We start from the raw sequence: 461,373 nt of genomic DNA on the forward strand, positions 1-461,373 counted from the left end.
GCCTAGAGCGAGATTATCCCAATATTGCTGCACATCTTCCGCACCAGGATATCTTCCCGAAATCCCGACAATTGCAATTACTTCTTTATTTTCCGAAGGCATAGGCGATGAATCTTCTGCTACCTTTACCAGGTGGAATGGCTCGGAATCCTCCTTAGACGATAGCCTTGGGGAACATTGCAGCGTGTCAGGTCCCTTCGAATGGACTTTCGCAATAGGCTTATCCGTGTCCGGGACTGTGCTCAAGGACTGTTGATTGGAGCTTCCTCCACGCTTATTGATTTCTTGTGCCAAATATGCAGCGAATTGGCGAATGGTCGGATAGTCGTAGACCTTGGTCGCTGCTATAGATGTACCATATCGTTTATTAATGTTTCGAACCCACTCTACGCCTATAATGGAATCTAGTCCGGTATCTATAAAGTTTTTATCCGCCTCAATCTCGCTCCGTTCCATATACAAAGCCTCAGCCAGGCTCACCGTCAGTTCTTCCTGTAACAGCTCTGCAGAGTCGCTGCACTCAGCCATGCTGGCCTGCGCCTGCTTTTCAAACGAAATCGGCATCAAATTCACCTGAATGGAAGCCTCTGCCGATTTCTCCGGCTCTAATGCAACGGATGACAGTGAATACTCTGCTGGAGAATGATCCGAAATAGACTGGGCAGAGAATGGCGCAATTGATTTGCTCAACAATTCCATCTCTACAAATTTGCTAAAATCCCGGATGGTTGGATAATCATAGACTTTTGTCGCTGTTATGGCTGTATTGTAATGCTTATTAATGCTACGAACCCACTCTACGCCTATAATGGAATCCAATCCAAGATCAACAAAGTTTCTAACCGAATCGATATCGCTCCGATCTATATATAAAGCCTGCGCCAGGCTTGTTGTCAGCTCCTCCTGCAATATTTCCGCCGATATTGCAGAAGGAATAGACGACAGCGCTTCCGTCTTCTTCTCATCCTCTAATGTGTGCGATGTCTCCTCCAGTGAAGTTAACATGATCGTTGTCCCCTCCTGGTTGGCAGACTTGCTTAGGTGCGGCTGATGGTCCAACAAATTCGGTAAGGATATGCCGCTTGGTTTTTCAGAACTATTCAAAAAACCGGGTTGTATTAGGGCTGTTGGCTGCATCGCATGAGTCTGGACGGGAATTGCCTTTTCCTGAGCTTCCGTAACAGCTCTTTCTACAGAAGAGACTCTTTCTACAGATGGACTCATAATATCCGTGATCCAGTACCGCTCCCTCGCAAAAGGATAGGCCGGCAGGCTAATTCGTCGCGGCTTGGCGTCCCCATAAAGCATGTTCCAATCCATTGCCAGTCCCTTGACCCAGAGATCAACAACCTTCGAATATTTCCTTTTCCCTATCCAGGCAGCAATCATTTTCTCCATGTCTTCATCTTCTACCAGCGCCGTCAGCGCCTCCTTATTCCGTTTGACCTGGCCCCGGTACAACTCAGGGATTCCGTCCCGTCCTTCCAGGAATCCTTCCAGCTTGTCCACCAGCTCCTGCATAGACCCTGCAATCACTGCCAGGCGCTCTTCCATGGCTTCGCGTCCCACCTGGAGCGTGTATGCCACATCGGCCAGACTGCTTTCGCTTAGCTTTCCTTCCCGCATAACAGCTAGCAATCTCTCAGCCTGCTTTTTCAGTCGTTCTTCATTTTTGGCCGACAATACGATGATCGCAGGCTTTTGAGCCGTAACGCTCATCGGCACCTTCTCTTCTGCAATGTACTCTTCGATGATGACATGTGCATTGGAGCCTCCTGCTCCAAACGATGAAATCCCGGCAATCCTCGGATATTCCCGCGTCTCTCCATCGATCTCAACCACCGGCCGCTTCCATTCCCCCAGCTCCTGCTGGACGACGAACGGCGTCTGACCGAAATGGATATTCGGATTCAATTCTTGGGCATGCAGGCTGGGAACCAGCGTCTGGTTTTTCATCTGCAAGATGATTTTCCCAACCCCGGCGATGCCCGCTGCCGCCTCCAGATGTCCGATGTTGGACTTCACAGAGCCTATGGCGCAGAATCCCGTATCCGGCGTATCCTTCCTGAATGCCTGGGTCAGACCCGTCACTTCAATCGGGTCTCCCAGCTCCGTGCCTGTCCCGTGGGCTTCAATATAGCTGACCGTCCGCGCATGGACCCCCGCTCGCTCCAATGCCGCCCGGATGAGTTCCCCTTGGGCTGTCGGATTCGGCACCGTATAGCCGTTGGTCTTGCCTCCATGGTTGATGCTCGTCCCCCGAATCACCGCATGGATGAGGTCCCCATCAGCGATCGCCTTGGACAGCGGCTTTAATAGGACGACCCCCGCGCCTTCTCCAGGGACAAATCCATTGCCTCCTTTGCCGAAGCTCTTGCACTGCCCGTCTGCTGACAGCATGTGGTTGGCGCAAAGTCCGACATAGCTGAGCGGATGGAGATACAGATTTACTCCGCCTGCAATAGCCATTTCGCATTCTCCACGATACAGATGCTCACAGGCTTCATGAATCGCGGTCAACGAGGACGAACACATCGTATCGATCGGCATGCTTGGCCCTTGCAAATTAAAGAGGTACGAAATCCTGTTGGCCACTGAACTAAAGGATGTGTGAGGGTATATTTGTGTTCCTTTTCTCCATAAATCAAGTCCGTATAGATCAAAGCCCGTTTTGGTAATTCCGGCAAATACGCCTACCCGGCTGTTATGCCGCACCGCAAGCTGTTCCCGGGTGTAGCCCGCGTCCTCCAACGCTTCCCAGCAGGCTTCAATGAACAGCCTTTCCTGCGGGTCCATACCGAGTGCTTCCCGTGGCGCAATATTGAAAAAGCGCGGATCGAAATCCGCAAATCCTTCGATAAAGCCCCCCCACTTGCTGTAGCTTTTTCCATTCGCTACCGCTTCCTGTGAATCAGGATGAAAGAACCCTTCCAGCGTCCAACGCTCACTTGGGATTTCGGTCACACAGTCCTTCCCTGCTTTTAGATTTTCCCAATATTCGTTCATGTCCCTGGACCAGGGATACTTTCCAGCCATCCCAATGATCGCTATCGGCTCACGCATTTCCGCAGGGGCAGACCCAGCCAAGCTTCGGACAGGCTTCGCTTCCGCCTTTACCGCAGCCGGCACGGCTTCTTCCTCGGCGCACAACGGTGCCGCAAGTATTTCCTCCACAGGCTGTATGTCATGGCTCATCCCGGTCCACTGCATGCACTCCTGCGGGTATTCCGCTACAAAATATTCCGTCAAGGCGCGCAAGGTCTGGTACTCATAAAACAGCGTCTGGGACAGCTCTCCAAAGAAGCCCGCCAGCTTGGCATTGAGCTGGGTAATCATGATCGAGTCGATTCCATACCTCTCCAGCGGCTCATGGGCTTCGATGCTGCTGACGCTCAGCCGAGTCACCTCTCCCAATAGCACCTTGAGTAGATATAAGGTTTTATCGTAGAGCAAGTTCGAATCCAGCTTAGGTGCAGTTGCCTGGTTAGGGACAGCTGCCTGGATAGCATGGACATCGGGCTGTGAAACGGCTTTTGCCAGGTAAGCCTCAATTTTCTCAGGTTCTCCTTCCATGACCATCACCTGCTTCTTGCCAGAGGCCAAGCTTTGGTACAACGCTCTCATTCCCGACCAGGTCTGCATGGCTGTAATACCCATGTTTTGCGTCATGATCTGTTCCGTGTCCGCATCGATCCGCATTCCGCCCTCTTTCCATAGCGGCCAGCGGATGGATAACGTCTGTCCCCGCCGTTGCTTGGCCCCTACCAGGGCATTCCGGTATTCGGCGTATGCGTCCATAAAGGCATTGGCGGTCGAATAGTCAGCCTGTCCCGGATTGCCTAGGCTGCCCGATATGGAAGAAAAGAGCACAAAGAAGTCCAGGTTCTGACCACTGCTTGCCTCATCCAGATGGACCAGTCCGCTTACCTTCGGTCCCAGCACCTCCATAAATTCTTCACTAGTTTTTTTAATGATAAAATTATCGTGAATCACCCCTGCGCAGTGGATGATCCCATGGACACGTCCAAATTCCTGCTGAATGCTGTCCAATAAATCGATAACGGTGTTTCTATGGGTGATATCGGCTTGCCTGTACACCACGCTGGCGCCTGAAGACTCCAGCTCCTGTAGCCTCGTCTGCTTGTCTCGGTCCAGCGGCGACCGGCCCGTCAAAATGAAGGTCGCTGCTTGCGTCTGCCGGGAAATCTCTTCTGCAATCAGTAGCCCCAGACTGCCGGAGCCGCCGGTGATCAGATAGACCCCACCGTCTCTCCATGGAAGCCCCTCTTCTTGCCCAGATGTTTCAAGCCTGCTCCAGCAAGCGATTGTCCGTTGTCCGTTCTCATAGCGAATCCAGCCATCCATCGGGCTACGGCTGTTATCCTCCAGCTTCGCCAGGATGCCTTCCGCCTGTTCTCCCTGTTCCACTTCGATCAGCTGCCCGATGAATTTCGGGTTTTCCAGACGGGCTGTCTTCAACAGTCCCGAAAGTCCCGAAAAGAGCCGTCCTTCCCCGGCGTTCCGCACCACAATTTGGACCAGCACCCTCCCCTCAGGCTTGTCTTTGAGTATGCTTTGAATGCTCTCAAAGGCCTGAATAGCATAGGCCTGGAACCGTTCATCAATCCGGCTCTTCCCGGATCGAAAGGCAAGCACCTGCACAGCTCCGTTCAAACTCGCTTCAAGTCGCTCGTGCAAAGCTTCGTCTGGTTCACAAAGCAAGACCATTCGCCGATCATAGGCAGGGACTTCGGCTTCCAGCGGTACATCCTGATTTTTCCATGTAGGCTCAAATAGCAGTGTACGACTACTCGTAACGGCAGGCGCTTCCGCAGCTCTGGCGACCGTTAATTTTGGTTCACGCTCTGCCGCTCTGCCGCCTGTAATTTCGTCCTCACTCCTAGGCGCCCAATACTGCTCTTTTGCAAAAGGATAAGTTGGCAACGGAATCCTAGAGTACTGTTCATTTGAAAACAAGCACTCAAAGTCTAACGAATATCCCTGAACATACAGATCTGCAATCGTAGTCAAAAGCTCCAAATACTCGCGGGTATCGCTTGCGTTTTGACAATTGTAAATACATTCATCCCCGTATCTTTTCAAAGATGTTTGTATGCGTTGATCTTTTTCGTGCAGTTCAGAATGATAAACTTGAGAAGCACTGCCTTTTTCCAGCCACTTTTTAAGGGACATGGCAAGCTCGCCTTGATTACGGGCAACACAGGCAAGACGATGATTACAGTGCTTTCTCCCAAGCAATAATGTATAACTCATATTACCGCAATCCGCCTTAGGCTCCTGTTCGCAATAGGCAAGCAGTTGCTCTACCTGCTGGCGCAATTGTTTTGAAGTCCGTGCCGACAGTGGAATGAAATAACCAGGCTTTTCGGAATGTCTCCGTTCCGTCTGTGGAGCCTCTTCTATAACCATATGAGCATTCGTACCGCTGGCACCAAAGGAGCTGACCGCAGCACAGCGTCTGGCTCCAGGCTCAACCTCCCAGTCCTGCAGATGCGTATTGACATAAAAAGGACTATCCGCAAACTGAATATTTGAATTGCCCGACCGGAAATGAAGTGTAGGAGGAATTTGCTTATTCTTTAATGACAATAAAAGTTTGATCATTCCCGTAATTCCTGCCGCAATTTGCGTATGGCCAATATTCGTCTTAATGGACCCAATGGCGCAATATTCCTTCTTGTCGGTATACTTTCTAAAGGTTCGAGTCAGTGCCTGATATTCAATGGGATCTCCCAATTTGGTGCCAGTTCCATGTGCTTCCACCATCTGGATTTGCTCTGGGTGGATATGAAATGTATCATATACATTTTGCTCGAGTCGCTCCTGAGATTTCTGGCTTGGCGCAGTAAGTCCATTCGTGGTGCCGTCCTGGTTGATCGCTGAGCCTGAAATCACTCCATAGATGTGGTCTCCATCAGCAACAGCTTCATGAAGTCGCTTGAGCACAATCGCGCCAAGCGCCTCTCCCGGAACCATTCCATCTGCCCTGTCATCAAAGGTATAGCAGCGTCCCGAGCGAGACAGCATCCCTGCCCTGTCACCATACAAATAGCAGCGAGGGGTCGTATGAATATAGACACCACCCGCTAAAGCCATATCCGTTTCTCCGGTCCATAAGCTTTGGCAAGCCAGATGAACTGCAACTAACGAACTGGAACAAGCTGTATCTACAGCTATTGCTGGTCCGTGAAGATTCAAGTAGTAGGATATTCTAGCGGGAATCACGGAACCCATATGACCCCAAAGCGCTTGTGGAGGCAGGTCTTCACCCAGCAATTGTTGGTAATCTCCCTCGGCACAACCCACATACACTCCACAGCGGCGACCCTCCATCCCTGTACCTGCATAGCCAGCATCCTCCAGAGCATGCCACGCTTCCTCCAGAAACAATCGCTGCTGCGGATCCATATAGGTCGCTTCCAGTCCCGAGATATTGAAAAAAAGCGGATCAAACTTATCAATATCCCCCAAAAAACTGCCGTGATTGCAATAGCTTGCATGTTTTTCCTGGTATTTCGAAAGATCCCATCGGGTTACCTCTTCCACTAAATCGTCACCGTTCTTAAGGTGATTCCAAAGCTCATATACATTATCTGATCCAGCAAACCGCCCGCTCATTCCAATAATCGCAATGGGCTCCCTTGGTGTTAAAGCTCTCTCTTTATCCTTCTTATTGGGTCTGTCCGGCTCAAAGGATATACTTGCCGTTTCAACAGGATGAATCGTATAATCCGTGTCTTTAAGTTTTTGGATGTCGCGACTTGCATCTTCCATGTTGTCTATTGGATTAGCGCTCTGGTCCAAGACTTGTGAAACTTTATCTCCATATTGGCTTAAAATGTATAGCGTCAGTTGTTTTACCGAACTGTAATCGAAGATGTCGGTGGTTTGCAAATGAATCCCCAGCCCCTGATTGACAGCCTGCACAAAGTTGACGCCAAGAATGGAGTCCAGGCCATAATCTGCGAAAGACTCATGAATATCAATCATAGTAAAGTCCACATTCAAAGCCTCTACCAGCTTCCCTACGATAAGCTCCTGGACATACTCTTCAGCCATCTCGCTTGTTACATCAATATCTGATCGAATTCCTTCGTCACGCTGTTTCATTTGAGATTTGTCGTGTTCAGGCTCCTGTTTGTTCCGAATCAGACCATCGCTTTCCGCCACAATAATTTGTTGACCTATATCATGCGCTTCCTGAGCAGGGAAGAAAACGGACCGGAAACCCTCCTTTTCCAATACCTTTCGCCAACTTTCGGGATATAACCCGGGAGAGCCTGGAATGCGCAGCTCCGGATCATTATAAAGCCACCATCCCTCTAAAAGGCCAAAGGATAGATGGTTTAACAGAGAGTTACCGCTGATTTCATTTATAAGAATCAGACCGTTTTCTCGCAGCGCTGCTTTGACATTGCGTAACGTTTGGCGAATGTTCCGAGTGGCATGCAATACATTGGTGGCAATCGCAATATCATATCCACCTGTATCGATATCTTGTCCCTGAGCCGACTCTTCCACATTAAAAATCTGATAAGTCAGGTAAGGGTTTTGCGGACCGTACTCTTTTTGTGCATGTAATAAAAATGCTCTGGATTTGTCGGTATAGCAATATTCTTGAATATGTTTCCGATAAGGTTCGAGCTTCTGGAAGACCAAAGCGCTAGTACCTCCAGTGCCTGCGCCAATTTCAATGATTCGAATCGGTACCGACGGGTTATGCTTAATCCGCTCATTCAGATAGGAAACTACGATATCTCCCAACACTTCATTAAAGTAATCCGCTGCAGGACTGTTCTTATATATACCTTCTACCAGTTTCATAGAGGAATTAGGAAAAATGATATCGGTGGCTGGTATTTTCCCGGTTAAAATTTCCGGCAGTTTGCGCAAGGTTGATTCTACCAAAAATACCCAGGCTGAGAGATCCGGATTTTTCAGCCATGCCCCTTTCTTCCATTCCCACTCCTTCCATACAGCCTGCAGATCGACCGAAGCGGTACCCGCTACGCTATATGAATCTCCATTGCAGTACAAATACTGATTCCGTACCAAAATCTCTATGCTTTCTTCAAGCCAACGATCGTATAAATTCAGTAAGGAGGTTTTTGTTTTAAAATCTGCGATCATAGCTTTCTTTTCCATTTGCGCATATGGACATAATCCCATCAAGCGCAAATGGCTCCATAACAGCCTGCATAAGATATCATTCATTTCCTTCATCTGTAAGCCTCCATTCCCGTTCAGTCCCTCGTGTCGCTCCGTCCTGTTCCGAATAAGCTTTGCTGTCGACTGTAGTCGAGGACATTGTCTCGTATGCAGCCGCTAGGTAAGAAAGATCTGGCATCTTCTTTATTTTTACACTGGCAGAAATATGACTCTGGATGTTTTGGATATACGAAGGAATAGCTTCGGGATTTGAAGCATCGATGTCTTCCTTATTCATTTCCGAAACATTTGCCGTTTTGGCAAGTGTCTTTTGGGCAATGAACGAATCTGTTGGCTTTACAGCATCTGCAGATTCAATGGAAGCCAATTTAGTTTTAATATCCGTGATCCAGTACCGCTCTCTCGCAAAAGGATAGGCCGGCAGGCTGATTCGCCGCGGCTTGGCATCCCCATAAAGCATGTTCCAATCCATTGCCAGTCCCTTGACCCAGAGATTAACAACCTTCGAATATTTCCTTTTCCCTATCCAGGCAGCAATCATTTTCTCCATGTCTTCATCTTCTACCAGCGCCGTCAGCGCCTCCTTATTCCGTTTGACCTGGCCCCGGTACAACTCAGGGATTCCGTCCCGTCCTTCCAGGAATCCTTCCAGCTTGTCCACCAGCTCCTGCATAGACCCTGCAATCACTGCCAGGCGCTCTTCCATGGCCTCGCGTCCCACCTGCAGCGTGTATGCCACATTGGCCAGACTGCTTTCGCTGAGCTGTCCTTCCCGCGTAACGGCTAGCAATCTCTCGGCCTGCTTTTTCAGTCGCTCTTCATTTTTGGCCGACAATACGATGATCGCAGGCTTTTGAGCCGTAACGCTCATTGGCACCTTCTCTTCTGCAATGTACTCTTCGATGATGACATGTGCATTGGAGCCTCCCGCTCCAAACGATGAAATCCCGGCAATCCTCGGGTATTCCCGCGTCTCTCCATTGATCTCAACCACCGGCCGCTTCCATTCCCCCAGCTCCTGCTGGACGACGAACGGCGTCTGGCCGAAATGGATGTTCGGATTCAATTCTTGGGCATGCAGGCTGGGAACCAGCGTCCGGTTTTTCATCTGCAAGATGATTTTCCCAACCCCGGCGATGCCCGCTGCCGCCTCCAGATGTCCGATGTTGGACTTCACAGAGCCTATGGCGCAGAATCCCGTATCCGGCGTATCCTTCCTGAATGCCTGGGTCAGACCCGTCACTTCTATCGGGTCTCCCAGCTCCGTGCCTGTCCCGTGAGCTTCAATATAGCTGACCGTCCGCGCGTGGACCCCCGCTCGCTCCAATGCCGTCCGAATCAGTTCCCCTTGGGCTGTCGGGTTCGGCACCGTATAGCCGTTGGTCTTACCTCCATGGTTGATGCTTGTCCCCCGGATCACCGCATGGATGAGGTCCCCATCAGCGATCGCCTTGGACAGCGGCTTTAATAGGACGACCCCCGCGCCTTCTCCAGGGACAAATCCATTGCCTCCTTTGCCGAAGCTCTTGCACTGCCCATCTATCGACAGCATGTGGTTGGCGCAAAGTCCGACATAGCTGAGCGGATGGAGATACAGATTTACTCCGCCTGCAATAGCCATTTCGCATTCTCCGCGGTACAGATGCTCACAGGCTTCATGAATCGCAGTCAACGAGGACGAACACATCGTATCGATCGGCATGCTTGGCCCTTGCAAATTAAAGAGGTACGAAATCCTATTTGCTACCGAACTAAAGGATATTTGGGGAAATATTTGCGCTCCCTTCTTCCATAATTCCGGCCCATAGAGCTCGTAGCCCGTCTTAGTAATTCCGGCAAATACGCCTACCTGGCGGTTATGCCGCACCGCAAGCTGCTCCCGAGTATAGCCCGCGTCCTCCAGTGCTTCCCAGCAGGCTTCAATGAACAGCCTTTCCTGCGGGTCCATACCGAGTGCTTCCCGTGGCGAAATATTGAAAAACAGCGGATCGAATTCTGCAAATCCTTCGATAAAGCTCCCCCATTTGCTGTAGCTTTTTGCATTCACCACCGCTTCCTGTGGATCAGGATGGAAGAATCCTTCCATCGTCCAGCGCTCACGCGGGATTTCGGTGACACAGTCCTTCCCTGCTTTTAGATTTTCCCAATATTCGTTCATGTCCCTGGACCAGGGATACTTTCCAGCCATCCCAATGATCGCTATTGGTTCACGCATTTCCGCAGGAGCAGACCCGGCCAAGCTTCGGACAGGCTTCGCTGCCGCCTTTGTCTCAGCCGGCACGGCCTCTTCCTCGGCGTACAGCGGTGCCGCAAGTATTTCCTCTACAGGCTGCATGTCATGGCTCATCCCGGCCCACTGCATACACTCCTGTGGGTATTCCGCCACAAAATATTCCGTCAAAGCACGCAAGGTTTGGTACTCATAAAACAGCGTCTGGGACAGTTCTCCAAAGAAGCCCGCCAGCTTGGCATTGAGCTGGGTAATCATGATCGAGTCGATTCCATAGGTTTCCAGCGGTTCATTGGTTTCAATGCTGCTGACGCTCAGCCGAGTCACCTCTCCAAACAGCACCTTGAGACAATGCAAGATTTTGTCGTAGAGCAAGCCTGCATCCAGCATAGGTACGCTTGCCTGGTTAGGTACAGCTGCCTGGATGGCACGGACACCGGCCTGTGAGAAGGCTTTCGTCAGGTAGGTCTCGATCTTCTCGGGTTCCCCTTCCATGACCATCACCTGCTCCTTGCCGGAGGCCAAGCTTTGGTACAACGCCCTCATTCCCGACCAGGTCTGCATGGCTGTAATACCCATGTTTTGCGTCATGATCTGTTCCGAATCCGCATCGATCCGCATTCCGCCCTCTTTCCACAGCGGCCAGCGGATAGATAACGTCTGTCCCCGCCGTTGCTTGGCCCCTACCAGTGCGTTCCGGTATTCGGCGTATGCATCCATAAAGGCATTAGCGGTCGCATAATCAGCCTGTCCCGGATTGCCCAGGCTACCCGATATGGAAGAAAAGAGCACAAAGAAGTCCAGGTTCTGGCCACTGCTTGCCTCATCCAGATGGACCAGTCCGCTCACCTTCGGTCCCAGCACTTCTATAAATTCTTCCCTTGTTTTCTTGATGATGAAGTTATCTTGAATCACCCCTGCACAGTGGATGATCCCATGGACACGCCCATATTCCTGCTCGATGCTGTTCAGTAAATCGATAACCGTCTTCCTATCGGTGATATCGCCTTGCCTGTACACCACGCTGGCCCCTGAAGCCTCCAGCTCCTGCAGCCTCGTCTGCTTGTCTTGGTCCAGCGACGACCGCCCCGTCAAAATGAAGGTCGCTGCTCGCGTCTGCCGGGAAATCTCTTCTGCAATCAGTAGCCCCAGACTGCCGGAGCCGCCAGTGATCAGATAGACCCCACCATCTCTCCATAGAAGCTCCTCTTTTTGCCCAGATGTTTCGAGCCTGCTCCAAAAAGCGGTTTTCCGTTGACCTTCCTCATAGCGAATCCAGCCATCCATCGGGCTTCGACTGTTGTCCTCCAGCTTCGCCAGGATACCTTCCGCCTGTTCTCCCTGATCCACTTCGATCAGCTGCCCGATGAATTTCGGGTTTTCCAGACGGGCTGTCTTCAACAGTCCCGAAAGTCCCGAAAAGAGCCGTCCTTCCCCGGCGTTCCGCACCACAATTTGGACCAATACTCTTCCCTTCGGCTTGTCTTTGAGCATACTTTGGATGCTCTCAAAGGCCTGAACAGCATAGGCCTGGAACCGCTCATCGACCCGACCTTTTCCGGATTGAAAGGCAAGCACCTGCGCAGCTCCATTCAAGCTCGCTTCGAGTCGCTCGTGCAAAGCTTCTTCCGGCTCACAAAGCAAGACCATTCGCCAATCATAGTCAGGGGCTTCGGCTTCCAGTGGTACGTCCTGCTCCTTCCAGGCAGGCTCAAATAGCAGTGTACGGCTAATCGCAGGCGCATCCACTGTTTCGGTTCTTACTGCTCCGGCCTCAACCTCAGGAGCCCAACAGCGCTCCTGAGCAAAAGGATACGTAGGTAGACTTATTCTTTTCGGTATGACATTGGAATATAGCAATCGCCAATCTAAATAGAAGCCTTTGGTCCACAACTCTGCCAGCTTGTTCATTTCACGATTTGCAATCCATTTGCTCATTAATTCCTTGAAAACTTCTTCCTGTTCAAATAATTGCACTGAATCTTTTGACTGATTGTTTTCTCCCCTCCAGCAATTCTCGATAGATTCTTGTTCATTCGTGAACGATTGGAGCTTTTGTACCAGCTCGCTCGTATTCTTTACGATAAAAGCTACCCGGTTTTTCATTGCCATTCGTCCTGTCTGAAGCGTAAAGGATACATCCGACAAATTAATGTCTTCAGAAGCTATCAAAAAATCTGAAAGCTCTTGTGCATACACTTTAAGACGATGATGATTCCTTGCAGATAATGGAATCAGATATACAGCTTCTTTGTTCACAGAACTATCTTTAAATCGTTCTGATTCAGCATTGACTACAAATTGTTCGAAAATCGCATGAGCGTTAGTTCCGCCTATTCCAAAGGAGCTTAACGCCGCCCGATGAGGAGCCGACGCCTTCTCCCATTTTTGGAGACTATCAACAACATAAAAGGGTGAATCAGGAAAATTGATATCAGAATTCGGTTTTTCGTAATTAAGTGAAGGAGGAATCTCATTATGGTATAAGCTTAAAGCAACTTTAATGCACCCCGCCAAACCTGCTGCAGTATCCAGATGCCCGATATTGGTTTTGACCGATCCAATACCGCAAAATTGTTTTTTGGTTGTATACTGCCTGTACGTTTCATTTAAGGCGGCAAATTCAACAGGATCGCCCAATTTGGTTCCAGTTCCATGCGTCTCGATATAACTGATGGATTCGGGATGAATTCGGGTTGATTCTATCGTCTTCTGAATAACCTCAGCCTGACCTTTGACACTTGGGGCATAAAACCCTAATTTGTCGGTTCCATCGTTGTTCACACCTACTCCCCGTAAAAGCGCATAAATATGGTCACCGTCTCTAATGGCATCTGGGGCTTTCTTCAGTAGAACAACCCCAACCCCTTCTCCGCCAATCATTCCATCTGCCGACTCGTCAAAGGCTTTAATATGTCCGTCACTGGAAAAATTCAAGCCGGGTTGATGCACATAGCCTAAACTGGTGAAAGGAAAGATCGTGGATGCTCCGACTAAAGCGTATTTGGCTTCACCGGATAACAGGCTTTGCGAAGCCAGACGCAATCCGACTAATGAGGAAGAGCAGTTCGAGTGCACAAACAGACTCGGACCTTTAAATCCCAATTTATGAGAGATCATGGTAGGAATTGTCCCACCCTGTGCTAAAATCCAGGTTACATATTCATCCGCGTTCTTCAGGACATTAGGTGATTGCGACGCCAAATTTGGAATAAATGCTTGATAGAAACAGCTGCTTGCCGACATATACACACTGGTTTCAGGAATTTCTTTGCTAATATAGCCAGCATCCTCAACGGCTTTCCATGAATGCTGCAACAGCAATTTCATTTGAGGATCCATAAACTCTGCATTTTTCTGTGATAAGCTGAAAAACTCAGGGTCGAAATACTCTTTTCCTTCAATCGTGCATCGTCCGGGAACATAGCCTCGATTCCCGACGATTTCTTTTTCCAGCCCTAATCCAACCAATTCTTCCTCGGAAAAGAAGCGGACACTCTCCACCCCTGCCCTCAAATTGCTCCAAAACTCGGCATGGTTTTTGGCCCCTGGAAAATGACATGAAATCCCTATAATTGCGAGACTATCCTCAAAGTAATCTGGGTAGGGTGGCTTGAGGTCATCTTCGCCTGAAACCATTTTCGGTAAGGCTGTATTTTCAGCTGTATCTGTTTGTTCCGGTGTATGTGATTGTTCCGTTTGAGAATCAACATTCTCGCTTCTTGTTTCTGTAATGTAGGCACTGAGTTCCTTAACTGTCGGATACTTGAACAATGCTGTCACCGAAATATCGCATTCCAACAATTCCTTGACCCTTCCGATCATCTCTGCTGCTGAAAAAGAATTCCCGCCTACGTCAAAGAAAGCATCATCTGTACTTAGATCATCAACATTCAGAAGTTTTTTCCACACCGCTAGAACCTGATGTTCAACATCTGATTGTGGTAAATGGATCTTTCTTGTTGTTGCTAACTCGATCCTGCGATTCATTAATTCTTTTCGATCTATTTTCCCATTAGGGGTCAAAGGCAGCTTATCTAGCTCTATAAAAAATGCTGGTATCATATAAAAAGGCAAGAAAGTTTTTAAATAGTTTCGCACTTCCTTCGGATCAAGAGGAGGCTTACCGGACTCGGAATTGTTCAGCAAACAGTAGGCAATAAGCTGCTTATTTCCCTCCTGTTCCTTGGCAATCACGACACAATCATCGATTCCTGGATATGTTCTGACCTGACCTTCAACTTCACTCAGCTCGATCCGAAACCCGCGAATTTTCACTTGATAATCCATCCGTCCCACATACTCAATAGAGCCGTCCGAAAGCCACCTGCATAAATCTCCAGTTCTGTAGAGCTTGGTTTCCGGATTGAATGGGTTGTCTATGAACTTTTCAGCCGTAAGCTCTGGCTGGTTCCAATAGCCTCTGGCCAATCCGCTGCCCGAAATAAAAAGCTCTCCCGGAAGACCGACAGGCACAGGTCTAAGATGTTTGTCCAAAATGTAAATCTGGGTGTTTGCGATAGGCTTACCGATCGAAATAGGCTTATCTGCGTCGATCTTTTGAATTGTAGACCAAATTGTGGTTTCAGTCGGACCGAACATATTCCATGCGTCACAGCTGTTATGAACAAAATAAGATTTCAACGTTTCCGAAAGGGCTTCCCCTCCGCAGAGAACTTTCATGTTCTCTTCGTTCTTCCAGCCGGCTTGAAAGAGCAGAGTCCAAGTCACAGGAGTAGCTTGCATGATTGTCGGTTTTATTCTTTGAATTTCCCGCTTAAGTCTTTCGGCATCCTTTATGTTTTTGGAGCTGCAAATATAGCATTGAGCCCCCTTAATCAAAGGCAGATATAATTCCAGTCCCGCTATATCAAAGCAATACGTTGTCACCGCAAGTAGTTTGTCCTGCTCTGTTAAACCGGGCTGCTCTCCCATGGAAATAAGAAAGTTGGTCAACGCTTTATGTGAAATCATGACCCCCTTGGGTTTCCCTGTACTTCCAGAGGTATATATCACATATGCCAAATGGTGAGGTTGCACTTCCCGTTTGATTGTCTTTCTACCCTTCACATCACTTTTCAGATGATCCCAGTCTTTATCAAGGACAATACAGCTAACGTTGTTCCCTTCCAAGCGTGATACTTTCTCCAACAACCCCGATTGCGTAATAACCAGTGAAACATTGGAATCCTGAAGCATATACTCCAATCGGTCCTCCGGATATTCCGGATCGAGCGGTACGTAGGCTCCACCGGCCATCAGGATTCCTAACAGCCCAATCACCATATCTAAAGAACGTTCCATGCAAATCCCCACAAGAGTATCAGGAGTTACCCCATGTTTCTGCAAATATAAGGCCAGTAAAGTGCTCTTTTCTTTTAGTTCCCCATAGGTAAGCGATTCCTTTTCATATACAACTGCAATAGCTTCAGGTGTTTTTCTTGCCTGTTTTGCGAATAATTCAGGGAAGCACTTATCAGGATAACTTGTTCCGGTAGCATTCCAGTCATTAAGGATGATGTCCTTTTCCTCTGGTAAGAGTAAGGAATGCTCCTCCAAGGGCCAAGCGGGATTCTCCATAAGTGCTTCCGCTAATTCTATATAACGCTCTGCCATCTGTATGATGGTTGAATGATCGAACAAATTGGAGCGATATTTAATATTTAATATCATTTCCTCTTCCTGCTCTTGCAGTTCCAATACCAACTCGTATTCGCCTTCCTGGTGAATTTCTTCAACCAATTCGACGAAAAAGATATCTTTATATGGCTTGCAAAGCTGCTGAAAGCTTGAAGTTGGAAGGAAGTTTTGATAAGAAAAGGCTGCTTGGAAAACAGGTGAGCTCGTCTGCTTCCGCGGCACATTCAATTCTCGGACCAGAGCCGGAAAAGGATACGAGGCATGATCCATTCCATCGACTACTGTCAGCTGCAATTTTTTCATGAAATCCAGGAATGTCTCTGTTTCCGATATCTGACTCCGGATTGGAAGCATATTGACAAAATAGCCGATTAAATTATCAAAACGCTGCTCCGGGCGCACCATAACTGGCATTCCAACAATGATATCTTCCTGTCCCGAATACTGGTTAAGCAATACCGTATACATACCTAACAAGACTGTAGACAAGCTCGTATATTGCGCTTGGGCAAAAGACTTTACCCGTTTGACCCATTTAAGCGGAAGCGGCTTGGAATATGTTTGTGCTTCCATGCTTTGAGCCGGAAAAACAGAGCGGTCATATGGCAGCTCCAGGGTCGGTAAAGCACCTGACAGCTGTTGTGTCCAGTAGGAACGATACTTCTCCCCTTCTGCACTCGCTAACATCGTTTGCTCCCATTTAACAAAATCGCCGTAGCTCGCTGCGGGTGGCAACACCGTCGTCGATGTCTTTCCCTGTACCACGTTCTTATAGGCATCTAAAAAGCTTTGTATAAACATGCCGAAAGAACTTCCATCAAAAATAATATGGTGGATGACAACCAGTATGAAATGTTCCTGTTCAGATCTGGACATAACATAAATACGCATCAAAGGATCCTGTTCCAGCACGAATGGTTGCTTCGCTTTATCCCTAATAAATGGAATAATCTCATCTGCTTCCAAGGCTGAAATATCCTCCACTTGCACATGAAGCGACTGCGTGGGCTGCAGCTTTTGATAAGGTATCCCATTTTCCTCTTCAATCACACTTTTTAAAATAGGATACTGTTCTAAAACGATGTGAAAAGCCCGTTTAATGCTCTCAATCTCAATCTTCGTATTAAACCGGAGGCATATTGGTATATTGTAAGCATTCATCTCAGGGGACATTTTATGTAATAGCCACAACCCTTTCTGAACTTCAGAAAGCGGATTCCTTCGGAAACTGAGCGAATTTTTCTCAGTATTGACCTGTACAGTGGATTTATCTTCTTCCACCTTTTGGGCTAAATATGCCGATAATAGTTGAATCGTCGGGTTCTCTAAAATTTCTCTTGCTTTGACCTTGATCGGATAGGACTTCTCAAGGCCGCGTATAAGCTTCATGACAAGAATAGAATCGATGCCATAACCATGAAGATTTGTATTCAAATTCATTTCCTCGTGCTTGAGATTCAGTTCCCAACACAAAAATTGCACTATATACTCCTGAATCTTCGATTGAACCAATGAAACGGCATTTATGGTACTGTCATGGTTTTCTGCGGCGGTTTCTTCCATATTCGAATGTGATAGTGAGAACGCACTCCGATATTGATAAAGTGCTTGAAGCTCTTGTTTGATATAAGCATTGCGGCAGATCTTTCTTTGGATTTTCCCACTTCCCGTTTTGGGTATACTTCCCTTAAGCAGCAAATAGATATCGTAAATTTCAAGTTGATGCGTATTGGATACGGCATTCAGTATGTTTTCGACCAGACGTTTATATTCCTGCTCATGAAGGGGCGCTTCAATTTCCTGTACGACGATTACTTTTTCCTGACCATTGATTTCAGAGGAAAATACAGCGATGGGCAAGGTCAACTCTGGCATATTTTTTTGGATGGTCCATTCAATATCGACGGGATGATGGTTTTTGCCGCGAATAATGATGACTTCCTTCTCTCTACCGATGACATAGATATGATTATCCGCAATAAAGCCAAGGTCCCCGGAACGAAAAAAGCCGCCTTCTTTTGTATCTGAAAGGGCTACCTCAAAAGTGCTATTCGTTTCTTCCTTCCTGTTTAAATATCCCTCTGCCATCCGTGCGGATTTAATCCAAATCTCGCCGACTTCCTCCGGTAAGCATTGTGTATGCCTTTCAGGATGAACAATTCGTATTTGCGTCGGATCTTCAATCTCCCCACAGCTCACTACGGACTTCGATTTATTCTTTTCATCCGTGTATTGGACTCTTCGTTGCTCCAAGCTAGGGATATCCAAGTTAAGGAATCTCATCGACTGACCTGGTTTTATACTGGCGACAGGGCACAGCTCCGATAAGCCAAGGAGGGGACAAAATATATCCTCTTGTAGCCCTAATTCCCGGAATTTATGGATGAAGTTCTCGTAAGTTTCCTTCCGGATGGGCTCACCTGCACATATAATCGCTTGGAGATGGCGAAGTGAATATTGCTTAATTGAAGCTATGTCCAGTGTGGAGCAGCAATAATCGAACGCAAAATTTGGCGCTGCCGTATGGGTAGCCTGATACTTGTCAATCATATGAATCCAATTTTCCGGATTTTTAGCGAAGCTTTCTGGCGGGAGAATAATGCTCGACGCCCCGTTTAAAAGTGGGACTAAAATATTGTTATGCAGTCCAAAAGCATGAAATTGCGGCGTCCAGGAAACGACACGACTATTCCGGTCAATTCTCCATTGCTCGGCCTTGGCCTGATTCATCACACAGCTGTGACTGAGGATTACGCCTTTTGGCAAGGATGTCGAGCCCGATGTATACATCAAAAGAGCAGTATCCTGCGGCGCTGGCATTCTCATCTCTATCTCAACGTCAACGGTGTCTTCTTGAAAGATTTCATCAATATTCAGGATACGGATTGAATTAAACTCCCTCCGTGTTTGGAGAAATGCTTTGAAGTCCGTATTGGTTATGATACATACGGCTTGGGAATCCCTATAGATAGGCATCATCTTCTCAAAGATTTTTTCATCCGGCTCCGAATCTGTAATAGGTGTAGGTATGGCCACGATATTTGCATAAAAACATGCCAGCATGCTGCTGATATATTCCAGACCCTGAGGAAATACAAGAAGTGCCCGTTCCTGCTCAGCCAGTTCTTTCAATAGGATATTGCCCAAAGCCTGTATTTGATGTAGAAGCGTATTTCCGGAAAGAATTTGAGGACTCTGGCCTTCTTTCTCAAACGTAAATAACTCTTTTTCAGGAAATTTCCGGCAAGTTTCAATAAAAGAAGCGATCGGAATATCAAGGTTCCATGTTTGGTCATGTTTTCGCATCATTCTCCACCAACTCCTCAAAACACAAAGTTTATATAACATGAGCTAAAGGCTTATCACCCTGTCCATTTTGAGCTATTATTCACGTTTGAAGCATTGCCAGGAGTTGCCTGCTAAAATATATCAAAGAAAAAACGAGTGATGAGGAAGGCTATATGCCTCTTTCACACTCGTTGCTGGTTCGCATGAACAACCGCAAAGGCGTTCAACGAATCTCTATTTGGTTATTTTCCAAACAAGTTGATAATTCGTTCTTTAACCTCCGCTTGATGAAAGGTCTTCTCATGCATGATAAGCTCTTGTTCTACGATTTTGGGAAGCTGTTCCCGGAGTGGAGCAACCAAATGATCCTTTAGCGTGATTAAAGAAAATCTGGGTTTCTCGGCTAGCTGCCGGGCAAGATCCATTACATAGCCCATCACTTCTTTGCGGGGCAGGGTCGGAAATGGAACTCCCCGTTTTTCCAGTTCAACACCTCGATAATTGCCCCCATTTAACAATAACTCTTCTCCCAAGCTGAACCCTAGTTTTTTAGGAATAATATACGTGGCACCCATTCCCGGTGTGAATCCGTATCTCATAAAATTAGTCGTGTACACACTTTCCCTGCTTAGGACTACAAAGTCAGAAAATAGCCCCATTACAAAGCCTCCGCCCACCGCATGTCCCTGCATAGCAGCTATCACTGGAACTTTACAGCCCAATGCAAGTGAGTAAATATTTTCATCGGTAAACTTCGAGATTCCTTCATGTAAAGCCAACAGTCCCTCTTGCGTCCCACCCGTGGCAAAGTAATTATCGTATCCTGTTAGAATTACGACTTTGCAGGTTGAATCTTCTTGGATCGTCTTGAACGCTTGTCTTAGTCCATGGGTCATTTCAAGCGTAAATGTATTTTTATGAACTCTATCTTGCATTTTCACTTGAATAATACCTCGTTCGATTTCAAGTAATTCAACCACGGATTGTGACATTATGATCTTCTTCCCTCCTACATCCCCATCTTGTGGCGTAGACCATCAGTCCATCCACGGAAATTGCCCCGTTTCAACGTATCGGAAAATGCCCTTAAGATTTTGAGCGTCTGAAAACACCTCTTGATTGGACGCCAACGCTAGTGGTTTACACTGACGCAAATCGTTGAGTTCATCCATAAAGCGCTTGTAGCGTAAAATCCCATGCTTGCTCAATCGTCTGAGGCGTAATAAATGCTTGCGTAGCACCATCTCACTCTGAGCATCGTACGCATCAACCAACCCCCATACATGGGCCTGTTGAACCGAAACGAGCTGCGTCATTAGTGTTAAATAATGCGCTTTTTGGAATCCAATCCTGCGGACTAAAAATGGTAGAACGCAAGCAGGGAAAAGTCCGAATAGCAATTCTGACAAGCTGAACTGTGCCGTCTCGTCGGCTATCACAATATCGCTGGCAGCAATAAATCCGACGCCACCAGCGTTTGCTTTTCCTCGCACATGAGAAATCGTGATATAGGGCCCAGTTGCTAATTTTAACCACAGATCATACATAGGCTCTGGACTCATTGCATGTTCTTGTCCACTTTCCACTTTTTCACGCATTCCCTCAAAATCCGCGCCAAAACAGAACACCTCCGGCAAACCTTCCAAAACTACGATCGTAACTGACTCCTCACACAGTGCAAGTACATGCAAGCACTCCTCGATGAGGGTATTATTAATCGTATTATTTGCCTCCGGTCGGTAAAAGCGAATATAACAAATCGATTCTTGAAACCGAACCTGAATCGTTTGATAACTCATGATTCCCACCTGTATTTACGGTGGAATTCATAGATTTCTTCCAAATACAACCGCTGTCTCCCTTTCCCGGAAGCTATCACCCCCGGAATCAATTGAAAATCCAGCTTGGCGTTGCGGGTTCCAAACCGTACAGCGCCACTGCCTTTTAGTAGGGATTCATATTCATCCATAGTTAACTGATAGCGATCATTCAAATTACGCTCAATTTCAAAACGCCGCAGATGTTCCTGGCTTTGCGGCATAACAACCCCGCTATAAAATTCAGAGCAGCAGCCTGACCCGTAGGAAAAACAGCCGATTCGCTTTGGAGCATCGAATGTACCCTGATCAATCGTACCTGCCAAGGAGAGGTACAAAGTCGCCCCCATAATATTACCGACTCGTTGGCAATACGCCAATCCGGGCTTAACACGTTGTAAATAATCTGCCTCAATCTCATTTGGTTTGGATTTAGTCAACCTTCGCATCATCGTGCGATGCGCTCCTTTTACCATTCCGCCAAAAGGAGTATGAAAGGCAAGATACTGAAAGGTATCTTTATAATCCACTCCTTGCACCCGTTTTTGGTATTCCAAAAACGCTTGCTCGCAACAGTCCAGATAGGACATTAAAGACAAATCTGCATCCCCAGCCTCGCTATCTGGAATCGGCCGGCAAGTATCCATCACCTCATAGCCGTAATATCCATTAGCGCCTGCATCAATTTGAAAAACATGAGGATTTTCACTAATGAGCATTGCCACGGCCCCTGCGCCTCCACTTGGCTCAGCATAAGACCAATCCTCACTCAAGACATCCCCGCCTTCAGCAGCAATAAATCGTGAAATATCACTGGCAATTACAAGCGCCTTTGCTCCTGGCGAGACCTGAGAAAGAATAAAATTCACCGCCATTTGGAGTCCAGCAGTACCGGAATAGCAGGCTTGCTTGAGCTCGAATAATCTGCAATTCCGATTCAACCCCAAATAGTGGTGAATATATGTACTGATTGATTTCCCAAAATCAATACCTGATTCCGTACAGGTGATAAGCATTTCGATTCGGTTTTTTTCCGCTTCTGAAAGAGCGTCCACCAGCGGTTTTGCCGCATTTACTCCAAAGGTAACTGGATCTTCGTAAGGTAGGGCAACCGCCTTTTCTTTCATTAATAAATTTTCGAACCTTGCAGGATCCAATTGCCTGTGTTGGGCTAATTGCATAACATCCAGATAGGCAGAGCCACCAAAAACGTTCATTGCCTCAATTCCCACGACAACCATAATCGTCCCCCTCTCTCAAATACGCGACTCACATTTTTGCATACAAATGGCAGTATTGATTCCACCAAACCCCATGCTCAGATTCATAGTATTGTGAATAATTGCTGGTACGGACTCATTCTTCACCCAATTGCAGTCCAATTGGATAGGCTCCTCCAAATTACGGGTAGGGTGAAGTCTCGACTCCGACATTTGTAAAAGAGTAGCAATAATTTCAACAGTTCCTGCCGCGCTCAAGCCGTGACCGATAATGGATTTGGTTGCATTGATATAGGCATGTGACAATTTACAATCCTGTAATGCCCTTATTTCTATCTCGTCTCCAACGACCGAGCCTGTCCCATGGGGATTAATATAATCAATCTCTTCCGGTAACAGCTTTGCTTTCTCCAAAGCTCTTCTAATCACTCGGGCTTCGCCTTCGTAGGAGGGATTGGGATTCCGGTTTCGATCCATTCCCATATCCCATCCTGCAAGTTTGGCATAAGGTTTCTCCCGACGCCTCACGGCAGAATCGGCCCGTTCTATGACTACAACCCCGCAAGATTCCCCATAGATGAACCCGTCCCGCGATTGATCAAATGGTCGACACGCCATTGCAGGTTCATCGGCATATCGGTCGCTTCCCATCGCTCCCAAGGATCGCAATGCCTGGCATTCCATATACGAAATATCCATCAATGCCCCCATTGCAATGCAAACATCAACACGATCTGCTTGAATGGCCTCAATCGCTTGAATGATTGCGACTTGTCCACTCGCGGATGCACCACCGACGGTATAAGCTAACCCCTGAATACCGAACTGTTCGGTACATAGTCCGCACAAATCAGTATCCATAAAGGAAACCCCATAGGTCGGCGGTACAAAGCACATTTTTTCCCGGTAGGCCTCATAGGTCTGAAATAGCTCCCGTTGCTGAAAATTGGAGCCTCCAATCACCAGTCCAATACGGCTAGGATCAACGTTATCCAATTGGGCATCTTCCCAGGCTTCTTGAAGGGTTACCATGGCCACCTGCCCCGAAAATGATGCTGTACGTAACATTCGTTTGGATAATGCCTTCGGATAAGACAAGGGTGGCAGCTCCGCACCTATAAATGAAGCTTCGCCTCTTCTGCCAGGGCGTTGCATGACGCCAAATGCATGCTGCCCTTTGAACAACGCCGAGGCAAAAGCAGCCTTCCCCTGCCCAATCGCCGAAGTCACGCCAATCCCCGTAACGACTAACTCAGGTTTTTCATAATTTTGCATAAAGTGCATCTGTCAATTCCCCTATATTTTTCACGCCAGACAATTCGACGCGCGGAATATTAAGAGATAATGTTTCCATCGTCTTGTTTACAATTTCAGCCCGATCTACTGAATCTGCACCCAAATCCACCAATCGATCTCCATACTCGAACGTGTGATCTTGTAATTCGGGAAGCACTTCACGAATACAACGTTTAACGATATCGAATACTTCTTCCTTATGCATAGGTATCCTCCTAAAAAATAAATGATTTAAAACTCAACAAACCTGGTGTTCAGTAAACATGATCTACAAACGGATTTCGATGAAAACTTGCATTGAATTTTTCATAAAGCCGAGAAGTATTCATACTCCATTCCGTCTTTCTCGGTGCTACAATCGTGCAGATATAGTCACCTAACTGGTAAGACTGGGCAGCATATTGTGGAAAATGTGAAAATGTACTTTGGAAGTATCCATCCACAAACCTGGTCTCATTCATTTCAAGTACATGCAGCGATGTTGTAAAACCTGTACGTAATATTTTCGATAGGGCCTCCTTCACTGTCCAAAAAACCGTCAATAAAGCTGAGTACTCCCCTACTCCCCGCACGACAGAGATTCTTTCCTTTTCTTCCACCGTCAGTTGGCTTTCAATTGTCTTATTTCGCTTAGAATCAATCCTCTCAATATCAATGCCCATGGGATGTGCTTCGGGAAAAACAACAGCCGCTCCGATATAGTCGCAGTGGGCAATGCTCACCTGATAGCTGTGGACACCATTGATTCGAAGCATGGGCTGGCCGAAGACACCTGACTCCACACTTACGTTGCGCAGGTCTGGCTCGCTTAACAGCACCGAAACTGCTTGTTTGGCACTTAGCCTGCCAAGCACAAAGTTGGATTTCCGCCGATGGAATACCAAACTCTCGAAGTAACTACACTCATCCGAATGAAAGACTTCTCGATCAAGGGGAGCGTCTGCGTTATAATCTCCATGGACAAAACTGACGGCCGCCTTCATCACGGCATCTTCCCGCTTCAACATTAGTTGTTCTGCATACGAGGCTACGCATATCCCCCCTAGTAAACTACTAACTTAGCAGTCCAAATCAAAAAAGGCCTTCAAATCCCTTAAGGGTTCTGAAAGCTTCCTCATGGAGTATGAACTCGTCACGAGTTCTCCACTCTAAACCTTACTTATAATTTCCAAAGCTACTCTCACTAACCTGATATCACCCATAAATTCTAACTGAATGACCGCTTGCCGTTTATGTCTATCTATTTTCTTAACTATACTCCCCCTTCCTTTAAGTGGGCCATCTAGGATACATATATTGTCTCCTTCAATAATTCCAGTTGATGATTCTATACAATAGCTATCATTGCATAGACTTTCTAACATTTGTTTCTCCGAATCTCTCATTGAAGCTTCAAACTTCGAGTATCTCAATAAACGAATGATATCACTAGAAGTGCAAATCATTGAATTTGTACTGGTTACGAACTGCAAGTCAGGTAAATTCGACTCAATAAATACATAGCTTGGGAACAAAGGAGCCCATTCTTTCTTTACTATTCCTGCTACTTTAAAGAGTCTCTCTTGGAGTGGTATAAAGGGTTTGTAGACTTCAGAATCCAACCACTCATTAATAAGCTGCTTGACCTGTTCTTCCCTACCCGTTCGCACAAAAAACACGTACCAGCTCACTTAACTCATCTCCTATAAAAACGTACTGCCAAATCATCTCCTATAATGTCTACTACCCATATACATAGCTTCGCCCTTTCACTTATCCTACTTGATAAGCTACAATCTCTCACGATATATCCCTCTTTGATGGTTAACGTGACCCGCCAGCGATTAACCACAGAAAAGTTCCTTTATTTTTCATATAATCATATAATTGGAATAATGTTTTTCCATTATAATCCTCTACTCAAACCCTGTCAATTCACAGTTGATTGGAAACGGCCAAGTTCAGATTGGATTCGCAAACCTTTCTGAAAATGCTTAATTTGAAGTCATTATTATCTTTCGAATACAGCTTCAACGTTTCTGGCGGCTCATAAAAGAACTGATCCGAGTGTTTTACTCTAGTTAACTTGAGCATCTGGGGCACAGACAAATGATAGATCGTTATGTATTATTTTTTATATTTAAGATTTTCTCTCACCATTAGAACTGGGCCACAATACAGACTCATTTGAAATCGAACAGGCCCTTTTGGTTCGGACGCATTCTAAATTTAATAAAAGATTCCTTACTCGTAAATTGAAAATAAATATTTTCATCCATGAGGTGATTGAGTGTAAAACCAGGCGCTTTACCAAATGAATGAGCAGGATAAATTTGAATAGAGTCATCAATTTCTCGCTTTATTTTTTGAACACTATTATATAATTCTATTGGATTTCCTCCATTTGGGTCACAAAAGCCACAACCTTCAATGAATATTGTATCCCCAGTAAATAAGCGATCTGATAAAAGATAGCATACACTTCCCGCGGTATGTCCAGGAGTCAAAAGACTTTTAATTTCTGTTTCACCGACCTGGATTGAATCCTTGTCTTTAATTGAATGTAAATTTCTACATCTAAAATGATAAAAATCGATTTCGTTTGTTGACATGAATACCTGCGGGTTATATTTTTCCAGGAGTGGATTTACCAAATTAATATGATCCCAATGTGAGTGAGTTAATAGTATCGCTTTGAGATCGCCATTCAAATGTTGAAGATAGGACTCTACCTTTAATAAATCCCATGATGGGTCAACAATAGCTATGTCTCTTGTTTTCTCATCCATTACAAAATATACATAATTGATGAAATTCATAAAACAGACTCTTAACTGTTCCATATGAAAAGTCAGATTCATATCAGCTTCACCGAACCACCTTCCCAATGGTTAATTAAAAACAACAACATTCTGATTTAAGGTTTTGGGCCACTTCACTTTTTAGAAATACTTACTATTTAATTATAAAGGCCTAATTTCGTTGTCCTATGATTATAACAATTGATGCAATAGAAAGGCTCCAACTCTCTGTTACAAGATCGCTTAATTTTTCCAAAACAAAAAACGCCTCTCCGTATGTTAACGGTGAGACGTTTTTTGTTGATCCTACATACCTGTTACGGAGTATTCCGCAGGTACACAGAACCTCGCGTTATTTTCGTTCAATTAACTTTGATGTGTCCATGGTAATTCAAGAATGCCGAGGACCGGGATCGAACCGGTACGGTAGTCACCTACCGCAGGATTTTAAGTCCTGTGCGTCTGCCAATTCCGCCACCCCGGCATAAATTTAGGAACGCTAATCTTTACACTTACTTGTCTTACAAGTATCTGAGAAACATGCATCTGATTAAAAAGTGTTCTCGTTATGTAAATGTCGTTCAATTGGGCACCAACATATAATACGATAATTTTATCGAATTGTAAAGTGTTTTTAAAAAAAAATAATAAAATTCTCTTTTTGTATAACTTGTGCACATTTGAATTACACTAATAAACGTCTTTCCAAACTACCAGAAGGGGTGTTACGAATGCGTGAAGGTATGATTCCAGCTGTTCTTGGAACGGTAGTATCGGCTTCAGGCGCTGTGTTGCTGAGCAGTAAGTACAAACTTGCAGCTACAGGCATTCTCGGTTTCGGACTGGCTCATGTTGTTCTGGGAGCGATTGATCTGATTGAGCATCGCTAGTTGTTTGGGAAGTACCGGGCGGGATTTACTCCCTCCCGGTTTTATTTTTATCAACGTTTAGTCTGGAGCACAAGCGTTTATGTAAAGTATAGAAGCTGAATATGCCTAATAAAAGGAGCTGTGATGTGCTATGAGAGATAATAACTCTGAAAAGAATCGTACTGACGATCAAATCGAACATAAACAATCCCTGGACAAGCGCGAGCCAGGATTTAATCGCATTCCTGACACCGATGCAGATACACCTGCTGCTACTGATATGATTGATGAAGCCATAGGTCGCGGGATAGACAAGTTACGTAACGATTTCACAAAATAAAGCATGGGTAATAAGACACAGGTTTGTGACCAGTCCTTAATTCATTTGTTTTGATATGTACAGTGATTTCGTAAAATCACTTAAAGATCAGCATGATCCAGCCAATGATTGATATCCACAGCACGATGCTGATTAAGAGTCCACACATGATACCAAAAGAGAAATTACCTTCACTCTTCGGTACAGCACTACCAAATTTCAATCTAAGCTTCATTTGATTCCAGTTCATAGAACCCCCTCCTTAAGTTCTATTTCGGAATATGAAGCTTATTTTTGTAGACCTATAGTCATGTTTTCAAAAATAAAATAGGGTTTTTCGTCCTATCATCCTGATCGCGGAAATAGGATTACAGCTATACCGACCAAACAAATCAATCCACCAATGAAATCGTACAAGTCGGGTGTCTTTTTATCAATCCACCAGCCCCATGCAATGGAAAGAACAATAAAGACACCTCCGTATGCTGCATATACACGCCCAAAGGAGGAAAAAACCTGAAAGGTAGCAATGATTCCATACACAGCCAAGATTACTCCGCCGCAAAGTCCGACATACCATGTCTTTCCTTCACGCAGCCACTGCCAAATCAAATATCCTCCTCCAATTTCAGCGATGCCAGCCAATATAAAAAGTAAAGCTGCCTTTAACACCATTTCACATCCCTAATTCTTCAAATTCTTTTCGATTTTTTTGGATATCTCATTAGAGCACTCGACCTAAAAGGATAATCAATGCAATCACGCCAACCAGAATCAGCAGGTTGCTGACCTGACGCCATAAGCTAGGCACTCCCTCGGAGAGAAGCTTCCGCTGATTGGCATCAAAGTTCGCTTTGGCTCCTTCAGCATCTGCTGACCTAGAGAATGGTCTGTTTTCTTCATTCATAAGAGCACCTCCTTTTCAATCCACTTTAATCATACCAAACTTTTCCGTCGATTTCGCGTTGCTCTTATGCATATACTTCACATATATTTCTGATTGCATCTTCATATATGTGAAGTGTACATCCATATGTCAATATTTCGCTGAATATAAAGTATGATGTCGAATCAAGGTAGAGTGGGTATTTAGACGTCTTTCATTGCAGGCCGGTAGTTATGGTATAATTTAGCCAACTTGTTCAAGATCGTAACCAGCGCTCAATCGTTTACTCCAATTGTAATTAAATTCACATCCAGAATCCACATCCCGGTTACAACCTGCATTTTCTGTTTGTAAACCCAGGAGGAGGATACCGATGTCCCCAATCTTTATAGCAAGTTTAATGATGATGGGCATATTTTTATTTCAGGCAGCCATCGTTCTCGGCATCATACATTGGATTTCAAAACGAACCCAACGTCCAGCACAAACCAAAATGTATCTTGCAATGGGTTTGCTCGTTGTAATTTTAGGTTTCCTTGTGTGGGACAACTGGATACACTTACAGGAATTCAATGGATGGGCCACGATTAGTCTGCTGGTGATTATTATTAGCGCCTATATACAGCTTAGAAAGCAAAAAGAAAAATACTAATCCCATTACCATGCATCAAAGGAGGAGCGCCATGAAATCTCACTCAACACGCTTTTGGTTACAGAGGGTGCTACTGCTAATGCTTGTTTTACTCTTCAGCGGCTCTCAGCAATCATTCATTGTTGCCGATGCCGCCCCGCCAATTAATGTTCAGGCCTCTGCCAAAGCCAAGCAATTACTTGCCTACCTATCTAATGTACCGGATGATATGCTAATTTCCGGGCAGCATGATTACTTAGAGGCACCGGATGAACAAAATAACAAGCTACAACAAATCAGCGGACAATACGCAGGACTTCACGGCTATGAGTTTGGAGGATTGGCTAACCAGTCCCGTACGGCCCTACGAGAGCAACGTCAGCATGTTGTGAATAGTGCTATCCAATGGAGTCAGGACGGCGGAATCGTAGCTGTTACCTTCCATCAGGCGCTTCCTGGCAAACCCAAAACGTGGAAAAACGTACAAGCAAAAATTACTCAAGCTGAATTTAATCGTTACATCACGCCGGGTACCCCGCAATATAAACAACTGATCGCTGATCTGGATGAGGTGGCTTTGTCCCTTAAGACCTTACGAGACGCGGATGTACCTGTTTTATGGAGGCCCTATCATGAAATGAACGGCAACTGGTTTTGGTGGGGAAACAAGCAAAATTATGCTAAGTTGTGGAATCTAATGTATGATCGGTTCACTCATGTCCATCATCTGGATAACCTGTTGTGGGTGTGGAGTCCCAATGCTCCAAACGCATATAGCACTCCCTATAATTTGTCCTTCCCAGGTATTAACCGAGTAGATATTCTTGCAGCTGATATCTATAACAATGATTACAAACCCTCCTACTACACCGAATTGCTAAAGCTTGCGCAGGGCAAGCCTATGGGAATCGGAGAAAGTGATATTCTGCCAAGTGCGAAGGTGCTGCAAAATCAGCCAGCCTGGGCCTATGCCATGACATGGGGAAAGGAGCTGTCTGCAACCAATTCACAAGCAGCAATCAGACATTTTATGAACCAAAATAATATCATCACACGAGACCTTCTTCATGAGTCCCTACGCTGAAAGAAAAAAGCTTCCACTTCGCTTTAGGAGCAAAGTGGAAGCTTTTTTATACCAAATCCAAATAAAGCTCTCTAACTATTTCTAATAACCTCTTCTAGATCAATATCGGCATACGCCTCTTCACCAAGATGTACGGATACAATGGTGTAGATCCGCTTGGACAGTCTAGACATCAGCCGATCACCCGGTGCTACAGAATATTCTTCCCGATAATCTCCAATTTTGTGAAAACCGCTGGACATATGGATGTACAAGTTGCCCCTACGTGTTTTACCATGCACCAACATCAAATCTCCTCCTGCTGTGTAACCAACCTAATTTCCCTGTTACATGTATATCGGTCAGAACAAGATAGGATATAAGTCCCTGGTACCCTCTTTCGTTTCACATGTTAGTGCACGTAAACGAAACGGGTCTGCCAGTGATGTGACAGACCCGTTTTTGTAAACCCATTTTCGTGATTTAGGAAGAAACTATTCTTGATAGGATTCTGCTATTGCATTCGCTGCAATGATTGCATTATACACGTCAGCAGGACTAACCGGGAACGGCATGTTGACCATTGTATCATTCGATGCACAAGCAGCTTCAGCCACTTGGCGCCATTCAGCCTCAACAAATTCCTCTACACCCAAGTCACGAAGCGTCAATGGAAGGCCTACATCCTTAACCAGTTTAATCACGGTTTCCAGTTCTTCTTTCGGTGCATTTTCCAGCACTAGCTGGGTTAACAAACCGAATGTAACTTTCTCACCATGCTGTGCTTTATGAAGCGAAGGAACAGCCGTCATGCCGTTATGAATGGCGTGTGCTGCTGCCAACCCACCTGATTCTGCACCAACACCGCTCAGATAAATGGTAGCTTCAATCGTATCCTCCACCGCACGAGTATATACTTTCCGATCCACAGCACGTTTGGCCTTCACAGCATTTTCCAGCAACGTATCATAACAAAGACGAGCAAGTCCCAATCCTGTAGTGGAAGGCTTGTTCAGAACCAGGTTATCCCCGTTAGCCTGATAGCAAGCACGAGCTTCAAAATAAGTGGCCAGTGCATCACCGATTCCAGCTGCAAAGAAACGTGCAGGCGCTGCTGCCAGAATGCCTGTATCCGCCAGTACAACGTCTGGATTAGTAGGCAGGAACAGATATTCATCAAAAGAGCCATCTTTTTTGTATATAACCGCAAGCGCGGTACAAGGAGCATCTGTAGAAGCAATCGTTGGGAAAATAACAACAGGCAGCTTTTCATAATAAGCGGTTGCCTTGGCGGTATCCAACGTTTTTCCCCCGCCAATCCCTATGATAATGTTCGAACCATGTTTACGCACCAATTCACGGTTACGATCAATCTCTTCTTTTGTACATTCATATTGGAATTTCTCGAAGACCACCTGGTTACCAGCTGCTTCAATTGAAGCACCTGCCTCCTTTTGAGCCCTTTCAAGTATGAACTCATCACAAATGACAAAGGCTTTATCGCCATAATCCTTAATATAGTCATTTAACGACGAGAGTAGATTTTGTCCAGAAATAAATTTCTTGGGTGAAGTAACGGACCTTACAACGTTTGCCATGTAAATTCCTCCTCAGCTTTGACTCATACTCAAATTAATAATGATTTGGGCATGTGACCCTTTAACTATAAACCTCTTTTCACGTTATTAAAAGGCTTATTATGGAATATTTTATGAACAAATTGTGTATCTATTATACTTGAACAGTCGAGCGCCATTCAGAATACAGGATACCCATCATGATACGATCATAACTGTTACCATCACGAAGAACAGCAGAACGAACTCTACCCTCAAGCTGGAACCCCGCCTTCTCATAAGTTCGGATCGCTTGTGTATTGTACTCAATCACATCCAAGCCGACCCGATTTAAATTGAGCTCATAAAACGCATAACGAAGAATGAGACCTACAGCTTCTGCCCCAAAGCCCTTGCCACGGTAGTCCGTATTACCTATACCTATTGCCAGCTGCCCGCTGCGATTATTCCACTCAATTCCGTGGATAGCAACAAATCCGATCAAGACATCATCTGCCAATGTTCTTAATCGAAAATAGACCTCGTTAGAGCTGGGAGATCCTTCTGACTCCATCTGTTTCAACGTGTAAGGGAGCGCCAAATCCGTATCTACATTTCGCAGATACTTCGCATCCTCACCCCATTTGAACATCACTTCGGCATCTTCTTCCCTGACTGCGGCCAGTTTTATTCGTTCCCCATAAAATAAATTTTCGATCTTAATGACTCTTCAGCTCCTATTATGAATTGTGTGCCATGTTTTCCGTCATAATTGTCATCCTATCCGATGTCCGCAATATAAGCTCTCCCTTTTAATTCAATGTTTAAATTTTACAAAATAATCAAACATAACACAACCAAATCATTACAGTTGTCATTGTGTGATACACAAAAAGACCTTGCAGCTGCAAGGTCTTCATATTCCTAGTATTTAAATAACATAGCAACCAGTTGATATCCAGCTCCAATCGTCCAGAACAGTACATAATCACCGCGCCGGATACGACCCGATTCAATACCTTCATATAGAGCAATGAACGGGCTACTGGTACCTGTGTAACCATATCGATCACCCACATAAATCATTTGGGCATCCTCTAGCTCCAAGTGATCCTGAATCTTTAATACATTTGCTAACGAGAACTGAGACAGACAATAAGCCCGTACATCCCGAGGCGTCAGCCCATTCTTTTTTAAAATGCGTTCAAGCAGATCAAATGTAGGAGGCAAGGCCATATTGGCGTCGAACGGAAGCCACTGAATATATTTTCCGGGGGCGTTCCTTTGGAGTGTTGCCGCTAACCCCCGAGCCGGGTACAAAATTTTATCTATATTGACTGGGTCCGTAAAATACATAGAATCTATAAATCCGGTGTCTTCTTCTGTACGCTCCAAAATAGCCGCACATGCAGCATCTCCATAGTTCGCATAAGTAATCTCATCCTCCGGACCGGAAATGAGTGAATTATAATCCGAACCGATAATAAGCGCTGTCCGCACGTCAGGATTAGATAACATCGACCGACTGACTTGATCGACAGCGACTGTCATCCCTGCACAATTCGCGTTGGAATCCATCACGGCCACATCATGTCTGGCCCCAATCGCCTGGTGAACAAACAATGCATTCATCGGAAACAGTGACTCAGGAACTTGAGTGGAGAACACGATCATATCCACGTCACGGCCTGTCATACCAGCCTGTTCCAGAGCTTTTTGCGCAGCCGCAATTCCCATTGTTAGACCGTTTTCGTTCGGATCATCAATGATATAACGCTGTTTTCTACCCATATGCTCCATGAAGCGTCGAATATCTTTGCCCTGCTCGTCAAAATGGCGAACATAGTATTCGTTATCCAACGAATGGGACGGATGATACACACCCAGTGCTTTTATTTTGATATGGCTCATCAGGCTTCCCCCTTACACATACATCAGCGCATTATTGTACAACAATATCTACGTTGTTTAATCCTGCTTCGCGTGCTACTCGACCAAGCTGCATTTTAATAATGGTTTGTTGAAGGCTGATGCCAAAGATTACTTTGGTAAATCCAGTTTCTTTATAACGTACAAATGAGCCCTTCAGTTTTTCCACTTCTCCCGGACCCAAAAGTGCCATCTGGGTACAATCTACCTTGAGTGTAAAGCTGGACGCCTGAATGGATGAGGTTTTGGCTACATAATCTTTTACAAAGCTATCATACTCCTCCTGGCTAAAAACTCCATTCACCGCCATATGTACCGTTTTCATGGCTTGATCTACTTCGATAGTGTAAGGATGTTGACTCATTTTAGAAGGACTCCTTTAATTTCATTTTTTTGTCTATTAAGAGTATCGGAATAATAGGTAGAATTTTTAATATTAAATCAGATAATTCACCACTAAAATATTACAAATTTGTGAATATAAAAAACCGTCACTGCTCCTAGAAGAAGCAACTGACGGCTAGAAATTTGCGTATTCTCATATGAAATTAATTCGTAAACGTATGGCGACCGAGTGAGATGACAGCCGGGCGACTTTTACTCCATTTGGCTGTAGCAATGGCCGGGTTGTAATAAAACAAGGACCCATTGGTCGGATCAGCACCATTAAGTGCCTGTCTGGCTGCACGGTACGCAGTCTTGTTGGGTTTCAGGCGGTATTGACCATCCTGTACAGCGGTGAATTGACCAGGCTGCAAAATAACGTCCGGGATCGAGCTTGGAAACTCACCGGACTGAACACGGTTTAATACGACAGCGCCAACAGCCACTTGACCTTCAAACGATTCCCCGCGAGCCTCAGAATAAATGATACGAGCCAGTTGATCCAGCGCGGTTACGCGCACCTCTCCGAAGGATTCCAGCTTGGCTTGTGTAGCCGCTCCGGCTACTCCATCAGGTGTCAGACCGTTATCCCGTTGAAAACGAGCCACCGCTTTACTGGTCAGAGAACCATAGTACCCAGTAAACCCGGCTTTAAAATAACCGAGCGAATGAAGCTGCTGTTGAAGCTCCAGCACCCGTTCGCTTTGAACCCCTTTCTTCAAAGCTGACGATTGTGCTTGTGCTTGTGCTTGTCCTGGTGCGACTGACAATACAGTACCTAACATACATGCGCAGGACAGGATTAAAATAGATAACTTTTTCATATTCCAGACAACCTCCTCTTTCATGTTCTGTCCGGTGCAACCATTCCGGCCTGTACAACTCAGGGACGTTTATCCGATGATGTTTCTTATGACATAACTTATGCCTAGCTGCAGAAATGACGCGTGGCTACATACGGAATGGGACAATCATGCTTTCACACGTCCGTTGCAGTATACCATAAGCCGCATTTACGTATCATCCGGCTCTGGTCCTAAGACTACCCAAGCAAATAAAACGCCATCCCTAAAGGGATGACGTGTATTAAGAACAATGGATCATGTTCTGACCACACTTGAATACGTGACTTTTTTCGCTATTTTTCACTTCAACTTGCCCGGGACCGGAGCCTGATTTCTACTAATTCAAATCACATATCCGCGCACACATACATGGGCGTATGCATAGGGTAGCGTACGATCATCAAATTTCGAATAATAGAAAGGCAGGAAACGACGCGTGGATTCATATATGGATTACACCTCCCCTACTGTACAATTTACCTATGATTTAAGAGACAATGTTTTGTTTCAGAAGGATGCTCAAAACTCGATCAACGAGCTGTCGATCCAGCAGCTGAATACATTGGCAAATGTATCGCTGCTGGATATTCGCCTTAGCACAGCTAATGTTGTGGAGCCTCACTATCACCAAAATGCCACAGAACTGGTATACTGCATCTCTGGAGCAGTAACCGTGTCACTGATTAACCCCTTCACCCTCGAGTTACGACATTTTCCGATCACACCTGGCCAAGTGGCTAACGTTCCTCAGGGATGGTGGCATTATCTGGTCGCCACGATGGACAACACTCATTTGTTGACCATTTTTAATGCTCCGACCCCTGAATTCATACTGGGCTCCGACATTTTGCGGCTAACGCCAAGTAACATTCTGGCTCATACTTACTGCCTGAATGAGAATAAGATTCAGGAAGCACTCGCCCCAATTAAAAAGCCTGTCATCATCGGTCCTCCCAATGACTGCAAGCAGCAGCCCCCCCGAAAACCTGGGATACATGTAAGGCTTGCCGATACTTCACCCCACCCTCAGGTCGCCCCCCAAAGAGGTTACGCCCATACCAATGGATATCCTGGCTTCTCTTTTAATCCCTATCAAGAATAGGCTAACTCTAGTCAGGCCTTAAGTTCGAGGGAATACCTTTTCCCTGTATGTTCGCCGTTACCATAAGACCGTCCCTCTCATAAAATGCCAATGTATAAGAGGGGGTGATGGAATGGACGCTTATTACAACTGTTTGAACTGCATGAATAAAAAAGTGCGTATTCTCACCGTTGACGGAAAACAGTACGAAGGAACCATTATGGATGTGGATCGTAATAATGTGTACTTAAAAACAGAACGGAACGGACGTGTACAAACGTCTGCCTTTTATCCTGGCTACGGGTATGGGAATCAAATCTTAACTTTGAGCTTGTTCACCCTGCTGGCGATTGCGTTAATTTAATCTCTGTTCCATTGTCCGTTCCTGTCTATAGATGCCAATGTACCTCAAATGACAGCTGCCCAGCCCGGCACAGTTTGTGTAGGGCCTGTACGCTGTTATTTGAGGTGTTTTATCATACGTTCCATCCTCTAAAGCACTTAACCCCCCATCGGTTATATACCGATGGGGGGTTAAGCTACTCATTTCAATTTAAACCCATAAAGACTTAGTAATGATAACGAGCAAAATGAACAGTACCAGGATAGCTCCTGTCGATGTCCATACTCCTGGGTAGCCCCCTACTGAACCGCCACCACAACCTCTTTCACATTCACTCATGGTCATTGCCTCCTTCAATTCAAGGTACAACATAGCTTATGTATTGAGCTTTCCTATGGACCGGGCTTTTCGGCAATGTTATGAATGTTTTCGCTGATGGGCATTAGCCTACACCTTTCCTAGGCAGGAGCATAGGATAACACAACTAATCTTGAAGGAGTGAAGCAATTGAATTCAAATCAAATGCTCAATTACAACGTTAATCAACCTTTTCCTCACCATCCTACCTCTCACCACGTCGTGGTGCACCCTGTAGATCCATACGTCGTAGAAACATTAAAATCGGTGATCGGCAAGTACGTTGTACTTGAGACAACACGTGGCAGAATTGATGGATGCGTAGTCGATTGTAAGCCCGACCATGTCATTTTAGATGTATACGGAAAAAAATTCTTTGTTCGAATCAGCGAAATCGTATGGATCATGCCCAACTAAACAAATCAGACATTAAAAATCCTCGCAGATCCCGTTCCGGATTCGCGAGGATTGATCATGATATGATTTGGCTAATCGAGCTCTCCTGCCAGTGAAGCCCGGAGTTCATCTATCGTTCCGTTGTATTCATCCAAATCGACTTGGCCTTGAATACCCGGAACACTGCCTGTGCTACTGTACTGCCAAGCCCACCAGTTATTCCAAGCTGGAACCGCGGTCGGCTTTTGCGTAGTGCTGTATCGGGCTACCCACAGTTTATACATAGAAAATGTAGGATCAAACTTGGAAGCAAAAACATTGCCCGTGTATACGATTGGCTGACGCCCGGTAAGCCTCTCCATTTCATCCAAAAAGGCATGAGCCACTTCACTAATTTGTGCAGGAGTAAGACCTTTGGGGTTATTTTCATAGTCCATCACAGGGGGCAGATCTAGCCTGCCTCCTGCTGAATCTATAGCCCTGGCAAAATTAGCTGCTTCCTGACGAGCTCCATCCGCGGTAGTAGCATTCAAAAAGTGGTAAGCGCCAACCAAGATGTTAGCATCTCTGGCACCCTGTACATTTATCAAAAATTGATTATCTTGATATTTTGTGCCCTCTGTAGCTTTAATAAAAGCAAATGTCTTACCTGCCGCTGCCACTTGCTGCCAATCAATATTGCCATTATAGTGTGAGACGTCAATTCCTTGCGCGTGTCCATCAGAAGAAATCGCAGGTACAACAGGTATGGTAGGTATAACGTCCTCGGTAGTTGATGGCTCCTCCGTTTCCTGATCCAACGCTATAACAACCTTACCATCATCCGCATTGAGTACATGAAAGGGTGTGCTGTGATTAAGATCAACCACAATACGTACCGATGCGGGGGTTGTACTAAACATGGAGTATCTTACTTGGGAAACATCTGGATCTTCAGTGACTGGAAAACTTCCTTGTCCACTACTGTCAAATGATTGCGATGCTAGAAATTCCTCAGAAAACGTTGAACTAGGTATGTCTACAACAATACGGTCTGCATGAGTCAACGTAGTTACTTTGGGGGTTGCTTTTCCATTAACAGCTATAGTCAATTGGTGATTAGCGAAGCTAATTTGGTTTATAGCCGTACGCGCACTCTCTTTAGGATTACTTACAGCTGGAGTAGCAGAATGATCATGAGTGGACTCGCTATTGCGGCTTGAAGTAGGCGGAGTCGTCAGGAACACAGTTTTAAGCTCGTTGTTCCAGGCCACATCAATCCCTGTCTGTTCGGACACGAAGCGAAGCGGAACATAAGTCGTCCCCTCTCTAAGCAAAGGCGCTACAGCCAATCCCATTTGATGATCATTGACAGAGGCTATGGGATTGTTGACCTGAAGACTGAGGTTAAGATTTTGCTTATGTATAGTTATGGTCCCTGTCTTGGACTCCCAATTCACGCTATAACCCAATTCCTCTACAATGAGACGGAGTGGAACCAGTACATTCCCCTTTACTTCTTGAATCTGAACACCTTTGCCAACACTTATATCTTTACCATCCAACTGAAGATGTGAACTCGAAGATGCAGCATGACTTTCTCTTGGAAATGCTAGTAGAAACAGAAACAAAAAAGCAAATAAACAAATTTTCTTCATTATGTACCCTACCATTCTCTAAATTTTCGCTTATGAAATTCTTGCACTCTATGATTCTCAGGACCTCCATTTTGATAGACGCGAATCATATGTAAAAAGTTACGATTGATTCAGTATATATTTCAGTCTTATCATACAAAAGTACTAAAAAACTCTGCCAGCTATACAGCAAGCAGAGCTTTTTCCAGTTTTATTAATCTAGTTTACTAGCAATCTTATCACAAACGAATACTTCATGTTCACACTGTTAAAAATGTTAACCCTATAAGAATGATCGAAGTAACAGACAGTACCAGTAAGGGAAGCATTGCTTTCTCCCGCAAAGCCTTAAAGCTCACATTCAGCCCCATGCCTACCATAGCCATCGTTAACATAAAGGTGGTAACTTGAGAAATTCCGTTCGTCAGACTAGATGGAACTACAATATATTGTCCAAAAACATAGCTGCCCACAATACTTGTAGCCATAAAGCCGATGAGGAACCAGGGGAACTCCACTTTAGCGTCTGTACGAATTTTTCCAGTTCGTTTCATCCAATACATTAAAACAAAGCTGAGCGGTATGAGTAAGAAAACACGCCCCAGTTTGGCTAATAAGCCCATTGCAAGTGCATCCTGTCCGGCAGGCGCTGCAGCTAAGGCCACATGTGCAATTTCATGTAAACTGATACCCGACCAGATTCCATATTGCATATCCGTCAAAGGAAGCCAGGGCCGAAGCACAGTAAACAAAATGGCAAATACCGTTCCAACCAAGGCAATGAGTCCTACCCCTATGGCTGTATCCTCATCTTTGGATTTTAACAAGGGAGAAACCGCTGCAATCGCTGCTGCACCGCAAACTCCTGTTCCAATACCAAGAAGAAGCGAAAGCGAAGCATCTGCCTTGAAACGTTTTGCCAGCCAAACCGTAAAAAAGATGGAAAATACAACAGTGCCCACATCACGCAAAAGTAAACCAAGTCCATGATGAATGACAACATCCATGTTCAACTTCAGCCCAAATAACACAATAGCTCCACGTAGTATTTTCTTTGCTGAAAACTCAACTCCCAAGCGCACAGCTTCAGGGTATCCCCACAACTGTCGGTACAGAATAGCGAGAAACATGGCACAAGCCAATGGACCTACATAATGAAAGCCTGGCAATTCGTTCAGGCCATAGCCTGCCAAAGCAAATAACATCGTGAGGACAATGCCAAATATACGCTGGAATAATCGACCTCTGTTCGAAAATAATTTGGTGTGTTGTGTATGACTGTTCATGGTGAACTCCTCCAATTCTACATGCATCCAGCTTAATATGTTTTTTGTCATAAGAAAAATAAATCATTATAATAATGATAATAAGTAAATAGATATGATGAATTTGGAGGAATGGGCCTTGGACCAATCTTTAATCGTATTTGTTATGGTCGCGGAGAAACAAAATTTCACACGAGCTGCCGAGGTGTTACACATGACCCAACCTGCGGTAAGTCAATATATTCAAACGCTGGAACGTAGCGTAGGAACCCGCCTCCTGGAGCGTAGCAATAAGTATGTACGCTTAACCAAAGCAGGTGAAATTGTGTATCATCATGCTCAGGAGATTATCCGTCTCCATACACGGATGCAGTATTTGGTGGACGAGCTGATGCATACAGCAAAAGGAAACCTGTCGATCGGCGCAAGCTACACGTATGGCGAATATGTGCTGCCGCATGTGATCGCGCAAATGAGGGTCCGGTATCCACTCATTCAGCCCTCCATTACCATCGGCAACACCCAGGAAATTGAAAAACTCATGATCCATAATCAACTGGATGTAGGCATTATCGAAGGAGAATTTCAGCATGACCATTTACACATCGAATCATTTGCTGATGATAGAATGTATATCGTCGTTCCGCAAAATCACCGTTTGGCTGGTAAATCTCAAGTGGATGTAAGTGAGCTGCAAGAGGACATCTGGATTCTGCGGGAAGAAGGTTCTGGAACCCGGGAAGCGGCTGAAAAAATGTTTGCACGGTTTCAGTTCTCCCCTTCTCATATGATGAATTTTGGCAGTACACAGATCATCAAAGAGTCTGTAGAAGCAGGCTTGGGGATTTCTTTGCTGTCCCAATGGGTCATTCAGAAGGAACTTGCTCTGGGAACATTAAAAGTACTGGATATTCGTAATCTTCCGGTTATTCGAAAATTCTCCTTCCTAACTCCTTCTTCGACATTTGAAACGAAAGCAAGCACCGCTTTTTTGGAGATTTTGCGAAGTTATAATGTGAAAAGGTAAAGTGCAGAAACAACGAAAAAAGCACCCATTAAGGTGCTTTCAACATAATCATTATCATGTTTTTTTATGAGGAAAGATGATCCTTACCATGATAGAAGAAATGAGAAAAATCAGCGTAGCTTCCTTGGAATTGTTGCATATCATGAGCAGCAATACCTACAAAATTCCCTGTAAAACCCCCGGATAAAAAGCTGATATCCTGCATTTCAAAAAGCCGCTTCCAAGCAGGTTTGTCTCCGACTCCATAATAAAATTGCCCGTGGGATGCATAGACTTCCACAGCTAAATGTATAGGAAGATCGTCCTGAAGCGTAATTGCTTGAGGAACTAAGGTAAATGTATTGGCTTCACATCGCATCATGCGCAGTACCTTCCCTTGCCCCTCCTCATAGCTAATATAGGCGTACAAATAATCTTCTTCATTAAGGTACAGTAGTAGCCCCGCCATTTGTAAATAGCTTGTCGGCTTATACTCCAATGCTGTTTCTACCCGGAAATGATGATCCGTTTGCCGAATGGCAAGCACGTGATGCTGGAACAGACTTTGAATGGATTCTCCAGCCAGAATGCGAAGGTAGCCTGGGCGCTGGCTTAATGAACACCAGCTATCGTCCGCCAGGATACGCAATGTGTTCCACGTTTTATCTAATGTGGGTCCCTCGAAAAAATCCTCAAAAACATAACTCTGCTGCTCTTGCTTAACCGAGAACATCCCTTGAGGTGCGGGTACCTCCAATTGAGGTGTATGGCCCCCAGCAGTTAATCGGAGCCAGCCTTCATCATTCCAGTACACTTGCTGCAAGGCTGTTTCCCGTCCTAAAATGGCATATTTCCCCTCTACTGGACGTGTGCATAAATGAGCCATGTACCATTCGCCGTCTGGTGTTTGTACAAGACTGCCATGTCCTGCGCATTGTAACGGGAAATCAAGTTGATCACGTGACGTAAGCATTGGGTTGTGCGGGTCTACTTCATATGGCCCGGATATCTGCTTCGAGCGTGCTACGGTAACGGCATGCCCCGTACCCGTTCCGCCTTCCGCTGTAACAAGATAATAATATCCGTTTTGCTTGTAGATGTGAGGCGCTTCTGTTTTCTTTAAAGGAGTACAATCAAAGATTTTAACAGGCTCGCCAATGAGCTGTTGTTGCTTGCTGTCATACTCCTGCATGACTATACCGGAAGATTTATTGCTTTCCAACATGCGGTAATCCCACAATGCGTTCAACAGCCATTTACGTCCGTCCTCATCATGAAATAAAGACGGATCAAATCCGCTACTGTTAAGATAAACGGGGTCCGACCACGGTCCTTGGATCGTAGGCGCCGTCATCACAAAATTATGAACATCCTTGAACGGACGTTTGGTGCTTTTCACATCCGTATAGAGCAGATAAAAAAGGTCATCTGCATAGCTAAGCTGCGGTGCCCAAATGCTACAATTTTTAGGATTACCTCTTAAGTCAACCTGATCGGTCAAAATATCTGTGCAGTGCTCCCAATGGGCCAAATCTTTGGACTGGTACACCCGCACTCCAGGCAGCCACTCAAACGATGACACCACAATATAGTAAGTATCCTCGACACGTGTAATACACGGATCGGGATTAAAGCCTTTTAATATGGGATTTTGGATCATCATGAGACCTCACTTCTCCTTACTTCCAAAATGTAACTTCAGCAAAAACCTGTTCCTTGCTCCATGCTTCTGTTCCCGCTTCAAAACAATCCGCCCACGGAACACGCTGCTTACGTAACGTAGCAACTTCATCGTGTCCGTTATATTCTTGATAACAGACGGTTTTCTCGTTCGCAACATTGTCCCAATTGTCCCAGCCACGTGGGTCAATATGATCGCCCATTTTACAATCGACAAATACGGTCTTGGCATATTCCCGCCACGGACGCCCCAAAAAAACCGGAGTAATATCAGGCTCTGCAGTTAGGTAGCAATGGTTGAATACATAACCATACGCTTGTCCTTGCGGCGTAGAGGCAGCTGTAACGTAGCTCGTTTGGTTCTTATGATGGCGTAAACTGCGAATTTCGCAATCTTCAAAATACGCGGTAGCCCCACCAAAAATAAAGTCCACCGTACCCTCTATATAACAATGCTGATAGAGCTGCCGATAGTGCCTATGATGCTCCTTCAAATGGATTCCACCAAACTGGAGTCGTTCTTTCGGTGCAGGAGGTAGAGGGCCTGTAAATAAAGTATCCTGGTGCCCTTTAAAGGTACAGTTTCTAAAAACCGTTTCATCACAATGAGCGTATACCGCAACGGCCTGCCCAATGGCTTCTCCCTGTCCTGCCGTGTTGGAAATCGTGAGATTTTCCAAGATCAGATGGCTACCGCCTAAAAATAAAGTAGGTGTCGCAAAGGTCCCTATTTCCTCACCCGCTTCATCCCGCTCCTTGGCATACCGATCCATTCGAATCTCTACCTGCCCAATGCCTATAATATGAAGATATGAACGGTAAATTCGTACCTCTTCCTCATAAGTACCTGATAAAATAGTTAGCGTTTCCATTTCGTTGGAAGCCGACTGCTCCAATACAGCAATCGCCTCCTGAATCGTATGGAAATCACAAAAGGATTCTTTTCCAACTAGCATGGTTACCCCGATCCCTTCATTTGATTTACAGGTGTTCGGCTAAAAATGACTGCCACGCCGTTCGCATTTCCAACGTCTCCATATGTCCACCGCTCGCAATCACAGGCTGCCAATGCTCAGGGTGACCTGCCTCCTGGTAAGCTTCCAGCAGCCCTTTTGCCAAATGCTCGACTCCTTCAATAGGACACATCCGGTCATTTTGACCTGTTATACTCATCCGTGGACGAGGTACGATCCGCTTTTGAATATCCAAGGTGGTAAAATGCTTCAGCAAGCCGGGGACATAGGAGTAGAAGCCATGATGGTCCAATCCCCTTTTGGCGATCAGCGTATGGGCATCTACCTGTCCACAAATATCAACCGTGACCTGTATCCGTTCATCTAACGCAGCCATCCACCATGCCATGAGTCCACCCATCGACATACCGATTGTTCCGATACGAGAAGCATCAATGTCCTCACGCTGGCACATATAATCCACCAAACGACGGTTATCATACAGCATCATGCCCCACAGCACTTGGCCCTGCCAGAGCATTTCCTTTACCAGCTCGCTCTCGGTTTTGCCTCCACGTTCATTAAATCCCCACATGTCAATGCAGCATACGCAGTATCCCATGTCTGTCAGAGTTGTAGCAAACGAGGGCTGCTGTAAGTAAGAACTGCTATGGATCAGTTCCTTGCGCCCGTTCGTATAATTGCCTCCATGCGAATGGTTAAAAACGACCAATGGGAACGGACCGTTCCCTTGTAAGGGTGTAGCTACATAAGCGGGTACAGACTCGATCCCGTTCAAGTCCAGCAGGAGACACTCCAGTCGATATCCCTCACGCTCTTCTTGATTCAGCAGAGTTGCCGTTACAGGGCGATCTGCCGGAAGGTCTCCCAACAATGCTTGCAACTTATCCACGTTGTACCTCCTTTCATGCCCTCCTAATTCATCATATTTTGTTCAGAAGGTTGTATCGTTACTTGTTCTATCAGCTTTTCGGGCTGAGCTGTATTCTTCGAATGGCAACGATTAATTTCAACGTCTTCCCCATTTTCAATATAAAAGGCAGGACCTTCATGATTCTCAATCGTCACATGTTGAAAACGAATATCCTTCACGTTACCTAGATAAAAACCACGGTTGTTCATATCTTCTATCCCTGTCATCATGGCCGGACGACCGGGAATTGCATTTTTAGCCATAGAAATATCAATATTGGAAAATGTAATTTCAGCAATATATTGTTCTGCAAGTCCGTATAAGAATCCAGCAGCCGCATGAACCTGTCGTGCCGTAATATCGGAAAAATGGATTCGTCTAAAGCACGGGGTTTCATCGGTAATCGGATAGGGATTTTTGTCCCACACATATTTGTCTTTGCCCCGAGGGCCGCAGAAATAATAAAGATTCAGAATAAATGGACAAATTACATCTTCCATCACAATGTTGCTGACGCGAATATCCTCGATGGTTCCGCCACGTCCTCGTCTGGATTTCAGACGTATGCCCCGATCCGTTTGCTTGAACACGCAATTGCTGATCGTAACATTACGAATGTCACCACTCATTTCGCTTCCCAGTACGACTGCGCCATGTCCATGCACCATCGTACAGTTGGTAATCGTAATATTTTCACATGGAATTCGCTCTTGTGTATCTTCAGTTCCTGCTTTGATCGCAATACAGTCATCGCCCACATCTATATTGCAGTTGCTAATACGAACATTGGAACAGGATTCAGGATTAATGCCATCCGTATTGGGGGAGTCCGCCGGGTTAAGAATGGACAAATTATCAATTGTAACGTTATAGCAAGCGATGGGGTTTACAGTCCAACTGGGGGAATTTTTTAACATAACATCTTTAATGGTAACCCGCTGACAACGGTCAAAGCTGATTAATTTGGGTCTCGGATACTGTAACTCCTCTGGATGATTGCGGTGCTTTTCCCACCACGGCTGACCATTTCCATCCAGCGTTCCGCTACCTGTAACTGAAATATTCTCAAGGTTCTGCCCATAAATGCATGACGCATGCACTTCCCGCTGAACGCCTTCCCATCTGGATTCTACTACAGGGTAATCAGCCAGTTCCGTACTGAAGGACAGAGTTGCGCCAGGGCTTACATGCAGCTCAATGTTACTTTTCAGAAAGATAGCACCTGTCAGATACGTCCCAGACGGAACAAAAACGGTTCCTCCTCCAGCATTGCTGGCCGCTTCAATGGCAGCCGCAATCGCTCCCGTAGCCAGCGTCGTGCCATCCTGAACTGCTCCATAATCTACAATGTTATACAATTGCATTTCGTTCTCTCCTGTCTTTATATTTTGTGAATGTTAGATCCATTTTGTATTGGGAAGAAAGCATAAGCTGCCCCCGGATTTCAACATCCAAGAAATCATTCAAGGAGTCTGGGGGCAACAGCCATGCTCAACTATTATTTTTTCGTTTTCTTATACGCTTCCTCGTACTCAGCAGTAATCCGTGATCCACCGGAGTTTTTCCAGTTTTCTACGGCTGCTTTAAACCCGGTTTCGTCAAGCTCACCCATAATAAATTTGAAGGAGGCGTCGGTAATGATTTTCTCCAGCTCTGTTCCTTGCTCATTAGCGGTGACTGAATCCAGTGGAACGGTCGGGTCCAGAACAGCAAATTCATTATTTTCTCGGACTAATTCATTAGCCAGTTCCTTTTCTGGATTGGCATCTTTTAAGTTGTAGGTCACTTCACTTGGTCTGGAGCTTGAAAACGGCTGAACATCTGCTTGCCACAAATCTGTATTCGTAATTTTGAAGGCTCCATCTTTTTCGATCTTATAATGAGTGCCTTCTATACCGCCGGTCATATACATATATACATCTTTGTCAATTAAATCATCTACAAATTGCAGCAGTCTCTTCAACTCAGCTTCTGTTTTTACTTCGGATTTCGGAAATGCCAGCAAACCTCCTACCCCGCTTCCCTCAGACCATACGTGGTATTTGCCATCTCCATTCGAAATCTTGTTAACCGGTACCAGCTTCAGCCCCTTTTGTAAGCCTTGGGACAAGGTTCTGAGGTTAGAGATATCGATCATACCTGTATAAATACCTGCTTTACCTTGTGCAAATTGTTGTTGCTGGTCCGTTTTAGCGGTTACAGCAAAGTCTTTAGAGAGATATCCGTTTTTGTATAATTTATTGGAATACTTTAAGGTCTCCAAATATTGAGGAGTATCAAATTCCGGCGTAAATTTTCCGCTTTCATCTACTTTCCAGCCATTAGGTGTGCCAAAGTAGGAACTTAAAGTTTTGAAGCTGCTGTAGCGTAGATCCGATCTGTCAACGAACCCAGTCGTATCATTTTTTCCATTTCCATCCGGATCATCTTCTGTAAACGCTCTCGCAACTTCATACAACTCATCCAGTGTCGTCGGCACCTTCAGTCCCAAGCGATCCAGCCAATCCTGGCGAATGACCAGACCCGCCCGAGCCAGATTCTTCTGGAACGGAACGCCATACAGTACCCCTTCAATGGATGCGGCTTCCCGAACTTCAGGCGGGATTTTCTTCAAATTTTCATAATCATCCAAATACTTTCCTACATCCCAGAATAGCCCTGATTTCAAAGAGCTTCGTACTGAAGAATTTGTCATCATCGTCAGAGTCACCATATCGGCCAATTCGCCGGATGCAAGCGCGGTAGTGATTCTCTCTTCTTTGGAAGCGTCAGGCACCCAATTGAACGTGATTTTAGAATTGGTGTATTCTTCAATTTTGCTTTTGATCGTTTCTGTAGGCGGAGAAGCTGTATGCAATACGTTTAACCAGGTAAATTCCAGTTTGGACTTCGGATCATAGGTTTGGCCGCTTTGATCCTCAGCTCCCTTGTCACCGCAAGCAGCTAAAAAAACACTCATGACCATTAGTACAGCAAGAAGGCCCGATACTCCCTTTTTCGTCGTGATTCCCTTTTTCATCGTGTTTGCTCCTTTTCTGTTTAAATATTTATGCCATATCTTCCTCTTTCACCAGAACCTCTCGCTCTATTTTGCTGAACACCTGATGCGTCATCCACATCACGAGATAACCCATAATACTTGCTCCGGCAAAAGTTAGAATTCCTGGGTACAAGCCTAGAATCAATGCAAAAAGCACGACAATGGCTACAAAAAGAACAAGCGTATATTGTAAATACGAAAATCCAATCACTATCGACATTTTGACCTTCAGTCCGATACCTTTCCAATCATAGTGAGCCAGCAGCGGGAAAATGTAGGCCAAAGAGATGAGATACAAAAAGGCTCCAATAAGCGTCACCACACGAACATACCAGGACGAGACGTTGACTATATCCACGTAGAGCACGTAACCCACAAGGCTGTAAAGCCCGCCAATGATTGCTGCTTCTTTAAAGCTTTCTCTAAAGTAACGTACAAACGTCGAGAAAATGGCGACTTCCTCATTGCCCCGAATCCACTGCCTTAAAATACTAAGCATAGCAACGGTTGCAGGCCCAACGCCTATAAAACCCAAGCCCAGAATCGTCGCAACCGTCCAAAGCAAGTTAAGGTAGACCAGGCGCAGCAGGCGCATGCACCATTTGTTCATGTTTTCTACAAACCGTACCATTTTGCATCCTTCCCGTCGTCATTAGTAAACGCCGTCTTCACCAAATTTCTTGGCCAGTCGATTGGAGCCCATAATCAGGATTAACCCTACTACACCTTTAAAAAGTCCTACCGTCGTACTGAAACTTAATTGTCCATTCTTTAAGCCCGCAGTATAAATGTAGGTGTCAAAGATTTCGGCAACCTCGCGGTTTAATGAGTTCAATAGCAGATACATATGCTCAAAGCCCAAATCCAACGTGCTACCGATCTTCAAAATTAATAATGTAATAATGACTGGGCGGATCGCAGGCAAGGTAACGTGCCATGTCTTTCTCAGGCGTCCAGCTCCGTCCATCTCTGCTGCCTCATACAATTGCGTATCTACCACTGTAATCGCAGATAGATAAATGATGGTAGACCAGCCAAGTTCCTTCCAAATCACTTGCCCGATGTAGACGGTTCGCAGCCATTGAGGAGAAGTTAAGAAGCTGATCTTCTCACCGCCCAGCGCGGCAATCATTTCATTCAGCACCCCACCGTCTACGGTTAGGAATACATAAGAAATCGAAACAATGATAACCCATGACATAAAGTGCGGGATGTAGATAATGGTTTGAATAATGTTTTTAAAAAACATCTTCCTAACCTCGTTCAGCATGAGTGCCAAAATGATGGGCAATGGAAAAAAGATTACAATGTTCAGCGCAAACAAAACCAGTGTATTACGAAGCAGCATAAAAAACGTAGGCTCGGTAAACAAACGAATAAAATGCTTCATTCCTACCCATGGACTGCCCGTGATTCCCTGAAAAGCTTGATAATCCTGAAATGCAATCACCAATCCCCCCATAGGAAAGTACTTAAAAATAATGAAGTACACCAGTCCGGGTAAAACCATTAAATAGAGCAACTTGTGTTTCTGCATTCGTAAAAGGCTTTCTGTCGTTCTTTTGTTCTTTTTCATTTTCATGTTTGGTGCGGGGACACTTGAAACTTTCATTAGTTCGACCTCCTTCAAACGTTCCTGTATACGTTTTCAAGAGTACGCGATTTTTAGCATTCCGCATATAATCATCAAATGATAGCGTTTACAAAATTGAGTATACAGCCTACTTTTCAACCTTTTCACCTTAGCTAATGATTACAACACAACCTAATGATCATCCGCTTTTCTCCATGATTAGAGAACACCTCAAGATTTGATTATATACGGAATTCTTTCCTCTTGATAAGGTTGACATGTAAACGATTACGAGGAGGTCAACCACATTGACGCAACCATTACGAAAACAAAAATTACGAAAAAAAGAATCGCTGGGCAGCCGTATTTTCAACATTGTAAACAGTACACTATTGATTCTCATTGCCCTCACTTGTCTCTTACCTTTTTTGAATATCATCGCCAGCTCTTTTGCCTCAACTGAAGAAGTGATAGCCAAGAAGTTCATTTTATTCCCAGTTACTTTTTCCTTGGATGCCTATCGCTATATTCTGTCGACTCCCACCATTTTTAGAGGTCTCGGGGTTTCGGTTGGAGTAACGGTCGTCGGTACAGTTGTAAGTATGATATTTACTGCTTTTATGGCTTATGGATTATCCCGAAGATATCTACTTGGCCGCAATACGATTAACTTCATTGTCGTGTTTTCTATGTTGTTTAGTGGGGGGATGATTCCGACATTCCTGGTTGTAAAAAGCATGGGGCTTATCAATTCGTATTGGTCCTTGATTCTTCCCGTGGCCATTAATGCGTTTAACCTGATTATCATGCGTAACTTTTTTCAGGCGCTGCCAGATGATCTGGAGGAATCAGCCAAGATGGACGGGTGCAACGATTTTGGTATCTTCTTTAAAATTATGTTGCCGTTAGCCCTGCCTTCTATTGCAACCATCTCTCTATTCTACGCTGTTGCCTACTGGAATACGTATATGCACGCCATTCTCTATATTAATGATTCTGCAAAATGGCCGATTCAAGTCTTGCTACGTCAAATTGTAATCGTTTCCAGTGGTATGCAGGCAGAAGGAACTGCTGTAGATGTCATCCCGCCTGCGCAGACGATTAAGATGGCAGTCATTGTCATTGCGACCGTTCCGATGTTAATCGTGTATCCATTTGTGCAAAAGCACTTTGTCAAAGGAGCTTTATTAGGAGCGGTTAAAGGCTAATTGGCTTGCTTCATCTTTCGGTAAGCTCCCGGTGTAACCTGTTCCTTTTTCCGAAAAGAGCGGATAAAGTTTTGCGAATTATGATATTGCAGTCGCTCAGCGATTTCTTTAATCGTCATATCGGTCTCAACAAGCCATTTCTTGCCCATTTGTAACCGGTAGCCCATTAGATATTCACTAAACGTCGTTCCGTATTCTTTTTTGAAAATACTGCTTAAATAATTCGGATTGTAATGAAGTCGGTCTCCAATGAGTTCTAATGATAATTCCTGGTCATATTCAGCACGGATAATAGCCGCAATTTTTTCCGAGAGACAGCGGAATTGCTGGTTGGTCTTCTCCTTCATGCTTTTTACCATGGGGAAAATAACTTGCTCTATCAGCATACGTTCTATCTCTTCCGGGTTACGGATGTCCAGCAAACGATGATACAAGGCATGATTGTCTTGCGTCAGCAGCACTTCAATCCCTAATAGCTGCTCCAATTGGATGAGGTTATTCACAAACCGTACCAACAGCACTTCAAAGTTCATGGAATGATTGTTTTTTATCATCATTTCCTCCAATAAAGAGTGCACGGTATGGTATACCTGCTCTTCGTCCCCTATTCGGATGGCATCAAACAGTTTTGATTCCAATTCCGTAGGATAATGAAGCAGCACCGGACCTGAAATGACCATGGAAATATCTTCATAAAAAATAATTGATTCTTTGCCTAAATTTAAACGGTGATGCAAAGCTTGCTTGCTCATCTCACAGGCTTCTTTACTTTCTAATAAGTTATCATACGCAGTACTAATGCCGATGCTGATGGATACATTCAAATACTCTTTTACGTTTCGAACCAAAAGGGTCGCATCATCTAGGACTTGCTTTCTCATTTCCTGTTCGCTCTTACCTGTCAGAATTAATATGGTGGCCTGAGTGTTATCGTTCAAAATGATGGGAAGCATTCGCTGCTGCTCTGGAATCGTTTCTTCTACGATTTTATTAATAGCCAGCAGCAAAACATCTTTATCCGAGGGCTCTCGATCTCCCAGATTATCCAGTTGGACTAACAAGGTAATATACATTTGATTCTCGATCGGCGGATAACCCAAGCGTGGCATTTTTCGTGCCAATTCCTCTGCAGAAATACGTTTGCGGAACAGGTTGAGAATCAATTGGGTCTCCAACTGTGGCATTTCGGACTGAATGAGACTTTCCAAGCTTTCTTTCTCGGTTACAATGTTATCGATTGAATTAATAATCCATTCAATTTCATTTTTAGAAGGTTCATTTTTGAAAGCGAAATTAGGATTTTTAGGCAAACTGCGTTTTATTTGCTGAAATGGCTTTGTAAAGTAAATGGCAATGAAGTACGCCACTACCACCATTAAGAGCGTTAATACAAGTCCCATCATGATGATCCCAAATTTGGTCGTTTGAAAGGCATCCGCAATTTCTTTCTTATCTAATACCGTTAAGTAAGTCCAATTGTTGTAAGCAGATTTGGCATAAATGACTTGTCGTGCAGGCTGCTGATCCGTTTTCTCCAAAGTTAACATACCTGTGTTGTTCGGCTTCACTGCAGCTTCTGAAATATGCTGAAGCTGTTGGGTGGACAATAATTGTTCAGCAGGCTGGGTTTCATACATTAAATCGCCTTGTTTATTCAAAATAAAAACAGCCATATGATCCTCGGTTTGAATCGTATGATTTAACGTTTGCAGCGAAATATCCGACAAAGCAATGGCTTGCTTCTTCTTAGAGAATACAGGCAAGGTATTAACAAAACGAATTCCTTTATCTGTTTTAACCCAGAATAGTCCCTTCTCTTGGTGGTCGATATAGGTACTAATCAGCTTTTCTCGTTCCGTTTTCGTCAAATAGGACAGGCTTCCATTGGAGATTCTCCAATTCTGATTTAGACTGATTAGCGAATATTCCGTTCCCTCTAATCCCATCGTAGCAATATAATTGAGCTGAGTATTCACATTCCGATACGCTATAAAATCTTTTTCTGTAATGGGATTTTTCACAACATCACTAAAGGAACTGGTCGTGCTATACGTATTAAAAGCATATTCAATCGTTTGAATTTTCTGCTCCAGACTATTTCTGATCTGTGCCATGTAGCTTTGCTTGGTATTGGAAACTCTCTCCACAACGGAGCTAATTGTTGTAAAATAGATATAGCTGCCAAAACTGGCCACCAATCCTATTCCCAAAACCAGAATCGTAATAAAAATAGTATAGAACATTCTTCCTTTTTTCATTGCGCTCCCCCTCTGGCTCTTTGCATCACAACAAAATTATAGCGCTTTCATAACAAGGTTTAAATCATTTTTTTCACGTGTGCATTATTTTTTACATCCGTATCATTCCAATTTAAGTCGATTTTGTTTGGTTTGCGGCAGTTAAAAAGAAATTTGGAGGAGTTATTTATGTTACATGTTATTAGTCCTAAAGAACCGATTATAAAAGAAGAATTTCCGTCAGACACTTCCTTTCTCTCCCTCTATCCCGTAGCAGCTCATGAAGCTCGTCCTTTTATATTGGTATTACCTGGCGGTGGATACGAGCATTTGGCCTCACATGAAGGAGAGCCTATAGCTCGGTGGTTGAATGATCTAGGTATTCATGCGGGTGTGCTGGAGTATCAAGTCGGCGATTTCGAGATTATTTCCTTGTTGAAGGATGTAGAACATGCTCTGCAATGGATTCGCCAAACACCGCATGATTGGCTAGTCATCCCTGATCAAGTGGGGCTCATCGGTTTTTCAGCAGGCGGTCACTTGGCCTCCATTGTCTCCACTATAGGGATGGTAAAACCAGATCTTCTGTTGTTGGGATACCCTGTAATTTCATTTCATGAGCCTTATACACATATCGGAAGCCGTACACATTTTTTAGGGGAACAGCCGACGCTGGAGCAGCTCCAAGCCTTTTCATCCGATCGGCAAGTAACTTCACAGACACCTCCAACTTTGATGTGGACTACAGCCAATGATGGCGCTGTACCGGTAGAAAATAGTCTGTTGTTCGCTTTTTCATTATCCAGAGAACGTATTCCGTTTGAACTGCATGTATTTGAGGAAGGGCGACACGGCTTGGGGCTGTCAGAGGACAACCATGAATGCCATCAATGGCTTAATCTGGCGGAAACTTGGCTTCAAAAACATGGATATGCTCAGGCAAGGCAACAGATGACAACTCGACTGTTTATCGCTGGGGACTCCACTGCAGCTCAAAAAGGGGCTACCGAAAAACCGATGACAGGCTGGGGCGAACACTTGCAAAGCTACTTGGCACCGTCTGTTCATGTGGACAATCGTGCCGTCAATGGACGAAGCACCAAATCTTTTATAGCAGAAGGCCGGTTAGCTGATATTGAAAAAGATATTCAAGCTGGAGATTATCTGTTTATTCAATTTGGACACAACGATGAGAAAAAAGAAGACCCCACTCGCTATACCGATCCTGATGGAGAGTATCGTCAAAACTTAATTCAATACATTCAGTCCGCTCGGGAGCGTGGTGGAATTCCAGTGCTATTGACCTCTGTAAGCCGCCGCCGATTCACCGCAGACGGTGAACCTGATCCGCTGGCTGTAGGAGCCTATCCTGCTGCCATGAGACAAGTAGCCGCGGAAACCAAAACACCCCTGCTCGATATTTTTAAAGCTTCTCAGCAGCTATATCGTTCAATGGGTGAAAAAGAGTCACAGCAGCTATTTATGCATTTGCCTGAAAAAGCGCATCCTAATTACCCCGCTGGTGTAACGGATAATACCCATTTTTCTGACGAAGGAGCAAAGCAGGTCGCCCAGCTTGTAGCGGAAGCAATTCGACAGTGTGCGGAACTGTCTGCATTAAAACAGCGTATGGTAGAAAAGAATCTAGACAGCGATGAGAGGCTTGCACACCAGCTTGTCAACTGATATCAAGAACTAAATAGATACAAACACAAAACGGACTTGGAGCTAATCACTCTGACGTCCGTTTTTTATTTCGTGTGATCAAAGACTATACAGCTATGAAGAATAGTTCAAAAGTATGGTAAATTAAAAAGCAAACACTTAAATTGTTATATTTTAATTCTTTTGTATTTTATAGGACTTTAGAATCGTTTTGTTGTATTATTTTGACAACATTTGTCGAATGAAGTGAAATCCATAACTTTACATGGTATATTTTAGGAGCTAAGATCATACATCAGGAGGAATTCTTTATGAATACTAAGAAAATATTATTATCAACAGCTATGTCTCTGGGACTTATTGGGAGTATTATCGTCCCTAGCGCGTCCGCATCTGTAGGCCCTTCTCCGGTAATTACGCCTGTCGTAGAAGTTAACGGAGTATACTACAGAACGGCTACGTTGCCACGTAATTATTCCTATGCGTTGTCAAATTACCCAGGGGATACTTATAAAGTGGCGAGCGGAAATGTCACCGTCTCCGCTTCCGGGGTGGTAACAACTAGTACTGCAACGACTGCAAGAGTTGAGATTTACGGCGGTAACGGTAAATTGAGAATGGTATACACTGTTAAGGTATCCTAAGATAAAAGCAGTATAAATAGCACTGTCCGTTTATTCGGGCAGTGCTATTTTTATGAGACGAAAAGAACTCATATTAGCTTTTTTATCAGCGGAACCCTTTATTAGTTTTCATTGAACTCTATTAACCGACTCTTGTGAAGTTTTATTTAAATGCTCCTCAAATTGAGTGCCAAATGCTCGAACTTCCTCTTTTCTAAACTTTCGTGAGATCAATAAAGATACCCAAAAAAATCTAAGTCTCCCTCACTCCAATCCATCTTTCCTACTTCTTTAATCATTATTCCATCAATTTTCTCAAAGCCTATTCCATTTGTAATAATTTTTTCATTATCAATTTTTAACCATTTAATTTTGTTCTTTACAGGCTTATATCCATTTCTTAAATACAAGTTCATATTATCAGCAAATAAAAGTATAAAATCAATATTTCGTGTAACGGATAACTTTTCAATTTCTAAAAGCAGTGCTGAAGCTATTCCCTGTGATCGAACATTTTTTGAAACACACAAATCAATTAAACCCAGTACTCTTATGGTTTCTCCGTTTAGATTCATTATCCTATAATCTAATCCAACATGCCCTATAAGTTGATAATCATGGTTAAAAGCTAGAAGTCTAAAATGTGGAAGTTGCTTGAAATAAATTCTATCCGTAGGGTAGATTTCTGAAAAACTGTCGATTAATAATGCTTGTATACTGGCTGCTAACTCTTGACTTATGTCATGTTCAAAAACTTGATCTATTTTCAAAATACCACTCCCATCCTTTTACCTACTTTAGCACTCTTCTACATTTAAGTGTGACAACTGTACGTGAATTGCGAAAGAATACTTCCTACTTACTGAAGCGGGTGATTTTTTTCTTGTTAATTCTAAAGGGGCTGTTGTATTAATTAACACAAATATAATTAGTGATGAATTTTTTGAACAGCCTACTATTCAGATTTATCAAGTATCCAAAAAAGAAAAGCACATAGCATTAACGTTTGAATATGGACCATCAAATACACAGTTTTTGCTTATCAATATAAAAACGGTACATTATTTAATAAACTTTCTATTATGGGCGATCAGGGTGTACAAGTTGATATAAAGGGAACCGTTAAACAATATTGGAAAAAGTACAGACCTGAGGGAGGATGGAATTTAGCTATAGCGACGTATTCATGAAGTACTTCAAAGAATAAGTACCTCGGAGCAGGACAGCTGCCTTAGTTAAACATCTCTATTAAAATGCTCACGTTTAAAGTCATCTAAGGAAATACACTGGGACTCACACCAGCTTTCAGTCAGTGGAGTCCTCTTTTAGATCTAAAAGTAAAACTCACTAGTCCCTAATATTTTCTAAAGTAGCGCTTCCCATCTCCTGTAGGCATAATAACCTTCTGGTCCCTACCCCGTCATTCTACCCGAAATGTAGACCCTTCCGTCCACACAATATAGTCAAATCAGGCATCGAAAAGACGATATAACGATCGCAAAATGATTTCTGAAAGCTGTCCGTTATCAAAGGTATGACTGGGAAACTGATAAGTTATCGGAATGGCATACTGTTCCTGCTGGCGGCATTGTCATAATCGAAGGAGTATATTCCATCCGAAAGGAACTAGAAGACAAATATGACTTCAAAGTTTGGGTTGATTGTCCACGAAAAATTAGGCTTTCAAGAGGTCTTGAAAGAGACGGAGACTGTACTCGTGGGAAGGATTATAATCGCTCCCTCATAAAGGGGCTACTTCCTCCATTTTCTCACCCTCTATAAACGATAAAAAACCCTTGCTACGCAAGGGTTTTTTAGGAAATGGGCCCTGAGGGACTCGAACCCCCGACCAATCGGTTATGAGCCGACCGCTCTAACCAACTGAGCTAAGGGCCCTCAAAAAAATATGTATATTCACGTCACATATTCATAACAGCAACGTTAATTAATATACAACATTTTCTTGTGTTTCGTCAATAGCCTTTCGAAAATTTTCTTTTTAAAAATTTTTCTCGTGGACTTACGGAATAAATCGGACACCATAACGACCTTTGCGCGAGCGGTACACCTCCACTGCGCGGGGATCATTGTAGCCATACATCCAGCCGTCGTGCTCCAACCTTTTTGCCAGACATCCTGCCTGAAATTTAGTCGTGTACAGTCTGCCATAGTAAATCCAATACATCCGAACTCCCTCTTTTCACATGATGGTAGGAGTTAGTGTAACCGGATCGAATTCGATTTACACGGCCTGAGCCATAACAATCTACAATGGTTAGCACGAGTACGAATCGCTCTAATCATTAGCTCTGTTGGCCCCTATAGCTCATCTTATTTGCCAAAGGAAGTCGGATCCTGACGCCAGGAACGCAGCAGTTCCATCTCTTCTTCCTGAATAGTTCCTTCACGCAAGGCAACGTTCATCAGGGCTGTATAATTGGACAAGCTTTGCAGCTCCACACCTGCTTCTTCAAAGGCTTGAGTCGCTTTGTCTAGCTGGTAGCTGAAAATAGCTAGTACCGCTAACGGCTGAGCGCCTGCTTGTGCTACGGCCTGTGCTGCTTTAATGGAGCTGCCTCCTGTAGAAATGAGATCCTCGATGACCATAACCTTTTGTCCTGCGCCGATGCGGCCTTCAATTTGGTTCTCTTTCCCATGTCCTTTGGCTTTGTCCCTCACATAGGCCATTGGCAGATTTAGCTTTTGCGCCACCCAGGCCGCATGAGGAATCCCTGCTGTAGCTGTCCCTGCAATGACTTCGGTTTCGGGATATTGCTCACGAATGAGGGCAGCAAATGAGTCTGCGATCAGCTCGCGTACCTCCGGGTAGGACATGGTCAGACGATTGTCACAGTAGATTGGCGATTTAATGCCGGATGTCCATGTAAAAGGCTGTTGCGGGCGCAATGCCACCGCCTGAATACGTAACAGATGGGATGCGATTTGCTCGGGGATACTATTGAATGTGGTCATACTTGTATCATCTCCTCAATAATGTGTTCCGCTGCGGCACGTGGGTCTGCTGCTGCGGTGATAGGACGTCCAACAACAATGTAGCTGCTGCCTTGGGCAATGGCTTGCCTAGGTGTAAGCACACGCGACTGATCGCCTGCAGCACTACCTGCCGGGCGTATGCCAGGAGTTATCGTCTTAAAGTCTGATCCACATACAGCACGAATGGCAGGCACTTCCAAAGGTGAAGCTACCACACCATCCAGTCCCGCCTCACGGGTCAGTTGTGCGTAACGAACTACTGCATCCTGTACCGTACCAGGAATACCTAACTCCTTATTCATGGTCGTCTGATCCGTGCTGGTCAGCTGTGTGACTGCAATAATGAGCGGCATGGAAAGCGAACTGTCTGCGGAAATAGCTGCTTCTGCACCAGCTTTAGCGGCTGACATCATATTAACGCCTCCAGCAGCATGTACGTTGAACATATCCACACCTAGGCGGGTAATGCTCTCTGCCCCTCCCCGCACCGTGTTAGGGATATCATGCATTTTCAAATCCAGAAATACGGAGTATCCTCTGGACTTTAGCTGTTCTACAAAAGCTGGCCCTGCATTATAAAACAGTTGCATACCTACTTTTATATAACAGGGAATCCCCTCTAGCTGCCGAATTAACTGCTCAGCCTGTTGTGCATTGGGATAATCTAATGCAACCATCAGCCGTCCTGCCATCTGCTGAAATGCTCCATTCACCGTTCTACATCCCCTTTTCACGTCAATTCGGGTACATTTGCCCGTGATAAAGGACATCCGTCAGCCGAAGCTGATGAATGTCCTTCCCTGTGCTACTTATTTCCTCACATCTATTCGTAACGCATTAGTTGCTTAGGACCGGCATGGATTCGGATGTGAAATTGATCGTTTCCAGCATTCTTAGCAAAGCGCGTACTGTATCCAGTGAGGTCATGCAGACGATGCCATTCTCAACCGCTTCACGGCGGATACGGAATCCATCACGCTCTGGCGTTTTGCCTTTGGTCAGCGTATTGAAGACAAAGTTGGCTTCACCCGTACGGATCATATCCAGGATGTTCGGGTTACCTTCGCTCAGCTTGTTGATCGTGTTCACCGGAATATTGGCCTGCTTCATAGCAGCCGCCGTTCCACCTGTTGCAATAATTTTATAGCCCAGTCTGTAAAAGCCCTGCATCAACTCGACAGCTTCTTCTTTGTCCTTATCTGCCACTGTAATGATGATTGCTCCAGTGGATGGAATTTTCATGCCAGCCCCCACAAGTCCTTTGTACAGTGCTTTGGCATACTGAATATCGCGTCCCATGACTTCACCTGTCGATTTCATTTCTGGGCCCAGCGTCGGCTCTACACGGCGCAGTTTGGCAAAGGAGAATACCGGAACCTTAACCGAGACATAATTACTTTCAGGCCAAAGGCCTTCTGAATAACCTGCATCTTTAAGCTTACCGCCCAAAATAGCCTGTGTAGCCAGATTCGCCATCGGGATATTCGTTACTTTACTCAAGAAAGGAACCGTCCGGGAGGAGCGAGGATTAACCTCGATCACGTACACCTGGTCTTGATGAATGACAAACTGGATATTTACCAGACCGATCGTTTTTAATTCTTTGGCGATACTGATTGTAATTTCCACAATTTTTTGTTTCAGCTCGGCAGACAAGTGCTGTGGTGGATACACCGCGATCGAGTCACCTGAGTGAACCCCGGCCCGTTCTACATGCTCCATAATGCCTGGTACCAATACTGTCTCGCCGTCGCAGATGGCGTCGACCTCAACTTCTTTACCCAGCATATAACGGTCGATGAGCACCGGATGCTCTGGATTGATTTTAACCGCTTCTTCCATGTACCGCAGCAATTCCGTATCTGAGTACACGATTTCCATAGCGCGCCCACCCAGAACGTAGGATGGACGTACCAGGACCGGATAGCCTAGCGCCTGTGCGGTTCCTACTGCTTCATCTACCGATGTGACCGTGTTGCCTTTAGGCTGTGCGATAGCCAGACGAGACAAAAGTTGCTCGAACTTTTTCCGGTCTTCCGCTTCATCGATACTTTCCAGACTCGTACCCAAAATATTCACGCCTGCCGCACTCAGCGGAGCTGCGAGATTAATGGCCGTTTGACCACCGAACTGGACGATAACCCCAATCGGTTTTTCCTGCTCGATGACATTCATTACATCTTCGAAGAAGAGCGGTTCAAAGTAGAGGCGATCGGATGTGTTAAAGTCCGTAGATACCGTCTCCGGGTTGTTATTGATAATCACTGCTTCGTAGCCTGCTTTTTGAATAGCCCATACCGCATGTACGGTGGAGTAATCAAATTCAATCCCTTGCCCGATCCGAATCGGTCCGGAGCCGAGTACGATAACTTTCTCTTTGTTAGATGGAATAACTTCATTTTCCACCTCGTAAGAGGAGTAGTAGTACGGAGTTGTGGCTTCAAACTCGGCTGCGCACGTATCTACCATTTTGTAGACCGGACGCAGGTTTTGAGCTAGACGGAATTCACGTACCTCACGCTCGGTTGTCATACTGTCGTTTTGGCCCATACTGCGAATCTCGGCGATAGAGCGGTCGGTAAAACCTTTACGTTTGGCCTGATAGAGTGTTTCGTAGGTCAGCTCAGACTCTCCAGCGATGATGGCTTCGAACTTGACGATTCCCTCTACCTTATCGAGGAACCACCAGTCAATTTTCGTCAAATCTTGAATCTCCTGCTGCTGCCAGCCGCGACGGAACGCCTCGGCTACCAAGAACAAACGCTCATCATCTGCTTTAATCAGGCGATCCTTGAGCACGTCATCAGACAGCTGTTCGGCTCCCTTAAGATGCAGACGGTGTACACCGATTTCCAACGACCGTACCGCTTTATGGATGGACTCTTCGAATGTGCGTCCGATGGCCATGACTTCACCCGTTGCTTTCATTTGCGTGCCCAGCTTGCGGTTGGCAGAAATGAATTTGTCAAATGGCCAGCGTGGTATTTTGCTCACGATGTAATCCAGTGTTGGCTCAAAGCAAGCATACGTTTGTCCCGTTACCGGATTCACAATTTCATCCAACGTGTAGCCCAGTGCAATTTTGGCAGCCATTTTAGCAATCGGATATCCAGTTGCCTTGGAAGCCAGTGCCGAGGAGCGGCTTACGCGCGGATTTACTTCAATTACATAGTATTGATAGCTGTGCGGATCAAGCGCAAACTGTACATTGCAGCCGCCTTCGATATTGAGGGCGCGGATAATTTTCAGAGAAGCGGAGCGCAGCATCTGGTATTCGCGATCTGACAGCGTCTGACTCGGAGCTACGACGATACTGTCACCAGTATGCACGCCGACTGGATCAAAGTTCTCCATATTACAAACAACGATGCAGTTATCATTGCCGTCACGCATGACCTCATACTCGACTTCCTTCATACCTGCGATACTTTTTTCCACCAAACATTGTCCGATTGGACTGTATCTCAAGCCAGAGCTGACGGTTTCACGCAGTTCTTCTTCTGTAGAGCAGATACCACCGCCTGTTCCCCCTAGCGTATAAGCAGGGCGAACGATAATTGGATAACCGATTTCGTTAGCAAATTCTAACGATTCCTCTAAGGTTGTTACAATTACACTCTCTGGTACAGGCTGTTCCAACTCGCGCATCAAATCACGGAACAGATCACGATCTTCGGCTTGTTCTATCGAATTCAGTTGAGTTCCCAGCAGCTTGACGTTTTCACGCTCCAGCACTCCGGCGCGAGCCAGTTCCACTGCCATATTCAGACCTGTCTGTCCTCCCAGCGTAGGAAGCAGACCATCTGGACGCTCTTGACGGATAATCTGTGTTACAAAATCAAGTGTGATCGGCTCGATGTATACTTTGTCTGCCATGTTGGTGTCTGTCATGATGGTTGCCGGATTACTGTTGATCAGTACTACCTCGACGCCTTCTTCTTTGAGCGCTTGACAAGCTTGTGTACCAGCGTAATCAAATTCTGCTGCCTGACCAATGACGATCGGACCGGAACCGATCACAAGTATTTTTTTAAGTTCTGTATTTTTCGGCATATTAGCGCTCTCCTCTCACTGCGGCGGCGATAGCAGCCTGACGCGGTTGCTTTGGATGATTTCTTTTGTGCTCACGGATCATGTCCAGAAAACGGTCAAACAGGTAGCCATTGTCGTAAGGTCCTGGTGCAGCCTCTGGATGATATTGCACCGAAAACGCGGGATGCTTGGTATGTTTAAGACCTTCAATCGTTTTATCGTTGTTATTAATATGCGTCACTTCAAGCTCAGTTCCTTGGATCGAATCCTCATTTACCGTGTAGCCGTGATTTTGCGATGTGATAAAGCAGCGTCCGCTCTCCAGTTCTTTCACCGGATGGTTACCACCGCGATGTCCGAATTTCAGCTTTTCCGTATCCGCTCCCGAAGCTAAAGCGAACAACTGGTGTCCCAAGCAAATTCCGAAAATCGGATATTCCCCTAACAGTTCAGCTACCGTACGAACGGCATGGGGTACGTCTTTTGGATCTCCAGGGCCGTTAGACAGCTGGATACCGTCCGGGTCCAAGCGACGAATTTCCTCAGCCGTCGTATCATGTGGAACGACAACTACATCGCAGTCCCGTTTGTTCAGTTCGCGCAAAATGCCGCTTTTTGCACCGTAGTCAATCAATACGATCCGCTCTCCGTTGCCAGGACTGCTGTACGGATGAGGTGTGGAAGTCATAGGAACCTGATTACGCAATTCTTCAATGGTGAGGTCAGACATCATTTCTTTCAGTTCTTCCAGCGGCTGGGAACCAGTCGTCAAAATGCCCTTCATCGTGCCGTGATGGCGAATAATCCGGGTAAGCATGCGGGTGTCGATGTCGCTAATGCCAATGATGCCATATTCCTTCAGCAAATCGCCCACGCTGTATTGAGCACGCCAGTTGCTTGGCGCCGGCTCGTAATGTCGAACAGCAAAGCCGTGGACATAAGGCCGTACCGATTCAAAGTCATCCCGAGTAATTCCGTAATTGCCAATCAGCGGGTAAGTCATCGTTACGATTTGTCCGCAGTAAGAGGGATCAGTCAGCACCTCTTGATAGCCTGTAATCCCTGTGTTGAAAACGACCTCGCCTGTTTTATCACCTTCCGCACCAAATGATGTGCCTGTAAACAGCGTGCCGTCCTGAAGTAACAATCTTGCCTGCATCCCGTCTCACTCCTCTATATTGTTTCCTGCTATTAGGTTCTATTTATTTAGTGATTTCTATTTATTTTGCTTCGTCAGCAGACCATACCAGTTTGCCATCTACCCAAGTTTTCACAGGCCAGCCTTTGAGCTTCCAGCCTGTAAAAGGAGTGTTGCGTCCTTTGCTGGCAAACGTTTGCGGATCAACTGCCTGCTCCTGCTCCAGATCAATCATGGTCAGGTCAGCTGGAGCCCCTTCTTCCAGGCGTCCCGTATCAAGGCGGAAGACACGCGCTGGATCAGCAGTCATACGACGCACTAGAAAGTCCAGCGTCCACTGTCCGGTAGCTACGAATTTTGTGTACAACAGCGGGAAGGCCGTCTCGAATCCAACGATTCCAAATGGCGCCAGCTCCATACCTCTTGCCTTCTCTTCCTCACTGTGCGCTGCATGGTCGGTTACGACGATGTCAATCGTACCGTCTTCCAGTCCCTCGATGCATGCCTGCACATCACGTGGGGAGCGGAGCGGAGGATTCATTTTCCAGTTCGCATCCAGCCCAGGGATGTCCTCATCTGACAATACCAAGTGGTGTGGGCATACCTCAGCCGTTACCTTGATGCCAAAAGATTTCGCGTGGCGGATTAACCGCACTGACTGCTCAGTGCTGACATGGCATACATGATAGTGTGCCCCGGTTGCCTCGGATAACAAAATGTCTCGTCCGACATGAATGGCTTCGGATTCGTTCGGAATGCCTTTAAGTCCGTGGCGCTTGGCAAATTCGCCGTCCGTCACTGCCGCTCCTTCAACAAGCGTGTTATCTTCACAGTGTGCAATAACCGGCATATCCAGTGCCTTGGCCCGCGCCATGGCGTCCTTCATCATTTGCGCGCTTTGCACCCCGACACCATCGTCAGTAAAGCCGATTGCACCCGCTGCTTTGAGCGCTTCAAAATCTGTCAGCTCACGCCCCAGTTCGTTTTTCGTAATGGCTGCGTAAGGAAGAACCTTGGCAAGCCCGGCTTCCTGTCCCTTTTTCAATACCAGCTGGACTGTGTCCACATTGTCAGTCACTGGACGTGTGTTTGGCATGCAGGCAATCGTCGTAAATCCGCCTTTCACCGCCGCACGGCTGCCTGTTTCAATCGTTTCTTTATATTCAAAGCCAGGTTCTCTCAGATGCACATGCATGTCGATTAAACCGGGAATGACCAGTTTTCCCTGGGCGTCGATTTTTTCAACTTCGCGCTCCTGCTCAGATGCCCCTTCTTCTATAAGTAGGCTGACTCCAGCATCTGCATTTGCGATAGCCAAAATTTTTCCGTCGGCGATTAGGATGGATTTCAATTCAGCCTCGCCCTGCTCGTTCAATACGCTTGCATTCATTATTAATTGTTTCATCTGAAATATTCCTCCGCTCAGTTTTCTGCAACTTTTTCCTACGATTCTACTGACAGCTTCTACAGCTTCATTGCCCGTTCCATAACCGCCATGCGGATCGGAACCCCGTTTGCCATTTGCGGAAAAATTCGCGATTGTTCGCTTTCCACAACTGCACTATCAATTTCCACATTCCGATTCACTGGAGCTGGATGCATGATAATCGTTCCGGGCTTCAGGTTCGCTGCTCTTTTTTCTGTCAAACCGTACTGCTCTCGGTACTCATCCGCTGAGCGCAACATCCCTTCAGCATGCCGTTCCAGCTGTACCCGAAGCATCATGACCACGTCCGCCTGTAGTGCCTCTTGCATCGGAACATAAGGCGCGTACGCCGCAAGATCAGGTGCTTGCATATTATCAGGAGCGCAGAAGCTAACCTTGGCTCCGAATTTTTGCAAGGCCCACAGATTCGAGCGAGCGACACGGCTGTGCAGAATGTCTCCTATGATGGATACTCTCAAGCCTTTAAGTTCACCGAAAGTTTTGCGCATGGTGTACAGGTCCAGCAGAGCCTGCGTTGGATGCTCATTGTTGCCGTCCCCCGCATTAACCAGTGGGACACTGACCTTCTCGGCGAGCTCTTGCAGCACACCGGCTGGCTTTAACCGAATGACTCCTGCATCAATGCCCATGGATTCGAGCGTACGTACTGTATCGTAAATGGACTCCCCTTTTTCCACACTGGAAGCCGCAGCGGAAAAGTTCAAAACCTGAGCGCCCAGCCGCTTCTCTGCCATTTCAAAAGAAAAGCGGGTGCGAGTGCTGTTTTCAAAAAACATGTTGGCCGCAAAGCGTGATTGCAGTACTGGAACCAGTTTTTCTGGTTGAGACTCCCAATAATGAGCGCGATCCAGAATGGACTCGATTTCATTTCGGCTAAGTTCCTTTAACCCGAGCAGGCTACGTTCTTTAAGTTGACTGGCTGTTGTGATCATAGCTGTTCCCCCCGGTTCTGAATGATTGTCACTTCGTCCTTACCGTCCGTCTCTTGAAGGGCTACTACGATTTCCTCAGATTTGGAGGTCGGGATGTTCTTGCCGATGTAATCCGGACGAATCGGAAGCTCACGGTGTCCGCGATCCGCTAGCACTGCCAGCTGAATCATTTGCGGTCGTCCGCAGTGCATCAATGCATCCATCGCCGCGCGGATGGTGCGGCCTGTATACAGCACATCGTCAAAGAGAATGACTTTCTTATCATGAACCGATACGTCAGCAGGATTCATCAAAAGCTCTTTTCCATTTCCTTTAGCTTCGGCTACGCTGCTCCGGTCATCCCGGTAGGCTGTAACATCCAGCTCTCCCCATGGAATTGGTGCGCCTTCAATCTCAGCAATTTTTTCAGCCAGACGTTGCGCCAAATGAACTCCGCGTGTTCGAATACCTACTAGCACACAATCGTCAATACCTTTGTTTTTCTCCAAAATTTCATGTGCAATCCGTGTCAATGCCCGACGAATCGCAATTTCATCCATCAGTACATGTGTTTCATGACTCATGCTTCCAGCCTCCTCAGGTGATGTTCCCTTCAGACCTGGTCCCGTGTTCGGATACAAAAAAGACTCCTTGCCCAAGTTTGGCAAGGAGTCTCGTGTGAACAGTCTTCTACTGTTCTCCGATCTCTCGGACACACTGAAGACATACCGCCGCAGCGGATGCACTGATCAGTGATCCATTCACGTTACCTTGCCAGCCTCACGGGACTGATTTAAAGGTGCTATTCAGGATTTCCTTTGTCCTGCTTCTCATAGTGTGAGATGGTTAGCCATCTCTTGGACAAAGTTCATCGCAACTACAAGAAGTATGACAGATTGAAAATCGTGTGTCAACACCCGTTCAACCGGAACCACCGGAAGCACTCTAATAATTATACAACTTCATTGTATAATTATCCATAGTTGTTTTTACCCATACCTTATCCCACAATAAAAAAACCGCCATTTAGGCGGTTTAACTTAATAATTTATTCAGGTTTGTGAATAGGAATGCAAATTGTCATTGTTTTAGCGACTACGCAAGGATGCTAACACATCCTCCATATCAGGAGGGATCGGTCTGTTGAATTCCATGTACTCTCCAGTGGATGGATGCTTAAAACCCAGTACCGCCGCATGCAGCGCCTGACCATCCATACGAACCCCTTTACTACGTCCATACATAGGGTCGCCAACCAATGGGTGTCCAATAAATTTCATGTGAACACGAATTTGGTGTGTGCGTCCTGTTTCCAATTGAAGTTCAAGCAGGGTATAATCCCCCAAACGTTCAATGACGAGAAAATGGGTGACTGCATGCTTGCTGTTACGTTCCGTCACTGTGAACAATTTGCGATCACCCGAATCGCGGCCAATCGGAGCATCTACCGTTCCCTGATCGTGGCTCAAATGACCGTGAACTAAGGCTATATATTTTCGAGTCACACTATGATCCTTAAGCTGTGCTGCAAGTGATGCGTGAGCCTGATCATTTTTAGCCGCCATTAGCAGTCCTGATGTATCCTTATCAATACGGTGAACAATACCAGGACGTAATTCCCCGTTGATGCCGGAAAGATCGTGGCAGTGGTACATCAGTGCGTTAACCAATGTTCCCGAAGAGTGTCCCGGTGCAGGATGCACGACCAGACCACGTTGCTTGTTAATAACAATAACGTCCGAATCCTCGTAAACGACATCCAACGGAATATTTTCCGGTACAATATCTACACTTTCTGGCTCCGGTACCGATAATACAATACGATCTCCTTCAGCCAGCTTGTAGTTCGCCTTGATCGCCGTACCGTTCACCAACACCCGACCATTTCCGATCCACAGCTGTATCTGAGAACGAGACACTTCCTTCATTTCTTCGGCGATATATTTGTCTATACGTGTTTTGGCATCCACGGCATCCGCTGTCCATTCCAGAGACTCACTCTCCAGTTCGTCCTCATAAGACAGACCTGCGGCTTCGCCGTTTTCATTCACTTCGCTCATGCTATGACTTCCCTTCAATGCTATCATTGCCACTTCCCTTTTCCCGACGCGATTCCAGCAATGTATCCAAAATAATCAGTGCTACACCGATGACAATCGCCGAATCTGCCACATTAAAAATGGGGAACGTATAGCTTCCAAAATTAAATTGTGCAAAATCAACTACTTCCCCTGAAATAGCTCGATCCAAAAAGTTACCGACTGCTCCCCCCAGCACCAAACTTAGCGCAACAGGAAGTAGCTTTTGTCCAGCCTTGACTGTTTTTCGCAGGTACCAGACGATACCGATCACCACTACAATTGTAATCACGATAAAAAGCCAACGTTGACCTTCCAAAATCCCAAAAGCTGCTCCACGATTACGATGGGAGGTGATTAAAAAGAAATTGCCGATGACTGGTATTTGCTCGTACAATTCCATCCGCGTAGCCACCAAATATTTTACTCCCTGATCAATCAAAAAAATAATTAGCGCAATACCAAAATAAATCACAGTCCTTCGTCACTCCGATCCGCTTATATCCGTTGTTGAACCCATTTATTGTAGCATAAGCGTTCTCAGATCGTCCACGAAACCCGCAAGCTATCAAGCACAGATCATCCATAAAATGAACTCCTTCGCATTTGATTAGAATTTCCTATGTAAAAGAGGTCTTCCCGGTGCAAACTACAAGAAGCATACTCGACACAACGCATGCGCATGTAAACCTAGAACAAGGAGAGGATTTCATGTCCCCATTGACGGAGCAACAATTGCAGGGCTTGCGTAACGAACTGCTGGAACGCAAAAAAGAAATTGAGCATCGTTTGCAAGACAACGACCATTACGGACTCGGCGATTCCCAACGCGATCAAACCGGCGAGCTTTCTCCTATTGATAACCATCCAGGAGACCTGGCTACCGAAACCTACGAGCGAGCCAAGGATATTTCCTTACTGGAACACGACGAATTCCAATTAGAACGCATCGAATCAGCTCTGATGGCCATGGAAAAGGGGACGTATGGCATTTGTGCCACCAGCGGTAAACCCATTCCCTATGAGCGCCTGCTGGCTGTTCCCTATACCATTTACTGCAAAGAGTACAGTCCCGAAACAGAAGTGTCTAACCGCCGCCCAGTGGAGGAAGAATTTCTCGCTCCCTCGTTCGGCAGAACGAGTCTGGATGAGCGGGATGATCAAAACGGCTTCGACGGTGAAGATGCTTGGCAGATCGTCGAAAATTGGGGTACCTCTAACACACCAGCCATGGCCGAAAGTGGAGAAATCCACAGTTATGATGATATGGAAATTGAAGCAGGCGACGATAATATGGGCTTCGTAGAACCATACGAAAGCTTTGTTGCTACTGACATTTATGGACAAAATGTTTCCGTTATTCGTAGTTCCATTTATCAGCGTTATATCGAAGATGGCGAGGGCGAAGGTCTACTGGAGCCGGATACGCACGAAGACGAATCGTGAACATCAAAGTGGAGATCGTTGCCTAATAGGTAGTAAGCTCCAATTGTCGTTGTACAATCCGTACAATATCAGCGATATAATCACCGATAATCGGCAAATTCAACGCTCCGAGCACTTGCAGCACATAAATAATGGTAGCGGCAAAAAAAGTAAAACCTAGCGCGATGCCGATTCCCCTGGAAACGCCTGATATTAGATTTAGCCAAAGTAATCGCCAAGGCTTGTTCAGCAGCAAAGCATAATCTGCAATACGTGTCCGTTCCATCTGCTCTGACACAGCACGTATCAGCTTTTCAACACGACTTAAATGCTCTGCCTGATTACCTGTTTTGCTTTTATCTGCGGCTACGGCTGCTCCTTCTCCGTTCATCTCTCGGAGACTTCTCCCCTGTCTACGCCTTGATCGTGCCGTCATATGCACAATCCCCCTTTTCCCATGGCTGCCCTGAACGCAGCAAACGAGCCGAAGCACGTAACGGAGAAAAACCGTTTCCGATGCTTAGGCTCGTTTTTATATGCTGCCTGTTATTGTATTATGGGACAGGGGGCTTGTAATTATTCTCCAATATGAACGCCGATGGTTTTACCGTTCACATCCACATGTTCTGCCGGTTCGGCTTGACCAAATGTCACAGTAGTAACCAATACGTTCTCACGCAACACAGAATCGAAGCTTTCGATGGCCTGACGCAGCTCGTTATCTACATCCAACGTCAACGCCACATACTTTTCAATCGGCAGATCCAGTTTTTTACGATAATCCTGTACCGCACGAACCACTTCACGTACCCAACCCTCTTGCTCCAGCTCTGGCGTAATGTCTGTGTTCAACGCTACCGTTAAGCCATAACCGGAAGCAGAAGCGAAGCCTTCTTTCGCTTTTTTCTCCACCAGCAGTTCTTCGGCCGTAACTTGCAGCTCTTCACCTTCTGGAGAAGCGACGTTTAACACTCCTTTTTCTACAACAGAACGGGTATCCTCAGCAGACATTCCTTTGAAAAAGTTTTGTAGGAAACCGACATTTTTGCCGTATTTCTTGCCTGCTACTTTCAAATTCAGTTTCAGTGTAAAATCTACAAAGCCGCTATCGTCCGTCTCAACATGAATATGCTTCACGTTAATTTCATCTTTGATGATTTCCTCATAGCCACTCAGTTCAAAATCCTGATCCATGGACAGAATCAACTCGGACAACGGTTGACGCGTTTTCAAACCCGTTTCGTTGCGGACGTTACGCGCCAATTCGACGACACGACGTGCCGTTTCCATGTCTCGTTCCAGTTCCAGATCGATCAAGGACTCATTGGCAGTCGGATAATCATCCAAATGAACACTTTCCCCGTTGCTCAGATTGAGGTAAATATCCTCTGCAAGCAGTGGTGTAAACGGCGCAAGTAGTTTGGCAGTCGTTAACAGCACCTCAGTCAGTGTACGGTATGCATCCAGCTTATCTTCTGTAAGACCATTGCCCCAGAATCGGTCGCGTGAACGACGGATATACCAGTTGCTCAGCTCATCCACAAACGATTCAATTGCTTTAGATGAGTTCAGGAAGTCATTTACAGCCAGCGCTTTGTCCACTACCAAAATGAGGCTATTCAGACGGGACAAAATCCAACGATCCAACTTATGGGCCGATGGTTTGAACGGATGCTGTGCCGGATCAAATCCGTCGATATCCGCATACAAGGTCAGAAAAGCGTGTGTATTGACAAGCGTATCGACCAGCTTCGATTTAGCCTCGCCTACAATGCCTTTGGAAAAACGTTTGCTATTCCATGGTGCACTATCGGACAGCAGTGCCCAGCGGAAAGCATCTGTACCGTACTCGTCAATCACTTCCCACGGATCAATAACATTACCCTTGGATTTGGACATTTTCTGCCCCTGCTCATCCAGTACATGGCCTGTCGCCATTACAGCTTTATAAGGAGCTTTGCCAGTCAGCATAGTCGAAACCGCAAGCAAGCTATAGAACCAGCCACGAGTCTGGTCAATCCCTTCACAGATCATATCTGCAGGAAATTGCTGCTCGAAGGTTTCATTATTTTCAAAAGGATAATGATGCTGTGCAAACGGCATAGAGCCACTATCGAACCATACGTCGATTACTTCCGGTGTACGAGTCATCTCGTATTTACCGCATTGGCTACGAACCTTAATATCATCTACATATGGTTTGTGCAGCTCGATGTCCGCTGGTACAACGCCAATCGCACGTTCCCTCAATTCAGCAATACTATGTGGAGCGAACTGTTCTCCAGTTTCTTCACAAACCCAGATGTTTAGCGGTGTACCCCAATAGCGATCGCGACTGATGTTCCAATCCACCAGTTCCTCCAAAAACTTGCCAAAACGTCCTTCACGTATATGCCCCGGGTACCATTCGACTTCGCTGTTGTTGGCAATCAGTTGATCCTTGATCGCAGTTGTTTTGATAAACCAGCTGTCCATAGCATAGTACAATAATGGAGTATCGCAGCGCCAGCAGAACGGATAGCTATGCTCGTATTTTTCCTTGCTGTACAGCAAGCCTTTTTCGGACAGCATTTTAACAATATCTACATCACAGTCTTTTACAAAACGGCCTGCAAAATCAGTGATTTCCTCTACATAGTTACCTTGAAGATCCACCACGTTGATGAACTCAACACCATTTTCACGACATACCCGGTAATCATCCTCACCATGCGCTGGAGCCATATGAACGATACCTGTACCGCTGGAGTCTGTTACGAACTTCGCACCCAGAATCTGATTACCCTTCTCAACCTGAAAATACGTAAATGGCGGGGTATACGTTTGGCCAACCAGTTCTGAACCGGATAGTGTGCCAATCACTTCATGATCGCCTTTAATTACGTCCTCAACCAGATTTTTAGCAACGATGTATACACCGTCTTCCTGCTTCACACGTGCATATTCCAGTTCAGGGTTGACGGCGAGCGCCACGTGACTCGGCAAGGTCCAAGGTGTTGTGGTCCAAGCCAGTACATATTCACCACTGCTATGCAACTTGAATTTGGCAGTGGCACTCAGATCCTTCACATCTTTGTAGCCCTGCGCTACTTCATGAGAACTTAGCGTCGTCTGACAATCCGGGCAATACGGACTCACACGATGACCACGATACAGCAGATCTTTTTCATGAATTGTCGCCAAAATGTTCCATACGCTCTCGATATAGTTATTATCCAATGTAATGTACGGGTTATCGAGGTCTGTCCAGTATCCGATCGCTTCGGTTAGATCACGCCATTGTTGCTCATACTCAAACACACTTGCCTTACATTTTTTAATAAACTTTTCAACGCCATATTCTTCAATTTCAGGTTTGTGGGAGATTCCCAGTTGCTTTTGTACACCCAATTCTACCGGCAAGCCATGCGTGTCCCAGCCTGCCTTACGTACGACGCGGTACCCCTTCATTGTCTGATAGCGGCCTACAAAATCCTTAATTACACGGCCCAGCATGTGACCGATATGCGGTTTACCGTTAGCTGTTGGTGGGCCCTCATAAAATACAAAATTTGGCTTTCCTTCACGATTTGTGATGGATTTACGGAATGTGTCCTCTTCTTTCCATTTGCTCAGGATGCGCAGGTCACGGGACCGTGCTTTTTCTTTAACATCCACTCTGTTCATACTTCATACTCCCTCTCTGCTCATCATTGATTTCCCTAGCATTTCCTAAAAAAAGCAACAAAAAAAGCCCCATCCCTGTAAAGGGACGAGACTGTGCTCGCGTTACCACCCTGATTCCGTAAAAACAGACCATTCTAAAATACAGTCTCATCACGGCTCTCTGAGCCCCACTCAACTACAGCAGGGCGCCATTATAACGCATGGCAAACGGTGATTGCTTACACACGCCATAAATCTTAAGCGCTTCAGCTCACTTCTCCGGGAGGATCTTCGGTCATGTTCTGAACGTTGGCTTGCACCGGAAGGCCAACTCTCTGAGGGACAAATCATGACGTACTCATTCCCATCAACGAATTAAACATGTTAAATTCATCGAATATTAAATCAGCAACATCGTTGCCTTGAATAACAACCATCAGCCGACGGACGGATAATCATTGAATTCAGTATAGTATTTACAGTTATAGCCTGTTTAAAGATAAAAGTCAACCCTAACAAAGCCTAATAAAAGCTTGTCAGAAATGAAATTAGTAAATTTCTTTCATCTCACGCTCGCGCTCCAGTACTTCGCGTTCCCGGTTTTCAAGGGCTTCCCAGCCGTCTTGGCTTAACAAGTCAAGCTGTGCTTCCACCAGTGTACGAAACCGTGCTCGGTAAATCGATGCCTGCTTCTTCAGTTCTTCAACCTCCAACGCGATCTTGCGGGATTTAGATAATGCTTCGTTCACAATACGGTCCGCATTTTTTTCCGCTTCCTTCACGATCAGTTGGGATTCTTTCTTGGCGTTGTTACGAACTTCATCAGCCGCTTCCTGCGCCACGATAATTGTCTTACTCAGGGTATCCTCAATCGTCGCGAAATGATCAAGCTTCTCCTGTACGTTCAACAACTCGGTGCTCAGTTCTTTATTTTCACGAATAACGCCCTCGTAATCTTTGATCACCTGATCCAAAAATTCATTAACCTGATCCTCATCATAACCGCGAAGCCGGCGGGCAAATTCCTTGTTATGTATATCCAATGGCGTTAATGGCATGCCGTCCACCTCCTATAAGATTGACAAAAAATACATTTTCCGCGTCACGACGCTCACTATCATCTATCGGTCATCATACCCCGTTTTGTGAATACTGTACAGAGCAAAATCGTTCCAGTTCTTCGCTATAGCTTAATTCTTTCGACAGAAAGCTCGTGATTCCTGCCTACAGCTATACAAACTTACCAATTTTGACACGGAATCTTCCCTTTTTTGTCATCCCGTCTGTTTCAAGCACTTTGAAACGCCCAAAACCCTGCATGGAAATAACGTCCCCAGCTTTAAGTGGAGTGGATGGATTCTCCTCCACCTTCCAATTTACCCGGCACCGTCCCGCCCGAATCGGTGTTAATATTTTACTGCGGCTTAGCTTGTACACATCGCTGGCAATACCGTCCAGTCGTAAAGAAGCGACAGTCAGATCTAGCGCCTCTAATGCAACTTCCTTCGTTCGCAGACTCGCTACAGGCAACAGTTCTGTCCATACATGGACACGATGTACCTGCTGCAAATGCATCGTCATAAAATCGACAATCTCTGAAGCTACCAATACATGGCACCCATCATCTAGTACATGAATGTCCCCGATTTTCCCACGTTTGATTCCAAGTCCCAGTAGGGCACCTAGATAATCACCGTGTTCAAGAGTACCTACTTTATGATCGTCAGATGTGATGGAAAGGACCTGAATCCCCATCTCCTCACCGTCCAAATACGAATAATCGGGCGCAATAAGCGCCCGCTTTCGTTCTGAAGCCATATATCCGCCATCTACCCTAATCGTGACCTTGTCTTCCTTCGAAGCAAGTGTCTCCAATATGTACTGTTGACGCGGGTCCAAAAAATCAGTCAGCTTCTGCTCATGATAAGCTCCCGCATGACTGATCCATTCGGAAGCGCGATCCACATAATCCCGTTCATCCGGGTGAAAATGCTCATAAATCTCAGTTCGCATAACTCCTCCTAGACGAAATTACCAATCAAAGAAATCAAACCGTATGACGCAAAACGCAGAGCAATCAGCGCAACGATGGGTGAAATATCAATCATCCCGAAGATTGGCGGTATAAACCTGCGAAAAGGAGACAAATACGGCTCCACAAACTTGGCAAGTAAATCGCCAATTACACTCTCTCTGGCATTAGGAAGCCATGACAGCAGAACATATGCAATGATCATGTACGAATAAATCTGAAATAGCCAGTAAATTACCTCGATCAAGAAAAGTTCACCTCATTCTGTTAAGTTCTTGTTCAGTGTCAGCCAGTATTTCCGTAATAGAGCCTTGAATCTCAACCGTGTCTGGTGTACACAGAAAAATATTGTTCCCGACCTTGGAAATACCACCACCCAGTGCATACACAGTACCACTCAAAAAATCAATAATGCGCAGCGCCTGATCCTTGCGAATTCGTTGCAAATTAACTACGACGGTACGATGGGAACGGATATGGTCGGCAATTTCCTGTGCTTCATCATAAGAACGCGGCTCATACAGGACAACTTTCACATTTTTCTGTGAATGGATGCTGACAACATTAGTGCTCTTCTGGTTCTTACGTTTATCAAAGCTTGGGGTTTCAATTTCTTGATCTTCCGGCGTATTCATAACCTCTCGCTCTATAACTTCCTCTTCTTCCTGAAGCCCCAGAAAGTTCATGAACTTATTCATTACGCCCAATGGAAATCCTCCTCTCGTCCGACCAGTACGGAACCAAGCCGCAGCCAGGTCGCTCCCTCTTCAACCGCCACTTCAAAATCATTGGACATCCCCATAGACAAGTGAACGATGGGTTCTCTGGTCAAGGCTTGTCCATTTAACCTATCCCGTAATTCACGTAATCCCCGAAACACAGGCCGAGTTTTTTCCGGGTCTTCCTCATGAGGAGCCATCGTCATCAAGCCAATTACGTCCACATGCTCCAACTCGCGAATTTGTTCCAAAAAGGGGACAACCGCCTCAGAGGACAAGCCATATTTGGATATTTCCCCAGAAATATTGACTTGCACAAAAGCTTTAACTCGCAGTCCCAGAGCGGCTGCCTTCTTGTCCAATTCCTGAGCGAGCGATAAGCGGTCAAGCGAATGTATAAATTTAAATTTTCCAATCACATCTTTAACCTTATTCGTTTGGAGATGACCAATAAAATGCCACGTTCCCCGGTCACCCAACTTGCTCCATTTATCCGCAGCATCCTGCCAGCGATTTTCGCCCACATGCTCTAAGTCGCTATCCAGTACCGATGTCATTGTCGCCGCCGAAACATATTTGGTGACAGCGATCACATTAACTTCATCACGCGAACGTCCGCTTCGGGCACATGCCGCTTCTACACGGGCATTCACTTCTTTAATTCGTTCCTCCAAAGACACGGGAGGACTCACCTCTCTTCCAGACCAATCCAACTCGCCATTCTTCCTGTGACGCCGCCTTCTTTGCGATATGAAAAAAACAAATCGCTACGGCTACTCGTGCATAAGGTAGTACATTCGATATGGCTCGGCAATATTCCTGCTTTCATCATAATGTGTCGATTGCATTGTTTCAAGTCAAGTAGTGTTTTTCCGGTGGTTAAGGGAAAGTAAACAGAACCTTCCCATTTATCATTACCCGGGCAATCATGCTCCAAAACCCGAATTTGGCTCATCACGTGCTCATCCACCTCATAGGATTCAGAACCAATGGAAGGACCAATAGCTGCTAGTATATCAGACGGCTGAGATCCATATTCGCTTTGCATGGTCTGTACCATTTTCAATGCGATTTCCGCAACGGTTCCCTTCCAGCCTGCATGCGCCAACCCAATCACACGGCGGACTGGATCACAAAAATATAATGGTACACAGTCTGCATAAAAGGACGTCAGCAAAATGCCAGGTACATTCGTCAAAAGTCCATCTGTGTCCTGAAAAGCGGATGCACGATCCATAAAGCCCCGCCCGCGATCAGCAGCCTTGACCACGGCAACATGATGACCATGAACCTGTTCACCGCACGTCCACGCTTCAGCAGCAAAGCCAAGCTGCTCAGCAATGAGCCGACGGTTACGAATAACTTGCTCGGGGTCATCCCCCACATGGAACGCACAGTTCAGACTAGCGTAGGGCACCTCACTGACACCGCCATGACGACCTGTAAAACCCGCTGTTAATCCCTGAACCTGCCGCTCCCAAGATTGAATATATAACAACTCCGGTACGGGACGTCCGCCATCTTTCATAAGCGCAGCCCCCGTAGCCTCGGTGTTCACTACAAATGGTTCCATTCATTCTCACCTCTACTGCCCAGTGTACCAAAAAGCAGCCGCCGTGTCTTCACAACACACTAAAATACGTAGATCTGCAAGTTCAGAAGCCCCGTCGGTCACTCCGCTCTTGACGTTCGATATACAACTTTTCCTCACCTTCACCCGGCGGCTCATGCAATCCTTCCAGTCGTACAAGCACAACATCCGAACCAATTTTCACAATGTTGCGCCACGGAATGACCAACTCGCTTCCGCCTCCAAACCAGCCCATAAAACGACTGCTGCCTGGAACCACAATGGCTTCAATTTTCCCCTGCCGCACGTCAATCTCCAAATCACTGATTTGTCCCAGACGTCGTCCATCTACAATGTTAATGACATCCTTGGTTTGAAACTCGGAAATTTTCATTGCTCTTACTGACGTTTCTGGTGCACTCACACGCATCACATCCTTTATTTCACTATATGAGCGGAAGAGCCCAAAAAATGTCCTGTAAACGCAAAAACGATCCGGGTAGGATCGTTTTTATCGCTGAATCATTCAAGCATTCATTTCATTAGGACTTTACATGTTTTTGCATTTGCTGTATAGCCGACTTCTCTAATCTTGAAACCTGGGCTTGAGAGATACCGATTTCGTCGGCAACCTCCATTTGCGTCTTTCCTTCATAAAAACGCATAGACAATATCATCTTTTCACGCTGGCCCAGGCGATGCATCGCTTCCCGCAGAGCGATTTCCTCAATCCATGAGACGTCTTTATTTCTGTCATCACTGATCTGATCCATCACATAGATTGGGTCGCCCCCGTCGTGATATATCGGCTCGAACAGCGAAACCGGATCCTGAATCGCATCCAACGCGAACACAACGTCTTCTTTGGGCACATTCAATGCCTCTGAAATTTCAAAAATCGTTGGTTCTCGCGAGTTCAGATTCGTCAGACTGTCCCGCACCTGAAGCGCCTTATATGCAATATCCCGTAACGAACGAGATACACGGATCGGATTGTTATCCCGCAAATAACGGCGGATCTCTCCGATAATCATCGGCACCGCATAAGTGGAGAACTTTACGTTTTGCGAAAGGTCAAAATTATCAATCGCCTTCATTAGGCCGATACATCCTACCTGGAACAAATCGTCCACAAACTCTCCCCGATTGTTAAATCGTTGAATCACACTCAGGACGAGTCGGAGATTGCCGTTGACCAATTTTTCTCTGGCTGATCGTTCATTATTTTGCTGAAGTGATGTGAACAACTCGCGCATTTCTGCATTGGTTAATACCGGCAGTTTGGCGGTATCCACACCGCAAATTTCCACTTTATTTCGGGTCATCGTGTCTTACCTCCCAAGGAGCAACATTAATGTACATTATCTCCTGAGGGCATTTTTTTATTCGCCGTTTCCATCGCTTCCGGATATACCCATGCATTATACCATTTTATTAAATTCTTTTCGTAAGCGCTTTATAATTCGCTTTTCCAGACGCGAAATATACGATTGCGAGATACCCAACAGGTCAGCAACATCCTTCTGTGTCTTCTCTTCTCCGTCTTGTAAGCCGAAGCGCAGCTCCATAATCAAACGCTCTCGATCCGTCAACTTATCCAGTGCCTTATGCAATAATTTACGGTCCACCTGCTCCTCGATATTACGGTAAATGGTATCATTTTCCGTCCCCATCACATCGGAAAGCAATAATTCATTACCGTCCCAATCAATATTCAGAGGCTCATCAAAAGAAACTTCCGTTCTCGTTTTACTATTGCGACGCAAATACATCAAAATCTCATTCTCAATGCATCGAGACGCATATGTCGCAAGTTTGATTTTCTTCTCTGGATCAAAAGTGTTAACCGCTTTGATTAGTCCAATAGCACCAATGGATACGAGATCCTCAATGTTGATTCCCGTATTCTCAAATTTACGGGCAATATATACGACTAACCGCAAATTTCTTTCGATTAGCATCGACCGTACTGCTGCATCTCCAGAAGAAAGTTTCCCCAGCAAATATTCTTCTTCGTCTCTCGTCAGCGGTGGGGGGAGCGCCTCGCTGCCGCCAATATAATAAATTTCTTCACTTTTCAGCCCAAATAAAAATAAAATACGATAATATTGCAATTGCAACGCTAGCCTAATTTTCATCTTCAATTTCATCTGTTCCCACATATCATTCTCCCCCTTTTGAAAATAGTGCAATTCCAGCTGTGTTCCGCCCATTTCACCATTGGATATTTCTCGTCGCCTTCAAACATCATTTTGTGTTTATGCTCGTCATCCTGATTCCGTAAAATGCTCACTAAAATGTGCATCTCGTTTCTGGTTGGTATCAGCACTGCCCTCTTCTTGTGCCGTCACATCCGGGTGGATGATGGCACGATACTTACCCTCTGCTGACAATGTTCCCCCATCCAAGCCAATCAACACTCGATGATGTACAAAATGAGCCCCATTCATCACCACCTCTACTCGGTCTGGTTTGAGGGCGAGCATAAAGGAATGACTGCGGTTAATTCCACGATAGGGGACGAGACGAACACGATCCTGCCAGCTAAACGATTCGTCCCCCAGTTCCATCACCAGTTGGTCAGCATTACCCTCAGAACATTTTCGAAGCCAGGAGGCGGGCAAATACGATTCCCACAAGGCCGCCTCCATGACCATCACCGGGGTTCGGGTCAAAGGATCATAGAGCTGGTTACCTGTATCCAACAAGCCTGTACACTCAATATGATCCTGCCCAATCCACACCTGCACTTGTCCCAGAAACCCACTCATCCTTTCTGTGCGCTGCTTTGAGGACTGCACAATACGAAAGAAAAGCATCACTCCGCCAAATGCGCATAAAATAAACCAGAATGCGATTTTCAGTTCAAAAGACATTCCTCCCGAAGCGGTGTACCAGATACCATTAAACAATTCCCCGGTATTTTGGAGAAAATAATGCATCCCCAAAATGCCACCTGCAGCTACAAAATTGATCATGTAAAAAGCACCCATTGTACGAAGATACTTTTGCATGCTGCCAAATCCAAAAGCCACCAGCAGCATTATGACCGATAATGCCAGTTTGATCAGGAACGTAAATAAAAAGGACAGTTCCGGCACAAACATCATGACCACGTACATTGCGCCGATTCCAGCTGATGCCATCAACCTCCACCACACTGGACGAATTTTTCTCATCCAGGCGGTGACCATCAGCAGCACAGCATCAATGAACAAATTGGCCAAAAAAATCAAGTCGATATAAACAACCAAGGCTTCACCCGCCCAGCGTTTGCAGGATAGGCTTAAGTATAGTAGTCATGCTGTTCAAAGTCTGTCTAACGGTGGGGACGGTGACCGACTAATTTTGTCGGAAAGAGGAGAAGCGCCTGAACTGCAGGATGCGGAAAACAGAAAGAAGCCCGCATCTCCAAGGAGAATGCGGGCAGTCTGAATTAGAACTAGTTATCGTTATTATTATTGCGCGAACGGTTACGTAAGAATGTAGGAATGTCTAATTGGTCACTGCTTTGAGTGTTACCAAATGGACGCAAGTTAGGAGAGCCTTTTTCCGCCGATTCGGAAGTAGCCGGGTTGGCTGCCGGTTTACGTCCCGGTGTCGGTTGACTTGGCTTGCCTTCAAAGCCAGTGGCAATGACGGTAACCTTGATCTCTTCTTTCAACTCTTCGTCAATGATAGCACCGAAAATCATGTTTACTTCCGGATCGGAAGCCGATGTTACAATTTCAGCTGCCTCATTAACCTCATACAGAGACAGGTTGTTGCCACCAGTGATGTTCATAATCACACCACGAGCACCTTCAATGGATGTCTCCAACAACGGGCTCATGATAGCCTTGCGTGCTGCTTCAGCCGCACGATTTTCACCAGTTGCTTCACCAATCCCCATCAAAGCGGAGCCACGCTCCGTCATGATCGTCTTAACGTCAGCAAAGTCGAGGTTGATTAGACCCGGTACAGCGATCAAATCTGAAATACCTTGTACCGCCTGACGCAGAACATTGTCTGCTTCACGGAATGCTTCCAACATTGGGGTTTTCTTGTCCACAATTTCAAGCAAACGGTCATTCGGGATTACTATCAAAGTGTCTACTTTTTCTTTTAATCCCTCAATACCAAGTTCAGCTTGATTGGAACGCTTACGCCCTTCAAACGTGAATGGTCGGGTTACCACGCCTACAGTCAGCGCGCCGCATTCCTTGGCAATTTCAGCAATGACAGGAGCCGCTCCGGTTCCAGTACCGCCACCCATTCCCGCCGTTACGAATACCATATCCGCACCTTTGAGCGTATTCATAATGAGCTCACGCGATTCTTCAGCCGCTTTTTTACCCACATCGGGGTTAGCACCGGCACCCAGACCGCGGGTCAGCTTATCCCCAATTTGAAGCTTATGCTCAGACTTCGCTAAATGAAGTGCCTGGGCATCTGTATTGACTGTAATGAACTCCACACCCTGAACACCATTTTCGATCATTCGGTTAACCGCATTGCTGCCGCCGCCTCCGACGCCGATCACTTTAATTTGAGCCAAGCTCTCCATTTCAAAATCAAATTCCAACATACTATTCCATCTCCCCCTCAATGTGCATGGATGGCCCGTCCATGATTGGCATAATTAGCAATGAACGTTATATAAATTCACTGAACATATTTTTTAAGCGTTCAATCAACCCCTGCTTTTGCTCGCCTTCCGCAGCGGGACTACTGCTTTTGGTTCGGTTAGTCGGCTTCTTGGTACTTCCGCCACTGTTGCTAACGCTAGTCGATCTTCCGCGATAGTAACGAATAGCATTATGCAAGATTCCAACTCCGCTCGTGTAACCCGGATCCCTTACACCGATAAAATCAGGTACGGCGATCCTTACGGAAGCGGCCAGTTCGCTTTGTGCCACCTGAAGTACACCAGGCATGGAGACGGTGCCTCCGGTAAGTATATAACCTCCCGGAAGCTCTGTGTAACCCAAGCGCTTAACTTCCGCCTGAATGAGTTGAAAAATTTCCTGCACTCTCGGCTCAATAATAGCAGCCAAATCCTGCTGGTTGAACTCCTTATCCACGTTACTGCCGATACGCGTCACTTTAAAGACGACATCGGCTGCCGCATCATCATACCATGCGCAGCCGTACTTAAGCTTTACTTTTTCGGCTTGATCGGTAAGGGTTCTCAGTCCGTAGGCAATATCATTGGTTACAAATTCTCCACCAATCGGAAGTGTAGATGTGGCAACAATCGTTCCTTCCTGGAAAATGGCAACATTCGTAGAACCTGCACCAATATCCACCAGCACCGAACCCATCACCTTTTCATCCTTCGAAAGAGACAATTGTCCGGCTCCAAGAGGCAGCAAGACCAGATCTTTAATCCTCAAGCCGGCTTTCTCAACGCAGCGCAACAGATTATGTATCGGGGTCTTGCCTCCAGTAACAATCGTAGCCTCTACTTCGAGACGAACTCCAATCATACCGCGAGGGTCCTGAATGCCTTCAAGGCCATCCACGACATACTGCTTGGCTACCACGTCAATAATTTCTCTCTCCGGTGGTACAGCAATAACCTCAGCTGCCTTCAGTACACGCTCAATGTCCTCCTCACCGATTTCACGGTCCTCGTTGGACACGGCTACTACGCCATGACTATTTTGCAGGCCAATATGATTGCCTGAAATCCCCACATACACTTCTGTTATTTGAATACCAACCATGCGTTCTGCGTGATCCACGGCGTTACGGATTGATTGCACGGTTTGATCAATGTCTACAATTGCACCTTTGCGAATCCCTTCCGAGTCGGCAGATCCAACTCCAATAATATTAAAGGTTCCATTATTCATTTCCCCAATAATAGCCCGAACTTTGGATGTACCGATGTCCAAACTAACAATGATGTCATTGTTGCTCAAGTCTGTGGCACCTCCTGACTCCAAAATGAATTTCGTTCTTTAAACACACTCTGTACATATTCAACAAACTCCATGCTTTCCCTCTTTTTTCTACAAATTTTTTAGAAGCCAATTTATGGTTGCAGTCACATAAAAATTTGAAGAAAAAAGAAGGAGGCAAGTCTATTACCCATAAAATCAATTCTAGCATTTTTTCACATCACTGAGTAGTATCTTTTTCTTGGCCCTCTTCACTCGTATCCGGTTTGAACGGAACGTAGGAATCCGCCTCCAACATGGTGATCAAACCTGGATCTTCTGTTTCTAGCACCTGGTTCAAATAGCTGATTTTAGAATTCAGTAGAGAAACGGTTGTAATAACCTCAAACTGGGAACGTGTGTACATTTTGATGCGGTCCGGAAAAGAAGGAATCGGCGCGGGAATAATTTCCGAAATATCGGCTGTCCATTCCCCCGGAATGCGTGATAAAGCATCACACAGCTTCGCTTTGTACGGATCATCAGATTTCCATTTGGTCAAAATAGGCTTCTCAACGGCTATTCCGCTACTCCCCACGCCCACGCTTGTCCCGTTCGCTAGAATAGCACGAAGGCTCCCGTCACTCTGCAACTCGTAAGCGACCGTAGCAAACTCTTTAATGTGAATAGCAATAATCCCCGGAAACTGCTTGTCCACTGTGACTTGCTGTATCGATTGAATTTCCCGCAGTTTCTCAGAGATGTCGGATGAACTGACTCCGAAATACTGATCTCCAACAGCCAGACCGCTTCGATTAAGAAGCTGATCTCGGGTCGAAAATACATTACCATCAAAACGAATTTCAGAAACCCGACTCAACGAAGAACGGAAAAAGAGAACAGCGAGCAGTACGATAAACAACAAAATGAGAAGAATAGCAATCTTCCGGCTTGTACTTTTTTTCGTTCTGTTCTTTTTAAGAACAGGTATTTGAGCATTTGGCATAGCTTCTCTCCACAAAAGCCTTTTGTCCCCCCGTTAACGGAGGGACATTACAGGCATTAATTTACGAAATCCAGCTGCTCCGGCACCGGAGACTGACGGCTCATTCGGGCACCCAGTCCCTGGAAAAGACGTTCGATTCGGTCATACCCTCTGTCAATATGATGAACCTGCTCGACAATGGTACGTCCTTGAGCCGCTAGACCCGCTATGACCAGCGCAGCCCCTGCCCGCAGATCGGTAGCCTCTACCGTAGCCCCGTACAGACGAGAAACTCCTCTTATAAAAGCAGCATTTGCATCAACCGTAATATCAGCACCCATTACATTTAGTTCATCTACATGTTTGAATCGGCTTTCGAAGACGGTCTCTTTCATGACACTGAATCCGTCCGCCAAGGAAAGCAGAACCATGACCTGAGATTGCAAATCCGTCGGAAAAGACGGGTAAGGGGAGGTAACGATCCTCTCCACTGCTTTGGGACGACTCATACAACTTACGGTCATTATATCATTCAAGATGCCGATTTGAACACCAGCCCGCCTGAGGACGTGAATCAGAGCAGACAAATGGGATGGATTGCAGTGGGTCAGCGACACACTTCCTCGTGTAGCTGCAGCTGCAATCATAACCGTTCCAGCTACTATGCGGTCAGGAATGACCTCATACGTACACGGATTGAGGCGACTGACCCCCGTAATTGTAATCGTGTCGGTTCCAGCACCGATAATGCGGGCTCCCATGGCATTCAAGAAGTTTTGTAGATCCTGAATTTCCGGTTCCCTCGCTGCATTGGTGATCGTTGTTCGTCCTTCAGCCAACGCAGCAGCCATCATAATATTTTCCGTTGCACCTACACTCGGGAAATCCATGTGGATGTCCGAGCCGATTAGCTTGTGGGCTCGAAATGTAATTTGCTCGTCTTTTTCCTCTATCTCTGCGCCAAGAGCTTTTAAGCCCTCTAGGTGAAGATCAATTTTGCGCTCGCCTATGGCGCAGCCTCCGGGCTGGTAAATGGAAACTTCTCCATATCTGGCGAGCAGCGGTCCCATCAGAAAGATAGATGAGCGCATTTGCTTCATCAAATCTTCTGGAATTTGGAACGTTCGGACGGACGACGTATCCACGTATACCGTTTCCTCTTCATGTCGGCATGTACAGCCGAGTCTTTCAAGGATGTGCAGCATGACCTTAATGTCTAAAAGATGGGGCACATTCCGAATTTCTACCTTACCTTGTGCTAGTAAGCTCGCTGCAAGAATAGGTAGTGCCGCATTTTTTGCCCCATGGATACGTATGGTGCCTGACAGGGGACGGCCTCCCTCAATCACCAATTTGTCCAATGTATCACCTCCGAGTTTACCGCTCACCCACTACGAAAACCTCCGGAACTAGCTTGATGCCGGTTTGAGATGATATTGTACTTTGAATATGCTTCATTAGGGTAAGCACGTCCTCTGCTGTCGCTTGACCGGTATTTACAATGAAATTGGCATGCTGTACAGATACCTCTGCGCCTCCCGCCTTCAAGCCCTTGAGACCTGCGCTCTCAATAAGACGAGCAGCATAGTCTCCTGGAGGATTACGAAATACGCTTCCTGCACAAGCTAACTGTAACGGCTGGGTCAGCCGGCGGCGGTCTTTAAAAGCCGCAAGTGCTGCTGAAATTTCCTCGCGGTCGCCCCGCTTCATCCGAAACACTGCCTCTGTCACCATTCCACGTTGCTCATGCAACACGGAGTGACGATAGCTGAAATGCATATTCTCGGCATCGTACACAACCAATTCCCCTGTATCCAGCACAATCTCAGCGGACTGGAATATTTGTGACACATCAGACCCATGGGCACCGGCGTTCATGTAGACAGCCCCACCGACTGATCCTGGGATACCACCAGCAAATTCAAGGCCGGACAGGCCCTGCTTGCTGGCCATAACGCACAGTTTGACTAGTGAAACGCCTCCTCCAGCAACGATCTGTTCATCTTCAAAATGAACATAATCAAATCCTGGCCCCAGCTTGATCACAAGTCCCCGTATCCCTTTGTCAGAGATGAGCATGTTGGAGCCCCGACCCAACTGCATCCAGGGAATTCCGTGCTCGCTAGCCAGCTTCAATACTCTTGCCAGCTGCTCTTTGGTATCCGGGATAACAAGTGCATCCGCAGGGCCTCCAATCCTCCATGTCGTATATTTGGACAGCGGCTCATGCTCCAGCACTTTTCCGATATCATGCTCCGCTAATAATGGCATCCATTGCTGCATTGTACTGAAACCTCCTTGTTGCTTGCCCCGCATGGTTATAAGGCTCTCACCTGACAACCGGCAGCCTGAGTGATGGTCACAATCTATAGGGTATCCTATGTAAATACCATCCGGTGTGTGACAACCGCCCAATTCTGCGCTGCAGACTACCTTTTATGGGCAAGACGTTCCATTTCTTTTACTAAAATATCTGCTGAGTCAGGCTTGCCAAGCGCAGACGCCGACTCTGCCATACGACTCCGCCATGCCTCATCCTTCATAATTCCCGCTATAGATTGAAACAGGGCCGGGCCACTCAGTTCCTTTTCTACAATCATGACGGATGCGCCTGCCTTTTCAAGTGTACGAGCATTAGCCTCCTGATGGTTATTCGTCACATTAGGTGATGGGATCAGAATGGACGGAATGCCCAACGATGTGATCTCTGCCAAGAAGGACGCACCTGCGCGATTAACAATTAATGAGGTACAAGCCAGCACCTCTGGCATATTGTGAATATAGGGAAGCACGTGTAGATGATTGGGCAATGAGCCGATCTGATTCCGTATGCTATCCAGAGTTTGCTCATAATAAGATTCACCGGTTACATATACAAAATGGACGTCTTTCAGTTGCGAAAGTTGCGGAGCCATTGCAATCATGGCGTCATTAATGGCCTTCGCTCCCCTGCTGCCACCGACCACAAGGACGACCGAGCTGTTCATCGGTACCCCAATAGTAGCAAATCCCCGATCCCGGTTAGCCAAACGAACTGTTGTAGCACGCGGGTTCCCGGTGTACAGTACATTTTTAGCTTTGGGGAAAGCTCCTTCTGAGCCTTCAAAGCTAACAGCCACTGTATCCACATAGCGACTCAGAAATGTATTAGTCAGCCCTGGAATTGCATTTTGCTCATGAATAATGCTGGGAATTCCCAACTTGGAAGCTGCATAAACGACGGGGCCGCATACATATCCCCCGGTGCCAATAACGACATCTGGCTTAAATTTCTTTAATAATGCTTTGGATCTGCGAACCCCTTTGAAAAAGCGCATGATCGTTTTTATATTTTCCACAGACAAGCTGCGACGAAATCCTGTGATATCAATAGCCTCAAATGGAATTTTTTCCTGAGGAACCAACTTGCTTTCGAGTCCTCGTTGACCGCCAATGTATAAAAATTCAGCGTCCGAATCAATCTCTTCGCACTGTCTGGCTACGGCCAGCGCCGGATAAATATGCCCTCCGGTGCCGCCGCCGCTCAACACGACGCGCATAAACGTTCACCTCGCATAACGTGATAAATTTAGTAAAATGCCCAGAGCAGTTAGCATTAAGGTCAGAGAAGAACCTCCATAGCTGATTAAGGGCAGTGTTATTCCTGTCACCGGCATTAAACCGATAACGACCCCAATATTAATGACGACCTGTACGGCGACCATTGCGACAATACCCACCGCAAGCAAACTACCATAGGTATCCGGAATGGTTATAGCGACACGCATTCCTCTCCACACGAGAACCAAAAAGAGCCCCAGCACCGCCATTCCACCGATAAAGCCAAGCTCCTCCGCCAAAATGGAAAAAATAAAATCAGTCTGCGGCTCAGGAACGTAGCTATATTTTTGTCGACTCATGCCAAGCCCCAAGCCCGCTAGGCCGCCAGGACCAATCGCATATAGCGATTGAATAATTTGATAACCTGCGCCAAGCGGATCGGACCAAGGGTCCAGAAAAGCGGTGATGCGCTGGAGCCGATAAGGTGCAGCTGCAATCAGTGCAGCAAACCCTGCTGCTCCCGACAAAGCCAGCAGACCGAGATGCTTCATACGCGCGCCTGCCGTAAATACGATGAGCATGGACGCTCCCATCATTACCGTGCCAGTGCCCAAATCGGGCTGGAGCATAATAAGCCCAAAAGCCAGTCCCATGAGTCCAAGCGGGGGCAACAGGCCGCGCGTAAAAGAGCTAATATCATAGTCAGGACGACTGAGCCAACGAGCGAGAAAAAGAATCATACCCAACTTCATAAACTCGGAAGGCTGAATGCCGAAAGAGCTAATACCGAGCCAGCTTCGTGCCCCGCCTCTTACTACACCAATGCCGGGAATTAATACGGCAACCAGCAACGCAAGACAGATCAACAACACAACCTTGGCATATTTCTGCCAGATCCGGTAGTCCGTTCTGGCAGTAAAGTACATCGCTACAAGACCGAGCCCTGCAAATAGCAATTGCCGCTTTACAAAATAGTAGGAGTCCCCGTACTCGTGAAAAGCGAGGACGGCGCCCGCACTGTATACCATAACCATGCCGATGGCTAATAAGCTTACAATACAAACGAAAAGCCATAGATCCGGCGCTGGACGAGATTGCTTCATCAGGAGGCCACCCCTTGCATAAAAGTAGGGGCTTATCCAACCCCCCTACTTACAATTTATGCGCCGCCTCTTTAAAAATACGTCCACGCTCTTCATAGGATCGGAACATATCCCAGCTTGCACAGGCGGGTGAGAGTAATACTACATCTCCCGTCTCAGCAAATTCAGCAGCCTTGTTCACAGCCTCCACGAGCGTAGCGGCGGCATCCTCCCCATTATCGACGACCTTGACATGCTCTATTCCGGCTTGCTGGGCCCGCTCAGCCAGCTTATGTCGTGTCTCACCCAAGAGCACAACGGCTTTCACACCTTCCTGCAAGGAAGGTACGAGCTCTGTATAATCAGAACCGCGATCCAATCCTCCGGCAATGAGTACAATGGGTTGCTTAAAGGAAGATAAGGCCATCATTGTTGCTTTCGAATTGGTTGCTTTGGAATTATTGTAATAAGCTACACCAGCGTGTTCTAAAACATATTCAAGCCGATGTTCGACGCCGCGAAAAGTACTTAATGGTTCCGCCAAATTCGCTGGTTCTGCGCCTGCAGCAATGGCGATTGCGCAAGCAGCAAGAGCATTTTCTACGTTAAAACGACCCGGAAGTCCAATCTCAGCTACGCCTATAATGGGATGCAGCACACCATTTCCATCGCGGTATACGATGCTACGTTCAATATCGTCCGTCACATCCGGTATGTATGGCGGGTCAGCAAACAACCCTTCCTGCAAACGTTCTGTCATAGAGAACGGAAGCAGCTTCGCTTTTATATAGGGTACGAGCTCCCGGCAGACGGGGTCATCCCAGTTCACCACCGCAGTACCCGCCGCCGTTTGATTGGCAAATAGACGCGCCTTGGATGCAACGTAGTCCTCCATGCCTCCGTGGTAGTCCAAATGGGTCTCAGCTACATTGAGCAGGCAGGCCACAGCGGGCTTGAAATCCTTTGTTCCTTTTAACTGAAAGCTGCTCAGCTCCACAACCATCCACTCGTCCGACTTGGCGTCCACAGCCGCCTCACATAAGGGCGTACCGATATTACCAGCCACGATTGGATTCATGCCGGATGCCTCCAACAGCTTGCCTACCCAAGTGGTCGTGGTCGTCTTTCCGTTGGAGCCAGTAATTCCGATGATCGGAGCTTTACATAGATGGTAGGCGACCTCAACCTCGGTCACGACCTCAATGCCGAGCTCGACAGCTTTCTGTACGGGAGGAGCCGTATAAGGAATCCCTGGATTTTTAACAACCAGCTTCACTCCAGGATGAATTAGCCCCTCTGGGTGACCCCCGCATAAAACGGAAATTCCCAAAGCCTCTAATTCAGAAGCTTCGGGACATTGTTCCCTATCTTTTTTATCATTGACTGTCAGCTTGGCTCCGGCCTGGTGCAGCACCTTGGCAACTTGCACGCCGCTTTTGGCCAGCCCGATAATGACGACTTCCTGATCTCTGTATGCGTCTGGATGGTTCATTTGTCTACAACCCCTTGTTGAGATAAAGTCCGAGTCCTGCCAACAACAGTCCTACAGCCCAGAATGTAATAACTACGCGCCATTCGGACCAGCCGGACAGCTCGAAATGATGATGAATCGGGCTCATTTTGAAAATACGCTTGCCACGTGTTTTAAAAGAAGCTACTTGCAAGACCACGGACAGCATTTCAATTACGAATACACCACCGATAATGAGGAACAAAATTTCGCTTTTCGTAACGATGGCAATGGCACCTATGGCGCCGCCGATTCCCAGCGAGCCTGTGTCACCCATAAACACCTTGGCAGGATGAGCATTATACACGAGAAATCCGAGTACAGCGCCAATCATAGCCGCTGAGCATACTGCTGCCGGAAGCGAGGTCGCCTGAATCGCGACAATGGCATAAGCAGCAAAGGCAATGGCACTTGTACCGGACAGCAGCCCGTCCAGCCCATCCGTGAAATTGACAGCATTGCTAATCGCCAGCATCATGATAATGATGAACGGATAATAAAACCAGCCGCCCCAATCAAATGACCATGACGTTCCAGGGATGCCGATCGCAGTACTATGATCATTACTAAGCAGAAGCCAGCACATGATCGCGCCAAACAATAATTGCCCAAACAGCTTTTGACGCGCCGTCAGACCTAACGAGCGTTTGAATACAATCTTGATATAGTCGTCCAAAAAGCCGATCAGCCCAAAACCCAGCGTAGCAACCAGCAGAACGTAAAAGTCCGTATTTTTGATAGCTGAAAACTTAAGAAAGGTCAGCGTAAAAGCCACCAGAATCACGATACCGCCCATTGTAGGCGTACCTATTTTTTTAAGATGGCTTTGTGGCCCGTCATCCCGGACCTGCTGGCCGAATTTCATTCGCCGCAGCAGCGGAATGAGCAGTGGAGCGGCAATGACCGCCAATATAAACGATACGACGATCGTCAGCAGTAATAATTGAATATCCATGGGAGTCTCCCTCTCGTCAACATCAGTTCTGTAGCGGACCGTTTTTCAGCGCATCCACAATTTCTTCTAGTCGCATCCCTCTGGATGCCTTAACCAGCACAATATCATTGGCGTGTAGATGAACCAGCAAATACTGGATCAGCTCTTGCTTATCTGTATAAGCGTGCACGTTAGCAGTTGGCATCAACCCTTGCGCACCCTGCGCAATCGAAGTGCCTAACGCACCGTAGGTAAACAGTACTTCTACGTCATGCTTTGCCGCGAAAATTCCAATTTCCTCATGGAATTGCTTTTCCTCAGGTCCCAGCTCCAGCATGTCACCAAGCACGGCGATTTTACGTCCGTCCGTTTTATACGCAGACAACGTCTGAATTGCTGCCTTCATTGAAGCCGGACTGGCATTATAAGCGTCGTTTAGCACGGTAAGTCCATTAGGACAGTTCACGACCTCAATGCGCATGCCCGTCAGCTTTAAAGACGACAACCCTTTACGTATATGGTCTGCATCGACATTGAAATGACGCGCTACCGCCAGTGCTGCCAAACCATTTACAACATTGTGCTGTCCAAGCAAGGGAAGCCGAAAAGCCTCTTTGCCATATTGGGCTGTTATAAATAAGCTGCCTTCTCCATCGGAAGTGATTTCAGTTGGATAGTCATCGTTACCTGCAACTAGCCCGAACGTAAACAATTTTAAACCTTCAGGCTTGACCGTTTCAGACTCCGCCAACACTTGTGAAAGCAGTGGTTCATCTCCGTTGTAGATCAGCAAACCACCAGCCTTAAGGCCACTTGTGATCTCCAACTTTGCACGAGCGATTTCCGCACGAGAACCAAGCTGCAGCAAGTGCGATTCGCCTATGTTCGTTATGATAGCTACATCTGGTTGGGCAATATTAGCCAGCAGACGAATCTCTCCACGTCCACTCATGCCCATCTCCAGAATGAGAATATCTGTATCCTGCGGCATGGACAGTACCGTTAAAGGCAAACCGATATGATTGTTATAATTCCCTTCGGTTTTGTGTACTTTAAAAGTCGTGCCCAGCAGAGCGTTTACGATGTCTTTCGTTGTCGTCTTGCCGTTGCTTCCCGTGATCCCAACGACAGAAACGCCGGTTTCGCGTAAGTATGCAGCTGCTAGATGCTGAAGGGCTTCTAGCGTATCCTCTACCTCAATAGCGTTCTCAGCCGGAGGTGCTCCATGATCCTTTTGCCATAAAAATGCAGCTGCACCTGCCTCGCTTACGATCTGCTGCACATAATTATGCCCATCAAACCGTTCGCCCACGAGTGGAACAAACAACCCTTGGCTCTGCGGCCTGCGAGAATCTGTAAAAACGCCTTCGACCATCTGTTCGGTGTCCGCTTCTCCGTGAAGTATTCCTCCACACATAGATGCAATCTGACCGATTGTTCTTTTCATCACTTGGATAAACCCCTTATCGCTTCTTTGGCTACGATGCGGTCATCGAATTCATGCACCGTTTTTCCGATCAACTGGTAAGTCTCATGACCTTTTCCCGCAATCAATACTACATCGTCAGGGCTTGCCATTTCAACAGCTTTATGAATTGCAGTTCTGCGATCCACGATCAATTCGTATCGTTCTGCGGGTACACCTTCGTCGATCAACCCTTGTTCGATGTCTTTCAAAATCACTTTCGGGTCCTCTGTTCGCGGATTGTCGGAAGTAATAAACGAGTGATCGCTGTAACGCGCAGCAATTTTCCCCATCAATGGGCGTTTCGTACGATCTCGGTCGCCGCCGCATCCAAATACACACCATACTTTACCGACCGCAAATTCCTTTACGGTGCGAAGGACATTTTCCAATCCGTCCGGTGTATGGGCATAATCTACAATAACAGCAAAGGGCTGACCCGCATCTACAGGCTCTACCCGCCCATCTACGCCTGCAATAGACTCTAGACTGCGCTTGATATCCACCAGCGAGATTCCTTCCAGCAAAGCAGCGGTAATGGCCGCCAGTGCGTTGTACACATTGAACTTGCCTACCATTCGAAGCTCAATATCGGTATCTCCTTTAAAAGTAGACACATGAAAGGAGGTTCCCTTGGAACCTATAGTGATACGAGATGCCTGCACATCAGACTCCTTTTCCACGCCGTATGTAATCACTTGGGCCGCAGTTTGAGCCTGCAAATAGGAAGAAGCCGGATCGTCTGCATTCAGAACAGCATATTTGCTATCTGATGCATCCCGCGAGAAAGCATTTCCCAACCTAGAGAATAAAAGTCCTTTTGCAGCACGGTACTCCTCCATTGTGTTGTGGTAGTCCAGGTGGTCCTGCGTCAGGTTTGTAAATATAGCGGTGCGAAAATCAGTTCCTTTGACGCGGCCCTGCTCCAACGCATGTGAGGATACTTCCATGACACAGCATTGAACCCCCTGCTCTGCCATATTTCCGAGATAACGTTGCAGTTCCACCGCTTCGGGCGTAGTGCCAGACATTGGGTAAGACTGACCACCGTAACGCATTTGAATCGTACCAATCAGTCCGGTGTTCACCCCCGCATCCTTCATGATCTTCTCAATCAGATAAGTTATCGTTGTTTTGCCGTTGGTTCCGGTTATTCCGATCATGCGCATGCGTCGGCTCGGTGAATCAAACATATAATCTGCCAAAACAGCCATGGCATGTCGTGCATCCTTAACTACAAGCTGCGGAACAGGTACATCCAGTTCACGTTCAACGACCAAAGCTGCCGCCCCAGACGCAATTGCCTGCTCAGCATAGTCATGTCCGTCCACTGTAAAACCTGGCAAACACAGAAATAAATCCCTCTGTTGCACTCGACGTGAATCCGCCCCGATTCCTCGGCAATCCACTGTACCGTCACCCACCACACGGGAGACGGCCAGCAGTGAAGCCAATTGTTGAAGCTGCATCTTTCATTCCTCCATTGCTCTCTCGTTATTCATAGTATGGTATAAAATGAACCTATCAATCCCCCATGTAAATACGGATCGTTGATCCCCGCTCCAATCTGGAGCCCGGCTTCGGCGCCTGACTCACGACCGTCTTGCCTGACCCAGATTTCACGAGCATAAAGTTCATATTCATATCTTCGTACAAATCAGCTGCAGTGGCACCTACTAGATCAGGTACCGTTTCGATCGGATTTTCTCCATACTTGTACTCTTTGGCAATTTGATTGGTGCGAGGCGGTATTTTCAAGGCAATCAGCGCGTCCTTTAAAATATTTTGCACGATTGGCGCAGCAACCACCCCGCCGAATTGAATGCCCTTCGGGTTATCGACAGCGGTATAGACGACGATTTGCGGATCATCCGCCGGGGCAAAACCAATAAAGGATACAATATGCTCCGAGGAAGAATAACGTCCGTTAATCACCTTTTGTGCCGTCCCCGTTTTACCTCCTACCCGGTAGCCTTCAATGAAAGCAGGACGACCTGTACCTTTAGCAACGACGCTCTCCAGCGCTTCTCTTACCTGTCGGGAGGTCTCCTCTGAAATGACCCTACGTACTAGTTCTGGTTCTACTTTTTCCAGCACTTTTCCGGTTCCCGGCTGAACCCAACCTTTTGTAATGTGAGGCTTATAAAGATTACCGCCATTGATTGCCGCCGATACTGCCGTTACCTGCTGGATCGGAGTGACAGACACCCCTTGACCAAAAGCGGTTGTCGCCAGTTCTACAGGACCGACCTGAGGTAACTTGAACAAAATGCCGTTGCCCTCACCAATCATGTCGATTCCCGTTTTGCTGCCGAAGCCGAAATTCCGAATGTACTTGAAAAGTGTTTCTTTACCTAACCGCTGCCCCAATGTTACAAAACCGGGGTTGCAAGAATTCTCCACCACTTGAAGGAACGTTTGGCTTCCATGTCCGCCTTTCTTCCAGCAACGCAGGCGTGCTCCACCGACTTCAATATATCCCGGATCAAAAAAACGGTCATTTTTGAGATTGACCTTCTTTTCTTCCAAGGCAGCCGCCAGTGTAATAATTTTGAAAGTAGACCCAGGTTCATATGTCATCCAGATAGGCAGATTTCGATTATAGATTTCAGGCGCATACTGCTTGTATAGTGCTGGCTCATAGCTTGGTCGTCCAGCCATGCCTAATATTTCACCCGTCTTGGGGTTCATAGCAATAGACAACGCGGACTTCGCCTGAAATTTGACCATGGCTTGGTCAAGCTCCCGTTCCATAATGGACTGCACAGACTTATCAATGGTTAATTGTAAATTCAGTCCATCCTTCGGTTCAATGTATTTTTCAGAAGAACCAGGCATCAGACGACCACCTGCATCTGATAAATACGCAATGCTTCCGTCGATTCCCCGAAGCTTACTGTTTTGCTGCTTCTCTACGCCTGTCAGCCCTTGATTATCAATTCCTGTAAACCCAAGAATATGAGCCGCTAGATCACCATAAGGATAATAACGTTTGTTGTCTTCAGCAACAACGATACCCGGCAGCTTCAAATCACGAATTTGCTGCGCTTTCTCCATCGTAATTTTTCGTCCGCCGGGCTGAAGTTTTTGGCTTGCTGTTCGTTTGGTAATCAGCTTGAGCACTTTATCCTCACTCATATCCAGCAAGGGCGCCAGCCTGCGTGCCGTTTCTTCCGGCTTCTTAATTTGCACTGGTATCGCCATGACTGTCGGCGAACTGACATTGTAGGTCAGCGCCGTACCCTGCCGATCCAAAATTTCGCCGCGCTTGGCGGCAAATGGAATATTGCGGCGCCACGAATCCTCAGCCTTGGCCGAGAGCTCGCCTCCTTTACCCAATTGAACATAGGCGAGCCGGATCGACAAGGCCGCAAACAGTACAAATAATCCCATTAGCCCCCATACCAGCCTCCGCCGCATGGTCACGTTAGATTTTTTCAAACGCGCTCCCTCCGTTCCTCAAATACTCATGACATGTCTTACCTCATGAATATTCAAAAGAACGGACATTAGAACAAGCTATCAGTTATCCTCGCCTTTAATCGCAGCAGCACTTTTCTCATCTGCAACAGCAGATATTCCTCCCTTAGGAGCTCCCGCGTCTGTTCCAGCATCAGCAGTAGTACTGGATTCGGTTTTAGTATCGGCCTCCGTTTTTGTTGCGCTGCCGGTCTGGTTAGCTGCAACTCCATTGGTCGAGTCCTGTGTTTCCTCCGGTTTCACTCCGGTCACCGTTTCTTTGGCCGGCTGAAGCGTCACGCTGACGATCCGCTTTCCATTTACCATTTGCGCCTTTTGAGAGACAACATAACCTTCGCCGCTTACCTGCACACCAACCTTCATAAGGGTCAGAACTTGAAGTGTGTCACGCAACGAAACACCTGTAAAATCAGGAATAGTCATGTTGGCACTATCCTCAGTCAGCAAGTAAATGCGTTGTCCGGGTTTCATTTTGACGCCTGCTTCAGGATATTGGCGAACAATTTTGGAGCCTTTGCCTACCGTTTCATAGGCAATTCCCTGTTTGAGCAATGCATTTTGCGCATCTTTCTTCACCTGACCAGTTAATGTTGGTACCGTTGGCAAATTCACTGTTTTTACAACAGCGCCACCTGATTTATTCGTTTTAGTTCCCGTTTTTGGAACCCCCATATATTGCAACGATTGGGATACGATTTTTTTAAATACAGGCGCTGCTGCTGTACCGCCGCCTACTGATTTGTTAGGTTCATCCATAACAACCAAAACAGCTATTTTCGGATCATTTACTGGTGCAAAACCTATAAAGGACACGACATCCTTCGAATGGTCATATACTTTTCCGACGACCTTCGTCGCTGTACCTGTTTTACCAGCTACACGATATCCGTCAATATAAGCAAGGCGTCCCGTACCAATTTCTTGGTCAGATACGACCTGCTCCAGATAGCTGCTTGTCTGGACTGCCGATTCCCGAGTAATCACTTGGCGGACTTCCTTCGGTTGAATCGTCTGAACTTCGCCTGTATCTGGGTTCATGATTTCTTTCACCAGATGAGGTTGCATCAGCTTCCCCCCGTTAGCAATTGCCGAAATTGCAGCTACCTGCTGGATTGGCGTTACCTGAACACGTCCGTGTCCATACGAAGCCGTTGCCACCTCGGATTTGTACTGGGTATGGAAAGTAATAGCTCCGGTAGACTCACTCGGAAGATCAATGCCTGTTTTCACGCCGAATCCAAAGTTATTAATATATTTCTTCAGCCTTTCGCCACCCAACTTATCCAATCCCAGATGGACGAAACCGACGTTACTTGAACGCTTGACCCCCTGAAGATAGGTTAACGTTCCCCAGTTACGGCTTACGTCACGAATATCCCAGCCTCCGACCCGAATCATACCAGATTGGTAGGATTCATTTGGATTGAACACCTTTTCTTGAACCGCAGCTGCCAAGGTGACAATCTTAAACGTGGAGCCAGGCTCGTAGATAGATTGAGTAGCATTATTACGGAAATATTCCAAGGGTGTACTCCCATATGTATTGGGATTAAAATTCGGGTAAGTCGCCATACCGAGAACATCCATCGTTTGGGGATCAGCAGCTACTACAGTCATCGTTTTCGGGTTGTATTTTGCAATAGCTTCCTGCATGGCATCCTCTATATAATACTGAATCGTATCGTCAATCGTCAGCTTTAAATTTTTACCATTTTGTGCCGGCTCATAGACACTTTCCGATCCTTGAAGAGGAACTCCCTTCCGATCCCGCTGATACAGAAGCTTTCCAGCCGTCCCCGAGAGCTCTTTATTATAATAAGCTTCCAACCCCATACCTGCTGTGCCATCTTTTCTTTGATAGCCAAGAACATGGGAAGCCAGCTTATTTTCCGGATAATAGCGTTTGGATTCTTGAACGGTGTCCACAGCTCCAATTACTTCATACTTATCCTTCAAATACTCTTTGAACGTATCCACTTGTGCCTTGACCTCAGGATCTACCTTCCAGCCCCCATTACGAATCTCGCGATTTTTTAAGTAGTTCCCCTTTTTATCCTTTGCAGAAAGATGTCCTCTCAGCTCATCCTCAGGCGTTTTGAGTAACTGGTGCAGCTTAGCTACAACCTCATTCTCCAAATCATACTCCTGAATGATGCTAGGATTGACAACTACCGTATAAGCCGGTGCATCCGTAGCCAATACGTTTCCTTTACGGTCCGTAATGGTTCCACGCTTGGGTTGAATCACCTGATCTCTTTCTACTTGATTAACTACCAGGTTATGCCAGTACTCCCCACTCACAACTTGAATCCAAAATACCTTAAGTAGCAGAACAAGAAAAAAGAGGGTAATACATCCCCCTATTAGCAGTGTGCGAAGCTTTATTCTTTTGACCATAGCTCAAACCTCTCTGCAAAAAAATGTACGTCAGAGCATAGCTTGATGCTATGCCCTTAACTATTTGGCAGCCTGCTTTTCCACACGAATGGGCTCTCTTGTTGGTTCGATATATCCCTGTTCCTTTGCAGTCGGCACGATCTGATTTTCCAGACGCTCCTTTTGAATCTTCAGTTGGGCGATATTGGTCTGTAATTTGGAAATGTCCTTGCTTGCCGTATTAATCGAATAATTGATTTGATAAATGTGAGCGTACCTGCTAATCAACATACCAGCAATGACAATGCACGCTACAAGTGTCAATAGATACAGCAGCTTTTCTCGAATCGGCAGCTCTCTGCGGCGTGTAACGACTTTGGTGGTCTCACGATACCGTTGTTGCTGAACCTGTTCCTGACGGGCTCTTTCTTTTACAGCCAAATTACCGCGTGTATAAGCCATGTCGCCTCTCCTTCTCCATTAAATTTACAATTTTTCGGCAACTCTCAGCTTCGCTGACCGGGACCGTGGATTAAGCTCCAATTCCTGCTCTGACGCCACAATCGGCTTACGGTTCACCAGCTTCAGATCGCCTATCATTTTGTCCTCCAAAATAGGCAAATCAGATGGATAGATACTTTTCGCCAAATACTCCTTGAAAATATGCTTGCATATCCGATCCTCCAGAGAATGGAATGTAATGACCGAAATTCTGCCTCCTGGAGCCAGACATCTTATTGCCTGATGCAAAGTATCTTCCAGTGCACCCAACTCATCATTCACAGCAATCCGCAAAGCCTGGAAACTGCGTTTAGCCGGATGTCCCCCGGTTCTGCGTGCCGCAGCCGGAATTCCTTCTTTGATAATATCGACAAGTTCCCCTGTTGTGTGAATAGGCTTGTTCAATCGACGTTCAATCATGATCTTTGCGATCCGCCGTGAAAACTTCTCTTCTCCGTAATGAAACAAAATACGCGCAATCTCTGCTTCCGACCATTCATTGACAATTTCGTAAGCCGTAAGCGAGCTACTCTGATCCATCCGCATATCAAGCGGTGCATCATGATTGTAGCTAAATCCCCGTTCCCCCTCATCGAACTGGGGCGAGGATACACCCAGATCGAACAAAATACCCTGGACTTGCGGGACGCCGTCTTTTTCGGGCAATCCCAGCTCGGTCAGCTTGTCCTGCAAGTGGCGGAAGTTGGATTTCACTAAGGAAATCTTTCCTTCATAGGCTGACAGCTTCTCACGCGCATTGTTCAATGCCCAGTCGTCCTGATCAAAGGCAATGAGCCTTCCCTCAGGGCCAAGCTGTGATGCAATGACGGAACTGTGTCCTGCCCCTCCCAACGTGCAGTCCACATAAATCCCGTCCTGCCTGATGTTTAGTGCCTGTGTTGCTTCTTCTTTGAGTACGGTAATGTGGTGAAACAAACGGCTGACCTCCTAAATTACAATTCAAAGTTGAAATCAACCAATTTCTCAGCAATGTCGTTAAATGCTTCTTCTGATTGGTTGAAATATTGCTCCCAAGTATGCTTGCTCCAAATCTCTACACGGGTGGACACTCCCAATACGACGCACTCTTTAGTAAGCTTGGCGTATTCGCACAAATTCCCCGGTAAATTTACCCTGCCCTGTTTGTCCAATTCGCATTCAGTCGCCCCCGAGAAAAAAAAACGGGTAAACGCCCGCGCATCGGCCTTCATCAGAGGCAGTGCTTTAAGTTTTTTCTCCATGACAGCCCACTCATCCATGGGATACACGAAGAGGCATTGGTCCAGCCCGCGGGTAACCACGAACGAGGCACCGAGAAGTTCACGAAACTTGGCCGGTACAGTAAGCCGACCCTTCTCATCAATGCTATGTTGGAACTCCCCCATAAACATTGGTTTCGTCACCCCTTACCCCATTCTCCCACTTTGGCCCACTTTCCACCACCTAAGCATAATAGATTCGCTTTAAAAAATCAAAGACCTCTTTTTCATTACCAAAAAGTGATAGAAGCCGGATCCATACCCTTATGTCTGTTATTGTAGCCCTGCGTCACAAGATGCAAAAAAGCCCCTTACCCCATGAAGCCGGCCCCCGACAATATGCATCAGGTTTCGAAACAACACGGAATAAAGGGCTTACTCTCTGTCCATTATGCCAACCTAAACAAAGACTTGCATTAAAAAAGCAACACTTTTGCAGCGAAAATCGTGATGAAATAATCCGATTACGCGTTCCAGCTGTCCAAATAGATCTTTTGGTCTTCAGTTAACGTGTCAATTTGGATTCCCAGACTATCAAGCTTGAATCGAGCTACCTGCTCATCAATTTCATAAGGTACATTAATAACAGCTTTGCCTAGCTCATTGTAACGATCATTCACATATTTCAAGCCAAGCGCCTGAAGCGCGAATGTCGTATCCATAATTTCCGCAGGATGACCATCAGCAGCAGCCAGATTCACGAGGCGTCCTTCTGCCAGCAAATACATTTTACGTCCATCTTTAAAGCGATATTCCTCGATATTGCGACGCACCGTACGAATGGATTCGGAACGTTTAGCAAGCTCAGGCTTACTAACCTCCACATCAAAATGCCCTGCGTTACACAGCACAGCTCCATCCTTCATTACATCAAAGTGTTCTCCTGTAATTACAGCCTTGTTTCCAGTTACTGTAATAAAGAAGTCGCCCAGTTTGGCAGCTTCTACCATCGGCAACACATGGAACCCATCCATATGGGCTTCTACTGCCTTGATTGGATCAACTTCGGTTACAACAACGTTGGCTCCCAGCCCTTTCGCACGCATTGCAACCCCTTTGCCACACCAGCCATAACCTACCACAACCACTGTACTTCCGGCTACAACCAGATTAGTCGTACGAATAATGCCGTCGAAAGCTGACTGTCCTGTACCATAGCGGTTATCAAACAAATATTTGCAGTAAGCATCATTAACAGCCACCATCGGAAAGTGAAGTTGCCCTTCTTTTTCCAAAGCCTTCAAACGAATAATGCCAGTAGTTGTCTCCTCTGCTCCCCCACGGATCGTAGAAATCAGATCAGGCCGTTCGGATTGCAACAGAGTAACCAAGTCACCACCATCATCTATAATGAGATCCGGCTTTGTTTCCAGTGCCTTGATTTGCAAATTTTTGAATTCTTCCGGGTCCGGATTGTATTTAGCTAATACTGTAACGCCATCTTCAACTAATGCGGCGCAAACATCATCTTGTGTGGACAATGGATTACTACCCGTAATAGTTACCTGCGCTCCACCTGCTTGTACCACTTTAGCCAGATAAGCCGTTTTGGCCTCCAGATGTAGACAGATGGTTACCTTCAGACCAGCAAAAGGTTGCTCTTGCTCGAATTGTTGACGTATACGGTTCAATACTGGCATATGGGCTTCTACCCAATCAATTTTCAAATGACCTTCTGGGGCCAATTTAAGATCGTGAACTATGCTATTTTGCAGAGAATGGGAAGTCATACTTTGTTTCCTCCTTCATATTGGTTAAATTTGCTCCATGATAAATCCTATATAAAATAATAAATCATACATAAATAACACGATGCGTACCCAACAGATCCAATGGTACACTCATAATCATATCAATCAGGCTGAGACCATGACGGTTCAGAAAATGATAGATCGTATACGCCCGCTCCTGCGGCTGTCCAAATGGAAAAATCGACCACTCAATACGATCCCACTGGCGAAGTGCTGTTTCATTTTGCCGAAGCAACGCTTCCTGAACTTTTGCCTCCAGATAGGCGATCTGTGCCAGAATCTTATCGCGGTTGGTTTCTCCGAGCGGTAGCAAACCTTTTTCAATCAAACCTGTCTGCTGCACAAGCGGTTCGTACATGCGGACAAAAGCTTCCTTAGCCCCGGAAAACTGATCCTGCATTCCAAGCTGATCTTGAGTGGCGATCCATTTCTTTTTCCGTTCCTCAAGTCCGTCTCTAACTTGACCAAAACTCAATTCATACTTAAGCATATGCTTCTCCACGCCTGGCTCTACCAACGTAAAAGACATTCGTGGCAGCAGTATCGGCATCTGCATCTCCAACACCCCGAAAGCATCCCGTGTAATCGCCCAGTAAGCAATCTCTCCTAGACCCAGCACAGATGCCAGCACCGGAAACAGTGAATCCTGCATTAGAGGACGAGTTAGCACATTGTTACTAAAACGTTCGGGATGTCTATCTATCTCTTCAAGCAGTTCATCCACAGTAAACACCACCAGACCGTGTCGGTCCGTGAATAGTCCAGCTTTTTTGAAAAGCAGCAAGCGTTCATCTTCATGGATATAAAAGAGATTCGCGCCACCTTCATGCACATCGGCTTGTAAATGATATCCATAATCTACGATCCGCGCAGCAGTCGTCCGGTAAGCCTGCTCCAACTCATCATTGTGCTGAACCAGCCGCTTAAAAACGGATGCTTCCAGCTTGCGTAGCGAAGGATCTGCTGAATCCAAGAGTACTAATCCATAGGTGCCGAACAAAAGGCCCAGCAACTTGGCAAAGGCTTCACTCAGTCCATATGAATCCGTTAGCCCGTTCTCAATCATGCGCATTATATCAGCCTTATGTTCTGAATCTGGCAAGCTTTGCTCTATATCCGCTATCGCTTGCTTCCACTCAACAGCCTCAACTTTAATGGCACTAACCGAAGAACGGCGTTCAGGTTGCTTATTCAGCTTAATTTTGACGGCTTGTGGGTCATTTGCCATTACGTATGTATGATTGACCTCGTCCCAGTCATGATCTTCGCCAGCAATCCAGAAGACGGGAATAACCGGACGTCCAAGCCGTTCCTCAGCTTCTCTCGCCGCCTTAATTAGGGTAGCAGCTTTGTAAATGACCAGCATCGGACCTGTGAACAATCCGCTTTGCTGCCCGCCAGCTACTACTAAGGCATCTGGACTTTCCAGACGGTCCAATGAAGCACGAACCGCCTCATACGAATTGTATTTCTCATTGTATATACGAAGACATGCTACGATATCCTTACGGTTTAATCGCAGATGCCCCGTCTTATCCAGCCACTTCGCCCGTTGGGCATAAGCATCAGCGTGCAGCACATTATATTCATACAAGTCGCTTGCGCGTCCTGTACCCTGTATATAATCTTCTGCCAAAGCCGACCCTCCGCGAAGCGTTTCCGGAATTATCTTCATGGGTCTGCCTCCTGTCTCCACTAAAACCTTACTGCTTGATTGTACCGAAAGCCCATGTCCACGTCAAAGCTTCCTACAAAAAAAACCGCCGAATAACTCGGCGGTTGGTGCATAAAACAAGATCAGGCGTAAGGCTCAGCTACAAAATGTCCTTTAGACACTTCGATGAGCGTGGCATTTTCCAGGTTATAAGCCCCTGTCTTGCTGCCAGATGCATCATGAATCGGGCCTGCTTGGTCGCCTGGCATAATAATCCGTTTTTTGTTGGCTTCTACTTCTGGATCAGGAAGTGGGATCGCCGACAAAAGCATTTTCGTATAAGGATGGATCGGATTTGCATACAATTCAGCACTTTCTGCAAGCTCGACCATTCTACCCATATACATTACAGCTACCCGATCACTGATGTGCTTGACCATCGACAGATCATGCGCAATGAACAGGTATGTCAGACCCAAACGTTCTTGAAGCTCTTTTAACAGGTTGACAACCTGAGCCTGAATAGATACGTCAAGAGCTGAAATCGGCTCATCACAAATGATGAATTTAGGATTAACCGCTAGTGCGCGTGCAATGCCGATCCGTTGACGTTGACCACCAGAAAACTCATGCGGATAGCGTGTTGCATGGTCAGGGTTCAAACCAACCAGATCAAGTAACTCTTCAATCCGTTTCTTACGTTCTGCACGGCTACCCGCCATATTGTGAATATCCAGTGCCTCACCAATAATATCAGAAACGGTAAAACGCGGGTTCAATGATGCATACGGATCTTGAAAGATCATCTGCATATCACGGCGCATTGCTTTCATTTTACTTGGTGATAATTTGTAAATATCCGTACCGTTAAAACGCACGCTACCTGCTGTAGGTTCATACAAGCGCAAAATCGTACGACCCGCTGTAGACTTACCACAGCCGGATTCGCCAACCATACCCAGCGTTTCACCCTCGCGAATATAGAAATTCAGGTTGTCCACCGCTTTGAGCACACGGTTTTTGCCAACATTAAAATACTTTTTAAGACCTTCAACCTCAATTAAATTGTTGCTACTCACCATGATCTCACCTCCTATTTCTTCAACTTCGGATCAAGCGCATCACGCAAGCCGTCGCCAAAAAGGTTGAACGCAAGCATAATCAAACTGATCAAACCTGCTGGGAAAAGCATCCGCCACGGGTAATACATCCACCCGGTCAGAGCCGATTCAATCATTGAACCCAGCGACGCCTGAGGAGCCTGTACCCCTAATCCAAGGAAGCTCAGGAATGCCTCAGAGAAAATAGCACTTGGAACTGTCAAAGTCAGTGTGACAATGATTGGTCCTACCGCATTAGGCAACAAGTGACGGAACAGCAAACGACCTGCACCAGCACCCATTGAACGGGAAGCAAGTACGAATTCTCGGTTTTTAAGTTGTAACATCTCACCACGTACAATCCACGACATGTTAATCCACCCCGTTACACAGAGCGCAATAATAATTGTAGTGATACTTGGCTCCAGTACAACCAGCAACAGGATCGTAACAAGCAAGTAAGGAATGGAGTACAAGATTTCAGAAAATTTATTCATGATTTCATCAACGCGGCCACCAAAGTAACCCATAATTCCACCATAAATAACTCCAATCATCAAGTCAATCATTGCAGCAGCCAAACCAATAATCAAGGAAATCCGAGCGCCCATCCAAGTACGTACAAACATATCACGTCCCAGATCATCTGTTCCGAACCAATGTTCCGCCGAAGGAGGAAGATTGGTGCTCAACAAATCATTGGTGCGATCATCGTATGGGGACAGCATCGGCCCAACAATTGAAGCAAGCACAATGAGAACCAACACACTCAAGCTCGTCATTGCCAGTTTATTTTTACGAAGTCGTTCCCAAGCATCTCGCCAAGCGGACAAGCTTTCGCGCTGAATAACTTCAGACTGCTTTTCATCCGCCCCGACCTTCTGGAAATCTTCCGGTTTTACCTGAAGCTTATCCAAGTTCACAGCATTATCTTTAACAGACATAAAGTTATCCCTCCTTCCCGCCAGTAAGCTTAATCCGCGGATCAATAAATCCATATGCAATATCTGTAATAAAACGCGCCACCATCAGCAAAATACCGTAAAAAATAGTAACTCCCATAATCATGGTATAATCGCGGGTTGTAATACTATCTACGAATACCTTACCAATACCGCCAATCCCGAAGATACGTTCAATAACAACTGAACCCGTAATAATATTGGCCGTCATGGGTCCCACATAGGTAACAACCGGCAAAATAGCATTACGTACAACGTGTTTGAACATAATTGTAATGGATTTCAAGCCTTTAGCTTTGGCAGTCTTAATGTAATCCGCATGAAGCACTTCCAGCATGCTGGAACGCGTTAGTCGAGCGATAAACGCAATTGGGGAAGCAGATAAAGCTGCAACAGGCAGAACGTAGTCCATCGGACCGTCAAAGCCCATAACATTAAACCAACCTAACTGTTGAGCGAAGAAAAATTGAATCAACGATGCTAGAACGAAGCTGGGAACCGCAATCCCCATGATAGCTAATACCATTGCAACGTTATCTATTAGCCTACGGTGATACAAAGCTGCCAGCATACCTAGCAAGAGACCGACAATTATCGACACGATTATGGCAACAAAACCTAGTTTGAGGGAAACCGTAAAAGTTTGTCCGATAATGTCAGTTACACTTTGATTCAGCTTTTTCATAGAAATACCAAAATCACCTGAAGCAATATCACCTAAGTATTTAAAATATTGGACATATACAGGCTTATCCAGCCCATATTGTTCCATTAACCGGGCTTGAATCTCAGGAGAAGTCGCTTTTTCACTCATGAAGGGGTTACCCGGAATTGCTTTCATGAGAAAAAACGTCGCAGAGATCAGAATGAACAAAGATAGCAGCATATAGAAAAATTTACTGATCAAATAACGCGTCATTGCCCGTTTACACCCCCCATAAATTTTTTTCGACACCATTCGATTTTATCGAAATAGAATTGGACTGTCCAATCTACTTATTTGCATGGTTACATGATGATGGAAAAGACCATGACACACAAAAAAAACGGGATATATATGGTTCTATCCACATATATATCCCGAAGTAACTATCAAACTTCAGAATCGAGCTTCAGTTACTGTGTAATATACGCTCTTGTGAAATCAACTGCTCCACTAAAGTCAAGCCCAATGTCTTTTACATTCGGTTTCGTTAAAGAAACATTTGAGTAGTAGTAGATCGGAAGCATTACCATATCATCTTGAACCAGAATTTTCTCCGCTTTCGCAAAATCTTCCATGCGTTTTGCTGGATCAGTTTCTTTCTTAGCTGCTTCAATCAAAGCATCATATGCTGGGTTAGCATAACCTGCATTGTTGTTGCCATTGCCTGTTGTCCACATATCCAGGAATGTCATTGGATCATTATAGTCAGCAGACCATCCACCACGAGCGATTTGGAAATTCAGCTTGTTACGTGTTTGGATAAATACGCCCCACTCTTGGTTTTGAGTTTTGATGTCAACACCAAGGTTTTTCTTCCACATATCAGCAACTGCCAAAGCAATCTTTTGGTGACTCTCGCTGGAGTTATACAGCAATGTTACCGGAGGAAGTGTAGTTACGCCTTCTTCCTTCATACCTTCTTGAAGCAATTTTTTCGCTTCAGTGAAGTCTTCTTTGAAGTAATCATCTTTATTCTCAGTACGGAATTCTTGAGATACTCCTTTGATACCTGGAGGTACAAAGCCGTATGCAGGAATTTGACCGCCCAATGTTACTCTTTCAACGATTGGTTGGCGTTCAATAGCCATCGCAAACGCTTTACGGATTTTAACATTGTTAAATGGTTTTTCAGTTACATTAAACAGATAGTAGTACGTACTTGCAATCCCTTTTGCCTTAAATTCGTTAGGCAGTTCTTTTTTCACAGCCGGAATTTGGTCGGTAGGAATTTCACCGTTTGGCATACCTGCGTAATCGAGTTGTCCACTTCTATAAGAAGCCAGCTCTGTTGCACCGCTATTTACAAGGGACATCGTAATTTTATTCAGCTTGATATCATCTTTACCCCAATAGTTTTCACTTTTGGTTACTTCGATCTTTTGACCGCTGTCCCAAGTCGTTAATGTGTAAGGTCCGTTAGTGATCATGCTATCTTTCTTAACAGCCCACTTATCATTACCTTTAACGGAAGGATTTACAGGGTAAAAAGTGTAGAAAGAAGTCAATCCCAAGAAGTAAGGAGTTGGGTGCTCCAGCTCTACTTGCAATGTATGGTCGTCAACAGCTTTAACACCTACATCTTTAAAGTCTGTAACTTTAGTGCCTTTAAAAGATTTCGAAGTGCTCAGGTTGTAACCCTCAGCATTTTTGATATAGTACAATTGGTAAGCATACGGAGGTGCAGGAGCCGTGGAAGGATCCAATACCCGTTGCCAAGCAAATACGAAATCGCTTGCTTTGACTGGGTCGCCATTACTCCATTTTGCAGTATCACGAAGCTTGAACGTATAGGTTTTGCCGTCATCGGAAATTTTCCAAGATTCAGCTACGCCAGGGATTTCTTTGCCGTCAGGACCCATACGTACGAGACCTTCATACAAAGTTTTCAGAACCGTGTTAGTTTGACTATCCTGAGCTTGTGCCGGATCGAAGGTTGGCGGCTCGGAAGCAAGGTTAATGCGCAAAATTTGCTTGTCGGCCGGAGCCGGCGTAGTCGAGGTGTTTTCTTGTGCGCCCTTACCATTATCGTTCTTGCTGGAGCCACAACCTGCGAGCAGTGCACCAACTGCAAGAATGAGTGTCAAAAGGACTAAAAAGCTTTTCCTTTTCATCTAGCGTTTTCCCCCTAGTTCTAAAGTGGTATATGTTTATAGATTATACAACCAGCGGTCAAAAAAATCTACATTACATTTCTTCAAATTGAGCTTTTTTTTCAAAAAAACATGATTAATTCATATTTTTTCACCTTTTCATGTCATCTTATATCACATGATGTTGAATATATTCTTAAATATACCAACAACAGTCAACAAAATATACGCCAATGTCATCGCTATAAAAGTTAATCTCCAGACCGCTCTACATAATCTTTTACCATCAACCTTCCCTTTTATTCGATTTTGAGCTCCTCCAATTAAACCCAAGGCCAGTAATAGGAGCAGTAGAATCAAATAAAAACCGAATCGAGATGTAAAAATGACGTTAAAGAGTGCTGCGACGGAAAATATCAGAAAAAACGTGGTAATATCCATAGAAGTAAGTAACGATTTCTTTTTTTCCATTTTAAGAATGTAGCGACAAACCGCAAACACGATCAAAAACGGAAAAAAGGGAAGAATACTGAAAGTGATAATAGTACCTTGTATAAGACTCAACTGATCACCCCTCTTTTAGCCGCATGCCTTCAATTAATTGCCACAATACCTCATGAGTTGGTGCAGTAACTCCAGCCCGATCTGCCATCTGCACCAGTTGTCCGTTAATTGAAGCAACTTCCGTCATGGACTGTGCAAGTACATCAGCTAGCATGGACGAGTGATTTTCTGCCGTTGCCCGGCATACATTCATAATTTGCTCCCACCATGCGTTTTCCCAGTGGATACCATGAGCTTCATACACTTGAATGCCTTCATCGTACAGCCTGCGCATCATATGTATTCGAATAGGGTCCGAAAGCAGCTCGCCATTACGAACTCGCCATACCGCTGTCAGCGGATTGATCACAGCATTGATCAACAACTTGCGATACATACCGTTCTCGATTTCTTTCGACAAGCAAACGTCAAATCCTGCTGCAAGCAGCCGATTTAGCACACATTGATTAAAATTATTGTTCTTCGCCTCCTCCCCTTCCTCCGAACTACCAATTTCAGTAACACCCGATCCTGCATGTACAATAGATGCTACTCCCTGCCTCTTGGCTCCTTCAGTCGTCACAGCAGGGTATACCACAGCTTCAGGCCAAGCCTGTCTAATGCGTTCTATATGGCCGATTCCATTCTGCAAGCAAACAATTCCTGTATCTCTATCCATTTGAGCTGCAGGCTGGATCTGTTCTAATACTTCCTCAATCGCCCCCTGTTTGGTCATAAGCATTATCCATCGTGCTGGAGCCTGTGAATTTAACCGTTGCCAATCTGCCAATGGCGCTACCTTCAATTTATCCCCGGAAACATGTACTGCCGTCTGTCCCTCCTTATCAAACACAGTAATCCCTTCACGAGCAATGACGCGTGCCTGCTCAAGTGTACGCGTCCACAGCCTTACTTTTGTACCCGAAGCAGACAACCTCCCGGCAAACAACAATCCCAGCGAACCCGCTCCAATAATATCAATCACCTTTGTATCGTCTCGCTTCCATCTTTTTTTCTACTATATCATATGCCCTCTAAAGAAATACAAAAAACGCCAACTACGGCAAAGCGCTAGTTGACGTTTTATTTCAATATTGCAGAAGTAATCTTGTTACTCAATGCGCTCCAGATTCCCATTGGCGTCCATTTTGAATCTGGATTTAAGCTCTTCCTCATCTTCAGTGATTAAAGCCAAGCGCCGAGCTCGGTCCATAATCTGAATCAGAGCTTTATAATCATCATTCACAACACGATAGTCGGTTTGTACATCATTCACTTCTTTGGACAGCCGGTCATTAATGGAGCGAAGCTGATTCAATTCTTCTTCCTTTTCCCGTAAATCTTTCTCCAGCATCTTAATCTGCCGATTCGTTTCCTGGACGGATCCCTTCCATTGGCGCAAGAAGCGAATTACTGCATCAATAGATAATGTATCCTCACTCGCACCATCCGTTCTGTATCCACCTTCGACTGTATCAAGCGAGGCAAAAGCCGCAACCTGTGATACACCCACCGGGTTCTGCTTACGGATATAACTGCGCTTCTGGCGCTGTGCTTTGGCAATACTAATCGCTTCATCGTAACGTTTGCGCACGCAGCTATTCCAACGAAAGCCACATGCTGCAGAGGTTCTTCCTATTTTTTGTCCAACCTCCTCAAACGCAGCGAGCTGCGTTCCACCTTCACGGATATGCCGCAATGTCACCTCCGCCAATATCAAGTCATCTTCCACACTCCATGCATCTTGTCTTATTGCAGTCATGCCTCTAGCCCTCCTAACAACATCCTGAAATAACCGTCTTCATGAACCGATCTTGCCGGTATTTGAATAGGGTATAAAAGCTGTTTATTCATTCCTATGCCTCTCGTAGAGTTCATAGAATCTATTTGATACTAAATTGTATTTCCATTTCTGCAAGAACTCATACGTGAACGTAAACAGTTTCGGGTTTCAAGCATGCTCAGACTGCTGTACAATAAAATGAATGGTTAAAGAAACAGAAAGGATCATATACATTACCATTAGTTTTTTTCGGGAATACATAAAAGGGGAAACCAAATGAACAAACGAATAAAAATCACAATCAGCACCCTGCTGACCACCATTATGTTGCTAACTTTCATATATGTACGTCCTACCCTGGCCGCTCCCTCCCATGAAGAAAGTCAGATTTTACAAGATAGCCTGTCGATTGTAGAGATAGACCATGAAATTGAGCGAATCAGTCAGGAGCAGCATACCCTTTTGCAGCGTCAGCAGGAACTGCGAAGTAATCTCACCGTTCAGCAAGAGCAAATGAACATACAACGGAAGCGTGCAGGTTCTGTGCTGCGATCTTATTATATGGGGGAAAGGGACAAACTGTTGAGTGTGGTGCTAGGGGCGAAAAGTATAAGGCAACTTCTCTCTCTGTACGATTACTACTTATTATTGATTAATCACGATCAGGATGTGCTTCAAGAATATGAATCCAATTATCAATCTATGCGAAAAACAGAACAACAAGTCACCCAAGCCTCAATGGAACTGGAGACTGTCAAAACAAACTTACTGGCACAACGTAAACGCATTGCCCTGCTTCAGTCGCGTGTAAATGACGGCGTTAACGCCAGTAATGACCCGGATACCCTACGCAAGCTAATTGGCGAAATGACAGCTTATTGGGAGAATGTAGGTGTCTACGAGGTAAATAAGCACTTTAAAGCATTAGCACAAGCTATGCAGAATTTACCACAATTCATTCAACAACAACAAGGTGCCATGGTTACAAATGGAAAAGTCATTACGATAAGCATTCGTGAAGAGGACTTTAACCGTTTTTTAAAGTCAGAAAATGAATTGTTTAATCACTTCAACTTTACATTTGCGCAGGATCGAATTGTGGTAGAAGGTCAGCAGGGAACGATGAAATTAAGGGTAGAAGGTCACTACACGCTAGAGAATGAGCCGAAAAATGCAATTTTATTTCATGTGGATCGATTGGTATTTAATGGTCTGGAGCTACCTGATACGACCCGCAACAAGCTGGAAAAGGATTTTGATCTGGGTTTCTACCCACAGCAGCTTATTTCATATGTCAAAGCCACAGAAGTACGCACTTTAGCAGGAATGCTTGAAGTTAAGCTCGAATTAAACTTTAAGTAAAATTTTGCTCACCTTTCATTGTTCTGAATTTTTACGTGTATAAAACAAGAGACCCCGGGAGATTCCCGAGGTCTTTATTATTGTAATAACGGTAGGGATTTTATAGTAGATCGGCTGCCAACTGCGCAAGCTTGGAGCGTTCTCCTTTTTCCAACATGATATGCCCACTAATCCCTTCTTGCTTAAACCGCTCCACCACATAGGTTAGACCGTTACTGGCTGCATCCAGATAAGGGTGATCAATCTGCTCCGGATCTCCCATCAAAATGATCTTGCTCCCCTCACCCACCCGGGACACAATCGTTTTGATCTCATGTCGGGATAAGTTTTGCGCCTCATCGACTATAATAAATTGCCCAGGTATCGAACGCCCACGAATATAAGTAAGTGCCTCCACCTGAATACTGCCCAAGCCCATCAAAATTTTGTCGATATCACCTGATTTTTTGGCATCAAACAGATACTCTAGATTATCGTAGATGGGTTGCATCCACGGGCGAAGTTTTTCATCCTTTTCTCCCGGTAAATAACCAATATCCTTACCCATAGGAACAACAGGCCGAGCAATCAGCAGTTTCTTGAAGCGATGTTCATCCTCTACCTTAAGCAAACCTGCCGCCAGCGCCAGCAGCGTTTTGCCCGTACCCGCTTTTCCTGTAATGGTCACGAGAGGGATATCGTCATTAAGCAAAAGCTCCAATGCCATCCGCTGTTGAGCATTACGCGCGCTGATTCCCCACACCGATTCGTTACTTAAGTACAGCGGCTCTAATCGCTCTGCCTCCTGATTCACTTTCAGCAAAGCTGATTTTCCAGTTCCCATTTCATCTTTCAGAATAACAAATTCATGCGGATACAGCGTATAAGGTAGTTCCAGTGGCTTGATTGGTAAAAAACGGTTAGAGTAAAATTCATCTATGATGGACGGGTGCACCTGTATTGCCGAGTATCCGGGATATAGCTCACTTAGATCGCCTGTTCTATCGGATAGGTAGTCTTCGGTCAGCAGTCCCAGTACATCTGCCTTGATCCTGACCAGCACGTCTTTACTGACCAAAACGACCGAACGTGGTTCAGGCTGCTCCTGCTCTTCCAGATGATAATTCAAGGCGACCGCCAAAATCCGGTTATCGTTCGAAACCTCCCCGAACATCTCCTGAACTTTCAAAAAACTTCGGTGGTTTAACTCAACCTTAAGCCTCCCACCCTGGGGAAGTGGAACGCCACTGTGCAGATGACCTACTTCTCTTAACCCGTCCAACAATCGCGATACATTGCGGGCATTCCGTCCAATCTCATCCGCGTTGCGTTTTTTGGAGTCGATTTCTTCCAGAACAACAGCTGGAATGACAACTTCATGTTCTTTGAAGGTAAAAATGGCTTTCGGATCATGCAGCAGCACATTCGTATCCAGCACAAAAATTTTCTTCATTAAATCCCCTCCAAAGCGGCGTGGACAATCTCGTGTTTCATACCTATACCTATTCACCGGGTACCCAATACTTGCTGATTCCCTGAAAAAAGAACCCCAAAGCAGATAAAGCAACGAAAAGTTGTAGTGAAGATAGCTCTGAGCCTGTACATTTTTAAAATTAGACACAAAAGGCCCAGTGATTGCTCACTGGACCTAGACTTGGTTCACTATAACTTTAGACATACCTCAACCCCCTTATGTTATATAAGAGCTTTACTCGCTGCGAGTATAACATAAGAGAGGAGAAAGATACATACTCAGGAATTGGAAGAAGCTGCAGTAGTGTCGCTTGCTTTTTTAGCTAATTCCTCTTGTAGCGCTTGTTTGGCCAAATCGAGCTGTTGCTCATCAATGTACACATACGGGCTACGCCACGTTCCTGCCACCGGATTGTATTTCACATTTTGCTTGGAAATATTCCAATAGGTTTGTACGATATTTTTCATTTGCTGTGACTCGATATCTGTCATCATATTCTTATCAACCGATTTAATAATTGCGCTAAACTTGGTCAAAGCGTTAAAGGATTGCATTTGGTCAATTAGGGAATGAAGCACCTGATTTTGTCGACGATTGCGATCAAAATCGTCAGATTCAGCTGTTCTTGGACGACAATTCGATTTGCGGTAGCGAACAAAATCAAGAGCCTGATCACCGTTCAAATGCTTGGCTCCAGCTGTCAGGTTAATATCGGTACCATCTGCACGGTCACGATAACACATGTTTTTATCAACCGTCACATCTACGCCACCCAAATTATCTACTACATCTCTAAAGCCCTGGAAGTTAATAACCGTCACATAATCGATATCAATGTTTAAATATTTGCCGATCATCTTCTTCATTTGCTCTTCAGCAACTTCACCAGATTCTTTCTCTCTAGCCTTAAACACTGGATAATACTCATTCAACTTGCGTGGTTTATATCCATCCATTTCTAGACGCGTATCGCGCGGTAAAGACACGATGGTAGACGATTTGGTATTGGGGTTTAATGTAGCTACCATAATAACGTCTGACAAATAAGTCGGATGATCAGGGCGGTAATCGGTTCCCAGCAATAAGATAGTCAAAGGCTTAGCTTCAGCCAATTGTGTTTTGGGTACTTCCTTGTTGATCCCCGTATCCAAAACTTCCTCTACCTGATTGTAAATATAGTAGGTATAACCACCTACTGCCAAAATACCTATAATGAGCAAAAACAAGACAAACTTCATAAACGATCTGAAAAAGCTTTTTTTCTTTTTCGTTTTTTTCGGTTTGGCGGATTTTTTCCCGCTTTGTGTCCGGGGAGGCAATCCGTTCGAAAGATTACTCATGCTTCAACACCTTTTCCTGCGTTTTGAGAAATATCGCTTTCTCCAAGTTTACAATCCTAAAACACATACAGCGGCGCATCCCGTTCCCGGGCGTCGCCGCTGTGGCCAAAGACCAATCCAATCAATTACGTATTTGCTTGTGCTGTTTTACGTTGTTTCTCCGCACGCTCGCGTTCACCTTTGTTCAAGATCTTTTTACGCAAACGGATGGCATTAGGCGTAATTTCGCAATACTCATCATCATTCAGATATTCGAGCGCCTGCTCCAGAGAGAAGATAACAGGTGTTTTCAGTTTAACTGTATCGTCTTTTGTTGCTGAACGAACGTTTGTCAATTGTTTTTCTTTACAAATGTTAACGACGATGTCGTTATCACGTGTGTGCTCCCCAACGATCATGCCCTCATAGATTTCAGTACCTGGCTCCAGGAACAAAATACCGCGATCTTCTACGCCCAGCATACCATAAAATGTAGAGCTGCCGTTTTCCGTTGACACGAGAACACCCTGATGACGTCCACCTACTTGACCGCCAACAAATGGTCCATAGCTGTCAAACGCATGGTTCATTACGCCGTAACCACGAGTCAAAGTCAGGAAGTTTGTAGTGTAACCGATCAGACCACGTGCAGGGATCAGGAATTCCAAGCGAACCTGTCCGGTGCCGTTATTAATCATGTTAACCATTTCGGCTTTACGGGAGCCCAAACTTTCCATAACCGCGCCCATGCTTTCTTCCGGAATATCAATGAGGAGACGTTCGATTGGCTCCATTTTCTTACCGTCAATTTCCTTGACGATAACTTCCGGTTTGGACACTTGCAGTTCGTAACCTTCACGACGCATGTTTTCAATCAGGATACCCAGATGCAACTCACCACGTCCGGATACAATAAAGGCGTCCGGGCTATCTGTTTCATCAACACGTAAGCTGACATCCGTTTCGAGTTCTTTCAGAAGACGCTCACGCAATTTACGGGATGTTACCCACTTACCATCGCGACCTGCGAATGGGCTGTTGTTAACCAGGAAGGTCATTTGCAGCGTTGGCTCATCAATCTTCAGTACAGGCAATGCTTCAGGATGATTTGGATCGGCAATGGTTTCACCGATGTTGATATCTTTAATTCCCGCAATCGCCACAATGTCACCAGCGCCCGCTTGGTCAGTTTCAATACGTTTCAGACCTTGGAAGCCGAACAGCTTCTCAATACGCGCTGATTTACTGCTACCATCACGCTGCATAACTGTGACTGCTTGCCCCTGCTTGATGATACCGCGGTTTACACGACCTACTGCAATTCGGCCAAGGTATTCGTTATAGTCCATCAGTGTTACGAGGAATTGAAGAGGCTCATCTACTTTCTCAGTTGGAGCCGGAATGTGCTCTACAACTGTTTCGTACAATGCTTGCATGTTATCGTCTTGCTTTTCAGCATCCATGCTGGATGTTCCGTTCAGCGCCGAAGCGTACACAACAGGGAATTCCAATTGCTCATCATTCGCACCCAGCTCAATGAACAAATCCAATACTTCGTCAATGACTTCTGCCGGACGAGCTGCCGGACGGTCAATTTTGTTAACTACAACGATAGGCGTCAGATTTTGTTCCAGCGCTTTACGCAGTACGAATTTCGTTTGCGGCATGCAACCTTCGTAAGCATCAACGACGAGCAAAACACCGTCAACCATTTTCATAATCCGTTCCACTTCGCCACCAAAGTCGGCGTGTCCCGGTGTATCTACAATGTTAATCAGGTAATCTTTGTAAGTGATTGCTGTATTTTTAGCCAAAATCGTAATACCGCGTTCACGCTCCAGATCGTTGGAGTCCATGGCGCGCTCCTGAACAGCCTCGTGTTCTCTAAATGTTCCGGACTGTTGAAGCAGCTTGTCGACAAGCGTCGTTTTTCCGTGGTCGACGTGGGCAATAATCGCAATATTGCGAATGTTTTCTCTTGCATGCATGGTTTGTATCCATATCCTTTCCGTATATCAAAATAGTGTCTCTATCCTGAAGCAGTGCTAATTCAAGGCTAACAATCGTTCTTTAGGCCCACTCCCTGCCAGCCTTCTATATGTTTCAGGCTTTGTACAGACAGCTTCTCTCTCCGATTCGCGTGAAAACCTTAAAATAAGCGTCAGAAATCTCCGACGCTCTTATCATATCCATTATATTATAGTTGAAATATGTCATAAAGCAAGACATTATTGCCTGTTCCGTAATTTACCGCCATAAAATCTCACAGCTTGTCGTTTTACCTTTTGCGTTTGCCACGGTTGTTTAGGACCAACCAGATTCCAGCTCCGATCAGTAAAACTGCAATAACATATATGATGCCCGTTCTTAGCAGGGTAATGACCAATAAAAACACCGATATCAACCCCAATATCACGCCCCCTGTATAAACATTACGAGAAAGCGAAATATCATTAATGGCGTACTGCCATAATCCAATCGCCACACCTAGAAGTAGCAAAGGCCATAAATAGGCCATTAAATGCCAGCCCCAAATATTGCAGAGCAAAAATAAGAAGCCATAAACCGACAAAATCCCTGCCGGCAGCAACATAAAGGGTGAAACTTTACGCTTCATGTACATTGCATGCAGTACGATTCCAGGTATTAAAAACAGCAAAGGCCAAAAGTTTCGTCCCAAGAAGGAGAACGTCCCCAGTTTCCCCAACAAAATAATCAGTCCTACGGCAACAATGCCCACTCCGATCATACGCTCTTTTCCGGAATTCATCGTGGTCTCCTTTGTTTGCTGAATTTGTTTTTAGGTCTTTTAATGTGATTGTTTTTAAGTATATTTTAGCCGATGTTTTCCAAAAAAACTACGTTCAAATATGGCGAGCTCGTAACTGACGATATATTCCTACAATGACAACTGCTGCGGCCAAAAGTCCCGGTAACCATGCATGTATTAGCTCCCCCGCACCTGCTAACCACACACCCAATCGGGGATCACGGAGTAGCATTTCTCCTGCCGTAAAAGCCAGGATTGCAGATCCAAGCAAAACAAGTACAGGGAACCGATGAAGCCAGATCGCAATCACGTTGCTGCCCCAGACGACAATCGGAATGCTAATTGCAATACCAATGACGATAATGGCGATATCCCCATCTGCTAGGGCTGCAATAGCTAATACGTTATCTAGACTCATCACAAAGTCCGCTACCAGAATCACCTGTATAGCCTTCCATATGGTTGTTTCTGCTCTGACTCCCACATGATCCTCATTCTCATAAAGCAGCTTAAACGCAATCCATAACAGAAGTAGACCGCCTGCCGCCTGAATAAAGGGTATGCCCAGCAAAATGACAGCTACAAAAGTCAAAACACAGCGCAGGAGGACTGCACCGACTGCCCCCCACCATATAGCTTGACTCCGCTGCCTTGCAGGCAAGTTTTTGCTCGCCATGGCTATAACAACTGCATTATCACCGCTTAATACCAAATTAATCATTAATATTTTCAACAGCAAAATGATATGCTCCATGTGTACAAACACCCCCATCCTACTTGTATGCGAAATAGGACGAGGCTATGCTTATAAGCCTTGTCAAATAAGTCATCATTTATTAAAAATTGATGTCAAATTTGTTGAGTAAAGACCTTGAAATCAATAACAAACAGCAATATAATGAATCGTATTTCCGAAAAACGGGTATTAAAATAAACAACATACAATGATTTTAGGATGTTTAATCAGGGAGATGAGAACGATTGATATGTCCGGACTTCAGTTCTTTTGGCTACTGCTTAATGTGATATTTATTGATCTTCTGCTCGCAGGAGATAATGCGATTGTAATTGGACTTGCCGCCAGAAAGCTGCCTCCTGCCACGCAAAAAAAAGCGATACTGTACGGTACCGGTGGTGCCCTGCTCATTCGCATAGCAGCCACCATTGTGGTACTCTGGTTGCTTCAAGTACCGTGGTTGTTACTCATCGGGGGTGTCATGTTAGTCTGGATCGCGTATAAGTTACTCGTAGACCAGGAGGACCATACCGAAGTCAAAGCGGGAACAACGTTATGGGGTGCTATCCGCACGATTGTTGTAGCCGATGCGGCTATGGGTCTGGACAACGTGATTGCTGTTGCTGGCGCGGCCCAGCAGCATTTGCTACTTGTAGTGCTGGGCCTGTTAATTAGCGTACCGATCGTTGTATGGGGTAGCACTCTTTTTATCAAACTGATCAATAAATTCCCCTGGATTATCTATTTGGGATCGGCTGTTCTTGGTTATACAGCCTCTAATATGATTACTGAAGAACGTAAGCTGGAACCCTATTTTACCGAGCACCCTGCGCTGCGTATCTTGTTTATTGCCGCAGTTATGGCTGGTATTTTGCTCACAGGATATCTTCAAAATCGCAGAGCAGTATCCAGTCGAGAAAAAGCCGTCTAAAATGATTCAAAAACTGTTTTAACTAAAATAAAAAGGCAGACCCAAATTAGCTGGTGGGTCTGCCTTTTTAAATTAAAACCAATCTTCCTGTATAACTTCCTCTTTACGCCCCTCTATAGCTCCACCTGCCTCCAGGACAAGTGTCTCCGTTGCAGCCACAGCCTGTTCAATCAAGGCATTTAAATCCCGAATAGAGGCTTCAATCTTTTGAACAACCCACAAATTCGGATTGGTGGTTGGGGATTTGGGAACAAACAATGTGCAGCAATCCTCATATGGAAGGATGGATAGATCGTAGGTGCCAATTTGCTTTGCGATTTCCGTGATTTCCTGCTTATCCATCATTACGAGAGGTCGCAGCAATGGTAATTCTGTCGAACGGCCAATCACATTCATGCTGGATAACGTTTGACTAGCGACTTGCCCCAGACTGTCGCCCGTCACGAGTGCCAGTGCTCCTTCACGCTCAGCCAGCATCGTTGCAATTCGTAACATAGACCGTCTCATTAGCGTAATAATCAGATTATCCTGTCCAGTACGCGTAAAGGCCGTCTGCACCTCTGTAAACGGCACAAGGTGGATTTTAATCCGACCCGCATAGCCTGCTAAGACCCTTGCCAATTCAATGACCTTTTCTTTCGCACGCTCACTTGTAAACGGATAGCTATAAAAATGCACACATTCAATTTCCAATCCTCTACGCATGGAAGACCACCCTGCTACCGGGCTGTCAATTCCACCAGACAGCAGCAGCATAGCTTTACCGTTCGTTCCTAACGGAAAGCCCCCTACAGCCATAATAACATCGCTGAATATATAGGCCGCCTGCTCTCTAACCTCCACACGTAACTCAATATCTGGTTGATGTACATCGACCCTCAAAGCTTGAAACTCTCGCAATATAGGAGAACCAATTAAATGATTCATCTCTTGTGAGGAATGAGCAAACTCCTTCCATACTCTGCGGGCATTTACCTTGAACGTCGTTCCATCGGTCACATTCAGCTCACGCATCAAAGCTACAGCGGTCTCAATGATAGCACCCAGCTCGACAGGAGCCATTTTGACAGGACTTATTGTCGTGATGCCAAACACTTTTTGTAACACCTGAATGATCTGTTCATAAGGCTCTCCTCCGAGAACCACATAAATTCGTCCAAATTCCTTCCGCAAAGAAGCACCGGGAAACGGTTTGAGCAGCAGCTTCACGTGATTCAGTACAGCCTTTTCAAAACGAGTCCGATTCTTCCCTTTTAATGTAAATTCACCGAAGCGAAGTAACAGCATATCATAGTGCATTTTAACGTTTCCACCTTTCAAGGGATTCCAGCTTGGCCACAGCCTGTCGCAGTGCAAGTATAAGCTCATCGATATCCTGTTCCATATGTTCATCACCGAAGCTGATACGAATGCCGCCAGACGCTTCCGCCTCATTGCATCCCATCGCCAGCAGCACCCGACTGGGTTCAGCCAATTTCGAAGAGCAAGCCGATTTGGTGGATACTACCACACCCAATTGCTCCAACGTATGCAGCATTACCTCGGCCTTCATGCCCGGATACGAAAAGTGGACAATATGCGGCGCTTCTTCCCCGCTGTTCAGCCGCAGTTGACGGATTGTCTTCACTTCTGCGACCACCCGTTCTCTCCACTCGGTCATACGGCGTGCTGTCTCTGCTTGCCGTTCGCCCGCCAACCTTACCGCCTTAGACATACCGACTAGCAGCGGTACATTTTCCGTACCTGCACGAAAACCCTGCTCCTGAGAGCCGCCACTATGCAGTGGGAAAAGCTCCACACCTTCCCGAACGAATAGTAGTCCAGCACCTTTGGGTCCACGCAGCTTATGCGCAGAGAGGCTGTACAGATCAGCCTGCCAGCCCCGGATATCAACCGGTAGCTTTCCAAACCCCTGTACACCGTCAATATGAAATAGCACACGGGGGAACTGTTTCTTGAGCGCAGCTCCGATATCATGCAACGGTTGCACCCTTCCCGTCTCATTATTGACATGCATGATACTGACTAAAATCGTATCTTTACGGACAGCGGCACAAACCTGTTCGGCGCTCACATGCCCTTCTGCATCGACAGGTAAAAATGTAACCTCAAAGCCCAGATTTGTCAGTTGTCTGCAAGCTTCATACACAGACGGGTGCTCTGTCGATACAGTAACAATATGCTTGCCTCTGGTCTGATACTGCAAAGCTGCTCCCTTGACAGCAAGATTGTTGCTTTCCGTTGCCCCAGATGTGAAGACAATCTCTGATGGATACACTCCCAAAGCCGCAGCACATACTTCGCGCGAACGCTTAAGCAACTTATCCGCATCCTCTCCATATCGATGCATCGAGGATGGGTTCCCGTAGTGGCGTCTCATGACCTCGGCAACTGTTGTAATCACCTCTTCAAAAGGCGGAGTTGTCGCGGCATAATCAAAATATTTCATTGCACTCCCCTTTTCCGCTCTATAACTGCTGCAACAAAAAAAGACCAAAACAAGGAAAGGCCGCTACATTATAGCGACACCCTTTCCCCATATTGATCCTGTCTGCGGACCTAATCTAATTGAAATTACGCACTTTTTTCGTTGTAAGCTATAGGGCTTAGATCGTATATTTTTCACGTGCATTTTGAATTTTGGTAATATATCTTTGCGTTTCCAGCGGAAGCTTGTCCAGTACAGCCATTAACTGTTCATCACTATTTACACCAAGCCGCTGCACTCGTCCGGGACCTGCATTATATGCAGCCAGCGCCATATTTTCTTGTCCGTTAAATCGTTTAATCTGGTAGGACAAATAACGAACACCGGCATCAATATTTTGAACAGGATCATATGGGTCGCTGACTCCCAGGCCTTGAGCCGTAGCATCCATAAGCTGCATAAGCCCTTTGGCTCCGGCCGAAGAAGTGACCGACGGATTAAACGAAGATTCCGTATCAATAACCGCTTTAATCAACGCTACTGGAACGCCGTATTTCTGGCTAGCCTCGTTAATCAAATCATCATATGCTGTAGGTGTTGTGGGTCCGTCTGTTGCTGTGCTGGAAGGAGCGGGGTACAATGACGAAGCCGTCCCCCTCGAAGGTCCCAATTGAAGCCATAGCAAACCGTTTTCGTCTCTGGTAACATCACTTGAATTTTCTCGTGTCACAGCACCATCTGTTTCCAACTGACCTACTTGTTCCAGTAATCCGGAAAAAGCGTCCGTTGTACCCGTCTGGGTTGTAGCACTCATATTATTTAAGAGCTGCATGTCTAACATGGACTTGGACACGCGCGGATCAATTTGCATGTGGTGTTCCCAACTTTCTATAGTTGTTATATCCCAAATAGCTTGTCATTACTGCTATGATACAACTTTTTACTATGTACTTCCATACCTTTTGATGAAAAAAAGCTCCGTTTCTGTCGAAAAGACAGCGGAGCTTTATAGATCAGCTTTAATGTAATTATATCACTAAGATGATTTTTCTCGGATATACAAAAGAAAACTGAGCTTGTTCTCCAGTAGGGTCAACGAACGAACGGGATAAAAGCAAAATAACTCAATGTCGCCAGCGCTCCCAGACCAATCGACCAAATGCCGGTCGTTTTGCTGCCATTCACATAAGCAAAAAAACCTAAAACTGCAGCAATAGGTCCCAGCACAATTGACCACATAAACAATGAGGCAATTCCTGCAGCCAGACCAATATAGCCAGAAATACGGCCACTATTGTTTATAACCTGCTCTTCACCCTTAACCTCATGTCGAGTCACAGCTGAGCCGGGAGCAACCTCTGCTGCATATTCCTCACGATCATTACGGCGCTTGGCAGATCGTTCATGAATGTGACGGGGGTAATCTACACGTTCGCGGCTAACATGCTCTTTACTCTGATGCTTGTCATTTTCATGATCTTCCATAATAAACTGCACCTCCAAATGCGAAATGAATCGCGTAATAAAATTTACACGGACTTCGGCTTAAAAGTGTGGCAACAGGTTGCGGCTGACGTGGCAGCCTTATCACGTTCTTCTGAACTGAAGCTTTCTCCCGCATATTCTTCTTTAAATTTCTTACCGGCATGACCATCAACTTCAATCATGATCAAATCTGCCTTGCACAAGTTGTTTTCTCCCCAATAATGGCAATTGGCTACGCTACACTTAACGATTGGCTTGGCCTCTTGGCTCATGATCATCACCTCGGATTCATTGTCCCCCCGCTACCCTGCACCTATGCGTTCATGGTATATGGCAGTTGGTGACATACGAAAAAAGCCGTTTCCTTCACCTCCTCCAAAATGGCAGGAAGCAAGTAGAAAACGGCTTGCTTGTCTTGTTTTAGTTTTTGATTAGAAATGATCTTCCCCGTTGAATGCTTTAGGCATGAGTACGTCGAGTCTGCATCCGGCGCTGAGTCAAATAGTCACTTTCATAATAAGTCAGATCATCACGCAATTCTTCAAAATTTTTCGTAATGTCCATGATCACTTCGCGAGCGGCTGGCACTGGCGTTTTACGGAAGCGAATAGCATCTTGTCCCGTATACGCATAGCGTCCATCCTCTGCGTAAGATTCATTTTTGGGATAAAAAAAGCTGTTCACGCAGTCATGGTAAACGTTATACAATGCCTTTTCCGCAAAATCGACGTCAAAATTGGCACGGCGTAAAGCCACACCCAGCTTTTCATAAGATACTTCGGAAAAAACAAGGACATGACGGAGATCCGACAAAAAGCCTTTGTAAAAAAGTACGGACTCCTCATTGCCATCTGTAGCCAGTTGCGGCAGAGCATGCTCATTGAGGAATGTTTCCACCCGTTTCACGGCAGTTTTCAGTCTCTCCTGCGCCGACTCACATAATTTTTGTACGTTGACTGCTGACATCAAGGCAGCTCCCCCTTATTTGTTGCTTGTTCATCAATTTGGTTACCCGAAAATAGTCCCTTCTAACCGAAAGAGCTGTAATTTTCAGTATTTATCCTACCACAAATGAGCATTGAAAGGTATAAAAACATGCCAACCTCCTCACGCTAAACCATAAATTTATGAATACTCAAGGAGGACGGTCCCATGTCTCGGCGAAAATGGTTAAAACCCCTGCTAGGAGCAGCTGCCGGGGTGCTTCTCATCACACTGATGCTGCCTTCCCGTGATCATCGCCATACACCGCAGCCCGAATATACGGCCAAGATGGTGCCACAGCAAGAGAAGCAGCTCAAAAAAGGAATGTTGGCTTTGGACCTGTCCGCTACGGATACCCTCACACGCATGGATGCAAGGCAGGATATTCAATACGTGATGCGGGAGCTTGATGGTAAAACTGCTGATCAGAAAAGACAGTTTACTCGCACACTGCAGCAATCGCACAGTCATCTTCATACGTTACTGTGGATTCACACACGCGACGGGAACACGAGCACCTATACGGGCAGCAAAGCACAAACTCGTCTGCTCAGTCATCCTCAAATCAAAAGCAGCTTGGCTGCGGCTCGCCGTTCCGTCATGCAAAATAAATCCTACGAATCTGCTGCATTTCAGGCTGAAGGCGGTAAATATTTTGTCATGGCAGAACCATCGGCTGACGGAACATGCGGCGTTGCTGCCCTGGTCAGTCAGCAAGTATTGCGTGACGTGGAGAAGCATCAGCGGAAGAATTTGCGTTTGATTCCCTACCCAAAAGAAGGCAGCTACAAAATCGAATCCGTACATCCCGACACATTGCACGATATTACTGTCAAGACGGGCCATGACAACGAAAATGCAAGCCATTATTTCGAAAACGAAATTGTCGTTCGCTTCCGTCACAATCCTGATTCACGACAGCTGCAGGAAATTGCAGCAGATTTACACTGTGCGCCAGGCCGCAAGCTTGGTTATACCTATGTATTTCATTCGGATAAGATGAACTTCAAGGAGCTAAAGCAATATTTTTCAAGAAAGTGGAACCCGCTTTATACTGAGCCTCACTATATGTATCTAACCAATGAGAAAACACCTATCAAAGCGGACAGCTCTATCCCCAATGATTTGCTCTTTTCCCGCTATCAATGGAATCTGCCGGCTACTGAAACCAACCGGGGTTGGAAATTAAGCAAAGGCAGCAAGGACGTAATTGTCGCTGTCGTAGATACGGGAGTAGATTTGGATCACCCCGACCTAAAAGGTCAAATCCTTTCAGGTCATAACGTGGTAAATCCGTCTGAAAAGCCTTATGATGACGTCGGTCACGGAACGCACGTCGCTGGCATCATTTCTGCCCTCGTGAATAATGGTGAGGGGGTCGCTGGCATGACATGGTACAACAAAGTCATGCCGATTAAGGTACTTGACCAATCCGGCTCCGGTACGACTTACTCGGTTGCAGAAGGTATTATATGGGCAGCTGATCATGGGGCCAAGGTCATCAATTTGAGTCTGGGCAATTACGCACAAGCTGAATTTTTGCATGATGCGATCAAATACGCCTATGATAAAGATGTCGTATTAGTTGCAGCTACAGGTAATGACAATACGGAACGACCTGGCTATCCAGCAGCGTATCCTGAAGTATTTGCCGTTTCCGCTACAGATTCTTCTATGCACCGTGCATCCTTTTCTAACTATGGAGATTATGTAGACGTCATGGCTCCAGGTGCAAGTATTGCCAGTACGTACCCAGGGAACCAATATGCTGCACTGTCGGGTACTTCAATGGCCAGTCCCCATGTATCAGCGCTTGCTGCACTGATTCGATCCATTAACCCCGATCTGACCAACAAAGAGGTTATGGATTTAATGAGAAGCAGCGTAATTGACTTGGGCACACCCGGGCATGACAAATATTTCGGATATGGTCAAATTGACGTGTATAAAGCGTTGAAAGCAGCACAACGTCCATATGTTCCTTTGCAATTCTATCCACAGCATTTAAGTGACAAGTTAAAATCAATATTAAAGAAACTGGAAACGTAAGATTCCTTATTGGAAAAAAGCAGCCATGTTGCTCCATGGCTGCTTTTTTGGGCTTTATTAACGCTTGGAACTGCTTCGAACAGGACGCTTGCCATGGCTGCGAGTATGACAGCAAGGTTCTCCAGGGTCCTTTATACTCACCGGAAATACGTGATGAGGTACAGGTACAATGTGCGTCTGATTAACAATTTCAATCGGATGAACCACAGGCACGACTTGTGGGAAAAATTGATGATTTACAAATTGGATCGGCGGGCACACGATCGGGTCGTAAGGGCAATGACTCATAATGTGCAACTCCTTTCGGTGAATTAGTACAGCATATTAAGAAGGCGGGTGCTGTGCTTGGATGTTTACCCCCTAATACAAATATCCCTTATAAAATAGGCTTCCGTTCAACAATGACCGAATGATCAAGCAGTTCGCCCAACAAACGGCACAGTTTGTGAAGACCTGTTTTAAGTGTTTCCTTGTCCGCATACGAAAAAGAAATACGGATATGATTACTGTCCATACCACCTGCATAGCATACTGCACCAGGTAAAAAGGAAACTCCTTCTCGGTCAGCCAGCCGCTCCAATTCTGGAATATCAACATTAGGAGGAAGCTTAATCCACACATTTAAGCCGCCTTCGGGGGCATACCAGCTGACCTCTGGCGGAGCATAGCGCTGGAGCGTATGCAACGCGACTGTCAACCGATCCCGCATTTGTTCCCGCAACCTAACAAGATGCTGATCAAGTCGGTTCTTGATAAAGGGCAATAGCGCTTTTTGCGTTAATAGAGGGCTCCCCAAATCCGTAGTAGACTTGACAGCCACCAAACGATCCATTACACTGCCAGTGGCCGCTACACAAGCTATACGGCAGCCGGGAGCAACGGTTTTGCTAAAGCTTTTGATATATATCACATGTCCGGACTGATCATGCGCCTTGATAGAGAGTGGCGGCTTTGTTTTATAGTATAGGTCGGAAAATGGATCATCCTCAACAATGAGGCAATGATAACTTTGAGCTAGATCCAGTAATTGTGTGCGTCTGGCCATCGTTAAAGTTACTCCGGTAGGATTATGAAAGGTGGGTATCGTGTAGATTAGTTTTGGGGGATGAGTGTCACAGAGACGTGTGAGGATATCGATCCTCATGCCCTGCTCATCCATCGGAATCATAATTACTTTGGCACCACGACTGGTAAACACATCAATGGCCCCCGTATATGTAGGAGCCTCCATGTAGACAACATCACCAGAACCAACAAAGGTCCGTGCCACCAAGTCAATGCCCTGTTGGGCACCACTAGTCACGAGCAGCTGTTCTGCCACTGTGCATATACCGCGTTCGTTCAGGTGATCTGCAAACACTTCCCTCAGCGCTAAATCACCTTCAAAAGTCCCGTATGCTGCCATTGCATCGGGATTTCCAGAGGATAGACGTTGAGTATCAGCGATGATTTCGCGTGTAGGAAGAAGCTCCGGTTGAATTGCTGCTATATGAAAAGAATAAGGAAACTGTCTGCTATGGTTAAAGTTTCTCCATAGCTGTGCGCGCGGCAAATAATCGATCAGCGACATTTGCCATGACAAGTCCTGTGCTCCCTCACGTTGAACAGCTACCGAAGGCTCCGCTACATAGCAACCTTTTCCCTGTGTACAGGTAACCAAATGAATAGACTCCAGCTCAGCATACGCCTTGCTTACAGTTACGGGACTTACCGCAAGCAGACTGGACAAATGACGGACAGAGGGAAGCTTTGTGCCCTGAGGCAGCAATCCAGACTGGATACGATCTGCTAATGTTTTGGCAATCTGTAAATATAATTTGACACTGCTATTGCGGCTGAGATCAATATGCATCGGAACCGTCCCCTCCAAAAATCAACTGTTACATTTAGACGTTTACTGTTATACTTCATTATCGATATAATACAACAAATTTCATAGTACAGTATAGAACACAGGAGATGATTGGATTGGAACACAAATTTTCGGGTATGGCTCGTACTCAGGGCTCGTCCATGGTAAGGGACATTTTAAAGCTGACACAGGGAACAGATGTGTTATCTCTGGCAGGCGGCCTTCCTGCCGATGCCTTTTTTCCCATCGAAGCTGTTGCTAAAGCCTATGAGCGGGTATTTCGCCTCGGCGGTACTACCGCTCTTCAATACGGCCTAACCGAGGGCTACATTCCTCTACGGGAACGTCTTGCAGCAATCATGTCATCCCAAGGCATCTCCGTCACCAGAGATAATATCATTATGACGACGGGCTCACAGCAGACCATTGATCTGGTTTCGCGTGTGTTGCTCGATCCGCAGGATACTGTATTGGTGGAGTCCCCTACTTATTTGGCGGCTCTTCAGGTATTTAATTCCTATGGTGCCAACATTGTAAGTGTAGATACAGATTCTAACGGTATGCAATTAGAAGATCTTGAAGCCAAGATCAAAAAACATCAGCCTAAATTCGTGTATGTCATCCCCACCTTTTCCAACCCAGCAGGAAGTGTTTGGAGTATGGAGCGCAGAACAGGCGTTGTTGAACTATGCCGTAAATACGGCACTTTGATTTTTGAAGATGATCCTTACGGACGTCTTAAATTTGACGAAAACCTTAACTTTCCATCCCTTTTCTCAATTGATCAACAGCTAGGTGGAGACGGTCATGTGATGTACACTTCTACATTCTCTAAAACCGTTGCTCCTGGTGTTCGCTCTGGATGGTTGGTAGCCGATCAAGCTATCGTCGTTAAAGTCGCGAATGCCAAACAATCTGCCGATCTGCACTCCAGCAGTATTGATCAACGTGCTTTGAATGAGTTATTGGACTTTTTTGACTTGGACGGACATATTCGTACCGTGTCCGCCGAGTACTACACTCGTATGCTACGTCTCACATCGCTGATGAAAGAACGTCAATGGGAAGGAATCACCTGGAATGATGCACTCGGCGGTATGTTTATGTGGGTTACTCTACCCGAGGGCTTCCGTTCTGATCGGTTGCTGCAACTCGCAATTCAGGAAGGAGTCGCATTTGTCCCCGGACAAGTCTTCTATGCTGACCTAAGTGGCAGCAACCATATGCGGATCAACTTCACGCATACGGATCCTTCCCTGCTTCCTAAAGCGGTTGACCGATTGGATCGAGCACTGAAGATGTACACAGAGGAAAGTGTGGTAAAAAGCGTGCGATGATGGAGTTGGCAGGATATGTACGTGAGGCTGCTTCACGAATCATTTGATTTTACGATCGCTGTTACCCCCTGATTCGTTTGGAATTTGAATAGTATGGTGGAATCTGGGACAAAGGTGCAGACCTCGCTTCTACAGATTTCAAATGCGTTGCTACGCTAACTACGTGCCTCATCCTCGAACGGTTTTACGGTAGAGGAAGTAAAAATTAAAATGAAAGCCCCCAGTAATTATGCTGGGGGCTTCATTCTAAGAAGGCACTTTTCTGCGTAAATACGGTATGTTAAAAAGGGTCTGCCATGATTCCCATTGGAATATGACACACCCTTTTTAATTCAATAAATACATTTGGATTAAAAGCTTTCATGCAAACAGGTCATTTACAAAAGTTAAATTTATACATTTTAAGGTGTTGCAGTGGGGAAAGTTTTCCGTAAGCCGGGTTCTGTGCTATTCGTGGTACAGACGGGAACTACCCTCCCACTACAAGCGACAATCATCTATCTAGGCCGAACATTGCTATCCAGCTCCAGCGACCAACCTAGACACGCCTCGGGCTAAGGCTGCTTCGCGAAGAAGCTGTGTCCCATTAGGTCTTGCTCCAGATGGGGTTTACCAGGAACGAAGTCACCAGCGTTCCTCGGGGTCTCTTACACCTCGGTTCCATCCTTGCCTGTGCCGCAAGCGGCCATCGGCGGTCCATTTCTGTGGCACTATCCTTCAACTCGCGCTGACTGGACGTTATCCAGCATCCTGCCCTATGGAGCCCGGACTTTCCTCTCGCGGCTCACGCCACCAGCGATTGTCTGTCAAACTTTCCGAACAACATTACATAGTATACAGGGAACGCACGCATGATACAACCCTGAAAATATTGTAAAACGTATAGATCTCTGTTTACTTGCTCAAATAAAACGGATGCACCTTTCTCTGCAATGAATCATCCGCCACATAATAAGCAGACCTTCCCACGTATAGCGGGATAGAAAGCTTACTAAAATCAGGAACGTCCTCATCTAGGAACAGTTCATCATCTCGGTAGGTCTGCTGTATTTCACCGACGATCCAATCATGATCTCCATAGGTATGAATATCCACGACTTTACACTCATAAGCAAGATAAGCCTCCAGCAATATAGGCACATTGACTGAAATTCCATCCTCATATGCAATGCCAAACTGCTGAAACTTATCTACATCTTTACCACTAAAGGTACCTACAGCCTGAATCCATTCCGATCTGTGTGCAGGCAGAAACTGAATACCAAAGCCTCTGCTTTTCTCGATCAGACCGTGAGAATATGTTTCCTTCCTCAGTGAAATGCCATACATGCCCGGTGATGATCCGATATAGGTATGCCAGCCTGAGGCCATTACATTATTTTCCCCCTCATAGCGGGAAGTAACAACAGCGACCATGCCTGGATAGGCATGAATTGCAGAATCAGCTATCAGCGTCCGCATAGAACCTCTCCCTACGAAAAAAAATAATAGAGCATCTTCATTTTCTCATAGATGTTGAGATTTTACAAAAATTGAAAAGGCTCGGTTTCTACCTGAGATACATGTACTTCCGTTGAATAACGACCTTCTGCCAAGCGTTTGCGCATCCATTCTACGGTTTTAGGCTTCATAATCTTTTCAGCGTTATGTCCAGGGTCAATAATAGCAATCCCCGCCATAAGGGCATCCTGAGCCGTGTGATAGTCAATATCCCCCGTGACTAATACGTCAGCTCCCTTAAAGAGCGACTTGTTCACATAACGGCTACCAGAGCCCCCAAGCACGGCTGCCTTTTTGATCGTACGATCTAAGTCGCCCACCACACGTACATGCTCGACGTTGAGACCGTTTTTCACAACATCGACAAACTCCCGTAACGTACGGGCTTCCTTGAGCTTGCCTACCCGCCCCAGACCAAAGCTACGGCCTTGCAAATCCATATGGTACAGGTCATAAGCCACCTCTTCATAAGGATGAGCCTTCAGCATCGCTTGAACAACTTTACTGCGTACACCCTGCGGTACAATGGTCTCAATACGAACCTCTTCACTACGTTCCATTTTACCCGGCTCACCCAAAAACGGCTGTGTGCCTTCACCCGGTACAAAAGTTCCGTAGCCGTCAATGTTAAAGCTGCAATGGCTGTAGTTGCCGATATGTCCAGCTCCCGCCCCTAATACGGCATCAAGTACCCGTTGATGATGTGTTTTGGGTACGAAAACAACAAGCTTGAATAATTGCTCGGTGTGAACATCCTCCAGCGTACCTTCACTTTGAATACCCAGAGCTTCCGCCATCCAGTCATTCATGCCGTCCTCAGCCGTATCCAGATTCGTATGACTGATGTAGACAGCAATATCATTCTTGATCAGCTTTTCATACAATCTGCCCGCAGGCTGATCCGTGTTCAATGCTTTAAGTGGGCGGAATATAATCGCATGATGTGCAATAATGAGATCAGCTTTTATACGGATTGCCTCTTCGACAACCTCATCATTAACATCCAGGGCTACTAATATGTTTTTGATTTCCTTTTGCAGACTACCCAGCTGAAGCCCGATTCTATCGTCCGGAACTGCCAAGTATTTCGGAGCCAGCTGCTCCATGTAGCTAATCACTGTCTGTCCTTTGGCAAACATGCAAGTACCTCCTCTAGCTGTTCAATTTGCTTGCGCAATTGCTCCCGCTTATGCTGTGCGGATTCCTGATCTGATCGTGCCACTTGTGCCAGCACATCCTCAAGCTTGCGAATCTCCAATTTCCATTTATAAAAAAAGATTTCATTCGGTGCTTTGACCAATAGCGGTCCGAGTTGCATTAACAAATCCTGTGTCAGTACCAGCGAACTATCGGGAAGTTTCCATGGTTGATACAGCTCATCCTGTTTCAGTGGGCTTACCGAATCAGGTACGGCCGTCAGAATTTCATATATTTTTCCGTCTTCTTCCATAATATGTTCACTTGTTAGTACCCATTGATGTTCGATGAGCCAACGGCGTAAGATATCCTCGCCTACGTTAGGCTGTAGAACAAGCTGTTTCACTGAAACAAGCTTGTCTTTCCCTTGCTCTAAAATGGAAGCGATCAAGGCACCACCCATGCCGGCTATCGTAATAACATCAACCTCATTGGCCTTAATTACAGCCAAGCCATCTCCCTTTCTAACCGCAATGCGATCAGTAAGACCTGCTTCGGCCACCTGCTTTTGAGCCGCACGTAACGGACCATCGTTGACCTCACCCGCCACGGCTTGCGGTACTCTGCCACTACGCACTGCAGCCACAGGGAGTAGTCCATGATCCGAGCCAATATCCGCAAGTCTGCTCCCGGCAGGAATTTGTTCCATAATATATTGTAATCGTTGAGAAAGTTTCATGACGTCACCCACGTAATCCATTTTTTTCGAGTCCAAAATAAAATTCCTACAACAAATGCCAACTTCAGTATGCTGTAAAATACCACATCACCCGCCGCTTGATGGCGCAGGATAATCATGTCTGCTTCAGCCATGAATGCTAGTGTCATGCCTATAGCGAAATAAATCAAAGCGAGACCCGGAAAGCGGCGATGTACCCACCAGCTTAGCCAGATCAACAATACTGCGTGCAAAATCCAAAATGCCTCAAGCATCACTAAAGTTGCTGTAGGCCAGTGGCGGCCTATAAGGACCGCGTACACTAAAAGCAGCCCAGCAAGACCACAGTAATGAAGTAAGCTGATCCGCAAAGTTAATCCCACAAGACACCATACCACACCGCATAGGCCTACGAGCAAAAGAAACCAAACCTTAGCTTCACCTTGATGGAGCTGAATGATCCACACACCCGAACCCAGCATAATCGCACTGCCTAAAGTGCTCAACATCGCACTCATACTCTTTTCGGAAGACCGCCAAAATGCGGCCACTCCATAGCAAATCGTAGTAACTGCACTTGCCGAGAATATTTGCATTGCCAACGGAAAAGCGGTAAAATAAAAACCGATCAAACAAATGCAGGAAATAATGACAAAACCAAGAAGCCAGGCGATCCCATGCCCGTGTCTAAGATATGTAAGCAGCCCGGTGTTGTTACGGTTCTGGCTCTGCGACGGATCTTCGTCCTCCCGATACAGGTTAGACAAAAAATCGCAATATTGCTCAGGGAGCAGCCGACTTCGCCGCCAATGCTCAATTTCATGTAACAGTATTGCCCGTTTTTTCTCCTGGTCCAAGCTTCTTCCCCTCCACCAAGGCTGCCATGAGATAAAAAAAGACCTCCTGCGCGCTTCAAGCCGCAGAAGGTCCGCAATGTTACGCTTCTATTCGAGGAAATCCTTCAGTCGCTTACTGCGGCTTGGATGGCGCAACTTACGCAGCGCTTTGGCCTCAATCTGACGAATACGTTCACGTGTAACACCGAACACTTTACCCACTTCTTCAAGGGTTCTGGTTCTTCCGTCGTCCAAACCAAAGCGGAGACGCAAAACATTCTCTTCCCGTTCGGTTAACGTATCCAGTACATCCTCGAGCTGTTCCTTCAGAAGTTCATAGGCAGCCGCATCTGCAGGCGCCAATGCTTCTTGATCCTCAATGAAATCCCCCAGATGTGAGTCATCCTCTTCACCAATTGGTGTTTCCAATGAAACAGGTTCTTGGGCAATTTTCATAATTTCCCGTACTTTTTCCACGCTCAGCTCCATCTCGGCAGCCACTTCCTCCGGCGTAGGTTCGCGCCCCAACTCTTGCAACAGTTGACGCGATACGCGAATCAGCTTGTTGATCGTTTCCACCATATGCACCGGAATACGGATTGTTCTCGCCTGATCGGCTATTGCGCGCGTAATGGCCTGACGAATCCACCAGGTTGCATACGTACTGAATTTAAAGCCTTTTTCGTAATCAAATTTTTCTACTGCCTTAATCAAACCCATATTACCTTCCTGAATCAGATCCAGGAAAAGCATTCCGCGACCAACATAACGTTTGGCAATACTTACAACCAGACGCAAGTTCGCTTCTGCCAACCGACGCTTAGCTTCTTCATCGCCGTTATTGATCCGTTTGGCAAGCTCCACCTCATCATCAGCAGAAAGCAACGGTACACGACCGATTTCCTTCAAGTACATCCGGACCGGGTCATTAATTTTAATACCGGGAGGCAGGCTCAGATCGTCATCGAAATTAAAATCATCCCCATCATTATTTTCCGGGTCGTCATTTTGACGCAATCTGGTAACTTCTTCGTCGTTGTCATTCACAACTTCAATCCCCAAGTCACCCAGTTGCTCATAAAACTCATCCATTTGCTCGGGGTCCTGATCAAACGGCGACAGTTTTTCCATGATATCTTTGTAGTTCAGAGAAGAACTTTTTTTACCCAACTCAATCAGTTGATCTTTGACCTGATCCAGTGTTAGTTCCGTCTCCAGTTCAGTATGCTGATCATTCGCCATCTTTCGACTCCCTCCTCCCTAGAAACATCCGACCTCTGTGTGTTCATTGTCTCTCTAGGGCTATAATCTCACTTGCAATTTGTGCTGCGCGCAAAAAGTCACCCAAGCGCTCAGCGGCTCTCATTTCTTCCCTTTTCAAATCCAGTTGCTCCTGCAATGGAAATTTTCGCACCTGATGAATATAATCATCCAAAATGTGCGGTGCCCATACGCCTGGAGCATCCATCATCATGATCGAACTTACGTTCTTCTCCAGCCGGTCGTCTTGCAAAGATGAAATAAAACGGCTTGTATCTGGTAACTTCCCTTGCGCGTAATAGGCATATAGATAAGCAGCAATTGCTGCATGATCCTCAATATTAAAGGCGTCGCCCAGATGCTTTTCTACATACTCTGCAGCTTCTAAATCCTGCATCATCCAGTGAAGCAGCCTGCGCTCAGCCACATGGTAAGCCGGCAACAGATTAGGTGTGGAGACCTGCCCTTTTTTATGCCTACCATTATTCCACCCATTTTCGTTATTATCCCCAAAGTTCTGTTTTTTTTGCAGGGATTGACGGAGTAAATTGCATTCTTGCTTCAAGGTTTCAAAATCCACCTTAACTTCGGCTGATACTTCGCGCAGATACACTTCCCGCTCGGTCGGGGATGACAGAGGTGCAATGACATTTAATGCTTCGCGGGAATACGCGATTCTTCCTTCTTCCTCTTGCAGTATATGGTTTTTTTTCAGATATATAAGCTTAAATTTCACCGTTGAAACAGCACTTTCGATAATTTGACGCTGGAATCGTTCGCCGCCGTATTGCCGGATAAAATCATCCGGGTCCATACCGTCACTGACCAGCGCTACTTTCACGTGAAGTCCCGCATTTTCCAACAGCGGAAAATTTTTAAGCGCAGCAGCTTGTCCTGCCCGGTCACCATCATAACAAATAATGACCTCATCGCACAGTCCTTTTAACATCGTAGCATGGTGCTCCGTTAGAGCAGTGCCCATGGCGGCCACCCCATTTTGTACGCCAGCTTCCCATGCCGAGATGACATCACCGTAGCCTTCAAAAAGAACACTCTGGCGGAGCTTGCGAATTGAGGTTTTAGCATGATGAAGATTGTACAGCGTTCGGCTCTTGTTGAATAGCTTGGTCTCTGGTGAATTCAAATACTTTGGCTGTCCCTCACCAAGTATACGGCCTGCAAAAGCAATAACTTTTCCGTTGCGATTCCAAATGGGAAACATGATACGATCTCTGAACCGATCCACATATCCATCACCCTCATGCCGGGGAGAAATAAGCCCTCCCTTTTCCATCTCCACGGGATCAAAAGAACGCTTCTCCAGAAACTGAACGATCGTATCCCATCGGTTGGGTGCATAGCCAATTTGAAATTGATCAATGATCTTGTCACTGAATCCTCGTGAACGCAAGTATTCCATCGCTGGTTTGCCGTGCTCCGTATTTTTAAGCAAAAAATGGTACATCTTAGAAGTTAACTCATACGCTTGCAACAGCCTGTCCAACTCAGGATGCTGATGCGATGAATCACGTCCCTGCCATTCGCCGAGCGGGATATGACTTTCTTCTGCCATTGTCCTGACAGCTTCGGGAAAGGATAGTCCTTCGATTTCCATCATAAACTTGATGGCATTGCCTCCCGCGCCGCAGCCGTAGCAGTAAAAAATCTGACGATCCGGTGTCACGGTGAATGAAGGGGTTTTTTCGGAATGAAAAGGACAGAGGCCTTTCATATACTTCCCCTGCTTGGTCAAATGCACGTACTTGCTTACCGTATCTACAATATCATGATGTTGTAAAACTGACTCAATGATATCGTCCGGTATGTTACCTTGTCCGGCACTCATATTAACCACCTTCATCTCTTTAGCACGTAAATATAATTCGATACCGTTACTCATTCTCCTGCAAGCGAAGTAAAAGTTTTGTCAGTTTATGTTGAAAAACTTCACGATCCTCTAATGTAAACGGTTTAGGACCTTTTCCATAACGTCCTTTTTTCCGTTCTTTGGCAGAAGTATGACGTCGGTCAAGCATGAAATCTATCGAATCGTTTCGATACATAGCTCCGCGAAAAGACATCACTTCACAACCTTTTGCCAAGGCAAGTGCAGCAAGACCATAATCATTGGTGGTTACAATATCGCCGCGGCGGATATGATTGGCAATATAGAGATCGGCACTTTGGTCGCTTCGGTCTACTTTAACGATGCTTACGCCTTTGCTGCCCTGAATGAGATGATCATATGAAGATACCATAATAACCTCAATATGAAAACGGGAAGCTATCTCCGCAATTTCACTTTTAACAGGACAAGCGTCCCCGTCAACAACGATCCGCACATCCAGTAAAGTTCCGGTTCCCTCCATGAGCATCCCCCATCTCCATCCGCATTCGAGTAAAATACGGAACGGCTGCAAGATTACTCTTACACCGTTCCGTATATTTATACCCATTTTTTCAAGTTGTTCATACTACCACAACTGACGTTTAAACTACAAGCTTGGAAAAATCGGCAAAACGCTTCAGTTCTGAGTCAATAGCAGCCAGCAATGCCAAACGATTATTACGAACAGCATCATCCTCAGCCATAACCATAACGGAATCAAAGAACGCCGTCACCGCAGGGGTAATGGATGAAGCAAGCGCTAACGCCCGTGTCGCATCACCTTCCTGTAAAGCTACGCTATAAGATTCAAAAGCGCTATACCATGCTTCGTAAAGCGTTTTTTCGCCTTGCTCCGTAAACTCACCTGTATTAACTGACTTATGAACTGCTTTAGCAGCCAGATTACCTACACGATTAAAGGACTCAACTGTTGCTTTGAATACCTCACCTGTTTGTACGGCAGTCATTAACGCAGTTCCGCGGTTAACAACGGAAGCAACATCGTCATATCCAGCTGCAAGTACAGCATCCACAACGTCATAACGAAGTGTCTCAGACAATAGTTTCTTCACGCGTAATCCGAAAAACTCATGTAATTCTTTACGTATTTCATCAGCGGAACGTTTCATATTTCCAAGGTTGCCATGCACCTCGAGCGCGATATTGAACACATCAGACAACGTAGCCGAAAGCTTACGATCCAACAATATCTGCACAATACCTGCTGCCTGGCGACGAAGCGCGTAAGGGTCCTGTGAACCTGTTGGAATAATACCGATAGAGAAGCAGCCTGTAATGGTATCTATCTTGTCTGCGATACTTACAATCGCTCCAGCATTCGTTGAAGGAACCGTTTCTCCTGCATAACGAGGCTGGTAATGCTCAAACACCGCTCTTGCCACTTCTTCCTTCTCTCCAGCCTTACGAGCATAATCCTCACCCATTACACCTTGCAGTTCTGGGAACTCATATACCATTTGTGTTACCAGGTCAAATTTACAAATATCCGCTGCTCGACTAACCGACTCCTGTGTATCTGGAGAAACGCGAAGCTTCTCTGCCAGAGCATCAGCAATACGGCGAATCCGGCGCACTTTGTCTCCAACCGTTCCCAGCTCTTCGTGGAAAACGATACTTTCCAGTTTGGAGAGTGCATCCTTAATTTCCAGCTTCTGATCTTCTTCATAAAAGAATTTGGCATCAGACAGCCGGGCACGCAATACTTTTTCATTCCCTTTAGCAATGACTTCCAGCGATTGACTTCCTCCGTTACGTACCGTAACAAAGTATGGCAATAGCTCTCCTGTGTGATCCAGCACTGGGAAATAGCGTTGATGTTCGCGCATGGAAGTAATGAGTACATCCTTCGGAATGTTCAGGAACGCAGGATCAAAACCTCCGAACAGTACTGTTGGGGTTTCCACCAAATACAGCACTTCTTCCAGCAAATCATCCTTGACCGCAATCGTCCAATCTTTTTCGGCAGCCAGCGCTTCAATCTGCTTTACAATAAGCGATTGACGTTCCTCAATGTCCACAATGACATGCTGCTTGCGAAGCACTTCAACATAGTCAGCTGGACTTTCTACTACGGCATCCTGTCCCAAGAAACGATGCCCTCTTGTCACATTTCCTGACTGCACGCCGGCAATCTCCAAATTAACAATATCGCTACCAAACAAGGCAATCAACCAGCGGATCGGACGAACAAATTTAAAGTCATAACTTGCCCAGCGCATGAATTTAGGGAATGTCATGGCATGTAAAATGTGCAATAAACCTTCGGATAGCACATCCGCTGTTGGTACACCTATGCTGCTCTTAGTTGCGTAAATATATTCCACGCCTCCAAGCTCCTTGAACGTGAACTGTTCAGGATCAACACCTTGGCTGCGAGCAAAGCCTAGTGCAGCCTTGCTCCAGTTACCAGCCTCGTCGAGTGCGATTTTGCGGGAAGGACCTTTAACTTCTTCGTTAATATCTTCTTGCTTCTCCGCTACTTCCTTGACAAGTACCGCCAAACGGCGAGGTGTAGCATAAACCTCTACAGCACCATAAGCAATACGCGAACTGTCAAGCCACGCCGTCATACGCTGCTTCAACTGCTGAATTGCATTCGGGATAAAACGTGCAGGGACTTCTTCCAACCCGATCTCAAACAATAAATCCTTAGACATTTGCCGCACCTCCTTTCTTCAACAGCGGGAAGCCCAGCTTCTCGCGCTCCTCCAGATAGGTCGCAGCCACCTGACGCGCCAAATTACGCACTCGTATAATAAACCCAGTCCGTTCCGTCACACTGATCGCTCCGCGAGCGTCCAGCAAGTTGAACGCATGAGAACATTTCAGCACATAATCATAGGCTGGAAATACAAGATGCTGCGCCATCGCTTTATTTGCCTCTTCTTCGTACATATTAAAAAGAGTAAAGAGCATTTTGACGTCAGATACTTCGAACGTATACTTGGAATGCTCAAATTCAGGCTGGTGGAAGACATCACCGTACGTAATTCCATTGACCCACTCCAAATCGAACACATTCTCCTTGTCCTGGATGTAGGAAGCAAGACGCTCCATACCGTACGTGATTTCTACGGCAACCGGACTGGCATCAATACCGCCCACTTGCTGGAAATAGGTGAATTGGGTAATTTCCATACCGTCCAGCCATACTTCCCAACCTAAGCCCCACGCTCCCAGCGTTGGTGCTTCCCAGTTGTCTTCAACGAAACGAATATCATGCTCCAAAGGGTTAATGCCCAAACGGCTCAAACTCTCCAAATACAATTCCTGAATATTATCCGGTGAAGGCTTCAAAACTACTTGAAACTGATGATGCTGATACAGGCGGTTCGGGTTCTCACCATAACGTCCGTCTGACGGACGACGAGAAGGCTCAACATAAGCTACGTTCCACGGCTCAGGTCCGATCGAACGTAAATACGTCATCGGGTTCATCGTGCCTGCCCCTTTTTCCGTGTCATACGGCTGTACAATAATACAGTTGTGTTCAGCCCAAAATTGTTGCAGCGTTAAAATCATCTGCTGAAAATTCATTGGTACACGCTCCCTTTCCAATTCCCTCAAATGTTGGTGATTTCTTCTCATTAAGCTCGTATGTACAGGGCTATTTTATCCCAAAAGCCTTGCTAGAGACAGCAAAAAGCCCCCGCCTCTACGCCTGTACAGACGTAGGGACGAGAGCTGACTCCCGCGGTTCCACCCTACTTGATTGCGATCCTACATCACCAATCAGATCGTAATCCTCTTTTCCGTGTCCATTCAGACGCTCCCGAGTGCCTTGTTCACGAAGAATTCCCACTGGGCTTACACCGTCCCCAACTCGCTAATTACAGAGAATACATCCCGCTACTTTCTCGTTCAATGCATCTGCTCCCGAAGGAGATATATAGTAGGATATTACACGTTTTCAGCAATACAGTCAAGAGAATAGGGCGTTTCACATATCGTACTTGTCGAGCTGATCCAAGAAATTGCGGGATTTCAGCTTGACCTCCAACTGCATATCCATGAACTGACGCATGACATGTTTGATCTCCAGCTTTGTGGAGTCCTTTACGTCAATGTTGCCGAGCCGATTCAAATCCATTCTGGCGAACAAGCGCAGCAACTTCAATGTACGTGGAGTCACGCTCAATGCAGCTGGATCATAATGCTTGTAGCTCCGACACAAAACTCCGCCCAGCCTCGGACTGACAAACATATCTTCATCAGCACATTGTTGACCACTTGAAATACATGCATCAAGCTGAGGAGCATATCCGGCCGCCTGCAATATTTTAAATTCATAAATACTCATGACGATCAGCGGATCTTTGCCACTCTCCAGCGCCTCCAAACATGCTTTAAGCTGCTTAAACCAGAACGCGCCTGTTTCCTCATCCTGTAGCACCCGATCGAGTAATTCACAAGCATAAGAAGCGTAAGCAGCTTTAGTAATATCCTCGCGTAATGTATGGTGGGATTGGATGATTTCACCGGCATTCAACGTGCCTAAACCTGTGTTTCGAAAAAAAACGAATTCACCGTACGTAAACGGCTGCGTTAAAGCAGCGTGACGGCTTTTGGACTTTTTTGCACCTCTGACCAGCACGCCTGCTTTGCCTCCGCTTTCGGTGCAAAGCGTAATAATTTTGTTCCCCTCACCGTAATCCATGCTGCGGATGACGATTCCTTCCACCCTGTAAAGCATGCCTCTTCCCCCAAACATTCGCGAAGAAGCCAGTGGCTTGTACTATTCACGGGCTTCTTCATGCTCGTCCGACTCTCCCTCATCCGTGTCTTGCTCCCTTGTCACGGCGCTCTCCCGATATAACAGATACGCACCGACATCTCCAGTCATCGCAAAATACTTCCACGAAAAATCTCGCAATCGTATTCATCCTTTCTTCGGAAATGACGTTTGCATCTCAAAAATAGGATGATGCGAAGAGGGGAGAAGTATGCGATGAAATTAATGGATTACGTTGAAAAAGGCTACTGTATGTAGATTGGAATGCCGCTTCGCAAATGATTTGATCTTACGATCGCTTCTTCAGATTCAAATCCTTCGCTCCGCTACAATGTGCACACAGTTACAATAACTCTTTTAAAAGCACTCCTTATTTCATCACTGGAAGAAAGGGGTAAAAAGAGCAAGAGTTAAGCGCCGCATATGCGCGGCGCTTTGAATGACCAAAAAACTGTTACTTATCTCAGTCATAGAGATCGGGACGGCCTTTTTATGATGCTTACAACAACTATACATATTTATTTAATATCAATTTTTTTAGCCTCAATAAACCCTTGAACTAAAGTGACGTAGAATCAAGTTCTGTTTTTAAGCGTCGCGATGGAAGCCAAGGTCACGAAGGACGCGTTCCTGGTTGCGCCAGTCTTTTTTGACCTTAACCCAAAGTTCCAGGAAAATCTTGGAGCCTAGCAGGTTTTGGATATCCTGGCGGGCCTGTTTGCCCACTTCTTTGAGCATGGCTCCCTGTTTGCCGATAATGATCCCCTTCTGGGAGTCACGCTCTACAAAAATAACAGCCATAATATGCACTACCCCATTATCCTGCACTTTCATGTCTTCAATCATAACCGCAATAGAATGGGGTACTTCCTCACGTGTCATATGCAGAATTTTTTCCCGAACCAGTTCGGAGATGACAAACTGTTCTGGATGGTCGGTAATTTGATCATCCGGATAATATTGCGGACCTTCTGGCAAGTATTTTTGCACCTGCTCCAGCAGGGTGTTTACATTGTTGCCCATTTTGGCCGAGATCGGTATGATTTCTGCAAAGTCGTACAACTTGCGATACTGCTCAATCAGTGGCAACAACGCTTCCGGCTCAATGCGATCAATTTTATTCAGCACCAAGATAACTGGCGTTTTTACTTGTTTAAGCTGTTCCGCAATAAAACGGTCGCCACCGCCTAGACCCTCAGCAGCGTCAATAAGAAAAAGCACCGCTTCTACTTCACCCAACGTATTAAAAGCAGTCTGATTCATGTAATCGCCTAATTTTGACTGGCGCTTATGAATCCCCGGTGTATCCAAAAATACAATTTGTGTGTCCTCTGTAGTAAATACGCCGTGAATTTTGTTGCGTGTAGTTTGCGGCTTGTCCGACATAATGGCAATCTTCTGCCCAATGACATGGTTCATCAGTGTTGATTTTCCGACATTGGGTCTGCCAACAATTGCGACAAAGCCTGATTTAAAGTGTTTCTTAGCCATTTCATTTCCTCCAGCGCGATTAAGCACCTATTTTATTTTGGTTTTTCCATTAAAACAGCGAACTAATTAACGTTAACATAGGCCTATAAAACACAAATATACCAATAATTACAGCAAAAACCGCTGCCAGGAGCACGGCTCCGGCGGCGGTGTCTTTAGCCGCTTTGGCCAGCGGATGAATATCAGGTGAGATGAGATCCACCGCTGCTTCAACAGCGGTGTTGAACAGTTCGGCTACAATGACTATAGCGATAGCCACGCAGACGAATAACCAGTCGAGCCGGGAGATGTGCAGAGTTAAGCCTGCTACAATGACAAAGAGCGCCATGACCACATGTATCCGCATATTTACTTGCGTACGCAGAGCGTACATCACGCCTTCTGCCGCATAGCGAAAGGTCATTCTCCAAGGCTGACGTCTCATTACCTTGTCAACCCCGCTTGAGCCAGTACAGCTTCCTGTTTGCCCATCATTTCAGCTTCACTCACATCATCCTGATGATCATAGCCTAACAGATGCAGAAAGCCGTGAACAAACAAAAAACCGATTTCACGCTCAATCGAATGTCCGTATTCTTCGCTCTGAGCTTGCGCTGTCTGTACAGAGATTATAATATCCCCCAGAACATCCGGTACATCATTCATTGAAGTTTCTTCATTCGGTTCGTAAATAATTTCAAGCTCTTCATCCAGTGTCTCCTTCATAGCAAAAGACAACACGTCGGTGGGACGATCAATTCCCCGATAGTCCCTGTTCAACTCATGAATTTGCTCATCATTAACGAAGGTAAGGGCTACCTCACCGTCTGTGACTCCTTCCACTTTGCCTGCCTCCTCCAATAAGGTGTTCAGCAACGTAATCAAGGATTCGTTAATTACCATATCGTTTTGTTCATTATTCCAAGCTAATTGAAGGCCCATGCCAACCGCTCCTTTTAATTCTAGTGCTCTAACCGTGCTTCGTGCACAAGTTATATTAAGCTTTTCCGTTTTCAGACTTGGGCCTTTCCTCTGGATACTCAATACGGGAATGGAAAATCCCCATTACTGTTTCCTTGAGGGTTTGAGCCACGATATCAAGCTCCCGCATGGTCAGCTCACAGTCGTTAAATTGGTGATCATCAAGACGGCTCTTAATAATTTTCTCAATCATGGATTCTACCTGTTCCACCGTCGGCTTCCGTAAGGAACGAACTGCTGCCTCCACACTATCAGCAATTCCCACCACAGCAGACTCTTTAGACTGAGCCTTCGGTCCCGGATAACGGAAATCATCCTCCGTGAAGTCAGGCTCTACCCCTCGCTCTTCAGCCTCACGCAACGCCTTGTGATAAAAATAGTGCAAGAATGTCGTTCCGTGGTGCTGCTCGGCAATATCGCGAATTGGCTTGGGTAGCTTGTAATCCAATTGCATTTCCACCCCGTCACGAGCATGGGCGATAATGATGGATTTGCTCAGCTTGGGCTCTATTGTATCATGTGGATTTTCCAACCCATTTTGATTTTCAATGAAGTACGAAGGCCTTTTGGTTTTACCAATATCATGATAATACGAACCAACCCGGCACAACAAGCCGTTTGCTCCTATAGCCTCCGCTGCGGCCTCTGACAGATTACCCACCATTACACTATGATGATACGTTCCCGGTGTCTCCGTAAGCAGCTTGCGGAGCAAGGGATGGTTGGGATTCGACAGCTCAACAAGCTTCAGTGCCGACAAGATACCAAAGGTAGACTCAAAAAATGGCATTAGCCCAATAACAAGTATTGCTGTTATCAGACCGCCTGCAAAAGCAAAAGCTACCCCATAGAGCGTCGTCGTTTGAGTCCAATTCCCTTGGTCAATCAGTGCCAGAGAAAAAACAGACAGGGCCCCGAACAGGCATACCATGATCGCCCCTTTGAACAGTGTTGAACGCTGGCTGGCTCGATGGGTAGAGAAAATCGCTGCCAGACAGACCACAAGAGCAAAAAACCCAAAATTAAAGTCAAAAATTTGTCCCTGACGGACATTCAAAATAACACTTGCCAATATACTGAATATAACGGCACATACGAAAGCCAACGACATATCAAGCAACAGCGTTACGAGCATAGCTCCAAGCGCGATAGGCGCCAGATAGCCGAGATAGGAACGTTCACTGTTCTGCAGTATGGAAATTAACATCATTGCTCCCACTGTAATCACAAAGATTAATACTAGCATGAGCAACTGCGCATTATTATACTTGAAGTTTCGTGTTCGTGATTGGAATTGACGAATATACATAAACAAGCCCAACGCAAGCATCATAGACATCATCAGTAGACCAAATTGTGGCCAATAATTGATTTTATCCTTGAGCAATTCATTTTCATCAAGCAGTGTATAGATTTCCTGGGTAATAATCTCACCCTTCTTGACGAGTACTTCACCCTGTTTAATGTAAACTGTCGGTGTATCTTCACGAGCCTGTACCTTGGCGTCCTTCGTAGCTGTATCATCATAAAACTTGTTGGCGGTAATCACAAGCCTTGCAAGTTCCTGAACAACCTCCCGTGAGGTACGTTTGGTAAGCGAGCTTGTACTAACCCGCTCAGCTACCTTGGCTCGAGCTGTCTGGGCATCCGTAATTTGATCATTCATCAACCCTGTCACAATCTCACGGGCAACAGGCCGCATTTCAGCAATATCCTCAGATGTAAGGCGCGGAATTTTAATGAATGTCTCCTCTGGAATTCGGTACGTTTGCTCTTTCGTTTTTTCCAGCACTTCATCCAGCAACTTATCTGGGTAGGCATCCGCATTACGGCTGTTATTCACAAAATTTTGCACAAATTCCCGTGCACGTTGCGGAATCTCATCCTTATAAATCGAAATCTTATCTGCTCTGGAAACCTGATCATCCTGATTGAGCCGTTCAATTCGATCCAAAATACCAGTAATCAGGTTATCGTTGCGAACTGGCACAATGGTATACATGGGCTGCACACGTTCAGCTGATTCCTCTTGAGCCTTCAAAGTCGCCTTACTGTTAGGAAGCTGCATCGGGGCGACAATTTCCTTTTCACTCGGTTGATTTACCCGAATGTCATAACGCTCGGGAAGCAGCTTGGATGCAAAGCCTACATAAAAAAGAACCACCAAAAATAAAAACAGAAGATAGCGTGTCGCCACGCTATACTTCCATCCATTCATTCTATGCTGGAACGTTTTCCCTTTAGATAATTCCTTCGAGGTCATCTAAAACAATCCCTCTCCATCATCTTTTTCAAGGCAGCTACACTGCTCATTTTATACTTTTTCTGATCGTACACACCATACTCGTGATTGAATGGCTATCCATGATTTTCGGCAATACGGTCATAAGCAACAATAATTTTTTGAACTAGGGAATGACGGACAACATCCTCTTCTGCAAACTGGACAAAGCCTATTTCTTCAATCCCTTGTAAAATCGCATTCGCTTCAATCAGACCGGATTTTTTGCCACGAGGCAAATCAATTTGCGTAACATCGCCGGTAATGACCATTTTGGAGCCGAAACCAAGTCGAGTCAAAAACATTTTCATTTGCTCGGGTGTGGTGTTTTGCGCTTCGTCCAAAATAATAAATGAATCATCCAGCGTACGTCCCCGCATATAAGCCAAAGGAGCAATTTCTATTAACCCGCGCTCCAGTGCCTTTGCAGTCTGCTCTGGGCCCATCACATCGTATAGGGCATCATACAATGGGCGTAAATACGGATCAACCTTTTCCTGCAAATCCCCTGGTAAAAAACCTAAATTCTCCCCTGCTTCGACCGCAGGACGAGTCAGTACAATGCGCTTGACTGAACCTTCCTTCAGGGCAGCTACAGCCAGCACTACAGCCAGATAGGTTTTACCCGTACCCGCCGGGCCAATTCCAAATACAATATCGCGTTTCTTAATCGTGGTTACATAGTGCTTTTGTCCAATCGTTTTGACGCGAATCGGTTTCCCCCGGAACGTCGTCGTAATTTCACCCTTGAACAAATCGAGCAGCTGATCAGCACGCAAATCTTTTGCCAATTCAATCGCATAATGGACGTCCCTTTCGGTCAGTATATACCCATTGCGAATTAACTGGAGTAATACATCGAACAATTGTTCGAGCACTTCCACCTCGTGAGCATTACCAAAAACATTAACTTCTGCCTCACGAGATGCTATTTTTGCTGGAATAGCGGCTTCGATTAATTTTAAAAAGGAATCCTGCGGGCCAAATAACGCCTGTCCTTCTCCCGCATTGTTCAATGCAATTTGTATGCTGCGTTGTTGTTCTGCCAAATAGCCTCATTCTCCTTGGTTATGAACTAACGGAAGTTCTTCCGCAATATCCTGCTCCACTTCAAAAAGCACTTTCATATAAACTTTACCATTCTCTCTCTTCTCATGCAAAATTTTTTGGCTCATTATTTTCGTTCCTTTGCCGTATTTAGCTAAAATATCAGCTCGCGCGCCTTCTATTCCTGACATTTTCGCTTCTGCTTCCGTAAGCTTCTGCTCTTGTATCTTTGTCTCCCTCACACTTTCAGTCATCCAACCCATCGGAAGTTTGAAGGAACGCCAAGTTAACGGATCATGTTCAACTGTTGTTTTATGTGTAGAATAAGGTATTTTCCCATATCCCCACAATTGTATCGCACGATTGCCTAACACCAGATACAAGCGGTCGTGACTGTTACCTGTATACGTGCTGCTGCGTTGCAGCGTAGGACTGCTAATTTCGTATTCATGCCATACAAGACCCTTAACCTCTCCTTTGGCTACGACCTGCTGCTGATTCTCCTCATCTCCAAGCGTTCCCGAGATGAGGATGGCTCCTTTTTTGACACGTGTATTTTTATGCACGACAGGACGACCCTGCTCGGCAAAAATCTCAGTGACTACCGCGTCTGCCTTACTGATGATATGACGTGGGCTGTAGAGCGGCGCAGGGGTAGGCTGTGAAGCTTCAACAACCTGAATCGTTACCAAAGTACCCTGCTTTTCCACACCGATCCAGGATGCCTCTGGAAGCTTCTGCATGAGCGCACGGGAAAGCTTGTCTTGACTGGAAAGACGAAAGCTCCATTGAAACGGATACAACCCCTCCTGTCGGGCGGCTTTGAGAACGGAGTCCGTCGAGAGCTTATCATTCCCCTTCACTTCAATGTCCCAGATAAGCGAAGACATCAGCAGGAGACCTATCCAGAACAAAGCCAATCCAGCCATAAAAAATTTACGTTTGGCAAGCCGTATAACAGTAAAGGGAAGCCCTTGCCGCTTCAGAACATGCATTTTACAGCCTGTCCTTCTCAAAAGCGGGCGTAGGAGGAAGACGTGCGGCAGCAGAAGGTTCATTTCTGCATGTCTAGTACCCATCGGCCGCACGTTCCAAACAGGTATATGGTGATCGGTGAGTAAATTAATGAAAGCTTCCACACTTTCGCCCTTGACAGCAAGGGTAACCGTGCCACGCAGCATTGCTAAAGCAGGATGTTTCACGAGCCTTCCTCCGTTCCTTCCATTTGGATATCTGTTATATGTCCCTCCACACTTACCTGCTCTGGCAGAATAGACGTAATGACTAAATCATGGCCGGACACCCTCAGCCTGCCTTTCTCAAGTGCAAGTACGAGCTGATTCGGTGTGAAATCCACCACGCCCCGGTGATTCTCCACATAAAGCTGGCGGCTGCCGATGAGGGTTAACCGCGGCAGGTCAAATAGAATGTCCTGCGGAAGCTCCAGCGTCTCGCTGGCCCACTTTCGCAGTTTGCGGCTCATCCGGCTCATACGGCGAAATCTCCTTTCCTGTCATCAAAACATCTGTTATCCAACGGCTAATGTTGTTTTGATGACAGCACGCTGCTATTTTTTCATCTTCTGTTATTGCCATTCGGTACCCATAGATGTTTCATGGCAGCTACGCTGCTAGCTTTTCATCTTATATTCTTATTATCAGTGAACGCCATTACACCAGCGCCACAGATATCTGTACTGTACATTTTATGATCCAGTCCCCGCATTTATGAGGCTAAACTTACAATTCGCAGCAGCTGCTATATTGCAGAGGAAAAAGATGTGTCCTTTTAAAATTCAAACAAAAAAGACAGCCTCGTTTTCATATCGAAAACAAGGTTGTCTTTTTTTGATTTTCATTAGATGACACGGTTATTTTTCGGTATCTCGATTCAAAAGAGAGTTTTTTCTAGAGTATAAGAAGTAAACAGCCATACCAATGACAAGCCAAATAATAAAGCGAATAAATGTCTGACCATTCAAATTAAGAATGAGCACCCCACATGAAACGATAGCCAGGATCGGAATATACGGAACTCCAGGACATCGGAAGGCCCTTGGCAAGTCAGGTTGTGTTTTTCTCATAACGATGACGGCGACCGAAATCAGAATAAATGCTGACAAGGTTCCAATGTTCACTAAACTTGCTAACTCATCCAGCGGGATCAGCCCACCCATTAATGCAGATAAAGTACCAAAAAACAACGTGTTAATGTAGGGCGTTTTATATTTGGAATGAACCTTGGATAATATTTTGGGGACTAAGCCGTCACGTGACATAGCAAACATAATACGGGTTTGACCATAGAGCATAACCAGCATGACCGTTGTCATCCCTAAGATGGCTCCTATATCTACAATACCCGCAACCCAGTTCTGGCCCGCAACCTGCAATACCAATGACACTGGATGAGAGATACCTTCAAATTGCATAAACGGTACTATACCCGTCATAATCGCGCTAACAATGACATACAAAAACGTACAAATAACGAGTGAGAAAATAATGCCTCGCGGTAAATCACGGGCGGGATTTTTGGTTTCTTCAGCCGCTGATGAAACAGCATCAAAACCAATAAAAGCAAAAAACACAAGAGCTGCGGCTCCAAACACCCCACTGAACCCAAACGGCATAAATGGTGTCCAATTATCTGGCTTCACATATTTAAAAGCAACGATGATAAATAATAAAATAACAATAATCTTTACAATTACCATGATGTTGTTTATCCGTTTTGATTCTTTTATCCCAAAATAAAGCAAGAACGTGATACCCATCAAAATTAAAAAAGCTGGGAGATTAAAATAAGTAGTTTGGTCTTTTAAAGTCCCCGGTGCGGCAGTGAATTCAAGCGGAATGTGAAGGCCAATTCCATTCAAAAATGATACAAAGTAACCCGACCAACCTGCGGAAACGGCGCTGGCTGCCAGCATGTATTCCAAAATTAAATCCCATCCAATAATAAAGGCCAATAGCTCCCCCATCGTAGCATATGTAAAAGTGTAAACAGAACCGGATACTGGAACGGTGGATGCAAACTCCGCATAAGCCAATGCCGCGAATAAACAGGCGAGTCCCGCAATCACAAAAGAAAGTACCAAGCCTGGACCAGCCGTAACTGCTCCCGTACCTGTCAACACAAATATCCCCGTTCCGATAATGGCTCCAATCCCAAGCATCGTTAAATCAAACGCACCCAGTTCCTTTTTGAGTGCTTTTTCCCCCCGCGTAGCGGCAATCAACTGATCAATGCTCTTCTTTCTGAACAAGCTATTTCCCATCTATCCCATCCTCCTAGAAATTAATTTTCCATTTTTATAATCTTGTTTTATCACCTCGATACAAATCAAATTTTAGCTAAATTTGGAGTAAATTTCATAAGTATCTATCATTGAGAACATTATATATAAAAAAGAAAAAATGAAAACTGCTTTTGGAAAGCTCCATTCATATTGTTACATTTGATCATTTTTCACGAATATATTTTCATAAACGAGACCCTAAATTAGACAAAATGCCACCATTTTAGATGACAACAAATGTGAGAAACCTAGGGCGCACAAGGGATTATCACATTCGTTGTCAGGTAATTAGAGCATTTGTCGTTAATTCATTTTTTATTCTGAGCATGCTTATGTATTCCTAAAGCTCACAAAAAAAGATCCGCCACAGCCAAAGCCGTGACGGATCCACTATCATTTTAACGTCTTCCTCCACCCATATAGCGCTTGGAACGCGGAGGACCTAATATTTCTGCCCAAATCACACCTCTGCGCAGATCAGCCGTATCCACCGTATTACGGTCTTGCGAAGCTATCTCTGGCGCATCTGTAATTTCCCCTGACTCCCTCGCGTTGGATATACGATCGAGACGGGCTAAAACCAATCTGCGTTCTTCTTCCATAGCACGGATCCGATCCTCTAGAGTCGAACCGTTATCTAATGAATCCCGGTCCATCCGTTCTTCCGTTTCTGACCGATCGCCCACTTCTTCTATACGACGAGCTTCCATAACCACCCGTCGTTCATTAGGAAATTGACGTTGCAACTCCCCAGTAACATCCTGTTGGCGCTGCTCTTGTCCATGTTCCGTTGTGAAGGGTCTGGATGACGTCGAGGGCCCACGAGAACCATGATCACCACCAAAGGTGGGCATACCTTTTCGTGGCGGAGATTTCCGCCCTGTGCCTTGGATGCTTTTCCCCAAAAAGGACACCAAAGCAAAGCCAATCACGATCAGGATATACAAATGCTCAAAGATCCAGCTGATAAAGTTCATTACTCACCACCTAGCTGCCGTAATTCATCGGCTATGTCCCGTTATTAATCCCGGTTCTTGTTATCATTCCCCGAGTTCTCATTCGGTTTGCCTAAGGAGCCACGCATTTGCGTATCCGCCTCAATATTTTTCAAATTCATATAGTCCATGACGCCAAGTTTCCCGCCACGCAGTGCTTCAGCCATTGCCAGCGGCACTTCGGATTCGGATTCCACCACGCGTGCTCTCATTTCTACGACACGTGCCTTCATTTCCTGTTCCTGCGCTACAGCCATCGCACGCCGCTCTTCTGCTTTTGCCTGCGCAATACGTTTGTCGGCTTCCGCCTGCTCTGTTTGCAGAAAAGCACCGATGTTTTTACCTACATCAACGTCCGCAATATCAATGGACAGGATTTCAAATGCTGTCCCGGCATCCAAACCTTTGGACAATACAGTTCTCGAAATTGAATCCGGATTCTCCAGCACGTCCTTATGCGAATTACTGGAACCTACGGTTGTAACGATACCTTCACCGACCCGTGCAATAATCGTTTCTTCTCCGGCACCCCCGACGAGTCGATCAATGTTGGCACGCACGGTAACACGAGCTTTAACCTTCACTTCGATACCATCCTTGGCGACCGCTGCAACAGTAGGTGTCTCAATAACACGCGGATTAACGCTCATTTGGACCGCTTGCAGAACATCCCGTCCCGCAAGGTCAATCGCAGCCGCACGTTCAAATTCAAGCGGAATGTTAGCACGCTGGGCAGCAATCAACGCATTGATCACTCGGTCTACATTCCCTCCTGCGAGAAAATGGCTTTCCAGCTGGTTGATGTTCAAGCCCAGACCCGCCTTGGTTGCCTTAATGAGCGGATTGACAATTCGGCTTGGCGTGACGCGCCGTAACCGCATAGCTACCAGCGTAATGATGCCAATACGCACACCCGATGCCAATGCTGAAATCCACAGCATCACCGGGAAGAAACTGAAAAATACGCTCAATACAATAATCACTACAACGGCAATCAGCAAAACGCTGACAATACCCGATTCGAACACTCGCATCATCCTCCATTAATCTAATTCTTTGTTATTTACTTGTTTAGACGCTAGTGTCAGCCTTGACCACAATTCGCCCACCTTCTACTTTGGATACTATAATCGGCATATCTGTAGCAATAAACTCGCCGTTCGTTACAACATCGACTCGCTCATCAGCAATCAGCACCGTTCCGGCTGGACGAAGTGGTGTCAGACTGACACCCCGTTGACCTAATAGCATTTCCCGGTTCACAACTGAAGAAAAGCCTTGTTCAGCCGTTAAACTTTCTTTAAGTATAAAACGGTTCCATATCCCTCGGTCCTTGAATACAACCGCGATAATCGCCACAATAGCAACCGCAGCTGCAAAGGCAATGCCCAAAGATATAAACGCATGCTGCATGTTGTATGCTGCCCGAACAACTCCGGCGACAAGGCTGACTGAACCCAAAATGCCCAAAATACCAAAGCTTGGGATGAACATTTCAAGTATAAGCAGAGCCAGACCGATAATAAATAACAACCACGTCTCCGAACCTGCAAAACCAGCGATATAATTGCCGAAAAAATACAAACCAAATCCGAGTATGCCCAAAATTCCCGGTACACCAAAACCGGGTACGAGCAGCTCAATAACGACACCCGCGATACCGATAAATAAAAGTAACGTCTGCACAATTGGGTTGGTCAATATCTCGGCTGCTTTTTCAGCCCATGTTCGCTCCACATGAATTACATCATCCGTGCTGTAACCCATCCACTGGATAACTTCTTGTTCGGAAGACGCGATGTGATCCGCATAACCCAACTTCAGCGCTTCCTCACTGGTTAAAGAAATGATCTGACCATTTTCCTTATTAAAGTTCATCTCTGGAATAGATACGGTCGTTTTGGAGTCAACCATACCTCTGGCAATATCCGGATTACGTCCGCCAGCTTCTGCGGCAGATGCCATGCTACTCTTCCACCAAGCTACCGTTTTTGGATCTGTGATAGCCTGCCCCCTACCGTCTACTAACGCTGCTGCTCCGATAATACTCCCCGGTTTCATAACAATCTTGTTTGCGCTCAACGCAATATAGCTACCCGCTGAGGCCGCTTCGCCCCTTATATAGGCTACGGTCGGAATTGGACTGTCTTTAATCAGTTTACCCAGCTTCTCCGCTGTATCTACCCGTCCACCGGGAGTGTTAATATCCAGTAAAATCAGACCTGCTTTGGAATCTGCTGCTTCTGCAAATCCACGTTCCATAAATTTGCCTAGACCTTGCTCAATTTCCTGATCAACTGGTATAACAAACACAGCTCCACCTTTATTTTGGGCCGCCGCTGATTCAGAATGAACTAAGGGTAACAGCAAAACGGTTACCATAATCCACAACGTTAAAAAGATCAATTTGCGACTGGAGTGGTGATGTTCTCTATGCATTTCTCTCCCCCCTTTCGACCTTTCTATGTTACAGCATACCAAACTTTGTTAGACAAACTATACAGTTTTCAGGATTTAATGTGAAATTATTGGGTATATTGCTAATCCTGACGGCTGTCAGATACTTTACGCACCCAACGGACATCACGTTTCATACAATTAACGATAGCGCTTACATATAAGAATCTTCTCACCATTACATTCTATGGTAGGCATCGCATATATAGAAATAACACCCTCTGTAAACAGAGGGTGTTGTGTTTTCCTGTTTGTCGCAGGTTTATTGCAGAAATTGCTGAACCGCTTGGTTCACGAGCTTACCGTCAGCGCGGCCTTTTACCTTAGGCATCAAGGCCGTCATTACTTTCCCCATCTCGGCTTTCGAAGAAGCACCGGTTTCCTGGATGGTCTGCTGTACAATAACTTTAATTTCTTCCTCAGAAAGTTGTTCGGGAAGGTACTGAGCGATGATCTCTATTTCTGCTTTAGTGCTTGTCGCAAGTTCATCACGACCGGCTTTTTCAAATTCATGGAGGGCATCTTTTCGCTGTTTGATCTCACGACTCAGAATATCAAGCACTTCGTTGTCGTCCAAATCCCGTTTCAAATCTATTTCAAGATTTTTAATCGTAGAACGAACCATTCGAATGGTGGAGAGTTTGAACTTGTCCTTACTCTTCATTGCTTGCTTCATATCTTCGTTCAATCGTTCGCTCAAATTCATGATTGCTTAGATCCTCCTAGAACTTTCTCTTACGAGCAGCCTCGGACTTTTTCTTGCGCTTTACGCTTGGCTTTTCATAATGCTTGCGTTTCTTCACCTCAGCCAATACGCCATCCTTAGCAATGGAACGTTTAAAGCGACGAAGTGCAGCATCAATTGTCTCGTTTTTGCGAACTTTAGTTTCAGACACCAGTTTTCCCTCCCTCCGACCAGACCGTCCAAGAGCAATAACACGGTTCATCAAATTTTATTATAGGTGAAACGGAAACCAGGTGTCAACCTATAAGAAAAAATGAATACATAAAGGGCCATTTTTCTCCATTCACATCCGTATTACTGAAAAGACAAGCTCTGTCATTTTTTAAGAATGTGAGTCCGAAATACCTGTCAAGGCACCCAATTTGGCGCCGCCCAGTAAGTGATAATGCAGATGCCCCACCGCTTGTCCACTATCTGGGCCACAGTTGTTAATCAACCGATAGCCAGACTCGGCAATTCCTAACTTTTTCGCAACCTCAACCGCAACACGATGAATCTCCGCGATAAGAGGAAGATCCTCCTCTGTCACAGCGTTCATCGAAGGAATATATTTTTTTGGAATAATGAGCACGTGTACTGGCGCCGCAGGCTGGATGTCATGAAATGCGAGCACATTGTCGGTTTCCAACACCTTCTTGCTGGGGATGGTTCCATCCACAATTTTCAAAAACAGATCGTCCATTCAAAACCCTCCTTTGGCAGTGAGCCGATCATAAGCAAATAGACAAAAACAGCCCTTGCTCTCGGCATTCAAAGTTATGTATTTCCCACACTGAATAGAAACATATACAGCCATGTTTGGTTATACTTATGTTTCTTTATGTATCATAACGGAAAAAGGGTCTTAATACCAGTTTCCCTTACTAACTTCCTCTATAATAGCTTTCACCCCTGCATCAATTTGATCCAACTGTGCGCGCGAAATACTTATGCGCAAAAATTTCTCTTGTTCCCTATAGCCTGATAAATAAAAGCCTTTGCCAGCTACAACCTGGATGTTCCTCGCGGAAAGACACTGTACCAAGCGTTCCAAATTCACCGTCCGAGGCAGTTTAAACTGCATATAAACTCCTGAAGTTACAGCTGAAGTCTGAACGTATCCGGCCTGATTGTATCGTTCCACAGCCTTGTTAAGAGCACGAACGCGCTCCGAATACAGTTTATATATCGTGTGCTTGTGGCGTTCATACATTCCATTTTTAATATAAATATCAAGCGCCGCCTGAGACAAAATAGATGTGTCGACATATCTTTTATAAGTGTTAAACGTCTTCAATAGGACTTCTGGCAATACCGCAACTCCTAATCGCAAGCCGGGGAAAATGATTTTCGAGAAGCTTTTCAAATAAATAACATGGTGCGTCTGGTCGTATGCATAAATGGGATCAAAAAGATGATCGGCCCCCAAATCTGCCATATAGTCATCTTCTACGATGTACACATCATATTTGGCGGCTAAGGCAGCTATCGCTTTTCGCTCCTCTGTGTTGTAAGAGACTCCTAATGGATTATGATATCTTGACATGGTATAAAAAAACTTGATGCTCTCGTTCTTAAATTGATTCTCCAATTCGTGAAAATCCATACCTTCCGCTGTCCGGACGATGGTACTGACGGGAATGTTCTCTTCCTCCAGAAAACGCAAATATATATCGTAACTTGGCTGCTCGACCAAAACCTTTTCTTTGCCATTGGGAAACGGCATTTTAGCGAGTATCTCCAATGCCTGCTGAACACCCGAAGTAACGATAATCCGATCCATTTTTGCAAACACCTGAGTATCAGCCAAATGGGAAACCAACGTATGACGCAGTGTTTCCAGCCCTTGCGAATCGCCATAAGTGAACAGATGATATTTGTAGGTGTCAATAGCCTGATTCAAACAATGTTGGAAATCCAGATAAGGGAATACATTCAAATCCGGGGAGGCCGAAGCAAAATCAACGGAGTCTTGAATATGGCTATGGTGTAAATCGCCCGAATTTTCCACTACATAGTATCCACTTTGCGGTATGGAATAGATGGCGTGTTTCTTTTCAAGTTCAGCATATGCCCGCAGAATCGTGCTTTTGCTGCACCTGTATAATTCAGAAGCCTCACGGACCGACGGCAACTTGTAACCTGATTTATATTGTCCCTCGCGAATTTTAAGTTCTATATCCAATAAAATTGAAACGTATTTTTTCACAATATCCTCCCACCTGCTCTTTACATACTCATTACATGCTCATTTCATTACATGCTTATTCCGTCTTATGTTTCTTTACACGCTAGATGTTACCATGGTTTATGAATAAACAGGATACCTCATTTCATTGAACTGTACTAATACAGTTTCAATCATTGGATCATATTCGGGATGTTTTACGTGAAAAAGAGGCTGTTTCTTCATAATGGAAGAAGCAGCCTTGCATGGTGATAATGTATGGATGCGCCTTAAAGTCACTTGTACTGCACAAGAACTGTAGGCGGGAGAGAGCAGGAATTCACTATGTCTGACGACTAAGAAAATAGGATTAGTAATAAGGCAGCAAGCTAATTGCTGTCAACGCTGCAAGTGGCAGAATCAAACGATTAAAGCGACGGCGTCCGTATGGGAACCCATATGCATAAGCGGGTGCTGGATACGGGTACGGGTACGGGTACGGAGGATAAGACGCATAGCCACCATAAGCACGGGAGCCGCAGCCACAATTATTAGGCGGATATGGGAGATTAACATTGACATTCTCCATCTCGTCTCCACCCATAGGAACGGCTAAGTATATCTTTTCATCATCCACATGCTCTACAATGCCGTCATACATTGTCCCGTCCTTCACCCATACGCATACATAACGATGCATATGCTTTTGACATAGTGTTTTAGCATCCGTCTGTTCCGGTGCTGTAACTTTTTCGGTTGTCATGCTTTTTTCCATGGTTGTTTCCTCCTAGGCTCTTGCATGTATACCGTATGTTATTCAAAAACGGGCTATTTGCTACATCAAATTGGGCGAATTCCGGCTTGCAAAAAAAAAGAAGCACCCCGGGAGCTCTTGGCAGAGCCCCTCTGAACGGACGTATGATGGGAAGATTTCTTCCGCAGCATACGTCCGCCGGGGTGCTGTATGATTAACTTGTCGGCTTGGCTGTATTATAACAATAGTTTGAAACTGTATCTGTGACCTGTATCACATTGCTTCAAAAAGTTTCCATAACCACACGTGAGCCGCCTCCAGCCTGCTCTGCTGGCAGAACAACTAGCTTGCGCGGAAGACGGGCCCGTAGTTCAGGCACATGACTAATCACACCAACAGACAATTGATCGTGGTGCAGCTTTTCCAGTGAGGTGATCACTGTGTCAAGCAACTCAGGGTCCAACGTTCCAAAGCCTTCATCCAGAAAGAAAAATTGCAGAGGGTATTGGCCCCGCAATTGAATTTGAGCCGACAGCGCAAGCGCAAGCGACAAGGAGGTCAGGAACGTTTCGCCACCGGACAAGGTCGATACCGGACGTTTGACCCCACCGTTGGCATCGTCACTAATGACAAATCCACCGCTGGAATCTACCTCTAGCGCGTAACGCTGCTTGGTCAGAAAACGCAGGCGGCGTGAAGCCGACTGACTGACCTGCATGAGCTGCTCCTCGGCAATATATTCAACAAAGGCATTGCCGCGAAAAACAGACTGGAGCTTGGACATTTTTTCCGCTTCGCTACGCAAATGTATACGATTGGACTCCAGCTTCATCCAGCGGACGTGCCGATGCTGCAAGTCCTCTAAATCACGCTCAGCCTTGGCGCGATTCTGAAGCGCCTCTTCGTCGCGTGCACGGCAATCACGTAGCTGTGCAGTGGCCGTTTCCCACTGTTCCTCTGTTACCGTTGTTCCATTCAGCTGCTCTTTGACATGTTTTAATCGGGAAGACAGCTCTTTTTCCCGTTCTCGATGCAAACTCACTTCACGCTCATAGCGTGCGGCTTCTTCCGGTCCCAGGCAGCATTCCATAACCTCTGCTTCCGTAGCGAAGGAGGATGCTTCCAGACGGCTGCCCCAACGGGACTCTGCCATCTGCCGTCTTTCTTCTGCCGAGTCGGAGGCCTGCCGGGCAATCAGTGAAGCATGAACGGCTTGCTGCTTGCGTTCTTCCGCTTCGGTACGGCGGCGTGCCGCGGCTTCAGCTCCGTTTTTCAGTCCCAACAGTCGCGAGGTCGCTTCTTCCAGCAATGAAGCCGCTTGGCCATCTCCAACCCACTTTCGGAGCTGTGCTAGCTTTTCACGAAGCGAATCATCTTTGCTTTGGAGCCCTGTACGGCGGGCAATAATGATTTTGTCCTCCTCGATGATACTCTGCTGTATCTGTTGAACACGCGCCGCCTTTCCTTCGAGGAAGGTCACACTCGTCTCCAGCCGGGACCGCAGCTCTTCCGCACGCCCGTCGCGCTCCTGCATGGCGCGGTAACGCTCCGCGGCTTCGCCAGGAGCGACATCCGTTAGCTGCGCCGCCCATTCGGCGCGCAGCCCCTCGCTGCGCGTGGTGCATGCCTCGCGCCTGCTGCGTGCCTGCGTCAGCGCTGCAGCTGCTGCCTCCTGCTCGGCGGCAGCACGGATACGCCGCTGCTGTCCGGCGGCGTCTGCCTCGCGCAGCGCCTGTGCCTCGGCAGGCAGCATATGCGCACGTGCGGCTAGCTCTGCCGCAGCACGCTCCAGCGCCGTGCAGCGCTCCGCCCAAGCGGCGGCACCGCGCGACTCTGCTGGTGCTGCCGCAGGCGTGAAAGGCTCGCCTGTGGCAGCAGCGCCGCTGTCTGCGGTGGCGGGCTGGGCCAGCAAGCTGCGCTGCTCGTGCAACTGCTGGCGCAGTGTGAGGCGCAGCTCCTGCAAACCAAGCCGCAGGCGGTGCAGCTCATCTGGCGCAGCGGCATCCGCGCTATGCGCCGCGACGACGGCAGGCGCGGGGTGATGCAGCGAGCCGCACACTGCGCACGGCTCGCCTTCGCGCAACTCGGCAGCGAGATGCTGAGCAAGACGGCCCAGCTCCTCGGCACGGAGCTCGTGGCGCAGTTGCTCTTCCTCGGAGGCCAGTGACGACATATCGACGGTGATCTCTGCCTCCAACGTCAGCAATGCCTCAATGCCATCAGCTGCCTGTGCAGCAAGGGCAGAACGCCGTGCCTCTGTCTCCTGTGTCTCCTGGTCCGTCAGCTGTAAACGTTCGTCAGCTTGCGCAAGCCGATTCTCCTGAGCGGTGTACTCCAGTTCAGCTTCACGCAATTGCTCATTCGCGACTTCCAGCTGTTGCAGCCGTTGCACAGCCTCTTGCAGCATACGCCGCTCATCTGCCCGCACTTCATTTTGCTTTAGCTCCTGTTGAAGCTCTTGCTGTCGCTTCAAGCCTCGCGTCTGTAGCTCTTGTTCCTTTGCGAGTCCTTCTGCATGTTCAGCAAGGGTTTGTTCGCTTTGCACAAGCTCGGCCGCCAGACGTTCCCGTTCGGTCCGCAACGCTTCCGTATCACGCTCCAGTTGAAGCGCCTGCTCTAGTTGGTCGATCCGAAGCAATAGCTTCGGTTCTTCGGCACTGAGTGCTTGCCGGGCCTGCTCATCTGCTTGCGCAGACACAAGCGCAGCCTCCTGCGCGGTAGCGGCCAGGACTTCCATTTCTTCGGCAGTCTTTTGCCGTTTTTCCGCTTCAGCAATGGCTTCCTTCCAATCCGTCAGCGCAGGCAGCAATGCCTCGGCTGCAGTTGCTTGTCGAAGCTTGCGCTCCAGCAAAGCAATGCCCGGCTCCTGTGCTGCCAACTGCTCCAGCTCGTTCGATCTTTGGCTGAGCTCGATGACCAGCTCACGGGTTTTGTTTAGCGCCTCCGATTCACGTGAGACACGCTCTAGCTCGCGACGCGAAGCTTCTGCATTGGCAATCGCCTCTTTGAGACGCAACTCTACATGTTCAAGCGCTTCAGCACTCGCATCCCCCAGCCCTTGCTGCTCCGCCTCTAACGCTTTCAGTGCGCTATCGTTATCTTTCACACGACGGCTTAGCTTCTGTGCAAGTTGATCTCCGTACTTCTCCAGATGGAATAAACGCTGTAGCATCTGTCTACGTTCACTGCCTTTTAAGGACAAGAATTCCGCAAACTTTCCCTGCGGCAATACAACAGCTCGTGTAAAATCGTCCATTTTCAGGCCGATATACTCCTCTACACAGCGCGTCACATCCTGCACCTTATCGGCAAGCACTTCCTCGCCATCCTCTGTTAACGCAATAAAACGGCTAAGCGTATTATTAACCGATACGCCTCCAGCACGTTTGAAACGTCGTTCTACACGGTAACGACGAGGCCCTTGAGCTGACATTAATTCAAACGTAAACGCAACAGACAACGTATCCTCAGCATGATTCATAATGCCTTGTGTACCATTCACTGCCCGCTCCACTTTACCGTACATAGCCAACGTAATGGCATCCAGCAGCGTTGATTTTCCACTACCCGTTGGGCCAAAAATTCCAAACAGTCCAGTTTCGGTCAAATCGTCAAAGCGAATTTCCTGTGACTCCCGGTAGCTTTGCAACCCCGCCAGTTTTAGAAGGATTGGTTTCATGCGTCATCCTCCTCAGCGTGCTCTCTTGCATCATCCTGTTCCACCAGTTCCAGAAACAACTGCACTAATCCGTCATCCGGCTTTGCTCCACCTGTCTGCCGCTGATAGAATGCCCGGAACAACTCATGCACTGGCAGTTCTGATCGTTGGTGCTCCAGCTGTGCGGCAGCCATTTCTGGATACATTGGGCGAATATGAATGATGCCTTCACGGCTTTTGCGCAGCCGCTGAATATCTCCCATCGACATCGCTTCATCCAGCGTAATTTCCAGATCAATAAAGGCATCGGCATCCAGTCCTTCGTCCAGCCAGCGATATACTTCCTCCAGACCTCCCCGTGCACGCCACCTCACTAATGGGCGTCCACTGGTAATATACAGTTCCTCGACCTGAGCAGGCTTGCCAGCAACCACGTCAATTAACGTAACCGATTTGGCTTGTCCGGCTTCGGAAAAGCTATAAGCCAGCGGCGAGCCACTGTAACGCATCAGCCCGTCTCCCTTCACATATTGGGGACGATGCAAATGTCCTAGAGCCGTATACTGTGCCCCAATGCTCAAAGCAGACGGATCTACGGTATACGCCCCCCCGACCTGAATCGGACGTTCCGAGTCCGATTCCAGCCCGCCGAGCACATAAATATGGCTCATCGACAAATTAACGGTGTCAGGCCGAAATGCTGTACCCAGCTGTGACATCAGCAAGCCCACACGGCGGCTGTATGCCTCGCGCAATACTGTTTCATCTCCGTCTTCAGACAATAGCTCGTTCAGACGAGACTCGGAGGGATATGGCAAGGCTGCAATGCATGCCATTTCACCCGTTCGCGGTGTATGAACGCGTACCGCTTCCCCATGGGGCAGTCCCAGCAATGTAATTCCGCGCCCGCTCACCAGCGGTGTGACCGAGGATACCCTTTCCGGCTGATCATGATTGCCCGCAATGACGACTAGTGGTCTTCCTCCAGCCGTAAGACGGGCAGACGTTTCATAAAACAATTGCTCGGCTGCGGCCGATGGATTGACTGAGTCGTATACGTCTCCAGCCATCATAATCAAATCGGCCTGCTGATCGTCAGCCATTTTCGCCAATTCTTCCAAAAACGCCTCCTGCTCCTTTAAACGGCTGCGTCCTTCCAACGTGCGGCCCAAATGCCAATCACCTGTATGCAAAATCCGCATGCTATTCCTCCTCTCCCTATCTATATAACTACAGCCGTACACTCTCTCCAGCTTCTAAAAAATACAGCCACTTCTCAGCAACCTTTTTGCCTGTAATCTCTTCGATCACACGGGCATACAGCTCCAATTGAAATCGATATTGGTCTGTTAAATGGGACAGTGTACGATATTCAGATATCCGATCTGTTTTATAATCTACCAGTACGAGTCCTTCAGGAGTTTCAAATAGACAGTCAATAATCCCGTTCATCAGCACCTTATCGCCGTCCTGTCTACCTTCCGAATCTGTTTCTTGTCCTGGTGACATCGATGGTAAGCTGTGGTTCCAGTAATCGTTTGCCCGCATGGTATAAGTAAACGGAAGCTCTCTTTGAACATGGGATGCTCCCAGCATTCTGCTACCCAGCTCACTAGTGAAAAAGCGTAATATTTTATCCGTATCTAGCGCCTCTGCATGAACATCCAGTAACATACGCTGATTGAGCAAACGAGCCTTGGTTTCCTCAATAACTTCGGCGCTCATCCCCCCATCTAGTGGCAAATGCAGCATCAACATATGATAGACTGTTCCTCGTTCCGTTGGAGTCAGACGCTGATTCCCCATAAACTTAGGTCTGCGCAAGTGTAATTGACTTCCCCCAGTGTGAGAATCCTCCCGATCCTCCGGTAACTCTGCTAGTAGGGAGGTAGATAGATTCAGCCAATCGTCCGAACCCATCTCCTGCATTTCCAGCCATCTTTTCATCTCAGTAACCGATGTATTGGCTGCCGTCTTGCCAGCCCGTTCATACGGATAAATCCAGGAAAGAGCAGCTTCAATATCCGTTTCACTCTCTTCGTTCAAATCGATTAGCTCCGCATTTCTCAGTGCTTCTGTCTTCTTTTGGCGCTCTTCTCCCGACACCTCTTCCTCATGATCTGAGTTCACACGAGAGCCGGAAAGTGTTTCCGAGGCCACGATTTTAAATAACCAGTCTGTTCCCGGCATATGTTCCAGCCTGTGACAGTACCCATCCTGATCACCTGCGGCTTCCCTCAACAAAGTAGCAGAAGGATGCCGAATCAAAGCGGGACCTACCCAGTCCAGATAGCTGCGGCCTGCCGCCAGCATATAGTCTGGTAAGACAATTTCCGTATGTTCTTTGGCACGTGCCCAACCCGCTGCGCGCGAAGCGAGATCCTTCACGGTTCCGGTCATAATCAGCTTTTCGCGCGGACGTGTAAGCGCCACGTATAACACCCGCATTTCCTCAGCCAATAGCTCCAGCTGTGAGCGTCGGCGGATCGCTAAATTAGGCAGCGTAGGGTAGCTGACACGATTTTGTTCCTCCACATATTTAGGACCAAACCCCAACTCCTTGTGCATAAGAAACGGCGCATTGAGATCCTGTTGATTGAACATTTTTGCTGTCCCGGCAATAAACACGATAGGGAATTCAAGTCCTTTACTTTTATGAATGGTCATAATGCGGACAGCCTGATCGGGTTCAGTCCCTCCGCTAATTGATCCTAAATCACCGCCTCGCTCCCGTAGACGGGAAATGAAGGTCAGAAATCGGAACAATCCTCGGTTGGACGTAGAAGTCTCATACTGTCTCGCTCGGTCATATAGCGCCCGCAAATTGCTTTGACGCTGTGAGCCGCCAGGCAGTCCACCGACCCAATCCAGATATCCTGTTTCCTCCAGCACATTCCAAATCAATGCACTTAAGCTGCCTTGTCTGGCTTCCTGCCGCCAGGCTTCCAAATTACGCAAAAATGAACGTAGTCGGGCAGACAACGTATTCCCGTCATTTCTATTACCAAAGTCAGATGAAGATAAAGAGTCCTCTGGGAAAATATCCAACTCCATAATCTCAGCTGAAATCCCTTTTTCGCTTTCTTCCAGTGGGTCAGCCTCAGCCGCCGCCAGCAATGCGCCATAAAACAATCCATCCGGCTTCTCCAACCGAATTTGTGCCAGTTCATCTTCGGTCAAGCCGACAATCGGCGAACGAAGCACTGATGCAAGCGGGATATCCTGCTGCGGATTATCAATAATGTGCAGCAGAGACAACATTACCTCAACTTCCGTTGCTTTAAAAAAGCCTGTCGTCTGCTCCCCGGAGGCCGGAATGCCCTCAAGCCGCAGTTCCTCCACAATTAGGGGGGCCCACACGCTTGCGGAACGAAGCAAAATGACGATATCACCGTAGACTGCCGGACGCATCGCTTTTAATCCTCTGTCGTAAATCAACAGTGGTTGTCCAGTGTCTCCGGTCAGTTCTTTAATCCGTTGCGCGATCGCACGAGCCTCTAACTGTGCCGTTTCTAACTCCACAAGCTCAGCCAGCTCACTTTCCTGTAAAACAGATTCGTCCCCCGTTTCGGACAGCTCCGAAGCCTCAGAAAGACCATGTCCACCCTTATCAACTAACAGCAGCTCAGGTGCATATACAGATGCAGGGTCTTGATCCGACTGGTCGGGATAGGATGCGCCGTGTACCAGCCATGCTCGTTCATCGTACTCAATTTCCGCCACATCCACACTCATAATCTGGCGGAACACCAAATTGACCGCATCGACAACTTCCTCCCGACTGCGGAAATTACGCGCCAGATCAATTAATAAGCCATCTTCCTGCTCCTGCATTCCGTACCGTTGATACTTATTCAAAAACAGACCCGGCTCCGCCAGCCGAAACCGATAAATACTCTGTTTCACGTCGCCCACCATAAAACGGTTACCCGGTTCCTCCCGTGATACCAGCCTGACGATATCTTCCTGTACGGTATTCGTATCCTGATACTCATCCAGCAGCACCTCGTCGAATTGCGCCTTGTATTCGAGCGCAGCGTCGGAAGGTAGTAGCTTGTACGGAGTAGAATCGGGATGTCGTAATATTTTCAGACAGTAATGTTCCAAATCCCCGAAGTCCACCAGCCCTTTTGACTGCTTGTGATGTTGAAATCGTTCCCCGAATACAATCACGGTTTCTATCAATTCGTCCATCAGCGGAGCCGCGGCGTGCAGCTCCTCCCAATAGGCTTCTGCTCTCCTGCCAAACAGGGAAGCCTTCATATCTGTAATCATTTTTTTGGCTGCTTCACGCAGCGTTTTAACCCGTTCCTGCAATGCAGGCTCGGTCTGATCTTTTTTGACGGGCTTGAGCTTACCGAAGGAAGCTGTCTGAAAATGATCATATAGAGATGCCCACGGCTGTGTCTCCAGCTCCTGTAACAATCCCTTCACCATCGCCGCATCCTCTTGCAGCGTCACGGCATAAGGTGCAGGACCGCCAGGCTGCATAGCTGTTTCATGCGCCTGTTCCAGCAAGCTCGCTGCTCCACGCAATGAAAGTGCAGCATCCGCCAAAATACTGCGAACCCAGGGAGTCTCTCCCAAAGCGGCTACATCCTGTACACGAAATGCTGCCGCTGTCTCCCGCAGCCAATGTTCTGGCCACGGATGACTTTGAGAAAAATCATACAGCCGCTGAACAAGCACGTACATTGCATCATCGGTGCGTTCTCCACTAAACCAGTCGACCAGTCTGCGGAATGTACTGCCTTCATCATGAGCCTCATATTTCTCCTCAAACAGTTCTTCTAGAAGCTCCTGACGCAGCAATTCTGTCTCATGCTCATTCATAATCCGAAAACCGGGATCAAGGGGAATGGCCTGATAATGCCTGCGGATGACCTCCATACAAAATGAGTGAAGCGTCGTAATCGAGGCCCGATTCAGCAACGATAGCTGGCGGCGTACATGCTCACTTTCCGGTTCCTGCTCCAGTACACGTTCCAACGCTTCGCGTATCCGTTGACGCATTTCGGCGGCGGCTGCCTTCGTAAAGGTCGCTACCAGTAACCGATCCACACTGAAGCCGAGCTGGGGATCGACGATTTTACGAATAATACGCTCTACGAGCACCGCTGTTTTACCAGACCCTGCCGCTGCCGCGACCAGCATGTTATTACCAGATTCCGAAATTGCACGCCACTGGTCATCACTCCACATACTGCCTTCCGGCTTCGGCATGCCTTTAGTGTTTGACGTGCCTATCATTGGTCCATTCCTCCTTTCCCTTCCTGTGTATGACCCAGCAGATTCCAGATCTGATCCTTACCGGGTTTACCCCATTGATTGTAGCCACTACCGTCCAGACTGTCGTCAAATTGACAAACAGGCTTAAAAGAACAGAAGGTACAAGCCGTCTCTTGCTGGATACGATAAGGTTCAATGGCCACATCGCCCTCTGTCATCCGTGTGCCAATCGTCCGGATATTATGACGTACCGAAGCTAGCAGGCTGTCCCACTGTTCCGGCGAAGCAACCGAAGCACTGCTATAAAAACTGCCGTCTGCTTTCACCGCAACAGGTAAAATAGAGGAATATCCCTTGTCCAATGCTGTATCCATTTGCCCAACTACATCCCGATCCGCGAGCAATAATCCCTTCATCTTAAAACGTTTTAAAAGCTCCTGACGGGCCTGTTCTGCGCTAAGACCGTTAGGCGACTGCAACATCGGATTGTGGACGTGAAAATACAGTGTACCCGCTGGATAAGCTGTCTCGCCCAACCATTCCTCCGCCGCATTCAGCAGCACATCCAGGTAGGTGAGCATCTGCAAGGACAGGCCATAGTACACTTCATGCAGCTTGAGATCCTTTTGGCTAGATTTGTAATCGATGACACGCAAAAGTAACCCCTTTTCTCCCTCTGCCACATCTACACGGTCAATCCGTCCGACAATTTCCATTACAACGCCGTTATCTAACCGGAAGCTTAACGGAGGAAGCTGCTGACCCGGCCCAAAGTCTAACTCCAGCCCAATCGGCTCAAAGCTACCTCTTCGCGCATGTTCACCTAAAATCAACGAGGCACGGCTCACGATGTCTTTCAATTTACGCAAAATGTAGCCATACCGCTTGGAGCTCATTAAAATCTCGCCTTGCAGACGAGGAGCCAAACGCTCCACTGTACTTTCCGCCTCTTGGCGGCATTCCTCCGTGCTGAGACTGCCCCAGCTGACATTGCGTTTACGCAAATTGATCGCCATCTCTCCAAGCGCTGCATGAAATAATTGTCCGATATCCGGGGCCTTCAGGCGATACATTTGACGTTCCTTCAAACGAAGACCGTGAGAGGCAAAGTGCGAAAATGGACATGCCACAAAACGTTCCATACGAGATACGCTGGTACGCAGCTTGCTGCCGTACAGACGGCGGCTCGTTTCCTTCTGCATTTCGGCATGGTTCTCGTAAAAAAGTGAGGTCAACAGCTGACGCAGCTTGTCCTTCTCACGCCCTTGCTGGCTTGCATACCAGTTATATACCTCCCACCAAGGAGATAAAATGTCACCGCCACGTCGCCAATGTCGTAATTGCGCAATGAGCTGCGGCAATGCCTCAGACGGATGAGAAGCATACTCCCATTGCGTCGTCCAAGCATCTCCAGGCAAAGGGTATCCAGCCAGTGGACGCTCGTCCAGACTAGGAAACAGGTGCCACACATGTCGTACTAACTCAGACGGCAGCAACGACTTCCCTTCTTCATCAGTCACTGCATAGCTCATCCACAGGCTTTTACCGGCTGAAGTAAGGGCCGTATAAGCGAGAAAACGTTCGTCCAACAGACGTCTTGTCATATCCGGCGCCAGCTCTACGCCTCGTTCGTTTAATGCCGTACGCTCCTGCTCATTCAGCACACCGTCCTCATGGAACACAGCCGGCATCACACCTTCGTTCATACCTAGTACAAAGGCATGTTGAATACCGGACACACGTGTACGGTCCGTGTTTCCGACTAGAACCTGATCCAGAGCTGGCGGAACAAGTCCCATACGGAACTCAGCCAATCCCGTTTCCAGCACACCCGCAAACAAAGAGGTATCCAGCCTCTCATCACCCATCATTTCGACAATTTGATCCAGTAGTTCAAGCACCGCATCCCATACTTGACGATGCTCTTTCGCCTGCTCAGGTTTTCCTGCTTCCTCTGCCTGATGAATGAAGGCGTCCAGCTTGTGGCCGATTTCTGCATCCTCCAGTAACAGATATACCGCTTCACACTTCTCAAGTGCAGTTCGTGCCTTGCCGACACGTTTCTCAAACGCACGTAAAGGCGTCACGATCACATCCCGGCACAGTTCCATCAAATCCAACGTTTCATCCCGTTGACGGCTCCGTTCCTGCTCCTCCAGCTCCAGTGACAAGCTGGGCACAGCCTGCCACGGGCGACCGTCTGTCCAACGGCTGCCTTGTATTCCGCAGGCTAGTACATAGTTTTCCAAACGGTCCATCTCCTCACGGCTCACCCGACCATCCAGCGGCAGGAGAAGGTCTGTTTTGACCGCACGGAATACATCCTCATATCGCCAACGACGCTGCACGATATCCAGCGAAGCCCGAATCAATTCCACTAAGGGATGATGCAAAACACTTCTCCGCTGATCCAGAAATACTGGAACCTCATATTGTTTGAATATCGGTTCCACCCATGGCTCATAATCTTCAATATGACGTACAAACAGGGCCATCTCCCGATAACGAGCGCCCTCATCTCGGGCCAGACGACGCATTTCGCGTACAGCCCCTTCCAGCTCTGCACGGCGATTAGCCGCAGTGTACAGTTTTATGCCTTCCGGCTGTTCTTCTGTCCACTGCTCTCGTAGCTGCTGCAGCCGCATCCATTGTTCCTGATTCCGTAACCCTGTACGATGTTCAAAGTTAGCCTCCAAATACGCCAACGCCGGACGCTCCTTAAATCTCGGCAGCGGATCAGGGCGCAGTAATTGTGTCTGCGTCTCTATCATCAGCTCGTCTGCCATTCCTTTGAGCTTTACATACGTAGCCGCTGAGGGATGAAACAAATCCAGCTCATGCGGAAGCTGTCCGCTCTCGTAGCTGCGGTTGCAAGTCAGCGCCACCGTCAACGAAGAAGCGTGCAGCATAAGCTGCTCCACCACCTTGTATTCATGTGGTGTAAACCTGCGGTAGCCATCCATCCAAATATCTGCCCCACGCACAAGGGAAGACTCAGCAATCTGTTCTGCCAGCATGCGCAGCGTATCTTCACCGTCAATATATTTAAGCGTCAGCTCTCGTTCAAAATCCTCATAGATTAGACTGATATCTTTGAGCTTGCCGCGCAAAATCGGAGTTGACTCTCCAGCAGCGTTCATTCGCTCCAGTTGCTCCGGTACAGACCGAGTATCATTTCCATACTGCTTTAGCTCCGTAAACAATGTATTCAACCGATCCACAAAGCCGAGCTGGTCTCCCGAATCCTTAAACAAACTCAGTTCATCCTTGCGACGACGAATAATTTTATATAAAAGCATCTTCTTGCCTTCTTCCGTTACAGGCACCAGTGCTGAACCCCCGGTTTCCTGCATAACTAAATAGGCAAGACGATGAAATCCCATCACTTGGGCGCGCACCGACCCCTGAATACCGTTTCCGGCTTCTGTAAGTAACGCATGCTCAGAAGCAAATGACGATTGCTCCGGTACAAGTAACAGCATAGGCTTACCTAGCGGCTCCTCGCGTAACATAGACGTCATTTCATTGCGGATTAACGTACTTTTACCACTCCCAGAGCGGCCAATCAACAAGCGAACCGACATGATGCGGCCTCCTTTCCAACGAACAACATTCTATTAAACAGTATAGCATATCAGGCAAGGGAGAAAAGAACGTACGTTTGCCATGTTGTAGCAATTCTTCCTCCCTCTAAAAAAACAAATCAGTCCCGCAGATTGGCTTGGTGCATGCCTTCTCTACAGGACTGATTTATACCTAAACGAGTCTATTTTACCTATTTAATCACCAAAAAGGCGATTGACTTTGACCTTGTATGAAACCTACAGCTGTGTCCGGCTGCGCACCTCAAAGATGGCGAATTTCAAGTAATGGCCTTCCTCCACACCCAAAATTTGAGGATGGTCTTTACCAGCCGCTCTCCAGTCTACCAGACGAAGGATTTTGCCGGCATCTGCCGCCGCTTCCTCAATGGTATCTAAAAACAACTCTGGCCGCATATGGAACGAGCAGCTCGCAGTCACCAGATAGCCGCCCTCATTGACCAGCTTCATCCCGTGCAGGTTGATATCTTTATATCCACGTGTAGCTCCTTTGACAGCGTTCTTCGTTTTGGCAAAGGCTGGCGGATCAAGAATGACCACGTCAAAGGTGCGTCCGCCACCTGCTGTCAGCGGCTTGGATGTATCTCCTTTGCCCCCGGCTCGTGCATTGCGTTCCTCTACACCTTTCACTTGATTGCGCAAATATTGAAAAGCATCGTCGACGACAAACTCAACGCGTTCCTCAAAACCGTTCAGCTTGACATTATCCCGCGCACTTTCAATCGCATGCTCTGAAATATCAAGACAAGTTACTTTTTTAGCACCATGTTTACATGCATTGAGCGTAAAGCTTCCCGTGTGCGAAAAACATTCCAATACGGTTGCGCCATCCCAGAATGGGAATTCAACAACCTTACCACTTTTATTCACTGGCTTCATGACCGTTGTGCCCGCATCCCCTGAGTCTGCAGCTACTTCTTGTAGCGTAATTCCACTACGTGCTCCCCAACCTGTCATCAACGGTGCTATGGCCGCACGATTTTCACGCTGGTCAAAGAAATAACCCGTCTTCTGGCCCTCTACGATATCAACCTTGATTTGCAGGCCATTTTCCGTCACTACCACATGACGCGGGCAATCACCGTACAAAGGACCCTTCGTTTGTTCCAATCCTTCCAGCTCACGGATGGATACATCACTTCGCTCATATATACCAACAGGACCCACTACTTCAACGAGCGCATCCCTGATTTCTTCCCTGCGCCGATCCATGCCAAGCGTTAACAACTGCACGACTAACACATCACCAAATCGATCTACAATCAGTCCAGGCAAAAAATCAGCCTCGCCGTACACCAACCGATAAGCGTTTCCCCCGGTCACAAAACGTTCGCGGTGCTCCAGACATTTGCGAAAGCGTTGGGCAAAAAAGTTTTGATCCATTGCTTCCAGCGGCTCGTAGGACATCACACGCACTGTAATTTGTGAAGCTGGATTATAGTAACCTGTCGCCAAATAACGCCCCTGATGGTTAACGATACTGACCAAATCGCCTGCCTCTGGGTCCCCTTCGATCTTGGCTATTTCGTTTTTAAACACCCAAGGGTGTGCGTGCTCCAGCCTTTTTTTACGGCTGCGTTCTAATATTACTGAAGGCAAAATCCTTCACTCCCATTCTTGGATTACTCAAAGTCCTTAATATCGTTCCGTAAAAAAGAGCTCAGCCATGCTTGTCATGGCTGTCCCCGACAGATCATAGGCTGTTACATAAGTATTTTCACCTAGAAAAGGGGGCTATGCCCGTGTTTATACATGTTATACTCCCACTGTGCGGCGGGCTGTTTATTTTTTTGGGCGGGATGAAGCTGATGGAAGCAGCCCTCCGGCATTTAGCCGGCCCCTTCCTCACCCGCTGGCTGAACCGCGCCACAGTTTCCCCTTGGCGGGGCATGCTGTTCAGCTCAGGCATTACGGCCCTGCTGCAAAGCAGCACCGCCGTAACGGTGCTGACGATCGGACTGGTTAACGCCGGGCTGTTGACCTACGGCCGCACGCTCGGCATCATTCTCGGCACCAATATCGGCACCTGCCTGACCACTGAGCTGATGGGGCTCCAGCTTGGCATGCTGGCTGTTCCGCTGCTCTGCGGCTCACTGCTATGCTGGAGCACTGCCGTCCTGTGGGGTGAAGCTGTCCCCAATCGCCAGTATGCGTCCGCCGGAGCTTCACCCGGCTCCAATGGGCTTAGCCGTCCGCAGGCTGTACAATATATCAGCCTCGTCTTTGCTGGATTTTCGCTGATTCTGGCAGGTATCCGCGTAATGCAAACAGTCGGCCCCTGGATTGAGCAGGCCGGACTATTCCGCTGGTTTCTTGATCACGCTGCGGCCAACATGTGGTGGGCCTTCGCTGCTGGAGCCTGCCTGACCGCGCTGGTTCACAGTAGCGCAGCCGTCATTGGCATGGCGATTAGCCTTGCCGCTGCGGGAGCCTTGCCAGCCGATGTGGGGATCGCCATCGTCATCGGCTCCAATGTAGGCACCTGCGTAACCGCCCTCATTGCCGCTGTTGGCGGCAGCGTGTCCGGCAAATTTGTGGCCTGGTCCCACGTGCTGCTGAACGTAGGCGGAGCCTTGCTCTTTATGCCGTTGATCCCTGGTCTGGAGATGGCCGCTGCCTGGATATCTACCGAGCCCGGAGCTAAAGTAGCCCATGCCCAAACTCTGTTTAACGTTATTAGCTCTCTGCTGGTTTTGCCTCTCTGCTATCTACCTGTGTGGACGCGTTTAGAGGATCGTATATCTCCCCACAGAATCAAACGTTAATTCCTAGCATGGACAGCGCCTTGCTTAAAATGACATCATTATTGTCATATCCACCCTGGCGCTGGAGACGCCATGCTTCCTCAGGCGTATGCCACGCAACTCCTTTAATTTCTTCAATCTGTGCCTGTAAATCCCCATCCAGTGCCTCTACGAGATAATAGTGTACTTCTTTATCTACTTCCCCAAATTCTGGATGATGATACGTATAAGCAATCATATCTACATGCTGGATAATCCGCCCGTTCAACCCTGTTTCCTCGCGAATTTCACGTAAAGCCGTCTGTTCGATTGTTTCTCCCAACTCCATTTTCCCTTTAGCCAAGGATACCTTGCCATATCGGTCAGTAATGAGCTGAATTTCAAGTTGCTCCCCCTGTTTGCGAAACACAACGCCGCCTGCGGAAATTTCCTTTTTTGCTGCCATCCTGTAATCTCCCTTCCTTGCGCAACAAGGATTCCGTCCTCTCTGTAAGGAAAGGCGAAATCCTTGTTTGCCATCTCTATTGCCTGTTCAGGCTTTTTTTGTTCTTACAGAGCTGTTTGCAGCCCATTCTCTAGTACGCGAACCAATTGGCCTTCACTTTCATTAATGCCCGCCTTCGTCAGCTTCACGCGGCATACCTTGCCAACCAGATCCTCAGTACCTTCAAACGCCAGTTGAATATAATTGTCACTATATCCATGGAGTATGCCGCTATCTTCGGTCCCTTTCGGTGCAACTTCCGGAATGACCTCCAGCACCTGACCTACAAACTTCTCAGCATACGCCAATTGCATTTGCTCTGACAGTTGTATCAGCTCATGCACTCGTGCATTTTTCACGTCTTCGTCCACCTGATCCTCCATACGCGCCGCAGGAGTTCCACTGCGCTTGGAGTACGGGAACACGTGCATTTCTGAAAAATCGATTTTTTTCATCAGCTCATAGCCATTGCGGAACATTTCATCCGTCTCCCCAGGGAAGCCGACAATCACATCCGTAGTAATCGCTACATCTGGCATTGCCTTGCGAATCATAAGCATTTTGTTATAAAACTCTTCTGTCGTGTACTTGCGACGCATCCGTTTCAACACGGTGTCGTCCCCCGCCTGAAGCGGTATGTGAAAATGACGAACCAGCTTGGTGGAACGGTTCAGTACATCAAGCATTTTTTCATCAATCTGGCTGGCTTCAATCGAACTGATACGGATACGCTCCAGCCCTTCCACCTTCTCCAGATCCCACAACAGATCAGATAGGTCATAATTATCCATGTCGTCACCATAACCGCCAGTGTGGATACCTGTGAGTACAATTTCCTTGTAGCCTGCGTGTACCAGTTGACGCGCCTGTGCAATAATACTCGCAGCATCACGACTACGGGATAGACCCCGCGACCACGGAATGATGCAGAAGGTACAGAAGTTATTGCACCCATCCTGAATTTTCAAAAAGGCCCGAGTATGATTAGCAAAATCAGGCACATCCATTTCCTCAAATACACGCGTTTTCATAATATTGCGCACGGCGTTCACCGGTTGACGCGTTTCTTGAATTTCCTGCACGAACGGAATGATTTTGTCCCGATCCTGAGTCCCGATAACGAGATCTACGCCAGGAATATCCATAATTTCGGCAGGAGAAGTTTGGGCGTAACAGCCCGTCACTGCCACAATGGCATCTGGATTCCGGCGAATCGCGCGGCGAATGATCTGACGACTCTTTTTATCACCGGTATTCGTAACGGTACATGTATTGATAAGATAGACATCAGCAGTCTGCTCATCAAAGTCCACCTGTTCATAACCTTCATTTTTAAACAGCTGCCAGATCGCTTCTGTATCATAAAAGTTTACCTTACAGCCCAATGTGTAAAATGCCACTGACGGCATATTAAACCCCTCCCATTTCTCCTGTCTCATATAAAATGCATGCCAATGCAGCCATTCCTGCGGTCTCCGCACGCAAAATACGTCTTCCCAGTCCTGTAGACTGTGCCCCGGCCTGCTCGGCCTCCAGGCTTTCCGCTTCAGTAAAGCCGCCTTCCGGGCCTACCACCAGCAGAACTCGCGGCATGTCCGTCGACGCCCATTGTCCTGCCAAAGGCTGGATTACATCCCGTAGCTGTTTACCCTGCTCTTTTTCATAACAATAACATATCAAATCATACCCAGCAAAAGAAGCCAGAAGTTCTTTCCACGTCATGGGCGCGCTAATTTCTGGAATCCGGTTACGGTGGCTTTGTTCAGCCGCTTCCTTCACAATCTTGCGCCAACGCTCCAGTCGCTTGCCTTCTTTTTTGGCATCATACTGCACGACCGTACGCTCGGACAAAAACGGTACAAACCCGGTTGCTCCGATTTCTGTACATTTTTGCATCACCGTCTCCATCTTGTCTCCTTTAGGAAGACTCTGAGCGATAGTGACCTGCACATGCGGTTCAGAGGTCATCTTCAGCGGCTCAATAATCGTCGCCGTAACATGATCCTGCTCAATCGTATCCAATGCAACCAGCGCTTCCCTAGATATCCCGTCACTAACTATAATTTTGTCACCACTACGGCCCCGCATGACTTTAGCGATATGTCGCGCGTCCTCACCCGCGACAATCACGTGATCTTCTAGAAATTGCTCTGCCGGAATAAAATAACGCTGCATTCTCTCTCACACCTATTCCTGGATTTTGCAAAATCCTCATTCTAAAAATAACTGTTATCCACTAACGTTCCGTACAAAATCCGAATAAATCACCAAGCAACATCATATCATCTTTTGCGCCTGTATGACCAGTCTGTTCCCTCTTCTATTCAGGTTATACCTACCTATTCTCGTAAAAAAAGGAGCCCTTAGGCTCCAAACAATCCAGTGATATAAAAAGAGAACTGCAAAAACTGTATATAAATCATCTGGGCCAGCGTGTAAAGAGGTTCAATTGTTACAGCTCGAACCTGCGGAATGACCAGGATAAGCAGAAAAATAAAGATCGACCACTGTTCAAATTGCTGAAGCTTACGGCGTACAGGAGTGGGGGCCACATCTTCCACAATCCGGTATCCATCCAGTGGAGGCAGTGGGATCAAATTAAAGATAAACAAAAATAGATTTAAATTGATCAGAGCATTGATAAACAAATAGATTGCTTGAGCTACCCGTTGGTTCTCCATCCCCGGCAATACTTGAAAATGAAGGAGCACGGCATAGATCAAAGTAGTAACAAATGCAAGCAGCAGATTGCTCAGCGGACCCGCAGCCGATACGATAATGCCCATGAGGCGCGGACGGCTAAAATTGTCACGATTAACCGGAACTGGCTTGGCCCAGCCAAAGCCTCCGATCAACAGCAGCAGCGTACCCAGCAGGTCAATATGCACTGCCGGATTTAAAGTCACGCGCCCAAGTAGCTTGGCCGTAGGGTCACCAAATTTATTGGCATAATACGCATGTGCAAACTCATGAACCGTGAACGATATGATCACAGCCAGTAAATAAAAGGGAAGAACATTTAAATTTACACGAAAAATATTTTGTAGAAAATCCATACTTACCTCTTTCTCGCCACAAACGCCAGCCAATCTTCATCCCGGCTTATTTCGGCAATCTCAAAGCCAGCTGCTTTCAAAGCAGTTTCGACAACCTCTTCTTTGTTCTTCCAAATCCCTGAAGCAATATAAATACCACCTGGTTCCAGGGCTTTATATACATCATCAATGAACAGCAGAATAATCTCTGCCAATATATTAGCTACCACTAGCTTGACCGGTAACTGGATACCCAGCGTTGGATCGCTTGCATTAAGCACGGATAGCAAATCACTTTCTTTAATGGTAATGCGTTCCTCCAGTCCGTTCAAACGCGTATTTTCCCGCGCACTGGATACTGCCACCGGGTCCAAATCCAAGGCAAGTACATGCTTCGCTCCCAGCTTTACAGCTCCAATGGCCAAAATACCGGAACCCGTGCCGACATCAATAACTTCTTCTCCACCCTTAATCACAGACTCCAGCGTTCTCAGACAAAGGGATGTCGTAGGATGTGTTCCCGTCCCAAAGGCCATACCAGGGTCCAGCTCAATGATTTTTTCGTCTTCACTCGCAGGCTCATAGTCTTCCCAAGTGGGTTTAATCGTCAGACGGTCCGACACACGCAAAGGCTTGAAATATTGCTTCCAAGCATTTGCCCAGTCATCCTCATCAACTGTTTTCAGCTCATACTGAACCTCACCAGGATCAATATCGAAAGTTCTCAATTCTTCGACGCGCGGCTCAATCTGCGAACGAATACGATCCATATCCACTTCTTCGGCAAAATAGCCTTTGATGATCGCTTGTCCTTCAGGTATGTCGTTCAAAGGCCGATCATACCACTGTCCATAGGACGTATCCCGCGGCTTGTTGAGCGAACCGGATTCTTCAATGGAAACCCCTCCTGCACCTGCTTCGTGCAGAAAATTCGAAATCATTTCGATGGCTTCTTCGGTTGTATGTATTGTAATTTCATTCCACAACATGGTTTTCATTTCCTCCTCATTTCACATGCATACATTACATTGTACTATATACATGCACAGGAGTTCAAAAAAGCTAATATTATCGAAGTTCAAAATATTTTTTGTAGAGCTTGTATATATTGTCCACTCTTTTAGTCCAAGCACCCTTAACTCTAGTACATACAATACAATATACTAGAAAAGGAGTGATTTAGTATGGCAAAGACGGTGTTAGATTATAATGCCAGTGTTATTACACCTATCACTAATGGTATAAATCTTCCTGTTCCGATTTCTCCAGCCGGACTTGGAATTGCTACGACGTCTGTATTTATTGATCCTGCTATTTCTGGAGCTGTCAACAACCGAGTAGAGTTAAAAGCCTCGATTGGACTACGTTTTGTCGGTGCCGGCAACATTAGAGTGCTTGTACGGATTTGGAGAGCCGGCAAGGAAATTTATTACGGACTGGAATCCAATGTCTTCGATAACAATATTATTCTTAATGTCGAAACGGTAGACGTTGCGCCTCTGGGCGTACAAAACTACCAACTGATTATTGAAAATCAAACGCCTGCGACTACTGCTTTCGTCGCCGGTCCTCTTGTTTTTAGTGCAACAGCATACAGCGGATAATGAATAGAAAAAGGAAAGAACACAAATAAGACGGGCTATCCCACAAATCATCCTTATTAATGGAGATAACCCGTCTTATTAAATTCTACTCATTGTCGATTATGATACGCTGCTGACGACGGTCAGCTACTTCGCTACGCCGGATCGCTTCTAGATCCTCAGCATCTGCCTGATCTGCCGAGAACTCTACATCTTCATTTTTAGCAGATTGCATGCGTTTGATTTTCTCCGTTTTGGTCAGCACTTTATCAAACCGTTTGTTTTTGGACATCGGTCACTACTCCTTCCAAACTTTTCACAGCATTCCACCCGCTTGTTCCACGATGGACATCGCCTGATGATGAATGGATTCATCCACCACAGCAGTCAACAAAATATCACGGCCCGTCGGTCCGCCCTGTCCTCCATCACTCATGCCACTGGCGGACGGATCAGCTGCAGCCAGTATTGCTGGAGTTGCATCTGTAAAGTCCACGCCCTGTGTCAGTGAGGACAAGCTGCTAATCTGTCCTGAAAATACAGGCAATCCGGCGTTGCCAGTAGACTGCCGCGGATACCGGCTAAATCGGTCTATCGACACATCGGCTACCCGGAGAGCTTCCAGTTTTCTAGCGGCTCCCTGTGCTTCCTCAGGACTTTTGAAATACGCCAAAATATTTTTTTCGCCCATCTCAAAATCTCCCTGTGTAGTATTGAGCGCAACTGCTCTTCAAGAGCATAGAGCGTTACGCTTTGTTATATCCTGCTCATTGGCACGATTTTATATTCCCTACGAAGGCTAGACGGATCAGGCGGTATCGAGAACAGCAGGCCAAGACTGTGAACCATAGTTTGTGAAGAATATAACTTTTACGGGTGTAAAGTAGCAGCCGGAGCTTCACCTGACTTGGCCACTCCTGTCTCCCATGCAGCACGAATGACAGCATCCCGTACCTTTTGAACCACCTTCGGATTAAAAACATTCGGTATGATATAAGTTTCACTTAGCTCCTCAGGACAGATCGCATCAGCGATGGCAAGTCCGGCAGCCAGTTTCATTTCCTCATTAATCGTCGTAGCATGGCAATCTAGAGCACCCCGGAAAATTCCCGGGAAGCACAGCACATTGTTAATCTGATTTGGAAAATCGGAGCGGCCAGTAGCAAGCACACGTACATGAGGTGCGGCTACAACCGGATCAATTTCCGGCTTCGGATTCGCCATGGCGAACACGATAGGATCAGTTGCCATGCTCTGTATATCCTCCACAGTCAGTATATTCGGGCCTGACACACCGATGAATACATCAGCTCCCACAATCACATCGGATAAACTTCCACTTAAATTGTGCGGATTAGTCATGTTCGCATACTCTGTCCAATGCGGGTTACTGTACTCCACGTCACGATGAATAGCTCCCTGTCGATCAACGCCAATCAGATTGCGTACACCTGCCTTAAGCAGCATACGGGAGCAGGCCATACCCGCCGCACCGATCCCTGCAAATACAACTTTGACATCCTCCATTTTTTTGCCACATACCTTTAATGCATTGACCAGACCCGCTAATACAACGACTGCCGTACCATGCTGATCATCATGAAATACTGGAATGTCCAGTTCCTGCTTCAACCGTCTCTCGATTTCAAAACAGCGTGGCGAAGATATATCTTCCAAATTAATGCCGCCAAAGGCAGGAGCAATCATTTTGACAATTTGAACAATTTCATCAGCGTCCTTCGTGTTGAGACAGATCGGGAAGGCGTCAACACCTGCAAATTGTTTGAACAACACTGCTTTACCCTCCATCACAGGCATAGCGGCCTCCGGTCCGATATCTCCTAATCCAAGTACCGCAGTTCCGTCTGATACGACTGCTACTGTATTCTTTTTGATTGTTAATTGATACGCTTTGGCTGGGTCATTGGCGATTTCCATACAGATTTCAGCTACACCCGGCGTATAAACTTTGGACAGTCCCTCCATCGTTTCAATTGGCTTCTTTGGTAAGGTCTCCATTTTGCCACCTGCGTGTAATTCTCTAATTTCATCTATTAAACTGCTCATATTTTTCTCCGTCCTTCCATGTCTCTATTTGGATATGAATCTCAGTCCTGTGTATAAAACTCATCAGCTCCATAATTGGAGTAACAAAGTTGCTAAAATGACCGTGCCTGCCCCTCCAATACGTGTTGCAATTTGCGCAAAAGGCATCAGTTCCATCCGATTGGACGCAGACAGAATGGCTACATCTCCCGTGCCCCCTAATCCACCGCGACAGCTAGTCACCAAAGCAGCTTCTACGGGATACATGTGAATCCATTTTCCTGTGAAGTATCCGGTAACAATCAATGCAACTACAACAGATGCGCAGGTGATGGCATAAGGAACCGTTAAAATCCCAACTACACTATCCAAAGGTACATACAAAATACCCAATCCCACCATCAAGGGCCACGTCAGACTTGCCGTTATACATTTGTACAAGTGAAAAGCTCCCTGCTCCAATGTGTTCGGCATGATCTGAATACACTTAATTAATGCCGCCGCCAGAATCATGAGGATCGGGCCTGGAATATGGAGATACGGCTCCAGCAACTTACCCACAATAAAGAAAGTGCAAGCTAACAGCAGGCCTCCTCCCATCAATGGAAAAGAAATCGATTGCTCCAAACTTGTCGGAGCTAACTTGTCTGCATCTTTCTCCAGTTTTAATAACCTCCCGTTACCTGAAGTTTTCGGATTTTTCTCTGCTAATCTCTTCAGAACACCAGCACCTATGATTGCAACAATGTTCCCGATAATTGCAGCCGGGATAAACTGGGATACGAATACTGCGGAATCCTTGCCCAGCACCAATCCATACGAAATGGACAACGGTAAAATGCCTTCCCCAATCCCACCGGAGATAATCGGAATGATGATGAAAAAAAATGTATGATAGGCGCTATAGCCAAAAGCCATCCCCACCACCATCCCCACGGCAACAGCTGCAATAGATCCTATAATAATGGGGGCAAAAATTTTGACAATTCCGTTCATCAGCATTTTCCGATCCATGCCAAGAATACTTCCCGTTACTAGACATGCGATGTAGAAGTAAAGAAAATTCGAGGTTTTCATAAGCGTGTGTACAGCACCCATCGCAGATGGACTGAACATATTCCAAAATACCATTAACGATGGAACCATAAGAGATAAAATGGCCGGCCCGCCAATATGCTTAAGCAACGGAAGTTTGGCCCCTAAATCACTGAGCAGTATGCCTAAAATCATGATGACGGCAAACCCGCCCAACAGATCGTTCGGAAGTCTTTCAGTAATTGCAGCTGCATAAACAATTAGCGCGATCACGGCATAGAGTGGAAGAGGAATAACCCCCACCTTTACCCTACCCAGCATTCTGATGCCATCTACAAAATTTTTACTCCATCTTTGCCCCTTTTGAATGACAGGCTGATTCGTAGCATTTTCCATAAATCTCCCTCCATAAAGTGAAGAATGATGATCATGTTTCCATTCTACACCTTGGAAAACGCTTTATTTGGTTTTAAAACTAATCATTCACTTTTGTAATTAAAGTAATCAGAAAGAAGATTTAAATAAAACTATTCATGATGCCTTCTGACTGTGGCAATATTCGGTATTGGTAAACAGGACGCCCTATGGTACCGTATATGGTTTCCATGGAAAGAGCCTCAATCTCTGTCATAAAAGCCAGGTACTTGCGCATAGACACCCTGGATATTCCTGCACTTTCCGCAATATCCTCGGTGGAAAATAGCACCTTATTATGCTGCTGGATACAATTCCATATCATAGCCAGCGTGGATTTAGTTATGCCTTTGGGCAAACGTGCCAATTCTTTAGTCAAGCTTTTATGATAAATCAGTCGGTCCAGTTCTTCCTGCGAAAGTAGGCTGCGCTCACGCACGATGCTAATGTGCTCTCGGTACCCCGTGAGGGCCTCCAAAAAACGGTTAAAGTGGAACGGCTTAATCAAGTAATCCACCGCGCCGAAGTTCATCGCTTTTTTGACACTGTTCATGTCACTTGCAGCCGAGATGACAATGACATCTATATTTACACCTGTCTCCCGTATGAATGACAGTAAATCGAGGCCATTGCTTTCCTGCATATACACATCTAGCAATATCAAATCAATGGCTTGTTCAGCTATATATTTCTTAGCCTCTTCCACAGAAGAAGCCCAACCCCCACATCGAAAACCTTCTACCTGCTCCATATATTTGCGGTTAAATTCCGCAACCATCGGATCATCTTCTACAATCAGGACATTAATCATGTTCATCATTCCCCGCTATAATGTATGGAATCGTAATCTGAAAACAGCACCCTTGCTCGGCTGGGATCAACTTTATACTTCCCTGTAATCTTTTCACGCTTTGCGTCACCAGATAAAGACCCATCCCTCGTGACTCTCCCTTGGTCGAAAAACCTTTTTCAAATATAGCCTTCACAAGCCCTTCCGGTATACCCGGACCATTATCGCACATGATACAGGTCAGATAGCCGTTCTTCTGGCTTTCCTCAAAATAAAGTGAAAGGGTAATCCGTTTGTGCTCCAAAGATTCCATCGCCTCCACCGCATTATCAAACAGATTGCCAAGAATAGTAATCAGTTCATGCGTCGTTTGAGTTTGACTGGATTCGGGCAAGTAACTACCTGGAGTCAGTTCAAAATTCACCCCTACTTCTCTGGCCCGGCTTAATTTCCCCAACACAAACCCTGCCATAACTGGGTCCCTGATCTGCCGGGTGATGGAGCCAATCTCCACTTGATGATGCTCGACGGCATCCATAATGTAATGCTCCAGTTTATCGTACATTCGCAAGTGTACCATCCCCATAATGACATGCAGCTTGTTCATAAATTCATGAGCCTGCGCACGTAGTGCTTCCGTGTACAGGGACACTCCTGTCAAACGTTCCGCAAGCTGGTTCATCTCCGTTTTATCCCGAAAGGTTACAATTGCTCCCACAATTTCCCCTTTGACCCGTATCGGAACACTGGTGGTCAGCAAGGTTATTCCACCCAGCTCCATTTCCTCATCCATCTGTGGAGTACTCGCTTCCAAGACCTCTTGCAATCGAAAAGCGGATAAATAAACGGTAATCTCCTGTCCGGAGAATGAGAAATCTTCAATCCCCGCTTGCCTAAGCAGACGTATCGCTTCTGCATTCATCAGCATGACGCGACCGAATTCATCTACCGCAATAACCCCTTCCTTGATGGATTGCAACATGGCGCTGCGTTCCTCCAGCAAGCGTGCGATTTCCGGCGGCTCCAGACCGACTAGCATATTTTTGATTTTACGAGCCAGCACAACCGCACCTCCAGTGCCAATCAACATTCCAGTGCCAATGGCGATAGCAATAAGACGGTTGTTGCCTTCCTGAGCCATCTGTACATCTTGCATGGATATACCCACAACAATCGCCCCTACCTGTTTCCCCGTTAAACTGAACACGGGGGAAAAGGCTCGCATGGACAAGCCCAATGTTCCCTTCGCAACGGACACGCTCTCATGGCCATGAAGTGCAGTATACTCGTCTCCGCCGACAAAGGCTTTGCCGATCATCCTAGCATCCGGGTGCGTTTTACGAATTCCCTTCATATCCATAGCCACGATAAACTGGATGTGATTTGCTGCTGAAACCCTCTTCACATACTCCTGCATAGAAGGAGACGAACCCGTCCCTTGCAATTGCTCGACAATAAGCGGCGTATGGGCGAGTGTACGCGCGATGGACATTGCCTTTTCTTCCAGTCCCTTCTCAGTTTCATGTTCCACTCTCTCAGCAAATAACAGGGTTACAGGCAGAAGCACAAGTGCCATAACTAGACATACTAGCAGTGTAATTAGGCCTCTGAGCTTTAATAGCGGTTTACCCCGACGTAGCTTGAGCTGTACATTTCCGATGGAACTCACCCCTTTCTACTTGATATTAAGTCTCAACAGTTCAACATGCCTATACAAAAATGGTTATGTATGTGTTTACGTGAATATAAAAAAAGGAACTATCCCGCAATTGCGGAATAGTTTCCTTTGATTCATGGTTGAAGCTCCGCGATTCCTAATTGGGCTTAGTCGCCTCGGAAGGCGCGCTTCACACGGTCAAAAAAAGACTGCTCATTCTCATGTGTCTGCTCTCCGCTAAGCGAAGAGAATTGACGCAGCAAATCCTTTTGTTCTTCACTCAGCTTACTAGGCGTTACCACAACGACCTTAATATGCTGGTCACCCTGACCTACGCCACGCAGTTTTGGCACACCTTTTCCTTTAAGACGGAAGTAAGTACCTGTTTGCGTACCTGCTGGAACTTTCAGCTTCACTTTCTCGGTCAACGTTGGGATCTCGACTTCATCTCCCAATGCTGCCTGTGAGAACGTCAGCGGAATTTCACAGTAGATATCGTCTCCCTCACGCTCAAAGAAGTCGTGCGATTTCACACGGAACACGACGTACAAGTCACCTGCCGGTCCTCCGTTGACACCGCCTTCGCCTTCACCGTTAATACGCATTTGCGCGCCGTCATCTACACCCGCTGGAATGCGGATATGAATTTTACGTTGCTTGCGTACCCGACCCGAACCGCTACAAGTCGTACATTTTTCTTTAATGATTTTACCGGAACCGCCGCAATTGGAGCAGGCGCGTCGATTAACCATGCGACCAAACGGTGTATTCTGCACCACTTCTTCCTGTCCGCTGCCGTGGCAGACGGAGCAGGTTTGTGGTTGAGTACCCGCTTTGGCTCCCGTACCGTGACACGTATCACATGTTTCCGTACGTTCAATATGAATGTCGGTTTCTTTACCGAACACCGCTTCCTTGAATTCAATCGTCATCGTATATTGAAGATCGTTCCCACGCTGCGGTGCATTCGGATCACGTCGACCGTTGCCGCCGCCACCAAAGAACATATCAAAAATATCGCCAAACCCGCCACCGAAGTCGGCGCCACCACCGAAGCCGCCTCCCATGCCCTGGTTCGGGTCTACATGACCATACTGATCGTATCTTGCCCGCTTCTGACCATCGCTGAGAACATCGTAAGCTTCTTTCACTTCTTTAAATTTAGTTTCCGCGTCCGCAGCCTTGTTCACGTCCGGATGATACTGACGCGCAAGCTTACGGTAAGCCTTTTTGACTTCTTCATCCGAAGCGCCCTTCGCGACGCCCAGCACCTCATAATAATCACGCTTATCAGCCAATGTTCCACCCCCATGCCTACAACGTGTCTGCACTACATATAAAAGGAAAGCCAAAGGCACGGGATGACCCGGCTTTGACCTTCCCATCATTTCAAGGCAGTACAACCCGTAATATGCTTATTTATCTTGGAAATAACTGTTACCCTTCGGCTAATTGTTATTTATCAAGGCAGCTACGCTGCAATTACTATTCAGTATATCATAACGCATCGGTGTACCGTAAAGCTACCACTGCCCGATCCGTAGCTTAGTCTTTCTTCTGGTCTTCGTCAACAACTTCATAGTCCGCGTCAACTACATTGTCGCGGCCTTTGCTGTCTGCTGCGCCGTCTTGAGCTTGTTGAGCCTGTGCTTCTTGAGCAGCTTGCTCATACAACTTCACAGACAATTGCTGAACGATTTCAGTCAGTTCTTCAGTAGCTTTTTTGATGTCTTCCAGGTTGTCGGTTTCCAGCGTTTTTTGCAGATTTTCTTTAGCTGCATTTGCTTTTTCGACTTCGCCTGCATCCGCTTTTTCGCCCAGATCTTTAATCGTTTTGTCTACAGAGTAGATCAGTTGATCCGCAGCATTTTTCGCTTCTACCAAATCTTTGCGTTTTTTATCTTCTTCCGCATGCAACTCGGCATCCTTCATCATACGTTCTACTTCCTCGTCGCTCAAGCCGCTGGAAGATGTGATCGTAATTTTTTGGCTTTTGCCTGTGCCTTTATCTGTAGCGGATACGTTCACGATACCGTTCGCATCCAGATCAAAGGTAACTTCGATTTGTGGTACACCACGTGGTGCTGGAGGGATATCTCCCAATTGGAAACGACCCAGTGTTTTGTTGCCTGCTGCCATTTCACGTTCACCTTGCAACACGTGAATTTCTACGCTAGGCTGATTGTCGGCATATGTCGAGAATACCTGCGATTTGCTCGTAGGGATCGTCGTGTTACGATCAATCATTTTAGTAAACACGCCACCTGCGGTTTCAATACCGAGGGACAGTGGAGTTACGTCAAGGAGAACGACGTCTTTCACATCACCAGTCAGTACACCCGCTTGAACTGCCGCGCCCAAAGCTACCACTTCATCAGGGTTTACGCCTTTGTGTGGCTCTTTACCTGTCAGCTTTTTGATTGCTTCTTGTACAGCCGGAATACGTGTGGAACCGCCGACCAGAACGATTTTGTCGATATCGCTGGCACTCATGCCTGCATCTTTCATTGCTTGACGAGTAGGTCCTAATGTACGTTCTACCAGACCTTCAGACAATTCTTCAAATTTCGCACGAGTCAGGTTCAACTCCAAATGCTGTGGAACGCCATCAGCTACTGTGATAAACGGCAAAGAAATCGTCGTTGTCAGTACGCCGGACAGTTCTTTTTTCGCTTTTTCCGCTGCATCTTTCAGACGTTGTACAGCAGCTTTATCTTTGCTCAGGTCGATGCCTTGATCTTTTTTGAACTCATTTACGAGGTAATCAATAATCACTTGGTCAAAGTCATCGCCACCCAGCTTGTTATCGCCGCTTGTTGCTTTAACTTCGAAGAAACCGTCGCCCAGTTCCAGAATGGATACGTCAAATGTACCGCCACCCAAGTCATACACGAGGATCGTTTGGTCTTCGGATTTTTCCATACCGTATGCCAATGCAGCTGCTGTTGGCTCGTTGACAATCCGCAGAACTTCCAGACCAGCAATTTTACCTGCATCCTTGGTTGCTTGACGTTGACCGTCATTGAAGTAAGCTGGAACAGTAATAACAGCTTGAGTAACCGTTTGTCCCAGGTAAGCTTCAGCATCGGATTTCAGCTTTTGCAAAATCATAGCGGAAATTTCCTGTGCGGAATATTCCTTGCCGTCAATGCTTTCTTTATGGTTTGTACCCATGTGACGTTTGATGGACATGATTGTACGATCCGGGTTCGTAATTGCTTGGCGTTTTGCCGTTTCCCCTACAGTACGTTCTCCATCTTTTTTGAAACCAACAACGGAAGGGGTTGTGCGTGCGCCTTCCGGATTTGGAATAACGACCGCTTCGCCGCCCTCCATAACAGCCACACAAGAGTTGGTTGTACCTAAGTCAATACCGATTACTTTGCTCATCGGACAATTCCTCCTTCTGTATATACGAGGCCCGCAGGCCAGAATGGTTGAATCAAAATGATGTATTTCTAATGTATATTGAAAAAGCTACATGCTCACTTTTACCATCGCTGGACGAAGCACCTTGTCCTTCAGCATGTATCCTTTTTGTACCTCTTCAACGACGATGCCTTCCTCATGCTCTTCGCTCTCCACCTGCATAATAGCCTGATGGAAATCCGGATTAAACGGTTGTCCCACCGAATTCATGGCCGTTACACCCTCTGCCTGAAGCACACTCTCAAACTGGCGGAAAATCATTTCCACGCCTTTGCTGAATGACTCAGACTCCGCTCCTTGCGGTGCTGTTGCCAGCGCACGCTCGAAGTTATCCAAAACAGGCACCAACTCGGTAACCAGCTTCATAGATGCATATTTGGCAAGGTCTTCTTTTTCTTTCAGCGTACGACGGCGAAAATTATCAAAATCCGCCTGAGCGCGTAAAAACCGCTGTTGATGCTCTTCCGCCTGGGCGCGAAGCTTAGTCAGCTCTGTTTCGCTTTCTTGGTCTTCCAGTGCTGCCGCTTCATTAACCGGCTCTTCCTGCTGGCTCGTTTCGGCGGCTTCCTCTGTGCTTACATTTTGTTGTTTTTCTTCTTGGAACGCTTGTTCTTCCTTCAAAATGTTTCACCTCCTTCAAGTCATAACTACCTTTACAAAAACACGCAACAATGCACCCGCGCAGGATACAAACCGTATCCCGGCGCGGAACATATAGTACCGCAACCTATGCGGTCTTGTTCTATTTAAACCGTTGCGTTAGCATTGCGGTCAAATCCTTAGACAGGATACCCAAAATATTAATAACTCTCGCATATTCCATCCGTGTCGGACCCAGTATGCCTATAGTGCCCAACGCTTCTCCGTCTACTGCATACGTAGCAGTAATCAGGCTGCAATTGGCAAACGCCTCATGATCATTTTCAGTGCCGATGCGGACTTGAATTTCAGGTGCCCCGGCAACAGGTGTCATTAGTTTAAGCAGCGTTGGTGTTTCCTCCAGCAGATCGAGAATATGTTTAACCTTTTCTACATCTTTAAATTCAGGTTGATTGAGCATGTTCGTCGCACCGCTCAAATACAAGCGCTGATCCGATTCATTATCCAGTGCTTTATCCAGCACCTTCATAGCGTCCTCAAAATGAGACACATGCTTCTCCATCTCCTGACCAAGTGCGGTGTAAAGGCGTGATTTAAGCTGATAAATCGGCACACCGACCAGCTTGCTGTTCAGTAAATTCACAACCTTCTCCATCTCGGAAATCGAAATTCCCGGTGGAATATCTACCGTTTTATTCTCCACCTGACCGGTATTGGTCACGATAATCGCTACAGCCGTCGTTTCGTTGAGCGGCAGCAGCTGAAAATGACGCAATGAAGTATGAAAAACCTCCGGCCCAAGCAGGATGGAAGTATAATTGGTCATATGGGACAAAATGCCTGACGCATGCTGGATCACTTGCTCCATTACATTCAGCTTTTCGGCGTAAAAGGCTTTCAGTTCCCGCATTTCCATAGGCTTCAGTGTATTCAGTGGCACCAAATGGTCCACATAATAACGATAGCCTTTATGAGACGGGATGCGTCCCGCAGAAGTATGGGGTTGCTCCAGATAGCCCTGTTCCTCCAAATCCGACATTTCATTACGGATCGTGGCCGGGCTGAATCCGACATCCTGCCTTTTGGATATGCTGCGGGAACCCACTGGCTCAGCCGAACGAATGTAGTCATCAATAATCGCATTCAGAATGAGCCTCTGACGTTCGGTTAACAAGCGAATCCCCCCTTGTTGTTTATCCATAATAGCATGATTGTTAAATGGAATCATTAGCACTCGTTCGCGATGAGTGCTAACCGATAATACAAAAATACCAAACCGACCTGATCATTGTCAAGTCAGATCAGTATTTTCAATAAACAAGATTTATTACAACAGTTTAGTTTACTGCAGCAAATGCAAACCGTTTACACTTTTTTGCGAAAAATCTCATTATTCATCGTATTAATACCGTATTTATGTATAGAGATTCATAAAACAGAAAATTCGTTCGAGACTATGTCTTCATACCGTTACATCTTCTTTGTCCTTGAGGAGGAATTATATTTGAGAACTAATCGCCGCAACCTTTTATACGCATCGACCGCACTTTTACCTACAATTTGTATGTTTCACATTTTAATCAAGTTGTTTCCGTATACAGGACTAGGAAGAATAGTGGCTTTGCCATTAGTTTTCACCCTGAATGCAGCCCTTATTAATTCAGCCATCCATTTAATTCGTAAATTAAGCCCCCTGTGTTGTGCCTTAATCTTGGTTCCTACAATACTTTTAAGCATATGGAATACCATTTTGTTTTACCCTCAAGAATTCAGTCCAAGTATTCCCAAGCAAATAAAATACAGTATATCGGCAATACAACATTACGATGATTTAACACTAGCCGATTGGGAAGGATATACATATAGTCCAAGCAGAAGCGGAGCGTCTGAAAGATATGTTGTCGCCTTGTATAAATATAAACACCGAGTTCCATTAGACGGCACTTCATACTTTTATAATGATACTGATTATCATAAGGACCATCCCATAAGAAGCCTGAATGGAATACCTTCCGAACTGGAGCCTCATCATCAATTCATTTGGTGGTTGCTCAAAGCATATGAGAAATGAACCAGGATTAAACAATGTAGGCTGTATAACAAACGCACGATTATGGCCTGATGAAAAAAGAACTGACCTCATTATTGACAGGTCAGTTCAGTACTTTCAACACTGCGATTTCATCACAATTGTTTTGTTTACTACAGTGAATGCAGTCGGTCCATACCTTTTCAGGGAAAATCTCTTTACTTACTACATCAAAACCGTTTTTTATAAAAAAGGAGACCTCGTAGGTCAATGCCATAATTTTAGGAATACGTTGCCGCCGTGCTTCTATAATAAGGCCCTCCACGAGCTTGGAGCCAATACCCATACCTTTATGTCCCTCAGAGATGCCAAGGGAGCGAATCTCTACCAGATCAGCGCCCAATTTGCATAAAGAACCACAACCAACAACTTCGCCGTCCACCTCTGCAACAATAAATAGCTCCAGTTGGCGCGTAAGCACTTCCCTCGAACGTGGCAGCATAATCCCCCGCTCTGCATAGCCGCTAATCATTTGATATAAAGGCTCCACATCCTCAGGAACCGCACTTCTGCACAATACATCTTTACACACTGAAGCCATCTTGCTCTCCTCCTGCCGCTTGCCGCATATAATGAATAAATATACAACATCACGCATAGAATCGCAATACTCCATTTACCCTGCTGTGACAGAATAGTGTTATAAAATGATTGTCCCAGCTTACGAAGTTGAAACGTACTGTATTGAAGCCTACGACTTACGACTTATGAATTTACCGTGATTGAACCGATGAACTCTGCAAATACATCATTTCCGAATAAAATGCCGCGTTCACTCAAACGATAACCGTCCTCAATTGATTCGATTAACCCCGCATTGAGCATTTTCCCGAGAGGAGCAGTAAACGTATCCTCCAATGCCTGACCGAATTGAGCTTCAAAGCGGGACTTGGATACGCCCTCTAGCATTCTCAAACCAACCATAAGAAAATCCTCCATGGCTTCCGCCGCCGGCACCTCAAAGCTATCCAGACGTGGTAAGCCATTACGACTAGCCTCCACATAAGGGTTAATGCCTTTAATGTTCATATGACGCTCTCTGCCAACATATCCATGTGCCCCAGCGCCGAGACCGTAATAGTCCTCATTTCGCCAATAGGTCATGTTGTGCTTGCTCCCCAAGCCTGGTTTTGCGAAATTACTAATCTCATACTGCTCATACCCCGCTTCTTTCATGCGACGCATGAGGAGTAAATACATTTCCAGTTCGTCATCCTCATGTGGAAGTGGCAGCTGATTTTTCTGGTACAGCGTATGGAAGAGTGTGTTTTCTTCAACCTTCAAGCTGTAGATAGAGTAATGAGGAAGCTCCAGCTCTAGCGCTCTGCTGACGCTTTCATGCAGCATCTCCACCGTTTGGTTCGGCAAACCGAACATCAGGTCAATCGACAGGTTGTCCAAGCCAACCTTACGGGCGTTTTCCAAACTGCGATATACGTCATCTGTACTGTGAATACGACCTATGCCTGTGAGTAGCTCATTCTGAAAAGCCTGTACACCAAAGCTGAGTCGATTGACGCCGCCTTCTTTCATCACAGAGAGTTTTTCAAAATCAGTGGTGCCTGGATTGGCTTCCATGGAAAACTCAATATCTTCCGCCCAATTTGGGAAATAGGTTCGTACGCTCTTCAGGAAATATTCCATTTCTTTCGGGTTTAGGGTAGTTGGTGTTCCGCCCCCGACAAAAATGGTTTTAATCTCTCCTGGCGGGTGAAGCTTGACTGTATGTTCCATCTCCCGTTCCAGTGCATACAGATATTCCATAACAGGTTGATCCTTGAGCACATAAGAGTTGAAATCACAGTAAAAGCATTTATTCGTGCAAAAAGGTATATGCAGGTAAACCGCTTGAGGCGCGGATGAATGTTCATGTTTTTGTATGGATGCGGTCATACCGATCCTCCTTGTCAATTCAGGGTGTGGTGATTGAAAAAAATGGCGAAGAGGGGGGAGAACGCTCCGTGGATGGATCATTCTTCCGATCGCTGTTACCCCCGGATTTTTTCTTTGTAAATAAACTTAATAGGGTAAGATCCGGGGATAAAGGCGAACGCTAACGCTTCTTCAGAACGATTCCATCCACTCCGCTGCTGCCCACCACCATCGGTCATTTTTTGTGATGTAGGTGTTGCAGTAAGAGTAAAGCATCTTTAGAAATACGCTAAAGCTACTGTTGTTATACTATTTTTGCAACCGAGATAACAAACATTCCATCTCTGGATAGCTTGCTCAAATAAATAACGTCCATTCTCCATGCACGGCAAATGCCCCATGAAAGAATGGACGAATACTTCAAGCAGCTTTACTCATCTATTTTCAGTACCGCCATAAATGCTTCCTGTGGTACTTCTACGTTACCGACCTGCTTCATACGCTTCTTGCCCTCTTTTTGCTTTTCAAGCAGCTTCCGTTTACGGGAAATATCGCCGCCGTAGCATTTGGCCAAGACGTTTTTACGCATCGCCTTAACGGTTTCACGCGCCACGACCTTTGTTCCCACAGATGCCTGGATTGGCACCTCGAACATTTGACGCGGGATTAGCTCGCGCAGCTTCTCACAGATAATACGTCCGCGATGATAAGCCCGATCTCTATGCACGATGAACGACAGCGCATCGACCTGCTCGCCATTCAACAAGATATCCATTTTCACCAGGTTGGACTGGCGATAGCCTGAAATCTCATAATCAAAGGAAGCATAACCTTTGGTACTTGATTTAAGCTGATCGAAGAAATCATATACGATTTCAGACAGCGGAATTTGATACGTAATGGTTACCCGTGTCGTATCCAAGTATTCCATATTTACGTACTCACCACGTTTGGTTTGACAAAGCTCCATCACCGTACCTACGTAATCATTAGGGACGATAATACCTGCTCTTACATAGGGCTCTTCCACATGTTCAATCCGTCCGATTTCCGGATAATTCGATGGATTGTCGATCTGGATCGTTTCCCCATTCGTCAACTTTATGCGGTAAATAACGCTTGGTGCCGTTGTAATCAGTGGAATGTTAAATTCACGTTCAATCCGTTCCTGAATAACGTCCATATGAAGCAAACCAAGGAATCCACAACGGAAGCCAAAACCCAACGCGCTTGATGTTTCCGGCTCAAAACTAAGCGAAGCATCGTTCAGTTGTAGCTTTTCAAGCGCCTCACGCAGATCGTTATACTCCGATGTTTCGATTGGATACAGACCGCAATATACCATCGGATTAATTTTCCGATAGCCTGGCATCGGTTCTAATGTTGGATTTTTTGCATCTGTCACCGTATCCCCGACACGCGTATCACCCACATGCTTGATACCAGCAACGATAAAACCAACATCACCGATGTTCAGCTCGTCCACGATGCTCATACGTGGCATGAAGGCTCCTACCTCGATAACCTCAAACGTTTTATCGGTCGCCATCATTTTAATTTTGGAACCTGCCTTGATGCTACCATCTACGACGCGGACATACACAATAACGCCTTTATATGGATCATAATGCGAATCGAAAATAAGCGCCTTCAGCGGATTATTCGGGTTCCCTTGCGGAGCAGGTACGCTTCTGACCACCTGTTCCAAAATTTCCTTGATACCGATTCCAGCTTTGGCCGATGCGTGGACAGTCTCGCTCGTATCCAAGCCGATAACATCCTCGATTTCCTGCTTCACCCGTTCAGGATCTGCACTTGGCAAATCAATTTTGTTAAGCACCGGCAGAATTTCCAGATTGTTGTCCAACGCCAAATATACGTTAGCCAATGTCTGTGCTTCAATACCCTGTGCCGCGTCTACAACTAGCAAGGCCCCTTCACAGGCCGCCAAGCTTCGGGAAACCTCATAGGTAAAATCGACGTGTCCCGGTGTATCAATCAGATTCAAAATGTACTCTTCGCCGTCATCGGCCTTATAAGTGAGTCGCACTGCCTGGAGCTTGATTGTAATCCCGCGCTCCCGTTCCAGATCCATCTGATCAAGCACTTGCTCCTGCATTTCACGGGATGTGAGTGCACCGGTGTATTCCAAAATCCGGTCAGCCAGCGTGGATTTACCGTGGTCTATATGTGCAATGATACTAAAGTTCCGAATTTTACGTTGTCTTGCCAATATGTCAGTCATGCCTTACCCCCACACAATGCCTAGTGTCAATCAGCTTATTATAGCAGTTGTATAGGGGGTCAGCAATATTTCTATTCTGTCACTCCGTCAAAAACAGACACAACCCATCGAATCCCCTGTCTTGATAGGTTTTGCAGCAGCCCAGCCGTTTTGTCCGCCATGGTATCCACCGAAGCTTGTTGTCCCTTGACGGATAACAGTTCACGCGGTGTCTCCAGGTCCTGAGTATTGACATGCTGCGCAGTCGTCGAATACCACCTGGATGCCCCGAGTTCCGTCTGCTCCTCATTTTCTTCCCTTCCACTAGCTTCATTTATACCCGCTCCCGTTTTCGGCTCAACCTTAACATTTCCACTTGTGCTATACGTACCGCTATATGCACGAGCGTTAGCTGCGGGTGTATCCTCAATAACCGTCTGTTCATATCCGACTTTCTGTTGATTTGCCGATTGAATCGTATCCCCGTTCCATTCCGGTCCATACACTGAACGCAGGCCAGATCCTGCCAGTTGCATACCCAGTAGAATACCTGCCCCCATGAGCAATACAAATCCAAGTGCTTTCTTACGAAAATGTCCAGACATTACCTTTCCCCCTTACCGCTACCTCATTTAATTGCCGCTGTTGCTCTTTTTTGTATCCGATACGTTAGTGCCCGCTTTCTGAGCTTTCTGATCTTCCCAATACACTTCGCCGATCATGTCCGCCAAAACGTCTGAGGTGCGTTTCAACTCCTCCTCGGTGTTGTCAATACCCCCGATTTCAATTAAGATGCTATGCGAAGATAAGCTTTGATTGTATTCACCGTTGTTGCCTTTGCCACCATCTTTCCCCCATACACCACGTGATACGCCATGATACGATTTTTCCAGCTTTTCATGAATACGAGCAGCAAAAGCTTCATTTTCGCGCCAATTTTTGTTGTCATGCCCAATAATAAAATACACCTTGGCATAAGAGAGTCCATTAATGGTTGCTGTTGTTTTTCCGTGACGTTGAGAATCTCGATGAATATCAAGCAGATAAGTTAAACCTTTATTTCCAGCCAAAGCTTCCTTAACTGTTTCGCGTGAATATTTATAGGAATAGTTCCAGTTATAATTTTGAACTGTAGTGGCATAATCCTTGTTTACATGCAGTGTGGATATCCCTTGTTTTTCCAGCCTCTTTTTTACGAAGTCTCCTACCCTTGACACATTGGCTGATTTAGAACCTGAATTGGGGTTGGGACTGGTTTTGCTGAGTAGTGGGTTATATGCTTCTCTGGGATGAGAATGGTAGATTAATATACGCTTGTCCCCTTTGGCCGTATCACCTGGATGATCCTCACGTGCCGGATCTGTTTGCGGTGTTGTCGGAATATCCGGCGTAGTAGTCGGTGGGTTCTCAGATGCATCTGAGCCACCAGGGGCATCCGTCGTTCCCTGATCGGGCTGATAATCCGTAGGACCCTCTACCTTTGTGTTCCCCGAACCCTTGCGCAGCAAGACAGGCGCTCCCGCAGACATGCCAGGAATCTCACGAGAAATGAGACTTTTGGGATCCTGCGGATTAATACCTGTAAGCATCTGAAAAACAAAAGGCGACCATTGTTCACCCGACAACGAAGATTGCTGCTTCTTTTGTGCCAAATGAGGTACTTCCATACCTAGCATATCCGCAAAAAAACCGCTAGACACCGAACCTGCCAATCCTTTCATCGAAGAAACAGGAGATGTTTGTAGACGATTTTCTGCCAATCCCCCTAGCCCCAAAACGACAAATAAAAGCGCCGAGCCCATGATCAGCAGCACAAGCGTATGTCCCATCGCCAAAATTTCGATACCTTTTCTTCTCCATCTTCCGACGTTCCAGGTCTGAATTTTTTTCATGTGAGCCTTGTCCTCCTTCGTCCCGTCGAAACCCGCTTTATATTCGGAACATAGGGTTCCTATCTGCTGCGGAAATCTCTTATACTTCAACTCTATGAACGGAGAACAATTGCTAGAACACAAAAAATCTCTACTACAGGTTATCACCTCCCTTTTTGAAAGAGATTAGATTCCTGTTAAATAGAGACTTTTGGTATGAAATACGATTTTACCAACCCTTGATTAATGCGTATACGCGGCGACATTGCCAGGATCAACAGCTTCGTGCAGAGCAGCGTTCAATCCAGTAGCAATGATGTTCGCGATATCTTCAATAAATTCATCGATCTCTTTAGGAGTCACAATCAGATCATGCCCCAGCGGCTGCAGTACCTCTCTCACCAGCCCAAGTCTCTCAGGTTCTGAAATATCGTCCAACATCCCCAGGATTGCTTTTGTAGAAGCTTTTTCTTTGGTAAAATGTGTTTTCATCAGTTCGATTACGTTATTGACAATGGTAGAAGCGTAGCATACCGTCGGAACGCCGATAGCGATACACGGAACACCCATAATATCCTTGGTGATACCGCGCCGCTTGTTGCCAATACCTGAACCTGGATGTATCCCGATATCGGCCACCTGAATGGTCGTATTGACGCGCTCCAGTGAACGTGACGCCAGAGCGTCAATGGCAATAATCAGTTCTGGCTTTGTGCGATCCACGATGCCTTGAACGATTTCACTGGACTCGATCCCCGTAATACCCAGGACGCCCGGTGCAATTGCGCTCACATCTCGATAGCCCGGGTTGATTTGATCAGGTGTCAGTTCAAAAAATTGACGAGTCACCATCAAATTTTCAACGACAAGCGGCCCCAGCGAATCGGGAGTAACGTTCCAGTTGCCCAGACCTACCACCAGTACCTTTGCCGTATTAGAGATCCCTATTTTTTGTATAAAATGCTCCATTTCTTTTGCAAATGCAATAGCTACACGTTGCTGGAGCCCCGTGTCGCCTTCACGCAAGCCTGGTACTTCCAACGTGACGTAATGCCCTTGTACCCGCCCAATACGGTTGGCTCCTTCTTCATTCAGTACGTCCAGCCGTGTGATTTTGATTCCGTTATCTTCCTCCACGTTCTCACTTATGCCCGACAGAGGTACAGGCTGATCCCGTTCGGCCAGTTCTCTTGCCTCTAATGCCAAATCCGTGCGTACCGCATACTTCTGCAAATCCAGATCCATCTTTTAAGCCTCCTTGGATACCATCTTTGACTATAGTGTGCGAGACACCCAACAGGTTTATGCACATCCATTTTCATCCTGTAATTCGCATCGCCTCAGAATGTTTTCTTATTGCAATTTGAGGTGTGGCATGCTAAAATATTTTAAGTTGTGAAACGTTTGTGTTCATAAGTAATGCCTTTACAGGAGGTGAATGTAATGCCAAACATCAAATCCGCTATCAAACGCGTTAAAACTAGCGACAAACGCCGTGCGTTGAACGCTTCCCAAAAATCCGCGCTTCGTACAGCAGTAAAAGCTGCCGATACAGCGTTGGTAGGTAACGAAGCTGAAACTGCTGCTGCTGCTTTCAAAGTAGCTTCCCAAAAGCTGGACAAGGCTGTAACTAAAGGTCTGATCCACAAAAATGCAGCTGCTCGCAAGAAATCCCGCTTGGCGAAAAAACTTAACGCTCTTACAGCTCAAGCGTAAGCAAGAGCTACTTTCATACGTTAATGAAAAAAACCTGACCAGCCTTGGCTGATCAGGTTTTTTTAGTTTATAACTTTTGTTAATTTATAGAGTCAGCTTTCCACGCTACATGAGCTGACTCTATAACAGCACATGGGGGGATTAGATTGAAGCCCCCGCACCCATTTTCATCAAAAATAGCTCCAGTCCCAGTACCTTGTCAACGACACCTGTTTTCATATGATAATCCAGCTCGCCCAATTCGTAGAGAAGCTGACGCAGCTGCTCAGGGCGGAACCTCCGCGCTTGGTCCCCTGCAACTTTCACCCCATAAGGATGCAAACTAAGCTGACTGGCAATTTGTTGCTGGGAATAGCTTTGACCTGCCAGCTCTTTGACCTGCAACATAATACGGAACTGTCGCGTGATCAAAGCGGCAATCTTGATCGGTTCCTCTTTTTGCTTAAGCAACTCATAAAAAATACTAAGCGCCTTATCCAGCCGCAAATTAGCCAGATCCTCAACCATCGCAAATACGTTTTGCTCTGTGTTACGAGGCACCAGGGATTCTATATCAGCGGATGAGATCGTTCCCTGTGCTCCTGCGTACAAGCAGAGCTTGTCTATCTCGGCAGCCAAGGATTGCAGCCCGGTACCTGTAAATTGAATGAGGCTTTCAGCAGCTCCTGCAGCCAATTGCACTTCTCTTTCTCCTGCACGCTTATGGATCCAAGCTATAAGATCATCTCCACCCATTGGAGCAAAAGCAATAACCGAAGCATCACTTTTCAGCTTTTTGACAATCTTTTTCCGTTCATCCAACTTTTCAGCCTGAACCGTAAAAACGATGACGCTATAGTCAGTCGGGTTATCCATATAAGTCAACAGCGTCTCAAGCCGGTGCTCTATCTTACCGCTATCTTTGCCTGCTGCAAATACACTGGTATCCCGTACAATAATCAGCTTCTTTGGCACCAGAAAAGGCGCTGTTTCCGCCTCCTCCACGACCACCTCAATTGGCGTTTCGGTTAAATCATAAGGAATGATGGCGAAGTCACGATGCTCCTCTTCCACCACTTTCTCTTTAAGCATCTCAACAAACTGCTTCATTTGATATTTTTCACTGCCGTATAGCAAATACACTGGCGAAATGTCGCCTTTGCGAATAGCCTTAGAGGCTGTTTTTACATCCATTTTCCGTTCCCCCCACCCACTGATCGTACCCGACATCCGACCGGAAGGCAAGTCATGATACAAACGAAGGGACCCTGCCTATAGACAGGATCCCTTCACCACCATCTATATCAACACGGCAGCAGAAAGCTCTAGAAACTTTCGGCCGTCGGGATACGACGTCGGTTCATATAGTATATTCTCTGTTTTTAAAAGTGTGCCAACTTACGGAAACTATTTTCCAGTGCTGCGCGGGACGGTGTACGTATATTTACTTGCTGTCCCATCCTGCTCCGTCTCATACATAAAGGTCTGGCTGTCTTCTGACCAGCTTCCTTTGACCCAGGCACCTTTTAGAGTACGGACTTCCAGTGTTGTTCGGTCTACACCGTTATCAGAAAGCTTATACACTTTCAGCTTTTTGCCCTCAATAGCCACCGCATAGCTACCATCTGGCGAGTTGAGCTGATCTGTAGAGACAGATTGGGCACTATAGCTGGAAGCATTATTGTTGTCCGGAGAGACCAGTGAATTAGATACAAATCCTTCTTTACGAACCGGGTCTTGCGACACGGATGATTGCTGATCATTAGAAGCTGCATTGCTGCTATCCGTTCCCAAGGCATTGCCCGAATCCTTTGTGATACTTTTGGAAGTCGTTTCTTTCGACGTTTCATTTGACGCAATTCGATCCTGTACCTTCAAATCCTGACTAAGCGACGAAGAAGAATCATTCGTACTTGTATTACCATTATTATCGTCCTGAGCGGTACCCGTATCCGCTAGGGGTGCTTTTTCCATTTTCGGTTCCACCTGTTCAGCAGGAGCAATCGTGGATCGATCAGATTTTTCCTGACTTAACTGTTTGTCCTCAGATTTAGGAGCATCTCCAGCAGACGGATTTTCCTTTGTCACCTGACGATCCATACGTAGCTGCCCCTGCCCTTCATCCTGACGAGAAGAATGTTCAGCTGGTGCAGACTTCGTCGAATCTTCCTCCCCAGCTCGCTGATCGTCACGTTTCCCAGCATCCCGTTTGGAAGAGTTCTTTTCATCGTTTGCACCTTGTTTGCTCAGGTCAGGATCTTTATCCGCAGGTAGCTGAGATGCATCCGTTCCTTGCCCCTGCTCTGACGGCTGCTGTGTAGAATCCGAACCAATGGCTGCATCACGGCCTCCACTGCCATTGGCTGTACCTGGAAGAATTTCCGTCTGATTCTGCGGATTCGTCACTTCGGGCGTCTGGGTTGTAAGTATGCCTTCCGCATCCTGCACTGTTTTAGGCTCGAAGTTAAACACTACAATCCCCAGTACAACAGCAGCGGCAGCCACGCCCATGGCAGCGCGTCCAGCCATTCGGTTCCACCAAGGTGTAGGCTGGGTACTTTGTCTAGGCACTGGTCCAGGCTCTACAGCCACAGGCTGCATTTCCTGAAGCGCACTTCCCTGTTCTTCACGTGCGCGGTCAATGGCATCAAGCTGAGGCATGATGGAATCCACCAGGCTGAACGCCGGGGAAACCGCAGGCAATTCCTCCAGCTCGCGAGAGAGTGTCTGAAGAATAAGAAATTTTTCCGCACAGTCCGGGCAAGTCGCAATATGGTTCATTAATTGGGACGTCTCTTCTTCGCCCAGCTCATGATCCACATAACGCTGCATCCAATCCATCACCTCTTCCCCACACTTCATCCTGATACACCACCTTTCTGATATTCCTGAAGTAGCCCTTGCAATTGCTGTCTTGCACGATATAAGTATGACTTGACCGTATTTAGCGGCAAATCCAGAGAATCTGCAATCTCGTTATAGGAGAAATCCTGCAGATATCTTAAGACAATTACCGTCCGGTGGTGCTCCGGAAGTTGTTGTATAGCCTCACGAACATCCTGTGCCATGTAAGAGGTCAACACCTCGACCTCCACGTTTTGGGGATCGTTGAATATCATGTCGTGCTCGTCAATGGAAACCGAGGGCTTCGTTCTTCTGAATTTGTCGATGCATATATTCGTTACAATGCGTTGGACCCAAGTTTTAAACTGCGCTTTTTCCTCATAAGAGTTAATTTTGGAATAGATCCGTATGAGGGCTTCTTGTGAAGCATCCATGGCGTCCTGCTCATTGTTTAGAATGTAATATGCCGTACGGTACACATGCTGTTCTATCTCTCTTAATAGGGTAATGAGAGCGTCGCGATCGCCCGATTGAGCGGCTCGAATGAGTCCCTGCTCTACCACAAAGGATCCCCCTCTCCCTGCAATATTACAGACGTATCCCTTTTGCAAATTGTTGCAGGATAGACGTCTGACACTAATTTTATTTTTTTAACAAAAAAAATTATACCAAAAAGCCCAGATTCCCCAGCGTATCCTCCCTTAGAATAACAGAAAAAGGGAAGGTAGTCACCTTCCCCTAGCTCCTACATACATCTAAATGCTAGCCTATCGAGCTGCAAGATCATATTGTTACTTCTTGGAAACCAAAAAATCAGATATGAGTTCTAATTGATAAGTCAGAGCAATCGGATCTTGAAAATAAAAATCGTCGATTGAGTATTGATATACTTTACCTGATTTAACGGCAGAAAGGTTCTTCCACACACTTTTAGATAAAATATCTTTTCCTTGGTCTGTTCCGTCGCCTCTAATACCCAACATTAAATAATCGGCATCGCCCAGCATCTCCGGTAAAGCCTCTATTGAAATGCTGGCCCATCCCTTCTCGAACGCTGCCTTTTCTACCTTCTCAGGAGCATGAAGTCCCAGCTCATCATAAAGTATGGCTCCTCCACGTCCATAAGATTTTCCATATAGATATAATTCTTTTCCTGTAATCTCAAAAATAGCGATTTTTTTGCCCGAATCAATGACGTCAGACAAAGCCTGTTTCTTCTCAGCAATCTTGGTTGCAAAATCAGCCAGGCAATTCTTCGCTTCCTGCTCCTTGTTTAACACTTTGCCCAGCTCCATCAGACGGTCCTTATATTGATATTTACCATATGGAATAAACACTGTAGGCGCTATTTTTTTCAGATTTTCATATGCTTTCTCATCATAGGTAATGATCAAATCCGGCTTCAGGGTGATCACCTTTTCAAGGGACAATGCGGAACTGTCACCGATATTTGCAACACCATTCAAATATTTTTTATAGTATGGAGCATCAAATACAGTGTCTGGAGCCCCTACAGGTGTAATATCAAGTGCTAGCACATCACCTACATAATCATCGACTGCCACTACGACACGCTGGGGATGCTCAGGAAGAGTAATTGTACCTTTATCACTTTCATATGTACGTGTGGCAGCTTCATCTCCAGTTGATGTGGTCTTGAGAGCAGTCGATTGACCGCTTTCTGTTACAGTCCCCCCCCCACTTGTAGCGCATGCACTCAATACCAGCATTAACGAAATGATGAACAAACAAGCTGATGCTCTGAATTTAAAATAACTCACAATATTCCTCCCATTAATAATGATTCTCATTTTCATTACTCATATGATTCTATCAAAGCTTACAGCTACTGTCCATGCAGATTGGATTCAAAGCAAACAGCCCACTCCTGAGAGTGAGCACCCGTTTTAGTGTGTTGTTGTACTGATAAAAAAGGATCGAAAAAACTATTTGCGTTGGTACCGCACACTCAGTTTTCCTTGCTGTGCTCGAATCTGTATCTCTCCCATCGTATCTGTTCGATATATAGCAGAATTAACTGCCGATAAACGTTCCAATACCGCTTCATTCGGATGTCCATAAGTATTGGTCGCACCGACCGAAATAACAGATACTTTCGGTCGCCAGTAGGATAACCACTCTTCCGAGGTGGAGTACTTGCTGCCGTGATGTGCTATTTTCATGACATCTATAGCTTTCCTTACTTCCCCCGTTGCTCCCTCATCTTTCACACTTGATGAAAAACGAGTTAATTCAGAGAGCAACGACGACTCTGCTGCATCATCCATATCTCCTGTGAACAAAAAAGAGGCTCCCTCCATCTCCAATATCATGGCAACAGAGTAATGATTCTGTTCCTTCATAACAGGCAACTGCTCAGATTCGTTCTCCGGTAGTGTAAACGGATAGAGAAAACGGATTTTCGTAGCCTGGTCTGGTTCCCATTCCATACTATGATGTGCACCATACAGCTTGATCTGCTTGTCTAAAGCCGTGTTCAACAGCTTACGGAATGGAGTTTTATCTGTCAGGGTACCGTTAAAAAACAAGGTAGATACAGGAATCTGGTCAAGCACAGCCTGTAGTCCTCCGGCATGATCATGATCTCCATGCGTTAAAATGACAGCGTCCAGGCGATGCACACCTCGTTGCTTTAGCAAGGGTACAATCGTATCTTCACCCACCTCGTAGGGATCTGCACGCTTGCGCCAAGCATTTTTCCCTGTCGCAAAATCCATTGTACCCCCGCCATCAACCAAGATATGTTTCCCGCCCGGCGTTGTAATTAAAATGCTGTCACCTTGGCCCACATCCAGATATTGAACAATTCCCGTATTTCCCTCACCAGGAGATTGGTAACCTGTATACAATATTCCAAGCCAAGCAATAACACTTAGAGCCAGTGCCAAATGACGATAACCATTCCACTGTCGACGAGCAAATTTCCCTGCTCCCTCAGGTTCAGGAGCCGTATGCAATATAGCCGCCCATTCTGGAGAGGCTGCTAATCCTGTATAGATAGGTGATGAAATGGGAGTAGAATTCAAAACGGTAATGTCGTTTGTTCGCCTGCGGGATGTCAGCCACGTTGTGAGCCAGTACAAAACACTGTACAGAGCTGCATAATACGCCATGACCCACAGGATGGAAGAAGACGGCCAAATACTCACATAAGCATCATCTACATTCAGCCATTTCACTAGTAAAAAGGTCAAATCGTTCAATTGCTCTGCCGGCCACGCAAGAATACGAGCCCCATCCCCCCACAAAAAGGAAAGCCCCATCGCCACCGTACCTAATGGAAGCACAATATATGTAATAAGGGATACAAGCACAAAATTGGCCGCAAATGATAACAACGAAAATTGATTAAAGTAGAATACTGTCATTGGAAACGAAACAAGCTGTGCGGTAATTGTAATCGCAACTTCACCGCCGATTAGGAAAGGCCATTTGGCGAAAAACGGCTTCATAAGCGGCATATAAATGAGCAACCCACCTGTCACCAAAAAGGAAAGCTGAAAGCTGACGCTAAGTAGATAATATGGATTCCAAATCAGCATGAGCAACGCGGATATACTTAGAATATTAAGTCCGTCTTTGAGCATACCTCGTCGGGCTGCAAACAAGCCGATCATCGCCATAATTCCCGCCCTCACAACAGAGGGAGAAGCACCTGTCAGCAGGACATAAGCCGGAATGAGTATCATCACGACCGTAAGAGATGTCTCGCGGCTAACTCTTAGTAGCTTGAGTAAATATAATAGTGTAGCTGCATATACCGCCACATGCATCCCCGATATTGCTAAAATATGCGTTAAACCAAGCTGCGTAAACTCGTTATACGTTGCTGGGTCCAACTCATCTGTTACCCCAAGTACCAGTCCTTTCATATATCCCGCGTGATGAAGTGATGTAAATGCCGATTCCATTCTCTGCCCTAGCTGCTCCCTAAGCTGATCATTCCATCTGAACAAAGTGTAGCGGTTCCAAAGTGAAGCCTCCTGCTTCTGTAACGAGGCTGCCCCATCGCCTTTGAAAAGCCAGTGGATTTCCTGTGTGTGCAGGTATTCACTGTAATCAAAGCTACCAAAGTTCCCCGCTTTTGCAGGAGCCTTTAAGGTGCCACGCAGTAGGATTGCATCTCCACGTTGCCACGCTGCCGCAAGTTGCTGTTCCTGCTTGGCAGCCAACTTGATATGAACAATGACCTGTTCAGAAATTAGTGCACGATTCTCGTCCTTTTTCGAATGACTTCCGTAGTGATTGATTGAGGTGACTCTCATCTCAAACTGTGTTCGATCACCATCTACCTGTACTTCAGAAGCGATAAGCCCTGCTACTTGAACAGGCATGTCTTCCAACATAGAAGACGATACATGAAGAGCATCGGGAATACTGCTAACATTATGCGTATCATGCCAATACCAATGAAATCCACCCCCGCTGATTGCAAGCCAAAGTAATACCATATGCCGGATGGGGATTTTCATCCATAAAGCTATAAGCGGAAAGATCAGGGTAACCCCCGCCCAGAGCAACAAAAGCATCCGTCCAGAATACAGACATGCTCCCGCACTTCCTGTAATCCAACAAACAGTAAGGGTCAATATAGGTCTAGTTAACACAAGCTTAGCTTGAATACAATCACCTTCCGGTAGCAAACATTGCTTTTTGTCCAAAATAAGCAAAACAAAAAGAACCTCTGACAAAATAGCATTCGTCAGAGGTTCTTCCTCGTTTACTTTTTAATTCATTACATCCATCAGCGTTTCTTTCGGTGGATGATAGGTCTTCAGCATACGAAAGGCGATTCCCTTTTCCTCCATCATAGCACGAACCTTGTCGGCATCTTTGGGATAAGGTCTGTGGTATACAATCTCCACAATACCGCTGTTCGCCAACATATTGGCACACGTCCAGCATGGCTGGTCAGTGACATATACTGAAGAGCCTTCACGATCAATTCGGTCAGTAAACAGTAGCAGGTTCTGCTCCGCATGAATAGTGCGAATACAACGCTGCTTCTTAACCATTTCCTCGCGCCCATCACGGTGAACGACCTCATACTCCTCTGAGATCATACAGCCTGCCTCAGAACAGTCAGGCACCCCGGATGGTGCTCCATTATAGGCCGTCCCCAAGAGCTTTTTACCTTGTACAAGTACGGCTCCAACATGACGCCGCGCACAGCGCGAACGGGTGGATACCATATAAGCGATATCCATGAAATAGGTGTCCCAGTCCTTGCGTACATCTGCACTCATTTCCATCTCTCCCGTATAAACAAGTTAAAACGTAAACCATATCCGCTACCGCCGTTCTCAGGGCCTGTACATTGTAATCTTATATAAGTTACAAGCTGACATACGGCTTCATTTTCGCCAACATTTTAGCTCCGATTCCCTTTACATGATCCAAATCGTTCACACGTTTGAACGCCCCATGCTGATTACGGTAGTTCAAAATAGCCTCGGCTTTTTTAGCCCCAACCCCTGGTAGCTCCATTAACTCGGCAGCAGTCGCCGTGTTGATGTTTACCTTTTTTTCGCCGGAAACGGGTGTAGTAACCGAATCACTTACCGTATTGGTCCTACTCGTCGTTGCACCACTCGAACTAACAATACCTGTGTCTGAGCTCGGATTCGCAACACCTGACTGCTTTACGGTACTTGAATTTCCCGCAATAGAGTTTTCGCTCACAGCAGCAGATACACCAGTAGAAATCTGCACAGTATCACGTTTCACATTGTCAGCGGCTTCGGCATTCCTACTGCGCTCAGCTTTGTCTGAGGGTTCTTTTACAGCAGGCTTTTTCTGGGCATAGTCACTGCTGCGCTGCGACTCATTTGGCTCTGAATCCATCGCCACAGCCTGCTCCACCTTATGGTTAAGTAAAGTCCACTCTTCTTGCGGCTCAGAGCGCTGTCCTCCGGCAAATAAAATAAGTCCACTCCCGATTACAGCAAGCGTTATCGCTGTTCCTGTCCATACGCGTTTCATTTCCGTATCGTCCCCTACTCCACATGGATTTCGGGAAATTGAGCCGACTGAAAACACCGTCTCAATCAAACAGAGCAAGTCTGTTCAATTCCCGTTAAACCGGAGGGTGCAAACAACCTCCATACGGTCTCGCTGTGAGCATTTTTACAAAAAAGTGGTACGACCCCGGGCACGATCTAACATGCTCAGACATAAAATTCGTCATGTCGGCCAAGACCAGGCGCATACACTAAGAAGAATGACAGCTGACAGCACAGCGTCTATACCGCAAAGTATGAAAGGAGGACGTTGAACAATGAAAGTTGGATTTATCGGGACTGGCAGCATGGGAAGTCTGCTAATTGAGTCTTTTATTAATTCTAACGCACTCAAGCCGCAGCAAATATCAGCAAGCAATCGAACGCATTCCAAGGTAACCGAGCTAGCCCGTCGTTATCCAGGTTTGCATGCAGCCCAAAGCAACCGTGAAACGGCAGCGGAAAGCGATGTTTTGTTTATCTGTGTGAAGCCGCTGGAATCAAAAGCCGTAACGGATGAAATACGCAACGTCATTACAGAAGAGCAAATCGTCGTATCTATCACAAGCCCGGTGCAGATTCGTATTTTGGAGCATACACTGAAAGCCAAAGTGTCCAAAATTATTCCCAGTATCACCCACCAAGTGGGTAGCGGAGCCTCACTATGCATCCATGGAAGCCGGATTACAGAGGAGGACCGCACCCTTCTGGAAGAGCTTATGTCCCACATCAGCAGGCCGATTCGGGTTAAAGAATCTTATACTCGAATCACGTCGGATTTTTCGAGTTGCGGTCCTGCTTTCTTGGCCTTTTTTATGGACCAGTGGATTCAAGCCGCAGTTCAAGCTACAGGTATAGACCGTACGGAGCTATGCGCCCTGGCCGGTGAAATGATCATCGGCACTGGAAAGCTACTCACGGAAGGCGGGATGACACCAGCCGAGTTACAGGCCAGAGTGGCGGTTCCCGGAGGTATTACCGCCGAAGCTCTCGCACTGTTGGACATCAGCCTGCATAGTGTCTTTCCCGAGCTGATACAAGCCACGCACAACAAGTATGAAGAAGACATGCAAAAGGTGGATGTCTCCTTCGGCTTAAAGCCAATTAACCGGCAACAATATTAACCAGCTTACCTGGAACAGCAATTACCTTGCGGATCGTTTTGCCGGCCAGTGCCTGCTGAACATTGTCCAACGACACAGCGAATGCTTCCATCGCTTTAGCATCAAGATCCTTGGCAATCGTTGCACGCTGCACAATTTTACCATTCACTTGCACAACAATTTCCACTTCGGCGTCCACCGTCCATGCTTCATCATAAGCAGGCCAGGCCGCGTAGGTAATGCTATCATTGTGCCCCAGCAGCTGCCACAATTCCTCGGCCAGATGGGGTGCAAGCGGCGACAGCATTTGCACGAAGTTTTCCATTGCTGCACGCGGCAGAAGGTCTGCTTTGTATGCATCGTTGGTGAAGATCATCAGCTGGCTGATCGCTGTATTGAAGCGCAGTGCATCCAGATCTTCGGTTACTTTTTTCAGCGTTTTATGCCAAGTACGATTGAACTCATCGCTAACGCCGTCATTTGTAATTTTATCGTTCAGGCTACCATCCTCGGAAACAAACAGGCGCCATACGCGGGACAGAAAACGATGTGCTCCCTCTACCCCATTCTCATTCCATGGCTTGGTCGCTTCCAGCGGCCCCATAAACATCTCATAAATACGCAGCGTATCGGCGCCAAACGTATTGACAATATCATCAGGATTAATGACATTACCGCGTGATTTACTCATTTTTTCATTGTTGTTGCCCAAAATCATACCCTGGTTGACCAGCTTATAAAAAGGCTCTTTCGTTTCCACTACGCCGATATCATACAGTACCTTATGCCAGAAACGGGCATACAGCAAGTGAAGAACCGCATGTTCCGCTCCGCCAATATACAAATCAACAGGCATCCATTCACGTTGTTTCTCTTTGGATACAAGCTCTTTGTCATTTTTCGGATCAATAAAGCGCAGGTAATACCAGCAACTGCCTGCCCATTGCGGCATTGTATTTGTCTCGCGGCGTGCTTTCATACCTGTCTCAGGATCAATGGTTTCGATCCAATCTGTTGCGTTCGCCAGCGGGGATTCACCTGTACCTGAAGGCTTGATATTGTCCATCTCCGGCAGTACGAGCGGAAGTTGGTCCTCAGGAACCGTTTTGATCGTTCCATCCTCTAGATGAATTACCGGAATCGGCTCGCCCCAATAGCGTTGACGGCTGAACAGCCAGTCACGCAGGCGATAGGTGACTTTGCCGTGTCCTTTGCCCTCGGCTTCCAGCCATTCAATCATCTTCGGAATCGCTTCCTCGTTGGTAAGTCCATTCAGCGGGCCGGAATTGACGTGCGGTCCATCCTCAGTATATGGCTCATTAGCCACATCTCCACCTTGGACAACCTCAATGATATTCAATCCGAATTGCTTGGCAAATTCCCAGTCACGCGCATCGTGAGCAGGTACAGCCATAATCGCTCCAGTTCCGTAGCCTGCAAGTACATAGTCAGCAATCCAGATCGGCAGCTTTTCGCCGTTCACCGGGTTCACTGCATAAGCTCCTGTGAATACGCCTGTTTTATCCTTGGCCAGATCCGTACGCTCCAGATCGCTTTTACGAGCAGCTTGTTCACGGTACTGTTGCACAGCATCCTTTTGCTCAGGCGTAGTGATAATATCCACCAATTCCTGCTCTGGTGCCAGCACACAGTAGCTTGCGCCGAACAGTGTATCTGGACGGGTTGTAAATACTGTGAGTTGCTCGTCATAGCCTTCAATTGGAAAACGAACCTCTGCCCCGGTAGACTTACCGATCCAGTTCCGCTGCATATCCTTAATACTCTCAGACCAATCCAGTTCCTCCAGATCCTCCAGCAGACGATCCGCGTATTCCGTAATTTTCAGCATCCATTGACGCATTGGTTTACGGACGACCGGATGACCGCCACGCTCACTCTTACCGTCAATAACTTCTTCATTCGCTAGCACCGTTCCCAGCGCCGGGCACCAGTTCACAGGTACTTCAGCTACATATGCAAGGCCGCGCTTGTACAGCTGGATGAAGATCCACTGTGTCCATTTGTAATAATCAGGATCCGTCGTGCTGATTTCACGATCCCAGTCGTAGGAGAAGCCGAGCGATTTGATTTGACGGCGGAAGTTATTTACATTTTTCACCGTAATTTCGCGTGGGTGCTCCCCTGTATCCAGCGCATGCTGCTCGGCAGGCAGACCGAAGGCGTCCCAACCCATCGGATGCAGTACGTTGTAGCCGCGCATTCTTTTATATCGTGAAACAATATCCGTAGCTGTGTAGCCCTCTGGGTGGCCTACATGTAGGCCGGCTCCAGATGGGTACGGAAACATATCCAAAGCATAAAACTTCGGTTTGCCCGGCTCTTCCCCGGTACGGAACGTCTTGTTCTCATCCCAATATTTCTGCCATTTTGGTTCAATACTTTGCGGTTGATAGCCGTGCTTCGGCTGTGTGTCTGTCATTGTCTTTTCCTCCTCAAACGGTATGCAACAAAAAAACCTCTGCATCCCGTAGCGTGTCAGCGCTAGGGACGAGAGGTTATATTCCCGTGGTACCACCCTAGTTAGCAGAAAGCGTTCTTCGCGTTCTACTCCCTTTGCACCTGATAACGGAGGTGATCCGATGCGGGTTAATAACAGGATACAAGCACCTGTATAGGGCGTTCCTGCGTTGGACGCATATCTCCGAGGCGAGTTCACTTTGCACTGTCAACCGGCTTGCACCACCCGCCAGCTCTCTACATGTCCAGACAAAGCTACTATTCCTCATCAGCGATTGTTTAACCGTTAATAATGGCACTATTATATTGAAAACCGCGAAAAAAGTCAAATAAGGACTACCTTTGGTGTTAAAGACCCTCTTCATACTAATTGTTCATGACACATGCATACGAATGTTTTATAATGATTTCGAATTAAATCGCTTCAAGTTGAGATGAGTTGAGATAAGAAAGGTGAGCTGAGAAATGGCACAGATTAAAATTTACGGAATAAAAGAAACTCTAAATCCAATCAAAAAGCAACTTTCAGAGGTGATTCATTCTGCTGTGGTGGATGCGTTCAAATATCCTCCTGACAAGAGGTTTCATCGTTTTTTTCCTATGGATCAGGAAGACTTTATATATGCCGATGGTCGCTCTGAGGCGTACACCATTATTGAAATCAGTATCTTTGAAGGCAGAACGACAGAAGCTAAGAAGCAACTCATTAACCTGTTATTCCAAAGAATTAACGATCTTTTGGGTATTTCTCCACAGGATCTTGAGATTACTATATTTGAAACACCCAAACAGAACTGGGGCATTCGGGGTGTACCGGGTGATGAGCTTCAGCTGAGCTATAAAGTGAATATATGAGTGCAAAAAGACGCCCTTCATGTCATCATGAAAAGCGTCTTTCTTTTCCCATACTCGCTAAATGAAGCCTTGCTATTTTACAGCAACATAAAACAGTCTCGCCGCGTCATCTTCTGCTTCTACCCATTCAAAATCCGCATATACCTTCACATCACGAAAACCCGCTTTGGACAATTCTGCCTTCATCCAGTCTGGGTCATAGGCACGTTGAACATGTATTTCCTCGAAACGCTGGTATAGATCGCGTCCTTCTTGTTCTGCTTTCGCAAAGATACTAAGATGATGCTCAATTTCACAACGGGGAGTGTCCAACGCACATGTCCAGATATACGAGATAGAGCGTTCATCCAGTACGAATGGTTGCTCTTCATCATAACGTAAAAACGTCTGAGGATGATGTACATCGAACAAGAAGGTTCCGCCAGGCTTTAGACCAGCATGCGTTCTGCGAAGAGTAGAAATTATATCTTCTTCCTCCAACAAGTAATTCAGACAATCGCAAAAAGAAATTACAGAATCCACAGGCTCGGGTAAAATCCATTCTCTCATATCCTGCTGTATCCAGCGAACGCTTCCCTCACGAAACAATCGCTGTCCCTGTGGAGTGGTTTCCATTTTGCGACGGGCTACTGCCAGCATGTCAGAGGATAAGTCGATTCCAGCCACCTCGAAGCCCGAGTTAACCAGGGGGATCGTAATTGAACCCGTTCCGCAGCCCAGCTCGGCCACCGTATGAGGCATACCGTACTGATCCCAAGCCTGCCGTGCAAAGCGCAACCAGTCCGGGTACGGCATGTCCTGCATCAGCTCATCATACACATAGGCAAACTTCCGGTAAGAAGCCATTTTTTATTCCCCATTCCCGTCCTTCGGTTCAGGTATATTCTCCACCAGGTAGGTCCAGTTTTCCTTTTGTGTAACCAGTCCTTCCTTCATCAGCTTGCCCATCGCACGCTTGAAGGCGGATTTACTGATACCAAACCGTTGCTTGATAATATCCGGCGGTGTTGCGTCGGAATAAGGCATGCCGCCGCCCGGACGCTCTTTCAGAAAAGCAATCAACCGCTCCGCATCCTCATCACGGCCTACTTCCTTGCGTGGTGACATCGCCAGATTGACCCGACCGTCTTCCCGAACAAGCGTGACCCGTACCTTGACCTCTTCGCCCAAGCGAAGCATCCGGTTACGCTCCGAGGAATGAATCATTCCAATCGCGCCAAAACCAAGCACACCTCCGTTCACCAGGACGAATGTGCCCATCTGAAGCGGCTTGTACACAGTCGCCTGCACCCACGTATTCAGCCACGAATCAGGGGCGTGGAAGCACAACGGAGCCAGCTCCTGTTCCCCTGCCAGCTTAGCCCGCAGTCTGCCTTGCTTGTCATGCTCCATAATGGCATACACGTAGTCGCCCACACGAGGATGCAAATCTCGGTTTTCTGGCAACTCACGAATCGGCAGCAAAAGCTGACGACCCAATCCCATCTCCAGGAAACAACCCAAACGCGGATGCACATCGGCCACCTCAAGCTTTGCCATTTCGCCCAACGACAAGAACGGCTTTTTCATAGTTGCGGCCAAACGGTCCTCTGTATCGTGAAAAATAAATACCTCCAACCGTTCACCAACTTCGATTTCACGTGTCAGCTCCGTATAATGCAGCAGCACATCCTGCTCACCAACAGTGAGAAAATAACCGAAAGGAGATACCTCACGATCCACCATAATGGTGACATAAGTACCGGCGATCAAACTCATACCTTTTCCACAACCTTAGCATCCGACCAGAGTCGTTCAATGTTATAGTATTCGCGCTCGTCGCGATGGAAGACATGCACTACGACATCCCCCAAATCCATTAGCACCCAACGGGCGGAATCCATTCCTTCGATTCCTTTGATGGTTACACCTTCATCATGAGCGCGTTTGCGAATTTCTGTTGCAATCGCCTGTACCTGTGTATCCGAATTACCGTGGCAGATGACAAAATAATCAGCTACTAGTGATATTCCCCGCAAATCCAGTGCGACAATATTCATTGCCTTTTTATCATTTGCAGCATCAACCGCTGTTTGCATTAATTGCTCATTAGTTAGGGTCATTCATGAACCTCCGTTTTTCTCTGTTTTAGTTGTTGAATCAAGTCATTGCGCGACAAGACTGTCAGTGGAAAAATAACCTTTTTCTTTTCCAGCAACAATGTAATCGTGGAGTCAAATCCAGCGATAAGGCCCTGCTCCAAGCTTTTCTTTGCCTGTTTACGGATATGCTCAACCCCCGGAAAATCCCGTCCCGGTTCGATGTAATCAGCGAGACACACGACTTTATCCAGCAGGCTCATACCTACGCGTCCTGACGTATGCCAGCGGATCGCATTCCTTATTTCCGGATCATCCACTCCGTAATCTCTTGCTGCAACGCAGTATCCTACCTCTGAATGCCAGAGCTGCTTGTCATGTTCCAAAAGCTCCTGATCACATTCGGGATGACTGCGAATCACCTCTTCCATCTGCTGGACAGGCCAATATTTCGCTACATCATGCAAAATAGCCGCCAGTTCGGCCTTATCCGGATCTGCTCCATATCGCTGCGCAAGCTCAACTGAGGTATGCATAACACCTAGTGTGTGCTTCCAGCGCTTTTCAGGCATTTGACCAGATACGGCTTCCATTAATTGCTCACGGCTGTACTTCATACAAACCGCCCCTTGTAATATAGTCATGCACACGATCAGGCACAAGATAACGGATGGTACGCCCTTCCGCAGCACGCTCTCGAATATCCGTCGACGAAATGTCCACCACTGGCATATCCGCCAGCAGTACCTTGTCCTGCAAATAATGCGGCAACTCATCCAACGCAAGCTGGAACCCTGGGCGCCGAACACCAATAAAATAAATTCGCTGCGCCAGTTCCTCAATTCCCTGCCAATGAGGCAAGTAGTTCACCATATCCGCACCAATAATAAAATAAAAATCCACAGCAGAGTGCAACTCCTGAAGCTCCTTGATCGTGTCAATGGTATAGGATACTCCCCCGCGAAGCACTTCAATATCCAGCACTTCAAAAGCAGGATGACCCGCTACCGCTTCACTCGTCATCTCCAGACGCTCCTTACCGCTCGCCCCCGCCTGATGCTTGTGCGGAGGAATATGAGAAGGCATAAACCATACTTGATCCAGCCCATAGGCATCTCTTGCCGCTTCTCCAGCCAGCAGATGTCCAATATGAATCGGGTCAAATGTACCACCCATAATACCGATTTTCATAATTTTCTCCCCGCGTGTTATCCTCTAGGCAACTCGATTTCCTTATGATCACGGGATTCTTTGTACAAAATAATAGTGCTCCCGATGATCTGAACAAGCTCAGAACCTGTCTCCGCGGCCAGTTCTTCCGCAATTTCATGTTTGTCGTCCAAACAGTTGTTCAAAATTTGCACTTTCATCAGCTCACGCTTTTCAATCGCATCGTTGATGTGACGCATAAGATGCTCATTCGTACCGTTTTTGCCTACTTGAAAAACCGGGTCCAAATGATGCGCCATTGAACGCAAATATCTTTTTTGTTTACCTGTTAACATGTATATTTAACCCCTTCGTCGCCACATATGCAATGCAGCATTTCCATAATTTTAATGTACAATCTTACTTACGACAGGCTACTCAGCACAGCCACTCTCATTTGCTCTACAGCAGGGACAACCCCTGTAAAATACTCAAAAGCCACAGCCCCCTGGTACACGAACATGCCCAAGCCCCCATGTACAGTGCAGCCGCGCTGTTCACGGCTTTCCCGTAAAAGTCTCGTTTCCAGCGGATTGTAGATCAAATCACTCACAATGATTCCCTCCGGAATCAAGCTCGTTTCCAGTGGAAGTTCATCCGATAAAGGGGACATTCCCACCGAGGTTGTGTTAATCAACACATTCACTGTGGCGAGCACGCTCTTGGCATCCTCGTTAGAATAACCCCTCACTGGGATCGCCTCCGTCGTCCACTCTAATGCCAGTTGCTCAGCTTTGTCACGTGTTCGGTTCAAAATAATAACCGATTCCGGTTGCTCCTCCAATAGAGCATGAATTACGCCACGAGCAGCCCCTCCGGCTCCAAGAACAGCAATTCTTGCGCCCTTCAAATCGACAGAAGTCTCTTCTTTGAGGGAACGTACGTAGCCAATTCCGTCCGTGTTATAGCCCTTGAGCCGTCCATTGTCGTTCACTATCGTATTGACAGCGCCAATGAGTCTGGCCCCTTCATCAATCTCATCCAGATATTTCATAACCTCGACTTTATGGGGAATCGTCACATTGACTCCGCGGAAATGCATAGCGCGAATCCCCTTCATGGCATCTTCCAGCTGATCCGGTTTGACATGAAGAGGTACAAAATCTCCTTCAATCCCCGCTGCCTGTAAAGCTATTTTATGCATAAGAGGCGATTTGGAGTGCTTGATCGGATCACCCAATACGCCCAATAGTACAAGACCTTGTTCGGTCGCTTCAGACTCCCCGCTGTTCATCGTTGCTCTCCCCCATATTGCAAAATATTAGGCCGCACAAATACATGAATGGCGGCAGGAACCAGTACCTGTTCCTTGCCGCCCTATAACATGGTTACAGCAACGTTATATCAACGCAGGCCGCAAAAGCACACGGACTCCCCGAGGAGCATGAACCGCAACCAGAGCTCCGTTCTCGCTATTCACTCTGATCCATCCCAAACCGGAAATGTAGATGTCCGATGGAGATTTGCGTGGAACGCGGAACTCATGTCTTGTCCATTCCGGCATTTCTGCCAATTGATCGCGTGTTGGCGGAGATAACAATTCCCCGGCATGATCAGCGAACAACTGATCAGCCCGCTCCAGCTTCGTGCGATGTATTTTAAGACCACCGTTAATGTAGCAGGTAAATGATTGGTGCTGACCCTCCACAAAATCAAATCGAGCCATACCGCCGAAAAACAATGTTTGTCCGGCATCAAGCTGATACGCAGCAGGCTTCAGCGGCTTGTCCGGCATAATAGCACTCAAGTCCTGACGGGAGACAATCTCACTGAATCGCCAAGGGTATACAATACCCGGAGTATCAATAATGTGCTTGCCGTCGTCGAGCGGAATATTCACCATATCGAGTGTAGTCCCCGGGTAACGGGACGTTGTAAGTTCCTGCTCCATATCGCTATAATCACGAATCAAGCGGTTAATGAGCGTGGATTTACCCACATTTGTCGCTCCGACCACATATACATCGCGGTTACCACGGAGCTCAGATACCACATCCAACAGACGGTCAAAGCCCTGATTTTTCTTAGCTGAGCACAGTACGATTTCTTCTGTGCGTAGTCCTTGCTCCTTCGCTTGCTTTTGTACCCAGTTACGCACCTTGTTCCAATTCGTTACCTTAGGCAGCAAATCGGTCTTGTTCACAGCCAGTATAACCGGATTGGAGCCTACAAAGCGTTGCAAACCGGAAATCAAGCTACCTTCAAAATCAAAAATATCTACAATGTGGATGACGAGCGCATTCTTGTCACCAATTTGACTGAGCAGCTTCAAGAACTCATCTTGATCCACCGTCACTGAAGACGTCTCATTATAGTTTTTGATCCGGAAGCAACGCTGACAGATGACAGGTTCGCGAGTAAGCAATTTTTCAGGAATATATCCCGGAAGCTCCGGGCTAGTGGTCTGCACGGTGATACCGCAACCACTACATTTGACGGCAGTGCCGCCGTCAGGTCTTTCAGTCATTCTTCTTTTCCTCCTCAAGCCATAAGCCTTTCTTACGTAACCTTGTGAGCGCGATTCGCTCCAACCGCCGATTAAATCGGGTCATGACTCCTTCATCATGAATGGATATCGGTAGCACCAACACCGTATGCAATCCCAGTCGGTTGCCTCCCAATACGTCCGTCAACATTTGGTCCCCGACCATAATAGTCTCTTCCGGAGTCAGCCCCATCATACGGATGGCTCTACGAAAAGACGAGTTGGAGGGCTTCCGTGCGGCATGTATAAATTCAATGTCCAAAGGCGTAGCAAACACGGATACACGGTCCATATTGTTGTTAGACACGATGACAAGCTTAAAACCCGCCTGTTTGACCTTCTCAAACCAGGCCACCAGCTCGGGAGTCGCATTCGACGCTTTTGCACCGACCAGCGTGTTATCTAGATCCGTAATAATGCCGCGATATCCTTGAGCATACAAGCCTTCAAGATCAATATCAAAGACGGTATTCACCCGTAATTTGGGCATCAGCATTTCAAACAACGTCGGTCACCTCAGTTTCATACGACAAACTATACCATATTACTATGGCTTAGTAAAAAGCTATCCGCAACAAACGGACAGCTTTTTCACTAAATATATAGCTAAAGATTAAAATAGACGGCGTTTGAACCTAATCAAAAATAGACTAGTCTTGATCCTTCTGATCCGTCGCAGCTCTTCGTCCAGCCCATCGTTTTATCCATCCTTCTTTGTGTAACAGAGAGGCTTGCTGGCGAACCATATGCCAATCTTCTGCGGTTACGGATGAGGGACTATAACGCGCTTGTTCAAATCGTCCAAGCAACTGATGTAAAATAGAAGCTTGTTCCGGTACTTCTAGCGACCATCTATCAACTGATTCCCTCAGCGTCTCGTGACTGGCGCGGACAAATCCCTTTCTTCGCATGTACCTTAACCAGTGCTCAGTTTCGACGACCACCTTTTCATCCGGGGTCAGCGGCTTACCTCTGCGTAAACGCAGCAGGTAAAAGTGAATGTCTGCCCGATTACGCCAGACGATATAAGCAGCCCACAGCAGCAGAATTGCAGCAGCAGAACCTATGATTACAGGATGAATCTTTGAACCTTCCTCCGGATCAGTCTGCGGGTTCTGCTCAGGCTGTTCTGGTTCAGGCTGATCTTTAACCTCTGGGGCTTCTGGAGTCTTTGAATCCTCCTGTTCCGTAAGCAGCGGCATATCAAAGCCAGGCGTAGCTTCTACAGGAACCCAACCGTATTCACCTAAATATACTTCCGCCCAGGAATGAGCATCCGCATTTGTCACGGAGTAAGAGGACATATTTTCGTCACCTTCGCCCGTTGTTGCATCATCTGAAAACGTCTGCTGACCAGGTGCATACCCTTTAACCCAACGGGCTGGAACCCCAACAGAGCGAGCCATCATGACTAATGAGGTGGAATAATAATCGCAATAGCCCTCCCGAATCTCAAACAGAAAGGCATCCACAAAATCTCTGCTTCTTTTCCGTGAGAGGTCCGGGTTGTTCGTATATGCATAATTTTGCTGCAAATACTGCTGTAGTAATCCGACTTTTTCATACGGCGTTTTCGCCGTTGACGTTACGTTCTGAGCCAAATCACGAACCCGCTGTGGCAACTCATCTGGAATTTGTAGATAGGCATCCTGTTTGTTTTTTCCGTACAACTCATTAAAAGTTTTTGTGCGTAGCTCTTTCTCAGGGATCACAGGGACATGTGATACCAGAGTATACGTTTTAGGATAAGCAGTTCTTCGGGAGGATGGATTCCAAAGCAGTTCCGCCTGTTCCGGGTTCCAACGTAACCCGTCTGCCCGTGAATCTCTGTCCACCGATTGAACACGCTGCACCGAATAGGCACCAAACAGAACAGGATAGCTCTGGTCATTTTGCATCGTAATGGTCTGAACGACCTGCTCAGTCGAATGCCGCGTTTCTTGTGTGTTTTCAAGCTCTGCGGTCATTGGAACATCATTTAGCGTTTGATCATCGTTGCCCCCATCACTCCAGCCTGTACCGGAATAGGTTCGTTTCGTTTCCCCCCGCCAATAGCTTCGTTGAGTGGTCGTGATGGTCATGACAGGAGAATAATCAAAATTAAAACCTCCACCTAACCGATTATCCTGGCGACTATAACCTGATGCGGTGTTCATCCGCTGATTCAGTGCCCCAGATCCATTGCTAATCCCGGCGGTGGTTGAGCTATTTCTCTGGGTCCACGCTGTATAGGGATCCGTCAAAGCTGGCTGTACCTCGGGCATATTGACACCAGCCATAATAATGAGCGCAAAAATGACCGCAATATTGGCTGCTATTTTATATGGATAGCGTCGAATATGCTTCCACCCTTGAGGATAATGCTGCCGAAAATACTGCAGATGCTGTGTCACTAGCCAACCCATACCAGCAAAGACGATCCAGGCAACCTCCTCCCACAGCACAGTTGGCGTAAAGGAATCAAGCACTGCCAGCGCGGCGATATTAATACCCACAAAAACAAGAATCCGCTGTTTCGTTGTAACGATGAGCGGCACCATTTCAATAACTAGCCAAGCGATGAGGGAAAACCAAATATAAGGAGACATATTGGATATAAATTGGTCCAGGCGATTGGCTACCCCTCCGAAGGGGATAATGATGGAGTAAGACACCAATGTCCGATACAAAATAAAAAACAGCGCCGCCGCCTTAACAATAAATTCAATCCAAGGACGAAATGGTAGTACAATCTTCACCAGAGCCAGCATTGTAATGGTCATCAGTACAAGTGCTCTTGTCTCTTCCAGCCATAATTCGGAAGCAAAAGAAACCCATTGCATGGCAATAATAATAATCCATAAAAATGTAAAAGCGGGGGCCCAGGAACCCTTTAACGATTGTAACCAGCTCTTCATAGTGTCCCTCCCCCCATTACAGCCGGGAGCTCTTCAAGGCTCTCAACATCGTAGCCCTTGATTCCCCTTGCACGAAGCATGCTCATCCATTTTTCAGCTTCTCCCTCAGCAGAACCTTCTCCGATATAGACGTGGCACGGAGTCATCCCCCGGGTATCGGCCCAACGAAGAAGCTCCATCGCCTGATAATCCTTGAGCGGACTAATCAGTATAAAATAACAGCCTTGCGGAAACTGGCGTACACTGCTTTCTACAGCGGATTTCAAACTACCTTGTGAAGTTGTGTGTATGTCTACCAAGTGATGCATCATTCGTTGTCGTTCCATTGTCTGCTCACTTGGCTGAAAGACAGTGCCTTTTTCTCCAGCTGTGCACAATCCAACCCCCATTCGCTCCCGTCCACCATATTCCAGCAATGAAGCGGTAGAGGATACAGCTAGCTCAAACTGTTCGGCGTTTACATAATGCTTCATGTTTACGTCCAGCACAAGCATCGTTTTTGGAACGGTCTCATGCTCAAATTCCTTGGATTTCCAGCTACCTGTACGAGCCGTCGCATTCCAATGGATGCGCGAAAACCGATCTCCATATACATAGTCCCGTACACCGTTAATTTGTGTCGTTTCACGCCGCGTTCGAGTTTGAACGGTCTGCGGTCCAGACATCCTTGAGCGACGGTCATTCATCTGCCAATACGGAATGAATACCGTTCGGGGCAGCACCCGAAATTCACCGCGTGCGTTCAAGCTGCCTTTGTGCTCCAACAGACCGAAGATGTCCTCACTCACACATTCAGTTTCCTCAAAGTGGTAGCTTCCTCGCTCTAAAGCGGGAGTCTGAAATGTAAGCTGACCGCCCCCTTTTAGACTAGGAATGACACTGTCCTCAAACGACCAGGATTCACCTGTATGCCGCTTGAGGACCTCACGGACAATGACATAGGGTAACGGAAGAAAACCAGGAATGCTGAGGCTCAGCTTTACATGCACCTGATCTCCCGCATGCAGCAGTTCTCCAAACTCCGAGCCTTGCGAAAGCTGCCGGGAGCCTTGCACACGGCGAACTCCACTCAGACCAACGATCCATAAATAAACGATTAACAGCGTAACCATAGACAACAGCATGACCGACGTCTTGCCGCCCTGAAACAACAAATATAGCAGGCACACCACCCATATGACCACCAGAAGCCAGATGCGGCCTGACAGCCGGGGAAGCCTGCGCTTCCTTTTGACCATATTCATTCCCTAAGGACGCTCCATTCGTACGGGTACATGAACCTGCCGAAGGACAGCTTGGAGCACGGACTGGGCATTGGAACTGTCCAGACGCGCCTCGGGACGCAGCAACAAACGATGCGTTAGCACATAAGGTGCCAGCGCCTTCACATCATCAGGCAGCACATAGTCACGGTTGTCCAGAAAAGCGTATGCCTTCGCAGCCATTACAAAAGCAAGCGCCGCCCGGGGGCTAGCTCCCAGCAGCACGGATGGATGTTCTCTTGTCGCACGCACGATATCAAGTAAATAGGACGTCACTGCTTCGTCCATATAAATTCCTCTAATTTCCTGCTGGATGTCAGCAACCTGCTCCATATGAGCTACAGCCTCCAGACGGTCTGCTGGCTGGCCTGCCTGATGATGAAGCAGCATGTTTCGCTCCGTCTCCATGTCAGGATAACCCAAGCTGATTTTGAGCATAAAACGATCTAACTGTGCTTCCGGCAGCATATAAGTGCCTTCAAAATCAATCGGATTTTGTGTCGCACACAGCATAAAAGGATGAGGCAACATATGAGTGTCCCCATCCACTGTCACACTGCGTTCCTCCATAACCTCCAGCAGAGCCGACTGGGTTTTCGTCGTCGCTCGGTTAATTTCGTCCGCCAGCAAAATATTAGTCATCACAGGACCCGGACGGAAATAAAAACGCTCGTCCCGTGGATGAAATATGGATACCCCTGTAATATCACTCGGGAGAATATCAGGATTACATTGAACACGGCGGTAATCACCGCGCATGGATTTGGCAAGCGCCTTGATCATTTGCGTTTTCCCCGTACCCGGAACGTCCTCGATCAGAATGTGTCCACCCGCCAGCATAGCCGTAAGCAGTAATTTTATTTCAAAGGATTTACCTAATATACATGATTCCAGATTAGAACGGATTGCAGATACAATCTGCACAGATTCTTGACGTACGGGCATAGCTCTGTAAACCTCCTAGATAGCAACATGTTTCCTATTATTGTACATGAAGGCGGGCACAGAGTACACTTAACCCCCTGCCCGTATTATTCAAACTCCATCCTTCTTTCGATCTTTCATGTGCAGAACAATTAAAAACCCTTCGGTCATTAGATCCGAAGGGCACATGTATATAATCATTTATTTTTATGTCATTTCTAAAGTACGCTGCTTTTATATGCTTCCTTTTGGACGAACAAACAAGCATGCCAGAAAAGAGAAAATAATCGCAGAGGAAATTCCTGCACTTGTCAGACTAAAGATCCCTGTAATGACACCCAACCATCCGTCCTTCTCCAATTCGGTTAATGCGCCGTGTACAAGTGAGTTACCAAAACTGGTAATTGGAATGGTCGCACCCGCCCCTGCAAATTTAATAAGCGGATCGTATATCCCAACAGCATCAGCAATTGCACCTGCAACTACCAACGTACTCATCGTATGTGCCGGCGTCATTTTGAACACATCCATCATCAACTGGCCTACGACACAAATGGCACCACCCACTAAAAAAGCCCATAGAAATATCATACCGTTCCTCCCGCTTCAAAAGCTACAGCATGTGCAACACAAGGAATGCTTTCACCCTGCTGTGTAGTCAAAGGAGATAATAACGCTCCGGTCGCCACGACCAGTACCTTTTGCAGCTCTCCTTTTTCGATCCGCTTCAACAAATGCCCGTAGGTTACAACAGCCGAGCAGCCACAACCACTGCCTCCTGCAATGACTTTCTTTTGCTTATTGATATCGTAAATCAGTAAACCGCAATCATTAAATTCCGTCTGATTCATATCGAATCCATCTTTTTTGAGCAGCTCCTTGGCAATCGGTAGCCCCACTGAGGCTAAATCGCCCGTTACAATGAGATCATAGTAACCAGGGTCACGGCCAGTATCTCGAAAATGAGACAACAGCGTATCCGCAGCCGCTGGAGCCATGGCTCCGCCCATATTAAAGGGGTCTTTAATGCCCATATCCATTACACGTCCAATGGTAGCACAATCCACCACCGTCCCTGACTTGGCATGTCCTACAATTGCGGCGCCGGAACCGGTAACAGTATACTGAGCCGTAGGGGGCTTCTGTGATCCGTATTCATTAGGATAGCGGAATTGTTTTTCTACAGTACAGTTATGGCTGGTCGTACCCGCCATCACGTAGTCACCGGCCTCTGAGTCCACAATAAGTGCGGCTAAGGCTAAGCTTTCCATTGATGTTGAGCAGGCTCCAAAAACACCCAAATAGGGAATGGCCAGCTTGCTAGCCGAGAAGGAGCTACTGATAATCTGATTCATCAGATCACCACTAATAAAAAACTGTACTTCTTCTTTGTTCAAATTGGCATTAATTAGCGCCAGCTCTGTAGAATGCTCAATCAATCTACGTTCCGCTTTTTCCCACGTTTTCTCGTTGATTTCTATATTGTCATAAATATAATCAAAATCTGTGGATAACGGTCCCTCTCCTTCATCCGGGCCCACAACGGTGGCACTTCCAATGATGCGCGGTCTTGATTCAAACTTCCAGGTTTGTCCTCCCTGTCTTCTCATAAGTGATTGCCTCCCACACCAAGGATGGCATATATAACGCCTACGATAAATGCGGCCACCACCCCGAATACGATAACTGAGCCTGCCAGCTTGAACATATTCGCGCCCACTCCGAGCACCAGTCCCTCAGAACGATATTCCAATGCAGCCGAACACATGGAGTTAGCAAAGCCTGTAATTGGCACAGCGGTTCCCGCGCCCGCCCATTGGGCAACCTTATCGTAAACCCCGATACAGGTTAATATGACCGCCAGCAAGATCATCATGGATGAGGTTGGCGGGGCGGCCTCCTTGGCTGATATGTGCATTCCTGCCATAAAAGCCTCTTGAATCGCCTGTCCAATCACACATATCCCGCCTCCAACCAGAAAAGCGCGCACACAATTGGCAAATACTTTTCTCGAGGGTTCATGCTTTTGTGAAATATTCTGATAGTCCTTCTCATTTATGGACAGCGGCGACGTATTGGTACGAAAACCGCGCTGCCCTGATTTAGCTGGCATCATTCACCACCCCTTGTCTGTAAGTTTTCGCGCTTGGCGGTTCGAATTGCTTGGGTCTTTTTCATTATGAGCTTTTTGGAGAAATGTTATGTCAGGAAAATGATATCGTGGACATTCGATACAAATCCATTCATACTGAATACATGACGACCACTGGTTAATTAATAAGGAGTGAGGTATACATCATGGAATCAAAAACATTGGAATTGTTTAAAACCTTAACGGAGTTTCCTTCCATTCCTGGACATGAGCGTGAGTTGCGGGCATGGGTTAAGGAACGGATATCCGGTTATACCGATGAAATCGTGCAAGATCGATTGGGGAGTCTTTTTGGGGTGCTTCGCGGCCAAGAGAGTGGACCACGAGTAATGGTGGCAGGCCATCTGGATGAAGTCGGTTTTATCGTGAATGGTATTACGGAAAATGGAATGATTCGTTTTCAGCCGGTTGGAGGCTGGTGGAGCCAAGCCATTATGTCACAACGTCTTCAAGTATTAACTCCAAAAGGCCCAGTTATCGGTGTAGTTGGCTCTGTCTCGCCTCATTTGCTGGATGAATCGCAACGCAGCAAACCTATGGACATCAAGCATATGTATCTGGATATCGGCGTAGACAGCAGACAAGAAGCGCAAGATCTGGGGATCGTACCAGGAACGGCCATTGCGCCGATCTGTGATTTCACTCCACTGGCAAATCCTAAAAAAATCATGGCTAAAGCGTGGGATAACCGCTACGGTGTAGGCTTGGCTATTGAACTACTTGAAGCGTTACATAAAGAAAAAGAAAAGCTTCCCAATACATTGTATGCGGGGGCCACTGTTCAAGAGGAAGTGGGACTGCGTGGTGCACGCACAGCGGCCAATCTGATTCAGCCGGATATATTCTTTGCACTGGATTGCAGTGCGGCTAACGATATGGGCGGCGACCCGAATGCTTACGGGCACCTCGGTAAAGGCGCACTGCTGCGGGTATTTGATCCGGGTATGATTACACATCGCGGGATTGTGGAATACGTGCAAGACATGGCGGAAACTCACAAAATCAAGTATCAATATTTCATCTCCACAGGGGGAACCGATGCAGGTCAAGTGCACTTGAGCGGAATTGGCGTGCCATCCACCGTCATAGGCATCTGTGGACGATACATCCATACTTCCTCGTCCATTATTCACACTGATGATTATGATGCAGCCAAAGAGCTGATCATCAAGCTGGTTCAAAATCTGGATCGTACAACGCTGAATACCATTATTGAACGAGCCTAAGGTGTAACAGAGAATCGCAATCTATAAAAAAACAGTCAAGACACGTACAACGTGCATTGACTGTTTTTTTAATTTAATAGAAACAAAAGATAGAACATATCAAATCAAATGCTTATAACGAAGCAAAGCAATCACTACAAGTACAGCAGTTAAAGCAACGCAGACGTTTTCTACCTTAGCTCCCTTCCGGGTTCCAGTACTCATCAATTTAAATCGCAGCTTCCATTTAAACGGCGGCAAAGGTTTAATTCCATTATTCGTCAAGGAATCTGCCAGTAAATGCAGCAAGTACGCCATACCTCCAGCCAACCATATGCTGTCACCGTGCAAACGTGTCGTACCATAAAGCAGCGCAGTCCATGCGACTGTCCCGTATACCGTATGTGTCAGCCCCCGGTGTGGGACTAACGTACAAATGATCAGCAGACACCCGGCGATATAATTCCAAGGTGCATATGATTCTCCATACCAGGCTAGGCCGATACCAATTAAAAAGATAATAACCTTGCGCATGGATCGTGAAGGCATAAAAGAAGCACTGATCATCAGCAAAGCCAACACAAGATTCCATGGCGGTGGAGCCAAACGGGTGAAAAATACCCAACCAGCAGCCCCAATCATTAGAAGCTGTACGAGCCTAAGCATTTTGGTTGGTAGCGCTCGGCTCACGAGCATGGAGTTAGGCTCGTCAATATCCGGCAACAGTGAACCGACCGCAGCAGCTGCCACGGCAGCCGGGGTCACTTCGTATCCACTTAGAGCTAATACCGACAGGGAGACCCCGGTTCCAATAATCAAATGGGCTCTTCCCATCATGGTGCAAAACATCCTTTCGTTGCAGCATACAACAGAGTTCAACATCACTCCATTTGAATCAGCATGATTCGATTGTATACGACAAACAAAAGGAGAACAATAGTTCGCTTATTCTATTTAAAAGACTTCATTCAAAAGTCCTAGTTTCGTCCCCATTATTAAACCCCTCCTCTGTGCTTACTCTCCAGTCAGCCCTGCCCTCTGTTATAAGGCTACATCTTCCTGACCTTATCGCGGCTGCCCTGCAAACCTTCTGCGAAAAAGAGCACAGTTCAACAAGACATATGGCCTATGAGTATGTTGACAAACATCTTCAATATTTTCTTTTTGCCTCAAAGTCCTATTGTATAATTTGAAATATTAGGTAATATAGTGTTTATATTTACTATATGAATCTATTAAATGAATAAGGAGGAAATGATTATGCAAAAAAAATCGACTTTCCGAAAGTTCAAAACCATCGGTCTGACATCGTTGCTAAGTCTTGTATTATTCGCCCTTCCCGCTTCGGCTGCTTGGAATGATACATACACGGGGTACGCCACATATACGGGATCAGGTTACTCTGGAGGGGCATTACTGCTTGATCCCATCCCTTCGGATGCCAAAATTACAGCGCTTAACCGCACACAACTGAATTATAACGGAATCAAAGCTGCATTAGCTGGAGCCTATTTGGAAGTTCAAGGTCCCAAAGGGACAACAACCGTATATGTAACTGATCTTTACCCTGAAGGTCCAAGTGGCGCGCTCGATCTGTCCCCAAACGCGTTCAACCTGATTGGAAATCAAATAGACGGAAAAATCAATATTTCATGGAAAGTTGTCAAAGCTCCGGTTAACGGCAATGTCTCCTACCGCATTAAAGAAGGCAGCAGCCAATGGTGGGCAGCCATTCAAGTACGCAATCATAAATATCCGGTCTTGAAGATGGAAGTCCAACAAAACGGACAATGGCTCAATCTCGAAAAACAGGATTACAACCACTTTCTAGGTACTAACTTAGGAAAACAACCTCTGAAAATACGGATTACGGACATTCGTGGTGTCGTGCTGAACGATACAATCCCAGCTCTAGCGGAAAATGGTACAGGCGGAGCCTATATCGTTAAAGGTAACGTTCAATTTCCTGACTAATTGTAGTACCGTCATCTTTCTTCTTTTATTTGAATAGACAAACCCGGCCGGGAACCGACGCAATCCAATGCGTATAAGTGTTCCTGGCCTTTTTACGAAAAAATTATTATTTTTCACAAAGAATCGGTTTGTTCACTGTCCTGTTCACAAGATCACACGTATAATGAATACATAAATAGGGTGTACTTTACAGCTACGTGCACACAGACAGGAGGCCTGTTCATATGAGCAATTTCAAAAAGCATCACAAGCTTCACAGCAAATTGCTGGTCAGCATTACGTTATGTATTACGCTAACGTTGCTGGTATCCACCACTGTGTATTATTTTTACTATATTCGCGTGGAAAAGGAGCAGGCATTCGAGGCTAATCACAACAGCTTGACGTTGAGAAGCAGAGAGGTTATTAACATGACATCTATTGCTCAATCGTTGGCATTCCAAATGTATCGCAGCAGTACCCTGTCCAAGTTGTTGTATTATCCAAAACCTAATGTATATGATGTAACCGCTGCCATGACCGAATTGAACAATTATCTTAACTCCATGCCGTATATCGAATCCATCTACGTGTTTAACCCTAAAAGCGGCACCTTCTACATTGCATCCTCACAAGGTCAAAACGGGTTATTCAGCAAACATGAACTGGCTGATACAGATATCATTCGCGTGCTGGATCATTATCAGGACTATAAACCCTTTACGCCTATTCCACGCACGTATCCACTGCTGTCTGCCTCAGACTCCAGAGCTGAAGTAGAGCAAGCAAGCCCAGATATCGCAGCCTATACGTATTTATGTTATGACGCAATTAACTCGAACGAAGCGATAAATTCGGCTGTGATTGTGAATGTGTCGGCGGCCTGGATGAACAAGGAAATGGCGGCGAATCCAATCTCAGGCGGGACCGCTTATATTTTAGACGATCAGGGCAGACTGTTGTCTGGTACAACATTGACAGACGAAACTTTGAACGAAAAAGAACAGCTATGGCTGCACACGAGAGTCAAAAAACAAGAAACAGGCTATTTTGTAGAAGACTTTCATGGTAAAAGATCACTCATTTCCTACACCTCTCCGGATGGACTAGGTTGGCAGTATATTAGTGTCACACCGTATGAAAGCGTTATCAAAATGGCAAGTGTTATTCGTAATGCGATGTTACTGATAGCCGCCATCATTGCATTGGCAGGATTCGTGGCTTCGTGGCTGCTGTCCAAAATGCTGTATACGCCTATTGGCCAAATTGTTGTGCATATGAATTCACTGGAATCAGAGAAACGAAACAGTATGTACACGATCCGGCAAAACATTTTAAAAAATGTGATCCGGGGAATCCGAAATCTTCCTACCGGTGAAGAACCGGAACGATTGCGCGAGCTTGGGATTACGTTCCAGTTTGACAAAGACTACCGCCTTGTGCTGCTGCGCATAGATGAATATACCCGATGGCAAAGCGAACGTGGACCTGATCTGCTACCCTATAAGTTTGCAATCATGAACATTGCTTCTGAAATATGCGGACAGACGTACCAGGTGGAGACCGTTGATATGGATGAGGACAGTGTACTGCTGATGCTTAACATTCTCGATCCCGCAGAACATACAGACACTGTACTGCTAGAAACCTTATTACGCCAAATACGTGAAGCTTGCTTTGAATATTTGAAGCTGAGTGTTTCATTAACTTACAGTGCCATCACGAGTCAACCAGAACGGCTGCATCTGCTGTACCGCCAAGTACAAGACGCATCTATGCACCGATTTTTTCAGGGGCACAGATGCATTATTAATGCGCAAAACACTACAGAGGAGGATATCCAAAATACTTACGTATATCCAGCCGATAAAGAGAAAAAAATGCTAGATATGCTACTGTCTGGTCATACGGAGGATGCACACAGTATGTTCAAAGAATTATTGATGCATATGGAAAAATATCCTTTTTCCTCTGTTCAAGTGGCGATATCCCGGCTCATCATGAGTGTAAATAATGCTGTTCGGCATATCAGTGAGCTCAATGGATTTGCTATAGAATCTAAATCTGAATTACCATCCGCTGATCGGTTAGAGACCGCTGAGAATCTTATTGATCATTATCAATTGGTCTTTGATCATATTCGCTCCAGTCTATCGGAAAAACGAAACACGAAGCAGGAACGACTGGTACGGCAAATTAATGAACGAATGGAGCAAGCCTATACGGATCCCAATTTTTGTCTCAATCAGATTGCGGAAGAACTGGATATGTCGCCGATCTATGTCAGTAGGCTATATAAGCAACAGACCATGTCAACTATCGTGGACGTCATCCAACAACTTCGTATTCGCAAGGCCTGTGAGCTGCTGGAACAGACCGACTGGTCCGTAGCTGACGTAGCAGAACAAACCGGATTTGCGAGTAGCTCTTATTTCCATCGTATGTTCAAACGTAGCTTGGGTGTAACACCGACAGATTTTCGCCGTTCTAAAGCAAATGCGCAATAAGTAAACTGCTCTACACGCCTGCTCCGAGAACGGAACATTGCTCCCAAAAAATAGACTGACATTAAAAAAGCAAGCCTCCAACTTTCTGGAGACTTGCTTTTTTCTTTATCACAATTCTTTATGTTTTATTTAATCCCCTTCTCCTTTACATAGGCTTCCCATTGTTTTGTATATTCGGTTTGAATTTTCTCCAAACCAGCTTGGTTTGCCTTTTGCAAGAAGGTCTGCAAGCCTTGATCTACATTGTCGATCAGTCCAGCTTGGAGTGGATACAGATATTGCTTCTCAACCTGTTCTAGAGCTGCTTTTTCTGCTTGATATGTCGTGTAGTCTTCTGCAAAGCCGGTAAACAGGTCAGGCTTCTGGATTTTATCCAGCTCGGCAAAAATTTTCTTCACACGGTCAAAGCCAGAATCAAACAGCATGTATTCCGGGTTACGCCAAGCCCAACTATTCATACCTTCGCGTGAAAATCCATTAGTACTGCCGCTACCTATCATTTGGTAGTAACCATCTTTGACTTCGTAGTTTTTGCCTTCAATACCATATTGCGTGAGCAGGTTATAGCGTTTGTCCGTCACCAGCTTTTCATAAAAGGCCAATGCGCGCGCTGGATTCGGGCTGCTTTTTGGAATCGCAAAGCCGTTATGAATCGGATGCACTGGAGTTGCATAACCTGTCGTCAAAGGGAATGGGTAGTACTCGAGCTTCCAGTCCGGGTGAGATGCTTTGAGCTTAATGACCATATCATTAAACCGGGTTGGATTGTCACCGAAAATACTCGCTGCTTTACCAGAAGTCACTTGATCCTGAAGCGTATCTTTTACGTTTAATACGTTTTTGGGAATGAATCCTTTATCGGCCCAGCGTTTGTAAGTGTTCAGCTCTTCCTTTTGTTCATCCGAGCCCCAAAATTTATATACCTCTGTTGGTTTTTCGTATTTAATACCGATACCGTAAGGCAGTGTGCCCACACTCTTCGTTACTAATTCGGTATATCGATCATGCAGATTTCCCTTAATATCGCTGTTCAGAGATACGGTTTTCATATTTGGCTCATGCTGACGTATCCCATCCATATAAGCCTCATAACTTTTCATATCTGTCGGTTTAGGCAAATTGTACTTCTCACGTAAATCCTCACGCCATACAAAACCGTTTGTGACATATTCTTTATACGTGCCAGGCACCGTATAAATTTTGCCTCCGATTTTAACTCCATCCCACATGTCCTGAGGCACAAATTTTTGCAAGGCAGGTGCAGCCTTAGGCAGCAGATCGTCTAGCGGCAGGAATGCGCCCTTTTTGGCATAGGCCTGATACTGCGTCCAATCTGCAGTGAAGATCAGGTCGATAGGCTGACCCGAAGACAATAACAGCTTATATTTTTGATCCCAGTCTGTCCACGTCGTATAGTTAAATTTGACGGTGGCATTCAGATCTTTTTCCGCCAACTTATTGATCTCTGTCTCAATGGTAGGCAAGTCCTTAGGAGCATCCCCCAGCATATAAAATTGCAGCTGTACTTTCTGGGATTTATCATCCTCTCCATTTGCTTTTTGAGCGCTGTTTCCACTACCTCCTCCACATCCGGCTAATAGCGCCGTGATGACCATTACTGCAATCAGGATGGACATGCGTTGTTTTCTTTTCTTTGTGAATGTCATGTGAATCCTCCCTTTGAAATGGTAGTCTGATTAAATAAAACGCTTACAAAGAGTGCTATTTAGATGGCACAACGTCAGCACGTCATGCCATCACAGTCCTTGAGTGCCACTTTAGCCTTTTACCGCACCAATGGTCAATCCCTTAACAAAATAGCGCTGTACGAACGGGTACAGCAGCAAAATAGGTCCGGTAACCACGATAGCCATTGCCATTTTGGTCGACTCTGTCGGCATATCGTTGGAAAGGGTTACGCCAGTACCTGCACCCATTTGAGCGATAAATTGCATGGAGTTAATTACATTATACAGATAATATTGCAACTGGTATTTATGCGGATCGTTAATAAAGAGTGAGGATGAGAACCAGTCATTCCAGTAAGCCAAGGCCAGAAACAGTCCCACAGTGGCAATACCCGGTGTAGATAAAGGCAACACAATTCGATAGTAAATTTTAAAATCACCCGCACCGTCAATTTTAGCGGACTCGAACAGCTCTTCCGGCATGGAGGAACGAATGAAGTTTTTCATTAAAATGATCAGAAACGGAGTCATCAATCCCGGGAAAATAAGCACTGTATACGTATCAAGCAATCCTAAATACTTCGTCAGCATAATGTACCAAGGTACCAAACCGCCTCCGAACAGCGTCGTAAAGTAAATATAGAATGAAAACGCATTACGGTATTTAAAATCTTTGCGTGCCAGCACATATCCTGCCATCGTCATCAGGAACAGGCCCAACGTCGTACCTACAACCGTGGTAAAAATCGTCACCCCGTATGCCCTTAACACCTCTTCAGGAAAGGTGAACACCGTCCGGTAACCTTCCAGTGAGAATTGCTGTGGTATAAAGTGATATCCATCCCTGATAATCGATTCATTACTGGTCAGTGAAGCCGAAATAATAAGTAGAAACGGGAGTAAACAAGCAATGGAAGCAATAATGATAATTACATAAGAGATAATTTTAAAAATTCGAGTGTATACATCCTCTTTGATCGCCATCCGTTTGGGTCCTCCTTTCTAGAATAAGGCATACTCGTCGTTCAACTTGCGGATGATATAGTTCACGGTCATGATCAGTACAAAGCCGAACAATGATTGGTATACGCCTGCCGCCGAAGCCATCCCCACATCAAAAGTTACTTTCAGCGAACGGTACACATAAGTGTCCAAAATATCCGTCGTATTGTACAGCACCCCATTGTTTCCGATTAACTGATAGAAAAGATCAAATTGTCCTTTCATAATACTACCAAGCGCAAACAACAGCAGCACAACGAATGTCGATTTGAGCATAGGAACGGTAATGTACCAGATTCGTTGAAAAATGTTGGCCCCATCCATTTTAGCTGCCTCATAATATTCGTCACTGATACCTGTAATCGCTGCTAGATAGATCACCATACTGTAGCCGAGATTTTTCCATAAATAGAACAGGATAATCAGGAAAATCCATACCCATGGTTTGTTGTATACATCCACGCGTTCACCACCAAATTGCAGCAGCAGCGTATTCAGGAAACCATTATCATAATTAAATATGTTATACACGATAACACTTAGAATAACGAAAGAAACAAAATAAGGCAGGAACATCACGGATTGAGCGATCTTTTTAAAGTAGCGGCCTCTCAGCTCATTCAGCAAAATAGCGAGAACAATCGCTAGCACGTTACCGAGTAAAATAAACGCTGCATTGTATCCGACCGTATTCAATGTCAGTTTTGTCAGCGTGCCGGATTGCCATAGAAAGCGAAAATTTTGGAGTCCGACGAACTTGGCATCAAACAGGCTGGTATTAAAGTCGAACTGGGTAAATGCATAATAAATACCCACCATAGGAATGTAGGAATTAATGAAGAAAAAAATTAAAGTGGGCAACAACATCAAAAATAATACCCGATTGCGGAACAGTTCATAGAAGAACCCGTGTTTTCTACCCGTTCCCAGCCTCTTACCGTTCAGGCGGGAATCCGTTGTAAGCATTGCAGAATTTTTGGGCATAGGCTGATTCAATGTGAGTCACTCCCCCTCTGTATACGTTACCGACAGCAAAGTTTGTAGCACCGCCGCCGTATAACTATATTTTATGTAAGCGCATTCAAAATGAAAAGTGAAGCCTCTCATGCTTCATGAACAAAGGAGTGTCCTGAGGAGTGAACAATTCGGATATTTGTGAAGTTTTGTGTAATATGAGGCGTCTAATCGACGCCTTAAGCCTATTCATAAAGCATATTTGAACGATCTAATCTACTCCTTTTGCCCACCCTGGAATGTGGTTTCATCCTGTTTTACCCAAAATCCGATTTTCTTTGCCTGCTCCAGCAGCTCAGCGGCATTATCCTGCGGCTTATATCCGATTAGTTCTTCCAAGTAGCCAATGTCATAATAATTATCCGTATTGGCTGACGTACCGTACAAATTAAGATAGCTCATCTCCGGACGAGCTTCGATACAGCAGACAGTCAGACGGATCATATCGCGCTCGGAGATCCAAATATGAGCGGCGCGCTCCGAATGGGGCCGATCATCTCCAGGAAAATTTCCGATACGGATATTCATTGAAGATATTTTGCCCTGATCGGCATACAGCCGTCCTAACAGTTCAATGTAGCACTTACTCAATCCATAAAAACTGTCTGGTCGGTAGGGATCTTCTACATCTATGCTTTCTCCTACTTTATAAAACCCTGTGGCATGATTGGAACTGGCAAAAACAATGCGTTTCACCCCATTTTTCACCGCAGCTTCATACAGCTTGTAGGCTCCACTAACATTGCCAGACAACACTTTGCCGAGGAAATCCCCTTCATCCTTGATCCATGCAAAATGCAGTACCGTATCCACTCCGCGTGTAAGCTCATCCAGTCGTGCAGCATCATGTATATCCATTTCCACAATCCCTGCCTCTTCATCCCTCTTCACATCAGCGGCGGTTATTTCATATTTACCTTCCGCTTTTAGCCCTTCATACAATACTTTCCCAATTGTACCTGCTGCACCTGTAATCAACAATTTTCGTGCCATCGTCCGCATCTCCCTTCTTTGCTTGGTTGTATGCTGTCATCCATATCATAATCTTAACCAACTCCCCAGGGAGGAAACCCCTTAAACTCTCGAATTAGGCAGGTCAAAGCCCACGTTGCTGTGTCTCCTGTCGGCATATAAAAAGGGACCCTGCTACTGTGCAAGAGTCCCTTGTTGTTACTATAGTTTCAAGTTCTATCTTTCAATCTCTTGGTTTCAACTACTACGCTCAAGCTTGTCGTACTACTCTCGCTCTGCGATTAACCAAATAAATGCTAAGCCCGATTAAGATTAACCCGATAAGCAGGAAAGCCGTAATCGCTTCGCCCAGCACCAACGAGCTGACAAACACCGAGATCACAGGCACCAAAAACGTATAAGACGCAACCTTACTCGCATCCCCTGAATTAACAAGTGTGAAATACAGCAACCAGGAAAGTGAAATTCCCAACACCGTGCCGAATATCAGCCCTGACACATACGGGACATTCCATACGATATCCGACCAGTTTTCCGTCACCGTTCCAGCTCCCGTCAGCACGATGCCTCCCAGTGTACATTGGAATGCAACCAGCCACAGCGAATCCACACGCTGGTTTACCTTTTTCACATATACCGTTCCCAATGCCCAGCTCACGGCTGTAATAATGGCGATGATTACACCTGCCACAGCCACATGCCCTGAAAATCCGCCCACACTGACAGCTGCAACGCCCAAAAATCCGATGATCAATCCAATCACCTTGAGTCTGGACATCGCTTCCCCTAGCCACATCCATGCAAAAATACCGACCAACACAGGCTGGAGATATACCAGTACAGAAAACAAGCCGGAGGGGACGTACATCAGTCCCACTGTTTGCAGGCCATAAAACAGTACCACGTTAAAAATACCTGAAATAGCATACACCCGCCAATTTTCTTTCCAACGAATGCGATTCCATCTCGGTACTAAAATCACTCCCAACAGCAGACCGCCCAGCAGTGTACGTAGCCCTGCAAACAACAATGGAGGTGTGAATTCCAATGCCACTTTATAAATGGGCCAAGAAATGCCCCATAATACAACCAGTAGCGCGATCATCATCATCCGCTTGGCTGTCGTTAACTCTCCCATGACGCTATCGCTCCTCTATGAAAAAAATCACTAGACTTTATATACTACGCCTACAGAACAACTTTATCAAACAAAAAATATGTATTGGAAAGCTCCACCTTTCATGCCCGCTTGTTCATCGAGGTATGTCTTCGGACAGAGGAATCCAGTCATTTTCCTATGTTACAATATACCAAAAAGATAGATAAAGCTTATAAGGATAGGAGGTTGTCTGCACTTGATTTATATCATCAAATTTTTGTACAGCTTTGTGCTCCCTCCCGGTTTGTTCATCCTGGTGATGGCAGGGCTCGTGATCTGGCTATGGAAAAGGGCACGTATACCTGCGGTCGTACTGCTTCTTGTCACATTGCTGCTGTATGTTTCCTCGACCAATCTGGCTGGAGATTTGTTAATCAGTAGCCTGGAAAAACAGTACCCACAACCCCGTACCGTTCAAGGCGATGTCATTGTCGTACTTGGGGGCGGAGCCACACAGGGAACCCCCGACATCAATGGACAAGGCAATCTGCTAGGATCTGCGGCTAATCGACTGCTCACTGCGGCCCGACTGCACGAAGCAACAGGCTTACCCATTCTTTTCTCCGGCGGGCAAGTGTTTGGAGACAGTGGTAATGAAGCAAATATTGCGCAAAGGCAGCTACTAGGACTCGGTATTCCGGCAAAGGACATCCTGATCGAAAACCGTTCTTTGAACACACAGCAAAATGCCGTATATACATCGCAAATTTTGGGGAAATATCAACTCACTAGACCTGTTCTGGTGACCTCCGCTTTCCATATGCCACGTGCTGCACTGGAATTTCAGCGTGCAGGCATGCAGGTCATAGCTTATCCTACCGACTATCTGGCAAGTGAAAAGCTGGCACTGTATGCTGGCAAGCTCTCGCCGTCTGCTGGGGCCATGTCTACAACCGGAACAGCCCTCAAGGAATACCTAGGAATTCTTGCATTAAAGCTTAAATAATGTGATGTCTAATTGTATAGCGGCACACAGCACAAACAAGCGTCTTGCGCTCGCAGGTATAAGCCTGTAAGCTAGCAAGGCGCTTGATCTACCATTTCATATTTAATCCAAGAAAATATCCGATATTTGTTCTTCCGATATGACCTTAAAGCCTTCCTTTTTTAACAAAGCCGAGGTTACCCCGTTACCTGCTATTTTACGGTTTTCGAATGACCCATTATATATTGCTGCTGATCCGCAGGACGGGCTATTTTCTTTTAAAACAACAAATGTTGCGTTAACCTCTCTGGCTATATTCAGGGCTTCGTACGCACCTCTAATGTACATATCGCTGACATCGTTGCCTGAAAACTCGACCACCTTGGCTGTGCCGTTCAGCACATCCTCCCCTGTCCCTCCAACAATCTCAGCAGGCTCTCTCGGAGTCACAAAGCCCCCCAAAAGCTCAGGACAGATTGTCATAGCCTTCTTTTCCTCTACCAACTTCTGAATATGTACATCCAGGCTATCCGTCCCGTTATATCGTACCTTCATGCCCGCCAAACACGAACTTACCAGAATCATTAGTTCCACCTCATATCCATTGCATTCACTATTAAGTAGTTAAAGTATAAACAAATTTTCTCGTAGAGTCATCGTGCGAAAATTTAGACTCGCCACTACGTCCGCGTTCCGTAAGGTTATTCGTCCAGCTGATGTCATAATCATGATCCTGCGCTCTACCCATACCCTTTTGAATTCTGTTCGAAATACAAGTAATGAAAAAAGGCCCTGATTAGGGCCTTCAAATACTGCGGGAGTTCAACGTATCTCCTTTGTCATTTATCCCTTCTGTTTGACTTTCAATGGCCTTGATCAGTCCGATGGTACCGAAGGATATGAGGTCCTCCAAATCTTCACTGGTTTATCAAATTTAAGGAAGGCGGAACGTGTACTCATCCAAAATAACCTGATAAAAACAAGCCGGAGGCGCATGTTGGGCAGCACTACGGCTTATTTTTATTGTTGAGGTTCACCCTGCTCGTAAGTAAGATAAATTCACTCTTGCTATAAGTCGTAATTTAAGATATATTATTAATTAAATGATCAATCATTTAATTAATAAAAGTTTAGTTTAGAGAAAGGGGAATACATTTGGCAAGACCCATCAATGAAGAAAAAAGACTGGAGCGGCGTAAACGTATCCTAGAAGAAGCTGTTGTCCTGTTCGCAGAAAGTGGATATTCTAATACCACAACGGCAATCATTGCGCAGAGTGTAGGAGTGACTCCTGGAACCATTTTTCAATATTTCCCTAGCAAAGAAGCTTTATACTACGCCGCTGTTCTTGAGCCGCTTGCTGATATTCAGGCGAAATCGCTTGCTTGTCTACAACAAGAGGAGACGCCGGGCGTATTGATTAAGAACATGGTGGCAGAACAATTCAACCATATCTACTTCTATATAAATGAATTGCGGCTTGTTCAATCTGTCTTAGGACAACGAATAAGATTCCCTGAACTTACACAGAAGGTCCTTGAAAGTATAAAGGTAATGACAGATGCGATCGAATGCGTCTATGCCAAGGGACAGTTAATGGGAGAATTCAACAAAAGCTTTTCTCCAGCAATGATCTCTCGTGCCTATATCTCTTTCTTAAATGGAGTGGGCTTAACTCTTGCAGAAAGTATTATTCATCATCCCGAGTGGGAAAATCTGAAGGGGCATGCCTTTTATTTGTTCGCACCCATACAACCTAAAGAAAAACTGGAGGAGTCTGAATGAGTCAGGCATCATTACAACCCGATCTGACATTTAACGTTCGTGTAAAAAAACGAAAGAAAATTTTATGGAGCCTAGGGATCGTGCTTTTGCTTGTGATGGCTCTTATATTTTTTATATCTTATAAAGTAGTAGACACCTTGTTGCACCATCCTAGAGACACTAATGTCAGCTACGGATTGAATATCGATAAAACTCCCTACGAAGAGGTCGAGTTCAAGAGTTTGAAAAATGATAATACGATTAGAGGCTCCTTCTTTCCTGCAAGCGGTCTTTCTGGTAAAGAAAGTAATAAGACGATTATTGTCGTCCATGGATATACGAGCAATCGTTTAGTCAAAGGGCGGACCCAAAAGTTAGTAGAGCATTTCGTTCCGAAAGGCTACAATGTATTGGCATTTGACCTCAGCTCACAAGGTAAATCCGATGGTGATTTGATTACACTGGGCCTCAATGAAAAATACGATTTGCTAGGAGCTGTAACCTATTTAAAATCGAGAGACCATACGGGTGATAACATTGGAGTTATTGGCTTTTCAATGGGTGCTGCTACTACTTTGCTGGCCGCAAATGAAAATGATGACATCAAAGCCGTAATTGCAGATAGTCCTTTTCGTAATGCTGGTCTATTTCTGAGAGAGGGTTTGCCCTTCTTTTCAGGTTTACCTGCGTTTCCATTCAGTTATACATCGACATGGATGGCAAGTTGGGCCTTTAAGGTTGATCTTGATTCCATATCTCCTATGGATGCGGTAAAAAAGATGCAAGACAAGCCAGTTATGCTTATTCATGGTACTGGAGATCAGCAAATTAGTTATAAAAATACAGAAATTATTTACGAGTCCTTAAAAGATAACCCAAAAGCAGAAGTATGGTACCCGCAAAATACGGAGCACATCGATGCCATCAACCATTACCCCACTGAATATTTCAAAAGAGTAGATCGCTTTTTGGATGAGTATGTAGGAAAATAAATTCAATCCAAGAGAGCCAACTAGCGAAGGAGCTTGTCCTGATGAAGTGAAAATACCCAATATATCAAGCATTTTTATCCTGTAGTGTAGAAAAACACTACAGGCTTTTATTTGCGTTTTAAATGAAAATACATAGCAAAATAGTTATTATTTAAGCGAAAAAAAACAGTGTACGAGTACTGAGCATGTTGATAAAAACAAAAAGACAAGCGTATGCTGTTCACTGGTCAGGAGAAGATCCTTTTTAGAGATCATTTGAACAAAGACCCGGAATCGAATTAATGAACTAGAAAACAACGCGTTCTCTACATGAGCAACAAAGAATAGTTCATCTGATATTTCCCATCTTGACAGTATTAAAGATATTCGGGAATTAAAGCTTATTGAACGAGTAACCACACTTATAGAAAAATTGCCTAGCGCTTTTCAGCGTAAAGGAGCAGTTGTTTTTATAGGATAGCCTTATATAAGAATATTGGATGGGCAGAGGGGGATGCAATTTAAACACGCCTCTGAAAAGAAGCAAGTAATTGAACTATGAAAAAGACCTAAAAAGGCCCTGTTAAGGGCCTCAAGCGGCTTCATATATCTCCTTATCCATTACCCCTTCTGCTTGTAAAATTCATGGTACAGCTTCATTAATGCACGCTTTTCAATGCGGGACACATACGAACGCGAAATCCCCAGCTCTCTGGCAATTTCCCGCTGTGTTCGTTCCTCTCCTCCGGCTTCCAGGCCGAAACGGCCAATCACCACTTCTTTTTCACGCTCATCTAAAATATCCAGGTTGCGATAGATTTTACTCTTCTCGATTTTAAGTTGTACTTTATCTACAATATCGTCCGCCTCGGTGCCGAGGATATCAATCAAAGTAATTTCGTTTCCTTCCTTATCAGTCCCTATAGGATCGTGGAGAGATACGTCTTTGCGTGTTTTTTTCAGAGATCGCAAATGCATCAGGATTTCATTTTCTATACAACGGGCTGCAAATGTTGCCAGCTTGGTGCCTTTCCCGGTCTGAAAGCTTTCAATGGCCTTGATCAGTCCGATGGTGCCGATGGATATAAGATCCTCCAAATCTTCGCCGGTGTTATCGAATTTTTTCACAATATGGGCCACCAGCCGTAGGTTATGCTCAATGAGTGTGTTACGGGAGTGTGCATTGCCTTCGGCAAACAGCTTTAGGTGTCGAGCTTCCTCTTTCTCAGTCAATGGCTGCGGAAAGGCGTTGTTTTTCACGTAGGAAACGAGTAGCGTCAATTCCTTGATGAACAGAGCGATAGCGCTAAATAGTCCGGGCACGGATGACACCTCCTGAGGTAGTTGCGAACTTACCGGCCTTTGTTACTTACCGGGCTTGCGGTCTGTTTATTGTATGTAGGCAGGTGCCCATCCGTGCCTGTACTCCGAAAACTGCTCCGTAACAATTTGCCGGATATCTTTCTGGAGCAACCTTCAATACTTAATTCGAAGCGTAGAGATCTCTTCGACACAAATCAACGCACTCCATATAGCCAGAGGAAAACCCGGGATAGCTTTACATTGTTCATCACTTGGTTTCCCCATTTTCTTTCAGTAGAGTATTAACTTCTTTCTAAATATGACAATGGAAGTGGCGAATAGACCATTGTATCTCCATCTTCATCTCGTTTTAAAATAATAGCAAACTCAGCACCATTACTTTCATCGCCTCTTGGCAACGGAAATATCATAGCCGGACAACGCAACTCATAATTATGAGGAAATTCTTTTCGAAAGTTCTCTAAAGCATAATTCAGAATCGCATCTATTTTGTCGGTAAGCACATTAAATCCACCTATTACAAAATCATTATATTCTTGGGAAGCGGTGTACTTCTCAAATAATTTTCTTTTATATTCCTCAACAGTACTAAAACAAACTTCCCAATCCAAAGGGAAAATGCCATCTCCCAAATAATAAGTGTATATTTTCATATTCTATCCATTTCCTTTCTCGCACCTCAACTAGTTATTTATATTCTAAACATGCAACCCCCCGCCCACAATGAACTTGCTTTGCTATTATGATGTTGGACCGCTTAAACACTAGTATGCATTCCATCATCAAGGAATATATTCATAGAGAGTTTCATATAAATGATATGAATCAACCTTTTCGACACATTCAAAAATTAAACTTAAGGAGGAATTTCAACATGGCAAAATTCAGTCAAAATCCAGACGACTATACTTTTTCCGTGGATCCTGTTGTTATAGCAGAGGAAAATGTTTCAACGAACGGAGATTCTAAAAATACTTTTCCGAAAAATGTTTTAATCGATAATAATCTATATTGGGAAAGTAGTTTAAGCGGTAAAGGTGGAGAAATCATCTTCAAATTAGATACAGGTAAGACAATCAATGATATTCTTTTAGCTCAGCCATCTTCTCGAGCTTTTATACTTTCATCTTCTTTTCACGGCTCTAATGACGGAGAAAATTGGTTTAGGTTAGGTGAAGTCGAAGCTTTGCCAACCACTGCAAAAACAACCTATCAATTTAGTAATGAGATTCCTTTTTCATATTATAAAATAATTGTACTTTCATCCGGGATGAGTAGTACAACCTCCTATTATGGTATACGATATATTCAGCTAAAAACCGCACTCATTAATGGCGTTCCTGCCTACAGAGCATCCAATATAAACCCCGCTATTGCGGAATAAGTTAAGTTAGTACACACAAAAAAAGGGGCTGGCCAACGCCGCCCCTTGATTCGTTCTATTTCATTTGAAGCATGTTATAAATCATCTCAGCCGCTTCCGCACGTGTGACCTCCTGCTTGGCCCGAAAGCTACCATCTGGATATCCTTGTACTAAATTTATCTCCGTTAGACCAAGTACATCCTTTCTGGCCCACTCGACAATTTGAGAGGAATCCGAGTATGCACTGCTTTCTTGCTGTGGTGTAGCCTTGATAATGTTATTCACCATTTTAGCCGCCTGCTCACGGTTAATGACCCGATCTGGGCCAAATTCTCTATTACTAAACCCGCGAGCGACCTGATCTTTAATCGCCGTTTTGAGAAGATCAACGTACCACGCCGATGGATTGATATCCTCGAAACCTAAAGTCACATCTGTTTCGAGCGGTAATTTCAAGGAACGGACCAGCATAGAAGTGAACTCCATACGCGTTACAGGTCTGTTCGGCTCAAACAGCGTGTGGGTTATTCCCTTTACTATACCCAAATCGGCAAGCACATTTATTTTTTCTTTATTAAATATCCGATCAATGTCACTAAAATGATTTGGCTTCTTCTCAACGGTTGAATCCTGAATGTGCTCTGTTTCTATCGGTTCCTTTATAACAGGCTGAATCGGTTTTACACTCTCCGCCCCTCCTGCTCCGCCACCTACGTCCACAGTATTACCCGTTGTTTTTCCATGCGCTTGTTTTGCCTCTGTGCGTTTTCCTTGACTATTTTCTGCCCAAAGTTGAACTGTATACAACTGCTTCTCTTTAAGTTGTCTCCAGATATAGCTTCGATCCTTACCACGATATAGCTCTGTTCCTCCTTCACTGGCAAGGACGAAAATATCATTCTCATGGTCTGATTCCCAATGGATGATAAATTCACTATTCGTTGTTTCCGTCTTCAAAAACGCAAACGCTGGAGACGGCAGCGTCTCGACCTGACCTTCTGTCTGCTTACCTTCACCACTTGTGTTCACTGGCTTAATGGTAATACGATACACTGTAGAACTGTCCAATCCATCTACTTTAAATTCATGGGTGGTCGTATGACCGATAAGCACCTCGTTTTGGTAGACATTGTAAGCATCTGCACCCGAAGCTTCTTTCCACGTAACAACCAAATCGGTATCTGTTACTTCTTTCACTGTCAATCTATTGTCTGGTATTTGACCTGGTAAAGCGCGATACGTGAAGGGAGCTGTATTACCTTCCCCCGTTGTATTCACAGCCTGTATACCAAACGAGTAAATCATACCAGGCTGGATATCTGAAAGTTTAATATGAGCATCTCTGGTGTTAAAAACTTCCCCCGTATCTTTACGGGTTACAGTATATTGATAAGCGCTCTTGATTTCTTCCCAGCTCAGTGAAATCTGGCCACCCTCAAGTGCTGTAACATTAACATTTTGTACTTCAGGAGGAAGTGTCAGCAGGTCACCCAACGCTGGCTGGCTGAAACCACTACTGTTCCCACTGCTCACTTGAAAATCATAGTTTCTCCCACCTGTTAAACCAGAAACAACCACACGTGGTTCCGTACTATAATAATTTTGACCGTTGATCGTTACCTTATATTGAGTTGCCCCATCAACTGGGGCCCATATTAATGTGGCATCGTGCTCGCAAACATCTACAGTTGCAAGTTGTATAGCCGAATCAGGTAGTGTTAATGCGTTGATAGATGTATCTTTACCCGTGCCACTTCGATTGTAGGCTTGTATTTTAATATTGGCAGATCTACCAGCAGGCAAGCCCTCAAAAGTATACGAGTGGATACCACGCGCAACCCGCACCTTCGGTTCATCGTTAACATTCAAGATGTATCCTTCAGCCCCCTGCACATCCTGCCACGAAACACCGATAGCATACACATCCTTCGTCACACTCGATAATGTAGCTACTCGATCAGGTAAAGTGATGACTCCCAGATGAGCATAGTCTCCGAATCCTGTTGCATTTTCAGCGGAAACGTTATAACCATACTCAGTTCCCGCCTGAAGATCAGTGTCGGTGAATTCTGTATACACATCTTTATAAACCGATACTTCGTCACGTTCTAGGGCGTAGTAGGTGGCAGTGATTACAGAATTCCACTTCAAGTCGATTCCATCTTCTCTTACAGTTACATTTCGGAATCCGTTCGGGCTGTCTGGTAGACTTAGAAAAGATACATGCTTTGCTGTACCCTCTCCAGTGTCATTAATAGCTGATACAGAAACATCGTAATATTTACCAGGCTTGATTCCCGTAATTGGATTATACACATCCTGTGTAACCGTATCCTTAAATATGATTTCTCCCGTACTTACGTCTGCTGCTGTAATATTATATTTGTTAGCTGATGAGACTGGCGTAAAGTCAGCCATGATTTCTGCAGAATGACGAGAGACAGGTCGTAACTGGATATGCTCAGGGGCATCAGGTAACGTTAATATATGGACTCGATTAGAATACGCATTACCTCCCACATGATTACTAGAACGCACTTCATATTCGTATTGCCGTCCTCCTTGTAGCCCTCTATCTGTAAAAGAATTTGTCGGATGCGTAACATCCCAAACCTCATTAGTTGTTAGATTTCGGACTGTATAAACGTAACCATCATCAAGACCAGACGGGAGAGTCCACTGCAAATCAGCTTCTGTATTTCGTATGGATGTCGCAGAGAGCACAACCGACTGGGGCTGCCTTTGAATGCGAAGTGCACTGCTGACCGTTTCATAAATGTTACCCACCCTGTCTTTGACCTTGGCATGAACATACCATTCACCTTCATCTGAAAGATCCATCTGGATTGTTGTATCGGCTGAAGCATCCCAGTTTTCTGGTGAATCAGGGCTGTTCGTGATTTTATACTGCATTGTGGATGACTCAATCCCCGAATGCTGATCGGCATATCGTATCCTCACATGAATATGGGTATCTTTCCATTCACGCGAATCCGGCGTCAGTTGAATCGTCGGTGGTTCCAAATCAATATAAGATATTGCGGATACTGGATCACTTCGATTCCCAGCTGCATCTACAGCTTGAGCAGTCAATTTTACGATACCCGAACCATTTAATATTCCAGACGAACCAGACACATAGGTGCCAGAACCCAATTGATATTCATAATGTACTGCTGTAGTATCCGTCGCACCCGATAGAGTAAACTGCACTGGCTTATTGGTATATCCGGTAGGTATCGTCACCTCGGAAAACGTAACTTTCGGAGGCGTTGGCTTGGTTCGATCAATCATGACCGATTGAGTCACGATTGGACTAGACACGTCGAGATTATTGATCGTCCGCGCTGATAATTCGTAAATCCCTTCTGCATTTAATGTAAAAGTACCCTTGTAGGTCAACCACTCCCCTGATGGAATCAAGCGATACTGTGTCATCTTAATTCCATTTGTAAGGTCACTTCCTGAATCAATGGTAATATTCACATCATGGTTCGTTGGGCCTGTTTCACTAGCCCGGATGACAGGAGCAGTCGGTCCCTTTTTATCAATGGTGACTTCTTTGCTTACTTCTTGGCTCACATTACCGACGCCGTCAATGGAGCGTGCATGTACCGTGCTTTTGCCATCTTTATTCACATGAAACACTCCATCATAGTCCTGCCAATCTTGATTCACAACGCCCGTCAAACGAAATTGAGTATGGGCTAGTCCAGAATAATCGTCTGTTCCCGGTTGTAATGAAATCGTATAGTCATTACTGTTTCCCGTTGCGTTTAGGATGGGTGGAGTTGGTGGCATCTTGTCTATTCGGACATTCCCGGAAGAAAGACCACTATACTGGTTATTCACGTCTACTGTCCGGGCATAGATCGTATTTACACCGTGATCATATACAGTAAAGGGACCTGTGTATGGCTGGAATGCTCCTCCATTCAGGCTATATTCATAGTATTTTAGCCCTTCAGGAGCCACGTCCCCATTTATCCACACGGTTACAGGTTCTTTGGTCCATTCTGTGACAGCCTGGCCCTCAGCGCCTGCATGAATCTGCGGTGGTTTAGGCATGAAATCCGATTTGGGAATAACACGGATTCCAAACTTGGATATTTCATTGCTTGTCTGTTGGTTAGTTCCCATCGCTCTGAAATATCGAACATCCCTTAATGTAATAGAGTCGGTGATATCTATCCATTTTCCCTGGTAAAATCTATCGGCATAGAATTTCGTTACATTAGTCCATGTGTATAAGTTCGTTCCGTTAGGCCTCCAACTGTCGCCTGCTGCGTTATTAGATGTATATATATCAGTATGATACGACCCTTCAATGTAAACAAAAATTCTATAATCAGAAGTCTTAATAGATCTTCCAATATCAATAAAACGATTTGTCGGCTGCGTAGTACCATCACATTTATACCTGGCCGAACCCATGCCAGTGTATACTTCCGTTGCTCCTATCCCACTTCCTGACCAAGAGCCCCAACTGTCGCCTCCACCCGGCAAATTGTTTTGGCAAAAAGGTCCTCCCATGATCTCCTGAGTAGCAGCTGATACCCTTTCCGGAAATATGGGAATTATCGTTAATAGTAGGACTACAGCCAAAAATCCGTACACCCACTTCCTATACTTCCTTACCTTTCGCTTATTTTTTCGATACATACACTTCTCCTTACTTTATTTTATTTTCAAAGAGTTTTACAAACTCGCTTCGGATAAAATAGAAAAAGCACCTCAAACGAAGGCGTTAATGCCTAAGTTTGAGGTGCTTCCTCTATATCACGAGTATGTTTTGAAGCTATTATACTTCGTTCCGAGCAAGTTGTAAACAGAACTGACAAATTATTTGAAAGTGTTAATGGACCTGAACGCCTAAGTTCCGAAAAAATCCTTGCATATTCTGCATGTAAGAATCCTGAGTAGCGGAAGATTCCTTAAGAAGATTTTGCATACTGTTCATAAAAGCAGAAGCTGATGTCGTATCCGCTTTGTCAAACCGATTGTTTAGCGGTGTGTTATTGAGCAACTCTGCGTTCTGTCCCGTACGTTCCTTGTATTTCTCAATCCAATCGGGATGTTGAGGAACCTTTTGCGCAAAATTTAACAGTTGGCTCAGCCCAGTTCCTCCACCTTTAATATCATTCATGTACGCAGTATATTTTTGAGGATCAACCTGCTTCATCACTTCCGACAGCTTGACATAATCCTCAGGAGCACCTGACGGACGATCTATTGGAGTCGTGTAGCTAATATCTCCGGTCTCTGGATCAGTGGATCGTGTCAAAGCAATACTAGCAATCTGGTTCATGGTTTCCAGAAACTCTTTGGCCTTGTCGCCTTCCATGTAATGATCGGCAATATACTTGGATTGAGTAACTCCCATCTCCAGCAGCACAGCTCGTTGACTCTCATCCGTTACTGTTCCGTCGACGATAAAATTAGATTCAATCATACTGTACACTGCATTAGACACTTCTTCTGGCTGACCTTCCAAAACCCGGTTTAATGAATCATTGATCTGTGTTGTACCGAAATACTTGGCAGCCTGTGATACAATAGCTCCTTCCGCCAACTGTCTACCGGCTTCACTAATCTCCACGGAGTCTTGAACTACCACTCTGGAGACCTGTTCTTCATGAAGCTGGGGTGGTGGAGCTTGCTTGCTTGTCGGATTGATCCGTAAGCTACTTGCATTAAGAATCGCTTGCTGTGCTCTAAGAGGTCCAAAATTCATTCTATTTCCTCCTGTCATGTTTGTAACAGGCAATCTAAGGCGTATGTATAGTGTAATGTGACCCTGTTTCTATATATATCGGACAAAGCATATATGGAATGAACATATGCTTTGTCCTAAAATTGAACAAATATTGAAACGAACTACTTTTGTTTCAGATATAAAATATTCAAGCAACAAGTTACCTTAAGTGTTAGCTTAATAACCCGTCCATCAGCCGCCATAAATACTATAGGCAAAGTGATATACAATATCTGTGTCTATAATCGAAGTACCTGACACCTGAACGGCTACCCCTGATAGATCATAGTAGTGTGTAAAACTGATGGCTCCAGACAGGTATTCCGCTATACTTCCAGTGGAAGATGGCAGGGAAAGAGTCACACTAAAGGCTCCATTCTGGTCCGTATAAGCTGTGCCTGTACGAGTACGATTTCCGCTGCTTTCAGTCCAGTTCTGATTCAACCAAGTCACATCAACAGGCGCATTTGCCACTGGATAACCATCAGTTGTCTTAACTACCCCCTTCACGGTAAGGTTGCTGCGTTGATTAACCCGATAATGACGACCATATGAGTAGTTCGGATAATCATTAGGACCATTAACAGAATCATAGCCGGTAATTTCAATTTTGCCAGCCCGAAGCACTGGCTTCAGTGTAAGTGTGTATAAATGATTGGGTGAATACTGATTGGTTGTGTACACTCGCACATAGTAGGTTCCTGTATTTAAGCTGACATTATGGTTCGTTTGCGGCAAAAGCGCCATTTGGTTTCCTGTAAGAGCTCCGTAGACTTCCGCTTTGTAGCCATAACCGTCCGAAACACTATCAAGCTTTACGTTCAAAGCATCATAATTGCGGCTGGCAGGGATCGTAACTTGGTACCAGTCATTATCAATGCCTGAATGAATGGAGCGTGAATTAAGCGATGAACCGCCCGTACTAAAGGTAAAGTTATAGGCATGGAAAGCACTCTCATCTGGTTCATATGCATCGTAGCTGGAGCTTGTATCGACCGTTAGATAGAAAGGATCATTGATGCTGGAACCCTTTTTGGCATGAACAGCAATCGCATATGCCTTTTCATATCCGGTAGCGTTACGGGTTCCTACGTTCTCAGGAAGTGAGGCAGCCCCCTGTTCATAATTGTTAAAATAAGTACCATAGGTGGATGCGTCAATGGCATTAGGATTAATGTCACCTGTCGTCATATCAAACTCATATAAGTATAAGTCATAGTCAAGCTGGGCTGAAAATGGACCATCCAACTGGGACTGCAACAATTCACCAGGCTGCAAATAGATCGGATATAAAAATTGTGTGCCTCCCTCTTGCGTAATCGTACCGGAATACGTAGCAGAGGAAACTGTGGCTGATGCAGCCATTGGGTTTGCCTTCAGCGAAGAAATGGGTTCCCTTTTCAATGATGTTGTCTCTGGTGTCTTGAAGTTGAGATTTTCTTGCATGACATAAACCGAAGACGTAACGTTGTCTGGCTTGTCTGCTCGCGTTAAACGCTTAATCACGTCTTCATTTCCAGTTGTTAGCTGAATATCGGATTCCACTTTAATCGCTTGATCCGATGTAGCCTCCGTACTTTCACTCGCATTCGCAGTCATTCCGAAAGCAAACAGGAGCATCATGCTTAACATAACTGCAATAGCCTTTTTGAACCTCTTCATACTGAAATCCCCTCTCAAATGGTTTAAGGAATTCCCGCTATCCCCGGATAAACCAGGGTGATTTCTAGGCTGTATGGCTCTATCATAAATCATCTTTGGTTCTATTGGAATATATTATGCAAAACAATTTCTATTTGTAATCTATGAAAACAAGACCATTTTCTTATTCTTGGTGAATAAACATGAAAAGTCGCTCTTTCAGAAATGGAAAGCCTCAGCTAACCATTCAAAAAAAGCGACTCTCATGAATCAAAACTACATTAAAGCATATCTTAATTTCGCAAGCTATAAGCAAACAGATAAACAATGTCCGTCGCACTAATCGAAGTTCCATCGACCTGAGCGGCAACTCCTGTAAGATCATAGTAGTGTGTGGAACCAATTTCACTTATATAATCTACATTTTTTCCTGTCGATTGTGGAAGAGAAAGGGTCACACTGAATTTACCGCTATCATCGGTGTACGTAGAAGCCGTTCTCGTACGGTTACCGCTGCTCTCGGTCCAGTTCTTATCCAGCCATACGACCGTGACAGGAGCATTGGGAACCAGTTGACCATCTGTTGTTTTCACAACACCGTTCACGATCAGACTGCTGCCTCCGTTAATACGATAATGACGACCGTAAGAATATGTCGGATAATCATAATAGCCATTGGAGTTATAGCCGGTAATTTCAATTTTGCCAGCTCGAAGCACTGGTTTAATCGATAGTGTATACAAATGGTCGGCTGAATACTGACTTGTGCTGTGCACTCGTACATAGTAGATCCCTGTGTTTAGGGTAACATTATGATTGGTTTGCGGTAGAAGCACCATTTGATTGCCAGTAAGAGCTGCATATACTTCCGCTTTGTACCCATAGCTTTCCGAAGTGCTGTCCAGCTTCACATTTAATGCATCATAATTACGGCCGGCCGGTACTGTAACTTGATACCAATCGTTGTCTATAGCGGAATGGATGGTGCGGAAGTTAATCGAGGAGCCTTTGTCGTTAACAGTAAAATTATAAGCATGAAAGGCACTGTCATCCGGCTCATAGGCATCATAGTTGGAGCTTACTGCTACAGTTAAATAGAAAAGGTCATTAATGCTAGCCCCCTTCTTGGCATGAACCGCAAGCGCGTAAGCCTTTTCAGCTCCGATCGAGTTGCGAGCTCCTACGTTTTCAGGAAGAGAAGCAGCTCCTTGCTCATAATTGTTAACATAATTCCCGTAGTTGGAAACATCTATTGGATTGGAATTAATATCGCCTGTCGCCATATCAAACTCATACAGGTATAAGTCATAGTCAAGCTGGGCTGAAAATGGACCATCCAACTGAGCCTGTAACAATTCACCCGGCTGCAAATAGATCGGATATAAAAACTGTGTGCCTCCCTCTTCTGTAATCGTACCGGAATATGTAGCAGTGGACGCTGTCGCTACGGTCGCTGCGGCTTTAGATGATACTGAGTTTGCACTGGCTTTGAGCGAAGGGGTAACTCTCTTTTTCAATACAGATTTCTGTGGTGTCGCCAAGTTAATATTTTCTGTAATGGTGTACACCGAATCTGTGATACTGGCAGGCTTGTCCGCGCGTGTTAATTGTTCAATAACACTTTCCTTATCAGTTGTTAGCTGCACATTGGAAACTGCTTGAATCGTTTGATCCGTCTTCACCTCTGGGCTTGCACTCGCGTTCGCCGTCATACCGAATGAAAGCAGGAGCATTGAGCTTAGTGTAACTGAAACCACCTTTTTAAATCTTTGCATACTGAAATCTCCTCTCAAATGTATTAAAAAAAATCAACCATTCTCCAAATATATACAGGGAAATTCTAGGATGTCCTTTTCTATCATAAAGTAATTCTGGTTCAAATGGAATATACTTCTTAAAACATTCTTATTTGTAATTCCATGTGAATAGGTTTAGGTTAATCAACTTAATTTCGACACTATTTTACCATAAAAATCCTACCATTCTCTTATTTATACGATATAATCAAATAATATGGATAGTTCTTTAAGACTATTAAATAAATCGAATTACCCATAACATACATAAAAAAGGGGAATACAGATGAAAAAACTTAGCGTGTTTATGTTAGTATTATGTTGCTTCTCCATTTTGGCAGCCTGCTCTACCGATCCGATAAAAAAAGATTTAATCACGTATGTAAATGATGGAATGCTTCCTTTGGCACAAGATGAAAAAGCAGTTACTGATAAGTATGAAGCTGTGACTGGAGATAACTTTACAGATGATGTTACACTATATAATGCTTTAAAAGACGATATCATCCCGGAATACACCAAATTTGTTGATAAGTTAGAAGCTGTAAAGACGGAAACTCCTGAGGTAAGAGCCGTCCACGAAACCTACATCAAGGCCGCCAGTACTCAAAAGGAAGCCTTCATTAAGATGCTCGATGCGTTGGATAAACAGGATCTGAACTTAGTCAATGAAAGTAACACCAAGCTCAGCGAAGGTAGAAAGCTATTCAGAGATTTTGGTGAACAAGTCAACACACTTGCTAAAGAGCATGATGTGGAGATGAATAAGAAATAAATAAAAAACTCCCTTTATGGGAGTTTTTTTATACTTCAGGATTTTGCAAAATCCTCACTTATGAATATTCGAAGCAAATTACCGCTTTACTTAATTCTTGGTCGTAAAATAAATAGACGGTATCCGCCCCACACGCTTGAAAATAATACCCGGTAATGGAACCGATATAGGCAAAAGTCTCACCATTGGGACATTTAGGTACATGAAGCAGGTTGGTTTGCTCGAATTGGAGCATCTCTTCCAGAGATTCGTCATATTCCTTGATGTAACTTTGAGCCTTGTCAGACTGAAAAGCGATATCATCCAAAATTCCGTTAACTTCAGGGAAACTCAGCCCCCAACCGCTGCTTTGCTTTTCCTCAAAATCACGGGTGAGCTCTTCCACAGACTTTTTGGTCTCCCCAAAGGAGGAATATGGATAAATTTTATTGTTTTCCAGGAAAAATGCTTTGCGAGCTTGGTAGTCTTGTTCATTAGCCATGTACACCTGTTCCAGTCCGTCCAACGCCATAACTTCTCTCTTCATACGTAGGTACGCTTTATCCCCGGTAGATTTCAGCGCTTCATAGGTGGCTTCCAATTGCTCTTTCTGATGAAGGCTAAAATAATTCCAGTCCGCTTCGAATTTGTATTTGCCGTCAATTACATCGAAACCCAGCATATCTTCCTTGGTATATGAGGTATGAAATTGCTGAGTATTTTCACCCACACAGCCTTCGTGTATTTCTTTTACGGAAACAAAATGCAGCCACTCGTCCTGCTCCGGGAATAAAAACTGAAGATTAATCGAGCAAATCGGCAGAAAGTGCTTGCGATGATGTTCAAGATCGCTGGCAAATACGTCCTCGTATGCTGGAAAACGTTTGATGAATCTCTCAGGTATGTTCATGGTACTCCCCCTATATTGAATGGTTTTCCGGCAGCCTTCTGATCTGAAACGTTCCTTCATTGGAAATCACACTATAGAGTTCATCAAATCCTTCTTCGTAGCTTGGGATCTCTAGTTTACTCATTACACTTTTAATACCGATTTCAGGAATATACTCTTTGCCTGTGCGCTGCTCATTACGCTTAATAGATTCTGCAAAATCGGGCTCAAAATAGTAGCCAATAATTTTAAATCCCTTATTTATACAAGCATCTATATATTTCTTCCGTTCTATAACAGTGGCATTTGTATTATCTACAACAAAGCGCTGCATTGTTTCGATGGAGGCATGTAGATAAATATTTTCCCTATTCCGTGTTTTAAGCATATCAAGGTTTATTCGCATATGTGTTTTGAAGAAATGTTCTTTATAAAATGTCGACTTGCCCGAAGCCTGAATTCCTATAAAAATGACACACTCCAAATCTACACATCCTTGTCCAAGTATACATATTGGTTAATATAATCTCTATTCTGTGAAAAAATCGGTGTCTCATGATCAACATCCCACTTGCTTCTGACGGCTTCGCCTTTGTTGTACTGTTGTTTGGTAATGCAAATTCCCCGCTTTTGCCAGACTGGAATATCGTTCCAGTTTATCCCTTTTTCCACAAAAAGCTTGTCTTGTAGCTGATTTCCGTTCAATCCTTCTAATTCTGAATGCCTGAAATGGGCTTGAGCCACCATAGAAATGCTGTTTTTAGTAGCATCTTGCTGTCTCCATAGAAAGTAGTTTGTAACCTCATCCTGGGGCAAGACCCATGCTCTCGCATCAAAAGTGGCTAAAGGCTGACCTGGGTAAACCTTTTGGATCTCCTCATTAAATTTGGCTGTAGTCAGAGAAGCAGATATGGACACCATCTTTTGAAGATTATTTTCAAACCAGGATTGCGTCGTTAATTTGTCATAATTCGTAAGAAGCAGTGAAATTTCATCGCTCTGATGATACACCAGTTTACATCCCATAATGTTATAGGCCAAATATTTACACGTCTCCCATAATGCAAAAATTAGTTTCTCATCAAAAGGTTTCGTCATCCCACGTGTAAAGGTATGAAAATGCGCACCATCAATTCTGATGATTACAGGTAAACGGCGTGGTAGGCTTAATCTATAGGCATTTTCATATTCCTTCATCCTATTTCCAAAATCATTTCTTTTCATAAACTATGTAGGTTCCTTTCATGATCCGTGATTTGCGCATAGAGTAAAACAATGTCTATCTTCCCCAATTGACATATATAAGAATTGTAACAAATTGGCTGATACATCGCTAGGAATTAAGAAAGACAAAAAAACTTAGCAGATGGACTTGCAGAGTCTTTCATTTTTTCTTGGTATCTATTCTCCAAATGTTAGGCTATAATAATTCCAGATTTTACTTTATTCCGATATGAAAAGGATGATATATATGAGCCAAAATCCATCTTCCATTCCGCGTCCGTTAGTCAGGGCTAATCAATGGGTAATTGTTTTATCTGTAGTTTTTACTTGGATTACAGGGGGATATGGGGTGCTAGTTATTCCTCTTATCGCGGGGTTGCTCGGCGTCCTTTTTAACTTCAATCCAGTAATGCGGATAGCCAAGCTTTTCTTGAAGAAAAGCCCCTCCTCGTATGTGCAGGAGGACCGAGAGCAGCAAAGGTTTAATCAGCTTCTTGCCGTCTTTTTTCTGTTGGTCGCTTGGGTAGGATTTATGCTCCAGTGGAGTATTGTCGCTTATGTATTCTCGGCCATGGTCCTGGTGGCGGCCTTGGTGGCTATCCTTGGTTTTTGCATAGGATGTTTTGTTCTCTACCAATGGTCCCAATATCAATATCGAAGAAGAAAAAACGTGTAAACAGAAACAGCTCTCTTTTCATTCCATTAGGACATCGTTAATTAAATCGAAGGTGCAGCCGAACTCTCCGACAATATGGATGCTATGTCGGTTCCGCCTTCTTTTTATTTTGCAGTAATATTATCTTCAAATACAAAAACGGAGATGGCTATATCTTCCTCCACTTTAATATCTGAAAAGAGGTGCAGCAGCCGGGAATCCATGTAATCCTCCAGTTCTTTATTGAAGTGTGTGGGATATATTTTTTGAACCATTTTGGTTCGGGCTGCATGCACCATCTCTTTCCCGGATTCTTCTTGTGCTAGAAACTTTTCAGATGGGGTTAAATTTCCATACAGCATCGTGATAGCCATATTATCTACAAAGGTCGTATGTATGCGTTCCGGGCCTTTCCCAAACAGCTCTTTACGTACTTTTCGAATAATTTCGTTAAAACCCGTTTCCCTTCTCATATCGCACCGCTCTCCTAAAATCTACTAAAATCCCTATTACTATTTCCATCATAACCGATTCCTATCATATAAAACAGAGACTAGCGAAAGTGATTTTTGGAACATGATTTTATCTGCAATTATAAGCGTTCATTAATTTTGATTAACATTTCCTCTAAAATTCGCTTCTCCTCTTCGGTCAGGGCTTGAACAATTTCGTCCTCCACCTTTTGGAAAGAGTCACTAAAAGCTTCAATCAATTCAATGGCTTTTGGTAAAACATAAATATTTTTTTGCCGTTCATTATTGGCCGGGATTTTGCGCTCGATGAATCCTTTTTGCTCAAGACCTTGAAGTATGCTTGTAATGCTGGCTCCGCGCAGATGAAACCGATCGGCAAGATCCTTCTGAATTAAATCATTTTCTTGATTCTCGTAGATATATTTAATCATTTTTCCTTGTTGAGCATTTAATCCCAACTCTTTTATGCTCTCGTCCGCTCTTTTCTTTAACTTAAGACCAATAATCTGAAACAAATCCAGATAAACCGTATCCTTTTGGGTTTTCATAATCATATCTCCTCAAATTATTAGAAGTCTAATTGTCAGTAAATAAACTATATAAATCTCTAAACTGTTTGTCAAATGAAAATCAGTTTATTGACAGTTATAAAACTAATAGTTAGAATTCTAAGTGTTTAAGATTGAACACTAAGGAGGAACGACATGAAGAATGTAACTCAAAGCTCTACGGTAGAAAAAGTTACAGCGATTACGAATGTACGTATTTTCGATGGTGAAAAAGTTATTGAGCCCAGAAATGTTGTCATCCATGGGGAAACCATTATTTCGGTAGGCGGAGACCTTCCGACACATGCAACGATCATCGATGGGGAAAATGCGACATTATTGCCCGGCCTGATTGATGCGCATGTCCACACTTCAATCGGTGGGTTACGAGATGCTTTAAAATTCGGCGTCACGACAGAACTCGAAATGAACGGCAGTTTTACAGAAAGAGGGCGCAAGATCCAGTTGAAAAACGTGAATGACGTCGCCGAAGTCCGTTCTGCCGGCACAGCGATCACTGCTCCAGGTGGTCATCCGGATGAATTATTGCAGGATGAGGATGAAATTCCGGAGTTCGTATTAAAGGAATTGGAGAAGTTACCTAAGGAAGACCGGGAAGCTATGCTAGCCGCCTACGCTCACGATCACGAAGAGGTGCCCCAAGTGACGACAGTGGAAGAAGCGATCAAACATGTGCATACCCAGGTGGAGAGTGGCGCCGACTATATTAAAATCATGATTGAAGAAGGGACGGTCTTGGGTGCCCCTGGACTACCTATTTTAAGCGACGAGATTTTAAAAGCAGCCGTGGCAGAAGCCCATAAATTCGATAAAATTGTCATAGCCCACGTCTTGACGGCTGATTCTTCGCAAACCGCCATCGATATGGGAGTCGACGGATTGGGTCACTTATTTCTCGACAGGCCCGAATGCACATCCGAGTTGGTGAAATCCATAGCGGATTCAGGCGCATTTGTTATACCGTGCTTAGTATTGAACTCATCCATTCTGGGAAATCCGGCATCAGAATTGGCGAATGATTCACGTGTTTATTCCAAATTAAGTCCAGAATGGATCGATATTTTGAACTCAAGCTTCCATACTTTCCCGCAAGGCAATTTGGAGAATAGCTTTAAAAATGTGATGGATCTTCACCGTGCCGGTGTGGATATTCTGGTCGGGACGGATGTCGCCCCCGTTCCTGTTCCCAATCTTGGCGGTCTTGCTCATGGAGCCAGCGTTCATCATGAAATGCAATTGCTGGTTGAGGCCGGATTTACTCCCATAGAAGCGCTTCAGTCGGCTACTGCGAAACCGGCCCGTTGCTTTGGGCTTTACGATCGCGGCTGTATTACCGAAGGTGCGCTCGCTGACCTTATACTAGTAAACGGTGATCCGACAACCAACATCTCGGATACCTTGTCGATCAAGTCCGTATGGTTCAAAGGTGTACAACAACTATGTTAATCAGAGCCTCTCGAACAGAAACAACCATCTAATCTCATTTGTACGACTTCCATTTTTACTTTCCGAGGATAGCTTAATCTTGTTGCCAACGCAAAAACACCTCCAAAGTTTATCCTCATATCTTACGACATGGGGATTCTCTTTGAAGGTGTTTTAATTGCAAGGAACATTGTAAAAACGTACAAGCAGCGGCCCCACATAGTTTCGCTATGCACTAGTCATAAAATATAGGACTTACTCGTAGGCACCGATGTTCACCGCGGCTCCCTGTACTCTGGGCTTCCCGTCAATATCCAGTGTTCCAATGATGGCACGGTCCGTGTTCCCGGCATCGATCGCCGGTGACGAAGACTGCAAATGGAAGTCGCTGTTCGCGGCATTCACGAATTTAGGATCGGCAAACAGAGAATGCGTATCGTTGCCGGTCCCCGATTTGTACGCAGAGAATCCCGTATACTCTTTATTTTTCCAGATCCAGTTAGCTTCCGAACTGCCGCTCGGAGCAAAGTATAAGTTATAATCCATAACATTGCCGGAATTTTTGGTGTATCCATTGGAGATCAGCATATCTGTGGAGCTGGCCACGAAAATATTGTTTTTGATCACATTGTTTCGCGTATCGTACTGAACCAAAAGCTGGCCGCTTCCGTCGTCAAATGTATCGTTCTTGTATAGCGTATTGTTCACGATCTTGCAGTTTACCGTTGAGCCGCGCTCCTCATTGTAACCGCCCATGGCAATACCAGTCAGCCGGTTGTTATATATCACGTTGCTGCGGACTGTAATATTGCTGGTGGCTTTGCCGGCATGCTCGGAGGCCATTTCGACGCCGATGTCGTTGTTGTAACTGTAGTTCTGCTCGATAATGCTGTCCTTGCCTCCATCTACATAAATACCGCCGGCCGAGTTGTCATCGCTCTTGTAAGATGGGTTATTTTGAACAGAATTATTATACACCCGGTTGCTCTTCACTAGCCCGTTTCGCGCCTGATCGTAAGCAGTATTCGGCGCAGTTCCCTCAAAACCGATCAGATCAATCCCGATGTTGTCATTATCGTGAATGAGGTTGTCGGTCACCGCAAAGCCGTCCACGTTGCCGTTTAAAACGAGCGATTCGCTGGAGCCCAGCACGAGATTGTACAGCTCATTACCGCTGATCGTAAGGTCGTGAATCGAAGCCGGAGCTTTCGTGCCATAAACAGCGATACCGTGAGCGTCCCGGCCCAGCCGATCTTTGCCGGTCGGGGTGACCGTGTTTTTGATGTCATGGATTTTGTTGTTGGACAGATTAATGAAGCCGCCCGAACCGTGGACATAAATACCTACGGGCACCGTGTTCTTGGAAGCAGTGGTAAAATTACGGATTTCAAACCCCTGAACGGTAACGTGATTGACATCGGCCAGTTCGATCAGCCCTTCGTTCCCGCTGACCGAAAGTCCGCTGCCATCAATAATGGCGGTCTCTGTCCCATAGTTGGTGAACACAATTGGACCCTGCGAAGCGGAGCCAGAGCGGGTAATCTTTAATTTCTGCTTGTACACGCCGCCTCGGACGTAAACCGTGCTGCCCGCAGGAGCCACGTCAGCCGCGTGCTGCAACGTCTTCCACGGCGCATCGTTCGTTCCGGCATTAGAGTCGCTGCCGCTCGTGGACACATAATATTCTGTACCGGCCGCGGAAGCAGCGGGAGGTTGCACATTTCCGGCCACCAGACCAAGCCCGAAAACCATGGCTAAACCTACCAGAAACATTTGCCCGAATTTCTTCATGGTTCCCCATCTCCCTTTGCTTATTTTTTTGTAAATTATACCACAAAAATTCACCGAATCTGTTACGCCTGCAAACGGAGTACCGCCTCGACCTTCCGCGAGTCTCCAGTACCTCAAATGCCAAGAGTTGGAGAGTGAATGAAGAAGTCTAAGAGTTTTATTTTCTCAAGACAAATAAAACACAGCCTACCCTATCGGCAGACTACGCATGTTCTTACTCCAACGGACTAATCCTTTACCAGTCGATTAGAAAGCATCAACATAATAAAAGAGAATAAAATGATGACAGCTACCCAGCTCCAAGAGAGTGTCATATTTCCGACCTCGGACGCGGTGTAAATCGCTGTAGGCAGGGTTTGGGTCTGTTCAGGAATATTACCCGCAAGCATCAGCGTAGCGCCAAATTCTCCTAACCCTCGGGCAAATCCGAGAATGTATCCTGAAATGAGTGGTCGGTAGGCAAGGGGCATCGTAATGTGGCGAAACACTTGCCATTCGTTGGCACCTTGCGCACGTGCAGCCTCCTCTACCTCTGGGTCTACAGCTTCAAAACCTGCTTTAATGGTACGGTAAGCCAGTGGAAAAGCAACAACTACGGCCGCCACCACTGCAGCTCCCCATGTAAATACAATCGTCTGCTGGAACAAGCTTTCGAAGGCAGTGCCAATCCAGCTTTTCCTTCCCAGCAAGATGAGCAAAATAAAGCCGACAACAGTGGGAGGCAAAACGAGCGGAAGAAGTAGGACGGTCTCAATCACGCTGGTTCCCCTCCGCGGCGTGCAGTTCGCCATCATCCGCGCTACCACAGTAGCTAATAAAAAGACGATGATGCTGGCGACGACAGCAACTTTAACAGATACGATAACCGGAGGAAGAAAAGCTGACCAATCCAACGGAACCCCCTCCTTTATCTGTGAATTCTATTTTCCCGCCATTTCTGTAGGGGCTGAAAATCCATCTTTACTGAACACACTCATAGCTTCATCTGTCCGTAGAAAATTAAGAAACTCGCCTGCTTCCTGGCTGTGTTTGGTTGCTTTTACAATGCCTTCAGGATACAGGATGGGTGCATGCAATTCCTCAGGCACTTCCAGTGCTATGACCGTTTTATCAGATGATTTGGCATCCGTCAGATAGACGAGTCCTGCATCGGCGTTGCCTGTTTCAACATAATTTAATACCTGTCTTACGTCCTTGGCGAATACCATCTTAGGTTCCAGCTTGTCCCATAGTCCAGCCTTCGTTAACGATTCTTTGGAATACTGTCCGGCGGGAACGGTAGTAGGCTCCCCAACAGCCACTTTCAGGTAAGAAGGACCCATCAAGTCATTGAGCGTAATGCTTTTGTTATCTGTGCTTTTCGCCTTATCTTGTGGAACAACCACAACCAGTTTATTTTGAAGCAACACGTTATCCTTTTCCACCAATGAAGCATCCGTTAATGCCTTCATTTGCTTCATGCCCGCCGAAATAAATACGTCAGCGGGTGCGCCTTGTTCAATTTGTTTTTGTAATGTACCAGATGAAGCGTAGTTAAAGGTAAGTTTGATATCTGGGTGCTGTTTCTCATACTGGTCCTTGAGCGTATTCAGACTATCTTGAAGACTTGCAGCGGCAGATACGACTAGTTCTGTCTTGGGTGCAGACTGTGCCGACTGTACAGCAGCCGGAGACGAGCACCCCGCCAGAACCCATGCCAACAATCCAACGAACGTGAATATGTACCCAAATTTCTTTTTCAATTTGTTCTTCCCCTATCCTATAAATTCCAAAATGAGATGACGAAAATGTGATGGCGAAAATAAGAAAACATTGTACATCTCATAACGGGTCGAATCTATTGGGTCAACCCAAATATTTGTGATAAATCGATCTCGCCTCAGCGATGTCCTTCGTCCCATGAATTAAGACGCGTCCATCCTGAAAAAGAACGATTCGATGCGTTCCGATAACAACGGATACCAGGTATGGATTATGCTCCACCTTGCCCCCCTGACGGGATAACAAACGTGCCGCTTCATTCAGATCACGTACAGTACCCGGGGCCGGGCGGATTTGAACCGTATCTCGTCCGCACAAGACAGCCGTTTTAGCCTGATGCTCCGATTGTAAAAAAGGATACACAGGGGACTCACCACATGTTGGACAATCAGCTTTCTTCATGGCGCTGATTTGGATCGCCTGATGCTGATTGTTCCACAGATCGAAGGAAATCAGCTTACCCTGTAAGGCTGATTCGTTCCCGGTGAGCAGCTTCAATGCCTCGGCGCTTTGATAAGCCGCCACCATCTGTACAGCCGGGCTAATCACACCGACCGTATCACAGGTCGCACCGCCGAGCGGTACGGTTCCGAGCAGGCAATGCAGGCACGGTGTCTGCCCTGGCACGATGGTAAAGGTTGTCCCATAGCTGCCCACACACGCCCCGTAAATCCAAGGGATTCGATGCTTGACCGCATAATCGTTCATAAGCAGACGTGTATCGAAATTGTCGGTGGCATCTACGATGAGATCCACCCCTGCTGCGATATCGTCGATTTCATCTAGCGAGACGTCCCGGACTAGCGCACGAATGTCCACGTCCGAATTGATTTGCTGCAATCGCTTCTGCGCGGCCACTGCCTTGGGGATCTGATCACGGGCATCCGCTTCGTCATAGAGCTGTTGGCGCTGCAAATTGCTCCAATCTACATAATCGCGGTCTACCAACGTCAGCCGTCCGATGCCCGCTCGCACCAGCATGTCAGCATTGGCAGTGCCCAGTGCGCCGGCCCCCACCATCAGCACGTGCTTACTACGGATATTTTGCTGGCCTGTCGGTCCAATTTTCGAGAATAATTCCTGTCTAGAATAACGGGCATGAGACGCATGCGCATGTGCTTGTGCAGCAACTTCTATTTTCTGGATTTTGTCCATTTCTGACATCGTTGGTTTACCCTCCATACTTATCCATTGATAGCTACAAGTTGATCAGACAAGCTAAAAGCTCAGATGTCCTCGTCCTTATTCGAAAGCTTTGGGGTATTTTGAGGATTCCAGCCACCCAGCTGATGCCCCTTCCATTCTGAGCCGTCCTCCCACACTTCCTTTTTCCAAATCGGTACGATTTGCTTTAACTGTTCAATGGCATGGCGGCTGGCTTCGTAGCAAGTATCGCGGTGTGCAGCAGAGACAGCAATCACCACACTCGTCTCTCCAATTCTGACCGTGCCAAGCCGATGTGTAATCGCAGTACGTGTAGAAGGCCAACGCTCTGCAATTTCGTCACCAATCTGCTTCATCGTGTTCATGGCCATCGGGACATACGCCTCATATTCAAGCAGCACCGTTCGCTGACCTTGCGTGAATTCCCGAGTCGTACCATTAAAGGTCAGCGAGGCGCCATGAGAAGGGTCGAGCACCTTTGAGGTTACTTCATCGGCATCAATCGGGTCGTACGTAATGGCAAATAAACCACATTTTGAAACGACCGTCTCCATCCCGGGTGCTGACTGATGAAGAGCAATTGCATCTGATGGAAGCACAAGTTCATCTGGAGAAGCCAGCTTTTTATGATGGGTAAAAAAAGAACCTGGCAGTTGTGAAGTCACTTCCGGGTACAGCTCATTCAGCCTTTTTCGAATGTCTGCCATGGTCACCGTTTCCTGTGAAAGTTCTACTGTGATCACATCATCAAGTTGCTCCGCCATACCTGCGAATAGCTGAATACGGTATTGCATATGATCTGCCCCCTTGCACCTATTCTATCGAATTCATCTATCTATATAATAGAATTTACCCTCCTGAAACCGGAGGAATAATCGCAATCTCATCATATATACTCACGAGGTCCTCAGGAGCGGCGTAGGCTTGATTTCTGGCAACAAAAGAACCCTGCAACTGAGCTGCCGATTCAGGGAAACACTCGGATAGCAAGTCTTTTAACGCGGCAACGGTCATCGTTTCTTGCTCAGTAGGCACCATAATTATAGGCCCTCCCATCTGTTCCGCAAGTCCGGCAAATACTTGAATATGATAGTTCATTTAACATGCCCTCCTTTTCAGTACAGTGAATGTCCACCACATATGTACCAAGAAAAACCAACATGAATGAATACCCCGAAAGGTTTTATTCCATGCTGGTTAACTATGACGGTGTACATTGAAGATTTGTATATTATATTTTAGATTCGACCAGTTCATCAATCCGTTCAGTATGCGTATACACATTCAGAGAACGACTGCGTATAAAGCCGACGGTCGTAATTCCCAGATCCTCAGCCAACTCAAGTGCAAGCTCTGTGGGAGCTGACTTGGACAAAACAACTTCACAGCCAATCTTCGCAACCTTCAACAAAATTTCAGACGAAATGCGTCCGCTGAATACTATGATTTTGTCTTGCAATACAATATCATGTTTTAAGCAATGTCCATAGATTTTATCCAGCGCATTGTGTCGGCCGATATCTATTCTGGACAGGATCATGCCGTCTTTATCGCACAACGCTGCATTATGAACACCACCGGTCTGTTGGAACGTAAGTGCCGAGCTTTGCATTAAATTCATCAAGCGGAAGCAATCGTCAAAGGACAGCGTAACATGGGTGTCATTCATTCTTTTTGCCACTTTGGCATCATTCATAAAATAAAAGCCCTGTCTACTTTTACCGCAGCAGGAGGTAATGTACCGTTTGGAATGAAAGTTTTGATAAAACTCATTCATTCGACGGGTTTTAATATGAACAAAACCTTCTTTTTCCTGAACCCAAATATCTTCGATATCATCGTACCGTTGAATGACGCCTTCAGAGGCCAAAAAACCTACCGCCATATCCTCCACATACTCCGGTGTACAAACCATGGTAGCAAATTCCTGCTGATTGATTTTGATGGTCACCGGATGCTCCGTCACCACAGTGTCTTCAAAACGCTTGATCTGACCGTCACGATAACGTAGAATCTCACGTTTTACCTCAGCTGGCTTTTCCATGTGCTCCACTCCCTTGTTTCTGACAGGCTGGCTCTTCGGCTCACCCGCCGATGTGTGACATTTCAATTTTAGATGTTGCTTGCTGTGTATGATTCAGCCGTTCCTCTGAATAGCGATCGGTACGTTCTCTCCAAACACGCTCAATGTAAGCTCTAATCTCGTCATCGGACTGTTCGGAACGCAGCATCGCGCGAAGCTTGTACCCTTGCGAGGCAAACAGGCACGTGTACAAGGAGCCTTCAGCAGAAATTCTCGCTCGTGTACATGTGGAGCAGAAGGCGTCCGTAACAGACGAAATAATGCCGATTTCCCCGTCTCTGTCCTGATACCTGTAGCGCGTCGCCACCTCACCTTTGTACTGGGGTGGGACAGGCTCTAACGGCATATGCTCGTGAATGGCTTCGATGATCTGCTGCTTGGAAACGACCTGATCCAATTTCCAGCCATTGGTGTTGCCTACATCCATAAACTCAACAAAACGTAAAATATGCTTTTCCTTTTGGAAATAGTCGGCCATGGGCACAATATCCTGATCGTTAAAGCCCTTTTGCACGACCATATTTATTTTCACCTGCATCCCTGCTTGAGCCGCAGCCTCAATACCATCCAGCACCGCCTTTACACTGCTTCTGCCCCCGTTCATTTGGCGGAACCGATCATCATCGAGCGAATCCAGACTAACCGTCACTCTCTTTAGTCCCGCCTCTCGCAGTGCTACAGCATATTTAGGCAAAAATACGCCGTTTGTCGTCATTGCAATATCTTCAACCCCATCGAGTTGAGTTAACGAATGAATAAGCAAGGACAAATTTTTCCTCAGCAACGGCTCGCCACCAGTAATACGCAGCTTCGTAACACCCAGCGAGACAAAAATACGGGAAAGGCGCGTAATTTCCTCAAAGGTCAATATCTTTTCTTTTGGCAAAAACGGATAGTCATGGCCAAATATTTCTTCCGGCATACAATATCGGCACCGAAAATTACATCGGTCTATGACGGATATTCTTAAGTCCCGTAACGGACGATTCCATTGATCGTCGCTCCGGTTCGCCATCCTGTTCACCTCAATCCGTCTTCATTAATAAAACTCTTTACACTCTAAATTGGGACGGTATTTCCATTCATTTTATACTGAACCAAAAAACCGGCATCACAACAACTTCTTCGCTTATGAATATCGAAGAATCTGCTAAATGCCGGTTAATTTATCTACATCAGGATTTTACGAATCCCACATCATGTGATATAGAAAAATCAAACTAACAAGCGCTGCGACAAATAAAATATACGCGATTCCCACGTACACTCCATTTACGATTGCTCTGAAATAGATTACATTCCTATTGTTAGCAATCCTGGAACGTTTGTCAATGATTTTTCGATTTCTCAGACGATAATCATTATCAATTAAAAAATTAATAATGTACCGTTGAACTATCTTAAATTTTACGTTATAGTTACACGAGATGACATGCAGAAAATGACATATCTAAGTTATTCAGAAGTTATTGATATACAGACGGTGCGTACTGTCTGTTATTAATACATATTCAAATGGCGGATTGGCCTCCAGGACCTAGAGCTTGGTCACTACTCCACCATAAACACAAGTGCTGGAACACGAGCACTTGTGTTTATGGTGGAGTTTTTTTATTCCTAATTTTTAAATTTAAAATCTGAAAGGAGCCTGAACCGTGACTGATAGTGCGATCAAAATTACATTAAACGGACAGGAACTGAAAACGAAGAACAGCGCAACGATTCTTGAAGTGATTAACGAAAACAACATCGCCCATCCCCAGCTGTGTTACGTTCCCGAAGTCGATCCGATCCGTACCTGTGACACATGTATCGTGGAAGTGGACGGAAAACTTATGCGTTCCTGCTCGACACTGGCTTCCGATGGAATGAATATTCATTTACATTCGGATCGCGCGAAAGCAGCTCAAACCGAGGCTATGGACCGATTGCTGGAAAATCATCTCCTCTACTGCACAGTGTGCGATAACAACAACGGTAATTGTACTTTGCATAATACAGCAGAGCTAATGGAAATTGAACATCAAAAATATCCGTATCAACCGAAAGTTGACCCGACAGAAGTAGATATGTCTCATCCTTTCTATCGATATGACCCCAATCAATGTATTGCATGCGGCCAGTGCGTAGAGGTATGCCAAAACCTTCAGGTCAATGAAACGCTCTCCCTTGACTGGGAAGCTGAACGCCCTCGCGTCATATGGGACGACAGGGTTGCGATTAACGATTCCTCCTGCGTTAGCTGCGGTCAGTGTGTAACCGTCTGCCCATGCAATGCCTTGATGGAGAAATCCATGCTGGGAGAAGCAGGCTTCATGAGTGGCATGAACAAGGATTTATTAAATCCGATGGTGGATTTAATAAAGGAAGTGGAGCCGGGCTATAGTGGGATTTTTGCTATTTCCGAAGCCGAAGCAGCGATGCGTGAAACCCGTACGAAAAAAACGAAAACCGTCTGTACGTTTTGCGGTGTAGGTTGCAGCTTTGAAGTTTGGACCAAAGACCGCAAAATTTTGAAGGTACAACCTACCTCTGAGGGACCTGTTAACGGTATCTCGACATGCGTAAAAGGGAAATTTGGCTGGGATTTTGTGAACAGTGATCAGCGTCTGACCTCCCCTTTAATTCGTCAAGGTGACGAATTTGTGGAAGCAACCTGGGAAGAAGCCTTGAGCCTGATGGCCAGCAAAATGGGAGCTATTCAAGAAACTTACGGCGGTGAGGCACTCGGCTTTATTTCTTCGTCCAAATTTACCAATGAAGAAAACTATTTGATGCAGAAGTTGGCTCGTCAGGTCTTCCAAACGAATAACGTCGATAATTGCTCACGGTATTGCCAATCTCCTGCGTCATGGGGGCTGCAATACACCGGAGGCATCGGTGGGGACAGCGGTACGATTAAAGACATTGCCAAAGCAGGTTTGGTCATGCTGGTCGGTTGCGCGCCGGGAGAAGGACATCCAGTGCTGGCTACTCGTATCAAACGTGCGCATAAGCTGCACGGTCAAAAGTTGATCTCGGTCGACCTGCGCAAGCATGAAATGGCAGAACGCGCAGATCTGTTCATTCGTCCGAAGCAAGGTACTGATTATGTATGGTTATCCGCTGTAGCCAAATACATCATTGAGCAAAACTGGCATGATGCAAAATTCATTGAAGAGCATGTAAACTTCTATCCTGAATATTTGAAGTTACTAGAGCGTTTCACCCTGGAATTTGCCGAACAGGAAACTGGTATTTCCAAAGAGACACTGATTGAGGTAGCGACTTTGATTCACGAAGCCGACGGCACTGCCATTTGTTGGGGCATGGGTGTGACGCAAAACATCGCAGGCTCTTACACTTCGATTGCAATTGCCAACCTGCTGCTGGTGACTGGAAACTTTATGCGTCCGGGTGCAGGCGCATATCCGCTTCGCGGACATAACAATGTTCAGGGTGCTGCCGATATGGGTACGATGCCGGATATTTTCCCGGGCTATCAGCCCGTGACGAACGATGTCATTCGTGCCAAGTTTGAAGCGGCCTACGGCGTACAAATTCCAGGTCAACGCGGACTGGACAACATTCAGATGCTGGAAGCTATTGAAACAGGTAAGCTCAAAGCGATGTATATCGCTGGAGAAGAGATGGCATGGGTGGATGCTGACTCCAACCATACCCAAGAAATGCTGGCGAACTTGGATTTCCTTGTCGTTCAGGATGTATTTCTGAGCAAGACAGCTGAATTCGCTGACGTTATTTTGCCAGCCGTACCTTCACTCGAAAAAGACGGAACCTTTACGAACACCGAACGTCGTGTTCAGCGTCTATATGAAGCACTCCGCCCTCTAGGAGACAGCAAACCAGATTGGTGGATTTTCAGCCAATTTGCCAAGCATATGGGATTTGATTGGGATTACAGCCATCCAAGTGAAATTTTTGAGGAAATGGCGTCGCTCACTCCATTTTTCTCCCAATGTAATTATGACGTTTTGGAAGGCTGGAATAGCTTCCACTGGGGATCGCCGGATGGTAGCAATACACCGTTGCTGCACACCAACGGCTTTAACTTTCCGGATAAAAAAGCGCGTTTGGGACTTTTCGAATATGTACCACCGAAAGAGTACCCCGTTGAATTCGATTTGACCTTAAATAATGGTCGACTGCTTGAACAGTTTCATGAAGGAAATATGACGACCAAATCAGCGGGTATTCAGCTCAAACTTCCAAAAGTATTTGTGGAAGTGTCACCTGAATTGGCTGAGGAGCGCGGAATCACTAATGGATCGCTGATTCGATTGGAATCCCCTTATGGTGCGGTCAAGCTACGCGTTCTGGTTACAGACCGCGTGCAGGGAACTGAAATTTATGTGCCAATGCACTCTACCAGCCATGATGGTGCGGTCAATCTGTTAACTGGTGGAGCGTTCGATGTGGTCACCCGTACACCGGCCTATAAACAAGCCAAAGTACGGATGCAAATTTTGGAGGTAGACGGTCAAAATCCACTACCACGTATCAATCCGCGTTACAAAAAACGTCATCCGCAAAATGGGGTTGAAGTGGACCGTAAGTGGAACCGTCCCGGTTATGTCGATTTGGTGGATCAAAAATAAGGAGGTCAAGCCGTGGCTAAGCCTATTTCAATTGTGAGAAAACGCGTTCTGACAGAAGAAGAACGGCAAAAACAATCGCTGGATCAGCTTACTGCTGATCTGGCGGACAATGGGGCGGCATTGCAGAAGACGCTTGAAATCGTACGCGAGCTGCACGACAGTGGTCTTCTCGAAGCAGCTCAGTCTATGCTAAAAGCCAAAGAAAGCATCGCCAAAATCGCTGTAGGACAAGCGACGCGTAAGCCTGTGACGAACATCATCAATAATCTCATGGGAGCAGCAGGGATGCTGTCTGAGGTAGACCCCGAGCTGATGAAAAAGCTGACAAATAGCGTTACTAATGGCCTGAACGAAGCCGAAGAACATCTAAAGCAGAATAAAAAGACTCGTCTGCGCGATCTTATGAAGGCGATGAATGATCCAGATGTAAACCGGGCAATGGGATTTGGTATTCATTTTCTCAAAGGAGTGGGAAAAAGTTTGTCTGATAAATAACTCATAGAGCGTGAAGATGGAAGACTAGTAAACAACAGACAATAAAAAGAGCTGGCTCCGAAAACGGAGGCAGCTCTTTTTATTTATTTTTTATCCACCTGCAATAGCGTCACCGTTTTAAGAGAAACAGCATCTTTTATTTGCTCCTCTGCGATGACCTTGAGCTTAAGCAAACTGGCAATCTTCGACGTATCCGGCTTGGAAAACAAGCGCCATAGCTGCGGATCAGGCAGTGAATCATACAGCTTTGTATGATCGTATTCCTTGCGGTGCTGCTGTATAATCTTGACTCGGTAGTTGCCAATTTCCCAATCTGATACTTCCTGCTGTGCACAATGAGCGGTAATGTCATTACGCAAATCAGTAAGTTCACCTTCAATTTCTTTTTGCTTTTGCTTTAACTGGTAATAGCGACGTACCTTGTTTTCCAATCCCATCACGCTCCTCTGCTTACATATGTATGTTTGCAGAAGCGTTTTAGGACAAGTTTTGTAATGTTAGGATTGAAGGTATAACTGCAAAAGCATTTCCCGGGTAATGGAAAGGTCCATAAGTTGAGAGCATCATCATCCAAACTTTATTTAGGTACATTCGTCCCTGGATTTACAGGCCCTGCTCCTTGGGATTTCCCCTTACGTTTCATGTAATTGGCCCAGTATGCCGTCAGAATAGGTACTAAAATCGAGGTCACAATGACCGAAGCGGCAACTAAGGCCGTTGCAGATTGCGCAACAGGCAGAAACTCAGGCTTGATATTGGCGACAATGACTGGATTGGCTACTGCTGCTCCTGCTGTACTAGAGGCTGCAATTCCTGCTGTACCGTTGCCACCACCGATATATTTGTCCGCCAAAATCAGTGGAATACCTGTAATGATAATGACAAAAACACCCAATAAAATACCAAGCATACCTGTCTGGACAATGACACTCAGGTCAATGGAACAACCAAGTGCAAAACCGAAAAATGGAATCAAAGCTTGCGTTGCGTTCCCAAAATATTTTCGGAAATCATGATCCAGATTGCCCAACATAAAGCCGACCAAAAATGGTAATACCGCCCCCACAAATGTCTGCGGTTCAAAAACGGCCAGCCCAGTGCTACCCAAAATAATCATGGTCACCAACGGACCCGATTCCAGTGACATCAGTACAAATGCTCCTGCCTCTTCCTTGGAGCCATACTGCTGCATAATGGAGGCGTATAACCCGCCGTTCGTCATATCCATAGCCGAGATCAGCGCCAGCACCGACAAACCTGCAAATAGTCCACTTTCTACACCACCAACAGGCAGCAATCTGGATGCAATGATCGCCACTACCCACGCAACCGCGATTTTGGTCAATACGAGCGTTCCTGATTTACGCAATACAGTACCCGTCGCTCGCACATCTATAGAAGCACCCATACAAAAAAACCACACTGCTAAAATGGGTACCGTACCTGTCATCAGCCCCTTGGTAAAAGATCCAAAATAGTCGCCTGCCCATGGAGTAAATGTATGAAAAAGTGCGCCAATAAACAGCGGCACCAGCATAATGCCCCCTGGAATTTTATCAATGTTTTGTTTAATTTTCATTACTTCGTTCAACCCTTTCGTTTTTGCCAATGCAAAAACAAGGCCGTATTACTTGCGGCTCAAGCCGAGCTCGGGAATCAGTCTTGCGAAGGTATCATGACTCTCCTTCAGTTGCTGCGCGAATGCCTCTGCATCCTGGACACGCAATCCCAACCCATGCTTACGCATTTCCTCCCTGAATTCCTCGTCTTTCGTCCCCTTGATCAGTGCATCCGTCAGCGTTTGAGCAACTTCATCCGGTGTATCCTTGGGTACAGCCAGCCCTCTCCAAGTACCGATAAAATGTACACGCAGCCCAGTGGCTTGTTGTAGTGTCGGCACTTTTGGAAACGCTTCCGAAATAGTGTCTGCCTGGATCGCCAGTATGCGAAGTTTCCCTTCGTCCACGTATTTCTTCACTTCTGCGGGACTGACAGGTACAGCATCCACAAATCCGCTCATCAAAGCGGAGACGGCTGGGCCTGCTCCCTCATAAGGGATATGGGTAAAGCGGACTCCGCTTTTCTGCTCCAGCATTGCGGCAGCAAGGTGCCATATGCTCCCCGTGCCTGCATTCCCCATTTTGAGCTTGCCGGGATGGGCCCCAGCATCCTCCAGAAATGCCTCCGCTGTCTTCCATGGTGCATCCGCCCGGACCGTAATGGCGGAAGGGTCCATATTGGTTTGAAGCAGCGGCTTAAATCGCTCATAGGTGAGCGGTAGCAGTCCCAAATGAGGCAACGTAGTCAGCTCAGCGACCAGATACGTTACGGTATAACCGTCCGCCTGCGCCTCAGCCCCTTCCATCAGCCCGACAGAACCGCCTCCTCCCGTTCGATTAACGACGATTATCGGCTGACCGAGATGCTTTTCGGCGGCTTTCGCCAACGCTCTCGCGGTAATATCTGTACCGCCTCCAGCCGCATAAGGAACGACGAGTGTTATTGGCTTCGTAGGAAATATACGGCTGTGATCCTGCAGGGTGCGGTGATCCACATATTCACTGATACTCAAGGCAGAAAGCATAGCTACTCCAGCCGCAACCAGCACATATTTTTGCCATGGCTTTTTCTTCATTACGTTTCCTCTTCTCCAAAAATGAACTGGGCCCGTCATGCGCCCGTTTTCACCTCCAACGTTTTCGGTCTTGTTGTTTGCGTTTACATGAAGTCAATGTACCGCAACGTGGAGGGCTACAGCTATCGCTTAATCTTCGTATTTATCTTCTATTTCGCCAAAGTATCGACCTTTTAACCGATCTGCATATTCATTGGAAGATTTGCTGATTTGTCTGAATTTCCCTGGGGTCACTTGTTTGTGCTTGCGGAATACCCTAATAAAGCTGTTCTCATTTCGGTATCCGACCTGTTCTGCAATTTCACCGATTTTCAAATGGGTTTCACATAGTAATGTGCATGCCTTTTTTACGCGTAATCCAGTCAAATAATCGTAAACGGTGGTCCCCGTTTCTTCCTTGAACATGCTGCTCACCGAGGACACGCTCATGTGAACATGATCCGCAATTTCCTGAAGCCCGATGTTCAAATGCAAGTGATGTTCCATATATTCGATCATCTCTTGTACACGCACAAAATCTTTGGACTGAATGCGGCCGTGCCATTTTTCTTCAATATCAGTCAACATAATGACCAGCAATACCTCAATGTCTTGAAGGTCTAGCGTCAGAATCTGATTCCAGTGGTAATCAGCAAGCTGATCCGGCGGCGTCACACTCTGAGTGGTACACCATTTTAGCAAATCTTCCAGCAATTCATGAACAAACAAGTAGACCTGGGCTGGGGATGTTCTGTGGAGTCGAAGTTCTTCTACCCAGTGGCTGATTAGCTTTACACTTGCACCAGGTTCCTGTGACTCCAGGGCACGAATCATTTCCACACGCCGATTGTCCAGCAATGTTGAATCCTGAATCTGCTCCTTTGACTGTTCATCCACTGTGTTATCCTTTTTCACACTTATGCTGCTGTCTATATTCGTATATGAACGTCCATACCCCTCATACAAACGCAAATTAAGGGCCTCTTTTCCTTTTATAAAAGACGCCCGTGCCTCTTGAATATCCGTGACTATATGACCAATCCCTATAGAAATAGTCAAAGGAAGATACTCACCGACAACCTGAATCAGCCTATCCACGCTTTTCTGAAGCAAAATGCTCTCTTGGAGGTCAGTCTCTGTACCAACTTCATTCGAACTCTCGCTGAACTGTAACAGCACAATAAAACCACTTTCCTCCTCCGGCGAGCATACTGCTTTCCAGTGAGGTTCGAGCATCTCTAGCAAAATATTGTTCAGCGCATACTTGAGCAGCATTTTATCCTCTTCTGGAAAGCTTGCGGCCCACGCAGAATACCGGTCGATGGACACGATCATGATAAACAAAGAATGGCCGTCCCAATCGGAAAAATACTGTTCCCATTTCATACGCATTTCCTGTATGCCCATTCTACGCTGGATGACATCTTCCATATATTTGGAACGCAGCTCCGGCAGGCTTCGCTCTACCACCAATGATTTGCGGTGAAACTCTCCAACCAGTTTGCTAATCACAGGTTCCAGGTCATACAATCCTCCTTGGCGCGTTCCCTTATTGCCCGAATTTAATAGGCTATTAATTTTTTTCATGGGGCGAAAAGCTGCATAATTGTAATAGTAAACTGCTGAGCACCCAGCCAGTATGGAGATAAAGGCCAGCCACAGCATCATATTGCGCGCCAGCTTTACATTTTTCAGCAGCTTGTCCATCGGAACGAGCGATACTAGACGCCAGCCCGTTACATCTGAAAAGGTTTGGTTGGCCATATATTCCATGTCCCCTATCTCCACATAAGCATAGGGACTCACATCCAGTTCTTTCAAAATCCTGCCCATATCATTTAAGGGTAAGGACGATCTCAGCTTGGGATAGATTAACTCGCCCTCCAGATCATACACGTATTGTGAGTTGGATAAATGAATATAGAGTTTGGAGAAAAAACGGTCATAATCCAGATTGATTAGCACCGCACCCATGACCTGACCATCCTCTACTATGGGCCTGGCCAGCGAAAGCAGCTCTACTGTCCCCTGTTCACGATCGGTGCCGTACCATCGCCGCTTAATCAACAACGGCTTTTTTTGAATGTCCTGAATCCAGGGAACCCATGTGGTATCCGGTGCCTGCTTCCAATCAGGCCTGTAACCATAATTGCTGGATACGAGAGCATGATTGTCCAAAGAAATAACTTCAACCGAATAAATTTCTTCGTGCGAAGAAAGGGTTTTCAAGTATTTCTGAAGCCGATCTATGACGGAGGCGTTGTCTTCCAGCGATTTCCCGTCCGTTTGGACACGTACAAAAGCCTCTACATCCGGATGATAGGCTGCGTCCAGCGCCTTGTTATCAGACTCACGAAAAGCCCGATTGGTCACATCCAGATTGATTTGCAATAATTCTATATTGGGTGTGTTCAGCTCGGTATCCAAACCTTCACGGTATCCTGAATACGATAGCAAGCCGATCACGCTAATCACAAGCGACACGCACAGAGTAAGCAGTAGAATCAATCTTGTCTGTTTATTTTTCAGTATCAATCGAAGCTTAAGTCGCAGCATTCCCGTAACTTCATCCTTCCGGACTTCGTTGTCCATCTTCCTCTGACCCATATACTGGTGACATATTCTCCCTATTACTATTTGACGCAAGAGTCGGAATTCCCTGCCTATGTAATTCAAACTTAATATAAGGAACAACATTCATATAAAAAAGAAGAAGTCTCCCTGTACAAGGTAGAACTTCTTCTTTGGCACTGCTTGTATTCATTATTCAGCAAAAACAGATACTTGCTTCACAGGTTTTAGCTTGTCTTTTCCACCTGAAAACGATCTAGCTCCCGCTGCATTTCCTCGCGAATCTGACGAAGCTCTTTTACCTTCTCAGCCGATTCCTCAAATGAACGCTTCTGCTCTACCGTGGAAGCCGTAATCTCTTCACTGCCTGCGGCGGATTGCTGAGTGATTGCGCTGATATTTTCGATAGCTTGCTGTACCTGTACGCTCAGTTCTCGCGATACATTCATGTCCGTTGATAACTTGCTGACTTGGCTGGCAATTTGCTGCACTTTGCCACTAATCTCTGTAAACGATTCGCCGGTTGAGGAGGTTGCCTTCTCCTGCTCACGGAACAGCTCCTGACTTTGCGCCACAGAAATCTTCACCTTATCCATAGCCTGCGTGATACCGTCAACTGCGGTATAAATTTTCTTTACAGCAGACTCTGATTGATTCGCCAGCTTTTTCACTTCATTGGCAACAACAGCAAAACCTTTTCCTGCTTCACCTGCACGTGCAGCCTCAATAGAAGCATTCAAGGACAACAGCGATGTTTGGCTGGCAATTTCGGAGACATATCCAGTCATGGTTGTAATCTCGACTGCATTAGCCTCCAGCTCCTTGACCGTCTGCTCCACTTCGGACATGGCTGAACGATTTTCTGCAACAATACGCAGTTGATCGCTCATGACCCGCGTACCCTGCTCAATGACACGCAAAGCATCCTCACTATACGCGGTCGATTGTGTGGTTTCCAGTAGATTCGATTCAAACTTCTGCTGCATCTCGTCCACAACGCCAACTGTCGACGACAGATCCTCAGCAATTTTCTGACTGCCTATTGCCAGTTCCTCTGTTGACGTGCTGACTTGTGTCACAATTTCCTTCATGGCCTCATTATGCTGATCAATATCCCGAGCCATCAGATCGACACGATTACCCGCCTGATCAATGGAGAGTACAATGCTGCGCAAGTTCCCGATCATCACCCGGAAAGATTCATTGAGCTCGTCCAGCTCATCGCGTCCCTTGGTTTGGGCAAGCTGCACTGTCAGATTTCCCTCAGCAATTTGCTTTGCGGCATCCGTTAATTTGCGTGTTCTAAGGGCAAGCTGCCTGGATGTATATGTATTATATAGCCCAACCGCCACCAGAAGTATAACTGCACCTGCCAAGGCCAATTGCCATGTAAAACGAATGCTCTTGGTCAAATCTTCTGTGTATTGGTCATAACGTGCCTTGGTCAGCAGATCCAGCATAAATACATCGTTCTGAATCCCTTGGGCACGCATGGCCTCCCGCTTGGACTCCGGGCTGTTTTGGGTACTCATGGCTTTCTCCGTTGCTACTTTCAATTGGCTGAATTTTGTTTTAATCGTATTCAGTCGCTTTTGCTGCGCTTCGGTTTGCATCATGCCCTGTGAAAGCAATGCAATCGTCTTTTCAGACTGAGTCAGTTGATTTTGCACATCGGCTTTGTTGCTCTCCGTCATGGAAGCTGAATAATTTTGCAGTGCCTGCCCTGACTGAATCAAATAGGCATTGAGCTGCTGTACATTCAACATAGCCGGAACCAGATTACTACTTTGCGAGTTAATACGAATTAATTCAAAAATGATATAAGCCACTAAAGCCAGGCAAGCGATCAAGGAAATCATCGCGTTCAGCACCAGTTTACCTTGCAGTTTCATCAGCTTTCATCCTCCGTTTGCGAAAATTTATTGGGTGGGAACAGTCAGTGTGCCGGATTTGATTTTTTCCTTTAAATCATCCAACAACTTTTGCTGATCCGGATTCAGTGTCACGACACGAATAGGCGCTAAACCTACGCCATCTTCTGCAAGACCAAACACCATATCCTTCTCCGTAAATTTTCTTTGATGATCTGCAAAGCCTTTGATTGCTGTATAAATTGCAATGTCTACATTTTTAAACATCGAGGTCACTACCGCTTTTTCCGCAATAAAAAACTGGTCACTATCGACCCCGATGGCTAATTTTTGCTGCTTTTGCGCTTCCTGTAGCGCACCTACACCCGTAAGACCTGCGGCTGCAAAGATAACATCAATCTGATCCTGATTAATCATGTCATCTGCAATTTCCGTACCCAGTTCCGGCTTTCCAAAATCTCCTGCATACGTTGCAGTAACTTTGGCATTAGGCTTGACTGATTGCACCCCTGCGCGATACCCAATTTCAAATTTTTTCAACAAAGGAGATTCCGCACCTCCGAGAAAACCTACCTGTTCGGTTCGACTCGTCAAACCCGCAACGACCCCAGCCATAAAACTGCCCTCTTCTGCTTTGAAGCTAATAGAGGCCACATTCGGTAAATCTGATTTCTCATCCACGATTAAAAATTTACGGTCTGGATATTTTTTGGCAATAGATTCTAAACTGTCCTTCACCATGTAACCCAGCCCAATGATTAAGTCTGCTTTTTCTTGAGCAAGCTGCTCAAAAGCCGCATCATACGTCTTGGTCTCAGTTATTTCCCGGTATTCAAAAACAATCTTCCCCTCATCCCTTGCCTTGACCAAACCTCGAAAAGCCGCGTCGCTGTAAGATTGGTCACCCAGACCAATATCTGACAGTACGATTCCCACCTTAATGGGCTGAGCCTTGGTTTGTGCTGCCGACTGCCCACATGCACTTAGCAATAATGCAAAGACTGTGACAATGGGAATCCACCTAAAATTCAACAATTTTGCTCGCTTCTTCATGACATATCACCTCAGCATAATTTGGAAATCCCCAACATCTTTATATCGGTTATAAAAGCATATTTTTTCATAAGAGTTTCTGTAAATTCATTGTAAATAGAACATGATAAATGAGATTATTTTTCTCTATATGTAAAAAATGTATATTTTTATGCTTCTTTTATTATACGAACTGTCCAAATTCACTTATTTTCGTTTATATCGTAAGAATAAAGTGTAATTTGGAAAACATAGGTACTCTGAAACCATCACTCTATTTCAATCCGAAAGGAGCAACATTAAAAATGACTTCGACAGATTTAATTCCACAGCCCAAAACTTATGGTCCCTTAGGTAATCTGCCCTTGATCGATACACATGCCCCTGTCCAGTCTTTGGTTAAGCTTTCTTATGAGTACGGTCCAATTTTTCGCATGGATCTGCCTGAAGGAACGAACATTTATATTTCCGGTCATAAGCTGGTCGCAGATGCTTGTGATGAATCCCGTTTCGACAAACAAGTGTGGGCTCCATTACAAAAAGTACGAGCTTTTGCAGGAGACGGACTATTCACAAGCTGGACTGAGGAACCGAACTGGCGCAAGGCCCACCAAATTTTGCTACCAAGCTTCAGTCAGAGGGCTATGAAGGGTTACCACAATATGATGCTTGATCTTGCTGTTCAGCTGATACAGAAATGGTCTCGGCTTAATCCCGATGAAAGTGTAGAGGTACCGGAAGATATGACCCGGCTGACTTTGGATACCATCGGATTATGCGGCTTTAATTATCGTTTTAACAGCTTCTACCGCGATCAGCCCCATCCGTTCGTGACCAGCATGACACGCGCATTAGATGAAGCGATGGGTCAGCTGCAACGCCTTAATCTGCAAAACAAGCTGATGTTATCGAAGAGAAAACAGTTTAAACACGACATCGAAACGATGTTTTCGCTGGTAGACAGCATTATTCAAGAACGCAAAACCCTTGGCAACCAAGGAGAAGAGGATTTACTGGCACGTATGCTGGAAGGCAAAGATCCAGAAACTGGTGAAACGCTGGATGATGAAAATATCCGCTATCAGATCATCACTTTTCTCATCGCCGGTCATGAAACGACCAGTGGGCTTTTATCCTTTGCTATTTACTATTTGCTTAAGAATCCGCGAACGCTAACCAAGGCCTATGAAGAAGTGGATCGCGTGCTCACCGATTCGCTGCCTTCCTATACTCAGGTTCGTGAACTCAAGTACATAAGGATGATACTGAATGAAGCTCTGCGACTATGGCCGACAGCGCCCGCGTTCTCTCTCTTTGCCAAAGAAGATACGTTGCTCGACGGAACCTACCCACTTAAAAAAGGTGACAGCGTCAATGTACTCATTCCAAAACTGCACCGTGATACCGAGGCTTGGGGCGAAGATGTTGAGGAATTTCGACCGGAGCGCTTCGAGGACCCATCCGCCATTCCGCAAGATGCCTACAAACCGTTTGGCAACGGTCAACGCGCCTGTATTGGACAGCAGTTTGCCTTACAGGAGGCCACTCTTGTGCTGGGTATGGTACTGAAACATTTTGAGCTGATTGATCATACTCATTATGAGTTGAAAGTCAAAGAAACGCTCACACTCAAGCCGGAGGGCTTCACCATTCAAGTACGCCCGCGCAGCACACAGACTGCCGTTATGCTGCCAGGTGCCGTTCAAGAACTTCATGAACAAGAGGAACAAAAGGTTGCACCCCCCCATGCCGAAAAGCATGATACTTCTTTGCTTTCTTTGTACGGCTCGAATCTGGGTACAGCTGAGGGACTTGCAGGTGAACTAGCCGATTTAGGTCGAAATTGGGGTTTCAACAGTAGCATAGCAACTCTGAATGATCGTGTGGACAATTTGCCTAAAGAAGGCGTGGTACTTATTACGACCGCATCTTATAATGGGCATCCGCCGGACAATGCTGATGCCTTTGTACAATGGTTGGAGCAGGCAGACGAGGGGCAGCTGGCAGGCGTAAGATATGCTGTATTCGGCTGCGGCGACCGCAATTGGGCCAGCACGTATCAGCGTATTCCAAGGCTGATCGACGAGCTGATGTCTGCCAAAGGGGCAAAGCGACTGTATGACCGGGGTGAGGGCGATGCCAGCGGTGACTTCGAGAAGGATTGGGAAGCCTGGAACCACGGCTTATGGCCGGATTTGTTGAATGCTTTCGGGGTAGAGCACAATGATACAGAACCGCAGGACAGCAACAGCCTGAGCATAGAGTTCGTCAGCGCCATACTCAGTACACCTCTTGCAGACAACTACGGAGCAGTTACCGCCGTCGTTACAGCGAATCGTGAGCTGCTTGCTGCTGAAAGTGAACGTAGTACACGACATCTGGAGCTCAAATTACCAACCGGATTGTCCTATCGCGAAGGTGACCACCTTGGTGTGTTGCCGCGTAATCCTGCTTCGCTGGTCAAAAGGGTGATGCAACGCTTTAAATTACAGGAACAGGATTACATCGTATTGAGAGGCAGTGACCGGGATGCGGCGCATCTCCCCTTAGATCGGCCTGTCAGCATAGAAGATTTGTTCACTCTCAGTGTGGAACTGCAAGAACCGGCAACGAGAGCCCAGCTACGGCAACTGGCATCCTTTACAGTGTGTCCACCGCACAAGAAAGAAATTGAAGCTTTGCTGGAGGATACTACCTTTGATCGAGAGATACGACAGAAGCGCGTCACGATGCTGGATATTCTGGAGAAGTATCCAGCCAGCGAGCTGCCATTTGAAAACTTTATTGCGCTCTTACCGCCACTCAAGCCCCGCTACTATAGCATCTCCAGTTCACCTCTTGAATTGGCGAATTCGGTGAGTATAACAGTGGGCGTCGTGCGTGGACCCGCCCGTAGCGGACAAGGTGAATACCTAGGAATTGCCTCCAATTATTTGGCACAGCTCCAACCAGATGATCCTATTGTCATTTTTGTGCGTAAGCCTCAGTCGGGCTTCCGATTGCCAGAAGACCCGACCGTGCCTGTCATCATGGTCGGTCCGGGCACTGGAGTGGCACCATTCCGCGGATTCCTCCAGACACGCCATGTACTTAAGGAGAGAGGAGAACAGCTCGGCGAGGCTCATCTATACTATGGCTGCCGTAATCCTAAGCTCGACTATCTGTACAAGCAAGAGCTGCAAGCCTGGGAGCAAGAGGGAATCGTTACGCTTCATACAGCCTTTTCACGTCTGCCCGATCAACCCAAAAGATACGTGCAGCATGTCATGAAGGAAAATGCGGACGCTCTGATTCACTTGCTTGATGAAGGAGCGCATCTGTATGTATGCGGTGATGGTAGCCGGATGGCTCCCGATGTAGAAGACACCCTTTGTGCTGCTTACGCGGAAGCACACCATACCAGTAAAGAAGAAGCACAGCAATGGTTGGATCGTCTCCAACAGGAAAAACGCTATGCCAAGGATGTCTGGACAGGCATCTAATGATAACAGTATAAGAGCAAGCATCATGTTAAAAAATAAAAGGGACTGATTACTGGGCTTCGATCTCGTCGCAGTAGTTCAGTCCCTTTTATGATTATCTTTCACTCCATTTGGAAGCAATCACATCTACTTTGCTTTCTATTAGGTCCATAACCTCCTCGCGCTGCCTAGCCTTGAATAAATCAATCATGTCGATCAAGTCGTTGCGGTCTAATAATTTAACCCCGTTGACAGCAGCAAGTGTTTTACAGGATTCCGTATAACGGCCGGAGGTGATGACGAGGGACTTGTCAGCTGCATAATAACGCATAGAGGTATAAATCTCCTGCACTGCTCCCAAGCCTACCGGATGTTGTACCCCATAACGTTTGGCCTGTATGACAACTCTGACGCCTTCACGGTCTGTAAAAACCAGATCCGCTCCAAAATCCCGGCTACTGGTTGTTTTATAGATGTCCTTATAGCCAAGCGCGGATAATAACCGTTGCAAATAAAGTTCAAATTCCGAGCCATCCTCCATACGATCTATATCCTGAATTCCAATTTTGCGTGGGTCCAGATCACGTAAAATCCGATTTCTGCGACTACGTATCAGTCCTCTGATGATGAGCGCAAACAACACTAAAAGTACAATGAGTCCTATTCCTAATTCCTTGTATGCCAATAATTTCTCTAGCAACATCCAACTCTCCCTTTTCTACCATAAGCGTAGCCATATCATCCTTGACAGGACACTCCCCTATGCACGCTGGCACCCGTATTACATCTGTGTTATCACATAACAATAGCCCCGCCAGATTCGACGGGGCTATCTTCGTCTTGCCTCAAAGCTGTCTAAACTCCATACTCCGCATCATTATTCGCGATTCAGCAAAGATTCTCCGGCAATACCAGGCTGAGTCATTTGGTACGGGTCCAATATAATGTCCAGCTCCTCCTCGGTCAGTACATTGTACAGCAAGCACAACTCACGCACCGATTTCCCAGTCGTAATTGCTTCGCGAGCAATACGTGATACCACCTCATATCCAAGATGCGGATTAAGCGCTGTAATAATGCCTACACTGTTCTCTACATATTCACGACAACGCTCCACATTCGCTTCAATCCCTTCCACACAATGAATGCGGAAGACGTGGAAGCCCTGCTTCATAATTTCCAGCGATTGCAGCAGATTGTAGACCAGTACAGGCTCCATCACATTCAGCTCGAGCTGACCAGCCTCTGAAGCCAAGCAGATTGTATGATCATTACCAATGACCTGAAAAGCAATTTGGTTAATGACCTCACACATCACCGGATTTACCTTGCCCGGCATAATGGATGACCCTGGCTGACGAGCAGGCAGACTCAGTTCTCCCAGACCTGCACGAGGTCCGGAAGCCATTAACCGGATGTCATTTGCCACCTTAGACATATTCATCATACAAATTTTCAAGGCAGCAGACACTTCAGTATAAGCATCCGTATTTTGTGTAGCATCTACAAGATTTTCGTCAGCTTCCACAGGGAAGCCACTGACTTCTGCCAGTACCTCTGCGACACGCTGAATATAACGACGGTCTGCATTCAGGCCAGTACCCACCGCAGTTGCACCCATATTAATCGTTAGCAGGTGCTGCTTGGTCGCACGGACGCGTCCGATATCACGACCCAGCACACGCGCATAAGCCTGAAACTCCTGCCCTAATCGTATGGGCACTGCATCCTGCAAGTGAGTCCGGCCCATTTTAATCACACTATCAAACTCATTTGCCTTCCGGGAAAATGCTTCCTGAAGCTCACTCATGGTAGCTAACAGCTTATCAATCATACTTAATACAGCCAAGTGTACGGCTGTAGGAAAAGCATCGTTCGTCGATTGCGCCATATTAACATGATTATTAGGACTGATCTCCTGATAATCTCCGCGTTGCTTGCCAATCAGCTCCAACGCACGGTTCGCAATCACTTCATTTGTATTCATATTAATGGACGTGCCTGCGCCGCCCTGAATCGGATCGACGATGAAATGATCATGCAACTGTCCTTGTATAATCTCATCAGCAGCCTGAATAATGGCCTCTGCTTTGGGGCGATGTAAACGGGTTAGTTCCATATTTACCGTCGCTGCTCCCTTTTTCACGATCGCCATGGCTTTAATCAACTCAGGGTGCAGTCTTTGGCCTGTAATTGGAAAATTTTCTTTTGCTCTCAGCGTTTGTACACCGTAATAGGCATCTGATGGCACTTCCTTGGTACCTAAAAAATCATGCTCCAACCTCATATTCTCTGATTCCTCCGCTGTGTTTGCTACGTTCTTCAATTCAGTACAGCCAAATTGACATAAAAAGACCTTTTCTGATCCCCTCTTTATTATACGTTTCTATTCCCGAGCTTTTCCAGTCGAATAAACGCGGAAAAAGCTATGTAATCCTATGACAAGTTATGATTACCCGTATATACCACACTTATTCGGTAAATGCTCAGCTATGACTAGAATACAGATTTAATGGCTTATAATAATATCGAGTGGCATGAAGCTGACCATCGGCTGATTGAGCATAACCCGGAATAACACCAGCTTCTACGAACCCGATCGACTCGTATAGTCCATTGGAGGGATCACCCACCCGCGTATCGAGCACCAGTAACGTTCTATCCTGACTTAGTGCCTCTTCTTCCGCTACCTTCATTAACTGTCGTGCGATCCCCAGTCTGCGTCCGGACGGATGCACCATAAGCTTTGCAATTTCCGCACGATGAATAGCGTTAGCTTTTTGAGCCAAATGCAGCTGTACCGCCCCTACAGGTACTCCGTCCTTCTCAGCAATCCACAGAACTACACCGTCCTCAAGTACATTGTTCCAATAAGCTGCTGCTTCCTCATAACCTAATGGGGGTAAGAAACCTATAGATGCACCGTCTGCAACCACGTCGATTAACAGTCGACTCAGTGAATCTGCCAGGGCTTCGCTCAGAGCTTGAACAGGGTAGACTCTCATTTCGTTGGACATTGTGATTCCTCCCGATGAGTTCGATAACATACAATAAAGAAAGCAAACTATCTTTTGAGGATAGCTTACTTTCCATGATACTTCGTTTACTTCATCATTCTTATTTCCATTACTGCTCTGCCATATAAAAGAACTCCCACAAATGACCATCCAAATCCTGAAAGCTCCATCCATACATAAAACCATGATCTTGAGGTTCGTTCGAGGGCTTACCGCCCGCTTCCAAAGCCTTGTGGACGATCTCGTCCACCTTTTCTCGGCTCTCTACCGATAAGGCAACAATCGCTTCTGTACTTTTTGTAGCATCTGAAATTTCTTTTGTCGTGAACGCTTTAAAACGTTCTTCAACCAATAACATGACAAAAATATGCTCACTAACAACCATACAGGTTGCATGTTCATCAGTGAACTGAGCGCTGAATTCAAATCCGATGGTAGTGAAAAAATCAATGGACTGTTGCAGGTTTTTAACTGGTAAATTCACAAAAATTTGTTTAGCTGTTACTCCCACGACATTTCACCTCTTCATTCGTAATTCATTCTACTTTTTCATACTACCTCTCCACAAAAGATAACTTAACTATCGTATAAAGTCAATCAATCTGACATTTGTGTAATGAAGTCTCCTATTCCCAATGTAGCTTATCCAGTGTGCGTGATAATACAATCGCTGCTTCTGCCCTCGTCACAGATGTATCCGGGCCAAAACGGCCTTTCTCGTCTCCCTTCATAATACCTAGTCCAGACAAAGTCTTCACAGCCGGAGCTGCCCATGTAGAGATCTCCTGCGCATCCGATAATGATACAGATATACTTTCACTCACTTCTCCTGTATGTTCTTCTGTGTTCCCAGCGAAGCGCAAGGCTCTCTCTATGATCACAGCCAGTTCCTCCCTCGATACCGGTGTATTAGGACGGAAGCTTCCGTCAGCATAGCCGTTGATCAGCCCGGCTGCTGCTGTGGTACGTACGGAATCCGCATACCACGATTCGGTTTGAACGTCGTCAAAGCTCGTCAGCGTGCGATCTGTACGCTCCAGTCCAAGCACACGAACCAGCATCGCTGCCAGTTCAGAGCGTCGCATCTGGCCTTCAGGCTCAAAATGCATGTTCGCTAAGTCCCTTTCACGAGTCGCACTAGCTGTAGACGCTGTCGAATCGGTCCCCGTCACAAGCAGGCGAGTCGCCAGCCGTGTAATGTCTTGCTGCGCCCAATGGCCGGATATATCCATGAACGTTCTGACTTCACCAGAAGCCCCGCCATCAAGCACAGCGTAAGTCCCTCCCGAACGTCCATACACGGTTATTTCCTCACTCGCAGCGTGAAAAGGAACAGGCTGATAGGACAGCTGTCCGGCTTGGTTGGTCGATACCTTCACTACAGCAAACTGGTCTGCATCGACCGTTGCAGGAACACGTAACAGATAACGTTCATACCCACTACTAGAATCTCCATTACCTGCCAAAAGTTGTTTCCGTCCATCCTCGTTTCTCAGCTCAGCGGCGATATCCAAAGCCTGTAACAGTTTGCGCCCTGTCGGAACATCCAAGCGTTTAGCCAGTTCTTCGTTCGAGGCGATGGAAAAACTCAAGGAAATTTGTTTTACAGGCACCTGCCAGGTATCAGCCAGTTTCTGAAGAGACAAACGACTTGTTGCTACTTCATATCCACCTTGTGGCGTTTCCACTCGAAGGGTATGAATACGGTCGTTCAAGACGGCTCCCAAAGCTTCCCCGCTTAAATGAACCTCATACGTCCTCGCTTCTACTTGCTCCCCTGCACGGATCACAAGCGTACCCTTCGCGCCATTTTGAATGGCCTTTTGTATTTCAGCAGCCGGTACTTGAGCAACTGCCTTTTTCAGTCCGTTTTGCTCCACTCCGATCATTACAGACTTGACTTGCACCACATTTGTACCAGACAGGCTGCTTCCATTGGGTTCACTACTGGCAGTCTGACCCTGCCCATTTACCGTTCCATTCATGTTACTGCTACTGCTATTCCCAGCGTTGGCGTTTCCAACGTTATCCTGCTGATCCTCATCGTCATCGTCATTTCGGCCACTCCCACCATCTGTTGGTGGTTCTTCCGTTTTGCGCGGCAAATCTATTTGCGCAACCAACGGATCATGATCGCTGACCCGCCCGTCTGCCGTACTAAAGTCTGCATTCATATGAACGATATCCAGCACGGATGTTTTGCTTAGTGACGGGCTGACCAGCATATGATCCAATGTTTGCGAATTACCTTCATAAATATAGGAGTACCGTTCCTTTTCATCCAAATTGTCAATCAGATTGGTCAATTCATGCCCCCGTAGCAAAGCCAGCGTTTCCGAAAATTGAAAATCATTCAGGTCACCGAGCACCACCATATTGGCCTTGGGGTTTACTTGCAGTACCGACTTTACAAAGCCATTCACAATCGTTGCAATCTTCGCACGCTGTATTTCGCTGCTTCGCACAGGCGGCTGAATTCCTCCAAATGGCGCTTGATCGCCCCCTTTGGAATTAAAATGGTTAGAGACCACAATCACCTGCTCGCCTTCAAACTCAAATTCAGCGGCCAACGGCTTGCGCGAGTCTTCAAATGACGCATTCAGGGGATCAATCCGACCCGGGTTGAGAGAGAGTCCCTGCACTCCATAAGTGACAGACGTAACTGAATCCCCCTTGGGCTTGTCGGTCAGCGTAACACGTTGCGGATTGTACAAGAAGCCAACACGGATGTTGCCACCGGGGGCACCGCCATCCTTATTATTTTCAGGGGCAATATCTGTAAAAGCGTACTCCGGGCCTCCATGAGCACGAATCGCCTCTATGAGCACTCGGAAGCTTTCGGAAGCGTCTGTGGTGCCATCGTCTTTCTCACCGTTATTATCCTGCACTTCCAGCAATCCTATGATATCCGGATGATTCAAATTTACGGCAATAGCCTGCCCCAGCTGATCTATCCGTTTTCCATCACCGGGATCAAAGTTTTCCACATTAAAAGAAGCTACTGTCAGCTTACGATCATCGCGTATCAAACGCGTGTTGGTTGGCTGGAGGCCACCTGATACAATACCAGGCAGACGTTCTGGCAACAGCTTATAATTGCTAAAGCTATAGCTCACCACACCTGTGATAGGACCCGCAAAACGATCGCCTGTTTTCAAAGGAGCCGAAAGCTTCGCATCAATCAGAATCCGTTGCGGGTTCAGACTTCTTTCTGTCAGCATGAGTCCGCCTGCCTCCGTTACAACCTCACCTGTGTTTGGACCGTTATCAATTCGGACTGGAATTTCATAACCATAAGGACCAATCACAGTGGCATCCTTCAACTCTACACGCATGCCTTCCAGGCTTTCGAAAAAGTCCAAGCCATCCTCCTGTGGATCAAACACCGTCATTCCGTCATTATCCACAACAGATGTCGGCATCACACGTCCCTGTTCACCTAGCAAAATTGGAGATGGCAATGGACGGTCATTGGCAATTACCTTAACCGAAGAAGCCACAATTTCTGTGGTCGTCAAGTCGATTGGCTTACTTGCATATGTTCTTTCCGTGTATTCCTTCACCGAACCGCTAACCCTTACCTCATCCCCTACCTGTGCACCGTGACTAGGCTTGTACACTAAAATGGCCTCGGATGTTTTTTCATCCTGATCCACTTGATCATCCATCTCTTGGATATAGAAGCTGCTCCCCTTCACCATTGTGACAACGCCTTCAATATCCGCTACTTTTTGTCCTTCATATGGAGAACGGTGTGCTACCCCCTGTATATCGTGGATGCGAAGCTTTTTAGGAAAATAGACATCTGCATATACACTTGCCCCTACAGTTACGGGTGAAGGTTGCACCTCTTTTCCTGCAAAAGATGCAGGCTCTGCCGAAGCTTTTCCACTGGACAACCCTACCGGCCCTCCAGCCGAAAGCACCAGTATGACACTGAGCCATGTGATTCCGAACCTTTTTAATTTCGTGGGTAATATTTTTACTATGTATTCTTGTTTCATCAAAAGATACTCCCTCCCCATTTTTACTATGATTACGCTTACAAATATATTCTTCTTTTAAGATACCATAAATTAGTCAATTTAGTACCTGAATTATGTAAGGATTTTGAAAAATTCGATTCCAGTCGCTCCAAAGTGCAATATATAGACGCACTAGACCACTTCGGTCTATATATTGTTCATTGGAAGTCGCTTATTGGATGTTTGCAAAGCCATCATATAAAAATGAATTCTTCCTGCCGTAGCATATTCAGATCAAATTATTGTAAACTTGTTCTAATACAGAAAAAGGTGGCACATACGCTATGGAGCATTTGCTTAACGATCAGGTTAAAAACATTCAAATCAGCGGCATCCGCAAAATCGCCAACAAAGTTGCCGCATTACCCGGAACCCTGTCATTAACGATCGGACAGCCGGATTTCCCTACCCCTGCGCATATTATGGAAGCAGCCCATCGGGCCATTAACGAAGGACGCACCTCCTATACACCTAATCCAGGACTGCCGGAATTACGAGAAGCCGCAGTGACGTTTGTAGCTCGTAAATACGGCCTGAATTACCGTGGACAGGATGAGGTTATCGTAACGAATGGAGCCAGTGAAGCGCTGGATATTACTTTACGCACGATTTTGTCACCCGGCGATGAAGTTGTTCTACCTGTCCCGATCTACCCAGGGTACGAGCCATTGATCCGTTTGTCAGGCGGCATTCCTGTGTTTGCCGATACCCGCAGTAGCGGCTTCAAGCTCACGGCCGAGGTGCTGGAGCCTTATCTGACCGAACGGACAAAAGCAATCATTCTCGGATATCCTTCGAATCCAACCGGACGAGTGATGAGCCGTGAAGAACTGGAAGCGGTCGCGGATTTACTGAAGGAGCGTGATCTGTTTATCATTTCGGATGAAATATACAGTGAACTGATTTACGATACCCCCCACGTGTCCATTGCAGCTCTACCAGGTATGCGGGAGCGTACCATCGTCATCAACGGTCTGTCCAAATCACATTCCATGACGGGATGGCGCATTGGTTTTACACTTGCACCCGCTGAAATTACACAGCACATGGTCAAAGTCCATCAGTACAACGTAACCTGTGCCAGCTCGATTAGCCAATATGCTGCCCTGGAAGCCTTGACCACTGGTGTCGATGATGCACTTCCGATGCGTGAGGAATACCGCAAGCGTCGTGATTATGTACATGGAAGGCTGACAGACATGGGTATCCCGCTGGAGAAACCCGAGGGAGCCTTTTACCTTTTCCCTTCCATCGCGCATTTTGGATTAAGCTCTATGGATTTTACCTTGAAGCTGCTGGAAGAGCATGGAGTGGCTGTCGTACCTGGAGATGCCTTTTCTTCCTATGGCGAAGGATACATTCGCTTGTCTTATGCTTACGGGCAGGATGTGCTGGAGCAAGGGTTGGATAAAATAGAGAGGTTTGTTAAAGGGTTATAGGGAGTTAAGGCTGGAGGAGGCGCTACGCAGTCCATTTGATCTTCCGATCGCCGTTGCGGTGGGATTCTTGAATTGGATAAAACATTTATAGGTAAGAATCCCACAGCAAAAGCGAACACTACCGCTTCTCCAGATTCAAATGGCCCGCTTCGCTCACTGCCCGCCTTAAAATCCCACAATTCTCTAACGTGTGTGGGAGACGCAGGGGTAAAAAAATACTCACCCGCTTTACACGGTGAATAAACAAAACAGGCCCTTGAACCACCTGTACGGATGGTTCAAGGGCCTGTTCACTCTTCCTCTACTCCCTCATCTGGTGTGGGATTAATGGGTGCGTACCTTTAAGCACGGTGCAGCGGAGGGGGCGGAATGGTGCTGGACAAGCGAAGCGGTCGCCTTTAAATTGAGATTTTAACCTTTAAATATTCAATCATAAAAATCGGAATTTAACAGCGATGGTAAGCACCATCCGCCACCGCAGCGACCTTTAAAGCACCAACCCCTAATCTCAACGCCACTCCCCTACTTTAAATGCATTTTGAATTGCAGGAACAATTCATTGTAATGAGCGAGCATGCGCTTGCCTAGATTGTTGTATACTTCCAGCTTATCTGTAATTTCGGACGGAGGGTAAAAACGCTCGTCGCCAGAGATATCTTCAGGCAACAACTTCTTTCCATCCTCGTTGGGTGTGGAGTATCCTACAAACTCGGCATTTTGAGCGGCTACATCGGGCTGCATCATGAAATTGATGAACTTATGGGCCGCATCCACATGGGTAGCGGTTTTTGGAATAACCATATTATCAAACCACAAGTTGGAGCCTTCATCTGGCACGATGTAATCGAGCTTCTCGTTCTCATCCATGATTTCAGACGCATCACCGGACCATACAACCCCGGCAGCAGCTTCCTCGTTTGCCAGCAGCATTTTAATCTCGTCACCGACAACCGCTTTGACATTAGGCGCTAATTTCTCCAACTTCGTCAAAGCCTGCTGTAAATGTGCCTCATTCGTATCGTTCAAGGAATAGTGAAGGCTGTTCAGTGACATCCCTACGACTTCCCTCGCACCATCAACCAACAGTAGGTTATTACGTAGCTTTGGATTCCACAGACCGTTCCAGCTATGAAAATCAATGCCTTTCGTCAGCTCCGGGTTAAACACAATCCCGACTGTACCCCAAAAATACGGTACCGAGTATTCATTATTCGGGTCAAACGAAAGGCTTAGAAAATGAGAATCCACATGCTTCAAATTCGGCAGCTTGCTGTGGTCCAACGGGAGCAACAAGTGCTCCTGCTTCATTTTAGCCAAAGCATATTCCGAGGGAACCGCTACATCAAACGAAGTTCCTCCCTGCTCGATTTTCGTCAGCATCGCCTCATTGGAGTCAAAGGTCTGATAAATGACAGTAATCCCCGTCTCCTTCTGAAACCGTTCCAACAGCTCGGGGTCAATGTAGTCTCCCCAGTTATACACCGTCAGTGTGTTGCCACCGGAGTAGCCTTGACTGGAATTAAGCCATGCTGCAACCCCCATCAGACCAAACGAGATGATGAAAATGGACAGAAACACGCGCACAAGTGACTTCATCTAGGCACCCCCATTTCTGCCGCAGGCTCTTTTTTACCATTACGATTCGCCTTGCGCATAATAAAGTAGTAACCCACCACCAGCAGCACAGTAAACAGGAAAATGAGCGTGGATAGCGCATTGATGGACAAGGAAACCCCTTGACGGGCACGTGAGTATATTTCCACCGATAAGGTCGAATAGCCACTACCTGTCACAAAAAAGGTCACCGCAAAATCATCCAGCGAGTATGTTAACGCCATAAAGAAGCCCGCATAAATCCCTGGCTTGATAAAGGGTAGAATCACCTTGGTCAGCACATCCATTCGGCTGGCACCCAAATCACGCGCGGCATCGACCAGAGATGGACTCATTTCCTGCAACCTCGGCAAAATCATAATGACCGCAATCGGCACACTAAATGCAATATGGGATAATAAAACGGAGTAGAAACCCAGCTTAATCCCGACCATCGTGAACAAAATGAGGAAGGAAGCGCCAATAATGACGTCCGGGTTCACGATCAATACATTATTGAGCGACAGCATCGTGTTTTTGACTCGACGGTTCTGCATCTGATGAATAGCCAGCGCCCCCATAATGCCAATAATCGTAGCCAACGCAGACGACAGCAAAGCAATCACCAAGGTGTTAATGACAATAATGATCAAACGGGTGTCTGCAAACACCTCTTTGTAATATTGGAGTGTAAAACCTTCAAACTCATGCATCGTCCCGCCACTGTTGAAGGAATAGTACATCAAATACAAAATAGGTGCGTACAACACGAGAAAAACAATCACCAAATAAATATTCCCGAATCGGTTTTTATTTACCATGCCGCACCCTCCGTTTCGTTCCAGAGGTGAGCAGCATAATGATCCCCATCGCCAAAATCAGGAACACGGCAACCGTAGAGCCCATACCCCAATCCTGAGTAACCAGAAAATGCTGCTCTATCGCCGTCCCCAGTGTAATCACACGGTTACCTGCAATCAGGCGGGTAATCATAAACAGCGACAACGCTGGAATAAACACAGCCATGCAACCGGATCGCACACCCGCAAGCGTTAACGGGAAAATAACCCTGCGAAACGCGGTCCACTTGGAGGCTCCCAAATCACGGGCTGCGTCCAGCAATGAAGGGTTTAAACCTTCCAACGCGTTATAGATAGGCAAAATCATAAAAGGCACAAAAATATAAACCGACACAAACACAAAGCTGGAGCTGGTAAACAATAATTGCTGACCACCCAACCCAACCATACCTAACACCGCATTCACTGGGCCATAGGTACCAAAGATCCCGATAAAAGCATACGTTTTGAGTAGCAAGTTAATCCAGGTCGGCAAAATAATGAGCAACAGCCACAGTTGCTTATGCTTGGTGCGTGTGAGCAAATATGCTGCCGGGTAAGCAACTAACAGTGAAAATACAGTGATCAGAAATGCATACCAGAACGAGCTAAGCGTCATGCTCAAATAAACAGGTGTCAGAAACTGAGCGTAGTTGTTGAAGGTGAGATGACCATCCACATCAAATAATGAATAGTAAAACACAAGTACAACCGGAGCTGCCACGAACAGCACAATCCATAAATAGTAAGGCAGCAGATACGCTGCTCTTGTATTACCGGACATGCTGATCCACCTCTTCATAGGCTTCCAGACGCCGATCAAATTCTTCCTCTGTTTCCCCGAACCGCATCACATGGATCGCTTCCTGGTCAAATCGCAGACCGATTTCACTGCCCAGCTCCGCCTTTTTGGTAGAATGTACGAGCCACTCCTGACCCGAATCATCATAGCAGCTTATTTCATAGTGAACACCTCGGAACAATTGGGTATCCACTTTTACACGTAGCTTGCCTTCAGCCACACTCGTAATCTCCAAGTCCTCTGGCCGGATCACAATTTCAATGGGCTCGTTCGGACGTAATCCTCCGTCAACACATTCAAACTGTCGACCGTTAAATTCCACTTGGTAATCCGCAATCATCCGTCCTGGGACAATATTGGATTCGCCGATGAAATCAGCAACAAACCGATTAATCGGCTCATCATAAATATCATTAGGCGTACCACTCTGCTCAATCTTACCTTTATTCATAACAAAAATTTCGTCCGACATGGCCAGCGCTTCCTCCTGATCATGCGTAACGAAAATAAAGGTAATTCCAAGACGCTGCTGCATTTCGCGCAAAATGTACTGCATTTCTGTACGCAGCTTTAAATCCAGTGCAGACAACGGTTCATCCAACAACAGAACATCAGGCTCATTGACGATAGCCCGTGCGATGGCTACACGCTGACGCTGTCCCCCGGACATCTCAGAAATTTCTCGCTCACCGTAGCCTTCCAGATTGACAAAGGACAACGCCTGTGTCACCTTCTCCTGAATGTCCTTTTTGTTCATCTTTTTGATGCGCAGACCAAAGGCTACATTTTCAAACACATTCAGATGCGGAAATAGCGCATAATCTTGAAAAACCGTATTGACCTGCCGCTCATTGGCTGGAACACGATTAATGAGTTTTCCATTTAAATAAATAGAGCCTTCTGTCGGCTCCGCAAAACCTGCAATCATACGCAGAATCGTTGTTTTACCACAGCCGGAAGGACCCAGCAGTGTATAAAATTTACCACGCTCAATCTCAAAGCTGACGTCCGCCAGCACTGGGGGATCGTTGTCATATTGCTTGGTCACCCGTTCAAATCGGATGATGGTTTGCTCTCCCATAACACCCTCCTTCAAAAATTCGACTTCATTCCATTTCATTCTTCTCATTAAACATAATTATTCAGGGCGTATCATTTACCCTTGTGACTTCCATGTAAAATAGTCTGTCAGCACACGAATGGCTACACCAATCGCTTCCTCCGCAGGCTCCAGCTTCGCATGATGCAAACCATAAGGCGTATCAACACCAAGCCAGAACATTAGACCGGGAATTCGCTCCAGAAAATACCCGAAGTCTTCTCCGGTCATCGCTTCTCCGCATTCAATAAGCTGCACATCCTGCCGGTTACGGACCCAGTTCATAAATTCCTCGGTCACCTGAGCTTCATTGTACACTTGCAAATAGTTTGAGCCATAGTGAATCTCTGCATGGCATTCAAATCCAGCTTCAACACCGCGTACCAGCGCTTCAATCCGTGATTTAACCAGCATCATTGTATCGGCTGACAACGTTCGAATCGTACCCTCCAAACGGGCGGTTTCCGCTATAATATTTTGCTTCGTGCCTCCGCTAACCTTACCCACGGTAATGACCGCTGCATCGAGTGGATTCACATTACGGGCTACAACCGTCTGTAATTGTCCCACCAGTTGGCAAGCAGCTACTACCATATCATTCGCCTTGTGTGGATACGCAGCATGCCCGCCCATACCCTTCAAGTCGATGAACAGCTCCGACGTATTGGCAAATAGGATACCCGGGCGAGTCGCAATTGTACCGACAGGATATTCAGGTGCAACATGCAGCGCGACAATTTCATCGGGTATCCAGTCGGCCAGCTCCGTGCTGTCCCGCATAGGTAATGCTCCACCAGGTCCTTCCTCAGCCGGTTGAAACAGCACAACCAGATCATCCTTAATCGGATGGCTTGCAAAGTGAGTAACAATTCCCAATCCAATCGTCATATGTAAATCGTGTCCACAAGCATGCATATAGCCGGGATGGGTCGAACGAAAATCGTACCCTGTCTCTTCTTCAATCGGCAAACCATCCATATCACAACGATATCCATAGCGGCGTTCAGGAGCTGTTCCATGAATGAACACTAACACGCCCGTACGCCATGTACGAATTTCCAACCGCTCCTGAGGGAGCGTTTCCAAATAATCCAGCAAATATTGCTGTGTTTTGTATTCCTCAAAACCTGGCTCGGGAATTTGGTGTAAATCTCTTCGTATTTGGACAAAAGAACGATAGTCGACCGTACTCATTACCGCTACGCCTCCTCTTTATAGCTCATCAGCTCTTATCTGGCAAAAGAACAAAAGGACAAAAGCCCGGCGCAGCCGCCGAGCCTTGTCCGTTGTGCTTCGTCCCTAAGTTATGCTGTCAGTGCATCATGCTTCTGACAAGGAATCGTTCACCTTTGGTACATAAAAAACTTTTGCCTTCTTACAGAACGCGCAGTTCTTTCAAAATCTCAGTTTTAGATTTGGTCTTATCGTCGACCTGTTTGATCACACGTGCAGGTGTACCCGCCACTACGGAGTATTCAGGCACATCTTCAGTTACGACAGCTCCGGCTGCAACAACTGCACCTTTACCAATTCGCACGCCTTCCAATACGACCGAATTCGCACCGATCAATACATCGTCTTCTACTACAACTGGCTGTGCAGATGGTGGTTCAATGACACCCGCCAGGACAACGCCTGCACCGATGTGACACATGTTACCTACTTTAACACGACCGCCCAGCACAGCATTCATATCAATCATCGTGCCTTCACCAATGGTGACACCGATGTTAATCACTGCACCCATCATGATGACTGCGTTGTTACCGATGCCAACCATATCACGAATATATGCGCCTGGCTCAATGCGGGCATTGATGCCTTTCAGATCGAGCATAGGAACAGCAGAGTTACGGCGGTCATTTTCCACCACATAGTCTTCTTCTTTCGCGTTTGCGCTATCCAGTACAGGCTTGATATCAGCCCAATCCCCAAATACAACACCACTGTCTCCAGAAATAAAAGCTTGAACATTCTCGCCAAAAGATGCGGAAGCCAAAGCTCCTTTTACATATACTTTAACAGGCGTCTTTTTCTTGCTGTTTTTAATCACGTTGATGACTTCTTGTGTATTCATTTCGATGGACATAGTAAATCTAACAACTCCTTCATCGCTTCATACGACTTCGCAAGCCGGAATGATCTTATTCTCTCATCCTTTATAGCACAAAAGTGCAGGTCTCGCAATTATAGATTAGACCCTTATAGCTCTAACCTAGCCCTTAAAATAACTATTTTCAGCGGCATGACTGCCTTAAATTCATAATTGTAAGCCGCCGACCACCCCACACCAAAGTAGGGTTATTTATTAGCTTGCAGGCTCTCCAGCGATGTATAAATGAAGGATTCGAATCCTTCAGCAGGTTCACCTTGTGGAATGTTCACTTTCACGATGAAACCGCCTGTTTTATTTTCTACAACAATATATTGTTGTGTTATCTTCGAACCGCTCGCTTGTAAGAACAGACGGCTACTGGACAGCGCTTGAGGTACGGCTGTTTTGTCCAGCTTTTGCACCTTGCCGATGGAAGCTAGATCCTTTTCGCCTTCTTTTTGAAGTTCATCCAGATTAAAATCGGAAGGCAGCTTTGTAATTTCAGCATAATAGTTATCATCTACAGCCAAGGCAACACGGTTTTGATCGGGAAACAGGGACATCGGATCAAACACATACAGTGAATATCCCTCTCCTTTTGCCAATGTTGCTGTCTGCTTTTCCTTTTTTCCTTCAAGGGTAAGCTCAAAAGCTTGAGTTTTCGAGCGTTCCCCGCCTACTGCTTGACTGGAACTTCCGTTTTGACTGCTATCTGTTGCAGCCTCTGTTTTTTGTATTTTCGTTAAAGTCAGTTGCTTCGCCGTCGCGTCGCCCTCTACTGCTTTTTCGTTGTATTCAAACGCTACTGTATCGCCTTCTTTAAGTCCAGCTATTACCGTGTCCAGTCCCTCCCCCAATTGGAAGGATTGGGCTTCGCCATTGGTTTCAATTTCAACCGTATGGGGGTCAGCAGCTCCATTGTATACACCTGTGCCTTTTTTAACCTCCGGCTCAGCGATTGGCTCCGGTTTAACTTGCGGCTGCTGTTGCGTTTGCGGTTGGTCTGACCCTTGAGGTGCGGTGTTATTGGTTTGCGGTTTCGTTCCACAGGCTGACAGAGCCAGCACTGCCACTACAGTCAGTAGTATGATTGAAAATGTGTTTTGTTTTTTCATAAAATCCACCTCCACTATGATAGACGAGCTTGTGCAGCAAAAGTTCTACGCAGCATCTCACTTAAAATCCTACCTCCTGCTCCCGTTTATAATATTCTCAGGATTTTGCAAAATCCTAATACCACGGGAATGTCAGGTACGGTATAATGGGCTGTATTAAACCTATTTTTCGAGATACCGCTTGGAAAGAACATAGACGTATTTACTTTCTTCCATACGGATGGAGCTGCCACATGAATCAAGCACACAAACCGTCGTTTTCCTTTGAATTATTGTACATCGTAGGTATTATCGCTATTTCGTTCTCCTCGATCTTCGTAAGATGGTCTGAAGCCGAGGTGTCCGTCATCGCTATGTACCGTTTGTACCTAACCAATCTGATCATGCTGCCTTTGGTCTGGAAATACCGCACTGAGCTGTTTAGCCTGACCCGCAAGCAGTGGATGCTGATCCTCTGGTCCGGCATTGCGCTAGGGCTGCATTTCTTACTCTGGATGGGCTCACTGCGACTGACCACCGTTGCAAGCTCTACCGTTATTATGACATTGGAGCCGATCCTTGTCATGCTCGGTTCTTTTTTGTTTTTCCGGACGGGCACGAATCGTGCTATGCTCATCGGAATGGGTATGGCTTTTATCGGCTCACTGGCCATCGGAGCTGGAGACTTCAATGTCTCGGGACAAGCCCTGCTCGGGGACGCACTGTCCTTCTTGGGTATGGTAGCCGTGTCCATCCATATGCTGATGGGCAAGCATCTGCGCGAGCATTTGAGCGCGTTTGTGTATAATTTTTGGGTTTTCGCCATCGCAGCCACCTCACTTGCGCTGTATAATGTGGTCAATGCCATTCCTTTTACCGGATACGCTCCACGGGAATGGGGACTGTTCCTGCTGCTTGCCATTGTGCCTACGCTGTTCGGACATTACCTGTTTAACTGGCTACTCAAATACATTAACGCCACCGCGGTGTCGATGGCGGTACTCGGCGAACCCGTTATTTCTTCCCTGCTAGCTTGGGTGCTGCTCGGGGAAAGGTTGTCTACTTTACAATTTGGTGCAGGCTTTTTCATCCTGTTCGGGGTATGGATTTTTATCCGATACGGAGCGGATTTTAAAAAGAAAGTCATCCACCAAAGTGAGTTGCCCGACACTGAGCATCCCCTGAAGGCCAGCTCTTAACTTATTTACCCCATTTTCATAAACCATACTCAACGGATTAAATTTACTGTTAAATAAAGGAAGGCGGAATCCTCTATGAAATCCATCGTATCCAAACGCTGGCTGCTGGCCCGATTGTATGAGCCGGACATGATCATTGCTGACTGCCGTTCCCTGCTCGGACAAGCCGGGGCTGGACGGACTCAATTTAATGAAGACCATATTCCAGGGGCGGTTCACTTCGATTTGGAAGAAGACCTTACTGCTCCTCTTGGTGAGCATGGTGGTCGCCATCCATTACCTGATGCGGATACACTTGCCGCACGTCTGAGTCGTGCCGGGATCAACGCATCTTCACGCATCGTCGCTTATGATGACCAAGGCGGTATGATGGCTTCCCGCTTCTGGTGGCTCCTGCGCTATCTCGGGCATGAGCAGGTATATGTGCTGGAAGAGGGCTACAGCGCTTGGAAGGAAGCAAAATTCCCCGTTACGGCAGATCAGCCGATTCGCATTCCCTCGACCTTTGTGGCAAATGTTCAGCCACAAATGCTCACAAGTATGAAAGAAGTACAACATATATCCGAAGATTCTGCTCCTGTTGGCTCCTATATCGGTTTTTCACCTATACTGATCGACTCCAGAGAGCGGCCGCGCTACCTGGGACTGGAAGAGCCCATAGATCAAGCTGCGGGGCATATCCCCGGTGCGGTGAATTACTTTTGGAAAGAAGTATTGGACGAAAAAGGCAGCTTTAAAAATGCGGAACAATTGCAGCAGCACTTTGCCGACCTTGATCCAAACGCAGAAATTATCGTGTATTGCGGTTCCGGCGTATCCGCCTGTCCCAATGTACTCGCCTTGAATGAAGCTGGATTTAGTAAGGTCCGTTTATATCCGGGAAGCTGGAGCGACTGGATCAGTTATGAGGAGAATCCGGTGGCGACCGGAGAGGAATAAAAAGTTTTCAACGGATATACAGGTTCTAAAGACAAATACACTGTCCTAGCGATTATGCTTACGGCAGTGTATTTGCTTTGTTCAAAAGTACACAAAAAATCAACTTGAGATAAGTGAAGCAATACAATGATGTAGTTGAAGTTGCTTGCTTTTTTGAATAGCTATCCAATCTTTTGAACAAATATATATCTTAATTCATACTCTTTCTGTTGTTTTTCTGCATATATCAGAGTTTCTCTTATGGAACCCGTTTCTAATATATTCAAATCATTAAAATGTTCTATTAAATCTTCTTCAGTAAAGAAGTGAGCATATTTCCCTTTCTTGTATTCATATGTTCCTTCCTCAATTTCCCTACCCACACCATTATTAAAATCACAATCAGAAAAACATGTGAAATACATTACTCCCAATTCCTTCAAATGCTTCACGCAATTCTGTATCAGTTTTTTTCGGTCCTCTAACAAAAATAAATGCAATAAATCATAACAATATATTCCATCATACCTTTGGCTTGTACTAAACTCTAATACCGATTCTTGAATAAAATTCGTTTTTAAGTCCCATTCTTTTGCTAGATTTATAGCTGAACTAGATATCTCAATTCCATCAACCTGAAAATAAGAAGAGAACGCCTTTGTATTTCTTCCATATCCAGCACCAGGAACCAAAATATCATGTACATTATTCTTTTTGAACAAATCTATAGCTTGGGTTACAGTTTGACTTGGTTCACAACCCCAAATCATCCCTTCTTCAGTAAATCTTTTGTTCCAATAATCCCCCATATGATTCACCCGCCTATATACTCACATAGCTTTTCTTTTAAGTTCATCAATCTGTCTGATATGATGTTGATCATGCCAGATAAAATCTCTTAAATATGATATTACAGTAAACTTCCCGTTAGCATATTCTTTAGTAAACTTATCGTCTTCAAAACTCTCTATACTCTCCAATATCATGTTACGGTACTGAATAGTCATTTTAATTAATTCTTCTTTCGTTTTTGTTTTTCCATATTCAATAGCATCCTGATTAAATTGTTCAAAATCCATATGTGTTAATGTCAAAGGTTTATTGTTTAATATCGGATTTATTGCTGCTTCAAAAAAGTATTTATCCCACAGCAGTATATGACTTACGACATCCTGAACTGACCATTTACCTTCAGCAATCGTTATTTGCCAATCCATTTCACGAATCTCAGAAACAAAACTGATCCATTCTTTGAACTCCTCTAGTAACCGTGACTTCTCATTCATGGTATCACGCTCCTTTTTTCAAATTATTCATTGTTCCTTTGCCATTCATCTGCTAAAATCGCATATTGATATGCATTATGCCAAATGGGTTGTCCTTCTTCCGTTTTATTAAAAAATGCTTTCTTCATATGGTGACCTTCTTTTCGCATCAACAAGCGCTCCAATAATCTCCATGATGAAGCGTTTTCTGGATTACACATCGCAATAATCCGATGAGCCTTTAACTCTTCAAATCCATATTGCAATACTCTTCTACTTGCCTCAGTAGCATATCCATTTCCATAGTATCTTGGGTTGAATATGTATCCTATTTCCCATGTTAAAAACTCAAACGGTACGGTTTGATTAAAGTAAATGTGTCCTATCATTTTATAAGTAATCATGTAGGTCATTCCAATCATCAGATCGAAAATTTCTTATAAGTAATCTTTCTGACTCTAAATCTATCATAATTATCGCCTCTGATACGTTTATTTAGCCTTTGCCTGAATTACTTTTAACGATCATTTAATCCCTCTCCATTGAGAATTTTCTACATACATTTTTCAACCCTTGACTCCCGAGTTTTAGATTGTTTGGGTGCACTCAGAATCCGTAAGGAGCCGCTGCTTGGATATGATGTTAGGCGATACCCTTGATTTCTTTTGAGTTCCTTAAAATAGTCTTATTACTACTGTATTTTAACTTCTCAAATCGACAACCATCGTGATTGATGAATCAACTTTCCCAACTTCTTTAAATCCGAATCTCTCGTAGAGTTTCATTGCCGCTGCATTGCTCGGATCAACACTGAGGGATAATTTTTTTATATTCCTCTTCCTAGCTTCTTTAAATAATTCATCCATTAAGGCCATTCCGATTTTTCTTCCCCTGTATTCTTTTAACAAAGCCATTCCTAGTTCGGGTACATCATTATCAATAAATCCAAATCCCTTATTATCCTCGTTAAAATATCGAACCGTTATTGATCCGACGGGTTCACCCTCATGGTTCATTGCTATAAATCCAAAATCCCCCTCTCTTCCCCAACCTTCAATATACTTTGATATATAAGGGTCTTTATTATCGCTTTATCGAATGGCTCTTGACCTTCTGGGACAAATAATGATTCATATAACATCTCCCATAAAAAAAACACATCATCTTCTATTATTGGTCGGATTCTGTATTGCATCATTGAAGTTACCTCATTTCTAGATTCTCAAAGGTTTCACCTAATGTTTCTATATTTTCCATAAGAGCCGTAGCTTGAATATTATGTTATGCAATTCCTCCATCCTCTCCGAATCAACGTTCCAAAGCTTGGCTTGCTTCTGTTAATTCATCATTGGCCTCTAAATATTTTAATATTTTTTCAATATCATCGTGGTCCATTGTTTTCGTTATAATAAGATGTTTAATGTTAAATCCTGGTATTTCCATTTCTTTTTCAAAGTGATTTACTAATTTTTGAGGGGTTGTCACCAAACTCCATCGTTCACTTCCATCCGAAAAAGTAAGGGTCACCTCCACCAAATCAAACTCCTTTGGATCATCATCAAACTTCCATCTTTCTAAAAAAGGCACTTCTATATTTCCTTCAATAAAATGAGCTTTTGATATCCAAACTGCTTTTCCATGGTTTCCAATAATTCTATACTTGTCCCCATCTTCTTTTTTTACGATGTATTTATTGCCCCTTGTAAGTGCATGAGCATAAACGCCTATACTTATACAAGTTATGATTGGTCCCTCCATCAATTCACTTCCATACCGTATTTAATTCAAATGAAATCTGCATCTTCCTATCAACTGTTTATTTTCTTACCGGACCAAGAATGTATTCACGACGCCCAGTGCATGCCGGGTTAGATGAAACCGCGCACTTCTGCGAGTTACTTACAAACATCCTTAAGCTTTTTCAACAATACAATCCAGTTGTTAGAAAGATAACCAATTAAGTTGTCGAAAATATTTCTATCCATTGAATATATATACAGTCCATCAGCCAACTCTTCAATTCTTTTAAGCAGCTTTTCATTAATGTCATGTCTCTCTTCAAATGTTGTAACTTGATATGGTTCTAATTTTATTTTCCCATTAAAATTAATACCTTCAATTAGCTCCTTTATCTCCTCCATAATAGACGAATCTTTTTCTGCTTTAATTAGCTTTAAAGCAGAAATTGTTTCATTCAAGTACTTTCCAGTGGAATTTTCCAGAAACCCGAAGACTCCATTCATTGATAATTCTGTATCAAAATCTATTAATAAAATAATAGTCCTCAACATAAATCATGTCTCTTATTGAGCTAGCCTCTTCTCCGTAGATCACACTACCCATGTGTTCCACAAGATCTGTAGCCGAAAAGTTATTATGGGGCGGAATTAATAGCTTTATAACATGATTTAGGGTACTCATCATATTCACCTTGATTTCATAGTTTGGGTTTTGAATGGTTTCATGTAACGTTTCTGTATTCCTGAACCCAAAGGGGTTGTCTGCGAAATTCCTCTTCGAAATCCAACTCACAGACCTAGGCTCCATTGGAGCGGCAGCTTGAATGTTATGTTGTCAGATTACAGTGCCTTCCTTGATTTACTCAACGTCAATTTTTGTTTAAATCCTTTGTCAGTATTATTTCCAGAGGTTCATTCTCAAGCATTAAACATCCAGCATCTCTATATCCAAGCTTTCTATAAAAATGTTGAGCTCCTTCATTCGACTGTGTTGAGGTCATGACCATTTCAAATCCTTTTTGTTTCATTAATTCTTCCCAATAGTGGACAACTTTTTTACCAATACCTGTTCCTCTATACTCCTCATCTATCCATATCATATTCATAAACGGTGTGTTGTCCCAAAAAAATCCGTATCTCATCCAACCTATTTCTTGATTGGATTCTCTGATTATTAGAATTTCATTTTCTTTTATTTTTGGTCTTATCAGTGTCTTATGTATGTGCTTGTCTCTTAACGAGATATACTCATAATCTGATTCAATCGCAAAATCAATCTTCATTGTAAATCCTCCCTTTCACTCTTCTCATTAAATATCTTCTTGGTAACACTTAGCACTGATGTCTCATAACGTTTGTACATTACATAAGTTTATAAAGTCTTTTCAAAAATGTATAAGTCACCTTCTTCTCTAACTTTGGTAAACCCACACTTTGAATAGAAGTGATGATTCTTCACACTCCAGCTAGGATTGCTCCCCCGATTATTTCTCCATTAAAGAGCACCTTGAAATATTAGCAATTTTGCATCATCCCTTCTTGCCAACTTATGGAGTCATACCCTATTGGCCCAACGGTTCCGTTATTATTAAGGTGCTTTGACTCATCCTCAAAACTGGCCTTTTGTATTTCAGCAAGTTTTTGTGCATCATTTTTTCTAGCTTTTTCTAGTGTCAGCACCAAACATACCTCCATTGTCTTTTTATTTTTTCTGGGGTTGTCTGCTGAAATCCCTCCTCCAACTCCATCCCAACAGGCCAAAGCTCCGTGAGGATTCTTATGCTTGAATATTATGTTATCAGAAGTTACCGAACTTCTTCACTATGCATTCAAAATCAATCTGCAAATTTTTTTATCAGCGAATTTTCTTATATGGTCTTTTTTCATTTTGTAGTTTGATTATTAGTTCATATGCATCTCTTTCACTTTTCTGAGCTTTTAGTGACTCTTCTTCTGTTATTTCTATTTCTATCATTTGAACCACTATTCCACCAGCATCAAAACTAATGAATATTCCCCCATCTCTTCGGATTATATTAATCCCATAATTGGCAAAGAGTATATCCATAAAATGACCTCCAGATCTTTCGTGTTCTTTATACTATAGTTTTTAGTACTTTTGAGATCTTATTATTATGTTTCAGTAATTCAAGAATTTCTGATAACGTTTGTGTATAAAGCCTCTAAATTAGAGACTCAAATGGACGATGTTCGTTCGTGTCCCTCGACACCACGGTTCAGCAAATTCCAAAATTGTTCAACCATGACCGATGCCGGATATGGCATCGAACGGGTAATCCACCATTCCACTACCCCCACCGCTGCTGAAATTAAAAATTGCACCATAATGTCCCTGTTCATTTCCTGATCGAGGTTGATCGAATCCAGATGCTCGCTCAGACTTTGCCGAAACATTGTCTCTATTTGGTTTCGAAAAACCGTACTTCCCTTGTTCGTCAGCATTATAGAGTAGAATGAAGCATGCTGCTCCAAATATTCAAACGTACGCAGTAGTGCGGTTTTGGAAGGGAGATGAAAGAAGTTATCTTCAGACATACAATTGCGTAGTAACTCGTTAATTTGAGCTTCCATGCATTGATCGAGCAGATCGTACTTATCAGCGAAATGCAAATAAACCGTTCCGCGATTGACATTCGCTTCCTCCGCAATTTGATTGATCGTAATTCTCTCGAATTCCTTTTCTGACATCAGCCTCATAAAAGCATCAATAATGGCTTGCCTCGATTTTTGAATACGCCTGTCCATATCCTTCTCCCCTTTGTACCATCCGAAAAAATGAACATTTCGAAGTCCTCTGTTGAAAAATCAACAACCACGCTTGTTTTAACCATTGAACCCCACATACCGCTCTGATACATTCACTTTATAAAATTTATGTTGATGATTCAACATATGTTCAATTCTAGAGGAGCTGTAATCATGAAATCTATTGTTTTACAATCTTTTGAATGATTTAAATCATATTGAATTAGGAGGTTTAAAAATTGAAACTTACAGGAAACACGATTTTTATTACAGGCGGCGGTTCGGGAATTGGACGTGCGTTAGCAGAAGCTCTCCACAATCTTGGAAATAAAGTTATTATCTCCGGTCGACGTAAAGAGCGTCTGGAGGAGACGATTAAAGCGAATCCCGGCATGTCCGCAGTGGAATTGAATGTACAAGATCCTGCCAGCATAAAGGCGACCGCCAAGCAGTTAATCAAAGAATACCCGGATTTTAATGTCTTGATTAACAACGCCGGCATCATACAGTCCGATGACGCGGCGGGCGTGATCGATGAGGATGTTTTGATTTCGACTGTCACTACAAACTTGCTTGGCCCCATTCGGTTGACTTCTGCATTCATCGAGCATTTGAAGGCCAAAGAAGAAGCGGTTGTCATTAACACGACTTCAATACTTGGATTTGTACCGTTAGCGACAACTGCTGTATACTCCGCGACGAAGGCAGCACTTCATACCTATACGCTGTCTCAAAGGTACATGCTTAAGGACACATCGGTAAAAGTAATAGAAATTGTGCCCCCATGGGTTCAAAGCAACAACGATGAACCGCGTGCGATGCCACTTGATTCATTCATTGATGCAACAATAAAGATACTTGGCACGGATATAGACGAAGTTCTGGTGGAAGAAGCGAAAATGTTTCGAAATAACCCTGGCCCGAACGAAGGTGTTTTTGTGACCCAGCTTAACGATATGATGAATTCTGAACCTCCAAAGATCCATTGATCCACCTGTAATTCAATTTGCAAAAATTTAGGCGAACATGAAGTAGACACTCAGCTCCGTCTACTTTATGTTCATTTTATTGCAACTTGCACGTGGAGTAAGAAAAAGCGCCAAGCGGTCACACCCATGTTTACCTCTTAAATAATTTCGTTGATTTCACATATCGTTTGGGTATTCCTGAAGTTCAAGCAGCCCTTTGTTAGGTGATGTCGGGGACATCCTCGATTTACTAAAAAAATGTTTTCATGATCTTACCTCATTTAAAAATCTTGTTATTATCGGTAGGTCGGGAGGACTTATTTGATTAGGTATCTTGTTTAAATCAAAAAATCGTATATCTTGTACTTCAGCTTCATCACCTTTAATTATTCCACTGTATTCTTTACATATATAAGCTGCAACTACGTTATATACTTCATCTCCATGAGGATATCGATAGTAAAGTTCCGGGCCTGAAAATATATCAAGTAATTCTAACTCTTCAGCTTCTAAGCCTACCTCTTCAAAAAGTTCCCGGCTTGCAACCTCCTTCATATTCTCACCAGGCTCCATTGAACCTCCTGGTAATCCCCATAGACCATTGTCAGTTCTTTGTTGCAATAATAATCGTCCCTCATCATCTATGAGAATCACACATGCTCCTGCCATAATTATAGGTCGGGTACCTACTAACTCTCTTAATTCTCTTATGTAATTCAATATCTTCACGCCCCTTTGAGATCCTCCAACAGACCAAGGCTCCGTTAGGAGCCACTGCTTGAATTTGAACGTTATACGACGGATTCACTTTTTGAGTCTGCCCTCACTATTGATGGTCTCCAGGTAGATATTCAATCAAATCAGATAATTTACAGTTAAATGTATCGCAAAGCTTGAATAAAGTTTTCAGCTTTGTTGTTTCTATATTTGTTTCCCTATATAGCTTATTGATTGAATTCCGACTCAATCCCGATTTCGCCATCAGTTCTGTTATATCATCTATTCGATGTTCTGCCATGAGTTCTCTTATATTGCACTTGATTACGGTCATCTTCTCCCCTCCATAATTCTATCTTATCTCCCATATCAATAATCATCAGCGAAAAGCAAAGATTTAACTCTACAAAGTCAAATATCCACCTTGTAATTAACTCTATAGGGTTATATAATAACTCTATGGAGTTAATCAAAGGAGGAAGAACATATGATTAATACATTAGAATCATTGACAGAGCCACTTATAAGAATACGTTTAGAATTACTCTTTGCTGAGCTTCTGGAGTATCATCGGAGTACAATCAGCTTTCTTCGGAGACAGATCGATACTTTAGAACACTTCGTGAAGCGTTACCCGATCAACTTCAACATACGGTTTTTCTGTACGAAGATGCTCAAATATCTCTCCAATCCATCTTAGAAAGAAGCATCTACATACAAGATTTCAAAGACGCTCTACAACTCTTTAGTGAATTGAAAAATTCTAACATTTAGAGGATCATATGATCCTCTTTTTTCAGTTGTTTTGATCCTATCGTATAGCGTCTTTACGACGGAATCGCATCTTCGATTAAACGGTCAGTCTGATATGCAATTTCTCATTAAATTTAACGTATTCATAGATGAAAGTAATTGTCTGAATTGATTTGATCACTTAGAATAGTTATTTCATCTACTTGAATAATATTTTCATCGTCGCTATGGAAATATTCCGTGCTCGTTTGTAAGGTATTGATTTCAGAGATTACTTTATTAAGATCAATAGACCGTGCGTTTAAGTAAGCCCTTAAAAAAGTTGCAAGCATATAAACAGACATCATCTTTTCTTCTCCTAGGTATAGTTGATTTCTTTTATCAATTGCTAAGTAAGAAATCTCAGTTTTTTTAGCAATCTTACACTTAAATAAAGCCTCAATATTATCGTGTACACTCAAAAATTCTTTGTGTTTTTTTATTTGTTCGTTATATATTTGAAATAGACTACTCTGTATTTTAAAATGATTATAATCCATCTCCGAAACATAATGTTTATTCTTCCACTTCACTTCTAGAATTAGCGCAGTATTAGAATCCTGATCGTACAATGCAAAGTCAATATCCGAGTTTTGTTTTTTTCCAGAAGCATCAGTAAACTCATAATAATGTTCTCTAGCTACTTTAATGTTTTTTGCTTTATTGGATACTTCCTCAATTATGTCAATAACTTTGCTCGATACCATTATATCTCGATTAGTAAAATCTACGTTTCTAGCATAATGACCGTTAACGAATGCAAAATGCCAATCGTTAACAAGAATCGAAGAAGAATTGAAAATGTATTTATTTTTCGTTTGGATAATAGGAAACTCAAATAAGCTTCCTTCATTACCCATACTTAAATAATCCAGACAATCAATAACTGACTTCTTCGGAGCACTACAAAAATCAATAACCCTTACTATTAAGTCCTCTTTTTTATATTGCAATAATAGAGATTTATGATCTGTTGAGCCTTTAAAACTTTTAATCAAAGCATTTTCACTCAACTTTACTCTTGCGATATATTGCAGTGCCGCTAAAACTTTTTTGAAGATATCGAAATCAGGCACCAAACTACTGATTGGATTAGGACCTAAAAATTTGAAATCAAACTCAAGATTGTTTCTGCACATATCATAAAGTGCTTGAGTATTTCCACTCAGATCTCCACTCATTGACTTTAAAGTCGATTCCAGAAATTTCATTTCAGTATCCTGACGATAGGCAACTTCATTATTTGTAATGCTATCTTCTTCAAATTGTCTCTCATAATAAAAATTTTCTACCGGCCATCTATCACTAACTAAAGAAGTAATTACTCTCCACTTATTATCTTCAATTTCAACAAATTCACTATGTGCGTAAGAAGCATGATCACATACCTCAAGATAATCTCTATAATCTTGATAGCACTTTACAATAAAAGGATAGAATTTTTTCTTGAATTTCTCATACTGTGCCATATTAAATTGGAGCTTCGAATCTTCCAATTGTCCTTTCTCTTCAATATTTTTAAGAAACCAAGATAATGAAGTTCTCATAACTTGATTAGAGATTGTTGCTAAATTCCCATTGCTTCGAAGCGATTCTTCTTCAATAAAAATCAATGGATACATTACTAAATATCTAGTATCATAATTCATTTCACTTTTAAGAAGTTCGAAATTCATGTTAATACGGCACCGCAGATGTTCTGCTAACTTTTTTCTTACCTCTCTCTCTGACACCATCAAAGACACCTCATTATCTTATATTGAATTGTTTTAGATCCATTATTATTTTTGATATCCAATGGAAACTAACTCTAAGTGAGTATAATTATCCAAAGACTTACGTCACCTGTATTTTTCTATTATTTTTGATTCTGTCGTATAACGTTGTTGTGTTCCCGACGCCTCACCACCTTAAGGTCCGTAGGACCGGCCGCGATGCGGTTAGGTGGTGCAGGTGTGTCTGCTGAATATGCTTCCTCGAAATCCCTCTTGCAGACCAAGGCTCCGTAGGAGCCGCAGTGGGAACACCGTGTTATACGCTGACCAGGACCTCTTCGAATTCACTGAAAAATTACTTTCAATCTATCAGATTTACCTCTTCTCTATTGTCCTGATCCATCAATTATAATATTAGCTCTTTCATAAGGTTTCTGTATCTTTACATATTGTTCTTCTGCAGGCATCCATGTATCTTCCCACATAGTACGCATATTCTCACCATCTCTGTCGATACCTCTTTGTAACCTTATTTTGTTGGGTGTATCAACCCAGATAGTATAGTCATAGTATCTAAATAGCTCGGTTCTTAAAGTATATACTCCTTCAATGATTACAATTGAGCCACCTGAAACTGTATTCCATTCCGTTAATGTATCAGTATTCCAATCATATCTTTGATACTTTCCTAATAAACCTTTACTTAAAGGCAGTATCACTTGATTTAATAATCTCTTCCAATCGAAATCTTTACCAATATCATCTGTGTTTTCTATATGTTTTCTTTGTTCTGATGGCAAGTAAAAATCATCCATATGTACTACAAAAACATTCTCAGTAAACGTCTCCTTTAATCTTTCTGCTAATGTGCTCTTACCGGAACCTCCACATCCATCAATACCAATAATAAAGCTATTGTGTGTTTTTGGTTTCTTCTTAATTGCTTCAATCATTTGATTTATTTGAAAGATTTCCATATTTTTTCTCCATTCTCCAGGTTTGCGTATAACGTTTCAGTATTCACGACCCAGCGTATGCTGGGTATCTGGCGAACGCCAGATCAAGGACGAATGTCCGCAGCGTGAATATTGTGTTATAGGATGTTAACGCCTTCTTCGATTTCGCCTAAAAATTTCATCTTACTTTATAAGATTCATCCAATAAGTTAGGAATAGAATTTCTATTCTGTAGATCGAATACTCTTTTAGCTTCTTCAAGGAAATTAGCAAACGGCGTAGCTGCTTCAGCCACATTTGTCTGTTGCGCTACCCTCCTTAATTCTTCGTTCTCTAAAATTTCTTTATCTAATCCTTTATAAATAAAGACATCCTCCGAATAACTAAAAATTATATAATTAATCACTTTTAATTTTTCTTGAATTGTGAGCTTTTTAAATTTCTTAAAGAAAGTTCTGTATCTCTTATCTTCATTTTTTAGAAAAATCAATACAACGCTATGATCTTTAAATGGCAATACACTTATGTGCATTTCACTTAAAAGATACTCTTGAGAACTATTATAGATATCATTTATAGTATTACCTTCAAAATCAGCTATTAATGATACACAATTCTGAAAAGCTATTGGAACAACATAATCAAGAGATTCGAAGTAAGCCAAGTAAAAATGGTCATTCCATTTTGATACCGTAGCCTTTTTAGAATATTCAAATCCCATAACATATTCTCTTAAATCAAGCTTATTAATAGAGTGCATATGATCCGCAAATCCGCCTGGTAACTGTTCAATATTAGGATATAGTGCATTTTCAAGTTCTCTTTTACCAATGTTCTTCAAATAGTTTTTCATAGCCATTTGTGAGAGCATTTTATCATTCGGCTCATTAAAGTAGTTTTCAGGGTTTTCGTAATCTTTAAAAACTTTACTATCACAATCGTTACATATTATTTTAAATGTCCCTGCTTCATTTATCCCTTTAGGTTTATCAAACATAACTGAGTCAATTAAATTGCCTGAATAAAGTAGGCGACCATCTACAGCAATATTATCTAAACAAAATCTTGGAACTGAATGGGAATTACAAAAACTACTGCACTCAGTATTACAGATGTAGCATCTTAGTCTTTTAGCATCCGCTCGGCTTTTTTTCATTATTGTTCCTGTTAATTTATTGAATTCAACTTTTTTATTTTTGAATGATTTTATTTCAGATTGTGAGAGTCCTAAAGATCTCATCTTCACTTCTTTATTCACAAGGATTCCTCCATCAATTGAAGTTGCGTTTATTTCCTATAACGTTCTTGTATTCACGAACCCTCACTGGCTTAAGGAGCGAACGCGCCGGGTCCGACGGACTTAGCCAGTGCAGGGTTGTCCGGCTGCTTCCACTCCCCCAAAATGTCTCTGCCGGACCGAGGGCCGAATGGCCCGATGCGTGAATATTTTGTTATCTGATGCCAATGCCTTCTTGATTAACTTTCAAATGTTGCTTTGACTCGTTTTGAGTTTTTAAAATACAAAATCCATATTGATCCAAAAATAATTGTAGAGATTAAACTTGGGAGTTCATCTATTTTGTTAATTGTGAGAATGAAGTTTAAAAATCCAAATATTATAGTGATTATTTCAATTTGAATTATTATATTTGGTCCTTTCCTTTTCTTCTTCAATATAAGCACTAGAGAAACAATAATTAAGACTTCAGAAAATAAATATATTCCGACAGAAATAGTTCTAGCAAGATTCCAACCAATTGTTCCAACTAACATATAAATATAAAATTCGAAATAAAGACCTATTAAATTACTTATAAGTAGATAAAAAGAATAGATCACAAAGAAAAGCAGCCAGCCTTTAATTCCACTCATACTATTCTGAGATAATTGCATTATTGGCTCCTTAATTTTTGTCTTTTATTTGCATTGAGCATTGGTTTCAGATAACGCTTCTGTATTCATGAACCCGTAGGGTTGTCTGTTGAAATCCCTCTTCGATATACTTCCCGCAGACCTAGGCTCTATCAGGAGCCGCTGCTTGAATATTATGTTATAGGATGGATATGCTTCTTCGAGATTGCTTACTAACCTGTCCTTTTCACTTCAATTATTTATTTTAGCTTTGATTCATCTTTTCTCATGTGTTATCATATTCTTAAAGAAAGACCAAGTGCGTCAACACTTGGTCAGTACAATTGGCTTGGATGGTTTATCCCTTCTTAAAGCTTTCGGAATAAAAACCCACCTTTGGCGGTCAACCTTGGGGTGGGTTTTTACTTTCTCTTGTTGTTATTGATGTATGTTAAAAGTGCAAGAATGAATGTTCCGAATAATAGCATAAGAGTCATCGCATCTTTCACTTCCATGGTTTCACCTCCTTTCGAAGGGAAACCATACCCACCCAAGATTCAATTGTATCTATATTTTACCTGTATTTACATCTGCGCACAAGCGTTCTTATCTGTTTTATTGTATTTTCATTCTTCTTTGATCATATTGCTTTTCATTTCTATCATATAACGTTTTTGTATTCATGAACCCCGAAGGGGTTGTCTGCTGAAATGCCTCTCCGAAATCCTTCTCACAGACCCAGGCTCCAACGGGGCCGCAGCTTGAATATTATGTTATGTGTAGTTATCACTCCATTGATTGACATTCTAATTTACGCCTTCCAACCCATCTCTTTATACAATCTTCTAATCTGTTTTATAAAAATATCATCTTCTCTTCCCTTATTTATAATCTCTTCATCTGTGGTTACAGCCCATCTAAAAATTTGTTCAATGCTCCCGTAGCTACGTTTAAATCCTTTGGCCAACTTCAGTATGTTTTCTTTAGTTGGTGCAAATGATAATACTACTCTTAACTCTTCATCTGTCCAAGGTCTCCCCTTATTTTCTGTACTATACGCTTGTTTTTTCTCATATTCAAAGATCAGTAATTTCGTTTTGTGGATTACTTGGTCTGTCGTTAGTTCTTCAATTCCTTCATTAAGTAATTCAATTAATCTATCTTTATATTCTTTCTTTTTCATAGATTTCCCCTCCATGATCTTTTCAATAATTACGCATAACGTTCTTGTATTCACGACCCAACGAATGTTGGGTGTCCGGCGAATGCCGGACCCAGGACGAATGTCCGTAGCGTGAACATTTTGTTAGGCGAATTTTCGTACTTCTTCGATGATTCTAGAAAGAATTCTTCAGTTCTTTTTCTAAATTGAAGCATAATATCCGCATACGATTGATTACTTCTTCTTGATCAAAATTATTAAACACGAATTTATATCTTCTTCGTTCCATAATTCTATCATAATAATTATTAATTTCTTGTAATTCAGCTTGGGTCCAGTTAGTTCTTGTATAATCTACTTCTAAAAACGGAGGCAATGCTGCTTCAGTCTTATTCGCGACCATAAATTTCATTTTCATCGAGTCAAAAATTAACGATAAATTTTCATCTGCTGTTACGAAAACTGGGACAATCTTATCTCTTAAAAGCTTTTGACTCACCAATGTTGGAAATGTTAAGTCTAACGATGCATTCCATATTGCGTGCAGCCTATCTTCATCATTATTCTTCGTTTTATGGATAAGCTTTCTAATTTTATTGTTACCACTAAAATAATAATGAGCAAATATTGTTGTTGAAGCACTAAAAATATCTACTTCCTTTTCCACAAAGTCAAAATACTCAATTATTAATTGAGTATTACTTTTCGACTCTTTTTGCTTATCCAATATGTACATTTTTAACAAACACGCATACGAAACAAATAGAAGACGTTGGAAACTACTTACGCTTTCTAGACTCTTTGTTTTACTGTCCGTTTTTAGTGTTTCGTGTTTAATGAATGGCTCAAACTTTATAATTTTGCTGTGCTGCAACATTTGAAAGTAATCCATCTCAAATAAAGATCTAATTGCATTATTCATGTCACGGAACTTCGACATATTAATTTCAAAGTTGCTTAGTTCTCGACATGACTCTTCCAGTCCAAGAGAAAAGTCAACTAATAAATTATTCATCTCAATATTCTTAAGCAAACTTAATAATTCTTCAAGAGTGTTATCCTTTTGACCTAAAAGACTACTTGGTTCCTTATAGAATCTGGTTAGATATATACAAATATTTGTATCCAAACACAATTCAATTAATTGGGGATCTATTTTATTTTTGATGTCTTCAAATGAGCTCAGTGTTTCATGTATATACAAAGATGAATAGTAAAATTTCATTCTAAATAACCATCCCTTTTATGTAATTTCGCCTAACGTTCCCGTATTCACGACGTCTGACGAAGTCAGATGTGTCCGGCTGCTTCTGCTTCCCCGAAATCCTTCTGTCGGACCGAGGGCATATGCCCGATGCGTGAATATTATGTTATACGACGTCATTTTCTTCTTTGAGAAGCCCACAATAATGACTTAATAGTTCCTGAGAAACTTCACTAATTCCTAGCCTCATTGCAACATCTATCGCACAATGAATAATCTTTATAGTCTAGGTGCTTTAAAATTAATTTTCTTTTTTCATCTTCCGATACTTTGGAGTAGTAAATCGCCCACATAAGATTTTTGTTACTTGCTTTTATATTTTCAGGAATACCATCTTCAATCAGTATTCCGATTACTTCAGAAACTCTTTCTTGAAGCTTTCTTTCATTAACTATTTGACGTGCCCAGTTAGTAATAAGCCTGTTACTAGTAGGATAACGTAAGAGTCTGTTTACAATATGCTCAGACTCTTCAAAGTTATCAATCAACCAATTAATTTGTTCGTCCTCTAAGGGCTGATCTTTAATAAGTGTACTAACTGCCCACTGAATTTCTTCTGTGCTAGTCAAAATAAAGGTTTGGTAGATATAGAATAAATCATTTATAAGTTTTTTACTAAATAGCTTATTTGAAGATCTATTTTTGATTATTCTTTTAAGCACCTTAAGGCATTCCATTCGACGGAAACGGCTATTCGACTTTAAATCTTTGACAATTATATCGACAAAGTATTCAATGGAATCTGAGTCAAATTCAACTGATTTAAGTAAGCGTCGTTCTTCGTAAATATCTTTTGTACTCTTTACATATTTTTTCACATATTTTAAAGGGGTATAGTGCATTCGTATATGTTCAAGATATTCAATATTGTTTTTTATTTCATTAATATCCATACTTAGGCCCTTACTTTTTAAAAGATGTCGTATAACGTTCAGGCATTCACGAACCCTCACTGCCTTAAGCGACCAACGGGAGCGGCCACGATGCGGTTAGGCAGTGCAGGGTTGTCCGCCTGTTAATCTTCCCTGAAAATCCTCGGGCGGACCAAGGGGCGCGACAGCGACCCGCAGCGTGAATGTTTTGTTATCGGATGTCAATACCTTCCTCGAACCTCTAAAAATCTTGGAATCAGTTTCGCTTTTGTTTTTATATCTTATAGTTTTCTTGCCTTTATCACAAAAGTTACTGGAAGCATTTTTGCTCTCTTTGCCATATCGCTGTTATCATCCCGCAATTGCATAAACTCATAATCAGATTCCTCAATCATTAGCTCAATTACAAACCCAGCTTTTGCAAGCGCGTTTACATAAGTTGACAGCATACGGTCCGCTAACAATAGCTCACCTTCATCAACTGCTACCGGATACCAACCTTCATTAAAGTAACTCTTATTAATTACAAACCTATCATTCTCTGTAGTAACCCATCTGTGTATAGGGTGAGACCAACTGAAAATAAATAGCCCGTCTTTTTTAAGGTAAGAAGATATTCGTCGAAAGGTACCCTCAAGATCGGTGGTCCAACCTATGGCATAAATTGAATAAACATAGTCAAAATAATCCGTCGGGATGCCGCATTCTTCTTCCATGGGAGAACATATCAATTTTGCTGCTATTCCACATGACTTCAAATGTTGCGCTGCCTTTTCAATTTGTCTTTCTGAAATATCCACAGCCCATAGTTCAGATGCGTTTCGTTCCCCTTGATATTGCAAGGATTGACCATTTCCGCAGCCGATCTCCAACAGTTTTTTTCCTGAGATATCACCAAAGAGCTGGCACTTTTCTTCTGAGATAAATGCTCCATAATAAGGGAGCACGATTGCTTTTAAGAAGTCATTGCCTTTGGTATCCCAATATAGGCTGTTTGTTTTATGAACAACATTCTTTTTTAACTCTTCCGAGCTGCCGACACCATTTTCCCCGTCAACAATAATGCTTCTTCTATTTAATGAATTCTTGTCCATGAAGGCACCTTCTCTTAGTAGATATTTATATTTGAGCATTTCAGATTTGCATTAATTTCTGATAACGTTCTTGTATTCATGAACCTCGCTAGAGGTTGTCTGCTGAAATGCCTCCCCGAAATCCATACCGCAGACCAAGGCTCCAGCGGAGCCGCTGCTTGAATATTATGTTATAGGAAGTGATCATCTCCCTGAAACTACTAGTTGTTATTTACTCTCTTTAACAGATAACGATATTTTTCTACAAATTCATTAATGGTGCTTATTAGTGGCTTCAAATCGTCATTAACAGTCAATAATAAATATTGACCAGTATTCCTTTCTCCATTTTTATGAACTATTAAATTCCTGATTTTTTGGAATCGCTTAATTTTTCTATACCAATTGTTCGCGTTTATATTGTTAGACTTGAAAATATCATTAACACTTGCCAATAAATTATTGAAGGTTTCCTCTTTGTTCAAAACCTTTTTTAGGTAATCTTCAAAAATTACAATGATATAAGTGAACAACGAGTAAATATGTACTCTTGTCTCAGCATAAGCATTTTCGCTGGATAACTTAATTAATTCAGTAGCTTTACTCAACTCATTTTGTAGATCCGTAACAAATAAAGGGGTGGAGTTCATTTCTATAGTTATCTCAATTTCTTTCTGACCTGAATAACCGTCATTACTCTGCTCTTCAGGCTTCATCTTGTTTAACGCTTCTGAAATCAAATCCTTAAATGGTAAAACATTATTAATGTTTTCAAAAGTGGTATCAAAAGCTTTATCTAAGTCTCCTTTAATACTGTCTTTGAATCTTCCCATATATCTCTCAACTGATTCTAAATTTCTGTTTAAATTTTCGGTATGAATTTCAAACGAGTTATTCATATACTCTCCTCAATAACTTGGAATTTTCTGAATATTTCCTATAACGTTCCTGTATTCACGACCCAGCGTATGCTGGGTGTCTGGCGAATGCCGGATCAAGGACGAATGTCCGCAGCGTGAATATTATGTTAGGCGATGGTCGAGAGTTCTTCGATTTACTCAAGTCTCTTTACAAACTCATCCGACAGTCCACGATAATCTCTACCTTTACCTGATGGAGAATGGCCACGTGTAATTATTTCGAATGCACTATAAACTTTGTTTTCACCGAAGTTGATTTGTTTGAAGTTCTCTCTAAGTGTGAAAATCAACGAACACTCTCGTCCACCTATATTATTATGAGTATATGTATCATCCGTAAATACGACAGAGATAAAATATTCAATATCTTCCTCAATCGATTCTTCTTCCTCAAATTTATATAAAAAATCATCCGTGATATCTACTGTATAATCATCGCTTGTAAAACCATACTTACTTTGAAGTTTTAGATCTTGCAAAAGACTATTAATTTTTTCTTCTATTTGAGAATGAAATTTTGAAGACTCAAATATTAGATATGATCCTACTTCGTTTATTGGAATAAATTCGCTAGGATCATGTAATGATATGTTACTTTTAATTACCTCAATCAGTTTTTTTCTTTCCTCTGCTTTACTTTTTCCTTCCGTACAATAGCAAAGTGGCCTCCTAAATTTTATATCAAAAGGGAGGTCGGAATAGTCTCCAAAATCTGTGTTAAAAATGCAAATGATCTTATCCCATCCTAATACTTTTGCTGCATATCCCAATTCGATTAAAACATTTGGATTTGGTGTTTTTCGTTTGTTGTAGTCAGAATTGATAATACTAACATCAGCAATAAATAATTTTGATTTCTCAATTTTAGTGAAAATTGAATCCACAATATGCGGGGTTCCTGGCTCATCCATAGTATCTTTATCTATTCTAAACTCAATGTCGAATTGTTCAGATAGATTTAATTCTTTGATTGCACTCTCGATACAAGTTCCCAAAAAACCCCGATTGGTATTATTAGGTAAATCCGACTGCCAAGAATAAAAAATATGATTTTTCATTTTGTATAAATCCTTTCACTTTTACTTGTTTAATTTGACCAGCCTTTCTCGACTTTTGCCTAACGTCTTATTTACGAACTTCTGAAAGAATGCTTTCTTCGTTATATTCACGAACTTCGTAAATCCTGCACTTTGTTCCTTATTCCCGCACTTTCTGCGTTTCAATCGTCCAGCCCGCTCATCCGATCCAACGGACTTTGAATCCGCCCAATGTCCCGTCTGCTCACATGTGTATACCGCTCCGTTGTTCGCACACTCTGATGCCCTAACAGTTCCTGAATATAGCGAAGATCAATCCCATTCTCCAGCAAGTGGGTCGCAAAGGAATGCCTTAGCGAATGGATACTCACCTGTTTGCGAATGCCCGCTTCAGCCAGCGCTTTTTCAAACACTTTCTGCGCTGAACGTTCCGTCAGGTGGCGGCCTTCTCTCTGCCCTGGAAATAGTCAGTCTTCTAGCTGTCCAACCCTTATGTACTGCTCGGCCACCGCAAAGGCCACTTTGGAGAGCTGCATTTGCCGAACCTTCCTGCTTCATCCCGATAGAGTAGGTTTATCTTCATCTCACTTGTCTCCTTAGTATATCAGCCGTTCAAAAATTTGGAAATCTAATTTTGCACAAAAAAAGGGCCTTAAGATGGGAATTTACCTTAAGGCCCTGATTCTTTCGGATCAAATTATTGATCCTTTAAGTTCAATTTTCATTATTATAATTACTTGGAATGAGACTCCGAAGACAAAAGAATAGTGTAATCGTTAATCTTTTGAATAAGGATATGCGGCTAAAAAGCGTAGTTCCTTGCCATTTTTTTCAGATAAACCGCTTGTATTACAATCATATATAAAGAACAACGAATTATATTTACCATCTACTTTACTTAAGTCATTTAATAGTGGAGATAAAAAAGAATCAACATAGGAAACATCTTTTATACCATCATCGGTCCCGTCAACCAGAAAGACTCCTTCAGCAAAATCTTCGTCAAAATTATCTATTTCATGGTCATTTAAAAAACCGCTAAAAACATCCTCATTCTCATCCTCCGGGTATTTGATCTCAACATATTCAAACAACTCATCTTCAGAGGCAAAGTGACCGTACCAGACGGACACCATATTTTTTTCAAAGCAATTCATATCTTCACCCTGCTAATATTTCAGTTTATACGTATAGTCTATCTGTATCCCGCACCAGCTGTTGAAGCTAAAAAGCCCGCGCTGATCGCGGGCTTTGCTGTATATTTAGTTAAAATCATGCCCAGTAGACTTGTTACTCAACCTTAAACTGCTTTAATTCGTCTTGAAGCTTATTGGACAATTGGTTTAATTGTTTGGATAGTTCAGCAACCTGTTCGAAGCTTTCCAATTGTTCCTGCGTGCTGGCGCTGACCTCTTCGGTTGAAGCGGAATTTTCCTCGGTGGTGGAAGAGATGATCTCTAGCGCCTGCAAAATCTCATCTTTGTGCTTGTGGACTTTGGAAGTGTTCGTGCTGATCTGGATCATTCGCAATTTCAAATCTTCCAAATCCTTGTTAATGCTAAAGAATACTTGCTTCGTGTCCTCCACCGATCTCGCATTTTCTTCTGCAATTTTCAGACCGTGAACCGTATGCTCAACTGATACGCTGGTTTTTTCTTCAATCACACGTACCTTCTTGTAGATTTCCTGTGTCGCCAGCGCCGTCTGCTCAGCCAGCTTGCGAACCTCCCCGGCAACCACAGCAAACCCTTTGCCCTGTTCTCCTGCACGTGCAGCTTCAATGGAAGCATTGAGCGCCAGCAGGTTGGTCTGCGTTGCAATTTGGTTGACCGTATCCACAATGCTCGAAATCTCATGACGGCTCAGATCAATCTCCTGAATAATAGACGACATCGCTTGTGTGGAATTGTGATTTTCTTCCGCCCATCTGGATAACTGATCTACTACCGCAAGCCCCTGTCCACTTTGCTCAGCAGAGATTTGCACCATTGTTTCGATGGCTTTGGCATCATTGGCAATTTCGTCAATTTGGCCGGATAATGCTCCGGTTTTTTGTAAAATGTTATCCGTTTCGATGGATTGGTAGTTCGTTGCATTGGCAATTTCATTAATTGCTGTCGCAGTATCGTTCATCGTGATCGCGGTTCTGGAAGAAATGGATTGCAAATCATGAGAAGACTGATTCAAGACTTGAGCTGAGCCACCCACCATTTGGAGCATGCCTTGAATTTTTTGAACCATATTGTAAATTCCTTGAGAAATTTGCCCGATTTCGTTGTTGGATTGCGTATCAAACTGAACGGTCAAATCTCCATTTTCAATCAGCTTGATTTTTGCAAGCAATTTCGGGATTGATCTCAACAGATAACGGAGCGTTATATAACAAATCACAACGAGCAGGATGGTGGCTGCCGCAAAACCGCCAATGGTAAGCCAGGTAAAGGTTTTTAATTCTGTGAGCACCTCTTCTTCAGAAATAGTTAAGCCTACAGACCACCCCGTATCTTTACTGGTTGCATACCCAATATAACGACGTTCCCCATTATCATTAATTAGCTGTACTCCGGACTCACCAGCAATCATTTTCTTTCCAATCTCCCCAAGATCACCTGTGCTTTCGTTAATCTTTTCTTTCAGCACTTTATTTTGATCGGGGTGATACAAAATATCTCCTGTTTTGGACGCAAGAATCGAATAACCTGTGCTTCCAAGCGAATAGCTTTGCATAACGGCAGGGATGTCTTTGAAAGCAATATCGACAGCAGCAAATCCGATTAATTGATTACTTCTATCTTTAATCGGATAGAAAATGCCCATCAGCACATTACCCGAATTGACGTCCTTATAGGGTTCTGAGTAGTATAAACCGTCTGCTTCAACGGCTGGCTTGAAGTATGGGCGTGTATGGATATCGAAATCCGGTTTAGAAGCAACACCATCATTCTGAAGAAAGAAGCCTTTACCAGATATTCCTGCAATCCAGGCGTCGGCAAAAGATGGCTCTGCCTTTACAATGGCTGCCAGAGTCGCTACTGTTTCCGCAGCATAAGGAGAAGTTTTCACCATTTCTGCCGATGGGGTGGTTTCTAAATATTGCTTAAAAAGATTATTCGTTGACATTTGTTTGACAAGTGATCCCTTTTCTTTAAACAACGCATCGAATTGAGTGACAACGGCCTGCGTCTTGGTCTGGAGCATGGCCTCTTGCTGCTTGACAAGTATGCTTTGCGTGCTTGCAAACATGAACGTCCCCAAGGTTGCAAAGACGACAACGATAATGACTAACAAGACCATGGCCAATGTGTTGGCGATGCTGGATGATCTGAATATGCTCTTCTTAATATTTTGTGACATGCTGCCATCTCCCCGAGGAATATTGAGCGAAAAGCTCTTAGATAATATGTCGGAAGTTTGCAGCTGTTTTAATAGGTTTTTAGTATATACAATTTAAAGTTTTGCTATCTGATTCCTCATAGATTCCCTCCCGACCTGTTCCGTAACTCCAGCAAAAGATTAGGGCAGCACAAAGAGCCTCCGTCAGACGTAGGCTCTTTACTAAAAGCTATATATGAGAACGCAGGGTTTTGCGGATTTAGAGCATTTCAGCGATCCGTAAACTCAACCCTCATCCTCCGTCGTTAACTCAACTGCATCGTTGTGATACACGTATCGTTTTTCTCATATGTAGAGAATTCAGTTTCAGCCGTTTTACCTTCATGATTCACGCTAATGCGGTATGTTTTATCCCTCGGTAGCCATAGATCAATAAAACCATTGGATTGTGATTTCATGGCGGCATTCTCCATGATGACATTCCCTTCGGAGTCGTGAACGGTCACATTGAACGCTCCATTTTTTATTTCGCCTTGGCAGCCAGTTAGACTATGAGTTGCACAAGGGTGGGTCTGTTCCACATATGGCGCAATCGAAACAAAAAACTCGTTGTCAGGCAAATCATAATTCATGGTCTGAGTATCGTCCCCTGTCACAATCAACTGACTGGAATTAATGGAAGCAGACTGGGCTGTTGCCTTGCCTGCACTGATATCATGCACCAATTTCTTGATATCTGTCGTCTCATGTTTTTCCGCCCCTTCTTTCTGAATATTTCCTGCAATTAGGTACGTCCCCAATGCGGCAACAACCAACCCTGAAGCGACTAAGATTCCTTTTTTCATCTGGAGTTCATCTCCTCGTCTGTTTTGTATTATTATAAGGGAGAATGCACCATAATGGACAAAATGGGGTACTGAAGTCACCAGATATTCACATATCTGTGCTGTGATTCAGTTATATTTGTATCACATTAGAGGATTACCGATGAGCGAAGGAGCATGAGCAGCTCTGCTGTCTCAACGTACAAAACAAACACCCCACCACTCCTATGGAGCCATGGGGCACAATTCTTTTTAACGATCCCGGTTCACGATATAATTCATTAAGTGCTTCAAAAAAGCAATATTACGTGGGATCTCTTCCAATGCTTCCATCGCGAGGCAATAGTGTTCCCACATCTCTTTACTGGCACCTTCAAGACCAAGGATGGACACGAAATTCGAATTGTTATTATCAGAATCTTGGCCAACAGGTTTTCCGAGTAAGAGCATATCTCCTTCCACATCAAGCAAATCATCTTTAATCTGAAAAGCAATCCCCATATGATAGGCAAATTTCTTCAAAGCAGCAATTTCCGACTCCTTGACCTGTGCAAGCATGGCTGGCATAACCAGACAAGCCTCAAACGCCACTCCTGTTTTGTAAAAGCACACCATATTCAGCTGCTCCAAGGTCAGTGCCTTTCCTTTGGAATCCAGATCCATCGCCTGCCCCATACACATATCTTCTGCTTTCTGGGCCGAGTATTGTATCAAAGCAAGCACCGTTTCAGCATTGAACTGGTCAAGTGACGATTGTTCCCCAATCGCCTTCTGGATCAGAAACAGACCGGTTAATTCTGCGGTAGCGCTATTGTGCACCTGATGCAAGGTCTGACGCCCTCTACGGGTAGACGCATTATCCTGGGAAGGAAGATCATCAAAGATCAGGGAGGCTGTATGCATATACTCCAGTGATCTCAGAAGCGGTACGATTGCCGATGCATCTAATCCATATTCGTTCACGCCCATGACCCAAGTCAATATAGGCCGTATCCGCTTCCCGTCCCCTTCGAGACTGTAATTTGCAGCCTCAATAAGCTGTTCTTTCATGGCCGGAATTCCTTGAGGCTTGGTAATTTTCAATTGGTTGTTAATCTGCTCACGGACCATTTTGACCGTATTCATAAAGTCTTCCTTTTCCCTCGAATCATTTTTCAGTTGAGTAATCATCTGGTCCCGAAGCAGCTTATCTAAGAAATCTACATCATCCGCTTTTTGTACCATCTTCTGAATGAGATTATTAAATTCCGGATTTCCGGATGCAAAGATCTCCATCGTTTCATTATATTTTTCAATACCTACACGTTCTTTATAACGTTTGAGCCCATTCATTGCCCGATCCAGTATCACCTCACGAGCCATGGCATTGGAGTCATATACGTTATGGATCAAATAGGAAATGACCGCCCAGTATAATTCAAAGGGGTTGATCAAATCCGATCTCTGATGATGATAATTTAAATAGTAGGTATAGGGTGTTACCGCACCGTCTCTCATATCGTCAACCATATCCGCAAAATCATCAGCAAGCTGGTTATAGATTCCATAAAAGAATGTTCGTTGCTCAAAACCCTCATCCGCAGGAGCACTAATCACGGGACGGACAATCAATCGGGACGAAGAAGATTTTAAGATAACGGGTATATAAAGCTCTTCATTGGTATAAGTAGCTCGCGTTAGGTCCTTAACACGGTCAATATCTTGAGCATGAAAAAAAACATAGGACTGCTCGAAAAAGGTTTGCTGTGTGTCTGGCCGCTGATGTGCCTTAATATACTCAAATGCATCCGAGAGCTCCGAATGTATGTATTGAATCAACTCCATATGATTTCCGGTCCAATCGCCCAACTCAGGCACAGATCCACTAAGAAGCGCGGCACGTATCATACGGGAATATTGTTCTTTCTCCTGAACGGTCAAAACCTGGGAATCGAGAAGATCATCAATGAAAGGATAGGTCAGACCATAGGAGTACCCAAGCCTGATGGCTTCATCAAGTCTGCGAGCACGTTCCATAGGTGACACTGTATCGTCCATTTCTTCCATCACATGCAGAATAACCCCGACAATGATCTTGATCAGTTTGCGCTGGGCTTGCTCGGCATCCATCTCCTTGGGAATATGAGAGGATACGGACCTAAGTTTGTTGATCACCCAAATTATCGCGGTTTCTATACCTTCCCTCTGGGCCCACCGATACACCCCGGCCAAATTCATAAATTCCGGTTGGTCTCCCCCGTTTGCACTGGTGGATTGGATCAAGTGTTTTTTTACGTCTGCAATGACACGCTGAATCCGGGTATGTGTGTCAGGAGAATCCAGAGCTTTGCCTAGGTCCCTCATATAAATATAGGAGACACTTCGGTCCAGATAATCATCCAATTTGCCTGTATAATTCAGCCATTGAATGTATCTATTATAGTCCCGAGTATCAGGTTTTCTCTTTCTCCGTGAAAAAAAGGATAACCATGAGGAATGATGAATATGATTTTTTTTCCATTTTTGAATGTCTTCTGTCAGGGTAGTCACATAAGATTTGTCTAAGACCTGATCATACAGTAATGCAAAATACTGAATCGCCTTCCGCTCAGCCAGCTGATATCCTGTATTGGCTTGTAATTTTTCATTCATATAATGCATTACCTCAACTTCTCATTTTGTTAAACATGGTTGCATTTCTCCCTGAGGGAACGAACTTGGATCATGTTTTTATCTTTATACGGAAAAAAAACTGTAAGGTTACGAAATTATCATGCTGCTTATCGATACCCCCTCTTTGGCAATATCCATGAATTTAAACCAAAAATATAGGCTCAAAATTACTTTCAATCAACAAAAAAACCCACGTCTGCCGTGGTTTTTTATGCTAACTCTTCAACAGCCACCTGATATAGCAGAGAACCTTCACGGAGCAGCAGGCGGTTTTTTCTGAAATCCTGTTCGTGCGGCTGAAGAAACTCTTGATCGTCATTTAAAAAACGGATGTTTTGCCCTTTGCTCAAACTACCTGGCTTCACATTCTTTTTCAGGACATATTGTCCACTCTTTCCATACCCGCCATCGAATAAAAAGTGATATCCATCTGTAGCCACCCCGGAGCAGCCGGAAATCCTCGGATTCATAAACGTAATATTCGTGTGGTCACTACCGGAAATACGTCCTAATGAAAAGTCTGAATAGTAATAAAACCAGATTTCCTGTTCGCTGACTACGTTTAATGCATAGCAATCATCAATAGCTGCTGCTTGGTTCTCATATATTTTATCTCCCTTTTCATTCCAGGCAACAAGGCCGGAGGACCCAACAGGCTCAACCCAACCATAATTGCCAAATATACCTTCGTCAAAATAACTGGTCCAGATCGTACCTTCTTCTGTTACCTGAACACTCTGGATGCCGTCTCCAAGCAACATCTCATTGACGGTATGACCTTCATAATCAAGGATTTTACCATTTAGATCGTATTGACCAGGCCCATAATAATGGCACCGTGCTCCGACGAGTAACAAATGATTTTTTAGAGGCTGTACATAATGATAGTTGAACTGCTGCCCCTCCACACACACTTCTTCGATGTGATCGTCTAGGATGAGTACCTTGTAAGTATGTCTGTCTTTAAGAGAGGCAGGCGTGAACATCCCCCGCACTCGTTCTGGGACTTTATCAATCAGCAAAATATACACGCGCCCATCAGGGCCAAATTGGGTCGAAACGATCTCAAATCCTTTTATATCATTGGAAATATCAGCAAATGAATGAAGCCGTTTAAATAGATGTGACAAGGTAATTCCTCCTCTGAAGGGTCAATAAAGTGAAGTGTTATTTGTATTGAACTCATTTTGTCATAACGGCATGTTGCTGAGTAGGGCGGAAGTATGGCGATATAGCAAACAAAAAAACAAGCTGGGCTCTGCTTCATAAGAAAAGCAGCCCAGCTTGATCTTTATAGATGTTCCCCTTGGAGCGTTTGGTCCTTCTCAACCTTCTGCCATAAAGCCTCAGTCAGTTCATCTATCGTCTCCTTCATCGCCAGCTTCTCGCGCCAACGACTCGGAATACCGCTTATTCCGTAATAAGCTCCTGCAATTTGCCCGTACACCGCCCCAGTCGTATCAGCATCATCCCCCAGATTCACTGCCAACAGTGCTCCCTCTTCAAATGAAGTCGAATGGTGGAATGCCCACAACGCAGCCTCAAGGGAACGAATGACATACCCGGTTCCTTGTATTTCAGGCGGCTCTTTATGCCGGTAAGATCCCCGAATTATTTCTTCAATGGCTGCCGAATAAGCGGGCTCGTCCTGCCGCCACTTATAACAGACGTCCGCCGATAACATGGATTCTTTGTCCGCTCCTCGCAGACCTGCCACAAGGATTGAAGCAAGCACAGCACAGGACTCCACACTTTCGACTGCTCCATGGGTGGTTCGTGAGCTCATCTCAGCGTACATCACCGCCTCTTCCGGACGGTTCGCATAGGCCATAGCTACAGGTGCAAGCCTCATAATAGAGCCATTGCCGGCAGTCATGGGGTCAACGGACCCACTGTACGGATCTCCGGTAGCTTCGAAGCGATGCAGTGCTGCTCTCGTTGCACCACCGATATCAAAGCACGTTCCCGTGCTGCTCATATATCCCAAGTGGTACCAATTGGTGTATCGGCGCATTTGATCTGCCGGATCAAAGCCATCTTTTCGCACCATACTCTCGGCCAAGCAGAGCGCCATCGACGTATCGTCCGTCCACTGGCCCGGCTTTAACCCAAAGACACCGCCGCCCACGATATCCGTTACAGGTTCAAATGTACCTGGACTGCTGAATTCCACAGTGGTTCCCAAAGCATCGCCCACGGCCAGCCCAACCAGGCATCCCAAAAAACGATCCTTGATAAGTGCCATTTTGGTTTTACGCCCCTTTTCAAATGTAATAACTAACGCATATTTTCCCATCTCGCCAGGAAGGAAGCCCGACACTGCCATTTATTCGTAGCTTAAGGCTTTACAGCGGCTATCCGGTTTCAATTCAATGAAAATTCCTGCCTCTTGATGGTAAACGAGTGGAAACCGCTCCGTATCTACATATTCCCGCACACCGCTTGAAAGCCGCCATACCTGAAGCGAGACTCCTTTTCCCCATAAGAATAATCGGTCACCACAAATGGCCATATCCGCTTGGGGAAAAGGAAAAGTCCCGTCTTCAACAGGCTCACAATTTAGAGATGGAATCGCTGGAAGCACACGTCGGTACCCGGGCTGGGTCATATCGAATAGGACAACAGCCGGTTCAACTCCTTCCTCTCCCCAATCTTCCTCCTCCAGTAAATCAGCATCCATCTGTCCCCAAACCGCCAATGTATCGGGTCCTGTCCAGCACACTGGCCCATCCCAATCTATGGTTTGCCAAAGATCGCGAACCGACGGACCCTTCTCCGATTCCCATGGATTCAGCAGCCAATCCGATAACGACCAAGTTCGGACCACTCCAATCGGAGCCCACACCCATCCCGTATCCGCAATCCACTTTCCCCCTGGTGAAATCAGCAGCCTCCCATGAAAATAATCTAGATAGTGCTCATTTTTGCTTTCGCTGTTATAAACAGGAGTAGGTCTTGCTGTCAAAAGCATGCCTGTTTCTACATCCGTCAGATCAAGCCGGTTCCATTCCGTCCCATGAACAAGAATGCATGCACCATCTTGGTGTACAAATGCCAGGGGAAACATACTTTTATCGTAGTGATATTCGTCCCGTGATAGTTGCATTTTTTCTTGAGCATGGACTAAATCATACACTGCCGCATGCCGTCCAAAACGATTGGAGATAGCTACGTAGCTGCCGTCAGAACTGGTAACCATTTGGACAGGTTGCATGGGATTAAAATCAGGAATACAAATACGTGTGCACAATTCTGCGCTGCCAGAGCGAAGTTCTAGTCTCCACAGTTCTGCTTGTGTGTTTAGTGCCAGCAGGGTTATGCTTTCCTGAGAGTCGCCCTGTAGTGGATGAATGGCTGTAAGGCGTCCGATAGACGGTGGTAAATCAGGTAAAGAAACGTGATGGAATGGCATGATTAATCCCCTTTTACTCTAGATAAATAATAATCTATACCCACATTTGTGAAGCTGGATTTATCAACAAAAAATCTGATATCAAGCAATGCAGTCAATACTTTCATAAAAACTCCCGGTTTTTTCTTGCAAAACAACTTAAGATATGTAATTTCACTAGGATCTCTTTTGAGAACAAAATAGGAGTAATTCATCAAGATCAAATGGGAGATGAACTGCTCTGTTGGAGATTGATGCTCATTGATACAGTCTATCAGCACCTCTAATACCCTATTTTTATTAGATTTGTAGGCTTGCATAAACATCGTTGCTTCTACAAATGGTTTGTTGAAATCATCGAATGGAAAATCATATACATCATGACTACCCAGCATAAAGTTGACCCATTGGCCTTGTAAAAATTTTATTTTTTCCAGCGTTGCTTGTGTATCCATATCCATCTTACTTTTGTTAATATGCTCATGCAAAATGTTAATAAGAATGTGCAGATCATAATGTTGTGCGTCTTCCATTCTGTACATGATCCTATTATTTTCAATCGTTAGACGATCATAAATGTCGTCACCTAAACCCAGTTCAAATAAGAGATGGTGAAGGAAAAATAGTCTGTCCTGAGTAAGCGAGAATTCATTCCCTCTCTCTCTTAGATGTGAAACTTGATATTGATAATAAAAACAAAATAAGTTTTTTCTCCTATAAACAACATCTTTATGTATATCAAAAACATTAAAAATGAACGAAAGCAATCGAACCAGGCGTTCAGCATCCAGTTCGCTTCGAATGACATCATCCATTTTTGTAAATAGCGACCTGTCAAACAGATCATGCCATCGCACTAGAGAAACATAATCCTGTTCGTTTATATTCAGGGTTAATATTCTTAAATTTTGCTCTTGATCGGGATAAGAATAAAATAGATATTCATGACTTAAATCAGAAATTCGCTCATTAAAATAAGCTCTTAATTTGTAATCGTATATTTTAGAAAATGACATACTTATCCTCCTTACAAGTAAGCCTGAGCATATTAAACTAAGCACAAAACATTTTCGAACTCCTATATTGTAAAATTAATCTGGATAGACTGGCAAGGCGGCACAATTACAGAAACATATGTTCTCCAAATCTATATTATGATATCTTTAGGCTAGAAATGAAACGTTATTGTCGGAGGTCATAGCCTACAATTAGAAAGGAATGAACACCTATGAAACAGTTAAGCGAAGCTTTGGCCCGTTTTGTACAACAGCAAAACTTATATAATGATGCCTACGGGCTGTTCCAAAACCACGACATCCAGCCCCGGATGGAGAACCTAACAGATTGCTGGGACAGACGGATTCCCGTATCCCCTGAGCTTGAGTACCTGTATAGCCATTATGAAATGATCGATGCTAAGGCAGCGGGAACACACAAATTAAAAAATGCAGCAGTTGAAATCGGGGATGCCGCGGTTCTCTTTTTTGCCGCACCAGAACATCTATATCGCCAACAACTAGGCTATCGCTGGATTACATCTGGTGAGTTTGTCCAAGAATCTCCTTCGTGGCCGCCCCATCATGTCGTGATTGCAACTTTTAATGACGATCCAGTCATTGTCGATACTAGCGCACTCGGTTCCCCTGTATATGCTGCTTTTGAAGGTGGGGCAGCGCACCAGATTGCCGACTCTTTAGCTAACTTCTTTACGGCTCTTTCCATCCTGATCGAAGGTGCCTGTACCTTTAAGGGAGAATTGAAAGATGAGGAGACCTACGAAACCAAAGCAGAATATATCGAGCACGTAAAACCATTGCTGCATCCGCTGTTGAGCGAAAATCAAACCACGTATTTAATGGAATACCTATCCCTTTGTTAGAAATCCTTTTTTTGAAGAGAGGTGAAGCTTATATGATCTATATCGCATTACTGCGGGGCATCAATGTTGGCGGCAACAACAAGATCGAGATGAAGAAGCTCAAGCAAACGTTTGAAAATGCAGGTATGGGGCATGTGACGACTTACATTAATTCTGGAAACATTATTTTTTCCAGTCAAGGTGATTCCAACGAGGAACTATCGCTCAAACTGGAACAGGCGATTCTGGAGGATTTTAGCTTACCCATCCGTGTCATCGTCCGTAATATGAAAGAGATTCAGAGCATTATGGAGGCACTGCCGAATGAATGGTCTAATGATACACAGATGAAAAGTGATGTAATGTTTCTGTGGGATGAAATTAACGATATTTCCGTTCTGGACAAGCTTCCTTTGAAACCGGGAATAGGCCATGTAATATATACGACCGGGGCCGTTCTGTACTCTGTCAGCAAAGAACAAGTCACAAAAAGCGGGTTAACGAAATTAGTCGGAACCAAGCTGTATCAGCAAATGACGGTGCGGAATGTGAACACAACTCGTCAGATTTATAAGCTGATGCAAATGGCTGAACAGGAAGAGTTGCAGGATACGAGTTCTTGACTGTAATCCAAAAGCAACGTTGGAAGGGTAAACTTAAAAAGGAGCCTTTTTAGGGCTCCCCAACTGTTTTTCTTCGATGTAAAGTTTTCCCTAGTCTTTATATATTGTCTCGTTAAATTTTAAAGCCTTCGACCAGTTCATTCAGTCGGGCAGCGCTTCCCTTCACCTGATCAGACTGGTGTGCCACTTCAAGAGATTTCTCCGTCGATGAAACCATATTCTCTGCAATGTGCTGAGTGGATATAGCGGACTGTTCGCTGGCTGTTGCAATCTCATGAATCGCTCTCACCATCGTTTGGATGGTTGCATTCACCTGCTTAGAGGTGGCGTTCAAATCATTGACCGTGTTCGTATGCTCCACGGCATCATTGTAATATTGTCCTGCTGTATCCTCAAGCAGCTGATAATCCTTGCCTACCTGGGCTTGCAGGAAGTGCAGTAATTCTTCGGCATTAGTAGTTAAATTCTCTACCGATTGCACAACTTCTTGAGTAACACTCTGAATTTGGTCTACCGCGTGTTTGGAGCCGTCTGCCAACTTGCGAATCTCGTTAGCCACAACCGCAAACCCTCGACCTGACTCACCCGCACGAGCCGCTTCAATGGATGCATTTAGAGCCAGCAAATTGGTTTGTGCCGTAATTTCTAAGATGGACTGAGAAAGTAAACGAATTTGGTCTACGGCCTTGGCTCGTTCTAGCGCTTCCTTCATCTTTTCATTGGCCTTCCGGTAAATTTCCTTGGCCGCTTTATTGGATTCACTTGCCGCATGCTTCAATGTTTCGGCTTTTACACTTGTATCATGGGCAGACTGAGCTCTTTCTTGAGTTTTGACCGAAATGTACTCTGCTGCCTGCTGCATTTCTTCCGCCGAATGGTTCATATTTTCGGTGTATGCCGAAGTCTCTTCCATAGCTGCTGACAGCTGTTCGACCGTGGCAGATACATCTCTAATCCGCTCATTGAGATCTGTCATATTATGATTCGTCTGATCACTCAGTTGGTTAATTTGGCGTGACTCTTTGATAACCCCCGTAATGACCATTGAGGTTGAATCTGTCATTTGTTGAATGGCACGCGCAATCACAGCGATCTCATTATTTCCTTTAAGCAAGGCAGGATCAAGTGCTGCCGTTAAATTTCCTTGGGTAATCTCCTCACAGTATTTCGTAATAGTACTCATCCGAAAACGGATATTTCGAATGGCCGCAAAGGAGATGGTGATAAGAATAGCCAGCACGAGGGCCAGAACTGTGATCAAAACAATTGTACGCATTTTAATCTCATTTTGCGTATTTTGATATAAGTTGGCGGATTGCTCATTGTTATAATCTGAAATCGTAGTCAGCATCGTAACAATTGCCGTACTGGATTTATTAATTCGGCCTCTTTCTTCCGTGTCATACGTTCCACTATTTTTTTTGACTGCCATGATTTGCTCAATATCCTGATAATATGTGTCTATACTCCCCCGTAGTTCCTCGTACATTTTCTGTTCCTTAGCATCCAAATTCCTTTGTGAGAATTCATTTAGTCCGGTTGTAACGCTATCTTTTCCTTTCTGCACCTGCTTATACTGTTTATCTGTGTACTCCTTATTGTCGAGTATTTTTGTATAATTAGCCCGCATATTATAGAAATCACTTTTGACTTCAAGAATATTCGTTTGGTGTTGAAAGCGATTCACATACAAAATACCTTGACCCTCTTTAGCTTGATACATACCAATAACCCCTACCAACGATACAATGAGTAAACCCACTAAGCTGATTACAATCATGGAGATCATCGTTGTCGTAACCTTTAAATCTCTAAAACCCTTCCCTTTTTTAGTCCTGTCTGATAGCTTGTTACTCATCCAAACCCCTCCAGATCGTCTATGGACAATAGTTCACGCTGCTCTCAACTTTCACGAGTTTCCGCTCGGTCTCCTTGACATTGCCCTCCAAACAACACAATGAAGCAGATCACAGAACGTGATGATATCTATATTTATATATATCGGTAGAAAGCGCTTAAATTTATAAGTAAGATAACAGTGATGCAAAAATAAAGAATATTCTGATAGCCAAATTCATTTGCAGACTTGCTATGTAACTCAAAATTTTAGATACTCATGGGCTTAAAGAATTTGCTAAACTAGAAGAGGAGTCCTTACACGAAGTGGGGCACATATAAACAACGAACGCTAAATAATGGGAGAGAAAGTATTGTGACAAACATACAAAATAAAAAACAAGTATATATAATCCACGGATACACAGCTTCGCCAGCCGATCATTGGTTCCCTTGGTTACAAGACAAATTACAGGAAGATGGGGTATCGGTAGATATACTGGAGATGCCCAACTCGCAATCCCCCAAACTTAATGAGTGGATCGAGCATCTATTACAAAATATTAAAGTTCTACATAAAGACACCTATTTTATTGGTCATAGCTTGGGATGTGTATCCATATTAAGATACCTACAGCAAGTAAGTATCCCAGAACCACTTGGTGGTCTCGTTTTCGTTTCCGGTTTTACTGATCCAGTGCCGAGTCTACCGTCATTAGATGAATTTACAAATGGCCATTTGGATTATCAGCAAATCATGGATTCGCTAAAAGCGCGTTCAGTTATCGCTTCAAAGGATGACACAATTGTGCCCTTTGCACTCAGTAAGAAACTAGCTGAAGACATCCAAGCCGATTTCCATGAAGTAGACCATGGAGGACACTTTTTAAGAAGTGACGGTTTTACCACCTTACCGATGTTATATCAAGTGTTAATTGAAATGATGAATGCAAATGAGTAGTGTTACAAGCTCTAGCTCAAGTTCTGTGTGGAGCATGTGATGTGTGACGACTCTTGTTAACATTCCATGCCACCCGCAAGATGGATAAGGCGAGAAAAGTGTCCAACTTGCGGGTTATAAAACACAGCTGGATGAATCATGGGGAATAAAGCTTATGATTATCTAATAACAACCGAATTTACAGCTCCTCTTCCACACTGCAACAGCAGTTTTAACTTATATTATTTCGAGGTGTTTTATGGAGTGGCTGGAAACGATCAAATTATGGAACCAAATACCGGTTAAAGTGCTGGACATTCGTCATTTTAAGATGAAGCCTGGAGAAAAACTGAGTGCCTATTCCCTGCCTTCAAACGGATTTCTATTTGCCAATCAAGGAGAAGCCAGATTAATACTGGATGAAGTCGAAACCTCATCAGCCAAGTTTCAGGTTCTTCACGGCGGAAAAGGAGCCAATCTTAACATCTGGTGCTTAAACCACCCGTTTGAATATTACCTCATTTTATACAAACCCGTTCAAAAGCAAGCGGATCAACCTTCACATAAACTAGAAGATCCTATGGCTCTATTTAGACAACAATATGCGTTTCAGGCCCTCTATCCGCTCCCCCTGATATCGCTTGTGGAGCAGATGAATAATCAGTGGGCAAAGAGAAATGAGTTGGATAAGCTACAAGTGAATGGATTGTTCTATCAGTTCGTACATGAACAGTTTCGTCAATTACAGATGAAAGAGGTCAAAATATCCGAGCCGGATTTAGCTACACAAATAGCCCAATATATTCAAGAGCATTTCCAAAAACCAATAGCTATGGAGGCAATGGCTAAACATTTTCATTACAGTACCCACTACCTCGTAAAGGTGTTTAAGCGGAAATATGGATGCAGCCCCATCGAATATGTCGTTCAAACCCGCATCAACAGGGCCAAATCCTTATTGGCTGAAACAGATGCTTCTATTCGTGATGTTGCCGAACACGTTGGATATAACAATTTTTATTATTTTAGTCGACTCTTCAAAAAACAAACTGGCGAAACACCAACACAATTTAAAATGCACAGCTTTGTTCTAAAAGGTTCAACGAATACAAATTTTACACTCAAATCATTCATTGCTCCCCGATCAGGACAACGTTATATTGATAACAATGATAATCATTATCAACATGATGCTTGGAGAGTGGATGATATGAATGTTAGCTTTAAGCCTGCTTTTGCCGTTACCCTTTTGTTTAGCCTAACCCTGCTACTGGCAGCTTGCGGCGGCACGAGTGATGTTGCGAAATCAATTGAAACAAGACTGTATACGGATGCACTTGGTCGGCAGATAGAAATTCCTGTTCAACCCAAAAAGGCTGTTGTTATTACATACGGCGGTTATTTGCTTCCATTAGGCTTAAAACCGATAGGTGCTAATCAAGAAATACTCGATCTTTATCCTGATAAGATGGCTGATGTCCACAGTATAGGGAAAGGAACAGGAAATGTCGAAGCCATCTCCGCTTTAGGCCCGGATTTGATTATACTGCCAGACTTTCACGACAAAGCAACCTTTGAGCAATATCAAAAAGTTGCCCCAACTATTTCAGTAGCATGGGGTGGTGATCCAGACGTGATCGATACATTGCGGACCTTTGGTGATATTATGAATCGGAAAAAAGAAGCAGAATCCTGGATTGCTAAGTTCGAGAATAAATTGCAGGATATTCGGGAGCAAACTCACATCCCTATTAAAGCAGATACTACCGCGATATCTTTCATTATTCACAAAGGAGAGGTACTGCTTGGAGGTGAGGGCGGTACACTTGGAAAATTGATTTATCAAGATTTTGGGTTCCAGATGCCTGAGCAATTCAAACCCTATGCCGATGGTGGTACGGCTCTTTCCATGGAGGCTCTAGTTCATCGTCCAGCTGATTATTTCATTACTCAAATGACAGATCAAGAGTTGGCACAAATGAAAGAGCTGTTCAGCGAACCTGTATATCAGACAATTCCTGCTGTCAAACGTAATCATATTATTAATGTGTCTCGTGATAAATGGAACTATGGTCCCTATCTGGTGGATGAGGCCGTCGATTCGTTGATCGAACAAATAGCTCAAATTCAGTCATAGGGATATACGCATACGGCACAATAGCGAGAAGTCCAATTCTATAGACTTCTCACTATTGGCTATATATTGGGCAGAATCATGCAGGTATCAATACAATGCCCATTTTTCCGTACACAGCTCTATAAATGAATGGGCAACCTGTTCACATTCGTCATATCCCAGACTACCAGAATGAGCAAAAAGAACGGGATACTCATTGTTTCTTTTTTCCTCTCTCATATCAAACATATAGTGGTTTCCGCACCCATCCATCGCAAACGACACAGCACCCGGCATATATTCCGGCAACTCGTAGGCGAGGTTCATTTCTCTCAAATCTTCGGTATTGAAAAACTGAAAATAACGTTCTCCATTTTGAAACTCCCCACCATTAGAATATTTCAAAAACTCCATATAGCTGTCAGGAAATTGTCCTTGGGGCAGATGCCAGCCCACAGGATCTAAAGGTTTATATTGATCATAGAAAGGAGACGACTTTGGAAAAGGGTTCACTTGTCTTTGCTTGATTTCGTGAATCTCTTGCTCGGATAGCTTTATGTTCCATGTTTTCAAAAAATTCGCGATTTGTTCATCAGTTGCTTCCTGACTTATTACAAACGGTTGTTCAAATTGAATACTCCACATATGTGCCAACCTCCATGCCTTGATGCCTCTAAGAGTTGTTGTTTCTACCACAAAAGCTATTCCTTATCCAATGCCACCTGCCATGCATTTGTAATGTCTATAGGCGACTTGCTGCTGGTCTCCCCTCCACCTTCTTGGGTCCATAGCGGCGGATAATATGCAAATACCTCTCCCGGCTGAAGTTGCTCCATATCCTTCTGCCAACCGTTCCAGCGGAATGTCTGGTAGAACAAGCCCAAATCTCCCTCAGCCAACCAGCTCAAGAAACCGGAATAGGCCAGCTCAGTGGATTCCCATTCCAATGCATCTGGTGCAAAATAGTAGATGTGACCGCTACGTCCGAATTTCCCTATATCCAATCCAAAAAATCCACCTGCTGCATCATAGGCCACCATTAGCATCCCCTCAAGCGCAGGAACACTTTCCGGTTCTTGAAGCCCGTTCCATGAGGTCAAGCTACCGAAAATTCCAGAGCCACCCGCACCCAGCAAGGTGATCCAACCGTAATCAAACACGATTCCTCCTGTCTCATAGGCAACTGTTCCCAAATACGATTTCGTACTCACCTGCAAACGGTACAGCGTGTCCCCTGGAGCGGATTCCGATTCGGCCGATACAATTTGATGTGAATTCCGGCCTTCTTTCAGAATATTTCTGACCTCTTCCCATGCATGGTTATCCTTATCTACCAGTTCATCAACCGTTAAAGTATGCATGTTCATTCCCCTTCCCGCATATCCCAAAATTCACTTTCAACCTGCGAACTGATTTTTTAAAACCTGCGTTTGATCTAAAATCACCCACTGATTCACTTCGTCGTATCCTTTTACAATGGCCGTGACCTCATGCTTCGGATACATCCACTCGGATGGTGTCTTTTCCTCATATGTACGAGTGTCTGACAATCCGACCGCATGATGCTGGAAAATATGAATAAGCGTACCTTGTGGAAAAAACACTTCAATATAACCCTTTACCTTAGTTCCAACGGGCAGTGCATTTTTGATTTGATGCCATTCCTGGTTCAAGGTGTGAAGATAATTGGACCATACTTCTTCAAACTCTTTTTTTGTAATTTTCGTATAATAGGGCTCCGTGTCATCAATCGCTTTCTCAGCTAATAAGAAATGATACTGCTCGTGCTTGCGATTAGAGGCGATATACGTGCCGTCATCCTGGATAACAATTTGTCGATAAGCTATTCCATCCGAATCTATTTCAAAATACCAGGTTCCCATGCCTGGTTCCGGGCAATCCTTAAGATATTTCATGGGCCCCTCCTATTAAAAAATTCAATTCGTTTGTATCACTTTTTCCCGCCATAGGTTCTTGCCAAATATGCGAGATATTCCGAACGCGTCAGTCCTCCCGTTTGACGGTTGAACTCATCATACGAAATGTCTTCCGGGAATCCGAATTCGGCCAGTGCTTTTCGACGTTCATCCTGATGTAACGGATTATCCAGCGTTTTGTGCCACTCCCGCTCTTCCCAGGAGCCAAAACAGTCGGCAACGATACCTGAATAAGCACCGTTATTTGAAAATTTTCGCGAGGACTTGAACACGGTCTCCCCTTCCGGTTTGGAAACCGTGCCCGTTCCCCAGGACAGACTATATGTTTTTTCTTTTCTACTATCCGTACTACAGCCATAGCCGATGGGGAACACAATATCCTCTTCCACTAACAGCTTATGCCCTACTCGCTCATAGGCACCCCGCATAAAGGAATCATCCATAACAATCCAGGTCGTTTCGGATAATGGGGCGGATGTGATAGATTCCAAAGCTGTTGAACGGTCACGACTCGTAAACAAATATGGACGTACGAATAAAGGCATGGTCATGACACTGTTCCAAATGCTCTCCTCTGCAAACAACTGATCCTTTTGCATTTGGCGCAAATCTCCAACGACCAGCACATATCCATCTGTGAAAAGGTCTATTTCCACGCGGAAGATGTCTCCTGGGACCGTTTTATAACGCTGGTTTTTCATATGCTTCAACCGGTGCAACCTGCGATCGTAATCCTTGGGCACAAGTGACGGATATTGCTGAAGCCAATCGATGATCTCTTCTTTACTATGTAAATGCTCACATCCCGTAATAGGGAGTTTCACACCCGTTTTGCTATTCACAGCAGTAACATAACTAAGAGGACGATCCCTTCGAATGCCTGCTGAAAAGGTCACGCCTTCTGCCTTGATGCTCGAAACACTTGTGTAATTCAGCTTTTTCTCTTTGCCACGAGCCGTTTTAGGCAAAACAAATGCCCGGTCACGCGTAAAAATCTCTACATCGGTTTCTCCATAAGTATCCTCAGTGGAAGAAATTCGCTTGCGAATAACGTCTCCATCCACACAAATAAAGTATCCTTCTTTAATTTCTACCACATCCCAATGCTCTTCCAGCGCCTCCAGCCCGAAGTACGGCCGTAATGCGTTCGTTAGCCAACTATTCATCTGTTCCTCCAGTTTCGAGTACATTTCAATGCACCCAGGCTCAATTTTCCCAAAGATTATAACATAACGCGGCATTTAGCTCGTTTATTCATACACTGTTCCAGCTTGGACCAACTCTTCCTGAATCCAGCTACTGCTGGTGGAAAGCTGGCGCAAGTCGGCAGAGATCTGTTTGACCTGCTCTTGCAATACGTGTGACTGATCCGTTCCTTCCAGAAAGCGACTCAAAAAATGAAGAAATACGTCTACCTTCCTAAGCAGCATCAATATAGGCACAGCATCAATCTCGGTGTGGCTTAAATGAACCTGGCGGCTGAAGCCCCGGCAAAAATCCCGAACTGCTGTCGTCTCCTCTGGTTGTCCCAAAAATCCTGATAAGATGACCGCCGGCTCCATGACCCGAACGTCTAGCGTACAAAATTCGAAATCAAGCAGTGCGGTTACTAGACTATGATCAGAATCCTTTACTAACAAATTGGAAGCGTTCAAGTCTCCATGTACAAGCTGATGCGGCAACTCTTCCAATGCATGAAGCGAATCTGTAATCTCTTCATAAGCTTCCCCTATTAATCGCAGTTCTTCATGCAAATCCTTTAGAGGCTCAGGCGGATGTAAACAAAAGCCCTGAACCGTTTCCCGGTTACACAACGGATAGGATTGCTGCAAAGCATAATACGGTCGATAGACTGGAGTCATATCAAGATTAACTGTCGCAAGCACAGCCGATAATTCCCCCGTAGTCTCGCCCAAAGTATAGGCAAAGCTTGAATCCTGCTCCAGGGGTGATATGCCTTCTATGTATTCGAACAGACACACATATTTACCGCTTTCCGTCTCCAGTTGAGCAAGCGTCTCTCCCGTGACCGTCGGAATAGGCGTGGGTGTCCTGAACGATAGTGAATGCTTACTCAGCTCCTGCAAAACTGCATGCTCAAATTCAATTTTGTCCCGATCCTTGTGTGTATCGTAGACGCGCAGCACTCCGTTTCGCCCACCACTCTTAACAAAATACGTCGTATTATTCCAACCCCCGGTTTGTTTCTGCAGCGTTCCGTTCCACTCTGGCCAGTGACGTCTTAGTATTGCCTCCAAGGATGTACCCTCCCTTATAAACACCAGCTTATGAATTTGCAGATATTATAACAAATATAGACGCCCATTAGAATTGGACGTCCTTGTATATCCTTCATTTCCTCAACTGTTTGTTTCGGATATTTTGCGGGGTGGCACCATATGCTGTTTTAAACTTTTTATAGAAAAAACTCATGCTGTTATATCCCACCTGTTTAAATATCATTTCGAACGGCAGATTGGTATTCACTACCAAAGAATAGGCTGCATTGAGTTTAATGTTGGCAATAAGCTGAGTGTAAGTAAGACCGGTTACTTTTTTTAACTTATTACTTAAATACGTGCTATTGTAATTAAAATGGTTAGATAATTGCTGTAGGCTTAAATGCTGATAGTGCTCTTCCATGTAATTCAGAATAGAGGTAATATTATTTTCCTGCTGGTTTAAGTGAATATTATGCTCGCTTTCCAATACACGGACCAATTCTCCAAATACAATTTGCAAATAAGCCTTCACCAATTCCATCGAATCCTCTTGCCTGGAATAATATTCGATTAAGATTCTACGCAATATATATTGAAGGTTCTCATTATGCTGCGACTCAAAAATAATAAAGTGATTATGGTGCTGATGCTGGAGGACAGAGTTGGCTAGAAATTCGCCAATCAGGCTTTTTTTCTTAGATAGCCGCTGCAGAAATAGGGATGAAATCGTTTCTCTTTGCAGCAAGATATTAATCAGTATATCGTCTTCTCCCAAAGGAGCGATGCTGTGAGGCACATCCTTATCCAGGACACATACTTGGCCTTCACAAAGCTGAATTTCTTTGCCTGCTATGATTTGATTGCACTTACCTGAGTAAACATAGTTTAATTCGATAAATTCATGCATGTGCTCCAGCATCGGAGCAAATCTATTGTGCTTGCTAATATAAATATCATGTTCTCCAAAGAAAAATAAAGCGGGCATACGGTATATATTCTGATTTATATCAAAAAAACGCTCATTCTCCGATTCTTTGGAGAGATCATTAATCACCTGATTGTTTTGCTGTTGTAAAAGTTCAATTTCCGTTTTGTTTCTCAGCAACTGATCCAACTCATGAAGGTTCATAAACACTGACTCCTCCTTCACTATATGATGGAAAACGGGCGGTTCTCCGCCCGTTGAAAAAATTACTATATCGGATACATCCCATTAACTGTGGACTGCCGCTTGAGTTTTGCTTCCCTTTCCTCTAATAGCGATTCCCAGACAAAGGAGTGCCGCAATCGTAAATACAATCGCAGAAACAAGGAAGGAAAATGAAGCCGTTTCATTTCCAGACAACACGCCAACTAACTTGATCACATAAGGCGAAGCAAACGCTCCCAAATTGGACCCTACCATCGCAATGGAAATGGATAAAGTCTCACTGCCTTTAGGTACGATTTTAGTTAGTATGGTAAAAATATAAGGAATAAACAGCGCAAAACTAAAGCCAATGATCAGCATGGCAACGGTAACCATGGTAACATTCTGAGCAAACCATAGTAGTACAAAACCAGTTGCTGTTAATAGACTGGAGATAAAGGGAGCGTAATTTCTAAACCATTTATAGATTCTACCAAACAGGAAGCCCGCAATCATGGTGGACAAGGAAAACAGCGTTAACGCAGTTCCTAAAAAACCAGCATTGGGCATGCTCTTTTCAGCAATCATAATGCCTGTTTTGGTATATACAATCATGATAAAAGTCATAAACAGAAAAAGTGCAGCCCCTAATCCAAGTACAGGTATGGATATTCCCCCGCTCTTGTGACCCTTTTCTGTCGAGTTCTCTACTGTAGGCTCCCCGCGCTCTGGTTCGGGAATGATCAGAAAGAATAATAGCGCAATAGGAATGGTGATTCCATAGCATAAAAAAGCGAACTGCCAGTCAATTAGGGCGAGCTGCCCTGCCACAAAGGTAGCCAAACTGCTTCCGAGTCCTTGAACGGCGCTTTGAAAGCCTACTAATTGAGCACGTTCATCCCCTTCAAAAAAATCACTAATTAAACTGACGGCCAGTGAATTGAACATCCCGAGACCTGCACCTAGTACCAAACGCAGCGCAAGAATCCATGTAATATTCGTCGTGAACATGGGAAGTATTCCGCCGATGACTACGAGCAAAAGCCCTAGCAGGACTGTATTTTTTTTACCCAATCGAGAAGAAATCGGGCCACTCAATAGCACAAACAGCATCATCGAGAAGGATGGAATCGTGACTACGCTTTCAATCAGCGAACTGGAGACGCCTGATAATTGGTTCAGCATCATTGGTATGACAGCCGAAATGGCACTCGCTGACGTCAGGACTAAGGAAATGGATAGCAACGCCGTTTTAAACAAAACTTTGTTCTTTATATTCATTAAGCTCTCACCTCTAGTCTATGTTATTTAGCCTCTAGTTGCATCTGTACTGGAACGTATACTGTCCAGAACCGACCGTAAACGTCATTTCATGATCTCCGCTCCTTTGGAAAATCGCCTGTTTCCCTGTAGAACCTAATTTCCCAGCCAGCTCCTGTGGAACATCACCAGGCGGATACTGAATCGACGGATATTGCATAACAATGATTTGCTGTAGTGCATCCGGCTCCATAACGCCCGGAAGTGTAATCTCAGCCGTCGTATTATGTGGTACGTGAACCGTCATCTTCATTTCTTTATTCACGATTTCCCATTGGACTTCAAGCGTGCCATATGGCGTCTCCAGCTTGCCATGGGCCGAAGTAAGATTGGCAGGCGGTTTAGGAGCTAAACGTGATTTTTTATAGCCCGCTTCAAGCACATCGATTCCGGCAATATTTTGGTACATAAAGTCTCCTACTGAACCGTACGAATAGTGATTGAACGAGTTCATATCGGTGCTCCAGAACGAGCCATCCACTTTGATGCTGTCCCAATGCTCCCACATGGTCGTTGCTCCCCGTTCAACCTGATAGAGCCATGAAGGATAATCATTTTGAAATAAAATGTTATAAGCGACATCCGTATAGCCATGGTCGGATAAAACCAGACATAGATAGGGGGTGCCCACAAAGCCGGTATCCAGATGCATATCATTTTTTTCGATGAGCCGTACGAGCTCCTGGATCACTTGCGTTTTATACTTTTCTGGCACCAATCCGAAGTGCAAAGCCACAACCTGTGCAGTCTGGGTATTGGAGGTCAATTTGCCCGCGTCATCGAAGTAGCGGTTCGCAAAAGCCATTTTAATCCCCTCATGTAAGTTTTTATATGTGTTGTAATCGGTATAACGATTCAGCAGTTTGGCCGTCTGTGCCAAAATATGAGTCGAATACGCAAAATAAGCAGTGGCCACTAGCGTTCCGTCCGTCGCCCCAAAATAGCTTCCTTCCTCGCTATCCAGCGCAAGCCAGTCTCCCAGCTGCAAACCGGTATCCCAAAGACATTCTTCGTCCCCTTGGGCGCGAATATAATCCACCCATGCTTTCATACTGTCATACTGCTGCACTAAGATTTGCTTATCCCCATAGCATTGATATAGGGTCCACGGACATATAACCGCCGCGTCTCCCCATGCTGCCGTCGTTTTGTCCATATTATCGGCAAAGGTTCCTTTGAGGACATCCGGCACTACAAAAGGCACTGCCCCATTTTCCAGCTGGTTGTAAGCCAAATCCCTAAGCCACTTTCGGAAGAAGGAAGCCGCATTCATATTGAAGCTGGCAGTTCTAGCAAAAATCTGTGCATCGCCGGTCCAGCCTAATCGCTCATCACGCTGCGGACAATCGGTTGGCACATCCAGGAAGTTCCCCTTTTGCCCCCACACAATATTGTGTTGAAGTTGATTCAGCTTTGGATCAGATGTCTCAAACACCCCGATCGTCTCCATGTCCGAATGCAGAACAACACCCGTAAAATCTTCAATCGTAACGCCATCAGGAAAGCCCTCAAGCTTCACATATTGAAAGCCTTGAAAAGTGAAATGCGGCCTAAATATCTCCGTCCCCTTCCCGCTACAAATGTACGTAATCTGCTGCGCTGCATCCCGAATATTATCTCTGTAAAAGTTCCCTTGCTGATCCAGCACTTCACCATGAACCAGATTCAGAACCGTACCTTCGGGGGCTTCCACTTTAAATTCCAGCCAACCTACCATATTTTGACCCAAGTTAAGCACCAGCTCACCTTTAGGAGTTCGAATGAGTTCAACAGGCTTCAATCGGTTCATCACACGGACAGGTTCGTTCTCCTGAGCAATCAGATGACTTAACGGGAACGAGACGACCTGCATCATTTTCCGTTCGGTTAAGGAGCTATGTTCGGCTACCTGCTGCTCAAGTCGGGCATCATAGATTTCGCCGTTATAAATATCCGACATTAAAATGGCACAGCTTGTTTCCTCCCAGGAAGAATCAGAGCAAATGACTTCAGAACGGCCATCTTCATAACTAATCTTCATTTGAAATAACAATGCATTCGTGTTCCCGTAGGTGTCCTTGCGCTTTTGCCAGCCCAAATAACCGCTGTACCAGCCTTCTCCCACCGTGGCTGTGATTCGATTATGTTGTTCTCGAATGGTAGAAGTCACGTCATATGCTTGCACCTGGACACGATCGTTATAATCCGTCCATCCCGGGGTAAAGTAGGCATCGCCCACCCTTTGTCCATTGAACTCCAGTTCATACAGCCCAAGACTTGTAGCATAAATGACTGCTTTTTTCACTTTTCCCTCAACCGAAAAATATTTGGAAGCGGCAAAAGGAGCTCTTGTCTGAAACTGTTCATGGATGCTCCGCTCCTTCACTGTGATCCATTGTGCTTTCCAGTCCTGCTCATGGAGCAGCCCCATCTCCCAAAAGCCGGACTCACTCCATTCCGATTCTTCCGGTTCTGTGTCACCTGCTCCCTGAGCCCATACTTTTACTCGATAATAATATCTTTGTCCTGATTCCAGCGGGGGGCCTTCATAGGGAAACAAAATGGATTGATCCGAATAGGTAAAATGATTCCAAATCAGCGGTTCAAAAGTGGGATGAACGGATACTTGCAATTGGAAACGTTTTTGAGAAACATACATTTTTTCAGATTCGATCTGCCAACTTAACCGCGGTTTTAGACAACCCAATCCAATCGGATTATTTAAATGCTCGCATCTAAGCGCTTTCACTTTTAGCATTCTTATGTCCTCCCTGAGGTCTTCTTTTGTATTTCTATATTCAAATTAAAACGCTTCCATTGATTGTGCGCAATGTTGTATCCCTGCATGTTATATGCTTGATTTACAGGTGTTGAAATTCCACCCCTTATATTGAATCTTAAAATGGATTTATTAGAAAAATATGTGCGTTTGCAGAGCAGCTACACTTAAAAAAGCCCGAATCCGTTAGAGAAGGATTCAGGCTTGATTCTTGCTAGAAGGTCTATCTATTCTTTTTCAGTTGGCTTATGCTCGTCCGGCTATCGCTTGTTCCGGCGTGGAAGCTGGATACAAGTGACAGGCTACCTGTCGCCCTGGTGCAGCTTCGGCAAAGATGGGCTGTACTTTGCTGCATATCTCCATGGCTGCCGGGCAGCGATTATGAAACGCACAACCACTTGGCGGATTTTCTGGACTGGGCACATCCCCTTTAAGTACAATCCGATCACGCTCCGCTTCCGGATCAGCTACAGGTACCGCAGACATTAGCGCCTTTGTATACGGATGCAGCGGCTCTCTGAACACTTCTTGGGTCGGTGCGAGTTCGACCAGCTTGCCCAGGTACATCACACCCACGCGGTCGCTGATAAATTTGACGACCGACAGATCATGGGAAATGAACATATACGTCAGGTCATATTGTTTTTGCAGGTCCTTCATCAGATTGAGCACTTGCGCCTGAATCGACACATCGAGGGCCGAGACTGGCTCGTCACACACGATAAATTTGGGATGAAGCGCCAGTGCCCGTGCGATCCCGATCCGCTGGCGTTGACCACCCGAGAACTCATGCGGATAACGATGTGCATGATAAGGAGACAATCCGACCACTTCGAGCAGCTCTTCCACCCGCTCTTTGAGCTGCGTTTTGCTTAGCTTTTCATGCGTGATGAGCGGTTCTTCCAGCACCTGCTGTACCGTCCATCTGGGATCAAGCGAAGCAAACGGATCTTGAAACACCATCTGCATATCCGTTCTGAATTTGCGCAGCTGCTCTGTGTTTAGCTTACGTATATCCGTGCCGTTAAACAGAATCTCTCCATCCGTCGGTTCGATCAATCTGAGAATTGCCCGTCCAGTTGTGGATTTGCCGCAGCCGGATTCTCCCACGATTGCCAGGGTTTCACCCTGCTGTACAGTCAGGTTAATACCATCCACCGCTTTGACTGCTCCCACTTGTTTGGAAAAAAGTCCTTTTTTGATCGGGTAGTGTTTTTTCAAATTACGTATTTCAAGCAGTGTACTCATGATATCCCTCCTGCTGTAGCAAGCAGCGGCTTTTGTGTCCGGGTTCCACTTCTGTAAGCTCCGGGGCCTCTGCACGGCAAATTTCCTTGGCATACTGACAACGTGGTGCAAAGCGGCAGCCTTGTGGCATATCAAGTGGGTTGGGAACCTGGCCCGGAATGGAAGCCAGACGCTCCTGATCACTGTTTAATTGTGGCAGTGAGGCTAGCAAACTTTGTGTATACGGATGCTTGGGATCTTTAAAAAGCGTTTTTACATCGGTTTCTTCTACCACTTGTCCGGCGTACATAATCACGACCCGATCGCACATTTCAGCAACGACACCAAGGTCATGGGTAATCATCAGAATGGAAGTTCCTTCGGACTTCTGCAGCTCACGCATCAAGTCAAGAATCTGTGCTTGAATGGTTACATCTAGTGCCGTTGTCGGTTCATCGGCGATCAGCAGCTTCGGATTGCACACCATCGCCATCGCAATCATCACCCGTTGGCGCATCCCGCCCGAGAGTTCATGCGGATAAGAAGCGGCTACTTTTTCTGGACGTGGAATTCCCACTTTCGTCAGCATGTCCACAGCCATGTCTTTCGCTTTGTGTTTGCTTACACCGTGGTGGTATCGGGCAGACTCCGCAATTTGCTTGCCGATTTTGAACACAGGATTTAGCGAAGTCATCGGCTCCTGAAAAATCATGGCCATCTCGTTGCCACGAATCGAGCGCATTTTCCGCTCCGAAAAATCCAGCATGTTTTCACCGTTAAACCGTACTTCACCAGCGGCTACTTTCCCAAGTCCCTTGGGGAGGAGCTGCATAATGGAAAGGGAGGTAATGCTCTTGCCGCACCCGGATTCTCCAACGATTCCGAGTGTTTCGCCTTTGCCAACCGATAGATCGACGCCATCCACAGCCCGAATGGTGCCAGCCGCAGTCTTGAACTCCGTCCGGAGGTTGGTTACTTCAAGCAGTTGTGCCATGCCCTCTTCCTCCTCCTTGTCCATCATTGAACCTTCATGTTCTTTTTAACTTAGGGAATAAAGCTTATTCAGACTTGCCCATCGTTTGTAGATGCTTCATAGTACCGTACAATTTAGTAATATGTTGAAACTCCTTTTCCGAATGAAAAGAGCATTGCCCACGTCCATAAGCTTTGGCTGTTTCTACAGCCAATTTGGCCGCCAGCGCAATATCGCTTTCGTGGCTGGCCCCCGTTGCACTGCCTGGGACAGGAGCAGCGGCCGTGATGGCTACACCAACCACTGGAGCGGAAGTTGCCACCGCTGGCTGCAAAATGCTGTTGATGTGATACAGGTCGTTACCATAAGGTGTGATGTCCTGCGTAGTTACAGCAAACGTGACACACGGTTCGCCAGTAACGGTCTGAACAATATCGACGAGGTCTTCACTAATTCGTAGCACATAGCCTTGACGTACCGTCGGGGAAATGGCAATACCTTTATGGTTAATGACCCGATTCCCTTTGGTCGTATCAATGGATAGGATCGCTTCCATTTCGGGTGTCACTTCATATTTGTTCATCGTCAAAATATCTACGGGTGAATCCATAAATGGAACCGGATCATGGGGCTGAGTGGGTGCATCTGGACAAATATGTGTACAGAGGATCACATCTCCGTCAAGCACATCTCCTTTGGACTGCATGCTCAGAAGTTTAGCCGCCGCCGAAATTGCCGCTGCCGCACCGTCACCATCGGATACAAATCCGATCATTTCCGGTCGTGCTCCAAGTCCACCAAGTCGCCCTACTACACCCAAGGTTGGAGAATCGCCCCCCTGAATGCGACCCGTTTTACCGGCAATGACAATTTTAATAAAATCCGTAGAGCCCTTTTCACCTTTCACGGTGGAGACCGTAATCTCCGCTTGACCCAGTTGTTCCAAATAAGCTTTGACTTCTGCCCCGCTGGCAAACGGACTATCCAAAAGGTCATAGACTTCAAAAACTTGTTTCATCATACGGCAGATCCCCTTATGCTTCTTTTTGTGTTGTTTTCAGATATTTAAGCGCCGTCAAGGCGTATACTTTCGCAGATTGAATGATCTGCCATACCGGAGCTTTTTCATTAAAATTGTGAATGGTCGACAGTTCGGCAGGACCGTATTGCAATACCGGGATATTGTATTTGCGGAATGCACGTGCGTCGCTGGTTGCCCATTGCAGTACGCCATAGGCCTCTTTACCGCTGACCTCAGCGATAGATTCCACAAGCTCCTGTACAATCGGCTCGGTTGGAGGGGTCCAGTTGGCATTACCATAAAATCCGAATTGTTTGGGTTCCGCGTCAATGCCTACACTTGCAAGCAATTCTTTGGCTTTGGCCAGTACATCCCGGTGGTCTACGCCAAATGGAACACGGGAATCCACTTGCACTGTGCAACGGTCTGCAACCACATTGACTTTGGTGCCTCCCTGAATCGTACCAATGTTCACTGTTACATGATCAAACGCTTGTCCATAGCTTGGGTTCTCCCGTTCACTTGCATAACGCTTGGAAATTTCAATGATCTCTTTGACTTCTTCCGGGATGTCCGGCTTGATGTCCCACAGTTGTTGCAGCGCTTCAATCCCTTTTGCTGCCTTCAAAATAGCACTTTCACCTGCAATCGGCTGCAAACTGCCATGACCCGGTGTGCCTTCAACGGTAAATTCAAACCAGCAGCTTCCTTTTTGCCCGATGGTCGGGTTTTGCGGGCCTGAAGGCTCTGCGATCACAGCAGCTGTTCCTTCAATCAGCTTTCTTTCCAGCACCCAAGGTACTCCGAGATGTCCCCCAGTTTCCTCGTCTGGAACTACAAGCAACGACAACGCACCTTCGAGTGGTACGCCTAGTTTGGAGAACAGCGCAACGGTAAATATTAATCCGCCCAGTCCTGCTTTCATGTCCGAAGCACCGCGACCCAGGAGATAGCCATCACGTATCTCACCACAAAACGGATCAAAATCCCAACGAGTACGGTCCCCTGCCGGCACAACGTCTGTATGCCCACAGAAAATCAATTTTTTTCCGTCCGCCGTTTCAGCGCCATAATCAGAAATGAGATTCCACATATTCGGCCCGGATTCATGCACCGTTGTTTCTATACCTGCTTCTTTAAGATAGTCCATAATGAACTGACTAATTTCGCGTGAATCACCTGGAGGATTTTCCGAAGGAAACTGAATCAACCGCGAGCATAGCTCAAGCAATTCGTCCTGCCGTTTATCTATTTCATCAAGAACTAACGTTTTCCAATCTGTCATTTCCATTCAATCCCTTCACGTTTTTCATTTAGCCAACTAAATTTTTTACGATCCATCGGGATCAGCTTCATACTTCAGGTGTAAAATGATAGCCTTCGGCTGTAAAAACCGAAGGCATAAGGTAAGATCACAACTTACTCTTTATTCAATGAATAGAATCGGATAACCTCATCTGGGTAGTAAACATATCCAGTGACGTCTTTGCTCATGCCAACAACCCGATTGTATTCATACAGGTACGCCCATGGCGAATCTTGATTTATAAGCTCTTGTGCTTTGCCATACAGCTCTTTACGTTTATTTTCATCTTGCTCTTTGCCTGCTTGTTCCCAAAGCTTATCCACTTCTGCATTAGCATAATGCATATAATTCGAAGAACCGCCGCTGTACATCAGGAACCCGAGATGGTAACCAGGGTCGTTGACGAAGGAAGTCCATTTGGAAATGTATGCTGTCAGGTTGCCTTCTCGTTGCTGTTCAAGGAACTGTGCACGGGCAACATTGACAACATTCATCTTTACGCCAATCTTGGCAAGTTCAGCTTGAATCAATACAGCATCATCTGCCCAGTCCTGGAAGCCGGAACCCAGTGTCAGATCAAAATTAAACCCATTAGGATAACCCGCTTCTGTAAGCAGCTGTTTTGCTTTGTCCAAGTCGTGCTTGTAGCTGTAGCCCGCATCGGTGTAGCCAGGCGTGTTACTCGCTACAGAACTCTTCATTTGCTTTGCTTGACCGTACATGACATCGTCGATTAATTGGTCGTAAGGAATAGCATAAGCAATGGCTTGACGCACTTTTGGATCATTAAAAGGTTTGACTTTGTTATTCATGGCGAAATACAGAATCCGGTTACTTGCATTGGATTGAACCTTCAGATCAGCGTTGGTTTCCAGCTTCGAAACGTCCTTTGCAGGAATTTCAATCGCCATGTCCACATCGCCTTTATCTAGCAGAAGTACACGGTTGGAAGCTTCCTTGGTAAACTTCATCGTTACTTTGCTCAGATTTGGCGCTCCTTGCCAGTAGCTGGCATTAGCATTAAAGACAGCTTCTGTCGCAGGGTCCCATTTTTCAAGCTTGAACGGACCTGAACCTGCCGCATGTGTTTTCAAATAGTCGCCATCGCCATTTTCTTTGACAAGCACATCATCCACAATAGAGAAGTTGTACAATGACAGGATTTGCAGAAACATATGATTGGGTTGGGACAATGTAACGACAACGGTGTGCTCATCAGGCGCTGTAGCGGTTTTAATGGAGCTCATACCATACAGGAAGCTACCGGAATCGGAATTTTTAAGCCGCTCAAAGGAATACAACACAGAATTGGCGGTCAGCGGGTTGCCGCTTTGGAATTTAACGTCTTTACGCAGATGGAGCGTATAAGTCATGTTATCAGCGGACACATCCCATTTTTCAGCCAGCATGGGCTTAATTGCTTCCGTATCTGCCACTTCACCGCTATCCGTAGACTTTTTGCCGTAGGTCACAAGCTGATCATAGAGCGCAAGCACAAGGGTGTCCGATGTAAGATCACTTGCTTCAGCAGGGTCCATGGTTGACCCTCCCTCCGAGTAAGCAAGTGTAATCGTCTTTGGTGGGGATGGGGCATCTGCGCCTTTCTCTCCAGATGAAGCGGACGGGCTGTTAGCATTGCTCGCACAGCCTGCCGTCCATAGCAACGTAGACAAGACGACAATTAGAGAAAGACTTTTTTTCAACATGGCTTACGTTCTCCCCTTTAATGATCTATTTATTTTTATTTGCTAGAGCGCAGTCTAGGATCAAGAACATCCCGCAAACCGTCTCCAAGCAAATTGAAGCCCAAAATAGCTGTCGCAATTCCAAGACCTGGGAAGGTTACAATCCACCACTCACCGGAAATGATATACGCTCGCCCTTCTGAAATCATTGCACCCCATTCAGCAATCGGGGGTTTCACACCGAGCCCCAGGAAGCTGAGACTGGCTGAGGTGAGGATGGCGAAGCCCATTCCGAGCGTTGCATTCACAAGCAGTGGGGCAAGTGCATTAGGCAAGATGTGGCGAAACAGGATCGTTCCGTTCGTTACACCAATTGCCCGGCTGGCCTCAACAAACTCCTTTTCCCGGAGAGAGATGGTTTGTCCGTGAATCAGTCTGGCGAATTCGGGTATGCCTACAATGCCCACGGCGATGAGTGCACTCATCAGTCCTGGTCCCATCGCTGCAGCAATGGCCATGGCGAGTACCAGCGACGGGAAAGCCAACAGAATATCCATACAGCGCATAATAATGCTGCCCATTCGACCGCCATAGAAACCTGCGATGGCTCCAAGCGGTACGCCGATGATAAATGAGATCGACACGGCAATCATCCCGGTCCATATGCTGATTCTGGCTCCGTAAATGACACGGCTGAGAATGTCACGTCCGTAATTATCGGTCCCAAACCAATGTTCTGCACTTGGCGGCAGCAGCTTGTTCGCCGGGTCGGTTACATAAGGATCATGTGGAACGATCCATGATGAGAGGATGGCAATGAGCGTCCAGCCAACGATAAAGATAAATCCGATTAAAGCGAGTTTATTGCCAAACAGTAATCGCCAAAAGGTCTTGCGTTTCGGTATAGCGGCTGCATTGGGCTGAGGTACAGCCGCTTTTGCCACCAAATCACTTGCAGTGCTCATCCGAGTACCTCCCCCTACTTTTGTGCTTCGTTCATTATTCGTACCGGATACGTGGATCAATCAATCCGTAAACCAAGTCGACTCCAAGATTGATAAAGCTGTAAATCAGCGCACTTACGAGGGTAAATGCTTGAATCGGTGCGTAGTCAGCCGCCAAAATGGAGTCCGTCACATAGCTGCCCACTCCTGGCCAGGTAAAAATGGTTTCGGTAATAACCGCTCCACCAATCAGGTAACCGACCTGCAAACCAAGTACGGTAAGTGTTGGAATAAAGGCGTTAATGAGTGCGTGCTTATAAATAACAATTCCTTCGCGCAGACCTTTGGCTCTGGCTGTGCGAACAAAATCCTGACCGATCACTTCCAGCATGCTGGAACGCATCATCCGTGCCACAATCGCCATAGTGCCTGTACTGAGACAGACTGCTGGCAGAACCAAATGGGATAAACTGCTTTTTAAAGCTACAAAATCACCGGTCATCAAACTATCGAGTACATAAAGTCCCGTAACGTGCGTCGGCGGATTGATGTCACCGCTAATTCGACCCATGGGCGCAGGAGCGATGCCCCATTTAGCATAGAAGATATAAATGAATAACAGGCCAATCCAGAAAATGGGCATACATGCACCGATCAAGGAAAACACACGTGAAATGTGATCAACAATCGATTCTTTACGGGTTGCTGCCAGGATGCCGATTGGGATTGCCACTAGAATCGCAATAACCAAGCTTGCCAGCGCCAACTCGATGGTTGCTGGAAACCGGGTAGCAAAGTCGCTTGCCACTGACTGTCCAGTGTGATAAGCCTGACCCAGATCACCTTGGAACAATCCAACTACATAATGAAAAAATTGAATGTACTTCGGTTGATCCAGTCCCATGCTGCTTCGAATATTTTCAATCGTCTCGGGTGTAGCCTGTTCCCCCGCAAGCATCACGGCAGGATCACCCGGAAGCACTCTTGAGATCATGAATGTAATGACGACAATACCAAGCAGTGCCGGAATCATTTGTATCAATCTACGTAGTGTGTATACGGCCACAGCCTGTCCCCCCTTATCCGTAATTCCTCGTGTCTTTGTCACTTTTCTTTTCATCACTTGTTATTTTTATTCATTGTACTAAGGAACAAGAACGGTTTCCACGTCCTGAACAACTAAAAATAATGACGAATTTTGTCGTTTGCGCACTAAAGTTACTCACCATGTTATTTAAATGTCGTGTTTTATTCGAATATAGAAATCAAAATCAGCATGATGCAAAAACAAGCGGTCCCCTTTCAAAAGGAAATCGCTTGTTTTTTATATATAGATTGTAGTATTAGGCCGATCAGGAAAGGAGAAATAATCGCGAGCACTGCAAAGAACGAGGTGTTCGACTCAGCAGCTTGCTGTCCGGTCGCACCTTGAAGCGAGGGGTAGCGAAAATACGTATTGCTTTGTCTTTCTCTATAGATTTCCAGTCACGATAATACCATTTGCTCGCTTCAGGTGTGCTCTGACCCAAGCTATAAAGGAATCGATAAATATGCGCAATTCCGGCTCCTTGGCAGGCCAAGCATCCAATTCTGTTAATATCTCATGCCATATCGACTCCGGAATCGGATTATCCCAACAGGGATCAAAAGCCTCATACGTTTCCCCCGTATCAGGATCGTCAAGTGGATATTTGGACTTTAACGCAGACAACACGATATCAAAGTCATCTGCGTAGATAAAGATTATCTCCTCCAGCTTTGGTTCATCCGTATCCCCATAACGCAGCGGTTCAAAAGTATATCCAATATTGGCTCGTGGACCACTATAGCGATAGATTAGTGTCTGAATCTCTTTTTTGTCCTTCTTACTCAATCTCACCACTCCTTTCTTCGGCTACAGATCGAACCATTCCGCAGCACGCTCCTCTTCTTCCAGCACCCTGTACATTCCTTCCCTCCACTTCACCGCATCTTCGCCACCAATATGAAATAGACAATAGATATAAGGTTCACCGTCTTTTAACCCTTCAATATTCCTTGCCTCTTCCACTGAAACTTGGAGCGCCTCAGGCCAATCGGGATCATTTTGAAGCAGGACAAAGCCATCCTCATCCCTTTGCATCCGATATCCATCAATCCTAGGCAATGCTTCAGCTAAACGATCCATTAGCACTTGAATATCTTTAACATCTGCGACTTTAATTCCATACTCCCAACCCATCTGCATCCCTCCAATTTTATGAACTCCTCCTTAACTATCCCCCCCCTAAATCGGATTTCACCTTCTCATTCACCTCAGGAGTTCAGTCGTAGTCCGCATATAAGAGGTACTTTTTTGTTTAAAACCACCCACTTTTGCTGGATTTCCATGAGCCTCCCACTTTCCTTCTGCTTTCCCTGAATTTTCTTAAAACTTATTATAATAGATATCTAAACTATGTAGTTTATGAATTAGCAAATTGAGACCTTTTGACTATCATTCAAACCAGCAAACAAAATAGGCTTCTCGTGAATATAGCACGGAAGCCTATGGGTTCATCAAACAATTCTTTTATTTATTTGGTCCTCTGAGATACCAGCTCACTATTCCCTTTTCTCTTTCTTACCCCCAACATAATGATGGCCATAACAGCTACTAGAGCTGCTATAAGAGCAAGAGGAATATATTTGTCCACCCGATATAGCGTCGTTGTCAAAATAGGAGCAATAATTGCAGAAATCCCTTGGACAGTGGCCACCAGACCAGCGGCTCCCCCTTGCTGTTCTTTACTAACAGAAAGAGAAGCCCCAGCCATAAATCCAGGCATAAGCAAGCCTGTACCTATACCAAACATAAAGAACGCTAAATAGTAAACAACCATGCTGGCTGACATGAGGAATATCAGCATACCGGCAATAAGGAACAGAGAACCGAGCAAAATCATCGGCTTGGGTTGCCATTTAAGCCATTTCATCTGAACGATCTGTACAATCAACATGGCTGCACCGGAAAACATAAGTCCAAAGGAAACCACTCTTGCTGTTTCTTCGGATGAAAGGCCTAGTTGATCTTGAAAATAAAATCCGCCTATAACCTGGATGGTCACAATACTAATCATCGTAACCAAACCTGCAAACAAATACATTCGTAGACCGGGTTGAAACGGGTTAATCCGAGCTGGCTTTTGCTGAATAACGGGCTTGGCAGACGGAATTGCCAGCAAGGCCACTACAAATGCTACAGCAGCAATTACAATCCCAAAATATAGAGGCCACAGCAAGCCTATTAAAGTAAAGGCACCTGCAATAGCAGGACCAAATACTAATCCAAGTCCATTGGCTGCGCTAATGATCGCCATCCCACTGCCTCGATCTTCTCCCTCGGTCACATCTCCCATATAAGCTTGGGAGGATGACAATACCGCCGGGATAAACCCGCCGATCAAACCGCGTGTAACAATTAACAGGACTAACAGCAGCCCACCGCTGAGCCAACCTTTTAATCCTGCAAAAAGAGTAAGCGTAAACAGCAAGCAGCTTACACACATCCCTATGAATCCAAGCAGAATCACAGGCTTGCGTCCCTTTGCATCACTCAGATTTCCCCATATTGGGGCCATTAAGGCCATCGTTATGGAGCCAAGCGATATAATTAACCCAGAATGACTTTCTCTTAATCCCAACTCACGAATAAGGGGCGGCATAATTGGAGCAATGAGCATGAGCCCTAGCATAGCCACAAATACACTGAAAAAGATGCTCCCTTTTATTCTGTTCATCCTCGCACACTCCTCTGTTATAGATTCTCTCTATGCAGAAGTATACGAGTCACAGCACCACTCTACTGCCTATATACGGATTATTCTACGGTTAAACGGATTTTATTTTAAAATACCTTCTTTAAGGATGATGGCTTCACTCCGTATTCCCGGAAAAATTGCTCTGAAAATGCACTCACATTGCTATATCCTACAGCCATCGCAGCTTCAGTCACATTGCTTTCTTGGCTTCGGAGCAGCTTCATCGCATAATCAAGACGAATTTGGCGCAAATATTCAAATACAGTAGTTCCAAAGCAGGCTTTGAATCCTTTTTTTAATTTAAAATCGTTTAATCCAACCTTTTTGGATAATGTGATCAGTGAGGGTGGATCAATCATGCTGAACTCAAGTATCTCCCGAGCCATATGCAGCTTTCTAACATCTTCTTTAGACAAACCTTCGGGCATAGGTGTTAAATCAAATAATTGAATCATAAATCGATTTAAAATCTCAAGTGCTGCTGCTTCCATTAACAAAGGCGATTTATGCACACTTTTCAAGTCTTTGATCAAATGTTCAATCATCACTATACTTCTGTGATCCAGTTCAAAACTAAAGTGATGGAATGCAGCTCCCTTAAGAATTTGATTAAATTCAATAGCTACCTGCCGACGAGCCGCTAACTGTGAAGCCGCATAATTAAACAACGAAATCGGAATGCCAAGTGCAAATGATTTGTATTGTTCGTTAACCGGAGGATGAAAGCAAGCTTTAAAATCCTGTAAAAAAATAAGTGCCCCCTGTCCCATCGGGAGTGTATAATCCAACCCAGCCACATTCACATGACGTTGACCCGAAAGCGCAAATTGGAGCTCAATCATTTGTCCACTGGAAGCAAAGTTGGTCGGATACGGCTCGTGATATTGAATATGCGAATACACGATCTCAATTCCACTATAAGTTGTAACTCGGTAGATATGTCCATGGCCCGCTTCCGGTAAAATCATATACGTATGCTCGTTCTGTTGTCTGAACGGGGTCTTTTCCAAATAATGCTGATATATTAATGATAACGAATTTGAATTCACAAGCGTCCACCTCAAATGTTTTCATTCATCCTGATACTTCGAATGAGAATCGTTATCAATAATAGTAGCTGAATTTGTATGGTTTGACCAGACCTATTGGAGTAAGCTGTGGAGACATTCCGGGGCTTTTATAATAAAAAGCCCGCCGTAAGAGGCAGGCTCGGCTAATTAGCTCTAAGGCGTGTCAGCTCTTAATTCCCTTTATTAAGACTTTATCTAACTCTTTACAAGATTTGCTGAATGAGTGACCCGATTTCTCCCGCCACTTTTGGAAGCATACAGAGCCAAATCCGCTTGATGAACAATCGTTTGTTCCGTATCCTCTTGCGTAACCGTTGCCACACCAATACTCACAGTAACAGCATATTCTCCCCAATCCATCGAGGCCGTCGTGGAGCGGTATCTTTCCGCTGTAAGAATAGCTTCTTCTTGATCGTTGCCCGGAAGAATAATTACGAACTCCTCGCCGCCATACCGAGCGACAATGTCCCTATCCCGTGACATGGATTGCAGTAATTCTGCCAGATTCGTAAGCACTAGGTCGCCCACTGGATGACCATAAGTATCGTTAATACTTTTGAAACGATCAATATCAATGATCAGCAGCGAAAAAGATATTCCACTCTCACGAAAGGACGCGAGGCTAGCTAGTAATTGATCTTGGAAATACCTTCTATTTTTAAGACCGGTTAACGGGTCCGTTGATGCCATCGTTTCAAGCTGGAGATTAATCCTTTCTAGCTCCTGCTGTTTGATTTCATATTCTTCGTGCAACCGTTCAAGCTTCTGGTTCGCTTCATTCGTAGCCTGATATAATTCCTGAAGCTTGGTTTTGGTCTGCAGAATATCTCTCTCATGTTCAATTCGCTTACGCATCATAAGCACTACACAATCAATAACAGTTTCTCCGTTGCGTTCCTGGCGCACCCCGTTTAGAAGTACAGGCACATCCTGTCGATCACTTGTCCTAAACGAGAAGTACATCTCATCGACATGCCCGTACAACTGAATATAGGGATAAAAATAAGTATGAAAAAATAGCTTGTTGGTAACAGACATTGTGGATTCAATCGGCCGTCCGAGCAATTCATTACGGTCATAAAGCAGCATATCCAATAAAGTTTGATTCACCGATTGAATGAAGCCAGAATCCGAGATTGAGAAATATCCACAGGGAGCTTTATCTAATTGAATATCCATTTCATGACTGCCTTTCTCCTGATATTACACACTGGCTAAATACTCTTTAATCAGATCGCTTGTTTCTCCAGGTTGACTTAAGTGAGGATAATGCCCCTTTGCCCTCATCTGTTGAAGCCTGCTGTTTTTAAGATGAGTATGTAAATAATTCCCTACTTCAATCGGAGCAATGCTATCGTCCGAGCACTGGAGAATCAGTGTAGGAATCGAAGCATGCTGGAGATCGACACGGCAATCCGAAAAAAAAGTCACTTCCGCAAATTGTCGTGCAATATGAGGGTCTCTTGAGCAAAAGGTTTTCTCCAACTCTTCGGTTAATTCCTGTCGTTCAGGATTCTGCATAACAATGGGTGCCAGGTAACTAGCCCAGCCAATGAAGTTCATTTGCATCATATCAAGCAATTCATCGATGTCACTCTTATCGAAGCCTCCATAATAATAGGGGAGGTCATTCACATAACGAGGAGAGGGACCGAGCATGACGATGCGCTCAAAATATTGGGGATTGCGGATAGAAGCAAGCATTCCGATCATACTACTAACAGAGTGTCCGACGAATATGACATTTCTTAATTCTAGCGCTTCCATAATATCTAGCACATCTTGGGCATACCCTTGTAAGTCGCTGTATTTTTCTGAATCATAGTACTTAATTTGAGATTCTCCGGAACCTACGTAATCAAATAAGACGATTTGGTAGTTGTCGATAAAGCTAGGGACGATATAACGCCACATATCCTGATCGCATCCAAAGCCATGAGCAAATACGATCGTTTGGCTGCCTGAGCCCAGCACTTTTACATTATTACGTACGAGGATGTCAACGGTCATTATAAATCACCTCTCTGAGGTAGTATCTGTTCTATCAGCTTCTTTTCATTATTATATCGGAAAAGATTTGATTATGGATAATGAATCTCATTCAGAAATACATGTACCCAATATTCTTCTAGTTCGGAGTAACTCTGTTCATTTAACTCATTCAAATTCATATCTGTATCCTCTCCGCGGCATTTATTCATCTAAATGAAAATATTTTTTTATAGGCAAGGGCATCGCAGAGAATATTAATTCGCCTAATTGCTCTGGAGATTCCTTCATGCCGTTCTCAAGCCAGTCCTTAGTCACATTCACTCCTCCATAAGCGTTAAATCTTATAGCAAAAAGGATGTCGGGAGGCAACGAAGTCCTATTTGTTTTCTTAAGAATATAATTAGTGTGGCATTCAACCGTATAGTTAAAAATATTATTATAAAAAGACAAGTGCGTATTGTCGTCAAAAGCCTTTTTAAAATAGATGTAATCCTCTTTAATAAACTCAACAATTCTCCCGGCAACACGTCCCCAAGGCTCTTTTTCTATATATTGTTCAATAATTTTATCTGCCTTATCACTATATATCCATGAGATCAGGTCATATTTACTGGAAAAATGATAATAAAACATCTGTCTGCTAACCTGACAATTGTCAGTAATATCCGTTACGGTGATGGACTGGATTGGATGTATTTTGGCTAAGTCTATCAAAGATTCAGCAAGAAGTTCCTTAGGAGTTGTTTTTCGAATCATGTTAGCCCTCACAAAATTTTATTTTACATTTGTACACTATGAAGCATTTGTCTACATTTTTAACACTCTTAAAAATCAGTCTATTATTATTTAATTGCCTATATTTTATACTAATGATGTAAATAGAAGCTGGACAGCCATCTACCAAATGAAAAGGTAATGGTTCAAAATCTTTTTTATAAAGGAGAATAACAGCATGAATCCCAAAAAGATTAAAAATGTAACTATTAATGCTTCATTCAACAGCGAGAATGAAGTTGCTAAAAAGAACATGGATGTCATTGTAGACTTTTTTTCTTTATATTTAGGAGATACGGACAAATTTTATTCTTTGTGGGTTGAAGATAATCCGGCTGTAATTACCCCATTTACCACTGATGATGTGGCAGTTTTGCACAATTCTGTTCAAGAAGGCTGGGATGCTGTAAAAGGCTTCTTTAATCCCATTTTTAATGATATGAAAGGGAAATTCGAATGGACCATCGATGAGTTTATAGTCGGAGAAAATCCTAACACGATTGTGACAAAAACACGCAGCCATATTGATATCACAGCGAATGGACCATGGGGAGAAAATAAAAAAATAAAATACAACGGGATCTATGTCCAGATCTTTAAATTTGAAAACAATAAAATCAAATCTTTCGAAGAGTATTATGATACTGCACTGTTAAACCAACAATACTCGTAAATATTTACTATTAGAAAAAGTCTCGGCCTGTAATCTACATTTCCATACGGAATGTACAATTCACAGACCGAGACTTTTTTTCATTCTTTATTCTGCTTCAACATCATCCGTGATTTTTTCTACTAACCCTCTCAAGCCGTGGTTGGTTACATTTAATTGATCAATAATATTCATAAATTCCGTAACAAGCTTGGCTTGCTCTTGGGAGGATACCGCAATCTGTGTGATTTCTTGTTCCATGTTATAAACCGATTGTCTGACGGCTTGCAAGGACTGCTCAATCCGTCCGGTTGCTTCCTTGGTGCCCGTAGACATTTTTCGGATTTCTGTAGCCACAACCCCAAAACCAGCTCCTGCCTCACCCACTCGGGCTGCTTCAATTGCTGCATTTAATCCAAGCAAGTTCGTCTGCTCTGAAATTTCCTTAATGTAGCCGGCCACCTCAGTCACGTTACCGGAGTCCTCAACCGCCTGTTTAGTATTGCTTAAAATTTCTTCGGCAGTCGCACTAAGCTCCTCCGAATGGGCCGCCACATGCTGAATCCCTTCAACTAGCTTGCTTGTAACATCCTCGGCTTGAGTCATCAACTTCTTCAGTTGATCTTGATTATCCATACTATAGGTGATACACATTACGGCCTCGATCTCATTCTGTTCATTCTTAATCGGATGAAAGTAAGAATCAGCAGCGATGCCGAAAACTTCAGCAGCGTAACGCTCTCTGGTCTTTTCACCGCCTACTAGCATTTTGAAGTCTCTGTGTACATCAGGAAGAGGATCGCCTGCTTTGAAGTCATAAACTAAGCTTTTACCCGACTGAAAGAACAGAAATTTTTCCCTGTCCATTACGGAAATTGAAACATCTTGTCGTGCAGCTTCTTTGATAAATGGCATGGCGGTCAAAACAGCTTCTACTTGATTCATAATATGTATCCACTTCCTTATATTTTGATATAAGTCCTATCTTCTATTTCGACATTTTCATCCCATGTGTTTAGTGAATTTAAAAATACTATGGATGATGTTGAGCCCCTACCTATAAACAATCTCCGTAGTTTCCTGAAGGGAATCCATTTTTACGGCCGGGATGGATATCCATTTAAGGTATTGTTTTCATTTCATAATAAATACAAGCAGCGCGTACCGATTAAAATTGGCACGCGCTGACGGTATGACTTTTATGAAACAGGCGCTAAGATTTAATCCAACTGCTCTCCATTGGTTTCAATCACATTCTTATACCAATAGAAGCTCTTCTTTCTGGATCTGGCAAGTGTCCCTTTGCCTTCATTATCCTTATCTACGTATATAAACCCATAACGCTTTTTCATTTCACCAGTTCCCGCACTTACCAGATCAATACATCCCCAAGGCGTATACCCTATTAAGTCTACTCCATCAGCAATCGCTTCTTTCATTTGCTCAATGTGTTGCTTTAGATAATCAATTCGGTAATCATCGTGAATGGAGCCGTCTTCTTCCACTGTATCTACGGCGCCAAGGCCATTTTCAACAACCATTAACGGGATTTCGTATCGGTTGTAAATGTTATTGAGGGACCATCTCAATCCCTGTGGATCGATCTGCCAATCCCAGGCACTTGCTTTCAAATGAGGATTCTTTAAGCCCATAGATAAATTTCCTCCCACCTTCTCCTGGTTGGGATCGGCGCTGACACAAGTAGAGGAATAATAGCTGAAGGTATAGAAATCTACGCAGCCTTCCTTTAAGATGTCCTCATCCTCTTCTTGCATTTTGATCTGAATGTTATGATCTCTAAAATAGCGTTTGGCAAATCCCGGATAAGCGCCTCTTACTTGAACATCTGAGCATAAGAAATTACTTAAGTTATCCTTTTGTTGAGCTAGCAGAATATCATCAGGATGGCATGTAAGTGGGTAGGAACACATATAAGCAATCATACAACCGATTTTAAAGTCCTTATTGATTTCATGACCCAGCTTTACAGCCTTTGCACTGGCAATAAATTGATGATGCAACGCCTGATACAAAACCTGCTCATCCTTCACTGTAGCATGGGCAAGCTCTCCATTCCCCTCCGGCATCATAGCTCCAGCCATGAATGCGCCAAATGACAAGGTTAAAATATTGATTTCATTAAAGGTTAACCAGTATTTCACGACATCTTTGTATCTGTTAAAAAGCACTTCACAATATCTCACATAAAAATCTACGACTCTGCGATCTGACCAACCATTATATTTTTGGGTCAAATGAAACGGTGCTTCATAATGTGAGATTGTAACCAAAGGCTCAATATTATACTTTTTCAATTCTGCGAATACACGATCATAGAACTGCAAGCCTTGCTCATTCGGCTCTGCATCATCTCCGTTAGGAAATATTCTTGACCACGCAATGGACATTCTAAAGACCTTGAATCCCATCTCTGCAAATAAGCGGATATCCTCTTGATAGTGGTGGAAAAAATCAATAGCCTCGTGACTCGGATAGTTCACTCCTTCTTCCAGTATAGGTGTAATTCTTCGGGAAGTCGTATGCGTTCCAGCCGTAATCACATCCGCAGTGCTTAAGCCTTTACCTTCTTCATTATATCCACCTTCAAATTGGTTGGCAGCCGTTGCACCTCCCCATAAAAATCCTTGTGGAAATTCCAATTTAGTTGTATTTTTCATTGTTTAATTCCTCCTCAACATTTAATTAAGATTAGACTACGACGGTCAATAAATCTTCTTGATACTCAATCGCCTTCTTCTCTGTTTCAATGACATCCAGGTAATTCGTAGTATTGGCAACGATAACAGGTGTGGTCAAAACATAACCAGCCTCTTTTATAGCTTCCATATCAAACTCCATAAGCAGCTGGCCTTTTTTAACAGCATCTCCCTGTTTTACTTTAGGATAAAAATGTTTGCCTTTTAATTTGACCGTATCTTTGCCTACATGGATGAGGACCTCAACACCGTGATCACTTGTAATTCCAATCGCATGACCTGACGAAAATAATGATGTTAATACACCATCTACAGGTGAAACGACCTTACCTTCAGAAGGTTCAATGGCGATCCCTTTACCCAGAGCACCTGTCGAAAAGGCTTCATCTGTTACTTCAGATAAAGACTTCACTTCACCTTTTAATGGACTCATCACCGTCTCTTGTTTTACTAAAACTTCTCCTCTTGCCGCTCCTGGTGTACTGTCTTCCTTTTTTGCTTCTTTCACTTCATCATCTTTAAATCCGCCAAAGAACATAAGCAAGAAGCCTAATACAAAGCTTACCAGGATACCGATAACAGCCCCATAAAATCCGTTGTCTATTCCTGCCGGACTGATATAGCTCGGGATAGCGAAAATACCCAATCCACCAATAATGTAACCTTTAGTTCCCATCATTCCTATAATACCGCCGCCTACTGCGGATGCTATACAGCTTAAAATAAATGGTTTCTTACGTGGTAATGTAATCCCGTATATTGCTGGTTCTGTCACACCAAAAATCCCGGAGATGACAGCTGGAATGGAAAGTGATCTCAGTTTTACATTTTTGGTTTTAAACAAAATCGCCAGTACGACGCCCGTCTGAGCAAAGGAAGCTCCCAGTGTAGCCGCAAGAATCGGATCGAATTTAAGCACTGCTAAATTGTTCATAGCGATAGGAACAAGTCCCCAGTGTAATCCAAAAATAACAAACACTTGCCAGAAAGCGCCCATGAGCATACCTTCAATAATCGGACTTAGGTTATACACAAAGAGGGTTCCAGCGCCAAGCAGTTGACCTGCCCAAGTCGAGAGAGGTCCAATCACAATCAACGCTAAGGGTACAATAACTAACAATGTGAAAAACGGAACCAAAAATGTTCTCACTACGCTAGGGATTACCTTTTTAAAGAAGTTTTCTATTTTTGAGCCTACATAGGTGGATATGATAATCGGAAGAACGGTTGACGCATAACTCATCAGAATGACCGGAATACCTAAGAAGGTGATATATACCGGTGACTCAAATATAGTACCGCTAAATAGAGTATATAGTGGTTTGCCCGAGGCTGTTATCGTGCTAAATGTTGGGTACACAAGCGATGCACCTATAGCCATGCCTATAAAAATGTTGGCATTGAATTTTTTAGCTGACGTATACCCCAGGAAAATAGGAAAGAAGTAAAACAAACAATCACCTAAAGCATTGAGAATTTGATAGGTACCCGATGTAGTAGCCAGCCAGCCCAAAGCTACAAATAAGGCGGTGAAGCCCTTAATCATACCTGTGGCACTTAAGACACCCAGCGTGGGTGTAAATACACCTGAAATGGTATCAATGAATCTATTGAACAAACTCATTTTTTCACCTGATGCTTCTTCTGAATCTCCTGTTTGAAAACCACCTACAGCAGTAACATCAGCATAAACCTCAGGTACATGGTTACCTATAACAACCTGGTATTGCCCGCCACTCTTTACCACAGTGACAACACCATCCATATTTTTCAAAACCTCTGTATTGGCTTTACTTTCATCTTTTAATTTGAAGCGCAAGCGTGTAATACAATGAGTTAGACTATTCACATTTTCTTTGCCGCCGACATTTCTGATGATGTCTTTTGCTAATGTCTCATACTTCATTGTAACTTCCCCTTTAATTGTATTTATAAAAAAAGGCAAAACCAAAATAGATCAAATTCGATCTAGGTTGGTTTCGCCTGCATTACCAGTAACAATCCAAGAGTTATTCAATTTTCTCTTTGGGTCACACGCTGAATATGAATCGTTATATACAGCTTTTCCTCATCTGACAATACCATATCCAAGTATTTCTCAATCTTCAGCATGCAGCCATAAGCCTTTTTGTACTTTGCTTTCACTTGCCTCCACAAAAAATCGTCTTCCAGTTCTACTTTTTCTTTTTTATTTAATCGCTGAAAGAAGAACCTTAAATGCGTAATAAATCGCTCATAACTGATCGAGTGTTCATCTATGGTGGTATTATAAGAGTATTTAATAATATTCAAGATGTCGTGTATTTTTTGAGTTTGCTGAGCAACATCTGCTACCTTGTTGTAGGAGCTGTTTACTTGAGCATTTATTAAATGAAGAGCAATATTACCTGCTTCATCTTCTGACAATCGTTTGCCTGTTTCGTCTTCAATGAACTCCAGTGCTTTTAATCCAGCCGCAAATTCTTTGGGATAAAATTTTTTAATCTCCCAAATTAATGGATTTGCATTTTTAAACCCTTCATCAAACATTTTAAATGCATTGTTCATGTGATCCGTAAGCGAAACATATATATAATCGCTCAATTGTGCTTCTAATATGCTTTTTCCATATTCAATGATGTCATAGCATAACGAAACATATTCTGATGGAACATCCTCTAACAATAACTTAAATTTCTCTGAAGCATCTTTATGTTTAAGCACAAAGACCTTTTCAATTAGATGCTCTTCTACTTGTTCACCTGCACTCTTTTTGAATGCAATACCACGACCCATAACAACAAATTCATCTCTTTTTTGATCTTTGGCTATTATGGCGTTGTTATTAAATATCTTCGTTATGATCATCTAACTGCCCCCCTTATCCCATCAAATTTAAAAAAGGATTTAGTTGCTGGGCGAAATTTCAGATAGGTCACAAGACGGTAATAGCCGATCAAACCTTCGTCATAAATCAAATTCAAATGTATTGATTTACAATTCCGTGTTATGAAAACGCATTCATAATAAGAGACAAAGCCTTACGTTTTCCCTGAATGATCTTGAGTGCTTCCAAACCGATCTGATATTCCGTTTTGAAAATGAATATAGTCGGTTAACCACGTCCTATGACATCATTTTTCGGATGTCGATTCGTTGGTCGACGTCATCATCTTTGTTGTTCAGCACTTGTAAGGCTTTATATCACTCACCTTTCTGCGTTATGGCTGGCCAGATATTCATATCATGCAGGATATCGTAAAGCTTGTATTCTAAAAAGAAAAGGCAAAACCCAACACATGGAAATCTAATTCCATGCCTCGGGTTTTGCCTTTTCAGTAACAATCCCAAGATCATAATAACATCGAATTTAAGTTTTGCCAACAAAAATGTTTGCGCTTTCTTTTTCGAGGAAACCACATCAAATACAGCACATTCTCATGGTATAAAATGTCAGCCACCAATGTAAGACATGTTAATCTTTTTTTTGTTGTTGGCTGTCTGCTCCGTACGTTCATCGGAATACCGGTCTGTGCGTTGCTCCCATACAGAAGTAATCACATCGAGTAATTCCTGGTCATTCGCTCCATTACGAAGCATCTGACGTAGATCAAATCCGCCTGAAGCAAACAAACATGTATAAAACTTGCCATCGCACGATAAGCGGGCACGTGTACAAGACGAACAAAACGATTCAGAAACCGAAGTAATAAAACCAATCTGTGCGTCGCTGTCTTTATAACGGTAACGCTTTGCTACTTCTCCAAAGTAATCCTGATCCATCGGCTCCAGCTCGTACGCATTCTTAAGTCGTTCAACGATTTCTTTTTTGGTTAGTACCTTTTTGAAGCTCCATCCGTTGTCATTACCTACATCCATAAACTCGATAAAGCGAAGGGTTATTCCCTGCTCCTTAAAATAAGCGGCCATCGGCAAAATCTCCGAGTCATTAACGCCTTTTTGAACTACCATATTGACCTTGATTTCAAAGCCGATTTCTCTTGCATATTCGATCTGCTTCAAAATAATATCAGGCTTAATCCCCCGCCCATTCAACCGCCCAAATAGCTCGGGGTCCAGAGCGTCCAGACTGACATTAAGCCGTCGTAGCCCCGCGTCATAGAGAGGCTTGGCCTGCTGTCCTAGCAGCACACCGTTGGTGGTCAAGCCGACATCTTCCACTCCGTCAATGGACAGGATTTGGGAGACCAGGTCGGGTAGATTCCTGCGCATTAATGGTTCGCCGCCCGTGAGTCGGATCTTTTTTACACCCAGGGATACAAAGAGCTTCGTGAGCCGGTGAATCTCTTCAAACGACAGACATTCATTTTGGGGAAGAAAGGCGTAATCGTCACCGAAAATCTCTTTAGGCATGCAATAGGAACAGCGGAAATTGCAGCGGTCTGTAACCGATATACGCAGGTCACGAATCGGCCGCTGCAACTTGTCTTTCAGTGGATGAAAATTCATACGCCCCCTCCTTTCTAGTTGTTTAGCATCGTTATCATTAGCCGCCGCTCACTGGGGGAATGAAGGCTGCAATGTCTCCATTCTGTAATACATCCGTAGACAACGCATACTCCTCGTTTATCGCAATTCGCACAGACTTGATCGGCATATCTGGATATTGATCTGTTATCCAATTGGATAAATCGCCTACCGTTTGGCCCGCCAAATCTGCCAATTCTTCTGCTTTTCCCGTCACCTCACGGAGTCCCGCAAAGTAGTACAGCTTAATCATGACTGATCTCCCCCTGGCTTTTTCTTTTGATCTCCGACCCACTGCGTTCCATCTTCCCAAATCTCTCGTTTCCAAATAGGAACTATTTCTTTGATTCGTTCGATCGCGTATTCATTCGCCTCATACGCATCCGAACGGTGAGGTGAAGAAACGGCAATGACAACGGCGATATCACCGATTTGAAGCTCGCCAATGCGGTGCGCGATCGCCACTCGCGTTCCTTCCCATTTCTGTTCGATTTCGCGACCAATCTCTGCGAGTTTTTTTTGAGCCATAGGGACATAGGCCTCATAAGCAAGGTATAAGGTCCGTACGCCTTGAGTCCATTCTCGTACGTGCCCTGTAAAAATAGTCACCGCTCCTGCTTCCGGCCTTAGGACATAATCCGCATAAGCCTGCGGGATAATGGGCTCCGTTACGATTTCAAATACACTCATCTTTTCCACCTTCCAGCCACCGGACAAGCCACTCTCCGGTGACAGACTCTTTTAAATGTTTCTGCTTTTTGTATCTACATCTCATTTAACCGAACAGCTGATGATATAGTTTTTGACCGTTGGCAACACTCCGGACACCGTGTATGAGAAGCCTTCCGTTTTTGAATAAAATCATTCGATGCTTAAAAGCATAAAATTCAACGAAATAAGGGGTTCTTTTTACACGATCTGCTATAAGCCTGCCCATTTTCTCTGCATCATCAAGCGTGATCGGACGTTGTGGGTCTGGAAGAACCTGTACCACGTTCCGTCCGCACAGAGCCGCATACGCCGAGCGACGTGATGCTGTCAGTGCAGGAAACGTAGGATGCTCTCCACAGGTTGGACAATCTTGGTTACGGATGCGGGAAATCCCTATGTCCATCTGCGTGTTCTCCCATAGATCAAATAGATGAACCTTGCGGCGCATCTTATCATGTCTGCCGCTCAGCCACTTCATGGCTTCTGCACATTGGAGGGCAGCTGTCACCTGGACTGCGGGTGAGATGATTCCAGCCGTATCGCAGGTCTGATTGATCGCAGGCAACGATGGCAGAAGGCAGCGTAAACAAGCAGACTCTCCCGGCACGAATGGAAAAACAACGCCTGTGCTTCCAACACAGGCTCCATAAATCCATGGAATTCCTGCCTTCAGTGCAGCATCGTTGATAAGCAGACGAGTTTCAAAATTGTCCGTAGCATCCATCAGCAATTTACTTTTGCTGGCAAGTTCTTGAACAAGCTCGGCATCCAAATTATCGAGATATGTGTGCAACCGCACGTCTTCTCGTATGGCTTTCAGCCTTTTTTCGGCTGCCATGACCTTAGGCTGCATTTCCGCGGCGTCCTGCTCCGTGAACAGCTGCTGACGTTGCAGATTCGACATCTCCACATAATCCCTGTCGACAAGATGAAGCTCCCCAACGCCCGCTCTTACCAATGTTTCGGCAATGGCGGAGCCCAGTGCCCCGCAACCGATAATGGTGACGACAGCAGCGGATAAATTACGCTGCCCTTCGCCACCAATAGGTCTAAATAAGATCTGTCTGGAATAACGCTCATTCATTAGATTGTGTCCCTTGATAATACAGCCATATAACGAGGATCAGGCTAGCCAGCGCCACTTGGGAGAGGAGCATGAATCCAATGGAATATTGGCCAGTAGCGGCATGTATCGTCGACAACAAGATCGGAGGGAAAAAGCCACCGAGACCGCCCATCATGGATACAATTCCGTTAACTATACCTGCCTGTTTATTAAAATAAAATGGAACTAGCTTGAAAATGACGCCGTTCCCCATTCCAGCACATACAGCGATCGCCAAGCAGCCTACTGTATAAAGGGTAATCCCTGGTGAAAAAGCCAAAAGAATCGCAGCGACCGTATAAACAGAGAACGTGCCTACCAGCAGGAACAGGGGCTGAAACCGATCCGCCAGCCAGCCACCGATGGGGCGGAAGAAAGTGGCAATCGCTATAAAGCCTGCTGTACGCATCCCTGCATCCACTTTAGTCAGCTCAAAATTCGATACCAGGAAATTCGGCAAGTACACCGTGAACGCTACAAATGAGCCAAATGTAATAAAATAAAAGAGCGAGAAAAACCAAAGCTTTTCATTTTTGTAAACCCCTTTAATCTGTTCCATAATGGGCGTCTTTACTTTAGCTTCATGACGGTCCCCTAAGAAGAAATTCAAAGCGATAAAAACAAGCAGCAGAATGAGATACAGCTTCACTGTAGGGGCCCAGCCAATTTGAGTAGCCACAATAGGGGCCGAGAAGGTAGTGACGGCTGTTCCCAAATTCCCTATGCCATACATCCCATTTACAAACCCATGCTTTTCCTTTGGATAATACTTCGGCAGCGAAGTCACCCCAACCGAGAACACAGCTCCCCCAATCCCAAGGAACAAGCCACCGATAATTAAATCCATCATCGTAGAAGCTTCACTGATATAGTAGACGGGAAACAAAAGCAAAATAAAGCTAACGAGAAAAACGATTCTTGCTCCGAAGATGTTGGCATAATAACCAAGCGGAATGCGCAGAATCGAACCAAGCACGACCGGAATTGCTGTGACCATGGCCAATTTTCCGGGTGGAATAGCAATATCCTCCGTAATGAACGGCATAAGCGAAGAAATGATAACCCATACCATGAATCCAAGAATCAAGTTCAATGTTTGTAACGGCAACTGCATTTTTCTAATCATTTAACTCACCTTTTCAACGTTTTTTCTGTCGAATTATTGATTTGAATTTTCTGTCCCCATTGTAGCCGCTAGCCCATCCATTCGAATATAGGGGAGTCCCCTTTACATAACAGGGGACTCCCTGAAAATATAAAAAACCGCTTCTATAGGAAGCGGCTTGGTCAATTCAAGAGATAAGCGTATTTAATTTGTCACATAACTTGGTTAGATCATTCCGATTGATCTGTTGCTCTGCCATAGGAAAAAGTACGGCTTCTTCTTTTATAAAATGTACAGTCAGGACTTCGAAGGCCTCCCCCGCGTTCTTGGTCGCCTCCTGAATCTCATCAAGCGTGAGCAAACTCAGATCGCCCTCCGTCTGATAAAGAAAATGATCGATATAGCCCTCTATTTCACGGTGCTCCTCCTGTATACCAACGAGCGGTCCCTGCTCAAAACCAATGTAGGTTCCTAGCATAGAAAAGAAGTGTTCTTCTTCCTTTTCGGTATGTTTCTTGAGGGATACCCTAAAATCGATAATCTGCGTTCTCAGTTTATCCAGTTGCTTGCGGCCTTCTTCCAAATCTAGTATTCTGTGCTGCTCAAACCACAATACAATGGCATGCCATTCATCCATCAGATAGGTTAGATAGCGATGCTCATTTTCAAGAATACGCATGGCAGGTTTGGAAAAGCGCAATTTCTCATTTTCCAGCACGCGGATTTCCTCCATTCATCGGCTAAAAATCCAGCATTTTTTTCTTTAATGCATATTGGACCAGTTCAGGCCGACTTCTTAAATTCAATTTCTCCATGATTTTCGCTTTGTTCGCTTCCACCGTCTTGACAGAGATGAACAGCTTTTCCGCAACTTCCTTGTTACCGTAACCTTTTGCGACCAGAGGTAGAATCTCCAGTTCCCGCTTGGACAGGATCTCATAAGGATCTTCTGATTGTGACGTCGTATCTTTTTTGATGAACTCACGAACGAGAGAAGTAGCCATTTTAGGATGGATATAAGTCCCACCCCCATGAATGGTTCGTATAGCAAGCAATAACTCCTCATCTGGGGCATTTTTCAAAACGTATCCTGAAGCACCATTCTTTAAAATATGAAAAAGATATTCTTCATCGTCATGCATGGTCAGAATCAGAATTTTAGTATCAGGGTGGTCCTCTTTAATCTTGCCTGTAGCGATCAATCCACTTTCGCCTGGGGGCATGCTGAGATCCATGATTAGAATATCCGGACGATATTTAGCTACCATCGTATACGCTTCAATGCCATCCGCAGCCGTTCCGACAACCTCCATATCCGATTGGAAGTTCAAAATCATGGAAAATCCGCTTCGTACAATAGCATGGTCATCCGCTAACACAATTTTGATCAAGTCTCTATTCCTCCTCTTGGCCAATCGGAATTTGTAAAAAGACTTTGGTTCCCTGACCAACATTTGAAAGGACGCCAAAACTCCCGCCTACCAGCTCTGCTCGCTCCTGCATGCCATATAAACCTAATCCCGTTCCAATAGGCTTGCTCCCCTTTTCAAAGCCAATTCCATCGTCCTCTACAGTCAAACGAAGTGTATGATCGTGCTCAGTCAAAGAAACTTTAACCATATCTACCTGGGCATACTTCAAGGCATTGAGAACAGCCTCCTGGCAGACACGGTAAATGACCGTTTCCTTTTCACTTCCATATCGCTTTTGGGAAAGATCCGACACAAATTCAACTACCAGACCAAAGCTTTGTTCAACCCTCTTAAAGTGGGAACGAAATGCCGCTTCAAGCCCAAAATCATCAAGTGTGGCGGGACGTAGTTCCACAGACAGGTTGCGGATATCATCCAACAATCGCGTCATGGATGCTTCAGTCTGCTTCATATTTTTGATGAGCTGTTCATCATTCGTCATGTATTTTAACACCCGTAGTTCAACAACCGCGCTCATCAATTCCTGGGCCACACTGTCGTGCAGTTCCCTGGAAAGCCGTTTGCGCTCATTTTCCTGCGCTTCAATGACATGCTTCATCATTTTGTTTTGATACAATTTTTCCTGCGTCTGAAATTGTGGAGTCAAGTCTCTCAACATCAACACCCGTGTTCCATGTTCAGAATCAATGGTGTGAAAAGAAGCGGCATAGGGAACCATTCGGTTGCTCTTCGTTTCCAGATACACCTGAAAAGAAGCGAAATCCTTGGATTCTGGCATATTGAAATAACAGTCAAGGCAGGTACGGGGCTCCGTTTCGCTTGTATAACCCCTGCATGTTCCACATAAAGCTCTTTCCTTCCCTTCATAGAGTTGGATGAGGACGTCATCGCCCACAATCTCCTCAGCTGCCGGATTCATGGCTAGGGTATTCCCTTGCCTATCAAAAAAGAAAATGGCTTCCGTACTGTTCTCAAACAACTTCACCATTAACGCACTCAAAGAGCCAGTCCCTAAAGACAATGTCAATTCACATCACTTCCTTCCCGTTCAACTCTCCAATTCCTCTATGTGCCAAGGCTTCCAAATCACGCATCATGGCTTCGGTCATGAGCTGTTCTTCCCGAAATCCACCAAGCAGTACGCCCGCGACGCGAGCATCATTCCATAGGGGAACAGCCCCGAGACTCTTGAGCTTCTCGGATTGAACGATCGGATAGTTAAACAGGTTGTCTGCCCCCACATATTGATAAATAGATGGAATGAAAACGGATTTCCCGGTTTTAAACACGATTCCTGCTATGCCCTTACCGGATTGCAGCACAATCCGCTTAAAGCGATCATTTAAATTACCGGCTGCATTTTTCCATTTAATTACGTATTGATATTCGGCCGGTTCAACCAGAGCAAGCGCCATGAAATCATAACCGAAATGTTCGCGTATTCGCTCAAGCTCCCTTTGATAATCCATCCTATTATTCATCGCTCTCTCCTAATAGAATTAGGAAAGAAGGCAGAGCCCGCTTTCCTAATTCGATTTATGTCTTCTGTAAAGGATATAACTTCTGCGCACATAATTCAACGGAACACTCCACACATGTACAAGCCGGGTAAACGGCCAGAATGCAAAAATCGCAAAGCCCATAAGTATATGAAGCCTGAAAGACATCGGTACGTCTCTCATCAGAGTCGGGTCAACACGGAATATGAATAAACCGCGGAACCAGATCGAGATCGTCTCCCGATAATCGAATTCCGGCTGTACCGCATTCGTTACGAGAGTCGCGAACATCCCCATGCATACAATGGCCAAAAGCAATACGTTTACAATCATATCAGACGCTGTACTTAAACGGCGCACATTGCGCATTGTAAAACGACGAGAGGTAAGAATCAACATACCGAGGAATGTCATCGCTCCAAATATTCCACCAACATAAACTGCTCCAATATGATACAGATGATCGTTTACACCCAGTGCATGCATCCAGGTTTTTGGTATGCCCAAACCGGATACATGACCCATAATAACTGGGATAATACCCAGGTGGAATAAGAGACTTCCGATCATCAATTGTTTTTTTTCAATAAACTCACTTGATTTTGCTGTCCAATTGAACTGGTCGTTTCTATAGCGGAAAATATGCCCTACAATAAAGACCACCACGCACATATAAGGGAAAATAACCCATAAAAACTGCTCTAGCATCATCATTGCGCGGCTGCCTCCTGTTCTACGCAAACTTTAAGCGTTTCACGCAGTCCCTTCACCAAATGAAAATACGGGCTTTCCATTTTTTCCAGCGCTTTAAGCAAATGATATGTGCCGTCTTCCAAGATCGCGATTGGCATGCGGAAGTTTTCTGTCGTCTTCGGATCTTGCGACCATTCGGCGGCATACAGAAATTCACACATGAGCGGCAGGTAATCTGGCAGCTCTCCATCTGGCATTTCAAGACCATACATCTCGTATAGCACCTTTAACTTGACCAACATTTGTCCCCGTTCTTTTGCATCTTCGAATTTAAAGTAAGTCATATATAGTGCACAATTTTTTTGAAAATCAAAGGTTTCTGTATACATTTCCTGAATCTCTTCCATACTGAACTCTTGCATAAGGGACCAGTAGGTGTTCGCATACGTATATGCCGGATGGTTCGGATCAAACGATGTTTCCAGAAAAGCCGGATGAAAATCCAGCTTTTCCGGGTACATGAGTTGCTGAGCGAAAAACCCGAATGATGGCTTGCATTCATACAACTTCGCTACATTAATCACGCCAAATACCCCCGTAGAAGTTTTCTTCATACATTTCTTTGCCCGTTTTCAAAGGCTCTTCCATCCCCATCGAACTTGCCATACTACAGCCGTCACATCCAGAGCCTGAACCCATGTTTCCCATGGTATCGCCGTAACCAGCAGATCCTTGAGCTCGGTACGGGTTCGAATATCCTTCTTTATGCGATGTCGGAATGACGAAACGATCCTCATACTTGGCAATCGCCAGAAGTCGATACATCTGCTCGGTCTGCCGCGGTGTCATGCCGATGCGCTCAAGACGGCTTTCATCGAAAGATTGTCCTGTGGACTGGGCACGCATATAGGAGCGCATCATAGCCATTCGCTGCAAGGATTCCTTCACGGTTTGCGTGTCGCCCGCCGTCAGCATATTGGCAAGGTACTGAATGGGGGTACGCATCTCTTCGATAGCCGGAAAGATCATATCGGGATTCTCAATCGAGTCTTTCCCTTCAAAGTAATTCATGATCGGACTAAGTGGTGGCACATACCAGACCATAGGTAATGTGCGGTATTCCGGATGAAGCGGGAATGCCAGCTTGTGCTCAATGGCAAGCTTGTAGACCGGCGAGTTCTGGGCTGCTTCAATCCAGTCCTCCGAGATACCGTCTTTTCTCGCTTGAGCAATCACTGCCGGATCACTTGGATCCATGAACAGGTCGCACTGCGCTTTGTAAAGTTCTTTCTCATCCTGCGTAGAAGCGGCCTCAAGCACCCGATCCGCGTCATACAGCATAACGCCGAGGTAGCGAATTCGTCCTGTACATGTCTCGGAGCAGACTGTCGGCAGGCCAGCTTCCACACGTGGGAAACAGAAGGTACATTTTTCCGCTTTGTTCGTCTGCCAGTTAAAGTACACTTTTTTGTATGGACAGCCCGTCATGCAATACCGCCAGCCGCGGCAGGCTTCCTGATCGACGAGCACGATTCCGTCCTCGTCCCGTTTGTACATGGCGCCCGAAGGACAGGACGCGACACAGCTTGGATTTAGGCAATGTTCGCAAAGCCGTGGGAGATACACCATGAACGACTTCTCAAAGTTAAATTTAATCTCTTCTTCGATTTTCTGAATATTTGGATCAAGCGGACCGGTTACATGCGCACCCGCCAGGTCATCTTCCCAGTTTGGGCCCCACTCCAAATCCATTTTTTCACCTGTTACCGCAGAATGCGCGCGTGCCACAGGTGAATGCTTCTGTTCGCCAGCGTTGGTCAGTTGCTCGTAATTATAAGTCCAGGGCTCATAATAGTCTTTCATTTCCGGCATGTCTGGATTGTAAAAAATCTTACCCAGTGCTATCTTGGACAGCTTGTTGCCTGACTTCAGTTCCAGTTTCCCTTTGCGGAGCTGCCAGCCCCCTTTATATAATTCCTGATCTTCCCAGCGCTTCGGATAACCGATACCTGGTTTGGTTTCCACATTGTTAAACCACATATATTCCGCACCTTTGCGGTTCGTCCAGGTTGTTTTACATGTCACGCTGCACGTATGACAGCCAATACATTTATCCAGGTTCATGACCATGGCAATTTGAGCTTTAATCTTCAAGCCAGTTAACCTCCTTCATTTTACGTACCGCAACGTACACATCACGCTGGTTGCCGATCGGACCATAATAGTTGAATCCATAACTAAGCTGAGCATATCCACCGACCATCTGGGTTGGTTTGAGATGAATTCTTGTCGGTGCGTTATGACTACCGCCGCGTGTATCCGTGATTTCGGAGCCTGGCACTTGAATGTGCTTATCCTGAGCATGGTACATGAACATCGTTCCTCTTGGCATCCGGTGGCTGACAACAGTCCGGGCGGTTACGACGCCGTTACGGTTGTATACCTCTACCCAATCATTGTCGGCCAGATCGTGTGCCTCTGCGTCTTCGTTGTTGATCCACACCGTAGGACCTCCGCGAAACAGTGTCAGCATGTGCTGGTTGTCCTGATAGGTGGAGTGAATATTCCATTTACCGTGCGGTGTCAGATAACGAAGCACAAGTGAATCTTGCCCGCCTTTTATTTCCCGGTCGCGAGGGCCGAACACCATCGGCGGCAGCGTCGGTTTATAGATCGGTAATGATTCCCCAAATTGTTGGAAAATCTCATGATCAATATAGAAATGCTGTCTTCCCGTCAAAGTACGAAACGGAACGAGACGTTCAATATTCGTTGTAAATGGTGAATAGCGGCGTCCCTTCTTGTTCGATCCAGTGAATACTGGTGTCGGTATAACTTCCCGTGGCTGTGCCGTGATACTTTGGAAAGTGATCCTTTCCGCTGCCCGATCGGCCGAGATGTCTTTGAGTTCCACACCGTGAAGCTCTTCTGCCTGCTCATAAGCCTTTTGCGACACCCGTCCATTAGTCGCGGATGAAAGGTGAAGAATTGCATTGGCCACTTGGCGAGCTGTCTGGATTTTGGGCAGCCCATCTTTAATGGACTCATCGTAATAAACTCCGTTCAACTTTTTCATTTCCTCATATTCGTCCGCTACGGAGAAGCTGACGCCATGCGCACCTGCTTTCCCAGTAGTCAAATTAGGACCGAGTGAGATAAATTTATCGTGAATTTTAGTATAATCGCGTTCGATGATGCTGAAATTCGGCATGGTTTTACCCGGAGTCGCTTCAATCTCGCCCTTCGTCCAATCCTTTACAAGACCCATCGGCTGTGAAATTTCGCCTATACTATCGTGTGCGAGCGGCGCAGTCACAAGGTCTTTATATGTTCCTGGCAGGTACTCTTTTGCCATATCCGAAAAGACTTCGGAAAGCTGGCGGTAAATATCCCAGTCCGCGCGGGATTCCCACAGAGGGTTAACAGCCGGATTAAATGGATGCACGAAAGGATGCATGTCTGTTGACGACAAGTCTGTTTTTTCGTACCAGGTTGCCGCCGGAAGCACGATGTCCGCGTACAATGGAGTTGTTGTCATCCGGAAATCAAGTGCAACCATCAAATCAAGCTTTCCTTCTACATCTTCTCTCCAGACGATTTCCTCAGGTTTCTGTTCTTCGTTCGGCCGGGCAAGCAGGGCATCAGATGCTCCGAGTAAATGTTTCATAAAATACTCTTGTCCCTTCGCCGAACTGGAAATCAGATTTGACCGCCAAACAAAGAGTGAGCGCGGGAAGTTCTCGGCTGCCCCAGGATCTTCTACAGCGAAGCGTGTCTTACGTGATTTAATCTCTTCCACAGAATGATTAATGATGTCCTCGTTGGACTTCTTGCCTAATTGCGCAGCCTCTTCGGCGAACAGTAGACTGTTTTTATTAAACTGTGGATAAGAAGGCAGCCATCCCAGACGCGCTGCGAGCACGTTGTAGTCTGCTGGATGTCTGTAACTGACATCCCCGCCAATCGGTGACTTCAAGGTGTCTGTTCCACTTTCTTCGTAACGCCACTGCTCTGTTGCAAAGTAGAAAAACGATGTAGCATTTTGCTGCCGAGCTGCCCCTTGCCAGTCTTTTGCAAAAGCAATCGTTGACCAGCCTTCGATTGGGCGGAGCTTTTCTTGACCCACATAATGCGCCCAGCCTCCACCGTTTACACCTTGGGAAGCAGTCAACACGACAAGATTCAAGATGGACCGATAGATCGTGTCACTATTGAACCAGTGGTTGATACCCGCACCCATAATAATCATGGAGCGCCCTTTAGTATCGATAGCATTTTGAGCAAATTCCCGAGCAATCTGTACCACAACAGACGCCTTCACACCTGTGATCTTCTCCTGCCAGGCAGGGGTATAATGCGAAGCTTCGTCGTAATAATTCTTGGCGTTATGAGAGCTGTCATTGCGTGCGACACCGTACTGGCTCATCATCAAATCGTACACGGTTGCTACGTAACGTTCCGAGCCATCTTCCAAGCGTACTTTTTTGGCCGGAATTACACGTTTGAATGTTCCATTACCCGCGTTATCAAAGTAAGGGAATACGATTTCTTCCCATTGCTCACCATGACCTTCCACAGTGAGTGCGGGCTCAACCTTTGTTCCGTCTTCCCGCTCCAGAATCAGGTTCCATTTCTTATCCTGCTCCCAGCGCTGTCCCATCGTACCGTTCGGAACTAGCATTTCCCCCACTGCTTCGTCATATATGACCGGCTTCCAGTCCGCATGCGGCGAAACATCTCCAAGGTCACTCGCCCGTAGAAAACGTCCACCTTTCCAAGCTCCCTCGTGCGGATCAAGCAGAATCATAAACGGCATATCTGTATATTGTTTGGCATAGTTAATGAACATCGGTTCTTGGCGCTCTCTGTAAAACTCATCCAAAATAACATGCGTCATAGCCTGGGCTATGGCAGCATCTGTACCCGGATGTGGTGCAAGCCAGTTGTCAGCGAACTTCACATTCTCCGCCAAGTCCGGAGCCACGGATACGACTTTTGTTCCCTTATATCGTACTTCCGTCATAAAATGAGCGTCTGGCGTCCGGGTAAGCGGTACGTTCGATCCCCACATAATCAGGTAACCCGCATTGTACCAATCAGAAGATTCCGGTACATCCGTCTGCTCACCCCAAATTTGAGGAGATGAAGGCGGAAGGTCGGCATACCAGTCATAAAAACTCAACATCTGTCCACCCAGTAGCGAAATGAATCGGGCTCCTGAAGCGTAGCTTATCATTGACATCGCCGGAATTGGCGTAAAGCCCGCGATCCGGTCGGGACCATACTTACGAATGGTATAGATGAGTTGCGCCGAGATCAGACGTAGGACATCGTCCCAAGCGACACGGACATGACCGCCTTTTCCGCGAGCTGCTTTGTAGAGCTTGGCTTTCTCCGGATCTTCCACAATACTTGCCCATGCTTCCACCGGATTGGCATGTTCCTGAATGGCTGCCTGCCAAAGCCGCAACAGCTTACCGCGCATATAAGGGTATTTCACGCGTAATGGACTGTATTCATACCAGGAAAATGTAGCCCCACGCGGGCATCCGCGTGGTTCGAATTCTGGCATATCTACACCGCAGGAGGGATAATCGATCTGTTGATTTTCCCAGGTAATGATGCCGTTTTTTACAAAAACCTTCCAACTACAGGAACCGGTGCAGTTCACTCCGTGAGTCGTCCGAACCACTTTGTCGTGAGACCAACGCTGACGGTACACGTTTTCCCATTCTCTATTTTTTTCCTCAAGGATTGACCAATTTCCCGAATAGCTTTCGATCGGTTTAAAAAAGTTGAGGTTGTATTTTTTTTTCATCGATGACCAACACTCCTTTTTAGAAAGAATCATCCCAACGCAAGTTCCAAGGGAAGACTCATTCGCTTACTCTCATTATGTAATTCATTCATCTCTGTTCCCATTAGGGAATGTCCTATAGCGCTACAGGAAATCCCTCGTTCTATGGAAAGATACAAAAAAGCCTCCCCCTGCTAAAGGGAAGCTTGTATGGAGTAATTAATTGTTCTTTTGACCCGTTAACAGGAGCATGATAAAAGAAATGAGTATGATAGAGCATGTCCACGCCCAGGCCATAGGAAGATGACCAGCATCCACCGCAATATAAATGGCCGTCGGAATCGTTTGTGTTTTACCCGGAATATTTCCGGCAATCATCAGCGTAGCACCAAATTCGCCCAGGCCGCGGGCAAAACCGAGTATAAAGGCAGCCTTAAAAGAAGGGAAAATTAAAGGGAAGGTGATGTATCGAAAAACCTGCCATTCACTTGCACCCATCGAACGTCCCGCGTTTTCCAAGTCCCGGTCAACAGAAGACAGTCCCATTCTCAGCGTCCGATAGACAAGAGGAAAAGCCACTACCACCGCTGCTATAACCCCAGCCCACCACGAGAATATAATAGGCTCGCCAAACCATTGCTCCACAAACCGTCCGAACCCGCTTTTTCGTCCAAGTAATATGAGCAGTAAAAAACCAACAACCGTCGGTGGGAGTACCAAAGGCAGCATAAGCACGGTTTCAACAACCGTTTTCCCTTTAAATAATCCCAACCGCGACATTGACCATGCCACAAGCAAGCCTAATATGATTACCAGAACGCTGGATAACAGTGCAACCTGCAACGATAATCGGATAGGAGGCCAATATTCATTCCAATCTATATCTTGCATGCTCACTTCGGTATGGTAAATCCATACTTAGCCATAATATTCAGAGATTCTTGCGATTGTAGGTATGCATAAAAGTCTTCGGCTTCTTGAATGTGCTTTGAAGCTTTGACAATCCCGATTGGATACTCAACAGGTGAATAGGTTTTGGGATCCACCTCAAAGGCGATTTTTGCCTTCTGTGAAGTCAACGCATCTGTTTTATATACAAATCCGACATCAGCATTCCCCGTTTCCACATATTGCAGCACTTGTCTAACGTCTTTTGCTTGAACCAGCTTGCTCTGTAACGTGTCCCAAAGCTTCGCTTTCATCAGCGCTTCCTGTGCGTAGTTGCCCGCAGGGACACTTTCAGGAATTCCGATCGCAACTTTCTTCACTTCTTTTTTTGTTAAATCGGTTACACTCGCGATGTTCATCGTCCCGTCTGCAGGGATAACCGCGACCAATTCGTTCGTCAGCCACGTTTTTTGTTTTTTTGTATCTATTAACTGCTGATCAACAAGGGACTTCATGTTTTTGGTCGAAGCGGACAGAAACAAATCCGACGGCGCTCCTTGCTCAATTTGTTTTTCCAACGCACCAGAGCCGCCGAAGTTAAAATTCAATTTGATGCCTGTATGGGTTGATTCGTATGAATGCTGAATTTCTTTGAGCGCATCCGTTAAACTTGCTGCTGCGGATATGGTAAGCTCAATAGTTTCAGCCGTTTTCGAAGATGTCTGGCTGGAAGATCCATTCTTACCGGCGCTGCCAACGCATCCTGATAATAATAAAATGATGGAAATAACCAAAACGAAAACAGTGCTACTTTTAATGAATTTATGCATTTGGTTCGGCTCCTCATGTTCGTTCATCATCAATTAATGGGTTTCGCTATTAGCTGTGCCTGTCTCGTACGTTCGATCAGTGTACAATTTTCAAGAAGAATATGATTAAAAATATCTGCTTCCAGGTCTTCTAACCGCTTCAATACGAGTCGGTGCGTACCACAAGCTTCCTGCATCGGCTCAAAGCCGTTTGTGATCAAGCGCATTTCCTTCAGGAATTCCACCACCGTTTGATGCTCGTCTTGCAACTTGGACAAAATTGGATTCAACTCATCTGCTCGTTCCACTGTTGATTCTTGTAAAAATGCTTCAATCATCGGAAACACAAGGTCCTCCTCATTTTGAATATGTTCCGATAATTCCTGTTTAAGCAAGGTGAACAGTTCATTAACTCGCTTTAGATGCGGATAACGTTCGCCGTGAACCCGCGTTAGTTTGGTTACATACGGCGTTAACGCCGATAGTTCTTCCCGAAGCTTCGTATGATACTCATTTTGAATATAGGCGATTAGCTCTTTTGGTTCGAGTGAAGGAGGTTGCATTTGCTTATGCTGTGCCTGCTTTTCTTCCACTTCATGTATCTGCGTTAGCAGTTCACCAGCGTGGAGGCCTCGATTGGCTGCTGCTTCACGGAGCGATATTTTCCCTCCGCAGCAGAAATCAATCCTCAGTTTGCGGAACAGATCTCCTGTTTTGGGTACTGCTTTCACAATGTCCGCCACCCATGTTTCTTCCGTTAACTGGCTCATCTTCCATTCCTCCATCTTACTTCGATTTTGTGCTTAACTTTCATTCTACGTCTCCCTTAAAGCTGAACCAATCAGGGGGTTCCCTCTTTCACTAGTGGAAAGAGCCTGATTATAAAAAATCAGAAAGCAACTGTTCAGCCGCTTCTTTCCCTTGAGCGATGCAATCTGGAATTCCAACGCCCCCATAGCCGGCACCGCATAGAAAAACACCCGGTAAATACTGTGCAAAGTCCTGTCTCATCTTCGCCATATGCTCTTTGTGTCCAATCGGATATTGCGGCATCGATCGATCACACCTACTGACTTCTGTGAATTCCGGTTCCGCTTCCAGGCCCATTAAATCTTTCAAATCCTTGCGCGCGGCATCCACAAGTTGATTGTCTGTCATTTGAACCCACTCCTGTGCACCTGCATGTCCGATATAGGTCCGTAAAAGCGTATATCCTTCAGGAGCCGTATGGCTCCACTTCGTCGAAGACCAAGTACATGCGGTAATCTTTTTGCCTTCTTTGCGGGGGACTAGAAATCCCGTTCCCTCAAAAGCAAAATTAAGATCTGTGTTTTTATAAGCAAGGGCAATATTGGCTACGGAAACATAGTGAATCTTGTGTAACCAGCTAGCGCTTGCAACGCCGGAAAATAATGTAGCCGCTTCAAAAGCTGGAACAGCACAAATCACCGCATCCGCATCTATTTTTTGTCCATGTTCTAAAATGACCTGATAACCGTTTTCTTTCCTTACTTCAACTACACCTTGCCCCATAACAAAACGTACGGTATCCAGCCTTTCCTTTAGCCGCTCCACGATCGTAGATAATCCTAGCCGATAAGAAAGAAACATACTTTTCTTAGCGATATCCGGCAGTTTGTCTTGTACTGCTGGCTTTCTTCCCGCCCCTTTAGACATACCCTTAATCAAACTTCCATGCTTTTGTTCCATTAGTTTAAATTGAGGGAAAGTTGACATAAGGCTCAGAGAATGAGTATCCCCAGCGTAAATTCCAGACAGCAGAGGTTCTGTAATCTGATCCAGAACTTCTTTGCCGAGACGCCGTTTGATAAAATCCCCTAGAGATTCGTCCTCATCACCTTTCTTCGCTGGAATGAATAAATCCAAGGCTGCCCGTGCTTTTCCCAGCGGAGAAATAAGCCCTGTCCGAATGAAGGGGGTGAGCTTTGTTGGAATGCCCAGAATGAAGCCCATCGGCATCGTATGAAGTTTGCCCTTATGCAAAATGCAAGCAGATTTGGCTTTCGGGTTTGTCGATACCAGCTCTGCTTCCAGCCCCAACTCCATGGTCAGATCCAATATTGCTGTCTTTCTGGCCAAGAAAGCATCTGGTCCTTTTTCGATCATAAAATCGTTTTGGCGAACGGTTTGTAGCTTTCCTCCCAGACGTTCACTTTTCTCCACCAGTGTAATCTCTACTTCAAGCTGCCTATCCTCAGCCAGCTTTTTCACATAAAAGGCAGCACTTAAACCGCTTATTCCTCCACCGAGAATAACGACTTTTTTAGAACTTTTTTTCATGAAAACACTTTTCCTCTCCAACTCCGGGTATATAAGCACAATAAGGGTCACTCTCCAAATAGTCTCCTGTTATTGCAAAAGCCCTTGCTCTAGAGCCCCCACAGACAGCCTTGAATTCACAGACTCCACATTTACCTTTAAGTAGGGACTTATCTCTAAGATTCATCATGATCGGAGAGTTGCGATAAATATCTGCCAGGCTATCCTTTCGTACATTCCCGCATATAAGAGGCAGGAAACCGCTCGGGTATACTTCGCCGATATGACTAATAAAAACAAATCCATCTCCATCATTTACGCCTTTAGGAGCACGTCCTAAAACATCTGCCCTTTTTTGTCCGTCTGCTACACTGCTCTCACCTGCTCTGTGCTTTTCCTGCAGTACGACCCTCCGGTAGTGAGGAGCTTCTGTAGCCTTCACACCGTACGGCATCTGTTGCTGTATTTGATACAGCCATTTCATTACGGCTTCATGCTCATCAGGAGTAATCATATCTTTCTCCATGCCACGTCCGGTTGGAACAAGGAAAAATAAACTCCATAACACGGCCTGCATTTCCTTTACCCTTTCTGCAATTTGCTCCAGATCATGAAGGTTGTACCGGGACACCGTCGTGTTCACTTGAATAGGGATATTCAGTTCCTTCAAATAACCAATTCCTCGCATGGTCGTATCGTAAGAACCTGCTGTACCCCTAAAATGATCGTGAATGTCTGCACATGAACCGTCCAGACTAAACGCCCATCGCGATAACCCAACTTGCTTTGCTTTTTCTACCGCTGCTCGTGTCACTTTAGGGGTGGCACTGGGGGTCATTGAAACCGACAGATTTTTCTCTTCAATTGCATATCGAGCCAGTTCAAACAGATCAGGACGCATTAAAGGATCTCCGCCTGTGAATACAACCAACGGATGATTCATTTCAGCAATTTGATCTATCAGCTTCTTACCCTCTTCTAATGTCAGCTGGCGAGGATCAGGTTTGTACTGAGCTTCCGCTCTACAGTGAAGGCACTTTAAAGCACAAGCTCGTGTAACCTCCCAGATGACTATAAACGGATCTGTATGATAATCACGCGGCGTTTTCAAAGATATCATTGATGTCTCTCCTTTTAGAAGTATAAAAACAACACAAAAACATAGAGCATCATTGAAAATCCAATTTCCGCCATGCCAACTTGTTTTGCCTTTAATCCGAGTTTAGGAAGCCATATGGCTCGTATCAAAAAAATCAAAAAAGGAACAAACAGAGGTAACTTTAACCAGGTAGCAAACAACAAAATCACCAAATGATAGATGATGGAAGCATAATGGTAACGTATATTTTTTCTTTCACGAATGATCGTTTTGACATACAAAGCAGTTCCGATAAAGTAAAGCATCAAAAGTAAGAATAGCTCTGTTGCTACTCTCCAATCCTCTCCTCCCCCCATATAAATAACAGGGTATATAAAAGAACAAAAGAGTAGAATTGCAACAATGTCATTGAGTAAAGCACGTTCATTTTTCGTTTTTGCAAAATAAATATTAGCCATAAAAAAGAGCAATAGAAGAACTCCATACCAGATCAAGGCAGGCTCAAACCATATCAGTGAAATTAACAAAGGAAGTAATATCACTCCGTATACAACGGCGGGTTTGCGGTATCTTTCACTGCTGCCTGTTTTGATCCATTGGAGGACAGGAAAACTGAATAAGTAGATAAAAAACCAGCACACAAATAGGGGGATATGAATGAGTTCCCCTCGAGAAGCAGCTAAACCGAATAAAAATGGAAGAACGAGCATGGCCCAGGCTCCATGTTGATTAGGTATGTATCTGCTCATCCCCTTCAAACCCTTGATCCTTTTTTCACAATCTTTTTTATGTCTGTTATTTCGGTTAATCGATTCATCATCCATTCCCCCAAGATTGAGTTTTATCTTCTAACTTCATTCTAAGTATTATATGAAATTGAACCAATTAGGGAGTTCCCTTTTCCTTAGCGGGGAATATCCTAACCGGAAAAATAACGCTATTTTCTTATGCTATACTGTACTAAAAAAGGGAACAAAGAGAGGATGAACTGTTATGGGAGGACCTTCTTTACGTCAACTGCATGCTCATCATGCCATTCATCAAGGCGGGCTAACTGGCGCTCTAGATAAGACGAGAGAAGTAGAAGAATTACTCGAAGCAAAAGAATTCAAGGTGGCGCGCCAGGCTGCCGACCACTTGATCGAATATTGGGAAACCCGCATTCTCAGCCATGCTGATGCAGAAGAGGAAGGATTCTATCAGGAAAAGGTCGATAAAAAACCGGAACTGCAGGAGGCTGTCGTCAAACTTACACGGGATCATGACCTGCTCCGAATCATTGTAAAAGAGCTCAAAGCCGGGATCCGTGAAGAAGGGCTTACGCCTGAAGTTCTTCAGCAGTTCCACGCGCTTCTGGTTGTCAATGCTATTCATAGTCGGGAAGAAGAACGTTTGTTGTTTGAGGAACCGTCATGATCAAGATGTGGCATAACGATTCACTTTCTCTATAAAAACGTACCGAAGAAATAGTCCAACGCCTCCTGCGAGTATCTGTCATCTCCTTGCCAAGCTGCTACGGAATAAAAATCATGATTGCCGTGCTGTCGTTTACGAGGCGTGTCCTGTGGGACCAGCAGTCCGGCATATCCCCACACCTCCATGACTACATCACGCTCGTTTTTGCTGGATGGAAACACATCCTTCCAGCGCTTTTCCAATTGACGTGCACTGCTTTGAGCCTCACAGTTCTGAACAGCTTCGAGCATGTTATGGATTATAGCTAGATCCTCATCGGAAACCTGAACATCCTCTTCTTGACTGAACAATTCAAGGTCCATCCAGCAATATAGAAGGTGGTTCAGACGAATACCGCCCCATTTGATTCGTTCAAAATTCAGTACATTCAAATCTTCATTGACGTATTCATTATCAGACATCACTTTATTAAAATTACAGTCCCCACAGCTACTGTAATTGGGCAGGACGACAGGCCGCTCACCATAGGTGTGCAAAGGAAGCCCAGCGGTTAATGCCCAGCTCGATAAGGCGCTTCGTAAATGAACCTTTTTCGTGGAAAGGCTGTGCAAAAATGCTGCTGCCACTCGCTCTTTTGTAGCCTTTTGCTGATGCAGCTCATGTAATCTGTTTATAATCTCGTTATGTGTAATGGTGATCGGATCGAACATCAAGCCCTTACTTTTGGCATATTCAAAATCCTCACCCGAAAAAGATCCCCGCTCCTGCTTCCAGCCGCTGGAGGACCAGAATGTGTTCATCAGTATTTTTTTTGCCTTTTTATCCACAACACATCTCCCTTACTCATCTCAACCCCTTCACCTCCAATACAAAGCTCAGGGTTGTAGTGCATTTTATGTAAGATTGCTATTCATCTTTATATTTAAAAGCAATGGCCGTATTTCCTGACCGGGGGTCAAAATAAGAAGAGATTTTCCCCCAGCTCAGTTCATATTCCATATAGGGGTAAGGCTTGGTTTGACGATAGCTTGGCTTCACGGACAAATGTTGCTGTAACAAACGATCATGCTCCCCTTGCCGCTTTCTCTCCCCTTCCTCAGACCAATTATCCCAAGAAGTTGGAAATTCATTGCCCTGAAGCGAAATCTCCACGACAATTAGGCTTGTATCCTTAAAGCATACAGACACAAAAAAATGCCGACGCAGCAAAGAAACCTGATCGAAATGATACCAGATGTAGTCATTCCCTAGCCTTCTTACAGAATGAAAATATTTCGAATACCAAGTGGTCTCTAACAACTGATCTTCTGTTAAAGATGAGTAGATAGCACGCTCACCATCGACCTGAATGATTCCCGATTCCCAGTCATTCATTGCTGCCACTCCTTCAGCTATTATGCCAATCTCCTACAGCTGCTCTCTGTCCTCATGATTGAAAATGGCCTGCCAGGCCCGATCTAGCACGTGCGTATGTAATCGTCTGGCATAGACATTTCTAACGATGGCAAGAACGATCACACTCACGAATACAACACTGAGCAAAGTGATAGAGGGAACCCAATAGTCAAACATGGCATTCGCCACCACTTGCAGCAAATGTCGTTCTGGTTGTAAATATTCTACCGCCGCAACGATGCCTGCTGCCAACAATATGATCACAGATATGATCATAAGCATTACATTGATTACTTTGTATTTGGCAAGCCCTCGCTGAAAAACGCGAGTTCCAGCATATTGCTCCAGCACGATGATCTGCTTGTGAAAATCATTTTCTACCTGCTCTACAGGCAGATCGTGCTTCTGAATAAATGCATAGGCTTTCTTCAATTCGGATTGAATAAATAAACTACTCTGGATAGCAGATCCCAGCTGACCTAAAACATTCATATCTTTTTACTCCACTTCAATAGTGTCTAACTTACGAGTATATAGGGTTGCCATGCTCTACAACACGATCGGTTCCAGACTGCTCTCTAAGTGAGCTAATCAGTAAAAATCAAAGTAACCCCGCCAGGCTCCTTCATTCTGATGCTTGGCAAAATAAAAGCTGCCTCCATCGACAATATTCAATTCGGCTTTGGCATCTGAAGCAATCTGAAACACAAATTCATAGCCCTCGCCAAAGTCGATGCCCGATTGAACAAAGCTGGGATAGCCACCGATTTTGTGAACCGCATATATTTCCTCTACGATGTCCTCAAAATAGTCGGGTTCCTCCTCGTCCAAATGGTTGAGGGCATCGCCATATTCCTCAGGAATGTCTTCACCGTCCCAGACCGGATAATCATTCTCTTTGAGTTCGGGGAACAGCGGGAATGCTTTGATTTGCATAAATGCCGGACCAAAATCTTTTTCAACCAAATCCTCTAACGACGTATACTCACGAATACACATATATCCTTCCATGTCCTCATGATCCAGTACATCAGGAGACAGAAAGACCGTCAACAGCTTGACACTGTGTATAACCGGAGGAACAAAGGGCAAGGCAGGCAAATACAATTGCATGATCGGAGCCATAACATTCCCCTGTACATCAATGGGTTGCTCCTCCGTTGGCAAAGCCACTGTAACTCTACCAATCCAGCTCTGTTCAAGGGAACCGGACGGTCTACGGCCCCCTGTATGGAAAATAGTAGCTTTACGTTTTAGAATCGTTCTTAGCTTCTCAATAGCGTTGCTGGACAACGAAACCACTCCTTTCTAATCTAGAATAGAAACGCAACAACATCCTCTCCTGCTTTAAAACCAAACTCACTTAAGCGGTCTTCCATCTCTTGAATCTGATGTAGATAATCTTCCTGCACAGCTGGCAGACCCTGTTCATTCACTAATGTCCCGCCGAGTCTGGCGCATGCATATTCGGCACTTTTCCACATCGTCTCAAACACAGTTTGCGGCTGCACGGTCCGTACCCCATCCATACTGAAAATCAAATCTGCAAAGCGATCCTCTGCGAGTGTACTCAACCAAAAAAATCCAGGCTCGGTTCCCGTATGTACGCTAAATAGTTCATCATAGCCTCCCAGCCCGTGATGGTGTGCATGGAAAATATCCATATCTCCCCACTCCATTCCGAGGCTCAGCATGACATCCCAGATATCCGCTCCACGGTAAGATTGGCCTTGATCCGCCACCAGCCTAAGCATGACAGCGTGTTCCCTTTCACCTTCCTGATCTGTAAATGCTTTAAGTTTTTCCGCTTTTACACGTGCACGGGCAGCATCCTCCCGAGGAAGCACATGAACGGTGCCCTTCCCCTGAAAACGCGCTGGCAGTGTGTTCATAAAGTCTGCAACCTTGGCTTCATCTAAACGAATCTGCATCTCTACATTATCGAATATATCCATACAAATACAGATTTTATCAAAATGGCATTCGCCTGCCGATCTGCGTCCCACACTAGTCCATATCTGCAAATCATGCACATGTCCATACACGATATACCCCTTAAGCAATTGCAAAATATCCTCATCTGATAACGTAAAACCGCTGAATTCCACGTCAATCAGCCAATAGATATTAGAATCAGGCTCCACTTGATGGATTCCTTTTATGGTCTTCACAGGCTCATGTTCCAACTCCACGGCAAGGATGCTAGATACATCCTCACTCCCATGTTCGGGTAAATTCATGAATCTCCCTCCTAGCTAGCTGTTTTCACTTTACAGTTTCCTATAATTCTCAATCTATATTAAACTATAACTCACCAAGCACAAAATAGTATAAAACGGTGCTGGGTCGTTGAACTTAACTTTTAGAAATTCAAAGCTTCGAAAGGGGAGAACTCGTGATGCAAAAACTTTGGCAACAAGGGAAGGCTTTGTCTCTGCCTATTATGGTGTCCGCATCGCTAATATCTGGAGCGCTGTCTGTAAGTACACCTGCGGCGAATGCGGCTGCAACCAAGGAATTGCTTCAGCTATCCGGTCAGACGACTTACTATGGAGAGGTCGAGAATGGGCAGCCCAACGGACGTGGTACGATCAAATGGAGCGAATATAAGCAGTATTCGGGTGATTTTGTGAATGGCAAGCGTTCAGGTACTGGAAAATATATAAATCAATACACGGATGCAGATGGACAAAATCATAAAGTCGTATACAACGGCACATGGAGCAATGACACGATGAGTGGCAAGGGTACGCAGACTGAAAAAGTGACACAAATGGACGGAACCGTACGTTCGAACGAGATCCAAGTAGGTACCTTTCAGAACAATGGATTACAGAGTGGCTACCAAGTGATCCACGCTGTGGCAGATCCAGACTACAGCTTCACTTATAAAAATAGCAAAGAAATACTAAATATCTTGCACAGTAATCAAGATCTGGTCCAAAGATGGCAAAAAGGAGATCTCTTCTCCGTAAATTATAAAAATGGCTCTGTCCAAAAGGAATACTCTATGTTCCCTGAAGAGACTGCTACCAAAGAACGTCAAAGACAAGCGTCCATCAAGTATCTCAAAGGAATTACTGCCGAGGTCACTCCTTATTTGCAGCAGTTTGAAAAGCTGTCCAAGCATATTCCGCTAAAATAATTAAAACGACGCGAAATATGTATTAGCCTCTACGCAAGAAGGCCTCTCTTTCTAATGGAAAGCTCCATTTGAAAAGAGTGGCTTTTTTTTGTTTCGTTATGAATGACATATAAGAACTTCGGAGCATAACACCTCCTACTATTCTCCCTTATAAATCCTCAGGAACTCATACAAATGACTTATTTTTCACTTGAATCCCCTCCTTTTTTTGCTAACCCCCACTAGATTCACTAGAATATAAGTAATTATTTTAATCATCCGAGGTGGACATCATGGCAAAAATTATGGTTCCTCCTGAGAAACTTGAGGCGGTTTCCAGGCAGTTCGCACAGGCACGTGAGCTGGGGGCACAAATTTGCGGACAACTGTCACAGCATATTCAGATGTTGGAAAATAGCTGGGCAGGAACAACACAGCAGCGCTTTTATCAGGATTTTCATAAAGCGCGTGGACAAATGGATGCTTTCACTCAAACTGTCGGTTCTGTCAGCACAGAGCTGCGTTCCATTGCAGTAAAATTCAAGGAAACAGATACACAAGCAGACACGGGTATTAATAAAGGAGATCACAGAGGACAGATCGGCAGCAGTGAAGGGGCAACTTCCGGGAAAAAAGGACCCGATCCAGCAGATATAGCTATTAACAGCATTTCAGAAGCCAATAAATGGCGCGGGCAACTGGGATTTGCCGGAACAGCTATCTATAGCGGTCTGGCTTCCACACTTGTGCTCACCAAAACAGTAGAATTCAAGAAAAGTCTGAAGAATCCCACTCGAGCGGTTATACATAATGCGGCATGGGTGAATGGCAAGGGTAACAATGCGTTTATGCGTAATTTGGGCAAAAGCCTAAACCGCCAATTCGCTAAACCCGGTATTGTGATGAAGGGTTTAAAGGGCTTTGATCGTTTAGCTGGAAAGCTTCAAATGGGTAAGCTTGGCCTCGGATTCAACAAAGCCAATAGCTTTCCTCAGTGGACGCGGAACGTCATCGCCGGGGTGGAAAAAGGCCGTTACGGCATAGCCACCCGCCAAATTCCCGGCATGATTGCCAAAAAGCTATACCCTATTAATGCCACCATGAATATTGTGGGCGAGGGTATCAGTCTGGCTGGAAAATGGAAAAGCGGGAAGCTTACCGGAACGGATGTGGCTGTATCTGCTTCTAACGTAGCGATTAAAACCGCTGCAACTTATGGCGGTGCTGTTGCTTTGGGAGCCGTAGGCGGCGCTATCGGTGGTCCGGTCGGTGCAGCCGTCGGTGCTTACGTCGGCGGTACGGTGGGAAGCTGGGCAGGTGGAAAGGTCGCCAAATTCGCCGAAAAAGGGATACGTTGGGCCAGCAAACTATTTAAATGACATACACCTAACAGATGGAGAAGGAGCCTAACTATGGACAAACAAACGGTAATTTTAACGCTTGAGGAACTAGGCTTTGCCTTGACCGCACTGGGCGCAGAAGACATGGCTTCTGGTCTGCTCCAATCTTATTACGGGGAACTGACCGAAGATCGCTGGGAACTGCTTTTTCATGCCGCAACGCATAGCCTGATATCCAAGGGTTTGATGGAACAACGAGATGACGAGCAACAACAGCTTGAATTTGATGCGTTCATTGTTGAAATGCTAGCTCATCTGGTACAAAGTCGTCAGATGCTACGTGGCTACAAGGAGCAACAGGATAAGCAAAATACATTAACGATACACCATGGAAATGAACGTTTTCTGTATCATTTTTCCAGCCACAATGAACTCCATTTCTTTCGCTGGTCTTCCCCAGAAGACTGGCATCACGACATTGATCAATTGTTCGGCCTGCTTGCTTCGAACTTCAATGAGCACAGCCGATACGTCGATCTGACAGAAGAACAGTGGAATGAGTTAACCTCTTCCAGCTTCAGCATGCAGCAAATGACAACGTGGAAGCTTCATGAGTCCGCTCAGCAAATAATACAAGACTGGCGAGAGGATTTTGATCGTAATCAGTGTAGCCTAGATAATTTGAGCCAGATGATATACGCGGATACGGATGAAGATGGACCTTCCGTTACAAATCTACTATTTGTTCTTAAAGGAACGAATGATGTGTGGATCGTAAGAAATACAGAACTGGATATGCAGGCCACCCCATGTCTGCGTATTGAAAGTGTAACCGAAGCTGACTGGAGAGAACGAATAACTTATTTCATTCAGGAGTTTGTACGCGACGAGGCGGTATTCCGTGGATAAAATTGTATATCGAAGATCTTTGGCATTTTGGAAAGCCATGGGCAGCTTGATGTTTGTGCTGATTTGTCTGCTTTTGCTGCTGCTCATTTTTATCGACGAAGATATCTCAGCTCTACAAATCTTCTTCTTTATTACGTCCGCCATTGTCGGACTTCCTTTTTTCGGTAGCTATCTTGTGGTTTGTTTGAGCAGAACGCTTCGTAAGGATACCTATCTGTTCATTTTTGACGAGCACAGCATTTCCGATGGTATTCGAACTGTCCCATGGTCTGCAATCACTAAAGTCGAATTCGAAGGGGCCTCCATCCGCAAATGGTTGCGTCCTCGCTTTCCCGCCTTTATTTTTCATCTGAATGACCACAGCACCTGGGAAGTCAGCACCGATTATGTGTTGAACGATGTTGAGCTAAACCAAGCCGGGAAACAACTTCGAACTCTCATTAACCAGCATGGCAAGCCAAAGAAAAAACGTTCCTGAATAGTGCCATTGAATATGTCAAAGCTTGTCTCTATCATATGCAGCTACAAGAGCCACAACCACTGCTGCCGAGTTGGCCGCAGCCAAATCAAGATTGGAGTCAAAAGAATCCGCCGCTTCTACACCGGCAAGATCAGACAAAGAACGGACAGCCAAAAACGGAACACCAAACTGGTACGCAGTCTGAACGACCGCGGCCCCTTCCATATCCGTCACTTTCGCTTCAGGAAACTGGCTACGGATAAAATGGGCGCGCTCAGCCTGGGAGATGAAAGAGTCAGCCGTCGTAATCAATCCGTTGACGATCTGCCCCTCAATCCTGGTCTCCGCCAGCGCTTCTGTCGCAAAAGCAAGCAGCGCTGGATCGACAGGATAACTTGCCGGCATCTGTGGCACCTGTCCGTAGGTATAGCCGAACGCCGTTCCGTCCACATCGCTGTAAGTCAGCTCGGTCGCCACTACAACATCGCCAACATGCAGCGCTGGATCGAGCCCACCCGCAGACCCGGTATTAATGACAAGCTCCGGGCTAAATCGCTCAATCAGCAGCGCCGTAGTCGAGGCTGCGTTCGCTTTGCCAATTCCTGATTGCAGCAGAATAACCTCCTTGCCCTCAAGCTGGCCTGTATAAAAAATCCCGTTCGCAATCTGGGTCATCTTTATCCCTTCGATCTGCGCTTTCAAATCTGCTATTTCTTCCTCCATGGCTCCGATAATCGCTATACTCAAAGTTCTTCTCGCTCCCTCCATGAATTCCTTGTATTCCAGCTTATACTTGAAAAATACCCGTTGCTGCGATGCGCTGCACCGCCTCCAGCAGCCTTTCTTCACTGTTCACCAGACTGACCCGCACATAAGAAGCTCCCGCACGACCAAAGCCTTCTCCAGGGGCGACCGCAACATGTGCCTCGTCCAATAAAAAGTCTGCAAATGAAGCGGATGTGTAACCCTCTGGCACCTTGAACCAGGCAAAAAAAGACCCTTGGGGAACAGCTACATCCCAGCCAATACCTCGTAACGCTGCAATGAGAATATCACGGCGCCGCTCATATAACGCCGCGAGTTCCCGTACCGGTTCCTGCGTGCCCAGCAATGCCACAGCCCCCGCATCCTGTACCGCTCCAAAAACAGTGCTGTAGGCATGCGTATGATAATGCTTGAGCGCACCAATGATGGACGAATTTCCCACTGCAAAGCCGAAGCGCCATCCAGCCATGTTATACGTTTTGGAAGCCGTATACGTCTCGACGCCATATTCCTTGCCGCCGGGGATTTGCAATAAACTAATCGGCTTATGCCCGTCAAATCCAAGAGCACCGTAAGCAAAATCATTCATAACCGGAAACTGATATCGAGCGGCATAATCCAGCGTCTTTGTCAGAAAATCTGCAGTAGCTACTGCTCCAGTCGGATTGTTCGGATAATTAATCATGAGCAATTTGACCTGCTCTGCGATTTCTTCCGGCACGGTTGTATAATCAGGCAAGAAGCCATGCTTCTCATCAAGCGGAATCGTATGAATATGGGCTCTTGCCAGCGCAGCAGCGGAATAATATTGGGGATATGCCGGATCGGTGGTCAATAACCAATCACCGGGATTCAGCAGCGCCTGTGGAATCCCCATTACGCCTATGGCTGAGCCGTTGAATATGGCAACCTCCCGGTCAGGATCCAGCTCCACCTGATACTCCCGTTTATAGAACGCGGCGACAGCCTCCAGCGTGCTTTTTTTCCCATGAAAAGGTGGATAGCCCTGATTGATCGGTTGATCGACCGCTTCCTTCAAAGCGCTGATGATATGCGCCGGTGTTGGCTGATCCGGGTTGCCGGCTGCCAAATTGATTACATCTATTCCTTTGCTTTTATACAGATTCACTTTGTCATCCATTGCGCTAAAATAGTTGTCAGGCAGAGCCTTGACGAGATCAGAGGATGAAAAAATCACGTTCATCTCCACCTTTTATCCATAAGATACAGGCTGACAACGTCAGCCCGCAGAAGATAATACCCCATATTATTTGAAATAGCTTGGTAGCTTGTAGCCTTCATAAACAGGATTCGATTGGATGTACTTTTGGAATTCATCTGAATGATATCCTTCAATAATGTCTTTGACGAAGGGCTTATCCTTGTTCTTGTTGTCCACAGCTACCACGTTCGTGAACGGATCTGTCATATTTTCAAGCTTTAATGCCGAGGTCAGCTTTATTCCATTCGATACAGCAAAGTTCCCTTGTATAGCCGCAAAATCAACATCCTCTAGTGCACGTGGCCCCTGTGCCGGGTCGGTAGCAACAAATTGCAGATGATGCGGATTAGAGGTGACGTCATTCACCGAGGTTTGCAATGGATCGATTTTGTCCTTTAACGTAATCCAGCCTACTTCCTTCAAAATATTCAGCGCACGCAGCATATTGACTGGCTCGTTGGGCAGGTTGATTTGGGCTCCATCGCTGATTTCGTCAAGGCTGGTGTGCTTGCTGGAGTACAATCCCATTGGAGGAGTCGGGACCTGCACAGCACCAATCAGATCAATATTCTCCCGCTTATTCATAGAATCCAGGTAAAGCGAATGCTGGAACACATTAGCATCAATATCCCCCTTAGCCACGGCTACATTGGGCTGAACACCGTCTGTAAACTCTTTATATGTAATCGTATAGCCTTTCTTCTCCAAATATGGAGCCACACCATTCTTAAACTGATCGCTATATGGACCGGGATTAAAGCTGATATGCAGTGTTTTCTTTTCTTCACCCGCAGCGTTGCCCAACGTATTCTTGCTGCCGCAACCTGAAATAAAAAGCACGACTGCTCCCAGCAGCAATATAAATGAAATCCATGGTTTCTTCATTTTGATGTCTCCCCCTGCTCCTTGATATCATCTACTTTTGGTGAGTTAGAATGTTACAGTCGCTCAAAATACCAAGTAATTTGATGCGTTTTATAGATATTACAATGATTTTTTATTCACTGTCAACAACATTTAATTACGCATCTTCTGCATAGCAAAAAAGGGGGCACAACAGGAGATCCTCCTGAAAGCAAAACACTTCACAAGTTTGTCATATACTTCCGTTTTAAAAATACCCCATAGGGGTATTTTAAATATGTAATTAAAACCCTAAAGGAGCTGTAAATATGAGAATGCAATGGGCTTTGCTCGCTGGTGCAGTCATGATTATTTTGAGTGGGTGCGGGAACAGTAACATGTCGAACCAGGAGCACACGACAAACAGCAGTCAACAACACGACACATCGGATATGAACCATTCCACTTCCAGTGAGCTTCCTGCCGGACTAAAAGAAGCTGAAAATCCAGCCTTCAAAGTTGGTAGCCAAGCGACTATCCAAGCCGACCATATGGCAGGCATGAATGGGGCTACTGCCACGATTGTTGGTGCTTATACGACTACTGCTTATACAGTCTCATATACTCCAACCACTGGAGAAGAAAAAGTGAATAATCATAAGTGGGTTATTCATGAAGAGATTAAAGATGCAGGTAGCGAGCCCTATGCACCGGGCACAGAAATTATCCTTGGGGCAGATCATATGAAGGGGATGGATGGGGCTAAGGCTACCATTGATTCCGCCGAGCCAACGACTGTATATATGGTCGATTATACGCCGACTACAGGAGGAGAGCCTGTCAAAAATCATAAATGGGTGACGGAGAGTGAGCTTTCAGCCCATTAGAACTCTTACAACACAGGCGCTTATGATAGCAAAAGGGAGCCTTACATCGGCTCCCTTTATACGGCTTTATTTGAGTTTGGACAAACCTACTTTGCTAAATTCAGCTTGGCATCCTTGATGTCATACAAAGTCCCTTTGTTGGTTTCTACAAGCTTTTTCATTTGTTTGTTGGCTAGTCCATTCGCAGGCACGATTGCATTAAAAATAACACCATTTTTCTGTAATTGCTCGTTGATTTCATCTACTGAAAAACGGGCTTTACCCAGAGCTGTATTTTTATCATGAACTGGTGCATCTGTAATGAATATAATTGTTTTGGAATTAGAATTCTTGGGAAATTTACTTATAGCTAACTGAATAGCCTCTAATCCCGATTCCTTCAAATCCCCGCCAGCGGAAGGGCGCAGCATATTCAAATTACCTTTTAACTTGTTTTTATCGGTCGTAAACTCCAAAAATTCTAAATCTTTATCTGCCTTCAGATTGATATCCCGAAATGCAACGACAGCAAATTGGGAACCTGCTGGAACGGAATCAACAAAGCCTTTCACCTTCTGTCTCACATAATCCAGCGTCCCTGTCATACTACTCGTAACATCTATAACGAACACAATATCCGTAGATTTGGAGAAGGTGGTGGATATCTTTTTCAGAATCGTTGGATTGGATTGTGATTCGGAAGCATCTTCATTTTCCTCCATTAATTGTTCACTTTCACTGGTTGTCAAAACCTGCGGTGGGGCAAGGAAAATCACAACGCTCTGAGCTGCAATATTCCACTTTACCTTCGCACCCAGCGCCTCACTTACAAAGCGAATAGGAACCATTACTTTGCCGTTAATGAGTCTTGGCGCCGCATTGAGACGCACTAATTTTCCGTTGATATAGGCATCCCTGGAGCCTACAGTTAACTTGATCGTTGTATTTCCTTTGGTTGCAGTAACGGTCTTGGTAGCTCCATCCCACTTCACTTTCGCCCCAAGCGCCTCAAAAACGGCACGAAATGGCACCAGCATACTTCCGCTAATAGAGGTCGCAGGCTGCTCATATTGTTGCAGTTTACCGTCTATAAACACCTCAACCTGCTGAGCCTTGTTATTATTTATAGGAACAAATTGGGGTACAGACGCTGCCGAATTTCCCGACTGATCGATCATTTTGATATAAAAGTAATATCCACCTGTAGATAAATTCAGGTTACTCAAAGGGTAGCTAAACGTTGTTTCCGGTTCGAACTGAATCCGTTTAATTAATTGAGCATCCGCATTTTTGACCATAACATATGAAGTGTACGTGGGTTGAATATTTTTCAATTTCAAACGAACCGAAAATGACGTACCTGAAGAGTTGATTGTAAATGTACCCGGAAAATTTTCTCCAGACGGGATAGACAAAGGGATTTCCGGTGACTCATCCACCTCTTGGTCCACTTTAGGCTCCACGACAGGCTGGGTTACTTGAGGTTCAATGACTTTCGGTTCATCCACAGGTTGAGCAACTTTGGGTTCACTGGGAGTGGGAATCTCTTTTATATTGGTCTCCACCTCAGGCTGCGTTACTTTCGGCTCCTCAGCAAGTGGAGTTACTGTAGATTCATCGACTGACTGCACAGTCCCTTTCATAGTTATAGCTATAGGAAGTTCTATATGATTTTCTGATCCTGGCCCAGGTGCTGGTCGTGAATCTGCAATCGTAATTGTGGAGTTGGCATAATCGATCGTAAAGTCACCAGAAGGAATTTCAATGTTGTTGCTATACAGACGAATTGGTGTATCAGGCTTAATCGTAAACGGGAGATCAAATTTAAACACTCTGTTTACTCCATTACCATCATCAAGAATAAGCTTAAGCTTATCTCCATCTTTGAATACTGTCGAATTGGCAGCCTGAACACTTTCTGTACATAAAGTGAACAACCCTACGAGTATCGTTAAAAACGAAAGTAGGAACATCATTCTTTTGAGCTTCATTCTTATTTCCCCTTTTGAATCTATAGTCTTGTCGGTAAATCATAGCATAGGGTTAGATGAAGTTCATGCCATCTGATTACAGTTATGGATATGCGAACTCACTTTTTCCATCATTCGCGCTCTGTTCATCTGTTCAATGTTCATATGTATCTCCTTGGCCCGCTTCTTCAACGTGGCATACGTAATATGGCCGCCTTCAGTGCTTTAGTGCCTTCTTCGCTTTTCAAATAATCCGACGGTGTTTCGTTGCCAAGTGCGGGGACTTTTCGATCCATCCAAGTCAGGCAAATATTCCCCCATATCGGGCAGCAGCACAATCTGAATCTCCTTGGGAATTTTACTTTCGACCACTTTTGCTCTTATAGCCGGATCTACCTGTGCATACCGCTCCTGATAGATCTGAACCATGTTGGCCCAGTTCTCCGGCTTAAACTCTTTCAAATATATGTCTCTCATCTACGAACCCTCCTTAGGGCCTCAGACAACGCTTTTCATGCTGGAGCAACCATTCTTTTCTCCATAGCCCTCCTGCATAGCCCGTTAGTTTCTGATTGGAACCGATAATTCGGTGACATGGAATCACAATGCTCAGCTTATTTTTTCCATTAGCACTGCCTACGGCTCGGATCGCTTTTTCATTTCCAATAGCAAGAGCAATATCTTTATAAGCTGTCGTTTTACCGTACCCCACGGACACCAGAGCATTCCATACTTTTTGCTGAAAATCCGTACCTTCAAAGGCATAAGGAAACGTAAACTCAAAGCGCTCTCCTTTAAAATACTCGTCAAGCTGGGTAGCGCATTCCGCTAATACTTGGATTGGAACCTCTTCTATAGCCCTCGTTAAGGGCTCATTCCGATTAGAGAACATAATAGAATAGACAGCCTCATTTGTGCCCTGTATCTCTATCTCTCCAATCGGCGATACATACTTCAATACGTAAAGTTCACTCATAAAAGGATACAACCTCCTTCCTTATCTATTCCTTACTCAACTTTCTATACTCACTAGGAGAACAATGGTTCAAGCTGCGAAACGCCTTATAGAAATGGGAGGAACTTTGGAATCCCGTCTCATAACAAATCTCAAGATTCGTAAGATTTGTACTTTTAAGAAGATAGGCTGCCTTATCTACTCTTATTTTTTCCAAATACGTACGCGGGGTTTCGGCGGTTTCCTGTTTAAAGATCCGATCCAAGTAAAAGGAGCTTATTCCGATATGATCCGCAATATCCTGCAATACAATTTTTTCCTTGTAATGATTGACCAAGAAGGTTACTACATTCTGCACAAGTCTGATATACGGCGAATGGTCTGTATGGGGCTGGCATCTTTTGCAAGCACGAAAACCCGCCTTTTCCACTTTGTCCAAATCAAAGTAAAACTCCACATTTATTTTCTTCGGCTTTTTGGATCGACAGGAAGGTCGGCAGTATATGCGGGTTGTTTTCACAGCAGTAAAAAACAACCCGTCATACTTACGATCACACGCTATAATTTTCTCCCACATTTCTTCAAAAGAAAGACTAAGGTTAGCCATGATCGAATGCTCAGTCCTTTCTATAGTTCATATTCATCTAGCTCAAGGATTTTGCAAAATCCTCATAAAAATGTGATGTATCTTGAAGCTCTATCAACTGTTCTGCATTCTTTTGCAAAGCAACTATTATCTTATCAGAAAATGCATTTCCAAAGCTAAACCGTTTAACTCCTAACTGCTGAAGCTGGTGGACATTCGTCAGACCCGGCAGGGATAAAACATTAAGCGGAGCATGTATATGAAACACAACTTCCCTGATCTCTTCATCACGCTTTAATCCTGGAACAAAAATTCCGCTCGCACCACTATCCACATACGCTTTGGCCCGCTCTATGGTCTCTGAAAGTGGGGCATCCATCTGCAAATATGTATCCGTTCTTGCGTTTATAAAAAACTTTTTAAACCCACGCGTATCCAATGCTGTTCTTATTTTGGACAACAGGTTACTGTGCAGGCCCACTTCTCGAAGTCCCTTTTTCGTTTTCAAAGAATCCTCAATATTAATCCCTGCAACTCCCACATCGGCTATCCTTAAAACATGCTCAACAATCGTTGCCGTATCCTCCCCATATCCTGCTTCAATATCTGCCGACACTGGAATCTGAACATGCTCAGCAATCGTCCGAATAATGCTTACATGCTGGTCAAAATCAATAAGCTCTCCATCTGAGAATCCAAGCGTATTGGCAATTCCCCAGCTCGTCGTACCTATCGCCTTAAAGCCTGCCTTCTCCAGAGCCACCGCAGATAGCATATCCCAGGCGTTCCCTAAAAATAAAAGTTCCTCTGATGTGTGAAGTGCATGAAACTGATGAATTTTGTTCATAAATATAGCCTCCTGATATGTGATGTAACTCATTTTATCAAGAGGCTATCTTTGTTTCGTCCTCATTCTTGCACTTATGATCTGTAGGAATCTAGGAACAACTAGGTCCATTTATTCACATATAAATCATAATTTTTGAAAAAAACGGTTATTTAAGCTCTATTCAATCATATCCTTCTTATCTATACTCTTGCTAAATCAATTCGAGTTAGATGCAAATCTACGCTTTTAGCTTTTAGCTTTTAGCTTTTATCCTTTCACAATTACATTATTATAGGAGGAGTTATATGTATAAAATAAGCAATAAACTCATTTCCAATAAAACAAAGTTCCTTATGATCTTGCTAAGCTTTACTGTAATCGCTTCTTTCTCTAGCTTGTCGGGTCCACCTGCCAAGGCTTTTGCTGAAGAGAATGGAACTCCAGTACAGAAAACGATCGATTTAAATGAGGGCTTCGACAACTCAAATGAAGCTAGTATAGAGCCATTATCCCTTACCAGCGAAGCAGCTACTAGCCAAGAAGCGGTTACAGCTATTGATCATGATGCTAATTTCTCACCTTCAACACTTCAGTTTCTGAAGGCTAATACAGGACTCGACGGTGAGCAATGGGATAATATTATGAAGCTAGTGAACAAACCAGAGCAAGATTCTTTGAAATGGACTGAATTCTATGGATATGCTGAAGATATCGGCGATAATCGCGGATACACCATTGGTATCTTTGGAGCAACAACAGGCGGTTCAAATGATACGGGACCCGATGGTCCGGACTTATTCAAAGCTTTTGATGCTGCTAGTGGAGCTAGTAACCCTTCCATTGCAGGTGGATTAACACGTGCTGGCCTGAAGGGGAAAATGAGTGGTTCGATTCTAAAGCTCAGCGATAGCGATAGTGTTATCAAGAAGAAGATCAACGCTCTCCAAAACAATGAAGCTTGGAGAGAAGCCATGTGGCGTACGTTCTATGACACCTATATCGAATATAGTGTACAGCAAGCACAGAAACGCGGATTTAATACTGCTCTGACGATTGGATCATTTGTCGACACAGCACTCAATCAAGGCGCTACTGGTGATTCAGGTAGCCTTGAAGGAATCCTCTCACGTTCAGGCAGTAGTACGAATGAGAAGAAGTTCATGACTAGCTTCTATGCTAAGCGTACATTGGTTGTCGATACCAACGATTATAACCAACCTCCCAATGGTAAGAATCGTGTGAAACAATGGAGTTCTCTCTTAGCTTCTGGTGAAACAGATCTTAAGAACGCAGATGCAGCCGTGATCAAAGCAACTAATTGGGAACTGAAGTAAATACAATATACGTCATGAGGAGGACATATCGTATGCCCTCCTTTATCTATTTTCATGAACATTGAGTTGGCGATGACTGCTGACAACGTCCCATTCTCCCATACAGTTCCTCTCATCATTCGAGTATGTAGGTCGCGTGTACAAATAGAGAGACTGCCCCGGAAGCCCGAAAGTTGCAAGCTCCTGAAACAGTCTTGTAAAATGGTTTATGAAGTCGAATTAAGGCCGTTAGATGATTCGATAGCCAGATGGAAGTCTACCGCTACTGCGGATATTACGGATTTGCTGCAACGTCAGACGTTGATTGGTAGAGATAATAGATTCCACATCATTCCCGCGAATCAGATCATCCAGGTCGGCGATGTTGCGATTGCCTCTAAACACATGGAAGTTACCTCTAAACCGCGTGCCAGCAAAGAGTACAAGTGTAGCATTGCTGCTAGTAGAAAAGAAACGCAGACTTTCGATGCCGTCGAGAATGTTATCGGTATTACGAATGCCTAGGTTTCCTCTGAATACTCTCCTGGAACCCCGAAAATTTTCTTCGTTGTAGACTGTAAGACGTGGATACGTTTGAGATACATATGCTTTGTTGTCCATGTAATAATTCCTACTTTCAACTTTATCTTATGCTTCACCATCCGATTGGCGCGGGCCTCGCAGCATCCATCTAAAAATAGTTATGTGATTGAATAGAGCAGATGCAGACTTGAAAAAGGAACATATGTTCTGTATAATCTACCTTAGCAATTTGGAAAATTTTGAACTAACGGAGATGCGGACATGGACGATAAATTTATTGAGGAACTACGTGAAATTAGCAGAAACGACAAGCGAAGATCCGAATTTCTTATTAAGGGTATGAAGGAAACACTTCAGGAAAGAAAAGAAAAAAACTTTATCGAAAGATGGATTTGGCGACAAAAAAATAAGAAGCTTATAGCGCGGAAGTTTAAATCCTAGTAGATATAACAACTGAATCTTCATAGCTTCATAGCACTTTACAAGTGCTTAGGTCATAGCTCATTTTTAGGAGGTAGAGTCATGATTGAGCTACTAGTCCCAAACGACGATATATTAAATCAAAATCAATTTTTGGCTGATGAAGTTCGATACAATTTGATCCATCGAATTTGTGAGTCAGAAGGGTCAACATGCCTCAAAACGTCCGATAAAAATATGATCTTTGCTCAATCACCCGGACATAAGGCTTGGCTATGGATCTCACAACAAATCACAGATAATCATAAATTGACCTATATAGAAGAACTCTTACGTTATTTAAAAGGAACCACCCTATACCCCGCCTAATTTGCGAAAGAAAGGTTTTGCCAGCGCAATGGTATCCGAGCTATGTTGCATTTTGGAAAATGAGCATTTAGTACCCATGCTATATGCAGATTTAAAAAATTCGGTTTCCAATCAAGTTTATAATAATATCGGCTTTGAGGAAGGCGGCAAAATCACTGATATTGCGTTTGAATAAGCCTTCCTACTGCAAGAGAGCATGTTATTGCTCATTCAAATCAAAGAAGGCCGCAATGTCACCTTCATCACTGGGCCTCCTCTTCACTTATCTATACACTTTACTCCGTAACACCCACTTGTGTTTGAACTGAGGATCTTCGTGTAAGTAAATACGTAGCCACAATAGCGATACCAACCCCTGCTGCTCCAAACCAGGTGATGGAAGACAGCGAAACCTGACCAACAACTACACCGCCAATTCCGGCTCCGGCTGCCATAGCAAACTGCATTGTAGATTGATTGAGACTCAGCATCACACCGGAAGATTCAGGCACAAGTGTGACCAGATTATATTGTTGAGTAGGTCCAGTTGTCCAGGCTGCGAACGACCAAAGGATCAATAAAGCAAATACTGCGATCAGGGAATGAGCGGCAAAAGGAAGCAAGAGTAAGGAAATACCGTGCAACACCATACCCCCTAATAATGTAAAGGGTATACCCTTTTTATCCGCACTGTACCCACCAATTTTTGACCCGATTAGACTGGCAATTCCGAAGGCGAGCAATACTGAGCTTAGCATATCCTCTCCTACACCTGATACATTCAGCAAATACGGTGAGATGTAAGTATACGCGAGTGAATAACCACCTAGCCAAAAGAAGGTAATGCCTAATCCCAAAGCAACTTCAGGCTTTTTCAGAAGAGCAAACTGTTGTAGTAAGGGGACAGGTCGATCTCCTTTTAAGCGGGGAATTGTCATAGATATAACAATTAGGGCAATAATCCCTGTCAACGCGATGCCGAGAAATACGGTTTTCCAGCCATATGCAGAAGATATCATTCTCCCAAGCGGCACCCCAATAATCAGCGAGGCTGTAAAACCCATAGTAACCGTAGCAATAGAACTGGCCTGCTTGCCGGCTGGGGCAATTTTCGCAGCAATGCTCAGTGCTGTAACCACGACCATCCCCGCCCCGAGGGCCATAAGAATACGTGCGGCGATAAACATTCCAAAACCCGGCAGAACAAAGGAGAGGACATTGGCTACTGCAAATAATCCGAGGGAACTCAAGAGCAGCTTGCGTCTGTCCCATTTAGCGGTTACTGCCATCAGGATCGGCGTGCCAATCGCGTAAGCAAGGGAAAAGACTGTAATCAGCTGGCCCGCTGCGGACACCGTAATCCCCATGGTTGTTGCAATCTGATCCAAAACGCCTGAGATAATGTATTCGGATGTGCCTACCAAAAAACTAACAATTGCCAAAATATACACTTTCCATGTACTCTGCATTTTCTAGTAACGCCTCTTTCTTTTTATATTTTTATATTTTTACAAATATCGAAATTAAGACTAAAAAAATTTATGTTATTAAGAACGGGGCATATTTCTGCGCTGCTTCCACATCCAAGCTATAATAAATAAACGTCCCCTCTTTACGGTATGTGAGCAACCCCGACTCTGCCATTTGCTTCAGATGGTGCGATAGCGTTGAAATAGCTACACTGTTCAGCTTCTCGCCCAGCACAGAGCAGCATTGGTCGCTTTCCTCTTTTAGCAGAAGTGCTATCTTGAGACGAGTCGGTTCTCCAAGTGCTTTATATATTTTTACAGCCTGCTGCATCTCTGTTGTATCTTTCACCCTGTTCGGCTCCCTTCTGTTCCAGTCTTAATTTCGATGTTTGTCGAAATAAAATTATCACAAACATTTGTAAAAGTAAATACGTTTATTATAAAGGTACAGCTATTTTACACTCTGTGGTGTAAATGATGTTCTTTCTCATCCGATAAATAACCCCCCATCCATAAAGGATGGAGGGAAAAATGATCTGAGTAGAGAGAGAGTCATGGATGCCATGGCGTTAATTCGGGCTTGCCGTGGGTCTGACAATAATTTCATTAACATCTACATCTGCTGGCTGCTCCATGGCATACAGAATGGAACGGGCAATGGCATCAGGCGAAATCGAAATACGACGGTACTCTTTCATTCCTTGCCGGGCCTCTTCATCTGAAATACTGTCAGCAAGCTCAGATTCGGTTACTCCTGGCGATACCAGCGTCACACGAATATCTCCCCCCACCTCCAAACGCAATCCTTCAGAGATCGCCCGAACCGCATACTTCGTTGCGCAATACACCGCTGCAGTTGGGGTTACACTATACGCGCCAATAGAGGCGATATTGATAAACTGACCAAATCCTTGCTTTTTCATAATCGGAAGCCCTGCCGCAATCCCATGCAGAACGCCCCGTATATTTACATCAATCATGCGATCCCATTCCTCTACCTTCAGGGCTTCTAATTTTGAAAGAGGCATCACTCCCGCATTGTTCAAAATGACATCCACACGCCCAAATGTTTTTTCCGCGTACTTAATGAACGCTTCCATCTGGTCCCTCTTAGTCACATCCAGTTGCTGATAATCAGCCGATCCACCTTTAGAACGAATCTCAGATGTCAGAGCCTCTAGTCGCTCTGTGCGTCTGGCCCCTAATATTACATGAGCCCCATGGTGAGCAAGTAAACGGGCAGTAGCTTCACCGATCCCACTGCTTGCCCCCGTAATAGCTACGACTTTCCCTTTAATATCCAACATTCTTATTCCTCCTCTAGTTAAAAATATCACTGAAACAGATTACTTTTTTACTTCCCTGTAAAAAACCATCCCTGCATGATACAAAACACCATTTTTGAATACACCATCTGCCGTAAATCCGGTGTCGTCCACATATTCGATATAGTCATCTTCTAAGATATAGCTGCCTGTATAGGCACTTTGTCTCTGACCCCGTGCTTCATCATAACGGCCATTAGGCAAGAGTTCGTGACGGATATTTCCGTCTTCAGTTACCCACATCCCTATATAGGGATGCTGCGAAGCGTGTACACTTTTTTCCGCTTTGTTACTCTCCATGACTCCCACTCCTTTGTACTTCTATTTTTTTCTCAATTGCTCATTAGGTGTTGTATCTGCATCTTATTATGAGAGGAATGTCCATCAGCCCGGTAGAAGAATCAGAGCAAATTATTGCCTAATCCTCCAAAGCCCCTTAATATGTAATAAACTACTGAAAATGAAAACGGGCTACGTTGCAAAGAAGGGATGTGTCATGATGGGGGCAACCAAAATAGAAGGTTCTACCATGGAAAAACAAGCCGAGTTGGCAAGGCTTATAGAACGATTTTCAAATCAGGACGGAGTTCTCACTACAGCCATACCTTCGCTTCATTTCGTCCGAAGTTCAAATACAACCGTACCGATACATCAAGTCCATGAACCTGCTTTATGTATTGTGGCACAAGGCAGAAAAGTCGTGATGCTCGCAGAGGAAAGTTACCATTACGGCACATCCGATTACCTTGTTGTGTCGGTGGATTTGCCGATTTCCGGGCAGGTCATTCAAGCGTCAGCAGAAGCTCCTTATTTGTGCCTCCGGCTCAATTTTGATCCGCATCAGGTTTTGGACCTGATCAAGGAATCTGCTTTTCCCACAAGCCCAATGCCTGATTCCAGACGAGGCTTGTATGTAAGCCAAACTAACTCTCTACTGCTGGATGCCGTGGTAAGGCTAGTGCATCTTTTGGAAAACCCGCAAGATGTTCCGGTGCTGGCTCCATTAGTCATTCGTGAGATACTGTATAGGATTTTACAGGGGAATCAGGGGGAATCCTTAAAACAACTGGTCATGACCGGCAGCCATTCCAACCGGATCGCAGAAGTCATAAAGCGGATTAAGCAGGATTATGATAAGCCGTTACGTATTGAGGAATTGTCCAAACTAGCGAATATGAGTCCTTCGTCACTACATCGTCATTTTAAAGAGGTTACGGCTATGAGCCCAATGCAATATCAAAAACAATTACGTCTACAAGAGTCCCGCCGCCTGTTGTTATCTGAATCAGCGGATGCGGCAGATGTCGGTTTTCAGGTAGGTTACGAGAGTCCCTCACAATTCAGCCGCGAATACGCCCGCTTGTTCGGCCTGCCTCCAATTAGTGATATTAAACGCTTGCGCTCAGATCAGGATCACCAGACCACTTGAACCCATTGTTAGATGAACATCTGAAACCAATGGTTCTACTAACGTTTATCCCAATCATAAATGCCAGGATGTAAAAAACAGCACAAAACAGCCGCTCCTCCGGTAGAGACGCGGCTGTTCAATATATTCCTCTATGCATGTGGTCATCACTATTTGAGCATCAATACGGATTATCCAGCTTGACGAACAAGGCTCGGATAACATCCTTCTCTGCCGTAGTAAGCTTTTGTCCTGCCTGCCATTGTTGAATCTCTTTCTTGACTTCCTTGGGTTCTCTATAGCTGAGAGCATACCCGATGCTTCCTATACCTTGTGTGCGGTTGGTTTTGTCCATATTTGCCAATGCTCGAGTCATCGCAGTTCTATCTCTTGTAAACAAATCTCCCATAAGACCAGCATAGCTTTCGCTTAAAGCTCCATCCAATCCGTCAGAAGCCTGAATCAGATTTGCAAAGCTTTCCGATGGAATAAAAGCGCGCTGCCTATACAGATATTCGATAATTTCCAGGCTTTGATGTTCTTTGATTTCGTTTATCTTTCCCCATTGGATTCCTGCTAAATGGTCCGTCATATGACGGACTTTTGCTTCATCACTGAGGGATGAATCTTTATAAAAGGACAGCACTAGCTCCTCTTTACTTTGCTGGGTGTGCTGAGTATTGGCTGCAGTTTGCTTGGACTCCCCATTGTTTGCCCCGGACGGCGCCGCAGTTTCAGCATCCTGTCCCACTGGATGGGGAGTGCACCCTATGGTTACAGCCAGCAATAGTGCAGTACAAGCTACAGAAACGAACCCATTACCTTTTAACATGAATCCACTCTCCTGTCTGAACAAACAGTGGTCGTTATAATTGCCCAAAATCCACTCACACCCTACTACTCATCACGCCCTACCGTGGGCTTACGGATCACAGAGACGCTCGATTCCCTCACGATCAGGCGAGGCTCGAATTGCACACGCTCATAGTCCCCAGGTGCCTGTTCCTGAATCCGCTTGAGCAGCAGCTCCGCAGCCAACCGTGCCACCTCTTCCCCCATGATGGAAACTGAGCTGATCTGAGGGGTCGTTACCATAGCCCACAGATTGTTATCAATACCGACTACAGCAACCTCATCTGGCACCTTTACACCCAAATCCTTAAATCGATTGACGATCCCTATCGCCACCATATCATTAACCGCATAAATAGCATCCGGCATATGTTTCAGGCTGTAAAAATAATCGGCTGCACGCAGCCCTGTCTCAAAGGAGAAATCATCGCCAAAATAAACGAGTGAAGGGTCCACATGCTGGAGAGACTGCTCATAAGCGAAGTATCTTTCCTCGATTTTGTCCTTCGCAGCACCTGCATAGGCAATTCTTGTTCTGCCGATTTTAAGCAAATGCTCCATCACGAGTCTTCCCTCTTGCCGGGCCAGACTGACGATATCCGCTTTGACATCTTCGCCCAGCTTCTTGCCATAGTTAATAATGGACACGGGAACGCTGGCTTTGTTAATCAGATCTACCAACATTTTGGGATACGCCAGCGGCATAATGATGAGCCCGTCGACATGCAGCTTCTTGACCTCACGAACTGTTTCAAGCTCCATTCTGGCATTCCCAGCGGTATTGATTTGCACGACCCGGTAACCATGCTGCTTGGCGGCCTGCTCTACGGACCAAGCGATCTCTGGAATAATCGCGTTACGAATGTCTGGCACGGCCAGTGCGATTTGTCGTGTCTGACGAACTTTCAAGCTCTGAGCCGAGGTGTTGGGCGTAAACCCCATCTCTTCAATCACTTGCAAAATTAAGGCTTTCGTTCTCGGGCTGATGCCCTCACTATCATTAATAGCTCTGGAGACAGTCGCTATACCGACTCCTGCCCGCTTGGCTACATCCTCTATGGTTACTTTCTTTTGATCTGTCACGCCCAAAATCCTTTCAAGAACGGAATCGTTTTCTGACTTTCTAAAATAAAGTCTTAATGTTGATATTATACCACAGAATGAGTGTCTAAAAATTGAAGTCGTTTTCTTCTTGTCTTTGCTTCACCTGAAAAATTCGCAAAATCTCTTTGTATAAAAGTAACGAGCGAAATATAGCACTGTAGTCACAAGTGATTATATTCACAAAAAAATCAAGTGCTTTTTGCATTAAATTGGTTTGACAATGTGTAAAAATTGTGACATATTATTTTTCGGAAACGTTTCCTAATTCATTCACTTTTATAGAGGCAATGATCATATATTCGTCAAGGAGATGACAGACATGCAAGCATTGAGATGGCATGGAGTAAAAGACTTACGATTGGAAAATATTGAGCAGCCCGCTGCTCTGGCAGGAAAAGTAAAAATCAAAGTAGAATGGTGTGGCATTTGCGGAAGTGATCTTCACGAATATGTAGCAGGACCGATCTTCATTCCCCAAGATGCTCAGCATCCATTGACTGGCGAAAAAGCGCCGATCGTAATGGGACATGAATTCTCTGGACAAGTCGTCGAAATCGGTGAAGGTGTAACCAAGATTCAGGTTGGCGACCGTGTAGTTGTAGAACCGGTTTTTGCATGTGGAGAATGTGATGCATGTAAACAAGGCAAATATAATCTTTGCGATAAAATGGGCTTCCTCGGTCTGGCAGGCGGCGGTGGTGGATTTTCTGAATATGTCGCAGCTGACGAGCACATGGTTCACAAAATTCCAGAAAGCGTATCTTTCGAGCAAGGCGCATTGGTAGAGCCTTCGGCCGTTGCTTTGTATGCTGTTCGTCAAAGCCAACTGAAAGTCGGCGACAAAGCCGTAGTATTTGGCGCTGGTCCTATCGGATTGCTGGTTATTGAAGCGTTGAAAGCTTCGGGCGCATCTGAGATTTATGCAGTAGAGCTTTCCGAGGAGCGTAAAGCTAAAGCTGAAGAGCTGGGTGCTATCGTGATTGATCCTAAAACTTATGATGTGGTGGAAGAACTGCACAAACGAACCAACGGCGGCGTAGATGTAGCCTATGAAGTCACTGGAGTACCTCCTGTGCTGACTCAAGCTATTGAATCTACTAAAATTAGTGGACAAATTATGATCGTCAGCATTTTTGAAAAAGAAGCTCCGATCAAGCCTAACAATATCGTTATGAAGGAACGCAATCTGACTGGTATTATCGGCTACCGTGATGTATTCCCAGCTGTTATCAGCCTGATGGAAAAAGGTTATTTCCCTGCCGACAAGCTGGTTACCAAACGCATTAAACTCGAAGAAGTGATTGAGCAAGGTTTTGAAGGTCTCCTGAAAGAGAAAAATCAGGTTAAAATCCTGGTATCTCCGCAAGCCTAATATCGAAAACAAACCAGATGTCTGCTCTATGCAGACATCTTTTTATAAAAAAACGCTCTCCTTCCTGCGACATGCTGTCGTCAAGATGAGTAGCGTTTTTTGATTACCATTTGGATTACTGAGTTACATTTTTCAAAACATCGTCGATCATTTGACTGTTTGCAATTGTACCTGTATACAACCAGCTAGAATCCTTACCAAAATCGTATACATGGCCTTCTTTAACGGCTGGAATTCCCGCCCATACAGGATCTTTTACAATATCTTCTTTACTTACGTTTTTGCTGTTCACGATAAAGATATAATCCGCATCCAGCTCGGCCAGCTTCTCCAGCGATAAATTACTCCAGTTCGCCTTAGCCGTTTTGGAAATCTCCTGTACGACTTGTGGAATCTTGAATCCCAAATCCTTATACAATACATCACCGCTGGATAGATTCTGGTTTACGACATACACATTTTTATCCGTTACCCACAATGCCGCTGCAGTTTTTTGTCCTACCGTCTGACTCAGCTTGGCTTTAGCCTCTGCTGCTTTTTTGTCGTAGTTGCTCAATGCCTGCTTCGCTTCACTGCTCTTATTCAGCACCTCACCCACGGTCAGCAGCTCTTGACGCCAATCATTGTTCATATTAGTGCCTACCACGTAGGTTGGAGCAATTTTAGAGTATTGATTATATTTGTCGCCTTCCACCATGCTCGCACTGTCCATAATGATCAAATCAGGCTTGAAGTTCAGAACCGCCTCAAACGGAAGATCTGAAGCAATGGTAGGAACGTCCTTCAGTTCTTTTTGCAGGTAACCTTGAACTGAATTTTTGCCTACCGACCATTGGGCTACGGGTTTAACACCTAGGGCCACTAGATGATCCTCCAGATAAGAAGCGATCACACGCTGAGGCTGAGCCGGAACCTTCACCTCATGCCCAAGTGCATCCTTCAGCACCCTTTCCTGTGATGTTGGTTCCGCTGATGTATTATTGTTCCCTTGGGAAGCGCCATCGGTTGCCGCAGGACTGGATGTGCCTGAGCACGCGCTGAGCAGCAGGGTAAAACTAAGCAATAAAATAAATGCCATGGAATGCTTTGCGTTTCTATTCATTCGTAAAATCCCTTCATCATGATTTTGATAATGATTATTATCCTCAATAACAGTATGCAGGGCGCCACTTATCGAATCAATGGAACATTCGGACATGCTTAATGGATTATCCAGACTGGTATCTCTCACAAAAGCAGATGAATATAGGCTGTCCCGGTAATGAACCGGGGATACCCCCGTATATTTTTTGAATGCCCGGCTAAAGAAATAAACATCCGGGTACCCCACACTGACAGCGATATCCTGTAAAGTAGCATCCGTCTTCCGCAAAAGCTCCTTCGCCTTGTCCATTCGCAGTTGAATTAAGTACATAATCGGGCTACAATCCGTTTGTTTTTTAAATAACCGAGTCAGATGTCTCGGACTGCATTCCAACAATCCGGCCAAACGTTCGAGCGTTATGGACTCCGCGTAATGATCCTGCATAAATCGAATCGCCTGTGTCACGATATCCCGCGCAGAAGTTCGAGCCTTCGGTTCCTGCAATTGCCGCATACATTCATATGCAAAATCATAGAACCGACCCTGAGCCTGAATCTTGGATAGCGCCTCATGATCCTGCCATGCGTACTCCAGTAGTTGCAGCTTTTGGTACAGTATAACCGGATAAGGCGGTACAAAACCATGAGCTATCGAAGGATGATTATACATCGTGTGTCCCGATAGAGAAGTCGCTTTATATAGTACAAGGATATATTCTATCCCGTATTGCGAGGGTTTCATATTCAGTTCAAAGCCTTTGCTGCCATGCAGTACGTACCCTGAATGTGGCGTATCCTTCCAATCATCATCCAAACGCACGCTACCCTGCAATACAAATACAAAAGCCTGCGCAGGAAGACGATACGGTTGAAGCAACGCTTCCGGCTCCAGTCGAATATGCCGGACATCCATGACACGGATCGACGAATGAAGCCATAGGGACAGCAGTTTGTTTAACTCATCAGCTTCATGTCCCTTGCTCATCCCGGTATGGGAACCTGCCTGCTTTTGTCGATCCTGCTTCACGTATCAAAGCCTCCGCTTCATAAATATCATACTTTTTTTCCAAACCAACCTTATTATATATCATCTTTTACTGCGTCTACCATGAGACAAATATTCCTGCACGAAACAAGGTGAATATACCATTTCCATGGTACAATTTGTATAAATACAAGATTTAAAATACATAGGGGGTTTGACAGCATGAGCGGTCCCAACATTGCATTGAGTACAGGAGCTAATGCACCATTCGGTAAGGAAGATACGGTGCGGGTCACCATTACATGGAAGCATGCACCTGCCGAACTGGATGTTAGCTGTTTTATGGTAGGAGCAGACGGAAAGGTTTCCTCAGATGACTATTTCATTTTTTACAATCAACCCGCTGACCCGCACGGCCATGTACGGTTACAGCGTCCAAATGACAGAACCACTGAGTTTACTGTAGCGCTCCAGGAACTGGAACGAACCGGAGTGGAAAAATGTGTGTTTGCGGCCACACTGGACGGCCCGGGTACTTTTGCCGATGTGGTCGGCTGCTCACTTACTGCTCAAGGCAAGCAATCCCATATCACCTACAGTATCACCGAAGCCACCAGTGAGACATCACTTGTGCTGGCAGAGGTGTATCGTCATACGTCTGGCTTCAAGCTTCGCGCAGTTGGGCGTGGTTTCAATGGAGGACTAAAGCCGCTCGCCGAAGCTCATGGTGTCACCGTAGAGGAAACGGAATCGCCAGCAGCACCGTCAGCGGATAAAGCCGGCGTGAAGGAGCCTTCTCCTGTGAATGGAAGAATTAATCTGCTTAAACAGAAGGTACAAATTTCACTCCAAAAGAAGCAGATAGACCGTGAAAAAGCACGAGTAGCGGTTGTATTAGACGCTTCTGCTTCCATGGCGAAACTGTACTCTAAGGGAACCGTGCAAAAAGCCTTCGAACGTGTTCTGGCTGTATCGGCCTGCATGGATGACGATGGTGAAATGGATGTATGGTTTTTTGCGGACAAAGCCAAACGTGCTCCAAGCGTCACAGAGAGGGATTTCGAGAATTACGTAAAACGAAATTTCCCAGAAATCGGATACGGAAATATTGGATTTGGTAACAATGAGCCTGAAGTGATAGAGGATATTATTTTAAAATATACAAAAGAGGCACCCAATGAAACAATCCCGACCTACATTATCTTTTTCAGTGACGGTGGCGTATATGAAACGAAAAAAATATCAAAATTGCTGATCAAGTGCTCGAAAACTCCTATTTTCTGGCAATTTGTTGGTCTTGGTAATGCTGATTTTGGAGTCCTTCAAAAGTTGGATAATCTGCGTGGTCGCGTAGTGGATAATGCAGATTTCTTTGCCTTGGATGACATTGAGTCCGTGACAGACGCAGAATTGTACGACCGTCTGCTGAATGAGTTTCCTGGTTGGCTCAAGCAAGTGCGGGCTAAAGGAATATTGCGGAGCTAATTCTTCACCGCAATGCGATACTCCTACATGATCACTTAAATATCCGCCGAGCAGAACAATAAAGGCAGAATGACCGCAGATAGAGCAATCATCAGCGCCAGCATGCTGCCTCTGTTTTCCTCAGTTTGTTCTCTAGCGATTTCAATCTCCCTACCAGATCCTATTTATTTCATTTCCTAATTGGATATTTTCATGTAGTATAAGTCTAATTGAAGTAACCCTGTTTGGGCCATGCTGAAGCTATACACTATATGAAGGAGGATTTCATATTGAAATCAAATGAAGCAACTTTGCACAAAAAGCTGCTCCCACGGCACATTACCTTTATGGCTATGGGTGGAGTTATCGGAACGGGAATTTTTAAAGGAAGTACCGAAACGATTAGCTTGGCGGGACCTGGAGTTATTTTATCCTATGTCTTCGCAGGACTCTTGCTCTTAGTCGTTATGGGCGCAATTGCCGAGATGGCTACCGTCTACCCCAACATGAATATGAAGGATTTTATTCGCAAAGCTTTTGGAGAACGTCTGTCCTTTATTATCGGCTGGTTGTATTGCTTTATGTGGCTGGCCGTCTGTATCATTGAGGTCATTGCTGCGGGGAGCTTCCTGCAATATTGGTTGCCAGATGTTCCTCTATGGGTACTCAGTTTAGTGAGTGCGGCTTTCATTATTGTCGTCAACATGCTGAGTGTCGGCGGTTTTGGGGAGCTGGAATTTTGGCTTGCGGGTATTAAGATTGCCATGATTATTATCTTCATCGCCTTGGGTGGCTGTATACTGTTCGGGATTATTCCCACTGAAACTCCACCTTATCTAAGCAACTACGCGCAGCACGGCGGATTTCTACCTAATGGCTGGTTAGCTATCTTTTCAGCGCTGCTGGTCGTTACCTTTTCATACGGAGGGTCCGAGCTGATTGGACTGACGTTGACGGAGACAGAAAATCCGGAAAAGGTACTACCTAGAGTGGTTAAAAGCTTTATTCTTCGCGTTGTTTTGTTCTATACGTTGCCCATTCTCATCATTTGTGGCTTGATTCCATGGAACCAACTGGATGCGAATACCAGCCCGTTTGTACAGGTATTGTCTTCTGTAGGGCTTCAAGGCTCGGCTCATGTTATGAACTTTATTCTGATCACTGCTGTACTGTCTGCCGCCAATTCGGGAATTTACGGGGCTACACGTATGCTGCATTCGCTGGCTATCAATGGAGAAGGTCCCAAATCACTCGCCCGCTTATCTTCAAACGGGGTTCCGGTAAATAGTCTCAAATTGTGCGCTGTAGTCCTGATTGTCGGTTCCATGGTTGCTTATGTCGCTCAGGACGGGCTGTTCCGTATTTTAATGGCTGTACCTGGCTTCGTCGTGTTGCTCGTCTGGAGCTGCATTTGTCTGTCCCAATTGAAATTGCGCAAATCTTATCCAGTGGAGCCTACTTTCAAGATATGGGGATTCCCTTATGTAACGGCGGTTACAGTGGGATGCCTATGGGTCATTGCGTTTCTATTCTTGCTTGACCCGCAAAATCGCATTAGCATTAGCGTATGCGTGGCTTTCATGGCATTTCTGGTCATCTGGTCTTTGGTGAAATTCCGGAGAAAGCAGGCGTAAGCAGCACATGATTCAATCTTACCTGTTTCCTGTTTCATATGCCTTTCTTGCGTTTCCTTTTGCTGCCTTATTGTTCACACTGCCTTTCCTAATCGTGCAATATCGCAGGCATGGCTATATTCACAAGGCTAGAGCATGGCTGCTTTACTTGATGCTGTTATACTTAATGAACGCCTTCTTTCTGGTCATACTCCCACTTCCGGCATCGCGTCATAATGCTGCATTAGCCGGGGGAGCGTTGCAGTTGATGCCCTTGCAGTTCGTTCATGACATTATAAGAGAAACATCCATCTCACCCGCCCATCCCTCCAGCTATGTTCATTTGCTGAAGGAGCGCGCTTTTCTGCAAGTCGTTTTTAACGTTGTGATGACCGTGCCTTTCGGTATGTTCTTACGTTATTATTTCCGTGCACGATGGGGATGGTGTCTGATTCTGTCCTTTATCCTCTCCCTCTTCTTTGAGGTGACGCAGCTGACAGGACTGTATGGATTTTTTGACCATGCGTATCGTGTGTTCGATGTAGACGATTTGATGGCTAATACATTAGGCGGTATGCTAGGCTTTCTATTAGGCGAATGGTTTTCACGCTTCCTGCCCCGCTTGGAACATCTGGACAAGCATGTGGACATGGCAACGAAGCGAGTGTCCTATACCCGACGGGGCGTAGCCATTTTCGTGGATTCTATCATATGGACCGGGCTACTCGGAATCATGGAGTCTCTGCATGTGCCTGCTGCTTTCTGGGTTTCCAGTGGGGTATACTTTATGGTGGTTCCTTACCTAACGAATGGACGAACTCCAGGGAAATGGCTGGTGCGTATTCATCTCACAGGGACAGGACAACGGATTTCCCTATGGGAGCTCATAAAGCGTTACAGTCTCTTGTACTGGGTGTATTTTGGACTTAATTACGTACTGGGTGGGCCTGTCCTATGGTCTCAAGTGTCCCCTTGGCTAAGTGTTCTGATTAGCCTTTTGCTGTTAGTGATCAACGGATGGTTCTTTTTCCATCTGGTCATACGCCTATTTAAGAAAGACCCGTTATTTTATGAGGAGCTTAGCCATACTTCACACCAAATTATATGGCCCAAGCACTATCATCATCCTCAAAATGACACCGCTGACTCGGCAGAAACGTCGGGAGCGAATACCGTGAAATGATAACTGAAAGACTGACAACGTGATAAGCACCCGCGATCTACGTTGCATCTAAGCAAATAAAAAAACAGGCGAAGCAAAGGATTTCCTTTGTCCGCCTGTTTTTTTATTTTGCGCATAGATATTAGTTCGTTTCCCTTATTTCCACTGTGCAATTTGATCAATAGGCAATCGTGTGGACGGATGACCATCGTTGATACCTTTACCCATGGAAATGAGCATAACAGGGACATAACGATCTTTTTCCAGACCAAAGGCTTCAGCAATTTGATCCTTTTCAAAACCGCCAATAGCGTTAGTATCATAACCATGAGCGCGCGCTACCAGCATAAGCTGCATGGATACCAAACCACCGTCAATCAGGACTGTTTCTTTGTTCACAACTGGATCAAGCGCTGCAAAATGAGCTGCCACTTTTTCCTGTTGCATTTCTTTAATGTCTTTTGGCATATAGCCCAGTTCTACAGCTTCTCCGAAAATTTGTTCGAAATTATCAAAGTTATTCAAATCCCCAAATACAGCGATCACTGCCGAAGATGTTTCTACTTGACGTTGGTTGAAACGGGCCAATGGTGCCAGTGTAGCTTTACCTTCAGGGCTGTCAATGACGAGGAAACGCCAAGGTTGCAGGTTAATGGAAGATGGTGCGCGTGTAGCTTCTGTCAAAATCTCAGTCATTTCCTCACGGCTGATCTTCACGGACGGATCGTATACTTTTACAGAACGGCGTCCCAGGGCGATTTCTTTAAAATCATTCGTTTTTACAGTACTGGATGTGTTCGTATTATTCATTCCAATCTCTCCCACTATAAATTAATATTTTCTCATGTTTTCTCACTCGTTCTTCGGTTTTCAGCCATTGACATATCGAGCACTGGAGAAGTCGTGTAAGAATCTCATTATTTTCCGTATAAGCCGGTGGCAGGAATAGAGGTTGAGACATTTTTCCCAATCTATGGATCGACTTCTATGATCGCACCTTGGATATCCACTCCTGACTCTTGACGGCTTACCCTCCCATATCACGCGGGGTCTTTGCCCTTATGGAAATGATTCCTGCGGCTGCTCCGTGCTTCCTTTGTCTCTGCTTATTCCTGTCCGATGAGAAACATAAATCCGGTTTTTCTTAAGCTGTCTTCTGTAACTGGGCCTCACGTACTGGCCCTAAAACGTCGTTTGCATCGTACCGAACTTGCTTGGTGCCGAGCGTGTGAAGAACGCGAATCAGCTTCCCGCACAACGCTACAATCGATTGCTTTTTCTTCAGTGGATTCTGGCTTCGTTTGGTAAAGTATTGGTGCAGTACCTTAAACTCCGCATTCTTCGCCACCATGAGCATCACGACCGAAACAGTAGCGCTCTTAGCCTTGCGCGTCCTCGTTTGGTTATACTGGATTTTCCTTTTTTCTTCCCCGAGCTGTTCTCTTTGAGATTCAGTCCGGCCAGCCGTATAATCTGCTGTCCATGCTCGTAACCCCTTAGATCCCCCACTTCCGCCAGGAACCCCGCCAAGGTGACCACAGCCACGCCTGGCACAGTGAGCATCTCTTTCGTTCCTGGGATTTGAGAGAGTAGACGTTCCACCTCGGCTAGAATCTCTTCGAGCTGTCTGGCGAACATGTCGTACTGTTCCAGAAGTGTTTTAATCTCTATTTTTGCTGCTGGAAGTCCTTCGGTCAGACCGATGGAACTTCTCGCCGTTTCCACCAGTTGCCGGGCTCGTTTCGTCCCTACGGCTCGCTTCACGTCTTTCTTTCAGCGCTGGACGATGGCTTCTGCACCTAATTCTACGATCTCACCTGGCGTTGGAAACTCCTGCAAGGTAATGCGCGAAGCTTTCCCTTCCCAGTCTTTAAATACCTGCGTGTACTCTGGAAAAAAGCGATCCTGCCAGTTCTGTACCCGTGCATACAGGAGGCGCTTTTTTTGTTCAAATCTCAAATTAATTCATTACAGAAATGGCTCCTTACCTTAAAAATGAATGAACCCACTTCATCTTCTGACATTAGCGATCAGATAATAATTTTCCTCCCAAACCAATGTTTTCTTTTTCGCTTTCCTTAATCAAAACAATAAAAGCCGACTCGGGTACATTCATTATGGTTGAAGCTGATGTGGTAAGTTCAGTGACCAACGATCTTTTTTGTTCTTTATTTAATTTGCCTGCTTCAATAGTAATTACTGGCATGTAAATTCCTCCTTGTTTCCCCTATGGGTATAATGTAATTGGGGTCAGTCCATATCGGACATATGACCATTCATAACTTGCAGCATATCGGCTAGCTGGTGCCGCTGGGTCTCGTCGAAGCTCTGTAGCAGCTGAGCTACAAACTGCGAGCGCTCCTGCTTAAAGATGACAATGCGTGCACGCCCATAATCGGTCAGGCTTACCAAGGTAACCCTGTTGTCCTCTGGCTTCGTGCGTCGTGTGACCATCGCTATCGTTTCAAGCTGCTTCAAATGGCGCGTTACGGCTGCAGCGTCAATGCCAACCTCTTTTTGCAGGAGAGTTTGACTAATCTCCTCCACTTGATACAACTTGCACAATAGCTGCAATCTGGATGCGCTGACTCCTGCGCAACGCTCAAACTTGGAGCTAATCTGCTTGTTCAGCAACAACAGCATGTCAAAAATATACTCAGGCTCGGATGGTGTCTGGGTGATATCAATCTCTCCTCCCTTAAGCATATCGCTGGGCTTCGTGATCCGACCTTTGATCCAACCTTTGATCCATCAATTATTGATCTATCAAGTAATATACATCCTCTTTAAAAATAAATCAAGTCCCTGAGAAAAATAAAGTGCTCTTTGCAAATAAAAGCTGAGCGACTCGCACAAGAGCCGCTCAGCTTCAATTTAAATTTATTATGTTCCGTTGTGCTAAATAATCCCGTGGGACAGCATTGCGTCGGCCACACGCACAAATCCTGCGATATTGGCTCCGACAACCAGATTGCCCGGCACGCCGTATTCCTCAGCCGCCTTCACGCTGTTAGCATAGATATTTTTCATAATATCATGCAGCTTGGCATCCACTTCCTCAAAGGTCCATGACAGACGCATGCTGTTCTGCGACATCTCAAGCGCCGAGACCGCTACTCCGCCTGCATTGGCAGCTTTGGCTGGCCCAAACAGAACTCCATTGCCCAAAAATACTTCAATGGCCTGTAACGAGGATGGCATATTGGCACCTTCGCCTATAGCTTTTACGCCATTGCTTACCAGCAGCTGGGCTGCTTGCTCGTCAATTTCATTCTGTGTGGCACATGGCAGTGCGATGTCGCATGGGATCGACCAGATCCCTGAACAGCCTTCTGTATAGATTGCGCCTGGACGCTCTTGAGTATACTCACTAATCCGCAGACGATTCACTTCTTTCAGCTGCTTCACCAGCTTCAGATCGATACCGTCTGGATCATAGATGTAGCCATTCGAGTCACTACATGCCACGACTGTAGCGCCAAGCTGCTGTGCTTTTTCAATCGCATAAATGGATACGTTCCCCGAGCCCGACACGACGACGCGTTTTCCTTCAAAGGACGATCCCTGCGCCTGCAACATCTCGTTTACAAAATAAACACAGCCATAGCCAGTCGCTTCCGTACGTGTGAGACTGCCTCCGTAATGAATCCCTTTACCCGTCAGGACGCCACCTTCATGTCCTCCGCGAATCCGCTTGTATTGTCCGAACATGTAACCGATCTCGCGGCCACCTACTCCAATATCCCCAGCCGGAACGTCGGCATCTGGACCAATATATTTATACAACTCAGTCATGAAGCTTTGTGTAAAACGCATCACTTCGTTATCTGATTTCCCTTTGGGATCAAAATCCGAGCCGCCTTTACCACCACCGATGGGAAGACCCGTCAATGCATTTTTGAAAATCTGCTCAAAACCCAAAAACTTGACGATTCCCAGATATACAGACGGATGGAAGCGAAGTCCACCTTTATAAGGCCCTATCGCACTGTTAAACTGCACACGGAAGCCACGGTTGACCTGTACAACCCCCGCATCATCCACCCAAGGTACACGGAAGGTAATGACTCGCTCCGGCTCCACTAGCCGTTCCAGAAGCCCCTGCTGCATATACTTAGGGTGCTTAGCCAATACCGGAATTAGCGAATCCAATATTTCCTTGACGGCCTGATGGAATTCATTCTCATGAGGATTGCGCGCGATAACCTTCTCAAAAACGGACTGCACATATTCGGCTGCTGCTTGTTGACTCTGCTCTGGACGGATCATGGTCATTTTTTTAATACACCCCTTTTATAATTAGCCCCTCTGTTAAATGACGGAACGACGTTATTCTGCACCTTCGAGAGTGGAACTTTATGTATTCATAAAATTTAGTTAACTATACATGATTTTTTATAATAATACATCTAATTCGCCTATAAAAAATTTTTGTATCCTTCATTAAATAACTCTATGAACCTCTCATTGTCTGTTAGTTTACTAAAGCTAAATCCCTTGATTCACGGGCTTTTTTCACGATTTCTAAGGCCCTAACACCTTACCCTACATGGCATTATAATGTGAACAAATTGAAACTAAAACATACATTATGTCTGGAATATGGAAATAAGAAAAAGAGGCTGCGCGCAGGGCGTAGCCTCTTTTCCCATTCTATAAGGGTGCAACAACACACCATGACAGAAATGATCTTTTACACATAAAAGGCTTCAAGCTGACGCACAATTTCTGCCTCGTCATGCTCTACCACCTGCTGATGCTGCGATTTAGAGAACAATTGTTCAATTTGCGCTGGGAACTCCTGCTTGATGTCCACTAGACGGATGGCTTCATCAAATTTGGCCGGATGTGCTGTCGCAAAGGTCACACATACTTCGTTCGCGCCATTATACGCCTCATACGCGGCAATACCGCATGCCGTATGGGGATCGAGCAAATAATCGTATTCGGCCTTGTATTTCTTGATTAGCTCCAGACACTGCTCATTCGAAGCGCCGAGCGCTTCAAAATCCTGCTGTACCCGTTTCAAATCCTCTGCACTGATCACAATCCGTTCCTCGGTTTTGAGGTTATTCATGTATTCAGATACCTTGGCTGCATCTTCTCCAAGGAAGTAATACAGGTATCTTTCGAAATTGCTCGCCACCTGAATGTCCATCGAAGGACTGTATGTGCTTTTGAAGTCACCTGGCTTGTATTCACCTGTCTTCACGAAGCGCTCCAAAATATTATTTTCATTGGTTGCAATAATCAGCTTATGGATCGGCAGGCCCATTTTCTTCGCAAGAAAGCCGGAAAAAATATTGCCGAAGTTGCCAGATGGCACACTGATATTGATTTTTTTCGTACCCGCAGACTCATGCGCCCGGAAATAAGCATAGAAGTAATATACGGTTTGCGCCAAAATGCGCACAAAGTTAATCGAGTTAATCGCCCGCAAATGATGTTTAGCTTTGAAATCCAGATCGGCAAACAGGTCCTTAATGACTTTTTGACAATCGTCAAAGTTCCCTTTTACGGACAGATTCAATACATTTTCATCGTCAACCGTCGTCATTTGCAGCTCTTGTACCTTGCTCACCTTTTGGTGTGGATGCAAAATACAGATTTTAATGCCTTCCTTGCCACGCACGCCCTGAATCGCTGCCGCCCCAGTATCGCCCGAGGTTGCACCCAAAATGTGAATGATCTCATTCTGCTTTTTGGACACATAGGAATAAAACTCACCCATAAATTGCAGCGCCACATCCTTGAACGCAAACGTAGGTCCGTGGAACAGCTCCAAAATAGACAGAGAATCATTGATCTTCTTCACTGGCGTAACTTCTGGATGACGGAAGCTCGCATAACTGCGCTCCACCAGCTGCTCCAAATCTTCACGAGGAATCTCATCATTGATATACAGCGCAAAAACTTCCAGCAGCAGCTCTCTGTAGCTCAATGTTGCCCATTGCTCCAGCGTAGCTGCCGACACGGTCGGAATCTGCTCAGGTACCATCAGACCTCCATCGTCAGCTAACCCCATGAGCACGGTATCAATAAATCCCTTGGCTTCTACTCGACCTCTAGTGCTTATATATCTCATATACATCCCCCAATAAAAATTCAATTCGAACCTTTTTTCGAATATATTATTGTCTATAATACCCTGTCGCGGTGCTGTAACCAAGCCTTTTTTTCATATTTCAAAGACTTTCTCCTACTTTACCATACCCTGATGCATCAGGCATCTGCCATCAGTAGACAATTGGAACGTCAGGAACAGGCCGTGAGTCTGAAAAAAGAAGGCTGCTCCAGTCATTAGGAACCTGAAATCGAGAGTGCAGCCAGCTTGAGCGAAGGCGATGTGCAGCTTCCCGTAAAACGCAAATCGTTGCCAACTTCCTCTACCTGCTGCAACACATCAAAGAAGTTGCCCGATACAGTGATCTGATTGACTGCTCTGACCACTTGCCCCTGTTCAATCCAGTATCCCAGACAAGCCAACGAAAAATTACCGGACGCCGTATTCGTACCCGCATGCAGCCCCTGTAGCTCGACGATCATCAACCCACGATCCGTCTCGCGAATCATGTCCTCCAACGTAGACGTCCCTGGTTCCACATACAGATTATGATACGACACACCGATTTTACCGTTATAGCTTCCCTTGGAAGCATTAGAGGTACTTTCCACCCCAGCCTTGCGAGCCGTCTTGCGGTTATGGAAATACGTCCGTAGTTCTCCGTCCTTGATGATCTCATTACGATGCGTTGCGCTGCCTTCGGCATCAAACGTACTGCCTGCGGGAACGTTCTCCATCAGCGGATCATCAATCAGCGTGATATGTTCGCTTGCCACCTTTTGCCCCAGCTTCCCAGCCAAGCGTGAAAAGCCTTTATCCACCGACTCCGCAGAAAATACCGACGTATACGCAGCCAGCAATTGCGCGGCTGCATCATGACGAAAAATGACTGGATAGTTATCCGATTGGATCGTGTGCGCCCCCAGCTTGGAAACAGCCTCTTTTACGGCTCTATGCGCCACATCTACAATATCGATTTCCTCCACGCTCCGCAGCGAATAATCATGCCAGCCCCCGGTAACGGTCTCGTCATGGTCTGCTGCAATCACATACACATAAGCGCTCGCCAGACTTTTTCGACGATGGCAGTGCAGTCCTTTTGTATTTACTATTAGAACCTCATTTTCACGAATGCTGACCGAGCAATGCCGAGCCATCACAATCCGTGGATCTGCGGCAAGCGCTGTGCGCTCCATTTCCAGCGCCGCTTCGATCAGAATCTCAGGAGCGGTGTCGGCCAACGCTGAGGCATAGGCAGGCTGCTCAGGGTAGATCTCAGAGCCTGCGAACAGCTCATCCTGCTCTTCGCTCTCCAATATCTCCGCGTTGCTGCGTGCTTCTTCCAATAAAAAGTCGATCACGTCCGGTTCCAGCTTCTCCGTAGAGGCATAGCCCATTTTCCCGTTAATGACCCCCCGGAAGGAAAGTCCACCGTTCTCCACGATGGTATATTGGTCAATTTCTCCCTTCAGTACCTTCACCGAGGTAGAACGTCCATTTACATAGTAGATTTCCATATCCGCGTAGCCGATTTCCCGACCTTTTGTGAACAACGCTTCCTGAAATTGCTGAATATTCATCGCCTATTCCCCCTTCCGTCCGCCGACGGTCATCTCGGACACGCGAATTGTCGGCTGTCCGCAATTGACCGGAAGACTTCCGCTGACCGAGCCGCACATCCCCTGACCATGATCCAGATTGTTGCCGACCATATCAATATTTTGTAGGGTTTCAATCCCTTTGCCGATTAGCGTTGCTCCTTTGACTGGCTCGGCAATTTTGCCGTTGCGAATCATATACGCCTCTTCGACTGCAAAATTGAACTCGCTCGTCGAAGTATTCACCGAACCGCCACCTAGCGATTTGGCATAGATCCCGTACTCCGTATTTGCAATGATCTCTTCACGCGTAGAATCCCCGTTCGCAATAAACGTATTGTTCATACGGGACGCAGGTGCAAATTTATAGGACTGTCTTCGTCCCGACCCTGTCGCAGGTACACTCATCTGGCGCGAGCCCATGCGGTCGATCAGATATCCTTTTAAAATGCCGTTCTCAATCAGTACGTTGCGCTGTGTCGGCGCTCCTTCATCATCGATATTGAGCGAGCCCCACGCGTTCGGAATCGTTCCATCGTCTATAGCCGTGACAAGCGGTGAAGCCACCTGCTGTCCGATCTTATTCGCAAACACGGAGGTTCCATGAGCCACCGCCGTAGATTCCAGCCCGTGTCCACACGCCTCGTGAAAAAGAACGCCACCGAAGCCGTTCTCAATCACGACGGGCAGTCTGCCACTAGGCGCATATCCCGCTTTGACCATCGTGGTCGCAATACGAGCGGCGTGTCTCGCATTTTCTTCGATATTCAGATTCTCCAAGAATTCAGTCCCTGCATACGCTCCCGGCCCACGGAACCCGGATTGTCTATGCTCCCCATCGGTCGCAATCGCGCTTATTCTCATGCGTATATACGTACGGGTATCCTCCACCAGCAGCCCGTTGCTATTGGCGATCAGCACGTTTTGGATTGAGTTACTAATCCCAATGGAAGTCTGCGTGATGGAAGGATCATATTGGCTTGCTGCCTCATGCGCCCGTCTCATCATGTCAATCTTGGCACGTTTCTGTGAAGCGTCAGGAATGATCGCAATCGGATGTTGGTTAGGGATAGCATGAGGATGGAGTGTAAGGGTGTGTGTACCTGGCGCTCCACCTCCGCGAATGGCCTTGGCAGCCGATTTGGCCAGTCGAATCAGGCTCTGTTCGCTCATATCACTGGTGTAGGCATACACCGAGAAATGCTCCTTCATGATCCGAATACCAATCCCAAAATCCCGGCCTGACAGCGCCGTATCCACGACGCCTCCGGTCATGCCCAGTTGTCCATTGGTGCGGTCCTCGACGAACACCTCTGCAAAATCCCCGCCCGTCTCCAGCGCGGCCTGCAGCATATCCTGAATCTGTGTTGGATGTATCATCACGTTCCTCCTCGTTTTTGCCATGTTTCTTATTGTACGGTTAAGCGTTCAAGATAATATGCGGGTTCATGTTTATTTCCCATAACTTTACTATACATGATGTTGGGAGTGGGTGTAACTATCTGGGTGGCGGTGTTGGGAGGGGCGTGAAGATTTATGCGCGGGGATAGAGAGATTGAAATGAGAAAACCCGATCAGACCGAGAAGGGTCATGTCGGGTTATTGAGCAAATTGATTACTGGTTGGATTGAGCAAGTACGTGCATATGAGGCCGCTACGTAGACGGATCATTCTTCCGATCGCTGTTGCCCCCAGATTTTTGTGATTATATTTTAACGGTAAAAATCCGGGTTCAAAGGCGAACGCTCCGCTTCTTCAGAACGATTCCGTCCCCTCCGCTGCTATGCTTGGATTCGCTTCATTTTATTTGCCAAAATACTTTTTTTCAAACGAACTTTAAACAGTTCTCTTCGTAAATCCAGTTCCATGATATGAAGATGGTCTGCTGCTTCTTTGACGGTTTCCATGTGCAGTATGCTTGCCTTTTGAGAAATAATAGTTAGCGCATCCCAAATGAGCTTTGTGCATGTTTTAAGTCTCTCTATGTGTTCGTCTTCTTGCTGTACCAAACTTTCGTATTGCTCAGCCGTATTTTCAGATGGGTTTGTATGTTCGACGCTCTTAAGTATCATGGGTTGGGTATCCAAGTTATCAGCTCCTTTTTATTCAAAGTGTAGCAAAGGATGATAACGGATGTGGTACGTGGATACGTAACATTGAAATAATCATGAGTAGTGACCTGGAATAATTCAGTATGAGAGATATAAATAAAATTTTCGGAAGTGAAAAATTAATACTCGATAAATTAGTATGAAATTCATACTTTAAATTTTTTCGAATTTCTCAAATATCTCTTTTAAAATTTGATCGAGTGTATTTTCCATATTCTCGGCCCGGGAAATTATCTCTTTTAAAATATTTTTTTTGTTTTTTATGTCTTCATCATCAGAGTACATACTATAGAAATTCCCTATTGAAGCAATATAAAATTCAGGCGGTCCTTTCCAAGCTACAATAGGAACTCTTTGAACACTGTGGAACTTGTTCCTTTCAGCTAAAGCAAATTCAAACATTTTTACTAAAGTTGGATTATATAATTCCCCATTAAATTCAACGTATTCATATTCTCCACATATAGCTTTCTTAACTAAATCATCATTACTGGAAATTCGTCTAATGTTATCATATTCTTCAGGGTAAACATCTTCATAGTCCACTAATTCGCCCTCAAAATAAATAGGAATTTCACCATCTATAATATCACCATACAATTCTTTAAACCCTTTATGAAACAAATTTAAGATAAGATTTTTCGCTACATATATTGCGTCTATTTGATTAAATAATTTTATTTTATTATCAATTTCCTTTAAAAAGACTAAAATTTGCTCATCTAATCTATACTTATACTGCTTTTGTATTACTTCTTGTATAAACGTATCATTTAACTTTGAAAACAGGTCTGACCTTTTACATTTTTCTATTAACTTAATAACATCTTCTATTAATGGAATATACAAATCCTTTTTTCTAGTCATTATAGTGGATATATGAATATGATAATCAGAACGAATTCCCAAAAATTTTTCACGCAAATCATGGTTATGACTTTGATCTAATGCTCTAGTGATTTTGCTATTATTAATTAATTCAAAATCGAATTTATTGTCATTACATAAAGAAGAGCATATCTGTATTTCTTTTGCATCAGGCTCCATATTGACAAAAGCAATACAGAGAGCATTACCCATTCTGCCCTGCTCTTTAAGCTTACTTACACTAGCGTGTATATCTTTTAAAATTTTCCCCGGCTTAGAATCGGTGGTCACTTGAATATAAATTAGGACACCCTCTTTGGATTCTTTCCACATATCAGGTGTCCCTTTTCTAGTTTTAGTTGTACCTTCTACAATTCCATTATGAATAAGATCCCCCCATTCGTGATTCATACGAGGAAGAAGTTCACAGGCTAATCGCTGCAATTCCCCACCGCTTAAGGATCTTAATATATATTCCGTTTTATCCATATTCCCCACCTTATAATCAAAACTTATAGTTATTATAGAATTGAAAATATCTAAAACATATTTCAGTAAACTTTATCTTTTCTACTTCTTTGTAAAGAAAAACTAATTTCATTCTGCTCTTCCTCGCTGAATCTTAATAGTATATTTTCAACGTGTAGAATAAAGTTTTTCTTTATGTTAACTTCGATCATAAAAAATTCTTGAGCAATATGTAACACCCTTTTAAAAGTTCCAATACAAACAGCAATGAATATTATAGATGAAATCGAAATAAGTACAAAAAGTGAGACATCGCTAAATTCCCATTTTTCTATTTTTTTAAAAATAGTTATAATATATTGCAACCATATTGGCGCGAATAAGGCCAAGAAGGCGCCTGTTGCTAAAAAAGACGGGCTCTTACTTCTCTCAATTTCCTTATCTAAAAGTTTCACTAAAAGTTTAAGCTTTTCAGCAGTGTATAAATTCTTTCTTTTTAGATAATTAATCAGGATTTGCGACTGCATATTATTAAAATCTTCTGTACGCCATATACCACTTGCTGCTTCAATTTTGTAGTGATTATAAAGTATACGCTGAGCTTTCTTGTTGTTTATAAATAAAGCTATAATTGAAGAAAATAATATGGTTATAAATCCAATAAAAGTGTACAAAAGGATATAATAATTTATTAATACAGTAGGCATCACTAAAAGAGATAAATATGCAAAAAAAATTAAAAAGACTAATAATCCTGTGCTAATGGTGTAAGTAATTCGCATATATCTAAATACCAATGAATAGGTTGTAACATTATTTTTATAATAGTTTAAAAGCTCTTCTATTAACATTCATGATTTCCTGCTTTCTAGCTTTTTACGTGTACTTGTCAAGTCAAGTACACTTAAGCACCTTGAAATAATCCGTCAGAGTTATAAACGACCCACCTCTTTTAGTGTTTTGTAACTTAAAGCATTCAAAAAATACATGACAAGCAAAATCTCTCACATGGTCGACCTTTAAGTATAGCTAGCATTTTGTGGGATACCTTTAAGTCATATCCAGCTCTGGTATGGAGTCTTAAGTACAGATATAGACGATGATTTTGAATTACATTAATATAAATATTTCCTTTTCTTTTTTTACCACTTTACTCAAATTCACATCATAATGAAGCTTCTTCTTAATTATAAATCACAATAATAAGATTATCTTTAATGAGCTTAATTAAATAAGTTTCTGTACTACTGGACGAATAATTGGTACACCAGCTTCTTTTAATATTTTATAAAGTATTGTTATACCTTGTACGCTTTGCTCTTGTTCCTCTATATTTCTCCTTTTATTCAATATTTTTCTCATTTTGCTCGCAGTAAATATAACTCTCTTTTTTGCTCTTGACAGTGCAACAAAAAAGGCACGTTTATCTTCCTCTGAATTATTATTAAAATTCCAAAAAGCAGCATCTTCTAATCCAACAAATATAACTGTGTCATACTCCAGACCTTTACTTTTATGAATTGTCATCATAGGTATACTGAATTCCCCATATATATCATCTATGCACAATTTCCAATCTTTTCTTAATTGCAAGGTTATCGTTATTTTCTTTATAAGATTTTGAATTACCTCATTTAAATAATTTCCTCTACTATATTGAGGAAAACTTTTTTTAATTTTCCTCTTATTAGTAAAATCAATAATCAAAGATATTATGCACTCTATAGAAGATAAATCAATTGTATTAATTAAACAATTTGTTAATCTTTTTTTGAAATCCACAATAAATATACCTAATTCATCCTCCAAATTATATAATAATTCATACTTAGTACTCTCATCGAAACCATTTATATAAAACAGGAAATCAACTACAACTTTCCGTGATTCGGGAGCTTTATTCGTAGCCGTCAGAATTATCATATTAAGAATAAATTGCACAATATCTTCTGACAATAGTTCTTGGTATTCTTTTTCTTCCCTAGCCTGTATTCCTTGCTCTGCCAATATTCTCTTAAAGGCTTCACCATAAATATCTTCTTGTTGTTTCACAATAATACAAATATCTCTTGGTTCAATACTCTCTTCTTTAATCCATTTAACAACTTCTCCAGCTAAACAAGCTGCCTCTTCTTCAGAATTTTGAAAGGCCCATATTTCACATGTTCCATCCAATTCTCCCCATTTATCAGAAGGTTTCATCTCAATAGAATCTTGCTCTAAACTTTTAGAAATAATATTTTGAATAGTCACTAATTTCGGGGAAGATCGATGATTAAGAAATAGCTCCTTTTCCTCTGCTAGAAAATCTTTTTTAAAATCATTGAAAACACCCTTAAGTGCTCTAGCCCAAACCATAATACGTTGTTTCTCGTCGCCAACAGCAGTTAATATTGCTTTGGAACCTAGAAATGAAGTTTTCAAGAGTGAATATTGAATGTCTGTTGTATCCTGAAATTCATCCAAAAAAACGTGGCTATAGGTCAATCTTAATGCTTTGCGAATATACCGATTCTCTTTTAACAAATAGTCAGATAGTTTAGAAATCATAGGAAACGTCAGCGCACTTTCATCGTTTTCAACCTTTTTTAATAATATGTTCCACATTGCTGAACTTAATAGTTCTTGGATATTATCTTGATAATCAGAGGATTGAGATGCTAAAATTTTGTTACACAATAAATTAGATAACTCGTCATTACGTCGAATTATTAATCGCCAACTAGGATAATCAGGATAGCAAATAGGAATATATTTATCGGCAATCTCTGCTAAATCACTATTTTTCAATAGAACTTTATAATTTTTTGAAGGACGATACTTTTCGTCTAACCCTAATCTAAACTGATCCAATATACGTTTTGCAAATGTATCATATGTCATAGATTCAAACCTTCTAGAGAGTTCTTTTTCGCATCTTTTCTCCACCCTATTGGTAAGATTTTCTGCCGAATCCTTTTTAAAACTTATTGCTAATATTTTTTGGGGAGCACTACAACTACCTGTCTCAAGCAAATAGCAAGCTTTCTGAGCCAGAAGCTCCGTCTTTCCTGCCCCCGGACCCGCGATTACAATGTTGTTTGTGAGACTTTTTACAGTATCAATTGCATTTTTCTCAAGTAATATACCATCTTTCTCCTTCCAGATATCAGGATTAATTAATGACAATGTGTTCATTGATATCACCTTCTTTTTTTGACTCTATCCCTAATAATCTTTTTATAGAATTTATTAGCTCAAGAATTTGGACTGGGCATCTTTCCTTTAATTTCTCATCTCCGATTGCAGATAATGCTAAAAAATGTGTACTCGGTTTACTTCTAGACAGAAACAAAGAGCTGTAATGTATCATTAATTTTTTTTGATCTTCAGTATAAGTTCCCCCATAACCGTCGACTTTTCTTTTTAATGCTGTTTTGATTGCTTCACTAATACCTTCTTGTTCTTGTTCTTCTTGTTCTTCAAAAAGTAAAGTTTTTGATAGTGCTATATATTCTTGTGAGAATGCTTCCAGCATCACAAAGTCAATATCTAGAGGGTAAGAAAAATGAATACCATATTCTTCACCCATTAATTTTCTCCTCCATAAGTCCATGTTCTCAGCATGCGATAGATCAAATAGTGGCCACTTATGCATCTCAACTAATTCAGAATCCTTTAGAACTCCTCCATTATATTCTAAAAGTTTTTCCTTGTTTATTACATGCCCTTTATGTACCAGCAATTGGTTAATAACGTATTTAACTCTAGTCCAACCACCCAAGTTTCTTTCTCGGTCTAGATCAAGCAGTGTTATATGGGGGATATCAAGAGCATTCAATAATCTCCACATGTGATTAACATAGACTCCACCAAGCGGGACTACAGAAATAGCATTTTTCTCCTCACTCAATCCAAATACTTCTAGCATTTTAGGTATAATAATCTCTTCACTATCACCCTCACCTAAAATGACTAGTTTTGCAAAATATAATTCAGGGTAAACCTTTATTGCTTCCTTAATGTATTTGTATGCTTCATCTGACTTTTTAGGAAAATCTAATTCTTTTACTATGGTTGCCCCTTGTTTATTTGAATTACATCCCCCTATCCGTATGTGTCTTATTTCGAGTGGATCTACTTGTTTTATTATTGACTCGCTATGTGATGAAACTAATACTTGAGCGTTGTCATTGGTTGAAATTACCCTAAGGTTCTGCATTACTTTACCTAGTAAATGAGGAGCTATATGATTTTCTGGTTCTTCAACTGCTAAAATTGTAAATACCGTTGGTATCTTTTTAAAATTATATTCTGATTGTTCTTTTTTACTTTCTTTATGCTCCGCTTTAATCTCGTTCTCCATTTCTAGTAATGAAGCAACAAGAGAAAGATAAAACAGTGAACGTAGCCCATCACCAAGTTGTTCAACCGAGTAGTTGTTAGGCAACAATGTTGGTGAAAACTGAACTTCTATTCTTTTCAAAATAGATGATAGTGTCGTGCTATTAAAAGCTATTTCTGCATTCCTATACCTATCATCCCAATGATAGTTCCCCCATTCTTTGTTTAATATTCCTCTAACTTTTCTTACTCCTCCTATTTCATCAAATAGGTTCTTTTCGACTTCTTTCATTTTATGCTTTATTTGCTCATCAATATTCTTTGGCCAGTTAATATTAGTCATTAGACGATACAAAATAGTTCCTGATACATTTCTCAATTGAGTTAAAGGGTCTCTCATTGCAGGTATATAAACCAATTGAATAACTGCTCTTTCATATGCAAGCACAGGTCTTAAGTCTTCTTCTGTGATACTGTTTCCCTCGGGAACTGTTACATAGAATAGCTTTTCTTCAACAACACCCTCTGGAGTATTTGCCAAGTTCCAGATAGCAATTAGTCTAATCCTAACGTAGGGTAATGCATTAGGTTGGTCAATAACCATATGCTTAAAAAATTGAGGTATCGTATTCAAATCTTCTTCTTCATTACGTAATTCTGGAAACTCAATTTTTGCTTCTATATATAATTCAGACCCGTCTTCTAAATCTTCGGGGTTTTTACCCATAGGTAAATGGAAATCCGATCTTTCAATTGTACGATCCAGGGGTTGAACACCAAATAATTTGAGTAGTCCTTGAATTAAAGCTGTTTTCCCACAACTATTCGCTCCAATTATTGCTGTCAAATTATTAAGATTTATAACTGTTTCCTCTTTATTGAAGCTTCTAAAATTAGATATTTTCAACTGAGAAACTTGCATATATCTCTAATCTCCTCTTTGGTTTATATATTATATCTCAATTAAGTACTACTATTATTTGTTTTACGTCTTTAACGCGGTACCAGAAGAACATCTAACACATACATCCAACAACATATTTGACAGTTTGTATCATCTTTTCAATTTCTGATCTATAATTTCACTTAGCATTCTCGATGCCTTGTACAAAAAAGTTCTTATGATTCAATATATATGATTCCCGACCGATTTTCCAGGTGATGGAATAAAAAATAAGTCATTGGGTCTATAATAATCATACATAATACCCTTTTATAATATTATTTTCTTAATAATACAAAGGAACTCAGCTAAACTTTAACTACTTGAATTGCTTTAAATTGAGTATACCTTCTTGTTATATGAGAAAATAATAGATACATAATTAATATAAACATCCGCTAAAATGATGTGATTATATTCGCTTCTATGAAATTATCCTGTCTTCTCCAACCTGTGTACTTCAACGTTTTGCATCTCGATATATTACTACTACGCACTCCACATGGGTCGAGACGATGATAAAGATATACTCCCTCTATTTGTATGTTTTTTACTACTCTACACCTCTCTCCCACATCTCTTACTTTCAAAAATACATATTGAAAATCACCCAATGAATGGGTCATTCTGTAAACTAACTCTCTCTTTTAACCGATAAATACATATGCTGGGTTGTTTATTAAATACCACCTCTCGTACCCTTATAGCGTACAAACCTTGTTATACATATTTATATTGACTCACAGTTGCACTCATCTGCGGCTTCTTTAATCAGAAGCGCATTCAAGATGACGTGCTTTACTTGGAAATACCCATCGCATCTAGAAAGGAGTTATGAACTCACTTGAGCGTATTATCAGATGGAATCGGATATGAAAGCCTACGCTTTTATGGTCCCTTTCAGCCACTACACATCGAACAACTTCAAATAACACGCGTCATTAACGATCATGCCTTTTTACATATCAGTGGCATGCTCTCCGAAGAACAAGGAGCTGTATGCATCGGACAGGATATGGAGCAAGAGCCCATTGTGATCCGTCAGTTGAATGATCAGGGACAATCGCTGAGAAGGCTGTTCCATGGGATTGTTACGCATATGTCCGTACACTGCGTGCGAGGCGTGTATACGTTTGAACTAGAGGCCGCTTCCCATTCGTACCAGATGGATATTAAGCGTAAAAGGCGCTCCTATCAAGATATTCACCGCACCTATGATGATCTGGTCACTGCGCTGATTCGAAAATATCAATACGGAGATGCCATTGATACGGTAAGCAACTATGCCAAACTGGAGACATTTGTTTTACAATATGAGGAGACCGATTGGGCGTTTTTAAAACGTCTCGCTTCTCGCTTTGGTTCCGTACTTGTGCCAGAGGTAACCGCAGCCTCACCCAAGGTTTTCTTCGGGATGCCAGAAGGCAAACAGCATAAGGTGGAGCGGGATGTATTTTATCGAGTACGTAAAACGTTTCATGAGCTGGATGCGGAAAAGCCAGGCGAACGTGCTGTCTCGTATGTCACCTATATGATTGAAAATCTGCAATACTATGCGCTGGGCGACCTCATCACGTTACCCATTGGACAAGAAAAAGAACTAGTCGTGGTTCGAGCCGTGACTACACTAACGGATGGCTTACTGCGCACTCGCTATGATCTTCAAGCCGAACAGGATATCCGCTATGCCCGCTATGAAAACGATCAGGCCACCGGGATTTCGTTGACAGGAACGATACTGAAGGTACAGCAGGATTTTGTACAGCTTCAACTGGACATTGACCCGAAGCAAGATCCTTCCAAAGCCTGCTGGTTTCCAGTGGTCACCCGTTATGTCGCCGAAGAACATAGCGGCTGGTACGATATGCCTGAAGTAGGAGAACAGGTGGAATTGTATCTGCCTACCCACCGCGAACAAGATGCCTATGTAACGGATTCACTGCGACAACAACGCCACACCAATGGTCAGCCGAATGTGAAGGTATGGCAACATGTGCAAGGTAGCGGCGTAGAAATGTCTGAGCATGAACTGACCCTATCCACCTCCGGTGAATTTTCCATTACACTGCATGAAAGTAGCGGAATTACGATCGACAGTCCGGGGAATGTGCAGATTCAGGGTGGTCACGTGAAGCTCGATGCTGGCGAGGAGCTTTCACTGGAAGCTGGAACGGCGCTATATCTAAAAGGCGGAGCCAGCGGCATGGTACTAGATGGTGAGACGGATACCAAAGCTCCGGTGATATATCAGGAAGGTACGGTGAAAGCTCCTGTTTTCGTAGCCGACCTCCCTCCTGTTCCAGAACCGCCATTGATGAGCATCAAAGCGTACGAGGCGGCGCAAGCTCCATCAGCAGCTAAGACATCATCCAGCAGCACTCCTACCGCCAAAGTAACAAGTCCGGCTGCACTTCAACAGGCCAACTCTTTGTTGGGTACGGTGTCCAAGCTATTAGGCTCCATTCCAGTGATGGGAAAAGTGGCTGGCGTTGTTGCGGGAGCTTTAGGTGGACCTGCGGCGGGTGTCATTCTGAAAGCAACCGCAATGATCCCCGTTCGGAGCAAAGGAACTGCTACGATTGGAGGCGGAAAGGGGAACGGTATTCATCCGTTGAAACACTTGGCTGGTCTAGCACTCCAAGGATTGATTAAGCAGTATGAACATGATCAAGCGAGACAAGCCTACTATAGCAAGTGGATTCTTGGGAAAGTGTTTACGAGTGCACGTCATATAGCGCATTCCGGTGGCCCACTGGAACTGGTTCAAAACCTGCTGAAAGAGTCTAATGCCATGGTTCATGCGTATCAGCAGATTCCTATAGATCTGAGACAACGCTGGAGAGCCAATTATGACAGCTACATGGCAGCTGAAAAAGCCAAAGTATCCTATAATTTTGATGAGTATGATAAAGAATTTATGGGTACTATGTGGGTCCTCAGTAAAAATGGAGTTACCGATCAGAAAGCAGCCCAAGCCACTCTTGCCTATAACGAAGCTATTAAAAATGGAGAAATCAAATTACATCACGAACCAGAAAATGTGGATATTTTCGTAGAACAGATTAAAGCAGCTAAAGAAGGAAAGAACTATTGGACAGGCGAAGAAATACCAAAATGGCAGGCAAATGCTATTATTATTAGCAGTGTATTTTCTGAATTTCAGATGGTTGGAAGTTTATACGGTGCTAAATTTGGTAGGAATATAAAGATACCTTCTAAATCAATTAAAGCTCCAAAAGTTAATGTTGAAACACCGGGGACAGGAGTAATTAAAGTATCTCCGGCCGAACAAATAAAACAGCGAGTATTACAAAACATCGCTCAGAGCAAAGCTGCAAGGGAAGCATCAAAGTTTGGGGATTATTCAATTAAAGAAAAGCTTACCTTTGATGATATTAAGAAACGACAGGCGTTAGAGGGGACGGGTAACCCTAACAGAATACCTAACTCCAAAATTCCAAAACAAGTTGGTTATGGAGAAACAGATTTAAGTGCAATGACGAAAAAGTATCGAATTGAAAATCAAATATTCGATTTAAGAAATCTAGTAGTAGCGGAAATTGAAATAGACGGTGTTCGTTTTCAGAAGGTTTTTGAAAGCACAGAAAGATCAGTAGTAAAGCCGAGTGGAAAAGTAGAAGTAAAAAAGGTCCATTCTGAAAAGGTTTTGGTTGAAGAAAAAATTGCCGCTGAAAAAAACGGGCAGACGTATATAGTTCATCGAGTTTATACTGAAAGAGAACCGTGCATCCTTGGTGGTCATAATTGTAAAGAGCTACTTTCTAAGGAATTACCTGATGCTGAAGTAACTTATAGTGTTGAGTATGGGGATAAGGCTTCAAGAGATCGAGGCAATACTGGTTTAGCCCAAGAACTTGAAAAGTTAAAGGAGTGATAGTATGGATTATGATATTCGAGAAATTCGTGAATATTATGACTCAGAAATACGAGACTATGATTTTAATGAATTGGTAGGTCTTGGAGTAAGTCGTGAAAATGCTGACTTTATGATTGACATTGGAGTACCAGAAGAATTTGATGATTTTGTATTTTATGAACTGAATGATTTTAAAAAGTTGTTAATTGGTGAGGTACAATTTATCAAAATCGGTCATTATGCTTCATACGGATATGGACTTTACTTAAAAGAAGGTGAGGGTGGGCTTTTTACTAGTTCTTCTTTTCATCATCCATTTGTTTACATGCTTAATAAGAACTTAAGAACATTTTTTTTGTTTCAATTAATTAGGCAGGAATTGTCATCGGAAATGAGACAACGAGAGATATATACTTCATACAAATATGCAATTGAACTACGAAAGCTTTATGAACAGATTGACCCAGCTGCATTGAAGGATGTTGAAGGATATTGGTCACATTTGATAGAAGACTATGAAACTGGATTATAAAACCATATAAATAGACCCATGGAAACTATTCAAAAGAGTCTGTAAAAATTTTCATACCGTATGTAAAATTAAACGCCATAATACGTGCTAGCCGCGTGTTGTGGTTTCTTTTTATCCGCTGCAATAAGTTAAACAATACAAAAGTATAAGTTGCGGCTGCTCAAAAAGCCCCCCCAGTGCCGCATGAACCCATCATCCATCCATGAACACATCTAACCCATGTAATATCCGTATAAAGATTTCGACATTTTGATTGTACGTCAGACATTTTTAAATTAAATTATTTATTGATTTTTTACGGTAAAGCTTTAGAGAAATTAGAAAGTTCAACTAAACAGACAATTAAAGATATTTTAATGGTGATTAGGGATGACGATCAGATTTATATTTAGATAAAGCTAATTCTCTATTAGAAAAATTAAGTTAAAAAGAGGGATCTGGCTGAATACACACACAGTTAGCCCTATAATAGATTTTGCAAAATGTTGTCGTGATCACGATCACGGTTTAGACTGTAAATTTAAGTTAAAATACAAACAATTTTAATTTGATTTCATCTAGAATCAAAGGTAACGTGATGGATCACAAAGAAAAAACAAGGAAGTGTACAAAGATGAAAAGAACTGATTTACCTCTTGTCTATTCTTGTTCTGGATGTTCCTCCGCAGCACAAACCGCTAACATGATCGCTATACAAATGGATCGAGAAAAAGTCGCTGAAATGTCCTGCATAGCTGGTGTTGGTGGTGATGTCAAACCCCTTGTCAGAACAGCAAAATCGGGACGTGACATCATTGCAATTGACGGCTGTCCCTTGTCCTGTTGCAAGAGTTGCTTAGCAAGGCATGAAGTTCAACCCAAACACTATTTCCTGCTGTCTGACTTTGACGTACCCAAGATAATAGGAGAAGATCCTAACCCCGATCATTATAGGAATGCTTACACACAAATCTTAGAACAAATTGGACAATAATTCTTAGTCAAAATTAAGGTGTGTATCGAAAGATGGCTCACCCATTTTTTTATTCCTTTGAGGTGTTGGTACAATATACAGTAAAAGTATAGTTGGCTCTTATTAACAATATAAGTAAATTAGTTTTTACTGGTGGCTCCTATCGCATCTTTAAGGGGCACCAGTATTTTTTTACTCCCAGTTTAATGCAGAGTCATTTTTTAAATTTTTAAGTAGCTCATTTGCAACATCTGGCAAAGCGGTTTCGAACACTTTTCTTACAAGTACTATACATTTATTCTCTTTTTTTAATTATTTTCAGATAACTGAGGTTCCCCCTCCTATATTACAAGCTCCCCCGCTCCTTGCTGCCTTGTAAAATTACTCGTCGTTACCATCCAAGCAACACAGCAACTATGTACCTGCTTACTAGCCTTGAGTTGGAGTAGTATACCATTCTCAACATCACATTTCCAGCATTTGCACTGAACGGCGATTTTATAGCTCTCTTTGCCTTTGAGAATTACTTTGCGTAATAGCGAAGAGCCTAAAAATAAACGTAATGATGAAATCGGTGAATATCACAATATGACAACAGATGTTATATTATACTTGATTGAAGTTAAGCAAAGGAGATGCTTATGATGAATCAAGAACCAAATCAGCAATTAGGTGAGATTATTGAGCAGTTCATACATTCATATATTGCAGAAAATAACAATATTCGATCCCGAAAAGTAATCAACACTGCAGATGGGGATACAATAGCTCATTTAAGGGGAATTGGTTTTCCGAAAAAAGGAAGACCGATACAAGAGGTCGTCGATGAAATGAGGAAAAACGTCTATCCTCACCAAACCTTCATGCAACACCCTCGCTTTTTCGCATTGGTTCCTGGCCCAATGTCTCTTTACTCGTGGTTAGGAGATATCATGACCAGCGCCTATAATACCCATGCCGGAAGCTGGATGCTGAGTTCGAGCGCAAGCCTTTTAGAGGGGGAAGTGATCCGGTGGATGTGTGACCAAGCAGGATATCCCAATACTGCTGGAGGCTTATTTCTGTCGGGCGGATCGCTGTCGAATTTGACCGCTTTAGCGGCTGCACGCAATGCAAGGTTATCCGAGCAGGAATATGCCATTGGAACTGCTTATGTTTCAGATCAAACTCATTCATCGGTCGCCAAAGGGTTACGCATCCTCGGATTCCGTGGTGATCAAATCAGAAAGATTCCAAGTGATAAAAATTTTCGTATGGATGTTTCAGCCTTAGAAAAAAAAGTAATGGATGATCAGGCGGCTGGCATGAAGCCTTTTGCGATCATTGCCACGGCAGGCACAACCAATACGGGAAGCATCGACCCGTTAAACGAAATTGCTGACCTATGTGAAAAACATAACATTTGGTTACACGTGGATGGAGCTTACGGTGCATCGATTTTGGCTTCTTCGAAATATAAGCCCCTTTTGAGCGGTATATCGCGTTCAGATAGCATTACCTGGGATGCACATAAATGGTTAATGCAGACATATTCCTGTAGCGTAGTTTTAGCCAAAGAAAATCAACAGCTTAGAAACTGCTTCAGCACACATCCAGAATATTTGAAAGATGCCGAGACTAATGAAGAATATATTAATTATTGGGATCTGGGCCCTGAATTAACGCGGCCTGCTCGAAGTTTGAAACTATGGGTGACACTACAGGCTTTAGGAACTAATGCTGTCGGTGAAGCCATAGAGCATGGAGTTCAACTCGCAGAATGGGCTGAAGATGAAATCAAAAAACATAATCATTGGGAAATTGTATCCCCCGCACAGTTAGCGATTGTTAATTTTCGATATGCGCCAACTGGATTATCTGAGCAAGAATTAGATTCACTCAATAAAAGGATCTCCCAAGAAATGATGACAAACGGATACGCCTCTGTGCTTACGACACAACTTAATGGAAAAACTGTTCTCCGAATCTGTGCAATTCACCCAGACACTACGGAACATGAGATAAGGAATACAATTCAGCTTTTATCGAATATAGCACGCTCATTGAATGAGACAAAAGCCTTTTTGTGATGAAAAATCTTGAAATGAAATGCTACGCTTTCTGTAAATGAATAAAAATGCTCAACATCACACAAATAAGAGGGGCTCGCCGCCTCTCTTTACTGTTTCCTAAACATCTTCCAAATTATTTGCCATTGTGCAATGCAGTAACAATGAACAGCACTCAATCCTAAAACGTTTTTTTGAATGCAGGAACATATTCAAGTTGCTCTTAAATCCTCATTCATCAATGCTTCTCATCTATATATCACTACCACGCACTCCACGTGTGTCGAGACTATGGAAAGGATATACCCCCTATTACCACCTGAATTTTCATAAAGCAACCTGTTCTGAGAAAGAACCAATGTAGTATACATTCGAGATGATAGAGAGATTCTTGCAAACAAGCCCGAATTATTGGAGCAGTGGTCTAATGCAGAGCAAGTAGGAGAAAATTTATTTAAAACTAAAGAAGGACAAACTATCACTGCTCCAAAGCAAACATGCGACCTAACACAACCTATCTCAATTCACGGAGGGTGAAAAATGAAACGAAAATATTTTTATAGAACGGCCGTATTATCTCTTGCAGTTCTTGTGAGTGCTATATTTGGAACCTCTTCTTATAACGCTAATGCAGCACCGATTAATCACTCTATTCATGTCAATGGAACCTCTTTGCTCAAAGTGAATGATTATGACGTTTTGTACTGCACGCCGATTGGTCCCTACGTTAATGAAGAAAAACGTCTCATGGTTCCGCTTCGTTCCGTTGCCGAGCTTCTTGGCGCAAAAGTTGATTATAACGGTAAACTTCAGGAAGCAAAAATCAGGTGGAGGTCAAATGAAATTGTGTTTCAAAAGGGAGCGAAAACATATAAACTGAACGGTACTCCAGCACAGATGGACACTCAGCCCGAAGTGATTCAGGATGCCTTTGTCATTCCGCTTGGGGTATTAGTGAGAAGTATGAATATCCCGTTTGAGTACATGAACAACAAAGTAATTTTAAAAGATCTTGCTTTTGACCAAAGCAAGATTTTTCAAAAAGTAATAGAACTGGATCGAGGAAGATCCATTGTTGACAATCCTTCTGCACTGGATATTCAAAATTTCAATCTTGTGGAAGAGAAAAACTCAGCAAGCGAAACCAGAGGGAGTATCACAGTGAGTGGGTTAAATCGGACAGGCTCCACGATTAAAGAAGGAAAAGAAGATTTGCACATCATTGGCTTCTTTAATCAAACGGTGGAAATGGATGCAGATTTCGCGTCTGTAGATATCCCGGATCGAAAACGTCCAAAAGTTAATCAGGAAGGTCGCGTGTCTCAAAGTCTGTCGTATCTTAAAATAAATGACCCTTTGCAGTATATACTAGCTGCCGGAAGAACATTACAAACGAAGAATGAACGAAAATAGTAATATTCCATTGGACTGAGGCCTTTTAGTTTTGCCTGCAACCTCATTATTTTAAATAATAGATGTATAGGTTTCAATATCCTTCTTCAGTTCTTCAAAGGTCCACCCTATGCCTTAAATTTTTCATATCTACATTAGGTCTACAATTAAAAGTGATTAAAAGCAAAAACCCGCTCAGTGAGCGGGTTTCAGTATAGAGACGTGGAGAGTTGAACCCCTGTTCAAAACTTTCTCTGCTATTCATTAAAACATTGCTCCTCAAGCCTTATGTACCAGACTTAAGGAGCAATTAGTTTGTTACCCATTCCCAAGCAATCAAGTATTATTTCTTAATGTCCACATGTAATGTTCCATTGATCGTAGTTGTATTTACTGTAGCCCCCAGAACTTCTGAAACAAATCTAAGAGGAACCATAACCCGATTTGGATATTCCGGCATAATGGGAGCACTCGGCATCATCTTTTCTTCATCGTTCACGTATGCAACTTTGTGCCACCAGAATTTCGATTACATCATTTCAGCAAACTGTCACTTTAATACATTTTACCAAAAAAGTGATTGCATTTATTCCCCGCTAAAGCTTTTGGCCCACTCAGCAACCCTACGACTACTTTCTTCTTCTGACAAATCCTCGATCCTCGTCATAATAGACCATCTTACTCCACAAGGGTCTAGTATACTTCCGAATCGATCACCTGAAACAAAGTTTGTAACTGGTTCCCTTACTTTCGCTCCTCTTGCTACCGCATTTTCAATGACCTGATCAGCATTCATGACGTAAATTCCGAAAGAATAACACGCATTGTCTTCATCTGGCGGCAAGACCAATTGATATGCCGGATTCGCTGCTCCCAGCTGCAAAAAACCATTTCCAAAATCTAATTCCGCATGAACAATTATTTTATTGCCATTCTCATCAGGATATTCAGTAATATCCTTAACCCTTGCATTGAAAACCGTTGTATAGAACTCTATTGCTTCCGAAGGATTCTTCACTGTAATAAAAGGGGTAATAGATGTAAAGCCGTTGGGCATTCCCTTCTTTGTATATTTACCTGACACTCCCGTATATTCTCTGCTTTCAGTCATTTTAACTCCTCCTTTAAATGATCGTAATAGTTCAATTTTATGCTTATACCTTCATTGGATTGAATTCATCAACTCATAGTAATATTTGGATTCACGAGTTTTGTTAAGACTATACCAGGCTTCTAATGTTTTTGAAGAAAACACACCCAGAGCTTTTAAGACATGTACAGAAAACTCCAACGGAGCTGTTCCAGATGCAGTGATCAGTTTTCCATCCGTTACAGCAGACTCCACTTTGTAATAATTTTCGCCCGTGTAGTTGGGACAGATCATTTTAAGGTATTCCAGATCATTGCTTGTATGCCAACGTGAATTCAGCAATCCTGCCTGGGCAAGTCCCATGGTAGCACCACAAATCGCTGCAACCCATATCCCTTCCTCTAAACACCTCTCAGCTATTTTTAAGATGGGTTGGTGAATGGTTTCTGTCCATGTATCTCCACCGGGTAAAATCAATGTATCTGTGCTTTCAATTTTGCACTCATCCAGTTTGATATCTGGCAGGATTTTCAATCCGCCCATTGTAGTTACAGGGGTCTTTTCCATTCCCACGGTAACTATTTTGGATGGGACCAGCCCCTTTTTATAATATCTCCCCGAGTTCAGTTCGGCAGTTAAGTAACCGATCTCCCAATCTGCCATGGTGTCAAACACATAAAGATATACTGTATTATTCATTTGCAAATTCTCCTCATTTTATAATTCATCGAGTGATACCAATCATCCTTCGGTAATCAATGATTATCATCATTATAAAAAAGCTTCACTGACATCTGCTGTCAGTGAAGCTTTTAACGTTGATAATATTCCATTAACTCCGACGCAACAGCAACAAGTTTTTCCTTCAAACTCTGTGGTTCGATGACTTGAATGGATTTCCCATAGGGTAAGAGTAAATAAGGGACATATGTATGAAGTGATTTTTCCTCAAGCAAAAAGATGGCTTGATTGGATGTCCGCTCTTTTAGATGATGCCCCAAAAACCAATGCAGACATAAGTCATCCAATGCCTCGGACCTGCCTCCGATAGTTAAAGAAATTAAACTGTCCTTGCCCACTAAATCAGGTAATAGATTTTGCATAAAAAATTCACGGGCTGAAAAAGCTTCAGAACGCTTAAATATGATTGGAGTACGCTTGATTTGTAGAATTCGATCTGCCCGAAAGCAACGGATCTCATTTCTTAGGTGACAAAATGCAACAGTATACCATTTATTGTTCCAGTAGACCATTCCATAGGGGTCTATCACCCTATTCTTGGGTTGTTCTTCATGGCTTGTGCGATAATCCATTTCTACAGAGAATTCGTTGGCTATAGCCTGTTCTAATTCCGCCAATACCGGCTGAAGAGAAGGGTCTCCCATGCGGTTAATAACTTCAAATCCGGCTAAATGACGGCTAAGTATACTTTCCTGCTCTTGATTCGAATACATTTTCAATTTTGATGTCGCATTGTCTAATGCCTCACTCAAAGGGTATCCAGCTTCTTTTGCAAAAATAGCAGCATGAAGTAGTGCTTTTTTTTCTTCAATATCAAATAGTAAAGGTGCTCTGATAAAATTATTCAGCAGGCTATACCCGCCATTATGCCCCGCGTCAGATATTATAGGCACTCCACTGGCACATAGTGCATCAATATAACGATAAACTGTCCTTATATTTATTTCTAACTTTTCGGATATTTGTTTTGCAGTCATTTTCACACCCGAATTCAGCATCCATAGAATGGCCAGCATATTATCGTTTTTTGGCATAACATGAACCCTCATCTTTCATTTAAGCTCAATCTTATATATATCTTTTTATACTCCCTCTTACCACCTATTATATACTTTTTTCCACCTTATACTTCCCTCTCATATCTTCTAATTCCAGATTTACACATAGTAAATACCACTTCCAATGGTTCATTCTGTAAACTAAATCTCTCTTTTAACCGATAAATACATATGCTGGATTTATCAATAACCACATTACTAGCTGGGAATCTCATAATAACATTTACCAAAAACAACTATAGAAGGAGACACCTATGGAAAACATCGTGACGTACGGTCATATCGAAATCATGCCTTATGAGTTCGTCCGCCTTCATGAACTTAAAATCTTAAAAACAGTCAATGACCATGCCCGAATGATCTGTACAGGTATCATTTCGGAGAAAAATCGAGAGCTGTACGTACGTGCTTCGGATGAAGAAACCCAGGTCAAAGCTTTTGTTACGGACAAAAATGACAATCGACAGCCCCTTTTTCGAGGCATTGCCTTGGATGTGGAGGAAAAAGTCGTTCACGGGGTCCATTACCTGACCGTCGAAGCCATATCTCATACCTACGAGTTAGATATTAAGCGGCATCAACGCTCTTTTCAGAACCCCAAGCTCACCTATACGGGTCTGATCGAAAGTATTGTATCTGATTATTCCAAAGCCGAAGCCATGGATGTTGTATCCCATAAGAAGCCCATCGGTACCTTTATCATGCAATATGATGAAACCGATTGGCAATTTCTGAAACGGATGGCTTCGCACTTCTACTCTCCACTCATTCCTGCGGTGGGCTATGGAGTGCCAAAGTTTTATTTTGGCCTGCCTATGGGACTCAGCAAAGGAGAAATTAAATCTACGAATTATAAAGTAACCAAACGAGTAGCTGATTTCCAGACCGCCTCAGAGAATCATATCCCCGGCGTACGTGATGCTGATTTTATCCAATATGAAGTCGAGACGGAGAAATTGCTGGAGCCTGGCTACGAAGTGACCTTTCAAGGCCATAAACTGATCGTAGCTGAGGTGCTAACGGAGATGAAGGATGGGGTGCTGACCCATACCGCCAAGCTGTCACCACGAAGCGGCTTACGTCCGATTAAAGACTACAATCGCTCCATTATCGGCGCTTCCATTCATGGCAAGGTACTGAGCGTTCGTCGGGACAAAGTACGCGCCCAGCTTGACATGGACGATCAGCAAGATCCGAACACGGATTACTGGTTTCCCTACTCTACCATCTATGCATCTGCGGATAACACGGGCTGGTATTGTATGCCTGAAGACGGGGACAGCATCCGTATCTATTTCCCCAGTTATAAGGAAGAAGAGGGTTACGCGATCAGCTCAGTCAAAAGAGAACCACAACCTTCCGGGGGAAAATCTACTGCTACTTCTGGACATGCCACAGCTTCTGCTTCGTCTGCTGGATCAAAGTCTTCTTCGGCACTGTCTGCGGCAGCTCCTGCGCCAGATCGAATGGCTGACCCTGCCATTAAGACGCTGCGAACCAAATACGGCAAAGAAATCATGCTCGCTCCGGATCAAATCGTTATTTCTGGCAATGGCATGTCCATTGTCATTAACGATAAAACAGGCATTGATATTGTAAGCGGAAAAAATGTGAGTATTAGTGCGGCTTCGGATATTGTTATGAGTTCTGGTAACATCCAGCTTTCTGCCGGAAAAATTGAGTTGTCTGGTAAAGGCAATACCATTACGCTGGATGACAAAACGACCTTCTCCGGTACGGAAATCAAGATGAACTAACGGGAGGTTAGTAGATGGATAAACAAGCAGCGTTACAGCATTTTAAGGAACATCATTTTACACCCTTACTGGACATTCAGTTGGACATGCTGGAAGCCATGTTTCATCGCTACCAAGCTCAACTAATCTTCGATTTCAAAGAATCGTTTAGGGATTTGTGTATACACATTTTGAGCATGCAGCAACAAGGTCAAAAAGATCCCATTGGATATATCCACTACTCGTTTTTGCGTACTCAGATGCTGGAGCAAACCTACCTGTATATGGTCGAGGCTTATTCTGCTGAATGGTACGAAGATGATTCCGATTGCAAATTAACCTATGACGCTTCATGGGCCTATGCACCGATGAGTACCATGTTGGAAACCTTGGAACAGGAACGAAAAATATATATGGGGACGATTACTTCTGTGGACGTTGAACGAATGATGCTGGAATCCGCTCCTTTTTTCCACCAGTTTGTGAACTCCCTCCTGCGCTTAGGAATGGCAGAAGTGGTTCAAATGCCTGAGTATCTCGCCATTCATAAAGCTGATCGTGTAGCTATCCGAACGGGCGAGTACAAGGATATCAGCGAGAATCTATATGTCGAAGATCAGAAATCGCTTCTTGCAGATCAAGTGAGAGAGCAATTGATACATTCCAGTGAAGAAGAACCCTATGTTTACGAAAACCTAAAGCGGCTCTCTCTTCCCCACATTCACCTGATGCAAAAGGATTTGCGCTATAACGATTTTAGCCACAGTGACTTACGGGAAAGCCAGTTTCACAGCTGCATATTGATCGGAAGCATTTGGCAACGAGCGAATCTGGCAGGAAGCAGCTTTCAGGGATGCCTCCTGACCGACACGGATTTTAGATATAGCGATTTGAGAGGTGCTAACTTCAGCAGTGCCAGCGGACAGCCGCATCGGGAACATGGAGTTCGTGTGCCGGGGCTATGTGGACTTCGTTTTGAACACGCCAACCTGGATGGGGCCGATTTTACAGATGTACATTCGTTTGAACATGTTTGTTTTGAGGGGGCTACAATGCAAGGAACCCTTGTCCCGCGAAAGTACCAACAGCATTGGAAACTAAGCGAAGCACAGCGTCAATCTATTGTGTGGACGGAATAAGGAGGAATGTGTATGCGCCATTATTATGTGCTGGTCGATGATCATCGTATTTCCCGAAACATTAAACCGATGAATTTAGACCTTTTTAAAACGCCATTTGTTGGCATGCCTCCGGCTCAGGTTTTAGATGTTCATGCGACAGAAGATGCCGAGTACACGGACTGGCTACCGTTTTCACCCTCACAACCGCTATTTTCCGATCCTATGAAACGGATTCTAGAACTATACAATACACAAGCTCGTTTTAAGCAGTTGTATATCGTGAACCGGGAACCCAGCCGTCAGGAGCTATATTGGATTCCATCTGTTACCTCCGTGGATGGTATTTCGGAACAGACTGAATTTTATCCGCATGATCAAACCCTGAAACGCCTTGTGCTGGATAGTCAAAAGGTGAATGGACACCATTTTTTCAGACTCTCCAACGTGAGGGAACCTTATTTCATCATTAGCTTAGAGGCTGCTGAAAGTTTGCTGCGACGGAGTTTGAGTGGTTTTCGGCTACAAAAGCTAGAACTCTTATAAGGAGGTTCAACCTTGACGGAGCATTGGGATGAATTTTTTTTGAAACTGCATCATCAACAAACGTTGAAAGAGCAACTAAGTACAGCGGAAAACGATGAAAGCTGGATGATGATATCTATTGAAGCGGCGATGGAGGGAATTTTGAAAGGCTCACTAACCCTACCGAATGAACAGGAAATTCGATTTCAAACCCTTTCTGTCTTTGAAAATCAACACACCATTTCCCTGCCTGACTCTCTTATTCCAGAAGTTCGGGCTGGACAGACGGTAGATCCGTCGAAAAGCTTCGTTGTTCAGGACAAGCTGGGTGGAATCCTGTTAGGTCTGCACCAAAGCAGGCAAGAACTGGACCCCACGCAAATAGAAATCTATCAACAGCAGATGATTGAGCAAACGAGTCGCGCACAACCAAGTATGAAGCTCGTGGATGAAAAGGCTCTTTCTATTCATGATACCGTCATTGGTTGTTATGAAGCTATTTTTCTAGTTTCCCCCTCTCCCTATTATCAGATTGTCTTTGTGCGTTCCTGGCATGGCAAGGCTGTGATCGGAAGTTGCCAATTTAAGCTGGAGGATGCTCCCCTCTGGGTTCCCTTAACCTATGCCATGCTGCACACCGCAACATGGTCGGAGCTTTCTTGATTCTATACCTTTTATTCAAGGAGGTACTTGTATGTTTTTACCTTTACTTATTAAAGCTCTGGCTCAAGGTGCACTCAGCGGAGAACATTCTTATGTGGTGAGAGGAGCCAAGTTACAGTGCAGTCAAGGAACAGACCCTGGTGTGCTCAATATGATGTACAGCCACGGTGTTTTCATTAAAGATAAACCCGTTCTGAACGTGGACGATGCCATTTGTGGAGCCAATATTAGCAAAATCAATGCTTTTGGATTGTGTAAATTGAAGCACGGTCTTCCCTGTGAACCGGAGATTGCGTTTGGGTCCAAGTGGACAGGCGGTAAGGAAGACGTATTGATTGAGGGGGCACCTGCCCTACTCAACAATTCTACCTTAATGTGTAGCTGTCAAGGTGTACAAGAGGCGATATCCTCCTTTTTTGGTGCAGACAGCACGGGATCAGGTGGTGGAGGTATCATCTCCATTACTGATGACGGACAGGATGGTTGATTTTATCAAGCAAGGAGATTAAGGATGAACATCGTAGCGAAAGACCGCTTTACCTATCACCACTTACATGTCACTTGGCCCTATGGCAAGCTGCGTCTTCACAACGTCCATATGAGTCACGAGCTGGGAGAGCATGCTAGACTGGTGATCACGGGTAGTCTAGAAGCCGATCAAGCAGACACAATCATTACCAAAGCAAGCAGTGACGACGAAGTTGAGCTATGGTATTCCGATGCCAAAGATCAGAAGCATCCCTTATTTATGGGACAACTATACTGCTTAGATGTGGAGCACAGACATCAGGAGATCGTGGTAACTCTCGACGTCATTTCTCATAGTTTTAAACTGGATACGCAGCTCAAAAACCGCTCCTTTCAGCACATAAACCAGAAATATGTTGAAATCGTCGACGCAGTGCTGGCCGATTATAAGGGCTCGGACAAGATTGATGAAGCTTTTGAGAAAAAAGCGACAGGCCAGTTTATGTTGCAGTATCAGGAGTCAGATTGGACTTTTTTAAAACGGCTGGCTTCGCATTTGGGAGCCCTTCTCGTCCCAAATATCGTTTCACACCACGCACAAATTTGGATCGGTATTCCGCAAGCCAGACAGCATATTCATTTGAAAGAGGTTCCTTTTTCGTTGCAGCGCAAGATTGCTCCCTATCTGGATCAGGAGGCGAACGGCTGGAGATCTGCCAGCATCGGAGATTACACCCGGTATACCTTTGAGTGGGATCAAATGCTGCAATTGGGAGATGAAGTCGAACGCAATCACGAAACCTACGTCATCACCAAACGTGAAGGACAGTTGATTCGCGGTTTGGTTACTTGGTCGTATGAATGCGCCCTGTTGGCGGGCTTGAAGGTCCCTAAAATATATAATCGAACGATCATTGGCGCCGCTATTGAGGGGAAAATATTAGAGGTCAGCCGGAATCAGGTTCGATTGCATCTGGATATAGACGATCAGCAGAATCCCAAGGATGCCCAATGGTTCCCCTATTCTGCTGAAGGTAATCAGGTTTGGTATCTGATGCCGGAAAAAGGTGCGCAGGTGAAGCTGTATTTTCCAAGTGCTGACGAAGACGATGCGATGGTCATACAATCGGTTCGAACGAAACCATCCAGCGTTGCTGTCCCTTCATCTCACGCAGCTCAAGGTGCCGTGGTCGAATCGCCTGCAGTACGCCACCAGCGTAAAACGGCCGATCCCGGGGTCAAATCCTTTGCGAATCCGCAGGGAAAAGAAATTTCCTTAGGGAACTCCGAACTGTCGATGAGTGCTCAGGAAGGATCACTATACATCTCCATGAATACCCATAACGGTGTCAGCCTGAACAGCACCCAACGTGTACAAATTCAAGCCACAGGCAGTCTTAGTCTTTCGGCAGGTAGCATCCTGCTGCAAGGAACCAACGGCTTACACTTAAATACGACAACCGATACGTTGGATCTGGAGCAGGAAGTTAACAGCGTGAGTTCAGAAATCCAGCTTAAAGCTTCCCTCCATCAATACTACCCAGAACCGATTTTGTCTGACTTTGAGAAGCAAGTCGCTGAAAACGGAATCCAAAGTGTGCTCGGAGCACGCGTTAAGGAAAATGTAGGCGCCACGCTCAAGGGAGAATGGGATGCGGGTATAGAGTTTTTAAGCGGGGTATGGGACTCAGTTGTCGATATAGCGGATATGGGGACCATGGTAATGACTCCTTTCGTTATGCCGGGAAATTACACTGGTAAAGGTTTTCTGGAGCGCAATGAGACGCTCGAGGGTATTAAGGGCGGTGCGAAGTTTGGCTGGAACTATATTGCCGATTCATTCCAAGGGAAAAAAACAAAGAAAGATGTAGTTCACGACCTTGAAACCGTGTGGGACGGCATAAAAAGCATACCCGATCCGATTGAGCGAAAATTGAATAATTTCTTCCCTAATCCATTGACCGATACCAAACAGGAAAGTTACGACGCAGGATATGACAGTATCAAGGCCGTTGAACGTGTAGCAGATATTTATGGGTTTGTCAAAGGCGGCGCAAAGTTAGTTAGAAAGCTGGGTAAGTTGGGTAAAGAAGAAGCCTCCTTATCTAAGGGACTCAAGGAAGCTGAAGAAAGGAAAGCTGGTAAAGGAGGGACACCGGGGTTATTCGGAGATTCAGCAAAGGCCGACTCTGCTCTGGCCAAAGTTGGAGATGGAAAATTCAAAACGAATGCCATCCGTTTTCCAACCAATTTTGAATCCTTGGGGAGTTACTTGCAAAGTGTAGCTAGAAAGATGAACATCCGTATAACTAAAAGGTTACCCATTTTCGAAACTGCTGGAGGTCATTATCGGTTTCATGATCCTGGTCCTGACGTCCCACATTCTAAAGGTTCCGGTGCAAAGATTTCGCCTGAGAGACAAAAACAGATTGATGCGTTAGAATCAGGAGAGTATACAGGTAAGAGCACTAAGGGGACGGGAGAAGTTCCAAAGTTTAAACTTACTGAACCTTCTTTACCAAAGGGTGGCAAACCTAAAGGGAATTATGGAGAAGGAGATTCCCATGGAATAAAGAAGCAAAATGAAACAGCCGATGTATTGGCTGATAACGGCTATGACATTGAGATGTTAGATGAAATTGATGGTGGAAATGGTCATGGCATTGCAGAAGGGTCGAATCCAGATTTTCTAATCGAAGGAAATGTATTTGATTGTTATGCACCAAAACCAGATGGAAAGATACAAAGTATAATTAAAGAAATAGCAGGAAAGACGAAGAAACAGTCTGGAAGAATTGTTTTGAACATAGACAACTTTCCAAATGAAAAAGTTACCGAAATTATCGAAACAATTTTAAGAAAAGCAAATCCGAATGGAGATCTAAAAAGACTAGAAGAATTAATTCTAGTGAAGGATGGAAAGATTACAAGAGTGTTTGGAGGTTAAAAGTGAGATGGACTGTACGTTATTCTTAGTCTCAAATTTAGATAAAGAAACACTTAAAAGCATAATTTATGAAATAGTATGCGATACAGTTGAAGATAAAGTAACTAACTACGAAGATTTTTCTCGTCTTAGCTGTAAATACTTCACACTTGATATTGAAACAGAAGATATTATTAGTATTGATTTTTTAAGAGAAGAATATGGGATGAAAATTAATGCAGAAATTGGGATTCAATTATTCGGGAAATTATTCGAGGAAGGATTAGAAGTATTATTTAAAATTTTCGGTAATATTTTAATGGTTTTTAATCCTGACATGGTGTTTGTGGAAAATGGTACAGATCAAATATTCAGAAAAGAAAATGCTACTGTAATCATAAATACAAAGCTAGATCAATACCAGAAAAAGTATCTATCAAACAAGATAATTACTTCACTGCGATACCCATATATTTTCGAACAGTTATCAAACTGAAAGCAGGCTATAGAATGCTTGTTGGATATGAATCCACTCGAATCATGAACATTTTAAAGGTGGTGGGACTACCAAATGACGAATGAATCCATCATTCAACCAATAACACATATAAGCCATGTAATACCCGTATAAAGATTCCTCTATTTCGGTTGTAGGCACATCAAATGCTTTAATTTTATAACCTGAATAACGCTATTCCGTTACATCTAACAGGTTAATTATGGTCAGATACCACCATAATTGACCTGTTTTTGTTATCTTCGTTTTTTTCTTGCGTTTTTTCAAATTTACTCACAACTGTAGAATACGCCGATAAAATAGCAATAAATCGCATCTTTTAGGATAGGCACCGCCACTATTAGAGTAGGGCGGCAAAAACGAAAGATTTTTCATACGTCCGCAACTTAACGGAACATTTCAGCGATTCTTACAGCGAAGAAAGAACTCTGCTGACGAACAGTTGACATAGAGCAGGTAAGGATACGTTCTAGGCTCGCCTTCCTGACTTCATAGCCGCCGTGCGGCGGTGTAATCAAAAACGCATAAGGCAGGGATTGAAATGACAACAAGAGCGAGTGATTTCGTTTTGATTCAAAACCGCCAAGTCGCTAACGAGTACATGGACAAGGTAAGTCAAGATAGCGAGTTCACGTCACTTCATAAGGGATTTACCAAAGTGCCGCTTAAAATCCATCGTTGTTATGGCTTGAGCCAGTATGAGAAGCTGATACTGGTCGACCTTATCGCTTATATGAGCGACAAGGCTCAGTGTTACCCCACCTATGAGATGATTGCTCGAAATGTCGGGAGTAGTTAAAAAAAGCTTAAATCTATGTTTTTTCTACTTTCATTTATGTATTCCCCATCAACTCAAACTAAACTCACGCAAAAAATACACCCTCTAGCATTCACCGGATAAACCAAGAGGTTTGATCCAATGTCTACACTAGGGGGTGCTCTTCTATTCAGGCAAATTTTCTTTACCCCTTAACCGACCCGGCCGCAATCCCTTCCACAATCCGGTCACTCATGATGAGGAACACGAGCAAAATGGGCAAAATGCTGATCATCAATGTAGCTCCGATAGCTCCCCAATCGGTCGTATATTGTCCGATAAAGTTCTGGACGCCTACGGTCAGTGTTTTGTTTTCGTCCGAGCTGATGAACGTATTGACGAAAATAAACTCATTCCAGTTATAGATCATGTTAATAATAGATGTCGTTGCCATGACGGGGGTTGTCATGGGCAGTATGATCCGAAAGAACATCCGGTTGACAGAGCAGCCGTCCATAACGGCCGCTTCTTCCACTTCACGAGGCAAGGCGTAATAGAAGCCCAGCAAGATCATCATCGTTGTCGGCAGATTAAAAGCAACATACGACAGGATGATGGAGAGTGAAGTGTCTGTTAAATGCAGTTTGAGAAACATACTGAACAACGGAATCAAGGTAGAATGGACCGGAATCATCAGTCCGACCATAAAGAGCCCGAGGACCAGTTGGCTTCCTTTCCACCGCATACGCGTAATAGCAAACGTTACAAAGCTGGCTAGCAGCACCGTCAACGCCACGGATATGACCGTAATCCACACACTATTGAAAAAGTACCGCCCGATGTTGCCGCTGGTCCACACATTCATATAGTTCTCCCAATGCGGCTGGGACGGGAGTGCAAACGGCGGAAGGTTAAACACTTCCTGATTATTTTTAAGCGAGAACAGCATCAGCCACACCAGCGGTAAAAGCTGCGTCACCGCCAAGATGATTAAAATGATATACAAAGCGGCATAACCGACCCGATTTAACATTTTGCCGCGGCTAGCGACTCCAAGCGGATAGTTGGCGGCTGCCTGGGTTTTCATATCCGTTCCTCCCTCTTCCTGTCCTTTGTTACCCTCATCTGTTTGCAAGACTGGATTATGAATACTGGATGGTTTCACTTGTGGCCGTAACCTTACGGATCAGCCACGTAGCGATCAAACAGATGAACAGCAGGGCGAAGGCTGTAGCGCTGCCGTATCCAAAGTCAAAGCTGCGGAATGCCTGGTGGTACATGTATGAGGCCATCACTTCACTGGCTCCATTCGGTCCACCGTCCGTCATGACATAGATAAGGTCAAAATATTTAAGCGAGCCGACAATGGACAATATGATCGTAACGTTAATCACCTCGCGCAGCAGGGGCAATTTGATACGAGTCGCAATCTGCCAGGCACTGGCCCCGTCGATCCGGGCAGCCTCCATCAGCGTTTCGGGAATGTTTTTCAGCCCGGCATAGTAGATCAGGATATAAAAGCCTGCATATTGCCAAATAATCGGGATAAACAAGGCAATCAACACCAGAGACGGATTAGCTAACCATTCAGGTGGGTTGTGAACGCCGACCGACACCAGTAAGGAATTGAGCACTCCGTTCGTTGGATGATATATTTTGAGCCATAGCTGTGCGATTGCTACAGAAGACAGCAGCATGGGAATCAGATAAATTTTCCGCAGCAGATTCGCTCCCTTGATTTTCCCTGACAAAATCATCGCAATGACCAGATAACCGATCAGACTAATGCCTGAAAACAAGGCCAACAGCAGCGAATGCCAGGCACTTTGCCAGAACGCTTTGTCTGTGAACAAATGTTGATAATTGTCCAGCCCCACAAAAGTCATAGAGCCGATTCCATTCCACTGATTCAGGCCGTAATAGCCGGTCAGTACGATGGGTACATATATTACGGCGAATAACAGCAGCAGAGAAGGCAATACATATAGAGCAATAACAAGCTTATTCGACATGACCTTTTCCACGGTCGGACCTCCTTAGGTGGTCAATTTCAATTCCCTTTCTCGATGGCAGCCTTATGCTGGTCGGCAAATTGTTGCGGTGTCACCGCTTTACCAAACAACGCCTGAATCATATTCAAATGCACCTGCGCTGCATTCGGCTTCATCTGTACATCGGCGAACAATGTAATGCTGCTAGCTTGATTCAGTCCGTTCAGCAAACCGACATACAGCTTGGGCAATTTTTCTTTGGAGGTGTCCACTTTCGTCGCCGGAATTACGCCCGCTTGTGTGACTGATTGCTCTCCCCATTTGACTACGAAGTATTCAACGAACGCTTTGGCCTCTTCTTTCACCTTGGAATTTTCCGAAACGAACAAGCCTACTCCCGGACCTCCTACCCAACTGTTCTCGTTGCCCTTGCCGCCTGCAACCATCGGGAATTTAAAGAAGCCAATTTGATCTTTAAATGCTTGTGGGATTGCGGGATTGGTCGTAAAATTCGGTAATTCCCAAGTAGCCATCAAATACATAGCTGCCTTATCGTTCATAAACTCGGATTTTCCCTCATCATTGGACAAGCCGTTAAATCCTTTGTTAAAGGCATTCATATCCACAAGCGTCTGGACTTCAGAGGCCGCCTGAATTAAACCAGGGTCATCGAACGATCCTGAACCGTCAATCGCTTTTTTCAGCGTTTCGTTACCCGCTATACGCTCTGCCAGATACATGTACCAGAGTGAGCCGGTCCAGCGGTCTTTATTGCCCAATGCAATCGGTGCAACTCCATGATCCGTAAGTGTTTTCACAACCTGCTTAAACTCGTCAAATGTCGCAGGTACCTTCAAGTTGTATTTTTGGAATATGGCTTTGTTGTAATAAATAGGTGTAATATTCAATTCAATCGGAAGCGCATACGTTTTGCCATTCAGCGCATAAGCTTCGGTCGTTCCCGGTACGAATTTGTCCTTCAGCTTGGAACCATTCAACAGGTCATCCATCGGTGTAAATAATCCACCTTTAACGTATGGCTCCATAAAGCCCGCTGCCCAGGTGATTCCGATATCCGGCAATTCATTGGAAGCTGACAGCACTTTGAGTTTGTTTTTATATTGTTCATTTTCCAGCACTTCCTGCTGAATGACGACATTCGGATGATCCTTTTGGTATTGATCTATAATCTGAGTCACAAGCTTGCTCTGCTGTGCCGAGCTACCCTCTGGCCACAGGTGCATCATTTTGAGTGTAACCTTTCCCCCTTCTCCACTGGAACCGCCTTGACCATCCTTACCAGCACCGCAACCGGATAGCACCAGCATGAATGACAGCAGCAGGGTCAACCCAGCAAACCATTTTTGATGTGAGCGCTTACGTAAACCATACTTGTTGGACATCGTTAGACCTCCGTTTGTTGTATTTATATTTTTTGTAACCGTTATCATTTGTAAGTTTAGCACTCCATTCCTGCTTCCAACAGGGTACGCTCATTGGGTATAATTCCACTTTTATTGGGTTTGATCTGCCTATACGTCAGTCGATATTCTCCGGCCCTGTACGCATCTGCTGCCTGTAGCGGCTGGGACTTACCCCCTCGGTCGCTTTGAATACTTTAATAAAATATTTATCTGTTCGGTAGCCTGATCGCTCGCCGATTTGGGCAATCGTTAACTGGGTATGCAACAGCAACTCCTTAGCCCGTTGGATCCGTAGCCGATGCAGATATTCGCTGAAGGACAAACCACTTTGCTCCTTGAATAAAACACTAAAATAGCTGGCATTCAGGTGTGAATGCGAGGCAGTCTGCGCCATCGTAATGGATTCGTGAAGATGCTCCGCCATATAGGTGAAGGCACGTCGTACCGGATCACTAAGAGTAGTCGCCTGGAGATCCAGCTCTAGCAGAACAGGGTCAGCCAGCTTGTCCAGCTTCTCGTACCTCTGCCGCTCCTCTTCCAGCCGAAGCGCTTCATTGACCGCATTCAGCAGCTCCTGCTTATCAATCGGTTTGAGCAAATAATTGACGGCTCCCAGACGAAGAGCCTGCTGGACATAATCAAACTCCGCATAACCCGAGATGACAATGATCGCTGGTCGTCGTGAATCCCGTTCCAGAGAGCGGATTAAATCCAGCCCACTGAATTCCGGCAACCGGACATCCGTAATCAACAGATGAACTGTCTCCGCTCGCAGTATATTTAATGCTTCCAAACCATTATCGAATGTCACAATCCGGTATTTCCCGGCGGCCCATTGCTCCAATGTCTGGTGAATCCCCTGACGTGTTCGCTGTTCATCGTCTACAATGACAATGGTTTTGGATGAAACACTCATTCCTACCGCCCTCCATATTCATCAGGAATTTCAAAAGTGACCACAGTTCCTTCCTGCTCAGCACTATGTATCAGCACACCGTCCGTTGGATAAGATGCGCTGTCATAATAAAGAGCAAGCCTGCGCTGCACATTCACTAGTCCCATACCAGTTCCCTTGCTCTGGCAGGCTGCTCCCCCCATCAACGCTGTACGCACAGCTGCAAGCTCTTCCAGTGTCATTCCAGGTCCGTTATCTATGACCGCGATCTTGGTCCAACCCGATCTGGTCGAAGGAGTGACACTAATTTCAACACGGCCGTTGCCGATGCGATTTTCGACACCATGCAAAATGGCATTCTCTAGAATAGGCTGGATCAGCAGTTTAGGAAGCGGAATTCTGGCTGCCTCCGAAGGCATATGAATTTGCCAACTCAGACGTTCACCCAGACGCATCTCCATCAGTTCCAGATAACGACGGATTTGCGCCATTTCTTCCCCGAGTGTCACCCAAGAGTCATGGTGAGCAGGTTCGATAACATAACGAAACAGCCGCGACATGGACACCATCAGCCCGGCAAGCTCCTCCTCTCCCTTCTCCTGTAGCGACCAGTTGAAAGCATCCAGCGTATTAAAAAGAAAATGCGGATTGATCTGCGCCTGCAGAGCTTTAAGTTCGGTTTGGCTTTGTAAAACCTCCTTCTCGCAAATAACACGGATCAATTCATTAATATCGACAATCATTGTGTTGTACTCTGCATTTAATTCTCGCAGCTCGACCGCTGCTGCCGGTTCTGGATTCAGTGCCAATGCCCCTTCCCGTGAACGACGCATCGCCTGAATCAAGTGACCTATCGGTCTGGTAATCAACGTAGACAACATAAAGGACATGAACAGGAATAGCACGGCACCAAGAGACGCGGAAATGATAAGTGTAGTCCGTAAAACCGTAATTCCGTCTGTGACGACGCTAACCGGAATCAGGATCAGCAGCGACCAGCCCGTCCGCTCCGACTGCTGAACTGCCTTCACATATTCCCGCTCCCCAATATGAACCGTCTGTGTCTTGCTGTGCAGTACACCTGACAAATCCGTCTGGTTCATTGGTTCACCCGACAGCAGCTGGCCTTGTCGATCTACAAGCAGCATAGTTTCATCCGCTTCTTCATTGACCGCTGTCGCACCATTCAGCCCAAAATAACTTCGCTCCATACGGGTAATCAAGTACCCTCCACGTGAGAACCAGCGATCCACCAGGCTCACCTGCCGAATTGCCAGCAGTGACCGGGAGTCTTCGGGATCAATGCCGATCCAGACCAGTCTTCCCTTCATCTGATTCGCTTCCCGGATGTCTGCTTGTCCAATACGTTCCTCCAGACTGCCCTCTCTAATCGGAAACAACATCTTTCCTTCGGCGGTATACAGCTCCAGTGAGCCGACACTCGGCATATATGCCTGATAGGTATGCATCACTTGCAGTAGTGATTGACGCTGTCCGAAATTCACCTTGACCCCGTTGCGCTCCTCCAGCAGAATATGCTGAACAGACGGGTGATTCGCGACCTGCTCCGTCAAGCTATCCATCTGGCCGATTAATGCATCCAGCCTACCGCTTGCTTGTACCGCAGTCTGACCAATATGCCGCTCGGCACTGTCTTTTAACAGGTGAGACACATTGAGATAAATGAACGCCCCCGCCACACTCATCATAATGAGCATCACCAGTATAAATCCGATAAAAATCTGATTACGTAATGTGTTTAATGGCTGAAACCTTGACCTTGAACGCATAAGCCTTCTCCCCCTGAACCATCGCAGAAAAATGGGTGATGATAACGCTTTCCTTTTCCTATTCTATCGCATCGTTCGTCTTTGTTGGCATATTTTCAGCAGAGATTAATCAAAATGGGCAGGAATGCTATGAAATAGAAAGGTCGTAGGGTAAACGAAAAAAATGACTCCCGACAAATGCAGGAGCCATCTACTGACCAGTTACACCGAAGCTTCTTTCAAATCACCCAAACTAAGGTACCGTCCAAGCTCCGAAGCTTGCATATGAAATGGGTATCCTATTGGAGCGCAGCCAAAATGCGGTCGCACAGCTCCATCGTTTTCACGTTATCCCGTCCACTTGAATCAGGCGTCCGTCCTTCTTGGCAGCAGTTCATGAAATGTGCGATTTCACCAACAAAACCGCGCAAGTACAAATCACGGTATCCGCCCGACATCGCGGAGGCTGACGGTGTCAGAACCGTATCGTTTTCCGCAAGGGATTTCCAAGGAAGCTCTGTATGACTCTCCGACTTGTGAATGATCAGTGTATTCACCTCATCCGCGTTCGCAAAACCATGATCAAAGGTTACCGTAAACCCTTCACTCTCGCGTGTCCATGCTGTCATACCTGCGAAGTATAGGCTACCCACTACACCATTTTCAAATTTCAGGGCAATCGTATGGGAAATACACTCGCCGTTATCGTTCGCAAATCCGGTAACCTGCGCCACTTCTCCGAACAAATAACGTACCAGATCGACCATATGAACCGCCGCTAGCTTCATGAAATCTTCGCCGGTTTTACAAAACAGGGTACTGTCCACGAGAAATTTTGCCTGAAATGAGCGTGCGGTCCCAAGCGAGCCACCCTCAATCAATTCTTTTAATTT

At 44.9% G+C, this 461,373-nt stretch carries 405 protein-coding genes, 2 tRNA genes, 1 other RNA gene, 5 pseudogenes and 2 other annotated features (2 of these 415 only partly in view); of the genes and pseudogenes, 74 read left to right on the forward strand and 339 right to left on the reverse strand.

The window, feature by feature from the left end; genetic code table 11:
- The 11 genes from ACUUJN_RS17225 to ACUUJN_RS17275 all read right to left on the reverse strand — a co-directional run.
- Positions 1-8,244, reverse strand: partial view of an SDR family NAD(P)-dependent oxidoreductase gene (locus ACUUJN_RS17225; protein WP_484668738.1) — the 5' portion only. The gene continues 11,463 nt to the left of window position 1, outside the view; only the first 8,244 of its 19,707 coding nucleotides appear in the window; it begins with the start codon at positions 8,242-8,244; its stop codon lies beyond the left edge, outside the window.
- Positions 8,228-19,369, reverse strand: coding sequence for an amino acid adenylation domain-containing protein (locus tag ACUUJN_RS17230; RefSeq protein WP_484668739.1), 11,142 nt, complete (start codon positions 19,367-19,369; stop codon positions 8,228-8,230). The genes ACUUJN_RS17225 and ACUUJN_RS17230 overlap by 17 nt, the downstream gene beginning before the upstream one ends.
- A 221-nt stretch (positions 19,370-19,590) precedes the next feature.
- Positions 19,591-20,340: a polyketide synthase gene (locus ACUUJN_RS17235; RefSeq protein ID WP_023989389.1), complete on the reverse strand. Its 750-nt coding sequence runs from the start codon at positions 20,338-20,340 to the stop codon at positions 19,591-19,593.
- Between the two features lie 45 nt (positions 20,341-20,385).
- Positions 20,386-21,147, reverse strand: coding sequence for an enoyl-CoA hydratase/isomerase (locus tag ACUUJN_RS17240; RefSeq protein ID WP_023989390.1), 762 nt, complete (start codon positions 21,145-21,147; stop codon positions 20,386-20,388).
- The gene (locus ACUUJN_RS17245) at positions 21,144-22,406 is read right to left on the reverse strand and encodes a hydroxymethylglutaryl-CoA synthase family protein (protein WP_023989391.1); all 1,263 of its coding nucleotides are present in this window, start codon (positions 22,404-22,406) and stop codon (positions 21,144-21,146) included. Before ACUUJN_RS17245 ends, ACUUJN_RS17240 begins: the two co-directional genes overlap by 4 nt.
- Before the next feature lie 15 nt (positions 22,407-22,421).
- A complete protein-coding gene (locus ACUUJN_RS17250) occupies positions 22,422-23,669 on the reverse strand; it encodes a beta-ketoacyl synthase N-terminal-like domain-containing protein (RefSeq protein WP_053325749.1) in 1,248 nt (415 codons plus the stop codon).
- The gene (locus tag ACUUJN_RS17255; RefSeq protein WP_013310983.1) at positions 23,647-23,886 is read right to left on the reverse strand and encodes an acyl carrier protein; all 240 of its coding nucleotides are present in this window, start codon (positions 23,884-23,886) and stop codon (positions 23,647-23,649) included. Before ACUUJN_RS17255 ends, ACUUJN_RS17250 begins: the two co-directional genes overlap by 23 nt.
- 49 nt (positions 23,887-23,935) lie before the next feature.
- Positions 23,936-24,688 (reverse strand): 4'-phosphopantetheinyl transferase family protein, encoded by a 753-nt coding sequence (locus ACUUJN_RS17260; RefSeq protein ID WP_053325750.1) that lies wholly within the window; start codon positions 24,686-24,688, stop codon positions 23,936-23,938.
- Between the two features lie 141 nt (positions 24,689-24,829).
- Positions 24,830-25,351, reverse strand: a complete 522-nt coding sequence (gene loaP / locus ACUUJN_RS17265) for an antiterminator LoaP (RefSeq protein WP_023989394.1) — start codon at positions 25,349-25,351, stop codon at positions 24,830-24,832.
- Positions 25,352-25,843: 492 nt separating this feature from the next.
- Positions 25,844-26,521, reverse strand: coding sequence for an MBL fold metallo-hydrolase (locus tag ACUUJN_RS17270; RefSeq protein ID WP_023989395.1), 678 nt, complete (start codon positions 26,519-26,521; stop codon positions 25,844-25,846).
- Positions 26,522-26,859: 338 nt separating this feature from the next.
- A tRNA-Leu gene (locus tag ACUUJN_RS17275) sits at positions 26,860-26,945 on the reverse strand.
- 247 nt (positions 26,946-27,192) lie between these two features.
- Here ACUUJN_RS17275 and ACUUJN_RS17280 point away from each other — a divergent pair.
- Complete coding sequence (locus ACUUJN_RS17280) at positions 27,193-27,351, forward strand: hypothetical protein (RefSeq protein ID WP_013311032.1); 159 nt, start codon at positions 27,193-27,195, stop codon at positions 27,349-27,351.
- A 130-nt stretch (positions 27,352-27,481) separates the two neighbouring features.
- Positions 27,482-27,670 carry a hypothetical protein gene (locus ACUUJN_RS17285; protein WP_023989396.1) on the forward strand — a complete coding sequence of 63 codons (189 nt, stop codon included), beginning with the start codon at positions 27,482-27,484 and terminating at the stop codon, positions 27,668-27,670.
- Positions 27,671-27,746: 76 nt separating this feature from the next.
- On the opposite strand, the gene ACUUJN_RS17290 is transcribed toward ACUUJN_RS17285, so the two are convergent.
- The 3 genes from ACUUJN_RS17290 to ACUUJN_RS17300 all read right to left on the reverse strand — a co-directional run bounded on the left by ACUUJN_RS17290 (position 27,747) and on the right by ACUUJN_RS17300 (position 28,556).
- Positions 27,747-27,899, reverse strand: a complete 153-nt coding sequence (locus tag ACUUJN_RS17290) for a hypothetical protein (protein ID WP_023989397.1) — start codon at positions 27,897-27,899, stop codon at positions 27,747-27,749.
- A 95-nt stretch (positions 27,900-27,994) separates the two neighbouring features.
- Positions 27,995-28,321: a YnfA family protein gene (locus ACUUJN_RS17295; RefSeq protein WP_023989398.1), complete on the reverse strand. Its 327-nt coding sequence runs from the start codon at positions 28,319-28,321 to the stop codon at positions 27,995-27,997.
- A gap of 52 nt (positions 28,322-28,373) precedes the next feature.
- The gene (locus ACUUJN_RS17300; RefSeq protein ID WP_023989399.1) at positions 28,374-28,556 is read right to left on the reverse strand and encodes a hypothetical protein; all 183 of its coding nucleotides are present in this window, start codon (positions 28,554-28,556) and stop codon (positions 28,374-28,376) included.
- A 352-nt stretch (positions 28,557-28,908) separates the two neighbouring features.
- Between ACUUJN_RS17300 and ACUUJN_RS17305 the strand changes: the two genes are divergently transcribed.
- Both ACUUJN_RS17305 and ACUUJN_RS17310 read left to right on the forward strand, forming a co-directional pair.
- A complete protein-coding gene (locus ACUUJN_RS17305) occupies positions 28,909-29,187 on the forward strand; it encodes a hypothetical protein (protein WP_028540506.1) in 279 nt (92 codons plus the stop codon).
- A gap of 31 nt (positions 29,188-29,218) precedes the next feature.
- Positions 29,219-30,250, forward strand: a complete 1,032-nt coding sequence (locus ACUUJN_RS17310) for a glycosyl hydrolase (protein WP_023989401.1) — start codon at positions 29,219-29,221, stop codon at positions 30,248-30,250.
- A gap of 71 nt (positions 30,251-30,321) precedes the next feature.
- Here ACUUJN_RS17310 and ACUUJN_RS17315 read toward each other — a convergent pair whose 3' ends face one another.
- From ACUUJN_RS17315 to ACUUJN_RS17340, 6 genes are all read right to left on the reverse strand, one after another.
- The gene (locus ACUUJN_RS17315; protein WP_013311038.1) at positions 30,322-30,537 is read right to left on the reverse strand and encodes a hypothetical protein; all 216 of its coding nucleotides are present in this window, start codon (positions 30,535-30,537) and stop codon (positions 30,322-30,324) included.
- Positions 30,538-30,723: 186 nt separating this feature from the next.
- On the reverse strand, positions 30,724-31,827 hold the full coding sequence (locus ACUUJN_RS17320; protein ID WP_023989402.1) for a glycerol dehydrogenase: 1,104 nt from the start codon (positions 31,825-31,827) through the stop codon (positions 30,724-30,726).
- Between the two features lie 133 nt (positions 31,828-31,960).
- Positions 31,961-32,509: a GNAT family N-acetyltransferase gene (locus tag ACUUJN_RS17325; RefSeq protein WP_023989403.1), complete on the reverse strand. Its 549-nt coding sequence runs from the start codon at positions 32,507-32,509 to the stop codon at positions 31,961-31,963.
- Positions 32,510-32,709: 200 nt separating this feature from the next.
- On the reverse strand, positions 32,710-33,696 hold the full coding sequence (locus tag ACUUJN_RS17330) for a ketoacyl-ACP synthase III (protein ID WP_484668740.1): 987 nt from the start codon (positions 33,694-33,696) through the stop codon (positions 32,710-32,712).
- 31 nt (positions 33,697-33,727) lie between these two features.
- Positions 33,728-34,078, reverse strand: a complete 351-nt coding sequence (locus ACUUJN_RS17335) for a hypothetical protein (protein WP_013311042.1) — start codon at positions 34,076-34,078, stop codon at positions 33,728-33,730.
- Positions 34,079-34,262: 184 nt separating this feature from the next.
- On the reverse strand, positions 34,263-34,922 hold the full coding sequence (locus ACUUJN_RS17340) for a cell wall hydrolase (RefSeq protein ID WP_484668741.1): 660 nt from the start codon (positions 34,920-34,922) through the stop codon (positions 34,263-34,265).
- Positions 34,923-35,379: 457 nt separating this feature from the next.
- Here ACUUJN_RS17340 and ACUUJN_RS17345 point away from each other — a divergent pair, with 457 nt between their 5' ends.
- Both ACUUJN_RS17345 and ACUUJN_RS17350 read left to right on the forward strand, forming a co-directional pair.
- Positions 35,380-36,045 carry a cupin domain-containing protein gene (locus ACUUJN_RS17345; RefSeq protein ID WP_023989406.1) on the forward strand — a complete coding sequence of 222 codons (666 nt, stop codon included), beginning with the start codon at positions 35,380-35,382 and terminating at the stop codon, positions 36,043-36,045.
- 112 nt (positions 36,046-36,157) lie between these two features.
- Positions 36,158-36,388 (forward strand): LSm family protein, encoded by a 231-nt coding sequence (locus tag ACUUJN_RS17350; protein ID WP_028540505.1) that lies wholly within the window; start codon positions 36,158-36,160, stop codon positions 36,386-36,388.
- 189 nt (positions 36,389-36,577) lie between these two features.
- On the opposite strand, the gene ACUUJN_RS17355 is transcribed toward ACUUJN_RS17350, so the two are convergent.
- Positions 36,578-36,706, reverse strand: coding sequence for a hypothetical protein (locus ACUUJN_RS17355; protein WP_013371969.1), 129 nt, complete (start codon positions 36,704-36,706; stop codon positions 36,578-36,580).
- 168 nt (positions 36,707-36,874) lie between these two features.
- On the opposite strand from ACUUJN_RS17355, the gene ACUUJN_RS17360 reads away from it, so the two are divergent.
- Entirely contained in the window at positions 36,875-37,141 is a 267-nt protein-coding gene (locus ACUUJN_RS17360; protein WP_025719729.1) for a DUF2642 domain-containing protein, read from the forward strand.
- A gap of 71 nt (positions 37,142-37,212) precedes the next feature.
- Here ACUUJN_RS17360 and ACUUJN_RS17365 read toward each other — a convergent pair whose 3' ends face one another.
- The gene (locus tag ACUUJN_RS17365) at positions 37,213-38,757 is read right to left on the reverse strand and encodes a GH25 family lysozyme (RefSeq protein WP_076158523.1); all 1,545 of its coding nucleotides are present in this window, start codon (positions 38,755-38,757) and stop codon (positions 37,213-37,215) included.
- Positions 38,758-38,996: 239 nt separating this feature from the next.
- The gene (locus ACUUJN_RS17370; protein WP_484668742.1) at positions 38,997-40,022 is read right to left on the reverse strand and encodes a YeiH family protein; all 1,026 of its coding nucleotides are present in this window, start codon (positions 40,020-40,022) and stop codon (positions 38,997-38,999) included.
- Positions 40,023-40,140: 118 nt separating this feature from the next.
- On the opposite strand from ACUUJN_RS17370, the gene ACUUJN_RS17375 reads away from it, so the two are divergent.
- A complete protein-coding gene (locus ACUUJN_RS17375) occupies positions 40,141-41,028 on the forward strand; it encodes a LysR family transcriptional regulator (RefSeq protein ID WP_023989411.1) in 888 nt (295 codons plus the stop codon).
- Between the two features lie 64 nt (positions 41,029-41,092).
- Here ACUUJN_RS17375 and ACUUJN_RS17380 read toward each other — a convergent pair whose 3' ends face one another.
- The 7 genes from ACUUJN_RS17380 to ACUUJN_RS17410 form a co-directional block, all read right to left on the reverse strand.
- Positions 41,093-42,670: a glycoside hydrolase family 43 protein gene (locus ACUUJN_RS17380; protein WP_484668743.1), complete on the reverse strand. Its 1,578-nt coding sequence runs from the start codon at positions 42,668-42,670 to the stop codon at positions 41,093-41,095.
- A gap of 16 nt (positions 42,671-42,686) precedes the next feature.
- The gene (locus ACUUJN_RS17385; RefSeq protein ID WP_023989413.1) at positions 42,687-43,643 is read right to left on the reverse strand and encodes a pectinesterase family protein; all 957 of its coding nucleotides are present in this window, start codon (positions 43,641-43,643) and stop codon (positions 42,687-42,689) included.
- A gap of 25 nt (positions 43,644-43,668) precedes the next feature.
- On the reverse strand, positions 43,669-44,553 hold the full coding sequence (locus tag ACUUJN_RS17390) for a dienelactone hydrolase family protein (RefSeq protein WP_484668744.1): 885 nt from the start codon (positions 44,551-44,553) through the stop codon (positions 43,669-43,671).
- Between the two features lie 23 nt (positions 44,554-44,576).
- The gene (locus tag ACUUJN_RS17395) at positions 44,577-45,938 is read right to left on the reverse strand and encodes a glycoside hydrolase family 28 protein (RefSeq protein ID WP_028540500.1); all 1,362 of its coding nucleotides are present in this window, start codon (positions 45,936-45,938) and stop codon (positions 44,577-44,579) included.
- Between the two features lie 134 nt (positions 45,939-46,072).
- Positions 46,073-47,593 carry an extracellular solute-binding protein gene (locus ACUUJN_RS17400; RefSeq protein ID WP_340959338.1) on the reverse strand — a complete coding sequence of 507 codons (1,521 nt, stop codon included), beginning with the start codon at positions 47,591-47,593 and terminating at the stop codon, positions 46,073-46,075.
- A 28-nt stretch (positions 47,594-47,621) separates the two neighbouring features.
- The gene (locus ACUUJN_RS17405; RefSeq protein WP_023989417.1) at positions 47,622-48,245 is read right to left on the reverse strand and encodes a YesL family protein; all 624 of its coding nucleotides are present in this window, start codon (positions 48,243-48,245) and stop codon (positions 47,622-47,624) included.
- A 21-nt stretch (positions 48,246-48,266) separates the two neighbouring features.
- A complete protein-coding gene (locus tag ACUUJN_RS17410; protein WP_023989418.1) occupies positions 48,267-49,226 on the reverse strand; it encodes an ABC transporter permease in 960 nt (319 codons plus the stop codon).
- A gap of 269 nt (positions 49,227-49,495) precedes the next feature.
- On the opposite strand from ACUUJN_RS17410, the gene ACUUJN_RS17415 reads away from it, so the two are divergent.
- A complete protein-coding gene (locus ACUUJN_RS17415) occupies positions 49,496-50,395 on the forward strand; it encodes a carbohydrate ABC transporter permease (protein ID WP_028540498.1) in 900 nt (299 codons plus the stop codon).
- Here ACUUJN_RS17415 and ACUUJN_RS17420 read toward each other — a convergent pair.
- Complete coding sequence (locus ACUUJN_RS17420; protein WP_028540497.1) at positions 50,392-52,653, reverse strand: helix-turn-helix domain-containing protein; 2,262 nt, start codon at positions 52,651-52,653, stop codon at positions 50,392-50,394. The genes ACUUJN_RS17415 and ACUUJN_RS17420 overlap by 4 nt on opposite strands.
- Positions 52,654-52,821: 168 nt before the next feature.
- Between ACUUJN_RS17420 and ACUUJN_RS17425 the strand changes: the two genes are divergently transcribed.
- Both ACUUJN_RS17425 and ACUUJN_RS17430 read left to right on the forward strand, forming a co-directional pair.
- The gene (locus ACUUJN_RS17425) at positions 52,822-54,318 is read left to right on the forward strand and encodes a GDSL-type esterase/lipase family protein (protein WP_484668745.1); all 1,497 of its coding nucleotides are present in this window, start codon (positions 52,822-52,824) and stop codon (positions 54,316-54,318) included.
- 290 nt (positions 54,319-54,608) lie between these two features.
- Positions 54,609-54,941, forward strand: a complete 333-nt coding sequence (locus ACUUJN_RS17430) for a hypothetical protein (RefSeq protein WP_075154446.1) — start codon at positions 54,609-54,611, stop codon at positions 54,939-54,941.
- A 209-nt stretch (positions 54,942-55,150) separates the two neighbouring features.
- On the opposite strand, the gene ACUUJN_RS17435 is transcribed toward ACUUJN_RS17430, so the two are convergent.
- Positions 55,151-55,690, reverse strand: coding sequence for a GNAT family N-acetyltransferase (locus tag ACUUJN_RS17435; RefSeq protein WP_484668746.1), 540 nt, complete (start codon positions 55,688-55,690; stop codon positions 55,151-55,153).
- Between the two features lie 751 nt (positions 55,691-56,441).
- Between ACUUJN_RS17435 and ACUUJN_RS17440 the strand changes: the two are divergent.
- Positions 56,442-56,642 (forward strand): annotated as a pseudogene (locus ACUUJN_RS17440) (uridine kinase); the annotation flags it as partial.
- A 100-nt stretch (positions 56,643-56,742) separates the two neighbouring features.
- Here the strand turns inward: ACUUJN_RS17440 and ACUUJN_RS17445 are convergent.
- The 11 genes from ACUUJN_RS17445 to lspA form a co-directional block, all read right to left on the reverse strand.
- Positions 56,743-56,816 (reverse strand) — tRNA-Ile (locus ACUUJN_RS17445).
- Positions 56,817-56,940: 124 nt separating this feature from the next.
- Positions 56,941-57,105, reverse strand: coding sequence for a hypothetical protein (locus ACUUJN_RS17450; RefSeq protein WP_014282411.1), 165 nt, complete (start codon positions 57,103-57,105; stop codon positions 56,941-56,943).
- A gap of 146 nt (positions 57,106-57,251) precedes the next feature.
- The gene (pyrE, locus tag ACUUJN_RS17455) at positions 57,252-57,893 is read right to left on the reverse strand and encodes an orotate phosphoribosyltransferase (protein WP_071558489.1); all 642 of its coding nucleotides are present in this window, start codon (positions 57,891-57,893) and stop codon (positions 57,252-57,254) included.
- Complete coding sequence (pyrF, locus tag ACUUJN_RS17460) at positions 57,890-58,684, reverse strand: orotidine-5'-phosphate decarboxylase (protein WP_484668747.1); 795 nt, start codon at positions 58,682-58,684, stop codon at positions 57,890-57,892. Before pyrF ends, pyrE begins: the two co-directional genes overlap by 4 nt.
- A 67-nt stretch (positions 58,685-58,751) precedes the next feature.
- Positions 58,752-61,967: a carbamoyl-phosphate synthase large subunit gene (gene carB / locus ACUUJN_RS17465; protein WP_076158547.1), complete on the reverse strand. Its 3,216-nt coding sequence runs from the start codon at positions 61,965-61,967 to the stop codon at positions 58,752-58,754.
- 1 nt (position 61,968) lies between these two features.
- Complete coding sequence (carA, locus tag ACUUJN_RS17470; protein ID WP_028540491.1) at positions 61,969-63,105, reverse strand: glutamine-hydrolyzing carbamoyl-phosphate synthase small subunit; 1,137 nt, start codon at positions 63,103-63,105, stop codon at positions 61,969-61,971.
- 61 nt (positions 63,106-63,166) lie between these two features.
- A complete protein-coding gene (locus ACUUJN_RS17475) occupies positions 63,167-64,489 on the reverse strand; it encodes a dihydroorotase (RefSeq protein WP_028540490.1) in 1,323 nt (440 codons plus the stop codon).
- Between the two features lie 59 nt (positions 64,490-64,548).
- A complete protein-coding gene (locus ACUUJN_RS17480) occupies positions 64,549-65,463 on the reverse strand; it encodes an aspartate carbamoyltransferase catalytic subunit (protein WP_023989427.1) in 915 nt (304 codons plus the stop codon).
- Positions 65,460-66,026, reverse strand: coding sequence for a bifunctional pyr operon transcriptional regulator/uracil phosphoribosyltransferase PyrR (gene pyrR, locus ACUUJN_RS17485; RefSeq protein WP_023989428.1), 567 nt, complete (start codon positions 66,024-66,026; stop codon positions 65,460-65,462). Before pyrR ends, ACUUJN_RS17480 begins: the two co-directional genes overlap by 4 nt.
- A 504-nt stretch (positions 66,027-66,530) precedes the next feature.
- A complete protein-coding gene (locus ACUUJN_RS17490) occupies positions 66,531-67,502 on the reverse strand; it encodes an RluA family pseudouridine synthase (RefSeq protein WP_484668748.1) in 972 nt (323 codons plus the stop codon).
- A gap of 1 nt (position 67,503) precedes the next feature.
- Positions 67,504-67,995, reverse strand: a complete 492-nt coding sequence (gene lspA, locus ACUUJN_RS17495; RefSeq protein WP_264454768.1) for a signal peptidase II — start codon at positions 67,993-67,995, stop codon at positions 67,504-67,506.
- A gap of 236 nt (positions 67,996-68,231) precedes the next feature.
- Here lspA and ACUUJN_RS17500 point away from each other — a divergent pair, with 236 nt between their 5' ends.
- Positions 68,232-68,966: a TraR/DksA C4-type zinc finger protein gene (locus ACUUJN_RS17500; protein ID WP_484668749.1), complete on the forward strand. Its 735-nt coding sequence runs from the start codon at positions 68,232-68,234 to the stop codon at positions 68,964-68,966.
- A gap of 22 nt (positions 68,967-68,988) precedes the next feature.
- On the opposite strand, the gene ACUUJN_RS17505 is transcribed toward ACUUJN_RS17500, so the two are convergent.
- From ACUUJN_RS17505 to ACUUJN_RS17685, 37 genes are all read right to left on the reverse strand, one after another.
- Positions 68,989-69,381 (reverse strand): DUF5665 domain-containing protein, encoded by a 393-nt coding sequence (locus ACUUJN_RS17505; protein WP_484668750.1) that lies wholly within the window; start codon positions 69,379-69,381, stop codon positions 68,989-68,991.
- 140 nt (positions 69,382-69,521) lie between these two features.
- Entirely contained in the window at positions 69,522-72,611 is a 3,090-nt protein-coding gene (gene ileS / locus ACUUJN_RS17510; protein ID WP_484668751.1) for an isoleucine--tRNA ligase, read from the reverse strand.
- A gap of 78 nt (positions 72,612-72,689) precedes the next feature.
- Positions 72,690-72,970, reverse strand: a binding site (T-box leader).
- A gap of 168 nt (positions 72,971-73,138) precedes the next feature.
- Positions 73,139-73,648, reverse strand: a complete 510-nt coding sequence (locus tag ACUUJN_RS17515; protein ID WP_023989434.1) for a DivIVA domain-containing protein — start codon at positions 73,646-73,648, stop codon at positions 73,139-73,141.
- A 172-nt stretch (positions 73,649-73,820) separates the two neighbouring features.
- Positions 73,821-74,603: a YlmH family RNA-binding protein gene (locus ACUUJN_RS17520; RefSeq protein ID WP_075154451.1), complete on the reverse strand. Its 783-nt coding sequence runs from the start codon at positions 74,601-74,603 to the stop codon at positions 73,821-73,823.
- An 8-nt stretch (positions 74,604-74,611) separates the two neighbouring features.
- On the reverse strand, positions 74,612-74,869 hold the full coding sequence (locus tag ACUUJN_RS17525; protein WP_023989436.1) for a YggT family protein: 258 nt from the start codon (positions 74,867-74,869) through the stop codon (positions 74,612-74,614).
- Between the two features lie 7 nt (positions 74,870-74,876).
- Positions 74,877-75,329 (reverse strand): cell division protein SepF, encoded by a 453-nt coding sequence (locus tag ACUUJN_RS17530; protein WP_023989437.1) that lies wholly within the window; start codon positions 75,327-75,329, stop codon positions 74,877-74,879.
- Positions 75,320-76,021: a YggS family pyridoxal phosphate-dependent enzyme gene (locus ACUUJN_RS17535; RefSeq protein WP_025718637.1), complete on the reverse strand. Its 702-nt coding sequence runs from the start codon at positions 76,019-76,021 to the stop codon at positions 75,320-75,322. The genes ACUUJN_RS17530 and ACUUJN_RS17535 overlap by 10 nt, the downstream gene beginning before the upstream one ends.
- Positions 76,022-76,029: 8 nt before the next feature.
- A complete protein-coding gene (gene pgeF / locus ACUUJN_RS17540) occupies positions 76,030-76,914 on the reverse strand; it encodes a peptidoglycan editing factor PgeF (protein ID WP_484668752.1) in 885 nt (294 codons plus the stop codon).
- An 82-nt stretch (positions 76,915-76,996) separates the two neighbouring features.
- Positions 76,997-77,341 carry a YlmC/YmxH family sporulation protein gene (locus ACUUJN_RS17545; protein WP_023989440.1) on the reverse strand — a complete coding sequence of 115 codons (345 nt, stop codon included), beginning with the start codon at positions 77,339-77,341 and terminating at the stop codon, positions 76,997-76,999.
- A 112-nt stretch (positions 77,342-77,453) separates the two neighbouring features.
- Complete coding sequence (gene sigG / locus ACUUJN_RS17550; RefSeq protein ID WP_007431182.1) at positions 77,454-78,236, reverse strand: RNA polymerase sporulation sigma factor SigG; 783 nt, start codon at positions 78,234-78,236, stop codon at positions 77,454-77,456.
- Between the two features lie 96 nt (positions 78,237-78,332).
- Positions 78,333-79,073, reverse strand: a complete 741-nt coding sequence (gene sigE, locus ACUUJN_RS17555) for an RNA polymerase sporulation sigma factor SigE (protein ID WP_175405300.1) — start codon at positions 79,071-79,073, stop codon at positions 78,333-78,335.
- Positions 79,074-79,178: 105 nt separating this feature from the next.
- Positions 79,179-80,165: a sigma-E processing peptidase SpoIIGA gene (spoIIGA, locus tag ACUUJN_RS17560; protein WP_023989442.1), complete on the reverse strand. Its 987-nt coding sequence runs from the start codon at positions 80,163-80,165 to the stop codon at positions 79,179-79,181.
- A gap of 188 nt (positions 80,166-80,353) precedes the next feature.
- Entirely contained in the window at positions 80,354-81,478 is a 1,125-nt protein-coding gene (ftsZ, locus tag ACUUJN_RS17565; protein ID WP_484668753.1) for a cell division protein FtsZ, read from the reverse strand.
- 67 nt (positions 81,479-81,545) lie between these two features.
- Positions 81,546-82,817 (reverse strand): cell division protein FtsA, encoded by a 1,272-nt coding sequence (gene ftsA / locus ACUUJN_RS17570; protein WP_013311085.1) that lies wholly within the window; start codon positions 82,815-82,817, stop codon positions 81,546-81,548.
- A gap of 199 nt (positions 82,818-83,016) precedes the next feature.
- Positions 83,017-83,781, reverse strand: a complete 765-nt coding sequence (locus tag ACUUJN_RS17575) for a cell division protein FtsQ/DivIB (RefSeq protein ID WP_023989444.1) — start codon at positions 83,779-83,781, stop codon at positions 83,017-83,019.
- A 56-nt stretch (positions 83,782-83,837) separates the two neighbouring features.
- Positions 83,838-85,121 (reverse strand): UDP-N-acetylglucosamine 1-carboxyvinyltransferase, encoded by a 1,284-nt coding sequence (gene murA / locus ACUUJN_RS17580; protein ID WP_023989445.1) that lies wholly within the window; start codon positions 85,119-85,121, stop codon positions 83,838-83,840.
- Between the two features lie 16 nt (positions 85,122-85,137).
- Positions 85,138-86,043, reverse strand: coding sequence for a UDP-N-acetylmuramate dehydrogenase (murB, locus tag ACUUJN_RS17585; RefSeq protein WP_069080395.1), 906 nt, complete (start codon positions 86,041-86,043; stop codon positions 85,138-85,140).
- Positions 86,044-86,189: 146 nt separating this feature from the next.
- Complete coding sequence (gene murG, locus ACUUJN_RS17590) at positions 86,190-87,299, reverse strand: undecaprenyldiphospho-muramoylpentapeptide beta-N-acetylglucosaminyltransferase (RefSeq protein ID WP_028540482.1); 1,110 nt, start codon at positions 87,297-87,299, stop codon at positions 86,190-86,192.
- Positions 87,300-87,305: 6 nt separating this feature from the next.
- Positions 87,306-88,403: a stage V sporulation protein E gene (gene spoVE / locus ACUUJN_RS17595; protein ID WP_023989448.1), complete on the reverse strand. Its 1,098-nt coding sequence runs from the start codon at positions 88,401-88,403 to the stop codon at positions 87,306-87,308.
- Positions 88,404-88,452: 49 nt separating this feature from the next.
- Positions 88,453-89,874, reverse strand: a complete 1,422-nt coding sequence (gene murD, locus ACUUJN_RS17600; RefSeq protein WP_484668754.1) for a UDP-N-acetylmuramoyl-L-alanine--D-glutamate ligase — start codon at positions 89,872-89,874, stop codon at positions 88,453-88,455.
- A gap of 4 nt (positions 89,875-89,878) precedes the next feature.
- Positions 89,879-90,847 carry a phospho-N-acetylmuramoyl-pentapeptide-transferase gene (gene mraY, locus ACUUJN_RS17605; protein ID WP_013311092.1) on the reverse strand — a complete coding sequence of 323 codons (969 nt, stop codon included), beginning with the start codon at positions 90,845-90,847 and terminating at the stop codon, positions 89,879-89,881.
- Positions 90,848-90,869: 22 nt separating this feature from the next.
- Positions 90,870-92,273, reverse strand: a complete 1,404-nt coding sequence (locus ACUUJN_RS17610) for a UDP-N-acetylmuramoyl-tripeptide--D-alanyl-D-alanine ligase (protein ID WP_071558482.1) — start codon at positions 92,271-92,273, stop codon at positions 90,870-90,872.
- Positions 92,273-93,760, reverse strand: coding sequence for a UDP-N-acetylmuramoyl-L-alanyl-D-glutamate--2,6-diaminopimelate ligase (locus ACUUJN_RS17615; protein WP_023989451.1), 1,488 nt, complete (start codon positions 93,758-93,760; stop codon positions 92,273-92,275). Before ACUUJN_RS17615 ends, ACUUJN_RS17610 begins: the two co-directional genes overlap by 1 nt.
- 55 nt (positions 93,761-93,815) lie before the next feature.
- Complete coding sequence (locus ACUUJN_RS17620; protein ID WP_043882263.1) at positions 93,816-95,732, reverse strand: stage V sporulation protein D; 1,917 nt, start codon at positions 95,730-95,732, stop codon at positions 93,816-93,818.
- 81 nt (positions 95,733-95,813) lie between these two features.
- Complete coding sequence (locus ACUUJN_RS17625; protein ID WP_069080391.1) at positions 95,814-98,168, reverse strand: penicillin-binding transpeptidase domain-containing protein; 2,355 nt, start codon at positions 98,166-98,168, stop codon at positions 95,814-95,816.
- A gap of 60 nt (positions 98,169-98,228) precedes the next feature.
- On the reverse strand, positions 98,229-98,609 hold the full coding sequence (locus ACUUJN_RS17630; protein ID WP_028540475.1) for a hypothetical protein: 381 nt from the start codon (positions 98,607-98,609) through the stop codon (positions 98,229-98,231).
- Positions 98,610-98,633: 24 nt separating this feature from the next.
- The gene (gene rsmH, locus ACUUJN_RS17635) at positions 98,634-99,584 is read right to left on the reverse strand and encodes a 16S rRNA (cytosine(1402)-N(4))-methyltransferase RsmH (RefSeq protein ID WP_023989455.1); all 951 of its coding nucleotides are present in this window, start codon (positions 99,582-99,584) and stop codon (positions 98,634-98,636) included.
- Between the two features lie 17 nt (positions 99,585-99,601).
- The gene (gene mraZ / locus ACUUJN_RS17640) at positions 99,602-100,039 is read right to left on the reverse strand and encodes a division/cell wall cluster transcriptional repressor MraZ (RefSeq protein ID WP_013311099.1); all 438 of its coding nucleotides are present in this window, start codon (positions 100,037-100,039) and stop codon (positions 99,602-99,604) included.
- A 332-nt stretch (positions 100,040-100,371) separates the two neighbouring features.
- Positions 100,372-101,637: an adenosylhomocysteinase gene (locus ACUUJN_RS17645; protein ID WP_013311100.1), complete on the reverse strand. Its 1,266-nt coding sequence runs from the start codon at positions 101,635-101,637 to the stop codon at positions 100,372-100,374.
- Positions 101,638-101,701: 64 nt separating this feature from the next.
- Positions 101,702-103,333, reverse strand: coding sequence for a bacillithiol biosynthesis cysteine-adding enzyme BshC (gene bshC, locus ACUUJN_RS17650; RefSeq protein WP_484668755.1), 1,632 nt, complete (start codon positions 103,331-103,333; stop codon positions 101,702-101,704).
- Between the two features lie 122 nt (positions 103,334-103,455).
- Positions 103,456-104,394, reverse strand: coding sequence for an ABC transporter ATP-binding protein (locus tag ACUUJN_RS17655; RefSeq protein WP_013311102.1), 939 nt, complete (start codon positions 104,392-104,394; stop codon positions 103,456-103,458).
- A gap of 11 nt (positions 104,395-104,405) precedes the next feature.
- Entirely contained in the window at positions 104,406-105,356 is a 951-nt protein-coding gene (locus ACUUJN_RS17660; RefSeq protein WP_013311103.1) for an ABC transporter permease, read from the reverse strand.
- A gap of 4 nt (positions 105,357-105,360) precedes the next feature.
- Positions 105,361-106,293 (reverse strand): ABC transporter permease, encoded by a 933-nt coding sequence (locus ACUUJN_RS17665; RefSeq protein WP_023989458.1) that lies wholly within the window; start codon positions 106,291-106,293, stop codon positions 105,361-105,363.
- 197 nt (positions 106,294-106,490) lie between these two features.
- Entirely contained in the window at positions 106,491-108,191 is a 1,701-nt protein-coding gene (locus ACUUJN_RS17670) for a peptide ABC transporter substrate-binding protein (protein WP_023989459.1), read from the reverse strand.
- Between the two features lie 153 nt (positions 108,192-108,344).
- Positions 108,345-108,734 (reverse strand): DUF3397 domain-containing protein, encoded by a 390-nt coding sequence (locus ACUUJN_RS17675; protein WP_013311106.1) that lies wholly within the window; start codon positions 108,732-108,734, stop codon positions 108,345-108,347.
- Positions 108,735-108,738: 4 nt separating this feature from the next.
- On the reverse strand, positions 108,739-109,698 hold the full coding sequence (locus tag ACUUJN_RS17680) for a ketopantoate reductase family protein (RefSeq protein WP_023989460.1): 960 nt from the start codon (positions 109,696-109,698) through the stop codon (positions 108,739-108,741).
- A gap of 126 nt (positions 109,699-109,824) precedes the next feature.
- Positions 109,825-110,475 (reverse strand): RsfA family transcriptional regulator, encoded by a 651-nt coding sequence (locus ACUUJN_RS17685; protein ID WP_013311108.1) that lies wholly within the window; start codon positions 110,473-110,475, stop codon positions 109,825-109,827.
- A 297-nt stretch (positions 110,476-110,772) separates the two neighbouring features.
- Here ACUUJN_RS17685 and ACUUJN_RS17690 point away from each other — a divergent pair, with 297 nt between their 5' ends.
- Positions 110,773-111,858, forward strand: coding sequence for a hypothetical protein (locus ACUUJN_RS17690; RefSeq protein WP_075154456.1), 1,086 nt, complete (start codon positions 110,773-110,775; stop codon positions 111,856-111,858).
- A 100-nt stretch (positions 111,859-111,958) separates the two neighbouring features.
- Here ACUUJN_RS17690 and ACUUJN_RS17695 read toward each other — a convergent pair whose 3' ends face one another.
- From ACUUJN_RS17695 to ACUUJN_RS17715, 5 genes are all read right to left on the reverse strand, one after another.
- Positions 111,959-113,290, reverse strand: coding sequence for a PhoH family protein (locus ACUUJN_RS17695; protein ID WP_023989462.1), 1,332 nt, complete (start codon positions 113,288-113,290; stop codon positions 111,959-111,961).
- Between the two features lie 299 nt (positions 113,291-113,589).
- Positions 113,590-114,651 carry an LCP family protein gene (locus ACUUJN_RS17700; RefSeq protein ID WP_023989463.1) on the reverse strand — a complete coding sequence of 354 codons (1,062 nt, stop codon included), beginning with the start codon at positions 114,649-114,651 and terminating at the stop codon, positions 113,590-113,592.
- Between the two features lie 125 nt (positions 114,652-114,776).
- The gene (typA, locus tag ACUUJN_RS17705) at positions 114,777-116,618 is read right to left on the reverse strand and encodes a translational GTPase TypA (RefSeq protein WP_013311112.1); all 1,842 of its coding nucleotides are present in this window, start codon (positions 116,616-116,618) and stop codon (positions 114,777-114,779) included.
- 290 nt (positions 116,619-116,908) lie between these two features.
- Positions 116,909-117,400 carry a LiaF transmembrane domain-containing protein gene (locus ACUUJN_RS17710; RefSeq protein ID WP_076295460.1) on the reverse strand — a complete coding sequence of 164 codons (492 nt, stop codon included), beginning with the start codon at positions 117,398-117,400 and terminating at the stop codon, positions 116,909-116,911.
- A gap of 94 nt (positions 117,401-117,494) precedes the next feature.
- The gene (locus tag ACUUJN_RS17715; protein WP_023989465.1) at positions 117,495-118,154 is read right to left on the reverse strand and encodes a TerC family protein; all 660 of its coding nucleotides are present in this window, start codon (positions 118,152-118,154) and stop codon (positions 117,495-117,497) included.
- A 217-nt stretch (positions 118,155-118,371) separates the two neighbouring features.
- On the opposite strand from ACUUJN_RS17715, the gene ACUUJN_RS17720 reads away from it, so the two are divergent.
- A complete protein-coding gene (locus ACUUJN_RS17720) occupies positions 118,372-119,067 on the forward strand; it encodes a TerC family protein (RefSeq protein ID WP_025722107.1) in 696 nt (231 codons plus the stop codon).
- A gap of 72 nt (positions 119,068-119,139) precedes the next feature.
- On the opposite strand, the gene thiI is transcribed toward ACUUJN_RS17720, so the two are convergent.
- From thiI to ACUUJN_RS17750, 6 genes are all read right to left on the reverse strand, one after another.
- Positions 119,140-120,366 carry a tRNA uracil 4-sulfurtransferase ThiI gene (thiI, locus tag ACUUJN_RS17725; protein WP_484668756.1) on the reverse strand — a complete coding sequence of 409 codons (1,227 nt, stop codon included), beginning with the start codon at positions 120,364-120,366 and terminating at the stop codon, positions 119,140-119,142.
- A 1-nt stretch (position 120,367) separates the two neighbouring features.
- Entirely contained in the window at positions 120,368-121,516 is a 1,149-nt protein-coding gene (locus tag ACUUJN_RS17730) for a cysteine desulfurase family protein (RefSeq protein ID WP_484668757.1), read from the reverse strand.
- Positions 121,517-121,673: 157 nt separating this feature from the next.
- Positions 121,674-122,366 (reverse strand): lytic transglycosylase domain-containing protein, encoded by a 693-nt coding sequence (locus ACUUJN_RS17735; RefSeq protein WP_076293500.1) that lies wholly within the window; start codon positions 122,364-122,366, stop codon positions 121,674-121,676.
- Between the two features lie 221 nt (positions 122,367-122,587).
- A complete protein-coding gene (locus ACUUJN_RS17740) occupies positions 122,588-122,980 on the reverse strand; it encodes a hypothetical protein (RefSeq protein WP_061828535.1) in 393 nt (130 codons plus the stop codon).
- A 44-nt stretch (positions 122,981-123,024) separates the two neighbouring features.
- The gene (locus ACUUJN_RS17745) at positions 123,025-123,252 is read right to left on the reverse strand and encodes a DUF1540 domain-containing protein (protein WP_013311120.1); all 228 of its coding nucleotides are present in this window, start codon (positions 123,250-123,252) and stop codon (positions 123,025-123,027) included.
- A 187-nt stretch (positions 123,253-123,439) separates the two neighbouring features.
- On the reverse strand, positions 123,440-123,946 hold the full coding sequence (locus ACUUJN_RS17750; protein WP_023989471.1) for a YpuI family protein: 507 nt from the start codon (positions 123,944-123,946) through the stop codon (positions 123,440-123,442).
- Positions 123,947-124,132: 186 nt separating this feature from the next.
- On the opposite strand from ACUUJN_RS17750, the gene ACUUJN_RS17755 reads away from it, so the two are divergent.
- Positions 124,133-126,013 carry a S8 family peptidase gene (locus ACUUJN_RS17755; RefSeq protein WP_484668758.1) on the forward strand — a complete coding sequence of 627 codons (1,881 nt, stop codon included), beginning with the start codon at positions 124,133-124,135 and terminating at the stop codon, positions 126,011-126,013.
- A gap of 57 nt (positions 126,014-126,070) precedes the next feature.
- Here the strand turns inward: ACUUJN_RS17755 and ACUUJN_RS17760 are convergent, their stop codons facing one another.
- Together ACUUJN_RS17760 and pdxR are read right to left on the reverse strand one after the other, a co-directional pair.
- Positions 126,071-126,301, reverse strand: coding sequence for a hypothetical protein (locus ACUUJN_RS17760; protein WP_071558470.1), 231 nt, complete (start codon positions 126,299-126,301; stop codon positions 126,071-126,073).
- Positions 126,302-126,389: 88 nt separating this feature from the next.
- Positions 126,390-127,865 (reverse strand): MocR-like pyridoxine biosynthesis transcription factor PdxR, encoded by a 1,476-nt coding sequence (gene pdxR, locus ACUUJN_RS17765; RefSeq protein WP_484668759.1) that lies wholly within the window; start codon positions 127,863-127,865, stop codon positions 126,390-126,392.
- 116 nt (positions 127,866-127,981) lie between these two features.
- On the opposite strand from pdxR, the gene ACUUJN_RS17770 reads away from it, so the two are divergent.
- Positions 127,982-129,202, forward strand: coding sequence for an aminotransferase-like domain-containing protein (locus ACUUJN_RS17770; RefSeq protein ID WP_484668760.1), 1,221 nt, complete (start codon positions 127,982-127,984; stop codon positions 129,200-129,202).
- 416 nt (positions 129,203-129,618) lie between these two features.
- Here the strand turns inward: ACUUJN_RS17770 and rnpB are convergent.
- The 34 genes from rnpB to ACUUJN_RS17940 all read right to left on the reverse strand — a co-directional run bounded on the left by rnpB (position 129,619) and on the right by ACUUJN_RS17940 (position 171,559).
- Positions 129,619-130,017: RNase P RNA component class A (rnpB, locus tag ACUUJN_RS17775), an RNA gene on the reverse strand.
- A 79-nt stretch (positions 130,018-130,096) separates the two neighbouring features.
- Complete coding sequence (locus tag ACUUJN_RS17780) at positions 130,097-130,663, reverse strand: flavin reductase family protein (protein WP_028540463.1); 567 nt, start codon at positions 130,661-130,663, stop codon at positions 130,097-130,099.
- A gap of 62 nt (positions 130,664-130,725) precedes the next feature.
- On the reverse strand, positions 130,726-131,841 hold the full coding sequence (locus ACUUJN_RS17785) for a Nif3-like dinuclear metal center hexameric protein (RefSeq protein ID WP_023989475.1): 1,116 nt from the start codon (positions 131,839-131,841) through the stop codon (positions 130,726-130,728).
- Positions 131,817-132,578, reverse strand: a complete 762-nt coding sequence (locus tag ACUUJN_RS17790) for a tRNA (adenine(22)-N(1))-methyltransferase (protein ID WP_023989476.1) — start codon at positions 132,576-132,578, stop codon at positions 131,817-131,819. The genes ACUUJN_RS17785 and ACUUJN_RS17790 overlap by 25 nt, the downstream gene beginning before the upstream one ends.
- Positions 132,575-133,414 carry a hypothetical protein gene (locus tag ACUUJN_RS17795; RefSeq protein WP_279834736.1) on the reverse strand — a complete coding sequence of 280 codons (840 nt, stop codon included), beginning with the start codon at positions 133,412-133,414 and terminating at the stop codon, positions 132,575-132,577. The genes ACUUJN_RS17790 and ACUUJN_RS17795 overlap by 4 nt, the downstream gene beginning before the upstream one ends.
- Before the next feature lie 87 nt (positions 133,415-133,501).
- Positions 133,502-134,635 carry an RNA polymerase sigma factor RpoD gene (rpoD, locus tag ACUUJN_RS17800; RefSeq protein ID WP_007431230.1) on the reverse strand — a complete coding sequence of 378 codons (1,134 nt, stop codon included), beginning with the start codon at positions 134,633-134,635 and terminating at the stop codon, positions 133,502-133,504.
- 43 nt (positions 134,636-134,678) lie between these two features.
- Positions 134,679-136,553 carry a DNA primase gene (gene dnaG / locus ACUUJN_RS17805; protein WP_025722118.1) on the reverse strand — a complete coding sequence of 625 codons (1,875 nt, stop codon included), beginning with the start codon at positions 136,551-136,553 and terminating at the stop codon, positions 134,679-134,681.
- Positions 136,546-137,022 carry a YaiI/YqxD family protein gene (locus ACUUJN_RS17810; protein WP_013311130.1) on the reverse strand — a complete coding sequence of 159 codons (477 nt, stop codon included), beginning with the start codon at positions 137,020-137,022 and terminating at the stop codon, positions 136,546-136,548. Before ACUUJN_RS17810 ends, dnaG begins: the two co-directional genes overlap by 8 nt.
- Before the next feature lie 121 nt (positions 137,023-137,143).
- The gene (glyS, locus tag ACUUJN_RS17815; RefSeq protein WP_023989479.1) at positions 137,144-139,219 is read right to left on the reverse strand and encodes a glycine--tRNA ligase subunit beta; all 2,076 of its coding nucleotides are present in this window, start codon (positions 139,217-139,219) and stop codon (positions 137,144-137,146) included.
- Positions 139,212-140,099 carry a glycine--tRNA ligase subunit alpha gene (gene glyQ, locus ACUUJN_RS17820; protein ID WP_023989480.1) on the reverse strand — a complete coding sequence of 296 codons (888 nt, stop codon included), beginning with the start codon at positions 140,097-140,099 and terminating at the stop codon, positions 139,212-139,214. Before glyQ ends, glyS begins: the two co-directional genes overlap by 8 nt.
- 118 nt (positions 140,100-140,217) lie before the next feature.
- A complete protein-coding gene (locus tag ACUUJN_RS17825) occupies positions 140,218-140,364 on the reverse strand; it encodes a hypothetical protein (protein WP_155613687.1) in 147 nt (48 codons plus the stop codon).
- 138 nt (positions 140,365-140,502) lie between these two features.
- Entirely contained in the window at positions 140,503-141,255 is a 753-nt protein-coding gene (gene recO / locus ACUUJN_RS17830; protein ID WP_023989481.1) for a DNA repair protein RecO, read from the reverse strand.
- Between the two features lie 42 nt (positions 141,256-141,297).
- Positions 141,298-141,435: a YqzL family protein gene (locus tag ACUUJN_RS17835; protein ID WP_013372137.1), complete on the reverse strand. Its 138-nt coding sequence runs from the start codon at positions 141,433-141,435 to the stop codon at positions 141,298-141,300.
- Between the two features lie 447 nt (positions 141,436-141,882).
- A complete protein-coding gene (gene era / locus ACUUJN_RS17840; protein WP_013311134.1) occupies positions 141,883-142,785 on the reverse strand; it encodes a GTPase Era in 903 nt (300 codons plus the stop codon).
- A 49-nt stretch (positions 142,786-142,834) separates the two neighbouring features.
- Positions 142,835-143,209 carry a diacylglycerol kinase family protein gene (locus ACUUJN_RS17845; protein WP_053325783.1) on the reverse strand — a complete coding sequence of 125 codons (375 nt, stop codon included), beginning with the start codon at positions 143,207-143,209 and terminating at the stop codon, positions 142,835-142,837.
- Positions 143,209-143,706, reverse strand: a complete 498-nt coding sequence (gene ybeY, locus ACUUJN_RS17850; RefSeq protein WP_023989485.1) for an rRNA maturation RNase YbeY — start codon at positions 143,704-143,706, stop codon at positions 143,209-143,211. Before ybeY ends, ACUUJN_RS17845 begins: the two co-directional genes overlap by 1 nt.
- A 55-nt stretch (positions 143,707-143,761) precedes the next feature.
- Positions 143,762-146,008, reverse strand: coding sequence for an HD family phosphohydrolase (locus ACUUJN_RS17855; RefSeq protein WP_209942901.1), 2,247 nt, complete (start codon positions 146,006-146,008; stop codon positions 143,762-143,764).
- 95 nt (positions 146,009-146,103) lie between these two features.
- On the reverse strand, positions 146,104-147,075 hold the full coding sequence (locus ACUUJN_RS17860; RefSeq protein WP_013311138.1) for a PhoH family protein: 972 nt from the start codon (positions 147,073-147,075) through the stop codon (positions 146,104-146,106).
- 6 nt (positions 147,076-147,081) lie between these two features.
- Positions 147,082-148,275, reverse strand: a complete 1,194-nt coding sequence (gene yqfD / locus ACUUJN_RS17865; protein ID WP_023989487.1) for a sporulation protein YqfD — start codon at positions 148,273-148,275, stop codon at positions 147,082-147,084.
- Positions 148,272-148,565, reverse strand: a complete 294-nt coding sequence (gene yqfC / locus ACUUJN_RS17870; RefSeq protein ID WP_023989488.1) for a sporulation protein YqfC — start codon at positions 148,563-148,565, stop codon at positions 148,272-148,274. Before yqfC ends, yqfD begins: the two co-directional genes overlap by 4 nt.
- 378 nt (positions 148,566-148,943) lie before the next feature.
- On the reverse strand, positions 148,944-150,353 hold the full coding sequence (gene bcaP / locus ACUUJN_RS17875) for a branched-chain amino acid transporter BcaP (RefSeq protein WP_264454760.1): 1,410 nt from the start codon (positions 150,351-150,353) through the stop codon (positions 148,944-148,946).
- A 419-nt stretch (positions 150,354-150,772) separates the two neighbouring features.
- Positions 150,773-151,351 (reverse strand): hypothetical protein, encoded by a 579-nt coding sequence (locus tag ACUUJN_RS17880; protein WP_028540457.1) that lies wholly within the window; start codon positions 151,349-151,351, stop codon positions 150,773-150,775.
- 44 nt (positions 151,352-151,395) lie between these two features.
- Complete coding sequence (floA, locus tag ACUUJN_RS17885; RefSeq protein WP_043922497.1) at positions 151,396-152,403, reverse strand: flotillin-like protein FloA; 1,008 nt, start codon at positions 152,401-152,403, stop codon at positions 151,396-151,398.
- A 37-nt stretch (positions 152,404-152,440) separates the two neighbouring features.
- Positions 152,441-153,808: an NfeD family protein gene (locus ACUUJN_RS17890; RefSeq protein ID WP_023989491.1), complete on the reverse strand. Its 1,368-nt coding sequence runs from the start codon at positions 153,806-153,808 to the stop codon at positions 152,441-152,443.
- Positions 153,809-154,088: 280 nt separating this feature from the next.
- Entirely contained in the window at positions 154,089-154,532 is a 444-nt protein-coding gene (locus ACUUJN_RS17895; protein WP_013311146.1) for a GatB/YqeY domain-containing protein, read from the reverse strand.
- 16 nt (positions 154,533-154,548) lie between these two features.
- Positions 154,549-154,722 carry a 30S ribosomal protein S21 gene (rpsU, locus tag ACUUJN_RS17900; protein WP_005547957.1) on the reverse strand — a complete coding sequence of 58 codons (174 nt, stop codon included), beginning with the start codon at positions 154,720-154,722 and terminating at the stop codon, positions 154,549-154,551.
- A gap of 171 nt (positions 154,723-154,893) precedes the next feature.
- Positions 154,894-155,253: a histidine triad nucleotide-binding protein gene (locus ACUUJN_RS17905; RefSeq protein WP_025722131.1), complete on the reverse strand. Its 360-nt coding sequence runs from the start codon at positions 155,251-155,253 to the stop codon at positions 154,894-154,896.
- A 162-nt stretch (positions 155,254-155,415) separates the two neighbouring features.
- Positions 155,416-156,759, reverse strand: coding sequence for an aminotransferase-like domain-containing protein (locus ACUUJN_RS17910; protein WP_053325788.1), 1,344 nt, complete (start codon positions 156,757-156,759; stop codon positions 155,416-155,418).
- A 328-nt stretch (positions 156,760-157,087) separates the two neighbouring features.
- The gene (locus tag ACUUJN_RS17915; protein ID WP_028540454.1) at positions 157,088-157,492 is read right to left on the reverse strand and encodes a hypothetical protein; all 405 of its coding nucleotides are present in this window, start codon (positions 157,490-157,492) and stop codon (positions 157,088-157,090) included.
- A 262-nt stretch (positions 157,493-157,754) separates the two neighbouring features.
- Positions 157,755-161,150 (reverse strand): AAA family ATPase, encoded by a 3,396-nt coding sequence (locus ACUUJN_RS17920; RefSeq protein WP_484668761.1) that lies wholly within the window; start codon positions 161,148-161,150, stop codon positions 157,755-157,757.
- The gene (locus tag ACUUJN_RS17925; RefSeq protein ID WP_028540452.1) at positions 161,147-162,331 is read right to left on the reverse strand and encodes an exonuclease SbcCD subunit D; all 1,185 of its coding nucleotides are present in this window, start codon (positions 162,329-162,331) and stop codon (positions 161,147-161,149) included. The genes ACUUJN_RS17920 and ACUUJN_RS17925 overlap by 4 nt, the downstream gene beginning before the upstream one ends.
- A gap of 28 nt (positions 162,332-162,359) precedes the next feature.
- Complete coding sequence (addA, locus tag ACUUJN_RS17930) at positions 162,360-166,379, reverse strand: helicase-exonuclease AddAB subunit AddA (RefSeq protein ID WP_484668762.1); 4,020 nt, start codon at positions 166,377-166,379, stop codon at positions 162,360-162,362.
- A complete protein-coding gene (gene addB / locus ACUUJN_RS17935) occupies positions 166,376-169,942 on the reverse strand; it encodes a helicase-exonuclease AddAB subunit AddB (RefSeq protein ID WP_484668763.1) in 3,567 nt (1,188 codons plus the stop codon). Before addB ends, addA begins: the two co-directional genes overlap by 4 nt.
- 237 nt (positions 169,943-170,179) lie before the next feature.
- The gene (locus ACUUJN_RS17940; RefSeq protein ID WP_484668764.1) at positions 170,180-171,559 is read right to left on the reverse strand and encodes a class I SAM-dependent rRNA methyltransferase; all 1,380 of its coding nucleotides are present in this window, start codon (positions 171,557-171,559) and stop codon (positions 170,180-170,182) included.
- A 143-nt stretch (positions 171,560-171,702) separates the two neighbouring features.
- On the opposite strand from ACUUJN_RS17940, the gene ACUUJN_RS17945 reads away from it, so the two are divergent.
- The gene (locus ACUUJN_RS17945) at positions 171,703-172,725 is read left to right on the forward strand and encodes a Na/Pi cotransporter family protein (RefSeq protein WP_023989500.1); all 1,023 of its coding nucleotides are present in this window, start codon (positions 171,703-171,705) and stop codon (positions 172,723-172,725) included.
- Here the strand turns inward: ACUUJN_RS17945 and ACUUJN_RS17950 are convergent.
- The 5 genes from ACUUJN_RS17950 to prmA form a co-directional block, all read right to left on the reverse strand.
- A complete protein-coding gene (locus ACUUJN_RS17950; RefSeq protein ID WP_023989501.1) occupies positions 172,715-173,149 on the reverse strand; it encodes an NUDIX hydrolase in 435 nt (144 codons plus the stop codon). The two genes, ACUUJN_RS17945 and ACUUJN_RS17950, sit on opposite strands and share 11 nt — an antisense overlap.
- A 104-nt stretch (positions 173,150-173,253) precedes the next feature.
- Positions 173,254-174,597, reverse strand: coding sequence for a tRNA (N(6)-L-threonylcarbamoyladenosine(37)-C(2))-methylthiotransferase MtaB (mtaB, locus tag ACUUJN_RS17955; RefSeq protein ID WP_023989502.1), 1,344 nt, complete (start codon positions 174,595-174,597; stop codon positions 173,254-173,256).
- 1 nt (position 174,598) lies between these two features.
- A complete protein-coding gene (locus ACUUJN_RS17960; protein ID WP_264454752.1) occupies positions 174,599-175,363 on the reverse strand; it encodes a 16S rRNA (uracil(1498)-N(3))-methyltransferase in 765 nt (254 codons plus the stop codon).
- Between the two features lie 188 nt (positions 175,364-175,551).
- Positions 175,552-176,244, reverse strand: a complete 693-nt coding sequence (locus ACUUJN_RS17965; protein WP_023989504.1) for a site-2 protease family protein — start codon at positions 176,242-176,244, stop codon at positions 175,552-175,554.
- 2 nt (positions 176,245-176,246) lie between these two features.
- On the reverse strand, positions 176,247-177,212 hold the full coding sequence (prmA, locus tag ACUUJN_RS17970; protein WP_264454751.1) for a 50S ribosomal protein L11 methyltransferase: 966 nt from the start codon (positions 177,210-177,212) through the stop codon (positions 176,247-176,249).
- Positions 177,213-177,407: 195 nt separating this feature from the next.
- Here prmA and ACUUJN_RS17975 point away from each other — a divergent pair, with 195 nt between their 5' ends.
- Complete coding sequence (locus ACUUJN_RS17975) at positions 177,408-177,827, forward strand: hypothetical protein (protein ID WP_023989506.1); 420 nt, start codon at positions 177,408-177,410, stop codon at positions 177,825-177,827.
- A gap of 85 nt (positions 177,828-177,912) precedes the next feature.
- Here the strand turns inward: ACUUJN_RS17975 and ACUUJN_RS17980 are convergent, their stop codons facing one another.
- The 10 genes from ACUUJN_RS17980 to hrcA all read right to left on the reverse strand — a co-directional run bounded on the left by ACUUJN_RS17980 (position 177,913) and on the right by hrcA (position 188,951).
- On the reverse strand, positions 177,913-178,098 hold the full coding sequence (locus ACUUJN_RS17980) for a YfhD family protein (protein WP_023989507.1): 186 nt from the start codon (positions 178,096-178,098) through the stop codon (positions 177,913-177,915).
- Positions 178,099-178,122: 24 nt separating this feature from the next.
- Positions 178,123-178,497 carry a hypothetical protein gene (locus ACUUJN_RS17985; RefSeq protein ID WP_013311164.1) on the reverse strand — a complete coding sequence of 125 codons (375 nt, stop codon included), beginning with the start codon at positions 178,495-178,497 and terminating at the stop codon, positions 178,123-178,125.
- 179 nt (positions 178,498-178,676) lie between these two features.
- Positions 178,677-179,873, reverse strand: a complete 1,197-nt coding sequence (locus tag ACUUJN_RS17990) for an NAD(P)-dependent malic enzyme (protein ID WP_071558462.1) — start codon at positions 179,871-179,873, stop codon at positions 178,677-178,679.
- A gap of 63 nt (positions 179,874-179,936) precedes the next feature.
- Complete coding sequence (locus ACUUJN_RS17995) at positions 179,937-181,283, reverse strand: 2-hydroxycarboxylate transporter family protein (protein WP_484668765.1); 1,347 nt, start codon at positions 181,281-181,283, stop codon at positions 179,937-179,939.
- A 121-nt stretch (positions 181,284-181,404) separates the two neighbouring features.
- Positions 181,405-182,112, reverse strand: a complete 708-nt coding sequence (dcuR, locus tag ACUUJN_RS18000; RefSeq protein WP_023989509.1) for a two-component system response regulator DcuR — start codon at positions 182,110-182,112, stop codon at positions 181,405-181,407.
- On the reverse strand, positions 182,105-183,760 hold the full coding sequence (dcuS, locus tag ACUUJN_RS18005; RefSeq protein WP_071558461.1) for a DcuS/MalK family sensor histidine kinase: 1,656 nt from the start codon (positions 183,758-183,760) through the stop codon (positions 182,105-182,107). Before dcuS ends, dcuR begins: the two co-directional genes overlap by 8 nt.
- Positions 183,761-183,915: 155 nt before the next feature.
- Positions 183,916-185,046 (reverse strand): molecular chaperone DnaJ, encoded by a 1,131-nt coding sequence (gene dnaJ / locus ACUUJN_RS18010; protein WP_023989511.1) that lies wholly within the window; start codon positions 185,044-185,046, stop codon positions 183,916-183,918.
- Between the two features lie 247 nt (positions 185,047-185,293).
- On the reverse strand, positions 185,294-187,138 hold the full coding sequence (gene dnaK, locus ACUUJN_RS18015; RefSeq protein WP_023989512.1) for a molecular chaperone DnaK: 1,845 nt from the start codon (positions 187,136-187,138) through the stop codon (positions 185,294-185,296).
- A gap of 87 nt (positions 187,139-187,225) precedes the next feature.
- On the reverse strand, positions 187,226-187,798 hold the full coding sequence (gene grpE / locus ACUUJN_RS18020; protein WP_013311172.1) for a nucleotide exchange factor GrpE: 573 nt from the start codon (positions 187,796-187,798) through the stop codon (positions 187,226-187,228).
- A gap of 121 nt (positions 187,799-187,919) precedes the next feature.
- Positions 187,920-188,951 carry a heat-inducible transcriptional repressor HrcA gene (hrcA, locus tag ACUUJN_RS18025; protein WP_013372178.1) on the reverse strand — a complete coding sequence of 344 codons (1,032 nt, stop codon included), beginning with the start codon at positions 188,949-188,951 and terminating at the stop codon, positions 187,920-187,922.
- A 330-nt stretch (positions 188,952-189,281) separates the two neighbouring features.
- Here hrcA and ACUUJN_RS18030 point away from each other — a divergent pair, with 330 nt between their 5' ends.
- Positions 189,282-189,848, forward strand: a complete 567-nt coding sequence (locus ACUUJN_RS18030; RefSeq protein ID WP_231517115.1) for a hypothetical protein — start codon at positions 189,282-189,284, stop codon at positions 189,846-189,848.
- 82 nt (positions 189,849-189,930) lie between these two features.
- On the opposite strand, the gene ACUUJN_RS18035 is transcribed toward ACUUJN_RS18030, so the two are convergent.
- The 6 genes from ACUUJN_RS18035 to gpr form a co-directional block, all read right to left on the reverse strand.
- Positions 189,931-190,407, reverse strand: a complete 477-nt coding sequence (locus ACUUJN_RS18035) for an N-acetyltransferase (protein ID WP_013311174.1) — start codon at positions 190,405-190,407, stop codon at positions 189,931-189,933.
- Between the two features lie 164 nt (positions 190,408-190,571).
- Positions 190,572-191,759, reverse strand: coding sequence for a radical SAM family heme chaperone HemW (hemW, locus tag ACUUJN_RS18040; protein WP_025723343.1), 1,188 nt, complete (start codon positions 191,757-191,759; stop codon positions 190,572-190,574).
- A gap of 409 nt (positions 191,760-192,168) precedes the next feature.
- Entirely contained in the window at positions 192,169-193,983 is a 1,815-nt protein-coding gene (gene lepA / locus ACUUJN_RS18045) for a translation elongation factor 4 (protein WP_023989515.1), read from the reverse strand.
- Positions 193,984-194,054: 71 nt separating this feature from the next.
- On the reverse strand, positions 194,055-194,567 hold the full coding sequence (locus ACUUJN_RS18050; RefSeq protein WP_028540445.1) for a hypothetical protein: 513 nt from the start codon (positions 194,565-194,567) through the stop codon (positions 194,055-194,057).
- A gap of 27 nt (positions 194,568-194,594) precedes the next feature.
- Positions 194,595-195,854, reverse strand: a complete 1,260-nt coding sequence (locus ACUUJN_RS18055) for a stage II sporulation protein P (protein WP_104497085.1) — start codon at positions 195,852-195,854, stop codon at positions 194,595-194,597.
- Positions 195,855-196,076: 222 nt separating this feature from the next.
- Positions 196,077-197,078 (reverse strand): GPR endopeptidase, encoded by a 1,002-nt coding sequence (gene gpr, locus ACUUJN_RS18060; protein ID WP_023989518.1) that lies wholly within the window; start codon positions 197,076-197,078, stop codon positions 196,077-196,079.
- 198 nt (positions 197,079-197,276) lie between these two features.
- Between gpr and rpsT the strand changes: the two genes are divergently transcribed.
- On the forward strand, positions 197,277-197,549 hold the full coding sequence (gene rpsT, locus ACUUJN_RS18065; protein ID WP_013311181.1) for a 30S ribosomal protein S20: 273 nt from the start codon (positions 197,277-197,279) through the stop codon (positions 197,547-197,549).
- A gap of 141 nt (positions 197,550-197,690) precedes the next feature.
- Here the strand turns inward: rpsT and holA are convergent, their stop codons facing one another.
- From holA to ACUUJN_RS18105, 8 genes are all read right to left on the reverse strand, one after another.
- A complete protein-coding gene (holA, locus tag ACUUJN_RS18070; RefSeq protein WP_013311182.1) occupies positions 197,691-198,722 on the reverse strand; it encodes a DNA polymerase III subunit delta in 1,032 nt (343 codons plus the stop codon).
- Between the two features lie 213 nt (positions 198,723-198,935).
- Positions 198,936-200,390: an anti-sigma factor family protein gene (locus ACUUJN_RS18075; protein ID WP_484668766.1), complete on the reverse strand. Its 1,455-nt coding sequence runs from the start codon at positions 200,388-200,390 to the stop codon at positions 198,936-198,938.
- The gene (locus ACUUJN_RS18080; protein WP_013311184.1) at positions 200,387-200,935 is read right to left on the reverse strand and encodes an RNA polymerase sigma factor; all 549 of its coding nucleotides are present in this window, start codon (positions 200,933-200,935) and stop codon (positions 200,387-200,389) included. Before ACUUJN_RS18080 ends, ACUUJN_RS18075 begins: the two co-directional genes overlap by 4 nt.
- A gap of 228 nt (positions 200,936-201,163) precedes the next feature.
- Positions 201,164-202,153: an iron-hydroxamate ABC transporter substrate-binding protein gene (locus tag ACUUJN_RS18085; RefSeq protein ID WP_418026416.1), complete on the reverse strand. Its 990-nt coding sequence runs from the start codon at positions 202,151-202,153 to the stop codon at positions 201,164-201,166.
- 165 nt (positions 202,154-202,318) lie between these two features.
- Positions 202,319-204,859 (reverse strand): ComEC/Rec2 family competence protein, encoded by a 2,541-nt coding sequence (locus tag ACUUJN_RS18090; RefSeq protein WP_484669762.1) that lies wholly within the window; start codon positions 204,857-204,859, stop codon positions 202,319-202,321.
- Complete coding sequence (locus ACUUJN_RS18095; protein WP_226887754.1) at positions 204,789-204,941, reverse strand: hypothetical protein; 153 nt, start codon at positions 204,939-204,941, stop codon at positions 204,789-204,791. Before ACUUJN_RS18095 ends, ACUUJN_RS18090 begins: the two co-directional genes overlap by 71 nt.
- A 179-nt stretch (positions 204,942-205,120) precedes the next feature.
- Entirely contained in the window at positions 205,121-205,639 is a 519-nt protein-coding gene (locus ACUUJN_RS18100) for a deoxycytidylate deaminase (RefSeq protein WP_025723414.1), read from the reverse strand.
- An 88-nt stretch (positions 205,640-205,727) separates the two neighbouring features.
- Positions 205,728-206,375 carry a ComEA family DNA-binding protein gene (locus ACUUJN_RS18105; protein WP_023989524.1) on the reverse strand — a complete coding sequence of 216 codons (648 nt, stop codon included), beginning with the start codon at positions 206,373-206,375 and terminating at the stop codon, positions 205,728-205,730.
- A gap of 295 nt (positions 206,376-206,670) precedes the next feature.
- Between ACUUJN_RS18105 and comER the strand changes: the two genes are divergently transcribed.
- Positions 206,671-207,516: a late competence protein ComER gene (gene comER, locus ACUUJN_RS18110; protein WP_484668767.1), complete on the forward strand. Its 846-nt coding sequence runs from the start codon at positions 206,671-206,673 to the stop codon at positions 207,514-207,516.
- On the opposite strand, the gene leuS is transcribed toward comER, so the two are convergent.
- A complete protein-coding gene (gene leuS / locus ACUUJN_RS18115) occupies positions 207,497-209,935 on the reverse strand; it encodes a leucine--tRNA ligase (protein WP_484668768.1) in 2,439 nt (812 codons plus the stop codon). The genes comER and leuS overlap by 20 nt on opposite strands.
- Before the next feature lie 61 nt (positions 209,936-209,996).
- Positions 209,997-210,254: a binding site (T-box leader), on the reverse strand.
- Positions 210,255-210,438: 184 nt separating this feature from the next.
- On the opposite strand from leuS, the gene ACUUJN_RS18120 reads away from it, so the two are divergent.
- Positions 210,439-210,828, forward strand: coding sequence for a tautomerase family protein (locus ACUUJN_RS18120; protein WP_023989527.1), 390 nt, complete (start codon positions 210,439-210,441; stop codon positions 210,826-210,828).
- Between the two features lie 72 nt (positions 210,829-210,900).
- Here ACUUJN_RS18120 and ACUUJN_RS18125 read toward each other — a convergent pair whose 3' ends face one another.
- The 15 genes from ACUUJN_RS18125 to spoVAC all read right to left on the reverse strand — a co-directional run bounded on the left by ACUUJN_RS18125 (position 210,901) and on the right by spoVAC (position 223,796).
- On the reverse strand, positions 210,901-211,674 hold the full coding sequence (locus ACUUJN_RS18125; RefSeq protein WP_484668769.1) for a class I SAM-dependent DNA methyltransferase: 774 nt from the start codon (positions 211,672-211,674) through the stop codon (positions 210,901-210,903).
- A 3-nt stretch (positions 211,675-211,677) separates the two neighbouring features.
- Positions 211,678-212,586, reverse strand: a complete 909-nt coding sequence (locus ACUUJN_RS18130; protein ID WP_023989529.1) for a CvfB family protein — start codon at positions 212,584-212,586, stop codon at positions 211,678-211,680.
- Entirely contained in the window at positions 212,583-212,930 is a 348-nt protein-coding gene (rsfS, locus tag ACUUJN_RS18135; protein ID WP_013311194.1) for a ribosome silencing factor, read from the reverse strand. The genes ACUUJN_RS18130 and rsfS overlap by 4 nt, the downstream gene beginning before the upstream one ends.
- Positions 212,927-213,523: a bis(5'-nucleosyl)-tetraphosphatase (symmetrical) YqeK gene (gene yqeK, locus ACUUJN_RS18140; protein ID WP_023989530.1), complete on the reverse strand. Its 597-nt coding sequence runs from the start codon at positions 213,521-213,523 to the stop codon at positions 212,927-212,929. Before yqeK ends, rsfS begins: the two co-directional genes overlap by 4 nt.
- Positions 213,507-214,097 carry a nicotinate-nucleotide adenylyltransferase gene (gene nadD, locus ACUUJN_RS18145; protein WP_013311196.1) on the reverse strand — a complete coding sequence of 197 codons (591 nt, stop codon included), beginning with the start codon at positions 214,095-214,097 and terminating at the stop codon, positions 213,507-213,509. Before nadD ends, yqeK begins: the two co-directional genes overlap by 17 nt.
- 17 nt (positions 214,098-214,114) lie before the next feature.
- Complete coding sequence (gene yhbY / locus ACUUJN_RS18150) at positions 214,115-214,411, reverse strand: ribosome assembly RNA-binding protein YhbY (RefSeq protein WP_013311197.1); 297 nt, start codon at positions 214,409-214,411, stop codon at positions 214,115-214,117.
- 68 nt (positions 214,412-214,479) lie between these two features.
- Positions 214,480-215,349 (reverse strand): shikimate dehydrogenase, encoded by an 870-nt coding sequence (gene aroE / locus ACUUJN_RS18155; protein ID WP_053325802.1) that lies wholly within the window; start codon positions 215,347-215,349, stop codon positions 214,480-214,482.
- A gap of 105 nt (positions 215,350-215,454) precedes the next feature.
- Positions 215,455-216,582 carry a ribosome biogenesis GTPase YqeH gene (gene yqeH, locus ACUUJN_RS18160; protein WP_023989533.1) on the reverse strand — a complete coding sequence of 376 codons (1,128 nt, stop codon included), beginning with the start codon at positions 216,580-216,582 and terminating at the stop codon, positions 215,455-215,457.
- On the reverse strand, positions 216,575-217,105 hold the full coding sequence (locus ACUUJN_RS18165; protein WP_484668770.1) for a YqeG family HAD IIIA-type phosphatase: 531 nt from the start codon (positions 217,103-217,105) through the stop codon (positions 216,575-216,577). Before ACUUJN_RS18165 ends, yqeH begins: the two co-directional genes overlap by 8 nt.
- A 145-nt stretch (positions 217,106-217,250) precedes the next feature.
- A complete protein-coding gene (locus tag ACUUJN_RS18170) occupies positions 217,251-219,497 on the reverse strand; it encodes a transglutaminase TgpA family protein (protein WP_484668771.1) in 2,247 nt (748 codons plus the stop codon).
- On the reverse strand, positions 219,494-220,741 hold the full coding sequence (locus ACUUJN_RS18175) for a DUF58 domain-containing protein (RefSeq protein ID WP_484668772.1): 1,248 nt from the start codon (positions 220,739-220,741) through the stop codon (positions 219,494-219,496). The genes ACUUJN_RS18170 and ACUUJN_RS18175 overlap by 4 nt, the downstream gene beginning before the upstream one ends.
- Positions 220,742-220,744: 3 nt before the next feature.
- Entirely contained in the window at positions 220,745-221,704 is a 960-nt protein-coding gene (locus ACUUJN_RS18180) for an AAA family ATPase (protein ID WP_028540432.1), read from the reverse strand.
- 213 nt (positions 221,705-221,917) lie between these two features.
- Positions 221,918-222,274, reverse strand: coding sequence for a stage V sporulation protein AE (gene spoVAE / locus ACUUJN_RS18185; protein ID WP_013311204.1), 357 nt, complete (start codon positions 222,272-222,274; stop codon positions 221,918-221,920).
- On the reverse strand, positions 222,271-223,293 hold the full coding sequence (spoVAD, locus tag ACUUJN_RS18190; protein ID WP_023989537.1) for a stage V sporulation protein AD: 1,023 nt from the start codon (positions 223,291-223,293) through the stop codon (positions 222,271-222,273). The genes spoVAE and spoVAD overlap by 4 nt, the downstream gene beginning before the upstream one ends.
- The gene (gene spoVAC, locus ACUUJN_RS18195) at positions 223,290-223,796 is read right to left on the reverse strand and encodes a stage V sporulation protein AC (RefSeq protein ID WP_023989538.1); all 507 of its coding nucleotides are present in this window, start codon (positions 223,794-223,796) and stop codon (positions 223,290-223,292) included. Before spoVAC ends, spoVAD begins: the two co-directional genes overlap by 4 nt.
- Before the next feature lie 185 nt (positions 223,797-223,981).
- Between spoVAC and ACUUJN_RS18200 the strand changes: the two genes are divergently transcribed.
- Positions 223,982-225,061: a M42 family metallopeptidase gene (locus ACUUJN_RS18200; RefSeq protein WP_023989539.1), complete on the forward strand. Its 1,080-nt coding sequence runs from the start codon at positions 223,982-223,984 to the stop codon at positions 225,059-225,061.
- 99 nt (positions 225,062-225,160) lie between these two features.
- On the opposite strand, the gene ACUUJN_RS18205 is transcribed toward ACUUJN_RS18200, so the two are convergent.
- Positions 225,161-225,877, reverse strand: a complete 717-nt coding sequence (locus tag ACUUJN_RS18205) for a metal-dependent hydrolase (protein WP_023989540.1) — start codon at positions 225,875-225,877, stop codon at positions 225,161-225,163.
- Between the two features lie 423 nt (positions 225,878-226,300).
- On the opposite strand from ACUUJN_RS18205, the gene exlX reads away from it, so the two are divergent.
- Both exlX and ACUUJN_RS18215 read left to right on the forward strand, forming a co-directional pair.
- A complete protein-coding gene (gene exlX, locus ACUUJN_RS18210) occupies positions 226,301-227,014 on the forward strand; it encodes an expansin ExlX (protein WP_484668773.1) in 714 nt (237 codons plus the stop codon).
- A 224-nt stretch (positions 227,015-227,238) separates the two neighbouring features.
- Positions 227,239-229,500 carry a helix-turn-helix domain-containing protein gene (locus tag ACUUJN_RS18215; RefSeq protein ID WP_484668774.1) on the forward strand — a complete coding sequence of 754 codons (2,262 nt, stop codon included), beginning with the start codon at positions 227,239-227,241 and terminating at the stop codon, positions 229,498-229,500.
- A 125-nt stretch (positions 229,501-229,625) separates the two neighbouring features.
- Here ACUUJN_RS18215 and ACUUJN_RS18220 read toward each other — a convergent pair whose 3' ends face one another.
- The 5 genes from ACUUJN_RS18220 to ACUUJN_RS18240 all read right to left on the reverse strand — a co-directional run bounded on the left by ACUUJN_RS18220 (position 229,626) and on the right by ACUUJN_RS18240 (position 235,314).
- The gene (locus tag ACUUJN_RS18220; RefSeq protein WP_023989543.1) at positions 229,626-231,167 is read right to left on the reverse strand and encodes an extracellular solute-binding protein; all 1,542 of its coding nucleotides are present in this window, start codon (positions 231,165-231,167) and stop codon (positions 229,626-229,628) included.
- 111 nt (positions 231,168-231,278) lie between these two features.
- Positions 231,279-232,172: a carbohydrate ABC transporter permease gene (locus ACUUJN_RS18225; protein WP_013311212.1), complete on the reverse strand. Its 894-nt coding sequence runs from the start codon at positions 232,170-232,172 to the stop codon at positions 231,279-231,281.
- A gap of 18 nt (positions 232,173-232,190) precedes the next feature.
- Positions 232,191-233,186, reverse strand: coding sequence for an ABC transporter permease (locus tag ACUUJN_RS18230; protein WP_023989544.1), 996 nt, complete (start codon positions 233,184-233,186; stop codon positions 232,191-232,193).
- 234 nt (positions 233,187-233,420) lie between these two features.
- The gene (locus tag ACUUJN_RS18235; protein ID WP_484668775.1) at positions 233,421-234,197 is read right to left on the reverse strand and encodes an NAD-dependent epimerase/dehydratase family protein; all 777 of its coding nucleotides are present in this window, start codon (positions 234,195-234,197) and stop codon (positions 233,421-233,423) included.
- Positions 234,198-234,426: 229 nt separating this feature from the next.
- Positions 234,427-235,314, reverse strand: a complete 888-nt coding sequence (locus ACUUJN_RS18240; RefSeq protein WP_209942958.1) for a DMT family transporter — start codon at positions 235,312-235,314, stop codon at positions 234,427-234,429.
- A gap of 217 nt (positions 235,315-235,531) precedes the next feature.
- On the opposite strand from ACUUJN_RS18240, the gene ACUUJN_RS18245 reads away from it, so the two are divergent.
- Positions 235,532-236,281: a YdcF family protein gene (locus tag ACUUJN_RS18245; protein ID WP_069080365.1), complete on the forward strand. Its 750-nt coding sequence runs from the start codon at positions 235,532-235,534 to the stop codon at positions 236,279-236,281.
- A 102-nt stretch (positions 236,282-236,383) separates the two neighbouring features.
- On the opposite strand, the gene ACUUJN_RS18250 is transcribed toward ACUUJN_RS18245, so the two are convergent.
- A complete protein-coding gene (locus ACUUJN_RS18250; protein ID WP_053325809.1) occupies positions 236,384-236,845 on the reverse strand; it encodes a 2-thiouracil desulfurase family protein in 462 nt (153 codons plus the stop codon).
- A gap of 570 nt (positions 236,846-237,415) precedes the next feature.
- Between ACUUJN_RS18250 and ACUUJN_RS18255 the strand changes: the two genes are divergently transcribed.
- Positions 237,416-238,045, forward strand: coding sequence for a TetR/AcrR family transcriptional regulator (locus ACUUJN_RS18255; protein ID WP_023989549.1), 630 nt, complete (start codon positions 237,416-237,418; stop codon positions 238,043-238,045).
- The gene (locus ACUUJN_RS18260; RefSeq protein WP_069080364.1) at positions 238,042-239,016 is read left to right on the forward strand and encodes an alpha/beta hydrolase; all 975 of its coding nucleotides are present in this window, start codon (positions 238,042-238,044) and stop codon (positions 239,014-239,016) included. The genes ACUUJN_RS18255 and ACUUJN_RS18260 overlap by 4 nt, the downstream gene beginning before the upstream one ends.
- A 600-nt stretch (positions 239,017-239,616) precedes the next feature.
- Here the strand turns inward: ACUUJN_RS18260 and sigK are convergent.
- Together sigK and ACUUJN_RS18270 are read right to left on the reverse strand one after the other, a co-directional pair.
- Entirely contained in the window at positions 239,617-240,318 is a 702-nt protein-coding gene (sigK, locus tag ACUUJN_RS18265; RefSeq protein ID WP_013311218.1) for an RNA polymerase sporulation sigma factor SigK, read from the reverse strand.
- A gap of 281 nt (positions 240,319-240,599) precedes the next feature.
- Positions 240,600-240,971, reverse strand: a complete 372-nt coding sequence (locus ACUUJN_RS18270) for a hypothetical protein (protein ID WP_023989552.1) — start codon at positions 240,969-240,971, stop codon at positions 240,600-240,602.
- 221 nt (positions 240,972-241,192) lie between these two features.
- Here ACUUJN_RS18270 and ACUUJN_RS18275 point away from each other — a divergent pair, with 221 nt between their 5' ends.
- The gene (locus ACUUJN_RS18275) at positions 241,193-241,702 is read left to right on the forward strand and encodes a discoidin domain-containing protein (protein ID WP_484668776.1); all 510 of its coding nucleotides are present in this window, start codon (positions 241,193-241,195) and stop codon (positions 241,700-241,702) included.
- Positions 241,703-241,757: 55 nt separating this feature from the next.
- Here the strand turns inward: ACUUJN_RS18275 and ACUUJN_RS18280 are convergent, their stop codons facing one another.
- From ACUUJN_RS18280 to ACUUJN_RS18295, 4 genes are all read right to left on the reverse strand, one after another.
- Positions 241,758-246,344 (reverse strand): fibronectin type III domain-containing protein, encoded by a 4,587-nt coding sequence (locus tag ACUUJN_RS18280; protein WP_484668777.1) that lies wholly within the window; start codon positions 246,342-246,344, stop codon positions 241,758-241,760.
- Positions 246,345-246,537: 193 nt separating this feature from the next.
- Complete coding sequence (locus ACUUJN_RS18285; RefSeq protein WP_484668778.1) at positions 246,538-247,416, reverse strand: hypothetical protein; 879 nt, start codon at positions 247,414-247,416, stop codon at positions 246,538-246,540.
- A 213-nt stretch (positions 247,417-247,629) separates the two neighbouring features.
- The gene (locus ACUUJN_RS18290) at positions 247,630-249,099 is read right to left on the reverse strand and encodes a transthyretin-like family protein (protein WP_023989556.1); all 1,470 of its coding nucleotides are present in this window, start codon (positions 249,097-249,099) and stop codon (positions 247,630-247,632) included.
- Positions 249,100-249,371: 272 nt separating this feature from the next.
- Positions 249,372-250,853 carry an Ig-like domain-containing protein gene (locus ACUUJN_RS18295; protein WP_341057376.1) on the reverse strand — a complete coding sequence of 494 codons (1,482 nt, stop codon included), beginning with the start codon at positions 250,851-250,853 and terminating at the stop codon, positions 249,372-249,374.
- A 307-nt stretch (positions 250,854-251,160) separates the two neighbouring features.
- On the opposite strand from ACUUJN_RS18295, the gene ACUUJN_RS18300 reads away from it, so the two are divergent.
- Positions 251,161-251,649, forward strand: a complete 489-nt coding sequence (locus tag ACUUJN_RS18300; RefSeq protein ID WP_023989558.1) for a hypothetical protein — start codon at positions 251,161-251,163, stop codon at positions 251,647-251,649.
- 58 nt (positions 251,650-251,707) lie between these two features.
- Here the strand turns inward: ACUUJN_RS18300 and ACUUJN_RS18305 are convergent, their stop codons facing one another.
- Genes ACUUJN_RS18305 through ACUUJN_RS18315 form a run of 3 tightly spaced genes read right to left on the reverse strand, consistent with a single transcriptional unit; the run spans position 251,708 to position 253,741 of the window.
- On the reverse strand, positions 251,708-252,538 hold the full coding sequence (locus ACUUJN_RS18305; protein ID WP_484668779.1) for a siderophore biosynthesis protein: 831 nt from the start codon (positions 252,536-252,538) through the stop codon (positions 251,708-251,710).
- 10 nt (positions 252,539-252,548) lie between these two features.
- Complete coding sequence (locus ACUUJN_RS18310; protein WP_023989560.1) at positions 252,549-253,001, reverse strand: AAA family ATPase; 453 nt, start codon at positions 252,999-253,001, stop codon at positions 252,549-252,551.
- A 2-nt stretch (positions 253,002-253,003) separates the two neighbouring features.
- Complete coding sequence (locus ACUUJN_RS18315) at positions 253,004-253,741, reverse strand: tRNA(His) guanylyltransferase Thg1 family protein (protein ID WP_484668780.1); 738 nt, start codon at positions 253,739-253,741, stop codon at positions 253,004-253,006.
- A 247-nt stretch (positions 253,742-253,988) separates the two neighbouring features.
- On the opposite strand from ACUUJN_RS18315, the gene ACUUJN_RS18320 reads away from it, so the two are divergent.
- A complete protein-coding gene (locus tag ACUUJN_RS18320) occupies positions 253,989-254,417 on the forward strand; it encodes a DUF4395 domain-containing protein (RefSeq protein ID WP_023989561.1) in 429 nt (142 codons plus the stop codon).
- A 104-nt stretch (positions 254,418-254,521) separates the two neighbouring features.
- Here ACUUJN_RS18320 and ACUUJN_RS18325 read toward each other — a convergent pair whose 3' ends face one another.
- Entirely contained in the window at positions 254,522-254,869 is a 348-nt protein-coding gene (locus ACUUJN_RS18325) for a Na-translocating system protein MpsC family protein (protein ID WP_013311231.1), read from the reverse strand.
- A 119-nt stretch (positions 254,870-254,988) separates the two neighbouring features.
- A complete protein-coding gene (locus ACUUJN_RS18330) occupies positions 254,989-255,417 on the reverse strand; it encodes a MarR family winged helix-turn-helix transcriptional regulator (RefSeq protein WP_023989562.1) in 429 nt (142 codons plus the stop codon).
- A gap of 156 nt (positions 255,418-255,573) precedes the next feature.
- Here ACUUJN_RS18330 and ACUUJN_RS18335 point away from each other — a divergent pair, with 156 nt between their 5' ends.
- Positions 255,574-256,884, forward strand: a complete 1,311-nt coding sequence (locus ACUUJN_RS18335; protein WP_023989563.1) for an amidohydrolase family protein — start codon at positions 255,574-255,576, stop codon at positions 256,882-256,884.
- 234 nt (positions 256,885-257,118) lie between these two features.
- On the opposite strand, the gene ACUUJN_RS18340 is transcribed toward ACUUJN_RS18335, so the two are convergent.
- From ACUUJN_RS18340 to moaA (ACUUJN_RS18375), 8 genes are all read right to left on the reverse strand, one after another.
- Positions 257,119-258,654 carry a choice-of-anchor Q domain-containing protein gene (locus ACUUJN_RS18340; protein WP_484669763.1) on the reverse strand — a complete coding sequence of 512 codons (1,536 nt, stop codon included), beginning with the start codon at positions 258,652-258,654 and terminating at the stop codon, positions 257,119-257,121.
- Positions 258,655-258,881: 227 nt separating this feature from the next.
- Positions 258,882-259,547 carry a molybdate ABC transporter permease subunit gene (gene modB, locus ACUUJN_RS18345; RefSeq protein ID WP_023989564.1) on the reverse strand — a complete coding sequence of 222 codons (666 nt, stop codon included), beginning with the start codon at positions 259,545-259,547 and terminating at the stop codon, positions 258,882-258,884.
- Positions 259,548-259,574: 27 nt separating this feature from the next.
- Positions 259,575-260,396: a molybdate ABC transporter substrate-binding protein gene (modA, locus tag ACUUJN_RS18350; RefSeq protein WP_023989565.1), complete on the reverse strand. Its 822-nt coding sequence runs from the start codon at positions 260,394-260,396 to the stop codon at positions 259,575-259,577.
- A 103-nt stretch (positions 260,397-260,499) separates the two neighbouring features.
- A complete protein-coding gene (locus ACUUJN_RS18355; RefSeq protein ID WP_484668781.1) occupies positions 260,500-261,579 on the reverse strand; it encodes a thiazole biosynthesis adenylyltransferase ThiF in 1,080 nt (359 codons plus the stop codon).
- A gap of 62 nt (positions 261,580-261,641) precedes the next feature.
- Positions 261,642-262,373 (reverse strand): molybdenum cofactor biosynthesis protein MoaE, encoded by a 732-nt coding sequence (locus ACUUJN_RS18360; protein ID WP_484668782.1) that lies wholly within the window; start codon positions 262,371-262,373, stop codon positions 261,642-261,644.
- A gap of 55 nt (positions 262,374-262,428) precedes the next feature.
- Positions 262,429-262,677, reverse strand: a complete 249-nt coding sequence (locus ACUUJN_RS18365; protein WP_028542528.1) for a MoaD/ThiS family protein — start codon at positions 262,675-262,677, stop codon at positions 262,429-262,431.
- A gap of 133 nt (positions 262,678-262,810) precedes the next feature.
- A complete protein-coding gene (gene fdhD / locus ACUUJN_RS18370) occupies positions 262,811-263,623 on the reverse strand; it encodes a formate dehydrogenase accessory sulfurtransferase FdhD (protein WP_023989569.1) in 813 nt (270 codons plus the stop codon).
- A 40-nt stretch (positions 263,624-263,663) separates the two neighbouring features.
- The gene (gene moaA / locus ACUUJN_RS18375; protein WP_209942990.1) at positions 263,664-264,677 is read right to left on the reverse strand and encodes a GTP 3',8-cyclase MoaA; all 1,014 of its coding nucleotides are present in this window, start codon (positions 264,675-264,677) and stop codon (positions 263,664-263,666) included.
- A gap of 640 nt (positions 264,678-265,317) precedes the next feature.
- On the opposite strand from moaA (ACUUJN_RS18375), the gene fdhF reads away from it, so the two are divergent.
- Positions 265,318-268,260 (forward strand): formate dehydrogenase subunit alpha, encoded by a 2,943-nt coding sequence (fdhF, locus tag ACUUJN_RS18380; RefSeq protein ID WP_484668783.1) that lies wholly within the window; start codon positions 265,318-265,320, stop codon positions 268,258-268,260.
- Between the two features lie 12 nt (positions 268,261-268,272).
- Complete coding sequence (locus tag ACUUJN_RS18385) at positions 268,273-268,755, forward strand: helical membrane plugin domain-containing protein (RefSeq protein ID WP_068942430.1); 483 nt, start codon at positions 268,273-268,275, stop codon at positions 268,753-268,755.
- An 83-nt stretch (positions 268,756-268,838) separates the two neighbouring features.
- On the opposite strand, the gene ACUUJN_RS18390 is transcribed toward ACUUJN_RS18385, so the two are convergent.
- The 6 genes from ACUUJN_RS18390 to ACUUJN_RS18415 all read right to left on the reverse strand — a co-directional run bounded on the left by ACUUJN_RS18390 (position 268,839) and on the right by ACUUJN_RS18415 (position 276,864).
- The gene (locus ACUUJN_RS18390) at positions 268,839-269,192 is read right to left on the reverse strand and encodes a hypothetical protein (protein ID WP_013311244.1); all 354 of its coding nucleotides are present in this window, start codon (positions 269,190-269,192) and stop codon (positions 268,839-268,841) included.
- Positions 269,193-269,332: 140 nt separating this feature from the next.
- Complete coding sequence (kdgT, locus tag ACUUJN_RS18395) at positions 269,333-270,334, reverse strand: 2-keto-3-deoxygluconate transporter (protein ID WP_341062591.1); 1,002 nt, start codon at positions 270,332-270,334, stop codon at positions 269,333-269,335.
- A 48-nt stretch (positions 270,335-270,382) separates the two neighbouring features.
- Positions 270,383-271,390 (reverse strand): tripartite tricarboxylate transporter substrate binding protein, encoded by a 1,008-nt coding sequence (locus ACUUJN_RS18400; protein ID WP_023989574.1) that lies wholly within the window; start codon positions 271,388-271,390, stop codon positions 270,383-270,385.
- Between the two features lie 129 nt (positions 271,391-271,519).
- Positions 271,520-273,961 (reverse strand): helix-turn-helix domain-containing protein, encoded by a 2,442-nt coding sequence (locus ACUUJN_RS18405; RefSeq protein WP_484668784.1) that lies wholly within the window; start codon positions 273,959-273,961, stop codon positions 271,520-271,522.
- Between the two features lie 206 nt (positions 273,962-274,167).
- Entirely contained in the window at positions 274,168-275,832 is a 1,665-nt protein-coding gene (locus ACUUJN_RS18410; RefSeq protein WP_023989576.1) for a methyl-accepting chemotaxis protein, read from the reverse strand.
- Positions 275,833-275,859: 27 nt separating this feature from the next.
- A complete protein-coding gene (locus ACUUJN_RS18415) occupies positions 275,860-276,864 on the reverse strand; it encodes a BMP family lipoprotein (protein WP_023989577.1) in 1,005 nt (334 codons plus the stop codon).
- Between the two features lie 284 nt (positions 276,865-277,148).
- Between ACUUJN_RS18415 and ACUUJN_RS18420 the strand changes: the two genes are divergently transcribed.
- Positions 277,149-280,325 (forward strand): bifunctional cytochrome P450/NADPH--P450 reductase, encoded by a 3,177-nt coding sequence (locus ACUUJN_RS18420; protein WP_484668785.1) that lies wholly within the window; start codon positions 277,149-277,151, stop codon positions 280,323-280,325.
- Positions 280,326-280,419: 94 nt separating this feature from the next.
- Here the strand turns inward: ACUUJN_RS18420 and ACUUJN_RS18425 are convergent, their stop codons facing one another.
- From ACUUJN_RS18425 to ACUUJN_RS18445, 5 genes are all read right to left on the reverse strand, one after another.
- Positions 280,420-281,007 (reverse strand): restriction endonuclease, encoded by a 588-nt coding sequence (locus ACUUJN_RS18425; protein WP_023989579.1) that lies wholly within the window; start codon positions 281,005-281,007, stop codon positions 280,420-280,422.
- Positions 281,008-281,181: 174 nt separating this feature from the next.
- Positions 281,182-282,591, reverse strand: a complete 1,410-nt coding sequence (gene aspA / locus ACUUJN_RS18430; protein WP_013311251.1) for an aspartate ammonia-lyase — start codon at positions 282,589-282,591, stop codon at positions 281,182-281,184.
- Positions 282,592-282,790: 199 nt separating this feature from the next.
- Positions 282,791-283,321, reverse strand: a complete 531-nt coding sequence (locus tag ACUUJN_RS18435) for a GNAT family N-acetyltransferase (protein ID WP_023989580.1) — start codon at positions 283,319-283,321, stop codon at positions 282,791-282,793.
- A gap of 109 nt (positions 283,322-283,430) precedes the next feature.
- On the reverse strand, positions 283,431-283,832 hold the full coding sequence (locus ACUUJN_RS18440; RefSeq protein WP_023989581.1) for a VOC family protein: 402 nt from the start codon (positions 283,830-283,832) through the stop codon (positions 283,431-283,433).
- Positions 283,833-283,947: 115 nt separating this feature from the next.
- On the reverse strand, positions 283,948-287,325 hold the full coding sequence (locus ACUUJN_RS18445; RefSeq protein WP_484669764.1) for an S-layer homology domain-containing protein: 3,378 nt from the start codon (positions 287,323-287,325) through the stop codon (positions 283,948-283,950).
- 305 nt (positions 287,326-287,630) lie between these two features.
- On the opposite strand from ACUUJN_RS18445, the gene ACUUJN_RS18450 reads away from it, so the two are divergent.
- Entirely contained in the window at positions 287,631-288,785 is a 1,155-nt protein-coding gene (locus tag ACUUJN_RS18450; protein WP_076264707.1) for an aminotransferase A, read from the forward strand.
- A gap of 522 nt (positions 288,786-289,307) precedes the next feature.
- Here ACUUJN_RS18450 and ACUUJN_RS18455 read toward each other — a convergent pair.
- The 7 genes from ACUUJN_RS18455 to ACUUJN_RS18485 form a co-directional block, all read right to left on the reverse strand.
- Entirely contained in the window at positions 289,308-290,381 is a 1,074-nt protein-coding gene (locus ACUUJN_RS18455; RefSeq protein WP_023989584.1) for an ABC transporter substrate-binding protein, read from the reverse strand.
- On the reverse strand, positions 290,378-291,199 hold the full coding sequence (locus ACUUJN_RS18460) for an ABC transporter permease (RefSeq protein WP_023989585.1): 822 nt from the start codon (positions 291,197-291,199) through the stop codon (positions 290,378-290,380). The genes ACUUJN_RS18455 and ACUUJN_RS18460 overlap by 4 nt, the downstream gene beginning before the upstream one ends.
- Positions 291,189-292,001, reverse strand: a complete 813-nt coding sequence (locus ACUUJN_RS18465) for an ABC transporter permease (protein WP_023989586.1) — start codon at positions 291,999-292,001, stop codon at positions 291,189-291,191. Before ACUUJN_RS18465 ends, ACUUJN_RS18460 begins: the two co-directional genes overlap by 11 nt.
- Entirely contained in the window at positions 291,991-293,100 is a 1,110-nt protein-coding gene (locus ACUUJN_RS18470) for an ABC transporter ATP-binding protein (RefSeq protein WP_023989587.1), read from the reverse strand. Before ACUUJN_RS18470 ends, ACUUJN_RS18465 begins: the two co-directional genes overlap by 11 nt.
- Positions 293,101-293,175: 75 nt before the next feature.
- Positions 293,176-294,312 carry an N-acetyldiaminopimelate deacetylase gene (locus ACUUJN_RS18475; protein WP_068942451.1) on the reverse strand — a complete coding sequence of 379 codons (1,137 nt, stop codon included), beginning with the start codon at positions 294,310-294,312 and terminating at the stop codon, positions 293,176-293,178.
- Between the two features lie 181 nt (positions 294,313-294,493).
- Complete coding sequence (dapD, locus tag ACUUJN_RS18480) at positions 294,494-295,207, reverse strand: 2,3,4,5-tetrahydropyridine-2,6-dicarboxylate N-acetyltransferase (protein ID WP_013311259.1); 714 nt, start codon at positions 295,205-295,207, stop codon at positions 294,494-294,496.
- Between the two features lie 212 nt (positions 295,208-295,419).
- Positions 295,420-296,328 (reverse strand): hypothetical protein, encoded by a 909-nt coding sequence (locus ACUUJN_RS18485; protein WP_209943012.1) that lies wholly within the window; start codon positions 296,326-296,328, stop codon positions 295,420-295,422.
- Between the two features lie 233 nt (positions 296,329-296,561).
- Between ACUUJN_RS18485 and ACUUJN_RS18490 the strand changes: the two genes are divergently transcribed.
- Together ACUUJN_RS18490 and ACUUJN_RS18495 are read left to right on the forward strand one after the other, a co-directional pair.
- Positions 296,562-297,506: a DMT family transporter gene (locus ACUUJN_RS18490; RefSeq protein WP_068942459.1), complete on the forward strand. Its 945-nt coding sequence runs from the start codon at positions 296,562-296,564 to the stop codon at positions 297,504-297,506.
- Positions 297,507-297,581: 75 nt separating this feature from the next.
- Entirely contained in the window at positions 297,582-298,445 is an 864-nt protein-coding gene (locus ACUUJN_RS18495) for a sulfurtransferase (protein ID WP_075154534.1), read from the forward strand.
- 161 nt (positions 298,446-298,606) lie between these two features.
- Here the strand turns inward: ACUUJN_RS18495 and ACUUJN_RS18500 are convergent, their stop codons facing one another.
- From ACUUJN_RS18500 to ACUUJN_RS18545, 10 genes and pseudogenes are all read right to left on the reverse strand, one after another.
- The gene (locus ACUUJN_RS18500) at positions 298,607-299,233 is read right to left on the reverse strand and encodes a class I SAM-dependent methyltransferase (protein WP_484668786.1); all 627 of its coding nucleotides are present in this window, start codon (positions 299,231-299,233) and stop codon (positions 298,607-298,609) included.
- A 21-nt stretch (positions 299,234-299,254) separates the two neighbouring features.
- Positions 299,255-299,710 (reverse strand): DinB family protein, encoded by a 456-nt coding sequence (locus ACUUJN_RS18505; RefSeq protein WP_061829686.1) that lies wholly within the window; start codon positions 299,708-299,710, stop codon positions 299,255-299,257.
- A 23-nt stretch (positions 299,711-299,733) separates the two neighbouring features.
- Positions 299,734-300,093 (reverse strand): GNAT family N-acetyltransferase, encoded by a 360-nt coding sequence (locus tag ACUUJN_RS18510; protein WP_202983873.1) that lies wholly within the window; start codon positions 300,091-300,093, stop codon positions 299,734-299,736.
- A gap of 297 nt (positions 300,094-300,390) precedes the next feature.
- Positions 300,391-300,705, reverse strand: coding sequence for a GNAT family N-acetyltransferase (locus ACUUJN_RS18515; protein ID WP_338532673.1), 315 nt, complete (start codon positions 300,703-300,705; stop codon positions 300,391-300,393).
- Positions 300,706-300,997: 292 nt separating this feature from the next.
- Positions 300,998-301,447, reverse strand: coding sequence for a hypothetical protein (locus ACUUJN_RS18520; protein ID WP_484668787.1), 450 nt, complete (start codon positions 301,445-301,447; stop codon positions 300,998-301,000).
- 137 nt (positions 301,448-301,584) lie between these two features.
- Positions 301,585-301,980: a DMP19 family protein gene (locus tag ACUUJN_RS18525; protein ID WP_484668788.1), complete on the reverse strand. Its 396-nt coding sequence runs from the start codon at positions 301,978-301,980 to the stop codon at positions 301,585-301,587.
- A 317-nt stretch (positions 301,981-302,297) separates the two neighbouring features.
- A complete protein-coding gene (locus tag ACUUJN_RS18530) occupies positions 302,298-302,711 on the reverse strand; it encodes a GNAT family N-acetyltransferase (protein WP_075154544.1) in 414 nt (137 codons plus the stop codon).
- Positions 302,712-302,800: 89 nt separating this feature from the next.
- Positions 302,801-303,108 (reverse strand): annotated as a pseudogene (locus ACUUJN_RS18535) (hypothetical protein).
- A gap of 175 nt (positions 303,109-303,283) precedes the next feature.
- Entirely contained in the window at positions 303,284-303,496 is a 213-nt protein-coding gene (locus ACUUJN_RS18540; protein ID WP_484668789.1) for a hypothetical protein, read from the reverse strand.
- Between the two features lie 128 nt (positions 303,497-303,624).
- Entirely contained in the window at positions 303,625-304,194 is a 570-nt protein-coding gene (locus ACUUJN_RS18545) for a TetR/AcrR family transcriptional regulator (RefSeq protein WP_484668790.1), read from the reverse strand.
- Positions 304,195-304,433: 239 nt separating this feature from the next.
- Here ACUUJN_RS18545 and ACUUJN_RS18550 point away from each other — a divergent pair, with 239 nt between their 5' ends.
- Positions 304,434-305,183 (forward strand): SDR family oxidoreductase, encoded by a 750-nt coding sequence (locus ACUUJN_RS18550; protein WP_484668791.1) that lies wholly within the window; start codon positions 304,434-304,436, stop codon positions 305,181-305,183.
- A 243-nt stretch (positions 305,184-305,426) separates the two neighbouring features.
- On the opposite strand, the gene ACUUJN_RS18555 is transcribed toward ACUUJN_RS18550, so the two are convergent.
- A complete protein-coding gene (locus ACUUJN_RS18555; RefSeq protein WP_071644342.1) occupies positions 305,427-305,882 on the reverse strand; it encodes an NUDIX hydrolase in 456 nt (151 codons plus the stop codon).
- Positions 305,883-305,988: 106 nt separating this feature from the next.
- A complete protein-coding gene (locus ACUUJN_RS18560; RefSeq protein WP_484668792.1) occupies positions 305,989-306,213 on the reverse strand; it encodes a helix-turn-helix domain-containing protein in 225 nt (74 codons plus the stop codon).
- Positions 306,214-306,366: 153 nt separating this feature from the next.
- Between ACUUJN_RS18560 and ACUUJN_RS18565 the strand changes: the two are divergent.
- Positions 306,367-306,653: pseudogene (locus ACUUJN_RS18565) on the forward strand (hypothetical protein).
- A 122-nt stretch (positions 306,654-306,775) separates the two neighbouring features.
- On the opposite strand, the gene ACUUJN_RS18570 reads toward ACUUJN_RS18565, so the two are convergent.
- From ACUUJN_RS18570 to ACUUJN_RS18665, 20 genes are all read right to left on the reverse strand, one after another.
- Positions 306,776-308,407, reverse strand: coding sequence for a hypothetical protein (locus ACUUJN_RS18570; RefSeq protein WP_484668793.1), 1,632 nt, complete (start codon positions 308,405-308,407; stop codon positions 306,776-306,778).
- Positions 308,408-308,772: 365 nt separating this feature from the next.
- The gene (locus ACUUJN_RS18575) at positions 308,773-309,363 is read right to left on the reverse strand and encodes a uridine kinase family protein (RefSeq protein ID WP_028543165.1); all 591 of its coding nucleotides are present in this window, start codon (positions 309,361-309,363) and stop codon (positions 308,773-308,775) included.
- Between the two features lie 157 nt (positions 309,364-309,520).
- Positions 309,521-310,600, reverse strand: a complete 1,080-nt coding sequence (locus ACUUJN_RS18580) for a hypothetical protein (protein WP_484668794.1) — start codon at positions 310,598-310,600, stop codon at positions 309,521-309,523.
- 218 nt (positions 310,601-310,818) lie between these two features.
- The gene (locus tag ACUUJN_RS18585) at positions 310,819-311,235 is read right to left on the reverse strand and encodes a DUF2569 family protein (RefSeq protein ID WP_058829979.1); all 417 of its coding nucleotides are present in this window, start codon (positions 311,233-311,235) and stop codon (positions 310,819-310,821) included.
- Between the two features lie 380 nt (positions 311,236-311,615).
- Positions 311,616-311,708 (reverse strand): competence inhibitor ComI, encoded by a 93-nt coding sequence (comI, locus tag ACUUJN_RS18590; protein ID WP_007431380.1) that lies wholly within the window; start codon positions 311,706-311,708, stop codon positions 311,616-311,618.
- A 296-nt stretch (positions 311,709-312,004) separates the two neighbouring features.
- On the reverse strand, positions 312,005-312,376 hold the full coding sequence (locus tag ACUUJN_RS18595; protein WP_058829980.1) for a hypothetical protein: 372 nt from the start codon (positions 312,374-312,376) through the stop codon (positions 312,005-312,007).
- A gap of 154 nt (positions 312,377-312,530) precedes the next feature.
- On the reverse strand, positions 312,531-313,580 hold the full coding sequence (locus ACUUJN_RS18600) for a hypothetical protein (protein ID WP_058829981.1): 1,050 nt from the start codon (positions 313,578-313,580) through the stop codon (positions 312,531-312,533).
- A gap of 212 nt (positions 313,581-313,792) precedes the next feature.
- Complete coding sequence (locus tag ACUUJN_RS18605; RefSeq protein WP_484668795.1) at positions 313,793-314,512, reverse strand: hypothetical protein; 720 nt, start codon at positions 314,510-314,512, stop codon at positions 313,793-313,795.
- A 260-nt stretch (positions 314,513-314,772) separates the two neighbouring features.
- A complete protein-coding gene (locus tag ACUUJN_RS18610; RefSeq protein WP_058829983.1) occupies positions 314,773-315,585 on the reverse strand; it encodes a class I SAM-dependent methyltransferase in 813 nt (270 codons plus the stop codon).
- A 200-nt stretch (positions 315,586-315,785) separates the two neighbouring features.
- Entirely contained in the window at positions 315,786-316,463 is a 678-nt protein-coding gene (locus ACUUJN_RS18615) for a hypothetical protein (RefSeq protein ID WP_348623210.1), read from the reverse strand.
- Positions 316,464-316,618: 155 nt separating this feature from the next.
- Positions 316,619-317,542, reverse strand: a complete 924-nt coding sequence (locus ACUUJN_RS18620) for a hypothetical protein (RefSeq protein WP_348623211.1) — start codon at positions 317,540-317,542, stop codon at positions 316,619-316,621.
- Positions 317,543-317,703: 161 nt separating this feature from the next.
- Positions 317,704-317,934 (reverse strand): tyrosine-type recombinase/integrase, encoded by a 231-nt coding sequence (locus ACUUJN_RS18625; RefSeq protein ID WP_348623212.1) that lies wholly within the window; start codon positions 317,932-317,934, stop codon positions 317,704-317,706.
- Positions 317,935-318,297: 363 nt separating this feature from the next.
- Positions 318,298-318,678, reverse strand: coding sequence for an immunity 22 family protein (locus ACUUJN_RS18630; protein WP_484668796.1), 381 nt, complete (start codon positions 318,676-318,678; stop codon positions 318,298-318,300).
- Between the two features lie 133 nt (positions 318,679-318,811).
- Complete coding sequence (locus ACUUJN_RS18635) at positions 318,812-320,875, reverse strand: methyl-accepting chemotaxis protein (RefSeq protein WP_103049508.1); 2,064 nt, start codon at positions 320,873-320,875, stop codon at positions 318,812-318,814.
- Between the two features lie 284 nt (positions 320,876-321,159).
- Positions 321,160-321,699 (reverse strand): CueP family metal-binding protein, encoded by a 540-nt coding sequence (locus tag ACUUJN_RS18640; protein WP_484668797.1) that lies wholly within the window; start codon positions 321,697-321,699, stop codon positions 321,160-321,162.
- A 231-nt stretch (positions 321,700-321,930) separates the two neighbouring features.
- Complete coding sequence (locus ACUUJN_RS18645; protein WP_484668798.1) at positions 321,931-324,318, reverse strand: polyprenyl synthetase family protein; 2,388 nt, start codon at positions 324,316-324,318, stop codon at positions 321,931-321,933.
- A gap of 221 nt (positions 324,319-324,539) precedes the next feature.
- The gene (locus tag ACUUJN_RS18650; RefSeq protein ID WP_034095069.1) at positions 324,540-325,460 is read right to left on the reverse strand and encodes a hypothetical protein; all 921 of its coding nucleotides are present in this window, start codon (positions 325,458-325,460) and stop codon (positions 324,540-324,542) included.
- Positions 325,461-325,621: 161 nt separating this feature from the next.
- On the reverse strand, positions 325,622-326,575 hold the full coding sequence (locus ACUUJN_RS18655) for an ADP-ribosylglycohydrolase family protein (RefSeq protein ID WP_075155074.1): 954 nt from the start codon (positions 326,573-326,575) through the stop codon (positions 325,622-325,624).
- Positions 326,576-326,656: 81 nt separating this feature from the next.
- Positions 326,657-327,742 (reverse strand): hypothetical protein, encoded by a 1,086-nt coding sequence (locus ACUUJN_RS18660; RefSeq protein WP_484668799.1) that lies wholly within the window; start codon positions 327,740-327,742, stop codon positions 326,657-326,659.
- A 2-nt stretch (positions 327,743-327,744) separates the two neighbouring features.
- Entirely contained in the window at positions 327,745-328,737 is a 993-nt protein-coding gene (locus ACUUJN_RS18665) for a hypothetical protein (protein WP_484668800.1), read from the reverse strand.
- Positions 328,738-328,949: 212 nt separating this feature from the next.
- Between ACUUJN_RS18665 and ACUUJN_RS18670 the strand changes: the two genes are divergently transcribed.
- A complete protein-coding gene (locus ACUUJN_RS18670; protein WP_484668801.1) occupies positions 328,950-329,600 on the forward strand; it encodes a hypothetical protein in 651 nt (216 codons plus the stop codon).
- 32 nt (positions 329,601-329,632) lie between these two features.
- On the forward strand, positions 329,633-330,202 hold the full coding sequence (locus tag ACUUJN_RS18675; protein ID WP_484668802.1) for a DUF1697 domain-containing protein: 570 nt from the start codon (positions 329,633-329,635) through the stop codon (positions 330,200-330,202).
- A 112-nt stretch (positions 330,203-330,314) separates the two neighbouring features.
- Here ACUUJN_RS18675 and ACUUJN_RS18680 read toward each other — a convergent pair whose 3' ends face one another.
- A complete protein-coding gene (locus ACUUJN_RS18680) occupies positions 330,315-332,060 on the reverse strand; it encodes a methyl-accepting chemotaxis protein (RefSeq protein WP_484668803.1) in 1,746 nt (581 codons plus the stop codon).
- Positions 332,061-332,414: 354 nt separating this feature from the next.
- Between ACUUJN_RS18680 and ACUUJN_RS18685 the strand changes: the two genes are divergently transcribed.
- Entirely contained in the window at positions 332,415-332,999 is a 585-nt protein-coding gene (locus ACUUJN_RS18685; RefSeq protein ID WP_484668804.1) for an RBBP9/YdeN family alpha/beta hydrolase, read from the forward strand.
- Positions 333,000-333,237: 238 nt separating this feature from the next.
- Entirely contained in the window at positions 333,238-335,115 is a 1,878-nt protein-coding gene (locus tag ACUUJN_RS18690) for a helix-turn-helix domain-containing protein (RefSeq protein WP_484668805.1), read from the forward strand.
- Between the two features lie 87 nt (positions 335,116-335,202).
- Here ACUUJN_RS18690 and ACUUJN_RS18695 read toward each other — a convergent pair whose 3' ends face one another.
- The 22 genes from ACUUJN_RS18695 to ACUUJN_RS18800 all read right to left on the reverse strand — a co-directional run bounded on the left by ACUUJN_RS18695 (position 335,203) and on the right by ACUUJN_RS18800 (position 359,213).
- Positions 335,203-335,739 (reverse strand): SMI1/KNR4 family protein, encoded by a 537-nt coding sequence (locus tag ACUUJN_RS18695; protein WP_023989666.1) that lies wholly within the window; start codon positions 335,737-335,739, stop codon positions 335,203-335,205.
- Between the two features lie 56 nt (positions 335,740-335,795).
- Positions 335,796-336,455 (reverse strand): DUF2625 domain-containing protein, encoded by a 660-nt coding sequence (locus ACUUJN_RS18700; protein ID WP_484668806.1) that lies wholly within the window; start codon positions 336,453-336,455, stop codon positions 335,796-335,798.
- A 36-nt stretch (positions 336,456-336,491) separates the two neighbouring features.
- Positions 336,492-337,010, reverse strand: coding sequence for a hypothetical protein (locus ACUUJN_RS18705; RefSeq protein ID WP_068942182.1), 519 nt, complete (start codon positions 337,008-337,010; stop codon positions 336,492-336,494).
- 35 nt (positions 337,011-337,045) lie between these two features.
- On the reverse strand, positions 337,046-338,197 hold the full coding sequence (locus ACUUJN_RS18710) for an immunity 26/phosphotriesterase HocA family protein (RefSeq protein WP_053325867.1): 1,152 nt from the start codon (positions 338,195-338,197) through the stop codon (positions 337,046-337,048).
- A gap of 84 nt (positions 338,198-338,281) precedes the next feature.
- Entirely contained in the window at positions 338,282-339,289 is a 1,008-nt protein-coding gene (locus ACUUJN_RS18715; RefSeq protein WP_053325868.1) for a phosphotransferase enzyme family protein, read from the reverse strand.
- 94 nt (positions 339,290-339,383) lie between these two features.
- Positions 339,384-340,382, reverse strand: a complete 999-nt coding sequence (locus ACUUJN_RS18720) for an AraC family transcriptional regulator (protein WP_034095071.1) — start codon at positions 340,380-340,382, stop codon at positions 339,384-339,386.
- A gap of 84 nt (positions 340,383-340,466) precedes the next feature.
- Positions 340,467-341,663: an MFS transporter gene (locus tag ACUUJN_RS18725; protein ID WP_023989672.1), complete on the reverse strand. Its 1,197-nt coding sequence runs from the start codon at positions 341,661-341,663 to the stop codon at positions 340,467-340,469.
- 34 nt (positions 341,664-341,697) lie between these two features.
- On the reverse strand, positions 341,698-344,439 hold the full coding sequence (locus ACUUJN_RS18730; RefSeq protein WP_418026489.1) for a family 78 glycoside hydrolase catalytic domain: 2,742 nt from the start codon (positions 344,437-344,439) through the stop codon (positions 341,698-341,700).
- 267 nt (positions 344,440-344,706) lie between these two features.
- Positions 344,707-345,708 (reverse strand): ABC transporter ATP-binding protein, encoded by a 1,002-nt coding sequence (locus ACUUJN_RS18735; protein ID WP_023989674.1) that lies wholly within the window; start codon positions 345,706-345,708, stop codon positions 344,707-344,709.
- Positions 345,692-346,681, reverse strand: coding sequence for an ABC transporter ATP-binding protein (locus ACUUJN_RS18740; RefSeq protein ID WP_075155076.1), 990 nt, complete (start codon positions 346,679-346,681; stop codon positions 345,692-345,694). The genes ACUUJN_RS18735 and ACUUJN_RS18740 overlap by 17 nt, the downstream gene beginning before the upstream one ends.
- Before the next feature lie 64 nt (positions 346,682-346,745).
- On the reverse strand, positions 346,746-347,681 hold the full coding sequence (locus ACUUJN_RS18745) for a DUF1177 domain-containing protein (RefSeq protein ID WP_075154561.1): 936 nt from the start codon (positions 347,679-347,681) through the stop codon (positions 346,746-346,748).
- A 13-nt stretch (positions 347,682-347,694) separates the two neighbouring features.
- Positions 347,695-348,966 (reverse strand): M20 family metallopeptidase, encoded by a 1,272-nt coding sequence (locus tag ACUUJN_RS18750; protein WP_023989677.1) that lies wholly within the window; start codon positions 348,964-348,966, stop codon positions 347,695-347,697.
- A gap of 134 nt (positions 348,967-349,100) precedes the next feature.
- Positions 349,101-350,693 (reverse strand): ABC transporter substrate-binding protein, encoded by a 1,593-nt coding sequence (locus tag ACUUJN_RS18755; RefSeq protein WP_023989678.1) that lies wholly within the window; start codon positions 350,691-350,693, stop codon positions 349,101-349,103.
- Between the two features lie 35 nt (positions 350,694-350,728).
- A complete protein-coding gene (locus tag ACUUJN_RS18760) occupies positions 350,729-351,637 on the reverse strand; it encodes an ABC transporter permease (RefSeq protein WP_028542289.1) in 909 nt (302 codons plus the stop codon).
- Between the two features lie 34 nt (positions 351,638-351,671).
- Positions 351,672-352,682, reverse strand: coding sequence for an ABC transporter permease (locus ACUUJN_RS18765; protein ID WP_023989680.1), 1,011 nt, complete (start codon positions 352,680-352,682; stop codon positions 351,672-351,674).
- Between the two features lie 405 nt (positions 352,683-353,087).
- Entirely contained in the window at positions 353,088-353,489 is a 402-nt protein-coding gene (locus ACUUJN_RS18770) for a hypothetical protein (protein ID WP_023989681.1), read from the reverse strand.
- Positions 353,490-353,510: 21 nt separating this feature from the next.
- Positions 353,511-353,837 carry a hypothetical protein gene (locus ACUUJN_RS18775; RefSeq protein WP_028542288.1) on the reverse strand — a complete coding sequence of 109 codons (327 nt, stop codon included), beginning with the start codon at positions 353,835-353,837 and terminating at the stop codon, positions 353,511-353,513.
- Between the two features lie 334 nt (positions 353,838-354,171).
- On the reverse strand, positions 354,172-355,374 hold the full coding sequence (locus tag ACUUJN_RS18780) for an MFS transporter (RefSeq protein ID WP_484668807.1): 1,203 nt from the start codon (positions 355,372-355,374) through the stop codon (positions 354,172-354,174).
- Between the two features lie 107 nt (positions 355,375-355,481).
- On the reverse strand, positions 355,482-356,444 hold the full coding sequence (locus ACUUJN_RS18785; RefSeq protein WP_028542287.1) for a helix-turn-helix domain-containing protein: 963 nt from the start codon (positions 356,442-356,444) through the stop codon (positions 355,482-355,484).
- 216 nt (positions 356,445-356,660) lie between these two features.
- Positions 356,661-357,644: a sensor domain-containing diguanylate cyclase gene (locus tag ACUUJN_RS18790; RefSeq protein ID WP_023989685.1), complete on the reverse strand. Its 984-nt coding sequence runs from the start codon at positions 357,642-357,644 to the stop codon at positions 356,661-356,663.
- A 24-nt stretch (positions 357,645-357,668) separates the two neighbouring features.
- A complete protein-coding gene (locus tag ACUUJN_RS18795; protein ID WP_028542285.1) occupies positions 357,669-358,475 on the reverse strand; it encodes an alpha/beta fold hydrolase in 807 nt (268 codons plus the stop codon).
- 183 nt (positions 358,476-358,658) lie between these two features.
- Positions 358,659-359,213, reverse strand: a complete 555-nt coding sequence (locus tag ACUUJN_RS18800; RefSeq protein ID WP_023989688.1) for a TetR/AcrR family transcriptional regulator C-terminal domain-containing protein — start codon at positions 359,211-359,213, stop codon at positions 358,659-358,661.
- Positions 359,214-359,409: 196 nt separating this feature from the next.
- On the opposite strand from ACUUJN_RS18800, the gene ACUUJN_RS18805 reads away from it, so the two are divergent.
- A complete protein-coding gene (locus ACUUJN_RS18805) occupies positions 359,410-359,904 on the forward strand; it encodes a nuclear transport factor 2 family protein (protein WP_028542284.1) in 495 nt (164 codons plus the stop codon).
- A gap of 87 nt (positions 359,905-359,991) precedes the next feature.
- Here ACUUJN_RS18805 and ACUUJN_RS18810 read toward each other — a convergent pair whose 3' ends face one another.
- The 23 genes from ACUUJN_RS18810 to ACUUJN_RS18920 form a co-directional block, all read right to left on the reverse strand.
- Positions 359,992-360,828: a methyl-accepting chemotaxis protein gene (locus tag ACUUJN_RS18810; protein WP_023989690.1), complete on the reverse strand. Its 837-nt coding sequence runs from the start codon at positions 360,826-360,828 to the stop codon at positions 359,992-359,994.
- 275 nt (positions 360,829-361,103) lie between these two features.
- Entirely contained in the window at positions 361,104-362,561 is a 1,458-nt protein-coding gene (locus ACUUJN_RS18815; RefSeq protein ID WP_254347574.1) for a glycoside hydrolase family 1 protein, read from the reverse strand.
- 31 nt (positions 362,562-362,592) lie between these two features.
- Positions 362,593-364,506, reverse strand: coding sequence for a beta-glucoside-specific PTS transporter subunit IIABC (locus ACUUJN_RS18820; RefSeq protein WP_028542282.1), 1,914 nt, complete (start codon positions 364,504-364,506; stop codon positions 362,593-362,595).
- 107 nt (positions 364,507-364,613) lie between these two features.
- Positions 364,614-365,447, reverse strand: coding sequence for a BglG family transcription antiterminator LicT (gene licT / locus ACUUJN_RS18825; protein WP_484668808.1), 834 nt, complete (start codon positions 365,445-365,447; stop codon positions 364,614-364,616).
- A gap of 585 nt (positions 365,448-366,032) precedes the next feature.
- Positions 366,033-367,049, reverse strand: coding sequence for a GTP 3',8-cyclase MoaA (moaA, locus tag ACUUJN_RS18830; protein ID WP_023989693.1), 1,017 nt, complete (start codon positions 367,047-367,049; stop codon positions 366,033-366,035).
- Between the two features lie 37 nt (positions 367,050-367,086).
- A complete protein-coding gene (locus ACUUJN_RS18835) occupies positions 367,087-367,320 on the reverse strand; it encodes a MoaD/ThiS family protein (RefSeq protein WP_053325878.1) in 234 nt (77 codons plus the stop codon).
- Positions 367,317-367,757 carry a molybdenum cofactor biosynthesis protein MoaE gene (locus tag ACUUJN_RS18840; protein ID WP_053326596.1) on the reverse strand — a complete coding sequence of 147 codons (441 nt, stop codon included), beginning with the start codon at positions 367,755-367,757 and terminating at the stop codon, positions 367,317-367,319. Before ACUUJN_RS18840 ends, ACUUJN_RS18835 begins: the two co-directional genes overlap by 4 nt.
- An 85-nt stretch (positions 367,758-367,842) precedes the next feature.
- Positions 367,843-368,862: a ThiF family adenylyltransferase gene (locus ACUUJN_RS18845; RefSeq protein WP_075154569.1), complete on the reverse strand. Its 1,020-nt coding sequence runs from the start codon at positions 368,860-368,862 to the stop codon at positions 367,843-367,845.
- A complete protein-coding gene (locus ACUUJN_RS18850) occupies positions 368,855-370,009 on the reverse strand; it encodes a nitrate/nitrite transporter (RefSeq protein WP_023989697.1) in 1,155 nt (384 codons plus the stop codon). The genes ACUUJN_RS18845 and ACUUJN_RS18850 overlap by 8 nt, the downstream gene beginning before the upstream one ends.
- A gap of 166 nt (positions 370,010-370,175) precedes the next feature.
- Positions 370,176-370,706 carry a hemerythrin domain-containing protein gene (locus ACUUJN_RS18855; protein ID WP_484668809.1) on the reverse strand — a complete coding sequence of 177 codons (531 nt, stop codon included), beginning with the start codon at positions 370,704-370,706 and terminating at the stop codon, positions 370,176-370,178.
- Positions 370,707-370,728: 22 nt separating this feature from the next.
- On the reverse strand, positions 370,729-371,376 hold the full coding sequence (locus ACUUJN_RS18860) for a response regulator transcription factor (protein WP_023989699.1): 648 nt from the start codon (positions 371,374-371,376) through the stop codon (positions 370,729-370,731).
- 7 nt (positions 371,377-371,383) lie between these two features.
- Positions 371,384-372,448 (reverse strand): PAS domain-containing sensor histidine kinase, encoded by a 1,065-nt coding sequence (locus ACUUJN_RS18865; RefSeq protein WP_023989700.1) that lies wholly within the window; start codon positions 372,446-372,448, stop codon positions 371,384-371,386.
- A 1-nt stretch (position 372,449) separates the two neighbouring features.
- Positions 372,450-372,902 carry a GAF domain-containing protein gene (locus ACUUJN_RS18870; RefSeq protein WP_023989701.1) on the reverse strand — a complete coding sequence of 151 codons (453 nt, stop codon included), beginning with the start codon at positions 372,900-372,902 and terminating at the stop codon, positions 372,450-372,452.
- Positions 372,903-372,947: 45 nt separating this feature from the next.
- A complete protein-coding gene (gene narI / locus ACUUJN_RS18875) occupies positions 372,948-373,631 on the reverse strand; it encodes a respiratory nitrate reductase subunit gamma (protein ID WP_081327516.1) in 684 nt (227 codons plus the stop codon).
- Positions 373,631-374,197 carry a nitrate reductase molybdenum cofactor assembly chaperone gene (gene narJ / locus ACUUJN_RS18880; protein ID WP_028542276.1) on the reverse strand — a complete coding sequence of 189 codons (567 nt, stop codon included), beginning with the start codon at positions 374,195-374,197 and terminating at the stop codon, positions 373,631-373,633. Before narJ ends, narI begins: the two co-directional genes overlap by 1 nt.
- Positions 374,190-375,767, reverse strand: a complete 1,578-nt coding sequence (gene narH / locus ACUUJN_RS18885; RefSeq protein ID WP_028542275.1) for a nitrate reductase subunit beta — start codon at positions 375,765-375,767, stop codon at positions 374,190-374,192. Before narH ends, narJ begins: the two co-directional genes overlap by 8 nt.
- On the reverse strand, positions 375,757-379,431 hold the full coding sequence (locus ACUUJN_RS18890) for a nitrate reductase subunit alpha (RefSeq protein WP_068942148.1): 3,675 nt from the start codon (positions 379,429-379,431) through the stop codon (positions 375,757-375,759). The genes narH and ACUUJN_RS18890 overlap by 11 nt, the downstream gene beginning before the upstream one ends.
- Positions 379,432-379,629: 198 nt before the next feature.
- On the reverse strand, positions 379,630-380,307 hold the full coding sequence (gene modB / locus ACUUJN_RS18895) for a molybdate ABC transporter permease subunit (RefSeq protein ID WP_028542273.1): 678 nt from the start codon (positions 380,305-380,307) through the stop codon (positions 379,630-379,632).
- Entirely contained in the window at positions 380,304-381,128 is an 825-nt protein-coding gene (gene modA, locus ACUUJN_RS18900) for a molybdate ABC transporter substrate-binding protein (protein ID WP_209943195.1), read from the reverse strand. The genes modB (ACUUJN_RS18895) and modA (ACUUJN_RS18900) overlap by 4 nt, the downstream gene beginning before the upstream one ends.
- Before the next feature lie 29 nt (positions 381,129-381,157).
- On the reverse strand, positions 381,158-381,877 hold the full coding sequence (gene ric / locus ACUUJN_RS18905) for an iron-sulfur cluster repair di-iron protein (RefSeq protein ID WP_025718083.1): 720 nt from the start codon (positions 381,875-381,877) through the stop codon (positions 381,158-381,160).
- Positions 381,878-381,986: 109 nt separating this feature from the next.
- On the reverse strand, positions 381,987-383,408 hold the full coding sequence (hemG, locus tag ACUUJN_RS18910; protein ID WP_053325881.1) for a protoporphyrinogen oxidase: 1,422 nt from the start codon (positions 383,406-383,408) through the stop codon (positions 381,987-381,989).
- The gene (locus ACUUJN_RS18915; RefSeq protein WP_160789669.1) at positions 383,392-384,507 is read right to left on the reverse strand and encodes a TIGR04053 family radical SAM/SPASM domain-containing protein; all 1,116 of its coding nucleotides are present in this window, start codon (positions 384,505-384,507) and stop codon (positions 383,392-383,394) included. Before ACUUJN_RS18915 ends, hemG begins: the two co-directional genes overlap by 17 nt.
- 14 nt (positions 384,508-384,521) lie before the next feature.
- Positions 384,522-385,310 (reverse strand): YwiC-like family protein, encoded by a 789-nt coding sequence (locus ACUUJN_RS18920; RefSeq protein WP_254347582.1) that lies wholly within the window; start codon positions 385,308-385,310, stop codon positions 384,522-384,524.
- A gap of 169 nt (positions 385,311-385,479) precedes the next feature.
- On the opposite strand from ACUUJN_RS18920, the gene ACUUJN_RS18925 reads away from it, so the two are divergent.
- Complete coding sequence (locus tag ACUUJN_RS18925) at positions 385,480-385,902, forward strand: hypothetical protein (protein ID WP_076295517.1); 423 nt, start codon at positions 385,480-385,482, stop codon at positions 385,900-385,902.
- Positions 385,903-385,931: 29 nt separating this feature from the next.
- Here the strand turns inward: ACUUJN_RS18925 and ACUUJN_RS18930 are convergent, their stop codons facing one another.
- The 5 genes from ACUUJN_RS18930 to ACUUJN_RS18950 form a co-directional block, all read right to left on the reverse strand.
- Entirely contained in the window at positions 385,932-386,729 is a 798-nt protein-coding gene (locus ACUUJN_RS18930; RefSeq protein WP_076295518.1) for a hypothetical protein, read from the reverse strand.
- A gap of 79 nt (positions 386,730-386,808) precedes the next feature.
- Positions 386,809-387,276 carry a hypothetical protein gene (locus ACUUJN_RS18935; protein WP_023989714.1) on the reverse strand — a complete coding sequence of 156 codons (468 nt, stop codon included), beginning with the start codon at positions 387,274-387,276 and terminating at the stop codon, positions 386,809-386,811.
- Positions 387,277-387,309: 33 nt separating this feature from the next.
- The gene (locus ACUUJN_RS18940; protein WP_076295519.1) at positions 387,310-387,789 is read right to left on the reverse strand and encodes a DUF6097 family protein; all 480 of its coding nucleotides are present in this window, start codon (positions 387,787-387,789) and stop codon (positions 387,310-387,312) included.
- 99 nt (positions 387,790-387,888) lie between these two features.
- Positions 387,889-388,590, reverse strand: a complete 702-nt coding sequence (locus ACUUJN_RS18945) for a DUF1963 domain-containing protein (RefSeq protein ID WP_076295520.1) — start codon at positions 388,588-388,590, stop codon at positions 387,889-387,891.
- 20 nt (positions 388,591-388,610) lie between these two features.
- Complete coding sequence (locus ACUUJN_RS18950) at positions 388,611-389,537, reverse strand: cell division protein ZipA C-terminal FtsZ-binding domain-containing protein (RefSeq protein WP_338532706.1); 927 nt, start codon at positions 389,535-389,537, stop codon at positions 388,611-388,613.
- A gap of 158 nt (positions 389,538-389,695) precedes the next feature.
- Between ACUUJN_RS18950 and ACUUJN_RS18955 the strand changes: the two genes are divergently transcribed.
- The 4 genes from ACUUJN_RS18955 (at position 389,696) to ACUUJN_RS18970 (ending at position 393,148) form a co-directional block, all read left to right on the forward strand.
- Positions 389,696-390,442, forward strand: a complete 747-nt coding sequence (locus ACUUJN_RS18955) for an MORN repeat-containing protein (RefSeq protein WP_338532707.1) — start codon at positions 389,696-389,698, stop codon at positions 390,440-390,442.
- 272 nt (positions 390,443-390,714) lie between these two features.
- Positions 390,715-391,800: a WXG100 family type VII secretion target gene (locus ACUUJN_RS18960; RefSeq protein ID WP_053325887.1), complete on the forward strand. Its 1,086-nt coding sequence runs from the start codon at positions 390,715-390,717 to the stop codon at positions 391,798-391,800.
- A 33-nt stretch (positions 391,801-391,833) separates the two neighbouring features.
- Positions 391,834-392,670, forward strand: coding sequence for a hypothetical protein (locus ACUUJN_RS18965; protein WP_053325888.1), 837 nt, complete (start codon positions 391,834-391,836; stop codon positions 392,668-392,670).
- Positions 392,663-393,148: a DUF5381 family protein gene (locus ACUUJN_RS18970; protein ID WP_023989721.1), complete on the forward strand. Its 486-nt coding sequence runs from the start codon at positions 392,663-392,665 to the stop codon at positions 393,146-393,148. Before ACUUJN_RS18965 ends, ACUUJN_RS18970 begins: the two co-directional genes overlap by 8 nt.
- Before the next feature lie 18 nt (positions 393,149-393,166).
- On the opposite strand, the gene ACUUJN_RS18975 is transcribed toward ACUUJN_RS18970, so the two are convergent.
- The 3 genes from ACUUJN_RS18975 to ACUUJN_RS18985 form a co-directional block, all read right to left on the reverse strand.
- Positions 393,167-393,877 (reverse strand): 5'-methylthioadenosine/adenosylhomocysteine nucleosidase, encoded by a 711-nt coding sequence (locus tag ACUUJN_RS18975; RefSeq protein WP_013311357.1) that lies wholly within the window; start codon positions 393,875-393,877, stop codon positions 393,167-393,169.
- A gap of 40 nt (positions 393,878-393,917) precedes the next feature.
- Positions 393,918-395,093 (reverse strand): aminotransferase class I/II-fold pyridoxal phosphate-dependent enzyme, encoded by a 1,176-nt coding sequence (locus tag ACUUJN_RS18980; protein ID WP_081365969.1) that lies wholly within the window; start codon positions 395,091-395,093, stop codon positions 393,918-393,920.
- A 69-nt stretch (positions 395,094-395,162) separates the two neighbouring features.
- A complete protein-coding gene (locus tag ACUUJN_RS18985; protein ID WP_071558422.1) occupies positions 395,163-396,002 on the reverse strand; it encodes a MetQ/NlpA family ABC transporter substrate-binding protein in 840 nt (279 codons plus the stop codon).
- A gap of 287 nt (positions 396,003-396,289) precedes the next feature.
- On the opposite strand from ACUUJN_RS18985, the gene ACUUJN_RS18990 reads away from it, so the two are divergent.
- Complete coding sequence (locus ACUUJN_RS18990; protein ID WP_339200636.1) at positions 396,290-396,847, forward strand: YdhK family protein; 558 nt, start codon at positions 396,290-396,292, stop codon at positions 396,845-396,847.
- An 86-nt stretch (positions 396,848-396,933) separates the two neighbouring features.
- Here ACUUJN_RS18990 and ACUUJN_RS18995 read toward each other — a convergent pair whose 3' ends face one another.
- From ACUUJN_RS18995 to ACUUJN_RS19015, 5 genes are all read right to left on the reverse strand, one after another.
- Positions 396,934-398,817, reverse strand: a complete 1,884-nt coding sequence (locus tag ACUUJN_RS18995) for a stalk domain-containing protein (RefSeq protein ID WP_484668810.1) — start codon at positions 398,815-398,817, stop codon at positions 396,934-396,936.
- Positions 398,818-398,984: 167 nt separating this feature from the next.
- A complete protein-coding gene (locus ACUUJN_RS19000; protein ID WP_484668811.1) occupies positions 398,985-399,092 on the reverse strand; it encodes a hypothetical protein in 108 nt (35 codons plus the stop codon).
- Positions 399,093-399,286: 194 nt separating this feature from the next.
- On the reverse strand, positions 399,287-399,772 hold the full coding sequence (locus ACUUJN_RS19005; RefSeq protein WP_076157426.1) for a methylated-DNA--[protein]-cysteine S-methyltransferase: 486 nt from the start codon (positions 399,770-399,772) through the stop codon (positions 399,287-399,289).
- Between the two features lie 25 nt (positions 399,773-399,797).
- The gene (locus ACUUJN_RS19010; protein WP_076157436.1) at positions 399,798-400,358 is read right to left on the reverse strand and encodes a bifunctional transcriptional activator/DNA repair enzyme AdaA; all 561 of its coding nucleotides are present in this window, start codon (positions 400,356-400,358) and stop codon (positions 399,798-399,800) included.
- A gap of 37 nt (positions 400,359-400,395) precedes the next feature.
- On the reverse strand, positions 400,396-401,184 hold the full coding sequence (locus ACUUJN_RS19015; RefSeq protein ID WP_028542253.1) for an isocitrate lyase/PEP mutase family protein: 789 nt from the start codon (positions 401,182-401,184) through the stop codon (positions 400,396-400,398).
- A gap of 287 nt (positions 401,185-401,471) precedes the next feature.
- On the opposite strand from ACUUJN_RS19015, the gene ACUUJN_RS19020 reads away from it, so the two are divergent.
- A complete protein-coding gene (locus ACUUJN_RS19020; protein ID WP_068942127.1) occupies positions 401,472-402,500 on the forward strand; it encodes a chitosanase in 1,029 nt (342 codons plus the stop codon).
- 228 nt (positions 402,501-402,728) lie between these two features.
- Here the strand turns inward: ACUUJN_RS19020 and ACUUJN_RS19025 are convergent, their stop codons facing one another.
- Positions 402,729-403,100, reverse strand: a complete 372-nt coding sequence (locus ACUUJN_RS19025) for a hypothetical protein (RefSeq protein WP_484668812.1) — start codon at positions 403,098-403,100, stop codon at positions 402,729-402,731.
- Between the two features lie 444 nt (positions 403,101-403,544).
- Here ACUUJN_RS19025 and ACUUJN_RS19030 point away from each other — a divergent pair, with 444 nt between their 5' ends.
- On the forward strand, positions 403,545-403,811 hold the full coding sequence (locus tag ACUUJN_RS19030) for a hypothetical protein (protein ID WP_231517237.1): 267 nt from the start codon (positions 403,545-403,547) through the stop codon (positions 403,809-403,811).
- A 28-nt stretch (positions 403,812-403,839) separates the two neighbouring features.
- Positions 403,840-403,986 carry a hypothetical protein gene (locus ACUUJN_RS19035; protein WP_254347592.1) on the forward strand — a complete coding sequence of 49 codons (147 nt, stop codon included), beginning with the start codon at positions 403,840-403,842 and terminating at the stop codon, positions 403,984-403,986.
- Positions 403,987-404,086: 100 nt separating this feature from the next.
- Here the strand turns inward: ACUUJN_RS19035 and ACUUJN_RS19040 are convergent, their stop codons facing one another.
- The 4 genes from ACUUJN_RS19040 to ACUUJN_RS19055 form a co-directional block, all read right to left on the reverse strand.
- Entirely contained in the window at positions 404,087-405,259 is a 1,173-nt protein-coding gene (locus ACUUJN_RS19040; RefSeq protein WP_340981907.1) for an MFS transporter, read from the reverse strand.
- Positions 405,260-405,329: 70 nt separating this feature from the next.
- Positions 405,330-405,608, reverse strand: coding sequence for an ArsR/SmtB family transcription factor (locus tag ACUUJN_RS19045; RefSeq protein WP_013311367.1), 279 nt, complete (start codon positions 405,606-405,608; stop codon positions 405,330-405,332).
- A 220-nt stretch (positions 405,609-405,828) separates the two neighbouring features.
- On the reverse strand, positions 405,829-406,566 hold the full coding sequence (locus tag ACUUJN_RS19050; RefSeq protein WP_028542250.1) for an SDR family oxidoreductase: 738 nt from the start codon (positions 406,564-406,566) through the stop codon (positions 405,829-405,831).
- 39 nt (positions 406,567-406,605) lie between these two features.
- Complete coding sequence (locus ACUUJN_RS19055) at positions 406,606-406,884, reverse strand: Atu4866 domain-containing protein (RefSeq protein WP_013311369.1); 279 nt, start codon at positions 406,882-406,884, stop codon at positions 406,606-406,608.
- A 199-nt stretch (positions 406,885-407,083) separates the two neighbouring features.
- Here ACUUJN_RS19055 and ACUUJN_RS19060 point away from each other — a divergent pair, with 199 nt between their 5' ends.
- A complete protein-coding gene (locus ACUUJN_RS19060; RefSeq protein WP_069081184.1) occupies positions 407,084-408,013 on the forward strand; it encodes an AraC family transcriptional regulator in 930 nt (309 codons plus the stop codon).
- A gap of 160 nt (positions 408,014-408,173) precedes the next feature.
- Here ACUUJN_RS19060 and ACUUJN_RS19065 read toward each other — a convergent pair whose 3' ends face one another.
- Both ACUUJN_RS19065 and ACUUJN_RS19070 read right to left on the reverse strand, forming a co-directional pair.
- Positions 408,174-408,824: a hypothetical protein gene (locus tag ACUUJN_RS19065; protein WP_028542247.1), complete on the reverse strand. Its 651-nt coding sequence runs from the start codon at positions 408,822-408,824 to the stop codon at positions 408,174-408,176.
- Positions 408,825-408,889: 65 nt separating this feature from the next.
- Positions 408,890-409,927, reverse strand: a complete 1,038-nt coding sequence (locus tag ACUUJN_RS19070) for a LacI family DNA-binding transcriptional regulator (protein ID WP_484668813.1) — start codon at positions 409,925-409,927, stop codon at positions 408,890-408,892.
- A gap of 340 nt (positions 409,928-410,267) precedes the next feature.
- Here ACUUJN_RS19070 and ACUUJN_RS19075 point away from each other — a divergent pair, with 340 nt between their 5' ends.
- Complete coding sequence (locus ACUUJN_RS19075) at positions 410,268-411,320, forward strand: 2,3-butanediol dehydrogenase (protein ID WP_028542246.1); 1,053 nt, start codon at positions 410,268-410,270, stop codon at positions 411,318-411,320.
- A gap of 115 nt (positions 411,321-411,435) precedes the next feature.
- On the opposite strand, the gene ACUUJN_RS19080 is transcribed toward ACUUJN_RS19075, so the two are convergent.
- Entirely contained in the window at positions 411,436-413,430 is a 1,995-nt protein-coding gene (locus tag ACUUJN_RS19080) for an ABC transporter substrate-binding protein (protein ID WP_484668814.1), read from the reverse strand.
- Between the two features lie 180 nt (positions 413,431-413,610).
- Here ACUUJN_RS19080 and ACUUJN_RS19085 point away from each other — a divergent pair, with 180 nt between their 5' ends.
- The 3 genes from ACUUJN_RS19085 to ACUUJN_RS19095 all read left to right on the forward strand — a co-directional run bounded on the left by ACUUJN_RS19085 (position 413,611) and on the right by ACUUJN_RS19095 (position 417,648).
- Positions 413,611-414,873: a VWA domain-containing protein gene (locus ACUUJN_RS19085; RefSeq protein ID WP_316244048.1), complete on the forward strand. Its 1,263-nt coding sequence runs from the start codon at positions 413,611-413,613 to the stop codon at positions 414,871-414,873.
- 269 nt (positions 414,874-415,142) lie between these two features.
- Positions 415,143-416,486 carry an amino acid permease gene (locus tag ACUUJN_RS19090; RefSeq protein WP_028542243.1) on the forward strand — a complete coding sequence of 448 codons (1,344 nt, stop codon included), beginning with the start codon at positions 415,143-415,145 and terminating at the stop codon, positions 416,484-416,486.
- A 7-nt stretch (positions 416,487-416,493) separates the two neighbouring features.
- Complete coding sequence (locus ACUUJN_RS19095) at positions 416,494-417,648, forward strand: VanZ family protein (protein ID WP_069081165.1); 1,155 nt, start codon at positions 416,494-416,496, stop codon at positions 417,646-417,648.
- 135 nt (positions 417,649-417,783) lie between these two features.
- Here the strand turns inward: ACUUJN_RS19095 and ACUUJN_RS19100 are convergent, their stop codons facing one another.
- The 8 genes and pseudogenes from ACUUJN_RS19100 to ACUUJN_RS19135 form a co-directional block, all read right to left on the reverse strand.
- Positions 417,784-418,437 (reverse strand): nitroreductase family protein, encoded by a 654-nt coding sequence (locus ACUUJN_RS19100; protein WP_023989745.1) that lies wholly within the window; start codon positions 418,435-418,437, stop codon positions 417,784-417,786.
- A gap of 334 nt (positions 418,438-418,771) precedes the next feature.
- Positions 418,772-419,550, reverse strand: a pseudogene (locus ACUUJN_RS19105) (transposase); the annotation flags it as partial.
- Between the two features lie 100 nt (positions 419,551-419,650).
- Positions 419,651-419,833, reverse strand: a complete 183-nt coding sequence (gene dmpI / locus ACUUJN_RS19110; protein ID WP_023989746.1) for a 4-oxalocrotonate tautomerase DmpI — start codon at positions 419,831-419,833, stop codon at positions 419,651-419,653.
- Positions 419,834-419,877: 44 nt separating this feature from the next.
- The gene (locus tag ACUUJN_RS19115; protein ID WP_076295540.1) at positions 419,878-420,270 is read right to left on the reverse strand and encodes a MarR family winged helix-turn-helix transcriptional regulator; all 393 of its coding nucleotides are present in this window, start codon (positions 420,268-420,270) and stop codon (positions 419,878-419,880) included.
- Positions 420,271-420,525: 255 nt separating this feature from the next.
- Entirely contained in the window at positions 420,526-421,902 is a 1,377-nt protein-coding gene (gene gdhA / locus ACUUJN_RS19120; protein ID WP_028542240.1) for an NADP-specific glutamate dehydrogenase, read from the reverse strand.
- Between the two features lie 418 nt (positions 421,903-422,320).
- Positions 422,321-423,712: a threonine synthase gene (gene thrC, locus ACUUJN_RS19125; RefSeq protein WP_076295529.1), complete on the reverse strand. Its 1,392-nt coding sequence runs from the start codon at positions 423,710-423,712 to the stop codon at positions 422,321-422,323.
- 215 nt (positions 423,713-423,927) lie between these two features.
- Entirely contained in the window at positions 423,928-425,271 is a 1,344-nt protein-coding gene (locus ACUUJN_RS19130) for a TldD/PmbA family protein (RefSeq protein WP_484668815.1), read from the reverse strand.
- A gap of 3 nt (positions 425,272-425,274) precedes the next feature.
- Positions 425,275-426,669, reverse strand: a complete 1,395-nt coding sequence (locus ACUUJN_RS19135; RefSeq protein ID WP_418026501.1) for a TldD/PmbA family protein — start codon at positions 426,667-426,669, stop codon at positions 425,275-425,277.
- A 156-nt stretch (positions 426,670-426,825) separates the two neighbouring features.
- On the opposite strand from ACUUJN_RS19135, the gene ACUUJN_RS19140 reads away from it, so the two are divergent.
- Positions 426,826-426,951, forward strand: a complete 126-nt coding sequence (locus ACUUJN_RS19140; protein ID WP_484668816.1) for a hypothetical protein — start codon at positions 426,826-426,828, stop codon at positions 426,949-426,951.
- A gap of 119 nt (positions 426,952-427,070) precedes the next feature.
- On the opposite strand, the gene ACUUJN_RS19145 is transcribed toward ACUUJN_RS19140, so the two are convergent.
- The 5 genes from ACUUJN_RS19145 to ACUUJN_RS19165 form a co-directional block, all read right to left on the reverse strand.
- Positions 427,071-427,376, reverse strand: a complete 306-nt coding sequence (locus ACUUJN_RS19145) for a hypothetical protein (protein WP_175405293.1) — start codon at positions 427,374-427,376, stop codon at positions 427,071-427,073.
- A 177-nt stretch (positions 427,377-427,553) separates the two neighbouring features.
- Positions 427,554-428,756 (reverse strand): hypothetical protein, encoded by a 1,203-nt coding sequence (locus ACUUJN_RS19150; RefSeq protein ID WP_068942111.1) that lies wholly within the window; start codon positions 428,754-428,756, stop codon positions 427,554-427,556.
- A gap of 62 nt (positions 428,757-428,818) precedes the next feature.
- Positions 428,819-429,586, reverse strand: coding sequence for a hypothetical protein (locus tag ACUUJN_RS19155; RefSeq protein WP_068942109.1), 768 nt, complete (start codon positions 429,584-429,586; stop codon positions 428,819-428,821).
- A gap of 376 nt (positions 429,587-429,962) precedes the next feature.
- Entirely contained in the window at positions 429,963-431,912 is a 1,950-nt protein-coding gene (locus ACUUJN_RS19160; protein WP_484668817.1) for a UvrD-helicase domain-containing protein, read from the reverse strand.
- Positions 431,890-433,980, reverse strand: a complete 2,091-nt coding sequence (locus ACUUJN_RS19165; RefSeq protein WP_068942106.1) for an ATP-dependent nuclease — start codon at positions 433,978-433,980, stop codon at positions 431,890-431,892. The genes ACUUJN_RS19160 and ACUUJN_RS19165 overlap by 23 nt, the downstream gene beginning before the upstream one ends.
- Before the next feature lie 865 nt (positions 433,981-434,845).
- On the opposite strand from ACUUJN_RS19165, the gene ACUUJN_RS19170 reads away from it, so the two are divergent.
- The 3 genes from ACUUJN_RS19170 to ACUUJN_RS19180 all read left to right on the forward strand — a co-directional run bounded on the left by ACUUJN_RS19170 (position 434,846) and on the right by ACUUJN_RS19180 (position 439,383).
- The gene (locus tag ACUUJN_RS19170; protein WP_484668818.1) at positions 434,846-437,896 is read left to right on the forward strand and encodes a nucleic acid/nucleotide deaminase domain-containing protein; all 3,051 of its coding nucleotides are present in this window, start codon (positions 434,846-434,848) and stop codon (positions 437,894-437,896) included.
- Between the two features lie 4 nt (positions 437,897-437,900).
- Positions 437,901-438,410: a hypothetical protein gene (locus ACUUJN_RS19175; protein ID WP_053325908.1), complete on the forward strand. Its 510-nt coding sequence runs from the start codon at positions 437,901-437,903 to the stop codon at positions 438,408-438,410.
- A gap of 613 nt (positions 438,411-439,023) precedes the next feature.
- Positions 439,024-439,383 carry a putative zinc-binding protein gene (locus ACUUJN_RS19180; protein ID WP_013372447.1) on the forward strand — a complete coding sequence of 120 codons (360 nt, stop codon included), beginning with the start codon at positions 439,024-439,026 and terminating at the stop codon, positions 439,381-439,383.
- 320 nt (positions 439,384-439,703) lie between these two features.
- On the opposite strand, the gene ACUUJN_RS19185 is transcribed toward ACUUJN_RS19180, so the two are convergent.
- Entirely contained in the window at positions 439,704-439,934 is a 231-nt protein-coding gene (locus ACUUJN_RS19185) for a restriction endonuclease (protein ID WP_081327490.1), read from the reverse strand.
- A gap of 69 nt (positions 439,935-440,003) precedes the next feature.
- On the opposite strand from ACUUJN_RS19185, the gene ACUUJN_RS19190 reads away from it, so the two are divergent.
- Positions 440,004-441,431 carry a pyridoxal phosphate-dependent decarboxylase family protein gene (locus ACUUJN_RS19190; RefSeq protein ID WP_484668819.1) on the forward strand — a complete coding sequence of 476 codons (1,428 nt, stop codon included), beginning with the start codon at positions 440,004-440,006 and terminating at the stop codon, positions 441,429-441,431.
- A 519-nt stretch (positions 441,432-441,950) separates the two neighbouring features.
- Complete coding sequence (locus ACUUJN_RS19195; RefSeq protein ID WP_279835724.1) at positions 441,951-442,823, forward strand: copper amine oxidase N-terminal domain-containing protein; 873 nt, start codon at positions 441,951-441,953, stop codon at positions 442,821-442,823.
- Positions 442,824-443,145: 322 nt separating this feature from the next.
- Here ACUUJN_RS19195 and ACUUJN_RS19200 read toward each other — a convergent pair.
- From ACUUJN_RS19200 to ACUUJN_RS19215, 4 genes and pseudogenes are all read right to left on the reverse strand, one after another.
- Positions 443,146-443,313 (reverse strand): annotated as a pseudogene (locus tag ACUUJN_RS19200) (stalk domain-containing protein); the annotation flags it as partial.
- Positions 443,314-443,388: 75 nt separating this feature from the next.
- Complete coding sequence (locus ACUUJN_RS19205; protein WP_023989770.1) at positions 443,389-443,913, reverse strand: VOC family protein; 525 nt, start codon at positions 443,911-443,913, stop codon at positions 443,389-443,391.
- Positions 443,914-443,964: 51 nt separating this feature from the next.
- Positions 443,965-444,591 (reverse strand): type 1 glutamine amidotransferase family protein, encoded by a 627-nt coding sequence (locus tag ACUUJN_RS19210; protein WP_023989771.1) that lies wholly within the window; start codon positions 444,589-444,591, stop codon positions 443,965-443,967.
- 113 nt (positions 444,592-444,704) lie between these two features.
- A complete protein-coding gene (locus ACUUJN_RS19215; RefSeq protein WP_279835730.1) occupies positions 444,705-445,667 on the reverse strand; it encodes a helix-turn-helix transcriptional regulator in 963 nt (320 codons plus the stop codon).
- A gap of 278 nt (positions 445,668-445,945) precedes the next feature.
- Between ACUUJN_RS19215 and ACUUJN_RS19220 the strand changes: the two genes are divergently transcribed.
- The 8 genes from ACUUJN_RS19220 (at position 445,946) to ACUUJN_RS19255 (ending at position 454,443) form a co-directional block, all read left to right on the forward strand.
- Entirely contained in the window at positions 445,946-447,448 is a 1,503-nt protein-coding gene (locus ACUUJN_RS19220) for a hypothetical protein (RefSeq protein WP_023989773.1), read from the forward strand.
- A gap of 14 nt (positions 447,449-447,462) precedes the next feature.
- Positions 447,463-448,566 (forward strand): pentapeptide repeat-containing protein, encoded by a 1,104-nt coding sequence (locus tag ACUUJN_RS19225; protein WP_023989774.1) that lies wholly within the window; start codon positions 447,463-447,465, stop codon positions 448,564-448,566.
- 12 nt (positions 448,567-448,578) lie between these two features.
- Entirely contained in the window at positions 448,579-449,091 is a 513-nt protein-coding gene (locus ACUUJN_RS19230) for an imm11 family protein (RefSeq protein ID WP_023989775.1), read from the forward strand.
- A gap of 12 nt (positions 449,092-449,103) precedes the next feature.
- The gene (locus ACUUJN_RS19235; RefSeq protein WP_023989776.1) at positions 449,104-449,733 is read left to right on the forward strand and encodes a hypothetical protein; all 630 of its coding nucleotides are present in this window, start codon (positions 449,104-449,106) and stop codon (positions 449,731-449,733) included.
- Between the two features lie 31 nt (positions 449,734-449,764).
- On the forward strand, positions 449,765-450,220 hold the full coding sequence (locus ACUUJN_RS19240) for a DUF4280 domain-containing protein (protein ID WP_446675531.1): 456 nt from the start codon (positions 449,765-449,767) through the stop codon (positions 450,218-450,220).
- A gap of 24 nt (positions 450,221-450,244) precedes the next feature.
- Entirely contained in the window at positions 450,245-453,148 is a 2,904-nt protein-coding gene (locus tag ACUUJN_RS19245; RefSeq protein ID WP_339200670.1) for a CdiA C-terminal domain-containing protein, read from the forward strand.
- 7 nt (positions 453,149-453,155) lie between these two features.
- Positions 453,156-453,623, forward strand: a complete 468-nt coding sequence (locus ACUUJN_RS19250) for a hypothetical protein (protein WP_023989779.1) — start codon at positions 453,156-453,158, stop codon at positions 453,621-453,623.
- 562 nt (positions 453,624-454,185) lie between these two features.
- Positions 454,186-454,443 carry a helix-turn-helix domain-containing protein gene (locus tag ACUUJN_RS19255; protein ID WP_043867758.1) on the forward strand — a complete coding sequence of 86 codons (258 nt, stop codon included), beginning with the start codon at positions 454,186-454,188 and terminating at the stop codon, positions 454,441-454,443.
- Positions 454,444-454,606: 163 nt separating this feature from the next.
- Here the strand turns inward: ACUUJN_RS19255 and ACUUJN_RS19260 are convergent, their stop codons facing one another.
- The 6 genes from ACUUJN_RS19260 to ACUUJN_RS19285 form a co-directional block, all read right to left on the reverse strand.
- Positions 454,607-455,488, reverse strand: coding sequence for a carbohydrate ABC transporter permease (locus ACUUJN_RS19260; RefSeq protein ID WP_340981883.1), 882 nt, complete (start codon positions 455,486-455,488; stop codon positions 454,607-454,609).
- A gap of 55 nt (positions 455,489-455,543) precedes the next feature.
- Positions 455,544-456,425, reverse strand: coding sequence for a carbohydrate ABC transporter permease (locus ACUUJN_RS19265; RefSeq protein ID WP_076264777.1), 882 nt, complete (start codon positions 456,423-456,425; stop codon positions 455,544-455,546).
- Positions 456,426-456,451: 26 nt separating this feature from the next.
- A complete protein-coding gene (locus tag ACUUJN_RS19270; protein ID WP_484668820.1) occupies positions 456,452-457,795 on the reverse strand; it encodes an extracellular solute-binding protein in 1,344 nt (447 codons plus the stop codon).
- Positions 457,796-457,931: 136 nt separating this feature from the next.
- Positions 457,932-458,732, reverse strand: a complete 801-nt coding sequence (locus ACUUJN_RS19275) for a response regulator (protein ID WP_076264779.1) — start codon at positions 458,730-458,732, stop codon at positions 457,932-457,934.
- A 2-nt stretch (positions 458,733-458,734) separates the two neighbouring features.
- Positions 458,735-460,501, reverse strand: coding sequence for a cache domain-containing sensor histidine kinase (locus ACUUJN_RS19280; RefSeq protein WP_338532734.1), 1,767 nt, complete (start codon positions 460,499-460,501; stop codon positions 458,735-458,737).
- 278 nt (positions 460,502-460,779) lie between these two features.
- Positions 460,780-461,373: the 3' portion of a Gfo/Idh/MocA family protein gene (locus tag ACUUJN_RS19285; protein WP_484668821.1), read on the reverse strand. The gene runs 399 nt beyond the window's last position; 594 of the gene's 993 nt are visible here — the last part of the coding sequence; its start codon lies off the right edge, out of view — the gene reads right to left on this strand; the stop codon is at positions 460,780-460,782.

The sequence above is a fragment of the Paenibacillus sp. LRG-1 genome (assembly GCF_057220305.1).

Coding starts and splice junctions, on each gene's coding strand:
- ACUUJN_RS17230 (WP_484668739.1), bottom strand. CDS start 19,369: ATGATGCGAAAACATGACCAAACATGGAACCTTGATATTCCGATCGCT.
- ACUUJN_RS17235 (WP_023989389.1), bottom strand. CDS start 20,340: ATGTCACAATCCGTGGTTGAATTACTTGAAATCGAACGAGGTATTATT.
- ACUUJN_RS17240 (WP_023989390.1), bottom strand. CDS start 21,147: ATGAGTTATCAAACGATTCAGGTTCGGTTTCAAGAATCGATTTGTTAT.
- ACUUJN_RS17245 (WP_023989391.1), bottom strand. CDS start 22,406: ATGGTTGTCGTGGGAATTGAGGCAATGAACGTTTTTGGTGGCTCTGCC.
- ACUUJN_RS17250 (WP_053325749.1), bottom strand. CDS start 23,669: ATGCACTTTATGCAAAATTATGAAAAACCTGAGTTAGTCGTTACGGGG.
- ACUUJN_RS17255 (WP_013310983.1), bottom strand. CDS start 23,886: ATGCATAAGGAAGAAGTATTCGATATCGTTAAACGTTGTATTCGTGAA.
- ACUUJN_RS17260 (WP_053325750.1), bottom strand. CDS start 24,688: ATGTTGAAGCGGGAAGATGCCGTGATGAAGGCGGCCGTCAGTTTTGTC.
- ACUUJN_RS17270 (WP_023989395.1), bottom strand. CDS start 26,521: ATGAATCTGACTTTTCATATGGAACAGTTAAGAGTCTGTTTTATGAAT.
- ACUUJN_RS17280 (WP_013311032.1), top strand. CDS start 27,193: ATGCGTGAAGGTATGATTCCAGCTGTTCTTGGAACGGTAGTATCGGCT.
- ACUUJN_RS17285 (WP_023989396.1), top strand. CDS start 27,482: ATGAGAGATAATAACTCTGAAAAGAATCGTACTGACGATCAAATCGAA.
- ACUUJN_RS17290 (WP_023989397.1), bottom strand. CDS start 27,899: ATGAACTGGAATCAAATGAAGCTTAGATTGAAATTTGGTAGTGCTGTA.
- ACUUJN_RS17300 (WP_023989399.1), bottom strand. CDS start 28,556: ATGAATGAAGAAAACAGACCATTCTCTAGGTCAGCAGATGCTGAAGGA.
- ACUUJN_RS17305 (WP_028540506.1), top strand. CDS start 28,909: ATGTCCCCAATCTTTATAGCAAGTTTAATGATGATGGGCATATTTTTA.
- ACUUJN_RS17310 (WP_023989401.1), top strand. CDS start 29,219: ATGAAATCTCACTCAACACGCTTTTGGTTACAGAGGGTGCTACTGCTA.
- ACUUJN_RS17315 (WP_013311038.1), bottom strand. CDS start 30,537: ATGTTGGTGCATGGTAAAACACGTAGGGGCAACTTGTACATCCATATG.
- ACUUJN_RS17320 (WP_023989402.1), bottom strand. CDS start 31,827: ATGGCAAACGTTGTAAGGTCCGTTACTTCACCCAAGAAATTTATTTCT.
- ACUUJN_RS17330 (WP_484668740.1), bottom strand. CDS start 33,696: ATGAGCCATATCAAAATAAAAGCACTGGGTGTGTATCATCCGTCCCAT.
- ACUUJN_RS17335 (WP_013311042.1), bottom strand. CDS start 34,078: ATGAGTCAACATCCTTACACTATCGAAGTAGATCAAGCCATGAAAACG.
- ACUUJN_RS17340 (WP_484668741.1), bottom strand. CDS start 34,922: ATGAAAAAGTTATCTATTTTAATCCTGTCCTGCGCATGTATGTTAGGT.
- ACUUJN_RS17350 (WP_028540505.1), top strand. CDS start 36,158: ATGGACGCTTATTACAACTGTTTGAACTGCATGAATAAAAAAGTGCGT.
- ACUUJN_RS17355 (WP_013371969.1), bottom strand. CDS start 36,706: ATGAGTGAATGTGAAAGAGGTTGTGGTGGCGGTTCAGTAGGGGGCTAC.
- ACUUJN_RS17365 (WP_076158523.1), bottom strand. CDS start 38,757: ATGAAGAAAATTTGTTTATTTGCTTTTTTGTTTCTGTTTCTACTAGCA.
- ACUUJN_RS17370 (WP_484668742.1), bottom strand. CDS start 40,022: ATGAACAGTCATACACAACACACCAAATTATTTTCGAACAGAGGTCGA.
- ACUUJN_RS17380 (WP_484668743.1), bottom strand. CDS start 42,670: ATGATGATCCAAAATCCCATATTAAAAGGCTTTAATCCCGATCCGTGT.
- ACUUJN_RS17385 (WP_023989413.1), bottom strand. CDS start 43,643: ATGCTAGTTGGAAAAGAATCCTTTTGTGATTTCCATACGATTCAGGAG.
- ACUUJN_RS17395 (WP_028540500.1), bottom strand. CDS start 45,938: ATGCAATTGTATAACATTGTAGATTATGGAGCAGTTCAGGATGGCACG.
- ACUUJN_RS17400 (WP_340959338.1), bottom strand. CDS start 47,593: ATGAAAAAGGGAATCACGACGAAAAAGGGAGTATCGGGCCTTCTTGCT.
- ACUUJN_RS17405 (WP_023989417.1), bottom strand. CDS start 48,245: ATGGTACGGTTTGTAGAAAACATGAACAAATGGTGCATGCGCCTGCTG.
- ACUUJN_RS17410 (WP_023989418.1), bottom strand. CDS start 49,226: ATGAAAGTTTCAAGTGTCCCCGCACCAAACATGAAAATGAAAAAGAAC.
- ACUUJN_RS17420 (WP_028540497.1), bottom strand. CDS start 52,653: ATGAAAAAAGGAAGAATGTTCTATACTATTTTTATTACGATTCTGGTT.
- ACUUJN_RS17425 (WP_484668745.1), top strand. CDS start 52,822: ATGTTACATGTTATTAGTCCTAAAGAACCGATTATAAAAGAAGAATTT.
- ACUUJN_RS17430 (WP_075154446.1), top strand. CDS start 54,609: ATGAATACTAAGAAAATATTATTATCAACAGCTATGTCTCTGGGACTT.
- ACUUJN_RS17450 (WP_014282411.1), bottom strand. CDS start 57,105: ATGTATTGGATTTACTATGGCAGACTGTACACGACTAAATTTCAGGCA.
- pyrE (WP_071558489.1), bottom strand. CDS start 57,893: ATGACCACATTCAATAGTATCCCCGAGCAAATCGCATCCCATCTGTTA.
- pyrF (WP_484668747.1), bottom strand. CDS start 58,684: ATGTCCTTTATCACGGGCAAATGTACCCGAATTGACGTGAAAAGGGGA.
- carB (WP_076158547.1), bottom strand. CDS start 61,967: ATGCCGAAAAATACAGAACTTAAAAAAATACTTGTGATCGGTTCCGGT.
- carA (WP_028540491.1), bottom strand. CDS start 63,105: ATGCAGGCAAGATTGTTACTTCAGGACGGCACGCTGTTTACAGGCACA.
- ACUUJN_RS17475 (WP_028540490.1), bottom strand. CDS start 64,489: ATGAAACAATTAATAATGAATGCAAGCGTATTGAACGAGCAGGGCGAG.
- ACUUJN_RS17480 (WP_023989427.1), bottom strand. CDS start 65,463: ATGATCACAACAGCCAGTCAACTTAAAGAACGTAGCCTGCTCGGGTTA.
- pyrR (WP_023989428.1), bottom strand. CDS start 66,026: ATGAGTCATGAAACACATGTACTGATGGATGAAATTGCGATTCGTCGG.
- ACUUJN_RS17490 (WP_484668748.1), bottom strand. CDS start 67,502: ATGAGCGAAGTGAATGAAAACGGCGAAGCCGCAGGTCTGTCTTATGAG.
- ACUUJN_RS17500 (WP_484668749.1), top strand. CDS start 68,232: ATGTCCCCATTGACGGAGCAACAATTGCAGGGCTTGCGTAACGAACTG.
- ACUUJN_RS17505 (WP_484668750.1), bottom strand. CDS start 69,381: ATGACGGCACGATCAAGGCGTAGACAGGGGAGAAGTCTCCGAGAGATG.
- ileS (WP_484668751.1), bottom strand. CDS start 72,611: ATGAACAGAGTGGATGTTAAAGAAAAAGCACGGTCCCGTGACCTGCGC.
- ACUUJN_RS17515 (WP_023989434.1), bottom strand. CDS start 73,648: ATGCCATTAACGCCATTGGATATACATAACAAGGAATTTGCCCGCCGG.
- ACUUJN_RS17520 (WP_075154451.1), bottom strand. CDS start 74,603: ATGCGAACTGAGATTTATGAGCATTTTCACCCGGATGAACGGGATTAT.
- pgeF (WP_484668752.1), bottom strand. CDS start 76,914: ATGGAACCATTTGTAGTGAACACCGAGGCTACGGGGGCTGCGCTTATG.
- ACUUJN_RS17545 (WP_023989440.1), bottom strand. CDS start 77,341: ATGCGTGTGAGTGCACCAGAAACGTCAGTAAGAGCAATGAAAATTTCC.
- sigG (WP_007431182.1), bottom strand. CDS start 78,236: ATGACCCGAAATAAAGTGGAAATTTGCGGTGTGGATACCGCCAAACTG.
- sigE (WP_175405300.1), bottom strand. CDS start 79,073: ATGTGGGAACAGATGAAATTGAAGATGAAAATTAGGCTAGCGTTGCAA.
- ftsZ (WP_484668753.1), bottom strand. CDS start 81,478: ATGTTGGAATTTGATTTTGAAATGGAGAGCTTGGCTCAAATTAAAGTG.
- ACUUJN_RS17575 (WP_023989444.1), bottom strand. CDS start 83,781: ATGCCAAATGCTCAAATACCTGTTCTTAAAAAGAACAGAACGAAAAAA.
- murB (WP_069080395.1), bottom strand. CDS start 86,043: ATGCAGCAATGGATGCCATTATTAGCGGAGCATGATATCGGAAAAGTG.
- murG (WP_028540482.1), bottom strand. CDS start 87,299: ATGCGCGTCGTGTTGAGCGGCGGCGGCACCGGAGGGCATATTTATCCG.
- spoVE (WP_023989448.1), bottom strand. CDS start 88,403: ATGAAGCAATCTCGTCCAGCGCCGGATCTATGGCTTTTCGTTTGTATT.
- murD (WP_484668754.1), bottom strand. CDS start 89,874: ATGAACCATCCAGACGCATACAGAGATCAGGAAGTCGTCATTATCGGG.
- mraY (WP_013311092.1), bottom strand. CDS start 90,847: ATGGATATTCAATTATTACTGCTGACGATCGTCGTATCGTTTATATTG.
- ACUUJN_RS17610 (WP_071558482.1), bottom strand. CDS start 92,273: ATGAAAAGAACAATCGGTCAGATTGCATCTATGTGTGGAGGAATACTT.
- ACUUJN_RS17615 (WP_023989451.1), bottom strand. CDS start 93,760: ATGCAGCTTCAACAATTGGCTTCACTGCTGGCCGTCTCCCGTGTGGTG.
- ACUUJN_RS17625 (WP_069080391.1), bottom strand. CDS start 98,168: ATGGTCAAAAGAATAAAGCTTCGCACACTGCTAATAGGGGGATGTATT.
- ACUUJN_RS17630 (WP_028540475.1), bottom strand. CDS start 98,609: ATGGCTTATACACGCGGTAATTTGGCTGTAAAAGAAAGAGCCCGTCAG.
- mraZ (WP_013311099.1), bottom strand. CDS start 100,039: ATGTTTATGGGGGAGTTCCAACATAGCATTGATGAGAAGGGTCGGCTT.
- ACUUJN_RS17645 (WP_013311100.1), bottom strand. CDS start 101,637: ATGACTTCCCATTCTCTGCAAAATAGCATAGTTCACGATCTTAAATTG.
- bshC (WP_484668755.1), bottom strand. CDS start 103,333: ATGAAGATAATTCCGGAAACGCTTCGCGGAGGGTCGGCTTTGGCAGAA.
- ACUUJN_RS17655 (WP_013311102.1), bottom strand. CDS start 104,394: ATGGTGAGTAGCAACAATTTAATTGAGGTTGAAGGTCTTAAAAAGTAT.
- ACUUJN_RS17660 (WP_013311103.1), bottom strand. CDS start 105,356: ATGTCTGTTAAAGATAATGCTGTGAACTTGGATAAGCTTCAGGTAAAA.
- ACUUJN_RS17665 (WP_023989458.1), bottom strand. CDS start 106,293: ATGACGCGTTATTTGATCAGTAAATTTTTCTATATGCTGCTATCTTTG.
- ACUUJN_RS17670 (WP_023989459.1), bottom strand. CDS start 108,191: ATGAAAAGGAAAAGCTTTTTAGTCCTTTTGACACTCATTCTTGCAGTT.
- ACUUJN_RS17685 (WP_013311108.1), bottom strand. CDS start 110,475: ATGACTGCAATAAGACAAGATGCATGGAGTGTGGAAGATGACTTGATA.
- ACUUJN_RS17690 (WP_075154456.1), top strand. CDS start 110,773: ATGAACAAACGAATAAAAATCACAATCAGCACCCTGCTGACCACCATT.
- ACUUJN_RS17695 (WP_023989462.1), bottom strand. CDS start 113,290: ATGAAGAAAATTTTTGTGCTGGATACGAATGTGCTGCTGCATGATCCG.
- ACUUJN_RS17700 (WP_023989463.1), bottom strand. CDS start 114,651: ATGAGTAATCTTTCGAACGGATTGCCTCCCCGGACACAAAGCGGGAAA.
- typA (WP_013311112.1), bottom strand. CDS start 116,618: ATGCATGCAAGAGAAAACATTCGCAATATTGCGATTATTGCCCACGTC.
- ACUUJN_RS17710 (WP_076295460.1), bottom strand. CDS start 117,400: ATGAATTCCGGAAAAGAGCGTATGATCGGAGTGGGCATTGTTGCCGTA.
- ACUUJN_RS17715 (WP_023989465.1), bottom strand. CDS start 118,154: ATGGAGCATATCATTTTGCTGTTGAAAATATTAATGATTAATTTGGTA.
- ACUUJN_RS17720 (WP_025722107.1), top strand. CDS start 118,372: ATGAGAACGATTGATATGTCCGGACTTCAGTTCTTTTGGCTACTGCTT.
- thiI (WP_484668756.1), bottom strand. CDS start 120,366: ATGCACTATGATATGCTGTTACTTCGCTTCGGTGAATTTACATTAAAA.
- ACUUJN_RS17730 (WP_484668757.1), bottom strand. CDS start 121,516: ATGAAATATTTTGATTATGCCGCGACAACTCCGCCTTTTGAAGAGGTG.
- ACUUJN_RS17735 (WP_076293500.1), bottom strand. CDS start 122,366: ATGCAAATTGATCCGCGCGTGTCCAAGTCCATGTTAGACATGCAGCTC.
- ACUUJN_RS17740 (WP_061828535.1), bottom strand. CDS start 122,980: ATGGAAGATCATGAAAATGACAAGCATCAGAGTAAAGAGCATGTTAGC.
- ACUUJN_RS17745 (WP_013311120.1), bottom strand. CDS start 123,252: ATGAGCCAAGAGGCCAAGCCAATCGTTAAGTGTAGCGTAGCCAATTGC.
- ACUUJN_RS17750 (WP_023989471.1), bottom strand. CDS start 123,946: ATGTCAGCAGTCAACGTACAAAAATTATGTGAGTCGGCGCAGGAGAGA.
- ACUUJN_RS17755 (WP_484668758.1), top strand. CDS start 124,133: ATGTCTCGGCGAAAATGGTTAAAACCCCTGCTAGGAGCAGCTGCCGGG.
- ACUUJN_RS17760 (WP_071558470.1), bottom strand. CDS start 126,301: ATGAGTCATTGCCCTTACGACCCGATCGTGTGCCCGCCGATCCAATTT.
- pdxR (WP_484668759.1), bottom strand. CDS start 127,865: ATGCATATTGATCTCAGCCGCAATAGCAGTGTCAAATTATATTTACAG.
- ACUUJN_RS17780 (WP_028540463.1), bottom strand. CDS start 130,663: ATGCGGACGCTGATAGCTGATTCTGCAATTCATGCCTATCCAGGCATG.
- ACUUJN_RS17785 (WP_023989475.1), bottom strand. CDS start 131,841: ATGTTTGCCAAAGGACAGACAGTGATTAGCTACATGGAGCAGCTGGCT.
- ACUUJN_RS17790 (WP_023989476.1), bottom strand. CDS start 132,578: ATGAAACTTTCTCAACGATTACAATATATTATGGAACAAATTCCTGCC.
- rpoD (WP_007431230.1), bottom strand. CDS start 134,635: ATGGCGAATGATCAGCATACTGAACTGGAGACGGAACTAACACTGGAT.
- dnaG (WP_025722118.1), bottom strand. CDS start 136,553: ATGAGTAACGGTATCGAATTATATTTACGTGCTAAAGAGATGAAGGTG.
- ACUUJN_RS17810 (WP_013311130.1), bottom strand. CDS start 137,022: ATGGAGGGAACCGGAACTTTACTGGATGTGCGGATCGTTGTTGACGGG.
- glyS (WP_023989479.1), bottom strand. CDS start 139,219: ATGTCTAAGGATTTATTGTTTGAGATCGGGTTGGAAGAAGTCCCTGCA.
- glyQ (WP_023989480.1), bottom strand. CDS start 140,099: ATGAATTTTCAGCAGATGATTTTAACGCTGCAACAATTTTGGGCTGAA.
- recO (WP_023989481.1), bottom strand. CDS start 141,255: ATGCTTTACAGGGTGGAAGGAATCGTCATCCGCAGCATGGATTACGGT.
- era (WP_013311134.1), bottom strand. CDS start 142,785: ATGGCTAAGAAACACTTTAAATCAGGCTTTGTCGCAATTGTTGGCAGA.
- ACUUJN_RS17845 (WP_053325783.1), bottom strand. CDS start 143,209: ATGAGACGTCAGCCTTGGAGAATGACCTTTCGCTATGCGGCAGAAGGC.
- ybeY (WP_023989485.1), bottom strand. CDS start 143,706: ATGGGCCTTCAATTAGCTTGGAATAATGAACAAAACGATATGGTAATT.
- ACUUJN_RS17855 (WP_209942901.1), bottom strand. CDS start 146,008: ATGACCTCGAAGGAATTATCTAAAGGGAAAACGTTCCAGCATAGAATG.
- yqfC (WP_023989488.1), bottom strand. CDS start 148,565: ATGAGCCGGATGAGCCGCAAACTGCGAAAGTGGGCCAGCGAGACGCTG.
- bcaP (WP_264454760.1), bottom strand. CDS start 150,353: ATGGGAAATAGCTTGTTCAGAAAGAAGAGCATTGATCAGTTGATTGCC.
- ACUUJN_RS17880 (WP_028540457.1), bottom strand. CDS start 151,351: ATGAACTTTATCAGCTGGATCTTTGAGCATTTGTATATCCTGATCGTG.
- floA (WP_043922497.1), bottom strand. CDS start 152,403: ATGCGAGTGTTCGAATCGGGTATTGTCAGCGTTTTGCTGATTGCCGTT.
- ACUUJN_RS17890 (WP_023989491.1), bottom strand. CDS start 153,808: ATGCATAGAGAACATCACCACTCCAGTCGCAAATTGATCTTTTTAACG.
- ACUUJN_RS17895 (WP_013311146.1), bottom strand. CDS start 154,532: ATGAATTTGAGCGAACGATTGAACGAAGATATGAAGCAAGCAATGAAG.
- ACUUJN_RS17905 (WP_025722131.1), bottom strand. CDS start 155,253: ATGGACGATCTGTTTTTGAAAATTGTGGATGGAACCATCCCCAGCAAG.
- ACUUJN_RS17915 (WP_028540454.1), bottom strand. CDS start 157,492: ATGGAAAAAAGCATGACAACCGAAAAAGTTACAGCACCGGAACAGACG.
- ACUUJN_RS17920 (WP_484668761.1), bottom strand. CDS start 161,150: ATGAAACCAATCCTTCTAAAACTGGCGGGGTTGCAAAGCTACCGGGAG.
- ACUUJN_RS17925 (WP_028540452.1), bottom strand. CDS start 162,331: ATGCGGATTTTGCATACAGGTGATTGGCATTTGGGCCGCACGTTGGAA.
- addA (WP_484668762.1), bottom strand. CDS start 166,379: ATGATAGGCACGTCAAACACTAAAGGCATGCCGAAGCCGGAAGGCAGT.
- addB (WP_484668763.1), bottom strand. CDS start 169,942: ATGTCGGTTCGCTTGTTGATTGGCCGCTCTGGGAGTGGTAAAAGTACG.
- ACUUJN_RS17950 (WP_023989501.1), bottom strand. CDS start 173,149: ATGGCAGCAAAAAAGGAAATTTCCGCAGGCGGCGTTGTGTTTCGCAAA.
- mtaB (WP_023989502.1), bottom strand. CDS start 174,597: ATGCCGTCAGTGGCATTTTACACATTGGGCTGTAAGGTAAACTTTTAT.
- ACUUJN_RS17960 (WP_264454752.1), bottom strand. CDS start 175,363: ATGCAGCGTTATTTTATTCCGGCAGAGCAATTTCTAGAAGATCACGTG.
- ACUUJN_RS17965 (WP_023989504.1), bottom strand. CDS start 176,244: ATGGATTTTCTACAAAATATTTTTCGTGTAAATTTAAATGTTCTTCCC.
- prmA (WP_264454751.1), bottom strand. CDS start 177,212: ATGTTGTGGAATGAAATTACAATACATACAACCGAAGAAGCCATCGAA.
- ACUUJN_RS17975 (WP_023989506.1), top strand. CDS start 177,408: ATGGCAAAGACGGTGTTAGATTATAATGCCAGTGTTATTACACCTATC.
- ACUUJN_RS17980 (WP_023989507.1), bottom strand. CDS start 178,098: ATGTCCAAAAACAAACGGTTTGATAAAGTGCTGACCAAAACGGAGAAA.
- ACUUJN_RS17985 (WP_013311164.1), bottom strand. CDS start 178,497: ATGGGCGAAAAAAATATTTTGGCGTATTTCAAAAGTCCTGAGGAAGCA.
- ACUUJN_RS17990 (WP_071558462.1), bottom strand. CDS start 179,873: ATGAGCAGTTTAATAGATGAAATTAGAGAATTACACGCAGGTGGCAAA.
- ACUUJN_RS17995 (WP_484668765.1), bottom strand. CDS start 181,283: ATGGAAAATGCTACGAATCAGCCTGTCATTCAAAAGGGGCAAAGATGG.
- dcuR (WP_023989509.1), bottom strand. CDS start 182,112: ATGATTAATGTCCTGATTGTAGAAGATGATCCGATGGTTGCGGAATTT.
- dnaK (WP_023989512.1), bottom strand. CDS start 187,138: ATGAGCAAAGTAATCGGTATTGACTTAGGTACAACCAACTCTTGTGTG.
- ACUUJN_RS18035 (WP_013311174.1), bottom strand. CDS start 190,407: ATGGCTTCAGTGTGTAAAGATGTATTGTGCAGAAGTGCGGTTCCTGAG.
- hemW (WP_025723343.1), bottom strand. CDS start 191,759: ATGACCGCATCCATACAAAAACATGAACATTCATCCGCGCCTCAAGCG.
- lepA (WP_023989515.1), bottom strand. CDS start 193,983: ATGACTGACATATTGGCAAGACAACGTAAAATTCGGAACTTTAGTATC.
- ACUUJN_RS18050 (WP_028540445.1), bottom strand. CDS start 194,567: ATGTCTGGACATTTTCGTAAGAAAGCACTTGGATTTGTATTGCTCATG.
- ACUUJN_RS18055 (WP_104497085.1), bottom strand. CDS start 195,854: ATGAAAAAAATTCAGACCTGGAACGTCGGAAGATGGAGAAGAAAAGGT.
- gpr (WP_023989518.1), bottom strand. CDS start 197,078: ATGGATCTGGATTTGCAGAAGTATGCGGTACGCACGGATTTGGCATTA.
- rpsT (WP_013311181.1), top strand. CDS start 197,277: ATGCCAAACATCAAATCCGCTATCAAACGCGTTAAAACTAGCGACAAA.
- holA (WP_013311182.1), bottom strand. CDS start 198,722: ATGGATGTAAAAACAGCCTCTAAGGCTATTCGCAAAGGCGACATTTCG.
- ACUUJN_RS18075 (WP_484668766.1), bottom strand. CDS start 200,390: ATGAAGTGTGGGGAAGAGGTGATGGATTGGATGCAGCGTTATGTGGAT.
- ACUUJN_RS18095 (WP_226887754.1), bottom strand. CDS start 204,941: ATGTCTGTATTCTGGACGGATGCTTTTGTTGCTCTGGGCGGGGGTTAC.
- ACUUJN_RS18100 (WP_025723414.1), bottom strand. CDS start 205,639: ATGAGTGCAGATGTACGCAAGGACTGGGACACCTATTTCATGGATATC.
- ACUUJN_RS18105 (WP_023989524.1), bottom strand. CDS start 206,375: ATGAAACGCGTATGGACAGGAACAGCGATAACGCTTGCTGTAATCGGG.
- comER (WP_484668767.1), top strand. CDS start 206,671: ATGAAAGTTGGATTTATCGGGACTGGCAGCATGGGAAGTCTGCTAATT.
- leuS (WP_484668768.1), bottom strand. CDS start 209,935: ATGACAGACACACAGCCGAAGCACGGCTATCAACCGCAAAGTATTGAA.
- ACUUJN_RS18120 (WP_023989527.1), top strand. CDS start 210,439: ATGGCACAGATTAAAATTTACGGAATAAAAGAAACTCTAAATCCAATC.
- ACUUJN_RS18125 (WP_484668769.1), bottom strand. CDS start 211,674: ATGGCTTCTTACCGGAAGTTTGCCTATGTGTATGATGAGCTGATGCAG.
- ACUUJN_RS18130 (WP_023989529.1), bottom strand. CDS start 212,586: ATGAGTTTGATCGCCGGTACTTATGTCACCATTATGGTGGATCGTGAG.
- rsfS (WP_013311194.1), bottom strand. CDS start 212,930: ATGACCCTAACTAATGAGCAATTAATGCAAACAGCGGTTGATGCTGCA.
- yqeK (WP_023989530.1), bottom strand. CDS start 213,523: ATGAAGTACAGCCGTGAGCAATTAATGGAAGCCGTATCTGGTCAAATG.
- nadD (WP_013311196.1), bottom strand. CDS start 214,097: ATGAAAATCGGTATTATGGGTGGTACATTTGACCCGATTCATATTGGA.
- yhbY (WP_013311197.1), bottom strand. CDS start 214,411: ATGTTAACAGGTAAACAAAAAAGATATTTGCGTTCAATGGCGCATCAT.
- aroE (WP_053325802.1), bottom strand. CDS start 215,349: ATGAACAGCGGGGAGTCTGAAGCGACCGAACAAGGTCTTGTACTATTG.
- yqeH (WP_023989533.1), bottom strand. CDS start 216,582: ATGACTGAAAGACCTGACGGCGGCACTGCCGTCAAATGTAGTGGTTGC.
- ACUUJN_RS18170 (WP_484668771.1), bottom strand. CDS start 219,497: ATGAAGAGCTGGTTACAATCGTTAAAGGGTTCCTGGGCCCCCGCTTTT.
- ACUUJN_RS18175 (WP_484668772.1), bottom strand. CDS start 220,741: ATGAATATGGTCAAAAGGAAGCGCAGGCTTCCCCGGCTGTCAGGCCGC.
- ACUUJN_RS18180 (WP_028540432.1), bottom strand. CDS start 221,704: ATGCCCGTACGTCAAGAATCTGTGCAGATTGTATCTGCAATCCGTTCT.
- spoVAE (WP_013311204.1), bottom strand. CDS start 222,274: ATGATATTTCTATGGGCTTTTTTAGTGGGTGGTGCCATTTGTGTCGTA.
- spoVAD (WP_023989537.1), bottom strand. CDS start 223,293: ATGAGAAGACAGGGAGGACAAACCTGGAAGTTTGAATCAAGACCGCGC.
- spoVAC (WP_023989538.1), bottom strand. CDS start 223,796: ATGCCAGCTAAATCAGGGCAGCGCGGTTTTCGTACCAATACGTCGCCG.
- ACUUJN_RS18200 (WP_023989539.1), top strand. CDS start 223,982: ATGGAATCAAAAACATTGGAATTGTTTAAAACCTTAACGGAGTTTCCT.
- ACUUJN_RS18205 (WP_023989540.1), bottom strand. CDS start 225,877: ATGATGGGAAGAGCCCATTTGATTATTGGAACCGGGGTCTCCCTGTCG.
- exlX (WP_484668773.1), top strand. CDS start 226,301: ATGCAAAAAAAATCGACTTTCCGAAAGTTCAAAACCATCGGTCTGACA.
- ACUUJN_RS18215 (WP_484668774.1), top strand. CDS start 227,239: ATGAGCAATTTCAAAAAGCATCACAAGCTTCACAGCAAATTGCTGGTC.
- ACUUJN_RS18220 (WP_023989543.1), bottom strand. CDS start 231,167: ATGACATTCACAAAGAAAAGAAAACAACGCATGTCCATCCTGATTGCA.
- ACUUJN_RS18225 (WP_013311212.1), bottom strand. CDS start 232,172: ATGGCGATCAAAGAGGATGTATACACTCGAATTTTTAAAATTATCTCT.
- ACUUJN_RS18235 (WP_484668775.1), bottom strand. CDS start 234,197: ATGGCACGAAAATTGTTGATTACAGGTGCAGCAGGTACAATTGGGAAA.
- ACUUJN_RS18240 (WP_209942958.1), bottom strand. CDS start 235,314: ATGGGAGAGTTAACGACAGCCAAGCGGATGATGATGATCGCGCTACTG.
- ACUUJN_RS18250 (WP_053325809.1), bottom strand. CDS start 236,845: ATGATTCTGGTAAGTTCGTGTTTGGCGGGCATGAAGGTACGATATAAC.
- ACUUJN_RS18260 (WP_069080364.1), top strand. CDS start 238,042: ATGAGTCAGGCATCATTACAACCCGATCTGACATTTAACGTTCGTGTA.
- ACUUJN_RS18270 (WP_023989552.1), bottom strand. CDS start 240,971: ATGAAAATATACACTTATTATTTGGGAGATGGCATTTTCCCTTTGGAT.
- ACUUJN_RS18275 (WP_484668776.1), top strand. CDS start 241,193: ATGGCAAAATTCAGTCAAAATCCAGACGACTATACTTTTTCCGTGGAT.
- ACUUJN_RS18280 (WP_484668777.1), bottom strand. CDS start 246,344: ATGTATCGAAAAAATAAGCGAAAGGTAAGGAAGTATAGGAAGTGGGTG.
- ACUUJN_RS18285 (WP_484668778.1), bottom strand. CDS start 247,416: ATGAATTTTGGACCTCTTAGAGCACAGCAAGCGATTCTTAATGCAAGT.
- ACUUJN_RS18290 (WP_023989556.1), bottom strand. CDS start 249,099: ATGAAGAGGTTCAAAAAGGCTATTGCAGTTATGTTAAGCATGATGCTC.
- ACUUJN_RS18295 (WP_341057376.1), bottom strand. CDS start 250,853: ATGCAAAGATTTAAAAAGGTGGTTTCAGTTACACTAAGCTCAATGCTC.
- ACUUJN_RS18300 (WP_023989558.1), top strand. CDS start 251,161: ATGAAAAAACTTAGCGTGTTTATGTTAGTATTATGTTGCTTCTCCATT.
- ACUUJN_RS18305 (WP_484668779.1), bottom strand. CDS start 252,538: ATGAACATACCTGAGAGATTCATCAAACGTTTTCCAGCATACGAGGAC.
- ACUUJN_RS18315 (WP_484668780.1), bottom strand. CDS start 253,741: ATGAAAAGAAATGATTTTGGAAATAGGATGAAGGAATATGAAAATGCC.
- ACUUJN_RS18320 (WP_023989561.1), top strand. CDS start 253,989: ATGAGCCAAAATCCATCTTCCATTCCGCGTCCGTTAGTCAGGGCTAAT.
- ACUUJN_RS18325 (WP_013311231.1), bottom strand. CDS start 254,869: ATGAGAAGGGAAACGGGTTTTAACGAAATTATTCGAAAAGTACGTAAA.
- ACUUJN_RS18330 (WP_023989562.1), bottom strand. CDS start 255,417: ATGAAAACCCAAAAGGATACGGTTTATCTGGATTTGTTTCAGATTATT.
- ACUUJN_RS18335 (WP_023989563.1), top strand. CDS start 255,574: ATGAAGAATGTAACTCAAAGCTCTACGGTAGAAAAAGTTACAGCGATT.
- ACUUJN_RS18340 (WP_484669763.1), bottom strand. CDS start 258,654: ATGAAGAAATTCGGGCAAATGTTTCTGGTAGGTTTAGCCATGGTTTTC.
- ACUUJN_RS18355 (WP_484668781.1), bottom strand. CDS start 261,579: ATGTCAGAAATGGACAAAATCCAGAAAATAGAAGTTGCTGCACAAGCA.
- ACUUJN_RS18360 (WP_484668782.1), bottom strand. CDS start 262,373: ATGCAATACCGTATTCAGCTATTCGCAGGTATGGCGGAGCAACTTGAT.
- ACUUJN_RS18365 (WP_028542528.1), bottom strand. CDS start 262,677: ATGAACTATCATATTCAAGTATTTGCCGGACTTGCGGAACAGATGGGA.
- fdhD (WP_023989569.1), bottom strand. CDS start 263,623: ATGGAAAAGCCAGCTGAGGTAAAACGTGAGATTCTACGTTATCGTGAC.
- moaA (WP_209942990.1), bottom strand. CDS start 264,677: ATGGCGAACCGGAGCGACGATCAATGGAATCGTCCGTTACGGGACTTA.
- ACUUJN_RS18390 (WP_013311244.1), bottom strand. CDS start 269,192: ATGGGATTGGAAAACAAGGTACGTCGCTATTACCAGTTAAAGCAAAAG.
- kdgT (WP_341062591.1), bottom strand. CDS start 270,334: ATGAAAATTAAACAAAACATTGATAAAATTCCAGGGGGCATTATGCTG.
- ACUUJN_RS18400 (WP_023989574.1), bottom strand. CDS start 271,390: ATGAAGAAAAAGCCATGGCAAAAATATGTGCTGGTTGCGGCTGGAGTA.
- ACUUJN_RS18405 (WP_484668784.1), bottom strand. CDS start 273,961: ATGGACAACGAAGTCCGGAAGGATGAAGTTACGGGAATGCTGCGACTT.
- ACUUJN_RS18410 (WP_023989576.1), bottom strand. CDS start 275,832: ATGAAACTGCAAGGTAAACTGGTGCTGAACGCGATGATTTCCTTGATC.
- ACUUJN_RS18415 (WP_023989577.1), bottom strand. CDS start 276,864: ATGAAGAAGCGAGCAAAATTGTTGAATTTTAGGTGGATTCCCATTGTC.
- ACUUJN_RS18420 (WP_484668785.1), top strand. CDS start 277,149: ATGACTTCGACAGATTTAATTCCACAGCCCAAAACTTATGGTCCCTTA.
- ACUUJN_RS18425 (WP_023989579.1), bottom strand. CDS start 281,007: ATGTTGCTAGAGAAATTATTGGCATACAAGGAATTAGGAATAGGACTC.
- aspA (WP_013311251.1), bottom strand. CDS start 282,591: ATGAGGTTGGAGCATGATTTTTTAGGTACCAAGGAAGTGCCATCAGAT.
- ACUUJN_RS18435 (WP_023989580.1), bottom strand. CDS start 283,321: ATGTCCAACGAAATGAGAGTCTACCCTGTTCAAGCTCTGAGCGAAGCC.
- ACUUJN_RS18445 (WP_484669764.1), bottom strand. CDS start 287,325: ATGAAACAAGAATACATAGTAAAAATATTACCCACGAAATTAAAAAGG.
- ACUUJN_RS18450 (WP_076264707.1), top strand. CDS start 287,631: ATGGAGCATTTGCTTAACGATCAGGTTAAAAACATTCAAATCAGCGGC.
- ACUUJN_RS18455 (WP_023989584.1), bottom strand. CDS start 290,381: ATGAAGTCACTTGTGCGCGTGTTTCTGTCCATTTTCATCATCTCGTTT.
- ACUUJN_RS18460 (WP_023989585.1), bottom strand. CDS start 291,199: ATGGTAAATAAAAACCGATTCGGGAATATTTATTTGGTGATTGTTTTT.
- ACUUJN_RS18465 (WP_023989586.1), bottom strand. CDS start 292,001: ATGTCCGGTAATACAAGAGCAGCGTATCTGCTGCCTTACTATTTATGG.
- ACUUJN_RS18470 (WP_023989587.1), bottom strand. CDS start 293,100: ATGGGAGAGCAAACCATCATCCGATTTGAACGGGTGACCAAGCAATAT.
- ACUUJN_RS18475 (WP_068942451.1), bottom strand. CDS start 294,312: ATGAGTACGGTCGACTATCGTTCTTTTGTCCAAATACGAAGAGATTTA.
- dapD (WP_013311259.1), bottom strand. CDS start 295,207: ATGTCCATCGAAATGAATACACAAGAAGTCATCAACGTGATTAAAAAC.
- ACUUJN_RS18485 (WP_209943012.1), bottom strand. CDS start 296,328: ATGAAAAAACAAAACACATTTTCAATCATACTACTGACTGTAGTGGCA.
- ACUUJN_RS18490 (WP_068942459.1), top strand. CDS start 296,562: ATGAATCAAGCACACAAACCGTCGTTTTCCTTTGAATTATTGTACATC.
- ACUUJN_RS18495 (WP_075154534.1), top strand. CDS start 297,582: ATGAAATCCATCGTATCCAAACGCTGGCTGCTGGCCCGATTGTATGAG.
- ACUUJN_RS18500 (WP_484668786.1), bottom strand. CDS start 299,233: ATGGGGGATTATTGGAACAAAAGATTTACTGAAGAAGGGATGATTTGG.
- ACUUJN_RS18505 (WP_061829686.1), bottom strand. CDS start 299,710: ATGAATGAGAAGTCACGGTTACTAGAGGAGTTCAAAGAATGGATCAGT.
- ACUUJN_RS18510 (WP_202983873.1), bottom strand. CDS start 300,093: ATGATTACTTATAAAATGATAGGACACATTTACTTTAATCAAACCGTA.
- ACUUJN_RS18515 (WP_338532673.1), bottom strand. CDS start 300,705: ATGAACCATGAGGGTGAACCCGTCGGATCAATAACGGTTCGATATTTT.
- ACUUJN_RS18520 (WP_484668787.1), bottom strand. CDS start 301,447: ATGGAGGGACCAATCATAACTTGTATAAGTATAGGCGTTTATGCTCAT.
- ACUUJN_RS18525 (WP_484668788.1), bottom strand. CDS start 301,980: ATGTTGAGGACTATTATTTTATTAATAGATTTTGATACAGAATTATCA.
- ACUUJN_RS18530 (WP_075154544.1), bottom strand. CDS start 302,711: ATGAAGATTGATTTTGCGATTGAATCAGATTATGAGTATATCTCGTTA.
- ACUUJN_RS18540 (WP_484668789.1), bottom strand. CDS start 303,496: ATGGATATACTCTTTGCCAATTATGGGATTAATATAATCCGAAGAGAT.
- ACUUJN_RS18545 (WP_484668790.1), bottom strand. CDS start 304,194: ATGGACAGGCGTATTCAAAAATCGAGGCAAGCCATTATTGATGCTTTT.
- ACUUJN_RS18560 (WP_484668792.1), bottom strand. CDS start 306,213: ATGACCGTAATCAAGTGCAATATAAGAGAACTCATGGCAGAACATCGA.
- ACUUJN_RS18570 (WP_484668793.1), bottom strand. CDS start 308,407: ATGGTGTCAGAGAGAGAGGTAAGAAAAAAGTTAGCAGAACATCTGCGG.
- ACUUJN_RS18575 (WP_028543165.1), bottom strand. CDS start 309,363: ATGGAAATCTTTCAAATAAATCAAATGATTGAAGCAATTAAGAAGAAA.
- ACUUJN_RS18585 (WP_058829979.1), bottom strand. CDS start 311,235: ATGCAATTATCTCAGAATAGTATGAGTGGAATTAAAGGCTGGCTGCTT.
- comI (WP_007431380.1), bottom strand. CDS start 311,708: ATGGAAGTGAAAGATGCGATGACTCTTATGCTATTATTCGGAACATTC.
- ACUUJN_RS18595 (WP_058829980.1), bottom strand. CDS start 312,376: ATGAAAAAGAAAGAATATAAAGATAGATTAATTGAATTACTTAATGAA.
- ACUUJN_RS18600 (WP_058829981.1), bottom strand. CDS start 313,580: ATGAAATTTTACTATTCATCTTTGTATATACATGAAACACTGAGCTCA.
- ACUUJN_RS18605 (WP_484668795.1), bottom strand. CDS start 314,512: ATGGATATTAATGAAATAAAAAACAATATTGAATATCTTGAACATATA.
- ACUUJN_RS18610 (WP_058829983.1), bottom strand. CDS start 315,585: ATGGACAAGAATTCATTAAATAGAAGAAGCATTATTGTTGACGGGGAA.
- ACUUJN_RS18615 (WP_348623210.1), bottom strand. CDS start 316,463: ATGAATAACTCGTTTGAAATTCATACCGAAAATTTAAACAGAAATTTA.
- ACUUJN_RS18620 (WP_348623211.1), bottom strand. CDS start 317,542: ATGAAAAATCATATTTTTTATTCTTGGCAGTCGGATTTACCTAATAAT.
- ACUUJN_RS18630 (WP_484668796.1), bottom strand. CDS start 318,678: ATGAATTGCTTTGAAAAAAATATGGTGTCCGTCTGGTACGGTCACTTT.
- ACUUJN_RS18635 (WP_103049508.1), bottom strand. CDS start 320,875: ATGTCACAAAATATTAAGAAGAGCATATTCAGATCATCCAGCATCGCC.
- ACUUJN_RS18640 (WP_484668797.1), bottom strand. CDS start 321,699: ATGAAAAAAGGAATCTTAGTCGCTTCAGGGTTGGTTGTTGCCGCATTG.
- ACUUJN_RS18645 (WP_484668798.1), bottom strand. CDS start 324,318: ATGCATTATATGAATGAAAAATTACAAGCCAATACAGGATATCAGCTG.
- ACUUJN_RS18655 (WP_075155074.1), bottom strand. CDS start 326,575: ATGGCACTTATCAAGGATCGTTTTTTGGGATGCCTGGTTGGGCTGGCC.
- ACUUJN_RS18660 (WP_484668799.1), bottom strand. CDS start 327,742: ATGCCATTCCATCACGTTTCTTTACCTGATTTACCACCGTCTATCGGA.
- ACUUJN_RS18665 (WP_484668800.1), bottom strand. CDS start 328,737: ATGTCATTTTCTAAAATATACGATTACAAATTAAGAGCTTATTTTAAT.
- ACUUJN_RS18670 (WP_484668801.1), top strand. CDS start 328,950: ATGAAACAGTTAAGCGAAGCTTTGGCCCGTTTTGTACAACAGCAAAAC.
- ACUUJN_RS18675 (WP_484668802.1), top strand. CDS start 329,633: ATGATCTATATCGCATTACTGCGGGGCATCAATGTTGGCGGCAACAAC.
- ACUUJN_RS18680 (WP_484668803.1), bottom strand. CDS start 332,060: ATGAGTAACAAGCTATCAGACAGGACTAAAAAAGGGAAGGGTTTTAGA.
- ACUUJN_RS18690 (WP_484668805.1), top strand. CDS start 333,238: ATGGAGTGGCTGGAAACGATCAAATTATGGAACCAAATACCGGTTAAA.
- ACUUJN_RS18695 (WP_023989666.1), bottom strand. CDS start 335,739: ATGTGGAGTATTCAATTTGAACAACCGTTTGTAATAAGTCAGGAAGCA.
- ACUUJN_RS18700 (WP_484668806.1), bottom strand. CDS start 336,455: ATGCATACTTTAACGGTTGATGAACTGGTAGATAAGGATAACCATGCA.
- ACUUJN_RS18705 (WP_068942182.1), bottom strand. CDS start 337,010: ATGAAATATCTTAAGGATTGCCCGGAACCAGGCATGGGAACCTGGTAT.
- ACUUJN_RS18710 (WP_053325867.1), bottom strand. CDS start 338,197: ATGAATAGTTGGCTAACGAACGCATTACGGCCGTACTTCGGGCTGGAG.
- ACUUJN_RS18720 (WP_034095071.1), bottom strand. CDS start 340,382: ATGAACCTTCATGAGTTGGATCAGTTGCTGAGAAACAAAACGGAAATT.
- ACUUJN_RS18725 (WP_023989672.1), bottom strand. CDS start 341,663: ATGAATATAAAGAACAAAGTTTTGTTTAAAACGGCGTTGCTATCCATT.
- ACUUJN_RS18730 (WP_418026489.1), bottom strand. CDS start 344,439: ATGCTAAAAGTGAAAGCGCTTAGATGCGAGCATTTAAATAATCCGATT.
- ACUUJN_RS18735 (WP_023989674.1), bottom strand. CDS start 345,708: ATGAGTACACTGCTTGAAATACGTAATTTGAAAAAACACTACCCGATC.
- ACUUJN_RS18740 (WP_075155076.1), bottom strand. CDS start 346,681: ATGGCACAACTGCTTGAAGTAACCAACCTCCGGACGGAGTTCAAGACT.
- ACUUJN_RS18745 (WP_075154561.1), bottom strand. CDS start 347,681: ATGATGAAACAAGTTTTTGAAGTCTATGACCTTTTGGATAGTCCGTTT.
- ACUUJN_RS18750 (WP_023989677.1), bottom strand. CDS start 348,966: ATGACAGATTGGAAAACGTTAGTTCTTGATGAAATAGATAAACGGCAG.
- ACUUJN_RS18755 (WP_023989678.1), bottom strand. CDS start 350,693: ATGTTGAAAAAAAGTCTTTCTCTAATTGTCGTCTTGTCTACGTTGCTA.
- ACUUJN_RS18760 (WP_028542289.1), bottom strand. CDS start 351,637: ATGAGCACTGCAAGTGATTTGGTGGCAAAAGCGGCTGTACCTCAGCCC.
- ACUUJN_RS18775 (WP_028542288.1), bottom strand. CDS start 353,837: ATGGGTTGGGAGTATGGAATTAAAGTCGCAGATGTTAAAGATATTCAA.
- ACUUJN_RS18780 (WP_484668807.1), bottom strand. CDS start 355,374: ATGAACAGAATAAAAGGGAGCATCTTTTTCAGTGTATTTGTGGCTATG.
- ACUUJN_RS18790 (WP_023989685.1), bottom strand. CDS start 357,644: ATGGATATTCAATTAGATAAAGCTCCCTGTGGATATTTCTCAATCTCG.
- ACUUJN_RS18795 (WP_028542285.1), bottom strand. CDS start 358,475: ATGACCGTTGACATCCTCGTACGTAATAATGTAAAAGTGCTGGGCTCA.
- ACUUJN_RS18800 (WP_023989688.1), bottom strand. CDS start 359,213: ATGATTCGAAAAACAACTCCTAAGGAACTTCTTGCTGAATCTTTGATA.
- ACUUJN_RS18805 (WP_028542284.1), top strand. CDS start 359,410: ATGAATCCCAAAAAGATTAAAAATGTAACTATTAATGCTTCATTCAAC.
- ACUUJN_RS18810 (WP_023989690.1), bottom strand. CDS start 360,828: ATGAATCAAGTAGAAGCTGTTTTGACCGCCATGCCATTTATCAAAGAA.
- ACUUJN_RS18815 (WP_254347574.1), bottom strand. CDS start 362,561: ATGAAAAATACAACTAAATTGGAATTTCCACAAGGATTTTTATGGGGA.
- ACUUJN_RS18820 (WP_028542282.1), bottom strand. CDS start 364,506: ATGAAGTATGAGACATTAGCAAAAGACATCATCAGAAATGTCGGCGGC.
- licT (WP_484668808.1), bottom strand. CDS start 365,447: ATGATCATAACGAAGATATTTAATAACAACGCCATAATAGCCAAAGAT.
- moaA (WP_023989693.1), bottom strand. CDS start 367,049: ATGAATTTTCATCCACTGAAAGACAAGTTGCAGCGGCCGATTCGTGAC.
- ACUUJN_RS18835 (WP_053325878.1), bottom strand. CDS start 367,320: ATGATTAAGCTGTACTACTTTGCGGGACTCCGTGAGGTGACGGGAAAA.
- ACUUJN_RS18840 (WP_053326596.1), bottom strand. CDS start 367,757: ATGAGTGTATTTGAAATCGTAACGGAGCCCATTATCCCGCAGGCTTAT.
- ACUUJN_RS18845 (WP_075154569.1), bottom strand. CDS start 368,862: ATGAATGAGCGTTATTCCAGACAGATCTTATTTAGACCTATTGGTGGC.
- ACUUJN_RS18850 (WP_023989697.1), bottom strand. CDS start 370,009: ATGATTAGAAAAATGCAGTTGCCGTTACAAACATTGAACTTGATTCTT.
- ACUUJN_RS18870 (WP_023989701.1), bottom strand. CDS start 372,902: ATGAATAATAGGATGGATTATCAAAGGGAGCTTGAGCGAATACGCGAA.
- narI (WP_081327516.1), bottom strand. CDS start 373,631: ATGATGCTAGAGCAGTTTTTATGGGTTATTTTCCCTTATATGTGCGTG.
- ACUUJN_RS18890 (WP_068942148.1), bottom strand. CDS start 379,431: ATGAAAAAAAAATACAACCTCAACTTTTTTAAACCGATCGAAAGCTAT.
- modA (WP_209943195.1), bottom strand. CDS start 381,128: ATGCATAAATTCATTAAAAGTAGCACTGTTTTCGTTTTGGTTATTTCC.
- ric (WP_025718083.1), bottom strand. CDS start 381,877: ATGAGCCAGTTAACGGAAGAAACATGGGTGGCGGACATTGTGAAAGCA.
- hemG (WP_053325881.1), bottom strand. CDS start 383,408: ATGAAAAAAAGTTCTAAAAAAGTCGTTATTCTCGGTGGAGGAATAAGC.
- ACUUJN_RS18915 (WP_160789669.1), bottom strand. CDS start 384,507: ATGATATCTTTGAAAACGCCGCGTGATTATCATACAGATCCGTTTATA.
- ACUUJN_RS18920 (WP_254347582.1), bottom strand. CDS start 385,310: ATGGATGATGAATCGATTAACCGAAATAACAGACATAAAAAAGATTGT.
- ACUUJN_RS18925 (WP_076295517.1), top strand. CDS start 385,480: ATGGGAGGACCTTCTTTACGTCAACTGCATGCTCATCATGCCATTCAT.
- ACUUJN_RS18935 (WP_023989714.1), bottom strand. CDS start 387,276: ATGAATGACTGGGAATCGGGAATCATTCAGGTCGATGGTGAGCGTGCT.
- ACUUJN_RS18940 (WP_076295519.1), bottom strand. CDS start 387,789: ATGAATGTTTTAGGTCAGCTGGGATCTGCTATCCAGAGTAGTTTATTT.
- ACUUJN_RS18950 (WP_338532706.1), bottom strand. CDS start 389,537: ATGAATTTACCCGAACATGGGAGTGAGGATGTATCTAGCATCCTTGCC.
- ACUUJN_RS18955 (WP_338532707.1), top strand. CDS start 389,696: ATGCAAAAACTTTGGCAACAAGGGAAGGCTTTGTCTCTGCCTATTATG.
- ACUUJN_RS18960 (WP_053325887.1), top strand. CDS start 390,715: ATGGCAAAAATTATGGTTCCTCCTGAGAAACTTGAGGCGGTTTCCAGG.
- ACUUJN_RS18965 (WP_053325888.1), top strand. CDS start 391,834: ATGGACAAACAAACGGTAATTTTAACGCTTGAGGAACTAGGCTTTGCC.
- ACUUJN_RS18985 (WP_071558422.1), bottom strand. CDS start 396,002: ATGAAGAAACCATGGATTTCATTTATATTGCTGCTGGGAGCAGTCGTG.
- ACUUJN_RS18990 (WP_339200636.1), top strand. CDS start 396,290: ATGAGAATGCAATGGGCTTTGCTCGCTGGTGCAGTCATGATTATTTTG.
- ACUUJN_RS18995 (WP_484668810.1), bottom strand. CDS start 398,817: ATGAAGCTCAAAAGAATGATGTTCCTACTTTCGTTTTTAACGATACTC.
- ACUUJN_RS19000 (WP_484668811.1), bottom strand. CDS start 399,092: ATGGATCGAAAAGTCCCCGCACTTGGCAACGAAACACCGTCGGATTAT.
- ACUUJN_RS19005 (WP_076157426.1), bottom strand. CDS start 399,772: ATGAGTGAACTTTACGTATTGAAGTATGTATCGCCGATTGGAGAGATA.
- ACUUJN_RS19010 (WP_076157436.1), bottom strand. CDS start 400,358: ATGGCTAACCTTAGTCTTTCTTTTGAAGAAATGTGGGAGAAAATTATA.
- ACUUJN_RS19015 (WP_028542253.1), bottom strand. CDS start 401,184: ATGAACAAAATTCATCAGTTTCATGCACTTCACACATCAGAGGAACTT.
- ACUUJN_RS19020 (WP_068942127.1), top strand. CDS start 401,472: ATGTATAAAATAAGCAATAAACTCATTTCCAATAAAACAAAGTTCCTT.
- ACUUJN_RS19025 (WP_484668812.1), bottom strand. CDS start 403,100: ATGGACAACAAAGCATATGTATCTCAAACGTATCCACGTCTTACAGTC.
- ACUUJN_RS19030 (WP_231517237.1), top strand. CDS start 403,545: ATGATTGAGCTACTAGTCCCAAACGACGATATATTAAATCAAAATCAA.
- ACUUJN_RS19035 (WP_254347592.1), top strand. CDS start 403,840: ATGGTATCCGAGCTATGTTGCATTTTGGAAAATGAGCATTTAGTACCC.
- ACUUJN_RS19040 (WP_340981907.1), bottom strand. CDS start 405,259: ATGCAGAGTACATGGAAAGTGTATATTTTGGCAATTGTTAGTTTTTTG.
- ACUUJN_RS19050 (WP_028542250.1), bottom strand. CDS start 406,566: ATGTTGGATATTAAAGGGAAAGTCGTAGCTATTACGGGGGCAAGCAGT.
- ACUUJN_RS19055 (WP_013311369.1), bottom strand. CDS start 406,884: ATGGAGAGTAACAAAGCGGAAAAAAGTGTACACGCTTCGCAGCATCCC.
- ACUUJN_RS19060 (WP_069081184.1), top strand. CDS start 407,084: ATGGGGGCAACCAAAATAGAAGGTTCTACCATGGAAAAACAAGCCGAG.
- ACUUJN_RS19065 (WP_028542247.1), bottom strand. CDS start 408,824: ATGTTAAAAGGTAATGGGTTCGTTTCTGTAGCTTGTACTGCACTATTG.
- ACUUJN_RS19075 (WP_028542246.1), top strand. CDS start 410,268: ATGCAAGCATTGAGATGGCATGGAGTAAAAGACTTACGATTGGAAAAT.
- ACUUJN_RS19085 (WP_316244048.1), top strand. CDS start 413,611: ATGAGCGGTCCCAACATTGCATTGAGTACAGGAGCTAATGCACCATTC.
- ACUUJN_RS19095 (WP_069081165.1), top strand. CDS start 416,494: ATGATTCAATCTTACCTGTTTCCTGTTTCATATGCCTTTCTTGCGTTT.
- ACUUJN_RS19100 (WP_023989745.1), bottom strand. CDS start 418,437: ATGAATAATACGAACACATCCAGTACTGTAAAAACGAATGATTTTAAA.
- dmpI (WP_023989746.1), bottom strand. CDS start 419,833: ATGCCAGTAATTACTATTGAAGCAGGCAAATTAAATAAAGAACAAAAA.
- ACUUJN_RS19115 (WP_076295540.1), bottom strand. CDS start 420,270: ATGCTGTTGTTGCTGAACAAGCAGATTAGCTCCAAGTTTGAGCGTTGC.
- gdhA (WP_028542240.1), bottom strand. CDS start 421,902: ATGACCATGATCCGTCCAGAGCAGAGTCAACAAGCAGCAGCCGAATAT.
- thrC (WP_076295529.1), bottom strand. CDS start 423,712: ATGAGATATATAAGCACTAGAGGTCGAGTAGAAGCCAAGGGATTTATT.
- ACUUJN_RS19130 (WP_484668815.1), bottom strand. CDS start 425,271: ATGAATATTCAGCAATTTCAGGAAGCGTTGTTCACAAAAGGTCGGGAA.
- ACUUJN_RS19135 (WP_418026501.1), bottom strand. CDS start 426,669: ATGATACATCCAACACAGATTCAGGATATGCTGCAGGCCGCGCTGGAG.
- ACUUJN_RS19140 (WP_484668816.1), top strand. CDS start 426,826: ATGCGCGGGGATAGAGAGATTGAAATGAGAAAACCCGATCAGACCGAG.
- ACUUJN_RS19150 (WP_068942111.1), bottom strand. CDS start 428,756: ATGGATAAAACGGAATATATATTAAGATCCTTAAGCGGTGGGGAATTG.
- ACUUJN_RS19155 (WP_068942109.1), bottom strand. CDS start 429,586: ATGTTAATAGAAGAGCTTTTAAACTATTATAAAAATAATGTTACAACC.
- ACUUJN_RS19160 (WP_484668817.1), bottom strand. CDS start 431,912: ATGAACACATTGTCATTAATTAATCCTGATATCTGGAAGGAGAAAGAT.
- ACUUJN_RS19165 (WP_068942106.1), bottom strand. CDS start 433,980: ATGCAAGTTTCTCAGTTGAAAATATCTAATTTTAGAAGCTTCAATAAA.
- ACUUJN_RS19175 (WP_053325908.1), top strand. CDS start 437,901: ATGGATTATGATATTCGAGAAATTCGTGAATATTATGACTCAGAAATA.
- ACUUJN_RS19180 (WP_013372447.1), top strand. CDS start 439,024: ATGAAAAGAACTGATTTACCTCTTGTCTATTCTTGTTCTGGATGTTCC.
- ACUUJN_RS19190 (WP_484668819.1), top strand. CDS start 440,004: ATGATGAATCAAGAACCAAATCAGCAATTAGGTGAGATTATTGAGCAG.
- ACUUJN_RS19195 (WP_279835724.1), top strand. CDS start 441,951: ATGAAACGAAAATATTTTTATAGAACGGCCGTATTATCTCTTGCAGTT.
- ACUUJN_RS19205 (WP_023989770.1), bottom strand. CDS start 443,913: ATGACTGAAAGCAGAGAATATACGGGAGTGTCAGGTAAATATACAAAG.
- ACUUJN_RS19210 (WP_023989771.1), bottom strand. CDS start 444,591: ATGAATAATACAGTATATCTTTATGTGTTTGACACCATGGCAGATTGG.
- ACUUJN_RS19215 (WP_279835730.1), bottom strand. CDS start 445,667: ATGCCAAAAAACGATAATATGCTGGCCATTCTATGGATGCTGAATTCG.
- ACUUJN_RS19220 (WP_023989773.1), top strand. CDS start 445,946: ATGGAAAACATCGTGACGTACGGTCATATCGAAATCATGCCTTATGAG.
- ACUUJN_RS19225 (WP_023989774.1), top strand. CDS start 447,463: ATGGATAAACAAGCAGCGTTACAGCATTTTAAGGAACATCATTTTACA.
- ACUUJN_RS19230 (WP_023989775.1), top strand. CDS start 448,579: ATGCGCCATTATTATGTGCTGGTCGATGATCATCGTATTTCCCGAAAC.
- ACUUJN_RS19240 (WP_446675531.1), top strand. CDS start 449,765: ATGTTTTTACCTTTACTTATTAAAGCTCTGGCTCAAGGTGCACTCAGC.
- ACUUJN_RS19245 (WP_339200670.1), top strand. CDS start 450,245: ATGAACATCGTAGCGAAAGACCGCTTTACCTATCACCACTTACATGTC.
- ACUUJN_RS19250 (WP_023989779.1), top strand. CDS start 453,156: ATGGACTGTACGTTATTCTTAGTCTCAAATTTAGATAAAGAAACACTT.
- ACUUJN_RS19255 (WP_043867758.1), top strand. CDS start 454,186: ATGACAACAAGAGCGAGTGATTTCGTTTTGATTCAAAACCGCCAAGTC.
- ACUUJN_RS19260 (WP_340981883.1), bottom strand. CDS start 455,488: ATGAAAACCCAGGCAGCCGCCAACTATCCGCTTGGAGTCGCTAGCCGC.
- ACUUJN_RS19270 (WP_484668820.1), bottom strand. CDS start 457,795: ATGTCCAACAAGTATGGTTTACGTAAGCGCTCACATCAAAAATGGTTT.
- ACUUJN_RS19275 (WP_076264779.1), bottom strand. CDS start 458,732: ATGAGTGTTTCATCCAAAACCATTGTCATTGTAGACGATGAACAGCGA.
- ACUUJN_RS19280 (WP_338532734.1), bottom strand. CDS start 460,501: ATGCGTTCAAGGTCAAGGTTTCAGCCATTAAACACATTACGTAATCAG.